This window comes from Geobacter benzoatilyticus (assembly GCF_017338855.1).
GTDB classification, from domain to species: Bacteria; Desulfobacterota; Desulfuromonadia; order Geobacterales; family Geobacteraceae; genus Geobacter; species Geobacter benzoatilyticus.
The window spans coordinates 2,084,656-2,546,028 of sequence record NZ_CP071382.1 but is presented as its reverse complement, the minus strand read 5'-3'; the positions used below and the strand labels follow the sequence as shown (position 1 = coordinate 2,546,028).

Annotated in this window: 363 protein-coding genes, 1 tRNA gene, 1 CRISPR repeat array, 1 riboswitch and 1 other annotated feature (2 of these 367 cut by a window edge); of the genes, 121 read left to right on the top strand and 243 right to left on the bottom strand. The window is 58.4% G+C overall.

Translation table 11 applies throughout. The features are described from left to right. Positions 1–249, top strand: partial view of a phosphorylase family protein gene (locus tag JZM60_RS11660; RefSeq protein ID WP_207162625.1) — the final stretch only. 513 nt of this gene lie to the left of the window's left edge; 249 of the gene's 762 nt are visible here — the last part of the coding sequence; its start codon lies off the left edge, out of view; it ends in the stop codon at positions 247–249. A 17-nt stretch (positions 250–266) separates the two neighbouring features. Here the strand turns inward: JZM60_RS11660 and JZM60_RS11655 are convergent, their stop codons facing one another. The 6 genes from JZM60_RS11655 to JZM60_RS11630 all read right to left on the bottom strand — a co-directional run bounded on the left by JZM60_RS11655 (position 267) and on the right by JZM60_RS11630 (position 6,694). Beyond that, entirely contained in the window at positions 267–1,133 is an 867-nt protein-coding gene (locus JZM60_RS11655) for a carotenoid biosynthesis protein (RefSeq protein ID WP_207162624.1), read from the bottom strand. A gap of 90 nt (positions 1,134–1,223) precedes the next feature. After that, positions 1,224–2,267, bottom strand: a complete 1,044-nt coding sequence (locus JZM60_RS11650) for an MlaD family protein (RefSeq protein WP_207165583.1) — start codon at positions 2,265–2,267, stop codon at positions 1,224–1,226. 85 nt (positions 2,268–2,352) lie between these two features. Continuing rightward, entirely contained in the window at positions 2,353–3,129 is a 777-nt protein-coding gene (locus JZM60_RS11645; RefSeq protein ID WP_207162623.1) for an MlaE family ABC transporter permease, read from the bottom strand. Beyond that, complete coding sequence (locus JZM60_RS11640; RefSeq protein ID WP_241426242.1) at positions 3,126–4,565, bottom strand: hypothetical protein; 1,440 nt, start codon at positions 4,563–4,565, stop codon at positions 3,126–3,128. Before JZM60_RS11640 ends, JZM60_RS11645 begins: the two co-directional genes overlap by 4 nt. Positions 4,566–4,803: 238 nt before the next feature. After that, positions 4,804–5,331: a 3-isopropylmalate dehydratase small subunit gene (locus tag JZM60_RS11635; protein WP_207162622.1), complete on the bottom strand. Its 528-nt coding sequence runs from the start codon at positions 5,329–5,331 to the stop codon at positions 4,804–4,806. A 79-nt stretch (positions 5,332–5,410) separates the two neighbouring features. Further along, on the bottom strand, positions 5,411–6,694 hold the full coding sequence (locus tag JZM60_RS11630) for a 3-isopropylmalate dehydratase large subunit (RefSeq protein ID WP_207162621.1): 1,284 nt from the start codon (positions 6,692–6,694) through the stop codon (positions 5,411–5,413). 156 nt (positions 6,695–6,850) lie between these two features. Here JZM60_RS11630 and JZM60_RS11625 point away from each other — a divergent pair, with 156 nt between their 5' ends. Then, positions 6,851–7,879: an LOG family protein gene (locus tag JZM60_RS11625; RefSeq protein ID WP_207162620.1), complete on the top strand. Its 1,029-nt coding sequence runs from the start codon at positions 6,851–6,853 to the stop codon at positions 7,877–7,879. 205 nt (positions 7,880–8,084) lie between these two features. Beyond that, positions 8,085–8,285 (top strand): cold-shock protein, encoded by a 201-nt coding sequence (locus JZM60_RS11620; RefSeq protein WP_207162619.1) that lies wholly within the window; start codon positions 8,085–8,087, stop codon positions 8,283–8,285. A gap of 135 nt (positions 8,286–8,420) precedes the next feature. Here the strand turns inward: JZM60_RS11620 and JZM60_RS11615 are convergent, their stop codons facing one another. The 16 genes from JZM60_RS11615 to rpsB form a co-directional block, all read right to left on the bottom strand. Further along, a complete protein-coding gene (locus JZM60_RS11615; protein ID WP_207162618.1) occupies positions 8,421–9,959 on the bottom strand; it encodes a 2-isopropylmalate synthase in 1,539 nt (512 codons plus the stop codon). Between the two features lie 101 nt (positions 9,960–10,060). Then, positions 10,061–10,325: a binding site (T-box leader), on the bottom strand. A 145-nt stretch (positions 10,326–10,470) separates the two neighbouring features. Then, positions 10,471–11,244, bottom strand: a complete 774-nt coding sequence (pssA, locus tag JZM60_RS11610) for a CDP-diacylglycerol--serine O-phosphatidyltransferase (protein ID WP_207162617.1) — start codon at positions 11,242–11,244, stop codon at positions 10,471–10,473. Then, positions 11,241–11,897 carry a phosphatidylserine decarboxylase family protein gene (locus JZM60_RS11605; protein ID WP_207165581.1) on the bottom strand — a complete coding sequence of 219 codons (657 nt, stop codon included), beginning with the start codon at positions 11,895–11,897 and terminating at the stop codon, positions 11,241–11,243. The genes pssA and JZM60_RS11605 overlap by 4 nt, the downstream gene beginning before the upstream one ends. 150 nt (positions 11,898–12,047) lie before the next feature. Further along, positions 12,048–13,064 carry a ketol-acid reductoisomerase gene (gene ilvC, locus JZM60_RS11600; RefSeq protein WP_207162616.1) on the bottom strand — a complete coding sequence of 339 codons (1,017 nt, stop codon included), beginning with the start codon at positions 13,062–13,064 and terminating at the stop codon, positions 12,048–12,050. Between the two features lie 67 nt (positions 13,065–13,131). Next, entirely contained in the window at positions 13,132–13,623 is a 492-nt protein-coding gene (ilvN, locus tag JZM60_RS11595; RefSeq protein WP_207162615.1) for an acetolactate synthase small subunit, read from the bottom strand. A gap of 57 nt (positions 13,624–13,680) precedes the next feature. Next, positions 13,681–15,381 (bottom strand): biosynthetic-type acetolactate synthase large subunit, encoded by a 1,701-nt coding sequence (ilvB, locus tag JZM60_RS11590; RefSeq protein WP_207162614.1) that lies wholly within the window; start codon positions 15,379–15,381, stop codon positions 13,681–13,683. 73 nt (positions 15,382–15,454) lie between these two features. Continuing rightward, positions 15,455–17,116 carry a dihydroxy-acid dehydratase gene (ilvD, locus tag JZM60_RS11585; protein ID WP_207162613.1) on the bottom strand — a complete coding sequence of 554 codons (1,662 nt, stop codon included), beginning with the start codon at positions 17,114–17,116 and terminating at the stop codon, positions 15,455–15,457. Between the two features lie 176 nt (positions 17,117–17,292). After that, complete coding sequence (tsaB, locus tag JZM60_RS11580) at positions 17,293–17,985, bottom strand: tRNA (adenosine(37)-N6)-threonylcarbamoyltransferase complex dimerization subunit type 1 TsaB (RefSeq protein WP_207162612.1); 693 nt, start codon at positions 17,983–17,985, stop codon at positions 17,293–17,295. Position 17,986: 1 nt separating this feature from the next. Then, positions 17,987–19,054, bottom strand: a complete 1,068-nt coding sequence (gene rseP / locus JZM60_RS11575; RefSeq protein WP_207162611.1) for an RIP metalloprotease RseP — start codon at positions 19,052–19,054, stop codon at positions 17,987–17,989. A 31-nt stretch (positions 19,055–19,085) separates the two neighbouring features. Further along, positions 19,086–20,240, bottom strand: a complete 1,155-nt coding sequence (locus JZM60_RS11570; RefSeq protein ID WP_207162610.1) for a 1-deoxy-D-xylulose-5-phosphate reductoisomerase — start codon at positions 20,238–20,240, stop codon at positions 19,086–19,088. Between the two features lie 18 nt (positions 20,241–20,258). Then, positions 20,259–21,089: a phosphatidate cytidylyltransferase gene (locus JZM60_RS11565; RefSeq protein ID WP_207165580.1), complete on the bottom strand. Its 831-nt coding sequence runs from the start codon at positions 21,087–21,089 to the stop codon at positions 20,259–20,261. Between the two features lie 2 nt (positions 21,090–21,091). Then, complete coding sequence (locus JZM60_RS11560; protein WP_207162609.1) at positions 21,092–21,832, bottom strand: isoprenyl transferase; 741 nt, start codon at positions 21,830–21,832, stop codon at positions 21,092–21,094. A gap of 121 nt (positions 21,833–21,953) precedes the next feature. Beyond that, positions 21,954–22,511 carry a ribosome recycling factor gene (gene frr, locus JZM60_RS11555; RefSeq protein WP_207162608.1) on the bottom strand — a complete coding sequence of 186 codons (558 nt, stop codon included), beginning with the start codon at positions 22,509–22,511 and terminating at the stop codon, positions 21,954–21,956. A gap of 1 nt (position 22,512) precedes the next feature. Then, entirely contained in the window at positions 22,513–23,232 is a 720-nt protein-coding gene (gene pyrH, locus JZM60_RS11550) for a UMP kinase (RefSeq protein WP_207162607.1), read from the bottom strand. Positions 23,233–23,327: 95 nt separating this feature from the next. Next, positions 23,328–23,978 carry a translation elongation factor Ts gene (gene tsf / locus JZM60_RS11545; protein WP_207162606.1) on the bottom strand — a complete coding sequence of 217 codons (651 nt, stop codon included), beginning with the start codon at positions 23,976–23,978 and terminating at the stop codon, positions 23,328–23,330. 89 nt (positions 23,979–24,067) lie between these two features. Beyond that, the gene (rpsB, locus tag JZM60_RS11540) at positions 24,068–24,823 is read right to left on the bottom strand and encodes a 30S ribosomal protein S2 (RefSeq protein ID WP_207162605.1); all 756 of its coding nucleotides are present in this window, start codon (positions 24,821–24,823) and stop codon (positions 24,068–24,070) included. A gap of 204 nt (positions 24,824–25,027) precedes the next feature. Between rpsB and lptF the strand changes: the two genes are divergently transcribed. Genes lptF through JZM60_RS11525 form a run of 3 tightly spaced genes read left to right on the top strand, consistent with a single transcriptional unit; the run spans position 25,028 to position 28,287 of the window. Next, the gene (lptF, locus tag JZM60_RS11535; protein WP_207162604.1) at positions 25,028–26,200 is read left to right on the top strand and encodes an LPS export ABC transporter permease LptF; all 1,173 of its coding nucleotides are present in this window, start codon (positions 25,028–25,030) and stop codon (positions 26,198–26,200) included. Next, positions 26,197–27,276 (top strand): LPS export ABC transporter permease LptG, encoded by a 1,080-nt coding sequence (gene lptG / locus JZM60_RS11530; protein ID WP_207162603.1) that lies wholly within the window; start codon positions 26,197–26,199, stop codon positions 27,274–27,276. The genes lptF and lptG overlap by 4 nt, the downstream gene beginning before the upstream one ends. 57 nt (positions 27,277–27,333) lie before the next feature. Continuing rightward, positions 27,334–28,287 carry an IPT/TIG domain-containing protein gene (locus JZM60_RS11525; RefSeq protein WP_207162602.1) on the top strand — a complete coding sequence of 318 codons (954 nt, stop codon included), beginning with the start codon at positions 27,334–27,336 and terminating at the stop codon, positions 28,285–28,287. Between the two features lie 92 nt (positions 28,288–28,379). On the opposite strand, the gene JZM60_RS11520 is transcribed toward JZM60_RS11525, so the two are convergent. Continuing rightward, positions 28,380–29,081 (bottom strand): carbonic anhydrase, encoded by a 702-nt coding sequence (locus JZM60_RS11520; RefSeq protein ID WP_207162601.1) that lies wholly within the window; start codon positions 29,079–29,081, stop codon positions 28,380–28,382. 27 nt (positions 29,082–29,108) lie between these two features. On the opposite strand from JZM60_RS11520, the gene JZM60_RS16950 reads away from it, so the two are divergent. Next, entirely contained in the window at positions 29,109–29,519 is a 411-nt protein-coding gene (locus JZM60_RS16950) for a hypothetical protein (RefSeq protein ID WP_478292694.1), read from the top strand. On the opposite strand, the gene hgcA is transcribed toward JZM60_RS16950, so the two are convergent. The 8 genes from hgcA to JZM60_RS11475 all read right to left on the bottom strand — a co-directional run bounded on the left by hgcA (position 29,478) and on the right by JZM60_RS11475 (position 38,162). Beyond that, positions 29,478–30,632, bottom strand: a complete 1,155-nt coding sequence (hgcA, locus tag JZM60_RS11510) for a mercury methylation corrinoid protein HgcA (RefSeq protein ID WP_264175416.1) — start codon at positions 30,630–30,632, stop codon at positions 29,478–29,480. The genes JZM60_RS16950 and hgcA overlap by 42 nt on opposite strands. A gap of 16 nt (positions 30,633–30,648) precedes the next feature. Next, complete coding sequence (locus tag JZM60_RS11505; protein WP_207162599.1) at positions 30,649–31,545, bottom strand: ATP-binding protein; 897 nt, start codon at positions 31,543–31,545, stop codon at positions 30,649–30,651. Beyond that, positions 31,542–32,339, bottom strand: coding sequence for a M48 family metallopeptidase (locus JZM60_RS11500; RefSeq protein ID WP_207162598.1), 798 nt, complete (start codon positions 32,337–32,339; stop codon positions 31,542–31,544). The genes JZM60_RS11505 and JZM60_RS11500 overlap by 4 nt, the downstream gene beginning before the upstream one ends. Positions 32,340–32,356: 17 nt before the next feature. Then, on the bottom strand, positions 32,357–32,881 hold the full coding sequence (locus JZM60_RS11495) for a hypothetical protein (RefSeq protein ID WP_207162597.1): 525 nt from the start codon (positions 32,879–32,881) through the stop codon (positions 32,357–32,359). Positions 32,882–32,910: 29 nt separating this feature from the next. After that, positions 32,911–33,765, bottom strand: coding sequence for an oligopeptide ABC transporter permease (opp4C, locus tag JZM60_RS11490; protein WP_207162596.1), 855 nt, complete (start codon positions 33,763–33,765; stop codon positions 32,911–32,913). 1 nt (position 33,766) lies between these two features. Further along, positions 33,767–34,747 (bottom strand): ABC transporter permease, encoded by a 981-nt coding sequence (locus tag JZM60_RS11485; protein ID WP_207162595.1) that lies wholly within the window; start codon positions 34,745–34,747, stop codon positions 33,767–33,769. A gap of 80 nt (positions 34,748–34,827) precedes the next feature. Continuing rightward, positions 34,828–36,444 (bottom strand): peptide-binding protein, encoded by a 1,617-nt coding sequence (locus JZM60_RS11480; protein WP_207162594.1) that lies wholly within the window; start codon positions 36,442–36,444, stop codon positions 34,828–34,830. Further along, complete coding sequence (locus JZM60_RS11475) at positions 36,441–38,162, bottom strand: tetratricopeptide repeat protein (protein WP_207162593.1); 1,722 nt, start codon at positions 38,160–38,162, stop codon at positions 36,441–36,443. Before JZM60_RS11475 ends, JZM60_RS11480 begins: the two co-directional genes overlap by 4 nt. A gap of 286 nt (positions 38,163–38,448) precedes the next feature. Here JZM60_RS11475 and JZM60_RS11470 point away from each other — a divergent pair, with 286 nt between their 5' ends. The 5 genes from JZM60_RS11470 (at position 38,449) to JZM60_RS11450 (ending at position 44,429) form a co-directional block, all read left to right on the top strand. Continuing rightward, the gene (locus JZM60_RS11470; RefSeq protein ID WP_207162592.1) at positions 38,449–40,026 is read left to right on the top strand and encodes a bifunctional aminoglycoside phosphotransferase/ATP-binding protein; all 1,578 of its coding nucleotides are present in this window, start codon (positions 38,449–38,451) and stop codon (positions 40,024–40,026) included. Beyond that, positions 40,017–40,274, top strand: coding sequence for a hypothetical protein (locus tag JZM60_RS11465; protein WP_207162591.1), 258 nt, complete (start codon positions 40,017–40,019; stop codon positions 40,272–40,274). The genes JZM60_RS11470 and JZM60_RS11465 overlap by 10 nt, the downstream gene beginning before the upstream one ends. After that, positions 40,274–43,540 (top strand): SpoIIE family protein phosphatase, encoded by a 3,267-nt coding sequence (locus tag JZM60_RS11460; RefSeq protein WP_207165578.1) that lies wholly within the window; start codon positions 40,274–40,276, stop codon positions 43,538–43,540. Before JZM60_RS11465 ends, JZM60_RS11460 begins: the two co-directional genes overlap by 1 nt. A 107-nt stretch (positions 43,541–43,647) precedes the next feature. Further along, a complete protein-coding gene (locus JZM60_RS11455) occupies positions 43,648–43,983 on the top strand; it encodes an STAS domain-containing protein (protein ID WP_207162590.1) in 336 nt (111 codons plus the stop codon). Positions 43,984–43,994: 11 nt separating this feature from the next. Continuing rightward, positions 43,995–44,429, top strand: coding sequence for an ATP-binding protein (locus JZM60_RS11450; protein ID WP_207162589.1), 435 nt, complete (start codon positions 43,995–43,997; stop codon positions 44,427–44,429). A 9-nt stretch (positions 44,430–44,438) separates the two neighbouring features. Here the strand turns inward: JZM60_RS11450 and lgt are convergent, their stop codons facing one another. The 6 genes from lgt to JZM60_RS11420 all read right to left on the bottom strand — a co-directional run bounded on the left by lgt (position 44,439) and on the right by JZM60_RS11420 (position 50,871). After that, on the bottom strand, positions 44,439–45,224 hold the full coding sequence (lgt, locus tag JZM60_RS11445; RefSeq protein WP_207162588.1) for a prolipoprotein diacylglyceryl transferase: 786 nt from the start codon (positions 45,222–45,224) through the stop codon (positions 44,439–44,441). Between the two features lie 608 nt (positions 45,225–45,832). Then, positions 45,833–46,381 (bottom strand): DUF4124 domain-containing protein, encoded by a 549-nt coding sequence (locus JZM60_RS11440; protein ID WP_207162587.1) that lies wholly within the window; start codon positions 46,379–46,381, stop codon positions 45,833–45,835. Between the two features lie 50 nt (positions 46,382–46,431). After that, positions 46,432–46,776: a histidine triad nucleotide-binding protein gene (locus tag JZM60_RS11435; protein ID WP_207162586.1), complete on the bottom strand. Its 345-nt coding sequence runs from the start codon at positions 46,774–46,776 to the stop codon at positions 46,432–46,434. Beyond that, positions 46,754–48,925: an ATP-binding protein gene (locus JZM60_RS11430; RefSeq protein ID WP_207162585.1), complete on the bottom strand. Its 2,172-nt coding sequence runs from the start codon at positions 48,923–48,925 to the stop codon at positions 46,754–46,756. Before JZM60_RS11430 ends, JZM60_RS11435 begins: the two co-directional genes overlap by 23 nt. Further along, a complete protein-coding gene (locus JZM60_RS11425) occupies positions 48,925–50,055 on the bottom strand; it encodes a metallophosphoesterase family protein (protein ID WP_207162584.1) in 1,131 nt (376 codons plus the stop codon). The genes JZM60_RS11430 and JZM60_RS11425 overlap by 1 nt, the downstream gene beginning before the upstream one ends. A gap of 18 nt (positions 50,056–50,073) precedes the next feature. Continuing rightward, entirely contained in the window at positions 50,074–50,871 is a 798-nt protein-coding gene (locus JZM60_RS11420) for a TlyA family RNA methyltransferase (RefSeq protein ID WP_207162583.1), read from the bottom strand. Positions 50,872–51,211: 340 nt separating this feature from the next. Here JZM60_RS11420 and JZM60_RS11415 point away from each other — a divergent pair. Continuing rightward, positions 51,212–51,298 (top strand) — tRNA-Leu (locus tag JZM60_RS11415). A 98-nt stretch (positions 51,299–51,396) separates the two neighbouring features. Here the strand turns inward: JZM60_RS11415 and JZM60_RS11410 are convergent. The 7 genes from JZM60_RS11410 to dnaE form a co-directional block, all read right to left on the bottom strand. Continuing rightward, on the bottom strand, positions 51,397–52,623 hold the full coding sequence (locus JZM60_RS11410) for a sensor histidine kinase (protein ID WP_207162582.1): 1,227 nt from the start codon (positions 52,621–52,623) through the stop codon (positions 51,397–51,399). Position 52,624: 1 nt separating this feature from the next. After that, a complete protein-coding gene (locus tag JZM60_RS11405; protein ID WP_207162581.1) occupies positions 52,625–54,214 on the bottom strand; it encodes a sensor histidine kinase in 1,590 nt (529 codons plus the stop codon). Between the two features lie 6 nt (positions 54,215–54,220). Next, complete coding sequence (locus JZM60_RS11400) at positions 54,221–55,162, bottom strand: ABC transporter substrate-binding protein (protein WP_207162580.1); 942 nt, start codon at positions 55,160–55,162, stop codon at positions 54,221–54,223. Positions 55,163–55,253: 91 nt separating this feature from the next. Then, complete coding sequence (locus tag JZM60_RS11395; protein ID WP_207162579.1) at positions 55,254–58,043, bottom strand: PAS domain S-box protein; 2,790 nt, start codon at positions 58,041–58,043, stop codon at positions 55,254–55,256. A 214-nt stretch (positions 58,044–58,257) separates the two neighbouring features. Beyond that, a complete protein-coding gene (locus tag JZM60_RS11390; RefSeq protein WP_207162578.1) occupies positions 58,258–58,989 on the bottom strand; it encodes a pseudouridine synthase in 732 nt (243 codons plus the stop codon). An 87-nt stretch (positions 58,990–59,076) separates the two neighbouring features. Then, a complete protein-coding gene (locus JZM60_RS11385; RefSeq protein ID WP_207162577.1) occupies positions 59,077–60,033 on the bottom strand; it encodes an acetyl-CoA carboxylase carboxyltransferase subunit alpha in 957 nt (318 codons plus the stop codon). A gap of 54 nt (positions 60,034–60,087) precedes the next feature. Then, positions 60,088–63,555 (bottom strand): DNA polymerase III subunit alpha, encoded by a 3,468-nt coding sequence (gene dnaE / locus JZM60_RS11380; RefSeq protein ID WP_207162576.1) that lies wholly within the window; start codon positions 63,553–63,555, stop codon positions 60,088–60,090. Between the two features lie 284 nt (positions 63,556–63,839). On the opposite strand from dnaE, the gene JZM60_RS11375 reads away from it, so the two are divergent. The 3 genes from JZM60_RS11375 (at position 63,840) to JZM60_RS11365 (ending at position 70,100) form a co-directional block, all read left to right on the top strand. Then, positions 63,840–64,550, top strand: coding sequence for a hypothetical protein (locus JZM60_RS11375; protein WP_241426240.1), 711 nt, complete (start codon positions 63,840–63,842; stop codon positions 64,548–64,550). Then, positions 64,547–65,671: a patatin-like phospholipase family protein gene (locus tag JZM60_RS11370; RefSeq protein ID WP_207162575.1), complete on the top strand. Its 1,125-nt coding sequence runs from the start codon at positions 64,547–64,549 to the stop codon at positions 65,669–65,671. Before JZM60_RS11375 ends, JZM60_RS11370 begins: the two co-directional genes overlap by 4 nt. 154 nt (positions 65,672–65,825) lie before the next feature. Further along, on the top strand, positions 65,826–70,100 hold the full coding sequence (locus tag JZM60_RS11365; protein ID WP_207162574.1) for a DUF4062 domain-containing protein: 4,275 nt from the start codon (positions 65,826–65,828) through the stop codon (positions 70,098–70,100). 85 nt (positions 70,101–70,185) lie between these two features. On the opposite strand, the gene JZM60_RS11360 is transcribed toward JZM60_RS11365, so the two are convergent. Then, on the bottom strand, positions 70,186–71,631 hold the full coding sequence (locus JZM60_RS11360) for a glyceraldehyde-3-phosphate dehydrogenase (RefSeq protein ID WP_207162573.1): 1,446 nt from the start codon (positions 71,629–71,631) through the stop codon (positions 70,186–70,188). A gap of 190 nt (positions 71,632–71,821) precedes the next feature. Between JZM60_RS11360 and JZM60_RS11355 the strand changes: the two genes are divergently transcribed. The 4 genes from JZM60_RS11355 (at position 71,822) to JZM60_RS11340 (ending at position 76,439) form a co-directional block, all read left to right on the top strand. After that, positions 71,822–73,111, top strand: coding sequence for a clostripain-related cysteine peptidase (locus JZM60_RS11355; RefSeq protein WP_207162572.1), 1,290 nt, complete (start codon positions 71,822–71,824; stop codon positions 73,109–73,111). 210 nt (positions 73,112–73,321) lie between these two features. Continuing rightward, complete coding sequence (locus JZM60_RS11350; RefSeq protein WP_207162571.1) at positions 73,322–73,690, top strand: CidA/LrgA family protein; 369 nt, start codon at positions 73,322–73,324, stop codon at positions 73,688–73,690. Continuing rightward, on the top strand, positions 73,687–74,406 hold the full coding sequence (locus JZM60_RS11345) for an LrgB family protein (protein WP_207162570.1): 720 nt from the start codon (positions 73,687–73,689) through the stop codon (positions 74,404–74,406). Before JZM60_RS11350 ends, JZM60_RS11345 begins: the two co-directional genes overlap by 4 nt. A gap of 200 nt (positions 74,407–74,606) precedes the next feature. Continuing rightward, positions 74,607–76,439, top strand: a complete 1,833-nt coding sequence (locus JZM60_RS11340; RefSeq protein WP_207162569.1) for a sulfatase-like hydrolase/transferase — start codon at positions 74,607–74,609, stop codon at positions 76,437–76,439. A 98-nt stretch (positions 76,440–76,537) separates the two neighbouring features. Here the strand turns inward: JZM60_RS11340 and JZM60_RS11335 are convergent, their stop codons facing one another. Beyond that, positions 76,538–78,556 (bottom strand): methyl-accepting chemotaxis protein, encoded by a 2,019-nt coding sequence (locus JZM60_RS11335; protein ID WP_207162568.1) that lies wholly within the window; start codon positions 78,554–78,556, stop codon positions 76,538–76,540. A 214-nt stretch (positions 78,557–78,770) separates the two neighbouring features. Here JZM60_RS11335 and JZM60_RS16935 point away from each other — a divergent pair, with 214 nt between their 5' ends. From JZM60_RS16935 to JZM60_RS11290, 10 genes are all read left to right on the top strand, one after another. After that, positions 78,771–78,932, top strand: coding sequence for a hypothetical protein (locus JZM60_RS16935; RefSeq protein WP_241426239.1), 162 nt, complete (start codon positions 78,771–78,773; stop codon positions 78,930–78,932). 15 nt (positions 78,933–78,947) lie between these two features. Continuing rightward, positions 78,948–79,163: a glutaredoxin family protein gene (locus JZM60_RS16930; protein WP_241426238.1), complete on the top strand. Its 216-nt coding sequence runs from the start codon at positions 78,948–78,950 to the stop codon at positions 79,161–79,163. A gap of 221 nt (positions 79,164–79,384) precedes the next feature. Continuing rightward, positions 79,385–80,383, top strand: coding sequence for a DUF4365 domain-containing protein (locus tag JZM60_RS11325; RefSeq protein WP_207162566.1), 999 nt, complete (start codon positions 79,385–79,387; stop codon positions 80,381–80,383). A gap of 84 nt (positions 80,384–80,467) precedes the next feature. Further along, positions 80,468–81,112, top strand: coding sequence for a hypothetical protein (locus JZM60_RS11320; protein WP_207162565.1), 645 nt, complete (start codon positions 80,468–80,470; stop codon positions 81,110–81,112). Between the two features lie 70 nt (positions 81,113–81,182). Further along, positions 81,183–81,431, top strand: coding sequence for a DUF6904 family protein (locus JZM60_RS11315; protein ID WP_207162564.1), 249 nt, complete (start codon positions 81,183–81,185; stop codon positions 81,429–81,431). A gap of 85 nt (positions 81,432–81,516) precedes the next feature. Continuing rightward, positions 81,517–82,368 (top strand): transposase, encoded by an 852-nt coding sequence (locus tag JZM60_RS11310; protein ID WP_241426237.1) that lies wholly within the window; start codon positions 81,517–81,519, stop codon positions 82,366–82,368. Positions 82,369–82,468: 100 nt separating this feature from the next. After that, positions 82,469–83,062, top strand: a complete 594-nt coding sequence (locus JZM60_RS11305) for a transposase (RefSeq protein ID WP_241426236.1) — start codon at positions 82,469–82,471, stop codon at positions 83,060–83,062. 299 nt (positions 83,063–83,361) lie between these two features. Beyond that, entirely contained in the window at positions 83,362–85,065 is a 1,704-nt protein-coding gene (locus JZM60_RS11300) for a methyl-accepting chemotaxis protein (RefSeq protein ID WP_207162562.1), read from the top strand. Between the two features lie 525 nt (positions 85,066–85,590). Continuing rightward, complete coding sequence (locus JZM60_RS11295; RefSeq protein WP_207162561.1) at positions 85,591–86,940, top strand: alanine/glycine:cation symporter family protein; 1,350 nt, start codon at positions 85,591–85,593, stop codon at positions 86,938–86,940. A gap of 165 nt (positions 86,941–87,105) precedes the next feature. Continuing rightward, the gene (locus JZM60_RS11290) at positions 87,106–88,413 is read left to right on the top strand and encodes a hypothetical protein (protein ID WP_207162560.1); all 1,308 of its coding nucleotides are present in this window, start codon (positions 87,106–87,108) and stop codon (positions 88,411–88,413) included. A 26-nt stretch (positions 88,414–88,439) separates the two neighbouring features. Here JZM60_RS11290 and JZM60_RS11285 read toward each other — a convergent pair whose 3' ends face one another. Both JZM60_RS11285 and JZM60_RS11280 read right to left on the bottom strand, forming a co-directional pair. Then, positions 88,440–88,658: a hypothetical protein gene (locus tag JZM60_RS11285; RefSeq protein ID WP_241426235.1), complete on the bottom strand. Its 219-nt coding sequence runs from the start codon at positions 88,656–88,658 to the stop codon at positions 88,440–88,442. Positions 88,659–88,706: 48 nt separating this feature from the next. After that, positions 88,707–88,952, bottom strand: a complete 246-nt coding sequence (locus tag JZM60_RS11280; protein WP_207162559.1) for a DUF3553 domain-containing protein — start codon at positions 88,950–88,952, stop codon at positions 88,707–88,709. Between the two features lie 420 nt (positions 88,953–89,372). Here JZM60_RS11280 and JZM60_RS11275 point away from each other — a divergent pair, with 420 nt between their 5' ends. Continuing rightward, positions 89,373–89,573: a cold-shock protein gene (locus tag JZM60_RS11275; RefSeq protein ID WP_207162558.1), complete on the top strand. Its 201-nt coding sequence runs from the start codon at positions 89,373–89,375 to the stop codon at positions 89,571–89,573. Here the strand turns inward: JZM60_RS11275 and JZM60_RS11270 are convergent. Beyond that, entirely contained in the window at positions 89,570–89,722 is a 153-nt protein-coding gene (locus JZM60_RS11270) for a hypothetical protein (protein ID WP_207162557.1), read from the bottom strand. The two genes, JZM60_RS11275 and JZM60_RS11270, sit on opposite strands and share 4 nt — an antisense overlap. On the opposite strand from JZM60_RS11270, the gene JZM60_RS11265 reads away from it, so the two are divergent. Next, positions 89,721–89,873 (top strand): hypothetical protein, encoded by a 153-nt coding sequence (locus JZM60_RS11265; RefSeq protein ID WP_207162556.1) that lies wholly within the window; start codon positions 89,721–89,723, stop codon positions 89,871–89,873. The genes JZM60_RS11270 and JZM60_RS11265 overlap by 2 nt on opposite strands. Positions 89,874–89,916: 43 nt before the next feature. Here JZM60_RS11265 and JZM60_RS11260 read toward each other — a convergent pair whose 3' ends face one another. Both JZM60_RS11260 and JZM60_RS11255 read right to left on the bottom strand, forming a co-directional pair. Further along, on the bottom strand, positions 89,917–90,399 hold the full coding sequence (locus JZM60_RS11260) for a GreA/GreB family elongation factor (RefSeq protein ID WP_207162555.1): 483 nt from the start codon (positions 90,397–90,399) through the stop codon (positions 89,917–89,919). A gap of 2 nt (positions 90,400–90,401) precedes the next feature. Next, positions 90,402–91,259 carry a CvfB family protein gene (locus JZM60_RS11255; protein WP_207162554.1) on the bottom strand — a complete coding sequence of 286 codons (858 nt, stop codon included), beginning with the start codon at positions 91,257–91,259 and terminating at the stop codon, positions 90,402–90,404. A gap of 504 nt (positions 91,260–91,763) precedes the next feature. Between JZM60_RS11255 and JZM60_RS11250 the strand changes: the two genes are divergently transcribed. From JZM60_RS11250 to bioA, 3 genes are all read left to right on the top strand, one after another. Then, positions 91,764–92,255, top strand: coding sequence for a double zinc ribbon domain-containing protein (locus JZM60_RS11250; RefSeq protein ID WP_207162553.1), 492 nt, complete (start codon positions 91,764–91,766; stop codon positions 92,253–92,255). Positions 92,256–92,458: 203 nt separating this feature from the next. Beyond that, a complete protein-coding gene (locus JZM60_RS11245; protein ID WP_207162552.1) occupies positions 92,459–93,106 on the top strand; it encodes a hypothetical protein in 648 nt (215 codons plus the stop codon). Positions 93,107–93,230: 124 nt separating this feature from the next. After that, positions 93,231–94,508: an adenosylmethionine--8-amino-7-oxononanoate transaminase gene (bioA, locus tag JZM60_RS11240; RefSeq protein WP_207162551.1), complete on the top strand. Its 1,278-nt coding sequence runs from the start codon at positions 93,231–93,233 to the stop codon at positions 94,506–94,508. On the opposite strand, the gene JZM60_RS11235 is transcribed toward bioA, so the two are convergent. Then, complete coding sequence (locus JZM60_RS11235) at positions 94,505–95,917, bottom strand: sodium-dependent transporter (protein ID WP_241426234.1); 1,413 nt, start codon at positions 95,915–95,917, stop codon at positions 94,505–94,507. The two genes, bioA and JZM60_RS11235, sit on opposite strands and share 4 nt — an antisense overlap. Positions 95,918–96,073: 156 nt before the next feature. Here JZM60_RS11235 and mutM point away from each other — a divergent pair, with 156 nt between their 5' ends. The 3 genes from mutM (at position 96,074) to JZM60_RS11220 (ending at position 105,057) form a co-directional block, all read left to right on the top strand. Further along, the gene (gene mutM, locus JZM60_RS11230; protein ID WP_207162550.1) at positions 96,074–96,877 is read left to right on the top strand and encodes a bifunctional DNA-formamidopyrimidine glycosylase/DNA-(apurinic or apyrimidinic site) lyase; all 804 of its coding nucleotides are present in this window, start codon (positions 96,074–96,076) and stop codon (positions 96,875–96,877) included. 197 nt (positions 96,878–97,074) lie between these two features. Further along, positions 97,075–103,467: a DUF7379 domain-containing protein gene (locus JZM60_RS11225; protein ID WP_207162549.1), complete on the top strand. Its 6,393-nt coding sequence runs from the start codon at positions 97,075–97,077 to the stop codon at positions 103,465–103,467. An 18-nt stretch (positions 103,468–103,485) separates the two neighbouring features. After that, a complete protein-coding gene (locus JZM60_RS11220) occupies positions 103,486–105,057 on the top strand; it encodes a toll/interleukin-1 receptor domain-containing protein (protein ID WP_207162548.1) in 1,572 nt (523 codons plus the stop codon). A 52-nt stretch (positions 105,058–105,109) separates the two neighbouring features. On the opposite strand, the gene JZM60_RS11215 is transcribed toward JZM60_RS11220, so the two are convergent. Together JZM60_RS11215 and JZM60_RS11210 are read right to left on the bottom strand one after the other, a co-directional pair. After that, a complete protein-coding gene (locus JZM60_RS11215) occupies positions 105,110–106,210 on the bottom strand; it encodes a PEP-CTERM sorting domain-containing protein (RefSeq protein WP_207162547.1) in 1,101 nt (366 codons plus the stop codon). A gap of 213 nt (positions 106,211–106,423) precedes the next feature. Then, on the bottom strand, positions 106,424–107,509 hold the full coding sequence (locus tag JZM60_RS11210) for an IS5 family transposase (protein ID WP_207162546.1): 1,086 nt from the start codon (positions 107,507–107,509) through the stop codon (positions 106,424–106,426). Between the two features lie 411 nt (positions 107,510–107,920). On the opposite strand from JZM60_RS11210, the gene JZM60_RS11205 reads away from it, so the two are divergent. The 8 genes from JZM60_RS11205 (at position 107,921) to JZM60_RS11170 (ending at position 117,939) form a co-directional block, all read left to right on the top strand. Then, positions 107,921–108,118 (top strand): hypothetical protein, encoded by a 198-nt coding sequence (locus JZM60_RS11205; protein ID WP_207162545.1) that lies wholly within the window; start codon positions 107,921–107,923, stop codon positions 108,116–108,118. 48 nt (positions 108,119–108,166) lie between these two features. Then, positions 108,167–109,132, top strand: coding sequence for a peptidoglycan-binding domain-containing protein (locus JZM60_RS11200; protein WP_207162544.1), 966 nt, complete (start codon positions 108,167–108,169; stop codon positions 109,130–109,132). 29 nt (positions 109,133–109,161) lie between these two features. Further along, positions 109,162–110,232: a magnesium/cobalt transporter CorA gene (gene corA / locus JZM60_RS11195; protein WP_207162543.1), complete on the top strand. Its 1,071-nt coding sequence runs from the start codon at positions 109,162–109,164 to the stop codon at positions 110,230–110,232. 1 nt (position 110,233) lies between these two features. Next, entirely contained in the window at positions 110,234–112,066 is a 1,833-nt protein-coding gene (locus JZM60_RS11190; protein WP_207162542.1) for a CHASE domain-containing protein, read from the top strand. Between the two features lie 111 nt (positions 112,067–112,177). Beyond that, on the top strand, positions 112,178–113,566 hold the full coding sequence (locus JZM60_RS11185) for a TatD family hydrolase (RefSeq protein ID WP_207162541.1): 1,389 nt from the start codon (positions 112,178–112,180) through the stop codon (positions 113,564–113,566). A gap of 390 nt (positions 113,567–113,956) precedes the next feature. Further along, positions 113,957–115,330 (top strand): L-lactate MFS transporter, encoded by a 1,374-nt coding sequence (locus tag JZM60_RS11180; RefSeq protein WP_207162540.1) that lies wholly within the window; start codon positions 113,957–113,959, stop codon positions 115,328–115,330. Positions 115,331–115,609: 279 nt separating this feature from the next. Next, entirely contained in the window at positions 115,610–117,298 is a 1,689-nt protein-coding gene (locus JZM60_RS11175; RefSeq protein ID WP_207162539.1) for an AAA family ATPase, read from the top strand. Next, positions 117,295–117,939 (top strand): hypothetical protein, encoded by a 645-nt coding sequence (locus tag JZM60_RS11170; protein ID WP_207162538.1) that lies wholly within the window; start codon positions 117,295–117,297, stop codon positions 117,937–117,939. The genes JZM60_RS11175 and JZM60_RS11170 overlap by 4 nt, the downstream gene beginning before the upstream one ends. 54 nt (positions 117,940–117,993) lie before the next feature. Here JZM60_RS11170 and JZM60_RS11165 read toward each other — a convergent pair whose 3' ends face one another. The 5 genes from JZM60_RS11165 to JZM60_RS11145 all read right to left on the bottom strand — a co-directional run bounded on the left by JZM60_RS11165 (position 117,994) and on the right by JZM60_RS11145 (position 145,213). Further along, positions 117,994–118,794: a carboxypeptidase-like regulatory domain-containing protein gene (locus tag JZM60_RS11165; protein WP_241426233.1), complete on the bottom strand. Its 801-nt coding sequence runs from the start codon at positions 118,792–118,794 to the stop codon at positions 117,994–117,996. A 34-nt stretch (positions 118,795–118,828) separates the two neighbouring features. After that, complete coding sequence (locus tag JZM60_RS11160; RefSeq protein WP_241426232.1) at positions 118,829–129,307, bottom strand: DUF2341 domain-containing protein; 10,479 nt, start codon at positions 129,305–129,307, stop codon at positions 118,829–118,831. 5 nt (positions 129,308–129,312) lie between these two features. Next, positions 129,313–133,878, bottom strand: coding sequence for a CxxxxCH/CxxCH domain c-type cytochrome (locus JZM60_RS11155; RefSeq protein WP_241426231.1), 4,566 nt, complete (start codon positions 133,876–133,878; stop codon positions 129,313–129,315). Between the two features lie 491 nt (positions 133,879–134,369). Further along, positions 134,370–140,351, bottom strand: coding sequence for a fibronectin type III domain-containing protein (locus JZM60_RS11150; protein ID WP_207162536.1), 5,982 nt, complete (start codon positions 140,349–140,351; stop codon positions 134,370–134,372). An 89-nt stretch (positions 140,352–140,440) separates the two neighbouring features. After that, on the bottom strand, positions 140,441–145,213 hold the full coding sequence (locus JZM60_RS11145) for a CxxxxCH/CxxCH domain c-type cytochrome (RefSeq protein WP_241426430.1): 4,773 nt from the start codon (positions 145,211–145,213) through the stop codon (positions 140,441–140,443). Positions 145,214–145,552: 339 nt separating this feature from the next. Here JZM60_RS11145 and JZM60_RS11140 point away from each other — a divergent pair, with 339 nt between their 5' ends. The 11 genes from JZM60_RS11140 to JZM60_RS11090 all read left to right on the top strand — a co-directional run bounded on the left by JZM60_RS11140 (position 145,553) and on the right by JZM60_RS11090 (position 160,431). Then, positions 145,553–145,987, top strand: a complete 435-nt coding sequence (locus tag JZM60_RS11140) for a c-type cytochrome (protein ID WP_207162535.1) — start codon at positions 145,553–145,555, stop codon at positions 145,985–145,987. Between the two features lie 265 nt (positions 145,988–146,252). Further along, the gene (locus JZM60_RS11135; protein WP_207162534.1) at positions 146,253–150,095 is read left to right on the top strand and encodes a PAS domain S-box protein; all 3,843 of its coding nucleotides are present in this window, start codon (positions 146,253–146,255) and stop codon (positions 150,093–150,095) included. 4 nt (positions 150,096–150,099) lie between these two features. Beyond that, complete coding sequence (locus JZM60_RS11130; protein WP_207162533.1) at positions 150,100–151,521, top strand: sigma-54-dependent transcriptional regulator; 1,422 nt, start codon at positions 150,100–150,102, stop codon at positions 151,519–151,521. A gap of 251 nt (positions 151,522–151,772) precedes the next feature. Further along, positions 151,773–152,108 carry a hypothetical protein gene (locus tag JZM60_RS11125; RefSeq protein WP_207162532.1) on the top strand — a complete coding sequence of 112 codons (336 nt, stop codon included), beginning with the start codon at positions 151,773–151,775 and terminating at the stop codon, positions 152,106–152,108. Then, positions 152,105–154,171, top strand: a complete 2,067-nt coding sequence (locus JZM60_RS11120) for a chemotaxis protein CheW (protein WP_207162531.1) — start codon at positions 152,105–152,107, stop codon at positions 154,169–154,171. Before JZM60_RS11125 ends, JZM60_RS11120 begins: the two co-directional genes overlap by 4 nt. 23 nt (positions 154,172–154,194) lie before the next feature. Beyond that, complete coding sequence (locus tag JZM60_RS11115; protein WP_207162530.1) at positions 154,195–154,686, top strand: chemotaxis protein CheW; 492 nt, start codon at positions 154,195–154,197, stop codon at positions 154,684–154,686. 65 nt (positions 154,687–154,751) lie between these two features. After that, on the top strand, positions 154,752–156,512 hold the full coding sequence (locus JZM60_RS11110; protein ID WP_207162529.1) for a methyl-accepting chemotaxis protein: 1,761 nt from the start codon (positions 154,752–154,754) through the stop codon (positions 156,510–156,512). 22 nt (positions 156,513–156,534) lie between these two features. Next, positions 156,535–157,437 (top strand): CheR family methyltransferase, encoded by a 903-nt coding sequence (locus tag JZM60_RS11105; protein ID WP_207162528.1) that lies wholly within the window; start codon positions 156,535–156,537, stop codon positions 157,435–157,437. A 19-nt stretch (positions 157,438–157,456) separates the two neighbouring features. Continuing rightward, the gene (locus JZM60_RS11100; RefSeq protein WP_207162527.1) at positions 157,457–158,008 is read left to right on the top strand and encodes a chemoreceptor glutamine deamidase CheD; all 552 of its coding nucleotides are present in this window, start codon (positions 157,457–157,459) and stop codon (positions 158,006–158,008) included. Between the two features lie 5 nt (positions 158,009–158,013). Beyond that, on the top strand, positions 158,014–159,318 hold the full coding sequence (locus tag JZM60_RS11095; protein ID WP_207162526.1) for an HD-GYP domain-containing protein: 1,305 nt from the start codon (positions 158,014–158,016) through the stop codon (positions 159,316–159,318). A gap of 27 nt (positions 159,319–159,345) precedes the next feature. Continuing rightward, positions 159,346–160,431, top strand: coding sequence for a protein-glutamate methylesterase/protein-glutamine glutaminase (locus tag JZM60_RS11090; protein ID WP_207162525.1), 1,086 nt, complete (start codon positions 159,346–159,348; stop codon positions 160,429–160,431). 142 nt (positions 160,432–160,573) lie between these two features. Here the strand turns inward: JZM60_RS11090 and JZM60_RS11085 are convergent, their stop codons facing one another. The 5 genes from JZM60_RS11085 to yedF form a co-directional block, all read right to left on the bottom strand. Next, positions 160,574–161,584: a transglutaminase-like domain-containing protein gene (locus JZM60_RS11085; RefSeq protein WP_207162524.1), complete on the bottom strand. Its 1,011-nt coding sequence runs from the start codon at positions 161,582–161,584 to the stop codon at positions 160,574–160,576. A 52-nt stretch (positions 161,585–161,636) separates the two neighbouring features. Next, positions 161,637–162,059 carry a rhodanese-like domain-containing protein gene (locus JZM60_RS11080; RefSeq protein WP_207162523.1) on the bottom strand — a complete coding sequence of 141 codons (423 nt, stop codon included), beginning with the start codon at positions 162,057–162,059 and terminating at the stop codon, positions 161,637–161,639. Between the two features lie 27 nt (positions 162,060–162,086). Continuing rightward, positions 162,087–163,250 (bottom strand): double-cubane-cluster-containing anaerobic reductase, encoded by a 1,164-nt coding sequence (locus tag JZM60_RS11075; protein WP_241426230.1) that lies wholly within the window; start codon positions 163,248–163,250, stop codon positions 162,087–162,089. A gap of 32 nt (positions 163,251–163,282) precedes the next feature. Then, complete coding sequence (locus tag JZM60_RS11070; RefSeq protein ID WP_207162522.1) at positions 163,283–164,044, bottom strand: acyl-CoA dehydratase activase; 762 nt, start codon at positions 164,042–164,044, stop codon at positions 163,283–163,285. A 76-nt stretch (positions 164,045–164,120) separates the two neighbouring features. Next, positions 164,121–164,711, bottom strand: coding sequence for a sulfurtransferase-like selenium metabolism protein YedF (gene yedF / locus JZM60_RS11065; protein WP_207162521.1), 591 nt, complete (start codon positions 164,709–164,711; stop codon positions 164,121–164,123). Between the two features lie 132 nt (positions 164,712–164,843). On the opposite strand from yedF, the gene JZM60_RS11060 reads away from it, so the two are divergent. Together JZM60_RS11060 and JZM60_RS11055 are read left to right on the top strand one after the other, a co-directional pair. Continuing rightward, entirely contained in the window at positions 164,844–165,764 is a 921-nt protein-coding gene (locus JZM60_RS11060) for a selenium metabolism-associated LysR family transcriptional regulator (protein ID WP_207162520.1), read from the top strand. Positions 165,765–165,846: 82 nt separating this feature from the next. Continuing rightward, positions 165,847–167,790 (top strand): ATP-binding protein, encoded by a 1,944-nt coding sequence (locus JZM60_RS11055; RefSeq protein WP_241426229.1) that lies wholly within the window; start codon positions 165,847–165,849, stop codon positions 167,788–167,790. Between the two features lie 33 nt (positions 167,791–167,823). Here the strand turns inward: JZM60_RS11055 and JZM60_RS11050 are convergent, their stop codons facing one another. The 19 genes from JZM60_RS11050 to JZM60_RS10960 all read right to left on the bottom strand — a co-directional run bounded on the left by JZM60_RS11050 (position 167,824) and on the right by JZM60_RS10960 (position 196,439). After that, positions 167,824–168,327 (bottom strand): nitroreductase family protein, encoded by a 504-nt coding sequence (locus JZM60_RS11050; protein ID WP_207162519.1) that lies wholly within the window; start codon positions 168,325–168,327, stop codon positions 167,824–167,826. Positions 168,328–168,659: 332 nt separating this feature from the next. After that, positions 168,660–176,009: direct repeats of the CRISPR family, unit length 29 nt; unit sequence CGGTTCATCCCCGCGTCTGCGGGGAACAC. A gap of 73 nt (positions 176,010–176,082) precedes the next feature. Further along, complete coding sequence (gene cas2e, locus JZM60_RS11045) at positions 176,083–176,388, bottom strand: type I-E CRISPR-associated endoribonuclease Cas2e (protein WP_207162518.1); 306 nt, start codon at positions 176,386–176,388, stop codon at positions 176,083–176,085. Continuing rightward, positions 176,369–177,289 (bottom strand): type I-E CRISPR-associated endonuclease Cas1e, encoded by a 921-nt coding sequence (cas1e, locus tag JZM60_RS11040; protein ID WP_207162517.1) that lies wholly within the window; start codon positions 177,287–177,289, stop codon positions 176,369–176,371. Before cas1e ends, cas2e begins: the two co-directional genes overlap by 20 nt. Positions 177,290–177,316: 27 nt before the next feature. Continuing rightward, entirely contained in the window at positions 177,317–177,901 is a 585-nt protein-coding gene (locus JZM60_RS11035) for a mobile mystery protein B (RefSeq protein WP_207162516.1), read from the bottom strand. Next, positions 177,898–178,368 carry a mobile mystery protein A gene (locus JZM60_RS11030; protein WP_207162515.1) on the bottom strand — a complete coding sequence of 157 codons (471 nt, stop codon included), beginning with the start codon at positions 178,366–178,368 and terminating at the stop codon, positions 177,898–177,900. The genes JZM60_RS11035 and JZM60_RS11030 overlap by 4 nt, the downstream gene beginning before the upstream one ends. A 53-nt stretch (positions 178,369–178,421) precedes the next feature. Continuing rightward, the gene (locus JZM60_RS11025; protein ID WP_241426228.1) at positions 178,422–178,901 is read right to left on the bottom strand and encodes an endonuclease domain-containing protein; all 480 of its coding nucleotides are present in this window, start codon (positions 178,899–178,901) and stop codon (positions 178,422–178,424) included. Positions 178,902–179,062: 161 nt separating this feature from the next. Beyond that, complete coding sequence (gene cas6e / locus JZM60_RS11020; protein WP_207162514.1) at positions 179,063–179,671, bottom strand: type I-E CRISPR-associated protein Cas6/Cse3/CasE; 609 nt, start codon at positions 179,669–179,671, stop codon at positions 179,063–179,065. Further along, positions 179,658–180,338: a type I-E CRISPR-associated protein Cas5/CasD gene (gene cas5e, locus JZM60_RS11015; RefSeq protein WP_207162513.1), complete on the bottom strand. Its 681-nt coding sequence runs from the start codon at positions 180,336–180,338 to the stop codon at positions 179,658–179,660. Before cas5e ends, cas6e begins: the two co-directional genes overlap by 14 nt. Positions 180,339–180,340: 2 nt before the next feature. Continuing rightward, positions 180,341–181,435 (bottom strand): type I-E CRISPR-associated protein Cas7/Cse4/CasC, encoded by a 1,095-nt coding sequence (cas7e, locus tag JZM60_RS11010; protein WP_207162512.1) that lies wholly within the window; start codon positions 181,433–181,435, stop codon positions 180,341–180,343. A 27-nt stretch (positions 181,436–181,462) separates the two neighbouring features. Continuing rightward, a complete protein-coding gene (gene casB / locus JZM60_RS11005) occupies positions 181,463–181,906 on the bottom strand; it encodes a type I-E CRISPR-associated protein Cse2/CasB (RefSeq protein WP_207162511.1) in 444 nt (147 codons plus the stop codon). Then, complete coding sequence (gene casA, locus JZM60_RS11000) at positions 181,890–183,410, bottom strand: type I-E CRISPR-associated protein Cse1/CasA (RefSeq protein ID WP_207162510.1); 1,521 nt, start codon at positions 183,408–183,410, stop codon at positions 181,890–181,892. The genes casB and casA overlap by 17 nt, the downstream gene beginning before the upstream one ends. After that, complete coding sequence (gene cas3 / locus JZM60_RS10995) at positions 183,407–186,055, bottom strand: CRISPR-associated helicase/endonuclease Cas3 (protein WP_207162509.1); 2,649 nt, start codon at positions 186,053–186,055, stop codon at positions 183,407–183,409. The genes casA and cas3 overlap by 4 nt, the downstream gene beginning before the upstream one ends. 349 nt (positions 186,056–186,404) lie before the next feature. Then, positions 186,405–186,932, bottom strand: coding sequence for a 3'-5' exonuclease (locus JZM60_RS10990; protein WP_207162508.1), 528 nt, complete (start codon positions 186,930–186,932; stop codon positions 186,405–186,407). Between the two features lie 161 nt (positions 186,933–187,093). Next, the gene (locus JZM60_RS10985) at positions 187,094–187,345 is read right to left on the bottom strand and encodes a hypothetical protein (RefSeq protein WP_207162507.1); all 252 of its coding nucleotides are present in this window, start codon (positions 187,343–187,345) and stop codon (positions 187,094–187,096) included. A gap of 6 nt (positions 187,346–187,351) precedes the next feature. Then, positions 187,352–190,801, bottom strand: a complete 3,450-nt coding sequence (locus JZM60_RS10980) for a DEAD/DEAH box helicase (protein ID WP_207162506.1) — start codon at positions 190,799–190,801, stop codon at positions 187,352–187,354. Positions 190,802–190,833: 32 nt separating this feature from the next. Next, the gene (locus JZM60_RS10975; RefSeq protein ID WP_207162505.1) at positions 190,834–192,672 is read right to left on the bottom strand and encodes a UbiD family decarboxylase; all 1,839 of its coding nucleotides are present in this window, start codon (positions 192,670–192,672) and stop codon (positions 190,834–190,836) included. A gap of 151 nt (positions 192,673–192,823) precedes the next feature. Continuing rightward, on the bottom strand, positions 192,824–193,999 hold the full coding sequence (nifS, locus tag JZM60_RS10970) for a cysteine desulfurase NifS (protein ID WP_207162504.1): 1,176 nt from the start codon (positions 193,997–193,999) through the stop codon (positions 192,824–192,826). Beyond that, positions 193,996–194,856, bottom strand: coding sequence for a Fe-S cluster assembly protein NifU (gene nifU / locus JZM60_RS10965; protein WP_207162503.1), 861 nt, complete (start codon positions 194,854–194,856; stop codon positions 193,996–193,998). Before nifU ends, nifS begins: the two co-directional genes overlap by 4 nt. A gap of 164 nt (positions 194,857–195,020) precedes the next feature. Then, positions 195,021–196,439, bottom strand: coding sequence for a phosphoglucomutase/phosphomannomutase family protein (locus tag JZM60_RS10960; protein ID WP_207162502.1), 1,419 nt, complete (start codon positions 196,437–196,439; stop codon positions 195,021–195,023). Between the two features lie 290 nt (positions 196,440–196,729). On the opposite strand from JZM60_RS10960, the gene JZM60_RS10955 reads away from it, so the two are divergent. Together JZM60_RS10955 and JZM60_RS10950 are read left to right on the top strand one after the other, a co-directional pair. Continuing rightward, positions 196,730–197,023 carry a PxxKW family cysteine-rich protein gene (locus JZM60_RS10955; RefSeq protein WP_207162501.1) on the top strand — a complete coding sequence of 98 codons (294 nt, stop codon included), beginning with the start codon at positions 196,730–196,732 and terminating at the stop codon, positions 197,021–197,023. 62 nt (positions 197,024–197,085) lie between these two features. Beyond that, entirely contained in the window at positions 197,086–197,544 is a 459-nt protein-coding gene (locus tag JZM60_RS10950) for an NUDIX domain-containing protein (RefSeq protein WP_207162500.1), read from the top strand. Here the strand turns inward: JZM60_RS10950 and JZM60_RS10945 are convergent. From JZM60_RS10945 to JZM60_RS10755, 39 genes are all read right to left on the bottom strand, one after another. Then, the gene (locus JZM60_RS10945; protein WP_241426227.1) at positions 197,541–199,898 is read right to left on the bottom strand and encodes a putative bifunctional diguanylate cyclase/phosphodiesterase; all 2,358 of its coding nucleotides are present in this window, start codon (positions 199,896–199,898) and stop codon (positions 197,541–197,543) included. The genes JZM60_RS10950 and JZM60_RS10945 overlap by 4 nt on opposite strands. Positions 199,899–199,940: 42 nt before the next feature. Beyond that, complete coding sequence (locus JZM60_RS10940) at positions 199,941–200,777, bottom strand: menaquinone biosynthetic enzyme MqnA/MqnD family protein (RefSeq protein ID WP_207162498.1); 837 nt, start codon at positions 200,775–200,777, stop codon at positions 199,941–199,943. A gap of 94 nt (positions 200,778–200,871) precedes the next feature. Continuing rightward, positions 200,872–201,270: a glycine cleavage system protein GcvH gene (gene gcvH, locus JZM60_RS10935; protein WP_207162497.1), complete on the bottom strand. Its 399-nt coding sequence runs from the start codon at positions 201,268–201,270 to the stop codon at positions 200,872–200,874. A gap of 3 nt (positions 201,271–201,273) precedes the next feature. Continuing rightward, entirely contained in the window at positions 201,274–202,614 is a 1,341-nt protein-coding gene (gene accC, locus JZM60_RS10930) for an acetyl-CoA carboxylase biotin carboxylase subunit (RefSeq protein WP_207162496.1), read from the bottom strand. A 76-nt stretch (positions 202,615–202,690) separates the two neighbouring features. Continuing rightward, positions 202,691–203,167 carry an acetyl-CoA carboxylase biotin carboxyl carrier protein gene (accB, locus tag JZM60_RS10925; RefSeq protein ID WP_207162495.1) on the bottom strand — a complete coding sequence of 159 codons (477 nt, stop codon included), beginning with the start codon at positions 203,165–203,167 and terminating at the stop codon, positions 202,691–202,693. 100 nt (positions 203,168–203,267) lie between these two features. Continuing rightward, the gene (locus JZM60_RS10920) at positions 203,268–204,338 is read right to left on the bottom strand and encodes a M24 family metallopeptidase (protein ID WP_207162494.1); all 1,071 of its coding nucleotides are present in this window, start codon (positions 204,336–204,338) and stop codon (positions 203,268–203,270) included. Between the two features lie 3 nt (positions 204,339–204,341). Further along, entirely contained in the window at positions 204,342–204,794 is a 453-nt protein-coding gene (gene aroQ, locus JZM60_RS10915; protein WP_207162493.1) for a type II 3-dehydroquinate dehydratase, read from the bottom strand. Positions 204,795–204,831: 37 nt separating this feature from the next. Further along, positions 204,832–205,194, bottom strand: a complete 363-nt coding sequence (locus JZM60_RS10910) for a roadblock/LC7 domain-containing protein (RefSeq protein WP_207162492.1) — start codon at positions 205,192–205,194, stop codon at positions 204,832–204,834. Further along, positions 205,173–206,150 (bottom strand): tetratricopeptide repeat protein, encoded by a 978-nt coding sequence (locus tag JZM60_RS10905; protein ID WP_241426226.1) that lies wholly within the window; start codon positions 206,148–206,150, stop codon positions 205,173–205,175. Before JZM60_RS10905 ends, JZM60_RS10910 begins: the two co-directional genes overlap by 22 nt. A 2-nt stretch (positions 206,151–206,152) precedes the next feature. Further along, positions 206,153–207,235, bottom strand: a complete 1,083-nt coding sequence (gene aroB, locus JZM60_RS10900) for a 3-dehydroquinate synthase (protein WP_207162490.1) — start codon at positions 207,233–207,235, stop codon at positions 206,153–206,155. Beyond that, positions 207,223–207,747, bottom strand: a complete 525-nt coding sequence (locus JZM60_RS10895) for a shikimate kinase (RefSeq protein ID WP_241426225.1) — start codon at positions 207,745–207,747, stop codon at positions 207,223–207,225. The genes aroB and JZM60_RS10895 overlap by 13 nt, the downstream gene beginning before the upstream one ends. A gap of 1 nt (position 207,748) precedes the next feature. Continuing rightward, positions 207,749–208,930, bottom strand: coding sequence for a chorismate synthase (gene aroC / locus JZM60_RS10890; protein ID WP_207162488.1), 1,182 nt, complete (start codon positions 208,928–208,930; stop codon positions 207,749–207,751). 83 nt (positions 208,931–209,013) lie between these two features. Further along, positions 209,014–211,665 carry a type IV pilus secretin PilQ gene (locus JZM60_RS10885; protein WP_207162487.1) on the bottom strand — a complete coding sequence of 884 codons (2,652 nt, stop codon included), beginning with the start codon at positions 211,663–211,665 and terminating at the stop codon, positions 209,014–209,016. Positions 211,666–211,687: 22 nt separating this feature from the next. Continuing rightward, positions 211,688–212,242, bottom strand: a complete 555-nt coding sequence (locus JZM60_RS10880; RefSeq protein ID WP_207162486.1) for a pilus assembly protein PilP — start codon at positions 212,240–212,242, stop codon at positions 211,688–211,690. After that, positions 212,226–212,822 (bottom strand): type IV pilus inner membrane component PilO, encoded by a 597-nt coding sequence (locus JZM60_RS10875; protein WP_207162485.1) that lies wholly within the window; start codon positions 212,820–212,822, stop codon positions 212,226–212,228. The genes JZM60_RS10880 and JZM60_RS10875 overlap by 17 nt, the downstream gene beginning before the upstream one ends. A 20-nt stretch (positions 212,823–212,842) precedes the next feature. After that, positions 212,843–213,418: a PilN domain-containing protein gene (locus JZM60_RS10870; RefSeq protein ID WP_207162484.1), complete on the bottom strand. Its 576-nt coding sequence runs from the start codon at positions 213,416–213,418 to the stop codon at positions 212,843–212,845. After that, the gene (gene pilM, locus JZM60_RS10865) at positions 213,412–214,467 is read right to left on the bottom strand and encodes a type IV pilus biogenesis protein PilM (RefSeq protein WP_207162483.1); all 1,056 of its coding nucleotides are present in this window, start codon (positions 214,465–214,467) and stop codon (positions 213,412–213,414) included. Before pilM ends, JZM60_RS10870 begins: the two co-directional genes overlap by 7 nt. Before the next feature lie 22 nt (positions 214,468–214,489). Next, positions 214,490–214,690 (bottom strand): helix-turn-helix transcriptional regulator, encoded by a 201-nt coding sequence (locus JZM60_RS10860; RefSeq protein ID WP_207162482.1) that lies wholly within the window; start codon positions 214,688–214,690, stop codon positions 214,490–214,492. 256 nt (positions 214,691–214,946) lie between these two features. After that, a riboswitch (cyclic di-GMP riboswitch) is annotated at positions 214,947–215,023 on the bottom strand. Between the two features lie 98 nt (positions 215,024–215,121). Then, the gene (locus JZM60_RS10855; RefSeq protein ID WP_207162481.1) at positions 215,122–215,679 is read right to left on the bottom strand and encodes a hypothetical protein; all 558 of its coding nucleotides are present in this window, start codon (positions 215,677–215,679) and stop codon (positions 215,122–215,124) included. A gap of 22 nt (positions 215,680–215,701) precedes the next feature. Continuing rightward, positions 215,702–216,043, bottom strand: coding sequence for a hypothetical protein (locus JZM60_RS10850; protein ID WP_207162480.1), 342 nt, complete (start codon positions 216,041–216,043; stop codon positions 215,702–215,704). Continuing rightward, the gene (locus JZM60_RS10845; RefSeq protein ID WP_207162479.1) at positions 216,043–219,126 is read right to left on the bottom strand and encodes a pilus assembly protein; all 3,084 of its coding nucleotides are present in this window, start codon (positions 219,124–219,126) and stop codon (positions 216,043–216,045) included. Before JZM60_RS10845 ends, JZM60_RS10850 begins: the two co-directional genes overlap by 1 nt. Positions 219,127–219,169: 43 nt before the next feature. After that, entirely contained in the window at positions 219,170–219,691 is a 522-nt protein-coding gene (locus tag JZM60_RS10840; protein WP_207162478.1) for a hypothetical protein, read from the bottom strand. 17 nt (positions 219,692–219,708) lie between these two features. Beyond that, on the bottom strand, positions 219,709–220,395 hold the full coding sequence (locus JZM60_RS10835) for a PilW family protein (RefSeq protein ID WP_207162477.1): 687 nt from the start codon (positions 220,393–220,395) through the stop codon (positions 219,709–219,711). A gap of 11 nt (positions 220,396–220,406) precedes the next feature. Then, on the bottom strand, positions 220,407–220,799 hold the full coding sequence (locus JZM60_RS10830) for a type IV pilus modification PilV family protein (RefSeq protein WP_207162476.1): 393 nt from the start codon (positions 220,797–220,799) through the stop codon (positions 220,407–220,409). 7 nt (positions 220,800–220,806) lie between these two features. Beyond that, the gene (locus JZM60_RS10825) at positions 220,807–221,319 is read right to left on the bottom strand and encodes a GspH/FimT family pseudopilin (protein ID WP_207162475.1); all 513 of its coding nucleotides are present in this window, start codon (positions 221,317–221,319) and stop codon (positions 220,807–220,809) included. Positions 221,320–221,512: 193 nt separating this feature from the next. After that, complete coding sequence (locus JZM60_RS10820; RefSeq protein ID WP_207162474.1) at positions 221,513–222,076, bottom strand: pilus assembly FimT family protein; 564 nt, start codon at positions 222,074–222,076, stop codon at positions 221,513–221,515. A 96-nt stretch (positions 222,077–222,172) separates the two neighbouring features. Then, entirely contained in the window at positions 222,173–223,528 is a 1,356-nt protein-coding gene (locus JZM60_RS10815) for a sigma-54-dependent transcriptional regulator (RefSeq protein ID WP_207162473.1), read from the bottom strand. A gap of 4 nt (positions 223,529–223,532) precedes the next feature. After that, positions 223,533–225,116 carry a sensor histidine kinase gene (locus JZM60_RS10810; RefSeq protein ID WP_207162472.1) on the bottom strand — a complete coding sequence of 528 codons (1,584 nt, stop codon included), beginning with the start codon at positions 225,114–225,116 and terminating at the stop codon, positions 223,533–223,535. 10 nt (positions 225,117–225,126) lie between these two features. Continuing rightward, a complete protein-coding gene (locus tag JZM60_RS10805; RefSeq protein ID WP_207162471.1) occupies positions 225,127–225,906 on the bottom strand; it encodes a prepilin peptidase in 780 nt (259 codons plus the stop codon). Positions 225,907–225,936: 30 nt separating this feature from the next. Next, positions 225,937–227,838 (bottom strand): bifunctional diguanylate cyclase/phosphodiesterase, encoded by a 1,902-nt coding sequence (locus JZM60_RS10800; RefSeq protein WP_207162470.1) that lies wholly within the window; start codon positions 227,836–227,838, stop codon positions 225,937–225,939. A 159-nt stretch (positions 227,839–227,997) separates the two neighbouring features. Beyond that, complete coding sequence (locus JZM60_RS10795; RefSeq protein ID WP_207162469.1) at positions 227,998–230,664, bottom strand: valine--tRNA ligase; 2,667 nt, start codon at positions 230,662–230,664, stop codon at positions 227,998–228,000. A gap of 101 nt (positions 230,665–230,765) precedes the next feature. Continuing rightward, entirely contained in the window at positions 230,766–232,040 is a 1,275-nt protein-coding gene (locus JZM60_RS10790) for a response regulator (protein ID WP_207162468.1), read from the bottom strand. 94 nt (positions 232,041–232,134) lie between these two features. Beyond that, positions 232,135–233,322: a serine hydrolase domain-containing protein gene (locus JZM60_RS10785; RefSeq protein WP_207162467.1), complete on the bottom strand. Its 1,188-nt coding sequence runs from the start codon at positions 233,320–233,322 to the stop codon at positions 232,135–232,137. 120 nt (positions 233,323–233,442) lie between these two features. Further along, complete coding sequence (locus JZM60_RS10780; RefSeq protein ID WP_207162466.1) at positions 233,443–233,850, bottom strand: DUF2914 domain-containing protein; 408 nt, start codon at positions 233,848–233,850, stop codon at positions 233,443–233,445. Between the two features lie 48 nt (positions 233,851–233,898). Beyond that, complete coding sequence (argJ, locus tag JZM60_RS10775) at positions 233,899–235,080, bottom strand: bifunctional glutamate N-acetyltransferase/amino-acid acetyltransferase ArgJ (RefSeq protein WP_207162465.1); 1,182 nt, start codon at positions 235,078–235,080, stop codon at positions 233,899–233,901. Between the two features lie 7 nt (positions 235,081–235,087). Continuing rightward, the gene (secA, locus tag JZM60_RS10770; protein WP_207162464.1) at positions 235,088–237,787 is read right to left on the bottom strand and encodes a preprotein translocase subunit SecA; all 2,700 of its coding nucleotides are present in this window, start codon (positions 237,785–237,787) and stop codon (positions 235,088–235,090) included. A gap of 138 nt (positions 237,788–237,925) precedes the next feature. After that, positions 237,926–239,227: a phenylacetate--CoA ligase gene (locus JZM60_RS10765; protein ID WP_207162463.1), complete on the bottom strand. Its 1,302-nt coding sequence runs from the start codon at positions 239,225–239,227 to the stop codon at positions 237,926–237,928. Positions 239,228–239,261: 34 nt separating this feature from the next. Further along, positions 239,262–239,810 (bottom strand): indolepyruvate oxidoreductase subunit beta, encoded by a 549-nt coding sequence (locus JZM60_RS10760; RefSeq protein WP_207162462.1) that lies wholly within the window; start codon positions 239,808–239,810, stop codon positions 239,262–239,264. Then, a complete protein-coding gene (locus JZM60_RS10755) occupies positions 239,807–241,633 on the bottom strand; it encodes a thiamine pyrophosphate-dependent enzyme (protein ID WP_241426224.1) in 1,827 nt (608 codons plus the stop codon). Before JZM60_RS10755 ends, JZM60_RS10760 begins: the two co-directional genes overlap by 4 nt. 203 nt (positions 241,634–241,836) lie before the next feature. Between JZM60_RS10755 and JZM60_RS10750 the strand changes: the two genes are divergently transcribed. The 3 genes from JZM60_RS10750 to JZM60_RS10740 all read left to right on the top strand — a co-directional run bounded on the left by JZM60_RS10750 (position 241,837) and on the right by JZM60_RS10740 (position 244,720). Continuing rightward, positions 241,837–242,856, top strand: coding sequence for a TRAP transporter substrate-binding protein (locus JZM60_RS10750; protein WP_241426223.1), 1,020 nt, complete (start codon positions 241,837–241,839; stop codon positions 242,854–242,856). 80 nt (positions 242,857–242,936) lie between these two features. After that, complete coding sequence (locus tag JZM60_RS10745; RefSeq protein ID WP_207162460.1) at positions 242,937–243,419, top strand: TRAP transporter small permease; 483 nt, start codon at positions 242,937–242,939, stop codon at positions 243,417–243,419. Then, positions 243,416–244,720, top strand: a complete 1,305-nt coding sequence (locus tag JZM60_RS10740; RefSeq protein ID WP_207162459.1) for a TRAP transporter large permease — start codon at positions 243,416–243,418, stop codon at positions 244,718–244,720. The genes JZM60_RS10745 and JZM60_RS10740 overlap by 4 nt, the downstream gene beginning before the upstream one ends. Before the next feature lie 67 nt (positions 244,721–244,787). Here JZM60_RS10740 and JZM60_RS10735 read toward each other — a convergent pair whose 3' ends face one another. From JZM60_RS10735 to JZM60_RS10705, 7 genes are read right to left on the bottom strand one after another with little or no spacing between them, the layout of a single operon-like run. Beyond that, positions 244,788–246,131, bottom strand: coding sequence for a TldD/PmbA family protein (locus tag JZM60_RS10735; RefSeq protein ID WP_207162458.1), 1,344 nt, complete (start codon positions 246,129–246,131; stop codon positions 244,788–244,790). Positions 246,132–246,153: 22 nt separating this feature from the next. Beyond that, on the bottom strand, positions 246,154–246,606 hold the full coding sequence (locus JZM60_RS10730) for an N-acetyltransferase (protein WP_207162457.1): 453 nt from the start codon (positions 246,604–246,606) through the stop codon (positions 246,154–246,156). A gap of 50 nt (positions 246,607–246,656) precedes the next feature. After that, positions 246,657–247,574 carry a GGDEF domain-containing response regulator gene (locus tag JZM60_RS10725; RefSeq protein ID WP_207162456.1) on the bottom strand — a complete coding sequence of 306 codons (918 nt, stop codon included), beginning with the start codon at positions 247,572–247,574 and terminating at the stop codon, positions 246,657–246,659. After that, positions 247,564–248,418, bottom strand: coding sequence for an HDOD domain-containing protein (locus tag JZM60_RS10720; RefSeq protein WP_207162455.1), 855 nt, complete (start codon positions 248,416–248,418; stop codon positions 247,564–247,566). Before JZM60_RS10720 ends, JZM60_RS10725 begins: the two co-directional genes overlap by 11 nt. Then, complete coding sequence (locus JZM60_RS10715) at positions 248,408–248,737, bottom strand: hypothetical protein (RefSeq protein WP_207162454.1); 330 nt, start codon at positions 248,735–248,737, stop codon at positions 248,408–248,410. The genes JZM60_RS10720 and JZM60_RS10715 overlap by 11 nt, the downstream gene beginning before the upstream one ends. A gap of 38 nt (positions 248,738–248,775) precedes the next feature. Further along, positions 248,776–250,440: a DNA repair protein RecN gene (gene recN, locus JZM60_RS10710; protein WP_207162453.1), complete on the bottom strand. Its 1,665-nt coding sequence runs from the start codon at positions 250,438–250,440 to the stop codon at positions 248,776–248,778. Positions 250,441–250,461: 21 nt separating this feature from the next. Next, on the bottom strand, positions 250,462–251,313 hold the full coding sequence (locus JZM60_RS10705) for an NAD(+)/NADH kinase (protein ID WP_207162452.1): 852 nt from the start codon (positions 251,311–251,313) through the stop codon (positions 250,462–250,464). Positions 251,314–251,457: 144 nt separating this feature from the next. Here JZM60_RS10705 and JZM60_RS10700 point away from each other — a divergent pair, with 144 nt between their 5' ends. From JZM60_RS10700 to pfkA, 3 genes are read left to right on the top strand one after another with little or no spacing between them, the layout of a single operon-like run. Beyond that, on the top strand, positions 251,458–253,974 hold the full coding sequence (locus JZM60_RS10700) for a glycogen/starch/alpha-glucan phosphorylase (protein ID WP_207162451.1): 2,517 nt from the start codon (positions 251,458–251,460) through the stop codon (positions 253,972–253,974). 14 nt (positions 253,975–253,988) lie between these two features. Next, positions 253,989–255,314, top strand: a complete 1,326-nt coding sequence (locus tag JZM60_RS10695) for a replication-associated recombination protein A (RefSeq protein WP_207162450.1) — start codon at positions 253,989–253,991, stop codon at positions 255,312–255,314. Continuing rightward, entirely contained in the window at positions 255,311–256,270 is a 960-nt protein-coding gene (gene pfkA / locus JZM60_RS10690; protein WP_207162449.1) for a 6-phosphofructokinase, read from the top strand. Before JZM60_RS10695 ends, pfkA begins: the two co-directional genes overlap by 4 nt. A 16-nt stretch (positions 256,271–256,286) precedes the next feature. Here the strand turns inward: pfkA and JZM60_RS10685 are convergent, their stop codons facing one another. The 20 genes from JZM60_RS10685 to JZM60_RS10590 all read right to left on the bottom strand — a co-directional run bounded on the left by JZM60_RS10685 (position 256,287) and on the right by JZM60_RS10590 (position 283,822). Continuing rightward, positions 256,287–256,871, bottom strand: coding sequence for an HAD family hydrolase (locus JZM60_RS10685; protein ID WP_241426222.1), 585 nt, complete (start codon positions 256,869–256,871; stop codon positions 256,287–256,289). A gap of 58 nt (positions 256,872–256,929) precedes the next feature. Next, positions 256,930–257,253 carry an HNH endonuclease gene (locus JZM60_RS10680; protein ID WP_207162447.1) on the bottom strand — a complete coding sequence of 108 codons (324 nt, stop codon included), beginning with the start codon at positions 257,251–257,253 and terminating at the stop codon, positions 256,930–256,932. Further along, entirely contained in the window at positions 257,250–257,708 is a 459-nt protein-coding gene (rnhA, locus tag JZM60_RS10675; RefSeq protein ID WP_207162446.1) for a ribonuclease HI, read from the bottom strand. The genes JZM60_RS10680 and rnhA overlap by 4 nt, the downstream gene beginning before the upstream one ends. Beyond that, the gene (locus JZM60_RS10670) at positions 257,692–258,345 is read right to left on the bottom strand and encodes a lysophospholipid acyltransferase family protein (protein ID WP_207162445.1); all 654 of its coding nucleotides are present in this window, start codon (positions 258,343–258,345) and stop codon (positions 257,692–257,694) included. The genes rnhA and JZM60_RS10670 overlap by 17 nt, the downstream gene beginning before the upstream one ends. 194 nt (positions 258,346–258,539) lie before the next feature. Next, complete coding sequence (locus JZM60_RS10665) at positions 258,540–266,618, bottom strand: MBG domain-containing protein (RefSeq protein ID WP_207162444.1); 8,079 nt, start codon at positions 266,616–266,618, stop codon at positions 258,540–258,542. A 91-nt stretch (positions 266,619–266,709) separates the two neighbouring features. Then, complete coding sequence (locus JZM60_RS10660) at positions 266,710–267,729, bottom strand: peptidylprolyl isomerase (RefSeq protein WP_207162443.1); 1,020 nt, start codon at positions 267,727–267,729, stop codon at positions 266,710–266,712. Next, positions 267,729–269,465, bottom strand: coding sequence for a S8 family serine peptidase (locus tag JZM60_RS10655; protein ID WP_207162442.1), 1,737 nt, complete (start codon positions 269,463–269,465; stop codon positions 267,729–267,731). The genes JZM60_RS10660 and JZM60_RS10655 overlap by 1 nt, the downstream gene beginning before the upstream one ends. Positions 269,466–269,641: 176 nt before the next feature. Continuing rightward, positions 269,642–271,060 carry an IPT/TIG domain-containing protein gene (locus JZM60_RS10650; RefSeq protein WP_207162441.1) on the bottom strand — a complete coding sequence of 473 codons (1,419 nt, stop codon included), beginning with the start codon at positions 271,058–271,060 and terminating at the stop codon, positions 269,642–269,644. Between the two features lie 863 nt (positions 271,061–271,923). Then, the gene (gene rodA / locus JZM60_RS10645) at positions 271,924–273,024 is read right to left on the bottom strand and encodes a rod shape-determining protein RodA (RefSeq protein ID WP_207162440.1); all 1,101 of its coding nucleotides are present in this window, start codon (positions 273,022–273,024) and stop codon (positions 271,924–271,926) included. Further along, complete coding sequence (gene mrdA / locus JZM60_RS10640) at positions 273,021–274,949, bottom strand: penicillin-binding protein 2 (protein WP_207162438.1); 1,929 nt, start codon at positions 274,947–274,949, stop codon at positions 273,021–273,023. The genes rodA and mrdA overlap by 4 nt, the downstream gene beginning before the upstream one ends. Next, positions 274,946–275,431, bottom strand: coding sequence for a rod shape-determining protein MreD (mreD, locus tag JZM60_RS10635; protein WP_207162436.1), 486 nt, complete (start codon positions 275,429–275,431; stop codon positions 274,946–274,948). The genes mrdA and mreD overlap by 4 nt, the downstream gene beginning before the upstream one ends. Further along, entirely contained in the window at positions 275,428–276,249 is an 822-nt protein-coding gene (mreC, locus tag JZM60_RS10630; RefSeq protein WP_207162432.1) for a rod shape-determining protein MreC, read from the bottom strand. The genes mreD and mreC overlap by 4 nt, the downstream gene beginning before the upstream one ends. 111 nt (positions 276,250–276,360) lie before the next feature. Further along, positions 276,361–276,849, bottom strand: a complete 489-nt coding sequence (locus tag JZM60_RS10625) for a dTDP-4-dehydrorhamnose 3,5-epimerase family protein (protein ID WP_207162429.1) — start codon at positions 276,847–276,849, stop codon at positions 276,361–276,363. After that, a complete protein-coding gene (rfbA, locus tag JZM60_RS10620) occupies positions 276,833–277,741 on the bottom strand; it encodes a glucose-1-phosphate thymidylyltransferase RfbA (RefSeq protein ID WP_207162426.1) in 909 nt (302 codons plus the stop codon). The genes JZM60_RS10625 and rfbA overlap by 17 nt, the downstream gene beginning before the upstream one ends. 115 nt (positions 277,742–277,856) lie before the next feature. Further along, a complete protein-coding gene (gene gmhB / locus JZM60_RS10615) occupies positions 277,857–278,441 on the bottom strand; it encodes a D-glycero-beta-D-manno-heptose 1,7-bisphosphate 7-phosphatase (protein ID WP_207162423.1) in 585 nt (194 codons plus the stop codon). Next, entirely contained in the window at positions 278,422–279,894 is a 1,473-nt protein-coding gene (gene rfaE1, locus JZM60_RS10610) for a D-glycero-beta-D-manno-heptose-7-phosphate kinase (RefSeq protein ID WP_207162420.1), read from the bottom strand. The genes gmhB and rfaE1 overlap by 20 nt, the downstream gene beginning before the upstream one ends. Positions 279,895–279,969: 75 nt before the next feature. Next, positions 279,970–280,917 carry a GSU2086 family protein gene (locus JZM60_RS10605; protein WP_207162415.1) on the bottom strand — a complete coding sequence of 316 codons (948 nt, stop codon included), beginning with the start codon at positions 280,915–280,917 and terminating at the stop codon, positions 279,970–279,972. Continuing rightward, the gene (locus JZM60_RS10600; RefSeq protein ID WP_207162414.1) at positions 280,914–281,483 is read right to left on the bottom strand and encodes a D-sedoheptulose 7-phosphate isomerase; all 570 of its coding nucleotides are present in this window, start codon (positions 281,481–281,483) and stop codon (positions 280,914–280,916) included. Before JZM60_RS10600 ends, JZM60_RS10605 begins: the two co-directional genes overlap by 4 nt. A 70-nt stretch (positions 281,484–281,553) precedes the next feature. Then, positions 281,554–282,609: a glycosyltransferase family 2 protein gene (locus JZM60_RS10595; RefSeq protein WP_207162413.1), complete on the bottom strand. Its 1,056-nt coding sequence runs from the start codon at positions 282,607–282,609 to the stop codon at positions 281,554–281,556. Between the two features lie 169 nt (positions 282,610–282,778). Further along, complete coding sequence (locus JZM60_RS10590) at positions 282,779–283,822, bottom strand: rod shape-determining protein (RefSeq protein ID WP_207162411.1); 1,044 nt, start codon at positions 283,820–283,822, stop codon at positions 282,779–282,781. A gap of 200 nt (positions 283,823–284,022) precedes the next feature. Between JZM60_RS10590 and JZM60_RS10585 the strand changes: the two genes are divergently transcribed. Together JZM60_RS10585 and JZM60_RS10580 are read left to right on the top strand one after the other, a co-directional pair. Further along, positions 284,023–285,609 carry a peptidylprolyl isomerase gene (locus JZM60_RS10585; RefSeq protein WP_207162410.1) on the top strand — a complete coding sequence of 529 codons (1,587 nt, stop codon included), beginning with the start codon at positions 284,023–284,025 and terminating at the stop codon, positions 285,607–285,609. A gap of 43 nt (positions 285,610–285,652) precedes the next feature. After that, entirely contained in the window at positions 285,653–286,543 is an 891-nt protein-coding gene (locus tag JZM60_RS10580; RefSeq protein WP_207162409.1) for a phosphoribosylaminoimidazolesuccinocarboxamide synthase, read from the top strand. A gap of 114 nt (positions 286,544–286,657) precedes the next feature. Here the strand turns inward: JZM60_RS10580 and JZM60_RS10575 are convergent, their stop codons facing one another. The 13 genes from JZM60_RS10575 to ald form a co-directional block, all read right to left on the bottom strand. Then, the gene (locus tag JZM60_RS10575) at positions 286,658–287,224 is read right to left on the bottom strand and encodes a hypothetical protein (RefSeq protein ID WP_207162407.1); all 567 of its coding nucleotides are present in this window, start codon (positions 287,222–287,224) and stop codon (positions 286,658–286,660) included. Then, on the bottom strand, positions 287,211–288,344 hold the full coding sequence (locus JZM60_RS10570) for a helix-turn-helix domain-containing protein (protein WP_207162405.1): 1,134 nt from the start codon (positions 288,342–288,344) through the stop codon (positions 287,211–287,213). The genes JZM60_RS10575 and JZM60_RS10570 overlap by 14 nt, the downstream gene beginning before the upstream one ends. 64 nt (positions 288,345–288,408) lie before the next feature. Beyond that, on the bottom strand, positions 288,409–290,001 hold the full coding sequence (locus JZM60_RS16925; protein WP_420907839.1) for a restriction endonuclease subunit S: 1,593 nt from the start codon (positions 289,999–290,001) through the stop codon (positions 288,409–288,411). Between the two features lie 20 nt (positions 290,002–290,021). Then, entirely contained in the window at positions 290,022–291,476 is a 1,455-nt protein-coding gene (locus tag JZM60_RS10560; protein ID WP_207162400.1) for an N-6 DNA methylase, read from the bottom strand. Then, positions 291,473–294,175, bottom strand: a complete 2,703-nt coding sequence (locus JZM60_RS10555) for a type I restriction endonuclease subunit R (RefSeq protein WP_207162398.1) — start codon at positions 294,173–294,175, stop codon at positions 291,473–291,475. The genes JZM60_RS10560 and JZM60_RS10555 overlap by 4 nt, the downstream gene beginning before the upstream one ends. Before the next feature lie 89 nt (positions 294,176–294,264). Beyond that, a complete protein-coding gene (locus tag JZM60_RS10550) occupies positions 294,265–294,603 on the bottom strand; it encodes a YajD family HNH nuclease (protein WP_207162396.1) in 339 nt (112 codons plus the stop codon). Positions 294,604–294,669: 66 nt separating this feature from the next. After that, a complete protein-coding gene (locus tag JZM60_RS10545; protein ID WP_207162394.1) occupies positions 294,670–295,281 on the bottom strand; it encodes an HD domain-containing protein in 612 nt (203 codons plus the stop codon). After that, positions 295,281–295,751: a flavodoxin family protein gene (locus JZM60_RS10540; protein ID WP_207162392.1), complete on the bottom strand. Its 471-nt coding sequence runs from the start codon at positions 295,749–295,751 to the stop codon at positions 295,281–295,283. The genes JZM60_RS10545 and JZM60_RS10540 overlap by 1 nt, the downstream gene beginning before the upstream one ends. Continuing rightward, the gene (locus JZM60_RS10535) at positions 295,748–297,796 is read right to left on the bottom strand and encodes a monovalent cation:proton antiporter family protein (RefSeq protein WP_207162390.1); all 2,049 of its coding nucleotides are present in this window, start codon (positions 297,794–297,796) and stop codon (positions 295,748–295,750) included. The genes JZM60_RS10540 and JZM60_RS10535 overlap by 4 nt, the downstream gene beginning before the upstream one ends. 74 nt (positions 297,797–297,870) lie before the next feature. After that, entirely contained in the window at positions 297,871–298,944 is a 1,074-nt protein-coding gene (locus JZM60_RS10530) for a mannose-1-phosphate guanylyltransferase (protein ID WP_207162389.1), read from the bottom strand. A gap of 284 nt (positions 298,945–299,228) precedes the next feature. Next, positions 299,229–299,711, bottom strand: coding sequence for a transcription elongation factor GreB (greB, locus tag JZM60_RS10525; protein WP_207162386.1), 483 nt, complete (start codon positions 299,709–299,711; stop codon positions 299,229–299,231). Further along, complete coding sequence (gene rpsA, locus JZM60_RS10520; protein ID WP_207162379.1) at positions 299,712–300,917, bottom strand: 30S ribosomal protein S1; 1,206 nt, start codon at positions 300,915–300,917, stop codon at positions 299,712–299,714. A 103-nt stretch (positions 300,918–301,020) separates the two neighbouring features. Then, positions 301,021–302,124 (bottom strand): alanine dehydrogenase, encoded by a 1,104-nt coding sequence (gene ald / locus JZM60_RS10515; RefSeq protein WP_207162377.1) that lies wholly within the window; start codon positions 302,122–302,124, stop codon positions 301,021–301,023. A gap of 167 nt (positions 302,125–302,291) precedes the next feature. Between ald and JZM60_RS10510 the strand changes: the two genes are divergently transcribed. The 4 genes from JZM60_RS10510 (at position 302,292) to JZM60_RS10495 (ending at position 306,106) form a co-directional block, all read left to right on the top strand. Continuing rightward, entirely contained in the window at positions 302,292–302,912 is a 621-nt protein-coding gene (locus tag JZM60_RS10510) for a hypothetical protein (RefSeq protein ID WP_207162375.1), read from the top strand. Positions 302,913–302,914: 2 nt separating this feature from the next. Beyond that, positions 302,915–303,706, top strand: a complete 792-nt coding sequence (locus tag JZM60_RS10505) for a sulfite exporter TauE/SafE family protein (RefSeq protein ID WP_207162373.1) — start codon at positions 302,915–302,917, stop codon at positions 303,704–303,706. Between the two features lie 423 nt (positions 303,707–304,129). Next, the gene (locus tag JZM60_RS10500; protein WP_207162371.1) at positions 304,130–304,510 is read left to right on the top strand and encodes a type 1 glutamine amidotransferase family protein; all 381 of its coding nucleotides are present in this window, start codon (positions 304,130–304,132) and stop codon (positions 304,508–304,510) included. Between the two features lie 189 nt (positions 304,511–304,699). Next, positions 304,700–306,106, top strand: a complete 1,407-nt coding sequence (locus JZM60_RS10495) for a cytochrome B6 (RefSeq protein WP_207162369.1) — start codon at positions 304,700–304,702, stop codon at positions 306,104–306,106. Between the two features lie 108 nt (positions 306,107–306,214). Here JZM60_RS10495 and JZM60_RS10490 read toward each other — a convergent pair whose 3' ends face one another. Continuing rightward, complete coding sequence (locus tag JZM60_RS10490) at positions 306,215–308,104, bottom strand: sensor histidine kinase (protein ID WP_207162367.1); 1,890 nt, start codon at positions 308,102–308,104, stop codon at positions 306,215–306,217. A gap of 227 nt (positions 308,105–308,331) precedes the next feature. Continuing rightward, positions 308,332–309,291, bottom strand: a complete 960-nt coding sequence (locus JZM60_RS10485; RefSeq protein WP_207162366.1) for a hypothetical protein — start codon at positions 309,289–309,291, stop codon at positions 308,332–308,334. A 175-nt stretch (positions 309,292–309,466) separates the two neighbouring features. On the opposite strand from JZM60_RS10485, the gene JZM60_RS10480 reads away from it, so the two are divergent. Next, positions 309,467–310,372 carry a polyphosphate kinase 2 family protein gene (locus JZM60_RS10480; protein ID WP_207162365.1) on the top strand — a complete coding sequence of 302 codons (906 nt, stop codon included), beginning with the start codon at positions 309,467–309,469 and terminating at the stop codon, positions 310,370–310,372. Positions 310,373–310,375: 3 nt separating this feature from the next. Here the strand turns inward: JZM60_RS10480 and JZM60_RS10475 are convergent, their stop codons facing one another. Then, positions 310,376–313,069 (bottom strand): cation-translocating P-type ATPase, encoded by a 2,694-nt coding sequence (locus tag JZM60_RS10475; RefSeq protein ID WP_207162364.1) that lies wholly within the window; start codon positions 313,067–313,069, stop codon positions 310,376–310,378. Positions 313,070–313,235: 166 nt separating this feature from the next. Here JZM60_RS10475 and JZM60_RS10470 point away from each other — a divergent pair, with 166 nt between their 5' ends. The 8 genes from JZM60_RS10470 (at position 313,236) to JZM60_RS10435 (ending at position 319,993) form a co-directional block, all read left to right on the top strand. Continuing rightward, positions 313,236–313,580 (top strand): hypothetical protein, encoded by a 345-nt coding sequence (locus JZM60_RS10470; RefSeq protein ID WP_207162363.1) that lies wholly within the window; start codon positions 313,236–313,238, stop codon positions 313,578–313,580. A 232-nt stretch (positions 313,581–313,812) separates the two neighbouring features. Next, entirely contained in the window at positions 313,813–314,601 is a 789-nt protein-coding gene (locus JZM60_RS10465; protein ID WP_207162362.1) for a trehalose-phosphatase, read from the top strand. Positions 314,602–314,664: 63 nt separating this feature from the next. Beyond that, positions 314,665–315,813 (top strand): Na+/H+ antiporter NhaA, encoded by a 1,149-nt coding sequence (locus tag JZM60_RS10460; RefSeq protein WP_207162361.1) that lies wholly within the window; start codon positions 314,665–314,667, stop codon positions 315,811–315,813. Positions 315,814–315,859: 46 nt separating this feature from the next. Continuing rightward, positions 315,860–317,536, top strand: a complete 1,677-nt coding sequence (locus tag JZM60_RS10455; protein WP_207162359.1) for a L,D-transpeptidase family protein — start codon at positions 315,860–315,862, stop codon at positions 317,534–317,536. Between the two features lie 155 nt (positions 317,537–317,691). Then, complete coding sequence (locus tag JZM60_RS10450; RefSeq protein ID WP_241426221.1) at positions 317,692–318,165, top strand: MarR family winged helix-turn-helix transcriptional regulator; 474 nt, start codon at positions 317,692–317,694, stop codon at positions 318,163–318,165. Beyond that, the gene (lpdA, locus tag JZM60_RS10445; protein ID WP_207162357.1) at positions 318,152–319,510 is read left to right on the top strand and encodes a dihydrolipoyl dehydrogenase; all 1,359 of its coding nucleotides are present in this window, start codon (positions 318,152–318,154) and stop codon (positions 319,508–319,510) included. The genes JZM60_RS10450 and lpdA overlap by 14 nt, the downstream gene beginning before the upstream one ends. A 21-nt stretch (positions 319,511–319,531) precedes the next feature. Next, positions 319,532–319,813, top strand: a complete 282-nt coding sequence (locus JZM60_RS10440; RefSeq protein ID WP_207162356.1) for a TIGR03905 family TSCPD domain-containing protein — start codon at positions 319,532–319,534, stop codon at positions 319,811–319,813. A gap of 18 nt (positions 319,814–319,831) precedes the next feature. After that, complete coding sequence (locus tag JZM60_RS10435) at positions 319,832–319,993, top strand: hypothetical protein (protein WP_207162353.1); 162 nt, start codon at positions 319,832–319,834, stop codon at positions 319,991–319,993. Between the two features lie 19 nt (positions 319,994–320,012). Here JZM60_RS10435 and JZM60_RS10430 read toward each other — a convergent pair whose 3' ends face one another. The 8 genes from JZM60_RS10430 to JZM60_RS10395 form a co-directional block, all read right to left on the bottom strand. Next, positions 320,013–320,300 carry a sll1863 family stress response protein gene (locus JZM60_RS10430; RefSeq protein WP_207162349.1) on the bottom strand — a complete coding sequence of 96 codons (288 nt, stop codon included), beginning with the start codon at positions 320,298–320,300 and terminating at the stop codon, positions 320,013–320,015. A gap of 57 nt (positions 320,301–320,357) precedes the next feature. Then, positions 320,358–321,254, bottom strand: a complete 897-nt coding sequence (locus JZM60_RS10425; protein ID WP_207162348.1) for a mechanosensitive ion channel family protein — start codon at positions 321,252–321,254, stop codon at positions 320,358–320,360. Positions 321,255–321,280: 26 nt separating this feature from the next. Further along, positions 321,281–323,062 carry a sodium:proton antiporter gene (locus tag JZM60_RS10420; RefSeq protein WP_207162345.1) on the bottom strand — a complete coding sequence of 594 codons (1,782 nt, stop codon included), beginning with the start codon at positions 323,060–323,062 and terminating at the stop codon, positions 321,281–321,283. A 167-nt stretch (positions 323,063–323,229) separates the two neighbouring features. After that, positions 323,230–325,908, bottom strand: a complete 2,679-nt coding sequence (locus tag JZM60_RS10415; protein WP_207162344.1) for a UPF0182 family membrane protein — start codon at positions 325,906–325,908, stop codon at positions 323,230–323,232. 80 nt (positions 325,909–325,988) lie between these two features. After that, entirely contained in the window at positions 325,989–326,783 is a 795-nt protein-coding gene (gene otsB / locus JZM60_RS10410) for a trehalose-phosphatase (RefSeq protein WP_241426220.1), read from the bottom strand. Then, complete coding sequence (locus tag JZM60_RS10405; protein ID WP_207162342.1) at positions 326,783–329,032, bottom strand: alpha,alpha-trehalose-phosphate synthase (UDP-forming); 2,250 nt, start codon at positions 329,030–329,032, stop codon at positions 326,783–326,785. The genes otsB and JZM60_RS10405 overlap by 1 nt, the downstream gene beginning before the upstream one ends. 22 nt (positions 329,033–329,054) lie before the next feature. Then, complete coding sequence (locus tag JZM60_RS10400; RefSeq protein ID WP_207162340.1) at positions 329,055–330,203, bottom strand: Na+/H+ antiporter NhaA; 1,149 nt, start codon at positions 330,201–330,203, stop codon at positions 329,055–329,057. Between the two features lie 9 nt (positions 330,204–330,212). After that, positions 330,213–331,814 carry a TIGR00341 family protein gene (locus JZM60_RS10395; protein WP_207162338.1) on the bottom strand — a complete coding sequence of 534 codons (1,602 nt, stop codon included), beginning with the start codon at positions 331,812–331,814 and terminating at the stop codon, positions 330,213–330,215. Positions 331,815–332,692: 878 nt separating this feature from the next. On the opposite strand from JZM60_RS10395, the gene JZM60_RS10390 reads away from it, so the two are divergent. The 5 genes from JZM60_RS10390 to JZM60_RS10370 all read left to right on the top strand — a co-directional run bounded on the left by JZM60_RS10390 (position 332,693) and on the right by JZM60_RS10370 (position 343,205). Next, complete coding sequence (locus tag JZM60_RS10390) at positions 332,693–332,989, top strand: LapA family protein (protein ID WP_207162337.1); 297 nt, start codon at positions 332,693–332,695, stop codon at positions 332,987–332,989. 73 nt (positions 332,990–333,062) lie between these two features. Beyond that, the gene (treZ, locus tag JZM60_RS10385; RefSeq protein WP_207162336.1) at positions 333,063–334,904 is read left to right on the top strand and encodes a malto-oligosyltrehalose trehalohydrolase; all 1,842 of its coding nucleotides are present in this window, start codon (positions 333,063–333,065) and stop codon (positions 334,902–334,904) included. A gap of 28 nt (positions 334,905–334,932) precedes the next feature. Then, entirely contained in the window at positions 334,933–337,941 is a 3,009-nt protein-coding gene (locus JZM60_RS10380; protein ID WP_207162335.1) for a malto-oligosyltrehalose synthase, read from the top strand. A gap of 14 nt (positions 337,942–337,955) precedes the next feature. After that, entirely contained in the window at positions 337,956–341,297 is a 3,342-nt protein-coding gene (gene treS, locus JZM60_RS10375) for a maltose alpha-D-glucosyltransferase (RefSeq protein WP_207162334.1), read from the top strand. Positions 341,298–341,360: 63 nt separating this feature from the next. Then, the gene (locus JZM60_RS10370; RefSeq protein WP_207162330.1) at positions 341,361–343,205 is read left to right on the top strand and encodes a chloride channel protein; all 1,845 of its coding nucleotides are present in this window, start codon (positions 341,361–341,363) and stop codon (positions 343,203–343,205) included. 63 nt (positions 343,206–343,268) lie between these two features. Here JZM60_RS10370 and JZM60_RS10365 read toward each other — a convergent pair whose 3' ends face one another. The 15 genes from JZM60_RS10365 to JZM60_RS10295 all read right to left on the bottom strand — a co-directional run bounded on the left by JZM60_RS10365 (position 343,269) and on the right by JZM60_RS10295 (position 359,083). Next, positions 343,269–343,640, bottom strand: a complete 372-nt coding sequence (locus tag JZM60_RS10365; RefSeq protein ID WP_207165568.1) for a cupin domain-containing protein — start codon at positions 343,638–343,640, stop codon at positions 343,269–343,271. 21 nt (positions 343,641–343,661) lie between these two features. Then, on the bottom strand, positions 343,662–344,504 hold the full coding sequence (gene rfbD / locus JZM60_RS10360; RefSeq protein ID WP_207165567.1) for a dTDP-4-dehydrorhamnose reductase: 843 nt from the start codon (positions 344,502–344,504) through the stop codon (positions 343,662–343,664). Further along, on the bottom strand, positions 344,504–345,577 hold the full coding sequence (rfbB, locus tag JZM60_RS10355; protein WP_207162327.1) for a dTDP-glucose 4,6-dehydratase: 1,074 nt from the start codon (positions 345,575–345,577) through the stop codon (positions 344,504–344,506). Before rfbB ends, rfbD begins: the two co-directional genes overlap by 1 nt. Before the next feature lie 33 nt (positions 345,578–345,610). After that, a complete protein-coding gene (locus JZM60_RS10350; protein WP_207162326.1) occupies positions 345,611–347,710 on the bottom strand; it encodes an LPS-assembly protein LptD in 2,100 nt (699 codons plus the stop codon). Between the two features lie 14 nt (positions 347,711–347,724). Further along, on the bottom strand, positions 347,725–348,999 hold the full coding sequence (locus JZM60_RS10345) for a bifunctional folylpolyglutamate synthase/dihydrofolate synthase (RefSeq protein WP_207162325.1): 1,275 nt from the start codon (positions 348,997–348,999) through the stop codon (positions 347,725–347,727). A 63-nt stretch (positions 349,000–349,062) separates the two neighbouring features. Further along, on the bottom strand, positions 349,063–349,905 hold the full coding sequence (gene accD, locus JZM60_RS10340) for an acetyl-CoA carboxylase, carboxyltransferase subunit beta (protein ID WP_207162324.1): 843 nt from the start codon (positions 349,903–349,905) through the stop codon (positions 349,063–349,065). Positions 349,906–350,004: 99 nt separating this feature from the next. Beyond that, positions 350,005–350,799 (bottom strand): tryptophan synthase subunit alpha, encoded by a 795-nt coding sequence (gene trpA / locus JZM60_RS10335; RefSeq protein WP_207162323.1) that lies wholly within the window; start codon positions 350,797–350,799, stop codon positions 350,005–350,007. A gap of 40 nt (positions 350,800–350,839) precedes the next feature. Further along, positions 350,840–353,023 carry a methyl-accepting chemotaxis protein gene (locus tag JZM60_RS10330; protein WP_207162322.1) on the bottom strand — a complete coding sequence of 728 codons (2,184 nt, stop codon included), beginning with the start codon at positions 353,021–353,023 and terminating at the stop codon, positions 350,840–350,842. A gap of 114 nt (positions 353,024–353,137) precedes the next feature. Beyond that, positions 353,138–355,045, bottom strand: a complete 1,908-nt coding sequence (ettA, locus tag JZM60_RS10325) for an energy-dependent translational throttle protein EttA (protein ID WP_207162320.1) — start codon at positions 355,043–355,045, stop codon at positions 353,138–353,140. Further along, a complete protein-coding gene (locus JZM60_RS10320) occupies positions 355,042–355,545 on the bottom strand; it encodes an LEA/WHy family protein (protein WP_207162318.1) in 504 nt (167 codons plus the stop codon). Before JZM60_RS10320 ends, ettA begins: the two co-directional genes overlap by 4 nt. Before the next feature lie 162 nt (positions 355,546–355,707). Further along, positions 355,708–356,355, bottom strand: a complete 648-nt coding sequence (locus tag JZM60_RS10315; RefSeq protein WP_207162315.1) for a transglycosylase SLT domain-containing protein — start codon at positions 356,353–356,355, stop codon at positions 355,708–355,710. Positions 356,356–356,726: 371 nt separating this feature from the next. Further along, entirely contained in the window at positions 356,727–357,920 is a 1,194-nt protein-coding gene (gene trpB / locus JZM60_RS10310; protein WP_207162308.1) for a tryptophan synthase subunit beta, read from the bottom strand. An 18-nt stretch (positions 357,921–357,938) separates the two neighbouring features. Continuing rightward, positions 357,939–358,235, bottom strand: coding sequence for a type II toxin-antitoxin system RelE/ParE family toxin (locus tag JZM60_RS10305; protein WP_207162306.1), 297 nt, complete (start codon positions 358,233–358,235; stop codon positions 357,939–357,941). A gap of 6 nt (positions 358,236–358,241) precedes the next feature. Continuing rightward, positions 358,242–358,526, bottom strand: a complete 285-nt coding sequence (locus JZM60_RS10300; protein ID WP_207162304.1) for a type II toxin-antitoxin system Phd/YefM family antitoxin — start codon at positions 358,524–358,526, stop codon at positions 358,242–358,244. 128 nt (positions 358,527–358,654) lie between these two features. Then, positions 358,655–359,083: a macro domain-containing protein gene (locus tag JZM60_RS10295; RefSeq protein ID WP_207162302.1), complete on the bottom strand. Its 429-nt coding sequence runs from the start codon at positions 359,081–359,083 to the stop codon at positions 358,655–358,657. Positions 359,084–359,289: 206 nt separating this feature from the next. Here JZM60_RS10295 and JZM60_RS10290 point away from each other — a divergent pair, with 206 nt between their 5' ends. Next, a complete protein-coding gene (locus JZM60_RS10290; RefSeq protein ID WP_207162300.1) occupies positions 359,290–360,474 on the top strand; it encodes a Fic family protein in 1,185 nt (394 codons plus the stop codon). Between the two features lie 239 nt (positions 360,475–360,713). Here the strand turns inward: JZM60_RS10290 and JZM60_RS10285 are convergent, their stop codons facing one another. The 10 genes from JZM60_RS10285 to JZM60_RS10240 form a co-directional block, all read right to left on the bottom strand. Beyond that, complete coding sequence (locus tag JZM60_RS10285; RefSeq protein WP_207162298.1) at positions 360,714–361,325, bottom strand: phosphoribosylanthranilate isomerase; 612 nt, start codon at positions 361,323–361,325, stop codon at positions 360,714–360,716. Between the two features lie 7 nt (positions 361,326–361,332). Beyond that, the gene (locus tag JZM60_RS10280; protein WP_207162297.1) at positions 361,333–362,688 is read right to left on the bottom strand and encodes a TrpB-like pyridoxal phosphate-dependent enzyme; all 1,356 of its coding nucleotides are present in this window, start codon (positions 362,686–362,688) and stop codon (positions 361,333–361,335) included. 225 nt (positions 362,689–362,913) lie between these two features. Beyond that, positions 362,914–363,714, bottom strand: coding sequence for an indole-3-glycerol phosphate synthase TrpC (gene trpC / locus JZM60_RS10275; RefSeq protein ID WP_207162295.1), 801 nt, complete (start codon positions 363,712–363,714; stop codon positions 362,914–362,916). A 41-nt stretch (positions 363,715–363,755) separates the two neighbouring features. Continuing rightward, positions 363,756–364,808 carry an anthranilate phosphoribosyltransferase gene (trpD, locus tag JZM60_RS10270; RefSeq protein ID WP_207162293.1) on the bottom strand — a complete coding sequence of 351 codons (1,053 nt, stop codon included), beginning with the start codon at positions 364,806–364,808 and terminating at the stop codon, positions 363,756–363,758. Between the two features lie 64 nt (positions 364,809–364,872). Then, the gene (locus JZM60_RS10265; protein WP_207162291.1) at positions 364,873–365,445 is read right to left on the bottom strand and encodes an anthranilate synthase component II; all 573 of its coding nucleotides are present in this window, start codon (positions 365,443–365,445) and stop codon (positions 364,873–364,875) included. 12 nt (positions 365,446–365,457) lie between these two features. After that, positions 365,458–365,697 carry a type II toxin-antitoxin system MqsA family antitoxin gene (locus JZM60_RS10260; RefSeq protein WP_207162289.1) on the bottom strand — a complete coding sequence of 80 codons (240 nt, stop codon included), beginning with the start codon at positions 365,695–365,697 and terminating at the stop codon, positions 365,458–365,460. Further along, entirely contained in the window at positions 365,694–366,008 is a 315-nt protein-coding gene (locus JZM60_RS10255) for a DUF4258 domain-containing protein (RefSeq protein WP_207162287.1), read from the bottom strand. Before JZM60_RS10255 ends, JZM60_RS10260 begins: the two co-directional genes overlap by 4 nt. Before the next feature lie 6 nt (positions 366,009–366,014). Continuing rightward, on the bottom strand, positions 366,015–367,490 hold the full coding sequence (gene trpE / locus JZM60_RS10250) for an anthranilate synthase component I (RefSeq protein ID WP_207162285.1): 1,476 nt from the start codon (positions 367,488–367,490) through the stop codon (positions 366,015–366,017). 107 nt (positions 367,491–367,597) lie between these two features. After that, positions 367,598–369,853: a sensor histidine kinase gene (locus JZM60_RS10245; RefSeq protein WP_207162283.1), complete on the bottom strand. Its 2,256-nt coding sequence runs from the start codon at positions 369,851–369,853 to the stop codon at positions 367,598–367,600. Continuing rightward, entirely contained in the window at positions 369,850–371,007 is a 1,158-nt protein-coding gene (locus JZM60_RS10240) for an ABC transporter substrate-binding protein (RefSeq protein WP_241426219.1), read from the bottom strand. Before JZM60_RS10240 ends, JZM60_RS10245 begins: the two co-directional genes overlap by 4 nt. A gap of 223 nt (positions 371,008–371,230) precedes the next feature. On the opposite strand from JZM60_RS10240, the gene htpG reads away from it, so the two are divergent. From htpG to JZM60_RS10210, 6 genes are all read left to right on the top strand, one after another. Beyond that, positions 371,231–373,183 (top strand): molecular chaperone HtpG, encoded by a 1,953-nt coding sequence (gene htpG, locus JZM60_RS10235; protein WP_207162281.1) that lies wholly within the window; start codon positions 371,231–371,233, stop codon positions 373,181–373,183. A gap of 190 nt (positions 373,184–373,373) precedes the next feature. Further along, a complete protein-coding gene (locus JZM60_RS10230; protein WP_207162280.1) occupies positions 373,374–374,225 on the top strand; it encodes an FAD/NAD(P)-binding protein in 852 nt (283 codons plus the stop codon). After that, positions 374,222–376,258, top strand: a complete 2,037-nt coding sequence (gene fdhF / locus JZM60_RS10225; RefSeq protein WP_207162279.1) for a formate dehydrogenase subunit alpha — start codon at positions 374,222–374,224, stop codon at positions 376,256–376,258. The genes JZM60_RS10230 and fdhF overlap by 4 nt, the downstream gene beginning before the upstream one ends. Continuing rightward, complete coding sequence (locus JZM60_RS10220) at positions 376,255–377,241, top strand: 4Fe-4S dicluster domain-containing protein (protein ID WP_207162278.1); 987 nt, start codon at positions 376,255–376,257, stop codon at positions 377,239–377,241. The genes fdhF and JZM60_RS10220 overlap by 4 nt, the downstream gene beginning before the upstream one ends. Before the next feature lie 126 nt (positions 377,242–377,367). Beyond that, positions 377,368–377,631, top strand: coding sequence for a hypothetical protein (locus JZM60_RS10215; protein ID WP_207162277.1), 264 nt, complete (start codon positions 377,368–377,370; stop codon positions 377,629–377,631). Positions 377,632–377,699: 68 nt separating this feature from the next. After that, positions 377,700–378,983, top strand: coding sequence for an O-acetylhomoserine aminocarboxypropyltransferase/cysteine synthase family protein (locus JZM60_RS10210; RefSeq protein ID WP_207162276.1), 1,284 nt, complete (start codon positions 377,700–377,702; stop codon positions 378,981–378,983). 92 nt (positions 378,984–379,075) lie between these two features. Here the strand turns inward: JZM60_RS10210 and JZM60_RS10205 are convergent, their stop codons facing one another. From JZM60_RS10205 to JZM60_RS10190, 4 genes are all read right to left on the bottom strand, one after another. Further along, complete coding sequence (locus JZM60_RS10205; protein WP_207162275.1) at positions 379,076–379,927, bottom strand: SagB/ThcOx family dehydrogenase; 852 nt, start codon at positions 379,925–379,927, stop codon at positions 379,076–379,078. Between the two features lie 29 nt (positions 379,928–379,956). Next, positions 379,957–380,346 (bottom strand): hypothetical protein, encoded by a 390-nt coding sequence (locus tag JZM60_RS10200; protein ID WP_207162273.1) that lies wholly within the window; start codon positions 380,344–380,346, stop codon positions 379,957–379,959. A gap of 182 nt (positions 380,347–380,528) precedes the next feature. Next, complete coding sequence (locus JZM60_RS10195) at positions 380,529–380,786, bottom strand: type II toxin-antitoxin system RelE family toxin (RefSeq protein WP_207162271.1); 258 nt, start codon at positions 380,784–380,786, stop codon at positions 380,529–380,531. Further along, entirely contained in the window at positions 380,773–381,012 is a 240-nt protein-coding gene (locus JZM60_RS10190; RefSeq protein ID WP_207162269.1) for a CopG family transcriptional regulator, read from the bottom strand. The genes JZM60_RS10195 and JZM60_RS10190 overlap by 14 nt, the downstream gene beginning before the upstream one ends. A gap of 224 nt (positions 381,013–381,236) precedes the next feature. Here JZM60_RS10190 and JZM60_RS10185 point away from each other — a divergent pair, with 224 nt between their 5' ends. After that, entirely contained in the window at positions 381,237–382,715 is a 1,479-nt protein-coding gene (locus JZM60_RS10185; RefSeq protein WP_207162268.1) for an Ig-like domain-containing domain, read from the top strand. A gap of 169 nt (positions 382,716–382,884) precedes the next feature. Here JZM60_RS10185 and JZM60_RS10180 read toward each other — a convergent pair whose 3' ends face one another. After that, positions 382,885–386,331: a pyruvate carboxylase gene (locus tag JZM60_RS10180; protein WP_207162267.1), complete on the bottom strand. Its 3,447-nt coding sequence runs from the start codon at positions 386,329–386,331 to the stop codon at positions 382,885–382,887. A gap of 269 nt (positions 386,332–386,600) precedes the next feature. On the opposite strand from JZM60_RS10180, the gene JZM60_RS10175 reads away from it, so the two are divergent. Continuing rightward, complete coding sequence (locus JZM60_RS10175) at positions 386,601–387,620, top strand: peptidylprolyl isomerase (RefSeq protein ID WP_207162266.1); 1,020 nt, start codon at positions 386,601–386,603, stop codon at positions 387,618–387,620. A gap of 75 nt (positions 387,621–387,695) precedes the next feature. On the opposite strand, the gene JZM60_RS10170 is transcribed toward JZM60_RS10175, so the two are convergent. Further along, positions 387,696–388,469: a slipin family protein gene (locus tag JZM60_RS10170; protein ID WP_207162265.1), complete on the bottom strand. Its 774-nt coding sequence runs from the start codon at positions 388,467–388,469 to the stop codon at positions 387,696–387,698. An 86-nt stretch (positions 388,470–388,555) separates the two neighbouring features. Next, on the bottom strand, positions 388,556–388,837 hold the full coding sequence (locus JZM60_RS10165; RefSeq protein WP_241426218.1) for an NfeD family protein: 282 nt from the start codon (positions 388,835–388,837) through the stop codon (positions 388,556–388,558). A gap of 204 nt (positions 388,838–389,041) precedes the next feature. Between JZM60_RS10165 and JZM60_RS10160 the strand changes: the two genes are divergently transcribed. Together JZM60_RS10160 and JZM60_RS10155 are read left to right on the top strand one after the other, a co-directional pair. Further along, positions 389,042–390,403, top strand: coding sequence for a sigma-54-dependent transcriptional regulator (locus tag JZM60_RS10160; protein WP_207162263.1), 1,362 nt, complete (start codon positions 389,042–389,044; stop codon positions 390,401–390,403). Positions 390,404–390,547: 144 nt separating this feature from the next. Next, a complete protein-coding gene (locus tag JZM60_RS10155) occupies positions 390,548–391,984 on the top strand; it encodes an ATP-binding protein (protein WP_207162261.1) in 1,437 nt (478 codons plus the stop codon). Here the strand turns inward: JZM60_RS10155 and JZM60_RS10150 are convergent. The 3 genes from JZM60_RS10150 to JZM60_RS10140 form a co-directional block, all read right to left on the bottom strand. After that, positions 391,963–392,100 (bottom strand): hypothetical protein, encoded by a 138-nt coding sequence (locus tag JZM60_RS10150; protein ID WP_207162260.1) that lies wholly within the window; start codon positions 392,098–392,100, stop codon positions 391,963–391,965. The two genes, JZM60_RS10155 and JZM60_RS10150, sit on opposite strands and share 22 nt — an antisense overlap. Positions 392,101–392,289: 189 nt before the next feature. Continuing rightward, entirely contained in the window at positions 392,290–392,733 is a 444-nt protein-coding gene (locus JZM60_RS10145; protein WP_207162258.1) for a PaaI family thioesterase, read from the bottom strand. Between the two features lie 15 nt (positions 392,734–392,748). Continuing rightward, positions 392,749–393,516, bottom strand: a complete 768-nt coding sequence (locus JZM60_RS10140) for a uracil-DNA glycosylase (RefSeq protein ID WP_207162256.1) — start codon at positions 393,514–393,516, stop codon at positions 392,749–392,751. 49 nt (positions 393,517–393,565) lie between these two features. Here JZM60_RS10140 and JZM60_RS10135 point away from each other — a divergent pair, with 49 nt between their 5' ends. After that, positions 393,566–394,474, top strand: coding sequence for a zinc dependent phospholipase C family protein (locus JZM60_RS10135; RefSeq protein WP_207162254.1), 909 nt, complete (start codon positions 393,566–393,568; stop codon positions 394,472–394,474). A 4-nt stretch (positions 394,475–394,478) separates the two neighbouring features. On the opposite strand, the gene coaBC is transcribed toward JZM60_RS10135, so the two are convergent. The 16 genes from coaBC to JZM60_RS10055 all read right to left on the bottom strand — a co-directional run bounded on the left by coaBC (position 394,479) and on the right by JZM60_RS10055 (position 409,347). Then, positions 394,479–395,690 (bottom strand): bifunctional phosphopantothenoylcysteine decarboxylase/phosphopantothenate--cysteine ligase CoaBC, encoded by a 1,212-nt coding sequence (gene coaBC, locus JZM60_RS10130; RefSeq protein ID WP_207162253.1) that lies wholly within the window; start codon positions 395,688–395,690, stop codon positions 394,479–394,481. 11 nt (positions 395,691–395,701) lie between these two features. Further along, entirely contained in the window at positions 395,702–396,331 is a 630-nt protein-coding gene (locus JZM60_RS10125; RefSeq protein WP_207162250.1) for an MBL fold metallo-hydrolase, read from the bottom strand. 20 nt (positions 396,332–396,351) lie between these two features. Beyond that, a complete protein-coding gene (locus JZM60_RS10120) occupies positions 396,352–397,506 on the bottom strand; it encodes a 3'-5' exoribonuclease YhaM family protein (protein ID WP_207162248.1) in 1,155 nt (384 codons plus the stop codon). After that, positions 397,503–399,104 (bottom strand): NAD(P)/FAD-dependent oxidoreductase, encoded by a 1,602-nt coding sequence (locus tag JZM60_RS10115; RefSeq protein ID WP_207165565.1) that lies wholly within the window; start codon positions 399,102–399,104, stop codon positions 397,503–397,505. Before JZM60_RS10115 ends, JZM60_RS10120 begins: the two co-directional genes overlap by 4 nt. 156 nt (positions 399,105–399,260) lie before the next feature. Next, entirely contained in the window at positions 399,261–400,448 is a 1,188-nt protein-coding gene (locus JZM60_RS10110) for a hybrid sensor histidine kinase/response regulator (protein WP_207162246.1), read from the bottom strand. Positions 400,449–400,540: 92 nt separating this feature from the next. Next, positions 400,541–400,990 carry a universal stress protein gene (locus tag JZM60_RS10105; protein WP_207162244.1) on the bottom strand — a complete coding sequence of 150 codons (450 nt, stop codon included), beginning with the start codon at positions 400,988–400,990 and terminating at the stop codon, positions 400,541–400,543. A gap of 62 nt (positions 400,991–401,052) precedes the next feature. After that, positions 401,053–401,442 carry a response regulator gene (locus JZM60_RS10100; protein ID WP_207162242.1) on the bottom strand — a complete coding sequence of 130 codons (390 nt, stop codon included), beginning with the start codon at positions 401,440–401,442 and terminating at the stop codon, positions 401,053–401,055. A 76-nt stretch (positions 401,443–401,518) separates the two neighbouring features. Then, positions 401,519–402,208 carry a GAF domain-containing protein gene (locus JZM60_RS10095; protein ID WP_241426217.1) on the bottom strand — a complete coding sequence of 230 codons (690 nt, stop codon included), beginning with the start codon at positions 402,206–402,208 and terminating at the stop codon, positions 401,519–401,521. 89 nt (positions 402,209–402,297) lie between these two features. After that, entirely contained in the window at positions 402,298–403,134 is an 837-nt protein-coding gene (locus JZM60_RS10090) for a helix-turn-helix domain-containing protein (RefSeq protein WP_207162239.1), read from the bottom strand. Between the two features lie 9 nt (positions 403,135–403,143). Next, positions 403,144–403,887, bottom strand: coding sequence for a tetratricopeptide repeat protein (locus JZM60_RS10085; protein WP_207162238.1), 744 nt, complete (start codon positions 403,885–403,887; stop codon positions 403,144–403,146). Positions 403,888–404,023: 136 nt separating this feature from the next. Beyond that, entirely contained in the window at positions 404,024–404,941 is a 918-nt protein-coding gene (locus tag JZM60_RS10080; RefSeq protein WP_207162237.1) for a carbohydrate kinase family protein, read from the bottom strand. 19 nt (positions 404,942–404,960) lie between these two features. Continuing rightward, positions 404,961–405,824: an S-methyl-5'-thioadenosine phosphorylase gene (gene mtnP / locus JZM60_RS10075; RefSeq protein WP_207162236.1), complete on the bottom strand. Its 864-nt coding sequence runs from the start codon at positions 405,822–405,824 to the stop codon at positions 404,961–404,963. A 27-nt stretch (positions 405,825–405,851) separates the two neighbouring features. Then, positions 405,852–406,892 (bottom strand): dual-specificity RNA methyltransferase RlmN, encoded by a 1,041-nt coding sequence (gene rlmN / locus JZM60_RS10070; RefSeq protein ID WP_207162230.1) that lies wholly within the window; start codon positions 406,890–406,892, stop codon positions 405,852–405,854. 63 nt (positions 406,893–406,955) lie between these two features. Next, a complete protein-coding gene (gene ndk, locus JZM60_RS10065) occupies positions 406,956–407,369 on the bottom strand; it encodes a nucleoside-diphosphate kinase (RefSeq protein ID WP_207162228.1) in 414 nt (137 codons plus the stop codon). Between the two features lie 149 nt (positions 407,370–407,518). Further along, positions 407,519–407,728, bottom strand: coding sequence for a hypothetical protein (locus tag JZM60_RS10060; protein WP_207162226.1), 210 nt, complete (start codon positions 407,726–407,728; stop codon positions 407,519–407,521). Positions 407,729–407,919: 191 nt separating this feature from the next. Beyond that, positions 407,920–409,347: an aldehyde dehydrogenase family protein gene (locus JZM60_RS10055; RefSeq protein WP_207162219.1), complete on the bottom strand. Its 1,428-nt coding sequence runs from the start codon at positions 409,345–409,347 to the stop codon at positions 407,920–407,922. Between the two features lie 92 nt (positions 409,348–409,439). Between JZM60_RS10055 and amrA the strand changes: the two genes are divergently transcribed. Then, complete coding sequence (amrA, locus tag JZM60_RS10050; RefSeq protein ID WP_207162217.1) at positions 409,440–409,982, top strand: AmmeMemoRadiSam system protein A; 543 nt, start codon at positions 409,440–409,442, stop codon at positions 409,980–409,982. Positions 409,983–410,120: 138 nt separating this feature from the next. Here the strand turns inward: amrA and JZM60_RS10045 are convergent, their stop codons facing one another. From JZM60_RS10045 to JZM60_RS10030, 4 genes are all read right to left on the bottom strand, one after another. Then, positions 410,121–411,446: a citrate (Si)-synthase gene (locus JZM60_RS10045; RefSeq protein ID WP_207162216.1), complete on the bottom strand. Its 1,326-nt coding sequence runs from the start codon at positions 411,444–411,446 to the stop codon at positions 410,121–410,123. A gap of 367 nt (positions 411,447–411,813) precedes the next feature. Beyond that, entirely contained in the window at positions 411,814–413,007 is a 1,194-nt protein-coding gene (locus tag JZM60_RS10040) for a M24 family metallopeptidase (RefSeq protein ID WP_207162215.1), read from the bottom strand. A 33-nt stretch (positions 413,008–413,040) separates the two neighbouring features. After that, positions 413,041–413,193, bottom strand: coding sequence for a hypothetical protein (locus JZM60_RS10035; protein WP_207162214.1), 153 nt, complete (start codon positions 413,191–413,193; stop codon positions 413,041–413,043). A 12-nt stretch (positions 413,194–413,205) separates the two neighbouring features. After that, on the bottom strand, positions 413,206–414,864 hold the full coding sequence (locus tag JZM60_RS10030) for an AMP-binding protein (protein ID WP_207162213.1): 1,659 nt from the start codon (positions 414,862–414,864) through the stop codon (positions 413,206–413,208). 462 nt (positions 414,865–415,326) lie between these two features. Between JZM60_RS10030 and JZM60_RS10025 the strand changes: the two genes are divergently transcribed. The 15 genes from JZM60_RS10025 to JZM60_RS09955 all read left to right on the top strand — a co-directional run bounded on the left by JZM60_RS10025 (position 415,327) and on the right by JZM60_RS09955 (position 432,251). Further along, complete coding sequence (locus tag JZM60_RS10025; RefSeq protein ID WP_277603825.1) at positions 415,327–416,007, top strand: response regulator; 681 nt, start codon at positions 415,327–415,329, stop codon at positions 416,005–416,007. After that, positions 416,004–417,773, top strand: a complete 1,770-nt coding sequence (gene pnpS / locus JZM60_RS10020; protein ID WP_207162211.1) for a two-component system histidine kinase PnpS — start codon at positions 416,004–416,006, stop codon at positions 417,771–417,773. The genes JZM60_RS10025 and pnpS overlap by 4 nt, the downstream gene beginning before the upstream one ends. 195 nt (positions 417,774–417,968) lie before the next feature. After that, the gene (locus JZM60_RS10015) at positions 417,969–418,406 is read left to right on the top strand and encodes a phosphate-starvation-inducible PsiE family protein (RefSeq protein WP_207162209.1); all 438 of its coding nucleotides are present in this window, start codon (positions 417,969–417,971) and stop codon (positions 418,404–418,406) included. 141 nt (positions 418,407–418,547) lie between these two features. Then, on the top strand, positions 418,548–419,576 hold the full coding sequence (gene pstS / locus JZM60_RS10010) for a phosphate ABC transporter substrate-binding protein PstS (RefSeq protein ID WP_207162207.1): 1,029 nt from the start codon (positions 418,548–418,550) through the stop codon (positions 419,574–419,576). Between the two features lie 182 nt (positions 419,577–419,758). After that, positions 419,759–420,718, top strand: a complete 960-nt coding sequence (gene pstC / locus JZM60_RS10005) for a phosphate ABC transporter permease subunit PstC (protein WP_207162205.1) — start codon at positions 419,759–419,761, stop codon at positions 420,716–420,718. Further along, positions 420,718–421,551 carry a phosphate ABC transporter permease PstA gene (gene pstA, locus JZM60_RS10000; RefSeq protein ID WP_420907822.1) on the top strand — a complete coding sequence of 278 codons (834 nt, stop codon included), beginning with the start codon at positions 420,718–420,720 and terminating at the stop codon, positions 421,549–421,551. Before pstC ends, pstA begins: the two co-directional genes overlap by 1 nt. A gap of 26 nt (positions 421,552–421,577) precedes the next feature. Then, positions 421,578–422,336 carry a phosphate ABC transporter ATP-binding protein PstB gene (gene pstB, locus JZM60_RS09995; protein ID WP_207162204.1) on the top strand — a complete coding sequence of 253 codons (759 nt, stop codon included), beginning with the start codon at positions 421,578–421,580 and terminating at the stop codon, positions 422,334–422,336. 54 nt (positions 422,337–422,390) lie between these two features. After that, on the top strand, positions 422,391–423,080 hold the full coding sequence (phoU, locus tag JZM60_RS09990; protein WP_207162202.1) for a phosphate signaling complex protein PhoU: 690 nt from the start codon (positions 422,391–422,393) through the stop codon (positions 423,078–423,080). Between the two features lie 213 nt (positions 423,081–423,293). Beyond that, complete coding sequence (locus JZM60_RS09985) at positions 423,294–423,761, top strand: chemotaxis protein CheW (protein WP_207162201.1); 468 nt, start codon at positions 423,294–423,296, stop codon at positions 423,759–423,761. Positions 423,762–423,794: 33 nt separating this feature from the next. Further along, the gene (locus tag JZM60_RS09980) at positions 423,795–425,312 is read left to right on the top strand and encodes a CheR family methyltransferase (protein WP_207162200.1); all 1,518 of its coding nucleotides are present in this window, start codon (positions 423,795–423,797) and stop codon (positions 425,310–425,312) included. 24 nt (positions 425,313–425,336) lie between these two features. After that, positions 425,337–425,954, top strand: a complete 618-nt coding sequence (locus JZM60_RS09975; protein ID WP_207162199.1) for a chemotaxis protein CheW — start codon at positions 425,337–425,339, stop codon at positions 425,952–425,954. Positions 425,955–426,013: 59 nt separating this feature from the next. Continuing rightward, positions 426,014–427,633 (top strand): methyl-accepting chemotaxis protein, encoded by a 1,620-nt coding sequence (locus JZM60_RS09970; protein WP_241426216.1) that lies wholly within the window; start codon positions 426,014–426,016, stop codon positions 427,631–427,633. Between the two features lie 22 nt (positions 427,634–427,655). Further along, positions 427,656–429,929 carry a hybrid sensor histidine kinase/response regulator gene (locus tag JZM60_RS09965; RefSeq protein ID WP_207162198.1) on the top strand — a complete coding sequence of 758 codons (2,274 nt, stop codon included), beginning with the start codon at positions 427,656–427,658 and terminating at the stop codon, positions 429,927–429,929. A gap of 22 nt (positions 429,930–429,951) precedes the next feature. Further along, positions 429,952–430,998, top strand: a complete 1,047-nt coding sequence (gene cheB / locus JZM60_RS09960) for a chemotaxis-specific protein-glutamate methyltransferase CheB (RefSeq protein ID WP_207162197.1) — start codon at positions 429,952–429,954, stop codon at positions 430,996–430,998. A gap of 2 nt (positions 430,999–431,000) precedes the next feature. After that, the gene (locus JZM60_RS09955) at positions 431,001–432,251 is read left to right on the top strand and encodes a response regulator (protein WP_207162196.1); all 1,251 of its coding nucleotides are present in this window, start codon (positions 431,001–431,003) and stop codon (positions 432,249–432,251) included. A gap of 27 nt (positions 432,252–432,278) precedes the next feature. Here the strand turns inward: JZM60_RS09955 and JZM60_RS09950 are convergent, their stop codons facing one another. Beyond that, entirely contained in the window at positions 432,279–433,661 is a 1,383-nt protein-coding gene (locus tag JZM60_RS09950) for a S41 family peptidase (RefSeq protein ID WP_207165562.1), read from the bottom strand. Positions 433,662–433,901: 240 nt separating this feature from the next. Between JZM60_RS09950 and JZM60_RS09945 the strand changes: the two genes are divergently transcribed. Next, positions 433,902–434,855, top strand: coding sequence for an HD-GYP domain-containing protein (locus JZM60_RS09945; RefSeq protein ID WP_207162195.1), 954 nt, complete (start codon positions 433,902–433,904; stop codon positions 434,853–434,855). Positions 434,856–434,942: 87 nt separating this feature from the next. Here the strand turns inward: JZM60_RS09945 and JZM60_RS09940 are convergent, their stop codons facing one another. The 7 genes from JZM60_RS09940 to JZM60_RS09910 all read right to left on the bottom strand — a co-directional run bounded on the left by JZM60_RS09940 (position 434,943) and on the right by JZM60_RS09910 (position 446,572). After that, complete coding sequence (locus JZM60_RS09940) at positions 434,943–436,253, bottom strand: NCS2 family permease (RefSeq protein WP_207162194.1); 1,311 nt, start codon at positions 436,251–436,253, stop codon at positions 434,943–434,945. Positions 436,254–436,379: 126 nt separating this feature from the next. Continuing rightward, on the bottom strand, positions 436,380–436,937 hold the full coding sequence (locus JZM60_RS09935) for a hypoxanthine-guanine phosphoribosyltransferase (protein WP_207162192.1): 558 nt from the start codon (positions 436,935–436,937) through the stop codon (positions 436,380–436,382). Positions 436,938–436,970: 33 nt separating this feature from the next. Beyond that, the gene (locus JZM60_RS09930) at positions 436,971–439,781 is read right to left on the bottom strand and encodes a BPTD_3080 family restriction endonuclease (protein ID WP_207162190.1); all 2,811 of its coding nucleotides are present in this window, start codon (positions 439,779–439,781) and stop codon (positions 436,971–436,973) included. Then, entirely contained in the window at positions 439,778–440,332 is a 555-nt protein-coding gene (locus JZM60_RS09925; protein ID WP_241426215.1) for a DUF4276 family protein, read from the bottom strand. Before JZM60_RS09925 ends, JZM60_RS09930 begins: the two co-directional genes overlap by 4 nt. Next, positions 440,332–441,528, bottom strand: coding sequence for an AAA family ATPase (locus JZM60_RS09920; protein ID WP_207162188.1), 1,197 nt, complete (start codon positions 441,526–441,528; stop codon positions 440,332–440,334). The genes JZM60_RS09925 and JZM60_RS09920 overlap by 1 nt, the downstream gene beginning before the upstream one ends. Before the next feature lie 3 nt (positions 441,529–441,531). Beyond that, complete coding sequence (locus JZM60_RS09915; RefSeq protein ID WP_207162187.1) at positions 441,532–444,846, bottom strand: site-specific DNA-methyltransferase; 3,315 nt, start codon at positions 444,844–444,846, stop codon at positions 441,532–441,534. Positions 444,847–444,973: 127 nt separating this feature from the next. After that, positions 444,974–446,572 (bottom strand): DUF445 family protein, encoded by a 1,599-nt coding sequence (locus JZM60_RS09910; protein WP_207162186.1) that lies wholly within the window; start codon positions 446,570–446,572, stop codon positions 444,974–444,976. Between the two features lie 347 nt (positions 446,573–446,919). Here JZM60_RS09910 and JZM60_RS09905 point away from each other — a divergent pair, with 347 nt between their 5' ends. Further along, positions 446,920–447,870 (top strand): IS110 family RNA-guided transposase, encoded by a 951-nt coding sequence (locus JZM60_RS09905; RefSeq protein WP_207162140.1) that lies wholly within the window; start codon positions 446,920–446,922, stop codon positions 447,868–447,870. Between the two features lie 42 nt (positions 447,871–447,912). Here the strand turns inward: JZM60_RS09905 and recQ are convergent, their stop codons facing one another. Next, positions 447,913–449,718 (bottom strand): DNA helicase RecQ, encoded by a 1,806-nt coding sequence (gene recQ, locus JZM60_RS09900; RefSeq protein ID WP_207162185.1) that lies wholly within the window; start codon positions 449,716–449,718, stop codon positions 447,913–447,915. After that, positions 449,715–450,569: a formylglycine-generating enzyme family protein gene (locus JZM60_RS09895; protein ID WP_207162183.1), complete on the bottom strand. Its 855-nt coding sequence runs from the start codon at positions 450,567–450,569 to the stop codon at positions 449,715–449,717. Before JZM60_RS09895 ends, recQ begins: the two co-directional genes overlap by 4 nt. Before the next feature lie 246 nt (positions 450,570–450,815). Between JZM60_RS09895 and JZM60_RS09890 the strand changes: the two genes are divergently transcribed. Genes JZM60_RS09890 through JZM60_RS09880 form a run of 3 tightly spaced genes read left to right on the top strand, consistent with a single transcriptional unit; the run spans position 450,816 to position 454,514 of the window. Further along, on the top strand, positions 450,816–451,061 hold the full coding sequence (locus JZM60_RS09890; protein ID WP_207162182.1) for a DUF4911 domain-containing protein: 246 nt from the start codon (positions 450,816–450,818) through the stop codon (positions 451,059–451,061). Beyond that, on the top strand, positions 451,054–452,436 hold the full coding sequence (locus JZM60_RS09885; RefSeq protein ID WP_207162181.1) for a TldD/PmbA family protein: 1,383 nt from the start codon (positions 451,054–451,056) through the stop codon (positions 452,434–452,436). The genes JZM60_RS09890 and JZM60_RS09885 overlap by 8 nt, the downstream gene beginning before the upstream one ends. A gap of 53 nt (positions 452,437–452,489) precedes the next feature. After that, positions 452,490–454,514: a diguanylate cyclase gene (locus tag JZM60_RS09880; protein WP_241426214.1), complete on the top strand. Its 2,025-nt coding sequence runs from the start codon at positions 452,490–452,492 to the stop codon at positions 454,512–454,514. 64 nt (positions 454,515–454,578) lie between these two features. On the opposite strand, the gene JZM60_RS09875 is transcribed toward JZM60_RS09880, so the two are convergent. Further along, entirely contained in the window at positions 454,579–455,094 is a 516-nt protein-coding gene (locus tag JZM60_RS09875) for a peptidylprolyl isomerase (RefSeq protein ID WP_207162176.1), read from the bottom strand. 155 nt (positions 455,095–455,249) lie between these two features. On the opposite strand from JZM60_RS09875, the gene JZM60_RS09870 reads away from it, so the two are divergent. Beyond that, positions 455,250–455,921: a peroxiredoxin gene (locus JZM60_RS09870; protein ID WP_207162174.1), complete on the top strand. Its 672-nt coding sequence runs from the start codon at positions 455,250–455,252 to the stop codon at positions 455,919–455,921. Positions 455,922–456,082: 161 nt separating this feature from the next. On the opposite strand, the gene JZM60_RS09865 is transcribed toward JZM60_RS09870, so the two are convergent. From JZM60_RS09865 to JZM60_RS09850, 4 genes are all read right to left on the bottom strand, one after another. Beyond that, positions 456,083–458,119: an ATP-dependent helicase gene (locus JZM60_RS09865; protein WP_207162172.1), complete on the bottom strand. Its 2,037-nt coding sequence runs from the start codon at positions 458,117–458,119 to the stop codon at positions 456,083–456,085. Positions 458,120–458,251: 132 nt separating this feature from the next. Then, positions 458,252–459,493: an SGNH/GDSL hydrolase family protein gene (locus JZM60_RS09860; RefSeq protein ID WP_207162170.1), complete on the bottom strand. Its 1,242-nt coding sequence runs from the start codon at positions 459,491–459,493 to the stop codon at positions 458,252–458,254. A gap of 814 nt (positions 459,494–460,307) precedes the next feature. After that, positions 460,308–461,162, bottom strand: a complete 855-nt coding sequence (gene ypfJ / locus JZM60_RS09855) for a KPN_02809 family neutral zinc metallopeptidase (RefSeq protein WP_207162168.1) — start codon at positions 461,160–461,162, stop codon at positions 460,308–460,310. Positions 461,163–461,174: 12 nt separating this feature from the next. Continuing rightward, positions 461,175–461,373, bottom strand: partial view of an OmpA family protein gene (locus JZM60_RS09850; RefSeq protein WP_207162167.1) — the end only. 992 nt of this gene lie beyond the right edge of the window; 199 of the gene's 1,191 nt are visible here — the last part of the coding sequence; its start codon lies beyond the right edge, outside the window; the stop codon is at positions 461,175–461,177.

Here is a 461,373-nt window from a genome sequence, read left to right as displayed (position 1 = left end):
CGGCACGGGATTCCACTCGTCGCGTTAAGGGCGGTAAGCGATGACGCCGGCGAAGAGCTCTCTTTCTCCATTGACGAATTCACCGGCCCGGATATGGCCATCAGTCCCCTCAAGGTCATGGCAACCATTGTCCGCAAACCATGGATCATCCCCCAACTCCTGAGGCTTGCCCGCAACTCCCGCATTGCAGGTAAACGGCTTGCCCAGGGGGTCATGACAACCCTGGACTTCCTGGCGGGCCGCCAATAACATGTCCGTCGAGCCGCCTACCCCTTGCGGGTAGCCGCTGCGGACCATGGGAAATCGTGCAGATGCTCGGCCAACTCCTCCTTGCGGTAGCGGTTGCTCCGGCGAATGACCGTGACCAGCGAGATAGCCATCGCCGGAATTACAATGAAAATGCCGGTCAAAGCCATGAGCCGTTCGCCAATCCAAAGAGTCACGCTGAGATTGAAGACAAGCACCGAAATGTACAGAATCGGTCCATAGATGGGGCGAAACGGCAAATTCCCAACTCCGGCCGGTTTTCCGGCACCATGGCCGATCGCCGCGTCAATCCGCTGCAGCACGAAGACGAGAACGAAGCTCACAAGCCACCATCCGAGGTAATTGGACAGGGGGACGCCGAAGTGGGCACCTACTTCCCGATAACCGTAAATCTGCCCGAGAAACCAGCGGTTTCCCTGAAGCGCCACAGGATCGATTATGATATCCAGGAACACCTGAAAGAGGGAGCCCAGGAAAAGCACGGCAAAGGAACCGCGGATTGAACGGGTTTCCAGGGTAACCAGATCCCAACGCCAAGTTTTGATGGGAGAGACGACAAAAAGCGCCATTGCGTAACTGCAATAAGTGAGGAACACATAGGAAAGTGAATCGAAGAAGGGAACACCGGCAACCCAAAGTTCCCGATCGCGGGTAACATCGATGTAATAGTACCAACCGTAGGGGATTCCGGTATTGATGGAGCTGAACTCGGAAAGGAATGCGGCGAGATATCCCACCACCGTGAACAGGGCGGTCTTCCGCCACCCCAGATGCGGTACGGCCGCCACAAGATAGGCGGCAAAAAACGCAAATACATAGGGGCGCATCGTAACGGTCCCGATGGCTATCCTTAAGACATCCTCCATGCATCCCTCCTGACAAAAGAAGCGCGGAAGCCTCCCCATGGCGGCCCCGCGCTCGCAAAAATCAAAGTTTTTTCCTGCTTCCCCTTCCAGCTAGAACAACGTCCCCACCATGCTTCCTATAACTGAAATGGGGCCCGTGTCGGACAATCCATCGGTTGCCTTGTCCAGTTTTTTCATGGCTGCCGTGGTATCACGGTACAGGGTGTCGTCGTTCACGAGCTTGCCAAGGGTGCCCTCCCCCTGATTAATCTTCCGGGCAACCTCGCTGACGTTTTTGGAGGCATCCTTAAGTTCATTGTACAGGCTTTCGTCATTCACAAGTTTGCCGACGGTCCCCTCACCCCGGTTGATCTTTGCGGCTATATCCTTAATATCCCGGGCACCGTCATTCAGGCTCGCAACGGCCCCTTTCGCATCGATATAAAACGTGTCGTCATTGACAAATTTACCGAGACTCCCCTCGCCCCTCTCGATCTTGGCCGTAACATTCTTCATGCTGGTCGCCAGCTCATTGGTATTGCGATAGAGCGACTTGTCGTTAAGGAGCATTGCCAGCGATCCCTGCCCCCTGTCCATCTTGGCGGTGATGCTGTTCATGTTCTCGATGGTGGCGCGCAGGTTCCCCCGGTTGTCGTCGAGGATCGCTGAAATTTTATGGAAGACATCCCTCTGATTTACCGTCAAATCATTAATAAGAACTTTTGCATCCTTGGTCAGGTCGCTCACGTTATCGACAATCACGTCTATGTTGGCAACCTCGCGGCTTTTGACGGCACTCCCGGGCGGAAGAACCGGAGCAGTAGGCGAGCCGAAGGAAATACCGAGGAACTGTCCGCCAAGAAGGTTGGTAAGCCGGATAGTGGCGACTGAATCAGTTTTTATCGTAGTTCCGCGCTTCACCTCGAAATCCACCACAACGCGGCTGTCGGCAATGGCAATCCCGGTAATCTTGCCGACCTCCACCCCCGCCAGCCGGACAGGGTCGCCCAATTTCAGGCCGGTGGTGCTTGAGAGGAAGGTTTTATAGGGGATGGATTTCTCAAAAGGATTCCATTTCTCGCCAAGCTCCAGCATAACCCCCAGGAGTATAAGCCCCGCAACAAAGAAAAAACCGACTTTTTTTTCAATTGACATCATAGTATCTCACTTCCCTCCCCGCTCAGTACCAGACGGCCGCTTGTCCGCAATTACCGCACTGCTACATCACCTGCACATCAATTCAGAGCAGCATCCTTGTCAGGAAATAATCGGCAACCAGAATAAGCATGAACGAAAGCACCACTGCTCTGGTGGTGGTTTCGGCAATCCCCCGCGCCCCCCCGGAAGTCTGAAAACCGGTGTAGCATGAAACAAGGGCGATAATGCCGCCGAAAACCGTTGCCTTGAGAAGCCCCGCACCGATCTCTCTCAATTTTAGCGCTGTTTTCAAACTATCATAATATGTCGAATAAGAAAGGAAGAGTTTGGGGTGAAAATGGCTCAGGAGCGCCCCGCCCAGTATCCCCACAAAATCGGCATATACAACCAGTGCCGGCACGCAGATCAGGCAGGCAATGAGCCGCGGCATGGCCAGGTAGCGCACCGGGTTGATATCCAGGGTTTTAAGGGCGTCGATCTCCTCATAGACTTTCATGACGCCGATTTCCGCCGCCATGGCGGAACCTGCACGGCCGGCCACCAGAAAACTCGTCATGACCGGCCCAAGCTCCCGGACCAATGAAAGCCCCACAATGCCGCCGATAATATTCTGGGTCCCATACTTCTGGAGTTCGGCACCGGTCTGAAGCGCCAGAACCATCCCCACGAAGAAAGCCATGACCGAAGCCATCGGCAAAGTTTCATAGCCTATTATGGCCATCTGCGTAAAAATGCTCTGGATGTTGCGCGGGGCCTCGCGGAAAAACCATATGGTCTGGCCCAGGAGAATGACCATCTCGCCCACAATCTTATGAAACGCAACCACCCGTTTCCCTATGCGCTCGAACACACCCGTCACGGTTCAGACCTCTCGCTGTTCAGCATGGTGCTCTCCTGTACAACCTCCGGCTTGTCCGCCACCCTCCATTTCATATCGAAAGGAAGCCAAAAAAGGTTCAGCGTCTTCATCTCTTTTCCCGTTCGCAACCTGACAAGCCCCTTTAGTACCGAAACGTCGGAATGCCCGCCTTGCGAACGGTACATTACGAGCGGAAACAACTCGTATGCCAGATCGTCTCCACGGCGTTCGTGCCAGTATAAATTCCAGAGAAACGAAACCGTGGAGTCGCCCGCATCATTCCATCTCTGAATATAGATACGCCACAGCGGAGCCCAGCTTTGCTCGATTCCGTCCTGCGCCAACAGGGGCTCAACCGGTGCCGGAAAGCTGAACTGCTTAACTCCCCGCGTGTCGCTATTGAAAAGGAACAGGGGCCAGAGCGCCGTTCTTCGACGCTCCGCGCCGTCGGCGGGCCACCGCTCAAGACTATCCGAGTAGAGGAAGAAAAGGACTCGGTCGCGTTCACGGCCATAGGTGTCCGAATTGATTTCGTCATGGCGATACAACGGCCAGAGGTACCACCGTTTGAGGGTTTCTCCGCTCTGTTCTTCTGAGAAAATGGGAAGGTATCGCTTAACTTGCCGCTTGTCACCCGTTTCGGTCGTAACCAAAGGCCAGAAATATCGCCGCTCTTCCTGCTTTGCCCCTCGATCGCTGGTCCAGCCGATAAAGGGCCAAAGATAGGTACGTGAAGATACGCGTGGCGACTCGGTTTTTGAGTAAAGAGGGAAAACGGTGAGTCGCTCAGTGGGGTTGTCCGTATCGAGCCCAGTATGCTCATGGAGATAGAAAGGCCACAAAACGAAACTACGCTTATAGCTACCCTCTTTTTCCGCCCTGCCGTAGAGGGGCCAGAACTGACCGCCGCTCTCATGTTCGCCTTCAATCGTTGAGAAAAACGGGTAGAGGTAGTTCCGGGTTGTTGTCCCTTTTTTTACCGTACGGCTGTAAAGCGGGAACAGGGTGTAATGGATCTCGTCACGCCAGAGGCGCTCGTATAGTGTACCATAGACGGGAAAGACTGAAGTATATTGACCGTAAGTATCGGACTTTCCGCGAATGTAGAACGGGAAAAGCATTGAGTCGCTTTTCGCCTTGTCCGGTTCGTCCTTGCGAAAGGTGTTCACCTGAAAAAGTTTCAATGCCTGGAAGGTCGAAACATCCGGAGCCTGCCGGGACGAGGCCAGCGGATACAGGTAGCTCGTCGCAGCACTCTGGTCACTTTCATCAACAGTGCGGTAGACGAACGGCCGCACCGCTGTCGTCCTCACGGTATCCTGCTGCTGGATCTTGATCAGGGGGCCGAGGATTGAAAGATTGCTGAAGCCGGTTTCAGGGCTTTTTCGATAATCCACCAGGGGCCAGAAGGTGAATATCGTTCCGTTTTCCTCCATGTCGTCAGACGCCAGGCCATGGGCAACCGGCAGGATCAGGAAAACAGTGATTATAAGCAGAAAACGGAATAGCATTGGGATAATTCCACGTGTCAAAAAAATGTATAAGTAGTTTAAATACCCTCAGAAACCGGGATGAGTCAACAAAAATCCAGATTCTCCAGCGGCCAAGAAGAAAGAGGCCTGCGCTGATAACGCAGGCCTCTCACAACAAGACTGTCAGCTGGCGAGATAATGATTAATACTTTCCGTCGGCGTAGTCAACCCAGCCGCCGGCCAGAACAAGCGCCTTGTCGAAGGGGGAAACCTCAAAAGAGAGGCTCTCCTCCTTTCCTCCACCAGAAATTGTCAGGGTCTGCTTTTCCACATCAACGGAAACGCTTGCATCAGCGCAACTGGAATAGGCAAAGAGGAGATCTATCTTATCCTTTGGCAGCTCAATGGCAGCCATACCGCAGTTGAACATGTTCTGGCGGAATATCCGGGCAAATGATTCAGCGATGACTGCGGTAATACCGTTCACCTCGAATACCCAAGGTGCGTGCTCCCGGGAAGAGCCGCAGCCGAAGTTGGCTCTGGATACGATAACCCTGGCATTCAGCGTCTTATTTCCTTTGGGATCGAAGCCGGGAAGCTTCAGATCTTCGAGAATATAGGGTTTCAGATCTTCTTTTGTTATCTCGGTCAGATATTTGGCCGGTATGATCTCGTCGGTATTGATATCGGAGCGGTCGAGAAAGAGTGCGGGGCCGCCAAACTGTTTCATGGTTCAGTCTCCTTGGTGAAGTCGGTCGCGGTGACCTATGGCTGCACCGCAACCAGGCGCAGGCCATTTATCATATATGTTACAGATATTTCCGGGGATCTGCGATAACACCTTCAATGGCTGTTGCCGCGCTGGTGGCAGGGGACATCAGGTGAACCATCCCCCCTTTGCCCATCCTCCCCATGAAGTTGCGGTTCGTGGTGGATGCGCAGACTTCCCCCTCCGCCAGCACCCCGTTGCTCATACCAAGACAAGCTCCGCAAGTGGGGTTCGTAACACAGAAGCCGGCCTCCATGAAAATATCGATGAGGCCTTCGGCCATGGCGTCCTTATAAATCTTCGGCGTAGCCGGCGAGAGAATCCCGCGCACGGAAGCGGCAATTTTTCTTCCCTTGAGAATCTTGGCCGCAATCCTCAAATCTTCAAGCCGCCCGTTTGTGCAGGATCCCAGGTAGACCTGGTCGACGGGAGAGCCGGCAATCTCGCTGACCGGTTTCACCTGGTCGGGTTTGTAGCCGAAAGTAACGATCGGTTCGATGGCAGTCAGGTCGAAGTCAAGAACACGATCATAAACAGCATTATCATCGGAGCACCACTTGCAGAACTCGGCAAGGGCAGCCTCTTTTGAAGCATACTCGTTCTGGATGAAGGGCCAGAGATATTCCACCGTCACCATGTCCGGCATACAGATACCCGAGGTGCCTCCAGCCTCAATGGCCATATTGCACAGGGTCATTCTCGACTCCATGGTCATGGCATCGACCACCGGCCCCCTGAATTCGATCACTCTGTCGGTGGCCCCATTGACGCCAAGCTGTCCAATGACGAAGAGGATGGCATCTTTTGCATAAACACCCTTGGGAAGAGTGCCGTTCAGGTTTACCCGAATGCTCTTCGGTTCGCGGAAAGCACATACCCCCTTGAGAATCCCGACTTCCAGGTCGGTTGTGCCGACGCCGGCGGCAAAAGCGCCGAAGGCACCATGGGTACAGGTATGGGAATCTCCCATGATAACTGTATAGCCGGGGCGAATGTACCCTTTCTCGGGAAAAAGGGCGTGGCACACGCCGTTTTGCCCTATGTCGAAAAAGTCCTTGATGGCATGCCGCCGCGCCCAGTCCCGCAACATCTTCGCCTGGGTTGCCGTCTTGGAGTCCTTGCTCGGGGTGACGTGATCAATTACCGCTTTGATTTTATCGGGGTCAAAGACCCGATCCTTACCCCTTGCCATAAGGTCGGCAATGGCTATGGGAGTGGTAATTTCGTGGCACATCACCACATCAAGCCGAAGCACCTTGGTGCCGGAGAACGGCTCATCAACCAAGTGGCTCGCAAAAATCTTTTCCGCTGTGGTCTTACCCATGTGAACAACCCTTTCGCAATGTGATGAACTATGACAAAACACTGTAAACAATGGCTCATTATAAATCAACGTAATATTTGTTCGATCCGGCTTAACAATTGCTTGCACAACCACTGCGTGCTATGATGCAGTAATTTAAGCGGGAGTTGACCGGCAATGGAATTAAGCTTCAAACGCCGAAACGGCAAAATCGACGACCTGATTGACACCCTTATGGAGTCAGTCGATGCAATTCATCACCCGGACATGATCCGGGAGATGATAATCTCCGCCCTTAAGTCCGGCCAGGAATGCGATTACCTGGCAGACCTCAAGCTGCTCAACAACACCATGAAGGAAATGCGCTACACCACCAACGTTTTCGCCCCCTACAGGGAAAAGCGGAAAGTTACCATTTTCGGCTCGGCGCGTACGGAACCCCACGAGCAGATATACCAGACATGCCTCCGTTTCAGCCGGAAACTTGCCGACAAGGGATTCATGATCATCACCGGTGGCGGACCCGGGATCATGCAGGCTGGAAACGAAGGAGCCGGAAGCGAGCACTCTTTCGCCGTCAACATCCGGCTCCCCTTCGAACAACAACCAAATCCGGTCATGCTCCAAAACCCCCGGCTTATCAACTACAAGTATTTTTTCAACCGCAAGGTGGCCTTCGTCAAAGAATCGAATGCCCTTGCCGTTTTCCCCGGCGGATTCGGCACCCTGGACGAAGCCATGGAAGTATTCACGCTCATACAGACCGGAAAAACCTCGCCAAAGCCACTTGTACTCATCGACGACAACACCGGATATTGGGATCGCTGGTTTGACTTTGTCAAGGACTGCATACTGGGAAAAGGGTTCATCTCCGCCGAAGACTTCTCCATCTTCACCATAACCCGTGATGAAGATGAAGCTATCAGAGTCATAGAGGATTTCTACCGCAACTACCACTCACTCAGATTCTTCGAAACACGGCTCATAATCCGGCTGACAAAAGAACTAACCACAGCACAAATAGAAGAACTTGAAAATGAATTCCCTGAGATCAGACTTCCCGGAACCCATATCTGTCCCTGCCCCCCACTCCCCGAAGAGGCAGATGAGCCCAACCTCCTGAAACTCCCCCGTATAGCATTGCAGTTCGATCACAAACACTATGGACTTCTCGTTGCCTTTATCAGAAGGCTTAATATGTTCTAAAAAGTACCGGAAAAAACCTTGACAACGTAATTACACGCTGCTAATTTTTTAAAGTAGCAAGTTTCGGAAGCTTTACGCAGCATAAGAAAACCATCTCAATGCCTATATGCTTTGCGGTTTTCCTGCCTCAAGACTCCGGAAACTTTAGCAACTCCCACGAAGTTCCGGCAACGTTCCGGAGGCATCCAAAAGGAGGTAGGAAAACATGGCACAGGGCAAGGTTAAGTGGTTCAACGACGCCAAAGGCTTCGGCTTCATTGAGCAGGACAACGGTGAAGATGTGTTCGTTCACTTCTCAGCCATCCAGTCCGACGGGTTCAAAACCCTTGCTGAGGGAGAGGCTGTTACTTTCGATGTGGTCACCGGGCCAAAGGGTCTCCAGGCTGCAAACGTCAAAAAAGCATAATCAGAAGCCAATTGATTGCAGACAAAAAACCCCGCTGGAAATATCCAGCGGGGTTTTTCTATATAACCTACCCTCTTCGAAGAGACAATTGCCCTGGAGGAGCACCTCTCAAATCATCCCCCCAGGGCAATAAGCTTATAGACTCTCGTGAATCCGTTCCATCTTTGAATTCAAGCGGTTGAGGGCATTGATATATGCCTTTGCCGATGCCTCAATAATGTCGGTGGAGGACCCGCGACCGACAACCGTTTCGTCTCCATCCGTAACCCGCACCGTCACCTCACCCTGGGCATCGGTACCGCCGGTGATGGATCCCACATTGTACTGCTTGAGCTTTGCCTTGGTCTTTGTCAGCTTCTTTATTGCCTTGAGCGTTGCATCCACCGGCCCGTCGCCAAGTTCGGCAGTTCTCACAGCTACACCGTCAATCTCCATCTGCACCGTTGAAGTGGCAACCGCAAAGGAACCGCATGTGACCGTAATATGGGAAAGGCGGTACTTCTCCGACGGACGCATCACTTCATCTGCCACCAGGGCATCAAGGTCTTCATCAAAGACTTCTTTTTTCAGATCAGCCAGGGCCTTAAAACGCTCAAAGGCACGGTTCAAGTCTTCATCGGAAAGATCATAGCCGAGTTCTCCCAACCGCTTCTTAAACGCATGCCGCCCCGAGTGCTTACCCAGTACCAGGACATTCGCCTTGAGTCCTATGGATTCGGGAGTCATGATCTCATAGGTTGATTTTTCCATGAGAACGCCATGCTGATGAATTCCCGATTCATGGGCAAAGGCGTTGGCGCCGACTATTGCCTTATTGGGCTGCACTCCAATGCCGGTAATGGTGGAAAGGAGACGACTCGCGGGAACAATCTGCTCATGATCAACATTGGTTTTGAAGGGGAGAATGTCATGGCGGGTTTTGATGGCCATGACGAACTCTTCGAGGGAACAGTTCCCCGCGCGCTCGCCAATGCCGTTGATAGTGCATTCCACCTGTCCGGCGCCTGCCTGGACTGCAGCAATGGAGTTTGCCACGGAAAGCCCCAAATCGTTGTGGCAATGGACCGAAATAACCGCCTGCTCAATATTGGGCACGTTCTCCTTCAGATGCCTGATGATGTTGAAGTACTCGAAGGGAATCGTATAGCCGACCGTATCGGGGATGTTCACTGTCGTAGCACCGGCGGCAATCACCGCTTCCACCACCTGGACCAGGAAAGCCAGATCGGTACGGACGGCATCCTCACAGGAAAACTCCACGTTAGGAGTATAGGACTTCGCCCTCTTGACCGCCTTGACGGCATTTTCCAACACCTGCTCGCGGGACATCTTCAACTTGTACTTCATGTGAATCTCTGAAGTGGCAAGGAAGGTATGGATGCGCCCCTTTTCGCCGGCATATTTAAGCGCCTCCCAGGCCCGGTCGATATCCTTTTCGCTGGATCGGCAAAGACCGGCGATCTCCGGTCCCTTGATGGTCTGTGCTATCCGCTTGACCGCCTCGAAATCCCCTTCGGAAGCAATGGGAAATCCAGCCTCTATAACATCGACCTTAAGCTTTTGAAGCTGCTTGGCTACTCGCAGTTTTTCTTCGATATTCATGCTGTTGCCCGGCGACTGCTCGCCGTCACGGAGCGTTGTATCGAAAATCTTGATAGTCTTCAGTTCCGCCATGGTCTACCTCCTTTGTGCGTGATTAGTGTTGCATGCCACTGACGGGGCAACATTGCCGCCGGCAGATTCCCAGATCCAAAATATAAAAAGCCTCCGCCCTGACAAGGGACGAAGGCTTTGCTCCGTGGTACCACCCTTTTTTATCCGCCCCGGCTCAAATCGGCAAAAGCCGGAAGCAGACCTCTTTACCCTTTACGCGGGCTACGTCTCCAGCTTGGAGGAAAATATTCCCCGTTCACCGAAGCGGCTCCAAGGCGAGTTCATCCGTCCTTATACCGGTTCGCACCAACCACCGGCTCTCTGCGCTGAAGAGAATCTCAGCTTCAAATAAGGATAAGGATTACTACTCCTCTTCACTGCCTTTTCTATTTTTAAACGATAATAAAGAACTAAACATTCGGGTGTCAAGACAATTTATAGTTAGATTTCAAAAGGTTCCAACTATTCAAACATTGTTCGCTTTAATCAAAGAAAAGAGCTGATTACCGTTGGCCAAAGAGCCCCTTCAACCTTATTCCTTGCTGTGCTTCTGATGAATGGCTTTTTCAAGCCGTCGCCGCCTTGGCCATGTCATGAGGAAGCCAATGATCCCGGAGAACGTGTACCCAAGAAAAATCACAAAGAGCATGACAACAGGCTCTGCCGCAATGACAATCAGGAGCAGCACCGCAAAAACAAGTATGGCAAATGGTTGCCGTTTTATCATTTCCGGGTCTTTGAAGGAGTAATAGCGGAAGTTTGAGACCATCAGAAACGCCAGGAGGTAGATAAGTATCAGAATTGCCAGCTTTTTATAAGAACTTGGCCAACCGAAATGGTAGAAGAGCAGGACCATGGCCGAAACCATGCTGGCAGCTGCCGGAGTCGGCAACCCCACGAAGCGCTTGCTCTCAACCGTATTGACCTGGACATTGAAGCGCGCCAGTCGTAGCGCCCCGCATGCCACAAAGAGGAAACAGGCAAGCCATCCGAGGCGACCAAAGGGCTGAAGCGCCCATTTGTACATGAGAAGGCCCGGGGCGACGCAGAAAGCGACCACATCGGCAAGAGAGTCATACTCGACCCCGAACTTACTGGCAGTCCCGGTAAGGCGTGCAACCTTGCCGTCGAGGCCGTCAAAGACCGAGGATATCAGTATCCAGAGCGCCGCGGTCTTGAAATCGCCATTCATGGTGGCAACCATGCCGTAGAATCCGGCAAAAAGACTTCCGGTGGTAAAGAGGTTTGGAAGGATGTAAATACCTTTCCGCATACTCTCGCTCATATCGATCTTCTCACCACTCATGGCAGAGTCCCCAGTACAGTTTCACCCGCGACGGTCTTGTCGCCGATTTTCACGTTCAAAGCGGTATCACGGGGGAGATAGACATCCAGGCGGGAGCCAAAACGTATGAGGCCATACCGCCGGCCCCGAACAAGTTGATCCCCCTTCTTTGCGTAACAGACAATGCGACGGGCAATGAGCCCGGCCACCTGAACCACAACCATCTTCTTTCCTTCTGCTGTCTCAATGACCAGGCCGGCCTGCTCGTTCTCGAAGGTCGCCCGCTCATCGCGAACATCAAGGAATTTACCCTTTGTATAGAAGGTGTCCAATACCGTGCCGGTTATGGGGACCCTGTTGATATGCACATTGAATACCGACATGAAAATACTGATCTTCGTCATCTCTTCCCCGAGATGGTCCTCGCGGGCAATCCCCTGGTAGATTACAACGCCGTCGGCAGGCGCGATCACAGTTTTTTCGTCAGCGGGGGTAACCCGCCCGGGATTACGGAAGAAAAAAACAACAAAGAGCGTAAGTAGCCCGAAGAGAATCGCCAGGGGCGAAACCACGGGGACTTTGCAAGAGATCAGGGACAGAGCCGCTGTGATCACCACAGCCCCTGCCACAAAAGGATATCCCTCTACGGCAATGGGAGTATTTGTGTTGCGCATCATTAAACCTCAATTTTATTCAACAATCATAAACCAAACAACCACTTCGTTGCGACAGTAATCTAAAACAAATCGCAAAAAGGCCGGACGCGGTGAGGATTACCAACCTCTTCCCGCATCCGGCCTCCCTGGGTCCGCTTTGATATCTTGCTAGTTTTTCGACTTGTCTACGATCTTTGAGGCACCGATCCACGACATCATGGAGCGCAGGCGTGCGCCTACCTCTTCGATCTGATGCTCGGCCCCCTTACGGCGAAGCGCCGTGAAGACCGGCTTGTTGGCCTTGTTCTCAAGCATCCATTCCTTAGCGAACTGACCGGTCTGGATCTCGTCGAGAATTTTCTTCATTTCCTTCTTGGTTTCGCCGGTGACTACGCGCGGTCCGCGGGTAAGGTCGCCGTACTCGGCCGTATTGGATATGGAGTACCGCATGTTGGCGATACCGCCTTCGTAGATCAGATCGACAATGAGCTTCGTTTCGTGAAGACACTCGAAGTAAGCCATCTCCGGAGCATAGCCAGCTTCAACGAGGGTTTCAAAGCCAGCCTGGATCAGGGCCGCAATGCCGCCGCAGAGCACCGCCTGCTCACCGAAGAGGTCAGTTTCGGTCTCTTCCTTGAAAGAAGTCTCGATGATGCCGGCGCGGCCGCCACCGTTGGCAGAGGCGTAGGCCAGTGCCACATCGCGGGAATTGCCGGCCGGGTCATGATGAATGGCAATGAGGCTCGGCACGCCGCCCCCCTTGGTGTACTCATGGCGAACCAGGTGACCCGGTCCCTTGGGAGCAACCATGATGACGTTCACGTCGGGACGCGGAACAATCTGTCCGAAATGGATATTGAAGCCATGGCTGAATGCCAGATAAGCGCCCTGCTTGAGGAACGGGCCGATTTCCTCACGGTAGATGTCACCCTGGGTCTCATCCGGGAGAAGCAGCATAACCACGTCGGCGATCTTTACCGCTTCAGAGGTGGGAAGCACGGTCAGCCCGGCTTCACTTGCCTTTTTAACCGAAGCGGAGTCGGCGCGGAGCCCCACCACCACATCGATACCCGAATCCTTCAGGTTATTGGCATGGGCATGTCCTTGGGAGCCGTAGCCGATAATGGCCACCTTTTTCCCTTTGAGTACGCCCATATTGCAGTCTTTGTCATAGTAAATCTTCATTCTTTCCTCCTCGCGTGTATTGAATCCATTTATCTGCGCACCGTTCGATGCACAGTGGGAATAACGGCTACCCTTTCCACCCCTTTGAGCCACGGCCTATGGCGACCGGACCGGTTCTGACAAGCTCCTTCAATCCGAGGGGGCGAAGCAGCTCAAGAATTGCGTCAATTTTGGCCGGAGAGCCAGTCACCTCTAAAGTGTAGGACTTGGGCGTCACATCGATAATCTTCGCTCTGAAGATGTCGGCTATCCTGAGAACCTCCGCCCGGCCGGCATCCTCGGCAGAGACCTTTACTATGGCCATTTCACGTTCGATAGCCTCACCTTCGGTGAAGTCGATAACCTTGATGACATCTATAAGCTTATTGAGTTGCTTGGATATCTGTTCAAGAATCTGGTCATCCCCACGGGTAACTATTGTCATACGGGAGATGGTTTCATCGTTGGTCGGCGCAACCGACAGAGAGTCGATATTGAACCCGCGGCCGGAGAAGAGGCCGGCAACCCGGGAAAGCACACCGAATTCATTTTCCACCATGACGGTGATCGTATGTTTCATGAAAAAACCTCCTGAAAAGCAGGACAGATCTCAAGCATATGCGAGCGGAATGACTCTTTAAGCGTTGAGCACCATTTCATTGAGCGATGCACCCGCGGGTACCATGGGGAGAACCTTCTCCTCGCGGGCAATCTTGAATTCCATAATGACCGGACCCGGGGTTTCGAATGCTTTCTTGATGGTGGTTTCAACCTCATCGGGTTTGGTCGCCTGGAATCCCGTGGCGCCAAATGCTTCCGCAAGCTTGATGAAGTCGATGGGGAGCTCCATGCAGGTCTGGGAATAGCGCTTGTCAAAGAAAAGCTCCTGCCACTGCCGGACCATGCCGAGGAAGTTATTGTTGAGAATAACTATCTTGACCGGCAGCCGGTTCTGCACCAGGGTTGCAAGCTCCTGCATGTTCATCTGGAAACCGCCGTCGCCGCAGATGGCTATGACCTGACGGCCCGGAAAGGCCGCCTGAGCCCCCATTGCTGCCGGAAGTCCGAATCCCATGGTGCCGAGCCCTCCGGAAGAAAGAAGCGTACGGGGCTCGCGGAAGCCGAAAAACTGCGCCGTCCACATTTGATGCTGCCCAACATCGGTGGCCACGATAGCATTGGAATCCGAAAGCTCGCGAAGCTTCTGGATTACAAACTGGGGCTTGATCACGGTGGCGGTTTGCTTATAGGTCATCGGATGCTTTTGCTTCCACTCCTGGATCTCGGCAATCCACGGTTCGATTCCCTCGTGGAACGCGGCCAGCTTGTCGCCGTTCTTTTCAACCGTCTTGAGCATGCGGCCGAGGACATCTTTCACTTCCCCGACAATCGGCAGGTCAACACGGACATTCTTCCGGATGGAGGTGGGATCGACGTCCATATGGATGATCTTCGCATGGGGGGCAAACGTAGCAATTTTACCGGTCACCCGGTCATCGAATCGCGCCCCCACGGCAACGAGCAGGTCACAATTGGTTACAGCCATATTGGCGTAATAGGTACCGTGCATTCCGAGAAGGTTGAGCGCAAGCGGATTATCCTCGGAGAATGCGCCGAGTCCCATGAGAGTTGTGGTAACCGGAAGATGGAGCTTATTGGCCAAGGCGCTGAGTTCACCTGCAGCATCGCCGGAAATGGCCCCCCCTCCAACGTAGACGACCGGCTTCTTGGACGCCAGGAGCATCGAGACCGCTTTTTCAATCTGTTTTGGGTGTCCTTCAACGGTCGGTTTATAGCTGCGGAGCTCAATGGTCTCCGGGTAGCTGAACTCGGCCGTGGCGATCTGGACATCCTTCGGGAGGTCCACCAGAACAGGGCCGGGACGCCCGGATCTGGCAATATAAAAGGCTTTTTTGACAATAGTGGCGATATCGTTCACGTCCTTCACCAGGAAGTTATGCTTGGTGCAGGGACGGGTAATCCCGATGATGTCCACTTCCTGGAATGCATCGTTGCCGATAAGGGCAGTAGGAACCTGCCCGGTGATTACCACGAGTGGAATCGAGTCCATGTAGGCCGTGGCGATGCCGGTAACCGTGTTGGTGGCACCCGGACCGGAAGTGGCAATGGCAACGCCGACCCGGCCGGTTGACCGGGCATACCCGTCGGCAGCATGAACGCCCGCCTGCTCGTGCCTGGGGAGAATATGACGGATGTCCTTGAAGTTGAATAGCTCGTCATAAAGGTTGATAACCGTCCCGCCAGGATAGCCGAAAACGGTGTCAACACCTTCCTTTTTGAGACATTCCAAGAGTATCCGTGCGCCTGTCATTTTCATGTGAACCTCCAGAGAGGGAAATCAAACTGGTGGAATAAAAGCGGATTCTGATACTGCTCCGGGGAAACCCCTCTCAATCGGCCGTAGTAACCGCACCGGTGTATGCTGAAGTTACCGCTTTGGCATAACGCGCAAGCCAGCCGGTCTTGATTTTGGGTTCGGGAGCAACCCAGCGGCTCCGCCGCTCTGCCAGGGTTGCCTCATCCACGAGAAGCTCCAGGTTCCGGTTGGGGATATCGAGCCTGATTCTGTCCCCTTCTTCAACCAGGGCAATGGGACCCCCTTCGGCGGCCTCGGGAGAAACGTGGCCGATACAGGGCCCACGGGTACCGCCGGAAAAACGGCCGTCGGTGATTAGGGCAACTGAGTCGCCGAGTCCGAGCCCCATGATGGTTGCGGTCGGTGCAAGCATCTCCCTCATGCCCGGCCCCCCCTTGGGTCCCTCGTAGCGAATGACCATCACATCGCCAGAGGTAATTTTCCCATTCATGAGAGCGGCCATGGCAGCTTCTTCAGAATCAAAGCAACGGGCGGTCCCCTCAAACTGCATCATGGGCGCCGAGACCCCGGACTGCTTGACCACGGCCCCCTTGGGGGCAAGATTGCCGAACAGGACGGCAATGCCGCCCTCTTTTTTGACCGGGTCGGACACGGGGCGAATTACCCGCTCATCCACAGACTGGACCGTGGAAGCCATTTCACGGGTGCTGAGACCCATGACCGTGGGATTGTCCTTGACAGCGTCGCCAAGCTGCTTAAGCACCCCGAGAACTCCGCCGGCGGCATCGAGATCCTCCATGAAGTACTCTCCCGCCGGGTTCATGGATGCAATCTGCGGGGTTTCCTTTGCAAGAACATCAAAGGTCTCCAGAGGAAGATCCACCCCGGCCTCACGGGCGATGGCCAGCAGGTGGAGGACCGTGTTGGATGAACCGCCGAGGGCGAGATCCACCCGGATGGCATTCTCGAAGGCCTCGCGAGTCAAAATCTGCCGCGGGGTAACTTGATTGCGAACAAGGTCCACGATTTTCTCGCCCGAGGCAAAGGCAATGCGCCGCTTGAGAGCGGAAACCGCCAGGGCAGTACCGCAGCGGGGAAGGCTCATGCCGAGAGTTTCCGTGAGGATTGCCATGGTATTGGCAGTAAAGAGCCCCTGGCACGACCCCATGCCGGGGCATGCGTTTTCTTCGCAGACCTGGAGCTCTTTATCGTCGATGACACCGGCCTTATAGCGTGCCATTGCCTCGAAAGTATCGGTTACAAACGAGAACCGGCGGCCGTCGGTACCGCGGCCTGCCATCATGGGGCCGGCAGTCACGACTATTGCGGGAATGTTGAGACGCGCCGCCGCCATCAGCATGCCGGGGGTGATCTTGTCACAGTTGGTGAGGAGTACCAAGCCGTCAAGGCGATGGGCTTCAGCAACCGACTCCACCATATCGGCAATCAGTTCGCGGGTCGGCAGGGAATAGTGCATCCCCTTGTGCCCCATGGAAATTCCATCGCAGACACCGGGAATACCGAAGAAAAAGGCATAACCGCCACCGGTATGGATCCCCTTCTCTATGAACCGCTCCAGGTCGCGCATGCCGACGTGGCCGGGAATGAGATCGGTGAAACTGGTGGCAACGCCGATAAACGGCTTCGACATCTCGCTCTGGGGAACGCCGGTCCCCTTGAGGAGAGCACGGTGCGGAGTCCGTTCAAGCCCCTGCTTTATGGTGTCACTACGCATTTGAAATCCTCTGGGTTGAAATATCAGATGGGTCTATTCCCAAGAAGTACCTTCGTTGTCACAGCCTGTTTCGCAAAATTAATCAAAAATTCAAACAACTCAAACATATTGGAACGCTACAGGAAAGTATGAAAATAGTACATCATGGGGAGGCTGTCAACACCATTAAAATGGCGTTATAGTGTTTTCTGCATCATTCGCATCAGCTCCGCCTCGGAAGGGCGAATATAGGTAGGATTCAGGGCAGGCAACGGCAGCAGGCCGCCCGCGCGAAACGCCTCAAGTGCAAGTACGGCACCGGCGGCGGCACGGGGCTGGTGGCAGTGGTCGGGAGCAAAGACGGCTCGGTCGCCAAGGGTTTCTTCAATGAGAGCCCTGTATTTGAGCGCCCCGTTGCCGGCAAAGAGGGCCGGGCCTTCAATCAACCCCAGAAAACGTTCCGGAGAAATTACACGGTCGGCAATTATCTGCTCCGGAAGGGCCCCGCAGCGATACAGTGCTGCGTAGACCTCCTTCTTTCTGGCATCAAAAAGCGTACATAACGGGAGCGAACATGCAGGAAAGTTCATTGCGAGCATGGAAAGGGACGAAAAACCGGCAACCGGCTTCCCTGTCGCCAGAGAAAACCCCTTGACGGTGGAAACCCCAATCCGGACTCCGGTGAAGGAGCCCGGGCCCAGAGAGACTCCAAAACCGTCGAGATCGTCCAGGCAAATCCCGGAATCCCGCAAGACCGCATCGACGGAAGCAAGAAGCCTTTCGGACAGGGTCCGTTCAGTGTCAAAAAGGGACTCTGCCGCCAAGCGTCCGTCAATGGTAAGGGCAACGCTGCAGGTAGACGTCGAAGTGTCGACGGTGAGAAGCTTCACGCTAGCCGTTCCCCACCAGGTAGCGTGCTATGTCATTGTAGAAAGCAAGCACCATTAACCCGATAAGAAGCGCCAGGCCGACCTGCTGGGCGATTTCACGGGCCCGCATGCTGACCGGTTTGCGGAAGACAAGCTCCCAAAGATAGAAGATCAGGTGCCCACCATCGAGAATGGGGATGGGAAGAAGATTCAGCACTCCCAGGTTGACCGAAAGCAGCGCCATGAAGGCAAGAAAGCTCACGCCACCGGCTTCGGCCTGCTGGCCGGCCATCTTGGCAATCATGATAGGCCCGCCAATGGTATCCAGGGGGATGGCCCGCTCGACAATCTTCACCAGAGAGAGGGCCGTCAGTTCGATGACGGTCCACGTCTGTGAACTTCCACGCGAGAACGCCTCAATGGGGGGATAGCGGTCAATGACCGTCTCACCGGCAGCAACCACTCCTATGACGGGAGAAGTAACATTCTCGCCAAGGAGGTTTTTGCCCGTCCTTGTTTCAGGGACAATTCGAAACGTCTTGGTTACGGCACCACGCCTGATCTCGATATCCAGCGCCTGCCCTTTCGCCGCCGATATCTCGGCGGCCATTTCCTCCCACCGGGCTACCTTTTTACCGTTAACGGCCGTGACCACGTCACCGGCAACCATACCCGCCCGGGCAGCGGGCTTATCCTTTACAACCTCGCCAACCTTGGTAGTTGCCGACGGGACACCGAGCATAAAAATGACGATGAAAAGAAACCAGGCAAAGATCAGATTGAAACCGGGACCGGCAACAACGATGCCGATTCTCCGCAGTGGTGATTTTTCTGCGAAGGAACGGGCTTTCTCCTCTTCCGGGATTTCCCCCTCCCCACCCTCGCCCACCATTTTCACATATCCCCCAAGGGGGAACGCGGAGAGAAGATACTCGGTCTCTCCTATCTTCTTGCCGATGAGTTTAGGCCCGAACCCGAGGGAAAACTTCTCAACTCCAACGCCGAATAGCTTGGCGAAGATGAAGTGACCCAACTCGTGAACGAAAATGAGAATCCCAAGAACAATAATTGCCGAAACAATGCTGGTCATCTGGTGCCTCTAAATTGGTTACGGATGTGACTCAGGATAACCCAAGGAGTTCCCTGGTCTTGCCCCTTGCCCACAAGTCAAACGACAGAACATCCTCAACGGTGGCAATGGACCGTGGCTCATGATTATCCATGGTTCGAGCAATGGATGTGGCTATGTCGGTGAAACCGATTTTCCCCTTAAGGAAGGCCTCGACAGCAACCTCGTTGGCGGCGTTCATAACCGCAGGCATGCTCTCTCCGGCAGCTAATGCGTCATAGGCCAATTTCAAGGCCGGAAAACGCCGGTAATCAGGAGCCATAAAGGTTAGCCCGGACAATGCCGTCAGATCAAGAGGTTTAACCCCAGTCGGTATCCGCTCGGGATAAGTCAATGCATAGGCAATGGGCGCCTTCATGTCGGGAACTCCCAACTGCGCCATGACGCAGCCATCCGCATATTCGACCATGGAGTGAATAATGCTCTGGGGGTGAATATTGACGGCAATACGCTCAGCCGGCGTATCGAAGAGCCAGCGGGCTTCGATTACCTCCAGCCCCTTGTTCATCATGGTTGCTGAATCGATGGTAATCTTTTGCCCCATGCTCCAGTTTGGGTGATTAAGAGCGTCGGCAATCGATACGCGCAGGAGGTTTTCAAGGGGCAGATTCAGGAAAGGCCCCCCGGACGCAGTCAGGATAATCCGCTTTACGTCCTTCCTGCTTTGCCCTTCAAGGGATTGAAATACCGCCGAGTGCTCGCTGTCTACTGGATAGAGCCCGACCCCCTTCTCCTTGACGAGGTCCATGATAATGCGGCCTGCAGTGACCAGCGTCTCCTTGTTGGCCAGGGCGATATCCTTGCCGGCCCTGATGGCGGCGGCAGTCGGCACCAGGCCGGCCGCACCGACAATGGCGGCAACGACGACATCGCTCTCTCCGGCTGTGGCTGCGGCAATCAGGCCGGGAACCCCATGATGGATCTCCGGTTTCGGCCCCGTAAGCATACGGTCCAACTGCATGGCAAGATCGGCGTTCAGCACGCTGACCAGGCCGGGGCGAAATGCCTCGATCTGCTGTTTGAGAAGCTCCAGGTTGGAGCCCGCCGTAAGGGCAACCACCTGGAAGCGATCCCTGTACGCGGAAACAACCTCCAGAGTACTGACACCAATGGAACCTGTAGAACCAAGAATAGTGAGCTTTTTCATTGTCCCTCTTCAGGAAGCTTATCGGACGATGACTACCAGATAGGCGTAGTAATAAAGCGCAGGGGCAGCGAAGAGAATACTGTCGAGCCGATCCAGAATACCACCGTGACCGGGAATGATCACTCCGGAATCCTTAACACCGAAACTGCGCTTGAGAAGCGATTCGAACAGGTCACCGATCTGCCCGCAAGCTCCGACGACAAGGGCTGTAACCACACAGTCGACACCGGTGAGTTCAGGGAAGAACGTGAACTTCGCTATCAAAGTACCAGCAAGGCTCCCGCATAGGCCGCCAACAGCTCCTTCGACACTCTTGTTGGGGCTCACTATCGGATAGAGCTTGCGCTTTCCAATACTGCTGCCGACGTAGTATGCAGCCGTATCGCCGGACATGACGATGAGCAGCATCAAAAAGACCCACTCGATCCCGTTGGGGAGCCCCCTTAACAGAACCAGGTGGGAAAGAAGCAGCGGCACGTATGCGAACCCGAACCAGAACAGCGCCGCCTCGGCTGCACTCTGTCTGATGTCCCTGATGCTGAAGAGCAGATAAATCGCGACGGCAAGGAATACAACGGTGAGGGGCAGAAACAGCACTCCATTGCCTCCGTCACGGGGAATGAAGCGCTGAAGAAAATCGGGGCTGACAAAGAGAAACATGGCGAGAGCGCCGGCCAGGGAAGCAACAAAACCGGGAATCTTCCGTTCCGGAAGCGCCATCCGGTAATACTCCCCCAGACCCAGCAGCGCAACAAGGCTGACAAAGCAAGTGAAAGAAATTACACCAGCCTTAAGGATGAACAGTATCAGCAGCGGGAGGGCAATTGCCCCGGTCAGTAGACGCTTGATGGTCAGCTCCTGTTCTGCAGCTGGGCACTCGTGCGGCCGAAACGCCGCTCGCGGGACTGATAATCGTGCAGAGCGCGATGAAGCTCCTGAGCAGAGAACTCAGGCCAGTTGACATCGGTAAAGTAAAGTTCGGTGTAGGCAAGCTGCCAGAGAAGGAAATTACTGATGCGCATCTCGCCACTCGTCCTGATAAGAAAATCAGGATCGGGCATCCCCGCAGTAAACAGGTACGACGAAAAAACCTTCTCGTTTATATCGGCAACGGCAAGGCGCCCAGAAGCCAAATCTGCGGCAATACGCTCGGAAGCGTTTATTATCTCCTGCCGCGCACCGTATGAAAGTGCAAGCGTGAGCACCATGCCGGTATTGCCGGCAGTCCGTTCAATGGCTTCCTGCACAAGCTGATCGACATCGGGCGGAAGTTCCTCCCGGGCACCAATCACGTTGAACCGGATATTGCTCTCAATCATCCGGGAGGTTTCTATCCGGATGTATTTCTTGAGGAGAGACATGAGGGCTTTCACCTCGGTTTTGGGGCGAAGCCAGTTCTCGGCGGAAAAAGCAAAGAGTGTTAGATACTTGATACCGAGACGCGAACATTCCTCAACAATAACCCGCACCGTCTCGACCCCCCTCTGGTGGCCGAGTATCCTCTTTAGCATCCGTTCCTGTGCCCACCTGCCGTTTCCATCCATAATGACAGCAAGGTGACGAGGAAGTTTATCGTGTGAGAGACCGTACATAGTATATCCAGAAACAAAAAATCCCCTTTAATTGAGGGGTTAAAGGAGATTTAAACACAAAAGCACCTAGCGCGCAAGCAAAAAAGCGGAAAAGCCTTTCACATTCTATATCTACGCTACATCAGACCTCAAGAACCTCTTTCTCTTTGTGGGCAAGGACTTCATCAATCTTGGCCACGCATGCGTTGGTCACGTCCTGCACATCCTTCTCGGCACGCTTCAGGTCATCTTCGGAAATCTGCTTGTCCTTCTCCAGTTTTTTAAGGCTGTCGATGCCGTCACGACGGATGTTACGGACGGCAACCTTTGCATCTTCAGCCATCTTCTTAAGGGACTTTACGATTTCTTTCCGGCGCTCTTCGGTAAGAGCCGGAAGCGTAATACGGATGGTCTTGCCGTCGTTGGCCGGGGTAAAGCCGAGGTTCGCGTTCATGATCGCTTTTTCGATCACCGGAATCAACTTGGCTTCCCATGGCTGAATGGTTATCGTCCTCGGCTCGGGTATCGACAGGGTCGCGACCTGATTGAGCGGCGACGGGTTCCCGTAATATTCAACCTTGATATCATCCAGAAGGCCGGTAGTAGCCCTGCCGGTGCGCACCTTCTGGTACTCGCGGCGGAGCGAATCGACGGATTTGTCCATATGTGCCTTCATGTCGGCAATGACATCTTTCGTCATGCTATTCTCCTTTCACAACGGTGCCGATCTCTTCTCCACACACCACTTTCTTGATATTGCCATACTCCGTGATGTCGAAAACTATTATGGGAAGATTGTTGTCCATGCAGAGCGAGGTGGCGGTCGCATCCATAACCTGAAGACCCTTTTTGAGAACTTCCAGGTATGTAAGCTGCGGGTATTTCTGGGCAGTCGGATCCTTTTTGGGATCAGCCGAATAGACGCCGTCGACCTTGGTCCCCTTGAGAATCACATCGGCCCCGATCTCCATGGCACGCAAGCTGGCTGCCGTATCGGTCGTGAAATAGGGGTTACCGGTACCTGCCCCAAAGATCACGATTCTTCCCTTTTCAAGATGGCGCATGGCCCTGCGCCGGATGTACGGTTCGGCAACCTCCTGCATCGCAATTGCCGACTGTACCCTGGTATCAACTCCGATTTTTTCCAGAGCATCCTGCATGGCCAGGGAGTTGATCATGGTGGCCAGCATCCCCATGTAGTCGGCGCTGGCCCGATCCATTCCCTTGGATGAAGCTGCAAGCCCACGAAAGATGTTCCCGCCACCGATAACAAGCGCAAGCTCCGCTCCGGTGGCAATAACCTCTTTGATCTCGGCAGCAATGGCCGTAATCGTCTGGGGGTCTATCCCATACCCCTGGTCGCCGGCAAGAGCCTCTCCGGAAAGTTTCAGCAAAACGCGTTTGTAATAAGGTTTTCCCATTTTGTTGCAGCCCTCACGCCTGCTTGATTAACATCACGTTTCCGATAAAGGCGAAAAAAAGGCCGGCCCCATTGCAGGCCGGCCCGTTCTCCTTCTTACAGACCTGCTGCGGCAGCAACCTCGGCCGCGAAGTCGGTTTCCTTCTTCGCAAGTCCCTCGCCCAATGCATACCGGACAAAGCGACGAATTGAAATATTCTCGCCAATGGATGCAATAGCCTCATTGAGGAACTGCTGAACAGTCTTGTCAGGATCCTTCACATAAGCCTGCTCAAGAAGGCAGATATCGGAATAGAACTTTCCGACCTGTCCCTCGATAATCTTCTCGATGATGTTCTCGGGCTTGCCGGTTTCTCTCGCCTTGGCGCGATAGATCTCCTTCTCGCGCTCCACGATTTCCGCCGACACTTCTTCGCGACGCACGAACTGGGGAGCAGCCGCCGCAATGTGCATGGCGATATCCTTAACGAAGACCTGGAAATTCTCGTTGCGCGCAACGAAATCGGTTTCGCAGTTAACTTCGACAAGGACCCCGATTTTGCCGCCGGCATGGATGTAGGAACCGACCATCCCTTCGGAAGCAACGCGGCCGGCCTTCTTGGAAGCGGCGGCAAGACCTTTTTTCCGGAGATAGTCAATGGCCTTCTCATGATCGCCATCGGTCTCGGCCAGGGCCTTCTTGCAGTCCATGAGTCCTGCTCCGGTAGCTTTTCTCAGCTCGTTTACCTGTGCAGCTGTGATACCCACTGTATCCTCCCAGACAGGGACGACGCGCCAGGCGTCAGCCCGTTCTTTAAATTTAGTATAGACTCACACCCCCGAGGGGATATGGACTCTTATGCCTCGGTCTGCTCCGGCTCGGCCTCGGCAGCGGCAACCTCTTCCTCATCGCTCTGCAAACGGGCATCGCGAGCCTGTGCGCCTTCAAGAATCGCATCGGCCATCTTGGAGGTCAGGAGGCGGATCGCGCGAATTGCATCGTCGTTGCCGGGGATGACGTAATCAATCGGATCCGGGTCGCAGTTGGTATCGACAACCGCCACAACGGGAATGCCCAGCTTCTTGGCTTCACTGATGGCGATAGTCTCGTTCTTCGGGTCTACGACAAAGAGGGCGCCGGGAATCTTGCCCATACCCTTGATACCGCCAAGGGTCTTCTCAAGCTTCTGGCGCTCTTTCTCCAACTGGAGAGCTTCCTTCTTGGTATAAACCTCAACGGAACCGTCGGCGAACATGGCATCAAGACGCTTGAGGCGATCGATGCTCTGCTTGACCGTGGCAAAGTTGGTGAGCATGCCGCCAAGCCAGCGCTGGTTCACATAGAACATGCCGCAGCGTGTTGCCTCTTCGCCGATTGCATCCTGAGCCTGCTTCTTGGTGCCGACAAAGAGAATCGTCTCACCGGCCTGGGCGCACTCGCGAACGAAGCTGTAGGCATTCTTGAACAGACGGACGGTTTTCTGGAGGTCAATAATATAAATACCGTTCCGCGCTCCGAAAATGTACGGCTTCATCTTCGGATTCCATCTCTTGGTCTGGTGGCCGAAATGTACCCCGGCCTCCAGAAGCTCCTTCATTGTTACGTTCGACATACTCAATCTCCTTTTGGTTGTGCCTCCGCTTCCCCTGCAACCGGAACCCGCAACAATTGCGGGCACCACCGGCCGGACAGAAAGCGTGCGAAATAGAAACCGAGTTCATATATCACAAGAGTTCCGCCTTATACAAGAACAAACTACACTTGGCCCCCCTCCCGTATTTACATCCCACATCCCTTCGTGTATCATCCACCCTCCATGACCAGCATTCTGTTCCGCTACATTTTCAAGGAAACCGCCGTTCCCTTCATCCTCGGCATGGCGGTTTTCACCTTTGTCCTTCTTATGGGGCGCCTGCTCAAACTGGCGGAGATGGTCTTTGCCAAGGGTGTGCCCTTCTTCGACGTTTGCCGTCTTATTGTTTACATGCTTCCCTCATTCTTTCTCGTTTCAATACCCATGGCATTTCTGCTGGCCGTCCTTCTTGCATTCGGCAGGCTATCGGCCGACAGCGAGATAACCGCCATGAAGGCCGGAGGCATCGGCCTCGGAGCTCTTCTCGCCCCGGTTTTTTCCTTCGCTGTCCTTGCCTACCTTGCCACGACCTTCATAACGGTTTATGCGCTTCCATGGGGAAACACGTCGTTCAAGCAATTCCTTTACGAGGTTGTCGAATCCCGTGCCGCCACAACCATCAGCGAGAAAGTATTCAACGACGACTTCCCCGGCCTGGTCGTGTACGTCGACAACTACAATCAGGCCACTCATAAAATATCGGGCATTCTGATCCATGATGAGCGGAACCCCGAAGAACCGATGACGATTTTCGCTTCGTCGGGGATAATCGCAGCAACCCCCAAGGAAAAGAACGTTCGTCTTCATCTTGAAAACGGAAGCATCCACAGCAGTATCGGCGCCACCGGCTACCGTCTCGTTGAATTCAACAGCTACGACCTCCATGTCAACCTGCGGCAAAACGCAAAAAAAGACGAGCTTGACGAAAAAGACCTTACCCTCGATCAGCTGCTTGCCAATCGCAGCAATCAGCAAGCGGACATTAAATTCAGGCGGGATGTATCAATCGAGCTTCACAAGAGATTTGCACTGCCCTTTGCCTGCATTGTGTTCGCAATGGTGGGAGTTCCATTGGGAATACAGAATCAGCGTTCAGGGAGAGCGGGTGGATTTTCAGCGGGTATAACCATCCTGATGCTTTACTACATGGTAATGTCGGCCGGCAAAACAATCGCCGAGAAGGAAATCCTGCCACCATCCATTGCAGTCTGGCTCCCCAATTTGCTTTTCATCGCATTGGGCATTTACCTGCTGCGGCTCGCAGCCACAGAACGGCAGGTCCCCCTGGCAGACATGGCTCGCATGCTCATCGGGGAGGCCAAAGAATGGCTTAGACGGCGAAGGAGGGGCGCATGACCATCCTGACCCGCTACATTGCCGCCACCTATCTGCGGATTTTCGGACTCTGCCTTGCGTCTTTCATTGCCATCTACCTGGTAATCGATTTTCTGGAAAAAATTGGCCGATTCCTCCGCTACCAGCCAAACTGGGTTGACATTATTCAGTTTTTTCTCTTCAAAATCCCTGAGATAGTCACCCAGGTCATTCCCCTTGCAGTCCTCATGGCCACGCTGCTGACCCTGGGGATGCTTTCGCGCAACAGTGAGATTATCGCCATGCGCAGCTGCGGCGTTAGTCTCGGCAAAATCAGCGCACCCATCCTGGCAATAGCATGCACGGCAAGCCTGTTCGTCATTGTGACCAACGAGCTGGTCCTGCCGGAAACCTATCGCCAGATGCGTCACATTGAGCAGGTCCTCATCAGAAAGAAGAGCTCGAACACTTTTTTCCGCCAGAACAATATCTGGCACAAGGACAACAATGCAATTCTCATGGCGCGGGTTTTTGATCCCGCGCACCAGACTCTCAAAGGGATAACCCTCTGGAATTTCTCGAAGGGGATGACCCCGGTCCGGCGGACGGATGCCGAACAGGGAAGCTGGGACGGACGCCAGTGGACCCTCTGGAAAGTCGTAGTTAGAGATATTCAACACGAAGGGGTTGCCACGACATCCCAGGCCGACAGCATGCCTGTCAATCTCAACTTGCAGGTGGAAGACCTGAAGGTGGTTGACAAGTACGCCGACAACATGGGTTTTCTGAGACTGCGGGAATACATCCGAAAGCTTGAAAAAGGGGGATACGAGACCACCAGGTACGAAGCACAGATGCACGCAAAAATATCGCTCCCCTTCGCCTCGCTCATAATGGCCTTCCTCGGCATCCCTTTCGCGCTGCGCAGCGGCCGTTCAAGCGGCATTGCCCTGGGAATAGCAATAAGCATCGGGATCGGTTTTGCCTATTTCATCATCAACGCAATCCTTGTTTCCTTCGGCCAGACCGGCGTGCTCCCCCCACTGGTTTCCGCGTGGGCAGCCAACGTCATTGCCGCCCTGTCCGGCATCTGGCTTGCCATGACGCTCAACCGTTGACATCCGGTTTAAGGGTGATTCAATTTACTGCGAAGTAAACTTCCATCGGGAGCCCCCATGAAACAGTCCCTTTTTGCAGTGGCAGCCCTGTTAACGCTTATGTCCGCAACCGGAGCACCAGGCGCCCCCCAGGCCAGGCCGAAGAAGACCGCTCCTGCCCAGGCAATAAAGCCCGTTTCCGTCCCCGCCCCCAACATTCTGAGCATCATTCCTGCCCAGGGAGAGCCGAATATTACCGTCACGCTTTCCGGCACCGGCTTCACCGCGGGAACGGCTGCATTCCTGGGCACCACCGAAGTACCGACAACCGTTGCCGGACCGGAGCTGCTGACATTCACCATCCCCAAGCTCCCTTCCGGCCTCTATGCCCTATTCATCAAACGCGACGACGGCACCACAAGCCGCACCTACAACTTTTCGATACAGGCACCGAAACCCTTTGTAGAGTCCATATCGCCGGACACCATAAGCGTCTGTTCTTCCCCAGCCGAACGTGTTGTATATGTTACAGGCCGCAATTTTCAGCCCGCAAGCCAGGTGCTTTTCGACGGATCAGTGGTCAGGAGCAGCTACGGTTCGGAAGGTTCCATAACATTTACCGTTCCACAAACCGCAGGAGGACTGCACCAGGTCCAGGTCAAAAACCCCGACGATACCGTCACGACCCCCATGACGCTCGCCATAGTGGCTAAACCCGAAATATACAATGTCACCCGGAGTGACGGTTCGGTGAACTATTACAGGCTTGTCATCGAAGGGAAAAATTTCCAGCCTGGCGCCACAATTGTCGTGGAGGAAAACAGCCTTCAGGTGGGATTGAACGCAGGGGTCGGCAAACAACTGAGAGCCGGGGCACTGTCATCGGGAGAACGGGAATTCCTGACCTTTGAGGATTGCTCGAAACTGGTTTATCAGCGCTATCCCGTCGACCCGACGGAGAAGGATCTGCGGATCAAGGTAATCAACCCCAATGGCGAGGTCAGTTCCGAGGTGCAGGTAACGGCACCATAGCCCGTGAAAAATCCATACGGTATCAGAACGAAAAAAGCCCGCTTTATGCGGGCTTTTTTTGAGATCTGCAGATCTGACTGCCAAGGATATTGCTACTTTTTATCCTCGAAGAGGGTGACCTTGCCGTCATCCAGGTCGTACTTGGCGGTAACAATCTTAATCTTGCCTTCCTTCACAAGCTCTGCGACAACCGGCGACTTCTTGGTGATATTTTTTGCCACAAGTTTCACGTTAACATCGGAAACGGATTCTATAATCTCAGCATTGGACTTGCCCTTCGCATCCTTCATGCCCTTCTTGAGAGCAGGGGCAATGGTCTTGACAATGGCGCCGATATTGCCGTGAGCCTTCCCTTTTGTCTGGACAGTAGCGGTAACGGCACCACACCGCTCATGGCCGAGGACCATTATCAGCGGAGAACCGATATGCTCGGCGGCGTATTCGATGCTTCCGAGCACGAGGGGATCGGGTACGTTGCCGGCAACGCGAATTACGAAAATTTCTCCCATGGTCTTGTCAAAGATGATTTCGGGCGGAACCCGCGAGTCGGAGCAGGAGAGAATGATGGCATAGGGTTTTTGACCCGTTGAGAGCGCTTCACGTTTTGCCGCATTGCTGGCGGTGCAGGCACCCATCTGACCGGCAACGTATTGCTTGTTTCCGTCCATGAGACGCTGGAGTGCCTCGTCGGCACTGACACCCACGCCGCCGCCGGAAGCAAAGGCCACTGCTGCCGATGCTGCAACAGCCGCACCGATGATGAGTCGTGCAATCCTGGTTCCCTTCATGTTCATGCGTTAACCCTCCGATGAATCAAATTTTTGAATTTATTCATTATCACCATAAAACGAGCAAGTCAACGGAAACAACTTTCAGTATCAGCAGCAACCTCCGCCACCCGTTTTTCTCCCGGTTATGCTCGAGATCCATTCATTAATCAGTCCCGATGCACACCCGACCCCGGAATCGACCCGGATGGCTTCCACGGGACAGTTGACGGAGCATGCGCCGCATTCGATACAGGCGTCGAAATTTATTATTTCCGCCTTGGCGCCCTGCAAAACGAAAACCTCATGGGGGCAAACCGTGACACACATCCCACAACCAATGCAGATTTCACGGCTAAGCTCAAGAGTGGCAACATTAGGCAGGTAGGCAAAACCCTTCACGACTGTCAACTCCTTCCCGGTTCAGAAAAAACGGGCAGCAATCCAGAGGAAAATACCTGCTAACAGCGAAAGTGCCATTAAAGGCAGCGCAAGCCTCATTTCCTTTTTCACCCCCGAGCGCGAGGTAAAAGGGGTACTGCCGGTGAAGTTGAGAGTCAGGAAAGCTGTTACCGGAGTTACCGCCAGGAAAAGGGCCGCGGCTTCAAGCCATCCCGTTGTTCCGCTGTCCGTCCAAATGAGCAGGGCAACCAGACACCCGCCGGCCACTGCCCCCTTCATCGCAAAACTCCTGCCCGGAAGCCAGGGGAGCAGGACCGGAGCAGCGACCGCTCCGGTGAGAAGGGTTCCCGCGCCAAGCACCAGGGGAGGCATGACGGCCGCGATCAAAAGCTCGCCACCGGACAAGACCGGCAGCAGGACCATGGACGCCACGATCGGGACGGCCCATTTCGCGGCCGTAACCAACTCTATCGGCGTAAGGACAAGTCTTTCCCGCAAGGTAAAGGTGAGCTGCTTCATGGCGGGAGTGGTCACCATGAAGTTATCCAGGTAATCGGGGAGGTCAGCGGCGCGGATCGTTGCGTAGCGCACGCGGAATCCGGTCCGTTCGGCGACCTTGTGGGCCGCCACTCCGGGGGCGCCGAGAATGGGAAGGAGAAGTATCCTGTGCTTCACTACCGCGGCAAGCCCCGAGCTTTTGACACGCCGGACAACCTCGCCGGTTCCGAAGGTTCCCTTGCCTGCCGCACACCAGACATTGATACCGAACGTTTCGAGAACCATGAGCCATGCGTTTCGTCCCGAAAGCTCACGCCTCACCAGGTCGTAGCTCATTTTGTAGTTGGCGGTCACCACGACGGGGTCTTGCGGGCCTGGAGAGCCGATTGCGTAGAGGCCCGGCGGCACCAGATACGACATGCGCCCTATCCCCCACCGGGCCTTCCAGGCGCCAAAGCGGTCCCTGAAGAGCAGTGCGGAAGACACGGCCGGAACCCTGCCGGCCGGTGTATCGTGCCAGCGGAGAAAACCTGGGACATTTTCACTGACTGTCCCGCTGACCGCGGGAGTCTTGGGGCCTCAGCACGGCTCCCTGGAAAGGTCCGGTCCCTCCGAGGAAGCGCGAGCCCTGATTCTACGCGGTTTGGCCACAGCAATGCCGCGCACCTTGTAAGCCATATTCAACTCTCCCGTTTTATCTCAGTTCGTTCGGCACCGTTACCCGCAGACGCCCTGCCAGGTCGTCAACGAACTGGCGTGCCGACCTGCCGGAGCGGCTCCCCTTGAAAACCGCCCATTGGAGTGCTTCTTTCCTGAGCGTTTTCGCATCGATGTCCAGGGAAAACTTCTCGGCATACCGCGCAACAATGGCAAGATACGTGGCCTGGTCAAAGGAATAGAAACTAAGGTTGAGACCGAAGCGATCGGCCAGGGAAAGCTTTTCCGACACCGCCTCTTCGGGATGTATCTCCGCGCCCAGGTTGTCGTCCATCCGCTCCGGGAGAAGATGGCGCCGGTTGGAGGTGGCATAAAAGAGGATATTGGCGGGGCGCTCCTCGATCCCCCCCTCCAGAAGGGCCTTCAACTCCCGATATCCCCCCTCCCCTTCGCCGAAGGAGAGATCATCACAGAACAGGATGAAACGTTGCGGCATCTTCCTGAGAGGACCGATGATGGCCGGCAGCGTGAAGATATCGTCCCGGAGAACCTCCACGAAACGGAGTCCCTCCCCGGAAAACCGCCGGAGCAGTCCCTTTACGCAGGTGGACTTTCCGGTCCCCCGCTCTCCCCAGAGAAGGACGTTATTGGCAGGATACCCGGCCACGAACTGGGCGGTGTTGCGCACAAGCTCATCGCGCACCAAGTCGATTCCCACCAGATCGTTCAGGTCGGGAAGATGGGGATGCTCCACCGGCACGAAAGCTCCACCGCTACCCACGCGCCGCCATCGGAAAGCGAGGCAGCGCTCAAACAGCTCAGGGAGCGGCGGTGGAGGAGGAACATGGCTATCCAGAAACCTGTCGAGCCGGTCCACGAGATTGTCCAGCTTACCGGCAAACCGGCCCCAACATTCGTCGCGACTGTCATTCACTTTATACGCGCCTTGATCTTGAACAACTCGGTATTGTCCACCAGCGGGTAGTTGGCGGGAGGGAGTTTGGCGATCTCCGCCTGCACCCGCTGAATCCTCTCCGACGTAAGGGGGTGGGAGGAAAAGAACTTGGTAATGGCCCCAGGGTTCTGTTGCCCCATGGCATCAAGCTTCTGGAAGAATGAAACCATCCCCTGGGGATTGTAGCCCGCCCTGGACATGGTCTCCACCCCAAGAAAATCGGCCTGATTCTCATACTCCCTGCTGTAGGACATCATGCCGGCCTTGCCGAAGAGTTCGCTGGCCAACTGGGTCAGGGCACCCGGGTTCTGGCCCAGCACCAGTGAGAGGACCAGGGAATAGCCGTACTGCTGGGTCATCTGGCGGGTGCCGTGCCGGGCAACCGCATGGCTGATCTCGTGGGCCATGACCGCCGCCACCTCGGTCTCGCTCTGGGCAGCTTTGAGGAGCCCCGTGTGGACGTAAAGCCGCCCGCCGGGAATGGCGAACGCGTTTACGCTGTCATCCTTCACCACCTTGAAGACGTAGTCGAAGTTCACCTCCCGGGCGCCGGTCAGGAGCCTGCGCCCCAGACGGTCGATGTACTTCTGGGCCTCGGGATCATTATAAACGGGGTACTGTTTCTCGATCTCCACCGCAAACTTGTTGCCGAGCTCCTTTTCCTGCTCAATGGAGATGACGTTGAAACCGTGGATATCCGCCATGTTGACGGCGCAGCCCGCAAGCATTCCTATGACGATAAGGGGCATCAACAGCAGTCGTACGTATCTCATGGTTCTCCTCCCTGATTTCAATTTTCTTTCAATGAACATTCACGTTCCCATGCAAAGTACCCGTCGCCCTCGATTTCCCAGAAACTCTTGATACGATTCTCATAATATGCCCCGTCGCCGCATTCCCGTTCCATGGCGGCAAGAAAATCCGTGCCGATGAGGCTTTGACCATGGAGAAAGCGGTAAAAGGACCTGATACCGAGAAGATGGCCGGCAAGCTCATCCACAGAAGGGTCGATGGTATTCACGATGTACCAGTTGGCGGCAAACTGCCGGACGATTCCCGGGCGCTCGTCGAAGAGACTGCGGTGTTTGTAGCCCACGAGAAAATCGCGCACATAGTAATCGGCGCCATTGGCGACCAGGGTAGCTTCCTGGGGGGCCGTACCCCCCTCGAGGAGCGAATCGTAGAAACGCTTGAGGAGCGACTGGCAAAGCCCGTCGGCCCTGATCTCGTCATCTACGGTCTCGATGACGAACGCCTCTTTGTTGATGACATTTTCTGCCGCACGCTCCGGTGCGGATTGGTTGTTGTCTGACATTCAGGACACCTCTGATATATTAAGGAATTTCAGCGATTCAGCCGCGGGTCCAGGGCATCGCGTATCCCCTCCCCCAGCAGATTGTAGGCAAGGACCGTCACCAAGATGGCAAGGCCGGGGAAAAGGGACAGCCACCAGCCAAACTCGATGTAGTCCTTCCCCGACGTGAGGATGTTCCCCCAGCTGGGGGTTGGGGGCTGCACCCCGATGCCGAGAAACGACAGGGCCGATTCGGTAAGAATCGCCCCGGCTACGCCAAGTGTAGCAGAAACGAGAACCGGCGACAGGGCGTTGGGGAGTATATGCCGGAATATGATCCGCCCATCGGACGCCCCCAATGCACGGGCCGCCAGGATGAAGTCCCGCTCCCGCAGCGACAGCACCTCGGCCCGCACGAGCCGCGCCACCCCCATCCACCCCGTGAGGCCGATAATCGCCATGATATACCAGATGGAAGGCTCCAGGAAAGCGATCACCGCCAGAATCAGGAAAAAGGTGGGGAAACAGAGCATGATATCCACAAACCTCATGATGACGGTATCAATGAACCCTCCGTAGAAACCTGACACCAGCCCCAGCACCACCCCGATTGCCACGGCGATCCCCACCGAAACGAAGCCCACCTTGAGGGATATCCGCGCCCCGTAAATCACCCGGGTGAAGACGTCGCGCCCCAGTTCGTCTGTCCCGAACCAGTGGTCCGCCGAAGGAGGCAAAAGCACATGGTAGGCATCGATTGCGTGGGGGTCCCAGGGGGTAATGAAAGGGGCCAGAAGCGACACCGCAAACAGGAGCAGCACGACGCAGCCCCCCATCACCGCAAAGCGGTTCTTCCGGAACCTCTTCCAGAAAACCGTGTAGAACCAGCTCTCCCGGTAACCCATCCTATCCCCTCCCGTGCCTGATGCGAGGATCCGCCACGGCGTAGCAGAGGTCGGCAATCAGATTTCCCACGAGGGTGAGGAACGCGCCGATCACCAGAATCCCCATGACGAGGGGATAATCACGCCCCATGACACCTTGGTAGAAAAGCTGCCCCATGCCGGGGATGGCGAAGATGGTTTCAAAGATGACACTGCCACCGATAAGGCCCGGAAGCGAGAAGCCGAGAAGGGTGATAACCGGCAGCAGCGCATTGCGCAGGGCATGCCGGTAGATGACCGTCCGCTCAGTGAGCCCCTTGGCCCGCGCCGTGGTTATGTAGTCCTGACGGATCACCTCCAGCATGTTGGAACGCATGTAGCGTGAGAGCCCCGCCAGGCTCCCGAAGGTGGCCACGGAGACCGGGAGAACCAGGTGTTTCACCATATCCGCGAAACGGGCCAGGGGTGAAAGCGTCTCGCTGCCGAGGGAGTGGAGCCCCGAGATGGGGAGCCACCCCAGCTTCACCCCGAAGAAATACATGAGGAGCAGCGCAAGCCAGAAGGTCGGCACCGCAAAGCCCAGAAAGACGAAGAGCGTCATCCCCTTATCGTAGAGGGTGTCCCGATGCGTGGCGGTAAAGATGCCGATGGGGATGGCCAGGCCGAATTCCAGGATCAGGGCGATGACATTGAGGGAGATGGTGACCGGAATCCGCTCCTTGATCTTGTCGGTCACCGGCCGGTTGTCGGGGGCGAAGGAGCGGCCGAAGTCCAGGGTGGCCACCTGCTTGAGCCAGGTCGCATACTGGACGTGCAGCGGTTTGTCGAGCCCGTAGAACTCCCGGAGCCGCTGCCTGGTCTCGGCGGTAATCTTGGGGCTCATGGCGGTCATGGCCTCCACCGGCTCGCCCGGCGCCAGGCGGATTACCGCGAAGGAGATGAGCGTAATCCCCAGCAGCAGCGGGATCATCATTATCAGTCGCTTTGCAAGATAATTGATCATAGGTCCGAGAACGGGGACAAGGAACCGGGAAACGGGAAAGACTCAAGCCTTTACTGGTCCCCGGTCCCCGGTCCCGGCTTTTAATGTATCTGCTCTTCCTTGGGCACGTACCACCGGATGATGTTGTGCATGATACCGGCCGGCGCCGGCTCGATTCCGCGGAAGCGGGCATTTACCACCGGGAGGGCGTCGGGAACGAATAAAAAGGTGTACGGCTGTTCCTGCGCCAGGATTTCCTGGATGCGCCAATAGCAGCGCTTGCGCTTCTCCTGGTCGAAGGTCCGGCGCCCCTCTTCGATGAGCCGGTCCACCTCGGCGTTGCGGAAGCCGATGAAGTTCAGCTCCTTGGGGCCGGTTTTGCTAGAGTGCCACACGTCGAAGATGTCCGGGTCCTGGGGAATGGTCCATCCCATGATGAGGGCGTCGAAGTTCCGTTTATCGATGAAGTTGGTGAGCAGCGATGCCCACTCCAGAACCCGTATCTTGACGTCGATGCCGATCTTTGCCAGACGGCGCTGGATTATCTGAGCCGTCTTGAGCCGCTGGTCATTCCCCTGGTTGGTCAGGATTGTGAAGCTGAAGGCCTTCCCATCCTTCATCAGGATACCGCCGGGACCGGTTGCGCGCCATCCCGCCGCAGCCAGCAGTTCCTTCGCCCGCAGCGGATCATAGCCTAAATCCCTGACGTTCGGATTGTAAGGCCACGTTCCGGGCTGGAACGGACCATGGGCCACCTGCCCCAGGCCAAGGAGCACCCCATGAATGATTTCATCCTTGCTGATGGCGCAGGCTATGGCCTGGCGGACCCGACGGTCGGCAAAGAGGGGATTGCGCAGGTTGTACCCCAGGTAGGTGTACGCCGAGGCGGGATAGCGGAACTTGTTGAAGCCCGCCCGGAATTCAGGCGTATCGGTCTGACGCGCGTACTGGACCGGCGTGAGCCCCATCATGTCGAGGCCTCCGGCCTTCAGCTCCATGTATATGGTGGAATTATCGGGGATGATCCGGTAGATGTACCGGTCAATGTAAGGCCGCCCCTCGAAGTAGTCGGGGAAAGACTCGAGGACAAGCTTTTGACCCGCAACCCATTCCTTGAACCGGTAGGGACCGGTCCCCACGGGATGCCGGGAGAGTTCGCTCTTTGTAATGTCCTTCCCCTCCAGAAGATGGGCCGGCAGAATCCCCATTCCCCACGAAGCCAGGGCCGGTGCAAAGGGTTTGCCGTAGGTCACGCGGAAGGTATAACGGTCAGGGGCTTCGGCGGTCTTCACCTGCTTGAAGTCTTCGGCATAGGCGGTAGGGGTTTTGGGGTCGATGGTGACACGGTAGGTGTAGAGCACGTCGCGGGAGGTAAGCTCGACGCCGTCGTGCCACTTCACTCCCTTGCGCAGGGTAAAGGTGATGGTGAGACCGTCGGGGGATACGCGCCACGACTCCGCCAGGTCACCCACCAGCACCAGATTTTTGTCGTACTTCACCAGCCCGTTGAATACATTGCCCGCCACGTCATGGGAGGCGGAATCTGAAGCCAGCAGGGGGATCAGGTTCGAGGGCTCGCCGATGGTGCCCACCACCAGCGCATCCCCATAGGCGGGCGTTCCCGCTCCCCGCTTGGGCGGTTCCGCGACAGGGGCGCCGCCACTGCACGACACGAGCGTTATCAGCGCTGCGAGACAGCAGAACAGCCGGGCCGTCATTTTTCAAGGCTCTCCGCCCTGACCTTTCTCTTCTTTTCGAAGATGTCCTTTCGGGACGGGTCGGCGTCAAGAACCCTCTTGTAAAGCTTCAAGGCACTGCGGTAATCGCGGCTGGCGGCATAGGCATCGGCAAGATGCTCCATGACTGTAGGATCATCCTCGACGATTTCGAGGGATTTTTCCAGGTACGTCACCGCCTGATCATATTTCTTCAACTTGAAATATACCCATCCCAGGCTATCGAGGATAAAACCGTCATTGGGGCGCAGTTCCACCGCCTTTTTCAAATACTGGAGGGCTTCGTCAAGCTGTATCCCCATCTCGGCATAGGTATAGCCCAGATAGTTGAGGGCCTGGGCATCATTGGGAGCAATGGCGATTACCCGCTTCATCCGGGCGATGGATTCATCCTTCTTCCCCATCTTGTCGAGTATCGTCCCCATCCTGAAGTGGAGACGCGGATCTCCATCGAACTGCGCCTCAACCTCTTTGAGAACGGCAAGCCCTTCCGTGAACTTGTCCATGGATTCGTAAAGACCAGCCAGATAAAGGTAGAGGTCAAGATTGCCGGGATGAGCGGCAATGGCCTCTTTCAGAATGGCGATGCCCTTTTCGGGATTTTCCTGATCCCGGTAAATAAAAGCGATATGCCCCAGGGCCTCAACATAATTGGCAGTTCCGGCTGGAATCTTCCCGAACTCCGCCAGGGCCTTGTCGAACTCTTCCTTATCTTCGTAGGCGCTTGCCATGTAGAACCGTACCTGATAGGCGTTGGGTTCCAGGGCAAGGATCTGCTCGAATTCGGCAATCGCCTCGTCATAACGCTCAAGCTCCAGATAGATGAGCCCGATCTTGCGCTGAGTTTCAAGGCCGCCGACCCCGCGCTCTTTCATCCCCACAAGTAGAGGCAGGGCATCCTCCAGCTGCTGCTGCTGGAGGTACAACTGCACCAGATGCTGAAGCACGTTCATATTGAACGGGTTCACCTCCAGCAGCTGCTTGTAGGTAGCAATTGCATCCTCGTGGAGCCCGAGGCCCTCCTGGGAGATACCCATGTCGATCATCGCCTGCTCGAAGTCGGGCTTGAGCTCGATGGCCTTTTTGTAATAATTGGTCGCTTCTTTATGGAGCTTCATCTGGTCATAGGTTTTGCCCAGATAATAGTAGCCCAGCGGCGATTCCGGATTAACCTTGAGCAGTGCCTTGAGGGTGCCCACCGCCTGTTCATAGTCAAAGACCCTGACATATGAAACGGCCAGGTGCAGATAGGCATCCTCCTTGGCCGGATCAAGCTCGATGGCTTTGCTGAGGTGGGTGATGGCTTCCTTGTCTCGCTTGAGACCGGACAGGATGGTGCCTGCAATTAGCCTGGCAGGACGAAAGGCGGGATCTACGCGTATGGCGTTTTCGGATGCCCGGAGCGCATCGTCGAGCCTGGCGGTCTTAAGATAGATTTCAGCGGCAGCCGAATGGAGGTACGCAGACTTGGGATCCGCTTCTATGGCGCCGTTCAGGAGTGTGAGGGCACCTTCAAAATCACCCTCGATCTCCCGAAGGCGAGCCAGAGAAAATATGTAGAGCGCTCTCGATCCTGCAATGTTCACCGTCGGCTGGAACGACTGCTCGTTTGCGAAAGCAACCTGCTCCACGCCGTTGGTGGCGCAGCCGGGGAGAAAAGAAAGAAGCAGGAAAAATGCCGCAACAATACGTTTCTTCATGCAGTTACCCGTGTCTGCCAGAAGCTGAAAAAGCGCTCAGAAGCCGCGCATCCCTCCGGTGCTTCGAATGTAATAAAGTGAAAAAAGTGCTTCAGGATGGACATAAAGGAAAAGGCCCGGCTCTCCACGGATGGATGCCTGTTACAGGGCAACCACGCCAAAAACTACAAAAGAAAAGCTAACACAATAACCATAACCCGTCAAATGAATATAACCGAGCCTAAACCTTGCGCGAACCGGTGTTTATGGTAATGTTTGTGGTATCTCGCCGCCCCGTGGGTACGACATGGAACAGCGCTTTTTACGGTCACTCCTGAAACCTTCGGTCTATCCGGACCAAACCACGTCCGTGGAGCTCGTCCAGACCCATGTCTCCTACATCTTTCTGATCGATTACTTCGCCTACAAAATCAAAAAACCGGTGGATTTCGGATTCCTCAACTTTTCGACCATTGACCGCCGCCGCTTTTATTGCAACGAAGAGGTTCGCCTGAACAGCCGCCTCTGCCCCGGCATCTACCTGGATGTGGTAGAGATACGGGAAACGCCCGACGGAGCGGGGTTTTCCGGCCAAGGGAAAATCATCGACTACGCGGTCAGAATGAAGCGGCTTCCGGCGGAACGAATGCTCGACCGGTTGCTGGCCGAAGGGAAGGTTTCCGAACATGAAATTCGAGCCATAGCAAGGACTATAGCCACGTTCCACCTGCACGCAGAACAAGGTCCGGAAATCAACGGCTACGGCGCAATCGAGACCATTCGCGCCAACTGGGAGGAAAATTTCCGGCAAGCCGGCCAGTTCACAGGCAAAACCATAAGCAGTCGCGCGCTGACGTACATGGAGAAATGGGTTGACGGTTTTATCCGGGCAAATGAAGGCACCTTCAACGGACGCATTGCCGGCGGTTTCATCCGTGACTGCGATGGCGACATCCACATGGAGAACATTAACCTGGGAACGGACGGCAACATCTGCATCTTTGACTGCATCGAGTTCAACGAACGCTTTCGATACAGTGACACCGCCGCGGACATCGCCTTTCTCCTGATGGATCTGGACATCAACCGCAAGGCGGAGCTTTGCGCACCATTTATCGAAGAATACGTAAAGGTAACCGGAGACCACGGCGTAACCGAAGTCCTCGACTTCTACAAGATCTACAGGGCTTTCATAAGGGGCAAGGTGGAGAGCTTGCGGCTTCTCGATCCGCAGATATCCGCTGCGGACAAGGAGTCAGCCGGGGAGCGGGCCCGGCGCTACTTCCGGCTGGCCCGTGGTTACATTGCCCGCAAGGGCATCCCCCCATCGCTGATTCTCACCTGTGGTCTCACGGGAACCGGCAAGAGTTTCATCGGCCGGGAACTCGCCTTCTACCTGGGGGTGGAAATCATAAGCTCCGATGTGGTAAGAAAGGAACTGTCCGGAGTTGCTCCGACGGAGCACCGGCGTATCGGGTACGGCGAGGGGATATACTCTGATGCCGTAACCGCCCGTACCTACGGAGCGCTGCTCGAGACGGCCGAAGCATCCCTTGCGGCCGGGCGGAGCGTCATCATCGACGCCACCTTCCGTAACCGCAGTGACCGTGACGCCTTCAGGGGGCTAGCCGAACGTCACGCGGCCCGTTTCTGCCTGATTCACACAACTTGCCCGGAGGAAACAACGCGGCAGCGCCTGGACGCCAGAGAAACCCGGGGGAGAGATGTGTCGGACGGGCGGTGGGAAATCTACCTCCTCCAGAAAGGGGAGTTTGTTCCGCCAGACGGCCGCGAAACTGGCCTCATCGAACTCGATACGACCAAACCGCTTGACGAGTCGATCGACTCGCTCCTTGACGCCATGGAGATGCCGACATGTGGCTGAAATTCCGGATTGAACTCTTTAAACGCATGAAGCTGCGGGAATCATGGGTTATTTTCTTCATCCTCGGACTCATCATGATGAACTACCCATTCGTTCAGATTTTCAACAAACCCAACCGCATATTCGGCGTTCCCCAGCTCTATCTCTATTTCATGGGAGGATGGGCAATATCCATCGGTGTCATCTACCTCTTCACAAAAGCCATCAGTCATCCCGACGACGAGAACGATGAAGGAGATCACCGTTGATCCTCAGCATTGAACTGGTGGCCGGTGTATCGCTTCTCTACATCGTCCTGCTATTCAGCGTAGCCTATTACGCCGACAAAAAGCGGGAGGCGGGGAAAAGCGTCATCGACAACCCCTATGTCTACGCTCTGTCCATAGCCGTGTATCACACATCTTGGACCTTCTACGGCAGCGTCGGCAAAGCGGCCACCACCGGTCTGGACTTCCTCCTCGTCTACCTGGGACCGACCATCATGGCGTTCACCTGGTGGTTTCTCCTGCGCAAGATCGTACGGATCAGCAAAGAGAACAATATAACCTCCATTGCCGACTTTATCAGTTCACGTTACGGCAAGTCCCAGTGGCTCGGCGCCATTATCACAGTCATTGCCATTCTGGGGGTGATGCCCTACATCGCCCTGCAGCTTAAGGCGGTTTCCAGCACCTTCGACATCATCTGCGGCTACCCCTATATCCAGCTTCCACTGCTCCACAAGAACTACCCCCTATCGCTGCACACGAACTTCTTTGCCGCCATCATCCTGAGCGTCTTCAGCATGATATTCGGCGCCCGGAGGCTCGTTTCGACGGAGCGCCGCCATGATGGACTCGTGGCAGCCGTTGCGGTGGAATCAATCGTCAAGCTTTTCTCTTTTCTTGCCGTGGGGGTTTTCGTCACCTACGGCCTTTTCGGAGGCGTAAGCGACATTTTTGCCCGCATCGACGCGCAGGGAAACCTGCTGACGCGCCTTACCACCCTCGGCACAGCCGGAGGGGGTGGGACAAGTTACGCCCAGTGGCTTTCCACCCTGTATCTATCCATGGGGGCCATCATGTTCCTTCCCCGCCAGTTTCACGTGATGGTAATCGAAAGCAGTAACGAAAATCACATCAAAAAGGCCATGTGGATTCTGCCGGCCTATATGTTTCTCATCAATCTGTTTGTAGTCCCCATTGCCCTCGGCGGCATAGTCCAGACCGGCGGCATCCTGGGCGCCGACTTTTTCGTCCTCACGCTGCCGCTTCAAACGGGCCATTCGTGGCTGGCGCTACTGGCATTCCTCGGAGGTTTTTCAGCATCTGCCGGCATGGTAATGGTTGAATCAGTCGCCATATCAACCATGTTCGTCACCTACCTTCTGATGCCCATAGTTGTCAGGCTGAAACCACGTCCCTGGTTCCCGGCCATGCTCATAAACCTCAAGCGGCTCTGTATCGCCCTGGTAATCGCCCTCGGATACATCTACCAGACATTGGTCGGCGAGACATTCATGCTCGTGAACATGGGGCTCATATCCTTTGCCGCCGCCGCACAGTTCGGTCCGGCGCTCGTGGGGGGGCTCTACTGGCGCCGGGCGAACAAGACCGGGGCGCTCACCGGCATCATCCTCGGCTTTTGCCTCTGGTTCTACACGCTGCTTCTCCCCTCCGTCATTATGTCGGGCTCTTTCTCCAGAAGGATTCTCGACGAAGGCCCCTTCGGAATCGCCCTGCTGAAGCCGACTGAACTTTTCGGGCTTGCGGGCTTCGACCTCTGGTCGCACTCCCTCTTCTGGAGCATGCTTTTCAACGTGGGAGCCTACCTGGCGCTTTCCATCCTCTTCAATCAGACCGACAAGGAACGGGACCAGGTGCGCAAGTTCGTCGATGTATTTACCGCCGAGCGCAACGGCGTCCCATGGGAAACAAAGCGGATGTCGAAACCGGTCACGATCATGCAGTTCGTGAACCTCATGTCGAAGTTCATCGGTGAAAAGCAGGCCAACATGGCCATTGCGGAGTATATGGGGAACCGGGAAATCACTCCCCAGGGAGGGGTGTCGGAGTTCGAACTGCCAAAGTTGAAGCGCTTTACGGAGAAAACCCTGGCAGGATCGGTGGGGGCAGCGGCAGCCGGCGCCATCGTGGAGAGTTACCTTTCGGATATCGGGTCGCGGATGGAGCCGGTCTATGACATTTTCAGCACCGTCCAGGCATCACTGGAAGAAAGCCGCGAGGCCCTCTACGTCCGCCTTAAGGCATCGGAGCTCATGAACCGGACCCTCGACCTCCAGATCATCATGGACGATCTCCTGTCCCTCGTCCTTAAGGAGTTCAAAATCGACCTTGCGGTCATCCGGCTCATCGACGAACAGGGAATCCTGAGGGTCAAGAGCTACCGGGGGAAGGGAATTGCAGGCATTATCGGCAAGGATTGGGATCCCGACAGCGAGACTTACATCGGCGAAGCGTTCCAGAGCAACCGAATCCAGTTCGTGAACGATACCCAGCACATAACCAGACCGATCTCCCGGGAACTCATGTCCCACGAGGGGATAAAATCCTTCGCCCATATTCCCATAACGAGCAAGGGCGAACCCCCCCTCGGCATTCTTTCCGTCTTCTCCAAAAACATCGTCGGCCTCTTTAACGAGCCGTTCCTCGATTTGCTGGAAAGCCTGGCAGGGCAACTGGCACAGGCAGTAAGAATTGTCAAAGAGGTAGACGCAAAGGAGCGGGAGCGGGAGGAAAAAGAGCGGGCTGTTCTGGAAAGCGCACGGGTACTGAAGGAGATGGAAATCGCAAAGCAGATACAGCTTTCGCTCCTCCCATCCCAGCCTCCCGCCGTGCGGAGCGTTGAAATAGCCGGCCGATGCAAACCGGCTGCTCACGTGGGGGGGGATTACTACGATTTCTTTCCGCACGGGGCCAAGTGCATTGACATGGTCATAGCGGACGTTTCTGGCCACAGCGTGGGGGCCGCCCTAATCATGGCGGAAACAAGAAGCGTGCTCCGCGCCCAGACCCGTTCCGACAAAAGCGCTGGAGACATACTCGCCACCCTCAACGAGCTTCTCCACGACGACCTTTCTGCCGCCGAGCTTTTCATTACCATGTTCTATATCCGTTACGACACCGAAAACGGCATCCTCGCCTACGCCAATGCGGGCCACAACCCGCCGCTCATCTTCCGCGAGGGGATGCGGGCCTGCATGGAACTCGATGCCGAAGGGCTTATCCTGGGGATCAAGCGGGACGTCTCCTTCGAGGAGAAAAGCATCGCCCTGCGGCAAGGCGATGTGGTTCTTCTTTACACCGACGGCATCATCGAATCCCAAAATCCCCAGGGAGACTTCTTCGGCACGGGACGCCTCTGCGATATCCTGACGTCCAATCACAACAGGAGTTCGGAGGAAATTATCGAATCCATACTCACGGAAGTGGAAAATTTCAGCGCTTCGTCCGTACTAAACGACGACATTTCCATGGTTGTCGTCAAGATACTTCCTTCGGAAGCTAATGAATGAAAAGTGGAGCAAAAAGAAGCATTTTGGTGTAAACTTTCAACAGTAATGCTTTTACCTGTTAATTCCGGTCATCCCTTCCGGGAAGACCTGATATCAAGGAGCGGACCATGAATCTAAAGACAGAGGAAAAGAACGAAATCCTTATCATCTTCGTAAAGGAAGAGCGCCTCGACGCCCATAATTCAAACGATTTAAAGGGGAAGATGCAGGAACTTTTCGAAGAGGGTAAGAAAAATATCCTGGTAGATCTTACCGACGTGCGATTTATCGACAGTTCGGGGCTTGGAGCGCTGGTTTCCGGCTTCAAGAATGCCATATCCCACCAGGGGAGCCTCAAACTTTCGAGCCTCCAGCCGCAGGTCAAATCCATGTTCGAACTAACCCGCCTGCACCGGGTCTTCGAGATATTCGGCTCAACATCGGAAGCGCTCGAAAACTTTTAGGGGAGTGAGGGATGGACAAGAACGAGATTGAAGTTGACATCAAGGTGCCGAACCAGACCCGCTACCTGAGCCTTATAGGCAGAATCGGCGAGGACATCGCCATGGAGCTCAAGCGCTTCGACGGCGACCGTGACATGCTCGCGTACCACATCAACCTGGTCCTTACCGAAGCAATGGTCAACGCCATCAAGCACGCAAACGCCAACGACCCCGACAAAATGGTCCACGTTTACATCAACATCACGGACCAGGACCTTCTTATCCGGGTTTTCGACGACGGACAGGGGTTCGACATAAACAGCATACCCCCGCCCGACTTCGAACAACTGGAAGACCGCGGCAGGGGTATTTTTATAATCAAGCAATTGATGGATACGGTAAAATACGAGCAGATAAAAGGCGGGAACATGCTGGAAATGACCAAGTGCCTGCGCTGCTGTCCATGAAATTGACTGCTATCCGGCTCTTCTCCCCCTGAAAGTAACGATCAGTGCCATCGTCACCCCGAGCAGGAACATGGGGAAACTGAGCAATTGCCCCATGGAAAAGGGACCCAGCAAAAAGCCCAACTGGGAGTCAGGCTCCCGGAAGAATTCAACGATAAAGCGGAACAGTCCGTAGCCGGCGACGAAAGTCCAGAATTCAACTCCCGCAGGACGTTCCTTCCTCCCCACGATCATCAGGATCGCGAACAACACCGGCCCCTCCAGGATTGCCTCATACAATTGCGACGGATGGCGCGGCAGCTCGCCCCCCTCGCGGAAAACCATCCCCCAAGGCATATCGGTAACACGCCCGAAAAGTTCTCCGTTGATGAAGTTCCCCAGCCTTCCCAGGCCGAGCCCCACCGGAGCGGTGAGTGCGCAGAGGTCCGCCAGCGTAAAGAACGTGATCCCCTTTTTCCGCGACACAAGCAGCCCCGCAAGAATCACCCCGATGAGCCCGCCGTGGAAGGACATCCCCCCCTCCCAGACAGCAAACACCTTAAGGGGATTGGCCAGATAGTAGGATGCATTGTAAAAGACGACATATCCAAGCCGCCCCCCGAGAATAACCCCGACCGCCAGATTGAAGATCACATCCGCCACATCGTCCGCAGAAAGAGGAAGAGCACGCTGGCGGACCCTTCGGAGAATAATGAAATAGGCAGCCATGAACCCCAGTATGTACATGAGTCCATACCAGCGGAATTCCAGCGGGCCGATGCGGAAGAAAACCGGGTCGATGTGCGGCAACTGCATGGATGCTCCTCTCCGGATAAAAATCGTCATACCGTAGCAATAATACGCCATGGTGTCAATCTGCGCCCCCAACAGGAGCAGAAGCAGGCGCCGGCAGAAGACAATAAAAAAATATTTTCAACCCCATTGACAGCATCCCCAATGGAGCTACACTTCACTCAAATGCTACAGTTCTTTGAAATTGCTCTGGGAATCAGGTAGCAACCGATTGAGAACCCTGACGGTCAATCAACAACTTCAAGACGGGTTCAGACGCGGTGAGCACGCCGGCATATGAAGGTAGCCTGAAGCGCCTTCCCGATAAAAAGTTTACCAATGGTCAGAGGATCCAGCGGTTATACGGTTATCCCGGAGCAAGCATATAATTGACGTTCAGGGAATGGCGCTGTCAGCGTACATCTCATTCGTCAGGCGCGTAACAACCGCCCCAAAAGGGGAAGCGGCCGAAAAAGATCGGGGCCGGCGGTCACCAAAGAGCGCCCTTTCCGGCTTTAAGACCGTTTCTACCGACGAATACGAGAAAGCATCCCAGCTGGACGTCAATTACAAAAAAGCCCGGAGGATTTCGCCTCCGGGCTTTCTCTTTTCTCCACCATGGTCAAGGGGGATTATTTCATCAGATCCTGGGGAACCCCCGCCCTTCTGGCATTCTCTTCAAGGGCACTCAACCGGCCATTCTGCTCGGCAAGCTTCTCCTCAAAGCGTCTAGCATCGGCCTGAACACTCAGGTACATTCCGCGATTCATGTTACGGGGATTTGCCAAACGTGCCTTCCGGTCGGCAAGTTCCGCCTCGTTGGTTTTGATTGCGGTCCTCAAGGCTGTGAATTCAGCTCTCCAGGCATCCGCGTCTTTGCCGCCATAGACCGCCTTCTTTTGCTCCGGCTTGACGGCCGGTGCACTTACGGCATCCTTCCGGACTGCTTCCGGCTGCGTCCCTTTATCCCCCGGTTCCACAACCGTTTCCGACACTTCTGCGGTCGGCGCTTCCCCCTCGGAAATAACGATTACTTTTTTCCGGTATTTCTGCGGAACTTTGCCGTAATCCTGCGTGTAGTTCACCGTACCCCGAGCATCGACCCACTTGTAAATGTCGGCGTGAGCCGTTACGGCAAAGACCAGAGCCAGCACTATCATGGTAGATACATAGCGCGCCATTTGTTTCCTCCCGTGTTCCCTTTGCTGCGAACAGAGCTGCCGAGGTCCGCCTACCCCGGCGGCCACCCCAGGTGGCGTCCCGCCAGAAGATGGAAATGAATGTGAAAAACCGACTGCCCGGCATCGGCGTTATTGTTCTGCACGATGCGAAACCCACGTTCGTCCACCCCCCACTCACGGGCAATGGCGGCTGCCGCCCGGAAAATCCGGCCAATGAGGGGATCGTCCTCGGCCGTCAGGTCGAGGGCATTCACGACGTGCTTGCGGGGAATGAGCAGAACATGGTGCGGCGCAACCGGGTTTATGTCCTCGATGGCGATGAGGTCTTCATCCTCGTAAACCTTTTTGGCCGGAATGGCCCCTTCGATTATCTTACAGAAGATGCAGCTGTCCATCCGGTTTTCCTTTCATATCGATGCGGATACGGTTCCAGAGGTCGGCTCCCTTGAGCCGGAGATATCGTTCATCGTGCACAAAGAGAATTACCTGGTGCGCGGCTGAAATAAGGTTAAATGTAGCTAAAACGGATGTTTTTCGCTCATCGTCAAAATTTACCAGAGGGTCGTCGAGAAGAAAAGGCAATTTTCGCCCCCGGGAGAGAATCCCCCCCAGGGCGAGCCGGGAGGCGAGATATGCCTGATCCTGAACCCCGCAACTGTAAGCCTCCACCGCTCGGAGTTCGCCATCGGCGCCGATGGTGAGGTTGAAATTGTCGTCAAGGCGGGCCTCCCGATATCTGCCGGCGGTGAGGTTGTAGAGCTTGCCGTTTATCTCCGAGGAGAGACGTGCCAGATAGGTAGCACGGTATTCATCCAGCGTTTCACGCAAAAGCTCCACGGCAAGCCGCAGGGCACCGGTCCGTCGCACAAGGCGCTGCTCCCGCAACTTGAGCTCTTCACCCTCTTCGGCAATGGCCTCAAGGTCCTGGACTCCAGCGCGAAGCCCCGCCAGCTCCTGCTTTTTGACGAGGCAGAGGCGCTCCTTCTCCTTCACCTCCCGCTCCAGCCGCTGCATCTTCTCCTCGGCAGCGGCAAACTCCTCGTGGGACATGGCCGTAAAACCCTTGCCGACGAAGCTCTCCATGGCCTCCCGCACCACGGCCAGCTCCCGGGCAAGTTCAGAGTGCTGGTTCTTGAGATCGTCAAGGGGTGAAAGCACCCGGAGCGCGCTTGCCACCTGGTCATGCTCGACAACAACCCCCTCGACCCCCTCCATCTCTTCGAGAATCCCACGGGCACTGGCCGGTTCGATGTCGCCAAGGTGCTTCGAAACCATTTCCGCAAGCCGGGCAGCTTCGTTTCGCAATCGGCCGATCTCGGCCGAAAGACCGTCCGCTCTCCCCTGTCGCCGGGATGCATCGGCATTTCGCGCACTTTTCGAGCGGGCTGCATAGACGGCAACGGCCAGGGTTGCAAAGACGGCAATGCCGGTCATCACATAGGCGGTCTTCGGCATGAAGAACCAGGCTAAAACCGCCGCTCCCCATGCCAAAATGGGAGAAAAGAGCAGCCCGGCGGAAACCTTGCGGACATCACGGGGCTCCGCAGACAATCCGGCCATCTCATCTTCCAGCTGCTCCAGGCGTTCGCTGGCAGTACAGTAAGCCTCGATAGTCCTGTCGAACCCGGCGGGAAGTTTCGCCAGGTCCCCCAGGGGGGCGAGCTTTTTCTCAATCTCCACCCGTTGCGCTTCAAGGGCCTCCACCTTCTCCAGTTCCGTCCGGATACGGTCGAACTCCTTCCGGAGCCCCACCTCCCGGCCCTCAGCCTCATGGTATTTTTTCACCCTCTGGAGGTATTTTTCTCCCTTCTCCAGATCGGCACGGCCGGAGTCGATGGCACCCTGAAGCTCCGCAAGTTCCGCTTCAATCTTCCCGTTTTCCTCAAGATTCCGGCTCGCCGTGCGCCAGGTCTCGGCCAGCTCGGCCATCCGCGCGCGCACCTCCTCCAGTTCCCGGTCCCTGGCCCGCCCGCCGGGGCGCCTGGTCAGCTCGTAGAGTTCCTTTTCAAGGCTATTCACCACGGCATCGTAATCCATCTCGGAAAAACCGGAAAGGAGCTGCTTGATCCGGGTGGTCAGGGCACCGTCACCCTCGATCTTCAGGTCCCTCTGGCCCACGAAAACCGAATTGCGGAAGATATCCCCTTCGGCGAAACCCCACACATCCTCGATCTTGGTTAGGTACTCTTCCCGTTCGCTGCTGCGCCCCGCCGGGGAGACCTTCCCCTCGAAGCTCCAGAGAAGCTTATCCCCCGAACGTTCCGCCGCCTGAACCCGGTCAGTGAGAAAATCGCGGGCAATGGTCATTTCCCGGCCATCATAGGCAAAGCTCACCCGCGCCTCGCACCCCCCGCTGCCGCTCCAGGGAACGAACCGGTCCTTATCCTTGCGGAAGCCGAAGATTGTCCCCGCAATCGCTGACAGGATCGTCGATTTGCCGGCTTCGTTCTTGCCGCACACCAGGTTCATCCCCGGCCGGAAGGTGAATTGCTCCCCCCGGAAACGGCCGAAGGAAGGGAGCTGCACTGAGGTTATCCAGAGCATCAGTTCCCGCCTCCCCGCACAAAGCGGCCCATTACGAGCTTCAGGGCATCGCGGCACAGTTCCTGCTCAGCCTCGGTTTCCGCCTTTTCAAACCGGTCGTGGACTTTGCGGATAAAGAGCCCCCGGATCGAGTCTTCCCGTTCCATCCGCTTCACATGGCTGCTGTCGTAAAGGTCGGTCTCATCCAGCAGCTCAAGCCATGAATACCTTCCCTGGAGCCGCCCCGACAGGTTGGAAGTGTCGAGGGGGTCTTCCACTGTCCCCACAAGCCTGATGCGGGCGATGAGATCCGGTGAGGCAAGCCGCGCAAGCTCTCCTTCCAAGGCCCCCGGCTCCGGAAAGAGGGAAGCGTCAACCGTGAACTCGTTCACAATGCGGCTCTGCACTGGCACCTTCTCGACAGCTGCGCTTCCCTCGCCCACCTCGACGATGAGAACGTGGCGCTCGCCGTTCTCGCCGAACTTCTTCCCCTCGGGTGAGCCGGGATAGCAGGCGATTATCCGCCCCTGCTCCTCAAGGCACCCGACGTTGTGGTAATGGCCGAGGGCGATGTAGTCGAGTCCAAGAGCCGCAAGCTCCGGCGTTGTAAAGGGGATGTCCTTCTTCCGCATATCCCATTCGGGGCTCCCCTTGAGGGAGCCGTGCAGGAGCCCCACATGGATTCCGCCCCCGTCCCGACGGCGCAAAGACTCCAGTGCTTCCCGTGAACGGTCCGAACGGTAGGCGAACCCATAGAAATAAACCGTCGCCCCCCGTATTTCCAGCGGAAGGGGTTCATTAACCACGGGGTCTTTCAGGATATGGGCACCTGCAAAGGAATGACGATTGTAGACGCTTTCGGCAGATACCACGTTGTCGTGGGTGCCGGGGATGAGGACAATGCGGATGCCCCGCCCTGAGAGCCGCTCGAAACCATCCTGAACGCGACCCACAATCTCGGCATCCACCTGTGCCGAGTCGAACAGGTCGCCGGCCACCAGGAGGCAGTCCACTTCCCGCTTGATGGCAAGGTTTACGATGCGGTCAAAGGTCTTGAGGAAATCCTGGCGGCGTCCGCGGGCAAGCTCCCCGTAATTTTTCAGGGAAGCGCCCAGGTGGAGGTCGGCGGTATGAAGAATTCGTATGGCCATAGGATGTCAGATTGAAATTTATGGGTTATCGGTTTCAGAATCAGGGATGTTCTGCCGCTTTATCAGATGAATCAGGAATTCCCGGTTACCTTTCGGGCCGAGAATAGGCGATTCTGTAACTCCGCACACATGGAGTCCAAGGGATTCCGCCAGGGAGACGACGTTTTCAACCACTTCCCGGTGCTTTCCTTCATCCCGCACGACCCCCCCTTTGCCCACTTCGCCTTTCCCCACTTCAAACTGGGGCTTGATGAGGGCAACGACAGTGCCCCCGTTGCGGATGAGCCGAAGCGTCGGGGGCAGCACCTTGTCGAGGGAAATGAACGAGGCATCGATGACAGCCAGGTCGGGAAGTTCTGCGAGAGTGCCCGGCTCCAGGTACCGGATATTGGTCTTCTCAAGATTCACCACACGGGAATCCTGACGGAGCTTCCAGGCCAGCTGGCCGTATCCCACGTCTACGGCATAGACCTTCCGGGCACCCCGCTGGATGAGACAGTCGGTAAAGCCGCCGGTGGAGGCCCCCACATCAATGGCAACCAGATCAGTCACATCCAGGCCGAACTCATCGAGGGCTCGGGCAAGCTTCAACCCGCCGCGGCTCACAAACGGAATATCCTCTCCCTTGAGCCGGACATCGGCATCCAGCGACACCTGCGTCCCCGCCTTATCCGCAAGATGGTCGTTCACCACCACCTGTCCGGCCATGATGAGGGCACGGGCACGTTCCCGTGATTGGACGAGCCCTCGGTCCACCAGGAGTTTATCGAGGCGCTCCCTGTTTCTGATTCCGGTTGGAGTAGTGGAACTGGTCATGGGGAATAAGGATATCCTGTAGGACTGCCCATCCGACACGGCAGGGGAAGGAAGGGCTTGGGATACATGGCGTTAATTCATTAACAGCGCAGTTTCAGGCTCATAAAACCAGTAAATTGATATACCCCTATCCCCACCCCAGTGTCAACGCGATTCAAAAGATGACGCATCACCACAGCAGCGGATTCGAAGCCGGGCCAGACCCCGTTCCCCGCGACACGAGCGAACCGGTCTCAAAACCACACTCCTGGGCCATAAATGCAGCTGATATGGCGTTATGAATCTGCCTAAAAAATCCTTGCAATCCCCCGGAGACGATGCTATAGATGTAAGTCCCTACGCCGAAGTGGTGGAATTGGTAGACACGCAAGATTCAGGTTCTTGTGCGGGCAACCGTGTGCTGGTTCGAGTCCAGTCTTCGGCACCAGGAAGCAACAAGGGGTTAACCAACCGGTTAACCCCTTTTTCTTTGCCTCGATCCCCTGCTACACAGCCCTTACATCCCGCAATAATCTCCGCACCGGCTCATTCAACACCTTCACCAACTGAATTTCCGTCCTGCTGATTTCCCGCCGGGGAACCGGCCACCGGACATCTGACCGTAAAATAAAAAGTCGCCCCTTTTCCCGGTTCACCTTCGGCCCATATCTTACCGCCATGCCTGGCTATGATTCGCTGCACCGCCGCCAGCCCGATACCGGTCCCACCATACTCATTAATGCCGTGCAACCTCTGGAACGGGATAAAAAGCTTGTGGACATAGGCCATATCGAATCCTATGCCATTGTCGCGAACATAAAAGACCGTTTCTCCGTTGACCAGGCATGATCCGAATTCGATCCGGGGAGATGGAACCCTGGCAGTATATTTACAGGCATTGCCGAGGAGATTTTCCATGGCAAGACGTATGAGAATCGGATCGCCTTCGGCCTCCAGCTTTTCCGCAATGCTGACCTCCGTTTCGCGATCAGGTGCTTTCTGCCGCAAATCATTGACGATGCTCTCCGCAAGGCAGCTGAGATCGATCTTCTCCCTGTGGAGCTCCCTGCGGGTAACCCGCGAGAGCTCAAGGAGGTCGTTGATGAGCTGCCCCATCCTGTCGGCCGCAGCCCCCATCCGCTCAAGGTAGCGCTTGCCGGCCTCGTCAAGCTTGTCGGCATACTCTTCCAGGAGAATCGCGCTGAACCCGTTGATGCCGCGCAGCGGAGTACTCAGATCGTGGGCAACCAGGTAGCAGAATGCCTGCAGTTCGCGGTTGGACGCCTGAAGCTCGGCGGTGCGGTCCGCCACGCGCTGCTCCAGTTCATCGTTCATCCGCCGTATCAGTTCATTCTGCGCCTTTGCCTGCCGTTCGTAAACGATTCCGGAAACGCAGTCATCAATTGCCTCAAAGAGCATCTTGTGGTTAATGGGTTTCAGCACATACCTGCTGACACCCATTTTTATGGCCTCCAGAAGGTAGTCCGTTTCGCTGCAGGCAGAGATGACTATGATGTTTGCAGAGGGGTTTTCTTCCCGTATGGCGCGGGACATCTGGATACCGTCCATGAGCGGCATGCGGATGTCGGTCAGGACTATATCCGGCCGTCGCTCCCGGAAAACCTCAAGCCCTGCCATCCCGTTCTCCGCGACATGGATATCGAGGTTGGGGAACTTCCTTATAAGTACGCCCCTGAGCAGATCCCTGATTTCTGCCTCATCTTCCACATACAGAAGCGATAAACGGAAATCCGGGTATTGCAAGGATTCCATGTCAGACCTCTATCCTGAATTCCGCTCCTGCCCCGACGTTACGTGCAGTAAGCGCTCCGTTCATGTTTTTTTCAATAATGGTTTTAGACATGAACAAGCCGACTCCCGTCCCCCTGTCCGGTCCTCTGGTGGTGAAATACGGATCGAAGATCTTGTCCATAATCTCTTCCTGAATACCGCCACCGTTATCGGCAATGGCAATGGCGCTCTTGCCGGCTTTGGTTTCTATTGTGATCGTCACAAGCGGATTGTCAACCCTGCGCTCTACCAACACATCCCGCGCGTTCAGCAGAATATTTATCAGCACCTGGGAGAACTCGTTCGGATAGCCATTTACAACGGGATCTCCCGTAACGTTAGTTTCGATCTTGATCCTGGAACCGGCAAAGCTCCCCTCAATAATGGAGAGCGCGCGGGAAACGGCATCGCAGACCTTGAACGGAATCTTCTCCTTGTCCGGCCTGAAGAAATTCCTGAAATCGTCAATGGTTTGGGACATATGGGAGATAATCTTCATTGACTTTTCAGAACAACTTCTCAGGTCTTCCACGCGCAGGTCGCCGCGCTCGCCCCTCTCCGGCAGGCTCTGGACAATGATAGCAAGCAGGTTCAGCGGCTGGCGCCACTGATGGGCAATGTTGCCTATCATCTCTCCCATGGTGGCTTGGCGGCTCTGGAGGACTAGAAGGTGTTCCTTGTTCCGAAGTTCGTCTCCAGTCTGCTGGTGTTCCGCAATCTCTTCCTCCAGGGCGGCAACGGCCGTTTCCAGCTGTTGGTTCAGGTCGCGGGCATTTTCCTCGGCGCGCTTACGCTCCTCCACTTCCTGGCGAAGGGCTGAAATTGTATTACGCAGGTTGGTGTCGGCCGACTTGACCCTTTCCGTCATGACGTTAAAGGCCATGGCCAGCTGTCCGAGTTCATCATCGCCCCGCGGTTCGAGCCGGTGATCCAGGTTCCCGGAAGCCACTATCTCGGTACCGCGCCGCAAGCCTCCGATGGATGCAATGATGGCCCTGGAACTGAGTGCGGAGATTATGCTGATCACCAGCGCAAACATAACAAACAGAACGATGATGCTGTAGTTCAACTTTTGCCGTATCGCAACAAGTTCGTGCCGCTTGGCACCGGCAATGCGCTCTGCCGTACTGAACATTTCACGCGCCTTGAGGAGAAGAACCATCGAAAGTCGCTCTTCCCGGTCATCCAGTTGCTTAACATCGCCAGAGGCATCACCGTTATCCAGCGTCCCGCTCAGTTGAAATAGAATGCGGCCCATATCTCTGTGGATACGGCTCAGCTTGTGCCACAGATTATCATTTTCCCTACCGGAGATATGTTGTCCCGCCAGCATTTTTCCAAGGGCATCGTGCTTCAGGAGCCACTGGGCTTTGACCTGTTTCTCCCGGTAGAGCAGGTAGCGGTCCGACAGAAAGTTCAGGTCAAAAATATCATTTGATACTGAAGTAATAAACTGCAACTCATTCCGATGATAATCCTGAAGAGCGTTCATCCTGATGATATAGATGCTGCCCAGCAGGGCCACCACAAGGGGAAGGACGGATATTATAGCCAGACGTTTCCTTATGGACACCGGAGGCTACCTCATAACCGTAACAGCGGCAGGCTTGATGCCTAGCAGGGCATCCATGTAGACAAAGCCATGAAAATTCGGCACATCCGAGACCGCGACCCCTTTCCGCTTGCATACCCAGCGCGCCTGGCTTTCCAGGGTGATGGGCAATGTATGGTCCAGTGAAAGGTCAAATTCATAGTCGTCCCAAACATCTTTCAACTGGGCAGGCTCAAGCTTCAATGAGCTTAAAACCACCTTCTGCGCCCCATCCTCATCATGCATGATGTAGTTGTTTGCGCGGTCAAGGGCCTTGACGAACTTGCGTACTGAATCCTTGTTCCCGTTAACGAATTTCCGGGTGGCGACGATGTTCCAGTACATCTGATATGTTTCCTCGGAGAAGAATCTGACACCATTATTTCCAAGGCTTTTCAGCAACTGCGCCGTGTATTGGCTCCAGGTGGAAACCGCATCGACTTTGCCGGCAAGCAGCGCGTTCACTGTTTCCTCGGGCTTCAGCTCAACCACGGTAAGGTCGGTGTGCGGTATGCCCTTCATTATCAAAAATTCGTCGAGCAGAAACTCGCTGCTGGTCCCGGGGATGACGCCGACAACCTTCCCCCGTATGTGCTCCTGCTCGGTAATACCCCGATCCCTTCTGGCCACTATGCTGTTTTCCCTGCCGCTCTTGCAGATGGTGGCAAGTACCTGGATATCCGCGCCATCCAGCACGGCAAGAACAAAGGGAAAGTCCGCCACGGTGGCAAAATCGGCCTCCCCGCGCCGCACCGCAGCGAGTGCGTCTTTCCCCGTGGAATACATCTTCACTTCGACATCAAGCCCTTCCCCCTTGAAATACCCCTGTCTGTCGGCCACAAGAGCCGGAACGGAATCAAGCAGCGCCGCAACGGCAAAAACCAGGTGCTCGGGCGGCGCGGAACTCTTGCTGCTCCTTGACGCTTTCATTCCGATGACAACCAATAAACCACATATAACCACCGCAGCTGATCCAACGATTATTGCCCTGCTATTAGTCATGGCTATGCCTGTCTCCAGCTCAGACCATAATCCTGAACTCTGCGCCTTCCCCGGTGTTGTGCACGTTGAGCGTGCCGTTCATGCTTTTTTCTATAATGGTTTTGGCGATGAAAAGCCCAAGGCCGGTTCCGTGACTCGGCCCCTTCGAGGTGAAGTAGGGATCGAATACCTTGTCGATAATCCTCTTATCGATGCCGCCTCCGTTGTCGGCAATGGTCAGCACCATCCGGTTGTTTTCCATAAACATCCTGACCACCACGCGCGGTTCGTGAACATTCCTCTGCTCAATGGCATCCCTGGCATTCATGAGGATATTGAGAAGTGCCTGGGAGAATTCATTGGGATAACCGTTGATGGAGATGTCGCTTGAGCAATCGAACCGGACCTGTATCCCCATACTCCTGAAATTGTCTCCAATAAGTGACAGGGCATTGGTAACAACCCCTTTGACTCCGAACTGAACCTTTTCCTTGTCGGGGCTGAAGAAGTTCCTGAAATCGTCAATGGTCTTGGACATGTGGTAAATCAGCTGCATGGCCCGTTCGACCCTTTCCTCCAGGTATTCTGCAGTTAATTCTCCGGCGTCCAAGCTCACGGGCAACCCCTGAATGATAATCCCCAGGGTATTCAATGGCTGGCGCCACTGGTGAGCGATGTTGCCTATCATCTCACCCATGGCCGCGAGCCGGCCCTGATGGATGAGGAGCTGCTCCTGCTCGCGCAGCGCCTCAAGGGCCTGGATGCGGTCGAGGCTCTCTGTCCTCAGATCATTCAGGGCAGTGGCAAGCTCATGGGTGCGTTCCGCGACCTTCTGTTCCAGTTCGTCGTGGGCCGCCTGCAATTCTTGCGCGGCCCGCTTGCGTTTAGTTATGTCCTCGGCGATTCCCGTCGTGCCGATTACCTTGCCGTTCTGGTCAAACCGGGGCGCCCGGAACGTTTCGAAACACTTTTCTTCTCCATCCTCGACAACGTTCACCTCAACCAGCTTTTTCTGCCCGCTCCCCATAACCTCCTGGTCGTCGGCACGGACCATCTCGGCCAAATCCCGCGGCAGGAGTTCCAGGTCCGTTTTGCCGATGACCTCTCTGGGCGACGCACACCCAAAGGCAATTGCCAGCGGCCAGTTGACCTTCACGTAACGTCCTTCAGTATCCTTTAGCCAAGCCCGGTAGGGTATGTTGTCGAGGATGGCGTACACGTCGAGCTGGCTTTTTATGACCACATCCTCCAGCTCTTTGCGTTCGGTTATGTCCATGAACGCTCCGACCGCGCCACATGGCTTGCCCTCATTGTTCAAAAGCGCTGCCGCGGAGCAGTAAAGATTCCTAAACGTCCCGTCCTCCCGCTGGATGTCCAAGGTTTCTCCGCAAATGAGCTCACCGCGAACGGCCCTTTGCATGGGCAACTCCAAAGGAGAGAGCTCACGGCCGTCTTTGAAGACCCGGAATTTTGCCGCGTTGAAACCATGTTTTGATATTTCGCCCCCTGCCGGCACTCCGAGCAGTTTTTCAAGGGCCGGATTGCCCCGGATGACGTCACCCTGCGGCTCATTGGTAATGGCAAGACCGATGGGGGAGGTATCGAGGATAAGCTGCAATTCGGCCAGCCGCTGCTCCATCTCCTGATTCAATTGCAGAATCCTTTCCTCCGCCTGCTTACTCTCGGTAATGTCTTCGGAGGCAATGACAATTCCCCCGACCTGGTCCGACGAGTCATACCAGGGATGCAGCTCCCAGCGCAGCCATTGCACCGAGCCGTCGGCACGCACAAACGGCTCTCCCTCTTCCTTCAACTCTTCACCAGCCAACCCTCTCCGGTGAAACTCTTTCCACTTTTCGGGAAGCTCTGGGAAAACGTCATAGTGGCAGAGCCCCCGCAAATCGCGGTCGCCGAGCCTGTAGTCTCTCAACCAGCGCTTACTGACGCTCAGGTAGCGCATCTCGCGATCAAACATTGCCAGCCCCGCTGGAGCATGTTCGATAAAAAGGCGGAGCATTTTCTCATTTTCCCGCAACGCCTTCCCGGCCTCTTTCAAATCCGTGATGTCGTGGGCATAGATACGCACGACGGGATAAAGGGGCGTCAGAAAAACGGTCTCCCTGAATACCCCGTTTTTGACGGAAACCTCGCGGTACAGGGTTGCTTCGCTGCTCCTGTCCCAGTCGCGTACAATGGCGTCCAGGTCGTCGGGAACGAGCAGGCCGGCATCAGCCTCCGCGCCAATGCCTGCCAGAGCCTTGCAGGTAGCGGTGTTGCAGTAGGTAACGTTTCCGTTGTAATCGGTTTCGATGATGGGGTTAGGATTGAACTGGGGGAAATAGGAAAGGTGCCTTACGCGCTCATCAACCCTCTTGCGCTCGGTGATATCAGTTAAAAAAGAATAGTAATAAAGGGGGCTACCGGCTTTATCCTTCTTCAGATGCACAAGAAGTTCCACCGGCAGACGGGAGCCATCCTTTCGGATGTATTCCTTCTCGTACCTGACGGGTTCGCCGGTTCGCTTAAGCTCCGCCAGCTGCGCCAGTTCACTATCCCGCCACTCCGGAGGGGTAAGGGCGGTGCGCCAGTCCAGTTTCCGCAGCTCTTCCCCACTGTACCCGACAAGACGTTCAAACGCCCTGTTAACATGGCCCACACTGCCGTCGAGGTACCCGATGGCAAAGGGCTGGCCGGAGTCTTCAAGCAAATCGGCGAGAAAGCACATTTCATGCTCTGTGCCATCGCTCCATTCCTTGATCTGGCCCGCCAGTCCCTTTGAGCAGGAGCTTTCGTCAATACGAGGATTTCTGCCATCATCCTGCAAGCGCAACCCCTCTCCGTATCTTTATAACGACACTTAACAGTATCGTGCCGCCATTAAATTTCAAGTCCTGCACCCTCCTTCAAATCCCTTATCCCGGAACGGCAAACCTGCAAATGCATCAACCAAAAAGGGCACCCATTCTACTGGTGCCCTTTTTCCCGCATAAATTATCAGACAGAATTCTTTAAAGATGCCGGCAGAATGGAACCCAGCCGGCATCTCACCGCCGCCCGCGCTTCCTGCCGTCTGCCAGCGCTGCCACTTCTCCGGGAGTAAGCCGCCGGTACTCCCCCAACTTCAGCTCGCCGATGGCAAGGGCCCCATACCGTATCCGCCGCAGCCTGACCACCGAAAGGCTGACCGCCTCGCACATGCGGCGGACCTGACGATAGCGCCCCTCGTGAATTGTGATGGAAATCCAGGTATTGTTGTCGCTCTGTTTGGTTACTGCAACCCTTGCCGGAGCAGTCTTGCCGTCCTCCAGCTCAACGCCCTGCTCCAGCCGGGTAATCTGCTCCCGGGTCACCGTTCCCCGCACCCGCACGAGGTACTCCTTATCCACCTCATGCCTCGGATGGGCAAGACTGTTGGCCCATTCGCCGTCATTGGTAAGGAGCAGCAGCCCCTCGGTATTGTAGTCGAGACGCCCCACGGGGAAGACCCTCACCCCGAGCCCCTTGAGGAGATCGGTTACGATGGGACGCCCCTCGGGGTCCTTCAGGGTTGTCATATACCCCACGGGTTTATTTAGAAGGATGTATACCCGCTTTTCTTCAACGGTGACCGGCTTGCCGTCGACGGTGATATTATCGCGGGAAGGATCAGCCTTGGTGCCGAGCTCGGTAACCGGCGCACCGTTAATCATGACACGCCCGTCTGTGATCATCCGCTCTGCCTCCCGGCGGGAAGCGACCCCGGCCTGGGAAAGTATCTTCTGCAACCGCTCTTCCATATTCCCTCTCAAAAATGGCGAAAGGCCAGAAGCGAAGGACCATACCCCCCACCCCTAGCCTTTTGCCGGTCAATGCATCGGTAACGCCTACTCGGCAAACCGGCTCATCTTGCGGAACTTCTGGTACCGACCTTCCACGAGCTGCTCCACGGAGAGCGTCTTCAACTCATTCAGGTGCCGGAGAATGGCCTCCTTGAGGTTCTTGGCCATGGCCTCGTGATCCCGGTGGGCGCCACCCAGGGGCTCCTTGACGATCTCGTCGATGACCTCCAGCTCCTTCAGGTCGGGAGCGGTAAGCTTCAGGGCCTCGGCGGCCTGGGCACCCTTGGTGCCGTCGGACCAGAGGATGGCGGCGCACCCCTCGGGGGAGATTACGGCGTAGATGGAGTATTCCAGCATCAGCACCCGGTCCCCCACGGCGATGGCCAGCGCCCCGCCGGAGCCCCCCTCGCCGGTGATGACGACGACGATCGGCACGGTCAGGGCCGCCATCTCCCGCAGGTTGCGGGCAATGGCCTCGGCCTGGCCCCGCTCCTCGGCGCCGATGCCGGGATAGGCGCCCGGGGTGTCAACGAAAGTGATTATCGGCATCCGGAACCGCTCGGCCATCTCCATGAGGCGCAGGGCCTTGCGGTACCCCTCGGGGTTGGGCATGCCGAAGTTGCGGTAAACCTTCTCCTTGGTGTCGCGCCCCTTCTGGTGGCCGATGACCATGACCGGCTCGCCGTCCAGCTTGGCCATGCCGCCGACGATGGCGTGGTCGTCGCCGAAGAGGCGGTCGCCGTGGAGCTCCACGAAATCGGTGAAAATGTGCGTGAGGTAGTCGAGGGTGAAGGGGCGGTCGATGTGGCGTGCCACCTGAACCATCTGCCAGCGGGAGAGGTTGGCGAAGATCACCTCCCGCATCTTGTCCACCTTCTTCTCCAGCTTGACCACCTCGGTCTTCAACTCCGAGTTGTCGCCGGCGATATCGGCCAGCTCCTGAATTTTCTGCTCCAGTTCAACCACCGGCTTTTCAAATTCCAGAAAAAATTGGGAAGCCATTTATTTTCTCCTTTGTACTATTCCGTATAAATGTATCTCAACGCATCGGGGCGGTTATTCAAACGACACGGCATGATAGCCGAAGAGGTTCTTCACTTCAAGGGAGAGTTCCTCGCTGGCGGCAACCAGATACGAATCGGGCAGCGCGATGGTGGCCCGGCACTGGGCCGGGATCTCTATGGCGAGAAGCGTTTTGCAGTTTCCGGGATAGCGGCGCATGATCCCCTTGAGGGTTTCAAGGCGGCTGCGGTCGAGGCCGTCGCCGGAGAGGGTGAAGATCACCCGTTTCGTCTCCCGGCTGCTCACGTCCCGCAGGAGCACCACCTCGTTTGCCATGATCTTGATATTCTTCTCCCCCTTGTCGATGGTGCCGGTAACGAGGAGCGGGTCATCGGACTTGAGGTATTCGGAACCGGCGGCGAATGCCTCGGGGAAAACCACCACCTCCACCGAGCCGAGCAGGTCCTCCAGGGTGGCGAAGGCCATCCGGTCCCCCTTCTTGGTTATCAGCTCCTTGAGGGAGGTGACGATGCCGCAGAGCTTGACCTCGCTCTTGTCGGCCCGCCCGTCGAGGGTGGCGGTATCCACGGTGGCAAAGCGTTTTATCTCCTTCTCGTAGCGCCCCAGGGGGTGGCCGGTAATGAAGAAGCCGAGGGCCTCCTTCTCCAGCCCCAGTTTCAGCTTGTCATCCCACTCGGGGATATCGGGAAGCTGCGTCTTCCCTTTGCCGTTGCCGTTGGTGCGGATGATCTCTTCGACACCGAAGAGGGATACCTGGGCGCTCTCCCGCTCCTGCTGGATCTTCTGGCCGATGGCCATGGCATCCTCCAGGGCCGACATGAGCTGGGAGCGCAGGCCACCGGTGGAGTCGAAGGCACCGCATTTGACCAGGGATTCCACCACCCGCTTGTTGACCTTGTGGAGATCGACCCGCTCGCAGAAATCGAAGAGGTCTTTGAAATCCCCCTCTTTCCGCGCCTCGATAATCGCCTCGATGGCCCCCTCCCCTACGTTTTTCACGGCCCCGAGGCCGAAACGGATGGAGTTTCCCAGAACCCGGAAGGAGAGATGGGAGTCATTGATATCGGGGGGGAGGATCTCGATCCCCATCTCCCGGCAGTCGGAAATGGTCTTCACCACCTTATCGGTGTTCCCCATGTCCTCGGTGAGGAGTGCGGCCAGGAACTCCACCGGGTAGTGGGCCTTGAGATAGGCAGTCTGATAGGCCACGAGGGCGTAGGCGGCCGAGTGGGACTTGTTGAAGCCGTACTCGGCAAACTTGGCCATGAGGTCGAAGATTGCCCCCGCCTTCTGGAGGTCGATGCCGCCGTTCTTGGCACCTTCCAGGAAGATGTCCCGCTGCTTGGCCATCTCCGCCGGGTCCTTTTTCCCCATGGCGCGGCGCAGCAGGTCGGCGCCGCCGAGAGAATAGCCCGCCAGGGTCCGGGCGATCTGCATGACCTGCTCCTGGTATACGATGACCCCGTAGGTGTCCTTGAGGATCGGCTCCAGCTGGGGCAGGTCGTAGACCACCTTCTTGCGGCCGTGCTTGCGGTCGATGAAGTCATCCACCATCCCCGAGCCGAGGGGACCAGGCCGGTAGAGGGCGCAGGCGGCGATGACGTCCTCGAAGCAGGAAGGCTTCAGCTTCACGAGCATGTCCTTCATGCCGCTGGATTCAAGCTGGAACACGCCGGTGGTGTTGCCGGCGGAGATGAGATCATAGCTGGCCTGGTCGTCGTCGCGCAGGGCCGCGATGTCGAAGTTGGGGTCCTTGCCGGCCCGGATGATCTTCACCGCGTTGTGGATGACCGTCAGGTTCTTGAGCCCCAGGAAGTCGAACTTCACGAGGCCGATCTTCTCCACGTACTTCATGGAGTACTGGGTGGTGAGGGAGCCGGTCTTCTGGTCCTTGTAGACGGGGCAGAACTCCTCCAGCACCTTGGGGGCCACCACTACGCCGGCCGCGTGGGTGGAGGCGTGGCGCGCAAGCCCTTCGAGGCAGAGGCCGATATCGAGAAGCTCCTTCACCCGGGGGTCGGCCTCGGCGGCTTCCTTCAGGCGGGGCTCCTGGGCAATGGCGTCCTTCAGCTTGATGCCGAGGACTTCAGGCACCAGCTTGGCGATACGGTCCACCTCGCCGTAGGTCATATCCAGGGCACGCCCCACGTCGCGGATGACGGCCCGGGCCGACATGGTCCCGAAGGTGATGATCTGGCAGACCTGGTCGCGGCCGTATTTCCCGGTGACGTAGTGGATAACCTCCTCGCGGCGGTCCTGGCAGAAGTCCACGTCGATATCGGGCATGGATATCCGTTCCGGGTTCAGGAAGCGCTCGAAGAGCAGATTGTAGGGGAGCGGGTCCAGGTCGGTGATCCGGATGGAATAGGCGACCAGGGAACCGGCCGCCGAACCCCGGCCCGGCCCCACGGGGATGCCGTGGTCCTTGGCCCAGTTGATGAAGTCGGCCACGATGAGGAAGTAGCCGGGGAACCCCATCTGCGCGATGCAGTCCAGCTCGATGCGCAACCGCTCCCAGTACTTCTGCTCCTGCTCCGGAGTCATGTCGGGGGTTTTGAGCCGGATCTCCCTGAGCCGGAGCTCAAGCCCCTTGCGGGCCGCATCCTCCAGCATCTGGTCGAGGGTCTGCCCCACGGGGGGATCGAACTGGGGGAAGTAGTAGGTCTTGAAATCAAAGTCGAGGTTGCACCGCTCGGCGATCTTCACGGTATTGGAAACGGCCTCCGGCGCATAGTGGAACGCGGCGGCCATCTCCTCGGGGGTCTTCACGTAGAACTCGTCGGTGGAGAAGCGCATCCGCGAGGCATCGTTCATGGTCTTGCCGGTCTGGATGCAGAGGAGCACCTCATGGGCCCGGGCATCCTCCCGGTTCAGGTAGTGGCAGTCGTTGGTGGCCACCAGCGGCAGCCCCACCTCCCGCGCCACCTCCAGGAGCCCCTTGTTGGCCTTGTCCTGCTCCGTAAGGCCGTTCTCCTGGAGCTCGATATAGTAGCGGTCCGGAAAGAGGTCCGCGTACCAGCGGGCCACATCCACCGCCTCGGCAATCCGGTCCCGTTCGCAGAGGTAGGCCACCTCCCCCTTCAGGCAGGCGGATAGGCAGATAAGCCCCTCGGAATACTGGGCCAGCACCTCTTTATCGATGCGGGGCTTGTAGTAAAAACCCTCCTTGAAACCGACGGAGACCAGCTTCGACAGGTTCCGGTAGCCGGTCATGTTTTCGCAGAGAAGAAGCAGGTGGTAACCGGCGCCGGCCTCCACCCCCTTCACTTCCTTCACGAAGCGGGAACCGGGGGCGATATAGACCTCGGAGCCGATAATCGGCTTCACCCCCTTGTCCTTGCACTTGAGGTAGAACTCCATGGCGCCGAACATCACCCCGTGGTCGGTGATGGCCACGGCGGGCATATCGGTATCTTTGGCCTTCTTTATCAGATCGCCGAGGCGTATCGCGCCGTCGAGGAGGGAATACTGGGTATGGAGATGGAGGTGCACAAAACTCATGGGGGGTACCTGTGTGACGTTACCGGGAGATGACAATTTTACTTTCGCTAAAAAATTCCATTGATTATGCCACGAAAACGGCAACGGTGTCAACACGGCCGGCAGCGGGCAAAAAAGTGCCACATCAAATACAATTGACTGTTTTCACTACACTTTACTCTCACCCGACACCATAAAATTTCCCAGGGCATGGCGTGCGGCCGCCACACTTGCTGGCAAGCTGCCGATTTTACATTATAATAAAACAACAATCATCAGTTCCAGCCTACAGAAAGTGGAGCCCAATGCCCCTGCACGCCCTCATCATCACGCCCTGCGCCACCAAGGCAAGTAGAGATTTCAGCGCCGCCGGACAAGACTGCAAACTCACCCCCAACCTCCACCGGGCCACATCCATAATCCACTCTTCAGGAGAAGTACGGCGGGTCTTTCTCTTCAGCGGCCACATGATCGACGCCCCCGACCGCCCCGAACCCCGCTTCCCCCCCGACAAGGAGCCGATAGCCGCAGCCGCCATCGCCGCCAAGCTGGATGAGCTTGGGGCCGGTCCCGGCGACCTGGCCCTCTGCAGCGGAGCCTGCGGCGGTGACATTCTCTTCGCCGAGGCTTGCCTGGCCCGCGGAGTGCGGGTGGAAATACGCATCCCCTTCAATATCCCTGAATTCCTCAACCGCTCCGTCACCTTCGCAGGCGAACGGTGGCGGGACCGTTTCTTCACCGTCATAAACACCCCCCTTGCCACCCTCTTCGTCATGCCCGACGAGTCGGGACCGTCACCAACGAACGAGAACCCTTACGTACGCACCAACCTCTGGCTCCTCCACACGGCCCTCGCCCTGGGAGAGGAGAAGGTTCACTTCATCTGCCTCTGGAACCGCCGGGGTGGCGACGGACCCGGCGGCACCGAACACCTGCACGACGAGGTCAACAAGCGGACCGGCCAGGTCCATGTACTCGACACCAACAAGCTTTTCTTTCAAGGAGGAACGTCATGAGCCAGGAAGCTCTCAAGCAGCGCATCTCCGCACCGGGCCCGAAGAAAATACTTGCCCTCGACGGCGGCGGCATCCGCGGCATAATGACCGTCGAGGTGCTGGCAGGGATCGAGGACACCCTGCGCCGGCAGCTGAACCGCGGCAGCGATTTTGTCCTGTCCCAGTACTTCGATTTCTTCGCGGGGACCAGCACCGGAGCCATTATCGCAGCCTGCCTCTCCCTCGGCATGTCCGCCGCGGACATTCGCACCTTCTACGTGGCCAGCGGAAAGGATATGTTCGACAAGGCATTTCTCCTCAAACGCTTCCGCTACAAGTACGAAGACGATAAGCTTGCGGAAAAGCTTCAGGAGGTCTTCGGAAAGGGAACCACCCTGGGAAGCGACCGGCTCAAGACCCTCCTCATGATGGTCATGCGCAACGCCAGCACCGACTCCCCCTGGCCCGTCTGCAACAACCCCGGTGCCAAGTACAACCGCCCAGACCGTCACGACTGCAACCTGAACATCCCCCTCTGGCAACTGGTGAGGGCAAGCACCGCCGCTCCCGTTTACTTCCCGCCCGAAGTAGTGCGCGTCGGGAGCAAGGAATTCATCTTTGTGGACGGCGGCATCACCACCTGCAACAACCCCGCCTTCCAGGCGTTCCTCATGGCCACGGTAGAGCCCTACAACCTGCGGTGGACGGCAGGCGAAGATAAACTTCTCATAGTTTCCATCGGCACCGGTACCAGCCCCCAGGCAAACGCCGATCTGGCCCCCGACGAGATGAACCTCCTCTACAACGCGGGTTCTATCCCGTCGGCACTCATGTACGCTGCCCTCAACGAACAGGACTTCCTCTGCCGCACCTTCGGCAAGTGCCTGGCCGGCGACCCCCTCGACCGGGAGGTGGGTGACATGATCGGCAAGAGCGGACCGGTGGTGCCCAAGCTTTTCACCTACCTGCGCTACAACGCCGAACTGTCGCGGGAAGGTCTCAACAGCCTCGGACTCACCCATATCAAACCGGAAAAGGTCCAGAAACTCGATTCAGTGGAGCATATCGGCGAACTTCAGGAGGTGGGCAAGGCCGTGGTGGCGAAGACGTTGAAGCCGGAACATTTTGCGGCATTCTCTTAACTGCATTTAACACGTTGGTTCAGATAGTTATATTCATATTGCTAAAGCGCTGCACGAATCGCTCAAAATCGCGCGCCACCTTACATACTTACCTTAAAAACAACGGGGCCGGGTAAGTATCGGCACACCCAATCCATATTGCAAACGGAGTCCCATGAAAACAATCCGTCTCTTCATATCCTCCACCTTCCGGGACATGCACGCCGAACGGGACTGGCTCAACCGGGTCGTTTTCCCCGAGTTGCGAAGCCGCTGCCGTCGCCGGGGAGCTGAATTCGTGGGGGTGGATCTGCGCTGGGGGGTGACTGAGGAGGAGGCCCGGCAACGGGGGGCTCTGGCGGTCTGCCTCGACGAAATCGGCCGATGCGACCTTTTCCTGGGGCTTCTGGGGGACCGGTACGGCTGGGTGCCGCCGCCGGAAGAAGTTCCGGCGGAGATTTTCGCGGCGGTCCATGACGGCGGACAAGCAAGCGATGAAGAGCTATCACTCATTGACGCTTGCTACCGGTGGGACGGAACCACGCTCCCGGCCCGCTTCAGGCTTCGGCGCGACACCGGCATCTCTCCTGAAACGGCCGCTGCTCTCACCCGCATCTGGCAACGTTCAGGGCTTCCAGGCGCCGGCGAATCGGTAACAGCCCTGGAAATACGGCACGGAGCCATGGCCCCCGGAGTGCGCCGGGGAAAAGCATTCATCTTCCTCCGCTCCGGAGGGGTACATCGGCATCCCTCATTCCCCCCGTCATTTGTTCCTGTTTTTACCGATGCCGATGCCTCCACCACGAAACATTTAGCCGCCCTCAAGGATGAAATTCGCAGCGCGGCAGGCGCTACGCTGGTAGTGCGGGAGTACCGCACCGGCTTCGGCGGATTCAGGATCGACCCCATGTTTCTCACTACAGAGGAAGGGGGCCCGGCATTGCGGGACGGCATCATCCAGCCGGACGAATGGGACGGTCTCAGCGAAGGGGCCCGGCAGGCGGTCGCGGCCCACGGCACCGTTGCCCTCACCGGGATGGAGGAGTTCGGCAATCGGGTGCTGAATGACCTCTGGTGGGGCATCGAACCGCTGTTGAAAAACGGCCGGCGGCAGGATACCACCGGACAGTCCCGGCACGAGCGTTTCGCCCGCGAGCGGGCCTCCCGCTGCTTCGGCCGCGAAGGCATGGTTACCGGGGTCATGGGATACCTGAAGGATTTCGGCAACCGGTTTCCCCATATCCTGTCCGGTTTGCCCGGCTGCGGCAAAACAACCCTCCTGGCCGCCTGCATCGAACGATTGCGGGAAGAATCGCCGGAAACAGTCGTAATCCCCTGGTTCATCGGGGCCGCTCCGGGTTCCACCGAGCTCACCGCCATGGTTCGCTCCCTCTGCGAACAGTTGCGCCGCGCCTGCCGGCTGGACCTTGAGCCATCCCCCGACCCCGACAAGCTGCGTCTTCAGCTCCCTGCCTTCCTGACCGCTGCCGGCGCGGTGAAACCGGTTGCACTCTTCATAGATGCCCTCAACCAGCTGGACCCGCAGGGTGGAAGCCACGCCCTGGAATGGTTTCCCCGCACCCTGGCGCCGGGGGTGAAAGTTGTGGCCAGCACCCTCACCGGCCCCTGTCTCGACCGGCTGAAGGAACGGCTGCCGGCGGACCACATCGTCACCCTCCCTCCCCTGGAATCAGGCTCCCGGGAAATCCTCATGGACGAGCACCTGGCCCGCCGGGGCAAGAAGCTTTCGCCCCCCCAGCGGGCCATGCTTCTCGACACGGCGGCACGGCCCGATGCGGCGCTGCCCCTCTATCTCGTGGCGGCCCTGGATGAACTTTGCTGCCACGGCGATTTCGAGACCCTGACGGAGAGAATATCGGCCCTTCCGCCAACGGTGACTGAGCTTTTCGACCAGATCCTGCAGCGCCTGGAACGGGACCACGGCGCCGACCTGGCCGCAGCGGCACTGTCGGCCATGGCGGTATCCAGGGACGGGCTCCTTGAACCGGAAATCATCGACCTGCTCCAGGAGGATGGCAAATCCACGGCGTCACTTCCCTGGACCCGCTTCTACCGTGCACTGGAGCCCTTCCTCCGTCCATCCGGCGAGGAAGGGGGAAGCGGGCTCATCGGGTTCTTCCACGACCAGCTCCGCTTTACCGCCTTTCGCCGTTACCTCGGCATGTCTTCACCCACTACGCCCCCCACCCTCCTTTTCCGGCAGGCCCACGAACGACTGGCTGCATATTTTCGGGCAAATGCCCTGAAAAATGGTTCCGGAAACTCGTGGAACCCCGAGCGACGCCGCCCCCTGGCCGAATATCCCTTTCACCTGGCCGGCGCGGGAAAAGAACAGGAACTGCGGGGGCTCATGCTCGATTTCCGGTGGCTGAAGGCAAAGTTCCAGGCCCTCGACGTGGCGGGAGTCCTCGCCGATATCGCTCTCCTCCCCCCAGAGCCGGTCATCTCGACTCTGGCCCACTCCATCCGCCTTTCGACCAGCGTCCTGGCCGTTGACAAGTCACAGTTAGCCGGCCAGCTGACGGGACGGCTTCTGCTGAGGAGCGAACAGGAGCTCCAGGCACTGGCAGCACAGGCAAGCGCCGGCCTCGACGAGTTATCGCTGCTCCCGGCAACGCCGTCTCTCTACCAGGCAGGAGGCGCCATCGAGCGGGTTCTCGGCACCCACACCCATCCGGTGCGGGGAGTCGACGTTACCCCCGACGGCAAGCGGGCCGTCTCCGCCGCAGAAGACACGACGCTCAGGATATGGGATCTGGCCACCGGCGCCGAACTGATGGTCCTCAGGGGGCACGAAACCGAAGTGCTGGCCGTGGCGGTCTTGCCCGACGGCCGCAGAATCGCCTCGGGCTCGCGGGACGGCACCGTCAGGCTGTGGGATGCCGATACGGGGGAATGTTTCCTCATCCTGCGGGGACACACCCTCCCAGTCAGCTCTCTGGCGGTCGCTCCCGACGGCACCTGGCTTGCGTCGGCCTCCTGGGACAGCACGATTCGGATATGGGATCCGTTCACCGGCCGCGAGCAGAGATGCATCCAGGGGCACGCCTACGGTGTAAACGCCCTGGCCGCAGCCCCGGACGGCAAGACACTGGTCTCGGCCTCCTTCGACCGGACCATCAAGACCTGGAATCCGTTCACGGGCGAATTGCTCCGCGCCATGTCCGGACACAGCCGGCAGGTGCTCGCCCTGGCAGTGACCCCGGACGGCAGGCAAATCATCTCCGGTTCGGAAGACTGCACCCTGAAGCGGTGGGACCTGGCCGAAGGGCGCGAACTCTGGACCTATTACGGCCATACGGACGGCGTCAGCTGCGTTGCGGTCACCCCCGACGGCAAGGAGATCATTTCAGGCTCGTGGGATTTCACCCTCCGGCGCTGGGCACCGGACCAGGCCCAGCCGACGGAAACCCTCCGGGGACACACTTTCAAGGTGAGCGCCGTTACCGTAACGCCCGACAGCTCCACCGCCGTCTCCGCAGCCCGGGACACCACCCTCAAGGTCTGGAACCTGGCAGGCGCCGCCGCGCCGTCCCCCCCGGGCCATGACGCCACAGTCACCGCCTCGGCCTTCGCACCTTCCGGCGCCATAGCGCTCACATCCTCCTGGGATCGGAAGATCAAGGTCTGGCGAACCGCCAACGGCGCGGAAATCGCCACCCTCTCGGGGCACGAAGACTGGGTGAGGGATGTGGCAATCACTCCCGACGGTAACCGGGCCATATCCGCGTCCCACGACCGGACGGTGCGGCTATGGGACCTGGAACGGTACCGGGAAATCTGGACTTTCCGTGGTCACGAAGCGGAAGTATGGTCGGTGGTCGCCACCCCCGACGGCCGCCGGGCCTTCTCGGCAGGGCTCGACTGCACCCTGCGCGAGTGGGATCTGGAAACCTTCCAGCCCCTGGGGGTAACGGGGCTCCCCTCCCCCACCCGGGTCACCGGCATCTCCCCCGACGGCACGCTCCTGGCGCTGGTGGCCCAGTTTCCCACCTTCATCATCCGGGATACGCGCACCGGCTCCCTGACCCCCTATCCCCCCCAGCACCGCGACCAGGTGAACGATGTCGCATTCCTTCCCGGCGGTACACAGGTACTTACCGCCTCCAGCGACCGGACCCTCAAGCTGTGGGACCTCGTCACCGGCCAGGTCCTCTACACCCTGAGGGGCCACAATCGCGAAGTATGGAGCGTAGCCGTCACCCCCGACGGCCGCCGGGCCGTATCCGCGTCTGACGACCGGAGCCTCATCCTCTGGGACCTGGAGGGGATGAAACCCATCGCCACCTTCACGGGCGACGGGGCGCTGGTACCTTCAGCCATCTCGCCGGACGGTAAGATGATAATTACCGGCGACGAAGCGGGAGCAGTGCATCTGCTGCGGGTAGAGGGGGTTCGGCAGGGTTCTGCGCTGTTATCGGGGAAGTGATAAAAAAGAAGGAATGATGTTGCGGAAGCGGCAGCCGGAGGGGAACGGAATCCCCCCCGGCTGCCGTTTTTCGTCCGGGCGCTCCTTAGTTCGGCACGGAAGGGAGTTCCACCCCGGCCATCTTCTGGATCATCCGGACCACCTGGCAACTGTAGCCGAATTCGTTGTCGTACCAGACATAGAGGACGCAGCGCTTACCCTGGGAGATGGTGGCCAGGGAATCAACCACGCCGGCGTGGCGCGAGCCGACGAAATCGCTGGAAACCACCTCTGACGAGTTGGTGTAGTCGATCTGGTTCTGGAGCGGCGAATCCAGGGAGATCTGGCGCAGGTGACCGTTGATCTCCGCAACGTCGGCCTCCTGGCCCAGCTCCAGGTTGAGAATGGCGAGCGACACGTTGGGGGTCGGCACCCGGATGGCGTTGCCGGTCAGCTTGCCGGTCAACTCCGGAAGCGCCTTGGCCACAGCCTTGGCGGCACCGGTCTCGGTAATAACCATGTTGAGGGGGGCACTCCGGCCGCGGCGGGAAGCCTTGTGGTAGTTGTCGATCAGGTTCTGGTCGTTGGTGTAGGAGTGGCAGGTCTCCACGTGGCCGCTCACGATCCCGAACCGGTCGTTTACCGCCTTGAGCACCGGAACGATGGCGTTGGTGGTGCAGCTGGCCGCGGAGAAGATATTCTCCTCAGGGGTAATCAGCTCATTGTTGATGCCGGCGACGATATTGGGGATATCCCCCTTGCCCGGGGCGGTAAGGACCACCTTCGAGATTCCCTGCGCCTTCAGGTGCCGGCCGAGCCCCTCGCGGTCACGCCACTTGCCGGTGTTGTCGATGAGGATGGCGTTCTTGATGCCGTACTGGGTGTAGTCGACGTTCTCGGGGGCGTCGGCGTAGATGATGCGGATCATGTTGCCGTTGGCGATGATGGCGTTCTCTTCTTCGTCAAAGGTAATGATGCCGTTGAAATGGCCGTGGACCGAGTCGCGGCGCAGGAGGCTCGCCCGCTTTGCCAGATCGCCCGCCCCACCCTTGCGGACGACGGCCGCCCGAATCCGCAGTTTTTCGCCGCTGCCGGCCTTCTCCACGAGAATCCGGGCGAGGAGACGGCCGATGCGGCCGAAGCCGTAGAGTACGACGTCACGGGGCTCGCTCAGGATGGGAGTCCGGCCGGTGTTGACCGAGGCCAGTTCCCGGCGCACGAAATCATCCACCCCGAGCCCGCCCCCTTCCGCCTTGTAGCGGACGGTGAGCTTGCCGATGTCAACCCGCGCCGGAGCCAGGTCAAGCCGAGTCATTGCTTCAACGATGGGGAACGTATCAAGGACGGACAGCTCGTCATCGAGAATCAGACGGGCAAACCGGTGGGATTTGAGGATATCGATCGTGGTGCCGTTGACGAGGGTACGGCCGTAAACCGTGGTCACGACATTGTGCTCCCGATAGAGCTTGCCTATCAGGGGGAGCATGAGTTCGGCGCACTCTTCCAAGTGCTGCCATTCCATGAGGTAGGTCTTCTGCATCTGGTTGTTCATACCAACAACTCCTTCTTTGTGGGTTTCCGTGGCGGTCGCCGGCGGCCCGGCACAGAAACGTCATGTTACTACATTATTAAGTCAAAATGAACAACGTAAATTATTACTAAATTCAACCCCTTCCCTTGAAGCCGTCAATCCTTGGCATATACTTATGAACAATCGCAGCCGAAACATTAAGGAGGATGTCATGGCCACGAAAGCGACCACTAAACGAAACTGGACCATCATGGTCTATCTCGCCGGCGACAACAACCTGGACAGTGCCGGCGTCGTCGACCTGAAAGAGATGAAAACCACCGGCACAAACGATAAAGTCGCCGTTCTGGCCCAGTTCGACCGGGCCGGGACAAAGACGCAGACCATGCGCTACTGCCTGAAAAAGGGGACTTCGCTGGCCAAGGACGCGGTTCAATCCCTGGGAGAGACCAACATGGGGGACCCGAAGGTGCTGGAGGATTTCGTCACCTGGGGAATCACCAACTATCCGGCCGACCACTATCTGCTGGTCCTCTGGAACCATGGCGCCGGGTGGGATGACGCCAACCTCTACGAAGGGGACGTCTTCAGCGGGGCAGCCCCCCCGGTTTCGCGCAAAGCACAGCCGGTACCGACCAGGGGCGCAACCGGCGACGGAAAGCCCCTTCCCATGGCCCAGGCCAGGGCCGGCATCCGGCGCACCCGCCGCGCCCTCTTCAGCACCACGGTAGCCGCCGCCATCAAGCAGCGGGGGATTGCCTTCGACGACCAGGCCCAGGACTTTCTGGACAACATCGAACTGAAGAAGGTGATGACCGCCATAAAGAAGAAGCTCAATAAAAAGATCGACATCCTCGGCATGGATGCCTGCCTCATGAGCATGGTGGAGGTGGCCTACCAGATGCGGGCCGTGGCCGACTACAGCGTCGGCTCGGAAGAAACCGAACCGGGGGACGGATGGCCCTACGACCGGATCCTCAAGGCTCTGGCCGCCAAGCCTGCCATGACTCCGGAGGAGCTATCCAAAACCATCGTCACCCAGTACCTGGCATCCTACAAATCCGGCGACAACGTCACCCAATCGGCCGTGAAACTTCTGGCACTGAACCCCCTTGCCACGGCCATAGACAGTCTGGCAAAGGCCCTGTCAGGAATCCTGGGCGACACTGCCGCGCGCACCGCCCTCATCAACGCCAGGGCGCAGGTGCAGGAGTACAGCCGCCCCTACGACGACTACTGCGACCTCATCGACCTCTGCGACCTTATCAGCAAAGGGGTCGCCAACCCGGCGGTCAAAAACGCCTGCTCCGCCGTAAAGGGTGCCGCAACAACCGCCGTCATCGCCGCCGGCTACAAGGGAACGGCCGTGGACAACTCCAGGGGGGTCTCCATCTACTTCCCCAAAAGAAAGCTTTCGCCTCTGTACAAGACCCTGGACTTCACCAAGAAGAGCGCCTGGGACGAGTTTCTTTCGGCATACCTGGCCGTGCTTGGGAGATAAGGCACAGCGGTGGAGGGACCCTGGGAAGATCATCCGGCGGCCCGACACCACCGCCCCTTTCTTCATTTACGGCTTACCCTCCCACGTATTCATCTTTGACAGGGGAAAACGGTCAGCCTATATTTTTGAGCCATGCAAATCCCGGTGCCGGGGGTCTCCTCCGGCACCATCGCTCCCCAGCAAAACCCTCATGGATACAAAAGGAGATTTATGCTTGGCTCCCTTACCCTGATTCTTGCCTGCCAGCTGATCGGCGAGATCATCACCAGACTGACCGGGATTCCGGTGCCCGGCCCGGTTATCGGGATGGTTCTCCTCTTCTGCGGCCTGGTCTTTTTCCCCCGGAAAGTGCCAAAGGAAGTGGAAACCGCCGGAGGGTTCCTCCTTCGCTACCTGGCGCTGCTTTTTGTCCCTGCCGGGGTCGGCGTCATCACCAATCTCGACCTTCTCATGAAGTCATGGCTTCCCATCTCCGGCACCATCATCATCGGCACCCTTGCGACAATCGCCGTAACCGGCCTGGTCATGCAATCCCTCAATCGCCGGTGCGCCGCCTCCGGGGAGGATGACCGGCAATGAGCGTAGATATGCAGCAAGTATGGGTTTACCTGTCAACGTCCCCCCTCCTGTGGCTGACGTTGACCCTTATCGCCTACCAGATCGGCACCTGGATTTTCAGCCGGCTCGACTTCCACCCCGTGCTGAACCCGGTGCTGACCGCCATCATTCTGCTCGTGGTGCTGCTGAAGGTGAGCGGCATCGATTATCAGACCTATTTCAAGGGCGCACAGTTCATTCACTTCCTGCTGGGGCCGGCAACGGTTGCCCTGGCGATTCCGCTCCATCGGGAACTGGAGATCATCCGCAAGTCATTTGTCCCGATAATCGTCACCCTGGCAGCGGGCTCCCTGGCTGCCATCGCAAGCGCCGTGGGGATTGTCTGGGCGCTTGGCGGCGAGAGTGTACTTCTTTTGACCGTAGCGCCCAAATCGGTTACCACACCGATTGCCATGGGGATTTCCGAGCAGATCGGGGGCCTGCCGTCGCTGACTGCCGTGGTGGTCGTCCTGACCGGCATAACCGGGGCCGTTGGCGGCGACTTCGTGCTGAACCGGCTGAGAATCAACGACGACAAAGCCCGGGGCATGGCGCTGGGGGTAGCCTCCCACGGCGTCGGCACCGCCCATGCCATCCAGAGAAGCAGGGTGGCCGGGGCATTCTCGGCGCTGGCCATGGCGCTGAACGGCTTATTCACTGCCCTGCTGCTCCCAGCGCTGGTACGGCTGCTGCAGTAATTTATCTCAATGTATACCTTCCAATGTATTGAACCGGTTTTTCACGCCCTTTCCTCCATTATGACAAAATGGTCATCTCATTGTCATATTTGAGCAATGTTGCTTATGTTACTGAATAATAAGTTATAGGCAGGTGACAATAGAGAAAAAACAACCCGCTAAAAGCTGAAAAAATTCAAATCTTCCCTTCGGAGCAACGAATGAGCAATCACAATACAACTCCGATGAAAATAAATATGTCAGTCTATTTCGTCTGTAGCTGGCTGTTCAGTGTATTCCTCTGCACCGGTTTTCTTCACGGGATCCCCAACGATACCTTGCGGGATCAACTCCACTCTCTGCTGGCAGTGGCCACCTATGGCCTCATATATCAATTCCCGGCTATCATCGCGTATTGGCTGCTCAGGAAATGGCGTGCTGCAGCTATTGGTTCAGCTGTCACGCTTTCAGTTCTCTGCCATTTGTTCGTATTTTTCGACGACAAGCTGTATGACCTGTACGGGTTTCACATTAACGGCTTCGTGTGGAACTTGCTGACAAGCCGCGGAGGGATAGAGTCCCTGGGGGCAGATCAAACCAATCCCACGGTTGTTATCGGCTATATGACTGCCTTGGCAGCCATTCACCTTTCCGGGCTGCTGTTGTCGCTCAAGCTGAGCCGTGTCCGCATCCCCGCCAAATGGGTAATCCTTTTGTTCTTTGTGGCCACAGTGACGGAACGCGGTGTTTACGGATACAGTCGAGCAGAGCTCTATGAACCGGTGCTCTCGCGCGGCTCTGCCTTGCCTTTGTATCAGCCGACCAAAATGAATTCTTTCTTGAACCGGTTGGGAATACAGGTCAAAAAATCTTCAGCCATACAGATGAAGCAAAACCAAAAACAGCTCAAATATCCGAGACAACCACTGGCGATGTCGAAAAATGCCAGGCCATTTAACATTCTGGTTCTCGTTTCGGAATCGCTGCGCTGGGACATGTTGAATCCCGAGGTCATGCCTAACATGTCCAGATTTGCCAAACGGGGGTGGAACTACACGGCGCATTATTCCGGGGGGAATGGCACCAGGCAAGGTCTTTTTGCCCTGTTTTACGGCATTTCCGGCAACAACTGGGATACGTTCCTGCGCAATCGGAAGGGGCCGGTGTTTTTTGATGTACTCAAAGACTATAACTACCAATATTTTATCTATACGAGTGCGAAATTCACCTATCCTGAGTTTGACCTGACCATTTTCAGTCAAATCCCCAAAGATAAACTCGTTGAGAACAATAACGGCGAACCATGGATGCGCGATGAAGCCAACACCTCCGCCCTGATTGACAGCATCAAGCATCGCGACCCTGCAAAGCCGTATTTCGGATTCATGTTCTACGAAGCGACCCATGCGCGCTATTCCTTTCCGAACAAAGCCGCAATCAACCCGAATTATGCCACTACGCTGGATTATGCAGGCCTATCCCGGGAGGATCTTGCGTCGAAGATCAAAGGCTTGAAGGCACGTTACGAGAATGCCGCGCATAGCATTGATTCACAGTTGCAACGAATAGTGGAGTATCTGCAAAAATCCGGAGACCTGAACAACACGCTGGTCATCATCACGGGTGACCATGGCGAGGAATTCATGGAACGTGGCCGTTGGGGGCATAATTCAGCATTTACTGACTGGCAGGTCCGGGTACCCATGGTTGCCTGGATGCCGGGAAGCACGGCCAAGACCATTTCAATGCGAACCAGTCACATGGATGTTGTACCAACCATTCTAAAACGTCTGGGCGTACAGAATCAGGTGAAAGATTACAGTCAGGGGATCGACTTGTCGGCACCTCAGGATCATCGCAATATTATTGTAGCCAGTTGGAGCGACATCGGCCTGATCAACGACTACGGCAAACTCGTGATCCCCTACAAATCCACCACACAGCATGAAAACCTGGCAACAAACCTTAACGACAACCCGGTCAACGGCAGCACCCTGGTGGCAAACATGCGACAGACCATTTTTCAGGTTTTGACCGAATCGCAATACAACTGAAAATAACCCGACAGAAATTCCGGGGGTCCGAAATTCCGGGCAAATCCTGAGATTCTTCTACGCATAGCCCGGTGACCAGCCCCCAAAAGCCTGCATAATCAATGGCCTTGATTGCTCCTGTTGGCCTCGTTTTCCAACGCATCAATCATGGAGCTGATCTGGCCTGACAGGTCCATGAGTTCCGAAAGCATGCTGACGGCCTTGTCCTGCTGTCCCGACTTGGCAACGGTCACGATCTCCCGGGCAAGGGCATGAATACGCTCATGGGGGATCTCGATGCTCTTGAAGGCCGACAGGTGGCCGCACAGCTCTTTCCCCTCGCCTTCGTACCATTTGCCGAAACGGCAGGTCTTGTGGGTCGCCAATTGAGAGGCCTCCATGCTCATGAGCCCCTCCACTATCTGCTCAACCGTCTCCACGAATAGCTTGTGGTCGTTTTTCGCCAGTTCAAGGATGAACAGTTCGCTTCCCGGCGTTTTGAACCGGCGGACCATGGTTTGCAGGTCTTCGGCAAGCGCCGCCAGCTCTGTGGCGGCAAGCGCCCCGGAATGGGCCGTCGCCGAGGCGTTCTGCGCAACACTGTTTATCTCCTGGATTTTAGAAGAAATTTCGGTCGTGGTGGCGGTCTGCTGCTCAGCGGCGGTCGCAATCTGATTGACCTGCGACGACACCAGATCAATCTGGTTCAGGATCTCGCCCAGCGCTTCGCCTGATCTGGCGGCCCGCGACGTCCCCTCATGAACCTCCTGAACACCTTCTTCCATCGACTTCACTGCCCCTCTTGTTTCAGATTGAATCGCATGGATCATCTCGCTGATCTCTCTGGTCGCCCTGGTTGTCCGTTCAGCCAAAGCCCTCACCTCATCGGCCACCACCGCGAACCCCCGCCCCATCTCTCCCGCCCGGGCCGCTTCAATGGCGGCATTAAGCGCCAGGAGATTGGTCTGGTCGGCGATATCCTGAATCGTTTCCACAATCTCGCCAATCTGGTCGCTGCGCTCACCCAAGGACTCCACGGTCCGGGCAGTCTCCTTGACCCGTTCCGAAATTTTCTCCATGCCGGCAATGGTCTGCCGGACAACTTCCGCCCCGGCCGTGGCCCGGTCATTGGCAAACTGCGCGCCTTGCGCCGCCATGCTGCAGTTCTGGGCTATTTCTCCCGAAGTCACCGACATCTCCTCGCTGGAAGTTGCGATGATAATGGCCTGGTCAGCCATGTTCGAGGTATTTGCGGCAATCCTGTTGGTTGACCCGGAAAACTGCTTTGTTGAGGCGGCAAGTTTGAGAACCGCCTTCTGGGTAGTGGAGATCAATCCCGTAATGGTGTCGGCCATGGCATCGAACGAATGGGCAACCTTTCCCAGCTCGTCGTGGCACTCGCTGTTGATGCGGTGGGTCAAATCGCCATTTGCAATGACATCTGCCGCCTGCGTCAGCCGTTCGGTGAGCCGTGCTATCGCCCTGATTATCAGGTAGCTGATCCCTCCGGTGAACAATATCGACAGCAACAGGGCAACCCCCATTGTTACGGTTTTCTCCCGATACTCCTCAACGCCGTGGGTATAGGCATTTTGGGCGGCTTCGAGTTCATGGGCCAGGACCAGGTCGGCAGCCTTCTCGGTTTCGGGGAACATGGTATTTATCTTTTGCAGCGTAAGAAGTCCGCCGCTGTGAAAATCCTGCTGCTTTGCCGCCTGGGCAACCGGAATCATCCCCTCGTTCAGCAAATTTTTGCAGGATGCAAGGAACGCTTCTTTCAGTTTTTTCGACTCATCTTCTCCGGTGCCGTTGGCCAACTTGTCCAGCAAACCGTTCAGTTCGTCAAAGTTTTTCCGGACATTATCCAGGTGCATTTCCGTGGGATGATTGTGCATCTTGGCAAAGACGCCGTTGGGGTCATGCTGAAGGGCCAGTAGAAGCTGAGTCCGGCTCATGTGCAGCAGGTCCATGATATTAGTCAGCTGATGGGAGCTGGTGAGATGGTCCGCGTAAAGCTCATGCATCCCCTCATTGGCATGCTTCATCCCCATGAGACCGAGAAGCGAGTTCAGCCCCAGAGCAACCCACCCGATAAGCACAATCACGGCAAGTTTCTTCTTCATGCTACAGTTGTTCATGGCAGGCTCCTGTCAGCAGTTTAGATGATCTAACGCTGCGTTGGCATCTGCTTGTTAGAACATGTATCGGAGCAGGCAGTTATTTCTTTAATAATTTTTATTAAATTAATCACACATTACCTCTTTGCTCCGGAATTCACTTTTGCCTGTTGCTTGTCTCGCAGCCGGCTGGTAGGATTGGCCCATTACTGCATGGGATATGGGAGAATACCCGATGCCCCCCTTCACTGCCCCACCGCGCGGAAAGATCACCAGGATAACGGCGCTTGCCCTCGTCCTGCTCGCCACTGTTCTTCTTGGCTGCGCCGCGGCCTCTACATCCCCCACCGGCACTGCCCCCTATCCAGCCATCACCATCTTCGTCGGCAGCGGCTGACCCTACTGCTCCCAGGTGGAAAGTTATTTCACCAGCAAAAGAATCCCCCACATAAAACGAGACATCCGCACCGACCGGCAAGCGCGCAAGGAATGGCGCGAGCGCTACCATGGCGACATCGTCCCGCTGATCGTATTCGATGACGGCAAACGGATCATCGACGGGTGCGACATTCCCGCCATCGAACAGGCGCTGCGGGAACTGGGCGTATCTCCGCCCTCCGTCCCGTAAGGTTGATGTCCGGAGGCAATGGTACTCTTAAGGGGAATTGTGGTCGCCGCTCTATCGGCGGATTTTGTGGTAATGGTTTGAAGTGAAGATCACAGAGGGATTACAAAGGGAAGCAAGAGACGGTAAGTTTCCTATATAAGAAACCATTGTGGTTTCCTATATAAGAAACAAGTTTCTTATATAGGAAAACCTACTAATAACTAGTTGAGCAAGGAAAAGCAATGAATTTACCAAAGGTAACTGAAAATCAATTCACAGAACGTCTTGGTGTCTGTGCTGTTGAGCATAAACTGACTTTAAAGCGGTTCATATGGCGCGAAACCAGGAATACCGACGTTGGCATAGATGGGCAGATCGAACTTGTTAATGATGATGGAACATGCGCAGGTTCGATCGTTGCGGCGCAGGTCAAATCAGGCTGCTCATACTTTGAGAGTCACGACGAAGGGTACGTATACTTTACGCCAGAGGAAAAGCACCGGCATTACTGGGGGAACTTCCCTGTTCCAGTCATCCTGTTTCTTCATAACCCAGCAACCGATTTGACGCTGTGGATCGATGCGAGGAGATTTTATCGATCACCTGAAAATGCCGGCGAGAAACGAATCAAAATCCCACTAACAAACAATCTCGACGTAGCCAGCAAAGATGATCTAGTTGAAGGATTCGCTTTTGCTACTAAAATCTTTCGGGACACTGACGAAATCATCCATGAATTAACTCAGAACGTAAAGGCGTTCGGGAATGTTGATGTTACGTTTCTTGAACTTTTCGGCTTAGGCCTAACGGATGTTGGCAATAAACTATACTTCTCATTAAATCTACTATTCGACATTATCGATCGAAAATCAAACGGACGGTACTCAATGTCTTTTGGGGCTGAGGAATTCGGCTTTTTGAATAACTACATCCGGTTTCTTATTTCTCAAAATTTGATCTACTACGACCTCTCAGAATATCTTATAGACTGGGAGGACCGACAGATGGTGCCAATTTTCATATCTCCAGTGACTCCGCGAGGGCAAGAAGTATTGTGTAGCCTTTGTCACAATCGTCCATATTTGTTCCATGAGCGGTTTGTTAATATGGATTTTGCATCTGCACCACCAGATTTTGATGAGATCATGAAGTTTGTAGACGAAATAAAAGGTCAAAAAGTATCCGGTGGGATCATCGCACCAAGCATTGATGCGGTTCCGGCCGTTGATGCAGTGGGCTGACAATGCCCAACCACTCGGCGGCACACGGTCTCCGCTTCGCTTCGCCGGTGCGCCTCGACCACGTTATGCACAAAGGAGATATGCGTGACACCAGATGAAAAGCAAGACTTTGCAGACCGATTCATGGCTTTGTATCTTTCAATGGGGCTAGGAAGTCTCCCTAAACGTGAGATTGATCTCTTCGTATTTCACTTCCTGCTTAAGTCAAGTGATTACCGTGGCAAATCAAACTATGAATTGGCGAACAACTTCGGCGTTCCTGAATCAAAGATCAAAGCATTGCGACTAACCTCTGCGTTACGGCACGAACAAATTAATTCTCATGCTGTGCTGAGTCGGATTGTAGATCGCCTGATACATAGCGAACAATATGCTGCTTTAGCGGAAGGGAAAATCGAGATATCTCTTGAGGACCCGGTTGAGAAAAGAGAACTTGAGAACTTCCTGAAGGCGAGAGGCCACCATGCTGAATATACATTGAATAGCGAAGTGCTTAAAATATCAGCTGGCAGGTTGCTGGAACTTATCATGGAACACGCGGATAGAGCTAATGATGAGTTCGATAGAATCGTTCGAGCACATATTGCTGATCATGAGGTTTCTGAACGCATCTTGGCAGATGCACCTACGCTAAAGCAAAAGCTCGACAAACTGCGAGCAGAAAACCTAAACATGGATACGTTAAAAGCATTGATCGGTGCAGGATTCGGCCTGTTGACAGGCGCATAACCAGGCGGCGGCACACAGACGCTAACGCGCTGGTGCGCCCCCAGCCCGTTGAACAGAAGGAGAAGGGAAAATGCTAAGAATGGAACCTACCCCCAAGGGGGCTGGAGTGGTGTTGTACGGTGATTATTGGGATCTAGATGCCCTTTATGAGACAATTCATACCCTTTCTGGAGACGATGCACCATTTACAGGCCATGTTCAAGAAACTGTTCTCGCTCTCGCTTATGAAGTGCGACATTGTTATCAGGGAGACAGGGAGGTCCATAAATTTGGCTCTTCAGCAGAATCTGTGGGTAAAAATGGCCTCGGCCTAGTATGAGCGGCGCCCAAAAAAGTGCATCCCGTCTCAAGTCTGGCAGAATGGGTTTCGACCAAGAAAACCAAAGCTAGACAAGGAGGACGGAATGCTGCTTAAGTCTATCCTGAACCGGGTCCAATTGCATCCAGGTTTTGTCTATGGCGCTGCCCACTGGAATGATCGAGGGAAGCAACCGGTTCTTGAAATCGAGATCCACGCCCGTAAGAGAAGCCGACCTGTCTGCAGTAAGTGCGGCCAGCCCGGGCCAGGCTATGACACATTGCAGCAGCGCCGCTTTGAGTTCGTCCCTTTATGGGGTATTGCTGTTTTCTTCCTCTATGCCATGCGCCGTGTCGCTTGCCCTCGGTGCGGCGTCAAGGTTGAACGGATTCCTTGGGCTGATGGCAAGAACCATTTGACGACAACGTATGCTTGGTTCTTGGCCAGTTGGGCCAAACGGCTTTCCTGGAAAGAGGCTTCCGTTGTCTTTAAGACCAGTTGGGACAATGTCTTCCGCTCGGTCAAAATGGCGGTCGCCTGGGGACTTGCCCATCGTGACCTCGGGAATGTCACCGCAATCGGCATCGACGAGATCGCCTGGAAAAGGGGACACAAGTATCTTACCCTGGTCTACCAGATCGACAACGGTTGCCGACGACTGCTGTGGGTCGGCAAAGAGCGGACCGGCAAAACACTGAAGCAGTTTTTCAAAGAGTTCGGCACTGAGCACACTTCCGCGTTGGCCTTCATTTGCAGTGATCTGTGGCAACCCTATCTCCGGATAGCGGCGGAAGCTGCCGGAAAGGCAATGCACATCATCGACCGCTTTCATCTGATGACGCATTTCGGTAAGGCGATAGACAAGATCAGGGCTACAGAGGCCAAAGAGCTAAGAGCCAAAGGTAAACAGCCGGTTTTGACAGGAATTCTGGGGACACCATACTTAATTATTTCTTGACGATCTCTAATCAATTCATTAGATTTCAACTATGGCAAGAATTGCTCGAGTCATAGCATCAGGCATTCCCCACCACATTACCCAACGGGGCAACCGGAGAATGCAAACCTTCTTCGGCGACGACGACTACCGCGCCTATATTTCCCTATTGGCCGAATGGTGCCGTAAGTGCTCAATTGACATCTGGGCCTATTGCCTGATGCCGAACCATGTGCACCTGATTGCCGTTCCCGAAAGTGAAGACTCACTGCGTCGCGGCATCGGCGAGGCCCATCGTCGCTACAGCCGGATGATCAACTTTCGGAACAACTGGCGGGGGCACCTCTGGCAAGGACGCTTTGCATCCTTTCCCATGGACGAGACCCATCTTCTGGCTGCTGCCCGTTATGTGGAGATGAATCCTGTTGTTGCCGGCCTGGTGGAAGATGCAGCCTCCTGGCCGTGGAGTAGTGCACAGGCGCACCTGGCTGCAGCGGATGATGGGTTGGTCACCGTAGCACCACTTTTGGAACTGGCGGGAGATTGGCGGTTGTTTCTGGCTGGATCGGCTGACGAAGAACAGATCAACGAAATCAGGAAACATGAACGCACCGGCAGACCGCTTGGATCAGAGGGATTTGTCGATAGATTGGAGACGTTCTTGGACCGTCCGCTTAGGCGGGGCAAGCCGGGGCCGAAGGGGAAAGGCAATTAAGTATGGTGTCCCCGGAATTATAAGTATGGTGTCCCCGGAATTACGGACCTCCTTAAATTTGCCAAAGACCGGCGTCGGTGGTTGCACTGGCTATTCGCTTGGTCCGCCCCCGACCCCGCCAAACACTTAACATGAATGTCCCCGGAATTTTCGCGTGTGTCGGAACTCACTTCTCAGCAGAGGACTCTCTCGTCGATGGCCTAATTTCTCCCCCCTTTTTCCCCACTGTAACAGCATTGCCATATTAGTTCCTTACAGTGCGCCTATCAGTTCGATATCCCACTGTGAAAGGAATGCCTATGCCGCTCTTTCCGCAGCAAGTGTCGTCGCGTCGGCCGACACGGTTCCGGCTCTTCGATTCCTATCGTCGCTGCTCAATCGCCACAAAAATTGTCGCCGTCTTCGCCGTGGTCACCGGCGGTGCGGTCACCGCAGCTCTGTGCAGCACATGGATCATCGTCGATATCAGCGGTCGCGGCGCGACGATGTACGAACGAAATTTTGTTTCTATCAGCCGCATTTCCGCATTGCGCAGCGCCTTCGAAACCGGCCAGGCACTGGTGCGCGATCTGGTGATCGAGCAGGCACCGTATGTTCAGGACGAGATCCTCGTTAAACTCGCTTCCGAGGATAAACAGGTGAGCGACGGGCTCCGCGACATCCGCCCCTTTGTTGATACCCCCCAGCTAATTGCGCTGTACCGACAGGTGAGAGCCGACCTGGTCCTCTATACCTCTTTTCGTCAGAAAGTGATCGAACTTGCCCGGCAGGGGCAGACTGACGAGGCGATCAATATCCTCCGGAATGTGGCCGGTGAAGTCAACGATCGGATTCATGATAACCTGCGGGCCATCGAAGCGGGATTCACTGCTGATGCGAAGGCACGTAACGCCCTCAATACTTGGCGGTCGCGCTTCGGTTTCATTATCAATAGTGCCGTTGCCGTCTGCGGTATTCTGATCGCCATAGCCGCAGCTTCACTGCTGATCGCTGGTTTGGCTCGACCGCTTGCTCGACTGCGCAATGTTGTTGAACGACTGAAACAGGGCGAACTGAGCGCACGGTTCGAAGGTACCGTCACTGTCGATGCTCGTGACGAGATTCATCTGCTGACGGCGGCGGTCAACGAAATGGGCGACCGTTTCCAGGCGCTGATAGCCGCCATCACTGACGGGTCGGTCCGACTCGGTCGGTCTGCCGGCCGGCTCGACGAGACATCCCGCGGCATCGCCGGCGGCACTGCCACCGCTGCCCGGCAGATGGAGGAGGCGGCGCTCTCCAGCGATAGTATGGCGGGAGGAGCTGCGGCCATTGCTGAGAAATGCTCAGTCGCCACTGATGAAGTCCGTCAAGCCAACCGGCAGTTGTTGGAGGGGGAACAGATCATCGGCGACAGCGTCGAGGCTCTGCACACCATTGCCGCTGAGGTCAACCGGGCGGCGGAGTCGGTGGTCAGCCTCGGCAACCTCTCGGAGAAAATCGGCGAGATAGTCGGGACGATAGAGGGGATCGCCGATCAAACCAACCTCCTTGCTCTCAATGCTGCCATTGAGGCTGCCCGGGCCGGTGACCGCGGCCGGGGTTTTGCCGTTGTCGCCGACGAGGTGCGGTCGCTGGCGGAAAAAACCATGACGGCAACCAAGGAAATTGCCGCAATGATCCGGGCAGTACAGGCGGAAACCAAAGCAGTTGTCCGGCTGATGGAGACCGGGGCCAGCCAAGCACGGTGCGGCCAGGAGGCGGCAGTTCGTTCCGGCGAAGCGCTTCAGAATATGACCGCTACCATCGCCTCGGTCACCGCCCTTGTTGAGCGGATAGCCCTGACCGTCGACGAACAGCAGTCGTCCGTCCGGGAGATGCGCCACAATATCGGTCAAGTGAACGAAGTGGTCAGCCTCACCGCCCGCGGTGCCCAAGAGTCGGCGGCCGAGGCATCGGAACTCGCACGTCTGGCCGATGAACTCCAGGGGATGACCCTTAGCCTCACCGCCCGAGCGGCATAATATCACCTCGCCTACAGCTCACTCGCTACGCCACGCAGTTCAAGACAAAGGCCACCCGGATCTCCCGGACGGCCTTTGTCTTACTTGTTATGCGTACTCCATCCAGTCTCAATGAATTCCGGGGACATCCATGATAAGTTTTGGCATCGGAATTTCGGGATAGAGTCTCCTGAATTTCGGCAGCTCAAGTCCGGCACATCTCTTGGAACTTACTTTACCACTTCGCATATACCTCGACTTTTAGTTTCAAATATTCTGAACTATCTGCTAAATGTCAAAAACAATGAAATAAGTTCGTCCGTAGTCGGACCAAGCTAAGCAACTGACACACCGTTGTTTTCTCCAAATATTGGGGCTCATTTCTCCCTTAGAACCACCTTTTCACCGTTAAAAGCGAGCATTTAAGAAGATTGCACGAGCGAACAGGCACTACATACCGGGGCAGGTGTGGCACATCACGCATAGAGGTGGCCCCGCCTGACAGGACAGGGCTCTCACGGCCGGACATTTTCTGAGAGGTGAATCGTGGAACAGTTAACCAGCTTCTTCGCATCAGCAAGCAGCTTTATCTGGGGGGTTCCTCTGCTGGTTCTCCTGGTCGGCACCGGCGTGCTCCTCACCGTCCGCTTACGCGGCATCCAGGTGACTATGCTCGGGCATGCCCTGCGCGAAACCTTTGCCCGGCCGAAATCAAATGAAGCCGGGGATATCAGCCACTTCAAGGCCCTGATGATTGCTCTGGCCGCCACTATTGGTACTGGCAACATCATCGGGGTTGCTACGGCCATCACCATCGGCGGTCCCGGCGCCCTGTTCTGGATGTGGCTGACCGCTGCCGTCGGCATGGCAACGAAGTATGCCGAGGGGGTGCTGGCGGTTAAGTACCGGGTGGTGGATGCCAACGGCGAGATGGCGGGGGGGCCGATGTATTACCTGGAGAGGGGGCTGGGGCAGAAATGGCTCGGAGTCCTGTTCGCGCTCTTCGGAGCCTTGGCATCATTCGGGATCGGCAACATGGTTCAGGCAAATGCCATCGCCGCCAACCTCCACGATGCCTTGGGAGTGAGCCAGATACTCACAGGGGTTGTCCTGACGGTCTGCACGGCGGCGGTTATCCTCGGCGGCGTCAAGAAGATCGGTAGCGTTTCCGCTGTCCTGGTCCCCGTGATGGCCGTGGTCTATGTAAGCGGATGCCTTTTCATTCTCGTCCGTTTCGCCGGTGAAGTGCCGGGTGCTCTTGCCCTTGTCTTCCGGGATGCCTTCACCGGCACCGCCGCAACCGGAGGGTTTCTCGGTGCGACGGTCATGCTGGCCATCCAGAAGGGTGTCTCCCGTGGGGTCTTTTCCAATGAATCGGGCCTCGGCAGTGCACCGATCGCCGCCGCTGCCGCCAAGACTAATGAACCGTGCGAGCAGGCGCTTGTCTCCATGACCGGCACGTTCATCGACACCATAATCATCTGCTCAATGACCGGTCTAGTTCTGATCGTCACCGGAGCCTGGCATTCGGGGGCAGCGGTCACCACCTTGACCCGGTCCGCGTTCGATATCGGTCTCCCGGGGAACTTTGGAGGGTTCATCGTCTCGTTTGGCATCATTTTCTTCGCCTATTCCACGATTCTCGGCTGGGCCTACTATGGTGAAAAATGCATGGAATACCTCTGGGGGGTGAAGGCGCTCCTCCCCTACCGTCTCGTCTATTCTCTCTGCGTTGCTGTCGGTGCGGCGGTCAAACTCGAACTGGTATGGAACTTTGCCGACGTAATGAACGGCCTGATGGCAATCCCTAACCTCATAGGCCTACTTGGGCTGTCGGGAGTAATCGTGGCAGAAACAAATCGCTTTCTCGGAGATCGAAAAACGCGGCATGCGTAGGATAGCTGGTACAATAAGACCTTCAACTATCGATTGCTGCAGGAAACTGCTCAATCGCGATTGCTATCATGCCCGGAAATTCTATCCGGAATTGCGAACAAAAGGACTTTCACTTTGATTTCTTTTCATAACCTTGTCCTGATAACGGCGACTTTTGCATCTGCGATGAGCATAATTTCCTGCGGTAATGATTCTGCAGATTCTTCTCCGAGACTGCCTGCCCAACGGCCTTATTACGATTTTCAGTCCAACCTCGATCAACTGACGGTGGGCATCAGGTTGTTTCACCCTGATTATTCTGATCCACCCAAAATTGATATTTACGAAGGCACTACCCTCTGCAATTCGCAGCCTCTTTCGACACAGACGGCCGGAATTTTCACTCTCAACAACAACTCCACATGCCGGGACTTCACCCTCAACCTTCAGTATGTTCCTGCCGCCAATACTTGCCAACCGGGTGGGCTTTACCTGATGTCAGGTGCTGTAACGAACCCTGCCAACGGCCAAACAACCAATTACAACAATATGACGCTGGCGGCCTGGGACCGGAATCACAACAGGGTGGAGCCCTGGTTCACGCCCTTCGATACACCAGTCCTCTTGAGCCAGATGTCTCAATCCGGTTATGTGCAATGGGGCCCGCTCAGCACGGTGGGCCAGTGGACGTATCAACTGGATTATGAATCATCCGTTCTTCCGCCGGATGGTTGTTCGCTCCAGACTAATCTCGATCTGAACATTTCCCCCGCCGATGAAACCCTGGGAACGCAGGTTTACAGCTACACCATAAGCGAGACGAACGTTGGCGGGCAAATAACCGCCACTGTCACCCCTAACACGGCGGGCGCGCCAACGGCATCTGTTGCCCTTGATGGAACCACAAGGCATCTTTCCGTTGTTGGCCTGGATGTACTGCGGGAAGCAAATATTCAAACTTCAATGGCGTTCAAGCCGCCGGCTCAGGTTGCCCCGGCCGCGACCACGTTCACTCCAATACGGCCTTCTGTCACCATTGAATCAGAACTCTTCCTGGGCTATAGTAATGAATTCCCGACCGGGTCGCCGGCATCCCATTTGGCAAAGTTTTTTTCTACCGTCACCAAGCCTCTCGTGGACATCTACGATCCATTGTCTTTAGAGCCTCAAGTAAATATGAGAATTAGCGTATCCCTGGCAACACCGATTTCATTTCAAGACCGGCCTACATACATTGTCACGCCCATCACACTGATTCCGAATTACACGTTCAGGCCGGGGTTCGATGACAGAGCCGATTGTACGGTTTTGCCTGATCCAGGGCTGTCATGCAGGCTGGACAGCATTATAGCCGACTATAACGCCACACACGGCGTGCCTGACAGTGCCGCATTTTACAAGTTTGACGTCACTTTATTTAGCCGAATAGATGAAATTTTTTACCCGGCGATCAACATGCCACAGGTCATGATTCCGGTTAATGAGACGAACTAAAAAGTTGAAACAGGGGAATTAACGCCTCACCCCTGCGGATTTTGCACCATCACCAGTTGGGCCGGCATTGGTGCAGGGAACCCGGCCTCTGCCAAGGCCTCGCGGATGATGCGGTTGCCGTCGAAATAGACCTGCCAGTAGTTGTCGTTGTGGCAGTAGGGACGCACGGCCAGCACCGGCCCCACCAGGGTGAACGATCTCAGTCCATGGTAGCGATGTACGCAGAGACAAAAAAAGGCGGCCAATCGGCCGCCCTTTCAAGTAAGCATGCTGTTCCATTATTGCTAAAGCGATTATTTTTTCTTCTTGGTTGCCCTGGGTGCCCGGGCAGGCTTGGCCTCGACAGGCACTTCTGTGGGAGGCAAATAAGAACCGGGAGCAGCGGGTTCCAATGTACTGAAGTGGGATACGGCAATCTTCCGTTTTTTGCCGTCGCTGAACTGGATCATCGCCAATGTGGACGTTACTTCAAGAACCTTACCTGCGCCCCATTCCTGGCCTCTCGTGTGACTTACAATGCTGCCGACTTTGATAGTCATTGTCTCATACCGCTTTCTTTTTGTTGAGGTTAATGAGCTATAACCACCTACCCATAAACCTGCACGGACTAACAAAACCCTCGAAAATTGCCAATGCTGCAAAAACTAACTTCCATATTATACGATAAGGTTCTGGATTAGCAAGTAATCTTGACAATTTTCAATTGCCGCAATAATAGCAATATCCTGAATGTGCCTGACAATGTTCACGATTGAAGCAATATTTCGCAATTATGGAATCAAACTAATGAGAGGTGTCGCCATATACAAATTCATCGGACCTGATTATTAAATTAACGCAAGCCCTGCTCGCTAAAATATAATTGATTGACTTTATCAGAACAAAGCTGTTACTGTCGAAACAAGATTCGGCATGATGCCGGACAAAAACAACAAGAAGCATCAGGAGAAAGTACGAACATGGTAAACGGTACGGTAAAATGGTTCAACGACAGCAAGGGTTTTGGATTTCTCGAGCAGGATAATGGTGAGGACGTATTCTGCCATTTCTCCGCCATTACGGGTGACGGATTCAAATCCCTTACCGAAGGCGATAGGGTAACGTTTGAAATCACCAAGGGCCCGAAAGGCCTCCAGGCAGCAAACGTAACCAGAGTCTAACAGCAGTCTCCAGCAGACTTGAAAAGCCCCGGGAAAACCTCGGGGCTTTTTTGTTCCGGAGATTCCCGGTGTCCCAGGCAAGAAATCGAGGCACCCTCCCCTTCACGATCGAACCGGTCCTCTTCCAGTTCGCGCAGGAGTTCCCCCATGGCAAAACCCAATTTTCAGTTTCAGAAACGGCAGAAAGAGTTAGAGCGGAAGAAAAAGAATGATGAAAAACTGCAACGCAAACTGGCCAAAAAAGACCTCGCATCCGAACCCGCTCCCGACCAACTCTCCCAAGAGGACGTAATCGAATAGAACCGGGCGGCCTGCTGGTCGGCCTCCTTCTGTTACCCCCCCCTCAGCAGACCTCGACAACCGTGAAGGCCTTTCGCGCCCCCCCGATGCCCACCTGCAACTCGTCACCGGCAACCTTGCCTATCAAGGCACTCCCCAGGGGCGATTGCGGAGTAATGACAACGATATCCTCTCCCCCGTCGGTGATTTTGAGGCCACCCGCTTCCGGGCCCAGAAAGATACGCTTCAAAGCTCCCTCCTCATCCTCCAGGACAACCAGAGCCGTCATCCGGATCGGCGTCTCGTCGTCGAACTCTCGCAACTCAAGCAACCGGTAGCGTTCTAGCGCGTGCCGGATCTCCTGGGCGCGGTTGGCCTGTCCCTGGGCGATGTAGGATGCCTCCAGGGCCGTGGTATCGTATTTATTGTCGGGAATGCACTCTTCGTGGGTCGCCGCCTCGTGCGCAAACCGGGAAGCGCTGGAGAGGACCGCAAGATCGGCATTTAGTAGTGCTGTAATCCGGTGCCGCAGCTGTTCTTTTGTCATGGCTACGGACGGGCCGGGCCTTTCCCTGTCAGCGCGACACCCCCATCGGCAAGGGTCACCAGGCCATCCTTGTAAAGCCCCCCCACCGCCTTCTTGAAGGTCTTCTTGCTCATGCCCAGAATCTTTTCGATGTCCTCCGGGGCACTTTTGTCATGGAGCGGCAACGTGCCGCCATGGGCAGCCAGCGCCTTGAGGATGATCTCCCTGGCGTCAGACACCGCTTCTGCCCCCACCTTGCGGAGGGTCACATCCATTTTGCCGTCCTCGCGCAGACGCTTCACATAGCCGGAGAGCTGAAGGCCGGCAATGGCTCCGTCCGGCAGTTCATCCCGGTAGAGGAGCGCAGGGAATCGATTATTGACGATGACTTTGGCCCCCAGGTCGGTGAACTGCCAGACTAGCAGGGTAACGGCATCACCTTCACGGAGACCGGGAAGCCCGCGGTCAAGGCAGTCATCGATGCGGGCATTGGCAAAGGGGCGCCCCTGGGGGTCGATATCGACCTTCACCACGTAGCTTCGGCCCGCCTCCATCCGCTCGGGCTGAAGGCTATAGGGCACCAGCAGGTCCTTTGGCAGGCCCCAATCGAGAAAAGCCCCGTGGGAACCAACCGACTTGACCGTCAGCAACGCAAACTCCCCGGCCTGCGCCAGCGGAAGACGGCAGGTGGCTTGCAGCTCTCCCGTCGCGTCCTGATAGAGGAACACCTCCAGCTGCTCGCCGGGCGCCGCCTCGGGGGCCTCCCGCCTGGGGAGGCGCGCCATCCGCGTCCCCGCCTCCAGCCAGACGCCTTGGTTGTCAACGCGGGCAACCCTCAGGGTATGCAGACGACAGAGTCCGGGTTGTTCGCTATTTTCCATATATCCCTCCGGGGGTGTATCCATAAGTCATTTCCAGAAAAAATCTTTATGCAGAATAACATGGGACTTCGGGGCGGGCGTAGGAGAAAGTTGAAACCGCACTTAAAAGTGAAGACGATGCTATTTAAACTGGGATCAAAGTTCTTTTTCAAGGGCTGACGACTTGTTTTTTGACGCAAAACAGACGCAATTCCATTATAACCCAGCCTTTTTATCCCTGAATATTCTTTTTTGACAGAAAAGCCATGCCGTCCTATAGTGCGGAATAATTGGAAGACATTTACCATGAGCCCTCGCGGACATCACCGCTCTTTTATTGGTATGGACAGAAACATTCAACGGACCGAACGGAACATTTCTGCGTTCTGGAGTCGGTCATAATACGGATAGATATGAAATAGTTACCTAGGTTTTGGTTCAGTTGCAGCAAGGTGGACGACCGCCGGATATTGTCAATGATGAGTTGGAAAGAAGTTAATTACAACACTACCAAACGGAGGAGTTATGAAACAAGTTGGCTTGATTATCATCGTACTAGGCTTACTCGGATTGTGTTTTTCGTATAGCATGAACACTACAGTTACAACTGAAAGCAAATCTTTAGGTTACGGAATTGAGGTTCCGTCAATGACTGTGAACAATATTGGATTAATAGAAGACCGCCGTAATGCCATGTTGGTATCAGGGATTGCAACAATAATTGGTGTTATTTTATTTGTAGCAGGAACTCTCCAAGAAGGCAAAATAGAGCCGCTTTCAACCTATACAAACTATCACCGTAAATGTCCATTTTGCGCGGAACTAATCAAAGAAGACGCTGTGATATGTCGATTTTGCAACAGAGATTTACCGGCCTACATTCAACCCACAGAGGTTGAGGCAGAAGAACAGGGGAAAGTAGTTCCTTATCCCAAAATTTGCACTAAATGTGGCACCAGATACCCGGAAGAACATTTAATTTGTCCAGATTGTGACCTTGACCTCGAAACTCTTTAGCCACATCGGCAATATGTGTGAATTTGGTGGTCATCATACTGAATTAGTATTTCGGAGATAGTTAGAATAAATATAGTGCCCCCGAAATTACGAATAGTGACAAGAATATCTAACGCAGTTCTATCTAAATGATTAGAGACAAGAGCAGCTAACCATATGGAGCACGAGAGTAAGTATCTTGTTTATACACGGAAAGGGACTACATGGATAACGCCAACCTTCTTCGAAGGTATACTGACCTCCCGATTTTGCTCCATCTCCTAAAGACCCAAAATCTGACTCTGCTGGACCCTGAAAAATGGGACGACAAAAACGACGCCTTTTTTCTAACAACCTACAAAAAGAAGAGAAATCTCGCCTCTGTGCTAGCACTTTGTTTCGCCGAGGCGGAGGAAACGTACCATCACTGGAAGGTTTTTGCGCCAGGAACGAGCGGGGTCTGCATTCGTATAAAAAAAGATGAATTTCTCGAGAGTATTCACAGCATTCGGAAGCTTCGCCACAGAATTGTAGATTACCGAACATTAGAAGAAATGGAAACTACTGCACCAAAGTTGGAAGAGCTTCCATTCATCAAAAGATACGGCTTCCGAGATGAGCAAGAATACCGGCTAATTTATGAATGTCCTACAGACAAAATGAAATCATTTGATATTCCATTTCAAGCATCCATGATTGCACGAGTCGTATTAAGCCCATGGATGCCAAAGACAATTGTCGCCTCAACGAAGAAAATCATTCAGGAAGTATCTGGGATGCCGAAACTGAAGGTGTACCAAACAACTCTAAATGAGAATGAACGTTGGAAGTCAGTTGGCGAGAACATCGCTCCACAGGAACCGTCTTGCTAGCGCTCTCGGCTCAAAGGCAGCACGTCAATCAATAGCAATTACCGCATTCCCTGCCACCCAACCGCGTCAGGCCATGGTACACTGATGCTTCCCGTAATAACCATTCATCTGGAGTTTGAGGAACATGACCGAACAAGAGCTTCTCGATTTCGACAGGGCGCACATCTGGCACCCCTACACATCGGCCACGAAAGCCCTCAAGTGCTATCCGGTGGCAAAAGCCGAGGGGGTTTACCTTGAATTGATGGACGGGCGGCGCCTCATTGACGGCATGTCGAGCTGGTGGTCCGCCATCCACGGCTACAACCACCCGGCGATCAATGCCGCCATGACCGCCCAGATCTCCCGCATGTCCCATGTGATGTTCGGCGGGATTACCCATGAACCGGCCGTGGAACTGGCGCGCCTGCTCATCGACATCGTGCCGGCCGGCCTTGAGCATGTCTTTTTCAGCGACTCGGGTTCGGTGGCGGTGGAAGTGGCCATGAAGATGGCGCTCCAGTACTGGCATTCCCGCTCGTGCGGCTCGAAGCACGGGTTTGTCACCGTCCGCAGCGGATATCACGGTGACACCTGGCATGCCATGTCCGTTTCGGACCCCGATACGGGAATGCACGCGATTTTCAACAAAAACCTGGCCAGGCAGCACTTTTTGCCCGCACCCCGTTCCGGCTTCCACGATGCGTTCGACGCGGCGGAAACCGCCGAGGTGGAAGCATTCCTGCGCCAAAACCACGAGAACATCGCCGCCTTCATCCTCGAACCGATTGTCCAGGGGGCCGGGGGGATGCGCTTCTATCACCCGGACTACCTGAAGGAAGTGCGCCGCCTCTGCACGAAATACGACATCCTGCTCATCGCCGACGAGATCGCCACGGGCTTTGGCCGGAGCGGGAAGCTCTTTGCCTGCGAGCACGCCGGCATCTCGCCGGACATCATCTGCGTGGGGAAAGCCCTCACCGGCGGGTATCTCACCCTCGCCGCCACCCTCTGCACCAGGGACGTGGCCCATACCATTTCAGACGGCTCGCCCGGAGTTTTCATGCACGGCCCCACGTTTATGGCGAATCCACTGGCATGCGCCACGGCGCTGGCGAGCACAAGGCTTCTGCTTCAAAACAACTGGCAGGAAAAAGTTCTGACTATCGAGAAAACCCTGCGGGAAAAACTGCTGCCGCTGCAGCAGGCGGAGTCGGTGGCGGAGGTCCGTGTGCTGGGGGCCATAGGTGTGGTGGAGATGAAGGAGCCGGTGAAGATGGAGCAGATTCAGCAGCGGTTCGTGGATGAGGGTATCTGGCTGCGGCCCTTCGGGAAGCTGGTTTATACCATGCCGCCGTTCATCATCTCCGGCAAAGAGCTGGATGCGCTCTGCAACGGGATATGTAACGTCATTACCCCTTAAAACAGCCCGATCTTGTTCATGAATACCAGGGCCACCAGCACCGGCGTCACATACCGGATGAGGAAATGCCACGCCCCATAGAAGCGGAAGCGGATATTCCCCTTCTCCACCTCGGCCCGGGCCAGCTTCGGGGTCATGACCCAGCCGGTGAAAATGGCGATGAGGAGCCCCCCCAGGGGGAGGAGATAGTTGGTGGCGACCATGTCGATGGAGTCGAGGAAGTTCAGGTCGCCGATGACGGGATAGTCCTTGAGCATGTTGTTGGAGAGGGCCGACGGCACGCCGAGCAGGAAGATGATGAACCCCATGACCAGCGTCGCCTTCCGGCGGTCCCATTTCTTCTCGTCGCAGTAGTAGGCCACCACCACCTCAAGGAGCGAGATGGCCGACGTGAGGGCGGCAAAAACCAGAAGCATGAAGAAGAGGATGGAAATCACGGAGCCGCCGGGCATCTGGGCGAAGATTATGGGGAGGGTCTTGAAGACGAGGCCGGGACCGGCAGCCGGCTCCATGCCGTAGGTGAATACGATGGGGAACATGGCGAGGCCCGACAGCATCGCCACGAAGGTATCCATGACGGACACGGTGAAAGCCACGGTGGGAATATTGACCGATTCGTCGGCATAGCTGCCGTAGGTCAGAATCGCCCCCATGCCGAGGGAGAGGGAGAAAAAGGCATGCCCCATGGCCTCCAGCATGGCGGGCGCGTCCAGCTTTCCCCAGTCGGGGGCGAAGAGAAAACTCAGTGCCTGGGCCCCGCCCGGCGAGGCAACGCCACGGATGGCAAGAGCTATCAGAATCAGGAACAGGATCGGCATCATGATCTTGTTGGCCCGCTCAAGCCCCCGGGCAACCCCGCCCAGAACAATCAGGACCGTCATTCCCATGAATACCGCCTGCCAGAACACCTGCGCCCAATCGTCGGCAAGGAGGTTGCCGAAAATCAGTGGCACATCCTGGGCGTGGCGTCCGCCGAAGGTCCCTTTGAGGGAGAGCCAGAGGTAATCCACGGCCCAACCGGCCACGACGCAGTAGTAGGAGAGGATCACGAACCCTGCGATGACCCCCATCCACCCCACCAGCGTCCACGGCCCCCCCTTCAGGCGGCGGAAGGCCCCCACCGGGTCCTTGTGGGTGTGGCGGCCGATGGCCATCTCGGCAATCATGATCGGGATTCCCACCGAAACGATGCAGAAGAGGAAAAAGAGGACGAAGGCCCCACCGCCGTGCATGCCGGTGATATAGGGGAATTTCCAGATGTTCCCCAGTCCCACGGCCGACCCGGCCGAGGCCATGATAAAGCCCAGGCGGCTCGTCCAGAGGCCACGTTTCGGTTTGTGCTGATGGTGATGATGGGTCATGACGCTCCCGATGTCTGCAACGGCAGATTCATTTGGTATAAAAGGCATTTGAATTTCAGATATGGCTTTTAAATCATCCCCGAGGGGACGTCAACGCATTTGTCCCCATTGCATAACCATTCTGGACAATCCGTTTTTCGTACGGAAATCAATGCAGCGATCGCGTACAATGTGGGATCTGAAATTGTCCCTGTGGAGGAAAAAGTGCCGGAATTACCCGAGGTGGAACTGACCCGCCGCAGGCTGGAGCGGGAACTGACGGGCAAAATAATCGACCGGGTGGTGGTCCGGGCGCCGAAGCTCCGCTTCCCCATCCCCCAAGAACTGTCCGTCACCCTGCCGGGACGGACGATACGCTCCGTGGCGCGGCGGGGGAAGTACCTGCTGTTCGACTGCGAGACGGGGTGGCTTATCGTCCATCTGGGGATGACCGGCTTTCTTCGCCTGGCTGATGGAACGACGCCCCCTGGAAAATACGACCACCTGGAGATTTTCTTTGCCGATGGCTTGGTGCTCCGCTTCCACGACCCGCGCAAGTTCGGCACCGTGGCCTGGACCACCGATGATCCGGCAGCCCATCCACTGCTGGCCGGAATCGGCCCGGAACCGCTGACCGGGACCTTCGACGGCAGCTATCTCTTTGACGTGACCCGGACGCGACGGGTTGCGGTGAAACAAATGCTCATGAACGCGGCCATTGTGGCCGGGGTCGGGAACATCTACGCCAACGAGGCCCTGTTCCGGGCCGGCATCCGCCCCGACCGCCCCGCCTCCACCCTGAGCCGTTCCGAATGCCACCGGCTGGCCCTCACCGTCCGGGAAGTCCTGCAGGAGTCCATCGACCAGGGGAGCACCTATCGCGTCGAGGAAGGGACCGTCGCCTACCATCCGCTGGATTTCAAGGTCTACGGGCGGGGAAAGGAAACCTGCGCCGGCTGCGGCGGTGCGCTGGAGGAGACCCGGCTCGGCAACCGGAGCACGGTCTTCTGCCCCCACTGCCAGAGTTAACGTTACCCGCCAGAACCGCCCCGCAAGTCAATACGGGCGAGCCCTCCGTAGCATCCGTAAAAACCGAACAATTCCACCCCACTCCCTTGCCACATTCCGCATCGGCTCTATAATTTCCACAATACTTAAATAGTCGGCTGCGGCCGACACGGCATATACGACTCGGCAACTCCACACCACCAATCAAGGAGCACGTCATGGACGACAGCATGCAGCCCGTCAAACTCCGCATCCCCGGCACGGAGATCACGACGCCAATCCCGACAGTCCCACCGGAGACCGCAGGCCAGATCACCATCAGGGAAGTGCGCACCTTCCAGATCAGCGCGTCCCGGGCCGGCGGAACGGAAACGCCGGTAATCGAGAGCCGCCCCGATGACGTCGTGGAGGTGGAACTGGAGGACGGCACCCGCTTCTGGACCACCCAGGAGCGGCTGCGGACCGAAGTGCTGGGGCTCGTGGGAACCAGGGCGGCGGACGGGGTGCTGGAACTGCCGGCCGCCATCGACCGGCGGAGTGCCTCCCGGGGCTTCATCGGCAAGATCGTCATCAAGACCCTGAAATTTTTTAAGATCGACGTGGCGCACATGGCGGCCGGCTTCATCGCCGAAAAACTGGAGAACCACCTGCTCGGCACCAGGGATGAGAACCGTGGCCCCGGCCTCTACCGGCTGTCGGGGGAAGAGCTGGCCCTTACCCCGGTTTCCGATGCGGTGCTCACCCTGCCGCCGGACCGGCCATCGCTCCTTTTCCTTCACGGCACCGCCTCCTCCACGGCGGGGAGCTTCGGCAAGCTCTGGACCGACAAGCGCCGCCCCCAGCGGCAGCAGCTTCTCACCCCCTACGAGGGACGGGTCTTCGGCCTTGAGCACGAGACCCTCTCGAAGAACCCCATCGACAATGCCATCGCCGCTGCGGAGCGGCTCCCGGCCGGGGCGCGGCTCCACCTGGTCTCCCACTCCCGGGGGGGGATGGTGGGGGAACTCCTCTGCCGGGCCGGCATGGAAGGGGGGCGCGACCCCTTCGATGCCGCCGACCTCAGCTTCTTTGCGGAACGCAACCCCGGCAAGGCCCGGGGAGACCTGGAGCGCCTCAACGCCCTCCTCAAGGAAAAGCAATTCAAGATCGAGCGATTCGTGCGGGTGGCCTGCCCGGCCCGGGGGACCACCCTCGCCTCGGAACGGCTCGACATCTACCTGTCGGTCCTTTTCAACCTCCTGGGGGGGTTCGGCTTCGTTGCGAAGCTCCCCGGCGGGGTTTTCACCAGCATCTTCAGCGAACTGATCATGGCCGTGGCCAAGGAACGCTCCGACCCCGCAGTGCTGCCGGGGATCGAGGCGATGATCCCCTCCTCCCCCCTGGTGGCCCTTCTGAACCGGGCCAAGGCGCCGGTGGCCGGAGAACTGCGGGTGATTGCCGGGGACATCGAGGGGGACAACGTCCTTAGCGCCATCGGCACCCTCCTGACGGACCCCCTCTACCAGGACGACCACGACCTGGTGGTGAACACCGACGCCATGTTCGGCGGCTCCGAGCGCTCCGGCGGGGCAGCCTTCCTCTTCCGGCGCGGCTCCGATGTGAACCACTTCAGCTACTTCGAAAACCCCGACAGCGCCGAGGGGCTCGCCCGAACCCTCTCCCGCAGCGGCTCCGAGGCGGACGGGTTCGAGCCGTTCTCGGTGCGGGCCACCGACAGCGGCATCCCCCCCTACGAGAAGCGGGACGTGGCCGAGGGGGCTCCGGTGGTCTTCGTGCTGCCGGGCATCATGGGAAGCCATCTGGCCATCGGCGAGAACCGGGTCTGGCTCGATCCCTTTGACATCGCCCGGGGTAAATTCGATCTCCTGACCTACGGCACGCCGAACCTGGTCAAGGCGGAGGCCCCCCTCTGGATATGCTACGGCGATTTGGTTAAGCATCTGGCAAGAACCCACCGGGTGGAGCCCTTCCCCTTCGACTGGCGGCTCTCCATCTTCGACGAGGCGAAGCGTCTCGCCGCCGCCGTGGTCAAGGCCCTGGACGCCACCGAAAAGACAAAATCGCCGGTAAGCATCGTGGCCCACTCCATGGGGGGGCTCGTGGCCCGGGCCATGATTGCGGGCCACCCGGAGGTGTGGGAGCGGATGAAGGGACGCCCCGACGGGCGGCTCATCATGCTCGGCACCCCCAACGGCGGCTCCCACGCGGTGGCCCAGGTGCTGACGGGGCGCGACAGCCTCATCCGCAAGCTGGCCCTCCTGGACTTCACCCGCAAGCAGCGGGATCTTATCGGCATCGTGGCCAAATTCCCCGGCCTCCTGGAGATGCTCCCTCCCCTCTCCAGCTTCGATCTCTTCGACGCCGAGGCATGGCAGAGTCTCGCCGCCGCCGACCCGGACAAGGGAACCTGGCACCCCCCAACCGCCTCGGCACTCAAGACGGCCCGCGCCAATCGGGAACGGCTCGCCACCTCCCCCATCGACCCCCAGCGGATGCTCTACGTCGCCGGTTGCGCCCCCGCAACCCCGGTGGATCTGACCATAGAAAATTCCGGGACGAAGAAACGCCTGGTATTCCACGCCACCCCCCGGGGGGACGGGCGGGTACCGTGGGAGACCGGCATCCCGGCCGGTGTCAGGACGTGGTATCTCCAAGCCTCCCACGGCGACCTCCCCTCGGCCGAAGAAGGGTTCGACGCCATCACCGACCTTTTGCGCCACGGCACCACCGACCGCCTGCCGACGGCTCCCCCCGAAACCCGTGGCGTGCCGGAGCGGTTCGAGCTGCCCCCGGAGCGGGACCCTCTCTACCCCGATTTCACCGACCTGGCCCGCACTGCCGTGGGGGCCGGCCGCAGGAAGCGGCCCCGCCGCACCGAGCGCAAGATTCAGGTAAGCATCCGCCATGGCAACCTGGCCTTTGCGCGTCATCCGGTACTGGTGGGGCACTACAAGGGAGATACCATCATCAGCGCCGAGGCCTACCTGGACCGGACCCTCGACGGCCGGCTCAGCGCCCGGCACCGGCTCGGCATCTACCCCGGCGATGACGGCACCGCCGAAGTCTTCCTGAACCCAGAATGGGAACAGTCGCAGCGAAGCGGCGGCAAACCGGCCGGAGCCATTGTCATCGGCCTCGGCGAAGTTGGGAAACTGTCACCCGGCCAACTGCTTCGGGCAGTCTCCCGGGGTGCGCGGGCCTATGCCATCGCCCGGGCCGAATGCCCCCAGGCGAAAAAGGGGAACGCAGGGCCGGCCGGCATCACCGCGCTTTTGGTGGGTACCGGCGCCGGCGGCGTCGCGGTGCATGATGCGGTGACCGCCATTCTCCGGGGGATTATCGAGGCCAACCGCGCCGTTGCCGAATCGGGCCGCACCGACTGTGCCCCCATTGACGAGGTGGAATTCGTCGAGCTTTACGAGGACCGCGCCATCCATGCGGCCAGGCTCCTGGCACGCCTGCGCAACGACCCGGACATCTCCCGGGCCTTCGCCATCGACCCCGACCCCCTGGTGATTCCCCTGGAGGGGGGGATGCGCCGGGCCAGCTTCTTCGAGGAAGACCCCTGGTGGCAACGGCTCCAGATCACCGAAAACGAGGAGGAGCGCCTCTCCTTCAACCTCCTCACGGACCGGGCCAGGGCAGAAGTATTCCTGCAGCAGTCCCAGCGGAGCCTGGCCGACAAGTTCATCGAGGAGATGTCCTCGTCCACCGCCAGCGCCGAAGGGGTTGCAGTGACCCTCTTCGAGATGCTGCTCCCCAATGAGTTGAAAGAATACACAGTCGAGCGCCGTGACGTGGTGCTGGTGCTGAACGATGCCGCCGCCCGCTACCCGTGGGAGATGATGCAGGCGCGACGGCGGGGGGACAATGCCGCTCCGGCCGAAAAGCCCCTGGCCGTGCAGGCCGGCATGATCCGCCAGCTCCTGGTAGAGAAATTCCGTGAGCGGGTGGTGACGGCCCACGAGATGACAGCCCTGGTCATCGGCAATCCCCCCACCCCCTTCACCAACCTCCCCGCCGCCGAACAGGAGGCACTGGAGGTTGAAAAGGCCCTGAAGGGGACCGGATATGCGGTGACCCCCCTTATCGGCACCGAAGCCACGGGACCGGCCATCATGACGGAGCTGTTCGCCCGCGACTACCGCATCGTTCACCTGGCAGGGCACGGGGTACTGGATTTCACCCCCCCGGTACCCTGCGGCTCCTGTCACCAGCAGACCGGCGGCAACCCGGTCACCGGCATGGTCATCGGCGAAAACCAGTTCCTGACGGCGGCCCAGATCCGTCAGATGCGCACCGTGCCGCAACTGGTCTTCGTCAACTGCTGTCATCTGGGGAAGGTCGATGAGCGGCAAGCCCCCCGCAACCTGCCGAACCTGGCCGCCAATGTGGCCACCGAGCTGATCCGCATGGGAGTGCGGGGGGTTGTGGCCGCCGGTTGGGCCGTGCAGGACGATGCCGCCGCCCTCTTCGCCGCCACCTTCTACCGGGAGATGCTGGCCGGGGCCACCTTCGGCGACGCGGTCCACACGGCCCGCGCCACAACCTACGCCGCCCATCCCGAGGCCAACACCTGGGGCGCCTACCAGTGCTACGGCGACCCCGACTTCACCCTCGGCAAAGGGGAAGCCGCCCCTGTGCAGCGCATTACCCGGAAAGCCTACGCCGCCATCTCAGAGGCAATCATCGACCTCGAAAACATCGCGGCGGCGGCGAAAACCGCCCGGGGCCCGGCCATCGACTGGCACCTGAAGGCAATCCGCACCATCGAACAAAGCGTGCCGGCCCCCTGGCTCTTCTGCGGCGCTCTCCAGGCCGCGCTCGGCCATGCCTGCGGCGAGCTGAAGCGGTTCGCCGAAGCGGTGGAGCATTACCGCAAGGCCACCGACGACGACAAGGGACTCGCCACCATCAAAACCGCGGAGCAGCTCTGGAACCTGCAATCGCGCTGGGCCCAAGGAGTTGCGGCCGACGACCCGGCCCGGGCGCTCCAACTGGTCATCGAGGCGGAAGATCGGCTCCTGGCCCTGTGCAGTGCCCTGGGCGAAACGGGAGAACGGCTGTCGCTGCTGGGGAGCGTTGCCAAGCGCCGGATGATGATCGCCACCAAGGTTTCGGACAAACGGGCCGCCCTCCACGCCATGGCGGAGCATTACTACCGCGCCTACAGCATCGGCGCAGAAAAGGGAAATCCGTCCTACTATCCCCTCGTCAACCACCTCACGGCCCAGACACTGGCCTTTCTGCTGGAGGACAACGGCCACCTCCCCCCCAGCTTCGACTCATCCGTGGACAAGGCCGTGGAACTCGCGGATAACGAACACCGCGCCAACCCCGATTTCTGGAACACGATAACGCCGGTGGACTGCCTTCTCATCAGACACCTGGCCGCCGGCGACCTGGCCGCCAACACCGGCCGCATCATCTCCGAATATGCCAATGCCAAGAACATGGGATCGCCGAGGGAGTTCCAATCGGTGCTGGATCAGCTGGAATTCCTCGGGAAGGTCATCGCGTCGGCGCCGGAAAATGCCATGAGGCAGGGGCTGATTGCGGCCCTGCAAGAAATCCGGGAGGGGGCGGAAACGGCGGGAAGCGGCGAAGAAAGCCGCCTCCCCGTCCCACCCATCCTCATGTCCGTGGGACGGGGATATCCCGCCGGGCTGGATTTTGCACTCCCCCGGGCAGCTATGTCACGGGAACCGACCGTAGGCGGGGGGGCGCCACCACCCCCGGTACCCAAGATGGCTGCCGCGCCATCCCCGGCCGTCGAAGAACCGCAGCCGGTCCGGCTCGGCGCCTCGGCCCCACGCCAGGCAAAACCGGGGAGCGATTTCACCGCCCGGTTCGTGGCCTACGAGAAAGCCCTGGAGGAGGAAGTCCGCGACCTCCTCACCAAGCTGGCCCCCACGGCGGGGACGGTGCTCGGCATCCAGGAATGCCGCTGGCAGCGGGACATCCGCGTCACGGTGAAGCTCTCGGGCCGGGGCCTCACCGTCGACCCGCCGGAGCAGGATTTCATCTGGCAGGGGGGGCGGTCGATGCTGGAATTCGACGTGTCGGTCCCCACGGAGACCGAGGAAGGGACCATCCCCCTCAAGTTCGATGTGGCCATCGAGGGGATCATCGTGGCGCGGCTGCGGCTGGAACTGGAGATAACCGCCTCGCCGAAGAAGAAGGGACAAGCCACCGCCACCGGCGAGCCGGCGAAAACCGCCTTCGCCTCTTACTCCTCCAAGGACCGGCTGCGGGTCCTGGACCGGGTGGACGCCATCAAGATCGCGGCCGGTATCGACGTGTTCCAGGACTGCCTCGACCTGAACCCCGGCGAAGAGTTCAAACCGCGCCTCGACAGCGAGATCAGGGACCGGGACCTCTTCCTCCTCTTCTGGTCCCAGAGCGCCAGCGAATCCAAGTGGGTGGTGTGGGAGCTGGAAACGGCCCTGAAGGAGAAAGGGGAGCAGGCACTGCAGATCCATCCCCTTGACCCCGGGGTGAAGCCGCCGCCGGGGCTGGAGAAGCTCAACATCGGCAGCAACGCCATGTGGGTCCGCAAGGGGTATGAGGCGGTGCTGAAGGAGCGGGCATCCACCGGTCCGAATCCATAACCGCCGGAGGGGCCAAGGATGGAAGGCATATTTATCAGCTACCGCCGGGAGGAAAGCGCCGGCCACGCCGGGCGCATCTACGACCGGCTGCGGGAGCGCTTCGGCAGGGGCCGGGTCTTCATGGATGTTTCCGCCATCGAGCCGGGGGTCGATTTCGTGGAGGCCATCGACCGGGCAGTTGGCTCCTGCGCGGTGCTCCTGGTTATTATCGGCCGGCGCTGGCTCGATTGCACCGACGCGGCTGGGCGCCGACGGCTGGACGACCCCAAGGACTTCATCCGCCTGGAGGTGGGGACGGCCCTGCGGCGGAACATCCGGGTGGTCCCGGTGCTGGTCCAGGATGCGGCCATGCCCGGCGAAGTGGACCTTCCCGATGACCTGAAGCTGCTGGCCCGCCGCAATGCCATCGAGATCAACGACACCCACTGGGACTCGGACCTGGCGCAACTGGTGGAAACCCTGGAGCGGGTTCTGGAGGGAAGTGGAGCGGTAACGCCTGAGAGAGCCGGCACAGGGACTGCACCGTCGGCGCGAAAAAACCGGCTCACCTGGCTCATCAGCTCCATCACCGCAATCGTGCTCGCGCTGGCGGGGCTGCTTACCGGCGTCGAATCGCTGCGGAACAGCTTTGTCAGGCTCTTCAAGGGGACTCCGGCCGTTACGACCACGAGCGACACCAGCGTCCACCCGGGGCCGCCGGAGGAGCCACCGTCCGACGTGAATCAGGAGCCTCCACCGCCACAAGTGCAACAGGAGCCTTCACCGCCCGACACGCATCAGGAACCTCCACCGCCGACGCTCGTCACCGTGCCGAAGCTGGCCGGGGCAACCCTCGGCAAGGCCGAGGCAGCCCTGGCGAAAGCCGGCCTGAAGGTGGGAGCGGTTGAAAGGCGGGAGAGCACCACGGCAAAACCGGGGATAGTCATCGGCCAGATCCCCAAGGCTGGCGCAAAGCTGTCGAAGGGGAAGAAGGTCAATCTCGTGGTTGCCGTCAAGCCGCCGGAACCGGAACTGGTTACGGTGCCCAACGTGGTGAAGCAGCCGTTGGAACGTGCAGTGCGAATGCTGGAGGATGCAGGGCTGCGGCCCGGTGCCGAGACTCCGCGGCCGACAAGCCGGGAACGCCCCGGAACGGTAATGGATCAGAAAATAAGGGGGGGCAGCGAGGTAAAGCGTGGCACGGCGGTGGACCTCCTGGTGGCCGTGCAGCCGGAAGAACGTGGTGCCGCACTGCTTGCCGGCGGAAACCGCAAAATCCCCCAGACCTACCTTTTCGACCTGGATTCGGGGAAAATTGCAGAAAATGGTGAGGCAGACATCTGGTTCGAGGCGGAAACGGAAACCGAGCGGTACCTGACGCCCCGAAACGGCGCAGCAATCGGCTTCACGCGGGAGAACCCCTCATTCGAAACCTGCTCCAACGTGCGGATGGCGGAACGACGCATCCCCATTCAGCGGTTTCCCGAGACTGCCTACGCCTGCGTCCGGACCAACCGCGGCAACATTGCCGCCTTCAAGCTCCTGGAACCGGTCGGCCCAAGCCCCGGGGTCATGCAGATCCATTTCAGCACATGGAAAAGGGGGAGGTAACGGGTCCCGCAAATCGTGACCGCCCTCCCCCCTTCCTGACATCGCGGCAGGTTCAGCTTTTCTTTGCTTTTTTCCTGTAACAGAACACTCCGGCGAGCCCGGCCCCCAGGAGCAGGAATGTCGAGGGTTCGGGAACCGTGCCGGGAACTTGTTGCGGAGCGACAACATCCCAGTCAATCAGCACCCCTGTCCCGTTGGTGTCGATAATACCGGGGCCGAACGTTGAGGAAAAGTCCGTCAACGCCGTGGCATTTCCGGAAGCAAAGCTGAATACATCCATATAGGCCCTCAAATCAAGGGTGTGCCCGACAATGGCGTCAAACTCCAGCTGCAGCAGGCCGGTATCGAAGTTGTACGAGTTGGTCACTTCCCGATTGTTGTCCGTGGTTTCGTAATAGTCATCATAATCACCCGACATATCTATACCGGTGTTGGTGTAGGCTCCCCAACTGGCCGACCAGTAGCTTGAATACGATTCCCCCCAATACGGCTGATAGACCTCTCCCGCCTCAAGATCGGCATCGGCCCCGAAGGAAACGATTCGGGGAGTGTACCAGCCTTCACCGGTATCGATCTTCAGCAGCGGATCGACAATCGTGAGGCCCGCCAGCAGATGGGAAAAAGCGTCGCCATTGCCGGGCCAGCTCGTTCCCGTGGCGGTAAGCCTCCCGTCGAGACGGACGTCGAGGCGTATCTTGGCAGTGTCGCCATACGCCAGGCCCGAAGTGCCCGGAAGCACCGTGAAGCTGTTCTGCATATCTCCCCTGGTCCACGATTCGGAGAACTGCGCCCCGTTCGAGATGACGGAAGCGCTCTGGCGCATAATCCGGTGCGCGGCATCGACATAGCCATAGCCGAAGGTGGCGGAATGGCCCGGGCCGACAGAAATGCCGACCGCACCGCCTCCGGGAACCAGCACCGGATAATTGTTGTAACTCACCGAAGAGGTCGCGGACTCATAGGTCCGCCCCATGGAGTACTTGGCCTCACCGGTGCTGATAACCTGTTTCGAGTCATAGGAATCGGTGAGCGTCTCCGAAGGATACGTGGGAAGCGGAATCGTACCTGACACGTAATCCGTGTCATAGTAGGTCTGCGATATATCCAGGTAGGAATAAGAGGTGGCGTAAGCGGCACCACAGGGCAACGACATGGCAAGTAGAATAGGCAAAGATACAGTTCGCAGGTTCATGTTTAACAGGGTCTTGAAAAACTCCCTGATTTTGTCCCCATAACCTCCGGGAGAGGTTTTTTCGGGACGGCTCAGTTTGATTTTGTTGTTTGTTTTGCGGTTTTCTTGCTCTATGAAACTCTTTTTGGCCGATTATTCGGCTCGGTTTCGCCTTGTGGGCGGTTTTCTCCCCACTTATGCGGGACAAACCCCCACGTTTCGCATTCGGACCAGGTTGTAAGCGGTTACCGCCAGGGTGAAGTACCAGTTGATCTTGGTCACTCCCCGATAGCGGGTCTGCCGGAACTGGCCGGTGGTCTTGAGCCAGCCGAATACTTCTTCGATGCGCTTGCGGAATCTCTGGCTCAAGGCATACCCGCTGTGCCGGGTGGTCCGTCCGTCAATGGCTGAGCCACCTTTGCGTTCTGTATTCTGGGCCACATGGGGTGTCACCTTCATAGTGCGGGCAGCCTTGACGAACCCCTTGGTGTCGTAGTTCTTGTCGGCAGCCACCGTGATACGCCGCTTGCCGTTGGCAACGTTGCTGAGCATCTTTTTTGCGGCAGCCCGTTCGGCAAAGCCATCGGCTTCGGTAACGGTGCTGACCATGACCAGTCCGTTTTTGTTTTCGGTCAAAACATGGGCAGCAAACGACAGCTTGGCCTCATGGGTGCTGCTCTTGCGATACAGTCGGGCTTGCGGGTCAGTGGTCGAGACATGGGTGTCGTTGACCAGCTTTTCACCCCGGAAATCACGGGTCGGGTTTTTCCCTGCTGGCGGCTCCTGATCGTCATCTCTTGGCTTGAAGCTCTTGATGGATGCCCATGCCTGGATCAATGTCCCGTCAACGCTGAAGTGATCCTTTGACAGCAATTTCTTGTCCTTGGCCTGTTCAAGGATGGCCGCCAGGAACTGTGCGGCAACATCGGTTTCGATTAGGCGTTCCTGGTTCTTGCTGAAACTGGAGTGATCCCAGACTGGCTCATCCAAGCCAAGGCCGAGGAACCAGCGGAACAGGAGACTGAAGTGAATCTGTTCCACCAGCTTGACGTTGCTGGGAATCGAGTACAGCACCTGTAGCAGCATGGCCTTGAGCAGCTGTTCTGGCGGAATCGATGGCCGGCCGGTATGGGAGTACATCTGGCAAAAAACCGATGACAGATCATCAAGGGCCGCATCAACCATCTGCCGGATTGGCCGCAAGGGATGATCCTTCGGCACAAAGGATTCCGGCGAGATGTAGACGAACAATGCATCAGACTGCTGCTCAAAACCGCGCATACCGTTTCTCCTGTAATATCAAGAAGATATGCGCAGCATCATAACATAAAACTGAATCAAAGTGGCGTAAATACTACGTGTTTTTCAAAGACCTGTTAACCTCCAATACAAATCACAGAATTTTCACATGAAAATGCACAAAAAATGCCACCGCTATCATTCTGATATCATTAGAACCCGCCACGCTGCGCCGCAGAATAATGTAAGGCAAATCGACAAGCAGTTAAAAAAACCTTACACCCACCCTGCCACAAAAGAGTAAACTCCAAGCAACAGAAGCCGAAGGCAGCAGATGAGGTTTTCATTTATTTGCATCACCTCCTTACCCTGACGAGGCACCCTTTTTGACAAACCTGAAGCCGACAGTAAACTTTCTGCATTCAATCATTGCACCCCGAAAGGAACGTTGCCATGTACGTAGCTCGAGACAAGGACAGTCAACTATACCTATTCAAGGATGTCCCCCTGAGGGGTAAGGAATGCTGGTGGGCTGAAGCGGGGGTCGACGGCACTTACCTTCGCCTCGACAAGGCCCTCTTCCCTGAAGTAACGTGGGAGTCGGAGCCTCTGCCGGTTTCGCTGGTGACCGTCACCGAGGGGACGGCGTGAACCCGTGTCATTGAACCCGTAATTTTCAAATACAAGCTGGAGGAATATATGACTAACGCATACAGAAGGGGGAGCAAGGGGCCCGAGGTAAGGAAGATCCAGGCACGACTGGGTGAACTGGGCCTTTACAGTGGAGATGTGGACGGCATATTTGGTGGCGGCACCGAGAGCGGGGTTAAAATGTTCCAGCGACAAAACGGCCTGGATGTGGACGGGGTCGTGGGCGAAGATACCTGGAAAAAGCTCTTCGGCGGCGGAAAGCTCCAGAAGCCGGAAGTCTGCAAGCAGAAACTGGAATACCGCTGCCTGGCCCTTACCGGTACCATCGAAACGGGCAGGCCGATACCCGATTGCTTCGCCATGGCATCCGGCGACTTCGACGGGCAGGGCCTGAGCTTCGGCGCCCTCCAGTGGAACCTGGGCCAGGGGTCGCTGCAACCGCTGTTCAAGGAGATGGCGAAAAAACACCCGAGCCTTCTGGAAGACATCTGCCACGATTACTTCCCGGAACTGAAGGCCATCTTCACCTCCGACAAGGATGACCAGCTCGCGTGGGTACGCTCGGCCCAGGACCAGCGGCGCTTTACCCTCTTCGAGCCATGGAAGGGGCTTCTCAAAGCCCTGGGGCGCACCACCGAGTTCCAGGATATCCAGGTGAATGCCGCCGGCAAGCTCTTCAAGGACGCCAAGGCCCTCTGCGCCGAGTACGGCCTCTGGTCCGAGCGGGGGGTGGCTCTCATGTTCGACATCAAGGTGCAGAACGGAAGCATCTCGCCCCTGGTGAAGTCCCAGATTATGGCCGACTGCACACGCCTTGGCAGCAGCCTGAGCAATGATGAGGCTGAAGAGGCGAAGCTGGTCATCGTGGCCAACCGCCGGGCCGAAGCAAGCAACCCCCGCTGGATCGAGGACGTCCGGAAACGCAAGGTTGCCATCGCCCACGGGGAAGGAATGGTGCACGGGAACTATCTCCACCTGGAGGACCAGTTCGGCATCAAGCTCAAGCCTTTCTGATCCGGTCGGCGATAACTGGGGAGCATTCCGTGAGAAACAAACTGGTCAAGAAACGCTCTTCGAAGGCGGGGCTTCCCCCAGGCACCCTCGTCCACATCGGCGAACGGCACCGGGAAGCGGCTCGCGTCTCCATTATCGTCTATGACGAGAACAACATAACCGACCAGGCTTCCGATAACCTGGCGGCCTGTGCTACCATGCGCGGCCAACCGGGGGTCCGCTGGATCAACGTGGAGGGAATCCACAGCATCGAGCTTCTCCAGAAACTCGGCGAATGCTACGGCCTCCACCCCCTTGTTCTGGAAGACATCCTCAACACTGACCAGCGCCCAAAGCGGGAGGATTACGGCGACTACCTATTCATCGTCCTCAGGATGCTCTCCCTTAAAAGCGGCGGTGAAGGGGTGGCATCCGAGCAGATGAGCCTGATTCTCGGCCCCGACTTTGTCATATCGTTCCAGGAGGGGCTTGCGGGAGACCCCTTCGACCCGATCCGGGAGCGGCTGCACACCAGCCGGGGAAAGATCCGTTCCCTGGGTGCCGACTATCTCGTCTATAGCCTTATGGATGCCATCGTCGACAACTACTTCGCCATTCTCGAAAGCGTGGCGGAGCGCATCGAGCGGCTCGAAGAAGAACTGGTGGATAATCCCTCGCGCGAAACCGTAGGCAGGCTCCACACCCTCAAGCGGGAGATCATCTTCTTGCGCAAGTCCATCTGGCCGCTGCGCGAGGTAATCAGCGGCCTCGAGCGGCGCGAGTCTTCCCTAGTACGGGAAGAAACCGTCATCTACCTGCGCGACGTCTACGACCACACCGTGCAGATCATCGACACCGTGGAAACCTTCCGCGACATACTCTCGGGGCTGCTCGACATCTACCTGTCCACCATAAGCAACCGCACCAACGAAGTCATGAAGGTGCTCACAATAATCGCCACACTGTTTATGCCTCTCACCTTCATCGCGGGTCTTTACGGCATGAATTTCCGCTACATGCCCGAGCTCAACTGGCATTGGGGTTACCCAGCCGTGCTTTTCCTCATGCTTGTAATTGCGGGGGGCATGCTTAAATTTTTCCGGGGGAAGAACTGGATATGATATGGGCCTGACGGACGAAGTCCCTGGGACAAAACCCGCAGCGAGAGCTTCGAAGCTGCTGCGGGCAGGTCATTGGCTCCCGCTGGTGGTGCTGGGGCTCGGCCTCGTCATTACCTACTCTCTATGGGAAAACGAACAGCAAATTATCGACCAGGATCTCAAGCTGAATTTCGATTTCTCGGTCCAGGAAAATATCTCCCTCATAAAACAGCGGATGCTGGCCTATGAGCAGGTGCTGCGCGGAGCCCGCGGATTGTTTTCCGCTTCAGAGTCGGTGGGGCGCCGCGAGTTTCATGACTATGTTTCCGCCCTTGGACTGGAGGACACCTACCCCGGCATCCAGGGAGTCGGATTCTCGCTAATCGTCCCGCCGGCGCAGAAAGAATCCCATACCGAATCAATACGCGGCGAGGGGTTTCCCGGATACGCGATAAAGCCTGAAGGCGTGCGGGAGACCTACAGCTCCATTATCTATCTCGAACCGTTCACCGGCCGCAACCTGCGTGCCTTCGGTTACGACATGTTTTCCGAAAAGGTGAGGCGCATTGCCATGGAACGGGCGCGCGACACGGGCAAAGTGGCCCTGTCCGGCAAGGTGAGGCTGGTGCAGGAGGATGGCGACCGGGAACAGGCGGGCGTACTGATCTATCTTCCCGTTTATGCACCCGGCAAGCCCCTTGATTCCGTGGAATCGCGCCGGTCGGCAATCATAGGATGGGTCTATTCGCCGTTTCGCATGAACGACCTGATGGCGGGACTTTTCGGGCGGCATGCCGACGAGATGGATCTGGAGATATACGACGGTACTGAGATCTCCGGGAAAACGCTGCTCTATGACTCTGCCGGAACCCGCTCCGACAGGCTTAAGGCCCCCACACGACACGCCGTAAGGCGTATTCAGATAGCCGGCCAGACCTGGACCGTGGCATTTCGCGCCCTTCCGCCATTCGAAGATCAGGATAAGAGGGGCAAGGTCAGGGATGTGGCAATCGTGGGCATTGTGCTGAGCATCCTCCTGACGCTGATAACCTGGCTTCTGGCGGTTGCGCGGACACGGGCGGTGGAATCACGGGAAGCACTGGCAGTCAAACAGAAGCAACTTGAAGACCTGAATCTCTCCCTTGAGCAGCGGGTCGCGGACCGCACTGCGGAACTGGAGCGGCTGAACCGGGAACTGGAGAGCTTCTGCTATTCCATATCCCATGAAATCCAGGCGCCCATAGCCCGCCTGGATGGATTCAGCAGGGCAATTGCGGAAGCAGTCAAAGCCGGCGGACCAGATGACGATACCGTATACCTGGCAAGCAGGCTCGAAGTTGCAAGCCAACGGTTGAGACACGTCATCGACAGCCTTCTGGTAATGTATCGCATGGGAAGCATTGAAATCGAAAGAAACCCCGTAGACCTGTCAGAGCTTTGCGGCCAAATACTGGAAGAACTGCTCCAGAACTGTACAGAACGGACGATCACGACAACCATCGCACCCGCTGTGGTGGTCCAGGGCGATCGCCGCATGCTTGACACCTGCCTGCGGCTCCTGCTGGAGAATGCGGTGAAATACAGCGCCGGGAATCCGGAAGCGGCAATCGAGTTCGGCAAAACGGAGCATGCCGGAGAGACTGTCCTGTTCGTGAGGGACAACGGGGTGGGATTCGACATGACATACGCCGATAAGTTGTTTCAGCCATTTTCCCGGCTGCACAACGAGTACGAATTTGAAGGGAGCGGCACCGGCCTTCCGACAGCCCAGAGAATCATCGAACGGCATGGGGGAAGAATCTGGTGCGAAGCCGAACCGGGGCGCGGTGCGACGTTCTTTTTTACTCTCGCCTGACGCCTTGCCAGCCGAGGGGCATTCGTGTTAGTTCTATATCAATGCAAAGAGATCCGGGGGGGGCGGCTTCAGCCGCCTTTTCCATTCCATTTTCACCAAAGGAATCAATCCATGAACGCAAACGGATTTCTCATAGATACCCACGCACATATCGACGGCCGCGACTTTGCGGCGGACTTCGACGAGATGCTCGCCCGCGCCGCCGATGCGGGGCTCTCCCACATCGTAACCGTCGGCGCCGATCTGGAGTCGAGCCAGGCGGCCTGCGAACTGGCCAAAAAGCACGACCACATTTACTGCGCCGTCGGCGTGCATCCCCACGACGCATCCAGGGTGACGGAGCGCTGTTACGAGGTAATCGGCGACCTGGCCCGGAACAACCCGAAAGTGGTCGCCATCGGCGAAATCGGCCTCGACTTCTACCGGGACCGGGCCCCACGCGACGAGCAGGAACGGGTCTTTCGCCGCTTCATCCGGCTCGCCCGGGAACTGGCGCTCCCCATAATCGTCCATGACCGGGATGCCCACGAAAGGGTAATGGCAATAATGAGGGAGGAGAAAGCCGCCGAAGTGGGGGGCGTTCTCCATTGTTTCTCCGGGGATCTGGCCATGGCCCGGGAATGCGTAGACATGGGCTTCTACCTGTCCATCCCCGGCACGGTCACCTATCCATCCAACGAACAGCTCCGCGAGGTGGTACGCGGCATCAGGACCGAGCACCTCCTGGTCGAGACCGACTGCCCCTACCTCCCGCCGGTTCCCCACCGGGGGAAGCGCAACGAACCGGCATACGTCCGTCTCACCGCAGCGAAGGTGGCAGAACTCAAAGCGCTCACCCTGGAGGACGTGGGTCGTATCACGTCACTCAACGCAAAGCGTCTTTTCGGCATCGGCGAAAAGGACCAGGCGGCCCGCATCGCCTACCGGATAAGGAATTCCCTGTACCTGAACATTACCAACCGCTGCTCCAACCGCTGCTCCTTCTGCGCCAAGTTCGAAGATTTCACCGTGAAGGGGCATTACCTGCAACTGGACCACGAGCCGAATGCGGACGAGGTTATGGCCGCCATCGGAAATCCGGGTCCGGTGGACGAAGTGGTGTTCTGCGGCTATGGGGAGCCGATGCTGCGCCTTGACCTCATCAAGGATATTGCCGCCCGTCTCAAGCAGAAGGGGCTTCGCATCCGGATAAACACCGACGGCCAGGCCAACCTGGTGTACGGCCGCAACATCCTCCCGGAGCTGGCGGGGCTGGTAGACTGCATCTCCGTCAGCCTCAACGCAGCCGATGCCGAGACCTACGCCCGGCTCTGCAACACCCCTTTCGGAAAGGATGGGTTCGACGGCATCTGCCGGTTCCTCTCGGAAGCGACGAAACACATCCCGAAAGTGGTAGCTTCGGCCGTCACCGTGCCGGGAATTGATATTGCTGCCATCCGGAGGCTTGCCGAGTCACTTGGTGTCGAATTCCGGGAGCGGGAATATGCCGAAGTGGGATAAGCAAAATTTTACTATCAATAAAAAAGGTCCGCCCAAAACGGACCTTTTTTGTTTGTGCAGCCGCAAATCCCCCCCCTCGCATTTATGCGAATCCATCGCAACAGCGCCAAGCAAAACCCCAACATGCTGATTTTATTGCAATTAACACACTATTCCCATCTCGGACCCCCTTAAAGCTGGCTAAAACGTATAACGAAATTTTGCATTATTGCGAATCAAACGCGACAACCGCCGCCTGAACCGCAAACGCAACCAAGCTACAACATATTGAATTGTATAAGCTTTTTAAAAAACACACTATTTTATAACAATGGTATGCAAGTTGCTGAAAGAGAGACATGCATGAAAATCGACTAAATGTCGCCAACGTTAATAAAAGGAGGTAGAACCATGTCGGACACGGTCAAGAACAGGGGATGGCAAGTAACCCTGGCCGGAACGGGCATCAACCTGGCCCTGGGAGTTCTCTACGCATGGAGTATCTTTAAAGGGGCAATAAAATCGTCCATCGACGCGGGTGGCCCCGGAGCTTTCAACTGGGACCCGGCCTCCATCAACGACCCCTATGCAATCTGCTGCCTCGCTTTCGCCTTCTCGATGATCATTGCCGGCAAGGCCCAGGACAAGATCGGCCCGGCCCGCACGGCTCTCATCGGCGGCATTCTCGTGGGCCTCGGCTTTACCATCCTCTCCCAGAGCAACAGCTACCTGGCCTGGGTACTCGGTTTCGGCATACTGGCCGGTTCAGGCTTCGGTTTCGGTTATTCGGCGGCCACCCCTCCGGCGCTCAAGTGGTTCCCCTCCAGCAAAACCGGCCTCATCGCCGGAATCGTCGTGGCAGGTTTCGGCCTGGCGCCGGTTTACATCGCCCCCCTATCCACTTACCTCCTGGGCACAATTGGCATCGAAAAATCAATGCTGGTGCTGGCCGCCGCCTTCGCAGTGGTGGTCTGCGGCCTTTCCTTCTTCCTGGTGAACCCGCCGGCCGGATATGTTCCGGCTGACGCCCCCAAGGGTGACGCAGCGGCCAAAGCCGCACCGGCAAAACCGACGGTAAATGCCACTGCGGGCGAAATGCTCAAGTCCGGCAAATTTTATGTACTCTGGCTCACCTACTTCATCGGCGCCGGCGCCGGCCTCATGGTAATCGGCAGCGTGGCCGGCATCGCCAAGAAGAGCATGGGTTCCATGGCGTTCCTCGCAGTTGCCATCATGGCGCTGGGCAACGCGGGCGGCCGCGTTGTGGCCGGCATCCTCTCCGACAAAATCGGACGGATGGCAACCCTCTGCATCGTGTTCGCTTTCCAGGCCGTTCTCATGTTCGCCGCGATCCCCCTCGTGGGAGCCGGGCACTCCAATGCCGTCCTCATCGTGCTTCTGGCCACCTTCATCGGCTTCAACTACGGCGCCAACCTCTCCCTCTTCCCCTCCTTCAGCAAGGACTACTGGGGGCTCAAGAACTACGGCCTCAACTACGGCCTTCTCTTTACTGCCTGGGGCGTGGGCGGCTTCGTGATGGGGCGCGTATCCGAAATGCTCAACACCTCCACCGGCAGCTTCACCACATCCTTTACCCTGGCCGGCTCGCTCCTCATTGCCGGCGCGGTACTGAGCCTCGCCCTGCGGCCGGCCAAGGCGGCCAAGCCTGCCGAGACGATTGCTGCCGAACCTGCAGTGAACGGCGTGTTCATGGAAAGCTTCATCCGCGGCTGGGCCGACTTCCTCGGCTTCACCCCCAGCACCCCCCGCAGCTTCTCCCGCTAGGGACAGCCCCTCACTGCGCACCGACAAAAGCCCCGCTTCGGCGGGGCTTTTTTGCGTCCAGCCCGGCCGGTATCGTTCCGGTCATACCGGCATTTCCCAAAAACAATTTCGCAACAAAACTCAAACCCGTTGCCCATCCAGAGAAAAATCGCTACAATCATACAGTTTTCCGGCACCTTTGACCGCTTCTGCCCGATACCGCCAAGGTCCGCGCACGACTATCCCGACAAAGAGACTGTTTCGCATCACCTTGCTTCTGAGAGGTCACCAAGGAGCCCCATGTACTGCGACCATTTCGGTTTCAGCGAACAACCCTTCGCCCTTACACCCAATCCGGCATTCCTCTTCCTGAGCTCCCGCCACCAGGAGGCGTTCGCCCATCTCCTTTACGGCATCGACAATCACGCGGGCTTCATAGAGCTTTCGGGCGAAGTGGGCACCGGCAAGACCACCGTAATCCGGACCTTTCTCAATCAGCTTGACCCGGAAACTCACCGGACCGCCCTGATTTTCAACCCGACCATGTCCGCCCTGGGCCTTTTGCAGGGGATAAACCGTGAATACGGGCTCGACGGCACCAGTACCGAAAAAAGCGAGCTCCTGGAAGCGCTCAACCGCTTCCTTCTGGACGAGAATCGCGCCGGCCGCACTGTGGTGCTGGTCATCGACGAGGCCCAGAACCTCTCCCCCGATGTCCTTGAGCAGATCAGGCTCATTTCGAACCTTGAAACGGAGCGGGACAAGCTCATCCAGATCGTGCTCGTGGGGCAACCGGAACTGAGAACCCTCCTGTCCCGGCAGGAACTTCGCCAGCTCAATCAGCGGATTACGGTCCGTTATCACCTGGAGCCCATGGGGTTCGAAGACACGCAGAACTATATCAGGCACAGGATCAGGGTTGCGGCGTCAGGCCGGGAACCGGTAACCTTCTCGACTGGCGCCGTGAAAAAAATCTTCGCTTTTTCAGGGGGGCTTCCAAGGCTCATAAACGGCGCCTGCGACCGGGCGCTCCTGATTGCCTACACCACCGAGACCCACGACGTTTCTCCCGCCATGGCTGCCTCGGCCATTGCCGATGTAACCGAAGCCCCCCGCCGCCCCGCCATCCCCAGGCCGGTTGCAGCCGCTGCCGCTATTTTACTGGTGGCGGCCCTGGGGGCGGGAACCTATGCTCTGACACGCAAAGGCGACGCTTCACCGGATGCTGCGCCCCCTCCCCTCTCCGAGCCGGCAGCAACGGGCACCCAGCCCCTCAATACCGCAGAAGCCCTGTCCGGGCTAACAGCCATTCCGGAAAGGGACAACCTCATGGCCGCCGTCAACGCCATTTTCCGGTCATGGCAGGTCCCCCCCATGGCCCCGGCTTCGGCAGCAGCCGACCTCCGCGCCATCGCACGGGAGCGAGGCTTGACCGTCACCTCGCTTTCTACGGACCTGGATGATCTGGTCCGGCTCGACACCCCGGCCCTCCTCCACATTACACTGCCCGGTGGAGGCAAGCGGATCGTGGCCCTGACCGCCGGCCAGAAGGGTCAATTCATAATCGAACCGGCCATTGCAGGGCGAACGGCCCTCTCAAGGAACGAACTGGCTGCGCTCTGGAGCGGCCGGGCTTCAATTGTCTGGAAGAATTTCCACGGAATCCCCCCCCGCATGAAACCGGGGAGCAGCGGTGACGGAGCGGGGCAACTCCAGGGCCTTTTGAAGGGAGCGGGGTACTACGGAGGGGCAATTTCCGCCCGCTACGACTCCGCCACCATGGAGGCGATCCGTGCCTTTCAGAAGGCGGAGAGGCTCAACATTGACGGACGGGCGGGGGAAAAGACGCTTCTCATGCTCTACCGCAGGGCAGGCGGCTTTTTCCCGGCGGGACTGGCACAGAAAGGAAATACCGGCGAAACCGGAGATAAAAACTTATCCGGCACGGAAGCGGCGCAGGTACCCATGAACGAGGAGCACAACAGATGAGCCTGATACTCGATGCACTGAGGAAAATGGAACAGGAGCGCAAGGCTCGACAGGGTGGGGGAATAGATCTGCGCCCCGAGGTGTTGGGGCGCTCCCGGATTGAACCTAACCGTCGGCCATGGGGCAAGCCGTTTTTCCTCATTGCCGCGGGCGTAGTCCTTCTGGCGGCGGGAGCCGGTGGCGGCATCGCACTGAAAAAGGGAGCGGAACCGAAGCTGCCTGAACAATCCCCGGCGGCTCCCCGCAGCGAGGCCGCTCCCGCCGAAGCAATAGCCCCATCCGAGCTTCCGCCACCATCATTGCCTCCGGCACCGGCTGTACAACCGGCGGTATCAGAACCGTCGGCACCGGCACCGCCGCCCGCCCCCGCCGCCATGCCGGCACCGAGGCCGGTACAGCGCCCATTGGCAGTGGAGCAACCGTCATCTTCCGAATATCCGGGAGCGAACCTGACCGTGTCAGGCATTGCCTGGCAGGATGAGCGGAGCCTGCGGCGCGCCGTGGTGAACGGTAACCTCGTGGGCGAAGGGGCCGAGGTCGCCGGCGCACGGGTCGTGGAGATCGGGGAGCGGCGCGTCAAGTTCTCCCAGGGGGGAAGAACCATCAGCGTATCGTTATCCTCTCCGTTCCAGGGACGCTGACCCCGCCGCGGCATATTTTACGACAGGACGGCGGCCCGATGGCTGCCGCCGGCTTTATCGTTTTCCCTTCCCCTTGATGGGCCGCTCGAAACGGCCAACGGGGATGGCAACATCTTTCAGCACTTCGCCGGAGGTCACGCTGACTGCCGCGGGGACGTCCCCCCCAAGGGTCGCGAAAATCGACCCTTCATCGGGCGCGCCTCCGCCATAGGCGCTCCTGACCCTCAAATAATACTTCCCCCCCTCGGCCACCCGCAGAAGATACTTCCCATAGCTGTCGGAGCGTTCCGAAACGTAGAGCGGCTTCCCCTGCATTTCCTGGGATGTGAAGGCGAATACGACGGCACCCTCAACGGGCTTCCCCTCGCCATCCACAAGACGTCCTTCGATGGCAGTGGCGCCGGGGCGCATCATCCCCGTTTCCTTGCTGATGGGACGGGCGCCGCCGATGGTGCCGACGTTAACCGCCCCGTTCCCCTTGACGTCGAACGTCAGAAGCTTCCCCTTGTCGTCGGCGGCAATCAGGAATAACTCGCCAGCACGGGGAGGGCCGATCTCCAGATGGTCGTTCCGCTTGATTGCCGCAAGGAAGTATGTCCCCTCTTCGACCGTGACGGTGAAACGGCCGTCATCATCCATGGTTTCCACATGATCGGGAACCAGCCAGTACCTGTCGGGGGCCGGCGGAGGGCCGGAACCGCGCCTGAACAGCACTACCGATCCTTTGGACAGAGGAACCTTCCCCTCCCCCAGAAACTTTCCGCTCACCGTGCCGGTCGGGACCGGTCCGGCCGCAACGGCAACACTCGCCGCAAACATGCAGAGAATCGCTGTCAGCAGCCTGATTTTCATCATAACTTCCCCCCTGAATGACCAAGAACGGCCCATCCTACCTGCAGTTGCTGTCTCCCGGCACATAGGCCGGTGTCGTCGCCGCGGCTTCGTTGCTGTAGGGAGATTTGTCGCTTCCCCGGAATGCCCGCACCCGGTAGGTATAGGTCTTGAGCGGATCCAGGCCGAGGTTGTCGGTGTAGACAGTGACATCGGCACCGACCGTGGCCGTCTTAACCCACTTGCCGTTCCATGCCTTTACTTCGATTTCGTAGCCATCCTCGTCCGAAGCCATATCATCCCATGTCAGCTGGATCTTGAAGGCATTGACGGCAGAGGCGGCAAGGGTCCGGGGTTGTGCCGAAATGGTCGTGGCGCAGCCGATGTTCGAGTAGAGCGTCTCCCAGCCGGTGGTGCAGGCAGCGGTCTTCTCGGCCTTGACGCGATAGCAGTACTGGGCCGAAGGAGTGAGCCCCAGGTGAGTGTAGAGCGCCGTCCCCCCGGCAACGGTCGTAACCGGTGCTGCGTCGGAGCAGTCGGCGTTGTTGCAGCCGTAGATGACGAAGCGGCTCTCGTCGGGGATGGAGTCGCCCCAACCTAGAAGCAGCGACGTGTCGGTGGCCGGCGTGACCGTCAGGACTCCGGGGGGCACAGGAGCCGGAGTGGCCACCGTGGCCGCGGCGCTGGCCGGCCCCGTATACCCGGCGGTGAAGGTGTAGCCGGCCGACTGCTCCTCGACGCCGACGGTTGCCGACGGCTCGGTTGCCGCATACTTGCGCACCCTGATCCAGTCCCAATCGGTGGCGTAGGGCTGGCCGTTGCAGGCGTCGGTATCATAACGGCGCCCAAGCACAATAGATTCGGCGGAAACGCCGTTGTTCACATTACCGGCATTCCAGTAAAGGGCGCCGGTATCGAAGTTGGTCACCTGCATATTTATCCACGACGCATCCTTCACTGCCGAAGAGTATAGCATGTTGGCCGCGGCCGTGGGGGTTCCACCCTTTGCGGTGTAGGCATTATTGTTGCCATAGTGGACATATGCCGGATGTTCGAGCCATCCGACGTTGTTGTATGACGCTGCGTAGAATCCGCCGATGATCTGGCCGTCGATGGCAAAGGAGGTGGTCTTCGCCTTGATGTCCAGGACTACGCCCGGCGAATAGGTTGTTTTGGAGGTGAGGCGGCCGGTCACGTCGGTGCCGTGGAGGTAGCCGCCGGACACCGAGAAGCCGGTGCCGTCGGTGACCGTCCATTTGCTTGTGTCGATGGCGCTGCCGGTAAAGTCTTCGAAGAAGTCGAAAACGAGGGTGCCGCTGGCCACGTTCTCAGCGCCGGCATTCCCGTAATATAGCTGGATAGTGCTGCTGGTCCTGGTCTTTACCCAGACCGTGGCGGTGGAGCTGTCGGTCTTCTTCTCGATCCAGTAGGGAAGTTCCTGGTTGGTGCCTGGATCGAAGAAGCGGATATCCGAGAAATCGGCCTTCATGTCAGTGTCATAGGCCACCGTCACCTTGGTCTGGAAGTTGGGCTGGAAGTTGGCGATGGTGATCGGCTTGCGGCGGGTCCACACACCTCCCCCCCCGGAAGAGAGCCCCACGTTCACAGCCTTTACCTGGTAGGTGTAGGCGGTGCCGGGGCATACGCCGGTGTCCTCGTAGCTGGTGGCATGGCCCGGCGAGTAGCCGACAAGGGCGAAGTCGCTGCACGGGTTCCCCAGGCACCGCTCTACCATGAAGCCGGTGTCCGACGGCGAATTGTCGGTCCACCGCAGGGTGACGGAGGTGCTGCTGGAGGCGGAGGCGGTCAGGCCGGTGGCCGCCAGGACCGTCGTGGCCGCGGAAACGATGCCGTTGGTGTTGTAGGCGCTGTAGGAGGTACAGGACGCCGTCCTCTTGGCATGTATCCGGTAACGGTAGGTGGTGTCGGGGAGAAGCCCCGCGTCATTGTATGAGGTAGTTCCGGCGGGCAGCTCAATGGTATCCGCCCCACTGAAGTCACATGTGGCGCCGGTGCAGCGCTCGATAACAAAATTGGTCTCGTCGCTGCTGGCATCGGTCCAGGCCAGATTGATCTGGGACTCGCTTGCCCTTGTGGCGCTGAATCCGGTGGGGGCGGCAATTATCGGCGTAGCGATGGACTTGGTGGCGCTCGGCTCACCGGTATAGAGCCAGTCGGATGTATAGCAGCCGCCGGCCTGCTCCTCTGCCCCGATTGTCATCGTGGGGATGGTTGCGGCATAGCGGGAGGTGATTTCCTGGGCGGTCAGGGCGCGGTTGTAGATCCGCACTTCGTCGATCATGCCGTTGAAATAGCGGCCGGGATAGTCCAGGACGCCAATCGCCAGATTTATGGACGAAAGGTTCGGGAGATAGGGCAGCGTCGTGGTGCCAAGGGACTGGCCGTTCACGTAGATCGTCGCCGACTGGCCGTTCAGAACCGCCGCCACATGGTTCCAGGCGTTGGTGGTGGCGGCGGTGCCGCTCGCCGGAACATAGTCGTTGCACCAGGTCGGCATGCTGGGGCGGCCGCTGTTCTGGATGCTCAGGGCAAAGCCAAGACCGTTGCAGGCCCTGCTGCTCCAGGAAACGATGCCGTTGTAGGTGGCATCGGCATAGGCCTTGGGATAGATCCACGCCTCCACCGTAGCGACGCTTCCGGTGGGCACATTCGGTGCCGCCCGGTTGGCCCACTGGCCGCTGCCGTTCAGGCTGAGGGCATTGCCGTAGGGACCGCCGGCCACAATGCCGTAGGGCGCTCCGATACTGGTCAGGGTCAGGTCGTTGCCGGTGCCGCTGAGATCCTTGGTGGTTCCGGTGGTGGTTCCGGCATTTTCGCTGAAGGGATAAAACGCCATGAGACCGGAACCGAATACCCCGGCCTGTGTACTGGTAGCCGTTGCCGACGGGTTGCCGTAGTAAATGGAGACGGAAGCCGTTTTCCCGGTCTTGAGCCACAGGGTGGCCGTGACGCCGTCGGTCTTGCTCTCGATCCAGTGGGGGAGCTCTCCGCCGGTGCTGTTGTCGATGAAGCGCAGATCGTCGAAATCGGCCTGCATGTCGGCATCGTAGGGAACCGTCAACTTCACCAGGAAATCCGGCTGGAAATTAGTAATCGTCAGGGGCGCCCGCCTGCTCCAGCACCCACCTCCGGCAGAGGAGAACCCTTCATTGACCGGCCGGATCTGGTACGTATAGCTCGTGCCGCTGCAGACGCTGGAATCGGTATATGAAGTGATGCCGGCGCTAACCGAACCGGCCTCGCTGAAGACCGAGCAGCCCGCATCCTGGCACCGCTCGATCTTGAAGGAAGTTTCCGAGAACGTGGTGTCGGTCCACGACGCCGCCACCTGGGTGCTTGAGGGGGTGGTAAGTGTCAGGCCCGTCGGTACCGGCACCGTTGTCGTGGTCTCCTGCGCGGCGCTGTAGGGGGTGTACCAGCCACAGCCGCCCCCCTTGTAGGCCCGCACGCGGTAACGATAGGTCGTGTTGGGGATACGGCCGTAGTCGGTGTAGCTCGTCACATTGGCATCAACCGTCGCAATCTCGGCAAAGGTGGTGCAAGCAGCGCCGGTGCAGCGCTCGATCTTGAAACCGGTTTCGTCGCTGGTATTGTCGGTCCAGCCGAGCACGACGGACGCCTCGGACTGGGCGGTGGCCGCAAAGGCGGTCGGCGCCTGGGGATCGGTGAGGGTCGCCGGGACGGCCGTAGTGTAAGTAACGGGCCAACCGGTAACCCACGGCTTGATGGACTTCACCCGGTACATGTAAGTGCCCGAACAGGCGGTGGTATCGCTGTAGGAGGCCGTGGCCGCCGCGCCGGCGGGTATCTTCACCGGGAAGCCGCCGTCAAGGGCGGAGAAATCGCAGTCAAGCCCCGAGCAGCGCTCGATCTGGAAGCCGTCCTCGTTGGTGGTGGTGTCGTTCCAGGAGAGGTCGACACGGGTGCCGCTCACCGTCGCCAGGAGGGTGTCGGGGGGCGCGGGGGTTGAAGTGTTCTTGCAGACCACGTCGGTGTATGGCGAATCGCCGGTGGGGATCAGCGTCTTCATCCGGTAGCAGTAAGTCTGGGCGGCGTCCACCGCCCGGTCCACGTAGGAGGTGGCGTTGGCGGGTGCCGTATCGATCCGGGCAAAATCGCCGCAGGCGGCTCCGGTGCACCGCTCGATGTCGAAGCCGGTTTCCGAACCGGAGTTATCGTTCCAGCTGAGGGTTATCCGGTCCACCGCCAGCGGCGTCGTATCCAGCAACGGCAGCACTGCCTGGTAGTTGGTGAGGGCCGCGGCCCCCGTGGCCGTATGATTTACGGCATAGGGGATGCGGGCGGCGAATGTTGCGCCCCCGACGGTGAAGGGGCCGTATTCCTTCGTGCCGGCGGTGGCGGTAGGGGCAACGGCCGCCGCCTTCCGCACCAGAACCCAGTCCCAGTCGGTCCGGTATGCCTGGCCGCCGTAGTAGTCGTAGTAATAGGTGCGTCCCAGGGCAAGGGGCTTATTGGCGATGGAATAGGTCTTGGACGTGGGGCTGATGTACCAGCCGCCGGTGTCCCAGTTGTACGCCTGAACCGTCGTGGTGGCGCCATCGGGGCTGGAAATAGTGTAGCCGATGTTGTTGGCCGGTACCGAGGTGGTGGTCACGGCGGTGATTGACTGGCCGTAAAGGTTGTACCCGCCATGGTTCGGCCCCACGGAGATGCCGAAGTAATCGTAGGTGCCGTTGTAAACCCCGCCCACCATGTGGGTATTGGTGGCAAGCGTCGTCGTCTTCGCCTTTAAGGTGGCAAGCATCCCCCCCTGCATTTTAAAGGTGGACACCAGGCGGCCGTTGGAATTGTTCCCTCGCAGGGTTCCGTCCTGAACGGTGAAATCACCGGCGCTGCCGAGGGTCTGGGTCCATTTGGAGCCATTGATGGCGGTGCCGGTGAAATCGTCGAAGAACTCGAAGGTCGCATCGCCGTTGTCCACGGACGGTGCCGTGGTGCTGCCGTAATAGTAGTAGAGGGTCTTGGTCCCGACAGGGATGGAAGGCACCTTCTGGAAGATCCTGACACCGGCGGTGCCGCACTGGAGCTGCTGCACCCACTGGCTGAGCAGCGTTGTCCCGTCGGAATCGACCGCCCGGATGTCCTCGCAGCCGGTGGTGACCGCCGGGCTCACGGCAAATGCCGCCGGCTGGAGGACTGTCGTTTCGGCAGTTGAGGTGGCGCTTTCCAGCTCCCAGCCGCAGGTGGCGGTTTTGAAGGCCGACACCTTGTAGGTGTAGCTCGTGCCGGGGGTCAGGCCGGTATCTTTGAACGATGTGGTGTTTGCCGTCAGGTCGCCGCCGACCCTGGTGAACACCGAACATCCCACGCCGTCGCAGCGGTAGACGCGGAAGCCGGTTTCGTCGCTGGTGGTATCGGTCCAGGCCAGGTCGATCTGAACCTCGGTGGCGCGGGTTGCAGTGAAACCGGTCGGAGCGGTGGGGACCGGGGTGGTCACGCTGCGGGTGTTGCTCGCGAGGCCGTCCCACGTGATCGCGAAGGCTCCGCCGAAGACCGCTTCCGCCCCCAGCGTCACCGTTGGCTCGGGGGAGGCGTATTTGCGGACCCGGGCGTTGTCGAGCTTGAACACCTGGTTGTAGTTGGCGAAGCCCACCTTGAACGACGCAGCGGTGCTGTAGGTACTGGCATAGAACGAGGTGGCGGCGTCGGAGCTGGTGCCGTGGTAATAGTTGGCACCCGCGGTCGGCAGGACTTCGAACCGGAAGTATTGCCACGCATCCGAAGATATCGCTTTTTTGTTGTCGCCGCGGCTGTTTCCGTCCTCGTAGACCGCCAGGCGGTTCCCGCTGCCGTCATAAATCGGGTAGGCCGCGTAGGCGAAATCGGTGTAACTGGCGCCGGTCGTGGTCGATTTGATGCCGGGCATCATGTATTGGCCGCCGGAGCGGTAGTGGTTCATCTCGAACACGAAGGGACGGCTGAAGTTCGCCACGGAGTACATGCCCGTCGACCACCCGCCGGGGCCTCCGCTCGACAGCAGCTCGCCGTTTTGCGAGTAATAGGAGCCAAGAACAGTGGTCCACTTGGCGGTATCGATCACAGTTCCGGCGAATCCGTCGAAGAGTTCGAAAACCAGCGGGCCGTTGCCGGCACCGGTTGCCCCGGCATTGCCGTAATAGAGGGAGATGTCGTTGAAGCCGCCGGTTTTAATCCAGAATGTGGCGGTCGTGCTGTTGGTTCTGCTCTCAATCCAGTAGGGAAGCTCCCGCTGGGTCGTTTCATCGTAAAAGCGGACATCGGTAAAATCGACTTTCATGTCGGCATCGTAGGGGATGACGACCTTTGTCTGGAAATACGGCTGGAAGTTGGCAATGGCAAGTGGCACCTTCCGGGTCCAGGTGCCGCCGTTGGCCCGGGAAAGCCCCTGGTTTACGGGGCGGACCCGGTAGGTATAGGTGGCCCCGTTGCAGGCGGACGTGTCGGAAGCGCCTGTGGCGCTGGAGGCGGTAAGGATAACGCCGCTGTAATCGACATCGGCGCAGGTGGTGCCGGAGCAGCGCTCCACACTGTAGCCGGTTTCTGATCCGGCCGTATCGGTCCAGGCCAGGCTTACGGTGGTGGTGTCCCCCGCCGTGGCCGACGTAAGGCTGGGCGCAACGGTGGTGGTGGTTGCTTCAGCGGTACCACTGTAGGGGCCGTTCCAGCCGGCAGTCGACGTCTTGTATGCCCGGATCCGGTAGCGGTAGAGCGTATCCGGCTGTACCGCCACGATGTCATTGTAGGAGACGGCATTGGCGGCTGCCGTGTCGATCTGGACAAAGTTGCTGCAACCGGAACCGGCGCACCGCTCGATCTTGAAACCGGTTTCGTCGTTGTTAGCGTCGCTCCAGGTGAGGTTTACCTGCCCCTCGCTTGCCTTGACGGCGGCCAGCCCGGTGGGGGCAGACGGTGACGGGGTCGTGACGCCCACGGGGGTCGAGAACTGGGACTGCCAGTCCGCCGTCTTGTAGGCAAGTATCTTGTAGGCATACGAGGTTGCGGCGGTAACGCCCGTATCGCTGTACGTGGTTATATTGGAAGCGACCGAGCCTACTTCCGCGTAATCCGCAGCACCGCAGGAGCCGGTGGTGCCGGCGCAGCGGAAGATGCGGAAACCGGTCTCCCCGGTGGTGTTGTCCTGCCAGGTGAGGTTGACCGTGGTGGTATTGGCGGCCACCGGCACCACGACACTGGGCGGCGGCGGGCTCGTCAGCACCACATCGCGCTCGATCCAGCGCTGGTCCGGCTGCCCAGACTTGAAAGCCCGGACCCGGTAGCAGTATTCTTCGCCGACGTTCAGCCCCGTATCCGAGTAGGTGGTAGATGCGGCCGGCGCCGTGGCCAACAATTGCCAGGTACCGGACGATGCGCAGCTTCCCACCTTGCGCTCGATGGCGAACCCGTCTTCGCCGATGGAGGTGTCGGTCCAGGCAAGATCGGCCTTCGTATAGAACGGCGACGCCGTAAAGGGGGAGCTTGCCTGCAACGGCATGCTGTCTCCCTTGTAGACGAGATAGTCGGCATTCCCCGCGGCATTGGTGGTATACCCCGCCACCAGGCACTCCCCGAGGGAGTTGATGGCGATTGCCAGGGCCTGGTCGTAGCCGTTGGCTGCGCCGTTGTATATGGTGGCGGCGATAAGGGTTCCCGTATAATCGTACTTCACCGATATGGCGTCGGTGGTGGAGCCGTCGGCAGGTCCAGTGTACCCCGCGACGCCGACGTTGCCGCTGACGTCCATGGCCATGGCGGTGGCGTAGTCGTCGCTGGACGGGCGGAGGTGGACCTTCTGCCAGACGACGTTGCCGGAACCGTCGTAACGAGTGATGATGAAATCGTGATTGCCCGCTCCCGTAAGGGTCGTGCCGGCAACGACCACCGTGTCGTCTATCAGGTCATACCTGACCGTTACCCCCTTGTCGTCGGCATTGGGATTGCCGGCGGTGGTCCCGTCGTAGCTCTTCTGCCAGATAATCCGGTCGGCGGTCGGCACCGTCTTTCCGTCGTACTTGACCAGGATGATGTCATCATTGCCCGAAGCGTTGCGGGTACTGCCGGTAACGTAAATATTGCCCGCAGCGTCCACGGCGAGGCTCTGGCCGTAGTCGTCGCCATGGCCGGCGCCGTCGAGGATGTGGTCCCATATCCTGGCCCCGGTGGCCCCGTTGTACTTGGCGGTGTAGATATCGTAGCTGGTGCCGTTGTGGCGGTAGCCGGTAATGACGATGTTTCCGTCCTTGTCGAAGGCGAGGGCCGAAGGGTAATCGTTGCCGCCACCGTTGTAGGGGGCGGCCGACCAGGCCGGTATCGCCTTGCCGAAGCCGTCCAGCGGCGGGGTGGCAGCATATTTTATCAGGTAGATATCGTCATTGTTGGCGGCGTTCTTGCCATACCCCACAACGGCCACGCTGTTGGAGCCATCGACGGCGGTGGCGATGGCCCTCGCCCGGTCGTCGATGCCGCCGGGGCCGTTGTACTGCCCCTCCCAGAGGATGGCCGCCCCGTCGGCCCGGTATTTGAGGGTAAAGATGGAATTGATGTTCTGGGCCGCAGGCTCGTAGTAGAGGGAGGAATATCCGGTCACGGTGGCGGCATTATCCGGGCCCACCGTTACGCTCCTGCCGACGTCGAGCTCGTCATCCACGTCATTGTAGCGCTGGCTCCAGGCGATGGCGCCGGTGGAGCGGTCAAGCTTGACCGTATAGTAGTCGTAGCCGCTGATGGCGGCCAGGCTGTAACCCGTGACAACCGGGTTATTGTCGGGTCCGACGTCGACTGCTTCAGCGAAGTCGTCGCTGTTGTCGACGCTGTTGAATACATAGCTCCATGTGGGGGAGAGATAGCTCACGTACAGGGTGAGGGCACTGATCTCGCCGGATGGGTTCGAGTCGCCGTTGGCCGCGTTGTAGGAGCGGACCCGGTAGTAATAGGTGCTGTTGGCCGTGAGTCCGGTATCGGTAAAGGTGGTCACATCGGCGGCCACCGTGCCGGCCTCGGTCCAGGCCCCCTCGCTGGTGAGCTTGCGCTCGATGCGGAAACCGTCCTCGTTGGCGGAGTTGTCGGTCCAGTCGATCTTGACGGAGGTATTGGACAGGACGGTGGCTGTCGGATTGCCGGGGGCGTTGAGGCTTCCGGCGTCCAATACCACCTGCCAGTAGTCGTAATCCGTCGCGCCGGATGTCCAGACATCGGACCATCCCCCCATAACCACCACGAACTCGCTGTCGGTGGTCTTGATGCCGAGTCCCACCGCCTTGTCGCTCTTGCCCGACGCCCCGCTGAAGGCCGCATGCCAGAGCTCGCCGGCACCGGCAGCGCCGTTCTGGAACTTGATGCAGACCATGTCGGTGTAGCCGGAATCCGCAAGCGAGTAGCCGCTCACATAGACGTTGCCGCCGGCGTCGAGGGTGATGCCGGTGCCGAAGTCGTGGCCACCAGCCCCGGAATCATAGAGCCGATCCCAGGCCTTTGCTCCATCAGCCCCGCCGTACCGAACGGCCAGAAGCTCCTCGTTCCCCGTGAGGGTGGAGGCATACCCGGCCACATAGACGTTGCCCCCGCCATCAAGCGCAAGGGCCGCCGGTTCGTCGTCCATGTTGGCCGTCCCGCCATAGGTGGACTGCCAGAGGACAGCGCCATCCGCAGCACCATACTTTGCAGTGTAGATATCAACGCTGGTGCCGTTATTGACCGAAGCCGTGATGACGACGTTGCCCGAGCCGTCAACCTTAACCTTGCGCCCCACATCGGCATTGGCGCCCGCCGTGCTGAAGCGGCGCTCCCACAGCTTGGCGCCCGCATAGTCGTACTTAACCGTAAGGACATCGAAATCGGTGCCGTTCCACGATTGCCCCGTAACCGCAACCCCTCCCTGCCCCGCATCTATGGCTGCGAGCTTGTCCGCCCCGTTGGCCGAACCGTTCCAGGTGGCAGTCCAGAAGGGTGTCCCATCGGGGTTAGGCCCGTTCACGCCGTATTTCAGGACGGCATAGTCCTCATTGCCGGACGCATTCTGCACATAGCCGCCGACATAGACGTTATTGAGGCTGTCGACGGCAACGGCCGTGCCGATGTCATTGCCGCCCGCAGGGGCGTTGTAGGTGTGCTCCCAGAGCTTTGCCCCGTCGCTCCCCCGGTACTTGATGGTGTAGATGTCGAAGTTGCTGCCGTTCCAGGCAAAGCCGGTGACGATGACATCGTTGCCGGAGTCGACGGCTATGGCGGTGGCCTGGTCGGAGCCTCCGCTCCGGTTGTAGGCGTTGCGCCACGCCACCGTGCCGTCGGCATTGAACTTCACCGTCCAGTAGTCGTCGTCGGTAAGTCCCGCCAGGTTCCGGTAGCCGGTAATGATGAGCCGGCCATCGCCGTCCACAACCGAGGCCATTGCTTCCTGCTTGCCCGCCTGGGGAGTATCCCCCGCATCCCGCAGCTTGTCTCCCCCTGCACCGAATACCGGTACTGCCATCAACAGCGCAAAGGTCACGAGAACGGCCAGTTGTCTCAACGCATATATCATCGCAATCACCATTGTGTTTTGGAGTTCCACGAGTTGTCGGGCCACACGCCGGTGGGGTGGCAGTTCACCCGGCTTTGCCCCTTCCCTCTCGGGAATGTGCCGCTACCCTCGCCGGCAGCACCGCCGGACGCCACCCTCCCCCGGTGCTTCACATCGAGGCAGTTGGTCTGCATGAGCCGCGGAAGGCTTGAAACGTGGGGAACGTGGCACTTCGAGCAGGTGAAGGCATGCATGTCGTTCTTGCCCCACCCTTTCACCGTCTGGTGCACGCGGTCAACGCTCTTCCACGGTTTCGTCTTGTCGACCCCGGCAGTAAGGCTCGCCTTGGTATGGCAGCGCGTGCAGAGACCGGCGAATTTCGAGTCGTCTTCAGAAACCCGGCGCCAGCCGAAGGTCCCCTGATCGATGTAGACGTTGGGGGTCGGAGTCGGGTTCTGCATTGAGCGGCTCCCCCTGCTGCCGGTGGTTGCGCCGCTGACCGGGAACTCCTCCTTGTAGGGAGATGTCAGCCAGGTCCCTTTCAGGAGCGGGACGGCATAGGCCTGATCGCTGCCGAGGGACGGGCTGACGCCGTGGGGATCGTGGCAGGGGGTACAGAGGCCGTCGATGGTACCCATGGCCCCGTTCGCCAGATCCGATGAGGCATTGAAGTGCCCCCCCACGATGGAGCGTTCCTTGAACGGAGTCCGCTTCATGTATCCCGCCTTGCCCGCGCCGAACTTGTCGGTGTCGCGGTACCCCTTCACCGAGGAGATGGCGCCGAAGGTGGAGAAATAGCCCCAGGGAGTGATGCCGCTGTTCCTGGTCAGGTGGCAGTCGAAGCACTGGCCGGCGCCGGTGTTGTATGGGTTGACCGAGCTGGTGTCCGGGTTCGACGACGCCTTGTAGGTCATGGCGTACCCCCCTTTGCCCGCCTGGGTCTCCTTCAGGTTGCCGCCGTTTTTCGTGCCGTTGAAGGTCACATAGCTGGTGGTGGTGCCGTTGGCCTTGGAGCCGTGGGAACTGTGGCAGTCGAAACACTGCACGGCCTGCGTGCCGCCGCGGGTATTGGGGATGGCATCGTCGTAGCCGTTCTGGGTGCTCCACCCCCCCTGGTTCGCCACGGCGTTTCCGTGGGCGGAGAAGGACTTGGTCAGGTTTTTCCTGGCGGCATTTGCGGTGCCGGCGTACTTGCCCCAGGTCGTGGTGCCGGTCTGCTTGTAGCGGGCGGCAATGCTGGAGCGGTCCCAGGCGTACTGGCGCGGAGTCTTGCAGTCGTCAAAGACATCGGTGTCGTTGTTCTGGTCGCTGTGGCAGCCGATGCAGTGGTTCGTCACCTTGGCCGACTCGGTACGCTCCGAGGCGGTGCCGATGTTGGAAGCCAGGAACTGGATTGCCGTGGTGGTGTTGTAGAACGTGGGCCTTACCCCCGGCTTCCAGACCACCAGGTCCACCTTGGCGTTCTTCACGGTGGAGTAGAGCTTGTAGTTGTATCCCTCGTGGTAGACGACGTCGATGAGCCCCTCGGCCGTGGACTCCCAGTGGCACTGGTAGCAGTCGGTGTTCCTGATCTCGCCGTTGGTCCGCTGGACATGGTGGGAGTTGGAGCGCAGCTGCCCCATGATATCCATCCGCTTGCCGATGGTGCCGGCATGGCACTTGGTGCAGTCCCGCGGCAGGCCGAAGGCGGTATGCTTCGGGATCGGCTTGGCGTTCTCGTGGCAGCTGTTGCAGGCCTGCTTGTTGGCGTGGCTGTCGGCGAAGCGGTGCTCGTGGCAGGTGGTGCAGACCCGGCTCACGTTGTGGCCATCGCCGCTCACGCCGGTGAAGTGCTTGCTGGAGGCGGAATGGCACACGTTGCAGATGCCGTTGTAAGGAGCCGTGGTCCTGGCATAGTCGAGACCGCTCTGCTTCTTGGTAAAGACCACGTCGGCTTTGGTTTTGGGGATGCCGTAGCGGCCATCGGTGGTAGTCGCCACCTTTTCATGAATCATGTAGATGTTGGCGTCGCCATGGGGGTCGTGGCAGTCCCAGCAGAACTTGCCCCCCTTCCAGGTTCCCTGGTAACTGGAATAGGTTCCCCATATGGGTGATATGGTTGCCGAGGCCACCTTCGTCCACCCGCCCGAATCCTTGAACGCCCGATAATGCTTGTAGCCGAAATGGCCCGCCGAGGCCCTGGCCTTCTTCGGCTTGATATACCGGCTCCCGGAAAGCAAAGGATCGAACCCCAGGGAATATTTCATGGGGTCGTTTTCGGGTGCCAAGTGGCACTGGGTGCACTGGCCGCCGCTGTCGTCGTCATGGCACTGGAGGCAGACCCCCATCATCATATACTGGTTCCGGACATCGTCCTTCTGCTCCGCCGTCCAGATTCCGGCATTGACGTCGTGACCCTTGTGGGTGCCGGTTGCAAAGGTGCCGCTGTCGGAATCATGGCAGGTGGCGGCCGTACAGCCGGCCACCTGGGTATGGCCGGTGAACTCGGTTACCGTGCTCCAGTTGCTCTGCCTGAATACGATACCGAGCGTCGTGGCCTGGGGAGCCAGGGAATCGGTCTGCCCCACGTGGCAGCCGATGCACTCGGCGTCGCTGCGGGTCATGTGGCAGTAGACGCACTCCTTCTCGAAGCGGCGCTCGTACTGGCGGTGCATCCGGAGCCGGAAAGGATTGGTGGCGTCCTTGTGCAGGGCGTTATTGTCGTGGCAGTACCAGCAGGGGTTGCCGGGAAAGTTGGCCGCCGGATTCCCGGACACCGGATAGGCGCCGGAGGAGGAATAGCGGCCGTGGCCGGATACCGACCACTGGGTGAGACTGATTTTGGCCTGGGTGCCGTTGAAGGAGTTGTAGTCGTCCTTGTCCGCGCCGGTGGTCCCGTGGCAACCGAGGCAGGTGACCGCCCCCGTAACCGAGCCCCCCCAGACCGGGTCGGTGCCGCTGGTGTGGCACTTGGTGTTGGAGCAGGTCTTGGCAACGGGGTTGTAGGAACCGCCGTCCTTGAAAACCACATCCTTGGTTTTGTTCACGTGGTAGGTGCCGTTGAGGTGCGAAGATTCCCCCATGCTGCCGGTGGGAATGCCGCTGCTGTGGCAGGAGGCGCAGTCGCCGATGACGGTGGCGGCATGGCAGTTGTCGCAGCTGAAGTTCGTTTCCGAGTGGCGGGGATGGGAGTTGGCGCGGGCAGTCCCCGCCCCCTGGTTGGCGAACATAGGCATCGACTCCATCCACTCCTGGCCCGTGGGGAAAGCGTACGACCCGGGGGTTCCGAAGCGCTCGGGAAGTACCCACACCTTGCCGTCCACGATGCGCCCGTCATGGCACCCCACATCGGAACACCCCCCCCGCTGGTGCCCGTGGCAGTCATTGCAGCCGGCCTTGGTGGCAGACCACGGGAAGGCGCGAACGGTCTCGGGATCGGTGGTGCCGTCGCTGTGGCAGTAGACGTTGGCACAAACCTTGGTCGCCGGATCGTAGGATGCTTCCGGCCGCCCCACGATGTTCCACTGGGAAGCCATCTTCACATCCCTAGTCCCATTTACGTGCATGGCCGTATCGATGATTCCGCCGGTCCCGTCGGTGGTGGCGCTGTGGCAGTATGAGCAGGGGTACTTCCGAATCCAGTGGGAACCCACCAGCTTGTTGTGGCCGTTGCTGCTCATGTTGAGATAGGGGGAGCACTTTGTCTTGCCGCTGTCCCAAACCCCGCCGACGCTGTTGCAGTTCGCCTCGGTACTGTCGGTGCTGCGCCCCCGGTGGCACGAATAGCACCGGACCGTGCCCGAATCGGACCACCGGGCCGTCGTGAGCGGCTCGCCGCCGCGCCCATCGCTGTGGCAATACAGATTGGTACAGGTACCGTTGCGGGCAGGGCTCCGGCTCGGCATGAAATCGGGATAGGAAACCGTACCGCTATAGGAGCCGCCGCTATTGGGCGCTTTGGTGAACCGGACGGCGAGCCCGCGCTTGCCGACACTCGTGGCATGGGCAAAGGGGCGCGCCTCGGCGGTGTGGTCCGTATGGCACGATGGGCAACTCCCCGTACCGGTCCCCAGATAATCGCCATGCTTCTTGCCGGGACCAGACACAGCCGGATGGTTTCCGTCATTTGGCGCAGCACCGTGGCATGCGGAACAACCGGCCGGAGCGGCAAGCGGCGGCGAGCCCCAGGCGGGAGTTTCCCCTTCGAAATGGCAGTTTATGTTGCTGCAGCTTCCGGGCGTCGGGGTTGCGCTCTGGAGCGATGACGTAGCGTTACGGAATACCGTGGAAAGAAGGGAATTATTGATGCGGCTGGAAATTCTGATACTGCCGTTGCGGTGGGACGAGGTGTAGGAAGCACTGCCGGGATGACACAGAGAACAGGTGGCCGGAACCGCCGACTCTCCCATGTGGGTCCGGTGATTTCCCGGAATCCCCCCGGAGCTTATATTTCGATAGGCATTATCGGCGGGCCGGTAATCCACCGGGCTCGAAGTACCGTGGCAGTTGTAGCATTCTATCGCCCCTTCGGCCGCTCCGGCCAGAGACAATACGGATGCAACCAAAAGAATCAACGACGCGCCAACTCTCCGCCCAAATCCCACGTCGAACACGCCAGCCCCCCGCATCGCAAGAAAGATCACATATTACGCACAACGTCTAAAGATTACGTAAGCCACCATCCAGAGCTCTGCGATACCTGTGTACATCTTAGATATACCTAATGAATTACTAAACAATTTTCAGGCACCGATTTCCGCCAAATAACCCGAAACGGCAGAGACATCTCGCCTCAACCGGCCGTAATATATGGATTACCCTCTATACTTTGAATAATTGAATGAGAACACTGCAATTGTTGCGCCCGAAGCCACATAAACTATGCGGGTATAAAGAGGACATACCTCCTAAACAGCCGTTAATATTGCATTACTGGTGAATAAAAAATTTATACAGGGATTCTAATGGGAAGCTTCTTGTCGGCAGATGTGGGATGGATTGTCCGTCACATAGCGTTCATGGCAAGGCGCCCCTCGCCCATTGCGAGATGGCGCCTTGCAGAATGCCGGACCGGAGATGATGAGGGCATGGCCGGAGATGCCATTCAATTGCAGTTCGTTTCCCCGGCCCCATAGGGGGGAGTGATGGCCCAGGCTTCGCTGAAGGGGGAACTGTCCGCCCCACTGAACGCCCGCACCCGGTAACTGTATTTCTTTTTGGGCTCAATCGCGTAGTTGTCGATGTAGCTGTTCACTGCTCCGTCAACCGTGGCGACTGTCACCCATACCCCCTCGCTGACCCTCTTCTGGATTTCGAATCCCTCGGGGCTGTCGCACGGATTGGGGGCGCAGGCGAGTGTTGTCCAATCGATCCTCACCTTGAAGGCATTGATGGCGGTCGCAGTCACGTTCTGACTCGCCATGGCCGATGTGGTCGAACACTTTTCAACGCTTGCCGGCGAATCGCCGCCGGTGCCGTTCCATGATTTGATCTGGTAGCAGTAGGTGGTGTTCTCGGTCAGGCCGACGTTCTGATAACTGGTTGTGACCGCCGAAAGCGACGGGCAGCTGATGGTCGGATAATCATAACCGCAGTATTTCTGGCCGTAGGCCACCGCAACGTTGTCTATCTCGGCATATGTTCCCGCCCCCTCCTTCCGTTCAATCTTGTAGTTGGTGGCCCCCGGCACAACCGGCCAGGAAAGATCGATCCGCTCCGCAGAAATGGTGATTGCCGTCACGGTTGTCGCAACCGGAGTTGTGGTGGTGTACTGCTCGTTGCTCGCAACCGAAGCCCCCCCGGCGTTCATGGTGCTCACCCGGTAGTAGTAGAGGGTGCCCGCCGCAAGCCCCGTATTGGTATAGGTGGCCACATCGGCGGCTGTCGTGGTGAGGATGCCCCAGGTGCCGCCGGAGCCGATTTTGCGTTCGATGCGGTAACCGGTATTGCCGGTCACGTTGTTCCAGGTCAGGACCACCTGGGATGCCGTCACCCCGGAGAGTGCGTCAAGGACCGGCGCAACGGCCAGGGTAGTCTGGCTTTGCACCGCGCTGTAGCCGGAATTGCCCGAGCCGTTCACGGCATATACCTGGTAGCAGTAGTAGGTACCGGCAGCAAGCCCGGTATGATTGTAGGTCACGACATTCTGACCGATGCTGACGGGGGCGCTCCAGGTCCCCTCGGTACAGTCGGCACCGCTGCGGAGCTTCCACTCCAGCCTGAAGCCGGTTTCGCCATAGATATTGTTCCAGGAGAGGTTGAGCTGGGTCGTGGAGGCTGCTGCCGGCGCGTTCAGGGTCGGCGCCGGAGGGATGGTGGTGATCCACTGGGTGTTGCTCCAGGCCGAGGTCCCTCCCGAATAGGTGTCACGCACCCGGAACTGATAGGTGTAGCCGGAGGTAAGAGCGGTCTGCGAATGGGCAATGGTATCCGCCGCCAGGGTTGCCACGGTGCTCCAGGCGCTCCAGGCGTACTCCTGGGCATAGTAGGACGCCGGGTACTGGGCGTAGGAGGTGCTCATGGTGCGCATCTGCACCTCGTAGCCGGTATTCCCCGAAATATTGTTCCAGGTTAGGTCCACCTGGGTCGCCGTGGCGGTCAGCGCATTGAGCGTCGGCGCCGCAAGGGGCGTATAGAGGCACGGCTCGTTGCTGTAGACGGCCGGGGGACCGTTGGTATTGGTGCTGTATGCCTTGACCCGGTAGCAGTATTCAGTGGAGAGTGACAGGCCGGTGTCGGTCTTGGAAGTGGTGTTGGCGGCCATGCCGATGGCACCGGTAACTTCGGCCCACGTCCCTTCGGTCCCCTGTTTCCGCTCCAGGGTGTAGTTGGTTTCGCCGGCGATGTCGGCCCAGCTTGGGGTGAGGGATGTCTCCGATGCCGGCGTAACGGTGACGCTCGGCGCTGCCATATGGGTCCAGGCAGTGATGGCATTGCTCGGATCGGAGGTGTTGCCGGTGGTATTGGCGATGATCCTGAACCGATAGGCATAGCCGGCGGTAAGAGCGGTTTTCTGATACGTCGTCACATCCGCCCCCACGGTGGCCAGGGTGCTCCAGGTGGTGCTGTAGTAGGCCGTATTGGAACAGTAGCTGGCGCCGTTCGTGGTCCCGTTCTGGGTGCAGGATACATACTGGACGGTGTAGCCGGTTTCGCCGGCCAGGTCTTCCCAGACGAGATCAACGGTAGTCGTGGCGGAACCGGCGGCACTCGTCAATGTTGGGGTAATGAACCTGGTGAGCGCCCCCTGCTCGGCGCTGTAGGCCGAGTTGCCCGATGCGTTGTAGGCCCGCGCCCGGTAGTAGTACTGGGTGTTGGATGCAAGGCCGGTATCGCTAAAGGTGAGTACGTCGACGCTGCGGGTCGTTATTTCAGCCCAGGTTCCGGCAGCCCCTTCCTTCCGCTCGACCCGGTAGCCGGTTTCTCCGGCAACGTTGGTCCAGTTGATTACCACCGAGTTCAGCGTAACCGTTCCGAGCGCGGCCATGGAGGGAGCCGCCGGCAATGTCGGGGCGGACTGCTCGCCGCTGGGCAGCGAATACCCCGACGCGCTGTTGGTGCTCACCCGGTAGGTGTAGGTGGTACCGGCGGTAAGCCCCGTATCGATGTGGGTCGTCACTCCGGCAGCTTTTGTGGTCAGATCCGCCCAGGCGCCCGTGCCGACTTTCCGCTCGATCTTGTAGCCGATATTCCCCTCCACCTGGCTCCAGGTGAGGGTAATCTGGGAGGTGGAATCAACGGTTAGGGTACTGAGCGTTGGCGCTCCGAGGGTAGTGGTGGCGCAACCTTCAATGGTCCTGGAGGTGAGGCTCCCCGAGTAGGCATAGATGCGGTAGCAGTAATTGGTGCCGGGGGCGAGGCCCGAATCGAGGAAGCTGGTGGTCCCCGACGCGGCGGTGGTGACGAGGCTCCAGGTGCTCGTCGGGAGCACGGGTCCGAGGGTCCGCTCGACCCTGAAGCTCGTGCCGGCGGTATTCTCCCGCCACGTGACGTTCATCCTGCCGGAGTCGGCCTGGGGCAACGGCGCCACGGGAGCCGGTACGAGGATGTAATTGTTCTTCTGCTTGAGCACCACGTAATCGGGATTGGCGGAGTTGCGGGAGACCCCGGCCACGAACGCCTCGCCCTGGTAGTTGGCGACAATGGCGCTGGGCTTGTCCTCGCGGCCGGTGCCGTCAAAGGATGAGGCCCCCAGGAACGTCCCCTCATTGTCGTAAATGAGCGACATGATGTTTGAAGTGCCGTCAAATATCGGGTCGGTGTCCAATCCGGCGCGGGTCGTGCCGGTGAGGTAGAGGTATCCCGAGGAGTCGGCCGTCATGGCGGCGACATAATCGTAGCTGGCGGGACGGTCGAAGTTCCGCTCCCAGATGACGGAGCCGTCGGCGGCGTTGTAGCGGATTAGGTGGAAGTCGCTGTCGGTGGCGCTCACGTAGCTCGTTCCGGCCACCACCACCGCACCGTCGATGGAATCTATGATGACTGCGATCCCCCGGTCATCGCCGTTTGCCGGAGCCGCCGAACCGTTGTGGATACTCTTCCAAATCTCCCGCTGGGACGAAACGTCGGCGCCGTCATACTTGATGGTTACCCACTCTTCATCACCGGCGGCGTTGACGCCGTAGCCGGTGACATAGGGGTTGCCCGCCGCGTCCACTGCCAGCGAAAGGGCCTGATCGTCAAGGGTGCCGGCGCCGGCATAGCCCTGGGACCAGATCTGCGCCCCGGTGGCCCCGTTGTACTTGGCGGTAAACCAGTCGTAATCGCCCGAGGCATTTTTGCTGTAACCGGTGACGAAGATATTGCCGGACGGATCGAAGGCAACCGCCGTGGGGTAATCGTCCCGGCCGCTGTCGTAGACGACGGGGGTCCAGGGGCGGGTGCCGTCCGCATTGTACTTGATGAGGAAGATGTCGTAGTTGTTGGCGGCGTTCAGGCCGTAACCGATGACCACGCTATGGTCGGAGCCGTCCCGGGCGGTCCTGACCGCCTTGGCCAGGTCGATGCCGCTCTGGGTCCCGTACTGGTGGTCCCACATCATGGCCGGGTTGGTGGTGGGATCGGCGTAACCGGCGGTCTGGTACTTGATGGTGAAGAGATCGTCGCTCTTGTCGGAATCCCCCATGAGATAGGCGGTGCCGGTGACTATGGCGTCGCCGTCATCGTCGAGGGCAACCCCGGCGGCCATGTCGGTGCCGCCGTCGCCGCTGTCGTAGCGTGCCTTCCATATAATCGACTTGTCGCTGCGATTGAGTTTCAGGGTCAGGTAATCATAGGAGTAGGTCCCCACCACCCCCTCCTCGGCCAGGTCGCTGTAACCGGTCACCACCGGGTGGTCGTCGGAGCCGACGGTGATGCCGGTCGCCACATCCTCCCGGTTGTCGGCCCCGTTGTAAACGTAGCTCCAGACGGGGGCGTCGTAGGTCACCACCTTGGTGAGGACATGGGACTCGTTGCTGTAGTCAGAATCGCCGTCCGCGGCATTATAGGCCCGGACCCGGTAGTAATAGTAGCTGTTGGCAGCCAGCCCGGTGTCGCTGTAGGTGGTGACGCTCGCAGCCACCGTGGCTATCTGGGCGTAGGTACCGGTAACGCCCAGCTTCCGCTCCACCTTGAACCCATCCTCATTGACAGAGTTGTCGCCCCATGACAGCGACACCGACGTATCGGAGGAGGCAGATGCCGCAAGTTCGGTGGGGGCATTGAGGGGGCCGTAGTCGTACCGGATGGCCTGGTAGTCATAGGAGGTGTCCCCGTCGGACCATCCGGCCACATAAACGTCGCTGGCAGAGTTGAGAGAAGAGAGGCCGACCCCGGCGGGCCGGTCGTTCCTGTTGCCGGCGCCGTTGAAACTCCGCTGCCAAAGCAGCACGCCGCTTGCTTTCGAATATTTCAGGGTCGTGATGTTGTCATTGACATCGGTAACGCTGTAGCCGGCGACATACACCCCGCTGTCGGCCATGTTGCTCGCCACGATGCCGACCGGGATATCACCGTACTCCCTGGCGCTGTTATAAACGGCATCCCACGCCTTCGCTCCGTCGGCGGCGTTGTAGCGCACGGTGTAAAAGTCCTCGTAGCCGCTCAGGGTAAACGTGTACCCCGTGACGTAGGTATCGCCCAGGCCATCGACCCACATTGCGCGGGGCTCGTCGTTATAGCCGCCGTCATAGGTGTTCTCCCAGGTTGTGGCGCCGGTTGCGGCGTTATATTTCGCCGTCCAGATGTCGGTATTCGACGCACTGGAAAGATACCCCGTGACGATCACGTCCCCGGAGCCGTCCAGTCTTACGGCAACACCCCGGTCATCGAAACTTCCCGCCGATGCCTTGCGCCATTCCCTGATGAAGGATTTGTCGAAACCGTACTTGCGGGTAAGGATATCGAAGTCCGCCCCCCCTTTGGAGGAATAGCCGGTCACGGCGATGCCGTCGCCCCCTGCCGCAATGGCCGTCACCCGGTCGTGGTTGTGGTAGGTGGCGTCGTCGTAAAGCTCCGTCCATGTGGGGGCTGAGCCGGCCGAGGGATATTTAATGATGAGGAAGTCGTCGTTGCCGGAAGCGTTGGCCGAATACCCCGCAACGTAGATGTTGTTGGATGCGTCGACGGTGATGGCGGTGGCAAAGTCTCCCCCCCCTGCTGCGCCGGCGAAGGTGTGCTGCCAGAGCAGCGCCCCGTCGGCGCCGCTGTATTTGATGGTATGGATGTCGTAGGTGGAGCCGTTCCAGGCATAGCCGGTCACGATAATGTCGCCGCTTCCGTCCACCGCCACCGCCGCCGCGGTGTCGTCGCCCCCAGCCATGTCGTACGTGACGGCCGGCCAAGCCAGCCCGCTCCCGTCGGCCTTGAACTTGGCAACATAGTAGTCGTTGTTCATGCCGCCGCTGTTGGTGTACCCGGCGACAACCATATTGCCGGCGGAATCCACCGCCATGGCCTTCGCCTCCTGCTTCCCGGCCGCCACATGGGCCACGGGGAAGGGGCTCACGTAATCGCCCCCCTTGGCAAAGGCTGTGGCTGCGGCACCGGCAACCGCTATGGCTGCCGCAACGGCAAGACACATCCGCCGGACCGCGATGCGGGGCATCTTCAACACCCTTTCCGGGGCTGGTTTTACTGTCTGCGATGAACTCTCACGGGGCATGGGCATATCTCCGGCGATTGTGCGCTCGTTCGTTACCATGACGTCACATTGTTCCAGATCTGATTGTTGGGCCATCCTGCCGAGCCGTTGCCGGTTGGTGCGCCGTGGCAGATTGCGGTGCTGTACTGGGCCGGCATGTTGTTGTAACCCCACGGAGCGCGGCCGTAACGCCACGGCCGGGTGTACCCGCCGTAATTCACATCGACCCTGCCGCCGGTCGCCTGGAAACCACGATGCTTAAAGGCCAGGCAGTCGGTCTGCATCAGCCGCGGCAGTCCCGAGTTGTGGGGCTGGTGACACTTGGAGCAGGTGAAGGCGTGCTCAGCGTTGTTGCCCCACCCTTTGACCGATTCATGAATACGATCGACGGTCTTGAAGGCGGTGTTCTTGTTGGTACCGTCCGTAAGCGTCGCCTTGGCGTGGCAGTTGATGCAGAGGCCGGCAAACGTACTGTCGTCCTCGCTGATTTTGGCGTTGTTAAAGGTATTACGGTCGGTACGCCACGGCAGCGATGACTGGGCAAGCATTTGGCCGGTCTTGGTCTTTTCAGGCAGATCCTCCTTGTAGGGGGATGTCATCCAGGTCCCCTTGAGGAGCGGAACGGCATAGGCCTGCTTGCTGCCGAGCACGGGGCTGACGCCGTGGGGATCGTGGCAGGGGGTGCAGAGTCCGTTCACCTGGGCCGAGTAGGGAACGACCCGGTAGCCGTCACCGGCAACAACCGGCGCGGCAAAGCCCTCCACCGTAACGGAGGTTGCATCGTTTGCCGTAATCTTGCTGAGCTGGCCGCTGTTGGCGCCGGAGGTCATCAGCACGTAGAGGTTCCGCCACTGGTTGGCGGTCCAGGCCTTGCCGGCATCCACAAGGGTCGTTGCCGAACCATCGCTGGCGGTCCCCTCGGTCTTGGCCAGAGCAGACAGGGTACCGGTGGGAACCGAGGCCTTCATGTGGCCGCCGACTATCGTCTTTTTGGCGTCAAGCCAGCCGGTGGCGTTATTTTTGGTGATGAACGCCTTGGTCCCGGCACCAAAGCGCGAAGTGTCCCGGTACCCCATGACCGGCGAATTTACCCCGAATGTGGAATTGTATCCCCATGGGGTCTTGCCGGTGGGAACCACGGTGCCGATGGCGGCGGAGTTGTGGCAGTCGAAGCACTGGCCGGCGCCTGCGGCGTATGGGTTCACGCCGGACGCATTGGACGACGCCTTGTAATCGTAGAGGTATCCGCCGATGTTCTGCTTGGTCTCCTTGAGGTTGGCGCCGTTAAAGGTGCCGTTGTACGTCACGTAGCTGGAAGTCACCCCCACCACCTTGGAGCCGTGGGAGTTATGGCAGTCGAAGCACTGGACGTTGACGCTCCCACCCCGGTCGGGGATGGTACCGTCCAGGCCGGTGGCGGCATCGAAGCCCCCCTTGTTGGCGGCGGCGTTGCCGTGGGCCGAGAAGGCCTTGGCGACCTTGTCCTTCTTGTTGGCATTGGCGTACGTGGTGGAGTTCACCTTGCCCCAGGCAGTCGTGCCGGTCTGGGAGTAGCGGGCCGCGACGCTCTGACCGTCCCAGGCATACTGGCGCGGGGTCTTGCAGTCGTTGAACGGTACGCTGTCGTTGTTCTGGTCGCTGTGGCAGGAAATGCAGTGGGTCGAAACCTTGGAAACCTCGGCCCGCTCCTGGGGGGTATTCATGTTTATGGCCAGGAACTTCGCAGCGGTGGCCCTGCCGTCGGCGGTGGAGTACTCGCGGTAGACAACCGGCCTTACATTCCGGCCCCAGACCACCAGATCGACCACATCGTTCTTGACCGACGAATAGGTCTTGTAGTTGTAGCCGGTGTGGTAGGTGATATCTATGAGCCCCTCGGGCGTAGATTCCCAATGGCACTCGTAGCAGTCGGTATTTTTAATCTCGCCGCTCGTCCGCTGCACATGGTGGGAGTTCGACTTCATCTGCCCGATGACGTCCATCCGCTTGCCCACGGTGCCCAGATGGCATTTGGTGCAGTCCCGGGGGAGCCCGAAGGCGGTGTGTTTCGGTATTGGCTTGCTGCTTACGTGACAGGAGTTGCAGCTCATGCCGTCGGCGTGGCTGTCGGCAAAACGGTGCTCGTGGCACTCCGTACAGCGGCGGCTCAGGTTGTGGCCGTCACCGGAGGTGCTGGTGAAGTGCTTGCTGTCGGGTGAATGGCAGACGTTGCAGATGCCGTCGAAGGGGGCGGCCTTGCGCGCATAGTTGCTGCCGCTCTGCGTATCTATGAAAGAGACGTATGCGCTGGTCCGCGGCTCGCCGTACTTCCCGTCGGTGGTGGTGGCGATTTTCTTCTGCACCATGTAGATGTTGGAATCACCGTGGGGGTCATGGCAGTCCCAGCAGAACTTGCCCCCCTTCCAGACTCCCAGGTAGTTGCCGTCGACATCCTTTGTCCACCCTCCGGTGTTAAGGAAAGCGCGGTAGTGCTTGTAGCCGAAGTGACCCGCCGAGGCCCGGGCCTGCTTCGGCTTGATGTAGCCGGTGCCGGGGTCGAAGCCCAAGGCGTACTTGTTGGGATTGTCCGCCGGGGGGAGGTGGCAGCTCGTACACTGGCCGCCGCTGTCGTCGTCATGGCACTGGAGGCAGACTCCCATCATCATGTACTGGTTCTTGACGTCGGCCTTCTGCTCGGCGGTCCAGATACCCGCGTCGACGTTGTGCCCCTTGTGGGTGCCGTCGGGGAAAGTCCCCTCGTCGGAGTCATGGCATCCGGCCGAGATGCAGGTGGTGGTTGCGGTGTGGGTCGGGAACCTGGTTTCCAGCGACCCATCGGGCATCTTGAATACGACGCCGGCTGCCGAGGCCTGGGGCGCCAGGGAGTCGTCCTGCCCCACATGGCAGGCGATGCACTCGGCGTCGGTGCGCTCCATGTGGCAGTAGACGCATTCCTTCTCGAAGCGGCGCTCGTACTGGTAGTGCATCCGGAGCCGATAGGGATTGTTCGCGTCCTGGTGCAGGACATTGTTGTCGTGGCAGTACCAGCAGGGGTTGCCGGGGAAGTTGGCGGCCGGGTTCCGGGAAATGGGATAACGTCCGGCAGAGGAATACCGGCCATGCCCCCTGGAAGTCCATTCGGTGAGGCTGATGCGCGCCTGGGTGCCGTTGAAGGCGTTGTAGTCGTCCTGGTCGTCACTGGAAGTGCCATGGCAACTCAGGCAGGTGACGGAACTGTTAACGGAAGCACCCCAGACCGGGTCGGCGCCGCTCGTGTGGCACGCGGTGTTCGAGCAGACCTTGCTGACCACGTTATAGGAACCGCCGTCCTTGAAAACAACATCCTTGGATTTATTCACATGGTAAGCGGCATTGATGTGGGCCACCTCCCCCATCCCACCCTCGGGGATGCCGTCAGCATGGCATGATGTGCAGGAGCCGTTGACGACGGTGCCTGCGTGGCACTGATCGCAGGTAAAATTGGTCTGGGCATGGCGGCCATGGGAGTTGGCGCGGGCCGTGCCGGCCCCCTCGCTGGGGAACATCGGCATGGACCCCATCCATTCGTTCCCCACGGGCCAGCCGGTCTTCAGGGGCCAGAGTTTGCCGTCCGCATCTATTCTGCCGTCGTGGCAGCCGGCATTGGAGCAGCTGCCGGTGGGGTGCCCATGGCACGAATTGCACTCGGCCTTCGGCTCATCCCAGGCGCAGGGGCGCACATCCTCGGGATCGGTGGTGCCGTCGCTGTGGCAGTAGACGTTGTCGCAGACTTTTGTGGCGGGATCGTAGGTCGCTTCCGGACGCCCCACAATATTCCATTTGGCCGCCATTTTTACATCCTTCGCCCCGTTGACGTGCCTGGAGGGATCACTGATGCCGCCCGCCGTGTCAGCAGTGTCGGCGTGGCAGTAATAGCAGGGGTACTTCCGGATCCATTGGGCCCCCACCAGGCGGTGGTGGCCGCTGGAAGACATATCCAGGAACGGCGAGCAGAGCAGCTTCCCGGCATCCCAGATTCCGCCTACACTGATGCAGTTCGCCTGGGTGGTGTCGCTGGAACTTCCCCTGTGGCAGGAGTAGCACTTCATGGTACCGCTGTCGCCCCAGCGTGCCTCGGTGAGCGGCACGCCTCCCGACGGGTTGTCGTGGCAGTAAAGGTTTGTGCAGGTCCCATTGCGGGGAGGGCTCTGACTCGGCATAAATGCAGGATAGCTAACGTTCCCGCTGTAAGTGCCGCCGCTGTTGGGCGCCTTGGTGAACCCCAGGACAAGCGGACGGTTACCGGCGCTCGTGGCATGGGCAAACGGGTTCGCTTCAGCGGCATGGTCCGCATGGCAGGCGGCACAACTCCCCGTCCCGGTCCCGAGAGAATCACCATGCTTTTTGCCGGGACCGGAGACAGCCGGGTGGTTTCCGTCTGCCGGTGGGGCACCGTGGCAGCTTGAACAGCCCGCAGGAGCGGCAAGGGGCGTGGACCCCCAGGCCGGGGTTTCGGCCTCGAAGTGACAATTTGTGTTCGTGCAGCTTCCCGGAACCGGGATTGCGCTTTGTGGTGACGACGTATGATTGCGGAACGCGGTAGAAAGGATGGAGTTATTTATGGTGCTGGAGATACGGATGCTGCCGTTGCGGTGGCTTGAAGTGTACGATGCGCTGCCCGGATGGCACTGGGCGCAGCTTGCGGGGCCGGCCGACGGGTCGAGGTGCGTGCGGTGATTCCCCCGGAGAGCTCCGGAGCTTATGTTACGGTAGGCAGCGTCTACGGGCCGGTAATCCGCCGGGCTGAGGGAGCCGTGGCAGCCGTTGCAATCCAGCGCCCCCTCGACAGATCCTGCCGGAATCAACATAAGAACTGAGATAAGAATCCAGTGTGCGGCCACCCATCGCTTTGCGCTCTTGTTCACGACCCCTCCAGTAGAGCAACAAAAAATAGCAAATAACGCCAAATGACCGACACATCCCGGTCGTTTCCGGGCAAAGCAACGGAATAGCGTAACTCGCGCCCAGATTGTTAATTTTGAATTAAAAATATGCAATCATCGCGCCCAAACCTGAAAAATCAATCGTATACGCACCCCGCCCGCTTCCCGGATATCCCCGCAGGAGCGCAATCTCCACCTTGACATACAGAACCGCTTAATTATACTCCCCTAAAACATCCCATCTAAACGAGCGGAGGAAGCACCATGCACGACAGATCCATTGTGGCGGAGCAAAAGATTTCGGGACACAGGGGCATCATCGTTGCCTGCATCCTTGCAGGATGCCTGGTCGCAGCCGGCTGCAAACCCCAGCAGGAACAACCGGCCCAGGCACCGGCCGGAATGCCGGCCCAGGGAGGCGCTCCACAGACAACCATGGGCGGCCCCATGAGCGACCAGCAGAAGCTTGCCATGGGAGGCGCCATTTTCGAAAAGCAGTGTGCAAGCTGCCACGGCAAGGAGGGAAGCGGCATGAGCGCCCCATCGCTCCAGAAAGCCGATTTCAAATACGGCCGCACCCCTGAAGCCATAAAGGAGAGCATCACCAAAGGGCGTCCCGGCGGGATGCCGGCTTTCGGCAACCTCCAGGAAATCGAGGTTGAAACCATCACGGCATATGTTATGGGTCTCAAGAAATAAGAACGAATGACGCTGGAACGAATAAAGGGAGCTCCCCCACGGGTGCTCCCTTTTTTGTCGAGATGGTTCACGTTGCCGGCCGCATTTCTAATTCTCCCGTCATTGCTCCGCCGGACATAGGCCATGCCGTCGCAGAACTCACGGGGTATCAGGCCCGGCTGTAACCATGACGGCACCTCCCCCCTCCCATTGGTACTCCTCTTGCAGTCCCCGCCTAACAGCATTTTATTCCATGTTATCAAGCAGATACAAGCTGCGACCTCTCATGCAAAAATTCACTGCAAATATTGTTGCCCTGACCATACTCTTCATTGTCGGCGTAACCGGCATTTCCACACTCCTTTTCCTGGCGACTATCCGCGAAGAATCCGAACGTCTGGCCAGAATTGAGCAGGAACAGGGGCTCCAGACCTTCTGGAAACTCCTCAGGGCAAAGGGAACGGATTTCAAAATCGTCAACGGCAAGCTCATGGCCGGCGACTATGTCCTGAACGGCAACTTCGAACTGCCCGACACGATCCAGACGATTTTCGGCAATACCGCCACGATTTTCATGGGCGATATGCGGGTCTCCACCAACATCCGCAAGGCCGATGGCACCAGGGCGGTCGGCACCAGGCTGGCGGGGCCAGTCCATGACGCCATTTTCAAACAGAACAGACCATATCGCGGGGAAGCGCAGATCCTCGGCATCCCCTATTTCACCGCCTACGACCCCATCAGGAACAGCCGTGGCGAGACAATAGGCGTGCTCTATGTGGGAGCGAAAAAGAACGAATTCTTCTCCCGGAAAGAAAACTACAAATACAGCGTCATAGCCGGCACAGCGGTCATATCCACCATTTTTTCTTTACTTGCCATTGCCCTGCTGAGAGACATGAAACGCCGGGCAGAAGCGGTTCAGGAGAGCGAGACCAAATACCGCACCCTCTTCGAAGGTGCGTCGGAAGGGATCATGCTCTTCGATGACATAATTTTTGACTGCAACGAGCAACTGTGTCGGCTGTTTGGCAGCAGCCGCGAAGAAATAATCGGAAGATCGCCGCTTCGCTTCTCGCCTGAGCGGCAGCCCGACGGCACCCCCTCCGCCGACAAGGCCCGGCACTGGATTGACGCCGCCCTGGCGGGGGATACCCGATACTTTCCGTGGCAGCAGCGCCGACAGGACGGTACCCTTCTGGACGCCGAGGTTTCCCTCAAGGCGCTGAACATCCAGGGGCGCACGGTTCTCCAGGCTGTGGTGCGGGACGTTTCCGAAAAGAAAAAGGCCGATGCGCTGATGCACGAAATCACGGCCTCCCTGCGACTTTCGGAAGAGCGGTACCGCACCGTCTTCGAGTCGACCGGCACGGCCATGATCATCATCGAGGAAGACGCCACCATTGCCCTGGCCAACGACGAGTTCGTCAATCTTTCCGGCTACCCCCGCGAAGAGATCGAAGGAAAGAAAAGATGCATCGACTTTGTGGGCCCCGAATTCCGCGACATGATGCTCTACTACCACCGGAACCGCCGGATATCGCCGGAAAGCGCCCCCTCTTCCTACGAATTCGACTTTATCGGCAAAGCGGGAGATAAACGGCACATCTTCACCACGGTCAAGCTGATTCCCGGAACACGCAGAAGCGTAGCCTCCTACATGGACATCACCCCCCTCAAGCGGGCGGAGCGCCTGTTGACCGGCGAGAGGTCCGCCCTGGAACTGCTCAACTCGGATGCATCCCTGGAAACTGTTCTCGAATTCCTCTGCCGGCTCGTGGAGGAGCAAGCCCCCGAACTCCACTGCTCCATCCTCCTCATCGACGCCGACGGCAAACGACTGCGGCACGGTTCCGCCCCGAGTCTCCCCCCCGAGTACAACCGGACCATCGACGGCACCCGCATCGGCCCCGACATCGGAAGTTGCGGCACGGCCGCGTTCACGGGTGAACAGGTCATCTCGCGCGACATCGAGACCGATCCGCGCTGGGCGAAGTACCGCGCGCTCCCCCTGAGCCACGGGCTCCGGGCCTGCTGGTCGACACCGGTCAAGGCCGGCAACGGGACCGTCATCGGTACTTTTGCGGCTTACTCCACGGTTCCCCGCGAGCCTTCGATCGAGGAACTGAAGCTGATGGAGCGGCTCGGCCACCTGACCAGCATCGCCATCGAACGGAAGCAGTCCGAGGAGTCGCTGCGCATGATCCGCCTGCAGCAGCAGGCCATGCTCGACAACATCCCCGACATTGTCTGGCTCAAGGATACCGAAAGCCGGTTCCTCGCTGTCAATGCGGCATTTACCGGGGTAAGCGGCTCGCTCCCCTCAGAGGTGGTGGGGAAGACGGATCTGGACCTGTGGCCCACCGACCTGGCAGCGCTCTATCGGGAGGACGATGCACGGGTCATGGCGTCGGGGAACCAGGTCCGCACCGAAGAACCCCTCGTCGATACCCGTGGGAAGAAGATCTGGATCGAAACCATCAAGATGCCCATCTTTGACGGAAGGGGAACCGTAATAGGCACCACGGGCATTGCCCGGGACATATCGGAACGGCGCGAGGCCGAACGGAAACTGCGGGAGAACGAGGCCCGGCTTGCCAAGGCCCAGCAGATTGCCCACGTGGGGAACTGGGACTGGGATATTCTCAACGACACGCTTCACTGGTCCAATGAGATTTTCCGGATTTTCCGCATCCCCCCCGACCAATCCGACATGACCTACGAAAAATTCCTGGAGGCGGTCCATCCCGACGACCGGCAATACATGGCCGATGCCATGCAGGCTGCCATCCACGACAAGGCCCCTTACGGAATAACGTATCGCATCATCTGCCCTGACGGAGAAATCAGGCACCTGCGGACCGAGGGGGAGGTGGAATTCAATGGGGACGGCGTCCCCATGCGGATGCAGGGGGTCGTCAGGGACATCACCGAGAGCACCCTCGCCGAAGCGGCCCTGCGGGAGAGCGAAGCCCGGTTCAGGGAAATCTTCGAGCAGAATGAGGATGCCATCATCCTGATGGCCCGGGAGACCCTCGACATCATCGACGCCAACAGGGCAGCCGAAGCGCTGATCGGACGCGACAAGGAATCACTCACCAGGCTCGGTCCCTGGTCGTTCATCGTCCCCGAGGACTACAACACGTTCATCGGGTCAATCCCCCCACCAGCGGATACGACCCCCTTCCACCTGGAGCGCATCGGCGTGGTCCGGGACGACGGAAATCACCTCGTCACGTCCATTTGGGGGAAAATCATCCGGCTGCGGGAAACTGAAGTGGTCTACTGCTCCATCCGCAACATCACCCAACGGATCCGCATGGAGGAAGAGGCTCAGATCACCCAGTCGCGCCTTATCCATGCCAACAAGATGACCTCCCTGGGCGTGCTAGTTTCCGGCATCGCCCACGAGATAAACAACCCCAACACCTTCATCCAGGGGAACGCATCGCTCATCGAGGGGTTCTGGCGCGACAGCCTGACGATTCTTGAGCGCCATCGCAATGAACATGGCGACTTCGTTCTCGGCGGGCTCCCGTACGACGAGGTGATGCGGATATTCCCCCGGCTCATCCACGGCGTCAAGGAGGGGTCGCGCCGCATCAGCGCCATCGTCAACAATCTCAAGGATTTCGCGCGGGAAGACACCATTAAGACCTTCGTGCCGGTAAACGTCAACCGCATCGTGGAAGATGCGAAACTGATCCTCACTTACCAGATCCACCGCTACACCGACAACTTCCGCCTGGAAATGGCCGAAAATCTCCCATCCGCCCAGGGGAAACCCCAGCAGATAGAGCAGGTAATCATAAACCTCATCATGAATGCCCTCCAGGCGCTGCCCGGCAAGAATGCGGGCGTTACCGTCACAACGGCCGCCGACATAGACGCATCGGCCATCACCATCACCATCTGCGACGAAGGGAAAGGGATGCCGCGGGAGATCCTGGAGCGTATCACCGAGCCCTTCTTCTCCACACGGCTCGAACAGGGGGGAACGGGCCTGGGGCTCTCCATCTCCGCAGCCATCGTCAGGGAACATAACGGCACCCTGAAATTCGAATCCACCCCCGGCAGCGGGACCGTCGCCACGGTAAGCCTGCCTATCGCCTTTGGCCAGGGAGAATGAAGCAATGACCGATCAACACCCCTTTCCTATCCTGCTGGTTGACGATGAGGAAGAAATCCTCTTCACCGCAAGCATCACGCTGCGCGCTGCCGGTTTCACCCAGGTGATGACCGAAAGCAACAGCCGCCGGGTCATGGATATCCTCTCCCGGCAGGAAGTGGGACTGATACTCCTCGATCTCTACATGCCACATCTGCCCGGATACGAACTGCTGAGGGAGCTATCCGCGAACTACCCCCAGATTCCGGTCATTGTGGTTACGGCGGCAAATGAAGTGGGAATGGCCGTTGAATGCATGAAGGCGGGAGCTTTCGACTATTTTGTCAAGCCGGTGGAGCCGCAGCGCCTCCTGGCCACGATAAAACGGGCACAGGAGATGTACGTTCTCCGCTCCGAGGTCCGTTCACTGAAAAGCCACCTCCTCACCGACAGGCTGGACAATGAGGAGGCGTTCGCCCCGATCATGACCTGCAACCGGAAGATGCGCGCCATTTTCCAGTACCTGGAAGTGGTGGCCGGCAGCAGCCAGCCGCTACTGATAACAGGCGAGACAGGGGTCGGCAAGGAGCTTGTGGCCCGCTCGCTCCACACCCTAAGCAAGTGCAAGGGGCCCTTCGTGGCGGTCAACATCGCCGGTCTCGACGACATGGTGTTCTCCGACACCCTGTTCGGCCACCGCAGGGGGGCATTCACGGGCGCCGACCAGCACCGGGAAGGGCTCATCACCAAGGCGGCGAACGGCATTCTCTTCCTGGATGAAATCGGAGACCTTCAGCCGTCATCCCAGGTGAAGCTGCTCAGGCTGCTCCAGGAGCAGGAATATTACCCCCTGGGGGCCGACACTCCCACCAGGACGAACGCACGGATTGTCGTCGCCACGAACCGGGACCTTAAAGCGATGATGGCCGAGGGGAGTTTCAGGAAGGATCTCTACTACCGCCTGAGCGCCCACCAAGTTCTGATCCCCCCCCTGCGCGAACGGACCGACGACATACCGCTGCTGGTGGAGCACTTCTTCGCGGAGGCCGCCGCATCCCTCTCGCGGCAGAAGCCCACCGTCCCCCCTGAACTTGCCTGTTACCTCGCCACCCACGCTTTCCCCGGCAACATCCGGGAACTCAGGGCCATGGTCTTTGATGCCATGGCCCGCCACGATAAGGGCGTTCTCTCCCTCTCCAGCTTCAGGGAGGCAATCGGAGCTTCTCGCGTTCCCGTTAAAGCAACCCCCCTTTCCTTCCTCGAAGGCCTGCGCGACACATCAGGGCATGGGGGGGGCACCATGCCGACCCTCAAGGAGGCTGAAGATGCCCTTATCGCCCATTCCCTGCGGATCGCCAACGGCAACCAGGGGATAGCAGCCGCACACCTGGGAATCACACGTCAGGCGCTCAACAAACGCCTCAACAGAAAACCGGGCGACGAGTAGCATATGAACCCCTGAAACAAAAGTTGCGCCATCAACAAATGACGCATCCATTCCCGAGCCCGCTTCACCGGCCAATCGCCACCCCTGCTTCGCCGCCCCCTGCAACTTTTGTCGCACCCCTGCCCCAAGCCCCACCTCACAACCGCCGGTAATCATTGTGCTTTTTTTCCAATAATCCTGGCATCTCCAGTGCAATACAAACATCGTAAAACAACATCCATAAGCTTGATTGCAATTGAATGGAGGCCGGCATGACAAAGAAAGCACCCCAAAAGCTGACCATAAGACTGACCGGCGACTGGTCCATAACCGGCGTCACGCAGCAGCTCCTGCCCCTGACCGAATATCTGGCGTCCCTTTCCAAAACTGATCCGCAGCAAACCCGGCCGGTCGTCGATCTGGCGGAGGTTGCCCTGTTCGATGCCTGCGGCTGCCAATTGCTCGCGATACTTTTCCGCCACCTGAAGTTACTGGGCTTCGCCCCCGCAATGGACTGCCTCCCCAACGAGCTTCGCGACCACATCGAGCACCTCGGGTTCGGCCACGAATTCGCCGCGGCAATGGACACAGCCAAGGGGTACGCATGACCGCTCCAACTCCCCATACCACTGCCACGGGCATGGACCGCTTCAGCAACGTTTTTTTTGAGGAATGCGCCGAGCACCTGGCCGATATGGAGCGCATCCTCGTCGCCCTTGATCCGGCAGACCCGGACAGGGAGGAGCTGAACGCCCTGTTTCGCGCTGCCCACTCCATCAAGGGTGGAGCCGGCATTTTCGGCTTCAGCGACCTTACGGTGGTAACCCACGAACTCGAATCGCTGCTGGACAAAGTGCGCGGCAACGAACTTCGGCTGACCGCAGCCATGATCGACCTGTTCCTCGAAGCCCGCGACGCCGTGGCCATGCAGTTGGGGGGACACCGCGACGGTACCGTGGTCGACCTGACGGTTGTCGGGGAAATCTGCCGCAGGCTTCAGGGCCAACGGGAAGGAAACGCCCCCTCCTGTGCCGATGCGGCCCCGCCGGCTGCCGATGCGGGCGCCCCGCCACTCTCCCCGGACGCCCCCGGCGGTTCGCGCCGCCTGGAAATCATCTTCGCCCCCGAGAACGATATCTTCCAGCGCGGCGTGCGGCTTGAAAATCTCTTCAACGAACTGGCAAGCCTGGGCGATCTCTCGGTAAGGTCCGATATTTCCGATCCCCCCTCCATAGAAGCACTCGATCCGGAAGTCTGCCACACCCGCTGGATCTTCACCCTCGACACCACGGCCGGGGAAGAGGAGATCCGGGAGATTTTCGAGTTCGTGGCCGAACGGGAGCAACTGACCGTCATCCCCGTAGAAGAGCGGCCGGGCTTGGATCTATCGCCCGGCGGGGAAGAGCTGACACCTTCCGGCGACCAGTCTGCGCCATCCCCTTCTCCCTCCCCGGGCCGCCGCGCCTATGACCGGGATGAAACGGCGCCGGGGGCCTTCGGTCGCAGGGGCGCCGAAACCGAGTCATCAATCCGGGTCGGGGTCACCAAGGTGGACCAGCTTATCAACCAGGTGGGGGAACTGGTCATCACCCAGTCCATGCTGGCCCAGATGGCCGGCACGCTCGATCCGGTCCTCTTCGAGAACTTCCACCGGGGGCTCCTGCAACTGGAGCGCAACACCCGCGACCTCCAGCAAAGCGTCATGTCGATCCGCCTGGTGCCGATCAGCATGGTCTTCAGCCGCTTCCCCCGCATCGTGCGCGACCTGTCCGCCAAGCTCGGCAAACAGGTGGAGCTGCACACCATGGGGGAGAGCACCGAACTGGACAAGGGGCTCATCGAGAAGATAGCCGATCCCCTCACCCACCTGGTGCGCAACTGCCTCGATCATGGGCTGGAATCGCCAGAGGCGCGCCTGGCCGCGGGGAAGAACCCCGTCGGCGCCATAACGCTGCGGGCCTCCCAGGTGGGGGGAAGGATCGTCATCGACGTGATGGACGACGGCGCCGGCCTCAACCGGGAGAAGATCCTGCGCAAGGCCGCCGAGCGTGGAATCGCGGCCGGCGACGCCATGACCGACGAGGAGGTCTGGCAGCTGATCTTCGCCCCCGGCTTCTCCACCGCCGAGACTGTAACCGACATCTCGGGCCGGGGGGTCGGCATGGACGTGGTGCTGCGCAACGTGCAGGCCCTCAGCGGCAGGGTCCATATATCGTCCGAACCGGGCGCCGGAACCCGGATCACCATAAGCCTCCCGCTCACCCTGGCGATCCTCGACGGCCTCTCCGTGGCGGTCGGCGGCGAAAAGTTCATCATCCCCCTGAACGCCATCATCGAATCCCTCCAGCCGAAACCGGAGGAACTCAAATCGGTCAACGGCAAGCAGGTGGTCCATGTTCGGGGTGAATACCTGCCGCTGCTTCCGCTCCACGAACTCTTCAACCTGCAATCCGCGGTGACGAAGGCGGAGAACGGCATTGTCGTTCTGGTGGATGTGGAGGGGGAGAAGGCGGCGCTGCTGGTGGACGCCCTCCTGGACGAGCACCAGGTGGTAATCAAGAGCCTTGAGGACAATTACCGCAAAGTTGAAGGGACCGCCGGGGCCACAATCCTCGGCGACGGCCGGGTGGCGCTCATCCTCGACGTTCACGCGCTGCTCGGGATGAGATAACACGCAAACAGGAGAGAAAGATTATGGAGAAAGCCCAGGGAACACCCGACAGAAGCGGTACCGCTATCCCCAGGGAGTACCTCACCTTCACCCTCGATAAAGAGGAGTACGGCATCGACATCCTGAAGGTGCAGGAGATCAGGGGATACGACACCGTGACCCACATCGCCAACGCGCCGGAATTCCTCAAGGGGGTCATCAACCTGCGGGGCGTAATCGTGCCGATTATCGACATGCGGATCAAGTTCCGCCTCGGCACCCCCCACTATGACGAGTTCACGGTAGTCATCATCATAAACGTGCTGAACCGGGTCATCGGCATGGTGGTGGACGGAGTTTCGGACGTGGTGGCCCTGGAGCCGGAGCAGATAAGGCCAGCCCCGGAGCTGGGGTCTACCCTGGACACCCGCTACCTTACCGGCCTCGGCACCGTGAACGACCAGATGATTATTCTCATGGACATAGAAAAGCTCATGAGCAGCGAAGAAATGCAGCTCATGGAGAGCGCGGCCTAGGGGGCGCTGCGCGCCGCGCCCCGATCGACACAATTGAAAATCCCCGGACGAAAGGTGGAAAACAAATGAAAATCAAAGGCTTTAAGGACTGGAAAATTCTCTCGAAGATACTCACCATCTCGGTGGCGACCATTGCGCTCATCGTCTCCGGCATCATGTTCTACGTGCTCCCGCTGGTGGAGAAGAAGCTGATGAACGAGAAGATGGTGGCCACCCGCAACGTGGTGGAAGTGGCCTCAGACGTCATCGAATCATACCAGGCCAAGGTAAAGAGCGGTGAGTTTACCCTCGAAGAGGCCCAGAAGCGCGCCATCGAGAGCGTGAAGCAGATCCGCTACCAGGGGAGCGAGTATTTCTGGATCAACGATCTGGAACCGAAGATGATCATGCACCCCATCAAGCCGGAACTGGACGGCAAGAGCATCGGAGACCAGAAAGACCCCAACGGCAAGCAGATCTTCGTGGAAATGGCCAACGTGGCCAAGGAAAAGGGCGAAGGGACGGTGGATTACCAGTGGGCAAAGCCCGGCGCCAGCAAGCCGGTGGACAAGATATCCTGCGTGAAGCTGGTGAAGGAGTGGGGCTGGGTCGTGGGGAGCGGCATCTACGTGGATGACGTGCAGAAGGAAGTGATGGCCATGAAGATCCAGATCATCATCGCCACCCTGGTCTGCGCCCTTGCGATCTTCACCTTCGCCTTCATCGTGGCCCGCCGGATCCGGCAGGCCCTGGGCGAAGCCATCACCGCATCCGAGCATATCGCAGCCGGCGACCTGACCGCCTCCATCAAGTCCTCCAGCGAAGACGAAACCGGCCAGCTCCTCAAGGCGCTCCGGGAGATGAACGACAGTCTCTCCCATATCGTCTCCGAAGTCCGCACCGGCGCCGACTCCATCGCCAGCGCCACCGAGCAGATTTCGGCCGGCAACGCCGACCTCTCCCAGCGTACCGAAGAGCAGGCCTCGGCCCTGGAGGAGACCGCCTCCAGCATGGAAGAGCTCACCTCCACCGTGAAGCAGAACGCCGACAATGCCCAGCAGGCCAACAAGCTGGCCATGACCGCCAGCGAAGTGGCCGAGCGGGGGGGCGATGTCATCGGCCGGGTAGTGAACACCATGGGAGCCATCACCCAAAGCTCCCGCAAGATTTCCGACATCATCGGCGTCATCGACGGCATCGCCTTCCAGACCAACATCCTCGCCCTCAACGCGGCGGTGGAGGCGGCCCGGGCCGGCGAACAGGGGCGCGGCTTCGCCGTAGTGGCCGGCGAGGTGCGCAACCTGGCCCAGCGCAGCGCCGCAGCGGCCAAGGAGATCAAGGGCCTCATCGAGGACTCGGTGTCCAAGGTGGAGGACGGCAGCCGCCTGGTGGAAGAGGCCGGGGAAACCACCCGGGAGATAGTCACCAGCATCAAGCGGGTGGCCGACATCATGGCCGAGATTTCCGCCGCCTCCCTTGAGCAGTCCAACGGCATCGAGCAGGTGAACACCGCCATCACCCAGATGGACGATGTGACCCAGCAGAACGCCGCCCTGGTGGAAGAAGCGGCAGCGGCAGCCGAGTCCCTGGAGGACCAGGCCCAGGCCATGGTATCCACGGTGAGCCGGTTCAAGCTGATCGACAGCGGCCGGGCCGGCGCCGCACCGAAGAAGGAGCGCAGGCCGGCATCAACCGGGGTTGCCCCCGCAGCCAAAGCCACCCCGGCGGCAAAACCCGTCCCCAAAACCAAAGCCGCCAACGGCTACCACAAGCCGGCCCCCCAGGAGCACCACGAAGCCGAGCTTCCCAAGGCCGTGGGGTATGACGACGACTGGAAGGAATTCTAGGTAGGTTCGGGGAACAGGCACTATGCCCAACCACGCCACAGCCCGGCAGACAGGAACCGACGCGGAGTCCCTTGCGAGGGATCTCCGCGAGTTCCGGTTCACCGACGAAGACTTTGCCCGGGCGAGGGAGATTATCTACCGCACGGCGGGAATAGCCCTGAGCCCCGCCAAACGGGATCTGGTCTACGGCCGCCTCGCCCGCCGCCTGCGGGCAAGGGGGCTTACCTCCTTCGGCGACTACCTCGCCATCCTGGAAAACGGCGACCACCGGGAAGAGGAAGCATTCGTCAATGCCCTCACCACGAACCTCACCTCCTTCTTCCGGGAGCCCCACCACTTCCCGATCCTGGGGGAGCACCTCAAGGGGCTCGGCGACAGCCGTCCCCTGTCCATCTGGTGCTGCGCCGCGTCAACCGGCGAGGAGCCCTATTCCATAGCCATGACTGTGGTCGAGCGCTTCAACACCTTTTCCCCGCCGGTGCGGATACTGGCGACGGACATCGACACCAACGTCCTTGACCGGGGACGGCAGGGGATCTACAGCCGCGACCGGCTCGAGCAACTTACCACCGGGCAACGGCAACGCTTCTTCCTCCGGGGCGACGGGAAAAACTCCGGCCTGGCGAAAGTGAAGCCGGAACTGCAGAAGCTCGTCACCTTTCGCCGCTTGAACCTGCTGGACCGCCAGTGGCCCATGCGGGAGCGGTTCGACGCCATCTTCTGCCGCAATGTGATGATCTATTTCGACAAGGAAACCCAGTACGGCATCCTGAAAAAATTCGTCCCCCTGCTCCACCACGACGGGCTCCTCTTCGCCGGGCACTCGGAGAGCTTCCACCACGCCGCCGACCTCTTCCAGGTTCGCGGCAAGACGGTCTACTCCGTGCGTGGCGGCCCCCTCCACAATGCCGGCAGCCGTTCTTGACCGGAAGGAGTGAGAAACCATGCACACCAGTAAATTTTTTGCGAAGAACTCCTACTACGACCGGATGTTCGACAAGCCGACAGTCAAGATCCTGCCGGGCGAATACCATGCCACCAGCAGCGACACCATGATCGTCACGGTGCTCGGTTCCTGCGTGTCGGTCTGTATCCGCGACCGGGTAAGCGGCATCGGAGGAATGAACCACTACATGCTGCCGGGCGACGAAACCGCCGCCGCGTTACCGTCGCCCCGCTACGGAACCCATGCCATGGATCTGTTGATAGATCACCTGATTCTCCTGGGGGGGAGGCTCCCCTATCTGGAGGCGAAGGTCTTCGGCGCTGGCCGGGTAATCAACGGCATGACCGACGTGGGGGAACGGAATGCGGAATTTGCCATGCAGTACCTGCACAAGCGGGGAATCCCGGTAACGGCGATGGATGTTGGGGACGTGTATCCGCGCAAGGTCTACTTCGCACCGGCAACGGGCCGCGCCTTTGTCCGGCAGATCCGTACAGCCCCCATCGAAGGCAGCACCATCGATCCGGAAACCGACAGCACAGGACGTTGACCATCATGCACTTCACTACCCAGAAAGTTCTTCTTTCCGACATGATTCTCTGTCTCTCCAAGGTTATGGAGTGGATGAGTCCTGCGATAGTCGCCCACCAGATGCGGGTGGCATACATCGCCCGCACCCTCGCCGGCGAACTCGGGCTTTCGAGCGAGCAGCAGAACGAGCTGACGCTGGCCGGGGTGCTCCACGACATCGGCTCCTTCTCTCTCAAGGAAGAAACCTGCCAATCAGGCTACGAAACCGAACCCCACCTCGTCATGAAGCACTCGGAGCTGGGATACCTCCTCATCCGCGATTTCAGACCGTTCCGCCAGGTTGCCGAACTTATCAGGCATCACCACACCCCGTGGGGCAACGGCAGGGCAAAGGAGCTGCAGGGGGGACGCAACTTCCATCCGGCCCAGATCATATATCTGGCAGGGAAGATCGACGGCCTCATCAACTGGAACGAGGAAATTCTCGGGCAGGTGCGCGGCATCTGCAACTACATCCGCAAAGGCTCCGGCGAACTCTTCGTACCGGTCTACGTCGACGCCTTTCTGGCAGTGGCGGAACGGGAGTATTTCTGGTTCACCCTCGAGTCTGCCACCATCTCCCAGGCGGTCGTAAGCGACCTTCGTTTCGTCAACATCGAGCTCGACTACGACAACATGGTGAACCTGAGCAAGGTCTTCAGCCACCTGATTGACTTCCGCTGCCGCTACACCGCCACCCACTCCAGCGGCGTTGCAGGAACCGCCGAGGCGCTGGCGCGTCTCTACAGTTTCTCCGAAAGCGGCGTGCAGATGATTAAGGTTGCCGGCTACCTCCACGACATCGGCAAGCTTACCATCCCCCGGGAGATTCTTCACAAGCCGGAGAAACTGACCCCGGAGGAGTTCAACCGGGTAAAGAGGCATCCCTTCTGGACCTACCAGGCCCTGAGCAACATTCGCGGCATGGACGAGATCAGCACTTGGGCCTCGTTTCACCACGAGCGCATCGATTCACGGGGGTATCCGTTCCACTATAACGGCGGCGAACTGCCGCTGGGATCCCGCATAATTGCCGTGGCCGACGTTTTCACAGCCCTCCTTGAGGACCGCCCCTACCGGCCGGGGATGACCCGAAAGACCGCCCGCGCCATCCTGCAGGAGATGGCTGAATCTCGCGCCCTCGATGCCGGCGTAGTTGCCTCGCTCGTTAACAACATTGACCAGATCGACGAATGCCGGATGACTGCCCAGGCTGATTCTGCCAGTCTCTATGCAGAATTCAACCGGACGTCGGAAGTCAATAGCACCGGCTATCTCCATGCGGTCTGAGCGGTTATCCGCAGAAAGAACGAAATCATGGCCATCAAAGTTCTCATTGTCGACGACTCGGCTCTCATCCGGAGCCTGCTGACGGACATCATCGATAGCCAGGCCGACATGGAAGTGGTCGGGACAGCCCCTGACCCCCTCGTGGCGCGGGAGAGGATCAAGGCACTCAACCCGGACGTCCTGACCCTCGACGTGGAAATGCCCCGCATGGACGGCCTGGTCTTTCTGGAGAAACTGATGCGCCTTCGCCCCATGCCGGTGCTCATGGTGTCGTCGCTCACGGAGAAAAGCTCATTCCTCACCCTCCGGGCGCTGGAACTGGGGGCCGTGGACTTCGTCACCAAGCCGAAGATAGACATCAGCCGGGGAATGCAGGAGTATGCCCTTGAAATAACGGAAAAGATCCGCACCGCCGCCAAGGCCAAAATCCGGCAGCCGCCGCCCAATGTTCACTTATCCGTGGAGCGGAAGAACACCGCCGACGTGGTCCTCCCGGTGACCCACCGGACCTTTTCGTCCACCGAGAAGGTCATCGCCATCGGCGCATCAACCGGCGGCACCGAAGCGCTGAAAACATTCCTTGCGGCAATGCCCCACGATGCCCCCGGCATCCTCATCACCCAGCACATGCCCGAAGCCTTTACCCGCACCTTTGCCCAGCGGCTGAACAACCTCTGCCGGCTCAGCGTCAAGGAAGCGGAACACGGAGAACGGGTGCTCCCCGGCCACGCCTACATTGCACCGGGAAACCGGCACATTCTCCTCGCCCGCAGCGGGGCCAACTACGTGATAGAACTTTCCGACGGCCCTCCGGTCAGCCGCCACCGGCCGTCGGTGGACGTCCTCTTCCGGTCGGCAGCCAACTGTGCGGGGAAAAATGCGGTTGGGATCATCTTGACCGGCATGGGAGACGACGGCGCCGCCGGCATGCTGGAAATGCGCGAAGCCGGCGCCTACACCTTTGCCCAGGACGAAAAGAGTTGTGTCGTTTTTGGAATGCCCAAAGAAGCCATTGCCCGGGGTGGAGTTGACGAAGTGCTCCCCCTCTGCGAAATGCCGCGCCGCCTCTTTGGCTGGCTAATGTCGCAAGGAAACCGGGCCTTCAGGGTGTGACCCCATGCAGCGAACCGGCACACAGGGGCTCTCACTGCCTGATTGAAAAAATACTGTTGCGTGCCATGATACCATAGACGAAAAAAGGGAGCTCCCCCTCGGGGGCTCCCCTTTTTGTCGCCATTGGTGATGATTCCGGAAGCTAGCGCTCCTTGAAGGTGATCGTGTAGCGGAAGTTCTTCGGATCGTAGGAATCGACAGCCTGACCGCCGACCTCGGCATAGGGGTAGCCGAAGGTGTTCAGGGGCGCGTTCGCCTGGGGCGGGTTGAGAATCACGTCGCGCCCCACGGCAAGGGCAATCCGCCAGGGATCGATCCCCCCCCAGAAGTACTCCCGGTACTCCTTCGTCTTCGCGTCATCCAGCTTCAGGTTCTCCACCAGCATCGCCTTGCGGACGTCGGCCGGATCAACGGGCACCCATCCGTAACCGGGGAGGTAGAACTCGGCCCAGCAGTGCTGCCACGTGCTGATATCTTCTTCAGCTTTTTTGCCGAGCCGGATGCCGAAGATTTCCCTGGACGGCACCCCGGCAGCGCGGCTGAGGGCGACGAAGATCGAGGAGATGTCGGTACATTTCCCACCAGGTTTCGGGAGCAGGGCGCAAACGTCACCCTTGCCGCAGCCCCTGGTGTTGGGGTCCCTGTAGGTGTTGTCGCAGGTCCAGTCGTAGATGGCCCGCGCCTTCTCCAAAACGGACTTCTTGCCCTTGGTGATGGAGTCGGCCAGCTTCTTCACCTTCCCGTCAATGGGGCCGAGGCTCGTGGGGGCCAGGTATTGCCGGTAATCGGCCGGGTCCCAGGCGGTTTCCTTCTTCGGGAAATCGCGCCGCACCACCTCCTGCCGCTCGGCGGCAACGGCGAAGGAGAGCTTGCGGCTCGTGGCGTCGCTATTCCACCGGGCATAGAGGATCGGTGTCCCATTGGCCTTGTCGGTGTAAACCCCGGACTCGGCATAGTCGCCCGAAACGCTGATACCGGTTATGGACTGGTCGGCGTCGGTGACCGGATAGGGGAGCCAGAGCTTCACCTCTTTCCCCTTTTCCTGGGCCGACAAGTCCACATCAACGGTCACCACCCCGGCCCGGCTCGTCGCTCCGAAGGCTGTGGCGGCACCGGCAATCGTCAGAACTGCTGCTACAAACAAACTTTTCATGGGTTCTCCCTTGTCATCCCATGGAGCCGAGGCTCCGTTGAATTGAATTGCATTACCGCCCGTCGACGCAGAGCTCAGGCCAGGGCCAACCTTTACTCCCCTTTTCCAGAATGTGGAGCCGTTTCTCCTCGACCCCCTTCGACTTGAGGTAGTCGTAAGTATTCTTGGCTCCCGCTCCTCCCCGTGGGCAGACAATGATCACGTCTTCCGTTGAGGCGCCAATCTTCTCCAGAGTGACGTCAAGCCGTTTTTTCTCTTCATCGCTCTTAACGGGGTACGCATTGGTTTCAATCGCGCCATTGAAATGTTCCTCGGCAAAGTCTTCCGCAGGCTGAATGTCAACAATTACCATCGGCCGGCCACTCTCCAGCCATCCCTTGAAAGTATCCTGCTTGACATACCTGTAGTCAGTTGCCATGGCCGCGGCGGCAACCAATAGAACAGAGACCGTCACTAAGGCAATCCATTGTTTCATACTCTCTCCCTTGCTGATTTAATGTGGCTACACGACACTTCGCCGTTGCCGGCTGAGGATCTCCAGAAACGCCTCGATCCGCACTTTCAGCTGTTCAGTGTCTGATTCGGAATAGTCTGTCTCGATCTGGAGAAAGGGAACGGTGGTCCGATCCTGAAGATACTTCTTGAGGCTGTAGGACTCTATGTTGTAAGTGTGGCATCCCAGCCAGGTCAGATCGATGACCCCGTCGGCCTGGAACTCTCCCACGAGGCGCGACACCAGTTCGAAACGTCCCCGGTTTGGCGACATGCATGAGCAAGGGATGCGAAGATAACGCTCGGCAATGGCCCGTAGGGGATCGTCGGCATCCTCGACCACCGGCTCCACCTTCTTGTAGGCGCCACAGCTCTCAAAACAAACCACGCTTCCCCCACACTCCTCCACCAACCGCACCACCTTGTCTGAACCGATTCCCACCGGCACACCGGTCAGGAGAACCCGGGGGGTATCTTCCGTAAAGTGGGAGACTCCCGCGGCTGCCATATCCCATAGCTCCGCAGTGAGCCGGTCCACAAGGGCAATAGCCTCCTTCTTGTCCACGGAGAAGCCGCGGTTGTGAAGTACTGTCAACAGGTCAAGGCCGCTTATGGGTGACGGCTTCAGCCGGCAGACATCCTGAAGGGCCTGGAGGGAGCGCCGCTCGTCGTTGCAGAGGCGGATCGCGTCCTGGAGACGTTTAGTGGTCAATACAACGCCAAACTCATCTTCCAGCCGTGCGGCGAGACGTTTAAGCTCCCCGATCCAGTAGTCGAGGGCGGCCCGGTCTTGCACCTGGGGAAGCTGCATCAAGTGCAGAGGCTTAAAGTTGCTCAGGAGCTCATACATCTTTTTCTTGCCGTCGCAGGTTGTTTCGGCGATGAGGAGGTCGGCAAAGTGGAAATAGGGGCAGGTATCGGTTGCCGCAAAGCCGTAGCTCGACTTGATGAGGGGACAGATGGTACGGGGAAGGACCTTCTCCGCGGCGGGGATCGGGTTCGGGCTCGTTCCGCAGAGGGAAACAGGAATCGCTCCGGCCGCCACCACCAGTTCCACCGGCGAGTAGAGGCAGTAGGTCCCCACAATCCGCGCACCAGCCTCCTTTGCCTCCTTGAGAGCAAGGGCGTTCCGTTCCCGCAGAGAGGCAATCTCCTTAAATGTTTCAGCTTTCATAATATCCATATTTTCTTTCTCTTTCGTCATGCTTAGACATCCCGCCCGATGAGCGCCGCCCCCAGTGCCCCCACCAACTGAGGCTCCTTGGGAACATGGAGCGAAACACCGAGCCGCTGTGCAATAGCCTGGCAGATGGCGCGATTGCGGGCAGTACCGCCGGTAAAGGTGACCACCCCCGTGATCGGCAGACGCCCGGCAAGGCCCTGCACCCGCCGGGCAATGGAGTCGAGGATGCCGGCGGCAATGGCGCCCTTGGGAACCCCTTGGGCCAGGAGGCCGATAGTCTCAGACTCGGCAAAGACCGTGCACATGCTCGACAGGGGTGCCGGCTGGGCCGAAGCGGCCAGCTCCCCCAGTCCGTCAAGGGTCGTGTCGAGGATGCCGGCCATGATCTGGAGGAATCGGCCGGTGCCGGCGGCGCACTTGTCATTCATGATGAAATCGGCCACCCCGCCGGCGGCATCCAGGGCAATCACCTTGCTGTCCTGCCCCCCGATATCGATGACAGTGCGTGTTTCGCTGTTCAGATGGTGAGCACCACGGGCGTGGCAGGTGATCTCCGTCACTTTCCGGTCGAAGATGGGAAGCGAGATCCGTCCGTAACCGGTGCCCACGACCCGCCCCAGGCGCCCCTCCTTCACCCCGCCAGCAGCGAGGGCCTGCCGCAGGGCCGTGAGTCCCGCCTCCCGTGGCTCCCACCCGGTGGGCACCACCGCGACTCCACGCACCTCGCCGTCAAAAACCACGGCCTTGGTGGCCGTTGAGCCGATATCAATACCTGCAGCAATCATCAGTTCGCTTCCCGAAATAAAAATCCGGAGCGCCACAGACACCCCGGTGTATCATTTTGTCCGACTAACCATAAAGCTACAGCCTGATAACCGACTCCGCCCCCACGAGGCTCTCGGCGATGGTGAACATATTGGTGACGGAACCGGCCACGAGCTTCTCCTTGCAGTGGAAAAAGTCGAGGCAGACGCCGCAGGAGAGGACTTCGACCCCCCGATTGCCCAGCTGCTCCAAAGCCTCCAGCACTTCAGACCCTTCCGTGGTGAGAAGAACCCCCGAGTTGATGAAGAGCATCCGGTCGGGGAGCTCCGCCAGATCAAGCAGGGTTATGATGAAGTTCTTCATCAGGAGCCGGCCCAATTCATCGGAACCATCGCCGAGACAATTCGAGCCCACGAGCATGACGGTCTTCCCGTCTCTTCCCGTCACGGTTCGCGCCGGCTCGTTCCCGGCCGCTCCCGACGCGGTGATGGTGAGGGCAAAACCTCCGTCGGATTCAGACTCGGCGACGGTAAAGCCCCGGTTGACGGCAAAACGGGTCACGTTCTCCCTGGGGGCGCCGGAATCCACAAGCACCTGCACCGCCTCGCCTCCCGCCTCCTCCAGCGCCCGTTTGGTGGTCACCACCGGCGCGGGGCAGGCCATATTTCTGCAATCGATAATCTTCATTTTTCTCTCCCTGCAATCAGAAGCATATTTGAATCAGTCGGATTATTGAGTATTTGACAGAGTTCGGTCAAATTGATAATTTTGATAAATCCAATCTGAGATATTCATTTTTTAAATAATAAAGAGAATCGAATGAATTTAAAACAATTAGAAATCTTCCTTGCCGTAGCTGAAAGTGGTAGTTTTTCCAAAGGCGCCGAAGCGACGTTCATCACCCAATCGACGGTCAGCCAGCACATTGCAGCCCTGGAAAACGAACTGGGGATAAAGCTCCTTGACCGCACGAGCCGCGGAGCTCTCCTCACCGAAGGGGGAAAACTCCTGCTGGAGCATGCCCACAGGGTGGTTAACGGTGTTCGCGAGATCGAACCGGCAATGCGTCGGTTCAGCGGAATGGAAGAAGTTGAGCTTCGTATCGGAGGGAGCAACATCCCCGGCGATTACATGATTCCCGGCGTGCTCCCCCTTTTTATTGCTCGCCATCCGGGAGTCCGCCTGACGCTTATCCAGGGAGACAGCCGGGAGATTCTGCACAAGTTAGCGCGTGAAGAGGTGGAGATCGGCATAATCGGCAGTCGCTTCGACGAAGATGCATTCACGTTCACCCCCCTGAACCGGGACGAAATCAAACTCATGGCCGGCAGAAACCACCCACTGGCAGCGGCAAACCCCATTGACACGGACATCCTGGCACAACAGGAGTTCATCATGCGCGAAGCGGGTTCCGGCACGGCGAAGACCATTACCGAAGCCCTGACAGCAGCGGGTATCGTACCGGGAACCCTTACCGTACGGGCAATTCTCGGCAGCAACGAAGCAGTGAAGCAAACCGTGGCCGGCGGGTTGGGCCTGTCTTTCTTATCGGAGATTTCAGTCCGGAAAGAGCTGGCCCGCGGCGATCTGGCAGAGATCCCCGTCAAGGGGCTCACCATTTCCCGTCATTTTTATCTTGTGCAGCGCAGCGGAAGGGAACTCTCTCCTGCGGCCAACGCCATGTCAGAACTGATAAAAGGCCAGTTTTGCCGGCCCGCCATGGAGCATCCCCAGAGTTAATGACGGATGGGGCGCCATCAAGCCGTCGGTACACTTTGTGCAATTCAATAATTTTCAACCTAACGTAAAGGTATCAGATCCGATGACCGGTTCCACATCCCCCTTCTCCAGCAACGAAAAAGTCAGACGTATCCTGGTATATGCCACCGTAACCGCACTTGCATGGACTTCGCTGATCGTCCTCTCATACCGGACCCAAAAAAGAACTCTTGTGGAAGGGGTTGAGCGGCTGGCCATTTCCGTAGTGCGAAGCGCCTATGAAAAGGATATCCGATACCGGCACGGGCTATCCCGCAAAGGGGGGGTCTACATACGCCCAAGCAGCGAGATACCTCCGAAACCGAACCAGCCCGATTCCCAGGCCCCCAGCCGGAATCCCGGCTACATCATCCCCCTGGCATTTGAAGGCGCCAGAGATTATATAGGCCCCCAGGGGCATATCACGAGCCTCCAGCCCCTTTCTCCAGCAAACAAAGCCGATGAATGGGAAACAACGGCCCTCATGGCCTTCGAGCGGGGCATACCGGAAGTAAGACAGATATCCCTTCTCAACGGCAAACCCCACATGCGCATGATTCGCCCCTTCGTGGTCGAAAAATCCTGTCTTCCGTGCCATGGCCGGCAGGGATACAAAGTCGGCGACATCCGTGGAGGAATAAGCGTATCCATCCCCCTGGACGACCTGTTTGCAACCCAGGAAGCCGAACTGCGGCATATGAGGCTATGGCACGCCGGTTTTTGGCTGATCGGCCTTCTGACCATCGGGTTCGGCAGCCACCGCTTAAGCCGCGACACCCGCTCGCTCATCAGCCAGGACAACCTGCTTCAGGAAAAGAACGAAGAACTGGAAATGACTGAGGAGGAACTGCGTCAGCAATTGGACGAATATCTTCAGACCCAGAACGAACTGCTGGAGGAAAAAGAAAAGCTCGATACCGTCATGGCCTGCATGGGCGACGGTCTGGCAATCGTAGGCACCGATTTCAAGATTATCTTCCAGAACAAGGCAATGAGCGAAATGTTCGGCACCGGCGGGGACATACCCTGCTATGCCGTCTATCAGAACCGCTCGGAACCTTGCCCCAAGTGCCCGGTGGCGGCCGCCTTCCGTGACGGCGGCATCCACACCCGCCAGATTCCCATGAAAGTTGGCGGCCGGGAAATCTGGTTCGAAACCACGGCCTCCCCTTTCCACGACGCCATGGGGCGAATCATCGGCGGCGTCCAGATTTACCGCAACATCAACGAACGCAAGCGCCACCAGCAGGAAATCGAAGACCTTAACTCCTCTCTCGAACAGCGAGTCAAGGAACGGACAGCAGATCTCGAACAGACCAATCGCGCCCTTGAAACCGCCAACCGTGAAATGGAATCGTTCAGCTATTCCGTTTCCCACGACCTGCGGGCACCCCTGAGACATATCAACGGCTACAGCCAGGCACTGAACGAAGAATACGGTCAACTCCTCGACACAAACGGCAAGGAATACCTGAAGCGTATCTGCGCCGCCAGCGACCGCATGGCGTTGCTGATAGACGACCTTCTGGAGCTCTCACGGGTCACGCGTACCGAATTGCACCGCAAATCGATCAACCTCAGCGGCATCTGCCGCGCCATTGCCGCGAACCTGCGTGAATCGGACCCGAAAAGGGAAACAACTTTCGTCATAGAAGATGGCGCTATCGCCTTGGGCGACCCCCTCCTCATGCGCCAGGCCCTCGAAAACATCCTGGGCAACGCCTGGAAGTACACATCCAAAACCCCCGGCGCCCGCATCGAATTCGGCATATCCCCCAACCAAAGCACCACCACATACTTCGTAAGGGACAACGGCGTCGGCTTCGACATGGCTTACTCCGGAAAGCTTTTCGGGGCGTTCCAGAGACTGCACGGGGCGGAATTCGAGGGAACCGGGATCGGACTCGCCACAGTCCAGCGGATAATCCAACGCCACGGCGGCACCATCTGGGCGGAAGGTAGCGAGGAGAGCGAAGGGCACGGAGCGACCTTCTACTTTACGCTGTGATGCAAACTGGCGCGGCAGCCGATCCCCCTGCGTTCACACTTCCTTGAGGATCAGTTCGCCAATCTCCCTGCGCTCGCCCTTGCGGAGATCCTCAGCCGGGTGTCCCACGGCAATCACCGCCATAAGCTCCAGCCCCTGGGGCAAATCCAGCAGTTCCCGCACCTGGCCGGCGCTCTTCAATATCTCCCCCAGCCACACGGCCCCGAGCCCCAGAGCATGGGCAGCCAGCAGCATATTCTGAAGGCAGGCTCCCATTGCCTGATGGTCCTTGGTATCGTTGTACATTACCGACCGGTCGCAGAAAACCGCGATGGAAACCGGCGCCCCCTCGATGATATGCCGGTACTTTGTCAGCCCCGCCAAAGCCTTGCGATTTTCCCCATCGCGCACAACTACAAACCGCCACGGCTGATTATTGAGTCCCGACGGCGCCCATGATCCGGCCCGGATAATTTCCAGAACATTCTCCTGCGCAACCGGCTCATCAGCATAATGCCGCACACTGCGGCGTCCATAAATCGCCTCCAACACATCCATTCCCGACCTCCACAAAATTAATATAAATACTCGTAAAACAGACTAAAGTTTTAAAATCCCGCACCGATTAGTAAAGAAAAAGCATTACGAGGCCCACCGCCATGCTGTCCAGAACCATTGCCGTAATCTCGGTAATAACGTTTTTCATCGCCCTCTGCTGTGTATGTATCGGGGGGATTATCCTCCGGTAGCCGACGGCCTCTTGACTCTTTCTACCTTTGCCCGTCCTGAAACGCCGGCATTGCATCTCGAGCACCGGTTCACCAGAATATCAATCCTCGCCCAACCCGAAGAGCGGGCGCTACGCTTCCCTTACTTTGCCAAATCATCTACGGTCCATCCCCGCATCTGCGGGGAACACCTCTGCCCGTTGGCTCCGTATGCGTTGTCGTTCGGTTCATCCCCGCGTCTGCGGGGAACACTAAATGACAATCCGGGGTGGTTTCTGCTCATTCGGTTCATCCCCGCGTCTGCGGGGAACACATCAACCACCATTGGCGGTGGTTCCTCTTCATCGGTTCATCCCCGCGTCTGCGGGGAACACACTAGCTCAACGGTGCCGAAAATCATATCGGCCGGTTCATCCCCGCGTCTGCGGGGAACACAGTTAGTTAATTCATAACACCATCCCTTTTATCGGTTCATCCCCGCGTCTGCGGGGAACACAATTCCCACATGCTTGTTGTAACATCAATGCTCGGTTCATCCCCGCGTCTGCGGGGAACACATCAGTTCCGAAAGCTGGCCGAGGACGGCAGGCGGTTCATCCCCGCGTCTGCGGGGAACACGGGCTTACCATCATTGCAACCGCAATGTTGATAGGTTCATCCCCGCGTCTGCGGGGAACACGGCTCGGCCAAGCTCTACACCGTCAACTCCACCGGTTCATCCCCGCGTCTGCGGGGAACACGTCCAGTTCCTGCATTGCCAATTCCCTCAAGACGGTTCATCCCCGCGTCTGCGGGGAACACCTCTCTGGCGGCTGCGCGAGCCTCCCGTGCGGCGGTTCATCCCCGCGTCTGCGGGGAACACTTCATGGCCTGTGCAAGAAGCCGCTCCCGTTCCGGTTCATCCCCGCGTCTGCGGGGAACACGTCGTCATTATGCCGGTCTACCTGCCCACCCCCGGTTCATCCCCGCGTCTGCGGGGAACACCGCTGGAAACCGAGGCACAGAATACCAGTCGGCGGTTCATCCCCGCGTCTGCGGGGAACACCGCTGGAAACCGAGGCACAGAATACCAGTCGGCGGTTCATCCCCGCGTCTGCGGGGAACACCCGGTGAGCACGGCGCCTGCGCCAATGAACACCGGTTCATCCCCGCGTCTGCGGGGAACACTGAGTTCGGCGGCTCTGCCGGGCCGATCCATGCGGTTCATCCCCGCGTCTGCGGGGAACACTGCGGCAAATTCTTTTTGCGTCAATCTGAGCTCGGTTCATCCCCGCGTCTGCGGGGAACACTATCGTCCGAATTGTGATGTGTGATGCCTAATCGGTTCATCCCCGCGTCTGCGGGGAACACGGAGTATGGTGTGATACCGGCAGCCTCACCGACGGTTCATCCCCGCGTCTGCGGGGAACACTCCTCGTCAGTTTCAAATTCTATTTCCAATGTCGGTTCATCCCCGCGTCTGCGGGGAACACTGCACACCTCTTGATAATTCATTGCCTACTCCCGGTTCATCCCCGCGTCTGCGGGGAACACTTGAGCGGGTCGATCCAGTCCCAGCGCCGCGGCGGTTCATCCCCGCGTCTGCGGGGAACACACATCGCCAAGGCACTGCCCGACGGTGACTACCGGTTCATCCCCGCGTCTGCGGGGAACACCTCCAACCGGGTTCATAGTTAATCAAGCCCTCGGTTCATTCCCGCGTCTGCGGGGAACACCTAAACAAAAAGTGGCTGAACTTTGTAGATTCCGGTTCATCCCCGCGTCTGCGGGGAACACTTTGCGTTCATTGTCGTTTTTAGGCCGACCGGCGGTTCATCCCCGCGTCTGCGGGGAACACGTTACCGACGCCGGGCCGACATATTGCGATTGCGGTTCATCCCCGCGTCTGCGGGGAACACTTAAGGTTAATTTGGCGCAGCCTTGCTTTAGCCGGTTCATCCCCGCGTCTGCGGGGAACACTGTTTATCCCGTACACTAGCGGGGAGAGTGCGCGGTTCATCCCCGCGTCTGCGGGGAACACTTTAGCGCGGTCCATTTACGCCCCCGTTTTATCGGTTCATCCCCGCGTCTGCGGGGAACACATTTCGTCAGGTTTATCCCCACCATCTTTTTTCGGTTCATCCCCGCGTCTGCGGGGAACACTTTACTGCCGCCAGATCGTCCATGCTCTACGCCGGTTCATCCCCGCGTCTGCGGGGAACACGGGTCGGAGGAAAGCACTTTGTCGAGTACGTCCGGTTCATCCCCGCGTCTGCGGGGAACACATACGGGCAAACTGTCTACCTCGAAGGGCGCGCGGTTCATCCCCGCGTCTGCGGGGAACACGGGCACTCCCCGGCACGGTCGTACCGTACCGGCGGTTCATCCCCGCGTCTGCGGGGAACACGTACACCCAGTGACTTGCCATTGTCCGTTGGCCGGTTCATCCCCGCGTCTGCGGGGAACACAAGGGCATCGGGCGAGGCGGGAATCTCCAGGGCGGTTCATCCCCGCGTCTGCGGGGAACACATTTTTGAAAAGCCCCTCCACCTTGGCGAGTGCGGTTCATCCCCGCGTCTGCGGGGAACACTCGACCGGGGCAAGGTCCACATTGCCGCGATACGGTTCATCCCCGCGTCTGCGGGGAACACCAGGAGTGCCGATTTATGACGACGTGCGAACCCGGTTCATCCCCGCGTCTGCGGGGAACACCTCCATGCTCAACGATACTTTTTCCATCCGATCGGTTCATCCCCGCGTCTGCGGGGAACACGAAATGGAAGCGCGGCTTGAGGCAGTCGGCCTCGGTTCATCCCCGCGTCTGCGGGGAACACTGGCTTATGGGATACCCCGCCGGGTGGACAGACGGTTCATCCCCGCGTCTGCGGGGAACACGTTCCCATATCATGGCTATATTGCCTCCACAACGGTTCATCCCCGCGTCTGCGGGGAACACTACCAGAAGCGGTGGATAGAGGACAAGAGCCGCGGTTCATCCCCGCGTCTGCGGGGAACACGTTAAGGCTTCATGGAATGAAATCAAAGCAAACGGTTCATCCCCGCGTCTGCGGGGAACACCCAGATCGTCGTCTGGTGTCGCCGCTGTTAGTCGGTTCATCCCCGCGTCTGCGGGGAACACTAAATAGGCCATCGCAAAACCCGCCAAAACTCCGGTTCATCCCCGCGTCTGCGGGGAACACGGTCTCGTCCATCTTGTCAATGGTCTCTGTTCCGGTTCATCCCCGCGTCTGCGGGGAACACTTGGTCCCGAACAATCGGCTCAATTTGTGTCGCGGTTCATCCCCGCGTCTGCGGGGAACACAAGGCCGAACGGCCTAGGCTCAGATTGCGCCGCGGTTCATCCCCGCGTCTGCGGGGAACACTTTTCGCCTGTAAACGCCCTATTTACGCGACTCGGTTCATCCCCGCGTCTGCGGGGAACACCCGACCTTGAGGAGCTGAGCAAGGATATCGACCGGTTCATCCCCGCGTCTGCGGGGAACACTCGGCATGGTAAAACGTGGTAAACAGTAGCCGCGGTTCATCCCCGCGTCTGCGGAGAACACTTCGCAAAGGTGTTTGTAGTGATAAAATGTAACGGTTCATCCCCGCGTCTGCGGGGAACACTTCACCCGGTACACCACCTCGCCCGTGCCGGTCGGTTCATCCCCGCGTCTGCGGGGAACACGGGAGACGTTGTTGTTTCCATCCAGAACGATCAGGTTCATCCCCGCGTCTGCGGGGAACACTTATCAGCCCGTGCGATCTGACCGAGTGGCAGCGGTTCATCCCCGCGTCTGCGGGGAACACGATCTCCGTAAAACCATCACTGCCGCTGGCGACGGTTCATCCCCGCGTCTGCGGGGAACACCATCGGCTACTCCTTTCACGGTCGGCACGACCCGGTTCATCCCCGCGTCTGCGGGGAACACGCGATTGCCTCGTCTGATCTCATCGCCGCCTCCGGTTCATCCCCGCGTCTGCGGGGAACACACGAACCGGACATTGTAAACGCGCTACGGTGGCGGTTCATCCCCGCGTCTGCGGGGAACACCTTTGCCCCGTCGATTGTGCAACCGTGCGCCTCGGTTCATCCCCGCGTCTGCGGGGAACACTGCGGCAAATTCTTTTTGCGTCAATCTGAGATCGGTTCATCCCCGCGTCTGCGGGGAACACGCATAGGGCGTCAGATGCCAGTGTCTCGTCGGCGGTTCATCCCCGCGTCTGCGGGGAACACCATTGGATCGTGTGTATATTGTTGAGGGATACCGGTTCATCCCCGCGTCTGCGGGGAACACATCGGCGCTCATGCCACCGAGATTCAATTCGCCGGTTCATCCCCGCGTCTGCGGGGAACACTGGGATTTTTCATCTAGACCTATTTCCGGGAGCGGTTCATCCCCGCGTCTGCGGGGAACACAAACTGCTAGTTTGGCGCGAGGTTTCGTTATCCGGTTCATCCCCGCGTCTGCGGGGAACACCCAGCTGATAAAATGGAGCGGTATCGCTCTGACGGTTCATCCCCGCGTCTGCGGGGAACACTACATCCCCCCCCCCCGGGAGGGGCGGCGGCGGCGGTTCATCCCCGCGTCTGCGGGGAACACACGTGCCGCTCAATGGCATCAACAATATTCATCGGTTCATCCCCGCGTCTGCGGGGAACACGCAGGGCAAGGAGAAGTAGAAATAATAGTATTTGGTTCATCCCCGCGTCTGCGGGGAACACACAACAGGTCTTTATGAGGTGTTCGGTTCTGTTCGGTTCATCCCCGCGTCTGCGGGGAACACATAACATCCTTTTCTTTGGTCCTGGTCCTGGCCGGTTCATCCCCGCGTCTGCGGGGAACACTGGGCCATCGAGAACCCAGTCAATGCCGGCATCGGTTCATCCCCGCGTCTGCGGGGAACACACCTTCGCTATGCGGACCTTTCCGGAGCGAACCGGTTCATCCCCGCGTCTGCGGGGAACACACCAACATATTAACAGTAAAAACCTAACACCCCGGTTCATCCCCGCGTCTGCGGGGAACACGTTCTGTTCCCCCAGGGAAGGGGGAACGTCGCCGGTTCATCCCCGCGTCTGCGGGGAACACATTTCTTTTCGCCGAAGAGATGTCAGGGTGGACGGTTCATCCCCGCGTCTGCGGGGAACACGTTACACGCAATAGTGGTTTTACCAACGCCGCCGGTTCATCCCCGCGTCTGCGGGGAACACCCTTCAGTGAAACGCTCGGGGGGCTTGGTCTTCGGTTCATCCCCGCGTCTGCGGGGAACACCGCATTATCAGGAGTGTTTACTAATGGACCCTCGGTTCATCCCCGCGTCTGCGGGGAACACTTGGATTAAATGCAGAAACGAACGAGTCAAAGCGGTTCATCCCCGCGTCTGCGGGGAACACAAGAGCCGCCAACAGTGACAGGATAATAATACCGGTTCATCCCCGCGTCTGCGGGGAACACTTATTACTCAAAGTGTGTCATTTTTCTCCGGTCGGTTCATCCCCGCGTCTGCGGGGAACACAGGAGGACATTCAGAAGAAATGTCGTTACCATCGGTTCATCCCCGCGTCTGCGGGGAACACCTCAACCTTATTAAAACCATAATTCTTATCGGCGGTTCATCCCCGCGTCTGCGGGGAACACGCATCGGTGACTTTTGGCGCTCCGGGCGGCAACGGTTCATCCCCGCGTCTGCGGGGAACACCGGGTTCTGCCCGATCCACGGGGATAAGGCGACGGTTCATCCCCGCGTCTGCGGGGAACACGACGCTGTTAATGGTCTGCGCGGAGTTTTCTACGGTTCATCCCCGCGTCTGCGGGGAACACAGGGGGTAAAGGTCACGCTGGCAGCAGTGGTACGGTTCATCCCCGCGTCTGCGGGGAACACAACTGATTCCCCATCTGTATATAATCACCCGCCGGTTCATCCCCGCGTCTGCGGGGAACACTTTCGGGAACCGGCTGACGGCGGCCTGACCACCGGTTCATCCCCGCGTCTGCGGGGAACACCTGTGAATACTGCGACGACGGAAAACCTATGCCGGTTCATCCCCGCGTCTGCGGGGAACACAGCACCCTATACCTGGCATCCACGCTCTCCAGCGGTTCATCCCCGCGTCTGCGGGGAACACGCGAGATCCGGGCGACATCGGTTGATGTGGCTCGGTTCATCCCCGCGTCTGCGGGGAACACATCCACATCCTCGGCCAGTATGCAGACCGGGGCGGTTCATCCCCGCGTCTGCGGGGAACACTCCGGCGGCACCACGACTGACTTCTGATCGTACGGTTCATCCCCGCGTCTGCGGGGAACACTTCACCGCTGTCGGCAAAATCAGCAAAGCCATCGGTTCATCCCCGCGTCTGCGGGGAACACCGCTACCGTACCGCAAACAACGGACTTTAAGCCGGTTCATCCCCGCGTCTGCGGGGAACACCCGCTAACTCGTTCAATAAATCATTAATCGGGCGGTTCATCCCCGCGTCTGCGGGGAACACTTCCTCGCCGCCTGCGATTACAGCAACCAGTTCGGTTCATCCCCGCGTCTGCGGGGAACACTACAAGATAGTTATTGTATTTTGCCGGTCCCGCGGTTCATCCCCGCGTCTGCGGGGAACACTAACGGTAAATCTACCGGCCATAACTACCGAGCGGTTCATCCCCGCGTCTGCGGGGAACACTTTGCCGCTCTGCTCGACGCCACAGAACCAGACGGTTCATCCCCGCGTCTGCGGGGAACACATTTTACCGATAATTTTGTTATCCGTTTTTGACGGTTCATCCCCGCGTCTGCGGGGAACACCCTGTCCGACATGGGGGCCACTGAAATTGAAACGGTTCATCCCCGCGTCTGCGGGGAACACAAATATCCGTCTCCGATGCATCCGTTTGGGCACGGTTCATCCCCGCGTCTGCGGGGAACACTTTCATCAGCGCCAGGCCGGCCGCTGCCAGCGCGGTTCATCCCCGCGTCTGCGGGGAACACGACAAAATGCCCCGGCACTAAAAGGTGGATAACGGTTCATCCCCGCGTCTGCGGGGAACACAGTACATGCCGCCACCGGCCCGACTGATTGAGCGGTTCATCCCCGCGTCTGCGGGGAACACATGCTATCGGGCCGTCACGGTTGGTCATCGGTCGGTTCATCCCCGCGTCTGCGGGGAACACGCCCATGCAAACGCTGCGGCAAACCGTTTGAACGGTTCATCCCCGCGTCTGCGGGGAACACAAACAAAAAGGGTGGGTAAAGGGGCAACCTACCGGTTCATCCCCGCGTCTGCGGGGAACACTGGAGCACCCACGGAGTCCGTAGGGACGCTCTGGGTTCATCCCCGCGTCTGCGGGGAACACCTTTGCGATTCCTTTGTGCTTGTAGGCCCCGCCGGTTCATCCCCGCGTCTGCGGGGAACACGGTGTCCTACCCTCTCAGGGTTCCAGCGGTACCGGTTCATCCCCGCGTCTGCGGGGAACACTTTTCTACGGCACGGCGGATTTTTTGACGAGACGGTTCATCCCCGCGTCTGCGGGGAACACACTTCCTCTACTTACTTGAAATTACATTCAATTTTCAAAGAACTCAAAGCTACCAACTTTTCAACACCCCTAGTCAAGTTTCAACAGCTTGCTTATCGGTATTCTCCGGTAGAAAAGAAACCAATTTCACACCATCCAGTTCCAGCGGAATCCTCCGGTTCGCACCGAGGGTCAGAAAGTCGAACCCCGACTCAGTATTAGTGCTCCAAGCCATTACCGCATTTCCATCTTCGATGCCCTGTACGACGGTGTTCCAGATCATCTCTCGCACTCGGCGAGAGACTTTGCCCACGTAGACCCCGGCCCGCACCTCAAGCAGCCAGAGAGCCAGACGACCGCGTAGCCTGTGCGGCGCGTTTTCAACCACGATGACCAGCATCGCCGATCCCCTCCTTGTTCGGAATAGCCGCTTCTACCGATTCTGGCGGTGGTTTGGGCACATCAAGCTCGCCGGCAGCTAGCACTTGTTCGATTGTGGGAATGATCCGGTGCAGAATCTTTGACTGGCGGAAGGCATCACGACAGGCGAGCCGTACGTCCCGCTCCGGATTCCGGGGCTTTTTGGCGGCAATCCGGAAGGCCACCGGGACCACGGTTTCGAACTTGAAGATGTCGGCGATGTCGTAGACGAACGATTGGGGCTTGCCGGTGTGAATGAAGCCAACCGCCGGAGCATAGCCCGCCGCCAGGATCGCCGCCTCGCAGATGCCGTAGAGACAAGCAGTGGCCGATGACAAGCAGCGGTTCGGCACATCGCCGCTTTCCCATTGGGTGTGGTCATAGTTGCGGGCCTTCCAGATAACACCGTGCTGGCGGGCGAGAAGCTCATACATCTTTCGCACCCTCACCCCCTCGATGCCGCGCAGTTGTTCCACGCTCCGCCGTTCGGGAGGCTCTTCCATGAAGCGCAGGGCGTACATCTTGCGCACCACTTTCAGCCGTGCCGAATCGTCCAGAGCCAGCTTTGCCTGGTAGAGAAGCCGATCGGCCCGCGCCCCGCCGGGCTGCCCAGAGGCATAGAGCCTGACCCCGGCCTCTCCAATCCAGACTAGTAGGCACCCTACGCGAGAAGCAAGCGTTACCGCTGCATGGGAGACCCGCGTGCCGGGTTCCAGCATGAGACACGCCACCCCGCCAACGGGAAGATGGGTGCGGACGCCGGTCTTGTCCACGACAACAAAGGCACCGTCGAGCACATCGAGGTTTCCCTTTTCCACGTAAAGGACCGAGATGCGGTCTTTCATGGGGATGGGTTTAAGGGGAGGAAGCTGCGGCTGCATTGCTGACACCTCCTTGGCAAATCAGGATCACATCTGTACAAATTCCAGCAGAAGCTGGTAATCATGCCGGTCGGCAGCGCGAAGCGCTTCGATATAGCAGCGCCGGCAGTCGCCTACATTGACGAGATTGCCGCTTCCCCAGGTAAATCGAGGGCGACGCAGGACTTGGACAAGCAACAGGTCGGTCATGGTCCGGGCATGACGGCCATTGCCGTTGGCAAACGGGTGAATGACCACCAGCCGGTGATGAAACCGCACGGCAATCTCGTCGGGCGGGTATGTGTCCAAAGCTATCCAGGCGACAACATCGTCGCACAGTTTTCGCAGCTCAATCGGCACCTGCCACCACGTTACGCCGATATTTTTATCGCTCCTACGGAACTCACCGGCCCAGCGCCACACATGGCCGAACATCCGCTTATGAAGACCACGAATAAAGGCTTCGTTCAGGATATTCTTCTGTCTGCGTCCGAAAGCCCAGGCTTCACCCTCCGCAATATTATCCTGCTCCCAGCGATCCAACTCGCCGCGTGAGGTAATGTGCGTCAGGAGGAGCCCTTCAGCCTCGTCAGGATCGAGAGGGGTTGTGCCTTCGGGGTACTCGAAGTTCATTGAGCCTTACTCCACAAATCCTTCGGCATGGCCCGCACCAATTCCTCAACGGCGGCATCCAGCGCCTGCTTCATCTCCTCTTCCGAAAGCTGCTGGTTTTCCAGCATCATGGTGTGGGACGCCCGCGACAGGCGTTCACGCGCCACGCCCTCCGCCTGCCTCCTGATGGTTTCCTCAAGGCTCGTGCGCGGCACCAGGGCATAGACAAACACGCAATCCAGAGCCTCCGCAGCCTGGCGCATGGTCTTCATCGTAACAGTCCCGGACAACTCCTCCCGTTCCAGTATCGTCACCCGTGGCGGCTTCACCCCCAAGCGGGCGGCAAACTGCACGCCGGACATTCCCAACGCTTCCCTGATGGCTCGTATCCACCCCCTCGCCGGGGGAGAGACTGATTGTACTCCGGCAAAACGTGAGAGTGTTTTCCCCAGTTGTTCAAGAACGAGACGTTTTCGGTTCGGCAGCATAAATTAACCTCTTAATTAATTTTATTAATGTAATTATTAATTTATTTGTTAATTTATTCAACATTATTATTAACATTGAGGTTAATTATTGCTGACAATCCTGTTACTGTTACCTTCACCCCTCCGCACGAGAAGGCTCTATCACCCCCCTTTATGAAAGGGGGGGGCGGGGGGGATTTTCTCCTCAGAATCTCAGATGATATCCGCTCAACCACACCATCAGTCTCCAACAGCACTTGCCGGTTATGGAATCTCAACACCAACACCCCCTCGTCCGCCAAGCATCGGTCGCGCGCCCGATCCTGTTTGAGATGTTCCGGTTCAAGGTGTTGACTGCCGTCCACCTCAATCACCAGCCCCGCGGCTGGAGCAAAGAAGTCGACGATGTACGGCCCGAGGGGCTTCTGTCGATAGAACTGCACCCCATGCAGCTGCTTTCTTCGCAAACGTGACCAGAGCAATTGTTCGGCATCGGTCATACTCCCGCGAAGCTCGCGGGCCGGCGTTTTCAGATTGTGGCGATACTCGCGCACCGAGTTCTCCTCAAATGTGTGATGCTTAAATCCCCCTCAATCCCCCTTTCATAAAGGGGGACTTTAAGGCAGGTTTTCCAGGTCTTGCTTGAAAAATGCAGAAATCCTAAATTATGTTCTCTCCTTATGCCCCCCTTTGAGAAAGGGGGGTCAGGGGGGATTTATGTCCTAGCCAGAGATAGCAATCCGCAGCCGAAGGCCTTGGCGGGGCCGATGCCGGTATTGATCAAGGATATCAACTCGACGGAGTCCGTCACTGACAACACACCATGAAAGCTAACCGCCTGTACCTTACCGACCCGCTTTTCCCTGGTCTTACGAAAATTCATAGCCGGACGTTTTTCTACCTCGACCTCCTCAATGACGGCCACGCCCTCAAGTTTCCGTTTCAGCCATGCACGCAGATCTTCCTCATGAATCAGCGGAACGCGGCACTTCTTTATTTTATTGGCACTATTTAGTCTCGCGCCTTCGTCGTTGATCGTCTTTACCGGGTTGGCGACTAGCATGAAGCGCAGCCTCTGATCTTGCTGGAGGCTGAGAATGTACGGCTTACTCCCCATCAACCGTACTTCGCGAGTTACAGCAGTAGCCGGTTCGCGTCGTGACAGCATCAACACTTCCACGCTCTGTTGACCGGACCGCTCAACACGAAAGAGGAAATCACGCTCGGCATCGGCATCTTCGGGAAAGAGCTTCCATAACACCCGATGAATCTCATAGGGATTGCGACAGGCTGTTCCGTTGATCAAGACTTTACTCAGATACATCGCCCCCTCCGTAGATATGGACGTTACGGCTGGCAAACTGACGCGGATGGCGCACCAACGGCACGTCACGAAGCCGGATGGTTCGTGTTTCGCCCGGCTCCTCACTGTAGATCACCCCTCCATCCGAAGGAATCATGTGCAAAGCGTCACAGGCATTCGCTGCAGAAAAGCTCGCCTCGAACAGCGGACGAGACAATGGACAACTGCGCCTACCAAGATAGGGGGTGAAGTGGGGCGACTTTACGGCCTGTTCCAGTTCAACCAGCGATATCATCGCAACGTCGGTATTCCAGGCTACCACGGTGTAGACAGCATCGAACAGGTATTCGCGCCAGGTTTGGATGGTCTCATGGCTTTTCAGACCGGAATAATCCTCCCGCGCATCCCGCACCGTGTGGTAATCGGTTGCCTTGATGATCGGCAGGGAAGTTTTCCGACCGTCGTGCCTAATTCGGAAGCGTTCTTCCTTACGAACGGCAAAGGCAACGCTGTCGGCCAGTTGTTGCAGGCGACCGGCCTCGTTTCGCCTAATGCCCAGGCAGGCTCCGAGTAGGCCGAGGAGGGCGCTACGTGTGGGGAAGTTGCCGGACGGTCGCTTTCCCTCGAAAGTATGCTCCCCCCATGACTGCATGGGTCCTTGCAGCTTGAGGATCAGATAATCACGCATGGTTACCCCTCTCCGTTGTTCATCACCCAAGTTTTGAGTTCTTCAATAGTACTCTGCCGGGTGATCCCTTCAGGGACGCTACTCTGACCGAGGATGAACTCGCCGCACCGCTCGGAAAGGCCGTAACCTGTATGAATTTGCTGCCAGTAGTTATGCAGTTCAGCAATGGAAGGCTCTTTGAAGCCGCTGCCATTGACGCTGCGGACAGGTTTTTCGAATGCATTTGCGAGCGATACCGGGATATCGGAAAAGGAAACCAAGGCAAGGTCGGCCAGGTTGTGAGCTGCAAAGCTCTGCTGTTTGGCTGAAGGGACAACCGTTGTCAACATGTGAAGCAGATGAGCGCCGATCTCCAGTGCCTTCTCGCGCGGGGCATTGCCCAGGTTTTCCTGCAACTGCCCCACGTTGAGACTGGCATAGCGATAAAAGACACCGCTGGAAAATTCCTGTGTATCGAGGTGGCCGGAGCCCAGTTCCTGCAAATCGTCCACGGCAGTGAACCAGTCGATATCAGCATCAACGCTGTGGGTAGTCAGCACATGGGCCAAGGCCAGAGCACCATCGACCTTGCCGATTTCACTCATAAGACCTGACGTCGCCATGCGGCCGGAAAGGGCAATATCAACACCGGATGCCAGAGCCTGCCGCATGGCAGCCGTTTCATTCTTCAACAGCTTGCCCAGAGCTTTTTCGTCCTGTCCTTGCACCAGCGCCCTCTTGACCTGTTCGCAGAACCATGCCACCTCTTCGATTGCCCACGGCGCCACGGCATCGCCTTCTGTCGCAACTCCGACACTCGATTCCTTGCCGGCCAGCAGTGCAACGGTCTTCTTCACCAGTTCGGCATCGTAACGTCCGGCAAGACGATCATTTATGATCGCGATCAGTTCGTCCAACTTCTTGGTGCGCACACTTGCTTCGCCAAGGTGCTGACGATAGTAATCACTCTTCCGGATGGCCCGCTTGAGGCTTTGACTGGAAACACGCACCCGTCGCTCACCACCGAAAATGGCCGATTTCTGCATATTCATGTCGTCGCGGTTAAGGCAGGAGGGACTGTGGGAAATCAGGATGTGAAAGTTGATGAAGTTCTTCATGTAACTATCTCCTATAGCTGTTTGAAATCAGTTCGAGTGATTGAGGAAGTAATCTTCGAGCAGGTCGCGCTTGCTCCGGTCATTCCAGTACCAGAGTTGTCGCGCCGCCAGATCCCAGTTCACGGTCGGTTCGGCCATACGCAAAATCCGGCGGAACTGGATCATGTCGTTGGGCTCGCTGCTGCGCACAACTTGAAAAAGACGTTTTTCGCCAACTCCCCTCCCCTTGGCCAACGCCCTGCCAAGACTAATATTCTCACCGCTGTGCTTGATGCACGGCAGACAGAAGATCAGTCTCTGGTAGGCTCCCTTTTCCCACTCCGTGGTTCCCCGACCGCTGAAAAGCCGATAAAAAGCCGGTACTTCCAGCAGATCATCCGGGCGTTCGACTCGGCGCAACTCGGCTCTAGGGCCCGGAGCCAGCCGCTCCCATGCCTGATAGAGGCCCATGAAATCATGCGTTCGTTCCATCGTCCCTCCTTTCATCCCGTTGTGGTTTGAGTGCATTTAAATGCTTGTACAGTGTCTTACGCGCCACGGCTGTGGTACGAATTAATTCCGGATCGTTGCGGTAGGGTGCGACCGATTCATTAAAAAGCCCAACGACAATACCATGAAGCTCATCCCCCATTGCCAACAATGCCGGAGCTGCTTGTTCAAAGTCGATGCGTGCCAAGGTATCGAGAACCGTATCTTCACTACGGCGGTAGAATTGCTCCTTAGCCAATTCATGAACCTTAACACCGGCTCCCTTGATCTCTTTGAAGCCCGAGGAAAATACAAAAAGCGCCTTATTCAGTGCATCGCGATACCCGACCGCCTGTCCGACCAGCGCATGCACCACCTCTGTATGCCCGCTCCAGCCGTCATTGAGAAAAATCAGTTCGTGGCGCCGTTCAAGAATCGATGCCTGATTGTTGCGGTAGCCGCCGACTGTCAAGCGTAACTTATTAAGTAGTCCCTGCGCCTGCCGCACCACCGCGGCCGGTTCCTGCCCTTCCTCTTTACTGTTGGTCGTTTGCCGCTGCACGACAAACCGGCTCAACTGGGTCCAAGCCGGGGCTGCGGTGGTAAAGGAGACAAATTTTTCTTCCCGCTCTCCCTTCTTCACCGAACTGATACGGGGGCCGTGGGGGTGAGGCCAGAGTCCGTCGATGGTGTAGTTGAACTTTGCCTTATTGAACCCCGTATAAACCTGCTTCTCGACAAAACCGCAACAGATGCAGGTTTGCTCTCCTTGCGGCAGCATCAGTTCAAGGTGTCCCGGCTGCCAGAAGAGCCCACGCAGCATGCCGATGGTCTGCGATGGAATCGTCTCACCCGCCTTGATCGGTGCAACCCAGGTCGGTTGCTGACAGCGTGTTGCATGATGCCACGGAACAATCTGCGTCAGACGCTCCTCACTCAAGACATTGAGCCAGACGGTTTGCCTCAAATGTTCACCTTGCACCAAAGTTGTCACCGGCGCTCCACCGCGCAGACTCCCCTTGAATCCGCCACCGAAACTCGGTGCGTTGGATGACTGGTTGAACAGGGCGATGGCCGCGCAGCCACCGCACAAACAGGCGCCCAGCCCCGGTTCGTTCACAAAGCAACTGTTTGTCGCTCCCGTCAGTCCCGCCAGCAACTTATCCATTGGGGTCGGGTCCTTGGCGCTGACGTTGCGCACCTGCATGAACGGAAAGTCGGGATGGTCGAGCCGGAACCACTCACTATAAGGGTTGCTGCCGCTCTCGAACTCATCCACCAACAGCGGAGCGACGATCCGCTGTTTCAACGCGGCAGTATTCTGCGGCGGAAAGAATACCTGCGTCATGCAGATCAGCAATTGCAGGGCCGCCAGTTCCATGTCGTCGCGCGGCAGACACAGCTCCCAGCGACCGTCCTCACACAACAGTTGCCGCAACGTGAGCTTGCATACCGCTCCGGCCGCTAATGGCCGCACAGGTATCCATGCATCGGTCAACAGATTCATTTCACCCTCTCCAGTCCGGTATCGCGATGATACCTGAAAGTAACCTTGTCTCCTTCACGCACATAGCACCCCTCTCCTTTTTCCGTCATGGTGAGCCAGTATCGTCTTTCGTCGTCAATTTCGCACAACGCTTTCAGCCAACCACTCCAACGCGCAGGGATATTGATGCTGTTGAGAGACAACTCTTCAGCCCTGCGGAATTCATCCAGATCGCCAAGCAATCCACCATCGAGGAAGCGCCGCCCGTTCGGCGAATCGATGACCGGGATCACCGTCAGCCCCATTTCATCGTCACGGGTAACGGCGGTGACATTTTCATCTGAATCCGAAAATGGAGTCACTTCAAACGCCCTCCTAACCATGTCCATTGCCTTGTAACGTTTGACCTCCAACTCCACTTCAAACTTCTCATGGCCCGTAACAACTGATTCTGGCTCGTTCCCCCACGGATCTCCGGAATAGACACTCTCGATCCATTCCCGATAGGCAGCCGGGAACGTAACCTGACCGGCGGATGCGGAAGTCAACAATTGCTCGGTGCGCCAGAGCACGCGGGTATCTGCGTAGATTTTCCCGGTGTAGCCGTAATTGCATTCGCACGGGAGAAGGACGGTGCAGACTGGTTTATCGTACCCAGCAGGTCGCGATGCACGTAAATGACGATGCAGTCTCCCCATGCGCTGAAAGAGGAGGTCGACCGGGCACAACGGGGTGACCAACCAATCGAAATCCAGATCGAGAGATTGCTCGACAACTTGAGTGGCAACCAGAATGCGTCCCCGTTCGCGTTTGCCGCTGGGGCCGAAACAGTCGATGACCTCGTTTTCTCTGATTTGCCGGTCCTTGAAGCGGTAACGCGCATGAAAGAGGCCGACAGGAGCGGATGTCATCTCTCTCAGGGCAGCGGCGATTCTCTGGGCATCGTTGACCATATTGCAGATCACTGCAACCTGCGCACCGCTCTCTGCAGCCCTGACAATGCGAGCGAGCAAGGTCTGGTCTGGTTCCATTCCTTCAAGTCGCAGGGCTTCAATTTCAACCGTGACCGGTTTTGGCATTTCATGGCGAGTCAACGAAATAGACGGGAAATCCACATTTCCGATCCAAGTCAACAACGGATAGGCTGCCGATGGGTTGCATTCGGTGCGTTTGTCACCCCAGGCCTCTGTGAGTTGTTGTTTCAGCGTTGCGGGCAGAGTAGCCGATAGCAGGATGACCGAGCCGCCGCACTGGCGCTGCTGACGCAAGACTTCTTCAAGCAGGCCGTACATGTAGGCGTCGTAGGCATGCACCTCATCCACAATCAGCACGCTTCGTCCCACCCCAAGTCCACGCACGAAGCGATGTTTGACCGGCAATACGGAAATCAGGACCTGATCGATGGTGCAGACTCCGATCTGTCCGAAAAAGACCCGCTTGCGACTCTCCGCCAGCCATTCCCCACATTGTGTCCAGCCGTCCGGGTCGACAGCGTCGCTATGCCCTCTGCGCTTGAGGTCCGTGAAAGTCCGGTTGAACCGGGCATTGCCATGGGCCAGCAAGATGTTCGGACTATCGGCAAACAAATGTTCGGCCAGCGACTCCAGACGGCCCAGCATGGCGTTAGCAGTGGCTTGCGTGGGGAGCGCGAAGATGATCGAGTCGGCTTGCCCGGCAGCCAGCAACCGCCAGGCATGGGCAAGGGCTGCTTCGGTCTTGCCCGATCCGGTCGGGGCTTCAATGATGGTCAATCCGTCTTGAAGCGGCAACTGCTCGACCTTTGTTTGCAGCGGACGAGGCGTTACGGCTGCAGGGAGAAGGTCGGAAATGCCGCCGTAGCTCTTGGCTGTGCCGTTAAGCCCGGAGAAAGCAAGTATGGCAGGAGCATCCTGTGAGATTTTTTGTATGAAATAGTCCGAGATTGACAGAGGTGACTGATGGAAGGAGAAATTGGTGTCGTCGCAGCGGGAAGCCAGCCAGTCTGACACGGAACAGAATCCTGCCAGTAGCGGCGATGGAGGAGGCGGGGCATCATCGAGGGAAAGACCGGCCGGTCTCAGAAAAAGTTGCTCCAATGCTTTTAGCCACTCTTTCCGGGCTGTTTGATCGTTCTCGGCGAATCTGCCATCAACCGAAACCGGAAGAGACGCATCACTTGCAAATTCCGCCTGCTTCACATGTCCATGATGACCGGTCACCGCTTCGACCCACGTTTTCCAGTTCGACCAGTGGAGCGGTTCATCTTCGATAAAAAGTGAATCAGCAGTGGTTTCACATCCATTGAAGGCAAAAAAATCTTTCTTGAACCAGAAGAGGCCACTCTCGCCGTGCCGGTATTGGTTGACGTCATATTGCGGAGGCAGGCTTGCCCCCTGACCAGCCAACGGATGCAGCTTCTCCCACGCCTCCCTGACCTTCAGTTGGAAGCGCATATCGAATTTGCCGTAATCGTGCAAGGCGACAAAGAAGAGCAGCCAAGCGCGGATCTGCAGTGCAGAACAGCTCGCGTTACAGGAGAAGCTGCGCCGGATAGTCGGGCTCGCATCCCACCAGACGGCAGCCACAGCCGTGACGTCGAGGCAATGGTAAGGCAAGAGATGGTAGCAGCCACAACTCTTTTCCGCCTTTCCCCAATACCGAAAATATCCTGAGACTATGTCTTTCATCTCCCCCCCAGCATCACCAAACCGACTAAACACCAGCCTTCATCTGCACAGAAGAACACCCTGTTTGAGAAAGTCAGCCGAAAAAATCAAGTTCAACCCCAAATCCCCCTCAATCCCCCTTTCATAAAGGGGGACTTTTCTGCGCACAGCCTTCGCAACCTTTCCGCGTAACAGGCGTCAACCGGCTTAGTTAATAACACGTAATTATGTCAAAATAAGTCACAACTATAATTTCTGATATTCCGAGCGAATCAATGTATCCACACAAACTTTCCAGCGGACGGCATTCTCGGCAAATCCTCCCCTCCCCCCATTTGTTTAAGTGGGCAGTGTTTGTTGGGTAAAAATTTTATGATCTCCGCCCCAACTCCCCCCACACCAGCGCCGTAAGCCGCGCATCGTCAAGCGCCCGGTGGCACCTGACGGCGGCGGGCAAAGCTCCGAACAGGTGCCGATAAACCGTCTCCAGGCGGTGGTCGGGCAACTCCGGAAGCCTGCGCCGGGCCAGCTCCAGGGTGCAAGCGGATTGGTTGGCGAGCACCAATCCCAGGCGTCCAAATTCATGCCGCAGAAATGCCAGGTCGAACCGCACGTTATGGGCAACGAGCAGAGCGTCACCGATGAAGTCCCTTAACGCAGGATAAACCGCATCTGGGAGTGGCTGACCGATGAGCATGTCGTTGGTGATGCCGTGGATTCTCGATACGTGCCGCGGAATATTCTTCTCAACCCGAATCAGGCTGCTAAACTCGGAGACGATCCCGTCACCTTCCAGAGCCACGGCACCTACCTCTATAACCCGGTCGCCATAGCCGGGCGAAAGACCGGTGGTTTCCACGTCAACCACGATACATCGATGAGCACCGAATATCTTCATGTTGTCATCCCACGGAACCATTTGTTACTTCACACCTTGCGCAAACACAAAAAAGCCGCCCCATCGGAACCATCCGACGCAGGCGGCTTTTTTACAAATAAGAATCGCAAAAACAGGGAGTCATCCACTCCTCCGGGAAAAACATCAGATCATATCATGAGTTAAAATTCATACCCCCATGACCTACCACTGTCAAGGAGAACCCCCATGACTATGAAGCTCATATCCAAGAAAAAGCCATGAAGCGGCGCAAGGATACAACTATTCCCGATCATCCCCTCCATCTCTTTCTCCCTATCGAAACCATCCGCACCGCCCCCTGAAACAGTGCCCTCGCTGATACCTCCTTCTGCATGGAGCCGGCACTTTCCAGCGGGCCAGCTTGGAAGTAGCCTCTGGTTTTTCGCCTGCATCCCCCCCTACCCCAGCAAATACTCGAAATCCTCCCGGCTGATCCCGGTTCCTTCGCCGGTGGTGCTCTCTTCGAGCAGGGCATGGTAGAGCTTGAGCTTGCGCTTTTTCAGTTCCATCATCTTTTCTTCGATGGTGTGGCGCATGATGAGGCGGGTGATGGTGACCTGGCGGGTCTGGCCGATGCGGTGGGCCCTGTCGGATGCTTGATTTTCCACGGCGGGATTCCACCAGGGATCGAGGTGGAAGACGTAGGTGGCGCGGGTGAGGTTGAGCCCCTTGCCGCCGGCCTTGAGGGAGAGGAGAAATACGGAGGGTTCGGCACCCTTCTGGAAGGCGGTGACGAGTTTTTTTCGCTCGGGGACGGGGGTGGAGCCGTCGAGGCGCTGGTGGCGAAGCCCACGGCGCACAAGCTCGGCTTCGACTATGTCGAGGAAGGATGTGAACTGGGAGAAGACAAGGACGCTGTGCCCTTCGTCGAAGAGCTCTTCCAGCTGCTCCAGGAGGAACTCCACCTTGGGGGACGGCTCTTTCGAGCCGGGAATGAGAAGTGACGGGGAGAGGCAGAGCTGGCGCAGCCGCAGGATGGCGGTGAGGGCGATGATCCGCGCCTGGCCGGGGGATTTGCTGCGCCAGGCGTCGGCCACGGTTTCACGCACCTCTTCCACAGTGCGGGTGTAGAGGGCCTTTTGCCGGGGGCTCAACTCCAGGTGGACGTCGGTTTCGATTTTGGGTGGAAGCTCTGCGGCGATCATCTGCTTGGAGCGGCGAAGGACAAAGGGCCTCGTGCGCCGGATGAGGGTTTCGAGGAACGGTGATGAGTCGCCGTAAGCATGGCGGCGAAATTCCTCGTAGTGCCCCAGGAGCCCGGGCACTGCCAGGTCCATGACTGAAAAGTATTCTCCCAGATGGTTCTCCACCGGGGTGCCGGTGAGGCAGAGGGTGAAGGCGCCCCGGAGCCTGCGGCAGGCGCCGGTGGTGTCGGCATGGATGTTTTTCACGGCCTGGGCCTCATCGAAGACTATGCAGTGGAACGGGATGTCGGCGAGGATATCGATGTCGCGGGGGATTATGCCGTAGCTGGTGAGGACGATGTCGACTCCGGTGAAGTCGGCGCTGCGGCCGGTGCCCCGGTAGGTGAGGACGGTGAATTCCGGGTAGAAACGTGCCAGCTCGCTTTCCCAGTTGAAGAGGAGACTCGGCGGCACGACAATGAGATGGGGACACGGTCCGGATACCCGGGAAGGGACCGTTCCCTCGTGGAGGGCCGCCAGCAGGCTGATTGCCTGGACGGTCTTGCCGAGCCCCATGTCGTCGGCAAGGCAGGCCCCGAAGCGATGGGCATAGAGAAAGGCCAGCCAGTGAAAGGCATCTTCCTGGTAGGGGCGAAGGGTGGCCTGGAGTCTTTCGGGAAACGGGGATGGCGGTATCTGCTCAAAGGTGGCCAGGCTGGCGAAAAGCCGTTCATCCTCGGGAGAAAGGCGTATTGCGACACCGTGGCGCCGCAGCACGAGCCAGTCGAGAATCTGAAGCCGGGGAATGCGGACAATCTCTGACTTTATGCGCTTTTTCGCTCCTCCCTCGGGATAGAGCATGGCCAGGATGCGGGAAGATTCCTCGTTGATGAGGAGGAATGAGTCGCCCCGCCGGAAGATGCCGCCGCTGGCCAGGGCCTCGGCGACCTCCTGCTCGGAGAGCTCGTCAACGCCATAACGGATTTCGGGGCGGAGTTCAAACCAATCCAGGCTTGAGCGGGTAGCGTCGAGGGTGACGTCGAGACTGACCGCCTCAACGGGACGGTCCTGGATGGCAAGGGAAAAACCGGCAGCGGAAAGCGAACGATGGAGCTCGGGAAGATGCCTGAAGAGGGCATCGCGGGGGACGAGCATGGCACCGGCAATGTCCGATGACCCGAAAATCTCGGCCCCGAACAGCCGATAAGGAATCTCCAGGAGTCTCGCCTCGACCCGCGGATCGGTCATGGCAATGGCCCAGGAACCGCCGGCAGCCAGCAGGGTCGCTTCGCGGCCGGCGCAGGCGGCGGCAAAGGCACCGATGATCCGCTTGGCCTCCCCCTTGACGCTGCGCTTCAGGAAATCATCGCCGGCAAGGGAGGTGCGGATGGTGCGGTCCAGTTCGACCCTGGTGCTGCATTCAAGGGTGGCGAAGCAGGCGGCGATAACCGTGCTGCTCCGCTTCTTGGTCCTCAGGGGAACCGAGGCCGAAGCCCTCCCCCGGGCGGTGAAGTAGCGGAATGCGGCGGCGGAAAGAGGTATTGTCGAATCCCCGTGGAGCCCTTCGGCCAGCACAAGGGCGGTGCCGGTTTCCATCCCGGTCACCCGAAGGCGGTAACGATAGGCAACCGGCTCTGGTTCGGTAACGCCGCGTGCAGAGAAGAAGCGGATTGCCGGCAGGATGTCCTGCTGCTTATCCCCGGTGACGGTCAAACCTATGGCGTTAAAGGCCTCAATGGGGAGACAGATGGTGCGGCTATTCCGTTCCACGGGAATGCCGGTATCAAGACTCCATTCCGCCACGTCGTAGTTGAGATTGTTCCAGGCTTCCCACCCGTCGAAGGAATCGATGATTTCTATGGTCCCGGCTGGGATGTTGAAATAGTACCGGTACGAGGCGAAACAGGCGTCGGGAATGGGCTGCCCGTTTTCCAGCGCCTTGCGGGCGATAACCCTGTCGCCGTCATTCTCCAGCAGAGTCATGGTTCCGCGGACGCGGCTCCGGTCGAACCGCAGGGGGATTTCACCCCCCTCCTGCCGCAGGGCAATGGGAGCATCTACACCGAAGGCATCCCGGTAGCGTTCGATGATGAAGCCGCTCTCCCGGGGATTGAGGATCGTCCAGAGGAAATCCCGAACCGGGCGGGAAAGGTTCTGATCGTGGATGGATACCGGTTTTTCCCCGATCCAGATCCGCGTCTGGATGCCGTTGGCGCCCCGCTCCACCACAAGGCGCGGCAAGAGGGGGGCTGACGGTTGCGGGGTCTCGGCACCCGAGAGCCAGCCGGTCACCTCGGCCAGGTAATCGCTGTCGAGCCGAAGGCTGGCAATGGCCTGATGCACCAGGGCCTTTTTCAGGACCGCCAGGGCGGCCACAACGTGGGGGCAGTGACCGGTGGGTCGCCAGACGGGACAGCCGCAGGAAATGGTGAGAAAGCCGCCGCTGGCCTCTAGGCGCACTTCGTGGATGCGGCCTCCCTCCACCACCTCGGCAAAGAGCGTGGAACGGTCGGGACTCCAGTCGATCCCCCTCACCCGTTTTTCCATGGCCAGGGCCAGCCCCCGCAGGGCCGTGAGCTTGGTCCCCAGGGTATAGATCATCCCCGCGGGCAACTCGCGCAGGGCGGCCAGAACCTTCTCCTCCCCTCCCCCGGCTGCGGGTGACGGCGGCGCTGCCCTTGCCGCACTCTTTTTAACGGGAACCCACTTCTTACTGCCTCTCACTACCTCACTCCCTCACTATTTCGCCATCTCACTCAAATAATCCCATGCAGCGGCCCGCCCGGCGCGCCAAGCGCATCGACCCGGCGCTCTATCTCCGGCACATCCTCCAGGGGTGGGGCATGGTGTGGCTTCACCCTGGCATCGATGACGAGGGCGCCGTCGCACCCCCAATGCTTGCAACGCACCGACGCGCCGATGCCGCCAATGTCGGCGGCAGGATTGGAGCGGGTAAAGGTGACCCAGAGGAAGTTGTTGAGGGTACGGGCGGTGAAGGGGCTGTCATCCACGATTGCCACCAGGGGAAAGCGATTGATGGGATCATCTGGGGCAAAAGAGGCGCAAAAACGCTCCAGGTCCGGGGCGCCGTGGTCGCCATAGCCGGGAAAAGCCGGGCCGGTGACGGCCAGGACGCCGGGGAGGCAGACCTGAGGGGAGGTAAAGCCATCCGGCAGCCGCAGCCCAGCAGGCACCTCCGTGGGGAGTTGGCGCCGCTTCGGCCCGGCGGCCGCCACAATCACCTTGGACCCTTCGTTGAGGCCGCTCCCCGAGTAATCGAGGGTGTCGATGGTGGTGCGGGTGTGGAAGTGGAGATCGCGCCGCCAGTCGGCCCGCTCCAGAATAAAGGCGAGGAACTCGGCGATGTTATGGATGTCCGGCGGATTGTCCTCATGGGGAGCGATGAAGAGGTACTTGGCCAGCGACAGCTGGCCGTTGCCCAGGATGGCGCTGGCGATGGTGAGGAGCTCCCGCGGCACCCGCTCGGCCTCGTAGGGGACGTAGCGCTCGCTCCCCACGGCAAGGAGCAGCGGATGGACCCCCGCGGCGTCCACCGCATGGACCCCCTTCACGCCGGGAAGCACCTCGGGGATGAGGGCGCCGGTCAGTTCGTGGATAAAGGCGCCGAAGGTGGTGTCCTCCTGGGGTGGGCGCCCCACGGAGGTGAAGGGCCAGATGGCGCCGTCGCGGTGCCAGACGTTCTCCACCCGGAGCACCGGGAAGTGGTGGGCCAGGCTGTAGTACCCCAGGTGATCGCCGAAGGGGCCTTCGGGGAGGGTCTTCGACGGGTCGATGGTGCCGGTGATGACGAAGTCGGCCTCGGCAGGCATGGGAAGCTCGCCCTTTCGGCAGACCATCGGCAGGCGATGCCCGCCGAGGAGCCCGGCGAAGGAAAGCTCGGGGAGCCCTTCGGGAAGCGGCATCACGGCGGCAACAGTCATGGAGGGTGCCCCCCCCACAAAAATATTCACCCGCAGGGGCTCCCCCCGCTCGATGGCCTCGGCGTGGTGAACGCCAATCCCCCGGTGGATCTGGTAGTGGACGCCAACTTCTTCGTTGAGCCGGTAGTCGTTGCCGGCCAGCTGCACCCGGTACATCCCCAGGTTTGAGAAACGGAAGCCGGGACGGCCTGGCTGCTCGGAGTAGACCTGGGGCAGCGTCACGAAGGAGCCGCCATCCATGGGCCACGATTTCAGCTGGGGCAGCTCGGAAATGGTCGTGCGGTAGTCGAGGATCGGCCCCCGTGAAACCCTGCGGGGGAGGAGCCTCAGGGCGGACAGGGGTGCACCTGCGTATTCTTTTGGATTTTTCAGGAAAGCGGTGGGGTTTATTTTCAGGTCAACGAGGCGGCGGATGTCGTCGAGGGTATCGCGAAAGATGAACCCGGTTCGCGCCATGGTGCCGAAGAGGTTGCCGAGCATGGGAAAACGGCACCCCTTTACCCGGGTAAAGAGGAGCGCCGGCCCTCCGGCTTGATAGACACGCCGCTGGATGGCACCGATCTCCAGGTTCGGGTCGGTCTCAACGGCAATTCGAATCAGGTCGCCGCGCGCTTCAAGGTCAGAGACACAGTCCTTCAGGTTGCGATAGCCCATGGTGATAAATTTCTCCTTTGCTCGACTCGTCGGAACAACCGTACGACTTTAAAGCTACACCGCCTTCAAGTCAATGAACAAGAAGAGGGGGACCCATAACCATGGCGTCCCCCTTCTTCTTGTGCATCAGTACCGATTGCAGAAATTAGATTCAGCTGTTAAGAAACTCCCGTCCGAAGGGGGACATTTCCCGAAGCCGCTGGATGATGGGCGGCAGCTCCCGGATGACGGTATCGACCTCCTCCTCGGTATTGAAGCGGGAGAGGGACAAGCGTACGGAGCCGTGGGCACAGGTAAACGGCACCCCCATGGCCCGCAGCACATGGGACGGCTCCAGGGAGCCTGAGGTACAGGCGCTCCCCGAAGAGGCGCAGATTCCCTTTTCCGAAAGCAGCATCAGGATTGCTTCCCCTTCCACGAATTCAAAGGCGATGGAGAGGGTGTTGGGAAGGCGCTCCGCCTCGCCGCCATTGATCCTTGCCCGGGGAATCAGCTCCAGAAGCTTTGACTGTAGCCGGTCGCGCATGGCCTTAACGCGGGTGTTCTCGTCCTCCATCCACTGGCCGGCCAGTTCGCACGCCTTGCCCAGGGCAATGATGGCGGCGGTATTTTCGGTGCCGGCGCGGCGGTTGTGCTCCTGGTGCCCCCCGACCATGAAGGGGCGGAACGGCACCCCCTTGCGGACGTAGAGAACCCCGATCCCCTTGGGGGCATGGAGTTTGTGCCCCGAAATGGAAAGCATGTCCACCGTCGAAGAGGCCATGTTGATGGGGATTTTCCCCACCGCCTGTACGGCGTCGGTGTGGAAGAATGCTCCCTTCCCCTTCTCCTTGACGATTTTTCCGATCTCATCGATGGGGAAAACCACGCCGGTTTCGTTATTGGCCCACATGACCGATACGATGGCGGTATCTTCGTCCACGGCCGAGCGCAGTTCGTTCATATCCAGCCGCCCCTCGCCGTCCACGTTCAGTTCGGTGATCCGGTATCCCCGTTTGGAGAGGTTGCGGCAGAGGGTCAGCACCGCCGGATGCTCGACGCGGGTGGTGATGATGTGGCGGCGCTCCGGGTAGACCTCTATGGCCGAGCGGATAGCGGCGTTGTCACTCTCGGTGCCGCAGGCGGTGAACACGATCTCTTCAGTGGAGGCGCCCAGGAGGGAAGCCACGCGATGCCTCGCCTCGTCCACCTTCTTCTGGACCTGGCCGCCGAAAAAATGCATGGAGCTGGGGTTGCCGTAGAGCTCGCAGAAATAGGGGCGCATCTCCTCAAAGACAGCCTCATCCACCTTGGTGGTGGCGTTGTTGTCCATGTAGATCTCTTTCATCCCTCCACCTCCGTGACGGTGATGTCATCGGCGACCAGTTCCCGCAGCTTGGCTTCCACGAACTTGGCCGTGTTTCCCGAGGCGGAACAGCCTGCACAGGCCTTGCGGAAGGCAATCTGCACGTCGCCGCCGGCGATGTCCACCAGCTCCAGGTCGCCGCCATCGGCCCAGAGGAGAGGCCGGATTTCCTTTTCCAGAGTCTCCTGGATGAGCTGCATCTTGCGGAGGTTGGTGAGTTTTTCCGGTCTCTTCCGCTCTTCCACCTGATGGGTGCCGAGCACCTCGTCGATCAGTTCCTTGATTCTGGGGAGGCAGCCGCCACAGGCGCCGCCGGCCTTGGTGAAGTGGGTCACCTGGTCGGTGGTAGTGAGCTTGTTGGCTTCGATGACCTTTTTCAGGAAGGTATCGGTGAGGCCGAAACATTTGCAGACAATCTCCCCCGGCTCCACTTCCTCGTGGCCATGGTCGTGATGGGTCGGCACCGGACCGCCGCGGTACTTGGCGATGGCCACCTCAAGGGCCTCCTGCCCCATGACCGAGCAGTGCATCTTTTCCTCGGGGAGCCCGCCGAGAAAATCGGCAATTTCCTGGTTGGTGGTGGCCAGGGCCTCGTCGAGGGTCTTTCCCTTGATGATTTCTGTCAGGGCCGAAGAGGATGCGATGGCGCTGGCACAGCCGAAGGTCTGGAACTTGGCGTCGGCGATCCGCTCCTTGGCATCGTCGAGTTTGATATAGAGCTTGAGGGCGTCGCCGCAGGCAAGGCTTCCCACCTCTCCCACCGCGTCCGCATCAGGTATATCGCCCACGTTTCTGGGGTTCAGGAAGTGTTCCCGAACCTTTTCAGTATAATCCCACATGGAAAATCCTCCTTGGTATAACGTTCATTACTGGCTAATACTATAGCAAAATTGTCAGGTATTCAAGACTCCATTCTTCTGCATGTCGAAAAAACGAATGGCGCAGTGCCGACAAGTCTGCCGGCACAGCGCCATTGCTGAAAAATTTCTTCAATCTTTTCAAATCACCCCAGGATGAAGGCCTTCCCCGCCGCCATGACCGCCGCCAGCTTCGCTTCGCCGGACGCCTCGCCGTAGAGCCTGACCACCGGCTCGGTACCTGATTTGCGGAACAGCAGCCAACTGCCATCCTCCAGGATGAACTTGCTCCCGTCCACCGTGACATGCTCTTTTACCTTCAGTCCGGCAAACTCTGCCGGAGCCTGCTGCTGCTTTGCAGCATACCCGGTCTCCAGGGACGGTGAAAGGGTTATATTCTCCCGTTTCGTCACAAATTTGCCCACCTCGCCGTAGAGCCGCTCCAGCAGCGCCTTGACCGGCATGCCCTCCCGGGCCACCATCTCGGCCACGAGGAAACAGGCAAGGATGCCGTCCTTCTCGGGGACGTGCCCCTTGATGGAAAGCCCGGCGCTCTCTTCGCCGCCGATGATGATGCGGTCCTGGCTTATCAGTTCGCCCACGTACTTGAAGCCGACCGGCGTCTCGATTACCTCGATGCCGTGCTTTTTCGCCACCGCATCCACCAGGTGCGAGGTGGCAACGCTGCGGGCCACGGCGCCGGTCATCTTCCGGAACCTCACCAGGTAGTCGAGGAGAAGCGCAATGATGTAGTTGGGCTCGATGAAGGTTCCATCTCCATCCACAATGCCGAACCGGTCGGCGTCGCCATCGGTGGCGATGCCCAGTTTAATCTCGGAATCATTTTTCACGAGCCCGATGAAATCCTGGATGTATTTCTCGGAAGGCTCGGGGGGAAACCCGCCGAAATAGGGATCACGGTTCATGTTGAAAGTTCTGACGTTAGCCCCGTGCTTCATCAACGGCACTTCCAGATACCCCCGGCCGGTGCCGTAGAGCGGATTTACCGCGATGGCGCCGAGGGAAGCAATGGCGGCAAAATCGATCTTCGTCTCCAGATCGGCAAGATACTGCTCCCTGGGATCAATCTCCTCCACCAGGCCGGCTCGCACCGCCTCATCCAACGCCATCTCGCGGTAGCAGACCTCGCCCAGCATCTCGTTGGCACGCCGTTCGATATCTTTTGTCGTTTCTGGGAGGGCAGGCCCGGCCCAGGAGGGGGAAAATTTTATTCCGTTGTATTCCGGAGGATTATGGCTGGCAGTAAAGTTGATGGCGCCGGCAGTCCCGCGCCGCATTATTTCGAAAGCAATAACGGGTGTCGGAGTATCGCGCTTGCAAAAATAGGCCTTGATGCCGGAACCGGCAAGAACCCTGGCGGTTTCCTTGGCAAACCTCTCACCCATGAAGCGGGTATCGTAGGCGACGATGATCCCCTTTCCCCGCTCTCCTATGGACGCCACATGATCGGCAATGGCCTGGGTTACGATTTTTACGTTCTCGAAGGTAAAATCCTCGCAGAGAATACCGCGCCAACCCGACGTGCCGAAAACAATCTGATGCATGATGCCTCCCGTGGGGTAATTGCACGCCACAATGCCATGGCCTGTCTTGAAATGATTAAAGCCTAATACATCCCCTTTGGCGAGTCAACCCTGCGTTGCCTCATTCATAACACCTCGGAGCCGGAAGGAATGCGGGATGAGGCTCCGCAAACCATCTCCTCCGGAGGGGTAAAAATCGGGGGAAATAACCATTAGGAAACCGGGATTTTACAGTTGACTTTTTTCTTTTGAAATTGCTAGATTGGATAGTAGACGGTTAACGGAAACAAAATGATTCAGGAGGATTCAGAATGCAGTGTCAAACAGTTCTTCCCGGTACCGAGTGTACCTTCTGGGGAAAGCAGGGTTGCATCTTCACCGGCGGTTCCTGTCAGGTTGTCGTTGAAAACTGTGAAGGATGCGAGCGCATTGTAGACGGCAGCATCGGCAAAGTGTGCAGCGCCTACCCGGCTCCCACCAAGAAGTGGTCTGCCGGTATCTGTAATTTTGCCACCCACGTAAAAGTGGAAATTACCAGCGAAGAACTTAGGGTGAACCCGCTCAAGGCCTCCAAGAAGGCTTCCGGTGGCGGCAAGAAGAAGTAATTTCACCGATTCAAGCAAAAAGGGGAGGACACGGTTCCTCCCCTTTTCTTTTTGAGGCCCCCATGTCCTTGCACCATCTCCAATGTCCCCGCTGCGGCGAACAAATCAAGTGCTACCGAAACCCTGTCCCCACCGTAGACATCATTATCGAAACTTCAGAGGGGATCGTACTGATCGAGCGGAAAAACGAGCCGAAAGGACTGGCTCTTCCCGGCGGATTCGTGGACTACGGCGAAACCCTCGAAGCAGCCGCAGTGCGCGAGGCACTGGAAGAGACCTCCCTCCACGTCACCAACCTGCGCCTTCTCGGCTGTTACTCCGACCCTGCCCGCGACCCCCGTCAGCATAACATCTCCACCGTTTTCGCGGCTGAAGCTTCCGGGACGCCTGCGGCCGCCGATGATGCCGCCAGCCTGGCCGTATTTCCTCTCAACGCTCTCCCGTCAACCCTCTGCTTCGACCACCGGAAGATCCTCGACGACTACCTCCGCTTCCGGGAACTCTCCTCAAGCCGCAGCTAGCCCGCCTCAACCATGCCGCCATACTCCCGCATGAACCCGGCAACCTTGTCCGCCGGCATCGGGGTACTGAACAGATATCCCTGCACCTCATCGCAATTGTTGTCGGAGAGGAATGACAGCTGCCCCTCGGTCTCAACCCCTTCAGCGATAACTTTCAGGTTAAGGCTGTTCCCCATGGCGATGATGGCGGTCGTTATGGCGGCATCTGCCGAGTTTATCTCCACATCGCGCACGAATGACTTGTCGATCTTGAGCGTATTGACCGAAAACCTCTTCAGGTGCGCCAGGGAAGAATAGCCGGTGCCGAAATCGTCGATGGAGATATGCACGCCTAGGTCCCGCAACTGGTTGAGCACCGAGACGGCAAAGTCCGGGTTCTGCATGATGACGCTCTCGGTAATTTCCAGTTCCAGCAAATCGGCGGAAAGTCCGGTCTCTCCCAGAATCCCACGAATCGTCTCCAGGAGATTTTTCTGCTGGAACTGATAGCCCGACAGGTTCACCGCAACGCGCATTTGGGGCAGCCCCTGCCGGAGCCACTGCCGGTTCTGCATACAGGCGGCCCGGAGCACCCACTCGCCGATGGGGATGATGAGCCCCGTCTCTTCAGCCAACGGGATAAACTCCCCGGGAGACACCAGGCCGAGTAGGGGGTGTTCCCATCGGATCAGCGCCTCCATGGCGGTAATCTTCTTGGTAACGATATCGACCTTCGGCTGGTAGTAGACCCGGAACTCCCGATTGTCGAGGGCCTTGCGCAGGCTCGTCTCCAGCAGAAGGCGCTTGTCGGCGTTTTCGTCCATGCGGGGAGAGTAAAACTGCACGTTGTTCCGCCCCTCTCCCTTGGCATAGTACATGGCGATATCGGCCTTTTTCACCAGATGGTCCAGGCTCTCGCCATCGGTGGGATAGAGGGAAACTCCGATGCTCGTGGTGACAAAAAGCTCATAGGTATCGATAAGGAAAGGGGCTGCCAGGGTTTTCAGAATCTTTTGCCCCATTTTCTTCACATCTTCCGGATTATCGACATTGACGAGGATTATGGTGAATTCGTCGCCGCCTATGCGTGCCACGGTGTCAACTTCACGCACGCAACCAACTATCCGGTGGGCAACCTGCTGCAAAAGACGGTCGCCAATGGGGTGCCCGAGGGTGTCATTGATAATCTTGAAGCGGTCGAGATCCAGGAAAAGTATCGCCACCTGATGCTGGTAGCGGTTCGCCAGGGCCTTGGCCTGCTGGAGCCGGTCCATGAAAAGGATGCGGTTCGGCAAGCCCGTAAGGGTATCGTGATGGGCAAGGCGGTAAAGTTGCTCCTCGGCATGTTTCCGATCGGTAATATCACGGCAGATGCTCCAGATTACGGGAGAATCGCCGGAAGAGTCGGAACAGGTGAGGTTCCCCTCAACAATAACCAATCGGCCGTCCTTTGCCGTAAAGACAGCCTCCAGGGGCCCCAGGGCATCGCCTGAAAAAACGCGCTTGAATTCAGAACAACATTGTTCCCGGCTCGATGGATGAATGATATCGAAGAAAGAAACGGCGGCAGCCTCTTCGGCGGAATAGCCGAGCGTGCGCTGCCACGCCTCGTTCACGTAGAGGACCCGTCCGTCGGGAGAAATGCTGAGAATCAAATCATTGGCGGTATCGAGGAATGTGGAGAGGCGTTCTTCGCCGTCCCTGACGGCAACGGTCTCCCGGCGGATAACGGTCATGAGATATGATGCTATTGCGACCATGGCGGCATTGAGCAGCGACACCCATAACCAGGTCAGCACCAGGTAGAGCGGGTCATGGTGGAGCTTCTGCTCGACAAAGGGCATCCTGACATTGGGCACGAGACCGAAATATTCCAGAGACAGGATTTCGCCGTAGAGCGCTCCGCCACAGAGCCCCACAAACCACACATCGCGTCTTTCTTCGATAAGGAAAGCCGCCTCGATGGTAACGATCAGGTAAACGGGCCAGAACCAGCTCGCCGCCCCACCGCTCGTATGAATCAGGACCGTAACGAGAACCAGATCGAGGATAATCTGCAGGAAATTGAGGAAGCGGAAACAGCAGGCAATACGTTCAATACCGAATTGCAGCAGGAGGTTATAACTGACAACCGCAGAAAGTGCGGCAAAAAGGAGAACCTGCTGGGACGGTGACAAAAAAAAGCCAAATCGGCTGAAATAAAAGAAACTTCCGGCTAAAAGGCAGTAGAGCCCCACAAACAGAAGGAGAATCCAGCGCGTTCTGACGACGATGAGGGTGCGGGATTTAACCTCTTCCAGCTCTTGATTTTCGGGAGCTTTAAGGCCTTCCGCCACACTTCTGAGACGACGCGTTGCGGCGTCGAACCAGTCCAATTTAGATGAGGGATCCTGCGGCATGGCTTAAGGGCATGCAAATCACACGCCACGCCCCCCTTGATACAACCTGACCTCCGGAACGGCCGGAAGCACGCCAAGTGCTGCCGCATGGGAATAGAACAGTTTCAACCCCTCCAGATGGGCCGCGGTCAGATCGTATGATATGATCTTCCAGTAATCCACGAGGGCGTCGGGATCTATCCACGCCCTCTCCGGCACCATGGAAGCTATGGTGGGATATGAATCATAGGCAAGCTTCTTTGCCCGGACAAAGTCGGAGGCCAGCCGTGCAACCTCCGCGGGCTTGGCAGCGACGGTATCCCGGCGTACAAACCAGAGCGCAAAGACAAAGGGAAGCCCCGTCGCGCGATACCACAACTCCCCCAGGTCATAGACGTGGAAATCACCCCTGCCGAGAGCCCCCCGGAGCGCCTGGTCGCCGATAAGAAGCACTGCGGGATAGGAGTTGAGAGCCTCCGCAAGCGGGAGCCCGGTACGCTCGAAACGATTGGTGTACCCCTGGAAAGTGGCGAGGATAATCCGAAGGAGATTAACCGAGGTGTCGGACTCAGTAGTCATACCGATAACGGCGCCGTCAAGGCGTTCCAGGGGCACCGTTGAGAACAGCAGGACACTTTTAACCGGCCCGATGGAACTGATGCAAAGCTCCGGCAGGATGAGGTAGCGGTCGGGATATTTACCGTATTCTATGGACGATGACGGGCAGACATCAATCTCGCCTTCGGCAAGCTTGCGGTTGAGGCAAGAAGGCACTCCCCTGACAAAATGGTAGCCGCTGCAATCCATGCTGTTCTGCAGAGCCGTGAATATGGGGGTGCAATTCAGATAGTCGATGTGCCCTATGGTAAGAGACATGATGTAATACCTCCTGCGTCCTTGAGTGAACCGCCAAAAAACAAAGGCGAGAAATATAATCTCGCCTTCGCCTGCTTCAGCCCCAGCATGGAGCCTATTCTTCCTCGTTTTCGTCCTCGCCGACCGACTCGATATAGTCCTCGGCTGACAAGAGGGATTTAAGTTCTTCCGGATCATCCATCTCGACCACGGCGATCCATCCCCCGTCATAGGGGTCATCGTTCAGCATTTCCGGAGCCGCTTCCAGTTCTTCATTCACCTCAAGCACCGTGCCGCTGACGGGGGCATAAAGCTCGGACGGACCCTTGCGCCCTTCGAGGGCGCCGAAGGAATCGTCCTGCTCCAGCTCATCGCCGACGGCTGGAAGCTCGACGGTGAAAATGGTGCCCAGGACATCCTGCACATAGTCGGTAATCCCGATTACCGCCCGGGCGCCCTCTACCCTAACCCACAAGTGTTCTTTGCTGTATTTCAGTTCCTCAGGGAAGTCCATACCCTACTCCAGTACGATACGCTCAAGGAAGGCGGTATCCACAAGTCCTTCCATGAAGTCCTTATTGGCCATGATTCGCTTATGGAACGGAATCGTCGTCTTGATTCCCTCGATTATGTACTCGTCCAAAGCCCTTGCCATGCGGCGGATGGCATCCTCGCGGGTATCGGCGTGGACGATGAGCTTGGAAATGAGGGAATCGTAGTGGGGAACCACCGAATACTGGGAGTAGACGAAGGAATCGACCCGCACGCCCAACCCGCCGGGGGTATGGTAACCGGTAATCTTCCCCGGGCACGGCGTGAACTTCACCGGATCCTCGGCATTGATGCGGCACTCGATTGCATGGCCATGGATCTTGATGTCGCTCTGCTTGTAGCGAAGCTTGTGCCCGGCAGCCGAACGGATCTGTTCCCGAACGATGTCGATGCCGGTAATCATCTCGGTGACGGGGTGCTCTACCTGCACCCTGGTATTCATTTCCATGAAGTAGAAATTCATGTTCTTGTCCAGCAGAAACTCGACGGTGCCGACACTGTCATACCCCACGGCCTTGGCGGCCCGAACCGCGGCATCTCCCATGGCCTTGCGGAGAGCCGGGGTCATGACGGGGCACGGCGCCTCTTCGATGATCTTCTGGTGCCGGCGCTGGATGGAACAGTCGCGCTCGCCCAGGTGGACCACATTGCCATGCTTGTCGGCCATGATCTGAATCTCCACATGGCGCGGCTCTTCGCAGTACTTCTCGATGTAGACCTCGGGATTGCCGAAGCCTGCCTGGGCCTCGGCCCGTGCGGTGGCGAAAGCATTGGGAAGGGTTGCGGGAGAATGGACGATCTTCATCCCCCGTCCGCCGCCGCCCGCCGTTGCCTTGATGATGACCGGGAAACCGATCCCCTTGGCGATCTTGATCGCCTCGTTAACATCGTTCACACCCTCCTTGGTGCCGGGGAGGATCGGAACATCCTCTTTGATGACGGCCTGGCGGGCGCTGATCTTGTCACCCATGATCCGCATGCTTTCGGATGAAGGGCCGATGAAGGTGATGCCGCAATTCTCGCAGATCTCGGCAAATGCGGCATTTTCCGACAGGAAGCCGTAGCCGGGATGAATTGCTTCGGCATCGGTCAACTCTGCGGCACTGATGATGGCATTGATATTGAGATAGCTCTGGAGACTGGGCGCCGGGCCGATGCAGACACTTTCATCAGCCAGCTTGACATGAAGGGAATCCTTGTCGGCAGTGGAATAGACGGCCACCGTCTTGATACCCAGCTCCTTGCAGGCTCGAATGACCCGAAGGGCGATCTCGCCCCGGTTTGCGATCAGAACTTTATGGAACATGTACGAAATCTCCGCTCATGGGTTGAAAGGGGTGGATAAATCCCGTACCCCCGTGCATTTAGTCCGTGGTCTCCGGCTAGAGCGGCTCGACTACGAAGAGGGCCTCTCCAAACTCCACCGGCTGAGCGTTCTCTTTGCAGATGTCAACTATCTTGCAGCGATACTCGGCCTCGATTTCGTTCATGAGCTTCATGGCTTCGACGATGCAGAGAATCTGCCCCTTCTCGACAATCTGGCCGACTTCCACATAGGGAGCAGCATCGGGAGCCGGTGCCCGGTAGAAGGTCCCGACGATGGGGGACGCAATCTCGTTCCCTTTGGCTTTGGGGGCCGGAGCGGCAGCCTCGGCAGAAACGGCGGGTGCAGACGGAGCGGCAGCCGGCATCATCGCCGGTTGCATGGCAACCATGGGCGCAGGAGCCTGGTACTGGACGACCGGTGCCGTACAACCACGCTTGATGAGGATTTTATCCTCACCCGTCCCCATCTCGAACTCGGTTATGTCAGTTTCGGTTACCATCTTTATCAGCGACTTGAGATCCTTAATATCCATACGTTTTCTCCTTTTTGACAGATAACGCCCTGCTTTCCGGGCGACTATAATGTAATAAATCCGTCGATAGCGGGAAGCCTCTTCTCGCCGGCCAACGAATTCAGGACAAAATGATAAGCTCCTTGGGCACCTTAGTGAGGAGGCGGCACCCGTCTCCCGTCACCACAACCGTATCCTCGATCCGAACGCCTCCCCATTCGGGGATGTAAATACCCGGTTCGACAGTGAAAACCATCCCCTCTTCGACAATGCCTTCGCCACGGGGAGAAAGGGTCGGCTTTTCATGGACGTCAAGCCCGACACCATGCCCGAGTCCATGACCGAAAAAATCTCCGTATCCCTGATCGGCGATGAAATCGCGGGCTATTGCGTCCAGCGAGGTAAAACTTATGCCGGGCCTGACGGCAGCTATGGCCCGGTCATGGGCTTCCTTTACGATACCATAGATTTTGCGCTGTTGGTCATCGGCTTTGCCGACGCAGACCGTCACCGTTTCATCGGAATGGTAGCCGCCGTAGAGTGCCCCGAAATCGATAGTGACAAGTTCGCCGGCCCCGATGGCTTTCTCTCCCGCTCTGCCGTGGGGCAACGCCCCCCTCTCGCCGGAAGCGACAATAAAATCGAAGGACTTGTCATCGGCTCCAGCTCGCCTCATGGCAAATTCAAGAGCCAGGGCGAAATCGCGTTCGATCACCCCGGGCCGGAGCCCTTCAAGAGATGACAGCAGCGCCTCGGAGGCGAGTCTTGCCGTCTCGGCCAGCAGGCGGAGCTCGTCAGCATCCTTTACGGCCCGCAGCGTGGCAAGCCCGGCGCTCATGGGGACGAGCTCAGCCCCGGCTACCTTCGCGGAAAGGGCCGCAAAGTGGGCAACCGTCGTATATTCGTCTTCAAAACCAACCCGCCGGTATCCTTGTGCCTCAAGAAGTTCGGCAATCCCTTCGAGCTTGACGCGGTACTCGATCGTGGGGCACGCCGTCACCTCCCGAGCCGCCTGGGTTGTATAACGGGAATCTGTCAGGAACCAGCTTCCCTCCCTGCCGACAACAAGCGCACCATCACTTCCGGTAAAGCCGGAGAGGTAGCGGACGTTACTCAGATTAAGAAAGAGAACGGCCTCAACATCCTGTTTTTCCAAGATTCCTTGGATTTTAACAATCCTGTCTTGTAGCATGTTTCATGCCTTGGTGACAATCTCTTTTTTAATGTGAGTAAAAAGCGCGCGAAGCCCCAACAGATAGCTATCGGCACCGAATCCGGCAATCTGGCCAACGGCCACCGGCGCGATGAAACTGTGCCGCCGGAACTCTTCCCGGCAGTGGATATTGGAAAGGTGGACCTCAACCACCGGCAAAGCTACGGCAGCAATGGCGTCACGAATGGCAACACTGGTATGGGTATAGGCCGCAGGGTTGATAAGTATACCGTCGCATGAGCATCGGGCCTGCTGGATAGCATCCACCATGGCGCCTTCGCTGTTGGACTGGAAGAAGGAAACCGAGCAGCCCAGTTCTGCACCCAGTGCAGCTATTGATTCATTGATGAGGTCGAGGGTCAGGCTGCCATAGATACCGGGCTCGCGTACTCCGAGCAGATTGAGGTTCGGACCGTGGACCACAAGAATGTTCATAGGTGTCTCCGTACAGGGGGCGGCGCCGGGCACAACGCTAAGAAAGGCGGTCGTTCAGCCCGTAGGCATCACGACGGAGCAAGTAGCGGCCCTTGCCGTAGTTGCCATCATGGCTGAGAATAAGGGCAAGAAAGAGGTCGTCGTTGATGGTTCTCATTATGACACGCGAACGCGCGGTATTCACCGCCATTTCCTCCAGCCCTCCGGCTTTGAGAATATCGGCCGTATGCCTGACATCCTTGAGGAGGGAGGAATACTCCACCGTCATAAGATTCAGGTCCAACCCGGCGTTATCGAGGAAGTACTCATCAATGGCAATGCCATCGTACCCCATTATGATGACGCCAAGCCCCCCTTCTACGCTCTCCACTATTCCCTTCAGCGTATCCCTGAACGGCATTGCCGCACCCTCCCGATGGCGTCGAGCCACTCCTCCAGACGTGCAACGACATCCCCCTGCGAGCCGGAATCAGCAGCTTCTGTACCCGCGGCCATGTCGTTTTCCCTGGCGACTTCGGCGAGTTCGTCGCCAAAGGGCATCTTCGAAGTAAATGCATTTTCCCTGGCATGGGCTTCATCTTCATCTATGCGGTGCTTGAGCTCGACAATGCTCTGCCGAAGGGCTTCATTGCCGGGATTGGCGTTCAGGAGGTCCCGGTATATCTTAAGAGCCTTCTTGAGAAACCCCTGCTTGATGTACAGTTCCGCAATTGTCGCCGTTGATAACGGTTCGGAATCGGGTTCTTTATTAATTTGGGGCTCATCGAAGAGCAGGGGTGTATTGGCAGCTATCTCTCCATCAAGAATCTCATCATCCAGCTCCTCGATTATTTCCACTTCCTCAAGGAGAGATTCATCATCATCGAACAGTTCCACTGCCTCCTCGGCAATCGGAACATCATCGGCAAAAACATCGCTCCCAAGGTCGAAGCTCTGGTCGCGCAAGTCAAGTTCGTCCAGGGCGGCCCTGGTTTCACGGTCGTCGGGATTGAGGGAGAGAATCGTCTCCAGCGTCTTTCGAACAAGGCCGGTTTCGCCAATGTCCTCATAAATCCTGCCGAGGAGCTTCTGGGCCACCAGATTGTCGGGTGTCGCCTTAACGACACGCTCAAGGGCCTCCCGGCTTTCCTTCTGCTCTCCCTTGTCGAAGCAAGCCCGTCCTAGGGCCAGGTAGCCGCCCACATAGTCGGGATGCAGCTCAATTCCCTTGCGCGCGGTGGAGATAGCATCGTCTATGAGCCCGGCCTTGCGGTAAAGCTCAGCCAACGGCGCAAAACAGTAAGATGCCGGATCAGCGCCGAGCATATCTTCATAGCGCTTGATATCGGCCTGGGATGATTCTGCACCATGGGTCATGGTCATCCTCCAATCCCGCAGACGGCTAATACTTCGTCCATGTCCCGGATGCAGACCATGGAGAAATCGCCAATGCCCTTATTGAGCACGAAACCGAGCCCGGCGTCCCGCGCCTTCTTGTCACGCATCAGCACCCCTTTATAGGCATCCGCAGCGAACACAGGCAACTCCACCGGCAGCTTCAGCGATGTCAGAAGCGCACAGAGGCGTTCAACATCGGCAGGCCCGGCCAGGCCCCGGTGCTCGGACAGCCTGGCGGCCTGAACCATGCCGATCGCCACCGCTTCACCATGGAGGTAGGTTCCGTAGCCGGCAAGGGTTTCCACCGCATGCCCAAGGGTGTGGCCATAGTTCAGGACAGCCCGAAGTCCGGCTTCCCGCTCATCTTTCTCCACCACCGATGCCTTGATGGAGCAACAACGCATGATGATCCGCGTAAGAACGGCCTTGTCGCGGTCAAGTAGCGCAGGCACGTTTCGCTCCACCTCGGCAAAGAGTTCCCGGTCGAGGACTACGCCATATTTCACCACTTCGGCCATTCCGGCAAGGTACTCACGCTCGGCAAGCGTTGCCAGAGTATCAACATCTATGACCACTGCCCGGGGCTGGTAGAAGGCGCCGATGAGATTCTTGCCGAGGGGGTGATTGATGCCGGTTTTCCCGCCGACGCTGCTGTCAACCTGGGCCAGGAGCGTGGTTGGGACCTGCACGAAGGGGATGCCGCGCAGGTAGGTGGCTGCGGCAAATCCCGCCATATCCCCCACAACGCCCCCTCCAAGAGCTATTACGAAAGAGTCGCGGGTAAGTCCGCCGGCAATCAGCCCATTGTATATGGTGTTCAGGGTTTCGCTTGTTTTGAACTCCTCGCCATCGGGTATCTCCACGAGAACCGGCGAGAACCCCGCTGCGGAAAGGGATTCGGCAACGCCCCCTGAGTAAAGGGGACCGACCGTTGTATTGGTCACGATCGCAGCGATCCGTCCCAGCCCCAGTTCGCGGCAAAGCGCACCTATCCCCGGAAGGTTCCCGTTGCCCCCCAGAATCCTGTAGCTTCTGTCACCGAGCCCCACCGTCAGGGTTTCCACGCAAATCCTCTTTCTTTCAGATAAACGATGATTTCAGCGACCACATCTTCCACGCTTTTGCCTGTGGTGTCAATCCTCAACTCCGCATGTGCGTAGTACGGCTCACGTTCCGCCAGCATCCGCTCGATATGTTCCTCCGAACGGTTATCCCTCAAAAGCGGCCTGTCAGTTTCCTCGCGCAGTCTCCGGCAAATCTCTTCCACCGATGCGGTGAGATTTACAACGACTCCGGCCTCCATGAGCAACCGCCTGTTCTCAGGCGCAATAACCGCCCCTCCGCCTGTGGAAACAACACACTGCTGCTCCTGGGCCAGCCGCCGCACTGCCGAGGTCTCAAGAGCACGGAAATGCGATTCTCCATGACGAGAAAAAATCTCATTAATGGAGATTCCCTCCTCCTCGACGATACGGGCATCAAGATCACAGTAGCGAAAGCCGAGACGCTGGGCCAGGAGTTTGCCGACACTGCTCTTGCCGGTCCCCATGAATCCGGTGAGAACGATGTTGCGCATCTTAGAAAGAGCGGAGATATTCGAGGTAGCCATCGTAATTGCGCCGGACTTCCGCAAGGGAATCACCGCCGAACTTCTCCAGTAGCGCATTGGCAATCTCTACGGCCACAACCGATTCAGCTACAACCGCAGCAGCCGGAACAGCACATACGTCTGAACGTTCAACCGTAGCCTCGAAAGGCTCCTTGGTCAGCATATCCACAGACTTGAGAGGCTTGTAGAGGGTTGGAATCGGCTTCATGGCAGCGCGGACTACTATCTCCTCGCCATTCGTGATCCCCCCCTCAAGGCCCCCCGCATTGTTGGTATTGCGGAAAAACCCTGTGGCCCCGCCGCCGGCAAGGCGGGAGGAGTCGAAGTAAATCTCATCATGAACCTGGGACCCCGGCCGACGGGCAGACTCGAAGCCGAGACCGATCTCCACCCCCTTTATGGCCTGAATGCTCATGACCGCCATGGCCAGGCGGGCGTCGAGCTTACGGTCCCACTGGACGTGGCTGCCAAGTCCCACGGGCACTCCGGAAACAACAATTTCAACCACGCCACCCACCGTATCGCCAGCTTCCCTGGCCGCATCGATGAATGCTTTCATCCGTTGCTCCGCCTCGGCATCATAGGTGGCAAGCTCGGAGCGGGAAGCCTGTTCGCGGAGACGCTCGGAGGAAATCCCGTTCTTCTCTGCACGAATCCCCCCCAGTTCCACCACGAAGCCGCTCACAGTAATGCCGAATTCATCCAGAAAAGAGCGGGCGACAGAACCCACGGCAACCCTCACGGCGGTCTCCCTGGCACTCGAACGCTCCAGGATATTGCGCACATCGCGATGGTTGTACTTCATGGCGCCGGGGAGGTCGGCGTGACCGGGACGCGCGCGGGTGACGCGAATGCTGTCATCCCGGTACTGCTCCTGGGGTGACATTTTCTCCTGCCAGTTGACCCAGTCACGGTTTGTAACGGAGAGGGTTACCGGAGAACCGATAGACTCGCCCCACCGGACTCCGGAGAGAATCCGCACCTCATCTTTCTCGATCAGCATGCGGCCGCCGCGGCCGTAACCACCCTGACGGCGGGCCAGATCAACATTGATTGTTTCCTCGGAAATTTTCAGTCCTGCGGGAATCCCTTCAATTATGGCGGTAAGTTGGGGGCCGTGAGATTCACCGGCAGTCAAATAACGTATCATGGAGACCTCTTATATTGAGAAATGCCAGGGGGTTCCCTGGCATTTCTCGCAGCGATGTAAATTCTTGATATTTTCTAAATGTTTCACGTGGCAAGGATTTTTGGCGTAATGAAAATTAGCAGCTCCGTTTTCACCTTTTTCTTAACCGACGACTTGAAAAGATGGCCGATCAGAGGAATATCTTTCAGGAAAGGAACCCCAGTGTCCGAGTCCTGATCCGAATCGATATAGATACCGCCGATAACCGTTGTCTCACCGTTATTGACAACAAGTTCAGTTGTCGCCTCTTTTTTGTTGATCGGAGGAGTATCGCTCTGACCGATAGGAGTGCCGGCGGTGTCATTGGTTGCCTTAATCTTCATGATCACACTGCCGGCCGACGTGATATGAGGTGTCACCTCAAGGGTAAGAGCCGCTTCGACGAACTCGGTCTTGGCCCCTTCAGTTGAACTGGTGTTTTGATAGGGAATCATCTGCCCCTGGGAAATCTTTGCCGCTTTGTTGTTCAGCGTCACCACCTTCGGAGTGGAGATAATTTTCGCATTTCCCCTGGTGGCAAGAGCCGACAGTTTCAAGTCAAGGGACTGGTTTGTCCCGCCCAGAATCTTACCGAAGGTGATTCCGGTAGCAAGACCGGGTCCAAAAGTCGAGTTAGCTACAGTAGACGCCGTACCGGTCAATATCCCCCCAAAGCCGGTATCAACATTCGTAATGCCGAGGATATTGGCATCCCTGGCATGAATCCCCCACTGAATGCCCAGCTCGCTGCTGATGCTTGTCTCAACTTCGACAATGCGCGCTTCTATCATTACCTGTTTTTCCGGCGCATCGAGATTTTTCAGCAGTATCCTCATGTCCTCAAGGTTAGGGGCAATATCCTTGACGATCACACTGTTGGTGCGGATGTCCTGGGAGATCATCCCACGCTCGCTCTTGACAGCATTGAACTGGGTAACTACATCGCTCACCGAGGCATAGTTAACCTCGAACACCTCGGTTTCAAGCTCCATGGCCCGTTCTTTAGCCTTTTTCATGCTCTGCTCTTCATCGGCCAAAGTTTGAACCTTTGATTTAGGACGGATCTGAACGATGTTGCCGTCCCGCTGCATCCCAAGGCCTTTGTTGTCCAGGATTACATCAAGTGCCTGGTCCCAGGGAACGTTCACCAATTTCAGGGTAATCGTTCCGGTGACATCGTCACCAACAATGAAGTTCAGGTTGCTGACCTCGGCAATTAGCTGAAAGATTTTCCGGATATCGGCGTCTGAAAACTCAAGCGTTACCCGACGCCCCGTATAGACCTTCCGCCCCTGAGATTCGGGAGATGCCGCCATCGGCCTGGCCGCTGCCGGCACGGCACGTCCGGCGTCGCCGGGAGATGCCAGTTCCTCCGCTATCCGCGGCGCATCAAGTTCCACAGGGTTCTTAATATCAAGATAAACGACACCTGCTTCCCTGCGTAGTTCATAGGGGGCCTGCTTGCTCAGCTTGACCTGTACCTTGACGTCATTACGCCCATTTGTCTTGACCTGATAGGGCGTTACCATCCGGACTACACCGGCAAAGGCGCTCGTATCGAGGTGACGCTGCCATTTCTTGGGCAGGGTGCAGTTCCTGAAGTTGAGGGTCACGCCTTCGGCTGATTTTACGGGTTTGTCCACGTCACAGGGAGCGGTCGTGGCAATGACAACCCGGGATACGTTATCAACAACATTGAATTCAATCGATTCAATTTCGGGATTACCACTGGAAACGGGCTGTTTCTGCTCCGCTTTACGCGATGTTGCCGGCACGGTAGCAACTGCCTGCTCAAATTGCCGGGGTTCCGCAACTGCCGCCGAAACCGTCGGGGGAGCTACGACAAGACCGGTCGAGGTTTTTCTGACCGAAAACTCGGGAAGTCTATCGCCGGCAGCATCAAGGACAAGCCGGACCTTTTCGGGATAAGCTCCAACCCTGACGGTGCCGATCCCCATACTGTTAACCGGCACGACCTTTTGCGCCATGGCCGCTCTCACACCAAACACGTCCAGCACAAGCCGGTCCGGTTTAGTGAGCCTGAACGTTTTGAAATCGGCAACATCTCCCGATGTCTGGATCTCAAGAAAATCCTTCCGTGGAGTGATGGCGGTAATGGCATCAGCGGCTTTAACCGGAGCAGGTTCGGCAGGCGCAGAGAGAACCGGGGACTGCTCAGGTTGAGGACTCTGCACCGCAGCCGGTTCCTGGACGGAAGCCGTCACAGGAGGCTCAGCACCTGAATCTTTTGCGGGAACTGAAGCCGGCGCAGACACAAAGGCAAGCCGCATGGTGCTCTTGTCTTTTGTGTCAGTGGCAGCCGTCATATCAACATCACGGGAGAGGAAGACCTCTACCCGGGTCATGGCGGCATCTCCCTCGCCAAAACGGGTAGTCTCGATCCGCTTGATATTACCTGAATTTATCTCGACAGGCTTGGTATACGCACCCGGCAGCACTTGTGCAAAGTCAACCACCCCCTTGGGGGGATTGGCCACCGTATAGAAGGTGTATGCTACAGGCCGGTCAGCAGAGATGATTACCTGGGCATCGTCCCCCTCCCCTGTAACCCTGATGTCCCGCAACGCCGGAACCGGTGAGACCTGACCCGCCTCCCTGTCTCCCACAACTGCGGCATTGGTTGCAGCACAGCCGCACAATGCGCCCAAAAGGGACAAGAGGGTTATATTGCGGGATATTGTAAGTTGGATGCTCATGGGGAGTCTCCTTGGCAGCCTGTTAGTTTTTCTTCGGCAGAGTAAGTTTCACCGTCCGCCGGATCATCTTGCCTGTCACGTCATCCCTGGAGCGTTCAATTACCTCAAGGTACGACGGGGTGACTTTAGATATCACGCCGTTGCTGTTGCCTATTTTCATTCCGGCCTTAACCACGTACCCCTTGCCGGCGGGGTCGACGATAAGAGCCTTGTTCTCCTTGAAACCTGCAATTATGCCGGTAACACGGAACTGCCCCACGTTATACCCCTGAATGGGAAGTAGCCCCGCGGACGAGATAGACCCGGAGGTGGCGGCAGGTCTTTGTGCTTTTGCCTGCAGGAAGGGCTTGAACGGATCTTTCCTGCCGGAAAAACCCAGGGAATGAAGCCCCCCAGCCGGAAGTTGCGCGGAAGAAGTTTGCGCCTGCACGGGAGGTTTAGCCTGGGGATGTGGCTTAGATGCGTCGGCAGGAGCGGGAGGCGGTGCCTCTTCCCCCTTCTTGCATCCCCCGCATGCCAGGACCAGAGAGGCCATTGCGGCAATGAGGAATAACCCGGTGCTATTTCTTCTTGTCATCCTGAGTCTCTTTCTTGTCGAGGAAGCGGAACGTCGTGGCGAGGCAGTTGACTTTGACGCTGGTTTTACCGCCCGTCTGCTTTATATCGGCAAAGGAGACGTCGGTGATATTGACGATCCTCGGCATATTCCCCACGGCTGTGAAGAAGTTGGCAACACTGTGGAATGAACCGGAAACCGAGATATCTACCGGCACCTCGGCATAGAAGTCCTTGGGAACTTCGGCCCTCGGCTTGAAGAGGAGAAAATCATTGCCTGTCCCCTTGCCGAAACTGGTGATGCTGGTCAGCAGGGTTGGGATCTCTTTCTGGTTGGGCAATTCGGTGAGAGCCTGGTCAAGATCCTTCTGAAGCTGCTGATACTCGTTTTTAAGCTTCGGAAGGTTATCAGCAATCCGCTGCTTGTCCCTCACTTCGTTCTGGACACCTTCCAACCGCCCGCGAAGCTCTTTGAGCTCTGTCTGGCGAGGCAGAAAGAGCCCGAAATAGAGGGCCGCCCCTTCGGCCACAAGTATTAGGGCCAAAAGCGCAATTTTCTGTTTTTTGGGAAGCTTAAGCAGTTTTTCGATTTTCGGATCCATGGAGAGTCCTTAACCGGCGGCTATTTCTTCGGAGCCGGCGGTTCTTCCGTCTTTACCTCAGACTTCAAGGCACAGGTGAGCTCGAACCGCTTGGCCTTCACGCCGTCGATTTCCGTCTGTTCTGAAACAACCAGCTCCACGTTCGTGAAGTCTTCCGACCCTTGCAAATGACGCATGAACGAGGCGATGAGATCTTCATCGAGAGCAATGCCTCCAATGCTGACCCCTGTACCGCTTTCAGTGTATTTGGTTATCCATAGCTTTTCGGGGGTAGCATCGCTCAGAGTTGCGAGCCTGCGGACAGGTCCGGTCTTCCCCTTGCGAAGCTGGCCAAGCACATCAAGCTTCTTCGTAACATCGTCTTTAAGCTTTTTTATGTTCTCCAACTCGCCAATCTTGGATTTGAGCTGCTGAAGATCGCTTTCAGACTTTGCAATTTCCGCCTTGGTGGCTTTGATCTTTGCCTGGGCGTAGACATAGAGACCAAGGCCGGCAAGGAGCACGATGAGCGCAGAAACTGCGAGAATAGCCATTTGCTGTTTGGCTGTCTCTTTCTTTTTCGACGCCCTGACCGGGAGCAGGTTGATTTTTACCATTTGTCCCCAACCCTCCTTGTGGCCAGTCCCAGGGCAACCGTAACGAGAGGCCCCATCTCCTTAAGATATTCAGGATCGAATTCCTTTTCGCTGCAGGTAATTTTCCTGAAGGGATCCAGCATCTCCACCGGTACTCCGAGCTTATCGTAAATCGCCTCGGAGAGCATGGCGGTTTTTGCCGCACCGCCACTCAGATAGACCTTGCCGACCTTCCCTTCTCCGGCAGTAGTATTGTAGAAGTCCAGTGAGCGGCGCACTTCAATGGAAAGGGTCTCATTTATTTTATCAATTACGCTCCGCAACCTATCCCGGCCGGGGAAATCCCCCCCCAGCTTCACCCTCTCAGCTTCTTCGCTGCTCAAAGAGAACTGCTTCTGGATCTCTTCGGTATAGAGGTTGCCCCCCATCTGCACGTCACGGGTAAAAAGGGATATTCCACCCTTTACGATATTGAGGTTGAGGATGCTTGCTCCGATATTGATGAGAGCAACGACTTCCTCGGGAGAACTTTCATAATTGAGCTCGAACGCATTCTGCACCGCGAAGGAATCGACATCAACGATAACGAGCTTGAAACCGCTCTCAGCAAAGACGTTCACATAATCGTTGATTATCTCTTTCTTGCTCGCCACGAGAAGAACGTTCATGCGGGTCGGATCGTCTTCGTCTGGCTCAAGTATCTGGAAATCTATATTTACATCGTTGATATCGAAGGGGATGTACTGCTCGGCCTCCCACTGGATCTGGTCCTCCAGCTCTTCGGGAGGCATTGCGGGAAGCTTGATCTTTCGTATGATTACCGTATTCCCGGAGATGGAACAGGCAGCTTCCTTGATCTTGACCGAAAGGCTCTTGCCGAGATTCTTGACAGCATCGATGATAGCAGTGCTGTCCATCAATGTATTATCGACAATAGCTTCCGGGGGTAGCGGCAGCATACCGGCATTAATTAGCTGCCAGGCGCCCTTATGCTCCCGGAGCTGTACCAGTTTCACGGAACTGGAGCCGATATCGATGCCAACCAGATCTTTTTTCTTGGAGAAAAACATAGAGTTGTTCCCATCCGCGGGCTTAGTCGAGAAAGACCGCTTTCTTCTCGGATACTGAAAAACCGAAGGCAAGAATTATTTTACGCTTGGTTTCCATCCGGCATTCCTCTCCGCGCTCGATTCTATCGACGGTTGCCGGAGAAACCCCCGCAAGGCGTGCCAGTTCAGCCTTGCTCATGAGCCTTTCTTCCCTGATCTTTCTGACGTTATTTTTGAATTTCATCGCCCAATCCTGCAAAGCCCGGTAGTTTATGGCGAAATGTACTGTAATTAAAGCCAATGTCAAGAAATTAGTTAAAATTGAATGAAGTTGAAAGTAATTAAGCAAGATTGATACCGGGCGATTTTCAACCGGGTTAACAACGATATCCAATGGTTCCAGGCACCTGACTGACAATTTCCGTCAACCCTCGCTGCAATTTTGACAAGTTATGTCATAAAAAGAAAAAGCCGGGGCCGAGCATCACGAATCGTGATATTTCGGCATCCCGGCTGTCTCGGTGAGACCCTGTAGGCTTTCCGCCCCATCCTCGCGGATGGTTTAGTATTGTCGATATCGGGGCTATTCGGTTTTTTCCCGGGAACACCCGTCTAATTGGCGTTCCTGGGATAACTAATCGGCCGGCACAGCATATTCTTTAGGAAAAATCTTCATCAGTCGACTTTTTTCTGCCCGGGCGCCGCCAATCCGAGGGCTTTCAGGGCTACCCCCCGGTATTTGCCGAGCCTGTTGAACTGGTTGTCCAGTTTTACCGCTTCTGAGAGATATCCCTTCCCTTCTTCCGCCCGGCCATGATGGATGGCGTACAGGCCCTTCAGGAAGCCCGCAAAAACCTTATCCTTCGCCTCCAATTCCCGATGGAGGGCCTCTTCTGACCGAAAATCGCCGCGTATGTCATAAATGTAGCCAAGGTAGAGGTAAACTTCCTTAAAAAATGGGAAGGTATCAGCCACGTTCTTCCGCAAATACTCTAACTCCTGATACGCCGCATCGTACTGTTTCTTGTTTAATTGCCGCTTCGCGGCGAGAAACCGCTTCATATACTGAAGTTCCGTCGCACGGGAGGGGAACGGCTTCCCCATAACTCGATACGTTATCCAGCCGACGACATTGTAGGGCCAGGTCAATACGGTATAAATCGACGCAATGCCGAACATGATGGCGATAACGGCTGCTATAACCTGCCGCGTCTTTTTCTCTGGATTGGCCATGTTGATACAACGGACCCTTCGTTTATCTTATTTCCAGCTCAGATACGAAATAAGTCTTATTGCGAATCCTGTAAACCGTTGCCTTGACCCGCGTCCCCTTTTTCAGGGTGAACTTGGCCAGGGGTGCCGGAGTACCGTTCACTTCCGTTTCCCGGCAGATTCTATAGAGCTTCTCACGCATGACAAAGGTTCCAGCGCCCCTTATCGCCATAATCTCCCCTTCGACAACCTCCGGGCTCATGAGGCCGGCAGTGGTCGCACCCAGCGAGGAAAGCGAGGGAAACACGTTGCGCATCTCCTGTGCTGCCAAGGCATAATGGCCCCAAAAAACGATGCCGGCAACCATGACCATAAGGTAACGCATCAGAAAACCTCCCGCCACGAAATGGGTATTATCCCGGTCATGAAATTGAATACTTCTTCAATGGGAGTTTCATTGGCACTCCCCGAGCCACCCGTGTCAGGGGTGAGGCTCGACAGGTTCACGACCCCGCCGCCGGCCCCGACAAAGGCCGTCGTTCCCGTCGGACGGACAACCAGTACGGCTTCGGTGGGTATGCCGTTACCCAAATTGTACCGGGTGTAGAGGCCGGTCAGATAGTTTACGGCATACAGTTTTGCGCCGCCGCCGATGTCGCACATGGCATTGTTGGGGAGGAACGAGCCGAACAACACATATTTATTAAAGAGTACCGGAGCCGCCAGCGACTTCTCGCCATCGGACGCTATTAGCCGGATGTACCAGCCATTGGACGCAAGAGGAGCCGTAGAAGTACTAATTACGCCGGTCTGGTCGGTAAGGCTCACCTCCGTCAAGGTGGAAAAGGCGCTAACGTCGGCATTGACGTCCTTCACGCCATACAACCTGTCAACGACTGTATCCGCGCGCGGGTTGTCCCGGTCCCCCGTGCCGAAGTAGATGTAGTCATACCCTGACTGCAGAGCAATCTCTGGCTGGTAGAATATTTTACGTCCCGAGCTGCTGTCGGCTCCAGGATTCGACGCGAACAACTTGCGTATATCCCAGTTATCGATGAGATTGACGTCTTTCGAGGCATCTCCCTCAACGGCGCTATCTGGCGATTTCGCGATACGCCACAGGTTCCCCCCCAAATCCCCCACGTAGATGCGGTCCACGATCCCATCGGAATCCCTGTCCACTGCGGCGACAGTGCTGGGAATGGCATAGTTCATCCCATTGGCGACCGTATGCTGGAAACTGCTTAGCAAAGCGCCGGTCATGAGATCGACGATAAATACCCCGCGTCCTTTGGCCGCGGCGGCGACCGCTTCGTTATTGGACAAGGAGGGATCAAAACCGGCACCGAACATGATGGCATCATGGGTGACCGCAACTCCGGCTCCATCATTCTTTTTAACCTTAACGACCAAGGGATCGGACCATGTCTGGCCCATTTCCGACAAGCCCGAGGAAGAACTGTTAATTCGCCAAAGCAGTTGCGGAGCCACCGGATTGGTCACATCAAGTGCATAATAATTGTCGCCGCCGGCACGCTGACCGAAGATGATAATTGCCCTGGTGATTACGCCGGACGAATTCCGCTCCTGATACAGCTTGACGGAGCCATCAACAAAGTAGGGATGAGATGCTCCCTCCTCGAAGAGCTTCAGGCGCGGAAGCGCATCGGGCGGCACGAATGCCCACTCCTCGCTGCCATCCGTATCACTGATACAATGGAGCATACCGTCGTTGGAGCCGAAGAAGATATGCCGGTTCGGGTCAACCGCATCCGGACCATTATAGTCCACCACCAAGGGGACGGAGTGGAGAATGTCTCCCAGGATGAAATCGCGCTTCTCGGCCCAGTTGGAATCGCCATCGTCATCATAGCTATCCATGCCGTGGATGTATTGAATCAGGTCATCCCGCGCCGTGGTTGTGGCATTGGCGGAGTTACTCTTGGCAGGGTCGCCGAGAACGGCGGCCGTGAGTCCCCCATTGCCGGTCGTAAAGGCATTGGACGCATCAGTCAGATTAGCATTGGTCCCCAGGTAGGTATAGATGTTCCGGGCCGACGCCCGGCTTTTCAACTGCGATGAAACGCTCCAGTAGGGAAGCGCTGTGTCGAGCATGGCCCCCGAAGTGTCAGTGGCAGGGTTGCCGGCGCTGTCAATAATCTGGTTCGTGCTGGAGAGGCCGTATTTGTGGAGATCGCCAACCCAGAACTTTGAGTAGGCCAGCGGCTTGAAGAACGCCAGATACATCTTGTCACCACTGGATGTACGGGTGATGGGAACAACCGGGGCGGTATAGGTCTGGAGCTTCTTGGCAATGTCGTCAAGGGCCATCAACAGGCTGCGCTCCAGTTCAGCAGCATTATTGGCGGTAAAATAAAGGCCGCCACCTTCCTGGGCCGTCTTCTGAAGGAGCGGGCTGTCGTGGGAAAAGCCTATGGTATAGGTGGTTACGTTCTGGTTTCCCTGCAAGGAGTTATCGCTACCCGGAGGGCGAAGGTCGTTACGATAGAGATAGCGGGCAACATCGTCCAGAAATGTCTGGGGAACCGTATCGCTATAGGTGTCGTCAGCAAACCATACGTCGTTATTGAGTGAATCGTTGGGGTTTGAACTATGCCAGTTGTAATCTCCGTTCTGGTCCCACTTTTGCCCCCGGTTGTCGTCGGTGATGCCAGTTTTCCCCCCGTCCAGAAAATGGCCGATAATGCTCGTATCGGTATCGTGGGTCGGCTCTCCATCGGTTATTATGATGATGAAAGCCTTCTGACACCAGTTATTCTCATTCCAGGGGCTGTACTGGCCGGTATAGGTATCCTCAAAATATTTGCCGGCATCGGTCAGGGCCTCGGCCAGGGGAGTCCACGTTCCGGCATTAATGGCGCTGATCTGCCCATGCATGGCGGTGACGGTGGCGCCTATCTTTGAAATGATGTTGCCACCGTCATCCTGATTGAACTTCATGAAACCGAAATCCACATTTGCGTACATCAGGTCAACCAGGTTATTCAGCACCCCCTTCGCGGTACTGATCTTGCTCACGGAGGGAGTCGCCTCGTAGTTGAGGCGGTTTCCGGTCTTGAGGCCGTAATTGCTGTCATCGATGCCGTCATGGCCGGCCACGTCAATGCCGCCGTCGCGGTTGATCTCATCGGTGAAGGCACCGGTGTATTCCCGCCATTCAGTTTGACTGCATACGCCGTTTTGTTTGTATTTCAAGCACCGGTACTGATAGCGCGTGGCATTTGCGTATGTCCCGGCATAGGTCGTGACATTGTCGTAGGGAACCCCGTCATCCATGCTGCCGGAGTTGTCCATGATGATCATGACCATCGGCTTCATGGTGGCGCCGGCCGAGTAGATTTCCGTATCGTCGGCCGCGGCGATGCCGGGAGCCGCGACAATCTGGGCAAGGGTTACCGGAACGGAAAGTATCCGCATTATTTTTCTGAAGAACCTGCTCGTCAACATGGATGTTACCTCCCCGCGTTCAATGCGGAAATGCCGGGGCTGGCTATGGGGCCAGGCTGTACCCCTCAAATTCCAAGGTCTTGCGCGAAATGCCGCTTTCGGCCCGGGAAACGATTCTGCTGCGGTAAGGTTTCATTTGCACCTTCCCTCCTCCGGCAGTAGGGGAAACAAAAGTGCCACTGTACCCGCTACCGAGTAAAAGTTGCGGATCGACGCCCATGCCCGTCAGGTTGAGAAAGGTAACACGCTGGTTGAGGGGGCCAGGAAGTTCCGCCTGCCCCTCGGCAGTCATGTTCCCTGTTGAAGATGATGCAGGAAAACCGGTGCTTCCCATATAGACAAAGGTCCCGCGTACATACTCGATGCCGGCGTCGGCGGCGGCCAGCGTACGCTTACTCACGGTGCTGGCCCCCGACAACAGCGTTTCAACCATAGTTGTGTTGAGCATCATGGTCATCATGGCCATCAGAACTGCGGCAAACATCAGAACAGTAACCAATGCCATGCCGGACTGGTTGCCCATGGGGAGCCTGAACCGATAATGACGATGTGCGGGTATCTTCATTGAACTGTCTCCCGTTATCAGAGCCCGAAATTCCTGGGGCTTACGGTCACCGAATAGACGCGCCGCCGATAGCCGTCGGCGGGGCGGGAAGTGGTATTGTCGCCGATTGTAGGTGGCGCTGCAGTGTAATTCAGGTCCCGTGCCTGCGACTTTAAGAGCACTTGCAATGTCACTCTCACCGGGCGAGTCGGGTTGATGCTTCCCAAATCCGCCGCAGTGCCGTCATCGGCATAAATTCCAGAGACTTGCATATCTTCCACATTGGACGCAATGGGTTCGGCAGCCCCGCCCGCAAGAAGATTTTGCCTCATGAGCCCCGGATTGGCGGGGTCTTTACTTATATAGTAGTCATAAGCCCGCGACCCTCTGGTTATGCCGGAAGACATGGCCGTGGAATAGCGGACCTGCACCGCATCGGTCCCCAAACTCCTGGTGGCGTCGGAGGATGGGGCATTACCCTGGGCCACCAGCCCAGTGGACTTATCGACGCCATAACCCGCCATCCGAATGTCACGTTCCAGCAGATCCACGACCATCTGGCCGCTGATCTGCACATCGCTGGTAGCAGACTGGACTGCGGCCAGCTTATTCTGGACGATAAAAGTGGTCGAAGCGGCCATAATCACCAGCGCGGCAACAAACATGGAGACAAGGAGCTCAACCAGGGTAAATCCCCGGGAAGTATAGAGAGACGACTGACTCATGGCCACCCTCCTCACCGGGACCTGACGATCGAAAAGTTCATGCCGTGATAGCCGTACTTGTCGGTCCAGGTGGTGGACATATTGATAAAGGCCAGGTTGGCGGTGGGGTTGGTGACTCGCCACTTTGTATTGTAGTTGACGCCGCTGGAGGTGGTCGTGATGGGTGTCAACTGGCTCACCAGGCTGGCAAAGGGGGCATTCATAAGAATTTCGATGCGGGATTGGGCCGTAGTGGTGGCAAGATACCGGTTGTTGCTTCCCGAACTCCCCGCCAATCCCGTGAACAGCATGGTAGCAGTTCCCAGCATGACGACGGAAAGTATGGCTATGGCGACCAGAGCCTCAACAAGCGAGAAACCGCCATTGTTCCGCAGGCACGACGCATTTTCCGCAACTGCCTTCATAATACCCTCACTTGTAGGTGGAGGTTGCACTGTCCCAGGCGGTAATAACCGGCCTGCCGGAGGCGCTTACCGCAATCCTCCTGCCGTCCGCGGGGGACCTGTTGTTTTTAAGATAGAAACTCCCGGTCGATGCGATGCCGCCGGCCTGAATAACCAGCCTGTTATCGGTAAAAGTACCTGAATCGGGAGCCGGCGCCGTCGTATCGAGGCTGCCAAAGGCAACCCCTTTGAAACCGCTCAGGTCAACGGTTTTGATAACCGTGCCGTTCTGGAGGATCCGGTAGCTGTTGGAATTGGCCGGAAACTGCTCCAGTGTGCACGCGGCACCATTTCGCAGCGCATAGATGCGGGTACTCTGGATATCGCTGAACAGCATGCGTGTTGCGTCCCTGAGCCGGTACAGGGGCAGCTGCTGCAAAAACATGAGTGTCCCTATCGCCGCAAGGACGCCGAGAATCGCAATGGAGATAATCAGCTCGATGAGGGTGAATCCCCGCTTGTTGTCTGCTTTAAGAAACATGGCCACCCTGCCTGTTCTGGAGTCACCAAATCTTGCAAGCAAGCATGGTGCCAGACGTCGTCACGACCGAAATCACACCTAACCCCTTAATTTCAGGCAAAACAAAAGTAACATTTATATAAACATACCCGCCTGCAACGCAAAAGGCTATGCAAAATTTGCATAGCCCTTCCGTCAACACGGAGCAATTTCGTCACATCTCAATCCAGTCCTTGCCGTCCCATTTGTGAATGGAACAGCTGAAATCTTTTGAATTGAAGACAAGTGCGGCCGCTCCCCCCGAGGAAGCCGACTGGATGTACACACTTCCCGCTGCACCTACAATTCCTTCATCGCTGACGAACCGATTATCGTCGAACGATATGCCATCCTCCGCTGGTCTCCGAACCGGCCCCCTTGCTCCGTAGCCGAAACTGAGGCCTCCCCCCATTTCTGAAAGGTCAAGCTCGCTGACAAGGGTTTCATCTCCCGTATCCCACTTGCCGTCGGGGCCCCTGCCGGAATAGAGGGTTGCCCGCCCCTTCGCGGGATCGAATAAAATGGCGCACGACTTGCCCTGTATGCTCAACAGCTTCGCGTCCTTGAACAGTGTCTTCATGTCGAGCACTGCCCTCTTGAGGCAAATATCCCCGTAGAGGCTGCTGAAGGCCGGCACCGCAAAGGCGCTCATGACGCTGATGATGGCAATGACCAGGAGGAGCTCGAGAAGGGTGAACCCCTCTGCCCTTCCCGGACATGAAACTGGCATCCGACGCATTTCCGGCACCTCCCTGTACCCAAACATAAAAAAAGCCGCGCAATATATTGCACAGCCCCCGAAAGATTGCAATTATTTTATTAAAATCATCAAACCTTATTCCATTTCATACTCCTTCAGCTTGTAAAGCAGTGCCCTGTGGCTGAGCTCCAGGAGGCGGGCCGCATGGGTCCGGTTGCCGCCGGTTTTATCCAGCGCGCGGCGGATGAGCTCCCGTTCGAGCCGCTCTTCCGCCTTTTTGATGGAGAGGGATTGTTCTTCCTCGCCCCCGGCAATCCCACCGCCCCGCATCGACTCCGGAAGGGATTCCGGCCCGAGAACCTCGCCATCGCACAGGATAAGTGCCCTCTCAATGCAGTTCTCCAATTCCCGAACGTTGCCGGGCCAGCCATACCCCGCCAGAAGGCGCATCGCTTCTGGAGAAACCCGGCACCCCGATTTGCCGATGGCTTCGGAGTGCTTCCGGGAAAAATGGTCCACAAGGAGCGGGATATCCTCCAGCCGCTCCCGCAACGGCGGCAGGGTAATGCTGAATACGTTGAGGCGGAAAAAAAGGTCCTCGCGAAAACGTCCCTCGGCCACATCCCGTTCCAGATCCCGCGAGGTGGCGGATACGACCCGCACATCAACCTTCGTGGTCCTTGTGGCGCCGAGCCGCCGCACCTCCCCCTCCTGGAGAACCCGCAGGAGCTTGACCTGGAGCGGGGCGGGCATCTCACCGATCTCGTCAAGGAAGAGGGTTCCTCCGTGGGCCTCCTCGAAGAGCCCGGCCCGGTCCGAGGCGGCATCCGTGAAAGCGCCACGCACGTGGCCGAAGAGCTCGGATTCCAGTAGATTTTCCGGAATGGCGCCGCAGTTGACCGCAACGAAGGGCCCCCCTCGCCGGCTGCCGTTGTGGTGGATGGCCCGTGCCACCAGTTCCTTGCCGGTTCCAGATTCACCGAGTATTAGTACGGAGACTTTCACGTCGCAGACCTTGCGGACAAGGTCGAATATCTCCCGCATCCGGGCATTGCGGCTCACAATGGCGCCAAAGGAGTACTCTCGCTCCATCGATTGCCGCAGGCGGAGATTCTCTCTTTTGAGCCGCTCCCGCTCCTCGGCTTTTTTGAGCACGAGCAGTATTTCGTCGTTCTTGAAGGGTTTGGAAACATAGTCGTAGGCGCCATTTTTCATGCACTCTATGGCCGTATCGATAGTACCGTAGGCCGACATCATGATGATGGTGGCGGAAAAATCCGCCTCCCTTGCCTTGCGGAGAAATCCGATGCCGTCCAGAACCGGCATGCGGATATCGCAGAAAACAAAGTCGTAATCTCCCTCCGCAGCAAGGACAAACCCGGCCTCACCGTCCGGAGCCTCATCGACTTCGTAACCGTTTTTACGCAACATCGTCCGCAGCATGTGCCGCAGATTTTCCTCATCATCGATAACCAACACGCGCGTTTTCATCCCATTACCCTTGATGGCTGGAGGCTTCCAGCGGCAGCCAGACCACAAACGTCGTCCCCTGCCCGACCGAGCTGGAGACCGTAATCCTCCCGCCGAATGAATCAACAATACGGGCCGATATGGCAAGACCGAGGCCGGTCCCCTTGCCGGGCTCTTTTGAAGTGAAAAATGGATCGAATATCCGGCCGAGACTCTCCGGCGGTATGCCGCAACCGGTGTCTGCAACCTCTATGAGGACACAGGGGACCGAATCCTCTTCCATGGCAAAGGGAGTATGGAACGCCCCGTTGAAATCATCTTTGCGGCGGCCAAAGACACGGCAGGGGGAATCTTCAGGCGCAACCGGGGGAGAAAATCTGCCGGAGCGGGCGTTCACCTCGAGCGTGCCGCCGCCGGGCATGGCATCGCGCGCATTGAGGAGGAGGTTTATAATCACCTGCTGGAGCTGGTTCCTGTCCGCCTCTATGAAAGGAAGCCCATCATCGACCCGAACGGCGCAGGCTACGCCTTTCAAGGCACCCTGCCGCTCAAGCATCTCTACCGTAGCCACGACGAGAGCGGCGGCATCGAAGGGTTCCAGGTTCCCAGGGGACGGCCGGGCAAAATCGAGGAGATCGCGCACAATTCTGTCAATCCGCTCCGCATCGCCCTGGATGCGGCGCAGGTAATCCGACTTCTCGGCATCATCGGCCAGCTCGTCGCGCAGAAGTCCAGCATACCCCATGATTGCCGTCAGCGGCGTGCCGATTTCATGGGCCGTCCCCGCCGCCAGAAGCCCAACCGAGGCCAGCTTTTCGGAACGGAGGGTCTCTTCCCGCGCCTTCTGGAGTTCACGGTTCGATCGCTCCAGCGATTCCACGTGACGCTCTGCCTCTTCCTGCTTGGCGCGCAGGGCATCAACCATGAGATTGAACGATTCGGCCAGCTCCGCGATCTCTCGCCCCCCCGGCACCGTAGCCCGGTGACCAAAGTCGCCCCGGCAGATCTTCTCGGTGGCGAGAAGGAGTTTACGCACCGGCACTACGATGAAACGGGAGAGAAGCAGTGACCCGGCCGCCAGCAGAAGGAGGAAATCGAGGACACAGTAAGCCAGGAAAAGATGCCGCGACTGGGCAAGGAGCCTCTTCTCCCCCCGTAGCGAAAGTTCGAGGCTTGCAGCCCCGGCAATTTTCCCGCCATGAACAATGGGAGCATAGCGGCAAAGGGTTCCCCTCCCCTCGGGAAAGCGAAAAGATTCGACTCCGGCAGCGAGAGTTTTGGCAAGCATGCCGCCTTCGGGCTCTTCTTTTCCAAGAACATAGAGCCGCGCCCCTTCACGTCCGACTACCGTAAGCCCGACGAACTCACTTTCAGCAGCAAGCCGCCGTGCCAGTGTGCCTGCGGGAGAAGACTCCAGGGCGGTGAGATCTGCCGGAGCCAGCGCCGTGAAAGAAGCGAGAAGGAGCCGCGCCTTGTCGTTCTTCTGCTGGAGGAGGTCATTCTCGGCAGTTTTGAAGGAGATGAGGCTGAGGAGAATCCAGGTGAGAACCAGGATGAAGGAGAGCGACGAGAGGATGAGGAAGCTGAGGCTGAAGCGAAACTGCTTCATGGTGGCCTCACTAACGGGCGCCGAGGGTCAGGTACCAGGTAATGATGGCCCGTCCGAAGAAGATATAGAGCACGGCACCCGCCGCCAGGAACGGGCCGAAGGGGATCGCCAGCTTGCTGTCTTTCTTCTGAACAAGGATCAGGGCGACGCCGATCACCGACCCGATGAGGGATGAGGTGAAAATTATGAACGGCACAGCCCGCCAGCCGAGGAACGCCCCCATCATGGCCAGGAGCTTGATATCGCCCCCCCCCATCCCTTCCTTCTTTGTGAAGAGCTCATAGAGCCAGGCCACCGCCAGGAGGCTCCCTCCCCCCGCCACGATCCCTATGAGGGAACTCTTCCAGCCGAGCCACGGTAGCACGAAAGAGCAGGCAAACCCGATCACGATCCCCGGCAGGCTGATGACATCCGGGATGATCTGGTGGTCAAGGTCGATGAAGGTGATGGCCACCAGCGCAGAACAGAAGACGAAGAGAACCAGGAAGGTGGGGGACGGCCCGAACTTAAGGAACAGGGCCAGGGTCAGAAGGCCATTCAGAAGTTCAACGAAAAGATAGCGGGGCGAGATGGGAGCGCCGCAATCGCGGCATTTCCCCCGCAGGATGAGCCAGCTCAGGATCGGAATATTGTGCCACGGGCGAATTCCGGCACCGCAGGCGGGGCAACGGGAGGGAGGGGAAACCACCGATTCTCCCGCCGGCAGCCGGTAGATGCAGACGTTGAGGAACGAGCCGACCGCAGCGCCCAGGAGAAAAGAAAATATGGCAAAAAGCATAAGGGGTGACATGAATAATCCTGCTGACAATTCAGGTTGTTATCAGCACCATTTAGTGAAGTTAAGGTACGAGTGCGCCTCTTTGCCCAGCAGCGGGATGAACGTTTCGGCAGGAGCAGGCTCGCTGAACAGGAATCCCTGCATATAGCGGCAGTTCAAGGCCCTGAGCACCTCCATCTGCTCAACGGTTTCGACACCCTCGGCCACCACCTTCAAATTGAGCCCCTCGGCCATGCTGATGACGGCGCCGGCAATGGCCTCATCGTCCGGATTGAAGGCAATCTCCCGCACAAAAGAGCGGTCTATCTTCAGGGAGTGGACCGGAAACTTCTTCAGGTAATGGAGCGATGAATAGCCCGTGCCGAAATCATCAATGGCGATCCGGACCCCCATCTGCTCCAACCGCCGGAAAGTCCTGATCGTCTCCTCCGCGTCATCCATCATGACACTCTCGGTGACCTCGATAATGAGCCAACCGGGGGCAAGACCGGCATCGGCCAGCGCCCGCTCCACCATCTCAACCAGGTCGTTCTGCTGAAGCTGGCGAAGCGAAAGGTTGACCGCCACCTGCATGCTGGGGTACCCGGCATCCTGCCACGCGCGGTTCTGGCGGCAGGCGGTCCTCAGAACCCATTCCCCCAGGGGAACGATGAGACCCGTCTCCTCGGCCAACGGGATGAACCGGGAGGGAGGCACGAGCCCCATGGACGGATGCTGCCAGCGGACAAGGGCCTCCATGCTGGCAATCCGGCCATGCTCCACATTTACCTTGGGCTGATAATGGAGGATGAATTCATTGCGATCCAGCGCCCTCCTCATGTCGTTTTCCATGGAGAGGCGCTCGAAAGCGCGGGCATTCATCTCCGGAGCAAAGAGCTGGAAGCTGTTGCGCCCCTGTTCCTTGGCCCGGTACATGGCCACATCGGCATTCTTCACCAGGGCATCACACGTGCGGCCATCATTGGGGTAAATGCTGATCCCGATGCTTGGGGTTATGAACAGCTCGTGCCCGTCGATGATGAAAGGATTCCTGAAAACATCGATAATTTTGTGGGCAACCTTGAGAGCATCCTTCACCTCGGTAATCGACGAGAGTTTTATGATGAACTCATCGCCCCCCTGGCGAGCCACCGTGTCACCCTCGCGGCGGCAGCAGTTCTTGATCCGTTTGGCAACCGCCATGAGCAGCCGGTCCCCCACCACATGGCCGAGGGTATCGTTAATGAGCTTGAAGCGGTCCAAGTCAAGAAACATAACCGCCACATGGCGCTTCTGGCGCTGGGCAAGGGCCAGGGACTGGGTCAGTCGGTCGTTGAAGAGTCGGCGGTTGGGGAGCCCGGTCAAGGCATCGTAATAGGCCATCTGGCGGATCCGCTCCTCCGCCCGTGAGCACTCTTCCACCTGCTTCTCAAGCATGGCGGCATGGTGGCCGAGATCAACCATGAGGCGGAAGTTGCGCATGACCGCCGAAGCCGTATGGGCGTACTGCTGGAGGAGCTGTTCGTCAACCTGGTCGAAGGGTTCATCCATGCGGAAAACCGTGAGGCTTGCCGCCACCCTTCCTTCTTCAAAAATCGGCACCAGCAGGGCCGTATTCATTTCAACCACCTGGAAGAGCTCACAGCTTTCACGGCAGAAGGAAGAGAGGCTGTCAACCCGCAGCGGAGTCCGGCAGGCCGCAAGGGCCGCACAGATGCTGCCGTTGCGCAAGGGAACCGTAACGCCCTCCATCATGGGGTTCCAGGCTCCGGAAGCTGCCGTGAAGGTCAGAACCCCAGCCGGATGGTCAATGACGGTGTAAACGGAGGTTTCCGCAGACACGACATCGCAGGCACCGTCACAGAGGGCGGTATTCAGGACATCGGAAGCTCCCATGGTCAAGAGTCTTCTGATCCAGAGGTCGAGCTTCACCAGGCCGTCATTGTAGCGCATCAGATTTGCCATTTTTTATGGGCGCAGTACTTTCTCTTCCGGAAATCATCCTCTGCAAGTCATAGTTTTGACTTTCAGAAGATATGGGTACACAAATGCAAAACCCTTTCCATTAATTCTGGCAAATATAAAAAACGCCGCCGAGATGACTCAACGGCGCTGTTTTACCGATTATTTCAACTTTCGTATTTTGTCGAGGCTCGCCAGCAACACATCCTTTTTCTGACTGAACTCGGCCAACTTCTCCCGTTCCTTGTCAACTACGTCGGCGGGAGCGCGCTCCACGAAGGAAGGATTAGTAAGTTTTTTTGACAGGAACTCGATATCCTTGTCCAGTTTACCGATTTCCTTTAGGAGCCGCTTTTCCTCTTCCTCCACATCCACGAGCCCCCGAAGCGGCACGGCGACTTCCACGTCGCCCGCAACCTGTACGGCCGCATCGGCCGGCCGCTCCAGCCCAGTGCCTATGGCAAGGTCCGACACACGGGCCAGGCTCATAATGTAGACTTCGTTCTTTTTAAGAAGATGGAGGCTCGCATCCGACGCACAGTTGAGGATTACGGAGATTTCCCGCGAAGGCGCTACGTCCATCTCGCCGCGAATATTGCGGATGCCGCGGATAACCTCCATGACCAGCTCCATCTCCTCGGCACCGCCGCGATACCCTTCCCACTCGGCACACGGCTGCGGATAGGAGGCAAGCATGATCGATTCGACCGTTGCCGGCTTCGGCAGCGCCTGCCAGATCTCTTCGGTAATGAATGGCATGAAGGGGTGAAGAAGCCGCAGGAGATGCTCCAGCACGAGCCAGAGGACATAGCGGGCCGTCCGTTGCCGCGTCTCGTCGCCGCGGTAGAGGTCGTCCTTCACCAGTTCGATGTACCAGTCGCAGAACTCGCTCCAGGTGAAGCGGTAGAGGGTGGTGGCGGCATCGTTGTAACGGTAGGCCTCAAGGGCATCCCGCGTCTCGGCGGCGGCAGCGTTGAGACGATAGAGAATCCAGCGGTCGGCGTTGGAAAGCTCGAGCCCTGCCGGATCGACGGCGGCGGGATCGAACCCTTCCAGGTTCATGAGGGCAAAGCGGGAAGCATTCCAGATCTTGTTGGCGAAATTGCGATAACCGGCGATCCTCTCCTCGGCCAGCTTGATATCGCGCCCCTGGGCCGCAAATGCCGCCAGCGTGAAGCGGAAGGCGTCGGTGCCGTACTTGTCGATGACCAGCAGAGGATCGATGACGTTCCCCTTGGACTTGCTCATCTTCTGCCCCTGGGCATCGCGGACCAGGGCATGGATGTAAACGTCGCGGAACGGCACCTCCCCCATGAAGTGGAGTCCCATCATCATCATCCGGGCCACCCAGAAGAAGAGGATGTCAAAACCGGTCACGAGACATGAGGTGGGGTAGAAGGATTTCAGCTCCGGGGTCTGGTCGGGCCACCCCATGGTGGAAAACGGCCAGAGGGCCGAGGAGAACCAGGTGTCGAGCACGTCGGTCTCCTGGCGGATTTCATCGCTGCCGCACTTGGAGCACGTGGTGGGATCGACCTTTGCCACGGTGACTTCGCCGCAGTGGTCACAGTACCAGGCCGGAATTCTGTGCCCCCACCAGATCTGGCGGGAGATGCACCAGTCGCGGATGTTTTCCATCCAGTCGTAGTAGGTATTTTCCCACTGCTGGGGAACGATGCGGGTACGCCCGTTCTTCACCGCGGCCAGGGCCTCTTCCGCCAGGGGCCCCACCTTGACGTACCACTGGAGCGACAGGTAGGGCTCCACCACGGTCTTGCAGCGGTAACACCCCCCCACGGACATGGCGTGGTCTTCGATCTTCTCCAGTAGCCCAAGGGCCTCCAGGTCTTCGACGATTTTTTTCCGGGCGGCAAAACGGTCCATCCCCTCGTACTGGTGGCCGGCGGCGTTTATGACCCCTGACTCGTCGAGGACATTGATCACATCCAGATTGTGGCGCCGCCCCACCTCGAAATCGTTGAAGTCATGGGCAGGGGTGATTTTCACTACGCCGGTGCCGAACTCCCGGTCAACGTACTCGTCGGCCACCACCGGAATCTGCCGGTTCATCAGCGGCAGAACGACGGTCTTCCCGACGAGGTCGGCATAGCGCTCATCCTCGGGATGAACCGCCACGGCGGTATCGCCCAGCATGGTTTCGGGGCGGGTGGTGGCAACCACCACGAAACGGCCCGGCTCACCGGCGACGGGATAGCGGAGATGCCAGAAATTTCCGGCCTTTTCCTCGTGTTCGACCTCAATGTCCGAGAGCGCCGTATGGCACCGGGGACACCAGTTGATGAGGCGATTATCGCGATAGATGAGCCCTTCCTCGTAGAGACGGACAAAGACTTCGCGCACCGCCCGGGAAAGGCCCTCGTCCATGGTGAACCGCTCCCGCTCCCAGTCGCAGGATGCGCCAAGGCGCTTCAGCTGCCCGATAATCTGCCCGCCGGACTCGGCCTTCCACTTCCAGACCCGCTCGATGAACGCCTCGCGCCCCAGCTCGTGGCGATCCTTCCCCTCGGCGGCCAACTGCCGCTCCACCACGTTCTGGGTGGCGATTCCGGCGTGGTCGGTGCCGGGCATCCAGAGGACATTGTAGCCGCACATCCGCTTCCAGCGACAGAGGATGTCCTGAAGGGTATTGTTGAGGGCATGGCCCATATGGAGGGCCCCCGTGACGTTGGGCGGGGGGATGACAATGCTGTAGGAGGGCTTATCGCTCACCGCATCGGCGCGGAAATATCCCTTATCCGTCCACGTAGCGTACCACGCCTCTTCAACGGCCTTGGGCTCGTAGACCTTTGCAAGTTCCTTGTCTGCCATTGGATTGACCTCTGTTATCTGAAAAATGAAAAATGGGGATGTGGCATCCCCATTTTAGTATCAATACATCTTGCCGGTCCATGGTCCCCGGTCCCCGGCTTCTAACCGCCTTCCTTGATCCGGCGGATTTCTTCCTTGATGAGGGTTTCGGCCAGGTCGGGCACAACTTCCCAGGCAATTCGTTCTATGACCTCCCGGGAGATGCGGGAGATGGCTGCCGCAAGCTGTTCCTCGGTCATGGTTATGGCCCCGCCTGCATCGGCTCCGGCAGGGCTTGCCGCAACGGCCGGCGGCTCCGGCAACGGCTCCATCCCGGCATTCGGTGAATATTCATCGGGAACAGGGGAAAATGCTTCGACGGGAGGAATCGTAAACTCGCCGGCAGCAGAAACTAACTCTTCCGAAGGAGCTGTTTCGGAGATGGTGCCGTAGGGCTCTGCCGCGGCAGCGGCAACTTCATCGCCGAAGACGAAGGATTCCTCAAGGGGCGGGGCTCCGAAAGGCTCCGGCGCGCTGGAAGCCGAAAGGACCGGCTCTTCCTCTTCTTCGGTGAATACAAATTCGTCGCTTGCCGGGGTAACGCCGAACTCCATAGTTGTGGCGGCCGGCTCCGGAGCGAAATCATCTGATTGCTCCAGTTCGAAGGAAATCGGAGACGCAGACGGTGCGGCAGCAGCTTCCACGGCAGCGGACTGCCCGCCCCCACCGGCATCTTCACCGGTAATCTCGTCCTCAAGCTCAAACGCACCCCAGAGATCATCGGAGGGAGATGCCTCCTCAACCTCGAAAGCGAAGGGTTCCGGTTCCTGCGGAGCGGCGCTGACAGCCGGAGGCTCGGGCGTTACGGGGGACGGCGCGGGGGCTGCTACCGTCGCAGGCTCTTCAAACTCGATCTCAAAGGACGGCACGGGCTCGACGTCAACAACGGGAGTAACAACAGGAGGAACGACTGCGGCTGCCGGCTCCTGCACCGGAGGCGCAGCCTGTACGGGGACCGTCCGGCTTTTGCCGAGCTCCAGCAGGCTCTTCACCTTTTCGACAAGCTGCTGCGACTCGAATGGCTTGGAGATGAAGTCATCGGCACCGCACCGGCGAGCCTTTTCTTCGTCGAAAGGCTCAAAAGCGCCGGTCATGAGGAGAATGGGAACTGCACCAAGGAGAGGATCGTTGCGAATCTCTTCGCATACTTCGTAGCCGGATTTGCCGGGCATGATGGCATCCACCAGCATCACATCGGGCTTGTTTGCGCGGGCCTCGTCAACGGCTGAGCCGCCATTGTCAACGACAGTCAGATCATAATCCTCGTTGGCGAAGATGATCCCCACTACCTTTTGGATGGTTATACTGTCGTCGGCAAGGAGAACCCTGTTGCCCATGAAAAAACCTCCTCTGATAGGAGCGTAACTATCCTGAAAAACCGCGAACAACCGCGGAAAAACTAGCACAAGCCCCCGGCGGGTGTCAAGATGTTTACCGGATTCGCACCGGGGCGGAGACGGCTGTACCCGCAACTTCACGAAGGTTCGTATGGAGCATGGAAAAAGCCGCCGTAGAGATGTCGCTCCTGAGTCTCGAAAAGGAGCGGGTGTGGCGGTAGTCGAGCCGCGCCGAAAGGAAAATCACGAAGGAACCGTCTTCCGGGTCAATCCAGATGGACCCCCCTGAATAACCGGTATGCCCGAAAGATGCTTCGGAAAAACCTGTCCCTTTCGGCGCGGAAAAAGGCGATGAGATATCCCATCCGAGCCCGCGACGGACCTTGCCGCCACGGGAGAAGTACGGAGCCGTCATCTGCTGGACGGTTCGGGCACTGAGCACCCGCTGCCCGTCAAGTTCTCCCTCGCCCAAAATCATGCGGCAGAATCGGGCAAGGTCGCCGGCCGTGGTGAAGACTCCGGCATTGCCCGCCACTCCGTCCAGAAGACGGGCGCAGGGGTCCTGCACTTCCCCGAACAGGGGATCGCCATGCACGTCGAGGGTTGCGGCACAGCGAATGGCAGCGGCCGATCCCGGATTGAAACCGGTCTCTGCCATGTCGAGCGGGCCATAGAACGTTTCAGCCGCAAGGCGATCCAGGGTAGAGCCGGTAACCCTTCGAACCAATTCCCCCAGAAGAATGAAGTTGATGTCGGCATACCGGAACCGGTGGCCGGGCTCCCCCTTGAGTTTCTGGTGCGCAGCCCCCTCAATAGCACTCCCAAGCGGATTCGCCGCCGATAGCGCAATATCGTCGAGCCCCGAGGTATGGGTCAACAGATGCAGCACAAGCAGTTCATCCTTCCCGCTTCCGGCAAACTCGGGGAACCAGCGGACAACGGGATCGGCAATGGAGAGACGCTGCTGCTCCGCCAGCATCATAACCGTCGGCGCAGTTGCGATCACCTTGGTGAGGGAGGCGGCATCGAAGATGGTTCCGGTCGTGACCGGCGGAGAATCGGGTTCACCGGAAACCCTGCCGAATGCCGACTCGTAGAGTATTCCCCGGCGGTCGCCCACAACCACAACTCCTCCGGAGATGAGGCCGTCGGCCATTGCCTTATCCGTAATGCGAGAAACGGCACTCTGCCACGAAGCCGGAAAAAGAGGGGTGTCGCCGGCGAATACCGGCAGAGAGGTAAAAAGTACCAGGAAAATTATGGAAAGTTTACGTGACAACATGGCGGACACCATTTTCCCTTAGCCGTCGAGGAGCAACCCTCAGCCCAGCATTGCAAACGAGAGGCCACAACGGCATTCTCCGCACATGACAAAGGGGAGTTGCCCCCCCTTCGTGTACGCTCAGTTGATCCTGAAATCGACCGCTTTCAAAAGCTTCCCCTCGCTATCGAGGGTTTCGACCCGCCACTTGCCTACGGAATCCCGGCCGATGGGCCGCTTGCTCCAGGTGCGCCACTTCTTCCCTTTCACGTTCAGTTCCTGTTCAGCCGCCACCTGGCCATTCCTGTACCAGATGTGCCGGATGGTCGTTTCCGTACCCGAAGGGTTCAAGATGCGGGTGAAGCAGTAGAGGGCCGGAACGGAGCGGTGATTGATCCTGCGCACCGAATCGATGGGGTTGTTGCGGGATATTTTGGTCGTCACGGCCATTTCGGTAATCCGCAGAGCGCCGGCTTCGGCCGCCATGGCGCCGGTCACCATGAACAGGCACACGATGATTACCGTCAGAAATGTTGACACCCTTCTCATCAGCATCACCTCACATGGGGTTGAATCCTTCGCATCCGCCTCTCGGCATCAGGTCCGGTAATCGGCGTTGATCTTGACATAGTCGTAGGAAAGATCAGACGTATAAACCGTTGCCTCTCCCGCAGCCAGATGCAGATCAACCGTTACGCTGAATTCTTTCTTCCTGAGGACTTCAGTCCCCCGAGCCTCGGCGTCGCGACCGGCAAAAACGCCGTTTTCGACCATCTTCACATCATCAAAAAAGAGTTCGGTCCGGTCGGGGTCCACCTCTGCCCCCGAATAGCCGACAGCTGCAAAGATCCGCCCCCAGTTGGCATCCTGTCCGAAGAAAGCGGTTTTCACGAGGCACGAGTTGGCCACCGACATGGCGGCCCGCTTGGCATCCGCATCGGTGCGGGCCCCCTTGACGGTAATCCCCACGAACTTTGTGGCCCCCTCGCCATCCTTGACGATGAGCTTCGCCAGGGAGAGGAGCACCTCGTCCAGAAGCCGCACGAATTCGGCTGCTCCGTCGCTTCCGGCGGAAAGCACCGGGTTGCCCGCGGCGCCGTTGGCCATGATGAGTGCCGTGTCGTTGGTGGAGGTGTCGCCGTCCACGGTGATGGCGTTGAAGGAGCGGTCAACGCCGGCGGGGAATATTGTCTTGAGCCATGCCGGGTCCACGGCCGCATCGGTAACGATGAAGGCAAGCATGGTGGCCATGTTGGGCATAATCATTCCGGCACCCTTGGCGATGCCGGCAATGGTGTATTCCCGGCCGCCAGCCATTCCCGTGCGGACTTCAAGTTTCTGGAAGGTATCGGTGGTCATGATGGCACGGGCCACGCCGTCGAGGGTTCCCTTGCCGAGCCCCTGAACGAGAGGAGGAATCCCCTTCCGCATCCGGTCCATGGGGAGGGGTACGCCTATGACACCGGTGGAGCAGACGAGCACCTCATCCTCCGCCACCCCGATCCCATCGGCCACGAGCCGCGTTGTCTCACGGGCATCGTCCATCCCCCCGGGGCCGGTGCAGGCATTGGCATTGCCGCTGTTGACGACAATGGCGCGGCAGGTGTCGCTTTTGGTCCGCTCCTGATCGATGAGTACGGGGGCAGCCTTGACTGCGTTGGTGGTATAGACCCCCGCCACCGCCGCTGGCGTCTCGGAAACAATCAGCGCCAGGTCCAACCTGCCCGGCTTCTTTATGGCCGCCTCAACGGCGGAGAACTGAAAGCCTTTGATATTCATGGCGAACCTACTTTCCGCAGCATTTCTTGTACTTCTTCCCGCTGCCGCAGGGGCACGGATCGTTGCGGGAGGCGGATTTTTTGCTCTTGGCCGGCTGAGGAGGCGCGGCAGGCTCGTCTCCCAGGTTAAAGGAAATCTTCTTCGGCGCCTGCTTCTGCTGCTCCTCTTCCATCCGCTCCACATCTTCCTCACGGGCGATCTGGACCCAGAAAATCTTCTCCACGGTCTCCGCGGCTATGCGGGCCATCATGTCCATGAAGAGACGGTAAGCCTCCTTCTTGTACTCCTGTTTCGGATCCTTCTGGCCGTATCCCCTGAGGCCGATACCCTCTTTCAGATGGTCGATTGAGAGGAGGTGATCCTTCCACTGGCTGTCAATGGCCTGGAGCATGATGACCTTGATGAGGTGGTCCATGAGCTCGTCACCAAACGAGGCGACCTTCGCCTCGAAAGCCTCATAAACCTTCTCCCGCAGGAGCATGCGGAAGCTCTCGGGGGAAAGGCGGTCCATGGTTTCGGCAGGGAAGTCGGCCTGGAAAGCGAAGGTTTTGTAGATCGCCTCGCCGATGGCCTGCCAATCCCATTCGGAAGCATGAACTTTCTCGATGGCGAACGCCGCGGCGATATCCTCGATGGCATCATCAAGCACCTGGGTAAAATTGCCGCGGATGTCCTCGCCGCCCAGGATCTCGCGGCGCTGGGTATAGATAACCTCGCGCTGCTTGTTCATGACATCATCGTAGTCGATGAGGTGCTTGCGAATCTCGAAGTTGTGGGCTTCCACCTTCTTCTGGGCATTTTCGATGGCCTTGGTGATCATGCCGTGGGTGATGGCTTCGCCCTCCTCAATCTTGAGGAAGTCCATGATCTTGGAGACCCGCTCGGAACCGAATATGCGCAGCAGGTCGTCCTCAAGCGACAGGTAGAAACGGGAAGAGCCCGGATCCCCCTGGCGGCCGGAACGCCCCCGGAGCTGGTTGTCGATGCGCCGCGACTCGTGGCGTTCGGTACCGAGAATGTGGAGCCCCCCCAGATTCACCACCTCATCGTGCTCGACGGCGCACTCTTCTTTAAACTTGGCCAGAGCCGCCGCGTACTCATCCTCTCCGGCCTCGGGGTTCTCGCGGCGCCACTGTTTTGCCAGGGAATCGGGATTGCCCCCCAGCACGATATCGGTACCGCGGCCCGCCATGTTGGTGGCAATGGTCAGCATCCCCTTGCGCCCCGCCTGGGCAACGATCTCGGCCTCCCGCTCGTGCTGCTTGGCGTTGAGGACGTTGTGGGGAATCCCCTGTTTCTTGAGGAGGTCGGAAAGGACTTCCGACTTCTCGATGGATATGGTGCCCACCAGCACCGGCTGCCCCTTCTGGTGGCAATCCTTGATTTCTTCGATGACGGCGGCGAACTTCTCCCGCTCGGTCTTGTAGATGACGTCGGGGAAGTCGGGGCGCAGCAGCGGCCGGTTGGTGGGGATGACGGTCACGTCCAGCTTGTAGATCTTGTGGAATTCCTCCGCCTCGGTGTCGGCGGTACCGGTCATGCCCGAGAGCTTATCATACATCCGGAAGTAGTTCTGGAAGGTGATGGTGGCCAGGGTCTGGTTCTCGTTCTCGATAACCACCCCCTCCTTGGCCTCGATGGCCTGGTGGAGCCCGTCGGACCAGCGGCGTCCCGGCATGAGACGGCCCGTGAACTCGTCGACGATGATTACCTCGCCGTCCTTCACCACGTAATCCACGTCGCGCCGGAAGAGGGCGTGGGCCCGGAGAGCCTGGTTAACGTGGTGCAGGATTTCCATGTTCTGTGGATCATAGAGGTTGTTGATCTTGAGGAGCTTCTCCACCTTCAGCACCCCCTCCTCGGTGAGGGTGGCGGAACGGGCTTTTTCGTCCACGGTGAAATCGCCGGTGTAGACCTTCTTCTTGCCCGAAAGGGTGTTGGCCTCCTCCTCCTTCATCTCCCCCTTCTTGAGATGGGGGATGACCCGGTCGACAATGTAGTACTTGTCGGTGGAGTCTTCGGTGGGACCGGAAATGATGAGCGGAGTCCTTGCCTCGTCGATGAGGATCGAGTCCACTTCGTCGACGATGGCAAAATTAAAGGGGCGCTGCACATACTCATCCAGGGAGAACTTCATGTTGTCCCGCAGATAATCGAAGCCGAACTCGTTGTTGGTGCCGTAGGTGATGTCTGAGGCGTAAGCGGCGCGGCGCTCCCCGTCATCGAGCCCATGGACGATGACGCCGACCGAAAGCCCCAGGAAATTGTAAATCCGCCCCATCCAGTCGGAGTCGCGCCTGGCCAGGTAGTCGTTCACCGTAACCACGTGCACCCCTTTGCCGGTGATGGCGTTCAGGTATGCCGGGAGCGTCGCCACGAGGGTCTTTCCCTCGCCTGTCTTCATCTCGGCGATTTTGCCGCTGTGGAGAACCATGCCGCCGATGAGCTGCACGTCGAAGTGGCGCATGCCGTGAACCCTCTTGCCCGCCTCGCGGCAGACGGCGAAGGCCTCGGGCAGGAGAGCGTCAAGGGTTTCCCCCTTGGCATAGCGTTCCCTGAACTCGACGGTTTTACCTCTCAGCTGATCGTCGGTGAGGGCGGATATCTGCTGCTCAAGGCCGTTAATTTTTTCCACTATGGGCCAGAGACGCTTCAGTTCCCGCTCGTTTTTGCTGCCGACGATCTTCTTGATGATATTTCCAAACATTATCCATGGTCTCCTGGGGGATATTTAATTGGGGAAAATGCAAAGGGAAACGGTACCACAACGGGGGGAAATGCTCAATATATTATCGGGGAGATGGCCGGCCGGCAATACCTCTTACCTTCCGGCCATTTCCCTGCTTCAATAGTTCCTGTTATCGAACATCCTTTTGGTTTTCCCCTCGGAACGGGGAAGCTCACCATAGGGAAGAAGCGTCACCTCGCACGAAACCATGAGGCTGTGCTTCACGGCAGAGGAAATCCGGCGGGCCAGAAGCGCATCGTCGGCCGGGTTGCCGTCTTCCCCTCGCTCCACGCGGATCGTCATGTAATCGCGGCCATCGGCGCCACGGTCGAGTACCACCTGGAATTCGCTCCCGATCCCCTCCACGGTGTCGAGAATCTCATCAACCTGCCCCGGATAGATGTTGACGCCGCGGAAGATGACCACATCGTCGGAGCGGCCGAGAATCCGGTCGTGGCGGGGGAAACTGCAGCCGCAGGGGCAATCGCCGGGAATCAGGCGCGTGAGGTCACGGGAGCGGTAACGGATGAGCGGCGCACCCTCCTTTCGCAGGGTCGTGAAGACCATCTCCCCCACCTCCCCCGGCGCCACCGGCTGGAGCGTCTCGGGATTGAGAATTTCGAGAAGGTAGTAGTCGGCCCAGTAGTGAATGGCGCCGCCGCTTCCCGGCGCGGCGCAGGAGAGGCCGGTGCCCGGCCCGTAGACCTCAGTAAGCCCGGTGATGTCATGGACCGACTCGGCGCCGAGCGCCTCGCGAATCTTGGACAGGATCGCCTCACTGGAACGCTCGGCACCGAGAATCACCTTGCGGACCTTGAGCTTGTCCCTAAGCCCCCGCCGCTGGACCTCTTCGGCAAGCAGCAGTCCCATGGAGGCAGTGCAGCAGATGACCGTCGACTGGAGATCCATCATAAAGGTGGTCTGAATCTCCAGATTTCCGGGGCCAACCGGCACGGCAAGGGCGCCGAAACGCTCGCAGCCGGTTTGGAAACCGATTCCGGCAGTCCAGAGACCATAGCCGACACATATCTGGACGCGGTCCTCCCGCGTCACCCCTGCCATCTCGTAGCAGCGGCAGAACATTGCCGCCCAGTCGTCCAGGTCCTTCTGGCTGTAGCAGAGGACCTTCCGCTTGCCCGTGGTGCCGGAGGAAGAATGGATGCGAACGAGATCCTCAAAGGGCATCGCCCGCAGCGGAAAGGGATAGCCGGCCCGCAGGTCGTCCGCGGTAGTGAACGGAAGTTTTTGCAGATCGGCAAGGGTGCGGATATCTTCCGGCGAAACGCCGGCCTGCTCGAACCGCTCCCGGTAAAAGGGAGAATTGTTCCAGGCGTGGGCAACGGTCCACTGCACGCCGGCAAGCTGGAGCCGTTCCAGTTCTGCTTGCGAAGAGAAGGTGGCGGGAAAGCGGGTGAGCATTGTGGGAAAAACCTCCGTCGAAAGTAAAAAAGTCTTAACCCCTCGCTCGTTCCATCCCGAGCCGCAAAGCCCTGAGCGAGGCATCCCGCAGCTTACCCTTTTCGACCAGGCGCCTTTCGACGGTCTCGATGACTTGGTCGGCCGTGCAGAAGAGGTCGCCGCCGACGGCGAGCCGCGCCAGGGCAAAACCGAGGAGGATCAGGTTAAGGGATTGGGGGTTGCCGATCTCCAGGGAAAGGGCATCGGCATCAATGGTATGGACCGGGTGGCCGTCGAGGCCGGTCGGCGCAGTCCTGGCGTTCACGACGATCCAGCCGCCGGGGCGGAGGAAATGGCTATGAAGCGCGACATTTTCCTCCTTCATGGCAATGAGGCCGTCGGCACGACCCGGCCTTACCAGGGGGCTGGCGAAATCCCCCGCCTTCAGGTGGGAGATCACTACGCCGCCCCGCTGGGCCATGCCGTGGGTTTCCGAGGTCATGACGCGCATCCCTTCGCCCATGGCGGCTTCGGCGAGGATGCGCGTCAGGAACAGTATCCCCTGGCCTCCGACGCCGCTAATGATGAGTTGCTGACCGCTCATTGCCCCACCTCCTCTATCGCCATCCGCGGGCAGACATCGATGCAGACTCCGCAATCCGTGCAGATGAGGGTATCGATCACGACCCGCTTCCGTTCTTCGTCATAGACCAGGGCCGGGCATTCGAACTGGTCAACGCAGTAGCGGCAGCTGTTGCAGTCATTGCTGATGCCAACCTTGCGCCTCGGCGGGCGCTCCCCTTTGAAGGTCCGGTCCACCACGCAGGGCTGGCGGGCGATGACCACGGCAAGCCCCTCGGTGCGGGCAAAGGCAACCGCCTCCTTCACAAGGGAGGTAAACGCCGGAAGATCGCCGGGGCGGCCGGTTTTGCAGAACTTCACCCCGCAGGCCTTGACAATCCCCTCCATGTCAACCGTGGCCGTGGGGACGCCACCTGCCCCCCATCCGAGTGCGGGGGTCGGCTGGTTGCCGGTCATGGCGGTGGTGGCATTGTCGAGAATCACGAGAACGAAACGGGCATCCTGGACAACGGCGTCGATGAGGGGCGGAATGCCGGCATGGAAGAACGTGGAATCGCCGATGGTGGCAACGATATCGGGAACCTCGCCCCCAAGCCTATAGGCCTGGTAGAAGCCGGCCGCCTGGGAAACCGCGGCCCCCATGCAGAGGACGGTGTCAACCCCTCCCAGGTTGGTGCCCAGGGTGTAGCAGCCGATATCGGACGGGTAGATTCCCTTGGGAGCGGCCCGTTTGATGGCGTAGAAGCTGGCCCGGTGAGGGCATCCGGGGCAAAGGGTCGGCCGCCGCCCGCCTCCGGCCGGGGGCACTGGCGGTTCCTCGGCCGGAATCCCGGCAAAGGCGGCGATAATCCCCGCGATTTTCTCTGATGACAGCTCGCCCACCACAGGAACGAACCCGGAACACTTCCCCTTTACCCGATACCGGTCGGCAAGCTGCAATTCCATGATGCCGGCAGTTTCTTCGAGTACCAGGATGTCGTCGTACTTTTCAAGGATGTCGGTTATAAAGCCGGAATGGAGCGGGTACGGCTGCACCACCTGCCAGAGGGGGAGAGTATCCTGGAGCCCCAGATCGCGCAGCACTTCACGGGCGTGGGCCGCAGCTACTCCAGCGGCGACTATGGCCCGGGGGGCAGTCGCGGCCGGATTGAAGAGCCGTGGCGCAGTGGGCTCCCAGGCAGCGATCCGTGCCAGTTTCTCCTCAAGCTCCAGATGAAGCCGGTGCCGGAAATTGGGGGTCGCGGCCCAGCGAGCCGGATTTTTCTCGAAGAGTGCCTTGCGCTCTGAAGGAGCCACGGGGCCGGGAAGGATGTCTTGGTTTGCGTGACAGACCCTGGTTGTGGGGCGGAGCATGACCGGCACCTGAAACGCCTCGGAAAGCTCGAACCCTGTCTTAACCAACTCAAGGGCCTGTTCCGGCGAATCGGGGTCCAGCACCGGCACCTTGGCGCTCATGGCCATGAGCCGGCTGTCCTGCTCGGTTTGGGATGAGTGGGGTCCGGGGTCGTCGGCACTGATGACCAGGAAGCCCCCCTTTACCCCCAGATAAGCGGCACTCATGAACGGATCGGAGGCAACGTTCAGCCCCACCTGCTTCATGGCGGTCGCAGCCCTGAGCCCCGCCTGGGATGCCGCGTAGGCTATCTCAAGGGCCACCTTTTCGTTCACTGCCCACTCCACGTGCATCGGGAGCCGGTAGCGCGCCTGCCACTGCGCCACGCCGGAAAGAATCTCCGATGCGGGGGTACCAGGATACGAGGCCACCACGCTGCATCCCGCCTCCACGAGGCCGTGGGCCATGGCTTCATTGCCGAGCAACAACATCCGTTCAGTCACTTGCCGCATTCCTCCCAGCGTGAAAAATCATCAGATTTTCCGCGCTCGCCCAGTGTTTGTCAACCTGAAATCATTGTCCAAGCCCCCGTGCCATCGACAATCCACTTGAATTTTCATGGATTTTTCTTTATACATGAGCAGCCAAACGTATCATTATTTCATTAAAAATTGATCCGGCACTTTGCAAGCACTCATTTCAAAGGAGAACATCCATGATGAAACGGCTGCATCTGCTCACGCTCTCACTCATCATCTGCGTCATCGTCCTCGCCTCGGGAGCGGCCCACGCCGCCAGCGTCATCAAGCTCACCTACGCGAATTTCCCGCCGGCAGCCACCTTCCCCTGCGTCCAGATGGAGCGGTGGGCAAAGGAAGTGGAGAAACGGACCGGCGGCAAGGTAAAGGTACAGACCTTCCCCGGCGGTACGCTGCTCAATGCCAAGAACATTTTCGAGGGGGTTACCTCCGGCATTGCCGATATCGGCAACTTCGCCATGAGCTACCAGCCGGGGCGCTTCCCCGTCTCGGAGGCGGTGGACCTCCCCTTCGGCTTCACGAGTTCACGGGTGGCAAGCCTTGTTCTCTACGACTTGATCGAGAAGTACAAACCCAGGGAATTCGACAAGGTGAAAGTCCTCACCGTCTTCACCTGCCCCCCCACCAACTTCATGACCAAGGCACCGGTAAAGCGCCTTGCCGACCTTAAGGGGATGGAACTGCGGGTTGCCGGAACGAGTGCCGAAGTTGCCAAACGCCTCGGAGCAGTGCCCGTTGCAATGCCGCAATCCGAAACGCCGGAAGCGATCCAGAAGGGGATCGTAAAGGGGATGATCTCGTCACTGGAAATCCTCCAGGACCTGAAATTCGCCAGCTACACCCCCTATGCCACCATTGCGAACCTGCCGGTGGTCTCATTTGCGGTTGTAATGAACAAGGCCAAGTGGAACTCGCTCCCCGCCGACGTAAAGAGGGCGCTGGACGGCCTCTCCCGCGAGCAGGCGGCCTGGACCGGCGAGTACGTCGACCGGCATGTCCGGGATTCCCTCGCATGGTCGAAGAACAATTACCGCCACCAGGTCTTCACCCTGCCGGCCGAAGACCAGCAGCGGGTCAACCAGCTCCTGTCGCCGATGATTGACAACTACGTCAAGAAGGTGAGCGCCCAGGGGCTTAACGGCAAGCAGATCGTGGCGGATGTCCAGGTGTTCAAAAAGAAGTACGAAAAACGGTAAAAAGCGGGGACCGGGGACCGGGAAAGGCAAAAAGCTAAAGGCTTTTACCGGTCCCCGGTCCCTGGTCACGGACTTAAAACATGGAACGATTTCTCGGCATCATATCCAAATCATTCATGGTCCTCGGCGGCACGGCGCTCCTGGCGCTGGTGCTCCTGGCCACGGGCAACGTGGCGTTGCGCATCACCGCCGAGCCCTTTGCGGGCACCTACGAGATCGTCTCTTTCCTGGGCGCCGTCGTTATAGCCGGTGCCCTGGCGCACACCCAGCGGCGGAAAGATCACATCGTGGTGGACATCCTCTCGGAGAAGTTTCCGGCTCCAGTGAAACGGGTGCTCGACGCGGTTAACTATGCAATCACCTGCGCCCTGTTCGGCATCGTCTCCTGGCAGGTCTGGGTCTGGGGCGACAAACTCCGCGAGTCGGGAGAGCTGTCGGAAACCCTCCAGTTCACCTACTACCCCTTCGTCTACGTGGTGGCGGCCGGCTTCGCCGCCCTGACCGGGGTGCTGTTTCTCGATTTCATGAAGGCGCTGCTGCGCGGCAGGGAGGATGGGGAGTGAATGGTCCGATGGCCGGGGTCTACGGTATCCTGGCAATGTTTTTCATGCTTTTCGTGCTGCGGGTGCCCGCCGCCTTCACCCTTCTGCTCGTCGGATTCTTAGGCATCGCGGCCATGACGAACTTCGATGCGGCCTTCGCCATGGTCGGCTCGGAACTCTGGGGGAGCTTCTCCAACTATGGGCTGACGGTGATTCCTCTCTTCATCCTCGTAGGGGAAATCGTCCACTACGCCGGCTACAACAACAGCCTCTACCACGCCACCTACAAGTGGTTCGGCCACAAGCGCGGCGGACTCGCCATGACGACGATCCTCGCCTCGGCGGCCTTCTCGGCCATCAGCGGGTCAAACACCGCCACCGCCGCCACCATGAGCGCCGTGGCGATTCCCGAGATGAAGCGCTACAACTACCACCCGCTCCTCAACGCCGGCTCCGTCGCCGCCGGAGCAACCCTCGGGGTGCTGATCCCCCCGAGCATCGTGCTGGTGGTTTACGGCCTCTACACCGGCCAATCCATCGGCAAACTCTTCTTCGGCAATGTGATCCCGAGCGCCATCCTCACGATCCTGATACTGCTCACCGTGGTCTGGATCTGCCGCCGCCACCCCGAATGGGGACCGGAAGGGCCCAAGAGCGGATGGGGCGAGCGGTTTGCGGCGCTTCCCGAGGCGATTGACATCCTCATCCTCTTCGCCATCATCATGTACGCCCTCTTCACCGGCGTGGTAACCGCAACCGAGGCAGCAGCGGTCTCCTGCTTCCTGGCGCTCGTCATCTGCGGCCTGCGGAGAAAGCTGACCTGGAAAAAGCTCTCTGGAGCATTCGTGGATACGCTGCGCATCTCCTGCATGGTCTTCATGATCGTGGCGGGAGCCGTGATCTTCGCCAAATTCCTCACCATAACCCGGCTCCCCTATGAGACCGCGGAGTGGATCGGCACCCTCGACCTCCCCCGCTGGATGGTTCTCTGGGTGATCCTCCTCTGCTACATCATCGGCGGCTGCATCATGGACGCCCTGGCGTTTCTGCTGGTGTCGCTCCCGATCTTCTATCCCCTGGTGACCCAACTGGGCTACGACCCGGTCTGGTTCGGGCAGGTCATCACCATCGTCACCACCATGGGTTCCATCATGCCCCCCATCGGCATCTGCTGCTACGTGGTGGCGGGAATGTCGGGAATTCCCCTCGGCACGGTTTTCCGCAGCGGCCTCTACTACATGCCCTCCTATATCGCCTCAGTCGCCATCCTCATGGCATCCCCCTACTGGACGGTCCTGGTCCTTTCGGACATGGTGAAATAGAGATGTCGAGGAGCCCGGAATGGCGGTCAATCTGTTGCGCCAACCGGCTTAAGGTTTAGATGGGGCATCAATCATTCCCGCCGCTGACGTCAAGGGCCGAGATCCTCAATGACGGCGATCCCACGGTGCCGAAGAAGCGAAGGTCGTCCCCCACCCCCTCAACGCTCCGGAAGAGGTCCAGGATGTTTCCCGCTATGGCGATTCCCTTCACGGGAGAGGTCACCCTCCCCTCTTCAATGAGAAATCCGGCGGCGCCCACGGAGAAATCGCCTGAAATGGGATTGGCGGTATGCATCCCCATGACGTCGGTAAGAAGGATACCCCGCGAAATCCCGGCCATAAGGACATCTAAAGAAGTCGTGCCGTTCTCGATGAACAGGTTGGAAAACCCCATGTGTGGCGGAGACTTGATTCCGCCGCGCACGGCATTGCCCGTGGAGGCAACTCCGTCCTTGCGGGCACGGAGGGTATCGTAGAGATAACCGAGAAGCCTACCGTCCCGAACGAGAACCGTGTTGCGCTTCGGAACCCCTTCGCCATCGAAGGGGAGAGTCCCCATCCCGCCGGGGAGAGTACCGTCATCACGGATGGAGATGAGGGGGGAGACGATCTGCTCCCCTGTTTTCCCCGCGAGAAGCGACTTCCCCTTCTGGACGCTCTCGGCCAGAAACGCAGACGCCAGCACCTCCAGAATTTCGGTGGCCACGTAACGGTCGAGAACGGCCGGGCAGCGCATGGTGGCAATCTTCTTGGCGCCCAGAAGCCCCACGGCCCTGGCAACGGCCCGTTCGGCTATCCGCGCCACGGACAAGTCGTTGAAATGGTTGGCGTAATCGAAATCCCATCCCATCTGGGATTGGCCGTCCTCTTCGGCAATGGCCGAAACGCTGGCCGACACCGACGTGCCACGATACGATGCGTCAACGCCGCGGGAGTTGACGATACGGCACTCCACCGTCGATTCGCCGAAGGAGCATTTGCGCACTTTTTTCACCCGCGGGTCGGCGGCCATGACGAGCCTCTCCAACTCCATGGCGCGCCCTATCTTGTCCGCTTCCGGCACCGACGCCAGCGTCTCGTCGTAAAGCCCCGGGATATCAGGAAGAGGCCGGGGCTCCGGGAAGGCATGATGCTCGTCCGGGGTCTGGGTGGCGGCCCCCACCAGGGCGTTATCAACCATGCGGGCAAGGTCGCCGGGGGCCATACTGGTCGAGAAGGAGAATCCCATGCCGCCGTCCTTCAGAACCCGGATGCTCACCCCCACAGGGGCGGAACACTTGAACGTATCCACCTTCTGCTCCTTGACCTCAACGGAAAGCAGACGCGACGATGCGGCGGTCACTTCCCAGCCATCCAGGGGGCGGGCTTTAAGGAGAGCTACAACGGCTTCGGTCATCTCGCTGGTTTGCATGGGATTATTCCTTAAATCACAATTATTGTAGATCAAGAATCATCGCGATCTCGTCGCAATCGGGGAATTTCACGCACTTCATGCAATCGCCCCACACCTTGTGGGGGAGTTCGGATTTATCCACGACCCGCATCCCGAACTTGCCGAAGAAATTGGGCTTGTAGGTGAGGCAGAAAACCCGCTTGAGCCCCAACTCCCGTGCCTCGTCGATGCAGGCATTGACGACCTGCGTCCCTATCCCCTTGCGTCCCAGCTCTTCCGCCACCGCCACGGAGCGGATCTCGGCCAGGTCCTCCCATATGATATGAAGGGCTGCGGTTGCTACGATTTCGCCGTCCTCTTCCCAGACGTAGAAGTCGCGGATCGATTCATAGAGCTCCGAGAGGGAACGGGAGAGCATATCCCCCCGCCCTGCGAAGTGGGTGAGAAGTTTCTGGATATTCTTGACATCGCATATCTGTGCTTTGCGGAGCATGGCTGGATCTCCTTATGGGGTATGGACGTGGCGGCTCGTCAGTTGTCCGGCTATTTGCGCCGATCCATGACATAACAGCTTTTATGGGAACTTTTGGCCAGCTTCTTGAGATCCGCCGCCACCTCGGCCACCTTGGCGTAGTGGCCGATCTTCGGCGAATTCATGGGAACGATGGAGATGGCAACCCCCATGAGCGGCACCTGCTCCTCGTTCCCCTTGCGGTCGTGGGCAACGTAGAAGCCCCTGACTTTCTCCTCTTCACTGAAAAGCTCGGAAACCACGGCGGTGAAGTTGGCGATGATCCGCTCAGAGACGGCTTCAGCTTGTTCCAGCGGCACAATGAAAACGAAGTCGTCGCCTCCGATGTGGCCGGCGAACGCATCGCCCGCCTCCTTGACCGAGTTGGCGATGATGCGCCCGAGCATCCGGAGCACTTCGTCGCCATGGGCGAACCCGTAGACATCATTGTATTGCTTGAAGTGGTTGATGTCCACGTAACAAACACCCATGGGCTTGCCGACGGCATGCTCGATGGCCCGCTGGATCGAGGTGTTCCCGGGGAGCCTGGTCAGGGGATTATTGTCGAAAACCCGCCGGAGACGCCGGAGGGAAAGGACAATGCGGGTGAAGAGGTCCCGGTAGTTGAGGGGGATGGTGACGAAATCATCAAGGGGATATTCTTCCCAGTCGAACCCTTCGGCAGCCCATTCGGGAATCATTCCTATGACCGGAATGGTAGAAAAGAAGAAATCATCCTTCAGGCTGCGGATAATGCCGAGAATCGTCTGGTCGGGGGTCGCCAGGTCTATGAGCACCACGTCGGGGGGGTCTGAGTAGATAAACCCCATGACACTGGGAGGATTGTCAAGGGTGACCACCTGGTACCCCTTGCTCTGGAGGCGCAGCTCAAGGCTCCCATCCCCGCCGTTGGGGCCGGTGACGGCGATGATCCTCAGATTAGTTCTCATCGGCGGACTGTATCTCCAGGCTGAAGTTTTTGACTTCGACCAGCCGGTCCTCGAGCTCTTCCACAATGGCGGCAAGGTCGTCCTCGGTCATGCCGAGCCACTCCCAGGCCGTGGGCTGGATGCGGGGGACGTAGACTTCGCCGCTGAAGCCGAAACCGCTCGACTTGACGAGCACATCGGCCAGATGCACCACGGCAGTCTTCATCTTGTGGTGCTGGGCTCCCGCCACGTCGTGGTGACAGGCCACCGGTTCGCTCAGTTTATTGGGAAGGTACCAGTTGTGCACCAGCCACTCCCCCACCTCGGCGTGGTCGGTTTCGAGCACCTGCCGTTCAGCTTCAAGCATGGAAATGCCGTCACGCTCCACCATGTTGCAGATCCGCGCATAATCCTCGGCGCACTTCTCCTTGATAATCACCTTGCCGATGTCATGGAGAAGGGCTGCGGTGGAGATCTCCTCGACCTCGGGAAGCTTCAGGTGCCTGGCGATGATATTGGCCGCCACGCCGGCCCCCAGGGAGTGCTCCCATAGCCCGACGATGGTCTTCTCCATAATCTCGAAGATGGAAGAACTGAGGGCGAGGCTCTTGATGACATTCACCCCCAGGAGTATGAGGGCGTTTGAGATGGTGGAAACACGGTAAAATCCGTAGGACGGAGAATTGACCAGCCTCAGCACCCGGGCCGACAATATCTGGTCCGAGGATACCAGGCGGGCCATCTCCTCGATGGTGGACTTGCGGTTCTCGGCCAGGGCCTGGAGCCGGGTAACTACGCCGGGCAGGGTCGGCAACGAGCTAGTTTCCCTGATGATCTCGAAGATGTGATCCCGCTTACTCCCCACCTTCACCCCCCATGGAGCGGATAATGTTCTTGCGGTAGATTTCCTTCAACCGCCCCATGAGCGGCACGTTGGCCACCTTGCTGAACCGGTGGTCCAGGTCTGCCAGAAGGTCCTCCAGTGTCTTCTCCCCCTCGACGGCAACCGGGTGTCCCTCCACCGTGACAGACTTGATTCCCATATTGACGAGCCGTTCGATGAGCGATTCGGTAAGGACTGTTCCCCGACCGCAGATGGGCGGGACCTGGGGGTTCTCGCTGCGCCTGACGTCACGGGCGAGAATCATTTCCGGTGAGGCAAGGGCTATGGGTATCGTCTGCATATGGCTTCCGTCTCCGTAAAGGGTGCGGCGGGGCGCCCCTACCCTCTTTCCCCCTGGGCTATCATCTCCCGCGCGTGCTCCATGGTCCTGCCGGTAATCGTCATGCCGCCGAGCATCCGGGCCATTTCCGCCACCCTCGCCTCGCCTTCCAGGGGAGTAACGGCCGTTGCGGTCCTCCCCCCTTCCACACGCTTTTCGACCAGATAGTGGTGATCGGCAAAGGCCGCCACCTGGGGGAGATGGGTAATGCAGAGGACCTGCTGCCCTCTGCTGACCCGCTTGAGCTTTTCGCCCACGAGCGCCGAAGTGGCGCCGCCAATGCCGGTATCCACCTCGTCGAAAACGAGGGTCGGCACGTCGCTCTCCGGATGTACCTGCTTCAGGGCCAGCATGAGCCGCGAAAGCTCACCCCCCGAGGCGATCTTCGACAGGGGCTTCGGGGCTTCGCCCGGATTGGGGGACAACAGGAATTCGACCCGTTCGCGCCCGGCGGCACGGGGTTCGGGCAACTCCTCGAAGGCAACTTCAAAGAGGGCATGTTTCATGGCGAGTTGATGTATCTCCGCCTCCATGGCCTTTTTCAGTTCCTTCGCCGCAATGCGCCGCTCGGCGGAAAGCTCCGCGCCCTTGCGGTCCAGTTCCTCCCGCAGCCGCGCCAAGTCCGCTTCCAGCTCTCCACGTGTCTGGCCGCGGTTTTCGAGAGCTTCGATCTCGCGGTCCGCCTCCTCGCCATAGGCGATGATCCCCTCCACGGTGGGAGCATATTTCTTCTTGAGCCGCCGAATCTGGTCGAGCCGTTCCTCCACCCGTTCGAGCCTTGCGGGGTCGGCCTCGACGCGGGCGGAATAGTCCCGCAGGGTAAAAGCGGCGTCCTCCAGCTGGGCTGCAGCATCCGCCAGGGAGTCCGCAAGCGGCGCCAGAGATTCGTCGATGGCTGCTATCCCGGCCACCTTACCCTTGACTTCGGCCAGCCGGTCGAGCACGGCGCCATCGTCGCCGTAGAGGGCGGCATACGCCTCCTGGCTCGCGCAAAGAAGCTTTTCGCCGTGGGCCAGGAGGCCACGCTCCCGCTCCAAATCCTCATCCTCGCCGGGGCTCAGCGCGGCTTCCCGGATCTCCCTGGACTGAAACGCCAGTAGGTCGAGACGCCGGGCTGCTTCGCGCTCCCCCTCCTCAAGCGCCCGGAGCCGGTCGAGGGTTGAGCGGTAGTCGGCGTAAAGGGCGCCATAGGCCTCCCGTAGAGGGAGTATTCCCCTGAAGCCGTCCAGGAGCATCAGATGATTGTCGGTCCGGAGAAGGGTCTGGGATTCGTGCTGGCCGTAGATATTAATGAGCTCACTGGCGACCTCGGAGAGAATAGCCAGGGTGGAAAGGCTCCCGCCTATAAAAACCCGGTTGCGCCCCGAACGGGAAACCACCCGCTTGACCAGCAGCTCGCCGTCGCATTCGATTCCCGCCTCGGCGAGACGGGCCCCAAGAGGCGACCCTTCGGGGAGTGCAAAAACCGCCTCGACCGTCGCCTCGTCCGCGCCGGTCCGTATCAGTCCCGCGGAAGCGCGCCCACCCATGATGAGGTTCACCGCGTCAATGATGATTGACTTGCCCGCGCCGGTCTCCCCGGTGAGGATCGTGAGCCCCGGGTTGAAGGTGACATGGAGGGTATCAATAATGGCGAGGTTTTTGATGGAAAGGTCTAGGAGCATGGCTAATCGGGGACCGGTCCCCTATCGTTCCCCCCACTTCAATTTGGTCCGCAGCACCTCGAAGTAGTCCTTGCTCCTGGACATGACGAGGCGCGTGCTATGCTCCGCCCGGCGGACCCGGACGATATCGCTGCATTTGAGTTCCATCCCCACCTGGCCATCAAGGGTAAGGTAGACATCTTCATCCTTGGAGATGAGCCGTATGGCTACTTCGGCGCTTGCTTCCAGGACTATGGGGCGATTGGTGAGCGTGTGAGGGCAGATGGGTGTTATGGTAAGGCATTCGAGGTCCGGATGGACGATGGGGCCGTTGGCCGAAAGACAGTAGCCGGTGGAGCCGGTGGGGCTCGAAATAATGAGACCGTCGGCCTTGTAGGTTGTGAGGTAGTGGCCGTTTACCAGGCTTTCCATATCGACGATCCTGGCCAGCGCACCCTTGTTGATAACGGCGTCGTTCAGGACCCGGTGGGAGAAAACGACATCGTCGCCCCGCTCCACGGTAACGGCGAGCATCATCCGTTCCGACACCTTGTAGTCGCCGCCGATGCAGGCTTCGAGGGCGGGATACAGTTCGTCGAGAGTGACCTCGGTCAGAAACCCGAGGCTCCCCATGTTCACGCCGAGAATGGGTATTTCCCGGGCACCCAGGAGCCGGGCGGCCGAAATGAGCGTGCCGTCTCCGCCAAGAACCACCGCCATGTCGGCCAGTTCCGGAAGCTCTTCGGAGGTAATGCCGGGAATTCCGAGGTGCCGGGCGAAATGGGCTTCAACAAGCGGAACGAGTCCCCGCTCCTTGAGCCAATCTATAAGTTCACCGGCCACCCCTTGACAGCGGGGGTCGTGAACCTTGGCCAAAATGGCGATTTTTTTCATCGTGCCAACCCTGTTATTATGGTATAAGTATTGAATTTACTAGCACAGATCAGGGGGTATGTCCATTGGAAATTCCGCTGTTTAGGGGTGCTTCACCCCTGTTGCGACGGAGTTTTCCCCTGATCTTACCCTTAAGGTGACCCCATGAATGATGAAGCGCTGCCGACCAGCCCGGATTCCCCTGAACTCGACTCCCTCATGCTCATCATCAAGTCCTTTCTTGAGCATCTTGAGTACACCCTGGGCAAGGACAAATATTCCGCCACCCGCCACGACATCTTCAATGCCCTCGCCTGTTCCGTCCGCGACCGGATGATCGAGCGCTGGCTCGATACGCAGCAGGCCTACTACAACGAAGACCCCAAGCGCGTGTACTACGTTTCCATGGAGTTTCTCATGGGGAGAACCCTAGAGAACAGCCTGGTCAACCTGGGCATGCTCACCGAGTTCCGGGAAGCCATGAACTCCCTCGGGTACGATCTGGATCAGTTCATTGAGCACGAACAGGACGCGGGGCTCGGCAACGGGGGACTGGGGAGGCTTGCAGCCTGCTTCCTCGACTCCATGGCCACCATGGGGATACCCGGCTACGGCTACGGCATCCGCTACGAGTACGGCATCTTCCGCCAGAACATCATCGACGGAGCCCAGGTGGAGATTCCCGACAACTGGCTCCGTTACCGGAACCCATGGGAGATGGACCGTCAGGAGCACCTCCATCCCGTCAAGTTCTACGGCAAGGTGGTGGAGCACAAGGATGCCGAAGGGAACACCGTTTTCGACTGGATCGACACCGAAGACGTCATGGCGATGGCCTACGACACCCCCATCCCCGGTTACGGCAACAACACCGTCAACACCATGAGGCTCTGGACGGCAAAATCGACGCGGGAATTCGACCTTTCCTTCTTTAACGAGGGGAACTACATCCGGGCCGTCGAAAAGAAGATGCTCACCGAAAACATCTCGAAGGTCCTCTACCCCGCCGACAATGTGCCCGAGGGAAAGGAACTGCGCTTCAAGCAGGAGTATTTCCTGGCCTGCGCCACGGTGTACGATGTTCTCTACCGTTTCCGCAAGCAGCACAACGATCTGAAGCTTCTTCCCGAAAAGGCGGCAATCCAGCTGAACGACACCCATCCGGCGCTCTGCATCCCCGAAATGATGCGGGTCCTCATGGACCATCACCGGTTGCAGTGGGACACCGCCTGGGATATCACCACCAGGACTTTCGCCTACACCAACCACACCATTCTTCCCGAAGCTCTGGAAAAGTGGCCGGTCTGGTTCTTCGAACACATCCTGCCGCGCCACATCCAGATAATCTACGAAATTAACGACCGTTTCCTGGCGGAAGTCCGTTCCCGCTTCCCCGGAGACACGGGCAAACTGGAGCGGATGTCCCTGATCGAGGAGCACTGGGAGCGGAAGGTGCGCATGGCTAACCTGGCCGTGGTGGGGAGCCACTCGGTGAACGGCGTGGCGGCGCTGCACACGGAGATCATCAAAAACCACGTTTTCCGGGACTTCTACGAGATGTACCCGGAGCGGTTCAACAACAAGACTAACGGCATCACCCAGCGCCGGTGGCTCAAGTGCGCCAATCCGGGCCAGGCTGACCTCATCGGAAAGGCCATCGGCAACGGCTGGAGCACCGACCTGTACAAGCTTACGCAACTCCGTCCCCTGGCCGACGACCCGGTCTTCACGGCCCAGTGGCAACAGGTGAAGCGGGCCAACAAGGAACGGCTTGCGGAGTACATTCTCGCTCACAACTGCATCAAGGTGAACGTCGACTCCATGTTCGACTGCCAGGTGAAACGCATCCACGAATACAAGCGGCAACTGCTCAACGTGCTCCACGTCATCACCCTCTACAACAGGATAAAGGCCAATCCCGGCGGGGACTTCGTTCCCCGGACCGTAATCTTCAGCGGGAAAGCGGCTCCGGCCTACACCATCGCCAAACTGGTCATAAGGCTCATCACTGCCGTGGGCGATGTGGTCAACAACGACCCAGAAGTGGGCGACCGCCTCAAGGTGGTCTTCCTGGCCAACTATAGCGTCTCCCTGGCCGAGAAGATTTTCCCCGCCGCCGACCTTTCAGAGCAGATCTCCACGGCAGGGACCGAAGCATCGGGTACCGGCAACATGAAATTCGCCCTGAACGGGGCGCTCACCATCGGCACCCTTGACGGCGCCAACATCGAGATAATGGAAGAGGTCGGCCGGGAGAACATCTTCATCTTCGGCATGAACGCTGACGAAGTTGAAGAGCTGCGCCACAGGGGATACAACCCGAAGGAATACTGCAACCGCAACCAGGAACTGAAGAAGGTCCTCGGCATGATCGCCGATGGACACTTCTCTCCGGCCAACAGGGACCTCTTCCGCCCCCTTGTGGATATCCTCATCAACCAGGGGGATCACTACATGCTTCTGGCCGACTATGCCTCCTACGTTGCCTGCCAGGAAGAGGTCAGCCGCCTCTACCTGGATCGGGAACAGTGGGCACGCAAGTCGATTCTCAACTGCGCGGGAATGGGCAAATTTTCCAGCGACCGCACCATCGATGAATACGCGCGGGAAATCTGGGGGGTAAAATCGTTCAAGGTGCACCCGGTTCTGGATTACCGCCAGCACGACGTAATACCCGATTGAACACTGGTACGCCCATGACCGATCTTTTCGACGCAACTGCCGCTGCAGAAACCAGCCGTGACGCCCCCCTCGCCGAGCGCATGCGCCCCCGCACCCTCGCCGAATACATGGGGCAGGAGCACCTCCTGGCTGAAGGAAAACTCCTGCGCCGGCTCATAGAATCCGACACCCTCTCCTCGCTCATATTCTGGGGTCCCCCCGGTTCGGGCAAGACAACCCTGGCGCGAATCATCGCCAACGCCACCAAGTCCCATTTCATCTTTTTCTCCGCAATTCTCTCCGGCGTGAAGGAGATCCGCGAAATCGTCAAAGAGGCGGAAAACGAGCGAAAATACCGGGGAAGCAACACCATCCTCTTCGTGGACGAGATCCACCGGTTCAACAAATCCCAGCAGGACGCCTTTCTCCCCTATGTGGAGAAGGGGGTTTTCACCATCATCGGCGCCACCACGGAAAACCCCTCCTTCGAGGTCATCGCGCCGCTTCTTTCCCGCTGCAAGGTTCTCGTCCTCAACCCCCTTACCGACGGCGAGATAACGGCAATCCTCCGCCAGGCCCTGAACGACCCGGAGCGGGGGCTCGGGAAACTGGAGCTTGCCGTTTCCGACGAAGCCCTTGCCTTCATGGCCGAACAGGCCCAGGGTGATGCCCGGATCGCCCTCAACACCCTGGAAACGGCGGCACGGCTGGCGAAAAACGGACAAATCGACATGGACGCAGCCAGGGAAGCGGCCCAGAAAAAGGCCCTTCTCTACGACAAGGGGGGCGAGGAGCACTACAACGTCATCTCCGCCTTTATCAAGTCGATGCGCGGCAGCGACCCAGACGGCACCCTCTACTGGCTGGCGCGCATGATCGAGGCCGGCGAGGATCCCCTCTTCATCCTGAGGAGGATGGTGATTCTCGCCTCCGAAGACATCGGCAATGCCGACCCACGGGCACTGCAGATAGCGGTTGCAGCCCTCCAGGCATTTCAGCTGGTGGGGATGCCAGAGGGGCGGATCATCTTGGGGCAGGCGGCCACCTACCTGGCCACCGCCCCCAAGTCCAATGCTTCCTATGCGGGAATCGACGCGGCTCTGGCCGAAGTAAGAAAGAGCGGCGCCCTCCCCGTTCCGCTCCATATCCGGAACGCCCCCACGCGGCTCATGAAGGACCTGGGATACCACGCCGGGTACAAATACGCCCACGATTTCGAGGGGGGGCACGTCTCCCAGGAATATCTGCCCGAGAAGCTCCGGGGAAGAAAATTCTATGCGCCCCGCGGACATGGCTATGAAAAGACCATCAAGGAACGGATGGAATATCTGCGTTCGAACCAGGAAAAGGACACGAAATGAAAAGAATCGGGATTCTTTCGAGCGGCGGCGACTGCTCCGGCATGAATGCCGCCATCCGGTCTGCGGTCCGGACGGCGATCCGTCTGAACGTTGAGGTGATGGGCTTTCGGAAGGGGTATCTGGGTCTCATGAAAGGCGATGCCATCCCCCTGGACACCAAGGCGGTATCGGGCATCCTCCACCGGGGTGGAACATTCCTCCAGTCGGCACGGTCTGCGGAATTCAAGACCCCCGAAGGGCAGCTCAAGGCCATCGAGAACCTGAAGGAACTGGGCATCGAGGGGCTCGTGGTGCTCGGCGGCGATGGCTCCCTGACCGGCGCTCTGGCCCTGCACCGGCTCGGCCTGCCGGTGGTCGGCATACCATCCAGCATCGACAACGACATCCCCTACACCGACATGGCGCTGGGGGTTGACACGGCCCTCAACAACATCATCTACGCCGTCGACTGCATCAAAGACACGGCAAGCTCCCATGCCCGGGCCTTCGTAATCGAAGTCATGGGACGAAACTCGGGGTACCTGGCCAGTATCTCCGCCATCGCCACCGGAGCGGAATATGCGCTGGTCCCTGAACGGGAGTACAACCTCGACGAGATTTGCCAGCAACTCCGTGCCCGCTTCGAGGAGGGGCGCGACAACGCCATCATCATCCTCGCGGAAGGTGCGGGGCATGCCCAGGAGATTTCCGACAGCATCAAGGACGCCATCGGATTCGAAACCCGGGTGACGGTGCTTGGCCACTATCAGCGCGGCGGGGCGCCGACAGTCTTCGACCGGCTCCTGGCAAGCCGCTTCGGCAAAAGGGCGGTCGAGCTCCTCGTATCCGGCAACTCGGGGGTTATGGTGGGGCTTTCCTGCAATTCGGTCCTCGCCACGCCGCTGGAGGACGTAATCAAGGGCGAAAAGCGGCCCCAGGACGAAGTATTGCGACTGGCGGAAGTATTGGGAGTTTAAAGGAAGGGCGACGAGTTCAGGGCCGAAGCAGGTCCAGCACACTGCCATGGTGGTCAATACGCGCCAGGGCAGGAAGATGGTCAGCCTTGTAGGCGACAAAGGGGACCCCGGCAGCTTCGGCGGACATGCTGTCCACGGCCGAGTCCCCCACGAAGAGGGCCTCGCCCGGCTCGATGCCGAAGTGCTCGAGTACTTTCAGAAGGGGCTCCGGATGCGGTTTCGGGTTATTCACCTTTGCCGCGGTCATGACAAGGCTGAAATAAGCCGTAAGGTCGAAGCTCTCCAGCACGGTATCCATGGATGTGGACCGGTTGGTGCAGACGGCGAGTTCAACATGGCCCCGGAGCACATCAAGGGTTTCGCGGAATCCATGCTCCATCACCATGAGCGGCACCAGATCACGGTAATCAATGCTTGCGGCGCAGCGAAGCGCCTCGGCTAAATCGCCCGGTACGGGGAAAAAATGCTCCAGGACTTCCCGGTTGGCGTAGGTGTGCAGGATCCTCATCTGCTCTTCATCGGACCGCTCAAGGGGCTTGCGACCCATCATCCCCATAATCCGCTGGTAAAAGGCAAGGTTCGCCTCGAACGAGTCGAACATCACTCCGTCGCAATCATAAATTACCGCTTTGTAACGCACGCATACCCCATACCGCCGCCTATTCCGGTTGCCCTTCCCCGTCCGGCGATTCGGCTTTCAATGTTTCCAGATACTCCTCCCACTCTACCGGGAGGAGGTACTTCTTGCGGTTGTTGCACTCTTTGCAGGCAGGCACCACGTTGCCGCGGGTGCTCTTGCCGCCGCGCACGATGGGCACCAGATGGTCCATGGTGAGTTCGTCGGGGGCAAAGGTCTTGCCGCAGTAGTGGCAGAGGCCGCGGGCCAGCCGGTTCTTCCACCACTGGCTCCGGCGGAGTTCGCGCGCCTTTTCCTTCTCGCGCCTCACCTCCTGCTCCGAAACCTCCACGATGAAGTAGTTCACCGCCGCCCCTGCCCTTTCTTTTTCAGCTCATCTATGGCCCCCCGGGCAAGGGTGTCGCAGCGCTCGTTTTCCGTATGGCCGTTATGCCCCTTTATCCAGGCCCACTGGATTCGATGGATTTTGGACAGTTCATGGAGCCGCTCCCAGAGATCGCGGTTCAGGACCGGTTCTTTCTTGCTGTTGACCCACCCTTTGCGAATCCATCCGGGAAGCCATTCCGTCATCCCCTTCACCAGATACTGGGAATCAGTGGTGACCACCACATCGCAGGGGCGCGTCAAGGCCTCCAGCCCCCGGATGGCGCCGGTCATTTCCATCCGGTTATTGGTGGTTTCCCACTCGGCGCCGGAGAATTCCTTTTCCGTGGCTCCGCAGCGAAGGATGGTCCCCCATCCACCGACCCCCGGGTTGCCGCTGCAGGCACCGTCACTGAACAGTTCAACCCTGGTTGACATAGGCCCCTTCCGCCTTGAGAAGCTCGGCAATTGCAGTCATCACCCGTTCGACAATCAACTGGTGGGTTTCCTTTTTGTCTTCAAGCGCATAAAGATCGGAAAAATCAAGCGGCTTCCCGAACACGATTGCGGCATCCTGGCCAACGCCGGGAAATTTCCAGCGGTTGAGCCCCACGAGCGCAGTCGGCACCACCGTGGGCCGCGTGTCGTAGATTATCTTGCCGACGCCTCGGTTTCCCTGCCCCAGGACTCCGTCCTTGTGGCGGGTTCCCTCCGGGAAAAGCATGACTTTTTCTGTCCGGATGAGGTCATTGATGACTTTGCCGGCACGCACGTCGCGCCCCCGCTTGACCGGGAATGCCCCCCAGGATGTGTAAAGCCATCGCTGGAAGCGGTTGCGGAAAAGCTCTTCCTTTGCGGGCGCCCAAACCATCTGCATGGGATAGTACCGCAACACCGCCCAGGGGATGAAAATGGTTTCGTAGGCGGAAATATGGTTGGAGGCAATCAAGACTCCGCCATCCTTCGGCAGGTTCTCAATACCTTTGACCAGGAATCTGTTGATGGTGGAGGCGTAGAAACCGACTACGTGGGCGGAGAATGTAACCCATAGGCGACGTAACAGAGAAACCTTCAAGCAAACCTCTGTATCATGTGGAATGGATTGTTTATATCACTATTTCGAAATGAGGGGCAACCGCGAATACATATCCCCCCGAGGCAGCCATGCATGCCCGGTATCACGGAAAATACAACGGGGAAGCGCCAGCGACGCCTCCCCGTCATTCATCAAAGTAGATTCAGTATTTTTATGCGTATATGCCTGACAACTTATTGCATCTGAATCGCACAGGCTCGGGAGTCCAGCAGTGTAACTTCACCATCGCCGTTCACATCGAGGGCAAGATTGTTGCTGCCCCTCCCCTCGACGATCATCCGTATATCATCAGCAGTTATGGAGCCATCGCCGTTCACGTCACAGGAATTGCCGGACGATCCGTTTATGGTCCCATCTGCCGACAACACCGTAATATAAAAACTTTGGGAAGTTTTACCACCCTTGCTGTCAAAAGCCTCGACCTTGACATATTTGGATCCGGTCTGGGATGAGGACGGCGTCCAGATGATCAGACCGGAAATAGCATCGATGGTCATTCCCGATTGTGCTGACGCAAGCCTGAAATACACGGCATCGCCATTGGGATCGGTTGCTTCCACATCATAGTTGTACAGAACGCCGACCGTTGCCCGCGTTACCGCCGTAGAAGTAATCTTCGGAGAACTGTTGGACGGCCGGGAAACAACGGAAATCCTGAAGCTCTGGCTTGCTGAAAGTCCCGCGGGGTCCGTCACTTTCACCGTTACCGAATAGGTGCCGGTATCCTGCGGATGCCAGTAGATGAGACCCGTTGTCCCGTTGATCGTCATGCCCGACGGACGGTTGGTCAAGGAATAGGTGACCGCATCGCCATCGGGATCGGAAGCCAGCACCTGGTAGTAGTAATACCCATCCTTGTACGCAGTGGTCATTGCTTGCGAGGTTATCACGGGAGCCTGGTTGGCCGCCTGGCCACTGACGGCAATGGTAAATGCCTGTGTTGCGGTTTGACCACCGGCAGTTGCGTTTACCACAACATTCCGGGTGCCTGCCTGGTCAGCCGATGGGGTCCAGGTGATTACGCCGGTTGTTGCATTGATTATCATCCCTGCCGGTGAATCGGTAAGGCTGTAGGTTATAACATCACCGTCAGCGTCAGTAGCATTGACATCATAGGAATAAGGGCTTCCCACGGCAGCAATTATTACCGGAGTCGAGTTGATTGCCGGGGGATTATCGGCATCGGCTGACGGCGACACCGTAATATAAAAGCTTTGGGAAGTTTTACCGCCCTTGTTATCGACCGCCTCTACCTTGACATATTTGGAGCCGATCTGGGACGAGGACGGCGTCCAGCTGATCAGACCGGTTACGGCGTCAATGGTCATCCCTGACTGAGCCGATGCCAGCCGGTAATACACGGTGTCGCCATTGGGATCGGTTGCTTCCACATCATAGTTGTACAGCATGCCGACCGTTGCCCGCGTCACAGCCATGGAAGTAATCTTCGGGGCGCTGTTGGAGGGTCGGGAAACAACGGAAATCCTGAAGCTCTGGCTTGCTGAAAGTCCGGAGGGATCCGTCACTTTCACCGTTACTGAATAGGTGCCGGTATCTTTCGGACTCCAGTAGATGAGACCGGTCGTTCCGTTGATGGTCATGCCCGACGGGCGGGTGGTCAATGAATAGGTAACCGCATCGCCATCGGGATCGGATGCCACCACTTGATAGTAGTAGTACCCGTCCTTGTACGCAGTGGTTACTGCTTGCGAGGTTATTACGGGAGCCTGGTTGGTATTGGCGGCAACAACCGTAAGGATTACGCTTGCCGTCGCATTGTTGTAATTGTCAGTATCGGCAGGGATGAAATCAGCGGACAGTGCCTGGCTTCCCTCAACATTCATGACGGTGCCGGCCGCAGGAGTATAGCCGAAGGTACCGGCAACGTTGGCAGCGGCATTAAGCTGGGTCGAGGAAAGAGCCGTTCCGACGGCAACCGGGGCCGGCGTCGCCCAAACAATGGTCGGCGTCGCTTTGCCGATGGTCATCGTGCCGGTTGCGCTGCCTGTGTAGTTGGCATCGTTTACCGTGGCAACGACGGTGTAACTTCCTGCGGCGGCCGGTGCGGCGTTGCTGCCGTTGTAGGTGAAGCCGACTGCAAGCCCTGCCGGGGAGGTTGTAGCGGTGGCGCTCTTCGCAGTGCCGCTGTAAATCTGGCTCAGGCCGCCCAAAGTAACGGAAGAGGTCGCCTTGTTCACCGTCAGCAGAACTGAAGCGGTTGACGAATTGTAGAGTGTTGTGTCAGCCGGGGTAAAGGTAACGTTAAGGGTCTGCTGCCCGGCGTTAAGGACGGTGCCGGCAGCAGGGGTATATGTGAAGCTGCCTGCCACGTCCGCTTTGGCGTTTTGTTGAATTGCGGAAAGGACCGTGCCGTAAGTAATCGCCGCCGGCGTTTCCCAGGTGATGACCGGCGTAGTTTTAGCAACGGCAGTAACAGTCAAGCTGACGCTCGCTGTGGCTGTCTCATAGTTAGCCGCGTCGGTCGGGGTAAAAGCTGCGGTAAGTGTCTGGTTCCCCGCTACATTCAGAACGGTTCCTGATGCAGGGGTGTAGGCGAAGGTGCCGTCAATATTGGCCGTGGCGTTCAGTTGGGTGCTGCTCAGTGCCGTGCCCTCATACACTGCGGACGGCGCCGCCCAGGTGATGACAGGGGTCGCCTTGGTAATCACAAGGGTTCCCGTGGCGCTGCCGCTGTAGTTGGAATCGGTTACGGTGGCTACGACGGCGTAGCTCCCGGCCGTGCTCGGAGCGGTGGCGCTGCCATCATAGGTGATGGCGACAGTCTTGCCGGATGGGTTGGTGGTGGCGGTGACGGCCTTGGCGCTGCCGTCATAGGTGGCAGTCAGACCGACCAGGCTTACCGTGACTGTAGCAGGGTTAACCGTTATGCTGACGGTCTTGGTGGCCGTGGTGTAGGTCGCGGTGTCATTGGGGGTAAACGTAACGCTTAGCGTCTGTGTACCGGCGTCAAGGACGGTACCCAAGGCCGGGCTGTAGGTGAAGGTACCGGCGACGTCCGCTTTGGCGTTCAGTTGCGTGGCGGAAAGCGCGGTGCCGTAGGTGATCGCCGCAGGGTTGCTCCAGGTGATGACCGGTACCTGCTTATCGGTGATCGAGAGGCTCACGCTGGCCGTGGCGTTATTGTAGTTGGCGCTATCGGCCGGGGTAAAGACGGCGGCGAGTGTCTGGGTTCCCGCAATGTCCAGGACGGTCCCGGCGGCGGGGGTGTAGGCAAAGGTGCCATCCACGTTGGCCGTGGCATTCAGTTGGGTCGTGCTCAGTGCCGTACCCACATACACTGCGGTCGGCGTTGCCCAGGTGATGACGGGGGTCGACTTGTTGACCGTAAGGGTAACGGTCTTGGTGACCGTGGCATAGGTCGTGGTGTCGGTCGGCGTGAAGGTGACACTCAGGTTCTGCGTGCCGGCGTTGAGGACGGTGCCGACGGCTGGGCTGTAGGTGAAGTTACCGGCTACGTCCGCTTTGGCGTCGAGTTGCGTGGCGGAAAGCGCGGTGCCGTAGGTAATCGCCGCAGGGTTACTCCAGGTGATGACCGGCACCTGCTTGGCGCTCACCGTCAGGCTCACGCTGGCAGTGGCGGTGTTGTAGTTGGTACCGTCAGTCGGAGCGAAGGAGGCGGACAGCGTCTGGGTGCCGGCGGTGTTCATTACCGTCCCGGCGGCAGGGGTGTAGGTGAAGGTACCGTTCACGTCAGCGGTAGCATTCAGTTGGGTGTTGCCCAAAGCCGTGCCCACATACACTGCGGACGGCGCCGCCCAGGTGATGACGGGGGTCGCCTTGGCAATCACAAGGGTCCCGGTCGCGCTGCCTGTGTAGTTGGGATCGTTAATTGTGGCCGTTACGCCATAGCTGCCAGCTGTGGTCGGCGCAGTCACCGCGGCCTTACCGCTGGTGTAGGCTATGGTAACAGCAAGACCACCCGGAGTGGTGGTGGCGGCAGCTGCTTTAGCAGTGCCGTCATAGATGGCGCTCAGGCCGGAAAGAGTGACGGTGGCAGCAGCCTTGTTCACCGTGAGGGTCACACTCTTGGTGGCAGTGGTGTAGGTCGTGGTGTCATTGGGGGTAAACGTGACGTTCAGCGTCTGTGTACCGGCGTCAAGGACGGTACCCAAGGCTGGGCTGTAGGTGAAGGTACCGGCTACGTCAGCTTTGGCGTTCAGTTGCATGGCGGAAAGCGCGGTGCCGTAGGTGATCGCCGCAGGGTTGCTCCAGGTGATGACCGGTACCTGCTTATCGGTTACCATCAAGCTCACGGTGGCCGATGCATTGTTGTAGTTGGCGGTGTCGGCCGGAGTGAAGACGGCGGCAAGTGTCTGGGTCCCGGCGGTGTTCAGGACGGTCCCGGCGGCGGGGGTGTAGGCAAAGGTGCCGTTCACGTTGGCGGTGGCATTAAGTTGGGTGCTGCTCAGTGCCGTGCCCACATACACTGCGGTCGGTGTTGCCCAGGTGATGGCCGGGGTTGCCTTGGCGATTACCAGGGTTCCCGTGGCGCTGCCGCTGTAGTTGGGATCGGTTACGGTGGCTACGACGGCATAGCTCCCGGCCGCGCTCGGTGCGGTGGCGCTGCCCCCATAGGTAATGGCGACGCTCTTGCCGACAGGGTTCGTGGTGGCGGTGACGGCCTTGGCGCTGCCGTCATAGGTAACGCTCAGCCCGGAAAGGCTTACCGTGGCAGTGGCAGGGTTAACCGTTATGCTGACGCTCTTTGTGGCGGTAGTGTAAGTTGTGCCATCGGTCGGAGTGAATACTACCGACAGGGTCTGCGTTCCGGCATTGAGAACGGTACCGGCGGCGGGAGTATACGTGAAAGTACCGGCCGTGTTTGCCGTTGCCTTAAGTTGCGTGGCGGAAAGCGCGGTGCCGTAGGTGATCGCCGCAGGATTGCTCCAGGTAATCACGGGGACCTGCTTGGCGACTACGCTGAGGCTCACGGTGACCGATGCGTTGTTGTAGTTAGCGGTATCGGCAGGGGTGAATGCGGCGGACAGCGTCTGGGCCCCGGCGGTGTTCATTACCGTCCCGGCGGCGGGGGTGTAGGTGAACGTACCGTTCACGTTGGCGGTGGCATTAAGTTGGGTGTTGCTCAGTGCCGTGCCCACATACACTGCGGTCGGTGTTGCCCAGGTGATGGCCGGTGTCGCCTTGGCGATTACCAGGGTTCCCGTGGCGCTGCCGCTGTAGTTGGGATCGGTTACGGTGGCTACGACGGCATAGCTCCCGGCCGCGCTCGGTGCGGTGGCGCTGCCCCCGTAGGTGATGGCGACGCTCTTGCCGACAGGGTTCGTGGTGGCGGTGACGGCCTTGGCGCTGCCGTCATAGGTGGCGGTCAGGCCGGAAAGAGTGACGGTGGCCGCTGCCTTGTTCACCGTGAGGGTTACACTTTTGGTGGCAGTGGTGTAAGTATTACCATCGGTAGGAGTAAATACTACCGACAGGGTCTGCGTTCCGGCATTGAGAACGGTACCCACAGCGGGAGTGTACGTGAAGGTACCGGCCGTGTTTGCCGTTGCACTGAGCTGGGTAGCGGAAAGCGCAGTGCCATAGGTGATCGCCGCAGGATTGCTCCATGTAATCACGGGTACCTGCTTGGCGACTACGCTGAGGCTTACGCTGGCGGTGGCGGTGTTGTAGTTGGTGCTGTCGGTCGGGGCAAAGGAGGCGGACAGCATCTGGGTCCCGACGGTGTTCATTACCGTGCCGACGGCGGGGGTGTAGGTGAAGGTGCCGTTCACGTTGGCCGTGGCGTTCAGTTGGGTATTGCTCAGGGCCGTGCCCACATACACTGCAGTCGGCGTTGCCCAGGTGATAGCCGGAGTTGCCTTGGCGATTACCAGGGTTCCCGTGGCGCTGCCCGTGTAGTTGGCATCGGTTACGGTGGCTACTACGGCATAGCTTCCCGCGGCGCTCGGGGCGGTGGCGCTGCCATTATAGGTTACGCCGTAACCTAACCCGACAGGGCTGGTTGTGGCGGTAACCGTCTTGGAAGTGCCGGTATATGTCTGATTGAGCCCAGACAGAACAAGGTAAGCCGTGGCTTTGTTCACCGTTATGGCAATGCTCTTGGTAACCGTATTGTACGTAGCCGTATCGTTTGGGGTAAAGGTGACGTTCAAAGTCTGCGTACCGGCGTTAAGGACCGTGCCGGCGGCAGGGGTGTAGGTGAACGTACCGGCCGTATTTGCCGTTGCGCTAAGCTGGGTAGCGGAGAGCGCAGTGCCGTAGGTAATCGCCGCAGGGGTGCTCCAGGTGATGACCGGAGTGGTCTTATCCTTGACAACCCAGGTAAAACTAACCGCAACAGGTGCAAAGCCGTCAGTAACAGTTACCGTCACCAGGTAGTTCCCCGGAATGCTGGACAAGAGAGTCCCGCTGATAAGACCTGTCGCTGAATTAATGGAAAGGCCCGCAGGGAGGCCGGTGGCACTGTAAGTAAGCGGATTGGAATCAGCATCGGTTGCCTGAATCTGAAGGCTTGCCGCGCTTCCAACAATAGTTGTCTGATCAGCCGGCTTGGTTACAACGGGCGGTGTGTTGGCACCCTCCGCAGTGACGGTAATGGAAAAGTACTGATAGGTTTTGGCAAGCTTCGCATCCGCAACGCTTATAGCAATATTGTATGTGCCGAGCTGCGTTGCAGTGGGTGTCCAGCTTATGACATTGCCGGTAAGGGTCAGCCCCTGGGGCAATGAAGAAGATTCCAGGTAGTAATACAGAGCATCGCCGTCGGGATCACTTGCCACAATAGTATAAGTATAAGGCTGCCCGGCAATGGCATAGGCCGGAGCCACTGAAGTAATCACCGGTGGCCTGTTCAGCTTGATAACGTTTACCGTGTAAGTCTGGGTCGCTTTGAGGGAACCATTGTCGGCAACCATGACACTCACCTGGTGAGCGCCCTCTTGAGCAAGGGTCGGAGTCCAGCTGATTACCCCAGTTGAAGAATTGATCGTCATCCCGGTTGGTGCAGAGGCAAGGGAATATGAAAAAGTGGTCCCGGCATCAACATCGCTTGCCTTAACCTGATATGTATAGGGGGTTTCGGTATAGGCGCTGGTGACAGCTGCAGAGACAATTGAAGGCGGATGGTTGCTCAATACCGCAAGGTCTGTAACTCGAGTCGGGAAAGCTTCATCACTCACCAGAAGCGCTTCGTTGGTGATGTCTTTTACCGAATTGACCGTGACGGAGGTCTGTACCGACTGGGTATTCGCCAGAGGTGCAATGTTTGCCAGACTCCAGGTAACGGTGTTGGTGACCGGGTCATGGACCCCACCCGTGGACGCGCTCGTAAACACCGTATCCTTCGGAAGATAATCAATTATCTTCACATTGGTCAGGGTTGTACCATACAGACTTTTGAGGTTGTCATAGCTGATGGTGTAATCGGCACTGCCCTGATAATTTACAGTTGTACCGGCGTGGGTCTTTGTGGCCGAAAGGGGCAGGTTGGGATAGACCTTGTCGGTGATGTCGATGGTTTTAGATCCGCCGACTGGGATTGCCAGATCCCACTGGTTGGCGAACTGCAGGTCGTCGGCTTCAGCATCAGTGGTATAGGTGGTCTGGGGAGATGGGAAGTCCGATGGCGCATCATCCTTCAACTCGGCGTAGAGGTATATCTGGTTATTGTCGAAGTCGAAACTTGTGGGGGACGGAGTCGCTTCATGCACAAGGGTTATCCCCTCGTCCGCATATGTCTGGGGGCCGGTCTGGTAAATGCGGGTGCCGACCACCTCCACCTTGTCAGCCTGCGTGGCCAACTGGGTAATCTCATAGTCACTGTATTCAAAAAGGTGATAATCAAGAGGCTGAGCGGAGATATTGGTTATGGTCACCGTCTTTTTGAGGTCGGCCCGATACAAGCCAGATTCATAAGGAGTCAACTGGTACTGGACCTTAACTGTGAACTCTCCCGCCTTGGTATAGGTTAGAGAGACGCTTGTGGCAGTGGATACCACGCTAGTAGGAGCGCCCAATGTCTCAAGGGACGCCTCGCCGCCAGTGGCGCCGACCCGATACCAGAACCATTGCTGATACATGAGCTCCGTACCGTCCACCTTGAATGAGTACAAACCAGTGAATGCGGTTGCATCATCCACGGTTGCCGAGGTGTTCCGGTTCAGTGCCCGGTCATTGAGCGTGTAGACGGTCGCTTCGCTGGAAGCGACCCACAGGAACAATACCACCAGCACCTGCATAATCACCGACAATGCTTTGCCTGAATTTCTCATCCTTTCGACTCCTAACCTGCTGATGTTCATAGAGCTTGGCAACAAAGAGGCTTCACTCATTACACGGCACACAAACGATTTCCGTCTCACATCAGTTGATGTGCGACTCGATCTGTGCCTTCTTCTTCAACTCCGCAAGGATCTCATCAATCTTTTTCCGTTTGTAAGCATTGATGAGATATTTCGATATCGTATCCTTTACTTCTGCGAGTTCTGGAACGCGAGCCGGCTGTTTTTCATAAACTCTTATGATATGGAAACCATGTTGAGTCCGGACAGGCTCACTTGTCTCCCCAGGCTTAAGCGCAAAAGCAACCGTGTTAAAATCCTTCGGCATGAAACCCGGCTGGATGTAGCCAAGGTCGCCGCCGTTTGCCGCAGTGGCGCAAATCGAGTTTTTCTTCGCCAACTCGGCAAAATCGCCCCCATTTTTCAGCTCATTGCTGATTTGCAGGGCCTTCGTCCGGGCTTTTTCAACCTCATCGCCATTGGCATTCCTCGATAGCCCTATGAGGATATGACTCGCCTTCACCTTCTCCGGCTCGGTAAAACTTTTTTTATTCTTCTCGTAGAATTCTTGCACATCATTTTCAGGCACCTGAAGGCCGGCGACGCCTCTTTTGTCGAGATATTCCTCAACGAGGGCATCATTTCTCAGGCTTTCCAGATGCTGTGGGCTCAAGGAGGCAGGATTGACCTTTTCAGCAGTGGTCGCGTTTTGAAACCGCGCCTGTGTAATCGTTTTCATCCGAAGTTCAACCTTTTCTACAAATTCTTTTTCATGGATCCCCGCTGCCGCCTGCACGAGGAGTTCCTTATCAATCAGGCCATCAAGCTCCTGACGCAGGATCTTAGTCTCAAAATCCGGCGTGAACGCCCTGTATCCGGATTTCCTGTAGCGGGCTTTGGCCATCTCCACCATGGGAACCAGTTCATCGAGGTAAATGTCCGTTCCATTGACCTTGGCGACAACGGTTTTACCTGCCTTCTCAGGACCGGACTCAGCCGTAACAATCCCGATCATAAGGGAAACGGCCATAATTACGGTCATTACCCCCAGGGCATTTTTCACCAGAGCATTCATTCTCGGCACCTTGCAGAAGTGAATCATCAGGAGTTACGGGAAACCGTGATATCGGCAAACGCCCCCGGTTTTCCGTAAGGTGTCACGGTAATTGAGGTTGCCGCATCGGTGGCATAGTCCAACTCGATCACCTGTGGCGTTCTGCTGTGAAACAGAAACGATTCTAAAGGTTCTTCAGGGCGAATACCATCGGCCGACTTGATGCTGATTCTTTTCAGGCCCGCGTTGGTCACATTGATCGTGTATGTCCCTTGTTCGAGGGGAATAACAACCGCGTCGCCCCTTAACTTCCCTCCGGTTCGGATAACCCTGACGCGCCTTGCCGCATCGGCCACCGTAAGGGAGTATGTCTGCTCGGCAAAGAGGCCGCTGCCGTCGGCAGCACGGATGGTTACGGTATAGCTCCCGGCCTGTTTGTACGTCGGAGTCCAGCTCACTATCCCTTTGGCTGCATCAATAACCATACCCGCAGGGGCAGCCGCAAGGCTGTAGGTAATGCTGTCGCCATCGGCATCAGTGGCAAGCGCAGCGTAGGTGTAAGCTGTGCCTTCCTTGGCAGTGGTTACCGGAGTACTTGTAAAAACCGGCGGAGTGGAGTCCGATGGAACAGAAACCCCGACTGCGCGCGCGGCATCAACCAATCCGTAACCGAAGTAAACATCCAGGCCGGTATCGCCCAGGTCCCTGGCCGTTGCGGCAAGCCTCTGACGAACCTCATCGGCGACACTGCCATTGCCATTGTCATCCGTTATCCCTGACGACAGGAGAAGAGCCGCGACTCCGGCAACATGGGGAGCAGCCTGGGACGTGCCTGTCAGGTACCCATAACCGCCACCGGGCACGGTAGATTTAATGCTGACGCCAGGAGCGGCAAGCTCCATTTCCGGACCGTAATTATACAAGGGCCGGGTGTCGTCAGGGCGTGTTGCCGTCACCGCAATCACCGAATCAAATGCAGCGGGATATTCGATATACGAATTATTGTAATTGCCCGCAGCCGCCACGAGAATAATCCCGGCCTGGGCCGCCTTGTCACAGGCATCCTTAAGCGCCTGGGAGAAGAGCGAAGATCCGATACTCATGCTGATAATCTGCACTTTATTGTTTATCGCCCATTCAATGCCCGCAATGACATCGCTCACATCCCCCGCCAGCCCGGCATTGAGCACCTTGAGAGCATAGAGAGAGACGCCGGGGGCCACGCCGACGACACCGGTGCCATTGTCCAGGGCACCAACAATGCCGGCCACGTGAGTCCCATGTCCGGTGGGAATATAAGCATTCATCGAGTCATCGAATGGATCGTCGTTGTCATATACAAAGTTGTAACCACCCATGTAATTGGCTGCCAGATCAGGATGGTTGTAGTCGATGCCGGTATCGAGGATAGCCACTTTTATCCCGGAACCCTTGATGCCCGCCTGGACAACTGCATCAGCACCTATATGCGAGACTCCCCAGGAATCCAGGTACTCCTGAGAGGTGGTACCCAAAGCCTGCATCGGTTCAACAGCCCTGACGACGACATCTTCCTCCACATACGCAACAGAGGGGTCGTCCTTCAGGCGCTTGATTTCATTTTCAGGCAACTGGGCGGCAATCACATTCACGAATTTGTGCGAACGCTTGATGCGGCCACCTGCCCGGTGAATTTTTTCCTGTTTCTCTTGAGTGGTCAGATTAAGCTGTTCGCGGAAACCGACCAGCATCTTTCTATCTGCGGCCTTGGCCGGTAATACCGTGGCAAGAAGCAGAAGTATCATTAAGGAAATGATGCGCGGATTTTCCATGATCACCCTTTTCCGTTTCATGTTCCGTTTCATATTCTATTAAAGCTGAGGCGGCCGGAGGTAATTCGGAGAAAAATCTGGATTGAACCGTGGGGAGCATCTCTGATGCTCCCCACGGCGTCAGCCTGATTCAGGCAATTTCCTTCTGATTACCGGGTCTTCTTGGTAACAGCAGCAATGGTACCGGAAACCGGCCCATAAAGGGTCTTCACGACAACCTGGGCGCCAGCTTTGAAGCTCTTGCTTGAAGCAACGATCTTAGTGTTGCTCCAGGAAAGGATTTTGGCAGCTTCATCGCCAACAAAGACTCCCAGGCCGGAGTTGTAATCGGCAGGAGGAACAGCACCGAAGTTCTGGCCGGTGATGGTCAGAGTGGTCTTGCTGAGGACAGCAGACTTGCACACCACGTCAGGAACGACGGTCAGTTTTGCCAGGTTGCTCTGGACGCCTTCTTTGGCCACTTTCACGTCATAGACGCCTTCGAGGAGAGCAGGCACAAGCACCTTGATCTCGCTCTCGGTAACCGAGAAGGGCTGGAGGGTAATGGTGTTGGAACCATCGGAAATGGTTACGGTCGGGTTATACACCGTAGAGCCATCGCCACCGATGTTAGTGAAAGCATTACCGTTCAGGGTAAGAGTGGTCTCCTGGCCAACATGGGCCGTAAGGACGTTCTGACCGCTGATGAACGGAACAGTGGCAGCAGTAAACGGTGCAGAGTTGCCATACCAGGACCAGTGGCAGCCGTTGCAATCCCAGTTGTTGCCGATGTGGCCATAACCGAGATCTTCCGAACCGGGGACAATCGTACCGAGGTTGGCGGCAGCCGGAGTGTCGGCCTGGATGTTGTGGAGCGACTTCACGCCGTGGCAGGCCTCGCACTGACGAATAGTGATCGAGGAAGTCACAGAGTGGCACCAGGTGCAGTCACCCTGGCCAGGTTGACCAATGCCGGTTCCGTGGTGGGTATCGGCGTTGCTGAAGATCGGCTTCGGCGTTGCAGTGGCATCGGCCTGGTGGCAAGCTTCACAACCCTGGACAACAGCAGTTTCGTTGGTACCGGGAACTGCAACTGTCCTTCCGTCCGGCAGCGGGGTCACGGACGAAATGCCATAGGTGGGGATGTAGTGGCCGTCGAGAGGGTTATCAATAAGGCTGCCGTGGCACTTCTGGCAGTCTCTCTGAAGAGCAGCCGTCGTAACGTGGTGCGGCGAAGAGGTGTGGCACTTGAGGCAATCGCGGAAATCGTCAAACACGAATCCGCCGGTGCCATCGGAAACCAGCACGTGGCAACCGGTAGTAAGGGTTGCGGGATCACTGGCATTACGGATACAGCTTGCTGCGGGAGTTACGGTATTGATCAGCGCGTGGTGCATTTCGGCAAGCTGGGTATCGGTACCCGTATGGCACTGCTTACATTCAGTCATGGTCAGATTGCCGAATTTAGTATCGGCGATCCCCAGGGTCTGGTTTACCGGCGGAGGAGGAACGTTTGCCCAGTTAACGGCGGTAACGCCAAGGACAAGTCCAGCTACGAGCGACATGCTCAACAAAACCTTCTTTTTCATATCCTTTCTGCTCCTTTCGCATAAATAACTTTCATCTTCCGACTACTGCTGCATGGGAATTCCCTGGTTTCTAATCACCTCCTTCATTGTTAGATTGGTAACCCCTTGCGTACAGACCGCACATCGCATTTCATAAAATTCTCGGGAACATTCCCGCCTGCTAAAAGGAAAAACCACAGAGAACCAGACTATACCGGCTCTCATGGCCTCCACCAATTGCTCCCTACCCGGCAAATCTTCCAGGAATAATCAAACGGAATCCGGCATCACAACGGCTATACCACGCTAAACATTAAAACCGGCCAACCGCAAACAACAACATTTCAACAAGTTAGAAGATATGCAAAGCAATTGTGAGCAGCATTTTAACGTTACGAACCAAATTAGCAATGAAAAACTACGGAATGCAAAGTTAATATTTTGACACTTCAACATCGACCATCAATCTAAAGGCCCGGAATCGTAGAATTTTTTACGGCACACCCCTGAAACCATCCTCGGCTGCCACGTAATTTTACTCATCATGCCGTCAAATAACCGAACACCCAGTGAAATAACCTACTATCATTCCTCCGTATCCGAAAAAAAAGTGGCCGGTTCCATCAAAAGACCCCTGTATTTCAAGACACATCCGGAAATGTCCCAGCCGGCGCCACAATTAATGACTGTTAAGATGATGTATAAGTTGCAACCTTCGGTCCCAAAAAAGACCCTCCGGATAACCCCGGCAAAAACTGCTGCCCGGCTATTCTAAAGGCCCGATTGGACAGCTTGCAGCATGGGTGGTAAAGTGCGGCGAATTAAAGGGATTGGGATTTAAGGGGGCATGAACCGCCCCCGGGAAGAATACCGGGAGAAGAGCGCTAGAACATAAATCTCCGCATGCTGATGTTTAGCAGTATCCCCACTCCTATCATGGAGGTAACCATGGAAGTGCCCCCGTAGGAAAATAGCGGGAGGGGAACGCCGACAACGGGGAAAACCCCAATCACCATGCCGATATTTATGATTGTATGCCAGAAAAGCATGGCCGTTACCCCGACAGCCATAAGACTGCCGAAGCGGTCGTTACACCTGCCGGCAATATGCAGCCCCCAGAAAATAAGGAAAAGATATAGGAGCAGCAGTATCAAGCACCCAAGGAATCCCCACTCTTCAGCAAAAACTGAAAATGCAAAATCAGTATGCTGCTCAGGAAGAAAGCGGAGCTGAGTCTGGGTGCCCAAGGTGAACCCTTTGCCTAATAGCCCCCCGGAACCGACTGCTATCTTGCTCTGAATGATGTGATAGCCCGTTCCAAGAGGGTCGCGCTCCGGATTGATGAAGTTAAGTACCCTGTTTTTCTGATAATCACGCAAAAAGTAGTGCCAACCCAGGTATATCGCAGGAATGGTCGCCAACAGGCAGGTCACGAGCGCCGACAGACGCACGCCCACATAGGCAATCATGGAGCAGGCGATGAGAATGACAACGATTGCAGTTCCCAGGTCCGGCTGCTTCATAATAAGAATTGCAGGCCCCCCTATAAAGAGGAGCGGATATATGAGGTCCCTCAGGGTAAAGCCGTCAACGGCCGGATATTTGGAAAGAAACCGTGCCAGGGTCATAATCATGACCACCTTCATCGGTTCGGAAGGCTGGATACTGAAAAAACCGAGATTAAGCCAGCGGGTGGCCCCCATGGACGTTTTCCCCATCAGGAGGACAACCACCAGCACAACACAAAGAATCCCATAGAACCAGTAAGCTACATCCTCCAGCAAATGGTAATCGAGACTACAGGCCAGAAGCACCAGGATAAGGCCGGCAACTATCCAGTAGAACTGCTTGATGTAATAGGGTGCCCCCGCAATGTTGTATGAAGCGGATGCACTGTAGATATTGATTACCCCGATAGCGCTTATGAGGAACACAAGAACCAGGAGCGTCCAGTCGAAGTTTGTAAAAAGCCGGCGATCGATCATTGTTCTTCCTGTCCCGGTTGTGCATCGTCCGGCCCCGATGCCGGAGATTCCACACCGGCCGGCTCTTCCAATGCCTGTTTGGGGCCTGTCTTTGCGGGGTTTCTGACAATACCCTTCCCCTCGAAATAGGCGCGGAGAATGCTCCCCGCTATGGGCGCAGCAGCGGAACCGCCGTGTTCACCATGCTCGATCACGACCGCCACGGCAACCTCGGGCTTTTCGTAGGGAGCAAAGGCGACAAATAATGCATGGTCCCGGTACTGATAAGGGATTCCACCTTTCCTGTCGCGGAGTTTCACCACCTGCGATGTACCGGTCTTGCCCGCCACGCGCACATTATAAACCCGCGCCTGGCCGCCGGTCCCCCCCGCGTCGTTTACCACGGCGGAAAGCCCCTCCTTAACCAGCCTGAAACTCCGGGAACTGATTCCTGAACGGTTGAGTATCTCCGGCTTGAACTCCTTGAGAACCCGGCCATCCCGGTCGATTATGCGTTTGACGAGATGGGGCCGGTACACCGTCCCGTCGGTGGCAACGGAAGCGATCATGGAAGCCAGCTGAATGGGGGTCATGAGAACGTATCCCTGGCCAATGGATGCCGGCAGGGTGTCTCCGGGCAGCCATTTTTTCTTGTGCCGCTTCTGCTTCCACTCCGAAGTGGGAATGAGCCCACCCTTTTCATTATCGAGGCCGACCCCCATGGGCGCCCCCAGGGACAACGCCCTCGAATAGGCAGCAATCTTGTCGATTCCGAGCTTTTCGCCCAACTGGTAAAAATAAACGTCGCACGACTCCTTCAGTGCGCGCTTAAGATTCACCGTACCGTGCCCCTTCCGGTCCCAGCAGCCGAACTTGCTCCCCCCGAGGGTATAGGAGCCTTTGCAGACAACCGAGCTATGCTCGTTGATAATCCCTTCTTCGAGCCCCGCCAGAGCAGTTATGATTTTGAAGGTGGAACCTGGCGGATACTGCCCCTTGAGAGCTTTGTTCTCCAGGGGATGGCGTTTGTCCTCCAGGTATTCCGCCCATTTCTCGGGAGGCATCCGCCCGGCAAAGAGCGCGGGATCGAAATCGGGATTACTGGCGAACGCCAGGATCTCGCCGGTGTTCACGTCAAGAACCACGGCCGCACCGGCTTGCTCGCCGAAGCTCTGTTCTGCCCTCTTCTGGAGTTCGCCATCGATGGTCAGAACAAGGCTCGAACCGACTACGGGCGGATTTTCCGAAATTGTTCTCAGAATCCGGCCACGGGCATCCACTTCAATCTGCCTTCCGCCATCCTTGCCATGGAGCAACTCTTCCCAACTTTTCTCGATGCCGCTTTTACCGATATAATCGCCGGAATTATAACCGGCGTACCCCGCAGATTTCAGTTCCTCATCGGAGATTTCCCCAATGTAGCCCAGCAGATGGGAAGCGAGCTCTCCCACCTCGTACTGCCGAACCGGCTTCACCTCAATCTCGATTCCGGGGAGCCAGAGCCTCTTCTCCTCCAGGAGTTCAAGCTGGTCGCGGGTAATCCCGGACGCAAGGACAATTGGATAGTAACGGGCGCGCCCCTTCCCCTTCTCCCATTTTTCCAGCAACTCGGCGCGGTCGATTCCGAGATACGCAGACAACTGGTTCAACAGCGCATCCCTATCCCTCACCTCCTGGGGAATGACGGCAACGCTGAAGGAAGGGCGGTTGCTTACCAGAACAGCACCGTTGCGGTCGAAGATGGTTCCTCGGGAAGCCGCTACCGGAACCAGACGCAGACGATTGCTTTCCGACTTGTTCTGGAAGTCCTCCGCTTTAACGATCTGGAGATACCACAACCGTGTCAGGAGCAGAAAAAAAAGCGCCGCCACAAAACATGACAGGATAATGACCTGCCGTTGTTTGCGAGGCTCGTGGGTTTGCCTGATCAGGATCTTGTCGCTCATCGCGTCTCACCGATACGCGCCAAAGGCGAGAAGGTAAAGATGACCGAAGCAACGAGGGCATTCACAAGCGCCTGGGGAATCAGGCTTTCAAGGAGAGGGGCGTAAATGCCTTGGGCCGCGGAAAAAAGAAACAGCAGTAGCAGATTGAGAAAACCGTTAACGATGGTTGTGGAAAAGACGCCGAGAATCATTAACGAACGGCGGTCCGTGAAGAGACGGTCTGCCACCATGGTGAGCCCGAGGAAAATGATTAAATAGGAAAAACCGTTCAATCCGAGATAGAGGCCGCTGAAGCTGTCCTGCACAAGACCGAGGGCATAGGCAAGCGTTCCCCAGGCGGCTCCCTCCCGCAACCCCATATATACCACGAAAATAATGAGAAAATTCGGCTTGAACGGATCGGCAATATAGGCCGGGAAAAGGGTCACCTGAAGAACAAGCGCCGCGAAAACGAGAATGGCATACCAAAGAAACTTGATCATGGCGCCTTCTGCAACATGACGAGAACTTCCTCAAGCTTAGCCATATTCACTGCCGGCCGGATGGTGATGGTCTGGAAGATGCCGTACTCCCCCTTCCTCACCATGGTCACCTCGCCGATGACAAGTCCCTTGGGGAAGATGCCGCCGATGCCGGAGGTAACCACCACGTCACCGACCTTCACATCCTCCTCCCGGAGCGAGAATTCAAGTGAGCAGAGCCCGCCCCCCTTCCCTTTCACCACCCCGCGAGCCCGTGAACGCTGCACCACGGAAGCAATGCCGCTGGCATTATCGGTAAGCAGCAGCACGCGGGAGCTTCCGGCCGCCACCTTTACCACCTGGCCGACAACCCCGTTGGCCGCCATCACCGGCATTCCCTCCTGGAGACCATCCACGGCACCCCGGTTTATGACCAGGGTCTTGAACCAGGGAGAACTGTCTTCGCCGATAACCGTGGCTGCGACAGAAGGAGCGCGCTGGATTGCCTTCAGTTCGAGGAGTTGCCTCAGGCGCTGATTCTCGTGCAGCGCTTCGCCGTTCTCTATCAGACGGGAGTTGAGGACTTTCACCGCATCGCGCAGTTGCTTGTTCTCCTCCCGCACATTGACCAAATCAATGTAATCGTTCCACACATTGGAGAAAAACCCGCCGACTCCGGCTCCAACGTTATAAACCGGGGAGAAAACGTCAAGAACCATTATTTCGAAACCGCTTGCGTTCTCCTTATCCCTCAGGCTGAGAGAATAGAAGGCAAGGGCCGCCAACAAAGCCGCGCCGGTTAGCAGATAGAACCGATATTTCCTGATAAGTTCAAGCATGGGGTGATATTCTGGCCGTGTAAACCGCACACGGAACGTTCGGCCGGCATGGATAATTCAATGGTTCATCGGTGTCCGGGCAATCAGGACGACGGCGCCGGAACCACGGCATCAGTCAAGAGCAAAGGGCGACCCTTCAACCTCTTCGTGCCGAATCTCATCCACCGGGCACTTTTTCCCTTCTCCGGCATAGAGGCGGTTCGGTGCATTGAACACAATCCCATTCTCGCCACCGATATTCTTATAGGCATGAACTACGCCCGGCGGCACAATCACGGCCAGCGGCGAATCGATGCCGGCATACATGACCTGCTTCGTACCGAAGGTGGGAGAGTCCGGCCGGCTGTCCCAGAGATACACTTTGAAATTTGACGGGCCGATAAAGCAGAACCAGTCGGTCTGGTCCACATGCTCATGGGGCCCCCGGGCCACGCCGGGCTGGGTCATGGAGAGATAGGCCATAGCCGGCATGACGGCGGGGTCGGCCTCATCGCTGCGGAACAGTTCCGCGAGCCAGCCCCGCTCATCCAGAAATTTAGTCAGGGGACGTACCACGACATCGTGGATCTTCCCTTTCTTGAACTCAGGAAAGCTTTGCATCATTCCTCCCGCCGCACAGCCCGGTTTCGTTGTAAACCCTGACCAGATATTCCCGGTACGATGATTTTGGAGTAGACTCTATCACCTCTGCCATCTTCCGGCAGTCGATATACCCCATACGCAGGGCAATTTCTTCGAGGCAGGCGATCTTAAGGCCCTGGCGGGCCTCCAGGGTTCCGATAAAGTGAGATGCTTCCAAAAGGCTCTGGTGAGTGCCCGTGTCGAGCCAGGCGATTCCCCGCCCCAACTTCTCCACCATAAGTTCGCCCCTGCGCAGGTACTCCAGGTTCACGTCGGTGATCTCCAGCTCTCCCCGCGGAGAGGGGGTCAGGTTGCGTGCGATCTCAGAAACCTTGCCGTCATAAAGGTAAAGCCCCGGCACGGCGTAGTTGCTCCTGGGCGCTGACGGCTTCTCCTCGATGTCTACGGCCCTGCCGGCAGCATCGAACTCCACGACACCGTAACGCTCGGGGTCGTTGACATAGTAGCCGAAGATGAGCGCCCCGCCGGAAAACTCCCGCACGGCCATGTCCAGCCCCATCTTGCCATAGAATATGTTATCGCCGAGGATGAGACAGACCGGGTCTCCGGCGATGAACTCCTCTCCCACGAGGAATGCCTGGGCGATGCCCTTCGGCTCGGGCTGCACCTTGTACGTGATCCGGATGCCCCAGCGGGAACCGTCCCCCAGGAGCGCCTGGAAGCGGGGGGTATCGAGGGGAGTGGAGATGATGAGGATATCGCTGATCCCGGCCATCATGAGGGTGGCAAGGGGATAGTAGATCATCGGCTTGTCGTAGACCGGCTGCAACTGTTTGCTGGAGACAAGCGTGAGCGGGTAGAGTCGGCTGCCGGCCCCCCCCGCAAGGATGATACCTTTTTTGATGGCCATTTATGACTCCGTAACTTGTTGAATCGAAAAAAAACCTTCTGAAAAGCGCTTATAGCACAGCACCGGGAAAAGCGTCAAACCGTAACTACCGCCCTTGCGCGCGGGCTTTCGCCCGTCAGTCCCGCCGATGAGCGAGAATCGTCCGGGCTGCCGCCGGGAGGTCGTCACAAACCGTTACACCGGGCGGCACGAGGCCGGCCTCGGAGGCACCGTAGCCGGTCCTGACCATGATGGGTCGGCAACCGGCGGCCAGGCCCGCCGCCACGTCCGCCCCCTTATCCCCCACAATCCAGGAACGGGAAAGGTCTATTCCAAGGTCCTCGGCCGCCGCGAGAAGCATGCCGGGGAGCGGCTTGCGGCACGCGCATTCGGTGCGGTACGGACCGATGCCGTGATGGGGGTGGTGTGGGCAGAGGTAGTAAGCGTCGATGGAGGCCCCGACCGTTGCCAGCTCCCGGTCCACAAAGCGGTGGAGCCGATGGACCGCCGCCTCGTCGTAATAGCCGCGAGCCACTCCCGACTGGTTCGTCACCACCACCACCAGGTACCCGGCCTCCTTCAGTATCCGGATCGCCTCCGGAACCCCGGGGATGAATTCGAACTCCTCGGACCGGTGGAGATACTCCTTCTCCACGTTGATGGTGCCGTCCCGGTCGAGGAATACGGCGGCTCTCCCGGCCTTACTCTTCACCGTAGGCATTTAGTATCTTCTCGATTATGTTCGTGGTGGAGCGGCCATCCACGAAGGTCACCAGTTCCACCCTGCCCCCGTAGGATTCCACCACATCCTTCCCGACTACCCCTTCCGGCGTGTAGTCTCCCCCCTTGACAAGCACCGCCGGCCTCAGGGTTTCGATGAGCCGCAGCGGGGTATCCTCGTCAAAAATCACCACATAGTCGATGCAGTCCAGGGCCGCCAGAATGTGCGCCCGCTCGGCCTCGCCGATGAGCGGCCGCTTCTCCCCCTTGAGCCTGCGCACCGAAGCATCGCTGTTGAGCCCCAGAATCAGTATGTCCCCGAAGCTCTTGGCCTTCTGCAGGTACTTCACATGCCCCACGTGGAGGAGGTCAAAACAGCCATTGGTGAAGGCAATCCTCTTGCCCCTCCCCTTTTCAGCCTCGATTATCCCTGCCAGGACGTCCAGGTTCTTGATCTTGGCATCGCTATCGTAATGCTGGAACCCCATGGAGCCAACAATCTCGGCAGGCGACACCGTAGAGGTTCCCACTTTACCGACCGCAATCCCGGCCGCCGCGTTGGCGAGGCGCGCCGCATCGGCGAATTCCGCGCCGCAGGCAAGGGCAAGCCCTAGCACGGCCAAAACAGTGTCGCCGGCACCGGTAACATCAAAGACCTCCCGGGCAAAGGTTGGGATATTGACCACGCCGCCATCCCGCAGGAACAGGGACATCCCCTCCTCGCTCCGCGTGATGACCAGCGCCGTAAGGTCTGCTTCCTCCAGAAGCCGAGCGCCGGCTTTACGGAGGCTCTCCTCGTCGCGAATGGCAAAGCCCGATGCAGTCTCGGCCTCCTTCCGGTTCGGAGTTAGGAGCGTGGCGCCCCGGTACTTGGCGTAGTCGTTCCCCTTGGGGTCCACAACCACCGGGATCTTCCGCTCACGGGCAAAGTCGATTACCGCGGCCAAAAGCGTAGGAGTGAGAACTCCCTTGAGATAATCCGAAATGAGGATGACATTGAACCGTGCCCCCTGCTCCCGGAGGAAACCGATGATTTTCTCCTCGAAACCGGCCCCTATGGGATCACGGGATTCCCTGTCGATACGGACTATCTGCTGGTTGGCCGCCACTACCCGCGTCTTGCGGCTCGTGGTTCGCAGCGGGTCCTCGAAGATCCCCGAAACATCGATACCCTTGCCGGAGAAAGCATGAAGGAGTATCGTCCCGTTGTCGTCCCCACCCACGACGCTGGCCACGCTCACCCGGCACCCAAGAGCCACCAGGTTGTTCGCCACGTTGCCGGCGCCGCCGATGCGGACCTCCTCGCGGGTCACATCCAGAACCTGAACCGGGGCCTCGGGGGAGATTCGCTCGGCCCGCCCCCAGAGGTACTCGTCAAGCATCAGGTCGCCGATCACAAGGGCTTCCACATCACGGGAACGGGCGAAAAGCGACTCGAGTTCTTTGCGTTCCATACGGCCTCTCTTCTATTACGGGCTAATCAGCACGGGATGCCCTGATCGGGCGGACTCCAGGCCGGCCCGGGCGTTTCAGTTCATCCGGTCCATAATCGCTGCGGCAAGGAGCGGGATCATGATCTCGTGATGGCCGGTTACGGTGTAACCCCGCCCCTTCCCGGACGTGGGACGCTTCACCACGTTCTGCAGAGGGCGGTAGTGCTGCTGCATATCGAAGTTGGCGGTTGAGAAATGATCCACGTGGTGTCCCAGGTTCTGGGCAATGGACAGCGCCTTGAGAAAAACTTCTGGGAGCAGCACGGCACTCCCCACATTCAGATACACTCCGCCATCGCCCAGATCGGCCACTTCGGAAGTGAAAAGCCTGAAATCCCTGAAGGTGGCCTCGCCAATCACCGCGCCGTCAGCGGCAGGGTGCTGATGTATGATGTCGGTGCCGATGGCCACATGGACCGTTACCGGGATGTCCCGCTCCACGCACGTGGCCATGAGGCTCCACTCCCTGAAGGGATTTCCATTCTCGATAATGAACCGGCCCACCGACTCGCCGTAACCCATGCCCCTGGCGATCCCCTCCTTCAGGGCGCGGTTGATGTCCCGCCCGGTCTCCTCGGCCATGCCGAAGGTGCCGCAGTGGAGAACCGCCCCCACATCCTCGCTGGTCTCTCCGATGAGTGACAATTCGTAGTCATGGATGGAACCGGCACCGTTCAGGGCCACCGCAGTAATAACATCTTCTTCAATGAGCTTTTTCAAAACCGGCTGGAGACCGCATTTGATCACATGGGCGCCCATGGCGAGAATTACCGGCTTTCCCTTCGAGCGGGCCGCCACAATGGCATCGGCGACTCCGATGAGTGATTCGGCTCCCAGTTGCCGGGGGAGGACATTCAACAGGCCGGCAACGCTCATGCCGGCATTAACCGCACCGGCGAAATCGTTGCGGATACTCACCTTGTTCTTTCGCTCGGCGATGGGATAGGTAGACACTCCGGAGAAATCCATTGGCTGGTATTTCATGAAAACAACCCCTTTTCCACCAGATCGCAGACAATGTGAATAATGGTGATATGCCCCTCCTGGATGCGGGGGGTGTCCGAACTCGGCACAGTGAGGTCGAGATCGACGAGGTCCTTGATAGTTCCCCCATCGCGCCCCAGGAGCCCGACGGTGAGGCAACCCCGGTCGTTGGCGAGCGCAAGCGCTTCGTGCACATTCTTCGACGAACCGCTGGTGGAGAGGCCCACCACCACGTCACCCTCATCGGCCAGGGCCTCCACCTGACGGCGGAAAATGGCGTCGAAACCGTAATCGTTGCCGATGGCGGTAAGAATCGATGTATCGGTGGTCAGGGCCACTGCCGGCAGCCCCCGGCGCTCCATCTTGAAGCGGCCGACAATCTCGGCGGCGAAGTGCTGTGCATCTGCCGCAGAACCTCCGTTGCCCATTACGAGCAGCTTTTTCCCGTCACCGAGGGCTTTGGCCAGCATCCCGGCAAAGGTGGCAATTCCCGGCGCAAGCTCACGCTCCATGGTCTCCATCAACTCCCGGTGCGAACGGAGCTGGGCCTTAATCTCCTCAATCATCGCATTCTCCTGAAACGGCATAGTCACACTTGTCCAATCTATCCGAATCTAAAACAGGTGTCACCAGCTTTCAGCGGTAAAGAGCCTCTCTGCGCTGCCTGACCGCGCCTTCTAGCCAGTTGAAAGGCTTTGCTCCGGACACCCCGGGGATGGACAAGCCGTCAAAACCGGCGATAATCGCCGTATCGCCACGACTTGCCAACAGGTTTCCGGTAATCTTGGAGATCTCGCCCGTCGCGAAAAAGCGGGGGAGAAGCACCATGTCGATATTCCGGTGAAGCGCCGCATATCCGGCTTCCGCAAGGAGCTTATGCACCTTGGGATGGACAATTACGGTAAAGCGGCATCCCATCCTGGCACCATCCCTGATGATGTCGAGTTTTGGAATAACCGACTCCGGCTCGGCATCCTTGGGGAAATAGACGCAGAAGGCATCCTCCCGCCCCCACCTGGTCTCGCAGATTTCGGCACTGCGCCTCTTTCTTTCCTCCCGGCGGGTAACGGATCCGAAGACAACCTCATCGGCATAGGTCACCGGCACACCATCGACGGCAAACGTCAGAAAACCGTTCCTGAAAGCGCGGCGAGAGTAATCCTTGAGGCACCAGAGCCCGCCGTCAAGCTCTTCATCAAAGCCCCCCTGGCGCTCCACAAGCTCTTTTCGGAGAAGAAGGGACGCGAAGGACCCATGGGAGGCTTCGGCGACCGTACCGGAAGTGGCGGCGGACCGCCGTCTCCGTCCCCGGGCACCCTCAAGCTCCAGCCGCGGCACGATGATTCCCGCATCAGAGCGGGAGTTGGCCAGCTCAATCATCGGCTCCAGCCACCCCTCCGCAACGAGGGTCGTGTTCTGGACGACCACCGCATAGGGTGCCTCAACCTGCGAAAGGCCGCGGTTCACCGCCTTGACGAACCCTTGGTTGGCGCTGGTCTTGAGGAAAAGCGCCCGCTCGCAGAGTATCTCGGCAAACTCCTCCAGAAGCCGCTCGGTTTCGCGGTCGCTGCCATTGTCAATAAGGATGAACCTGGCGGAAGGGGTTGCATCAATCAGGGTAACAAGGCAGTTGCGGGTTTCAACCGGCCTGTTCCAGACGGGAATAAGAATGTCGACATCGAAGGGTGTCATGGGAAATAGTCACGCCTGTGGATAGGAGCGTTGAACAACGGGTCGAAAAAACAAGCAAACCGCACGGACAAAGCGCCGGGCGAGGCAGCTTGACCTCGCCGGCACCTCGTCGATGCGGCTTATAACTGGTATGTCCCCCGCACCGGATAGTGCGGCGGACAGGGATACGTCAGGAAGAAACGGCCACCCGCCGGAGCAGGTTCAACTCGTCGAGTACTTTACCCGATCCGAGGACGACACAGGAAAGCGGGTCCTCTGCGGTTACGACCGGCAGGCCGGTCTCCTCGCGAAGGAGGGCGTCCAGGTTGCGCAACAACGCTCCGCCCCCCGCCAGGACGATTCCCTTGTCGACGATATCGGCAGCCAGTTCGGGGGGAGTCCGCTCAAGACAGATCTTAACCGCATCCACGATGGCATTGACCGGCTCGGACAGGGCCTCGCGAATCTCATCGGAATTTATCACCACCGTTTTCGGGATGCCGGAAACCAGGTCGCGTCCCTTCACTTCCATGGGGCGCACATCGCCCAGGGAATAGGCCTCGCCGATCTCGATCTTGATGAGCTCGGCGGTGCGGTCGCCGATGAGGAGGTTATATTTGCGCTTGATGTACTGGACGATGGCCTCGTCCATCTTGTCGCCACCCACCCGTACGCTTTTGGTATAAACGATGCCTGCCAGGGAGATAACCGCCACCTCGGTGGTGCCCCCGCCGATGTCGACGATCATGTTGCCGGAAGCTTCGGTAATCGGCAGCCCGGCTCCGATGGCAGCCGCCATGGGCTCCTCGATGAGGTATACTTCCCGGGCACCGGCCGACTCCGCCGATTCCTTCACGGCCCGTTTCTCCACCTGGGTGATGCCCGACGGGACGCAGATGACGATGCGGGGACGGACCAGGGTCTTGCGGTTGTGCACCTTATGGATGAAGTAGCGGAGCATCTCCTCGGTAATATCGAAGTCGGCGATGACCCCGTCTTTCATGGGGCGGATGGCGGTAATGCTCCCCGGCGTCCGGCCGAGCATCTTCTTGGCTTCCATGCCGACGGCAAGAACCTTCTGCTGGCCGCTGTTCATCTTCTGGACGGCCACCACCGACGGTTCGCGAACCACGATACCCTTCCCCTTGAGGTAGACGAGGGTATTGGCGGTTCCGAGGTCAATGGCCAAATCGTTGGAGAAAAGCCCGAAGAGGGCATCAAATATCTTAAGCATGCGCTAATCCCTTTCATCACGCGCTAAAATGAGCTTTTTCGAAGCGTTGCATCCTAGCAGAAATGGCCTATGCGCGCAAGGGGGAAAAGCTGGGCAAGTTGTATTCATGTTGCTTTTGGCAGGCAGGTTATAGTACTATGCGAACCCATTGTTTCACGGGATATAACACCGATTTCTGCGACGCAAAGGAGTTTCCTCGAATGCTCGGCATTATGCGTAAGTACAAGCAGTCGATTGTCATCAAGGTGGTATTCGGCATCATCGTCCTCAGCTTCATCGGCACCATTTTCCTGGTTTGGGGAAGGGGTGATGAAGGGCTCACTCCGTCGAGCTATGCCATCAAGATCGACCGCACTAAAATCAGCTATGAGGATTTCCAGCGGAGTTTCTACCGTCTGCGTGACATATATGCACAAATTTACGGACCGGCCCTCACCCCGGAAGTGGAGAAACAGCTCAACCTGAAACAACAGGCCATTGACTCCCTGATCGATGCGACCCTCATGCGTAACGCCGCCAAGGACATGGGAATCAAAGTCTCGAAAGACGAGGTCCAGAAGGCAATAGCCGCCATGCCCGCCTTCCAGGCAAACGGGGCATTCAATTCCGATCAGTACTTCCAGGTTCTCAAGGCGAACCGGATCGCCCCCAAGGAGTTCGAGGCAAGCCAGAAAGACGAGCTAATGGTCAAGAAGGCCCAGGATCAGATCAAGGCCAGGGCCCAGGTCACCGACGAGGCGGCCCGGCAGTTCTTCAAGAAGAAGAACGACCGCATCAACCTCCGGTTTGCAGTCTTTTCCCCCGCAGAGGTACAAAGGGAGATCAAGCTTTCCGATCAGGAACTGACCGATTACCTGGCCAAAAACCAGAACGCGTTCAAAACCCAGGAACAGATAAGCATATCCTACGTTCTTGCAGACCCGGCCAAGGTGGCCGGAACCGTAACCGTCACCGAAGCGGACATCCAGTCCTGGTATCAGAAGAATATCGATCGCTATCAGGGCAAAGGGGGCATTCTCCCCCTTGCGGAAGTTAAAGAGCAGGTGAAGGCCGACGCGCTTCGGTTCCATGCGGGGCAGAAGGCTTACGAACTGGCCGCAGCATCCCTGAACAAAAACAAGGCAGCGGGGAATCTGGCCTCCGTGGCCCGCGAACTGGGTTCAGCCGTTACTGAAACGCAACTGTTCACCGCACAGAATCCCGCACCGGCGCTTGCCGGTGAAAAGGATCTGTTGACACGGGCATTTCTCCTCAAGCCGAACGAGCTGGCAGGCCCGGTGGAAACTTCAAAAGGGATTTACATCCTGAAACTCAAGGAGCGTAAACCTGCCGACGTCCCCCCCCTGTCCCAGATTCGCGCCAAAGTCGAAGAAAAAGCCAAAGCCGCGAAAGCTTTGGAACTGGCCAGGAAAAAGGCCGAAGACGCCCAGGCGAAGCTTGCCAAAGGGGACTCCGCCGGCCTGGCACTGAAAGAGACCGGAAGCTTTGCCTTCGATGCCAAGGGGAATATTCCCGTGGCGGGAATCTCCCCCGAACTTATGGAATCGGCCTTCGCGCTGACACCACAGGCTCCTTCTCCCAAAACTCCGGTTAAAATCGGCAACAGCTGGATCGCTTACAGCCTCAAGGAGCGTACCGAACTGAACGCTGCCGCCTTCCCTGCCGAGAAAGAGGGAATAAAGCGGGAACTTCTTCCGGTAAAGCAGGAGGAAGAACTTAAAAAGTGGCTCAGGGAATTGCGCGCAAAAGCAAAGATCGAGATAAATCCCGCCCTTCAGGAACAGTAGCGGGCACCATCACAGAAGAATTACGAAAAAAGGAGACTGAGCCATGGCAAATCTGGTTCTCAAGACCGACTTCCCCGACCTGAAACTTGTGGCCCGCGGCAAGGTCCGGGACATCTACGACCTGGGCGAAACGCTGTTGATCGTCACCACCGACCGGATTTCCGCCTTTGACGTTATCATGAACGAGGGGATTCCTGACAAGGGCTACGTGCTGACCCAGATCTCAGCCTTCTGGTTCCGCCAGATGGAAGACATCATCCCGAACCATATCATCTCCACCGAAGTAAAGGACTTCCCGGCCCAGTGCCAGAAGTACGCAGCCGAACTGGAAGGGCGCTCAATGCTGGTAAAGAAGGCAAAGCCCCTCCCCGCGGAATGCATCGTGCGCGGCTACATCTCCGGCTCCGGCTGGAAGGACTACAAGGCAACCGGCGCCATCTGCGGAATCAAGCTCCCCGCAGGACTCGTGGAGTCGGACAAGCTTGAAGAGCCGATTTTCACTCCCTCCTCCAAGGCTGAGATCGGCACCCACGACGAAAACATCACCTTCGATCAGATGGCGGAACTGGTGGGCAAAGATCTGGCTGAAAAAGTCCGTGACGTCACCATCGCCATCTACAAACGGGCCAGGGACATCGCCGACGCCAAGGGTATCATCATTGCCGACACCAAGTTCGAGTACGGCATCTACAACGGCGAACTGATCATCATCGATGAGTGCATGACGCCGGACTCCTCCCGCTTCTGGGCCAAGGACAGCTACAAGCCCGGGGGGGCACAGCCTTCCTTCGACAAACAGTTCCTGCGGGACTACCTGGAGACCCTCGACTGGAACAAAACCGCCCCGGCACCGCCACTTCCCGCAGAGATCGTCAAGAAGACCGGCGAGAAGTACATGGAAGCCCTGGTGCGCCTCACGGGCAAAGGGAAGTAATCTCACCGTACCATACGCAAAAAAGCCCCGGTCTCCGCAGACCGGGGCTTTTTGTTTCTGTTGCCGGAAGATTTTCCCCAACTCCTCAACATGACAATCTTGAATGACACCACATTATCTGCCGGGAGGATCTTCGCCGAATAGCCGCCTGCAATCTGCCCTGAAGTCTTTGGGGCGGTCATTCTGATGGGTCAAATACCCCGCAATCTCCCTCACCTTGTCCATGTCAACATGGCCACAATCCAGCATCAGCTTCAACAATTCCAACGTCTTCATGGTATTGATTCCGAAGTCGCCAGCCAAAGCCAACATATCTGCATCGTCGGTCACGACAGGTACGCCGAGCACGTAGGCATGGGCAAGGACGGTGACATCCACCCGAGACACCCCCGGATATTCGGTTCTGGCATGGTCGAACATGAAGTCGAACGCCTGATCGATTTCCTTTTTCTCTTTCTTTGAGACCTGGAGGCGATGGGAGCGGTTTTCCGCATAATCCGGATCATTGACCCACGGGAACCTGTTACGAAGACGGGGATTCTTGTTGTACTCGGCCTGCAGTCCCTTGATTACATACAAGCAGTACCGCAACTCCCCGAATTCCACCTTGAGGAGCGGTCGAATACTCTGCGCCAACCGGAAATAGACGTTGGTATCAATGAGGATTTTACTTTGCGGCATGGCAAAGCTCCTCATATACGTTCTGGGCGTCGAGGAAAGGTATATTGAGGATGCTTTGAACGAAGCTCGCCGACTTGCGGTGTGTTTTCAGGTACGTTCCGAGTATATCGAAGAAAGGGCTGTTGAAATACTCTCTGGCACAGGCAACATAACGGGAAGCAGAAGGCTCCTTGGTGCCGAACAGAATCTCGCTTACCGGCTTGAACGATTTGTTGAAGTTGGCATTTGCCCCGTGGATGTCAAACTCTAAAGCAGGTTGATTGCTCCATGCAGCAAACTTGTTGATTTCCATGTAAACCGTAACCGGCGAAATCACAAGGCGCTCGGCAACCTCCTTGATACGGTTGACCTGAGCTCCCACAACGGGCAATCGTGACAGCCGGGCATACTCCTTTTCGGCAAGTTCCCTGGGGACCAACAGCGCCCCGGCGAATGCCTCGGCAAAATCCTCTCCGTCGTCTCCCTGAAGCTGCGGGGCAAGCACATGCCCCAGTTCATGGGACATCCAGAACTTGAAGTCGTGCAGCTTACAGTCGAGGTTGAGGTAGATCCAGGTGGTAAGTGACTCGGGGAGATGGATATGGAGGGCGTTTTCGTGCTTGTCCTTGTGCTCCCAGAGCACCGGGATCAGCACCGCATGGAGCCTGCCGAAGAAGTCGATCAGTTTATCGAAATGGATTTCCTCCGCCTCATGCACTCCGACCTCTTCCCGCACCCGTCGAGCCGCCTTGTGCACGTACTCATACTCGTTGACCGGCTTCCGGAGGGTTGCCGGCTGGGCGAGGTCGTCAAACGGAAGATAGGGAACGAGCGTTTCCAGGATGCGCCCCATATCCCTGGCCTGCTCCACGTACTCCGGGGTAATCTTGTGAGCCCCCTTTTTCCGGAAGGCAACGACCGGCTCATTGGGTGCCGGGAGCTTGATAACCAGTTCGGAAAAGGTGAGTTCGAGCAACCGCGCCAGCTTGAGGAGCTTGTCGGGGCGGGGGTACTTCTCCTGCTTGAACCATTGGGAGACGGTTTCGCGGGAGACGCCCAGAGCTTTTGCGAGTGAGGATTGGTTGTGGCCCAGAGCTTCTGCCTGGGACGACAGCTTTTCGATGTTGAGTTTGTTTGTCATGGACAAACTGTATACAGGCCGTCAACTTTTGTCAACCAGGTATACAGTTTTTATCATCAAGAGATTATGCGCGACGGTACCGCGCTCCCCGCCGTTCGCCGGTTTGCCGCACCCTCCCCTCTTCCTTCAGCTGCCGGATTGCCCAGAGCCATTCGGCATCCGTAATGCCGCTGGCGACGGTAACGTCGGCGCGGGAGTAGTCGCGGCCCGGCTGCATGGCAGAGAGGATGCGGTCGGGGATGGTGGGGCCATAGGCGACGGCGGGCTCTGCGGCCAGGGGGAGCGGCTCGGGTTTCGACGTGTACGTCTTTTGGGCCGGACGGGGTGTTACTTTGCTTCGTGGTGCCGGTGCGGATTTCGCCCGCTCCGCCCGTATCCGCTCCAGCAGCACCGATGCCGGCTCATCGGCGGGGTCCCGGGGCACCAGTTCGCCCCGGAAGGCCTTGGCGAGGATTGATTGGGTAAGCCTGTCCACGTGGGCCTTGGCTTTTTGGTAGCGGACTTCGAGCTGGTCGGCCAGGGTGAAGAGGGCTTCGACGCAGCGGACGATTTCGTGTTGTTCGGGGAGAGGGGGGAGAGGAACTCTGACGCTTCGGATGTTATCCAAATTGAGGCCCGGCTTGCCTTGCCCATACGCAGCATCAAGCAACTGCGCCCTACCGTGTGCAGAGCTGACAATGAACAAAAAAAGGAAAGGACTCAGACTTATGTCTTTCAGGCGAACAAGAGCAACATGCTGGCTAACGTAAGCGTCACCGAGATGATCGGAAACCCGGGCTGATTTCGTAACATTTGCACCCGTAATTGTAATAAGGAGATCGTCCTTTTGAATTTTTGTCCGTAGCCCTTCGGTCTGATCCGGCAAACGGACATAAGCTACGTCCGATAGATCGAGAAAATCGGAGTTTATATTCTGGGCACGTATGAAAATCGAACCGGAATCTGCATAGTATTGTGCCCAGCCACGAGAGCCGCTTGTGATCAATGAAGCAAGCTTGCTGACACAGGTTACCTCCCACCCCTCCGGCAACTCCTCCCCCTCACCCCCGTTTTGTAGGGGCAATCCTTGTGATTGCCCTTCTTTTTGGGCGAACACAAGGTTCGCCCCTACACAGTCCGTGTTCTCCTCCCGCCAATCCGTCGTCAGCCGTCCGGAGCAGGCGGCGGCCAGCACCGCCTGGCGGAAGCGCTTGAGGATAAGCGGAATCTTCTCCAGCCGCTTCTGGCTTACGTCCACCTTTACCAGCAGTTCTTCCAGCTTGGCCACGATGCGGCGTTGTTCCTTGAGGGGAGGAAGCGGAACTTTAATTTTGTATATATCTTCGCGGCTTATTCCTGGAATCGCAGACGATTTTTCTTGTTGTCCAAGACAAAGCGACTTCAGATAAAGTGCCCAATATTGCGGTGGCAGTCCAGCTGGGAATTGGTCTATGAAATAAGTGGTATCGATCGGCCAGCAGGGTTGTTGGCTCAAATGAACTTCACCGACAGAACCCTTCCGCCCAATAATTATGGTCGGCCCATGCGTCACAACATCGTCATGCTGACCGACAACACCATTAGACCCATAAACATTGATTTCTCCATGGTTGCGCTTTTCTTGAGGGAGCCCTTTGCCGTACTTGAACTCGAATAATTCGGCAATCGGAACTTTCACCCACCCCTGCGGCAACCCGCTCAAACCTCCACCCCCTCTTCCCGCTCAAGCAGCGCCACGATCTCCCGCAGATCATCCACCACCGCCTCCAGCTCGGTAATAGCCTCAGCGGCCAGATCCTGGGGCTCGGGACGCTCGTCGCCGCTCTCCAGGGACTCATCCTTCAGCCAGGTGATGTCGAGCTTGTAGTCCAGCTCCCGGATCTCCTCGAGGGAAAAGGAGCGGAAACGCCCCGTTTCCCCCAGGTCAACGCGGGGGGAGCGGCCGTTGGGGTCCTTACCGTAGCAGGCCTCGAACTCGACAAAATGCTTGTCTGTCAGGGGACGGTCCTTCTTGGTGATGCCGGGGACGTTGGAGCGGGCGTCGAAGATCCAGACGGTTTCCGTGGGAAACCCCTTCTGGAAGAAAATCACATTCGCCTTGACTCCCTGGCTGTAGGGAGTGAAGGTGCCCCGAGGAAGCCGCAGGACCGTATGCAGGTTGCAGTCCTGCATGAGGATTTCGAACACCTCGCCGGCCTTCCCCTCGAAGAGGCAGTTGTCGGGAAGCACCATGGCGGCCCGGCCGCCGGGCTTGAGAGTGTTAACCACATGCTGGACGAAGTTGAGCTGCTTGTTGCTGGTCTCGATGGTGAAGTCTTCCCGCTCCGGAGCCTGGTTGGCCCCCTTGGTGCCGAAGGGAGGATTGGTAAGCACCACGTCGTAATCCTCCCCGCGGGCAGGCTCGTAGATGGTGTCTCCCAGGTAGATATGGGGCTCGACGCCATGCAGGTAGAGGTTCATGAGGGCAAGGCGGCGGGGCCGGGGGACCAGGTCCTGGCCGTAGTAGGTGGCGGTGCGGATGCGCTTGGCGTCGGTCCGGTCGAATACCCCCTTGCTCTCCTGTACCAGCCACTCGTAGGCGCAGACCAGGAAGCCGCCGGTGCCGCAGGCGGGGTCGCAGATCCTGAACTCAGCCTTACCGCGAGGGTCGGGACGCATGACCCTGACGATTGACTGGATGAGGACTCGCGGGGTGAAGTACTGCCCCGCCCCCTTCTTCCCTTCGCTGGCCGCCTTTTCCAGGAGGCCCTCAAAGGCAGCCCCCTTTACGTCCACCTCCATGGAGGTCCATTCCTCATCGTCGATGAGTGCCACGATCCGCTTGAGGTTGACCGGGTTACTGAAGCGGGAGGTGGACTGGGCGAAGATATCCCCCAGGAGCCCGGTCTGACGGGAGAGCGCCCGGAGCACGTCGCTGAAGTGGTCAAGCAGAGCCGTCCCCGCCTTGGACTCCAAGGCCGGCCAACTGCAGTCGGTGGTGACCTTTTCCCCCTTCTCGTTATTCCACGACATATGCTTCAGGTCGATATCCCGCTCATCGGCCATCTTGAGGAAGAGCAGATAGGTCAACTGCTCGATGTAATCACCATAGTCGATACCGTCATGGCGAAGGGTGTGACAGAATCCCCAAAGTTTGTTTACAACGTCACTCATGCCGCAATTGCCTCATTTATTTTCTTGAGAAGTTCAGGAAGCTGGCCGGCGAAGGCCTTGTTGGCCCGCCCCCAGCCCCCCACATGGGAAAAGACCGGGATGTCGTCGAAATCATCCCGGCTGATGGAAAGATTTTGTACCAGATGGATGCGGATACGGTCCAGCCATTCCATCTGCTCCGGCGTAAACGCCTGGTTGCCGCTGATCCGCATCATGGCCCGCTGCACCCGCTCCTGGGCGGTGTACAGCTCTTCATCCTCCCTGGCTGCATGCTTGACCATGGAGATGATATCCACCATCGCCTTGTGATAGGTCAACTCATGGGCCTTCTGCAGCTTTTCCTCGCTGAACCGCATGGGTGCAGCCACAAGCTTGTGGCGCAGTTCGGTGAGGGCCTCCATGCTCCAACCAGCCGGCCGCTTGAGAAGAATACTTACCGCTTCGATGTCGTTCTCGTGCTCGGTAATGTAGCGACTGAAGGCAGTCAGGTAATCCTCGGGCTTATAGTCGTTGCCGTCCACATCCCGTACCATCCAGACGCTGGATACCTGGTCCGCGGCTTCGTACCCCCTGAGGAACGTCCGCTCCGGCCGGTGGTAGTTGACCAGCAGACCTTGGAACTCCTTGTTTCGTAGCAGGTTCATTGCACCGGTGAAGTCCTTGCGGAGGGACTCGGGAAGCCCCTCGGCGTACCGCTCCATGTCCCCGTCGGGGATGAAGGCGCTGAACTGTTCACGGGCCGTGCCTGACATCTCCTTGGCGATGCGCTGGAGCCGCTTGATCAGGCAGCGGACGTTGTACTCCCGATCCCGGTTCTGCCAGATATCCTCGACGATCTCGGCGATGGTCCGGCTTCTGAAAGCGGGTTTCTCGGCGGTGATGGCGGTGGCGTTGCGGAAATAGGCCAGAAGCGTCCCGTCAAAGCAGTCAAAGACCGTGAAGTGTGACTTGTCCTTCCACCGTTCACCTTTACGAGTGCCGCGCCCCAACATCTGCTCGAAGAGAATGCGGGACTTGACCGGACGGAGAAAGACGATGAACTCCAGGTCGGGGATGTCAACGCCGGTGGAGAGAAGGTCGACAGTCACGGCAACGGACGGCTGGGGTCGGTTGCGGAACTCGCGAATCCGCTGCAGGGGGCGGTCGACCCGACCGGTGATCTTCCGGGCAAAGGAATCGCCCTGGCCGAAGACGTCGCAGACCATCTCCACAAGCTGATCAGCATGGGAGGTGTGGGGAAGGTCATTGGCGGCGAAGATCAGGGTCTTGGGAAAACGGCCGTAGCGCTGTTCGTGCTCCTCGGCGTACTTTTTGATCTCCTGGAGGATCTTCCGGTTGGAGTCGGGAACGGTAACGTCACGCTCCACGGCGGCGGCATCGTAGTTCCGTTCGTCCTCTAGGTAGTCCATCTGTTCCGAGCCGGTTTCGGTATCAACCCGCCCGATCAGTTCCCCCTCTTTCAGGAACGTGCCGTTCATCCGCACTTCGGACCTGACGGCAACCAGATCGTAGTCCACCAGGTGCCCCTCGCGCACCGCCCGCTCGTATTCATACCGGAAAACCACATCGCGAAAGTAAGTGGTGGTGTGTGCTGCCGGAGTGGCGGTCAGCCCGATCTTGACGGCATCGAAATGGTCCAGCGTTGCCCGCCAGATTGCCAATTCGCTGGCAGTGTAGCCCCGGTGGCACTCGTCGGCGATGATGACATCGAAGGCATGAATGGGAATGGGAAGCTGGATGGCGTCATCCTCGCCCACGCCTTCCTCGTCTCCAAAGGCCGCTGTCTTGCCGAAGAGGTTGACGGTCATCCGCTGGATGGTGCTGACATAGAGGAAGGTGGTGCCGGGCCTGGAGTCGGTCAGGTAGCTGTTGGGGAGCACCTTGGGATCGAACTTCTCGTTTTCATCAAAATCCTCAGCCTGAAAGCGCTGGCTGTAGACCTCGTAGATTTTGTCGAACTTGAGCCCCGGCTCCGGCTCGAAGGAGGCGAATGAGCGCACCGCCTGGGCCGCCAGGGCACGGCGATCCACCAGAAAGAGGATGCGCCGGGCAACGCCTGACTTCATGAGGCGATAGACCTCGTTGACCATGGTGAAGGTCTTGCCGGTGCCGGTCGCCATTGCCACCAGCATATGGCGTTTCCGCTGGTCGATGGCCTTCTCTATTTCTCCGTTGCACTCGATCTGGTAGTCACGCAATCTCGTGTGGTCGTTGGGGAGGGCCAGGAGCGCTCTGCATGCGGCCCCGAAGTCACTCTGGAGTTTTTCCTGCAATGCAGCCGGAGAGTGAAAGGCGGCGACTGGGCGCGAGCGGTTGAACTCGTGACGGATATCGTGGTGCCAGATGGCTTCGCCGTTGGTGGAGTAGAGGAAAGGGACGTGGTATGAGCCGAAACGCAGAGGGTTTGACGATATACCCCGGGAGTACCGCTCCGCCTGGGTCAGGACGTTCTGTGGGCCAAGGGAGAGTTTTTTGGCCTCAACAATGCCGAGTATTCTGCCGGCAACGCAAAGGGCGTAGTCGGAGGGACCATTGTCGGTGGGATATTCGACGATGGCGGAACAGTCAAGCTCCGACAGGGGTTTAGCAGAATCGAAGGGGACAACCCTCCAACCGGCCGCAGACAGTTGGGGATCGACCAAAGTGCGGCGGGTCAGCCATTCAGAGTTGGCGGGTGAAGCTGTTTTTCTGCCCGGCATCGGCCTGCTCCCTCTTCCTCATCACTCTTGCAACGCAAAAACTTCTGGTTTTTTAGCACAGAACCGGGGGCAAGGCAATGAACGGCAGGTCACCTCTTCCCATCACCGCCTTTCAGGTACTCCCCCAGCACGCCGCGACTGTGTTCGTCATCGTGGCACCAGACGCAGAGGTTCTCCCAGTTGCTCCCGTCGGGGGGATTGTTGTGGTGATTCCCGTCCCGGTGGTGCACCGTGAGAAGGTGCAGATTGGACAGATCGAACTCCCGGCCGCACTTGGCACAAATCCAGCCATGGATCTTCAGGGACTGCTCCCGGTAATTGGCGGGCGAGGACTGCTCTCCCCGCATGCGCCGCACCATCTCGTCAAGTTCCGCCTGGGTCTTTGCCGGCGGACTCCCCGGCCGTCGCGGCCTGAATGTCTGTCCCATCGTATGCCCCTTACCGGACCAGCACGGCCATGATGCATTGCCCGGCGTACACGTCCATGAATAACCTCAACGGGGATCAGCCCACCCTTTTGTAACGTCACCGAACATCTCGGCAAGCTGGCCAATCTTGACACCCTTATCGCTTCCGCCGCGGGAACCGGCAGCGTCGGCATCGCAAACCTCAAGGAGCAGCGGAAACAGCGGATGCTCTGTGAAGCGGCGCTGTTTCGGAGAGAGGCGGGCTCCAGGGGACAGGTTCCACGAGAAGTGGAAGGTGTGATGCTTGACGAGCCAGGCCACGTCGTCGGCAAGTTGCGGAAGACCGATCCGTGCCATAATGGCCGGAACCAGGCTGGCGCCGGCTTCGGCATGTCCCCAGGAACGCCACCTCCCCTTGATGTAGGCGGTGGTTTCGGCCTTGCCGATGTCGTGGAGAAGGACGCCCCAGAAAACGCGGGGGTCGGCGTCATCGGGAACGGCATCGATGGCTAGCATGGAGTGGGTCCAGGCGTCGCCTTCGGCGTGGTACTGCTCGGGCTGGGGAACGCCACGCAGGCGGGCCACTTCGGGCAGCTTCGCGTCGAAGCTGCCGTCTGCAAGCCACTGCTCCATCAGTTCCCGGAACCGGCGGGCGTTTTCCAGCCCCGCCACCCCGTTGTAGGTTTCTCCTGCCATCATCAGATACGCTTCACCAACGCCGCGAATTTATCCACCAGCACGCCCACCTCGGTTGCAATCCGCCCATCGGGAGCACCGACGGCCACGGGGCCGTAATGTCCGGCGGAGGTAAGACCCTGGACAATGCAACCATGGATGAGGAACGCCTTGAGGATATCAAGCACCACCGTATCCCCTCCTCCGCCGATCATCCCCTCGGAGGTGAAAGCGGCAGCCGCCTTGCCGTCAAGCTTCTTGAAGCATTTGACGCTCTCGTCCACGAATTTTTTAACCGGCCAGGCCATGGTGCCGAAGTAATTGGGAGAACCGATGATAAATCCGTCGTAGGAGGGGAGCGAATCGATGGCCACCTCATCCACTTTCTTCAGATCGACGGCAAGATCCTTCGTGACGAGCCCGTCCGCAATCATCCGCGCCATCTTCTCGGTGTTGCCGCTGAGGGAGTAATAGGTTACGAGAACTTTTTTCATTGTTTCCTCCTGTCTGTAGTGTCGGGTCTGTCTGTGGCCACAGCCGCCTGCGTCCCCCCTCGCGCCTTCGGCGCATCGAAGAGCCTGCCAGCGGCGGCCATCTGCTCCGGCGTGCCGAGCAGCAGCACGATATCCCCCTCCTGAAGGACCCATACTGGGTCCGGGTTGGGAGTAACCTCGTCGCCCCGTTTGATAACCAGTAGGGTCGCACCGGAGCGGTTTCTCAGAGTTCCGTGGCTGAGGCTCTCCCCTTCGAGTGGCGAGCCTTTCTTCACCCGGAAGCTGCCGATTTCGGCGCCGGAGAGGTAACCGGCAATGCCTACGGCGTGACTGTGGCGACGGCTCAGGCTGCGGAACATGTCGTAGGAGCCTCGCCGTATCTCGGTAACGCAATGGTCGATCTGGTCCACCGGTATCAAGAAATTGCGCAGCACCCGGGAGAAAATCTCGATGGAAGTTTCGAACTCCTCGGGTATCACCTCGTTGGCCCCTATCTTGTACAGGGGTTCCATTTCAAGGATATATCGGGTACGGACGATTATATGCAATGACGGGTTCATCTGGCGCGCCTGGGCCACCACACGGCGGCTGGCGGCAGCGTCCGAGATGGCTATGACGACGATGCGGGCCTCCTCCACGGCAGCATGGGTCAGGACTTCGGGCCGGGAAGCATCGCCGAACATGATGCGAACACCCTTCTTTTTCTCGGCGGAAACGGTAAAGGGATTCGTCTCAATGATCACGTAGGGGATTTTCTGAGCTTTCAGAACCCGCGAGAGATTCCTGCCGTTGACGCCGAAACCGACGATGACCACATGGTCCTTGAGGGAGAGTTTTTTCTCTTTCCCTGCCAGGGCCCCCCGGCCACGGGCGAGTGGGGCAGGAAGAACTCCCACCAGCCAGGTGGCCAGAGGAGATCCCAGTTTGAGGAAAAGCGGCGTCAAAGCCATGGTGGCGATGGATGCAGCCAGGAAAACCTGATACATCTCCTGGGTGAGGAGCCCATGCTCCATACCGGCCTGGGAGAGGATGAAGGAAAATTCCCCGATCTGCGCCAGGGCAAGCCCCGCAACAATGGCAACCCGGGCAGGCACGCCGAGGGCCATTGCGGCCCCCCCCGTGACGACGGTCTTCACAATGAGGATAATCAGAACAAGGGATACGACCAGCAACGGCTGCGACAGGACCACGGCCGGATCGAGGAGCATCCCGACAGAGATGAAAAACAGACTCATGAAGGCATCGCGAAAGGGGATTATATCGCCCAGGGCCTGGTGACTGTACTCCGATTCGGAGATGGCAAGCCCGGCGATAAACGCTCCCAGCGCCAGGGAGAGCCCCACCTGGGCCGTGAGCCAGGCAGTGCCGAAACCGATGAAGATGATGGTGAGAATGAAAAGCTCGCGGCTGCGGGCCTTAACCACCTGGGAAAATATCCACGGCACCACGAAGCGGGAGCCGAAGTGGGCGATCACAACCACTGCGACGGCCTTGACCGACACCAGCAGTATCCCCTGGAAACCATTGCCGGCCCCCCCGAGGAAGGGGGTGAAAAGCATGAGCGGCACCACGCAGAGATCCTGGAAAATCAGAATTCCCAGAGACATCTTGCCGTGGGGGGCGTCCATCTCACCCTTATCCATGAGGAGTTTCATGAGAATGGCGGTACTGGAGAGCGCCACGAGAAAGCCGAAGAAAGTTGCCTGGGGCAGCGGGATTCCGGACACTGAGGCAAGCAAGGCCACAATGGCGATGGTGAATCCCAACTGCATCCCCCCGCCCCATAGCACCAGATGCCTGATCCGCATCAGCTCCTTGAGGGAATACTCAATGCCGATGGTGAAGAGAAGGAGCACCACCCCGATCTCCGCCATCTGTTCAACCTGGTGGGTGTTTTTGATGAGCCCCAGGGCATGGGGGCCTGCCAGGATGCCGGTGGCAAGAAAACCTATGATGGAGGGAAACATCAATCGGCGCAGGATGAGGACTGTGGCGATGGCCAACCCGAAGAGTATTTCCATGTCCTGAAGTATCTGATAGTCCACAAAAACCTCGCGTTGGGAGCAATTTCAGACAGTGCCGGCAGACAGGCGTCCGGCACAGGCAAGTGAGGCGGCTGTTACAGGAACCGCTTCAGGCCTCGGCGCTCAAGCTCCTCCACGGCCTTCTTCACATCCTGCGACTTCTCCCTGGCGCAAACCAGGAGCGCGTCGGGCGTATCGACCACGACGAGGTCCCTCACCCCGAGCAGCGCCATGACCTTCGAGCCGCTGACGACGCAACCGGTCGTGTCGGCAACTATCGTTTCCGGGGAGCCGATAATCACGTTGCCGTCATTGTCGGGCTCGAGCACCTCGGGAAGCGCGTTCCAGCTCCCCACGTCGCTCCAGCCGAAATTTGCCGGAATCATCTCAACGTTATCGGCCTTCTCCATGACACCGTAGTCGATGGACTCGCCGGCAACCATGGCGTAAACGGCTTCGATCTGCGGCGCCAGATCGGCGGACTCCCATATTTCCGGTGAAAAGGCGATGCTTGAAAAGGCTCTGGCCATTTCAGGCATGTGCACAGCTATACTGTCGAGAATCACATCGGTCCGCCAGAGGAACATGCCGCTGTTCCAGTAGAAATTGCCCGCGGCCAGAAACTCCAGTGCCCGCTCTTTATCGGGCTTCTCCACGAAACGCTTTACGGGATAGGGTCCACTGCCGCGCAGTTCGGTTTCGGCCTCGATGTAGCCATAACCGGTCTCGGGGCGGTCCGGGGCAATGCCGAGGGTGACGAGATAACCGTTCTGGGCCGAATCCCGCCCTCTTTGGAGGGTAACGCAGAACTCCTCTTCATCGCGGATAAAATGATCGGCGGGCAGGACCGCCAGCACCGCTTCCGGGTCGTGCCGGGCAATGAGCGTGGCGGCCAGGCAGATGGCCGGGGCAGTATTGCGCCCCACCGGCTCCTCGATAACCTCAATCCGGACGCCGCGCAGGTACTCCAGCTGGCGCCGGGTTTCCTCCGCCTGGAGGCGGTTGGTTATCACGAGGATGCGTTTAGGGCTCAGGGGCAGGACACGCTCCACGGTTCGCTGGAGCATAGACTTGCCCCCGAAAACCGACATAAGCTGCTTGGGGTGCAGCTTGCGGGAAAGGGGCCAGAAGCGGGTGCCGGAGCCACCGGCAAGGATGACGACGTACATGGGGAACCCTCCGGAAGAAATTGGGGAGACCAGAAACGGAAGTCGGCACCGGGGGAAATCCGCTGCATGGTTCTCCGCTGCATCCTGAATTGTTTTTAGAACTTTTCCGTAAATAACTGCCGCGATGACCGCGCCCCGATTTGGGGTAGATTTGACTCGACCGATTGAGCAAAACCGCAGGCGTAGCAAGGCTACGTTGAGGATTTTGCGATTGAGGCCGAGGTAAAGATGCCGCGAAGACGGGATGCGGGACCGCAAAGCTTATTTACGGACAAGTTCTTAGTCTATAGTGGCTGGTAGGCTACTTCGAGTACGACGAAAACCGCATCCCCGGCGGGACGTAAGACATGAACCTCATCCCCCTCGCTGCGTCCGAGAAGCGCCTTTCCCATGGGAGAATCCATACTGATGAATCCCTGTGACGCATCGGTTTCATCGGGGCCGACGATGCGGTAGACCACCTCATCACCATCTTCGGACTCAATCTTGACCCAGGCCCCGAAAAAAATCTTTCCGTTGGAGGGGGGAGGATCCTCGACCACGGTCAGGTGGTCGAGGCGCTGTGTGAGGAAGCGGATGCGGCGGTCTATCTCCCGCAACCTTTTTTTGCCGTAAATGTACTCGGCGTTTTCCGAGCGGTCCCCCTCGGCGGCGGCGTCGGAGACGCCCTGGGTGACGCGGGGGCGTTCCTCCTTCCAGAGCCAGGTAAGCTCATCGCGGAGTTTTTTCGCCCCCTCCGGTGTTATGTAGTTGGACTGCTTCGTCACCTACCCCTTCTCTTCCATTTTGGCCTTCAGGAGATCGCCGAAAGAGCCCATGGACTCCTTCGAATCCGACGTGGTCTGCTGGCGGAAAGAGGCAACGCTTTTCGCCTCTTCTTCGGCAGCCCGGCTCACTTCGGCCAGGGCCAGCGACAGCCGGCGGGATTCCCGGTCAACACCGTCAATCTTCACCTCGACCGTGTCACCCTCTTTCAGCACATCACTGGGATGGTTGATCCTCTTGCCTTTGCCGAGCTTGGAGATGTGCAGCAGCCCGTCGATGCCGGAGGCGAGGGTCACGAATGCCCCGAAAGCCGCAAGGCGCGCCACAGTGCCGGTATGGTAGGACCCCTCGGGGAACTGCTCAGCCACGGTCGACCAGGGGTCGGCAAGGGTATCCTTGAGGCTCAGGGAAATTTTGCCGCTCTCCCAGTCGATTTTCTTGATGACCACGCTCACCTGGTCACCCACGGAAAGGACGTCGCGAACGTGCTTGACCCTGGTCCACCCCACTTCGGAGATGGGGATGAGGCCATCGACCCCGTTCAGGTCCACAAAGGCGCCGAAATCAGCCAACCGGGTCACCGTGCCGCTGACCGTCATTCCTTCCTTGAGAGTTTCCTTGAGGGCCTCCCGCTTGGCCCGCTGCTCTTCTTCAAGGATTTGCCGGTGGGAAAGAACGATATTGCGCCCCCGCTCGCCATACTCGGCAACCCGGAAGAGAAGATTCTTGCCCACGAATTCCGCCGGATTCTCGGCCCGGCGAAGCGAAATCTGGGAGAAGGGGCAGAAAGCCCTGGAGCCACCCACCTTGACTTCGAAACCACCCTTGATTTCCTTTACCACGTAACCTTCGACGGGGATGCCCGAGCGGTAAGCTTCTTCAAGCTGTGCGTTGGCTGCGGCCCCACCGGTCATCTTGGTGGTGAAACGCATCTCGCTGCGAATGTTTCCGACAAACCAGGCGGTGATGGTATCGCCTTCGGCGACGGTCAGGTTCCCCTCGGAATCAAGAAGTTCCTTGCGCTCCATCACCCCTTCGCCCTTCTTGCCGATGTCAAGGAATACCCAGTCTGCACCGATTTTGAGGACTTTCCCCTCCACTTTCGAACCGGGGCGCAAACGGGTGCTCTCGCTATTGCTCTTTTCGAAAAGCTCCGCAAAGCTCTCTTCTTCAGTCGACTCGATTACGTCTTTCTCGTCCATGTCCATGATTTATGACTCCGTCTTAAAATGGCAACAGTTGGTAAAAGTTGCGAATAGCACAAAATAATCGAAAACCAATGATTAGTCAAGCATATGAAGCCCTATGCCGTCATGTCGCAAGCGTTTCCGCCAGGGGCTCCCCCAGGGCCTCCGCCAATGCCGGATGGGCGATGCCGCCGCGCCGTGTATTGACGGCTCCCGCCAGCGAGGAATCCGCCCGGAGCGCATCCTCCACCCCCTGCACGGCCAGCGCCTTAACGTAAGGATGCGTGGCATTGGTGAGCGCCAGGGTCGAGGTGCGGGGGTAGGCCCCGGGCATATTGGCCACCGTGTAGTGGATGACTCCGTCCACCAAGTAAACCGGATCGTCGTGGGTTGTTGGGCGGCTGGTCTCGGCGCACCCCCCCTGGTCGATGGAAACATCGACGATGACGGCTCCACGCTTCATCGTCGCCAGGGCCGGCCGGTCAATAAGAAGCGGCGTCCGGCCACCGGGCACCAGCACCGCGCCAATGACCAGATCGGCCTTCGCAAGCTCCTCCGCCAAGGCGTCCCGGTTCAGGACCACTGTCCGCACCCTGCCCGCCAGAATCTCATCGAGACGCTGGAGGCGGCCACTCCCGCGGTTCATGACGATCGTCTCCATGCCCAACCCGGAACAGACCCGCGCCGCGCCGAAGCCAACCACGCCGGCGCCGAGGATGAGAGCGCGGGCGGGCGGCACGCCAGGCACCCCAGTCGGGAGGACCCCGGCCCCCCCGAGAAACCGCTGCAGATAATAGGCACCCATCAGCGGCGCCATCCGGCCGGCCACTTCGCTCATGGGGGTGAGTAGCGGCAATTCCTCCCCTTTTCTAAGGGTCTCGTATCCGATTCCCGTAACCCCTTTTCTCAGGAGCAGTTCAACAAGAGGCCGATTGGGGGCGAGGTGCAGGTAGGTGAACAGGGTTTGCCCCTGGCGCAGCAGGCCGTACTCGGACGGGAGCGGTTCTTTCACCTTCACCAGGAGTTCCGCCTGACCGAAAACCTCCTCCCTGCCGCAGACCGAAGCACCTGCTTGCCGGTACTCCTCGTCGGCAAATCCGCTCCCCTCGCCGGCCCCGGTTTCCACGAGAACCTTGAGCCCCTCCCGCGCCAGCTCCGCCACCCCGGCCGGAGTCATGCCGACCCGGTACTCGTGAGTCTTTATCTCCCGCGGCACTCCAACAATCATATCTCAGACCTCCCGCCGCTGCCGACGTCATGTGATTGCCAACGTTACCAAGTATACCCGCCCATCCCCCATCGTCCATGCAACAACCGCCCAGACAAGGCAAATACCCGCGACAAACCGGGAGGTTTCGGGTATAACTAATTTCGCCAATCACTAAAGGAGCCCCAATGGATTATCGGATCAACGAGATCATTGACCGGATCAAGACGCTTGAAGAAGAACTCGAAGCCGAATTCGAGAAAAAGCGGGAGGAATTCCATCTCATCATCGAGGAAAAGCGGGTTCGTTTCGCCCGGGAAGTGGTCGAGCAGCAGCGACGGCTCAAAACGGGGGCACTCCGCTACGTTATGGAGGCACAACCCCTTGCCATACTGAGCGCCCCCATCATCTATTCCGGTTTTATCGTTTTTCTCTTCCTCGACGTTTTCATAACCACCTACCAGGCAATCTGCTTCCCGGTCTACGGCATCCCCAAAGTGCGCCGCCGCGACTACCTGGTCTTCGACCGCGAAGACCTCCCCTATCTGAACGTGATCGAAAAATTCAACTGTTTCTACTGTTCCTACGCCAACGGCCTTGCTGCCTATCTGCGGGAGGTGGCTGCCCGGACAGAACAGTTCTGGTGCCCCATAAAGCACGCCCGGCGCATCCTGGCGCCGCATCCCCGCTACAATCGCTTCTTCGAGTATGGCGACGCCGAAAGCTTCCGCAAAGGACTGGAGCGGTTAAGGGGAGATTACGAGCGCAACAGCAAGAACGGCAAGAATCATAAAGCAGGAAAGGAATAGCGATGTTTCTGCTGGCTTACCTTGGATTGGGCGCCTTTGCGGGCGTTCTGGCCGGACTCCTCGGTGTCGGGGGAGGAATCGTGATCGTGCCGGTCCTGACTTTCCTCTTCACCTCCCAGGGACTCCCGGCCCCCTACATAGCCCACCTGGCACTGGGGACATCCCTCGCCACCATCATCTTCACGTCCATATCAAGCCTGCGGGCCCACCATGCGCGGGGCGCCGTGGACTGGCAGGTTGTGCGCCGGATATCCGCCGGCATCGTCGCCGGGACCCTGGCCGGCAGTTGGGTGGCAGCCCAGCTTTCGACCACAGCCCTCAAGGTCTTCTTTGTGATCTTCATCTACTACGTGGCTACCCAGATGCTCCTCAACATCCGGCCAAAACCCTCCCGCCAGATACCCGGAACGGGGGTAATGTTCGGGGTCGGAGGGATCATCGGCTGGGTTTCCAGCCTCGTTGGAATCGGCGGCGGGAGCCTGTCGGTCCCGTTCATGGTCTGGTGCAACATGTCGATGCACAATTCCATCGGCACCTCTGCCGCCATCGGCTTCCCCATAGCCCTGGCAGGAGCGGCCGGCTATGCGGTCAACGGACTCGCTGCCGGCGCACTCCCCCCATGGTCCCTCGGCTTCGTATACCTCCCCGCCCTTGCCGGCGTTTCGCTGGCAAGCGTTGTCACCGCCCCCATCGGGGCACGCCTTGCCCACAGCCTCCCGGTGGCAAAACTGAAAAAGAGCTTTGCCCTGCTGCTCATCGTCATGGGAACCAAACTCCTCACCACTCTCCTGTAAATTCAGCCGGATACATCCCCCCACCACGGAATAAGAGAAAAATAATTCTCTCGACCGAACTCCATCCAAAAGAAAAGACGCGCTTAATCCGCCATATAGCCATAATTCCACCAGGTTCATGTCGAAATTCGTCATTCCGCATACAGAGAGCGCCATCGTTTTAACCACCTGATTTGTATGTATTATTTCTACAGACGCGTTTTTATTCCTATCATTAAGAAATAGCGCCAAGCGCAAAAAAGGTAACAAAAACACTTTCAAATTACTACTTTCTTATATTTCACATATAAACATATCTGTATATTTAACAGGTTATCCCCTGATCGTCATTTCACTGTCTCATTAAAGCTGACGGCAGTGCTTTTGCTCTTACCCAAGCAAAGAGAAACCACCCTACATGACCACCAGGGAGGGCCCGGCAAAATGCATATGTTCGACACCATTATGGCCATTCTGACCATTTCCGCGGCAGCCATCATCATACCGAGAATGATGATCGACTGGCAGCGGTGCCGGGAGTTCATCAGAGAAGACGACGAAGAGTCGCTGCGCCAGTTCGTGGCAGAGCAGAAACGCTGGATTGCGCGGCACGGCATTTCCGCCATGGGAGCCATTGGCGTAGTTGCGATAATTACCTGCACTGCGGGGATGGCCTCTTTTGAAAAGCTGGCAGGGGTTACCACCGCCTACGGGATGATGACCCTCACCTTTGCCTTTATCGAATCGCTTATGGCATTTCGCGCCGAAAACCGCCTTCAGGCGCGTACCGTTTCTGCAAGGGAAGTCCGGGAATTCGGCAATTAGCGGCCCGAGACCAAACTGACTCCATGTAAAAAACCCGCACCATGACCGGTGCGGGTTTTTGCGTTTCACCATCGACATATGCTCAAAAAAACTGCCTCTCCAGTCCGATTGACAACCCCCCTTCATATGATAATCTCCAACAGTACCGATGCAGACAGTACAGTGATCAGAGTGAAAGGAGAGTTCACCATGGATGGGAAAAGGCCCAACACTCGCAGCATCGTGCTGCTGGCGGCAACGGCAGCACTGGCAGGCGCGACAGTCGCCTTCGCAGCCGAGCAAATCACCGGCAAAACAAGCTATGCTCCGGTCGCCTCCACCGACTCTTTCTCGACTGTCAGACAGGGGATGGAAAAGCAGAAAAGCGAAGTGATGAAACGCCAGATGGACCTGCTGAAAGCGCGCTATGACCTGAGCGACAAGCCTATGCAGGGAACTGCCATGTCCAGGGGCAAGGCGGTGCAGGACGGCGTGCGGGTCAAGCTCCCCGCCGGGACGACATGGGAACAGCTGGCAGGGATGACGCCTGAAGCTATAAGCGAGAAGGGGTTATTTCCCAAGGGATTCATGCCGTTGCCCCATCCGAACCAACCCGAGGGGGGAATGGTCTTCCCCAAGTTTCACATCGATGAGATCAAGAAGCAGAGCGGACGCGACCTGACCCGCTTCGATCTCGACTTCGACATTCCCGATCATTTACTCCCCGAATTTCCGCCACCCATCTACCTTACTACGCGGCCCGATCTCGGGGATGTCTCCAAAGGGAAGCTGGTGACCACCCAGAACTTCTTCGCACTGTTCAACGGCATTCTGAACCCCAAGCAGCTGGAAGGTTTGCGGCTGCTCGTCACCCCTTTCCCCCAGCAGCAGTTCAATGCTACCGATGATCGCCGCTCGGCCGAACCGAGTCTCGGCGTTGCCTGCTTCGACTGCCACGCCAACGGCCACTCCAACGCCTCCACCCACCTGGTGGGGGACATCAGGCCCCAGGAACTGCGTCACCGCCTCGACACGCCGCCGCTGCGGGGAGTCAACATTCAGCGGCTGTTCGGCTCGCAGCGGGCCCTGAAGAGCGTCGAAGATTTCACCGAATTCGAACAGCGCGCCGCCTACTTCGACGGAGACCCGGTTATTGCCACCAAGAAGGGGGTAAACATCCTCGAGCGCGGCAGCCAGGTCCACTTCATGGCAGAGTTCCAGAACCTGCTCGACTTCCCCCCGGCGCCAAAGCTCACGATTTTCGGCAAGCTGGATCCGGCCAAGGCAAGCGATGCCGAAATGCGGGGACAGAATATATTCTTCGGCAAGGCGCGTTGTGCTGAGTGCCATCCAGCCCCCTACTACACCGACAACCTGATGCACAATATGCGGACGGAACGCTTCTACAGGCCAGAAATGATCAACGGCAGGCTGGCAAGCGCCGACGGCCCTATCAAGACATTCCCGCTTCGCGGCATCAAGGATTCGCCACCCTATCTGCATGACGGCAGGCTTTTGACGCTGGCCGACACCATCGAGTTCTTCAACCTGGTTACCGGCGTAAAACTCACTGAAGATGAGAAGAAAGACCTCCTGGCCTTCATGCTGACACTGTAAATTACACCGGGACCAAAGCGGCCGCCGGCTGAAAACTGGGCGCGCAAAGCAGAAAAGGGCGGGAAACAATATCCCGCCCTTTTCATGCCTGCGCCATAAGCCGGCAATCTACAAGGTAAAGAAAAACGTCGCGCCCATCCCCGGATCACCCTCGGCCCACACACGGCCTCCATGCCTTAAGACAATCCGCTGCACCGTGGCAAGCCCGATGCCGGTCCCCTCGAAATCACCGGAAGGGTGCAGCCGCTGAAAAGGCACAAAGAGCCGGTCCAGATGTGCCATATCGAAACCGGCACCGTTGTCCCGCACAAAGAAGACGGTTTCTCCCACCTCGCCCAACGACCCGAACTCGATAACCCCTTTTTCTTTCCTGGCGGTATATTTCCAGGCATTGCCGATGAGGTTTTCCAGCATAATCCGCACCAGCCGGGGATCGCAGATGGCCGACAAGCCGTCTTTGAGCTGGATATCCACCTGCCGGTCCGGATCGCCTTTTCGCAGGACCGCGACCACTTCCGCTGCCATGGCGGACAGATTGACCCGCTCCCGGCGCACTTCGCCCTGGGAAAGCCGGGAAAGATTGAGGAGATCGGTGATTAGCTCGTCCATCCGGCCGCAGGCAACGATAATCCGGTCGAGATAGTCCTTGCCCGTAGCATCGAGTTTGTCGCCGAAATCCTCCACCAGTACCGTGCTGAAGCCGGCGATATGCCGCAGTGGCGCACGGAGGTCGTGGGAGACCGAGAAACCGAATGACTCAAGTTCGCGGTTTGCGGCAAGGAGGGCCAGCTTCTGCCGCTCCAGATCGTCATTGAGCCAGCTGATTTCCTCCTGGGCGCGGGAACGTTGCGCCACTTCCTCCCTGAGGCTGGTATTCGCCTCCTCAAGCTGGGCAGTCCGCTCGGCAACCAGACCCTCAAGCCCGGCATTGAGACGATCCAGATCCGCCACCATGGCGTTGAACGCCGATGAGAGTTCTTCGATCTCATCACCGGTCTTGATATCGACCAGCCGGTCGGTTCCACGCTTCTTGGGGAGTTCCGTAATATGGCGGGTAAAACGCATCAGGGGAGCGGTAAGATAACGAACCGAAAAGGATGCGATGACAAGCGCTGCCGCCACGCCGCAGAAAGCCACCATTGAAAAGAGATACCGGGCGGTACGGATCGGGGCGAAAGCCTCACGTTCCGGATAACTGGCGGCGATGACCCAGTCCTTCACCCCGAGCTTCTTGATACTGGTGAGCATGGGGTTCCCTCTGCTGTCAACGGTGCGCCTGGTGCCGACGAACCCTTTAAGGGCATCGCCGACAAGTTCGTTCAGAGGGGTCGAAACCGGGCGGAGAATCTCGCGTGGGTCCGGGTGCACGAGCACCACGCGCTGACCGGAAATAACCTTGATGTTACCGCCGCGGCCTATCTTCAGACCGCTGAAACGGGTCAGGGGGTTGGGCTGCTTAAGGGAGAAACTTCCCATAAGGACCGCACGGATCTTTCCGGACTTGTCGCGAACCGGGGCGGTCATTATCACCTGCGAAGGCGAAAAGTCGGCGCAGCAGGAAGTCAGGTCCGAGATTACCTGCTTTCCGGTTCGCAGGGTTTCGCGGAAAAAGGGGGCGTCTGTAAAATTCACCCGCGGCCTGCCGTCCGCCGAAGGGTATGACTCGGCAATCAGGAACCCGTCGGTCCCCACTACCATCAGATGGTTGTTAAAAAGCCGGTGCAGGCTGGTTCGCGTCCGGAGGAAAGCGCGGGCACGATCCGGAGAATCAAGGGTATCGAGGGGGAAAATATCGGCACTGGCCAAGAGGAGTTCGCGGGAGGTGAGCAGCACATGGTCAATCTCATCGGCAACATAGGAAACGATAGAGAGTTGCTGGCTGGAGATGGTCTCGTGCAGCTTCCGCTCGAAATACCCGAGCGAGAAAAGCGACACGAATGCCGTCAGGACCACAACAAGGGTCGAGACGGCAAAGATCATCTTGTTTTTAAGCTTCATCAGCCGCTTCCTTAGTAGCGATATGATAGATACAATGGATCAACATCACCATCAATTATCCATATATTCAATACAGGAAATATGCCAATAAAACAAGACATTATTACATGCATTGCACTCCAGGTTCTACCTTCATGCAGTGCAATCCGGCAGGTAAATCAAGCGGCTTCAGTCCATCAGCTCGTGTACTGTGATTTAAGTATATCAGACTGCCGAAAAAAACAACGCTAAGGCATCATTGTCGCAGCCATTGCCTCGCGCTTCAGCTTTGCCCTGGCTTCGATATCCCGCGCAAGATCGTCGTAAGCAGTAAGATTTTTGATAATAGGCAGATCCTTGTGAGCAGTATCCTCGAATAGCCGGAGCTTGCCGTTGAACACTCCCGCCCGATTCTTGAGCCCCTCGATACTCGAAGCAAGGTAGCTCTTGTCTTTCTTGTACGCATCGTTACGGCTTATGAATGCCTTGGTCTTGGCCCAGTACTCATCGCTGCTTCCAACGTAGTGATCGAGGGTTTCCAGAAATGAAAGGGTGGATGCGGATATGTCGGCGGAAGTCCGCAGCTTGGCTTGAACATCGGTCATGGCCCGCAGAAGTTCGCCATCGGCAAAGCGGACGGCGGCGGAAACCCCTGCGGCATCGGGGTGTGCGGGGTCAATGGCATCGACAAGCGCCAGGAACCTGTCGGATGTCTTCAGGTAGGAAGCGATTGAGCCTGATGCGGCATTGAGGGAGAGAACCCCCTGGGAGACGAACTTTGTCAGCATCGAGGCCTGCCCGGCGTAGGGGATGGGAAGGACCTTGGCGAAACCGGCCGCCACGGAACCGGCGTAAATGTACTTTTCATAACCGGCAAGGCTTGAACTCATCCAGGTGACAAACGTCCTGAAGTCAGCCATGGACTGCCGCTGGGCACGGGTATTGACGGCAAGCGCCTTGATTTGCTGAAGATTTTTCGTCAGCAACTCGTTGCTTGAAATTACCGGAGCGCACTCCATATCCCGGATCTTTTGTTCCAGCCGCAGCTGTTCCGCCTTGAGAGCCTCCAATGCTTCTTCCTGACGCCTGAGCGTCTCGTCGCAAAGGGGAGCCTGCGGCTGTTGTGGCAACTCGTCGGAGGCGTATGACTCGATTGCCGCCGGGAGAATGAAAGCCATGCAAACAATGGCAACAAGGGTGATTTTCACGGGTATGCTTCCTTTCTTCGGTAAATGCGCAATAACTGGAAATAGTACCCCCGGCACCGCTCTTCTGTCCAGAGGTTCGTAAGCACACATGGGTTGAAGGGAATTTCCCCCATGGTAGTATTGAAGCGAACGGCATCGGCGGCCCGGCACTTGAGCTCAAACGGGGGGACACATCATGGAAGACCTGCTTAAAAAATCCAGGAAATTCGCCAAGCACTTCCGGGTGGAAGAAGGCAAGAACTTCCGGCTCAAGGACTTCGCCCCGGAGGACACCCAGGGGCTCAAGCACGTGGAAGGGATCAAGGACAAGGCTTCTCTCCTGCTCCAGGAGGGGGTCGATCTTCTCGCGCAGATGCAGGAAAAACTGTACGCCCAGGATAAATGGGGACTTCTCCTCATTTTTCAGGCCATGGACGCGGCGGGAAAAGACAGCGCCATCAAGCATGTAATGTCAGGAGTAAACCCCCAAGGGTGCCAGGTTTTCAACTTCAAGGCACCATCGGCGGAGGAGCTTGACCACGACTTTCTCTGGAGGACCGGCAGATGCCTCCCCGAGCGGGGCAGAATCGGCATCTTCAACCGCTCCTACTATGAAGAGGTGCTGGTCGTCAGAGTCCATTGGGAATTGCTGGCGAAGCAGAAGCTCCCCCCCTCCCTGGTAACGAAAAAAATCTGGGAAGAACGCTTCGAGGACATCAACGCCTACGAGCGCTACCTGACCCGCAACGGCATCGCCATCCGCAAATTTTTTCTCAACGTGTCCCAGGACGAGCAGAAGAAACGATTTCTGGAGCGGCTCGAAAATCCGGACAAGAACTGGAAGTTCTCAGTGGACGATGTCCGGGAACGCGGCCACTGGGACCGTTACATGGATGCCTACGAGGATATGATAAGGCACACCGCAACCGAATACGCGCCATGGTACGTGGTGCCGGCCGACAGTAAATGGTTCAGCCGCCTGGTGGTTGCGGCAGGCATCATAGAGGCTCTCGACGGGCTCAAGCTCGCTTTCCCCGCGGTGGACGAAGCCAAACGCGAAGAGCTTGCGGCTGCCGGGACGATGCTGAAAAATGAACGATAAGCATCAATCATCCTCCTGCTGACCCCGTCGCCGCAGCCATTTGTCAAGCTCTACCACGACCACCACCAATGCGGAAACGGCCAGGATGGTACCCCACTCGGCCGCGGTGAGCGGCACGGTCCGGAACACAACATGGAGAGCAGGCACGTATAGAACTGCCAACTGAGCGAAGAAAGCGGCAATGAGCGCCACGAAAAGGAACGGATTGGAGAGAAGGTTCAAACTGAAGATGGAATTGGTCTCGGAACGGCTATTCCACGCCTGGAAGAACTGGAAGAAAACCATGGTAGTGACCGCCACGGTGCGTGCGTTCTCCAGGGTAGCGCCGTTACGCAGGGCATCCGTAAAGGTATAGACCACTCCGACGGCGATAAGCCCTCCAACGAGCACCGTCCGCTCGATGAGGAGCCGGGACATGAGCCCCTCTTTCGGATGCCTGGGAGGGCGGTCAAGAACACCTTTTTCGCCCGGCTCGAAGGCCATGGCCACATCCTGAAGCCCGTTGGTAACCAGATTGATCCAGAGGAGCTGGGCCGGGACGTAGGGAATCGGCATCCCCATAATCATGGTGGCGATGATGGAAAGGATGGCGGCCACGCCGGTGGGAATCAGGAAAAAGGTAACCTTGCGAAGGTTGTCGAAGACCACCCGCCCCTCCCGGACGGCTTCGAAAATACTGGCGAAGTTGTCATCGGTGAGAACCATGTCCGAGGCCTCCTTGGCAACATCGGTCCCCCCCTTTCCCATGGCGATCCCGATATGGGCAGCCTTTAGAGCCGGCGCATCGTTCACCCCATCGCCAGTCATGGCGACGATTTCGCCCGAAGCCGCCATTTGCCTGGTGATCCTGAGTTTATGCTCCGGGGCCACCCGGGCATAGACCGAAACTTCCCTCACGCAGTCGGAAAACTCCTCGTCGCTCATTCCCTCCAGCTCGCGACCCGTAAGGACCGGCGCATCATCCCGGACAATACCCAGGTCGGCCGCTATGGCCCGTGCCGTCACCCCATGGTCGCCGGTAATCATAACAACCCGGATACCGGCCCGCCGGCACCCCCTGATAGCCTCGACCACCTCGGGGCGCGGGGGATCGATCATACCCTGGAGACCGGCCAGGCAGAGCCCCGTCTCAGCATCGTCATGAATCAGCTTGCCGGTCTCCGGAGGAATTTCTTTCCAGGCATGGGCAAGCACCCTCAGACCCTGGGCTGCGAAATCGCCCGCTATCCGCAGGGTCGCCTCCCGCTCGGCGGAATCAATGGTACACATATCCAGGACCCGCTCCGGTGCTCCCTTGACAAAGATGAACCTTTTCCCTCCATGGTCGTGAATGGTCGCCATGTAACCCCGCTCGGACTCGAAGGGTATTATGGCCGTCTGGGGCCAGGCCTCCTCCTCTGCTTCAGGAGAAAGCCCCCCCTTCAGGGCCGCCACAATAAGCGCACCCTCCGTTGGATCTCCATCCACCCGCCACTCGCCGTCCTCTTCATAAACATCGGACTCGTTGCAGAGAAGTCCGATCCGCAAAAGCCGCGCGAGCTGTTCCTCGCCGGCGGCGGCCACCGGAAGGCCATCCCTGAGGATCTCCCCAATCGGCTCATAACCGCCGCCCGTCACCTCGCAGGTATGCCGGCCATCATAGAGGAGGGTCACGGTCATCTCGTTTTTAGTGAGCGTACCGGTCTTATCAGAGCAGATTATCGTTGTGCTCCCCAAGGTCTCCACGGCCTGGAGCTTGCGGATGATGGCGTTGTGCCGCGCCATCCGGCCGACCCCCACCGCCAGAGCTATGGTCACCACAATGGGAAGCCCCTCGGGAATAGTCGCCACAGCCGCTGCAACCGCCGTCATGAACATATCCTTGGCGGTTCCCCCGAGAAGAATTCCGATGCCGAACAACACTCCCGACGCCACAAGCACCAGAATGCCGATTGCCCTGGCAAACCGTTCCATCTTCTCCTGGATTGGTGCCTTGGTTATTCCGATCTCTCGCACTTCTCCCGCAATCTCGCCGAGCGTGGTGGCAGCGCCGGTGGCAACCACGACTCCCCGTGCCCGTCCGTTCACCACCGCCGTACCCATGAAGGCCATGTTGGCCTGATCGCCGGGAATCAGACTCTCCTCGGCAATGGGCATCGCCCCCTTTTCGGCGGGGAGAGATTCGCCGGTAAGCATCGACTCGTCCACCCGAAGCTCAATGGCATGGATAATCCGCAGGTCAGCCGGCACCCTACCCCCTGAAGCGAGGAGCACGATATCCCCCGGCACCAGGCCGGCACCGGGGATCTCCCGCTCGCGCCCCCCACGCACCACCCGAGCCTTGGAGACCACGAACCCCTTGAGAGCCCGAACACTCTCTTCAGCCTTGTATTCCTGGAAGAAGCCAATCACGGCATTAAGAAAGACCACCAACAGAATCACGCCGGTATCAGTCCATTCTCCGAGCAGATAGGTGACAATGGCCGCCACCAGGAGGATGGCAATAAGGGGGCTCATGAACTGGTGAACTGCAAGGGAAAGGATGCTGATCTTTTCCTCGTCGCCGAGCTTGTTGGGACCATGCCGTGCGAGCCGCTGCCTGGCTTCATCATCGGTAAGGCCGGTTTCGGCGGAAGAACCGAGGCGATCGAGACAGTCACCTGGAGTTAATTGGTACCACTGCATCTTTTTGCCTTCTCCACGAATAATCGGGTCCATCCGGAATCTGCATGCGGCAAACGCCACCCATGATGAAGTATAACCGGCATCAGTGACTAAACAACGGCGTTTACCCGACGCCATCAGCCTGAAAGGCCTTGACAGGAACGGGTAAAGCCCCTATCCTTTCATTAATTTACGCATCGACACAACGCTGGCAACTGCAATGAAAACAACTACCTTCCCCCATAGAACAATTGCCACAATCCTGATTGTGCTTCTTCTGCTTATCTCGACGGCCGGCTTCGGCCTGGCACTTTCTCTCTCCGTGCAGGAGCAGACAACCTCCAAACACGCCGCCTGCGGCTGCATCACGGCCAATGACGGCGGCAGCGAATCGGAATCTCCCACACCAGAGGTTTGTCACGGCGACTTCAACCCCTCCTGCGAAGCCATGCCGGCAATCCCGGTCTATGCCCCGGCAGTGGAGTGCCTTTGCGCCTTCGAGCCGTTCCGCGCCCCGCCTCAAGTCTATTTCGATCTTTTTGTACCGCCCCAGGAATGCTGCTGACGACGGCCGGCGTGCGTCCTGCAACCAGTGCGGACAGGATACACAATTGTTCGCCACGACGCCGTCCAACGTCCTCATTGTTGCCACTGAACCCTGAACAGTGATCGGCCATGGCCGCGGGAACCATATCCCGCAACCACGGCCGTCACGTCCCCGGTGGCCGCCGCAGCACGGCGGCTCCCGGAAAGCAGCGCGTTGCCGCAGCAAGCGCGACGCGCAGGGAGATGTAACCATGACGACAAACCATGCGTCACAGCGACTCTGGATATTTTCTTTTGACGGCGCCCTCACAGCACCGTCGGCGGACCGCTCCAAAGCCCGACTCCACCGCCTCACCCGCCAGCTCCTGGAAGAGCTGGCAAGCTCTCCGGGAGAACGTGTTGCGGTTCTTTCCAGCCGCTCCCTTGAAGACCTCGTTTCCCGCGTCCCCATTCCGGGGGTTTTCCTCGGGGGCGGGTGCGGAACCGAATGGCATATTCCCGGCGGCGAATCCATGACACTCTCCGGCCGCCCGAAGGACCTCCTCATGGAGACCCGGGACGAACTGCTGCCGTTGCTGCGCGATGTTGCGGCTCTGCCGGGAATAACGTTCGATGACCGCCGCTGGTCGGCGGCCATCCATGCCGGCGGCGTCGCGCCCAAAGTGAAGCGCACCCTGGACGAACAGCTTGAAGCCATCTGCCGCCAGCGGAGCGTCGCCCTGTACCGCTACCCGGACATGGTCGAGATCCAGTTCCTGCCTGAAATCACCATGGAGTTCGGCGCGCGCGCCATCTGCCGCTTCCTCAAGCAGGAAGGCCCCATCATCTGCGCCGGCAGCGACGCAAACGACGCCACGGCAATCCGCTGGGTTCTGCGGCAGGGGGGAAGCGCCATCTCCATCGGCAGGCGCCCCATCATGGCCGGCGTCACGGCGGCGGTCGATATCCGGTCCCTGGTGCGGCAGGTTCGCGACCTGGCCGGGGTCAGCCCTCAACTGCCGGCGCGCCGCCCCGAACGCCGGCTCAACAAGGCGGCTTAAAGCCGCCGCACCGCCCTGCCGACGGTGCCGCCATTACAATCGGCACGACAGGAAAGAACACCCATGAAGAAACACATCAACCTGCTGCGGGAATTCTCCATCCCCCTCCTTGCCGGGGTTTTCACGGCCCTTGTCTGGGCCAACATCAATCCGCAGGAGTATCAGACATTCATCAGTTCGCCCCTGCTGGGAGGGGTAAACCTCCACTTCGTGGTGAATGAACTCTTCATGGTCCTCTTCTTCGGCATCGCGGCAGTGGAGATTACCCAAAGCTGCCTCCCGGGCGGCGATCTGAACCCGCCCCGAAAGGCGATCAACCCTCTCCTCTCCACCCTTGGCGGCGTCGTGGGCCCGGTCATAGTCTACCTCGGACTCAACGCCGTGGCGGGCGACTCGGCGCTGACAAGGGGATGGGGAATCCCTACCGCAACCGACATCGCACTGGCATGGCTCGTGGCGCGGATGGTTTTCGGCGCGGGGCACCCGGCGGTATCGTTCCTGCTGCTGCTGGCAGTGGCCGACGATGCCATCGGGCTCGCCATAATCGCCATCTTCTATCCCGACCCGAGCCACCCCGTCGAACCGCTCTGGCTTTTCCTGACGGTGGCCGCCATCGTTATTGCCTATATCCTGCGAAGCGCGAAGGTGAAAAACTACTGGCCCTACGTGATCCTGGGAGGGGGGCTTTCCTGGGCAGGTCTCTTCAATGCCCACCTCCACCCGGCCCTGGCACTGGTTTTCATCATTCCCTTCCTTCCCCATCCGCCGCGGGAATCGGTACACCTCTTCGAGGACGATCCCCGCGACACTTCCACCCTCGCCAGCTTCGAGCATGACTGGAAAATCGTCGTGGACTTCGGCCTTTTCCTTTTCGGCCTCGCCAACGCCGGAGTCGGCTTCTCGACCATGGGGACCGCCACGTGGCTGGTCCTGGCGGCGCTGGTCGTCGGCAAGACAGCCGGCATTTTCGCCATGGGGACCATGGGGAAATACCTCGGTTTCCCGCTCCCGGACAAGGTTGGCAAAAAGGAACTGCTGCTTACGGGCCTGGTGGCTGGAACGGGGCTTACCGTTGCGCTGTTTGTCGCGGGAGTCGCCTTTGTGGAACCCGACATCCAGGGCTCGGCAAAAATGGGGGCTCTTCTCTCCGGAGGCGTTGCTCTTGTCGCAGTAATTCTCGGCAGAGCCCTGAACGTGAGGAGAATTCCCTGATAGAATAAACCTGTACCCACAGGGACGTGGGAAGTTCTGAATCGAGATGGGGAGAACTATGGGTCTGAGGGGATTGTTCTTCAATCTCGCTGTTTTTGCTTGCTGCCTCGCGTTTTTTCTCCCTGCGGGATACGGCTGGGAGCTGGCCGATGAGGTGCGCGGACACTTGAGAATTCGCGTCGACTCGGCCGACACCGCAACACAACTGGTGGTGGCCGGGGAGCTTATCCTCGCCCCCGAATCCGTTGCCGGATTCTATAAAAACCGGGCTTTCCGGCCCGCCTGGATGAACGGCAAAACCCCTTCTCCCCTTGCCGATGCCCTGGTGGCTGCCCTTAAGCAGGCTGACGACGAGGGGCTCGATCCCCGCAATTACCACCTGGAACGGCTCGAAGCGATGCTTGCCGAAGCATGGCGGCAGCCACTTCGACCGGCGATGCTGGCAAATCTGGACATTATCCTCACCGACGCCTACCTCCTCTACGCATCCCATCTCTTTTCGGGCCAGGTTAGCCCGGAAACCCTCGGCACCGAATGGTACCTGCGCCGCCCCGACGCGGACCTGACTGCTATCCTCCGAAAAGCGCTCAAATCCGGCAACATTGAAGAAAGTCTCAACTCTCTTCTCCCCGCAGACCCCGGCTATGGCCGATTGAAAGAGGCTCTTCGGCACTACCGCGAAATCCGCGCAAGCGGCGGATGGCCGGCCATTTCCGAAGGTCCGATGCTCCGCCTGGGGGACACCGGCCCACGGGTAACGGAACTCCGAGCCCGGTTGGCTGCCGGCGGAGATGTCGTTTCAGGCATTGCCGAAGTGGAAGGGGTATTCGACGAAGAAGTGGAACAGGCCGTAATCCGGTTCCAGCAGAGTCACGGCCTCGACGCGGACGGAGCCGTGGGGGAGCAGACCCTTGCGGCCCTGAACGTACCGGCAGAGGAACGGGAAAAGCAGATTCTGGTTAACCTGGAGCGCCTGCGCTGGCTACCGGCCGACCTCGGCAACAGGCATATCATGGTGAACGTGGCCGGCTTCAGCCTTCACGTCATTGAAGGGGGAGAGACTCTGACGGGAATGCGGGCCATCGTCGGGCGGCCTTACCGCCAAACCCCATCCTTCAGCGGCAAGCTGACCCATCTCGTTTTCAGCCCCTACTGGCATATCCCCCACAGCATCGCTGTCAAGGATCTTCTCCCCAAAATCCAGAAGGACCGCCGTTTCCTGGCCAGGGAGAAAATTCGTGTTTTCCGGGGCCGTGGCAAGGCGGAACGGCCGGTCAATCCGACAAAAATAAAGTGGCAGCAGCTCAGTGAAAACAACTTCCCCTACCATCTGCGCCAGGATCCAGGCCCCCTCAACTCCCTAGGGCGCGTCAAATTCATGCTCCCCAACAGCTTCAACGTCTACATTCACGACACCCCCTCGCGGGAGCTGTTCGAAAAGGCAGTGCGTGGCTTCAGCTCGGGATGCATAAGGATCGACAGCCCCGTGGAGCTGGCTGAGTACCTGCTGCGCGACGACCCGGCATGGACCACCGAAACTATCCTGGAGGCCATGGAACAGCCGCGGGAGAGAACCGTCCGGCTGCCGCGGCCGATTCCCGTCCACTTCCTCTACATGACGGCGTGGGTGGATACAGAAGGAGTGCTCCAGTTCCGCGACGATATTTACTCACGGGACACACTGGTTGCAGACGCCCTGGAAGCGGCACCCCCTTCCCGGTGACTCATATCTAAACTGCGAGATCCCCTTTCAATCCCCTAGCAGCAAGCCTCCCGCCCCCTTAAAACACTCAATCCGTTTATTCTGTAATTTATATGCTTGACTTAGATAGCGCGCTATGCAATTTATATAGCGCGCTATCTATCCAGGAGAAAGCCATGCAAACCAAAGTGGATAAGAATCTGTGTTACAAGCTGCAATATCTGGCCAGGCTGCTTATCACCGATTTGAATGAAGAGATGAAACCCTACGGGGTTACGCAGGGGCAACTGCCAGTACTGTGCTGCCTGTGGGAGGATGGCGGGCAAACGCAAAGCGAGCTTTGCGAGAAAATCCAGGTGGAACAGCCAACCATGGCCAACACCCTGCGGCGCATGGAACGGGACGGCCTTATCCAGCGAACGCCCTGTGACCGGGACAAGCGCCAATTCCGGATTCACCTGACTGAGCAGACCCGGCCTTCGGTTGCCGCTCTCCAGGAAAAACGGGACGAAGTCATCGCCCGAATGACCCGGAAGATGTCGCCGGAAGACCAGGATACCTTGCATCAACTAATCGACAGGGCGATAGACGCCTTGAAAAATCCGGGCACAAACATGGAATCTGAGGGGAGAAAAAATGAAGAGCTATGATGTCGTTGTAATCGGTGGCGGCCCTGGCGGAATACATGCGGCAATCCGGATGAGACAGATGGGCAAAACGGTAGCGCTGATCCAGGAAGAACGGGACAGCCTCGGCGGGGTCTGCCTGAATCGGGGCTGCATGCCGACCAAATCCCTGCTGAAAGCCGCCACGGCCTACCGTTACGCCAGGCAGGGCGCAAAATACGGCTTGGACATTTCGGTCACCCCCATTGATTTAGGCCGGCTCCGGGCGGTGACCGATGGAGACCTCCACGAACTGCGGGCTGGAGTACAGGGAATGATTAACGAGGCTGGGGTTGCCGTCTTCCGCGGCCGCGGGTCATTCCAGTCAGCCAACGAAATAGTCATCGGCAGCGCTGACGGCAGCGCCGAGGTGATCCGTGGCGGGCAGATTGTCATTGCCACCGGCTCGGAACCGGCCGCGCTCCCCTTTGCCCCCTTTGACGGGGAGTACATCGTATCAAGCGACCATATGTTGCAGAACACAGTCCTCCCGGAAAGGCTGCTGATTATCGGCGGCGGCGCCATCGGCTGCGAGTTTGCCACCCTCTACCACACGCTCGGCAGCGAGGTTGTCCTGGCAGAAGCACAAGAATCATTGCTGCCGCGGGAAGACAGAGAAGCAGGCAAAAAGCTTCAGGAATCCTTTGAAGCGCAAGGCATCAAGGTAAAAACCGCAACAGCCATTGAGCGGTTGACGGTCGAAAACGGCGCGGTCAACGTGAAATACGGCAACGGCAACAAGACCGGAACATTCGACAAGGTACTGGTCGGAATCGGCCGCAGGCCGAACATCTCGGGACTTAATCTGGAAGCAGCCGGGGTAAACACCGAACGGGGAGCCATAAAAGTGAACGCTTTCATGCAGACAAACATCCCCCATATCTACGCCCTGGGGGACTCCATCGGCGGCTTGATGCTGGCCCATGCGGCAGAGAAGGAAGCGGCCGTGCTTGCCTGCAACATGCTATCGGCAGGCAGCCTCCCCCTTGAAGAATCCGCCGTACCGCGCGTTGCCTTCTGCTCTCCGGAAGTAGCAGCGGTGGGGGTGAGCGAAGCCGGAGCCGGCATCAAGGCATTCACCATGCCCATGGTTCCCAACGGCCGCTCCGTGGTGGACAAGGTTTCCCCGGCGTTCGTGAAGCTGTTCGTCGAAAAGGATTCGGACATTGTCGCCGGGGCGGTCATCATCGGCGAAGCGGCAACGGAGATGATCCACGAGATGGCGTTGGCAGTCGAAAACCGTCTGACCCTGGGGCAGATCGGCAAAACTGTCCACGTACACCCGACACATTCAAAAAATATCGCCATGGCGATACATCATTTCAACTAAGGCCGGAGGACGCCTCTGATTATGCGAACAACATACGCCACACAAGGAACGTGCGCTCGTTTCATCGACATTGAGACTGACGGTGAAACGGTCAAAGAAGTGAAATTCATCGGCGGTTGCAGCGGCAACACCAGTGGCCTTTCAGTCCTGTTGCAAGGGATGAACATGCAGGATATCATCCAGCGGTTGAAGGGTATCACCTGTCAGGGGAACACAAGCTGTCCCGACCAGTTGGCCAAGGCCCTGGAAGCAATGCAGACCCAAAGCGGCGACGGTGAGGCACTGTCACAGCCGGCACCATAGTAAACCGGGGGAAAAACCATGTCGACACCACTGATAGTTCTCGCATCCATCCTGGCGTTTTTAGCCCTGGTTGTCATCCCCCTCGTGATGATCAAGAGCGATCAACAACAGAACAGGCAACAGCAGCAATCCCAGGCTCATCCGAGGGAAAAGCCTCAACGGAAGAAAAAGAAGCGGTAAAAACTCCTGGCGCCCGACCTCACTTGAACCGGGACTTGGCCGAGTCCAGGGCTTCGCTGACGGCGGACCAGGCCAGTTCGATACCCGCCTTCAGATCTTCCCACGCGCTTCCCCCGGATTTTTGCAACTCCTCTATCTTCTGGCGGGCCACAGCCTGTTTCGCCTTCAGGGCCTCAATCTGCCCGGCGTAATCGTGCTTTAAGTCTTCCCTCACCTCACCGGCCCTGGCAGAAAGCTTGTCGATATCGGCATTCCACTCCTCCAGTTTTGCTTGCATTTTTCGAACGTACTCGTCTCTCGTGCTCATGAAAGCCTCCTTTTTCATTGATTATTGCCACAGTATTCATGGGTGGCGACAGTATTATCAGTTTACCATATCATTCGCCCGGTTCCCTCCCGGCCGCTCATCGCCCACGATTCTGACATCACGCCGTGGAAAAGGTATCTCAATCCCATTATCGGCAAAAGTTTTATATATGGCATAGTTGATGGTACTGGTGAGGAGTCCCCGGCGATGGATGAGGGTTGTGCTCCAAACCCGCAACTCGAAGTTGAGCCCGTTGTCGCCGAACTCCATGAGACGCACGCCCGGTGCGGGTTTTTCCAGCACATCGGGGTTGTCTGCCGCAACTGCCATCAACAGCCGCTCCACCATCTGCACATCGCTGCCGTAGGCGACACTGACCGGTATCTTGAAACGCACCTTCCGGTCATTGTGGCTCCAGTTCACCACATCCTCGGTGATGAATTTCGAGTTTGGGACAATGATGGTGATGTTGTCATTGGTCACCACAGTGGTGCTCCTGCCGCCGATGTGCACCACGTCCCCCTCCACGTTTCCCACCACTATACGGTCGCCCACCTTGATGGGCCGCTCAAACAGGATGATGATGCCGCATACGAAATTATTGACGATGTTCTGGAGGCCGAAGCCGACACCGATGCCGACGGCGCCGGCCAGCACGTTGAGGGCAGTGAGGTCGATGCCTGCGGTCTGGAGTATGATGATGAAGCCGAAGGCGATGATGGTGTAACGGATGATGGAGCCGGTTGCCTGGCGAGCCCCTACTTCCATCCGCGTGCGGGTGAGGAACTGCTCGACGATCCAGGTCCGTAACTTCCCCGACAGGTAGAAGAGAACCGCCACCAGCACCACCAGCTGGATAATGGTCCAGAGGGTTACCGGCGACCCGCCCAGCTTCAGGATGGGGACTTCCAGGAATTCCCTGATCTGTGCCAGTACATCGCGAAGCGTTTCCATTACGCCTCCTTTTCAACAGCCTGCTGCTAAAACGGCCAGAACCGCGGTATGAAGATCGTTGCCAGCACCCAGAAAATGATATTGAGCGGCGCGCCGACTCGCAGGTAATCGGAGAAACGGTAGCGCCCCGGCCCGTATATGAGGGTATTGGTCTGGTAGCCGAAGGGGGTCATGAAGTCCAGGGACGCCGCGAAAGTGACCGCCATGATGAGGGGGCGCGGATCTATTTTCATGGAATCGGCAGTGGCGAAAACGATCGGGATCAGCAGCGCCACGGTGGCGTTGTTGGACAGTACGGCGGTAGCGAGGGCCGAGAAGAGGTAGAGTACCGCAACCATTACCGAGGGCCCCGCTCCACCCACGGCATAGACGATGAACTTCGACAGAAAGAGTGCCGCTCCGCTCTTTTCCATGGCGATGCCGAGGGTGACCACCCCGGCCATCAGCATGATAACCTTCCAGTCAATGGCCTCGTACGCCTCTTCCATCGAGAGGCAGCGCGCAAGCACCATAACGATGCACCCGATGATGGCGCCGCTCATGATCGGCACGACCCCAAGGGCGGCACCCGCCACCACGGCTGTTACGACAGCAAGGGCAATTGCGGTCTTGCGCTTGCGGAATACAGGGGCCTGCACCTCGGAAATGACAACGAAGGTGCGGTCAGGGCGGAGCCACTCGATCTCCCGGGGTCCCAGGTCGAAGAGGAGGACGTCGCCGGCCCTCAGCACGATGGTCTCCAGATCCTCCCGCACGACGCGCCCCTGGTGCCTTATGGCAAGGGCGCTGAATCCGTAGCGGGAACGGAACCGGGCCTCCTTGAGACTCCGGCCGTCAAGGGTTGAGTTGGGGGCGATCACAGCCTCCACCAACTTGGTTTCTTCCAGCATCCCCTTGCCTTCGCCTCCCTGATCGGACTCATGCCTCAAAGAGATGCCCCGCCGCTGCTGAATCTTGCGGAAGTTTTCCAGATCGCACCGGACCTTCAGGTGATCCCCCTCCCGGAGTTCAATCTGTTCGGGGGGCCCATCGATTCGGCGACCGTCCCGGAAGACCTCAATGCTCTTCAGATCAAGCTCATGCAGAAGCGGCGACTGTGCGAGCACCGTCCCCACCGAACGGGCGTCGGGCTGGATGATGATTTCGGTGACGTAATCGCCGGATCCCAGTCGCTTGTCGGTTTCGTCCTCCCCTCCCCGGTCGGGAATGAGCCATATTCCCGCCAGCAGCATATATACGACCCCTGCGCCGAAAAAAATCAGTCCCATGTCGGTCAGCTCGAACATCCCGATGGGGGCGAGGCCACGGCGCTCGATAATGGAACTGACGAGGATATTGGTGGATGTGCCGACAAGGGTGCAGACTCCACCGAACATGGAGGCATAGGAAAGGGGCATCAGGAGGCGGGAGGCGCTGGTATGGGTGTCGCGGGCCACTCCGAGAACGATGGGGAGAAAAATGACCACGGCGGCCGTGTTGTTGATGAAGGCGGAAATTATCCCAATGACGAGCATCATGGCGGCGATGGTCAGTATGTAGCTCTTTCGTCCCAGTCGAGCCAGGGCATTCCCCACCGCGTTCACGGCGCCGGTGCGGTAGAGCCCCGCCGAGAGGACGAACATGGCCCCTACGGTGATGGTGGCAGGGTTGCTGAACCCGCTGATTGCCTCCTCAGGAGTGATGAGGCTGGAAAGCAGCAGGGCGGCCATGATGATGAGGGCCACGAGGTCAGCCGGAAACCGCTCCGTGGCAAAGAGTATAACGGCCGACACAACAAGGCCCAGTACGAGCATCATTTCAACGGTCACGGCAGCCTCCCCTCCATGGGAATCACACTTAATAATACTGCCGAAGCCGCCGAATGCCACCTCCCTGTGGCGATCGGTTCTTATTCTGGGCCAGTCCCGCCTGTTCACCCCCCTGCTCGCTTCCCCCTACTTGGCAGGGGGGACTAAGGGGAGTCGCGGCCTTATCGTTACCGGGCCAACTGCCTCAGAACCTGTTGAAGCTTCCGCAACTCCTCCCCATAGCCGGCCCAGTCCCCCTGCCTCTGGAGGTTCGTGGCACGTTCGAAAATCGCCATCGCCTCCCGGGCCAGTTCTGCCGACGAGCCATTTACGGCCTCTGGCGCCGCTGCTGTGGCAACGGCAGGCACCCTTCTCCCCCCGAAGATCCGCTGCAGGGCCAGCTCCAGGGTCTCCTCCATGACCACCTCGTCGCCGTAGGCGACTATGACGCGCCGGAGCTCCGGCAGCCCGGCCTTGTCCGCCGCGGCCAGAAAGAGCGGCTGCACGTAGAGAAGCGACTTCTCGATGGGAATCACCAGCATGCTTCCCCGGATGACCTGGGAACCCCGCTGGCTCCAGAGGGTCAGTTGCTGGGAGATCTGGGAATCCTGGTTGATCCGGGCGTCAATCTGTTTCGGCCCGTAGATGAGCCGGTCCCGGGGGAAAGTGTAGGCAAGCAGCTTTCCGTAGTTCTCCCCGTCGCAGCGGGCCGTAAGCCATGCCGCCAGGTTGTCCCGTTTGGAGGGGGTGAAGGGAAGAAGCAGGATATACTCCTCCCTGGTCTCTCCCGGCAGCTTCATGATGGTGTAATAGGGCTCCATCCGCTCCTCGCCCAGAACCGGCACTTCCCAGAGGTTCTCCTTGTTATAGAAGACCTTCGGATCGGTCATATGGTACGTGGCGAACATGGCGGCCTGCACCTGGAGAAGCTGGTGGGGATAGCGGATGTGCCGGCGAAGGTCCTCGGGCATGGCCGACAGGGGCTTGAAAAGTTTCGGGAATATCCGTGCGTAGACCTTGATTATGACGTCATCGGGATCGCTGATGTAGAAATCAAGAGTGCCGTCATAGGCATCCACCACTGCCTTGACGGGGTTCCTCATGTAGTTGATCCCACCAGCGAGGGGCTTTGCATAGGGAAGGCGGTCCGAGTAGGTGTAAGCGTCGATGATCCACTTGAGGGTGCCGTTGTCGGCCACCACCAGGTAGGGGTCGCCGTCGAAGCGGAGAAACGGCGCCACGGCCTTCACCCGCTCGTTGATGTTGCGGTAGTAGAGGATGCGGCTCTCGCCGGTGATGTCGGAGGAAAGGAGAATCTTTTCCGTTTTGAACAGGGCGGCGAAAAGAACCTTCCTGACCAAAGAGTCCAGGGGCACCCCACCCTTTCCTCCATAGGTGGTATTGATGTTTCCCGTGGCGGTCGGATAGCTGAACTCGGGCACCTTCGTCTTGACGATGACGTACTCGTTGGAGAGTTCGCCGTAGTAAATCTCCGGCCTCTTCACCTTAATGTCCGCCAGGCTGACGGGAGGGATGTCCTTGACGAAGAACTCGGGGAGCCCTTCCTTGCTGATTCTGCTCACGGGGCCGAACGTAAGGCCGTTGCCATGGGTGAAGATGAGCCGCTCGTTTATCCAGTTCCGGCTTGGAAGGTCGTTGTAGGAAAGCTCCCGGGGAGAGAGCATGACCTGGGAATACTGGCCGTTCACCAGGTAGCGGTCATTGTCCACGTCGAAAAACTTGTAGTAGGTCCTGATCTGCTGGAGCTGACTGTAGGTTTTGAGAAGCGGGCCATGGTCCCATAGCCTGATGTTCCTGATGGTGGCGTCGTTGCCGGCGATGTCCGCCGCAGTCAGTTTCAGGTCGGCATCGAATGGGATAGTCTCGATCTTGTCCAGATCATAGCCGAAACGGGTGAATTTGATGCTGTTCTCGATGTAGGGGGTCTCGATGGCCAGTTCATTGGGGGCGACCTTGAACTTCTGCAGCAGCACCGGATAAGCCATGATGCCTACCCCGTACACCACGGCCAGCAGCATCGGCGGCAGAAGCGCCATGCGCCGGCTGCCCTTCCAGATGCCCGTCGCCAGGATACCCCCGGCAATGGGGGTGACGGCCGCGAGTATCCGGTAGGTCAAAAGCCTGGCATTGACGTCGGCATAGCCCGCACCATGAAAGGTACTGCTGCCGGAAAGGAGAAGCCGGTAGCCTTCCAGATAAAATCCGGCCGCAGCCGTGAAGGAGAAGAGCCCCGCCAGAACCGCCAGATGCTTTCGCGCCCGCGGATCGATGGAAACGCCGCTCTCAGTCACGGCGATGCCGCCGCGCACGTAGTAGACCCCGGCGGACAGGGCGGCGACTGCCAGCACCATGAAACCGGCAAGCCCTCTGGCATACTCCAGCAGCGGCATGGTGAACAGGTAAAAGCCCAGGTCTTTCCCCATGACCGGATCATTGGTGCCGACCGTTACGCCATTCATGAAGAGCAGGACGTTCTGCCACTGCAAGGCCCCCCAGCGCCCCGCCATGAGCGCCAGGAGGACGGCGGCAAGAATGCTCAGGGGCGCGGCCAGCCTGGCCGCCTCATCCCGCTGAAGCCGGTAAAGGTTCCCCCCTTCGAAGAAAACGTTCCTGGGAGCGAAGGTGAACCGGTTCGGGTAGTGGATGTTGACCAGGGCAAAAATGAGCAGAATTGCCCCTGAGACGAGCCCGGCCCCCACCTTGGCCGCAAGGGTCGTCGTGAACACCGATGCGAATCCGGTTTCGACGAAGAAGAGCCAGTCGGTGTAGAAATTGAGGAGCGACGACAGGAAGAGAATTATCACCACCGCAACGGCAGCTATGAGCAGGAACCGGTTTTTTACCATCAATCTACTCCCTTGTTCAGCGTGGATGTCAGCGGGGCAATACCGCGGCCCTTCACGGTTCTGCCCGAAGTCATGTAATGTTACGGGGAATTTTCGCCTGGATGAGTTTCCAGAATCGCCATGATCTCATCGAGAAGCAGCCCGATTTCGGACTGTTCATGGATGAAGTGGCGGGCGGCGCTTACTTCAACCATCCCGACCCTTATGCCGAAGATTCTGTCATCCCGGAGACCGAACACATCCTCGTCCGTCACGTCATCCCCCGCGAAGAGGGCTCGGCGACATCCCAGGTGCTCCATGATGCGGAGCAGCGCCTCCCCTTTGTGAAGGGCTCCCTGCGGCACCACGTTCTCCACGAATTTGCCGGAAATCCGCCGTGGCTCCGGATCGAGACGGCTTACCGCCTCCAGGATCTTCCTGTGCGCCAGCTCCCGGTCCGGCGCGTTCCGGTAGTGGAGCGACAGGGTAGCACCTTTGTCCTCCATATAGATACCGGATCCGTCCGCATCCGGCAAGATGGCCTGCAACTGCGCTATCCAGCCGCGGCAGAGACGGATGAATTCCCGCTCCGTTGCTCCGTCGCCGGGAAGCCCCTCCGCGCCATGGTTCCCCACGAGAAAACGGGGAGAAAATCCCAGATGCGCAAGGGCATCTGCACGGGACCGGCCGGTAATAACGGCGACTGGAGCCATCCGGCCGAGACGGAGCAGCCCGTTTTTTATCCCGGAGGGTATCATGATCCCGGCGGGATCAGCAACGATGGGCGCCAGAGTGCCGTCCAGATCGAACGCGAAGAGCGTTTCACCGTCGATGGCGCCCCGGAGCTCCGCTCGTCCGGCATCACTGAACAGGTAGGTCATCGGCTCCGCAGCCATTACGATTCGCCCCCGATCCGGGCGGCCAGTTTTTGCCGCTGACGAACCCGCGCGGCATCCAGCAGCATCCGGCCGGCCCAGCGGTAAACGTTGAAGTCGCGCACCAGTGCCCGCATGCTCCGCATCCGCTCCTGCTGCTCATAATCGGGCATGGTCAGGGCACGATAGAGGGCCTCGGCGGTCTGCTCCACATGGTAAGGGTTGACGATCAGGGCCTCGTGCAGTTCATGGGCCGCGCCGGTGAACTGGCTCAGCACCAGCGCACCCCGCTCGTCGTCACGGGCAGCAACATACTCCTTGGCCACCAGGTTCATGCCGTCGTGGAGGCTGGTAACCATGCAGACATCGGCGGCACGGTAGTAGCGGTTCACCTCCTCGGGTTCGTGGTGCTGGGCCTTGAGAATGATGGCGGGGCGCCCGTCGCGGGAAAAACGGTCGTTAATCCGCTCGGACATCCCATGGACGCGGTCCTCGAAGGCACGGTACTCCTCCAGGGCCGAGCGGGTGGGGGCAGCGATCTGTACGAAGGTGAAACGCCCGGCCAGCTCCGGATGCAGTTCGAGCATCCGCTCCACCGCGGCGAACCGCTCCAGTATCCCCTTGGTGTAGTCCATCCGGTCAACCCCAACCCCGAGCAGATGTTCCGGTGGAAGTCCAAGCCCCTGGAGTATTTCGGCGCGGGTCGTTGCCACGGGTGGGAGCGCCCCCTCCCAGGGGGGGGGCCACTGGATGGAAATCGGATAGCTTTCCACCATGGTCAGTTGGCCGCGGCGGGATATGGTGGATGATTCATGCTCGATGCGGGTCTCCAGGTACCGGTCCACCGTTTCCAGGAAGTTCTTGCAGTGGTACGGCGTGTGGAAGCCGAGAATGGTGCTTCCCAGCATCCCCTTGAGCAACTCCTCCCGCCAGGGGCAGATGCCGAAAGACTCGGGATTGGGCCAGGGAATGTGCCAGAAGGTAATAATCGTGGCCTTGGGAAGCGCCCTGCGGATCATTCCCGGCAAAAGGGCAAAGTGATAGTCCTGCACCAGAACCACCGGATCGTCATTGTCAGCTTCCGCAACCACCGCATCGGCGAAGCGCTGGTTGATTTTCACGTACTGCTCCCAGTCGCTGGTGCGGAATACGGGACGCACGTGGGCAATGTGGCAAAGGGGCCAGAGCCCTTCATTGGCGAATCCGTAGTAATACCCTTGCTCCTCTTCTTTGGTGAGCCATATCCGCCGCAGGTTGTATTCGGGCTTCTGCGGCGGCACCCGGACCCGGTCATGCCTGTCCACAGTCTCGCGGTCCGCGGAGCCGCTGCCGTGGGCGATCCAGGTACCGGAACAGGCCCGCATGACCGGCTCGACGGCCGTAACCAGGCCGCTGGCGGGGCGGTTGACCTCGATATGATCATCTTTTTTGATATGGAGATAGGGCTCACGGTTTGAAACCACCAGAATCCTTTCTCCCACCAACTGCTTGTGCAGCAGTGTCCTCAGGGATTCGGGGCTCCAGGTTATGGTGGCATCATCGGCAAAGCGGCGTTCGGCATCAAGGGTGCGAAGAAGAGCGCGCAAGTCCCCCACAAGGGGCTGAAGCTCGGAATTTTGCGCCTTTTGCGGGCTAAAGGGGCGGAGAATCCCCTCTCCCCGGAGCATGGCCCGTACCCCCTCCATCCAGCCGCGCCAACTGAGGTGAGCGACAAACACGGTAATCAGCGAAACCACGATGCCGAGCACCACGAAAAAGATGATGACGTACTTCCGGGTATCGGCACTGCGGCGCTCCACAAAGCTCATATCGTGGACGAGGATCAGTGAACCTCCTGCCCCCTCTTCCGCCACCATCGGGTAAACGGAAACATGGACCGCTCCCTGGGGGAGACGAAGAAGCGTCCCCTCATCCTTATCCTTATTCTTGAAAACTATTGACGAACAATCCAGGGATTTGGGGAAGGCCGGCGTACGGTAACGCAGGGTGCCGCCTGCGTCGCAGTAGCCCAGGGCAAGGAGGCGTTCATCCTGGGTTGCCCGAAGCAGCAGGGCATTGATCCTGGAGCTGTTTCCCTCCGGCAGGAGTTGGGCAAGGGGTTCGTGCAGAGTCCGGCCGATGAGTTGCGAACGGATATCGATATCCCTTACAAACCAGCGCAGGGTGAGGTTGTCCACCAGCGGCACCACACCATAGGCAAGAATGCCAAGGGCAATAACAAGCGGGATTACAAAGCGGAGAGAGAGACGAAGTGATCGGAATTGAACCATTAAACCTCCTTTGGGTGTGGTTTTAAATCTTCCTCCTTACCCCCATGATTTTACCGGCGGCAATGGCGATAACCGCCATCGAAATGCTCAGAATGGCACCCATGCGGGCTTCATCCTGTAGCTGAGGGTCCGCAAACGCTTCGCCGGCGATGAAAAGGGATACGGTAAAGCCGATGCCGGCAATGATGCCCACCAGCAGCAGATGCCCGTAATCCATCCCTTCCGGCAGCTTGAGCCGCAACCGGTGCCCCGCCCAGGCGAACAGGAAGATGCCGAGCGTCTTGCCGAACAGGAGTGAGCCGAAAACAAGCCATGTTGCCGTGCCGAAAGATGAAAACTCCACGCCGGCGTTGGCGAGTCCGAAGAAGAAAAGGCCGAAATCCACGACCACCTTCCATTCATGCTCGAAGGCGGCCAGGGTCGAGGCATCGCGGGGATCCTCCTCGAAAAGATGCCTTGTTTCCCGCCACGGATGGGGAAGAAACGGCACAACGAAAACAAGGGAAAGCGCGGGATGGAGACCGGCGTTGTAGAGCCCGGCCCAACCGGCGCCGCCCCCCGCGATGAGATAGGGCCAGTAGTTTCTGATTCGGGAGCGCCGCAGCGCCCAGGCAATCCCCATCCCCGCCGCCACAAGAATGAGCCAGGCCGGCTCCAGGGGGTGGCTGGGGTCAGGGTAAAAAAAGGCTATTATGGCAAGGCCCACCGCATCATCCGCTATGGCCAGCAGCAACAGGAACGAGACGGCCGGGTGATTGGCGCCGAAGACAATCCGCGCCACGAGCCATGAAATGGCAATATCGGTGGCAGTCGGTATCCCCCATCCGCTCACCAAGTTAGCTGAGCCAAAAACCTGATTCAGCAGCAAATAAACCGCGACCGGACCTATAATGCCGCCGACCGTGGCTAATAACGGGCCGGCAGCCTTGCCGAGGGGGTGGAAATCGCCTCCGGGCATGCAGCTTTCCGTAATTTCCGCCGCCGCGATGGCAAAGAAAAAGACCATGAAGATATCGTTGGTAATAAAGTGGAAATTCAGGGGGCCTAGGAGTTGCTTGTAATTGAATTCATGGTAGGTTTCGGGCCAGAAGTTGGCCCAAACGAGCGCAACCACCACCCCCGCAATAAGGGGAAGGGAAAATTCCCGCAGCATGTTGAGATGTTTTTGCATCACAGATCCCTATCTCCTCAGCACTTTGAGCATGATTTTCCCGCCATGGCCGGCAGTGCCAGACGCCCTGGCAACCTTTATGTCGCCGGGAGCAATGCCGAACCGCTCAATCAGATACCCGCGAAGTACCGCGGCGTTGCGCTTGTACTCCCTGCCGGCAACGCCAATGCTATAGGTAAAGGAAGCTGGGCCGCCGGGAAGTTTCTCAATAGCCCCCAAAGCTTTGACGCTTTCAGATGAGAGTGATTCCCCCTCCATCAAGAGCGGTGGGAGAAAAGGCCGCAGGGTGATCGACAAGTCTACGGGAGCTTTAAGCTCTCGCTCAGCAAGACGCCGGAGCATTTCATGCTCTTCGGCCGACAGTGGATAATCACGACGGAGCGATATGGTGAGACCTACAGGACCCGATGATTCCGTCAATCGCAGGGACAGAGCATCCGGGCCAAACGGCGCAACAACCGGTTCCAGCTCATAGCGGAGATCCTTGAGCAACGCGGAGGAGTTGGACTCCACCAGTGCAATGGTTGGCGTCTCTTTCCGCTGGGCCGGCACGGGAACATCGCTCACCGGAAATATAGGTCGCGGTTTTGGCTCCACCCCTCCTGCCGTAACGAGAACCTGCTCCAGCTTCAGTTTAACTGGCCTTCCGAGAGCTGTTATCAACTCATTTTCCACTTTCTTTGCAGCCGGGTCCTCATAGAGTTTCACGGTATTTATTGACGCATGTATGCTGATTCCGCCGCCTTGTTCCACCTTGCTGAATCCGGTTAAGTGGGAAAGGTCCTGATGGTTCAGATGACTTTTCAGTATCCTCTCTACACGACTGTTAACCTTAACCTTGCGCAGGTCCGTCACCAAGGTATAGACAAGGGGAACAGAGATCAAAGCAAGCACCGTTCCGAGAATTATGAGACGTTTGCGGGCCGGGACCTTCTCCTCCGCAACCATTGCACTGTGAAAGTTAAACAGGTAAAAGACCAGGTCGGCGGTAAGGACGATAGCCACAAAGTTGGTAAAAAACAGGAGGAAGCCGCCGAGCCCCAACATGGGACGGCCACTCCCCAAACCAAATCCAACCACTGAAAGGGGAGGAATTACCGCAGTAGCCACCGCCACACCGGTAGCGGTAATCAAGTAATTTATCCTTGTGCAAAGGGCAACGGCACCAGCTGTGCCGGCAAGCATCGCGACAAATAGATCGTAGATATTGGGGCGAACACGGGCAAGAATCTCGGAAGTAGGCTCATTGAGAGGCGATATGAAAGCAACAAGCGTTGTCACCACAATGGTGAGAACAACACTCACGGCAATTGACCTCATCCCCTTCCGTGCAAGGGCCAAATCGCCGATGGTAAATGCGAGGCCTAAGGAGATAATCGGTCCCATGAGGGGAGAGATGAGCATGGCCCCGATAACCACCGCTACGCTATTTGTCAGAAGCCCCAGAAGCGCAATCACCCCTGCCAGCAAGAGCATCGCCAAATAACTCCCGTTGAGCTCGACGTTCGCCACCGCGTTCCGGATGATCCCCCGATGGTCGATATCGGCGGTATGCTCGGCTATATACTCGCGGAGCCGTTTTATTTTGTAGCGCAAATAGGGATTAAACATAGCCCCCTCACGGTGCAGTGCCTGCGGCAATCAAATCTGATTGACTTAAACATTAACAGCATTCCCCCCTCTCCACAACCAGACCGACCTTAGTATTCACAATGCCGGGTAAACGGAAGAAAGGGCATTGGTTGTACGAAATTTATAGCGGGATTTATACCGCACATGCGCTCACGTTGTCCCATCTGATTTAGCGGAGGGCAGATATATGGCAGCAAGGCTGCCGTCCATCTTCCTTTTGACTGAATCACCCCACGCAAGTATTTAAGGGAAAACGGTGTTGCGAGATAAACAAGGCCAATCCAGTAAAGATTGGCCTCATCGCCAACCTCCTGAAATTATCCTTGTAATGGGTGTAAGTGCTGAAAGTTTGACAAACTTGCGGGCTACGGACCGCTTCCAAATAGGGAATGCTGAGATTTTATCGGAGATAATTATAAAAGAAGAGAGCCTAGCAGGGTGGAGAGACGTCAAAGCCCCAATGCGCGAGCTTTTCCACGAAATACGGCCTTGAATGTATTTTGATCAATTTCAAATTTTTCATAGCTTATAAAACCCAAAGGCAACCGTCTTGAGCAGTCGATTCCCGTGGTTACCCCGTTATCTTTCCGGCACGTACAGCCTTTAGGGACCCCCCTGACCGACACCTTTAACCGGATGGGTCACCCTACGTTACAAACCTTCCATTGTCAAGGCCGGAGGGGAGCAAGCCAGTCACGGACCCCCGGCAGTAAAGGATTTACGCCAGTCATCACGACACCGGAACCGGCATTTTTTTGCACGCCGGCCGATTCCCTGTTAATCTTTTACCTCAAACGGCAGAATCGGAAAACCCTCGACCCAGTTCCGGAACCCCACGCCAAAAACAAGGAGGTCCAGTGAAACTTGCGCTTTTCCTTGCCATAGTCCTTACCGCCCTGGTGGTAACATTCTCCGTGCAGAACGCGCAATCGGTCCATGTGCAGTTCCTTGTCTGGTACTTCGAAGGGCCCCTTGTCGTCGTACTGCTCATGACCTTCGTCGTCGGCGCACTCACCATATACCTCGCCTCCCTCCCCCGGCGTTTCACCCGCAGTCGCGAACTTGCAGACCTCAGGCGGCAGGTGGATGAATACAACCTAAAGATCGGGCGCCTGCAATCGGATATAACCGGGGAGGGAGCACCGGAGAAATAATGAAATACCCTTTCCGATCCAGGCAGGCTGCCGGAGAAATGGAGATTTCCCCGCCAACCGGAAGGGTTGAGAAATGACCGAATGGCACATGGATATCGGGGCGACGCCGGTTGCCGGAGGAGTACGCTTCAGGGTTTGGGCTCCCTTGGCCTCTTCCGTGGATGTTGTCCGCTGCGGAGACGGGGAAAAGGAACCGTCCCCCCTCGCCCGTGCCGGCGATTACTTCCAGGGGACCATCACGGGCATGGCCGCAGGGGACCGCTACCGGTACCTGGTGGACGGCACGCTGCGGCGTCCCGATCCGGCTTCGCGGTGCCAGCCCGAGGGGGTCCACGGCCCCTCGCAGGTGGTTGATCCGGACTTTGCCTGGAGTGATGGCGGATGGCAGGGGGTAAAGCTGGAGGAGCTCATTACCTGTGAGCTCCATGTGGGGACCTTCACCCCGGAAGGAACCTTTCAAGGGGTCATGGAACGGCTCGACTACCTGTGCGAACTGGGGGTAACCGCCCTGGAGCTGATGCCGGTGGTGGAATTCCCCGGCCGCCGCAACTGGGGATATGACGGAGTATTCCCCTTTGCCCCGCACCATGCCTATGGAGGCGCAGCCGGGCTCAAGGCGCTGGTGGACGCCTGCCACTGCCGCGGGCTGTCCGTGATTCTCGACGTGGTTTACAACCATCTGGGCCCCGAGGGAAACTATCTTCACTCCTTTGCCCCTTACTTTACCAACCGCTACCGCACTCCGTGGGGCGATGCAGTCAACTTCGACGGCCCCCTAAGCGACGGGGTGCGACACTACATTATCGCCAACGCCCTCCACTGGGTAAGCGAATACCACATGGACGGCCTGCGCATCGACGCCATCCACGGCATCTACGATTTCAGCGCCCGCCACATCCTGCGGGACATCACCCAGGCAGTCAACTCCCTGGCGCGGCGTCTCGGAAGAAATGTGCACGTTATTGCAGAAAGCGAACTGAACGACGTGCGAACCATCATGCCGGCGGAATCGGGGGGGCACGGCCTCCACGCCCAGTGGTGCGACGATTTCCACCACGGGCTCATGACGTACCTAACGGGGGAACGTTGCGGGTATTTCGTTGATTTCGGCACCTTTCGCCAACTGGAGAAGGCCTTCCGGGAAGGTTTCGTATACTCGGGTGAATACTCCCGTCATCACCGGCGCCGCCACGGGAGTTCTTCGGCAGACCTGCCTCCCCGGCGGCTGGTGGTTTTCTCCCAAAACCACGATCAGGTAGGAAACCGCGCTCTGGGGGACCGCCCATCCTCCCGCCTTTCCCTGGAGCAGCTCAAGCTGGCTGCCGCGGCGGTCATCCTTTCCCCCTACCTCCCTCTCATCTTCATGGGGGAGGAATACGGCGAAACGGCTCCATTCCCCTACTTCACCAGCCACGGCGACCCGGAATTGGCAGCGGCGGTGCGGCAGGGAAGGCGCACGGAATTCGCATCCTTTGAAGTACACGGTGAAGTTCCCGATCCACAGGCGGAAGGAACCTTCATCACCGCAGGGATAGATCCGGAACGCCGCCGCCATGGGTGGCACAGGTTCATCTACGCCTTTTACCGGGAATTGATCCGGCTGCGCCGGGAGCTCCCGCAGTTGCGCGCCCCCGAGAGGGATAGGATTGAGGTTGCCGGGCTTGAAGCGGATGAAGTCATTGCCCTTTGCTATCGCCATGGGGAGAAAGAGCTCATCGCTCTCTTTGCCTTTGGCTGCACGCCCCGCGCCATCCGTCTCCCCTTCCACCACGGCGAATGCATCCGGCTCCTGGACTCTGCAGATAAAGACTGGGGGGGGCAGGGAAGCGCCTCTCCAGAACTCGTCAGACCAGGAGACGATGGCCAGAACCTCACCCTTATGCCATTCAGCGTAACGCTTTACGGCAGAGGATGATCGTCAGGTACTTTAGTTGGAGTACTACATGGATCAAACAACCCTAGCCAATGCCAGAATACCGGCAGCAACATACCGGCTGCAATTCAACGCAGCCTTCCGTTTCCAGGACGCAGAGCGCATCGTTCCCTATCTTGACGCCCTGGGAGTGAGCGACGTCTACGCTTCCCCCTTCTTCAAGGCACGGGCGGGGAGTATGCACGGCTACGACATCGTCGACCACAACCTGTTGAATCCTGAAATCGGCAGCAGTGAAGATTTCGACTCCTACTGCGAAACCCTCAGGCGCCACGGCATGGGGCAGATTCTCGATTTTGTCCCGAACCACATGTGCATTGAGGGGGGCGGGAACCCGCGCTGGCTCGACCTCTTGGAAAACGGACCCAGTTCCATCCATGGGAATTTTTTTGACGTGGACTGGTCGCCGGTCAAGAAAGAGCTGACCGACAAGGTTCTCATCCCTGTTCTCGGGGATCAGTACGGGACGGTTCTCGAAAACGGGGAACTCGTCCTCTCCTTTGAAGACGGGGCATTCTTCATACATTACTATGGGCACCGCTTCCCCATCATTCCCAAAACCTACTCCCCCGTTCTCACCCTCCGCCTTTCCGAACTGGGCCGCCTCCTTCCCCCCGATCACGAGGGGCATCAAGAACTCCTGAGCATCGTCACCGCCATCTCCCACCTCCCCTTCTACACCGAGCGCGATCCGGCATTGGTGCAGGAGCGCTACCGTGAAAAAGAGGTGATCAAGCAGCGGCTCTGGAAGCTGTGCCGCGACAATTGGGCCATCAAGGAATTCATTAATGAAAACGTCCGGATATTCAACGGCGAGAAGGGTAATCCCCGCAGCTTCGATCTGCTGGACGGGCTGCTGCGGAACCAGGTCTACCGTCTTGCCCACTGGCGCACCGCCACCGATGAAATCAACTATCGCCGTTTTTTCGACATCAACGAACTGGGCGCAATCCGGATGGAGAACCACCAGGTCTTCGAGGAGACCCACCGGCTGCTTCTGGAACTGGTGCGCGAAGGGAAGGTAACCGGGCTTCGCATCGATCACGCCGACGGACTCTATGACCCCACCGACTATTTCAGGCGGCTCCAGCGGGCCTGCTTCCTCCAGACCCGTCTTGCCTTGCTGCCTGCCGCCGCCGGCGAACAGGAAGCCCCGGATAACGAGAAGGGATTCGCCGAGGGGATCCTTGAACTCTACGACGAAATGATATCGGTCTCTCCCCAGTCCAAGCCTTTCTATATCATTTGCGAAAAAATCCTCGGCAAAAGCGAGCGGCTTCCCGAGGACTGGCGGGTTTACGGCTCAACGGGGTACGAATTTGCCAACGCCGTGACCGGCCTCCTGGTGGACACCGGCAACAGCCGTGAGTTCGACGGCATCTACGCACGGTTCATCCAGGAGCGTCCCAACTTCGCCGAGATTGCCTACCAGAAGAAGAAACAAGTGATGCGGTTCTCCATGGGTGGCGAGATAAACACCCTTGGCCATTACCTCAACACCCTGTCGGAAAGCAACCGCCACACCCGCGATTTCACTCTGGGAAGCCTCATCAAGGCCCTGACGGAAGTAATCGCCCATTTCCCCGTTTATCGAACCTACACGGCGACCCGCAAGGTGGCCGACCGTGACCGCCAGTACATCGAATATGCGGTGGCCAAGGCCAAGCGGCGCAATCCGGCTATGAGCGAATCGATCTTCACCTTCATTGAGGATGTGCTCCTGCTCCGGTTCCACGACAGCACCGGCAGGGAGGAGCAGGAGCAGTGGATCGATTTCGTCATGAAGTTCCAGCAGCTTACCGGGCCGGTCATGGCCAAAGGGCTGGAAGACACCGCCTTCTACGTTTACAACCGGCTCGTCTCCCTCAACGAGGTGGGGGGGACCCCCGAACGGTTCGGCATCCCCCTGGAGGCGTTCCACGGCCAAAACATCGAGCGGACCAAGAGCAACCCCACGGCCATGCTGACCACCTCCACCCACGACACCAAACGGAGCGAGGATGTCCGCGCCCGAATCTGCGTCCTCTCGGAAGCCCCTGCATTATGGCACGACTGTCTGAGACGCTGGAGCCGCATGAACCTGGGCCGCAAGGTTGCTGTCCATGGCGTCAGGGTGCCGGACCGTAACGAAGAATACCTCCTTTACCAGACCATCGTCGGAACCTGGCCGGCGCATGATCCTCTGGGCGCGATACAACGGCCTTTCGTGGAACGGCTCAAGGAATACACTCTCAAGGCGATGCGGGAAGCGAAAGTCAACACGAGCTGGATCAACCCTGATGCCCTTCACGAAGAAGCTGCGCTCCATTTCGTGGAAACCATCCTGCGGGACGTCCCCTCCAACAGTTTTCTAGCCGACCTGCGCAGGACTATTCCTGGCATAATCCGTTGCGGTCTGTTGAACTCCCTCTCCCAGACCCTGCTGAAAGCAGCCTCGCCGGGCATCCCCGACTTCTATCAAGGGACGGAGCTCTGGGACTTCAGTCTCGTTGATCCCGACAATCGACGGCCGGTAGACTTCGAGATCCGAGCAGCCATGCTGAAAGAACTGCAAGCGGCAGAACGGGAACGGGGCGCGCGCGCCCTGGTCCGGGAGCTTCTGGAAACCATGGATGACGGCAGAGTGAAGCTCTACCTGACCTGGAAGCTCCTCTCCCATCGCCGGGAGCACCGCACGGTTTTCGAGCTCGGCAAGTACCTTCCCCTTGAGGTTCACGGTCCACAGAGCGACAACGTCTGTGCCTTCGAGCGGTACAACGACGACAAGACGCTCATTGCCGTAGCTCCACGCTTCTTTACGCGCCTGGCGGCCCAAAGCAGGGGGCTGCTCCTCGGTGCCGACGTCTGGGAGGATACGCGGCTTGTCATCCCTTTCGAGAGCACCGGCCGCCTCTACCGCAACATCCTCACCGGCGAGCGGCTCGTGACGTCGCTGTGGGAAGGAAAGACCTCGTTTCCCCTCGCCGCGGTGCTTGCCGATTTCCCCGTCGCACTCCTGGAGACGTTTGAAGAAGAGTAAGCAAAGGAGTTCCCATGCCTCGCAGAGAACCGTTTTTCGACGACAATCCCCACTGGTACCGCGACGCCGTCATCTATCAGCTCCATGTGAAGGCCTTTGCGGATTCCGACGGCGATGGGATGGGGGACTTCCGCGGCCTCGTGGGAAAGCTCGACTATCTCCAGTCCCTGGGAATCAACGCCATCTGGATTCTCCCCTTCTACCCATCACCACTCCGTGATGACGGCTACGACATCGCCGACTACTACAGCGTAAACCCCAGCTACAACTCGCTGCGGGAGTTCCGTGAGTTTCTCCGGGCAGCACACGCCCGCCGCATACGGGTCATCACCGAACTGGTCCTTAACCACACCTCCGATCAGCATCCCTGGTTCCAGCGGGCACGGCGGGCCAAGCCGGGGTCGGCCCACCGCGATTACTACGTCTGGAGCGATACCCCTGAACGTTACCGGGAGACCCGTATAATCTTCCAGGACTTCGAAACGTCCAACTGGAGTTGGGACCCGGTGGCCAAGGCTTATTACTGGCATCGTTTCTACGCTCACCAACCGGACCTCAATTACGATAACCCAAAGGTCCAGGCAGAGATGTTTCGCGTAATCGATTACTGGCTCCGGATAGGGGTGGACGGCGTGAGGCTGGATGCCGTCCCCTACCTTTTCGAGCGTGAGGGGACCAACTGCGAAAACCTCCCCGAAACCCACGCTTTCCTGAAAAAGCTCCGGGCCCACGTGGACGCATCGTTTCCCGGCCGGATGCTCCTGGGTGAAGCCAACCAGTGGCCCGAGGACGCCATCGCCTACTTTGGGGAAGGGGACGAATGCAACATGCTCTTCCACTTTCCCCTCATGCCCCGCATGTACATGGCCATCGAGATGGAAGACCGCTTTCCCGTGGTGGACATCGTCGATCAGACCCCGTCCATCCCTGAAGGATGCCAGTGGGCCATCTTCCTGCGCAATCACGATGAGCTGACCCTGGAAATGGTGACCGACGAAGAGCGGGATTACATGTACCGGGTCTACGCCGCCGACCCGAAAGCGCGAATAAATCTGGGAATCCGGCGCCGCCTTGCGCCGCTCCTTGCCCGGGACCGGCGGAAAATCGAGTTAATGAACGCCCTCCTCTTCTCGCTCCCCGGCACCCCCATCATCTACTACGGCGACGAGATCGGCATGGGTGACAATTACTACCTGGGGGACCGCAACGGTGTCCGCACCCCCATGCAGTGGAGCCCCGACCGCAACGCAGGCTTCTCTTCCGCCAACCCCCAGCGGCTTTTCCTGCCGGTCATCATCGACCCCGAATACCACTACGAAGCGGTGAACGTGGATATCCAGGAGCGCAACCCCACGTCGCTGCTCTGGTGGATGCGGCGCATCATCGCCGTGCGGCGGCGCTTCAGGGCTTTCAGCTGTGGCAGCCTCGAAATGCTCTACCCGGCCAACCACAAAGTTCTCGCCTTTCTCCGACGGCTCGACGACGAGGTAATTCTCGTGGTGGCCAACCTCTCCCGCTTCGCCCAGGCCGCAAGCCTCGATCTGAAGGAATTCGCCGGGATCCCGCCCGAAGATCTCTTCAGCCGCAACCGTTTCCCGGTAATCCGGGAGTCCCCCTACCCCCTTACCCTTGGCCCCCACGATCATTTCTGGTTCCTCCTGCGCCGCAAGGAGATGCCGCTGGCAGAAGAGGGAGAACTGCCCCGCATCAAAATCCACGGCGGGCTACCCTGGTGGGAAAGCCTCCAACACTCCCGGGGTGACACCCACCTGGAGCGGATAGCAACCGGATACCTCAACCGCAGCGGCTGGTTCCAGGGTAAGGGTCGAGCCATCATCGGCTACACGTTGCGGGATACCGTGCTCCTGCGCCGGGATGAAAAGATTTTTCCCATTTTCTTTCTGGAGGTCCGCTACCAGGAAGGGGCGCCGGAAACCTACATGATTCCCGTTGCGCTGCTCACGGGAGCCGGGGCGAAAAGGGTTGCCGCCGAATCACCACGGGCGGCCGTGGCAATCCTTTGCGTGGGGGATGAGGAGGGGATTCTCTGCGACGCGGTCTACGACCGGGAATTCAGGGAGGCGCTCCTCGCTCTTGCCCTTGGCCGGCGCCGGCTTCACGGCAAAAGAGACAGTACCGTTGCTCCCGTTCATGCAGGAGGAGGACGCACCGAAGACGCGGGAGAACTGGAGCACCTCCTCTCGGATATCCCCAAGGCGGAGCAGAGCAACAGCATCATCACCTACGGGGACCGCCATGTCCTCAAACTCTACCGCAAGGTGGAACCGGGCCTCAACTCTGAAGTTGAAACCGCTCGATTCCTTACGGCGAATTCCCGCTACCCCAACGTTGCCCCGTTCAAGGGAAGCCTGGAACTGCGGCGCCGCGGCGCCGACCCTTGCACCATTGCCCTTCTCCAGGGCTACATCCCCAACCAGGGGGACGGGTGGCGACTCGCACTGCACCTGCTGGAGCAATACTTCGACCGAATACTTTCACGCCGCAGCGAACTCCCCCCGCCGCCCGAACGATTCCCGCACTTCATCGACGGCAGCGCCTGCGCTGTTCCGGAACCGATTGCCGATCTCATCGGAGGCTTCTACCTGGAAATGGCGGGACTTCTCGGCACACGGACCGCAGAGCTCCATCTTGCCCTGGCATCAGGAGGGAACGACCCGGCATGGCGGCCGGAAGAGTACTCGACCCTCTACCAGCGCTCCGTCTACCAGTCCATGCGCAACCAGGCCCGCCGCAGTCTCCAGCTTCTGGCCCAGTGCCGGAAGGAACTGCCGACCGAAGACCTGGAAGCCGCCGGCCGGGTGCTGGCCGCCGAGAAAGAGATCCTTTCCATACTGCGCCTCATCGTCGGAAGGCGGATAGAGGCCATGAAAATCCGCATCCACGGCAACTTCACCCTGGGCAAGGTGTTATTCACCGGCAAGGATTTCATGATCATTGACTTTGAGGGGGAGCCAGACGGGACGCTCGGAGAACGCCGCATCAAGCGCTCGCCGCTGAGGGACATTGCAGGGATGATCCGTTCCTTCCACAATGCGACTCTCACTGCCCTCGCCCGGCACGGGGCCGCGCATCCCGGGGACATTCCCCTCATGGAGCCATGGGCCAACGCCTGCTACTACCACGTGAGCTGCCGGTATCTTGCGGGGTACCTGGACCGGATGGGCACGAGCCCTCTCGTCCCGGCAGACCGCAATGATCTGGAAACCCTTCTCCGTTCGTTCCTCCTGGACAAGGCCCTCCACGAACTGGGACACACCCTCGTCCATCGACCCGGGCGGGCCTCGCTCTCCCTGCGGGGGGTCGAGACGGTGTTGGAGGAATACCGGGGAAATTAGTTATGCGAACCGCTCCACCCTGGTATATAGTATCCCTTCACCTGCCCAGCAGGTTGCCGAGCTATGGACCGCGAACCGAACCGAAAATCACCTCTTTGGACCACGCCACTGGTACTTATCCATGACCTCCACCTGCTGCGCCGGTTTGTCCGGATTCGGCGATGGATTTTCTCTCTTCTGGCCCGGATGCGGATCAGCGAGAATACGCTCATGGCGATCCTTGCCGTGGGGATCGGGCTCCTGGCGGGCTTCTGCAACTACGCCTTCCGTTCCGGGATCGACTTTTTCCACCGGATCATAATCGAGTACGGCTCCCGAATAACCGGCTATTCCCCCTACGTCTGGGACACAAGCCGCCTCTGGGCCGCGGTTTTCCCGGTTATCGGCGCCCTCATGATGCTGCCCCTCTTCGTCAGGTACAAGGAGGATATGGCCTTCGGCTTTCCCCGATTCCTGGAAACGGTCAACCTGCGGGGGGGACGCCTGCCGCTCAGGCTAATGTTCACCAGGGGGATATCATCGGCCCTCACCATAGGCTCGGGGGGTTCCGCAGGCCAGGAAGGTCCCATCGCCCAGATCGGTGGAACCGCCGGGTCAGTAATCGGGCACCTGTTGGGGATGTCGGAGCAACGGCTCAAAATCCTTATCGGCTGCGGTGTCTCCGGCGGAGTGGCAGCCACCTTCAACGCCCCCCTTGCCGGCGTTTTCTTTGCCCAGGAGATTGTTCTTCTTTCATCCTTCGAGCTCTCATCCTTCACGAGCATAGTCATCTCTTCAGGTATGGCCACCGTCGTCTCGCGGGCCATGTACGGCGATATCCCGGCCTTTGATGTTCCGGCCTACCAACTAGTCAATCCAGTCGAACTAATTTTATATGCCGTGCTCGGCATTCTGTGCGGTTGTCTCGCTGCGCTCTTCATAACCGGCTATTCAAAAACCAGGGAGTTTTTCAGCAACCTTAGCGTCCCCCCCCTCTGGAAGCCCCTGATCGGCGGATTCCTTGCCGGCTGCGTGGCGGTGCTCCTCCCCCAGGTACAGGGTAACGGTTACGAATTCATCGAAATGGCCCTGGGCAACGACCTGGGATGGCTGCTCGTCACGCTCCTCATCGTGGGGAAAATAGCCGCTACCTGTTTCACCCTCGGCTCGGGATTGCCTGGAGGGACCTTTGCCCCGTCGCTTTTCATCGGTTCAGTGACCGGCATGAGTTTCGGCTTCCTGGCAAACGTGCTTTTCCCGCTGCAAACAGCAACGCCGGGGGCTTACGCATTGGTGGGAATGGGGGCTTTTCTCGCATCGGTAACCCATGCGCCGATGACGGGAATATTCCTCCTTTTCGAGATGACCGGATCTTACAAGGTCATCGTCCCCATCATGCTCGCCTGCGCCATAGGCACCGCAGTGGCCCGGCACTTCCGCAAGGAATCCCTGGATACCGCCGACCTTGCGGACAAGGGGATCGACCTGCACACGGGGAGGGAACAGACGGTACTGGAGTCTATCAGGGTCAGGGGAGTCATGGTGCGCGATCCGGAGATTTACCCCGAAACCATGACCATCCGCCAGTTCATGGCCCGCACCCACTCATCACGCCAGGTAACCTTCCCCATCGTCACCGGGGCGGGAGAACTATGCGGCGTCGTGGCTATCCACGACTTCCTCGGGGTCGCGTTCGATCCGGAACTTCTTGACCGGGTCACTCTGGGGGAAATGGCCACCGGCGAGATACAGACCATAACCAGTGACGATTCCCTGGCCGAAGCACTTCAAATCATAGACTGCACAACTCTTGATGAACTGCCGGTTGTGGAGCCGAACAAAAAAAAGCGGGTTGTCGGTATCCTGACCCGCCTCGCCATCACCACCGCCTACAACAGGGCGATAATGGCACAGTCCCTCAGGAGCTGAAACCCGCTTTGGAATGAATTGATTGGTGGATTGCTTAGCGGAACCGGTGGAAGGAATCTGCTCTTACTCGCCGGGCAGCGGCTCAACCGCCGCCTCGCAGCGCCGATAATCGTCGTCGAAACGGACGATGTCGTCTTCTCCCAGATATTCACCGCTCTGGACCTCGATGATGACGAGGGGGATCTTGCCGGGATTCTCCAGGCGGTGGTTCTTGCCGATGGAGATGAAGGTGGACTCGTTGACGTTGACCATGTACTCGTCTTCGCCGCAGGTGACTTTAGCGGTGCCGGAGACTACTATCCAGTGCTCGCTGCGGTGATGGTGCATCTGGAGTGAAAGCCTCTGCCCCGGATTCACCTCGATCCGCTTGATCTTGTAGCCATTGCTCTCATCAAGGACGGTATATGTCCCCCAGGGGCGCTCGCCCCGTTCCATTTCCATTGTTTCTTGCTCCTTTCAGGACAGTCCGGCCTCTGACCGTCTCTCCATATATGACTTGAGCGCCTCGCGCCACCCCTCGAGCTCCAGTCCCGCATCGTGGGTCAGCTTCCCGCAGTCGAGGACCGAAAAGAGCGGCCGCCGGGCCGGACGGTTGAGTTCAGCGGTAGTCTGGGGCCTGACGGCCATCGCCACCCCGGCCTCTTCAAAAATCGCTCCGGCGAACTCGAACCAGGAGCAGGTACCCCGATTGGCGGCATGGTAGGTGCCACGACAGTTATTGTCGATCAGTTCGCTGATGGCCAGCGAGAGGTCCAAAGTCCAGGTGGGGGAGCCGATCTGATCGTCCACCACGGCGATATCCTTCCTCTCGCCGGCAAGGCGCAGCATGGTCTCCACGAAGTTTTTGCCGCCATGGCCGTAGAGCCACTGGGTCCGCACGATGAGATGCTCGGAGTTCTTCCGCGCCATCTCCTCCCCCAGGAGCTTCGACTTCCCGTAGACGCTCAAGGGGTTCACCTCGTCATCCTCCCCATAGGGAGTCCCCTTGGTGCCGTCGAAGACGTAATCGGTGCTCAGCTGCACCAGCAGCGCCCCGATTTCGCGGGTCGCAGCAGCCAGGTTGCCGACACCTTCGCCGTTCACCCGCATCGCAAGCTCTGTGTTGCTTTCGCAGCCGTCCACATCGGTATAGGCCGCGCAGTTCACCACGACCCGCGGCTTGAGGGTAAGAAGCAGCCGGCGCACCGATTCCGGAGAGGTGATGTCGATGTCCTCGATATCCACTCCCCGCACATCCCCCGGCAGCACCCGCATGAGGTCCCTGCCAAGCATCCCTTTTGCCCCGATGACCAGCAGCATCATGCCCCTCCGTACTGCTTCTCGTAGTAATCGCGATAGGCGCCGGACGTGACTTCCTCAACCCAGGCGCTGTTGGCGAGGTACCAGTCGACGGTCTCGGCAATCCCCCGTTCGAAGGTATAGGAAGGCTCCCAGCCCAGCTCCCGCTTGATCTTTGCGGCGCTGATGGCGTAACGGCGGTCGTGCCCCAGGCGGTCCTTCACAAAGGTGATGAGGCCGCGGCTCTCCCCCTTCGCCCTGCCGAGCCGTTCATCCAGCAGATCGCAGAGGAGCTGCACGATGTCGATGTTGAACCATTCGTTGTTGCCGCCGACATTGAAAACCTCGCCCGGCTTTCCACCCTTTAGTACCGTCTCGATGGCCGTGGAATGGTCCTTCACGTGGAGCCAGTCCCGGACGTTCCTGCCGTCGCCGTAGACGGGCAGAGGCTTCTTGTTCACAATATTGTGAATCATGAGCGGTATGAGCTTTTCGGGGAACTGGTAGGGGCCGTAGTTGTTGGAGCAGCGTGTGATGAAGGCGGGGAATCCGTAGGTCTCGTAGTAAGCGCGCACGATGAGGTCGGACCCCGCCTTGCTGGCCGAATAGGGAGAATTGGCGGCGATTGGGGTCTCTTCCGTGAAGTATCCGGTTTCACCGAGAGTTCCGTACACTTCGTCGGTGGAAACATGGAGGAACCGGAACCGCTCGACGGCCTTCGCATCCCAATGCCTGCGGCTCTCCTCCAGCAGCACCTGGGTGCCGAGGACGTTGGTGCGGACGAAGATCTCAGGGCCGGTGATGGAACGGTCCACATGGGACTCGGCGGCAAAGTGGACAACCGCTTCAATGCGCTCCGCGGCCAGGAGTCCGCTGACCAGCTCGGCATCGCAGATATCCCCCCGGACAAAACGGTAGCAGGGATCTTTCTCCACTCCCACGAGATTTTTCAGGTTGCCGGCGTACGTAAGGAGGTCCAGGTTGACCACCCTGCAACCGGGATTTGCCGCCATGAAGTGATTAATGAAATTGGAACCGATAAACCCGGCGCCGCCGGTGACAAGAACGGCCCGCGGAATGAATGTCTCAGCCATGACGATCTCCGTTTCTGAATACTGTTGAGGCCCCTAGAATACCCTGACCGTCCCCAGCGCCCCTAACCCCGACAGGGAGAAGTTGACGAAAAATTCCTTGGTATCGTTGCGGTCCCGGTAGGTAACGATAACGCTCCAGCACTGATGCCGGTATTCGAGCGCGTATAACGACTCGAGGAAGTCCTTGCGATCGAAGGAATAGCGGGCGGCATAGTTGGCATAAATGGGTTTGAACAGGGAGACAGAAGCCCTCCCCTCCAGATAGTCTACCTCATCACGGGCATAGCGATAGGTTACTCCAGCGGCATTGCCGCTTTCGTCCTTTGCATCGGCGGAGACTGCGGTGGTTGAAATATTGGCATCGTAGACATTGACGCGGCTGTCGAGGGCAAGGGAAATCTGCTTAACCGGATTGACCCTGGCCTCCAGCATCAAATCGGAGAAGGGCCGTTTCTCATCCACAAGGGTCAGCAGGTCGCGGCGGGTTCCGCTGAAATCGTACCCCTGGGAAAGCTTGAGGTAGAGAAGTTCCCGGTACTCCGGATCTCCGCCGCCGGCAGGGGAAAACTTGCCGGTGAGGTAGTTGGACAGGGAGTAGACGACCCGGTTCTCATGAACGAGCCGATCGCCGTAGTCAAAGAATGGCAGCTCCTCCTGGGACCGGTTCTGCACGAAACTGTAGCGCAACTCCGGAATCATGACGTGGCGGATCTTTGAGAGGCTGCCGGGGCCCATATCATAAACCCGTGCCATGGTTGACGAAACCGCCCCCCCCGCCGTGACGAGCCCCATGCCATCAAGGCCGTCGGCCTCGGAAAGATTGTTGCCGTCATTATCCGGAACGTCGTAGGCATTGTAGAACCTCATCCGGTATCCCGCCCAGGCCGAGGTCTCAACGGCCCCGAATGGTTTCGCGTAGGAGGTCAGTACAGGATGGAGGTCGAGGCGCTGTCCCTTGATCCCCTCCCGGCGATAAAAGTTGGTCAGGCTCGACTCATGGGAGATGAAGAAGGGAGAGTCCCACAGCCGCTCCCTGACGCCGGTCAGGCTGATGGCGGGGAGTTTCTGGAGAGTCTTGCGGTTATCGGTCACATCTTCCCGCAGGTCTTCCATGTACCGGAATTCACCCACAAGCACCTGCCGGCGGAAACGCTTGGTGACTGACATGGTCGAATCGAGCTGGTTACGGTTGTAGACCCCGGTCTGTTCGGCGAAATCGCGATAGAAATCCCTGTCGGTGGTAAGGTTGATATCTGACTTGATGTTAAAGGTATCGGAGATGATTTCCTGATGCTTCTGGCTCATATCGCCACGGAATCGCTGCTGCTCGGTATCATAAATGCCGTAGCCCCGGAACTCCCCTTCACTTCCCCGCTTGCGGATATAACGGTAGTCGAGGCCGAAACCCACCCCCCGCTTGGATTGGATATCGATATTGAACGTGGAATCCTGGCTGGGATCAATGGCCCAGTAATAGGCCATGTTGAAGGTGAAACCCTTTTTGCTGGTATTGCCGGTGCGTGGGACAAGAAAACCCGACTGCCGCTCTGTCTTGACCGGAAATATGATATAGGGAAGATAGAATACCGGTACGTCGCCAAGGTAAAGCAAGGCGTGTTTCCCTGTTGCGTACTCGCCAAGGGTAACATTTACATCCGAGGCGGAAAACTTCCAACTGGGGCGCTCTGCATCGCAAGTGGTGAAAGTACCGTCCTCAAGCCGGTAACTGTCGGGACCGAGCTTGAACATCCGTGCGGCGCGGACATGGAAGTTCCCATCTTTGATGAAGGCGTTTCCCTGTTCCACTTCGCCGGTCTCGTCCTCATAGTTGATTTTCAGCCGGTCCGCACTAAGCGTATCGCCATTGCTCATGAGGGTAACGTTCCCCAAAGCTTCGGCTTCGTTCCGTTCCGGGAAGAGCAGTGCCCTGTCGGACAAGAGCGTCATCCCCCGCCCGCTGATCCGGACACTGCCGGTGGCCTCGATGCGGTCCAGGGCAGCCTCGTGGGTAAGAGTATCGGCTTCCACATGCACCGGTCCGCCGGTGTCAGGCTGGGCAAGGGCCGCAGCCGGCAGTGAGATAACGAGGGTGGATATGGACAGGAGTTGTCTGAGTGACCAAGAATTTGCCATGGCTGTCTGTATATTTATCCTCTAAAAGGTTCGAAATGTCGGTCAAGGAGAAGGGACCTGGCCTCACCAACAACATAAAGAGAGCCGCAGACAAGTATCAGATCGTCAGCTTCGGCGCGGCTCCGGGCAAGGGCAAGGCCGCCGGATACCGAACCTCCATCTTCGGAGGGAACGCCCTGACCGCGGCACAAGGCGGCAAGATCTGCCGAAGGGCATCCCCGTTCGACCGCAGGGGTGACGGCTATCACCTCATGGGCCAGCGGCAGGATGGGCGCGAGAATACCCTCCGCATCCTTGTCCCCCATGACCCCGGCAACCACAATAAGCCGCCGGCGCGGCACGTCGCCCAAGGATTCGGCCAGGGCATGGGCCCCCGCCGGGTTGTGCGCGCCATCGAGGAGAATGGCCGGATTACCCGCGAAAAGCTCCATTCTGCCCGGCCAGCGGGCATGGGCGATACCGGTGCGAAGCGCTTCGTCCGTGAGAGAATGGCCGTCAGCGGCGAGAAGCTCGGCAGCGGCAAGGGCCGTTGCAGCGTTCACCGCCTGATAGCGCCCCCCAATTCCCGGCTCAAGGCCTGAGAGGCGTCGCTCTATGCCATGGTAGGACAGGCCGTCCGCTTTCCAGCCTGCACCAAAATCCGTTCCGAAACGTACCAGGGAGCAGTCGAGGTCGCGGCACCGCTCCTGAATAGCCAGGAGCACCTCCTGGGGTTGAGCCGAAAGCACTACCGGCCTCCCCGGCTTGATAATGCCGCCCTTTTCCCGGGCAATATCCGCCAGGGAATCTCCGAGCCACTCGCAGTGGTCAAGAGCTACGGGGGTGATGACCGAAAGGGTGCCGCCGGCAATGCTGGTGGCATCGGAGCCGCCACCCATCCCTGCTTCCAGGATGGCGATATCCACATGCTCCTCGGCAAAATAGAGCAGCGCCATGGCGGTCACGATTTCAAAAAAGGTGGTACCGTCCGGAGCGGCTGCCAGAACCTGCCCGGCAAGACGGCAAACCGCATCAGCGGTAATCTCGGTACCGTCAATGCAGATCCGTTCAGTAAATCGGGAGAGATGGGGAGAAGTGAAGAGACCGGTCCGGCGCCCGCTCGTCGTCATGATGGACGCCAAAAAAGCCGCCGTGGAACCCTTGCCGTTAGTCCCGGCCACATGAACGGACCGCAACCGCTCATGGGGATTGCCAAGCCGCTCAAGGAGAGTCTTAACGCGCGACAGCCCCGGTTTTATCCCGAAGCGGCGCAGACCGTAGATATATGCAAGGGTTTCCTCGTAGGTCATGTCAGGGCGGGATTATACGGGAACGGCAGAGGAAAATCCACCGCTTTGACCTGCCCCTCGGACTCAGCCGCGATAGAGCATTGAAAGGATCCTGGCCAACTGTGCCTTCATATCCTTGCGCTCAACTATCAGGTCCACCATGCCGTGGTCAAGAAGATACTCGGCCCGCTGGAACCCCTCGGGAAGCTTCTGACGGATGGTCTGCTCGATGACCCTGGGGCCGGCAAAACCGATAAGAGCCTTGGGTTCGGCCATATTTACGTCGCCCAGCATGGAAAAGCTGGCCGTAACGCCGCCGGTGGTGGGATCAGTAAGGATGGAGATGTAGGGAAGTCCAAGGTCCTTGAGCTTTGCCAGAGCCGCTGAGGTCTTGGCCATCTGCATGAGCGACAGAATGCTTTCCTGCATCCGCGCGCCGCCCGAGGCGGAGATGATGATTACAGGAGTCCGTTTTTCGATCCCCCGCTCAATGGCACGGGTAATCTTTTCCCCCACCACGCTCCCCATGCTCCCCCCCATGAAGGAGAAATCGAAGACGGCAAGCTGGACAGGGATGGCCTCAATGGTTCCCTCGCCGCAAATGACCGCGTCCCGTGAGCCACCCTTGGCCACCGCCTGCTGGATGCGGTCCTGGTAGCTCTTGGAGTCTTTGAAGCTAAGCACGTCCAACGACGTCATTCCGGCATCGAACTCCTGGAAGCTCCCCGGATCCATGAGCAGATCGATCCGCTGCCTGGCTGAAATACGGTAGTGATGCCCGCACTGGGGGCAGACATTGATATTCTTCTCAAGATCCTTCGTAAGAAGGTTCGCCTTACAGCCTACGCACTTGGTCAGAAGCCCTTCGGGAACCTTAACCCTCTTGTCGGCCGCGCTGGGCGCCTTGTCGCGTTTGAACCACGCCATGTTTTCTCTCCATGGGGATAAGCCTAATCCCACTATTTTAGTCAAAATAAATTATTTGGTACCAGAAGAGTGCCGCCAAGTCAATTACCCAACTCTCGGCTACCCGTCAACTCCCTGTTTCAGCGAGGAAACAAATGTTGTTATCGCTTCTTTGAGGTCATCTCCGCGATGCTGCTCGAAGAGCTTCACTATGGCGCTCCCGACAACCACGCCATCCGCCGAAGCAGCCACGCTTGCTGCCTGTCCGGGACTAGAAATACCGAAACCCACTGCCACAGGGATCGACGTTTTCCCCTTAATGGCAGCGACATTGCCGGCCACCGTCGTCTCTACGCCACTCCTGGCCCCGGTTACTCCGGTTACCGAGACATAGTAGATGAATCCCCTGGCGCGGCGGACCACCGTGCGTATCCGCGCCTCGTCGGATGTGGGGGTAAGGAGAAAGATTACGTCCAACCCGTGCCGGTCTGCGCACGCCTTGAACTCGCCCGCCTCCTCGGGGGGGAGATCCACCAGAAGAACCCCATCAACTCCGGCGTCGGCGGCATCAGCCGCAAAACGGTCAAGTCCGTACATCAGAATCGGATTGTAGTATCCCATGAGTACAATGGGGACCTGGGTACGGACGCGGGCCGATTTTACTGTAGATAAAATCTTCGGCAATGTTGTGCCCGCAGCCAGGGCGCGCTCGGAGGAAAGCTGAATGGTGGGGCCGTCGGCCATCGGGTCGGAAAAAGGAACTCCGAGTTCAATGATATCCGAACCGCTCTCAGCCAAAAGCGGGATCAGCTCCCCGGTTACGGCAAGATCAGGGTCGCCGGCCGTAATGAACGTAACGAGCGCTTTTTTCCCATTGCGTTTCAGTTCGTCGAATGCGTGGGCGATTCTGCTCATAGGAAACCTTTCAGGAGTGGTGACTGGTTGGGTTTCACAATCACTTGTTTTCAAGCTTGAAGCTGTGCATTTCCCCCTGGAGCACGTCAAGCTGGCGCGAGAGGCGGGATACCGAGTCTTCCATCATCTTGGCGGCGCCCAGGTTGGTTTCCGTGGACTCCTGGATGTTTTCCACGGCGCGAATAATCTGCTCGCTGCCGCGGGTCTGCTCGTCGCATGCCCTCTTGATCTGACGGATCATTGTGGTGATGTTCTCCGTGGAACTGGCAATGAAATTCCCGACCTTCGCCTGCTCCTTCGTGGAGACCCTCACTTGCGAGGTTAGCCCCTTCATCCGTTCGGCAGCAACCATTATCATGTCGCTTCCCTTGGTCTGTTCGCGGGTCGCACTGGCAATCTGACCGATCATGTCGGAAACCTGCTCCATGGCTTCGCGGATCATCTGGCTCCCCTTGGCTTGCTCCATGGTGGCCCGGGCAATGCTCTCGACCTGGCCGGTGGTTTCCTGAACCCCGATAACGATCTTGGCGAGAGCCTCGCCTGAGCGCTGCGACAGTTCCTCACCGTCAGAGATGCTCTTCTCTGCCACTTCGATGGCCTCTACAGCCCGCGTGGTCTCGTCCTGGACACCCTTGATAAGTTGGGCTATTTCGCGGGTGGAGCTGGAAGTCCGTTCGGCCAGCTCTTTAATCTCATCGGCCACTACCGCAAACCCCTTGCCGTGCTCCCCTGCCTGGGCGGCAATAATGGCGGCATTCAGCGCCAGAAGGTTGGTCTGCTCGGCAACTTCGTCGATAACCGACAGGATGGCGCCGATGTCGTTAACCCTTCCGGAAAGGGTCTCAATCACCTCTGAAGTAATCTTTGACGAACGTTTGATCTCGTTGATGCCGGCGATGGTTGCCTCCACCGAAGCCTGTCCAACCTCGGCGTCCCGGCGCACCTCTTCGGAAATGGTCGCCGACTCCATGGCGTTTTTCTCCACCTGCTTGATGGAACTGTCCATCTCGGCCACCGACGACGCGGTAGATGAGGTAACCTCCATGAGGTTCGCAACACTGCTGCTGATCTGCTTTATGGAGGCCACCATCTCCACAACGGACGAGCTGACCTCCTCAACGGACTGGGAAAGGGACTCCGCGTTAAGAGCCACCTCTTCGATGCTTGCCGCCATCTCCAGAACTGAGGATGAAGTCTCCGCCGCAGAGAGAGAAAGGCTGTCCACACCCTGGGAAACCTCTTTGATGGAAGCGTTGATCTGCGTAACGGCCGAGGACGTCTGGGCAACGCCATCCGACTGGACTTCCGCTGCCGCAAGTACCCGCCGCGACGCATCGAAAAGGTTGGCGGATATCTGCCCCACCTCGATGATGGAGCGGCTCACCTTCTTAACCAGCTCGCCCAGGGTTTCAAGCATTGTGTTGAAATCTTTGCCTAGCAGGCCCAGCTCATCTCCGGACGTAATGGGCACCCGACAGGAGAGATCCCCCCCCGCCCCACCCTTGACGGCGCCAACCATCTGATCGACCCGGCGGATTATGTTCCGGGTTGCGATAATGCCGAAGGCAATAGCCAGTGCCGCGGCAATAAAAATCACAATGATGAAGGTCACACTTATGGATGTCTTGACTTGGCCCGTTTCCTTCCCGATCTCCTGCATCAACTGCTTGACCGTCTCCAGGAGGTCGTCGATGTCACGGGTCACGAACTCGCTTGCGCCGGACAGCTCCGAAACCAGGCGGGATTCTTCAATCGAGGATGGAACCTTGCTGCCGTCAACCACGCCCTTTTTGTAGGCAATCATCTTTTCGGCAATCTTCTCGTATTCCGCCCAGGTCTCCAGGAGAGCCTCGGCATGGGACTCCATGACGCTGTCCGTGAGCGCCGGCTGCAATCCCAGCGCGCTGTCCCCCTTCAGCAGCCCCTTGCTGTAGCGGCGGATGAGGTCGCGGCTCCGGTAGTAGGAATCGATGTGCTCCTTCACCCCTTTGGCATCAGCATGGCTCAACATAGTTTCAAGAAGATCGGCTCTGGCAGTCTGCTCGGCCGCCTGAAGCTGAAGGGCCACCTTCTGCTGGTCATAGCGGTTCTGCAAAACGGTCCCGACACGACTTGAAACCGTGCCGATGCTCCGGATTCCGAAAAATCCGGTAACGGCAACAATGATTGCCATGATGACAAAGGAGCCTATGAGCCGTACGCCGAGTTTCATATCATTGAGCATGGAAGCACCCTGAACACGAAAATGTATTTGAATTTAATCCGTTACGGTATAACAGCCAAGGCTTGATTTTTCAAGCGAAAAGAGGCTCCCTGCACGGTTTTTCGCCCCCTCGGCCTACCCTTCGGTCCGCTTGGTTTCAAGCTCTTCCCAACGGTTCAGGAGGACCTCCAGATCTTTCCCCAACTGGGCAAATTCGGTGGAAAGGGCGGCTATTCCCCCCGGAACCCCGGCATAGGCCGCGGGGTCCGCCAGGGCCGCTTCCACCTCTGCCGTGCGCAGCTCCAGTCGCGCTATCTCCTGCTCCACCCGCTCAAGTTCCTGCCGCTCGGCAAAGGTGAGCCCGCGCTTGCGGGGCCGCTCGCGGACCGGAGCAGAAGAGACAACGCCCTTGCCATCCGTTCCACCCTTGCTTTCCGCCTTGAGGGCCTGCGCCCTGAGTTCCCGGTAGAATGTATAGTTCCCCTCGTGAAAGACAACCTTTCCTTCCCCTTCGAAGGCAAGAATGCCCGTGGCCACCTTGTCGAGAAAGAAGCGGTCGTGGGTCACCATGAGAACACAACCCTTGAAACGGGTCAGCGCATCATCAAGAAGCTGAAGGGTGGGAATATCGAGATCATTGGTGGGCTCGTCCAGAATTAGGAGGTTGGCATCGGCCATCATGAGCCGGGCAAGGATGAGGCGGCTCTTTTCGCCGCCGGAAAGTGTGTCGATCCGCCGCATCCGGTCGGACGGGGGAAAGAGGAACTCCTCCAGGTAGCCGATTTTATGGCGCCGCTCCCCGCCCACCGTGACATAATCACCCTCCCCGAGGAAGTCGTAGAGGGTTTCTTGCGGGTCGAGAATCTCCCGGTTCTGATCGAAGTAGGCGATGCGGGTCTTGTTTCCGACAATCACATTACCGTCGTCGGGAGACTCCTCTCCCATGATCATCCGCATCAGGGTGGTCTTGCCGCAACCGTTGGGGCCGATGATGCCGACACGGTCGCCGCGTTTCATGAGAAAAGTCAGGCCGTCCACCAGCAGTTGCCCCCCCAGGGACTTGCTCACCCCGTTGAGCTCAAGGATGGTCCCCCCCAGGGTATCGCCGGGCTTAAACGCGATCGTCGCATCACGGGAGGTCTCCACATGGGAGCGAGCCTCCAGGTCGTGATACCGGTCGATGCGGGCCTTCTGCTTCGTTGTCCGGGCCTTGGCGCCCCGCCTCATCCAGGCCGTCTCGTTCCGCAGCAGGTTCAGGAGCCGCTCTTGCCCCCGGGCCTCCTGGGCAAGCCGCTCTTCCCGCTGGACAAGGTAGCTGGAATAGCCGCCGCTGTATGCAGTCATCCTTCCCCGCTCCAGATCCAGCATCCTGCTCACCACCTGATCAAGCACGTAGCGGTCGTGGGTAATGAGGAGCACCGCACCGGGATAGGCGATGAGGTGATCCTGAAGCCATTGGACCGTATCGGCATCCAGGTGGTTGGTGGGTTCGTCCAGAAGGAGCAGGTCCGGAGCTTGGAGGAGCAGGCGCCCCAGGGCCACCCGCCGCTGGGTACCGCCTGAGAGCTCCCCGATGCGCCGGCTCCCGTCAGGGATTCCCAGGTGGGTCATGATCTCGGCCACCCGGTGGTCGGTATTCCAGCCGCCGTGGTGCTCTATCCAGGTGGACAGCTCTCCCTGACGCTCCAGCAGCCGCTCGTGGTCCGGCGACGGGGCAGCCAGTTGCGCAGCAACCTGCTCGTACTCGGCCATGATCCGGCGGATTTCAACCAGCCCCTGTTCGATTTCCTCGCCCACGGTCAGCGACTCGTCCAGCAGCGGCTCCTGGGGGAGGTAGCCGATGGAGGCGCCGCGACGGGTCATGATGGTGCCGCCGTCCCGCTCCTCAATCCCGGCAAGGATCTGCATGAGGGACGACTTGCCGCAGCCGTTGACACCGATGAGCCCCACCTTTTCATCCTCGCCGATGGCAAAGGCGACACCGTCGAGAATGGCGCGGGAACCGAAACTCTTTGAGAGCCCGGTAACGTCAATGACATTCATTGGCGAAAACCATCCAGCAACCCGGTAACGCCCTTTAGAACCGCGGACGTTCTATAGCGCTCGGGAACGGCAAAATAGCTTTCCTTACTCACCGGAACCGTTGTGGAACCAAAGGGTGTCTCCACCTCGAACCCCGCTGACAGGCGATATGGAATCCGCTTCGGGTCGGGTTGACGCTTGAGGATCTCCCAAAGATCACCGTAGGCTACTTTAAAGGGAAGCCGCACGTCAGTGGCCTTGTCCGCGGGAAACTCGATCCGCTCACGCTTACCTCCCTTGGTGAGCGGAAGCGCCATGACGTTCACGTCATAGGTATACCCCTGCAGAACGAGGGGGAATGAATTGGGATTCGTAACCGTCAGCAGAAATTCGAGTTCCACCCCGCCGACACCGACACCGACAACATTCAGGTCTTTGACCGCCACTTCCGGCTTGCTCACAAAGAGCGAACAGCCTGCACAAAAAATCAAGCCGACAACCAGCATAAACAGCTTCTTCATATAAATCCTCCTGCATTATCGCAAACTGAAAACGCACTCTACCACATTTGCATTCCCCCCGGAAGATTTCCGGCGGCCACCGGAATGCTGCGCCCACTAAAAAAGCGGGCTTCTCTCGAAACCCGCTTCTTCATGTTACCACTCTTTCCCTGCGGCACAGCACTATGAGGCGAAAGCCAACAGGAAACGGGGTTCTTCGGCCAGAACACTCAGCGGAGCCCTGAGCTCCTGGAGAAGCTCCTGCTTGTAGCGGCGCCGCTTGACCTCATAGGCATCGGCTTCCGGCCCGACACCGCAGTACAGCTTTTTCGCCCTCCTAAGATTACCGCGCGCCATGTCAAGTTTCGTGGCCAGCTCTCTAACGGCGGCCTCGGCACACTTTTCGTCGTCAGTCATCTCATCAGGGGTGAATCCGTGGCTCTCTGCCCGGTAGGGCATGAGTTGCCAGACACCGAGCGCTCCCTTCGGAGAAACCGCTTTAGGATTGAATCCTATGGAGCCGGTTTCGGCCAAAGCGATTTCGGCAAGATCGAGGGGCATAAAATCGGTGCCGAGTGTTTTCAGGTAGCAGAGGGATGCAAGCCAGTGGGCGCGCTCAGTGTTGGTCCTCCGTGAAAAGACCGTAGCAATGGCACGGGCCTGCCGCTTGCGCTCATCCAACTCAATTCCCTGATCCATGAGCCGTCGCACCTCCTGGTCAACCCCGGATTCATTGAGCACCACCGTAACGGGGTCCCGGCGTAATCCTGTCTGGTTGCAGGAAACTCCAACAAGCATCATGACTGCTGATAAAAAGATCATTTTTTTCATAGAGTTTTTTTTGTCGGTTTTAGAGGCTTTGCCGGACGGTCAACGGGTACGGAACGGGACACGCGCAAAAAGCGCGGGACCGGCACCGGCGGATAACTCCTTTCTTTGATGTAGAGACAGTAGCAGTCTCCCGGTTGCGCGGCTGAGCCGCAATGGTCCGAAAAACAAGAATCGCCAATTTTAATGAATCAATTCCCTTTAAAAAACGGCAAAAGGACCCTAAGCGGGTCCTTTCCCTGTGCCCGTTCTATTTTACAGGCGGGTTGTGTTATACGATAGAACAACTGGAAATGTCAAGCTATTTTTTAATATTCCCCTGTCTTTTCAAGATGTTATGCGTGATTTTTGAGTACTGCGCTCCTCTTTCGCACCTACTGAAAACTTACCCCCATGACGTCCGCCACAGTGTGGATATCCTTGTCCCCCCGGCCGGAGAGGCAAACAACGATCGTCTGCTCCTTAGGCAGCGTCGGGGCAAGCTTCACCACCTGGGCTATGGCATGGGACGACTCCAGCGCCGGCATGATCCCCTCCTCCCGCGTCAGGAGCGAAAACGCCGCCAGGGCCTCATCATCGGTGACCGAAACATACTCGGCGCGCCCTGAATCCTTCAGCCAGGAATGCTCGGGACCGACACCGGGGTAATCGAGACCGGCGGAGACGGAGTGGGCATTGCTTATCTGCCCGAACTCGTCCTGGAGGAGATAGGTCTTGTTGCCGTGGAGAACTCCCACCTTCCCGGCGCAGAGCGGTGCCGCATGGGCGCCGGAAGCGATGCCGTGCCCCGCCGCTTCCACGCCTATTATCCGCACCCCCTCATCCTTCAGGAACGGGTAAAAGAGCCCCAGGGCGTTGCTGCCGCCGCCAACGCAGGCCACAAGCACGTCGGGGAGCCGACCTTCCACCTTTTTATGCTGAGCCTTGGCCTCCCTGCCGATTATCGCCTGGAAATCGCGCACCATGGCAGGATAGGGATGGGGCCCCGCCACGGTACCGATCACATAAAAGGTATTGTGAACATTGGTCACCCAGTTGCGCAGCGCCTCGTTCATGGCGTCCTTGAGGGTAGCGGTACCGGCGGTCACCGGCGTGACCTTTGCCCCCAGGAGCTTCATCCGGAAGACGTTCAGGGCCTGGCGCCGGGTATCCTCCTCGCCCATGAACACCTCGCACTCCATGCCGAAGAGGGCCGCGATGGTGGCCGTTGCCACCCCGTGCTGCCCCGCGCCGGTCTCGGCGATGACCCGCTTCTTCCCCATCCGCTTGGCCAGTAGCCCCTGGCCGATGGTGTTGTTCACCTTGTGGGCGCCGGTATGGTTCAGGTCCTCCCGCTTCAGGTAAATTTTCGCGCCGCCCAGCTTCTTCGTGAGCTTTTCGGCATAGTAGAGGGGATTGGGGCGCCCCACGTACTGCCGGAGGTAGTAGTCGAACTCCTCCTTGAACTCGCGGTCGTGCTTGTAGTGGTTGTAGGCCTTCTCCAGTTCCAGGAGCGCCGGCATGAGCGTCTCCGGCACGTACCGGCCGCCGAATTGGCCGAAGTGGCCCTGCTTGTCGGGAAATTTCATATATATCCTCCAGCGTGATTATTCTAGTTCGTCAATGCGCAGCAATCGGTGGCCTTCAAAAACGGATAGTATTTCAATAACGCTTTCCGTAAGCCGGTAGACAATTCGATATTTCCTGAATATCAGTTCCCGTATGTCGGGATTGGCGATTTCAGGGACAATCCTTCCCACCCGGGGGTTTTCAGGCAAGGAATCCTCGACGTGTTCAATGATCCGCTCGACAAAAGACGCGGCCCTTCCGGCGCTGTCTTTTGAAATGAACTCCTCGATTTCGATCAGTTGCTCAAGGGCTTCGTGGGTCCATCTGATCTTCATCCCAGATTATCCATTGCTTCTTCTGGCGGCCAGGGTCGCCCTGATTTCATCGGCGCTGTAAGTCTTTCCGCTCTCAGCATCGGCGATTCCCCTGGCAACGGAATCGAGAAACGATTTCTTGTACACCAACTCGTCGTAGTCGTCCGGCGACAGCAGCACTCCGGCCGGCTTGCCGTTCTGCGTGATAATCAGGGGATGTCCCGATTTCTGAAGGTCCTTGAACCACCTTGAGATGCCGGACTTGAACTCGGCAATGGGGATTATATCGTTTGTGACCGAGATGGGTTTCATGGGCTGACTCCTTATCTTGATCCATCCACAAGCCATAATATAGGCCCCTAAAGGGGTCAAAACAAGCATGAATTTTTACGATAATAGACTGGGAGAGCAGCGGAGCCAGTGTGCCGCCAGCGTAAACATCAAGGGATAGCGATCACCGTAAACCGGTCGTCAAGGATATCCGCCAGGAGCGGCCGCACATCCTGCCACTCCAGGCCGCCACCGCCGCATCCGGGGCGGGGGACGATGATGCGGGTCCACCCCTCGCGGTCCGCAAGCATCCGCAGCTCTTCCGCAGACCGCCGGATGAGCCGCAGATCGGGATTTGCCCACGGGCTCTCCTCCACGGGAAAGCTGACAAGGCCGTCGCCGATGGCGTGGACGTGGTTCCCCCCTTCGGACAGCAACGCACCGAGACGCGCCGGCAAATCAGGGAACCGCTCCATGGCCTGCCGGGCGCAACCGCGCCCCAGAACGGCCTCCCCCTTCTTTGTCAGGTGGCCGTTGGTGGTGATGCAGATGATCGAGTCTCCGAGATGAGCCCAGATGTTGCCGGTAGCTTCTATCATTGTGGATCCTGTGGTTGCGTACAACGGCTGGACGGTGACCGGCGCAGGTTTTATTGCGTCCGGTCCACTGGACTCGTTGGAACATGCTTTTAAATTCCCGTTGACAGCCTACGTTTAATCGATATAATTGCGACATCAAAAACGTCATAACGGCGCACAATAAAATATAAACTTCAGATATAGCTACACAATTATAGGAATAAGTTATGACAACAAAAATGACATATGAGAAGACACATCCTTGGATTAACTTTCATCTTAACCTCCAACGAATTCCTTCTTCAGTTTGGGTCGCCTTGGGTGAAGCACAGTCCAAATGTGAACACATCTCAGGTGTGCCGTTACGTCCTGCAACCGCTCGTGAACTGCACCAAATTTATCTCGCTAAAGGCGTATTGGCCACAACCGCTATTGAAGGCAATACACTTTCCGAAGAGGAGGCTCTGAAGCGCGTCAAGGGTGATCTCAAACTGCCACCTTCAAAGGAATATCTGGGTCAGGAACTGGATAATATCATTGATGCCTGCAATGAAATCGCGGATCGCTTGTTTAACGGCTGTGATGTTGCAATCACTGTCGACGAGATTAAAGAATTTAACAAGGCAGTATTACGTAAGCTACCTTTGGGTGACGATGTTACACCCGGTGAGTTCCGCGCACACTCGGTAGGGGTAGGCAGTTACCGCGCGGCCCCTGCTCAAGACTGTCGTTATTTGATGGATCGGTATGTCCAATGGCTAAACGAGACGCTAGTCCCGTTTGACAGCAATATAATCGCATTCAATATCATTAAGTCTATTGTAGCTCATGTCTATTTTGCATGGATTCACCCCTTCGCGGATGGAAACGGCAGAACTGCCCGTTTGATTGAATTCAAAATTCTCTTATGCTCCGGGGTTCCTTTGCCCTCCGCTCAACTATTAACCAACCACTATAATCAGACTCGACACCAGTACTACTTAGAGTTGGATAGGGCGAGTAAATCGGGAGGCGATCTCATCCCTTTCATCCAGTATGCCGTTCAAGGCTACGTTGATGGCCTTCGTGAGCAGGTGACTACAATTCGGCATCAGCAGTTCGATGTCGCTTGGCGCAACTATGTCCACGAATTTTTCAAGGACCAGAACACGCCGGCTGATGTAAGACGTAGACACTTGGTTTTGGACCTCTCCCGTAAGGAGGGGGTCATACCTTTGAGCGAGATAACAGAGGTCAGTCACCGCGTCTCTTCTGCCTACGTTGGTAAGACTAAACGGACCATCGAACGAGACATAAATTTCCTAGTTAATGCAGATTTGGTAGTAAAAACGAGGCGTGGCGTCAGGGCAAAGACCGAGGAAATCCTCGCTTTCTTACCAGCTCGCAGAATCGAAGAATCGGTATCTACATAATTTTTCTTAACTTTCCTTTTGTGTCCAACTCGTAATTGACCGGTTCACGCGCGCGCGTGTGACCCGGTGATCCACCCCTATGGAACATTTATCCCAAATTCTTACATCCAGCCGTCAGTTCAAGCCAGGGCAGATTTATTTATATTTCATGGCAACCAGCCCCTCTATTTCACACAAGAAAGGGGATGGAAATACATTCCGTCCCCTTACCAGATTCATTTCTTCACTCTGCATAAAGCTCAACACCCCTTCGCCCGCCGAATAAACTCCCGCACTTTCGCCGCATCCTTCTTCCCCGGCGCGCTCTCCACGCCACCCGAGACATCCACGGCGTAGGGCTGAACAGCTTCCACCGCCTCCCGCACGTTGTCAGGAGTGAGGCCGCCGGCGAGGATGACCGGGCCGAATTCCTTGGCCACCGCGGCGATATCCCAGTTGAAGGTGAGGCCGGTGCCGCCGTAGGCCTTGGGGGAGTAGGCATCGAGGAGATGGGCCGCAACGCGGTAGTTCTTGATGGGGTCTAGGCTCGTAACATCCTTCACCCGGAACGCCTTGATCACCCGGCGTTCTACGGCGTCGCAGAACTCGGGAGATTCGTCGCCATGGAGCTGAACCAGGTCGAGGCGGCAGCGGGCGGCCGTTTCGTTGACCAATTCCAGGGGACGGTTCACGAAGAGCCCCACCGTCTGCACGAAGGGGGGCAGCCCGGCGATGATGCCGGCGGCATCTTCCGGCGTCACGTGGCGGGGGGATTGTTCGTGGAACACGAACCCGAGGGCGTCGGCGCCGGCCGCCACCGCCATGAGGGCGTCCTCCAGGGACGTTATGCCGCAGATCTTGACCCTTACCATGACCGCTTCAGATCTCCACCTTCGGCAGCCGCGCCAGGGACTCCCGGATCATCTCCTCGGGATACTCGAAGTCCTCCAGGCCACCGGAGAGGTAGGCGTCGTAGGCCACCATATCCAGTTGGCCGTGGCCCGAGAGGCAGAAGAGGATGGTTCGCTCTTTCCCCTCCTCCTTGGCGATGACTGCTTCGTCGATGGCGGCCCGGACCGCGTGGGACGATTCGGGTGCCGGGACGATCCCCTCGCTGCGGGCAAAGAGGTGGGCCGCCTCGAAGCAGGCGTTCTGCCGGTACGACTTGGCCTCGATAAGCCCTGCATGATAAAGCTGCGACACCAGGGCGGATTCGCCGTGGTAGCGAAGGCCCCCGGCGTGGATTCCCGGCGGCATGAAGTCGTGCCCCAGGGTGTACATCATGGCGATGGGGGCCATCTTGGCGGTGTCGCCGTAGTCGAAGGCGTAGACCCCCTTGGTGAGGGTCGGGCACGATGCGGGCTCCACGGCGAGGCAGCGGACGTTCTTTCCGGCAGCCCGGTCGGACAGGAACGGGAACGCGGTGCCGGCGAAGTTGGAGCCGCCGCCGCAGCAGGCAATGACCACGTCGGGGTAGTCCCCGGCCAGGGCCAACTGCTCCTTGGCCTCCAGGCCGATGACGGTCTGGTGGAGGCAGACGTGGTTCAGGACGCTCCCCAGGGCGTAGTTGGTGTCGGGCCGGGATATGGCGTCCTTCACCGCCTCGGAAATGGCGATGCCGAGGCTCCCGTTGCTGTCCGGGTCATGGGCCAGGATGGAGCGCCCCGCGTTGGTGAACTCCGACGGCGACGGTATCACATTGGCCCCCCAGAGCTGCATCATGCTCTTGCGGTAGGGCTTCTGGAAGCACGATACCTTAACCATATAGACGGTGCACTCAAGGCCGAACATGGAACAGGCCAGGGCCAGGGAGCTTCCCCACTGGCCTGCCCCGGTCTCGGTGGCCAGTCGCCGAATGCCCGCCTGCTTGTTGTAGTAGGCTTGGGGAATGGCAGAGTTGGGCTTGTGGGAGCCGGCGGGCGACACCCCTTCGTACTTGTAATATATCTTCGCCGGAGTGCCGAGGGCCTGCTCCAGCCGCCGGGCCCGGTAGAGGGGGGACGGCCGCCAGAGCCGGTAGATCTCCCGCACCTCCTCGGGGATCGGAATCCACCGCTCGCCGGAGACCTCCTGCTCAATAATGGCCATGGGGAAGATGGGGAGCAGATCATCGGGGGTCACCGGCTGGAGGGTCCGGGGATTGATGACCGGCGCCAGGGGGCCGGGCATGTCGGGGATGATGTTGTACCAGTGGGTGGGGATACGGCTCTCGTCGAGCAGGATCTTGGTCTGCATCGAATCTCCTTTGGGTGGCAACTATATGATTTTGTGGGAGCCAGGCATCCCGTTCCGCTCAAAGCGCCTCTCGTACCGCCGCAGTACGGCTCATTCCGCGCCGCCCCATCAACTCGCCCTGTCGGGCTCAGACACGATGGGCCGGCTCTGCTCCATTTCGCCTACAGCGGCTGGCTCTCGGCCGCATTCGCTCCACGGGACCCCCGACTCCCACAAAATCAGAAACTATCCCAAGAGTTCCCGCAGCTTGGCCCCGAAATCCTCCTCCCGCATGAGGGACTCGCCGATGAGGAAGCCGTGGGCGCCGGCGGTCTGGAGGCGGAGAATGTCGCCGCGGGTGGTGATGCCACTTTCGGCAACAATGAACCGGTCGGCGGGAATCATGGGAATGAGCCGCTCGGTTGTGGCAAGGTCGGTGACAAAGGTGCGGAGATTCCGGTTGTTGATCCCGATGAGGGTGCAATCCGTAGCGATGGCCGTCTCCAGTTCATCCTCGTCATGAACCTCCAGGAGCACGTCGAGGGAAAGCTCCCTGGCTATCCCGGCCAGCTCTTCAATCTGCGCCCGCTCCAGCATGGCGGCGATGAGGAGGATGGCATCGGCCCCAGCGGCACGGGCTTCGAATACCTGATAGGGATCAAAGAGGAAGTCCTTGCGCAAAAGGGGCAGCCTCACCTGCTCACGGATGAGGGCCAGGTAGCGTAGATCACCCAGGAAGAACTTCTCCTCGGTCAGCACAGAGAGGCAGGCGGCGCCGTTTTTCTCATAGGTCTCGGCAATGTCAAGGGGATCGAAATCGGGGCGGATGAGCCCCTTGGAGGGAGACCCCTTCTTTACCTCGGCGATGACTGTAGTCCAGCCCGAGGCGTGGCAGTCGCGCAGGGCCCGCTCGAAGCCGCGGGGCTGGTCCTCCAGGTCGGCAATGCGTGATTTAACTTCCTCCAGGGAGGCTGCAGAACGGGCCGCAGCCACCACACCGCGCTTGTGCTCAACGATTTTCTTCAGGATGTCTGGCGTATCGGTCATGGGTTTACTTTCGGGCTGTCAGGGCAATTCATGAATTGCCCCTACTGGTGGGTGATGCTGATCAAATCTTCCAGTTTTACCAGGGCGAGGCCCGAGTCGATGGCCTCGGCGGCGAGCCGGACCCCTTCGGCCGGGTCGGCGGCCTTGCCGGCGGCCACCAGGGCATAGGCGGCGTTCAGGAGCACCACGTCCCGCCTTGGCCCCTTTTCCCCCTCCAGAATGCCCCGGACGATACGGGCGTTCCCCACGGCATCGCCGCCCCGCAGGTCGCCGGGCTGACAGCGGGAGAAACCCATTTCCTCCGGAGTGATGGTCCGCAGCGAAACGCCATCGCTGGTAATCTCGGCAATGCGGGTTTCTCCGGTGAGGGTGATCTCGTCCATGCCGTCCCTGCCGAAAACCACGAAGCCCCGCTTGCAGCCAAGCTTCTTGAGAACCAGGGCAAGGAGCTCCACGAGATCTTCCCGGTAGACGCCGAGCACCTGGCAATCGGCGCCGGCGGGATTCGTGAGGGGACCGAGGATGTTGAAGATAGTCCTGATGCCGATCTCCTTGCGGGGGCCGATCGCGTGCTTCATGGCGCCATGGAGGGCCGGGGCGAAGAGGAAGCCGAGGCCTATCTCGGAGATGGAGCGCTCCACCGTGTCCGGTGTCACGTCCAGGCTGACGCCCAGAGCCTCCAGCACGTCGGCGCTGCCGCAGGCGGACGAGACCGCCCGGTTGCCGTGCTTGGCCACCTTGACTCCGCAGGATGCCACCACGAAGGTAACCGTCGTGGAGATATTGAAGGTGTTGGTGCCGTCCCCGCCGGTGCCGACCACGTCCAGGATCGTTTCCTGGTCGATGTTGATGTCATCACGGTCGATGTCGAGGACCCCCTTGCCGACCCGGATGGGGGTGGCGCGGTCACGCATGACCCGGGCCGCGCCGGTGATCTCCTCCACCGTCTCCCCCTTCATCCGCAGGGCGGTGATAAAGGCCGCGATCTGGGCCGGAGTGGCCTCGCCGGACATGATCTGGTCCATGACCTCGATCATCTCGGCTTCTGTTAGATTGATGCGTTCGACAACCTTTGCGATTGCTTTTTTGATCATTTGGTTCACCTGTAGGGGCGATCCTTGTGATCGCCCTGTTTCCGGGCGAATACAAGATTCGCCCCTACGATCGTGTCATCTCCAGAAAGTTGCGCAACAGCTCAATCCCCCCCTCGGTGAGAATCGATTCGGGATGGAACTGGACCCCCCATACCGGCAACTCTTTGTGGGCGAGCCCCATAACTTCCCCCTCCTCCACCCAGGCGGTGATCTCCAGGCAGTCGGGGAACGAGGCCCTCTCCACCACGAGAGAATGGTACCGGGTGGCGTTGAAAGGGTTGGGAAGCCCCCGGAAGAGCCCCTGGCCGTTGTGGTGAATCGGTGAAGTCTTGCCGTGCATGAGGGTGGAACTGCGGACCACCTTGCCGCCGAAGGCCGCGCCGATGGACTGGTGGCCGAGGCAGACGCCGAGGATCGGGATCTTGCCGGCAAAATGCCGGATGGCCGCCACGGATATTCCGGCCTCCTCGGGAGAGCAGGGACCGGGAGAGATGACCAGGCGCTCAGGCGCCAGCCGATCGATCTCATCGAGGGTTATGCCGTCGTTGCGGAATACCCGCACATCCTCCCCCAGTTCGCCGAAATACTGGACGATGTTGAAGGTGAAGGAGTCGTAATTGTCTATCATCAGGAGCATGAATGTATAACCTCAGGCGGCAAGATCGGTAATATCGACGATAGCGTGCCGTGACCGGGCATCGTCCACAATCTTTTCGATTCTGGCGGCGGTGGCATCGTCGATCCAGTCGGCACCGCATTGTGAACACAAGGTAGCCGGGACATTCCTGACCACAACCACGCCGAAACCCAGGTCAGCCGTAAATGTCGTCTTTCCTGTTTCCATGTCCCCACCGCATAGCGGGCAGACACCAGTATTTTCGCTCATCATGGCAACCTCCGGGTCTTGAAATCCGCCTCGAAATGTCGTGAGTCAGGTCGATACACGGTTATCACGTAGCAGATTTCCGACGTTTCATCATATGCCGCAACCACGTGCAGCGGGCCACCGGCAGGGAATCCGAGCAACAGAGCACTCGGCAGGGGTTTGTCTTTTTCGTACACCTCAATGACATCACCGTCGCTGAGACAGGTCAAAACCATTTGCCGAGAAATGCCGCGCTCAAGCATCCTGGTCAAAGCATGCCTCTGCCAGGAAACCTTTCCCAAGGCGGCGGCCTGTTGCAGTTTGATCACGTCCATGGCTGACTAATCCAACCCCTTTTCCGCAGTCTCGATGGCTTTAACCACCGCCATGGCCTTATTGACCGTCTCCTGGTACTCGGCGGCGGGGTCCGAATCGGCCACAATGCCGGCACCGGCCTGCAAATGCACCGTGCCGTCGCGTATGACGAGGGTGCGGATGGCGATGGCCAGGTCCATGTTGCCGGAAAAGGAGAAGTACCCGACCGCGCCGCCGTACACCTCGCGGCGGACCGGCTCCAGCTCGTCGATGATCTCCATGGCCCGCACCTTGGGGGCACCCGAGAGGGTCCCCGCCGGGAAGGTGGCCCGCACCACGTCGAAGGCGTCCTTTCCTTCGGCCAGTTCACCCTCCACGTTGGAGACGATGTGCATCACGTGGGAATAGCGCTCGATCACCATGAGCTCCGACACCTTCACGGTGCCGGTCCGGCATACGCGCCCCAGGTCGTTGCGCCCCAGGTCCACGAGCATTACATGCTCGGCCCGCTCCTTGGGATCGGCCAGGAGCTCCTCCGCCAGTTGCTCATCCTGCTCCGCCGTGGCGCCACGGGGACGGGTTCCGGCAATGGGGCGCAGCTCCACCCGGTCTCCCTCCTTGCGGACCATGACCTCCGGGGAAGCGCCGACCACGAGGGTCCCCGACATTCTGAGGAAAAACATGTAGGGGGAGGGATTCAGGGTCCGCAGCACCCGATAGATTGAGAAGGGATCGACGGTGAGCGCGCCGGAGAACCGCTGGGAGAGCACCACCTGGATGATGTCCCCGGCCCGGACATACTCCTTGCACTTCTCCACCGCCGCCTCGAACTCTTGGCGGGTGACATTGGAGGCAAAGGAAACCTTTTCAGAACCGGACATTGCCGGTTCCAGCCGAAGCGGCTTCCGCAACTTGGCAATGAGGGCGTCCACCCTGGCAATGGCCTCGGCATAGGCGGCCTCGGGGGCCTGGCCGTCCTCCAGGTGGGCGTTGGAGACCACGGTGATTTTCTGCCGCATGGTGTCGAAGATCAGGATCGTGTCGGTGATGACGAAGCAGGAGTCCCAGGCGCCGATGACGGCGGGCTTCGCCGTTTCAAGCCGCTCGAAGTGGCGCACCATGTCGTACCCCAGGTACCCCACGGCGCCGCCGAAGAAGCGGGGAAGGCCGGGAATCTCCACGGGACGGAAACGTGCCAGGTATTCCCGCACAAAGCCCAGGGGATCGCCGGTGGTAACCGAGCGAGTCTCTCCGTTGGTGATGAGCTCGACAGTATTGCCGCGGGACCGGATGACAGTGGTCGGATTGGAGCCGAGGAAAGAGTAACGGGCCCATTTTTCTCCCCCCTCGATACTTTCCAGGAGGAAGGAGTAGGAGCCGTCGTCAATCTTGCGGAAGGCGCTGACCGGGGTATCCATATCCGCCATAATCTCGCGGCAGACGGGGATAAGGTTGCCCTTGGCAGTCAAAGCCCGGAAGGTGTCGAAATCGGGGAAATACACGGGATGCTCCGATCAACGAAATGCGTTGCAAAAATAGCGGGAAAGACTGCTTTTAAAGGGAATTTAAACTAGCACAGGGGGTGGGGAGTGTCAAGAAACCGGGAGGGTTACGGGATGGAGAGATAGAATGTCGCCCCGTTCCCTTCTTCCCCTTCGGCCCAGGCGCGGCCGCCGTGGCGCATGGCGATCCGCTGGACCGTGGCGAGACCGACTCCGGTCCCCTCGAACTCCTCGGCACTGTGGAGCCGCTGAAAGGCCCCGAAGAGCTTGTCGACATACCGCATATCAAAACCGGCGCCGTCGTCGCTAACGAAGATGGCCCGCTCACCGTGGATGATCGTTTCACCGAACCGGATGTGGGCCGAATCCTTCTTGCCGGTGTACTTCCAGGCATTGTCCAGAAGGTTGTGGAGGGCCACCCGCAACAGCAGTGGATCGCCTTCAACCACCACTCCGTCGTCGATCTCGAACGTGACCTTCCTCGCGGGATGGGCCTCTTCGTACTCCAGCGCCAGCTCCCGCACCAAGCGGCTCAGGTCCACGCGCTCCCGGCGCATGGCGCTGCGGGAGACGCGGGAAAGATCCAGGAGGTCGTCGATAAGCTGTCCCATCCGCCGGGAAGCGCTCTTGATCTTTTCCAGGTAGGAGGTGGCGGTTTCCGGCAGGGACTCGCAGCAATCCTCCATGAGCATCGCACTGAAACCGTCGATGTGGCGCAGGGGCGCCCTAAGGTCGTGGGAAACGGAGTAGCTGAACGATTCCAGCTCCCGGTTGGCGGTTTCCAGCAGGATGGTCCGCTCCTTCACCCGCTGCTCCAGCTCCGCATTCAGACGGCGAACCTCTTCCTCGGCCTCCTTGCGTTCGGTAATGTCGCGCAGCACCACCTGCACGGCCGGCTGGCCGTTGTACGTCAAGGGGATGCCGATCACGTCGACGTCCACCACCGTGCCGTCCAGGCGGACAATCTGCTGTTCGCAGAGGGGAACCGGCCGGCGCTCGTCATAGAGGTGTTTGATCCGTTCGGCCACCACCTTACGGCTGTCGGGGTGGACAAAATCGGTTAGTTGCCGCCCCAGCAGCTGTTCAGGCCGGTCGGCGCCGTAGAGCCTGAGGGCGGCAGGATTGGCGAAGACATAGACACCGGCGCAGTGGATGACGATGGCGTCGGGCGACGATTCCACAAGCAGGCGGTACCGCTCTTCGCTCTCGCTCAGGTGATCCTGGCTGAGCTGGTACTCGTCGAGTTGCTGACGCAGCTCCTCCTCGGCCATGGCGATTTCTTCGTTGCGGTCATGGAGCTCCCCCTCCCGTACACGGACCGCATCGGTCATGGCTCTGAAGCTTTCCACGAGTTCGTTGATCTCGCTGAAACTGGCGGGAGGGAGAGAAAAGTCATAGTTGCCCAGGCTTATTTCACCCGCGCTGGCCACAAGGGCCGTCACGGGCCGCAAGACCACGGCCCGGCCCGCCAGCGCCAGCAGTAAAGCCAGCAGGATGGTGGCTGCCGTGGCAAACCAGAAAATTGTCTCGACCCGCTTGACCGGGGCAAGGGCCTTGGCAAGGGGAACCTCGACGATGACGAGCCACCCCGTCTCCGGTATTCGCACCACACTGCCGAGCCGTTCCACGCCGTCCACGGCATAGATGTGGGTGCCGGCCCTCCCGGCAAGCCCTGCGCGGACGATTTCCATACCCCCAAGATCGGTCTGCCGCTGCACAAGAGTATTGTCGGTATGGCCGATAATCTTCCCGGCACTGCTGACGATGATGACCGTCCCGCCGTTGTCGGGTTTTACCTGTTCGGCAATCCTGCTCAACACCCTGAGCCCCAGGGTGCCGACAACGGCCCCCTTCCCGGCCGGTGCGGCGAACATTACCGCAGGATCGCCGGTTGCGGACGAGAGGAATACCGATGAGCGGCTGATGTTGCCATTGGCGAGCGTTTCGCGAAGAACGGGGAGCCTTGACAGATCCATGCCCAGATAATCCCGCGGCGACGCCTGTACGTTCCGCGCAAAGGCAACATCGGCAACCCGTCCGTTGGGATCCATCAGATAGACCGATTCAAAGAGCCCGATGACCCGGACTTCCTCCAGGAGCCTTTTCGCCTGCTCCCTGGCATTGCCCCCCTCCCGGTCCGTCACCTTCCCGATATGCTCGATGAACCCGTGGGGTTCCCGGAGGCTTCCCGACACCTCACGGGCGATGCTGCGGGCAAGGGTGAGATTGGTCGCGCCCACATGGTCGGACAGGTTGCGCCGCTCAATCGCAAGGGTGATCAGGCCTATGACGAGCACCGGCACCACCGCCGCGACCAGCAGGGCGGTCAGGACGGCGGTTCTGAAACTCGGCTTTAACTTCACTGCGCCTCCACCCGTTGGAATGTCCCCTGGCGAACGGTCATCAGGAACGGCTTCCGCTCGGCATCGCCGAAACGGTCAATGGTAAAATCACCTTGCACCCCCCTGAAGGCCCCGATGGCGAGGATGGCCTTCTTGAGCCCCCCGGGAGGTGGGTCCGAGGCGAGCCCCCGGGAGATAACCTGAACCGACTGGTAGGCGTAGACAGCCCCGAAGTCGGGATCAGCGCCGAACCGCGTGCGGTATGCCCGGCGAAACGCGGTGAACGTGGGAGAAGTGTCGGTGCGGTCGACGTTCTGGTAATAGGTAACTCCTTCCACGGCGGCGCCGCCGTGAACGATGAGCTCCGGTGTGCTCGACCATTCTGACGCCAGCAGGGCCACACGGGGATTGGATTTGCGGATCTGCTGGCAGATCATGGCGGTATCCACGGCGCCGGCCAGAATGAAGACACCCTGGGGCCTGGTCGCCAGGAGCCTGTCCGTCAGGGCCAGGAAATCGGTCGGAACGCCCGCATCGAAAGTGGCAGAGGCCGTCACTTCACCGCCCAGGGTCTCGAAATGGCGGCGGAAGACATGGTACCACCCCTCCGTATGGGCGCGGTTCGACAGGTCGTAGATGACTGCAACGCGCCTGAGCCCGAGCCCCTGCCGGACATGGGCGGCAAGGTGCCGGGCGGTGGAGCCGCTGGGGGGGAAGACGCGAAGGAAATTGTCATCCTTTCCCGTCAGGTCGTTGCTGCTGACCGTGGGGCTCACCATCACCACCGGCGACTCGTTGACCAGGGGCACCGTCGCCATGGCCATGGAGCTGGTCATGGGGCCCACGATGGCCGCGACCTTGGCGTCTACAAACTCGCGCACCGCCTTCCGGGCCGCCTCGGCCTCCCCCTGGTCGTCGCGGACCACAAGCTCCACCGGCCGTCCATTAATGCCGCCGGAGCGGTTGATCTCCTCCACGGCAAAAACGGCGCCGTCGCGGCCGGCCACCCCCAGGTCCGAATGGCGGCCGGAGAGGGTGCCAAGATATCCTATCTTCAGAGCATCGTCGCGCCGGCATCCCGACAGGGCCGAAACCATGGCAACGGCACACACGACCAGCCCCCCCAGCAGCACAGGGGCTACAATCCGCATACGTGAACGATCCACCTGACCCATCGCCCCCCTCCGGGAAAAAATGCAGCGTCAATAATACCAAAGCCTCGCAAGGATAACAGGATATTTTTGCAATTCGTGTTCCACAGGGAGTGCATTTGCAGCTTTCTTCGTGCATATTCTGATGATGTGTGGTAGCTCCATCATCCCCCTTGAAATTCGTCCCGGCGATGATTAGGTTAAGAACCACGCGCACACAAAACACCAAAAGGAGACCGTCATACCCATGAGCAAGAGCACCAAAAAGTTCGAGACCGAAGTCCAGCAGCTCCTGGACCTCGTGATCCACTCCCTCTACTCCAACAAGGATATCTTCCTGCGGGAGCTCATCTCCAACGCCTCCGACGCCGTCGACAAGGTCCTCTTCGAGTCCCACCAGAACGCGGCGGTCATCGAGGGTGAACCGGAAGGAAAGATCAAACTCATCACCGACAAAGAAGCCGGCACCATCACCATCCGCGACAACGGCGTCGGCATGACCATCGAAGAGGTTGAGAAGAATATCGGCACCATCGCCCACTCGGGGACCAAGGCGTTCCTGGCGAACCTGAAGGAGCAGAACGTGGCCGAGCACCCGGAGCTCATCGGCCAGTTCGGGGTCGGCTTCTACGCCTCGTTCATGGTGGCCGACCGGGTCACCCTCGTCACCCGCCGTGCCGGCCACGACAAGGCTGCCGGGGTCCGCTGGGAGTCCACCGGCGACGGCACCTACACCGTTGAGGAGGCTGCCAAGGAGACCCGCGGCACCGAAATCACGCTGCACCTGAAGGAAGAGATGAAGGAGTATCTGGACGAGTGGAAGATCCGCTCCATCGTACGCAAATACTCCGACTACGTCCAGTACCCCATCGTCATGGACGTGACCCGCACCGAAGTCCCGAAAGGGGTGAACGGCGAGGAAATCGAGGGGGCCGGCACCATCGAGAAGACCGTGGAGGAGACCCTCAACTCCATGAAGGCCATCTGGGCCCGCTCCAAAAGCGAGGTAACCGAGGAGGAGTACGAGGAGTTCTACAAGCATGTCTCCCACGACTTCGAGAAACCCCTCAAGACCATCCACTACTCGGCCGAAGGGGTGAGCGAGTTCAAGGCGCTCCTCTACCTGCCGGCCCACAAGCCCTTCGATCTCTTCATGCCCGAGCGCAAGAAAGGGGTCCAGCTCTACGTGCGCCGGGTCTTCATCACCGACTCCTGCGAGCAGCTCATCCCCGACTACCTCCGCTTCGTAAAAGGGGTGGTGGACTCCAGCGACCTCCCCCTCAACGTGTCGCGGGAAATCCTCCAGGAGGATGTCCAGATCAAGCGGATCCAGAAGAGCCTCGTCGGAAAGATCATCTCAACCCTCGCCGAGATGCGGGAGAAGGAGGCCGATGACTACCTCGCCTTCTACAGGGAATTCGGCCAGGTCCTCAAGGAAGGGGTCCACTTCGACTACGCCAACCGGGAGAAGCTCCAGGACCTCCTCCTCTTCGAGAGCACGAAGACCGAGGCGGGTACATTCACCTCCCTCAAGGAGTACGTGGAACGGATGCCCGAGGGGCAGGAGGAGATCTACTTCATCACCGGCACGAGCCGCGCGGCCCTGGAGCAGTCCCCCCATCTGGAGATTTTCCGGAAGAAGGAGTACGAGGTCCTCTTCCTCACCGACCCCGTGGACGAGTGGGTGGTGCAGGGGGTCACGGAGTACGACGGCAAGAAGCTCAAGGCCGTTGACCGGGGCGATGTCATCCCCGCCACCGAGGAGGAGAAAAAAGAGCAGGAGGCCAAGCGGGAAGAGGCGGCCAAGCAGTACGGCGACCTCCTCTCCTTCGTGAAGGAGAAGCTCGACGCGCGGGTGAAGGAAGTACGGCTCTCCAGCCGCCTCACCGACAGCGCCTGCTGCCTCGTGGCCGACGAGCACGGCCTCAACGCCAACATGGAGCGGATCCTCCGGGCCATGAACCAGGACGTGCCCGACTCGAAGCGGATCCTGGAACTGAATCCGGACCACCCCATCATGCAGGTGATGGCCAACCTCTTCGCCAAGGACAACGCCAACCCGCGCCTGGGCGACTACTGCGACCTCCTCTACGACCAGGCGCTGCTCACCGAAGGGTCCCCCATCACCGACCCGCTCCGGTTTACCCGGCTCGTGGCCGAACTGATGGTGGCGGACGGAAAAGCTGCTGCGGAAAAGTAGCTGTTTTTGCAGAAAAAATGAAAAGGGGGAGGGTCGGCGACGGCTCTCCCTTTTTCTATTGGCGCATTGCAAAGAACCCCTGGACGCCGTCCACCTTGGACATTACAATGTAGCGTATACGTCAAGCCGGGCATCATCCCGGTGAAAATCAGGCGTTTCAATCAAATGACGAGGTCCCGGATACGTCGCCATGAAACAATCGCCAAAACATCTCGCCTCCGCCTCCCTCTACCGGCCGGCAGACTGCGAGATCATCGCAGTCTGCGACCTGACACCCCACGAAAAGCTCTTCCGCCTCCGCCTTGCCGACGGGAAGCCCCTCGGCCATCTCCCCGGCCATTTCGTGCAGGTTTCCCTCCTGGGGTGGGGAGAGGCGCCCATCTCGGTGGCGTCATCGCCGACCCGCAGCGGGTATTTCGAGATGGGGGTGCGGCGGGCCGGTACTCTGACCGGCGCCCTGCATGAAATGAAGGCAGGGGATGTCATCGGCATCCGCGGCCCCTTCGGCAAACCCTTCGACCTGCCGCGACTGCGGGGGAAAGATCTGCTCCTGGTTTCCGGCGGCTGCGGGCTGGCGCCCATGCGATCCCTGATCCAGTATTGCGAGGACCAGCCCAGGGAGTTCGGCTCAATTACCATCCTCTACGGGGCCAAGAGCCCGGCGGATACCCTCTTCAAGGATGATCTGGCCGCCTGGGAGGCGTCGGCCCGCTTTACATGCAGCCGCACCGTGGACCGGATCACCGGTGGGGATTGCTACAGCGGCGGAGTCGGACTGGTCACCGCCCTCATCCCCCCCCTGGAGATCGATCCCGGCCGGACCGTGGCAGTGCTGGTGGGACCGCCGGTCATGTACCGGGCCGTGGTGGAGGAACTGCGGAAGAAAGGGTTAGGCACCGACCGGATCGTAGTCTCCCTGGAGCGCCAGATGCGCTGCGGCGTCGGCAAATGCGGCCACTGCGCCATCGAACACCTTTACTGCTGCCAGGACGGGCCGGTGTTCTGGCTGAATGAAATCGAAAATCTAAAAGGCGCGCTATGAACCACACTCTCACCGTCTGCCCCTACTGCGGCACCGGCTGCATGTTCTACCTCGTCAGCGACGGCGGCCAGCTGGTGGGAGTCGAGCCGAGCGTGACCCACCCGATCAGCCGCGGCGGGCTCTGCGTCAAGGGGTGGAACGCCTTCGCCTTCGTCCATCACCCGGACCGCCTCACTACACCCCTGATCCGGCGCGGCGGAGAGTTGCGCCCCGCCTCATGGGACGAGGCCCTCGGCCTGGTGGTGGACCGCCTGCGGGAGATACAGGAGCGCCACGGGGCCGATTCCATCATGTTCGCCTCATCGGCCAAGGCCACCAACGAGGAGAATTACCTCCTGATGAAGCTGGCCCGGGGGGCGTTCGGCACCAACAACATCGACCACTGCGCCCGGCTCTGCCACTCCTCCACGGTGGTGGGGCTGGCCGAGACCTTCGGCTCCGGGGCCATGACCAACTCCATCGACTGCATCGACCGGGCCGAAGCGATCCTGGTAATCGGCTCCAACACCACCGAGCAGCACCCACTCATCGGTTCCCGCATCCTAAAGGCCGCCCGGAGCGGCGCACGGCTCATCGTGGCCGACAACCGCCGCATCCGCCTCGCCCGCCATGCCGACCTGCACCTGCGTCACCGGAACGGCAGCGACGTGGCGTTCCTGAACGGAATGATGCAGGTCATTATCGCCGAAGGGCTTGAAGACCGGGAGTTCATCGAATCCCGCTGCGACAACTACCCTGCTCTGGCGGCTGCGGTGGCCCACTGGACTCCGGAGCGGGCCGCCGCCGTAACCGGACTGGAACCGGGGGAGATCGTCGCCGCCGCGCGGCTCTTCGCCAAGGCAAAGACCGCGATGATCGTCTACTCCATGGGTATCACCCAGCACAGCCACGGCGTGGACAACGTCCGCTGCTGCGCCGCCCTGGCCATGCTGACCGGCAACCTGGGGCGCCCCGGCACCGGCGTGAATCCACTGCGGGGGCAGAACAACGTGCAGGGGGGATGCGACATGGGGGCACTCCCCGACGTCTTCAGCGGCTACCAGAAGGTGGCGGACCCGGCGGTCCGGGAGAAATTCGCCGATGCATGGGGGGTAGACGGGCTCCCAGAACAGCCGGGTCTTCCTCTCACCAGGGCCATGGATGCCGCCGCCGAGGGGCAACTCAAGGGTATGTTCATCCTGGGGGAAAACCCGATCCTCTCGGACCCGGACCAGGGACATGCGCGGCGGGCCCTGGAGAGCCTCGATTTTCTCGCGGTGCAGGATATCTTCCTCACCGAGACCGCCCAACTGGCCGATGTGGTACTCCCCGCCGCCTGCTTCGCCGAAAAGGAGGGGACCTTCACCAACACCGAACGCCGGGTGCAGCGGGTGAGAAAAGCCGTGGAGCCGCCGGGCAAGGCCCGTGCCGACTGGGAAATCATCTGCGCCTTGGCGGAGCGTGCCGGCTACGGCGGGATGCGCTATCCCGACCCCTCGGCGGTCATGGATGAAATCGCCTCCCTCACCCCCATCTACGGCGGCATCGGCTACGACCGCCTCGACCCCCACGGCCTCCAGTGGCCCTGCCCCGACCGTAGCCATCCCGGCACCCCAATCCTCCACGTGGGCCGCTTCACCCGTGACTCGGGGCGGTTCAGCCCGGCCCCCTACCGGCCTCCGGCAGAGCTCCCCGACGGCGACTACCCCTTCGTGCTCACCACCGGCCGCACCTACTTCCACTGGCACACCGGCACCATGACCCGGCGCACCCACCTCCTGGACCGGGAAGAGCGGTGCTCTTTCGTGGAGATCAACCCGGACGACGCCGCACGCCTCGGGATAAGGGAGCGGGACCGGGTGCTGGTGACGAGCCGCCGTGGCGAGGTGCAGGCTCGGGCGCGGGTGACGGAGATGGTGGTCCCCGGCGTGGTATTCATGCCGTTCCACTTCACCGAAGGGGCCGCCAACGCCCTCACCAACAACGTGCTCGACCCCGAATCCGCCATCCCCGAATTCAAGGTCTGCGCGGTGCGGGTCCGGAGGGCGCCATGAAATCCCTCCGCCCCGAACAGCTCGCCCCCTTCTTCGCGTCCCTGGAAGCGACCCACGAGGTCCGCCTCCCCATCCTCCTCCCCGACGGAACCCGCACCCTCGGCCATCCCGGAGACGGTCCCCCGGCCCTCCGGGACGGCCCGCTGCCGGGCAAACCGACAGCGGCCTTTTTCCCCCATGAGGGTGGGATATTCACCGCTGCCGCCGGAACGGTATCCCCTCCCCCGGCTCCGGAAAAACCGCTTCTGGTTGCCGGTTTCACCCGCCGCGACCTCGCCTGCCTCCGCTTCATCGACCGGTTCTTTGCCGACGGCTGGCGGGACGACATCTACTTCCGCCGCCGTCAGGGGGCGGTCATTGTCGGCGTATCCGGCTACTGCGGCCCGGAGGGCGCCCTGATGCCCTGCGCAAACGGCGACTGCGACCTGGAGCTGGTAGCGGACCGCGCCCGGTGGCTCGTCGTCCCCTACACCGACGCCGGCGAGGCCATTGTCGCCGGATTGCCCGATGCCTCACCCGACGGAACGCTGGAGCGGATACGGGAGGAATCGGCAGCGCTGACGGACACAAACGAGGCCCTTATCCGCCGGGCTTCCGAGCTGATCCGGGCCGACCGCGTTCCAGACACCTTCTGGGCCGGGATCGGCGACCGCTGCATCGCCTGCACCGGATGCAACCTGGCCTGCCCCACCTGCACCTGCTTCGGCGTGCAGGACTGGCGCTACGCCGGACGGGTGGAACGGAGCCGGATGTGGGACTCCTGCCAGCTGGACGGCTTCATGCGCGAGGCGAGCGGCCACAACCCCCTGGGCACCGAGGCGCTCCGCACTCGCCGCCGCATCCACCACAAGCTGGCCGCCGACCCCGAAAGGTGGGGTGAGATCAGCTGTTTCCTCTGCGGCCGCTGCGATGCGGTCTGCCCCACCGGCATCGGGATCTTCGCGGTGGCACGGGAACTGGTGGAGAGGTACGGCGGGAAGTGACCCAACGTTTCCATTAGTGGCAAAGTCCGTCGGTAAAAGTGGGAATAAGCAGCATTGACAATATACGACGTATTTTGTCGCACCTATCGGTTTTACTGTAATCATCACACAACCGGGAGGTGCGTCATGATCTATCTCACCACGGACCAATTCGACCAGGCAGTCTACTTCGATCTCCGCAAAGCCGAGCATCCCCGCCGGGCCGGCGGGGAGGAACATATCCTTCACGGTCTCCTGGGGAACGGCGTCAGCGAGGTGCCGGTCACCATACGGAGCTGGCGCGACTGGACCGATGTGGATTTCGGCAAAGGGGATCTCTTCAGCTTCGTGGACGAACGGACCATCCGCCGTATGCTCGGCCAGGTGGCCCGCGAGATGGAGCTGCATTAATTCCGGGTTTCCCGCAGGGTAATTCTCTGGTATTATCGCGGTCCCACTATTGTTGAAAGGAGACCGCCATGAGCAGTTCGTGGAAAATCGAAACCCAGGCCATCCAGGGGGGGTACAGCCCCAAATCCGGCGACCCCCGCGTTGTCACCATCTGCCAGAGCACCACATTCAAATACGACAGCGCCGACCATGTGACAAAACTCTTCGACCTGGAGGAGCCCGGCTTTTTCTATACCCGTCTGGGGAACCCCACCACCGACGCCTTCGAGCAGAAGCTGGCCATGATGGAGGGGGGCGTAGGGGCACTGGCTACCTCCGCCGGCCAGGCGGCCACGACCCTCTCCATCTTCAACATCTGCCAGGCGGGGCAGCATTTCGTCACCGCCAGCACCCTCTACGGCGGCACCTACAACCTCTTCGCCTGCACGCTCCCCAAGATGGGGATAGAAGTAACCTTCGTTGACCCGGAGGCGCCGGCTGACGAGATCCTCGCCGCTTTCCGCCCCAACACCAAGGCCCTCTTCGCCGAGACCATCGGCAACCCGGGGCTGAACGTCCTCGATTTCGAGAAGTTTTCCGCCGTTGCCAAGGAGAAGGGGGTGCCGCTCATCATCGACAGCACCTTCGCCACCCCGTACCTCTGCCGCCCCTTCGATCATGGGGCCAACGTGGTGGTACACTCGGCCACGAAATACATCGACGGCCTCGCCACCAGCGTCGGCGGCGTAATCGTTGACGGGGGGAATTTCAACTGGGACAACGGCCGGTTCCCCGAACTGACCGAACCCGACACCTCCTACCACGGCCTCCAGTATGTGAAAGCCTTCGGTCCCATGGCCTACATCGTAAAAGCCCGCGTCCAACTCATGCGCGACTTGGGCTCGACACCGAGCCCCTTCAACTCCTTCCTCTTCAACCAGGGGCTCCACACGCTGCCCCTCAGGATGCAGCGCCACAGCGACAACGCCCTAGCTCTGGCCCAATTCCTGGAAAGCCATCCCTGCGTCAGTTGGGTAAAGTATCCGGGACTCAAGAGCCACCCGAGCTTTGACCGGGCGCAAAAGTACCTGCCCCATGGCTGCAGCGGCGTCCTCACCTTCGGCATCAAGGGAGGGGCGGAAGCCGGCAAGAAGTTCATGGAGGCGTGCAAGCTGGTAGCTCTTGTGGTTCACGTGGGAGATGCCCGCAGCTGCGTCCTCCACCCGGCCAGCACCACCCACCGCCAACTGACCCCCGAGCAGCAAACCGCTTCAGGCGTGGCCCCGGACCTGATCCGCCTTTCCGTGGGCATAGAGCACATCGACGACATCATAGCCGACGTGGACCAGGCCCTGGCGACGAGCCAGAAATAACAAACCGTTTCCTCTCCCAGACGCACAAAAGCCTGCCGGATATCCGGCAGGCTTTTTCTGTTGAGGCTCTGTTTGATTCAGGTAACAAAAGATCAGTAAACCACCGGCTGTTCAATGGTAAGTTTGGGCTTGCCAAGAGGATTGCTCGACGGCTTTTCCGATTTTTTCTGCGGGATTGTCACCGCGTCCTCCGTATCCTCCACTGTTGGCGGAGCGGCAATCCGGGCTGGAGTCGACCAGATATTTTCAGGTGACGGGAGACGCTGTGCCGCCGGTTTAGCGGTACCGGCCTTCTCCTTCGGCACCCCAACCGACTGGGCCAGCACGATCCGCTGCTCATTGCGCAGCCCCATGGCCTTCGCCAGGGCCGGGGAGTCTATGGATGCCCGCACCACAGTGGCAAGCCCTTCGGAGGCACAGAAGAGATAAACGTTCTGGCTGATGGCCCCCGCATCGGCAGCAGAATAAAAGGCCTTCTCCTCACTGCCGGCATCCCCCATCTGACCATAATCGGCCACATAGACGAGATTCACCGGAACGTCTGCCACGAAGGGTTGCTGGCCGGTCAGCGCCCGGATATCCCTGGTCCCCTCCTGAATCAGCCGATGCCCACGGGCGTCGTAGAGAAAGAGGCCATCGGCAGTGGCCACATAGATATCGATCTCCTGCCGGTTCATGGCGGAGGGGGCGGTACGTCCCCCCTTTTCGGGCCGGTTGATGCCGAAGGCTGCCCAGAGGAGATCGGAAAGCCGGCGGGGGGAAATCGCTTCTCCGCTGAACTCCCGCGTGCTCTTCCGCTCCCGCAGAGCGTCCATAAGGGGCATTCCCCCTTCGGTACTGGGAGATGCCAAGGTAATCACCCTGGACTCATCGGCAACAGCCACAACGGGAGCTGCCAGCATAACTCCGAGGATTCCTCCTGCAAGAATACGTGCTGCGTTCATCCTCATCCTCCCTTTTGAATGCGCCCTTCTCAGTGCTGCACGCCTTCACCGCCGGCAGGCTGCTGGGCTGCGGCGCGCATGGCGGCCTTGTGCTGCTCGAGGGTCTCCAGCTCGCGAACCTTCTCTCCGAGCCAGTGGTGGAGTTCCCGTGCAGTCTGGTAGTTGAGCACCACCCCTGTGGGGACGAACCGGACAAGACTCTGGGCGAAATCGTCGGGCTCCACACCGGTCTCGGCGCCGATGGTGCCGTTGGGGTTCACTTCGTGGGTTATCTCGTTGGGAAGCGGCGGCCGCTCAAGATAGAAATTCACGACCAGGTCGCCCCTGGGAGAGACGCCGCCATGGGCGCCGTTCACGTAGACGGGGTTGTAGTCGTAGGTGAAGATGTACTTGAAGGTTACTTCCGGTTTCTTGGACACTAGTGCTTCTCCTTCCTTGTATGGTAGTGGAATGTATCCCCGATAAACTCGTGGAACAGAAAACCGTTATCGAAAAAGGGGAACCGCCCCTCTGGCGGCTCCCCTTTAATAACACGTTACAGTGGTGGTTTCGAGTATTTTTCTTCTCAATTTCAACAAGAAAGGTTCCCGGAATCACCGTGTCACCGGTACACTTCCCTCCGATGGCCAACCTTCACCACACACACCGTAAGTACGTCGTCCTCGATGGAGTAGACAATCCGATAGTCTCCCTGGCGGATGCGGTATCGCTCTTGGGCAGAAAGCTTCTCCACACCCTGAGGCCGCGGCTCGTCGGCCAGCGAGTGGATTCGTTCGACAATCTTGGTCAGGTCGCGCTTCGGGATTGCCTCCAACTCCTTGACTGCTGATTTCTTGAGAATAATCCTATATACGGCCATGCTTCTTGAGTTCCTTGAGAACCTCCTCGAAGGAGACAACCGGCTCGGCCACCCGTTCCTCGAAGGCGGCCAGGTCAAGCCGGTCTTCTTCAAGAGAGAAGCGCACCGACTCGTTAATGAGGTCCGAGATGCTGCGCGAGGTCTCCAGGGCCTTGATTTTCAGTGCACGGTGAAGCATGGGGTCCAGATAGACCGTCGCTCGCTTCGCTGGGGATGTCGTTGCCATGTATGTACCTCCTTGCTGATGTCATCTTCACGGTAACATTATGACGTTATGGCGTCAAGACGCTCCGTAACATGCTTTTGACGGCACATCATAGTGGTTCGCCAATCTACTATTGAATTCTCAACTCTCGGCACGATCAATTCGCAAACTTATTGGTTGTCATTAACCGTACACAATGTTAGTTATTCACGCTAAAAAAATTTCCGAATTTTAATGAGGTGAGAATGGGACTTCCATTGAAACTCTGGTCTGCAGGAATTATATCCGTCCTGGTTCTCGCCGGGTGTGGCGCAGGAGGCAATACAACTTTACCAGCCACGTCAATACCGGCTAACGGGGCAAAGAACGTCGCCCTACTTTCCTCAATAGAGGTCACTGCAGCATCGGGACTCGACCCTGCCACGGTAAACGGCTCAACCGTTTCCCTCTTCGGCCGGAACAATCACAAATCCCGCGTATTCCGCGCCCAAGGGTCGGTCAATTACGACTCAGCAACCGGCAAAGTTACGTTCATGTTAAAGCATAAGCTCGAACCAAACTGCTCATACACCCTAACACTTTCAGGATTCAGTGACACCGACGGGAACACCGTCGCCGACAGGACAGTCTCCTTCTCCACCCTGATCCCTCGCCCCTCTCGGGCTGTCTGGTATGCAGCAGATGGAACCGTTGAGCAATACGAAACGCACCAGTTTGACAGCGATGGCTTCAACATCAGAACAACCATATACAACGGTCCTGGTGTAGATACAATCTGGTTCACGGCCGACGATCAAGTGGTGTCATATTACGAAGCCACCTCTGATCCAGGCAGCGTAAGAGTCGTCTCTCATCCGAGTGCCGGCCCTGACGGAATTTGGTTTACTACAGACGATCCGGTGAGCATGTATTCCGATCAAAGCTACACAGCCACGGAAGATGCCACAATTTACTACAATGGTCCGGGGCATGATGGAACATGGTTCACTGCAGATGATGCCATATCGCATTACACCAAAATCACTTACAACAACGATGGATTAACAGGCACCCAGGCCATGTATGACAGCGCTGGCATTGACGGTTCATGGTTCACTGGTGACGATGTCTGCAGCACTTACAGAGCCAGCCTTTATGATGCCAACGGGAATGAAGCTCGAGTAGCATTCTCTGGCAGCACTGGTGCCGATGGTATCCCCTTCACCGCCGATGATTCAAATGTGCGCTACAGCACCTATGATTACGACGCAAATAACAATCTTATTCGACAAATTGTTTTCACTGATCCCGGGCCAGACAGCGCCTGGTTTACATCCGATGACGGGATCTTGCAGTACTCATGTGATTCACACAATGAAACGGGAAGACCAACAAGAGGTATATCCTATGACAACCCTGGCCACGACGGGGTCTGGTTTACGGCAGATGACAGTATACGGAGCTACAATGACTACTTTCTTGACGACACGGGTAGAACGAGACGTGTGACTGTCCATTCATATGGTCCTGGCCCGGACGGAGCATGGTTTACTGCCGACGACCCCATCTCGGATTATTTTGACTACTCTTACGATTCCAATGGCAACGTAATTAAAATTTCTGCCTTCACTCCCGGAGCGGATACACTTTGGTTCACTGCTGACGATACGCTTTCCCATTACGAGTATTACATTTACGAAACCAATGGGATCTTGGTTTATGCAGATACATTTTTTGTGCATTGAAAATCACTTGGCAACAAACAGGTCACGTTCGATTCTCTGTTGACTACACAATCTCGTTTCATAGAGAAAGGCACAAAAATATACTTCATAACCGTGCTTCTGCTCAAAAGCAAAAGGCCCGCAAATACGCGGGCCTTTCTTTTTCCATCTGCAAGACAAGCACAAAATGTCAGGCCATAACGATAACCAGGTCTTCCTTCTCCACCTTATCGCCTTCCTTGAACTTCACCTCAGCAACGGTGCCGTCCTCCTTGGCCTTGATGTTGGTTTCCATCTTCATGGCCTCGGTGACCATGAGGACATCGCCGGCTTTCACCTCGTCCCCGGCCTTGATGTTGAGCTTGAGAACCTTGCCCGGCATGGGGGCGCCCACGTGCTTGGCGTTCCCTTTGTCGGCCTTCTCGCGCACCGCCTCGTCGGTCTGCACCGACTGGTCGCGGACCACCACGCTCCGGGCGTTGCCGTTAAGCTCGAAGAAGATGTGCCGGGTGCCGTCGGGATGGACCTTGCCGATGGCATTCAGCTTGATGATAAGGGTCTTGCCCGGTTGTATCTCGATTGAAGTTTCCTGCCCCGGTTCCAGACCGTAGAAGAAAATCGGTGTCGGGATGACCGAGGTGTCGGAGTGCTCGTGACGGTGCTTGTCGAACTCCGGGTAGACGTGGGGATAAAGGATGTAGCTCATGAGCGCTTTGTCATCCACGGAGTGTCCGACCTTCTCCTCCACCTTGGCCCGCTCTTCCTCGAAATCCACCGGTTCCAGCAACTCGCCGGGACGGCAGGTTATGGGCTCTTCCCCTTTGAGGATGATATTCTGCAACTCCTGGGGCCAACCCTGGTAGGGCTGTCCCAGCATCCCCTTGAACATGCCGACGACGGACTCGGGGAAGGCCAGCTCGCTCCCCTGGGTGAAGACATCCTGCACGTCCAGGTTGTTCTTCACCAGGAACATGGCCATGTCACCCACCACCTTGGACGACGGCGTAACCTTGACGATGTCGCCGAAAAGGAGGTTCACCTTGTGGTACATCTCCTTGCACTCCTCCCAGCGGTCCAGAAGGCCGAGGCCGGCCACCTGGGGCTTGTAGTTGGAGTACTGGCCGCCGGGGATCTCGTGGTGGTAGACCTCGGCGGTGCCGTTCTTGAGCCCCGACTCGAAGGGGGCGTAGTAATCGCGCACCGTCTCCCAGTAGTTGGCCAACTTCTGGAGCCCTTCCTCGTCCAGGCGGGTGTCCCATTCGGTTCCCTTCAGGGCCGCCACCAGGGCGTTCAGGTTCGGCTGGGCCGTGAGTCCGGAGAGCGACGACAGGGCCGCATCGACGATGTCTACCCCCGCCTGGCAGGCCATCAGCAGCGTGGCGCTGCCGTTGGATGAAGTGTCGTGGGTATGGAGATGGACCGGAATGCCGATATTCTCCTTGAGGGCCTTGACGAGCTTGAAGGCGGCGAAGGGTTTCAGCAGCCCCGCCATGTCCTTGATGGCCAGGATGTGGGCCCCCATCTGCTCCAGTTCCTTGGCCATGTTCACGTAGTATTCCAGGGGATACTTGTCCCGCGTCGGATCGGTGATATCGCCGGTGTAGCAGATGGCAGCCTCGCAGATCTTGCCGCTCTTGCGCACCGCCTCCATGGCCACGGCCATCCCCTTGGTCCAGTTGAGGGAGTCGAAAACCCGGAAGATGTCGATGCCGGAGGAGGCCGCCTCCTCCACGAAGCGCTGCACCACGTTGTCCGGATAGTTGGTGTAGCCCACGGCGTTGGAGCCGCGAAGGAGCATCTGGAAGAGGATGTTGGGAATCGCCTCGGAGAGCTTGTGGAGACGCTGCCACGGATCTTCCTTCAAAAAGCGCATGGAGACGTCGAAGGTGGCGCCCCCCCAGCATTCCAGCGAGAAGAGCCCGGCCCCGAGACGGGAAGTCGGCTCGGCGATCTTCAGCAGATCATAGGTGCGGACCCGGGTGGCCAGGTTCGACTGGTGGGCGTCGCGCATGGTGGTATCGGTAAGAAGCAGCTGTTTCTGCTCAAGAATCCACTTGGAGAGCCCCTCGGCGCCGAGGTTCATGAGAAGGTCACGGCTTCCGGCCGGACGCGGCTTAGTTACGTCGACCTCCGGAACATGGGCATCCAGGAGCTCCGCAGACCGCAGGGGCCTGGCAATGCCCGGAGAGCCGTTAACGATGACATCGCCCAGGAAGCTGAGGACTTTCGTGGCCCGGTCCTTTTTCTCTACAATCTCAAGGAGCTCGGGATGTTTTTCAATGAAGGAAGTGTCGCATTTCCCACCCAGGAAGACCGGGTGGGTGATGACGTTCTCCAGGAAGCCGATGTTGGTCTTGACCCCCCTGACCCGGAACTCCTGGAGGGAACGGTTCATGATGTGGGCCGCCTCCTCGAAGGTGAGACCCCAGGAGGTGACCTTGACGAGAAGCGAATCGTAGTGGGGGGTGATTACCGAACCGGTGAAGGCGTTCCCCGCGTCAAGGCGCACCCCGAAACCGGCCGATGAGCGGTAGGTGGTGATGGTGCCGAAGTCCGGCGCGAAGTTGTTGTTGGGATCTTCGGTGGTAATCCGGCACTGGATGGCATACCCGCGCATGGCAATGGACGCCTGGTTCGGAATGTTGATGGGAGAGTCGGAAAGCTTCTTCCCCTCTGCCACGAGAATCTGGGCCTGCACCAGGTTGCGGCCGGTGATCATCTCGGTCACCGTGTGCTCCACCTGGATGCGGGGGTTCATCTCGATGAAGTAAAAATTCCCCTCCTGGTCCAGGAGGAATTCCACGGTGCCGGCATTGCGGTAGTTAACCTGACCGGCGATCTTGAGGGCCGCGGTGCATATTTCCTCGCGGGTCTTCTGGGTCAGGCAGATGGAGGGGGCAAACTCCACCACCTTCTGATGGCGCCTCTGGATGGAGCAATCCCTTTCGAAGAAGTGGACCAGATTGCCGTGCATGTCGCCGAGAACCTGAACCTCGATATGCTTCGGATTCTCCAGATAGCGCTCAAGGAACACCGCCGGGTTGCCGAAGGCCGCCTTCGCCTCGCTGCGGGCCGCCACGAGCCCTTCGAGGAGCTCCTTCTTCGTGCGGGCTACCCGCATCCCGCGCCCGCCGCCGCCGGCAGCCGCCTTGATGATTATGGGATAACCGTAGTTTTTGGCAAAGATGAGCGCTTCTTCCTCATGCTCGATGGGCTCTTCGGTGCCTGGAACGGTCTGAACACCGGCAGCCATGGCAACTTTCCGGGCCGACACCTTGTCGCCCAGAGCCCGCTGCATCTCAGCCGTGGGGCCGATAAAAGCGATGCCCTCGGCCTCGCACTTTTCGGCAAACTCGGCGTTCTCCGAGAGGAAACCGTAACCGGGATGGATTGCGTCCACGTCATACTGCTTGGCAAGGGCAATAATCTCGTCGATGCCGAGATAGGCGTCGATGGGGCTCTTCCCCTTGCCCACAAGGTAGGCCTCATCGGCCTTGTAACGGTGGAGCGACAGCTTGTCCTCCTCCGAATAGATGGCGACGGTACTGATGCCGAGCTCCGTGCAGGCACGGAAAATACGAATCGCGATCTCGCCGCGGTTGGCGGCCATTACCTTCCTGAATCTTCTTTTCTCCATCCGGTCCCCCTGTGTTTTTACGCAAAATAAAACAAATACAACCCCAATAAAACTTTATTGAAACTAAAATTATTTCGTTATTTTGTATAGTTAGCAACAAATTTCCATAGACCGCATCAAATCAAATTGAAGATTTGTTGTCAAGAATAAACTTTTGTTTTACCTGGTTGCAAAACCGCCTGCCGACAGTGAATTTTTTCCCTTAACAACCCCATCTACAGGTGGTACCATTTATCGTGTTTTCATTTCAGCCAAGGAGATAACACCGCATGAACGTATTCAAGACAGTCCGCGGACAGATTATTGCCCTTTCAGCGCTCGCTCTTTTCGCCGGCGTCGCGGGGGCGGCCGAGTCCCCCACGGCCAAGACCGCCGCAAAAGACGCTGCACCGTCATCCCCCTTGACTGTGGCAGCCCGGGTGAACGGCGTCGACATCACCAACGCGGAGGTGGATCGGGCCAAGAAGATCATTCTATCCCGGAACCAGATGGCACATGCATCCATGAACGATGAAATGTCGAAGAAAGTGGATGAGGCGGCCCTTAATCAGATTATCGCCAAGGAACTCCTTTATCAGGCGGGCAAAAAGCTGGAAATGAAGGATCTGGACAAGCAGGTTCAGGACAGGGTAGCGGAGAACAAGGCGCGTTTTGCCTCCCAGGACGCCTATGACAAGGCACTGAAAGAGATGGATATGTCCGAGAAGGAAGTCGAAACCTTCACCCGGGAGGATCTGGTCATCGGCAACCTGATTGAAACGACTATCGCTCCGAAGGCCAAGGTTACCGACGAAGAAGCAAAGAAGTTTTACGATGAAAACAAAGACAAGTTCCACAGGGAGGAGGCGGTTCGCGCCAGCCATATCCTGGTGGGAGCAGACCAGAATGCTACTGCTGCCGACAAGAAAAAAGCGAAGGAGAAGGCCGAGTCGCTGCTCAAGCAACTGAAGGGTGGAACCGATTTCGCCGAACTGGCCAAGAAAGAGTCCTCCTGCCCCAGTTCCGCCCAGGGTGGCGATCTGGGCTTCTTCGGCAAGGGGCAAATGGTTCCCGAATTCGAAAAGGCCGCCTTCGGGCTGAAGCCGGGCGAGGTGAGCGACGTGGTCGAGACCCAGTTCGGTTACCACATCATCAAGCTGTCCGAGAAGAAGGACGCTGAAACCGTCCCCTTCGAGGAAGCCAAGGAACGGATCGTCCAGTTCCTCACCCAGCAGAAGGTACAGCAGGGTGTCAGCGATTACGTTGAAGAACTGCGGAAGAAGGGAAAAGTCGAGGTCCTGGCTAAATAGCAGCACCCTCCTCCAGAAAAAGAAAAGGCCGCGCCGGATGATCCGGGCGCGGCCTTTTCTTTTTCTGCCGGTGCCTTACTCCTTCTTATCCCCCATCTTATCCAGGAACATCTTGATGAGATCAATGGGAACCGGGAAGATGGTTGTGGAGTTCTTCTCCGCAGCCACCTCGGTCAGGGTCTGGAGGTAGCGCAACTGCAGCGACGTGGGCTCGGCAGCCAGAACCTTCGCCGCCTGGGCCAGCTTCTCCGAAGCCTGGTACTCGCCGTCGGCGTGGATAACCTTGGCGCGCCGCTCCCGCTCCGCCTCGGCCTGCTTGGCTATGGCCCGGAGCATCTCCTGGGGGAGGTCGATGTTCTTCACCTCAACGGCGGTCACTTTTACCCCCCACGGCCCCGTGTGGCGGTCGAGAATCTCCTGGAGTTCCTTGTTGATCTTTTCCCTGTTTGCCAGGAGCTCGTCCAGCTCCACCTGCCCCAGAACGCTCCGCAGGGTGGTCTGGGCCAACTGGCTCGTGGCATAGAGATAGTTCTCCACCTCCACGATGGCCTTCTGGGGCTCCATGACCCGGAAGTAGATGACTGCCGAGACCTTCACCGTCACGTTGTCGTGGGTGATGACATCCTGGGGGGGAACATCGAAGGCAACGGTGCGCAGCGATACCCGAACCAGCTTGTCAATCCCCGGAATGATAAAGAATAGCCCCGGCCCCCGCGAGCCCGCCAGCCGCCCGAGACGAAAGAGGACACCCCGCTCGTACTCGGGAAGTACCCGGATGGCGCTCGCCGCAAACATCACCAGCAGGATGAAAATGAAGATAACCGGCACGTAGTTAAAGATATCAAACATTTGAACACCTCCCTACCGTAGGGGCGAATCTTGTATTCGCCCAGAATTGCATCCCTCATTAAAACGGGCGATCACAAGGATCGCCCCTACGCTTTTCTGACTTTCACCCGCATATCATCCTCCACCGCAATCACCGTCACCTTGTCCCCCTCGGCCAGGGGCTCATCGCTCCAGGCTTCCCAGTACTCGCCATGGATAAAGACTTTCCCCTCGGGGGCTATGGCGGAGACGGCCTTCCCCTTCTCCCCCAGGAGCCCCTCACCACCGGTGGCGGGCTTGGGACGATGTGCCTGCACCGACTTGATGGCCGCGAAGACACAGAAGGCGGACACCGCGATTACTATCAGCACCGTAAGCGGCCAGGACACTCCAAGTGGAGAATCAACAAAAATCGCGCCAGGGACCATGTCAACACCCTCTCCCACTGTTGTCTACATCCACCATACCATCTCCCGGCATCTAAGGTCACAGTATACCCAGCTCAACGCGGCAGTCAATGCGGCACCACGACTGGAGTCTTGCCAAAAGCGCCCCATTGGTGCTATGTATCAACCTGTTCACCGGAGGAACTAATGAAAGAACGGACCCGCATTCTCCTCATCGATGACGAAGAATCGGGGCGCGAAGCCCTCACCGCCATCCTCAGATACGCCGGCCACCATGTCACGGGAGCTGCATCAGGGGCTGAGGCCGCCCAGCAACTGGCACGGGACAAGTTCGACATAATCATCACCGACCTTCTCCTTCCCGACACAAACGGCATCGACATCCTCAAAAACATCAAGAGCGACTCCCCCCTCACCGAGGTAATCCTCATAACCGGCCACGCCTCCGCCGAAACCGCCGTACGGGCCATGAAGGAGGGGGCCTACGACTACATTACCAAGCCCCTCAACATCGAAGAGCTCAAAATCATCATCGCCAAGGCCGTCGAGAAGCACAAACTCCTCTCCGAAAACGTCTACCTCAAAAAACAGCTCCGGGACAAATTCGAATTCGCCAACATTATCGGCGCATCACCGGCAATGCAGCAGGTCTTCGCCCTCATGAAGCGCATTGTCAAAACCGATTCGACAGTCCTCATTACAGGCGAGTCTGGCACCGGCAAGGAAATCGTGGCAAAGGCAATCCACTTCAACGGATCCCGGCGGGACCGGCCGTTCATAGCCGTCCATTGCGGGGCAATTCCCGAGAATCTGCTGGAATCGGAACTGTTCGGCTATGTAAAAGGGGCGTTCACCGGCGCGGTAAGGGACAAGATCGGCAAATTCGAAGCGGCTAACGGCGGGACCATCTTCCTTGACGAGATCGGCACGATGCCGATACAGCTCCAGACTAAACTCCTTCGGGTCCTGCAGGAGCAGGAAGTGGAGCGGGTCGGTTCCACCCGCCCCATAAAAATCGACGTGCGGATCATCTCGGCCACGAACATGGACCTGGCCGAGCAGGTGAAAAACGGGGCTTTCCGCGAAGACCTCTACTACCGCCTCAACGTCATCCCCCTCGTCCTCCCCCCCCTGCGCGAACGGGTGGAGGACATTCTCCCCCTTGCAAAGCACTTTCTCGCGAAGTACTGCAAGGAGATGCAGCGCCGCCGCATGACTCTCACCACTGAAGCGGTGGAGGCCCTGGAGGGTTACAACTGGGGGGGGAACGTGCGGGAACTGGAAAACGTCATGGAGCGGGTCGTAGCTCTCACCGAGGCGGACACCATCACCCTCCACGACCTCCCCCCGAACATCCGCGAGGAGTCCCTTACACGGGTGACCGAACGGGGCGTTGACCTCATGAAAGTCATTGCCGACATAGAGCGGAGCATGATTACCGACGCCCTGGTACTGTCCGAAGGGGTCAAGGCCCGGGCCGCCGCGCTCCTGAACCTGAACCGGACCACCCTGGTGGAAAAGATGCGCCGGCTCGGCATGCCGCTGTAACGCCCCTCACTTACCGCTAAAAATCAGAAAAACCATCGATTCCAGGTAAGCATCAGAACCTTCCCGACGATGTTCGACTTCATCTGCGCCACGTCAAGAACCTACCCCCTTGTATGATACAATTTCGTATGATACTATTTCGCCATGCGTTTCTATAACCGGGAAAAAGAACTTGCCCGCCTGAAGGAAATTGCCTATCTCTCGGAAGAGTCGGCACACCTGGCGGTCATAACCGGCAGACGCCGGGTCGGCAAAACCGAGTTGGTCCGGAAGTTCGCCGAAGGTCGGGATGACTTTCTCTATTTCTTCGTGTCGAAGAAAAAACCCCGCGTGCTGCTTGATGAATTCCGGGATCTTCTGGCCGTGCGGGTGCCGCTGCTGGCCTCGGCATCCTTCGGGAGCTTTGACGACTTCTTCCGCGCCCTTTTCGAGATCACCAGAGAGCAACCCCTCTTCATTGTCTTCGACGAGTTCCAGAACTTCCAGCAGGTGGACCCAGCCGTGTTCTCGACGCTCCAGGATCTGTGGGACCGGAGCAAGGACACCTCCAAGGGGACCATCGTCTGCATCGGGTCGGTGCAGACCCTCATGCGCGAGATCTTCGAGGGAGCCAAGGAACCGCTCTTCGGCCGGATAACCGCCAGGCTTTACGTGGAACCACTGATCCCCGACGTGGTTGCCGAAATCCTGGCCGATCACCAGGTCGATGCGGTGAAGCACCTCCCCTTCTTCTTCACCCTCTTCGGCGGCATCCCCAAATACTATTTCTTGCTTGACCGTTACCGGCTCTTCGGCGCCACTCAAGCGGAGATCATTCGGAAATTTTTCTGCGAAACCGACGCCATCTTGCAGAACGAGGGAAAAGACCTCCTGATCGAGGAGTTCGGCAAGAACTACCACCTCTACTTCTCCATCCTCCAAGTTATCGCCGGCGGCGAGACCCAGATGGCCCGCATCGCCGACAAGTCGGGAATCAACGTCAACAGCATAAGCAAATACCTCGACGAACTGGTTTCCTGCTACCAGGTCATCGAGCGGCGGCTGCCGGTGACGGCGACCCGGCAGGAGCAGAAGACCGGCCGCTACTACCTGAAGGATCCTCTGCTCCGTTTCTGGTTCCGGTACCTCTACCGCAACCAGAGCCTGATCGAAATCGGCGATGAAAAGGGGCTCCTGGGCAAGATCCAGGCAGATATCTCGACGTTCATGGGGTGGTCGTTCGAGGAGTTGATCCGCGCCATGCTCCTGAAGCGCAATGACGGCACGGTCGTGCCGTTCACCTTCACCCGCATCGGCGGTTTCTGGACCAAGCGGGGGGATGTGGAGATTGACATTGTGGCGCTCAATGAGGAGGATGGGGCGATCTTTTTCGGCGAGTGCAAGCTGAGTGGTAAAAAGTTCAGCGTGGCCGATGCCCGGCGGCTGAAGGAAAAGGCGCGGGCCGTACCGTGGCGCAGCGGCGACCGGCGCGAGCATTTTACCCTCTTCTGCATGGACGACCTGGACACCGGCGCGGAACAGGCCCTCGCCGCCGAAGAGGTCAGCGTGGTAAGGCTTCATCAGTTGCTGCCGGCGTCATGACCGCTGGCGGTGAACGCCAGCTCCTGCTGGTCGTCTAAACCAAGGGAAACCACCTGAAAAACGACGGTACCGACTACAAAGGGAAACTCCTCGATCTCTACACTGAGATGTTCCAATGAAAAGAAGTCAAAACTGAGGGAAAGCTGGAACTGGAGTACGACGCGAGGACTACGGTCACCTGCGCCCTGGCGTTCCAGGAGCAGTGGCGGACGGAACTGGCGGCGCTTTAGGGCGGAAATTGACGTCGGTCGGCGGGATAACCGGCGCGATCACCAGCTGGATCGCACTTCCCATGGTATACCCCATCACTGCCGCTTGATCCTGAAAACAGAGGTAAACGTGGCGGTTTTAACCCCTTTATCGTCAAATATCTCAGCAACTCCCCTGATAGTCCGCTCGTTTTCCCTGACTGTCTCGGCCATGGCCGTAACCGTTCCGCCGTGAATCGGGGCATGAAATTTCAGGTTAAGCTCGGTGGTCACAAAGTGGCTCCCTTCCGGGAGCATGCTCTTGATGGCCATGGCCACCGCCGTGTCGGCCAGGGCGGTGACGGCGCCGCCGTGCATGAGTCCCTTCCCCTGGGCGTGCTTCACCTGGAACGGCATGGTGAGGCGCGCTTTTCCCCCTTCGGCCTCCTCGATGGTCATCCCCAGGTACTCCTCGAAGGGGGCGCGGGCTATCCACTCGGGAAGCTCGAAGGGAAGCGGCACATCTTCTCCCATGGGTTCGTCATAAAGATGCTCGTACATGGCCTGTTCCTTTCTTTACCCCTTCTTACCCGGCACATCTTTCCCCATGAGCGCCATAACCTGCTTCATGTCCGCCCAAACCTCCCGCTTGCGCTCAGGGTTGCGCACCAGAAACGCCGGATGGAACGTGGGCATGAGGGGTATGCCGTGGTAGTCGTGGAATCGCCCCCGGAGCCGTGATATCGGCTCCTTGGTGGCAAGAAGCGTCTGGGCCGCGAACGTGCCCAGCGCCACCACGGCTTCCGGGGCGATGGCCCTCACCTGCCGCAGCATGAATGGCGCACACTGCTCGATCTCTTCATGATGGGGATTGCGGTTGCCGGGGGGGCGACACTTGAGGACGTTGCAGATGTAGACCTCATCCCGCGCGAACCCCATTGCCTGGATAATCTTCGTCAAAAGTTGCCCCGCCTCCCCCACGAAGGGCTCCCCCTTGAGATCCTCTTCCCGCCCCGGCGCTTCGCCGATGAAAACAAGCCGGGCGCGGGGATTGCCGACTCCGAAAACAAGGTTGGTGCGCTGGCTCCCCAACTGGCAGCGGACGCATTCCCCAAGTTCACTGCGGATATCATCCAGAGTTTCGCCGGCAGCCGCCTGAGCATGCGGCTCGGCAACGGGCAACGGCAAAGCGGATTCCGCAACGGGACTGGCCTCAAGCGGCGGGGCCGTCTTTTCTCCCCCCGTCACAGCGGCTCGGGGAAGCTCGACCACGCCTGTCTCTTTCAGCTCCTCCAGATAACGCCGGAGCGAAGCAACTGCCCCACTCCCCCCCTCATTGCCCATGGCTGCAAAATCCTTTACATTTTTCCGATGGTTTCATACCATAATCCCCATGTCAATCCTGCCGGTGTTCCTACTGATACTGCTTCTGATACCTCAAAGCGCCTTTGCCTGGGGTGCCGGCGTCCACCTCCAGCTCGGCACCGCCGTCATCAACAATCTCCAGGCCGTGAGCCCGGCAGTGGCGGCAGTGGTGGGGGCATTTCCCCACGATTTCCTCTACGGCTGCATAGCGGCGGACATCACCCTGGGCAAGAAGTTCACCCACTACCTCCAGCACTGCCACCGCTGGCGGATAGGAATGAAGGTTCTGGAGTACGCCTGGAACCCTCCCCAGAAGGCCTGCGCCTACGGCTACCTGTCTCACCTGGCCGCCGACACCGTGGCCCACAACTACTACGTTCCCCACAAGATAATGGAGAGCTTCTCCACGCTGACCCTGAAGCACGCTTACTGGGAGATGCGACTGGAAACCTTTGTGGATCAGGAGATATGGGAAACGGGCAAAAAGGTGGCCACGGAGAACTACAAGGCCAACGACGCCCTGCTGCGGAACGTGCTCTCGGACACCATCTTCTCCTTCGGCACCAACAAGCGGATTTTCAACTCGATCCTGCTGGTGAGCCGCCTCGAGAAGTGGCAGCAGGTGCTGAAAACCCTCTCCGACACCTCGCGATACACTCTGGAGGAGGACGACCGGAGCGAGTACCTGGACCTGGCAGGGGAGGCGGTGTTCGACTTCCTGAACCGTCTGGAGGAGTCCCGCTACTTCCAGGCCGACCCCACGGGAGAGCGGGCCCTGGCCACCGCCGAGGCGGTCAGGAAAAACCTCCGGCTCCTCTACAACACCGGCAAGATCGCCAAAGATGATGCCGTCGCCCAGGTGGACACCATGAAATACCGGCTCCGGGAGGCCATCTGGGAGCCGGAAAAGCTCCTCCAGATCATGTCCAGGGGCTAGCTCCCTACTCTTCGCCCCTCATTCCCAATTTTCTCAATTCAGCCGCACGGTCGAGAATGATTGCCGCCATTTCGTCCTTCCCCATGAGGGAGAGTTCCTCCACCCGGCCGTCCCGATAAAGAAGCTTGGCGATATTGGTGTCCACATGGAAGCCGGCCCCCGGCTGGCCGATGTCGTTGGCCACCACCATGTCCAGGTTCTTGCCGGCAAGCTTTTTGCGGGCATTCTCCACCAGCTCGCAGGTTTCGGCCGCAAATCCCACCAGGACCCGATCTCCCTTAACCCCGCCCAACTCGGACAGGATGTCGGGGTTCTTCTCCAACTCCAGCACCAGGGCATCCGCCGACTTCTTTATTTTACCCGCTGACCGGCTTTTGGGGCGATAGTCGGCCACGGCGGCGGCCTTGACGATGACAGTGCTCGCGGCTACACGCGCCATGACCGCATCGCGCATCTCGGCGGCGGAGCAGACATGGACCGTCTCGATCCCCCACGGATCATCGAGACAAGTCGGGCCGGCCACGAGAACCACCTCGGCTCCACGGCGCCGGGCTGCCCTGGCAATGGCGTACCCCATCTTCCCCGACGAGTGGTTGCTGACAAAGCGGACCGGGTCGATCTCCTCAAGGGTCGGACCGGCAGTCACGAGAATCCGCTCTCCGGCCAGATCCTGCCGGGCGAGGGCCCGGGCCGCCTCCTCCATGATGATTGCCGGATCCTGGAGCTTCCCCTCCCCTTCCCAGCCGCAGGCGAGCATCCCTTTGACGGGCGAAACGAAGCGGTAGCCGTGACGCCGGAGCTTCTCCTCGTTCTCCCGGTAGATGGGATTGGTGCACATGTTCACGTTCATGGCCGGGGCGATGAGAACCGGCGCCCTGGTGGCCATGACGGTAGTGGTGAGCATGTCGTCGGCAATGCCGTTTGCAATCTTGCCGATGACGTTAGCCGTGGCCGGAGCTATGATGAAGAGGTCAGCCCGGTCGGCCAGGGCGATGTGGCCGATCTCCCGCTCGGCGATCAGGTTGAAAATCTCCGTGTGGACCGGGTTCGAGGTGAGGGTCTGGAACGTGAGGGGCCCCACGAACTCCGTGGCCGAGCGGGTCATGATAACGTGGACGTCGGCCCCCGCCTTGGTCAGAAGCCGCACGAGCTCCACCGCCTTGTAGACGGCGATTCCGCCGGTCACTCCGAGGACGATCTGTTTGCCGTTGAGCATGGAAGTAACTCCTACCCGTTCAAATACGGGTTGTACCGCCTCTCGCGCCCGATGGTGCTTGACTCGCCATGGCCAGGATAAACCTGGGTTTCATCGGGAAGCGGAAGAAGTTTCGAGTGGATGGAGCTTATGAGGGCCTCGTGGGAGGAACCGGGAAAATCGGTCCGTCCCACCGATTCGGCAAAGAGGGTGTCGCCGGTGATGACCTTACCCTCCCCTTCCAGAAGGAGACAACATCCACCAGGGGTGTGACCCGGCGTATGGAGCACCTTCATGGAGCACTTTCCGAAGGTGACCGTCATCCCATCCTCCAGAAGCTCGTCCGGCGGAGGGGAGTTCTCGGTGGTGAGCCCGTAGTTGGCAGCAACTTCGGCTGCCCGGGAGAGGAAGTAGGTGTCGTCCCGGTGGATCATGAGCCGGGCGCCGGTGGCCTCCAGAACTTCCTTGTTACCCCCCACGTGATCGAAATGGCCATGGGTGTTGATGACCGTGCGGACAGAGAGGCCCAGGGCGCGAACCCGGTCGATAACCCGGCCCGCATCGGCGCCGGGGTCCACCACGACTCCTTCCCTGGTCTCCTCGCAGCCGAGGATGAAGCAGTTGACCCCCAGGGGGCCGACGACAACAATTTCGAAGATCATATGGTATCTCCCGAGATGGTCTACTGGTTGAACAGATCGAGATTCTTCCCCTGGAGCTGCTCAAATGGGTTGTTGTGGAACCCTTTTTTCTTCTGAGACTCCTCCTGCCGAGGCTGCGGCGCCGGTGCTGCCGGCGGTTCCGGCGGTGCGGGCTGCTGAACCGGCAACCCGAGGGTGGCTCCTTCTGCTTGCGCTTCTGCCGCCTCGTCGTATTCTTCCCCGGAGCAGCAGTTTTCCTTGAAGAAATAGCGATCGTAAAGCCGGTGGTAAGAACTCCAGCGGCTCTGGCTTTCCGTCTCTTTCCGGAGGTGGGTCCTGATGCCGTTGATCTTGGAATCCAGGTCGTCCAGGTAGTTAAGGATCGTGGCCTCCACGGTCTTTGGCCGCTTGGGAGAGCCATACTCATACTGGCCGTGATGGGACAGAAGCATGTGCTTGAGAAGCATCCCCAGCTCCGCCGGAAAGCCCGGAATGGCGGCAATCCGCTCCTGCACCATCTCCACGCCGATGGTGATATGCCCCAGAAGCTTCCCCTCGTCGGTGTAATCGAAGGAGCGCTGATAGGTCATCTCCCGCACCTTCCCCACGTCGTGCAGCAGCGCCCCCGCCACCAGGAGGTCACGGTTTAGCCCCCCGTAGAGGGGGATGATGACATCAACCAGCCGCGCCACCGCCAGGGAGTGCTCCAGCAGCCCCCCCAGGTAGACGTGGTGCATACCCTTGGCGGCCGGTGCTATCCGGTAGAGGGCCATGAGTTCGGCGTCGCCGAAAAAGGCGTCCATGAGGGCCTTCAGGTGGGGATCGGTGAAGCTCGCCAGGAGCGCGGCAAGTTCCTGTTCCATCTCGGCCACGGAGCGGTCCGACTCGGGAAGGAAATCGGCCAGCTGCACCCGTTCGTCGGGGACCCGCACCAGCTCGGAGATGACGAGCTGCATCTTCCCCAGGTAGACGCTGGCCTTGCAGCGGATGGCGATGAAATCGTCCCGCTCGAAGATGGCGGAGAGCTCATCCACATTGTCCCAGACCCGCCCTTCGATCTCGCCGGTTTTGTCCATGAGCTTCAGCGTCATGTACGGCTTGCCGTTTTTGGCCATGGCCATGATCTTGTCTTTAACGAGAAAGACCGATTCCAGCTGGTCCCGGTCCTTGATGCTGCTCACGTAAACCTTGTTCAAATCGCGCTCCTTGTCTCGGCGGCTATCTTCCCTGCAATTATGTCGGCCACCCGGATACCGTCCAGGGCGGCGCTCATGATTCCCCCCGCGTAACCGGCCCCTTCCCCCGTGGGGTAGAGACCGGGCAGGCTAACCGACTGGCAATCCTCTCCCCGAACGATCCGCACCGGCGCCGAAGTCCGGGTCTCCACGCCGGTGAGGGTGGCCTCGGCGGTGACGAACCCCCGCATCTTGCGGTCGAAGTCCCGGAGCCCCTCCCGCAGGGTCTCGGTCACGGCAGCTGGAAGCGCCATGGTGAGATCGGCTTCAGCGACTCCGGGCCTGTAGGAAGAGGATACCCCCTTTCCACCCTTCATGCCAAGGAAGGAAAGGAGATTCTGGGCCGGGGCCCGATACCCCCCGCCGCCGGCTTCAAAGGCACGGCGCTCCCAGCGCCGCTGGAACTCTACCCCCGCCAGAGGCAGGGCGGAGCCAAAGTCATCGGGACCAACGGTAACCACCAGAGCACTGTTGGCAAAGGGAGAGTTGCGCAGATGGGCGCTCATGCCGTTAGTGACTACGCCCCCCTCTTCGGAGCTCCCCGCCACCACCACGCCGCCGGGGCACATGCAGAAGGAGTAGGCCGAGCGGCCGGTTTTGCGGTTGTTGTAAGCCAGGGCATAATCGGACGGCGGCAGGGCCGGGTGATGCCCCCTGCCGTACTGGATCCCGTTGATGAGCTCCTGGGGATGCTCCACCCGCACTCCCATGGCGAAGGGCTTCGCCAACAGGTGAACGCCACGGCTGGCGAGCATTTCGTAAGTATCGCGGGCACTGTGGCCGGGGGCAAGGATGAGTTCTTCAACCGCCAGCTCCTCGGTGCCGTTCACTACGACCGCGCCAACCCGACCCTCCCGGGAAACGATGTCGGTCATCTGGCTCCGGAAGCGGATGTCACAGCCGGCAGCCAGCAGCCCCTGCCGGATACCGGCTACAACCCGCCGCAACTGGTCGGTCCCCACATGGGGTTTGGCCTGGTACAGGATCTCCTGCGGAGCGCCGAAGGCAACGAGCTTTTCGAGTACATAGCCGATCCGCTGATCGTTCACCCTGGTGGTGAGCTTGCCGTCGGAGAATGTACCTGCCCCCCCCTCGCCAAACTGGACATTGCTCTCCGTATCCAGTTCACCCAGACTCCAGAAGGCCTGCACGTCACGCGTCCGCTCCTCCACCGGCCGCCCGCGCTCCAGTATGGTGGGAGCAAGGCCGTATTCCACGAGCCTCAGGGCAGCGAAGAGCCCCGCCGGCCCCATGCCGACGATTACGATCCGCCCCCTTGGGGTTAAGCGCGGCAGGGGCGGTTGAATCTCTTTCACCAGGACCTTTACGTCCGGGTCCTGGCCGTGCCTTGCGAGAAAGGCCGCCTCGTCGGCCACCCGGCATTCGACGGTGCAGACAACGATTACTCGGCCCTTCCGGCGCGCGTCAATGCTCTTGCGAACAAGGCGCACCGAGCGGATATCGCGGTCCGGAACCCCAAAACGCTCGGCAAGACGCACCCGGAGCACCTCGTCCCCTTCTCCGGGAGCAAGGACAATGTTTCGTATCAGAATCGGCATCAGGATTAATTTATCACGGAATCCGCGACGGATGTCCCCGGCTTCGCTCCGCGTGCCCGCAGGTGCGTCGTCCATCACGGATTCAGGTTATCGTAAATGCAGGAAAAGTGGCGCCATCATACAAAATCGATGGTGAAAAGAAAAGGAGAAAGGGGGTCAGGAAGGGAGCAGTGGCAGCTCTATGACAAAGGTGGTGCCGGTCTCGTCGCTCTTCGCCACGGCAATCTTCCCGTGATAGGTTTTGACGATGCGAAGCACCACCGCAAGGCCGAGGCCGCTGCCGCTGGATTTGGTGGTGAAGAAGGGATCGAAGATCTTCTGCACGTTCTCAGGCGGCATCCCCTTGCCGGTATCGGAAATCCGGAGGGTAACCGCCTGGTCGTCATGATCGAGCAAAACGGTGAGCGTGCCCCCCTGCTGCATCTCGTGGATTGCGTTCAGAAAGAGATTGGTGAAGATTTGTTCGATCTCGGATTGATCCGCCTGAAAGGAGGGGGGGATATGCCGGAAGTCTTTCACCACATTTATCGAATAGAGCTCGGTCTGGGGCCTGAACACCTCAAGGGTCGCGTCGATTACCCGGTCGAGCCGCACCTCGCTCAACTGGAACCGGGGGCGTTTCGAAGCATCGAGAAGCTTGCGCATTATTTCATCGACCCGCTCCACTTCCTTGAGAATCTTATCGATAAAATCGAGTTTTTCATGGTCGTCACAACCGCTTTTGAGTAGTTGCGCGAAGAGATTGATGGAATTGAGGGGATTTCTGATTTCGTGGGCCATTCCTGCCGACAGATACCCCAAAGAGGCGAGCTTCTCCGATTGAACTATCTCCGCCTGGGCCCGTTGAAGAGCTTCGCTCTTCTCCATGACCCGCTCCTCCAGCTGACGGTTCCATTCGGCAATTTCGGACAGCAGCCGCTCCCGCTCCTCCATCAGCTCCCGGTTTCGGAGCTCGACCTTCCTGATTCTCAGGACGCTCTCGATCCTCTCCACCAGGTCCTGATTATTGAACGGCTTGAGAATGTAATCGGAGGCCCCGGCCTTCATCAGTTCAACGGCAATCTCCTCGTTTCCCTTGCCGGTGAACATGATGACGTAGGTGTCGGGGAACCGCTGCCGGATTTCCTTGAGGGCCGTCAAGCCGTCCATGACCGGCATCATGTAGTCAAGGAGAACCAACTGGGGATGGTGCTCCTCGAGCTCCTTCATGCCCATCATGGCGTCTGATGCGGTGAATACCGTGTAGCCGCGGTTTACGAGAACAATGGAGGTGAGATCAAGGATTACCTTCTCATCATCTATGATGAGTACAGAACCCTTGCTATCGCTTGTTACCATAGTCATGGGCGGGCAAAGCTCCCCTGTTCCAGTTAAACAACAAAGGGCAGCTATACGCTGCCCCCGTCAGCCCTGCACGAAACAGAGCGCACATAGATTCAGGATTCCGGAGGACGGACCGTCATGACCGGGCATTTGGCATTGCGCACCACCCGCTCCGCCGTGCTGCCGAAAAGAAAATGATCAATGCCCCGGCGGCCGTGGGTTCCCATCACAATGAGGGAAGCATTCTCCTCTTCCGCCTTTTTGAGCACCTCGTCATAGGGAATCCCCGACACTATGCAGCTCGTGAAATTGGCGTAGTCCTTGAGCTTGGTCCGGCAGAATTTTTCCATCATCTTCTCGGCAGCCTCGGCAATTTCTTCTTCGAGCTTCTCGAATGAAACATGGGGGACATAAAAGCCGCGCAGATCAACCGGCTCGTTGATCACATGCACTATGACCAGGCGCGCATTGAACTGACGGGCCAGGGTCAGGGCCTGGTCAAAGGCATACTCCGAATTCTCGGAAAAATCGGTTGGAAAGACAATGGTGGAAAAAGTTCCCATGGTTCTACCCCCTGAAGGAATACGGAACGAAGCGTCAGATCAGAGTATTGGCATACAGCCGATCAGTGACAGCTCTCTTTGTCCTTGAAGATTTTTTTCAGGATAGACTTAAGCTCGTCAATTTTTATGGGTTTATTGATATACTCAAAGGCACCAAGATTCATAGCCTCAATATACGACTCAACTCCGCCGTAAGCAGTAATCATAATGACATTGCTGTCGGGAAAACTCTTATTGAGTTCCTTAAGGAAGGTGATTCCATTCATTTCCGGCATATTGATATCAGTGACTATGACATTAACCTGCCGCTGATTGAGGTAATTAAGAGCTTCATAGCCGTTCGAGACGCTTTCGACCTCAAACCCTTCCCGTTCGAGAAGTTTCGATAGACCTATCCGGGCGTTCTCCTCGTCATCAACCACCAGTATTCTCTTTTTTGCATGCTCTGGCAATGTTAGGCTCCGCTTGCGTCACATGGTGCGTTGTGTCTGAGTCTAGCATGGAGTCACCTCCTGTCAAGCAAAGGGGTTACGACGCTTTTTTCCCCGTGGCTACCTGCAGGCGAAGCTTTATGGCAGTCAGAATCAGATTGGCAATAACTGAAACAAAATAGATTTCATCTTCCTGGAACGACTTGATGGAGGTGGTATTCAGGTTGATTACCCCATAGACCTCTTTCTTGTCGCTGATGGGAAAAGAAAGCATGGAATTGTACTTCTCTTCCTGAAGTTCGGAGAAATGCTTGTAGCGCGAATCCTGGGAGGCGTGGGTAAGGGATATCTGGCGTCCTTCCTTGGCAACTGTTCCGGTAATGCCTTCGCCGATCCTGATGCGGATTTTGCCCACAAAAGAAGGATCGAAGCCGTGGGTGGCGGAGAGCACGAGCTCATCCCCCTCTCTCAAATAGATGCTGCAAACACTCACCTTCAGCTGCTCGGCCACCTTCTTCGTCACACTCTGCAGTACTTCGGGAAGGTTGAAGTCTGAGGAAACAAGCATGCTGATTTCTTCCAGGGAAATGATTTCCAGATGATCCCTGTTATTCCGCTGCATAGTCAGCACCATCTTTCCCTTTTCACTCTCTATCAGAGGGGTCAGGCTCGCCTTCTGGTAGAAGGGGTTTACCGTCTTCGACTTGTCCGGGATATTCCGAAAATCAGAAAAACCGCAGACACAGGACAACTTTACCCGGTAGGGATCGATACGTTCACTCTTCATAACTCTTCCACATTTTCTGCAGCGTGACAGATTCATGAAAATCCTCTCTTTGGAATAATCTGGCGTAATAGATTGATGCGTTGCTGAAACTACTGTTCCCCAGGCTGTTCGGCCGGGAGAACCACGTGGGCGGTTTCGCCGGATTCACCAAACGACGGCAGCGCCTTCCCGTTGAATTCGGCCTCGATTCCGCCGGCATTGCCGATGTCCAGGGAGAAGGACCGCTCGCCTTTCCACTCTATCAGGTCGCCGGCCTTCAGGTCATATTGCTGAGAAAGCGCCCCGTCAATCGTGATACTCAACCAGCAGTCCTGAATCACTTTCAGTTTAAGGACTACGCCTCCAGGCATGGATGACGGAACAGGCGTTTCAGGGGACAATTGTTCCGGCGCTTCTTCCGGTGCCGCCTGCGGCGACGACAGCGGGTCTGCGGCAACCGAAGACATCGGCTGTTGAACCGGCACAGGGGCAGACATCCGGGAAGGTACCGTTTTCAGCGCGGGGCGAGGCGGCTGGGGCTCTCTCTGGGGAATGAACGTGGCGGTAATGATCACCATCGCAAGCAAAAACAGCGGAATCATCCAGCGGCTTTTCGTGGGAAGCCGTACCGGCTTAACACTGGGGGAATCCCCCTCGGGGACGCTCTGCTCCATGGCGGGAACCGAGCCTGAAAACTCCTCGTACCTGTGAATCAAGTCGTCGGGCGACAAGCCCAAATGCTTCCCGTAAACCCTTAGAAACCCTTTCACATAGGCGGGATTCGGGAGCTTTTCGAAGCAGTTCTCTTCAAGGGCGGCGAGATAATTCTTGCCGATGCGGGTAACGCGGGCAGCATCCTCCAACGACTCGCCACGGGATTCGCGAGCTGCCCGCAGCAACACTCCGATAGTTGTTTCCCTCTTTTCGGGGACGGAGCCATCAATCAAGGAAACCTCTCAACGAATCGAATCCAGGTATTCACGGGAAAGACGCCCCTTCTCCGAATCGGGCGCTATCCGTATCGCTTCACGGAATGCCTCTGCGGCAGACACGTAATCTTTATCCTTCAAGTGCGCAAGAGCAAGGTAATAGTAGCTGTTCTGGTAGTTTTTATTGAGTTCGACAGCTTTGGTGAACTCCTGGATTGCCAGCTCATTGCGCCCCATGGCGAAATATACCCGGCCCAGGCCAACCCGGGCGAATATATTGTCGGGGGAGTTCGAAACCGCCTGACGCAGCGTCTCTAACGCCTGCGGATAGTCTCCTTTACCCAGGTAGGCAAGGCCGAGATTTATCCGCGCATGCTCATGCCGGACAAAGAAAAGATCGGCAAGAACCAGCGTGAACTGGGACACGGCATCATCCCATCGCTGCATCTCCAGATAGTTAACGCCAAGGTTGTTCCGGGCCTCGGAGAAATCGGGCTTAAGCTCGATGGCCCGGCGGTATTTCTGTTCCGCAAGATCAAAGCGTTTTTTGTAGAAATAGGCAAGCCCGAGGCTGTTCAACAGAGTGGGATCGTCAGGGGTCAGCTTCTCCGCTTCGGTAAGTTCGATGAGGGCCCGGGTCGCATCGTTCTCACCAAGATAGGAAAGCCCCATTTGAAAATGGTACGATGCCTGTTTCCGGGAGGCGTCCGATATGCCGCACGCCGTGAGGGAGAGGATCGCCATGCAGGTCAGCGCAAGAAGACGTTTCATGGATATCACCTCAAGCCGGTGGTGGAAATAACATGTGTAAATCGCGAAAACCGGCGCAGAAAGCCTGCTCACGGCTTGGGAACCGTAGCAGATTTGCCCTGCATTGTCAACGCACCGGCGTGTAAAGCATCCTTGCTTAAGCTTCGGCAAGTCCCTCAAAGTGCGTCAATGCCTTAAAGCTTCGGTAGCGGGTCTCAATCTCACGGTATTCAAGCCGCTTTAACCGTTCAAGGCTGAAGTCTTCCACATTGAACGACGCCATGACGCTCCCGAAAATGACGGCCTGGCGTATACCCGCCTCGGAAGTATCGCCGGTGTTGGCCAGATACCCCATGAAGCCGCCGGCAAAGGTATCGCCGGCCCCTGTCGGATCATACACATCTTCGAGGGGGTAAGCCGGCGCCGCGAACACCGAATTATCGGTGAACATGAGCACACCGTACTCGCCCCGCTTAACTACAAGGGTCTTCACCCCCATGGCCAGGATCTTCCGGGCCGCCTTGCTCAGGTTAGCCTCCTGGGTGAGCTGACGCGCCTCTCCTTCGTTGATGATAAAGATGTCAACTTTGGCGATAACCGCCTTGAGCGCCTCCGGCTTGGAGGATATCCAGAAGTTCATGGTATCGCAGGCAACGACTCTTGGCCTCTCCACCTGGCTGAGCACTTCCATCTGCAATTCAGGGTCGATGTTGGCCAGAAACAGAAACTCCGTATCCCGGTACGCAGCCGGAATCTGGGGCTTGAAGCTTTCGAACACGTTCAGATGGGTTTCCAGGGTCTGGGCCTCGTTGAGGTCGTAACCGTACTTCCCCTTCCAGTGAAAGGTCTTACCACCCTCATGGTCAAGACCACGCAAATCAATATTGCGGGACTGAAGGAAATCGAGATGCTCCTGGGGGAAATCCTCCCCCACCACCGCCACGAGGCTCACATCAGTAAAAAAGCTCGCAGACGTGGAAAAATAGGTAGCAGACCCCCCTAGTACGTTCTCAACTTTACCGAAAGGCGTCTCCACCGAGTCAAAAGCCACAGAACCGACAACAAGGATCCCCATGGAAATCTCCTTAAGTTATTTACAGATACTTGCCAATTATCAGATCGAGCCGCTGTCGGGCCTCGGCCGAAACGGCAGCACGGTCGGTGATAATCGCATAGGTCAGGGCCGACGAGCATGAACAGGAGCTATCTGCACCAATCCGCTTCACGACTTGGCCGATTATAGACTTGGCCATGACGACGTTCTGCTTCATTATCCCGAGAATCGCATCAACGGACACATCATCATGTGACTCGTGCCAGCAGTCGTAATCGGTCGCCAAGGCTATGACTCCGTAGCAGATCTCGGCCTCACGGGCAAGCTTTGCCTCGGGAATGTTCGTCATCCCTATGATTGAAACGCCGAAGGAGCGATAAAGGTTGGATTCGGCACGGGTGGAGAAGGCCGGCCCTTCCATGCAGAGATACGTCCCACCGCCATGAACTATCGCCCCCGCAGCCTTGGCCGCCTCGAACAGATGCTCCGACAGCTCAGCGCACACCGGATCTGCAAACTGCACATGGGCCACTAACCCATTGCCGAAGAAGGTGTTGGCCCGCGTTGCGTTGGTACGGTCGATAAACTGGTCGGGAATTACGATGTGCCCCGGAGCGATCTCCTCCTTCATGCTTCCGACGGCGGAAACGGAGATAATCCGCGTAACACCAAGCTTCTTCATCCCATATATATTCGCCCGGTAGTTCACTTCCGACGGCAGCAGCCGGTGTCCCCTCCCGTGCCGGGGGAGAAACACCATCCGCACACCGTCGAGAACTCCGGTAATGAACTCGTCGGACGGGGCGCCGAAGGGGGTTTCCACCGCAACACTCCGAACATCGCTCAACCCTTCCATCTCGTAGAGGCCACTTCCGCCAATGACGCCGATAACCTGTTCACCCATGCCGCACTCCTCCCTGGTCGATATGAATCAGAAGCTCAAAGCACCCTTATCCAACTTACCCTTGAGTTGCCCGCACGCAGCGGAAATATCAGCGCCGCGGCTCGATCGGGTGATAACCGTGAAATGCTTGCTCAGAAGATAACTGTGGAACACATCAATCGCCCCCTGACCTGGGCTTTTGAAAGAACAACCGTCATGCTCGTTAAAGGGAATCAGATTGATTTTCGAGGGGATGTCACTCAGGAGCTTCACAAGCCGTTTTGCGTCCTCCAGCGAATCGTTGAGCCCCTTGATCATCACATATTCTATGGTAATCTTCCGGCGCCCCGGCAAAGGATAATTTCGACATGCATCGAGAAGCGTTTTGAGCGGATATCTCCGGTTTACCGGCATGATCCTGCTGCGCACCTCATCGGTGGTAGCATTGATGGACACGGCCAGATTGACCGTCACCTCGCTTCCCAGACGCTCCATCTCCGGGACAAGCCCTGCGGTGGAAACCGTTACCCGCCGGGTAGAAAACTGAAGGCCGTCATCATGAAGGATAATTTTTAGCGACTTGAGGACATTATCAAGATTTGCCAGCGGCTCGCCCATCCCCATAAAGACAATATTGCGGACAGGAACGTCTCTGCGCACGGCGCATATCTGATTCACTATCTCTGCGGCGGTCAAGTTCCGCGTAAGACGGAAAGTGCCCGTAAGACAGAACTCGCAGGCCATGGCACAGCCCACCTGGCTCGAAATGCAGAGAGTAGTCCGGTCCTCCTCTGGGATAAGAACCGACTCGACGGTATTGCCGTCCTCAAGACGAAACAGATACTTCCGGGTGCCGTCCTGTGACACCTCCATCGCCTCGGGCTCCAGATTACTGATGAAGGCCGATTCCTCAAGATCCCGCCGAAGGTCCTTGGCCAGATCGGTCATCTCGGCAAAACTGCGGGCGTCCTTCTGGTAAACCCACTTAAAAATCTGCCGGGCCCGGTACCGCTCCTTACCCTTGCCGGCAAGAAATGCGATAAGATCATCAAGGGTAAAATTTTTGATATCAACTTTACTGTTCATCATAGTACTTGGATATAAAAAAGCCCTTCATGTGAAGGGCTTTTGTCCTCGCAATGCTGTTGCAACCTAGAGGAGTTCTAGCTGGCTGAAGAAGTACGGAATCTCAAAGGCAGCCGACTCGGGGGAATCCGAACCGTGGACCGTGTTCTCCTCGATGCTGAGGCCAAGCTCCTTGCGAATCGTGCCGGCATCGGCATTGGCCGGATTAGTTGCCCCCATAACCTCGCGCCATTTTGCAATGGCATTTTCACGCTCGAGAGTCAGCACGACAACGGGGCTGCGGGACATGAACGAACAGAGATCATTGAAGAAAGGGCGCTCACTGTGAACATAATAGAAACCCTCTGCTTCCTTTTTGGAAAGCTGTATCTTCTTCATGCCCACAATCCTGAAGCCTGCAGCCTCGACTTTCTCGAGAACCTTGCCGACAATATTCCGCTCAACCGCATCAGGCTTAATAATAGCGAATGTTCTTTCCATCAGTGCCTCCAAAGTGTGACTAAAATAAAATGACCGTCTCAGATACCATGCAGCCTGTTTAATGTCAATTGATTTCAGGCTATCAAATAGAAAAAGGCCTACAGAACATGTTCTGTAGGCCTTTTTCTATACTCGCAGAAGTAAGCTGGTTACTTGTGCTCAGCAGGAGCAGCCGGAGCAGCTTGCTCGGCAGCCGGAGCTTGAGCAGAAGTCATCGGCTCTTGAGCAGGAGCCGGAGCGGCTTGCTCAGCCGGAGCGGCTTGCTCAGCCGGAACCGGAGCTTCTTCTTTTTTCTTGCAGCCAGCAGCAAAAGCTACAGCCATAGCAAGGCACAGGGTCAGAGAAAGCAGTTTTTTCATTGACGTTTCACCTCTTTTCCTTTTTTTTGATTGCCATATTCGCGCAGTGCGCATGGTTTATAAACACAACGGAGAGAGAATATACTGTCTTTAAAAATTATGTCAAGGTTTTTTTAATTGAATGCTGCTTTCTTTTAAATTCAATAATTTCAACAGCTTAAACTTAAAACCCAAAACCTTTTATCACTGTTTTACAAATTAATACATACCATTTTAATATTTGTCATTTCTTCCATGGCATATTTGACCCCCTCGCGACCGAGGCCACTCTGCTTATTGCCGCCATAGGGCATGTGATCGACCCGGAATGTAGGGACATCATTAATAATGACCCCACCGACATCAAGCCGCCCTATCGCCTGAAACGCCTTATTGATGTCACGGGTGTAGATACCTGCCTGGAGACCGTAACAGGAATCATCAGCCATATCCAGGGCCTGCTCAAAGGTCTCGAAGGGAAGCACCGAGACGATCGGTGCAAACACCTCTGAGCAAACTACTTTCATGGCTGGTGTCACGCCACTGAGAATGGTCGGCGCAAGACAGTTGCCGATGACCTGTCCACCCGCCTCGATCTTTGCACCAAGCTCTTTTGCCTCCTCAAGCCACGATACAGCGCGCTCAAGCTCATAGCGCGATATCATCGGGCCTATATCGCAGGCCCGATCCATCGGATCCCCGACTTTGAGTTGTTGCGTCGCAGCAACGAACTTCTCCAAAAACTCCTGATATCGGCGTTGATGAACATAAATCCTCTGGACCGAAATGCACACCTGCCCGGAATTTGCAAAGCTGCCGACAACGCATCTCGAAACGGCAGCATCCACATCACCATCTTCGTCGATAATCGTTGGGGAATTGGATCCCAGTTCAAGCGTGACGCGCTTGAGCCCGCTTTTCGCCTTGATTTCTATTCCGACGGGCGGACTTCCCGTGAAGGTTATCATCGCCAGGCGGTCATCCTCCACCAGCTTGTTACCCACAACCTTGCCACTGCCTATTACGATATTGAGCGCGCCGGCGGGAAGCCCTGCTTCCGCCATTATAGATGCAAGCTTTATCGACGAAAGCGGGGTTTTGGTGGCGGGCTTCAGAACCAGCGCATTACCGGCGGCAATTGCCGGAGCGACTTTATGGGCGACAAGATTGAGAGGGAAATTGAACGGTGTAATGGCACCTATGACGCCGATTGGGGTACGGACATAATAGCCGAAACGCCCGGCGGACACAGACGAGGCATCCATGGGCACAAGCTCACCATGGCTTCTTCGCGCCTCAAATGAAGCAAACCGGAACGTTTCCGCACTTCTGTCTGCCTCGGACAGCGCATACTTGAATGATTTGCCTGCCTCCCGGGCGATTATTTCCGCAATCTCTTCCCGGTCCCTCTCGATAAAGTCAGCGACGCGCGCCAGAATCTCGGCTCTACGGAAGGCCGGCATGGCCGCCATTTCCGCAAATCCCCTGCGGGCTGATTCTATTGCCATCTCGACATCATCTGCCGAGGCTTCCGGAACTATCCCCACAACCGTATCATCGAAAGGGTTAATGACATCTACCCCTGGACGGTCATCACCGATCCATTCTCCGCCAACGAGCACCTTATACCGCTTGACCATGCTTCCTCCTCCAGACGGGAATTAGCTCTTGTCACCAACGGGAAAAATTAGTAGCGTAAACAATATAAACAACTCCACGCAAGGGGTCTCATGTGACACAAAAGTTGACACGAACTGAACAAAAAATGCTTTTGTCACTCGCCAGAGAAGCAATTACCGGATACGTCAATGGGGGGGAAATACCCGATAGCGAAGTGTACGCCCCTGCTCTCCAGTGCCGCTGCGGCTGCTTTGTCACCATCAGGAAAGAGGGAGTTCTTCGTGGTTGTATCGGCAGTTTTGTCTCTGACAAGCCTCTATACGAACTTGTCCGGATGATGGCAATAGCTGCCGCAACCAATGATCCCCGATTTTACCCTATGAGGCCGGCGGATCTCGATGATTTTTCAATCGAAATTTCAGTCCTCAGCCCCCTTGAGAAAATAGCCTCTCCAGACCATATAAAGGTAGGCACCCACGGAATCTACATCATAAAGAACTCCTGCCACGGCGTACTTCTCCCCCAGGTAGCGGTAGAGTATGGTTGGGACAGGAATACCTTTTTGTCGCAGACATGCCTGAAAGCGGGCCTAAAACCTGATGACTGGGAAGAAGGTGCCGATATAATGATATTCAGCGCTCAGATTGTAAACTGACGCCAGCCATCCACCCAAAACTAAATAAAGCAATAAATGTAAAAGGGGAAGATGCGGTGACATCTCCCCCTTTTTTTGCGTTTTCTAACGTAGCGTGCGGAAGCGTCTGCCAAGCCCGCTCCGCACGCAGGTTAGAAATTAGAACTTACGGCCACCTTCTTCAGCCCATTTTTCGAGCATGGCGGTAGTTACAGACTTCGGACGCTCGATAGCATACCCGAGACCACGGTCCCAAGTGATGTTGGCCATGCAGCCGAGGGCACGACCGACACCGAAGAGAACGGTGTAGAAGTCCCACTCACGCAGGCCATAGTACCACTGGATGACGCCGGACTGTGCATCGACGTTCGGCCAGGGGTTCTTCGCCTTACCGTGCTCCATAAGGACGCCCGGTGCGGTTTCGAAAATCATTGCAACAAGCTTGAAGAGAGGATCGTCCTTCAGGCCCGGAGTCTTGAGGCAGAATTCACGCTGAGACATGTAGCGCGGGTCGGTCTTGCGGAGAACGGCGTGGCCGTAACCCGGAACAACCTGACCGGCATTGAGGGTATCCCAGAGAGCCTTGGTAACCAGCTCTTTGGTCGGCTCCACATCCTTGCAGTACTTCTCCTGGAACTTGATGGTCCAGTCGAGAACTTCCTGGTTGGCAAGGCCGTGCAACGGACCGGCAAGGCCGTTGAGACCGGCAGAGTATGAATAATAGGGGTCAGACAGGGCGGAATGCACCAGGTGAGTGGTGTGTGCCGACACGTTCCCGGACTCATGGTCGGAGTGAAGGATGAAGTACATACGTGCCACATCCTCGTACTCTTTGCACTGACCGATCATGCGGGCGAAGTTTGCGCCGCAATCGGCAGTCTGGTCGATAGCAATCTGCTTGTCGCCCTTGTACTTGAGATTGTAAATGAAAGCAGCGATGATCGGAATCCGGGCAACGAGGTCGCAAGCGTCCTCATACACATATTCCCAGGCGGTCATCTTGTTGAATTTGCCGGAGTTATAGAAACCGGCAAATTTGGAGTCTTTCTGAAGGGCAAGAATACCAACGGAGAGCATCACCATCGGGTGGCTGTCCTTCGGCAGGGCGCGAATGGCGTCGAATACATACTGGGGAACTGCCTGACGAACTTTCCACTCGGCAACCACTTCGTCAACCTGAGCTTGTGTCGGGACGTCGCCGGTAAGGAGGAAGTACCAGAAAGATTCAACGGTCGGATAATCGGAACCGGGAGCCTTGGGGAGCGCCGCAAAGGTTTCGGGAATGGTCTTGCCGCGGAACCGGATCCCTTCCTGCGGATCAAGGTAGGAGATATCGGTTACCAGGGAGCGGATGTCGCGGGCACCGCCGATGCACTGGTCAATAGTTACTTGATCAATAACCACTTTCCCGAACTCTTTAACAAGCCTGGTGGTACGGGGACGAAACTCCTCAATTTTTTGCTTCAGGGTTTCCTTGAGTGCCATGTTGCGTACTCTCCTTTCACGTTATAATATCCTAATTAACAAAAACAAACCCAAGCCTCGACTACCTTTTCTTCCCCCTCCTTTCCGCTATTGATATACAGAGGGTCTCAAACCTCCAGAGTTACTAGGTATTTGCGGCAGTAGACGAGCCCCGCCAAAACTTGCCCAAGGGCCAAAACAAGAAGAAATATTTTTTTAGTATACTGTATACAATTTTCTATAAGAATTTATACCACTCAATTTGATTAAACTCAACATAATTTTTATCGACAAAAATGGGAGAGCGAGATGTTTTGAAAGCTCGAGCTCCAGGGCCGAACGGCCGCTGGAGCCCGAGTCCATACAACGGGCGGAAGAGAGCGGGAAATCAGAGGGAAATCAGCTCCTGGTCGGAGAATGTCAACTGCTTCAGGCCTTCGTAATTGGAGATATAAAAAGTATTTTCGATACCGATGGCACCTTCTCCCGGCAACACCACTTTCGGCTCGAAAGCGAATACCATGCCCGGCTCCAGAACCATCTCACTGAACCCCTTGGCAATGAACGGATATTCATCTATTTCGATGCCAATACCATGGCCGATAAAGGAAACCTGCGCCCCCTTTGCCCCCATGAAACTGTCGGCATAACCAAGTTCAACTGCCAGAGCGCGGCAGACATCATATACATGCCCCCAGGGAGTGCCGGACAGAGCCACCTCGGTCATTCGCTGCTGAACCTTGAGCATGTCGTCGTAGGCTTTTTTCATCCGGTCCGAAATGTCCCCAATGGAAAATACCCTGGTCTGGTCTGTGAGGTAACCATCAACACAACCGGCGAAGTCCACTATAATCGGCTCGTTTCGTTCAATCCTCTTCAGGCCCGCCCCCTGCCCAAAGGAGGGATTGAGGCCAAGGCCTCCGAGGGGGGTGTCAACATAGGCCGGGACAGCAGAATCAGACCCTGAGAATACATGGGCATAAAAGAGCTCAGCATTGAAGGCACGCATCCTGACAAGCCCCTGGTGCCCTTCCTTGCGGGCGACGAACTCCAGTTCAGCGGCAAGCTCCAGATCGGTCATTCCCTCGCGAATCACCTCCCGGGCACGGCGATAGACCTTGTCGACCTGAGTCGCCGAATCCTGGAGGAGATGAATTTCATATTTGCTTTTGACCATACGGACGCGCCGGATGAGAGGTGACGCATCAACATAGTCGGCAGCGGGGAAAACGGCCCGGTAACGGACAAAAAAATTGACCGGCATTACATCGAGTTCCATCCCGATCCGGGCAGGGAGCCCATAGCCATAATTAGAGAGTATGCCGGGAATATCCTTCATGGAGGCAAAAGGAACGACTTCCCTGAGTCCGCACTCCATCCGCGCACGCATTAAGTCCTTGCGAACCATGTAGATGGGCTCACCCGTTGCGGGCACATAGAGAGCTCCGCTCTGAATGGTGCCGGTAAAGTAGAAGAGATCTGCGTTTTGGGCCACGATAACCGCGTCAATGTCAGCTTCAGCCATGTATGACTGTAATTTTTTGATGCGATATTCAAGTTCTTCCCGCGGGGTAATGCGCATTTGTTCTTTTCTCCCTGGCTGCCCTGGAATCAGTTATCGCTGGTCCGGCTCGGAAGCCGAGGCGGACCGGGCCTTACGTTCAAGCTGACGGCGCTTGCGCCCGCCGAGAAAGGTTTCTTCGATTATAATTGCCGCAAAACAGATTACGAAGAGGACAAGCAGTATTCCGAGTATCTTTTCTCTCATTCCCTGAATCTCCTAGGCAGCGTCACCCGATTCTTCGAGACCGAGCTCCTTGATGGCCATTTCCCGCAGCTTGAACTTCTGAATCTTGCCGCTTGCGGTCATGGGATAACCTTCCACAAACTTTACATACTTGGGAATCTTGTAATTGGCTATCTTGCCCCGGCAGTAGTCCCGTATCTCGTCCTCGGTCATTTCAACGCCTTTTTTCAGAATCACCGCCGCCATAACCTGCTCACCGTATTTGCGGTCCGGCACGCCGTATACCTGCACATCGGAAATCTTCGGGTGCGTGTAAAGGTATTCCTCAATTTCTTTCGGGTAAATGTTTTCGCCGCCACGGATAATCATCTGCTTGATCCGGCCGGTGATCTTGCAGTAGCCGTTCTCATCCATCACCGCAAGGTCGCCGGTATGGAGCCAGCCATCGGAATCTATAACCTTGGCGGTCTCTTCGGGCATCTTGTAATACCCCTTCATGACCATGTAGCCACGGGCGCAAAGCTCACCCTGCTTCCCCGGCGGCAAGGCGGCGCCGGTTTCGATGTCGACAATCTTCACCTCGGCGCCGGGAAGCGCACGCCCTACGGTGGCTACCCGCAATTCGACCGGATCGTCGGTCCGGCTCTGGGTGATGCCGGGGGATGACTCGGTCTGTCCGTAAACGCTTGTGATTTCTGTCAGGTTCATATCTTTCACGACACGCTTCATCACCTCGATGGGGCATACGGAACCGGCCATGATGCCAGTGCGCAACGAAGAGAGGTCAAAAGTTGAGAACTCGGGGTGCTCCAGTTCGGCAATGAACATGGTCGGCACGCCGTGAAGCGCGGTGCACCGCTCCGCCTGCACCGTCCGCAGCACCTTAAGCGGGTCGAAGAGTTCCACCGGGACCATGGTTGTGCCGTGCGTAACGCTTGCCATGACCGCCAGAACGGAACCGAAACAATGGAAAAACGGCACGGTGATGCAGAGCCGGTCCTTATCGGTGAACTTCATGCACTCGCCGATCTGGAATCCGTTATTGACGAGGTTGTAGTGGGTAAGCATGACCCCCTTGGGAAAGCCGGTGGTGCCGGAGGTATACTGCATATTGATCACATCGTGGACATCAAGGGTTGCTTCAACGGCCGCCAATTCGCTGTCGGGCACATCCTTTCCCAACTCCACGATCCTCTCGAAGTTGAGAAAGCCCGCGGGCGTCTCCTTGCCGATAAAGACCACCCGTTTGAGAAACGGCAGCTTGGGGGTGCTGACGACGCCGTCTTGGGCAGCATCAAGTTCAGGCACCACCTCGTGCAGCGTTGCAACGTAGTCGGTGTCCTTCCATGATCTGATCATGAAGAGGGTATTGGAATCGGATTGCTGGAGGAGATATTCCAGCTCCGCCGATTTATAGGCAGTATTTACAGTGACCAGCACCACCCCGATTTTGGCGGTGGCAAACTGGAGGATCACCCATTCGGGGACATTGTCGGCCCAAATGGCAACGTGGTCGCCCTTCTTTATGCCCAGCTTGAGCAGCCCCTTGGCCACCTGACGGCATACATCGTTGAATTGACGATAGGAATAACGGATGTTGCGCTCAGGGTAGACCAGCCCGTCATTTTCGGGATATGTTACGGCTATGTGATCGAGCAGTCCACCAATGGTAAAATTGAGGTGTTGTACCATGCAAATCTCCTATTGTTTAGCAATATCAAACATTATTTCAGTAAGCCACAACCTCTTGATTTAACGGCGCTTTAATGAATTACCACGCCCCCAGCCGCCAAGTCAAGGGAATAGAACGGAGTATTTATTTTGATTCGTCATTGCAACAAATTATATGCTAAACACATCTAGAAAATACTTGACAGCAGTTACCGTAACTTTTCAGACACTTACGCCAACAGATTGATTTTATTGATTTTTTTATTTTAGACCCTGATTTGCGGCTGCTCTTTTTTTGTGCATTCCGCTAAATTCGGTTATATTAATGACCCTTTGCACCCTGCATGCATCTTTTTCCACAAGGGTATCCACATTTTTTGTGGAAAGGGCTATTACAGCCTGTTTTTACGGCTTTTTTCACACAGTTGTAACTTAATTGCAATATTTCACACGTACCATCTCCAGCAAGGAGAGCCAATGCCAATGCAAACGATACTGATTATCGAAGATGAAAAAGATCTGGCGGAACTGGTTTCTTTCAATCTGGAGAAAGAGGGGTACCGGACCCTCACGGCCTTCGACGGGGCAGAAGGGATTGAAACAGCCCGCCGGGAACTGCCGGACCTTATTCTGCTTGATCTTATGCTTCCGGGGATCATGGGGATGGAGGTCTGCAAGACTCTGAAAAAGTCTGAAAAAACGGCTCACATACCGGTCATCATGCTTACGGCCCGCGGCGAAGAGATTGACCGTGTGGTCGGCTTTGAGGTGGGCGCCGACGATTATGTCGTAAAACCCTTCTCCACCAGGGAACTGCTGCTCAGAATCAAGGCGGTGCTGCGCCGCTCTCTCCCGGACTCCACCGAAAGCAGGATAATCAAGATCGCAGGGGTAACCATCGACCCCGACCGCCACATGGTGGTCTGCGACGATGAAGAGATAATCCTTACTTCCACCGAATTCAAGCTGCTGCTCAATCTTGCGGAACGTCTGGGACGCGTCCAGAGCCGCGACCTGCTCCTCAAGAACGTCTGGGGATACAACTACGTGGGGGACACCCGCACGGTGGACACCCATATCACACGCTTGCGCACCAAGCTCGGCCAGGCGGGCGACCTGATAAAAACGGTCCGGGGATTCGGATACAAGATGGAGGAGCAGTGAAATTCAATATCCAATGGAAGCTGATGGCTTCCTACCTTTTTCTTGTCCTTTTCATCGGGGGGGTCTTTTTCGCCTACCTGAGCCATACCCTGAACCGGCACCTGACGTCTGAAATCAGGCAGAACCTCACCACAGAGACCCGGCTCACCCGGATGATCGCCCACCGGGACATAGTCCGGATGCGTGATGACGCGCCTGTGGTGGCTTCCGCAATCTCGCGGGCAACCCGGGCACGGGTTACGATCATCCTGGCCGACGGCACGGTGGCAGGCGATTCGGAGATTGCTCCAGGGGACTTGAAGGGACTGGAGAACCACCTGGACAGGCCGGAGATCCAGCAGGCGCTGGAAAGCGGCAGCGGAGAAGCCATCCGCTACTCGGCAACAATAAAGACCCCCATGCTTTACATGGCGGTGCCGCTGGAAACGGCCACGGGCGAAAAAGGGTTTGTGCGCCTCTCGCTCCCACTCACCGCCCTTGAACAGGCGAAAGGGAGCATCCGGACACTGCTTGCGGCTTCTCTGGCCATCGCCCTGCTCGTCGCCCTTATTCTCAGCTATATCCTCTCGCGGGTAACTTCCCGATCATTGCGTACCATAACCATCCTGGCGAAACAAATCGGGAAAGGAAACTTCAGCCGCAGAGTTCCGGTCTCCACCCGCGACGAGGTTGGCGAGTTGGCCCTGGTGATGAACGACATGGCCGAGCGGATAGAACAGCAGATGGAGCGCACCTCGGCGGAGCGGAACCGGCTCGACACCATCCTGCGGGGAATGGGTGAAGGACTCATGGTATCCGACGCCAACGGCATGATTACCCTGGTCAATCCGGCTTTTCTCGAACTTTTCTCCCTGGACCGGAATGTCGAGGGGAGACACATCATCGAAATCGCCCGCCATCCCGCCCTAAATGATGCCTTCAAGGCCATCGTCGCCTCCCGTGATGAGCGGATCGAGAAAATGACCCTTGCTCTCGGGAAGGAAAAACACGTTCTTACCCACTGGGTGCCCCTTCTGGACAACGGAGAGCTCCAGGGGGTAGTGGCCGTTTTCCACGACATCACCGACCTGACTAAGCTGGAAAACATCCGCCGGGACTTTGTCGCCAATGTTTCGCACGAACTGAGAACCCCTGTTACCGTCATAAAAGGATATGCCGAGACGCTTCTCGACAGCCTCATGGAAAGCGATCCCGAGCGGGCACGGAAATTCATCGAAATAATCCTCAGCCATTCAGAACGGCTCGCCGCCCTGATCGGCGACCTCCTCACCCTCTCCCAGCTGGAGGCGGGAAACATGAACCTGGAGCAGGCAACGGTCCGCCCGGAGCAGGTGGCAAAACATACCATGGAGCTCCTGGAACCGAAGGCTGCCCAAAAGAGGATTGCCGTAGACTGCTCGGGAGTGGAAGGAGCACCGGCGGTAATCGCAGACCCCGGCCGCCTCGAGCAGGTTATGGTCAACCTTCTGGACAACGCCATCAAGTATACGCCCGAAGGGGGTTCCATCTCGTTTACCGTAAAGGCGGATAACGGGATGGTCCGCATCGGAGTTAAAGACACCGGCCCGGGCATCCCAGCCAAGGACCTGCCGCGCCTGTTCGAACGCTTTTACCGGGTGGACGCGGCGCGCAGCCGCAATGAAGGGGGAACCGGTCTCGGCCTCTCCATAGTAAAGCACATCATCCAGCTCCACGGCGGCACCGTGGGGGTGGAGAGCGAACCGGGAAAAGGTTCGGAATTCTGGTTCACCCTGAAGCAGGCATAAAAGAAAAGCATAAAAGAAAATTATTCACAGCAACAGGTCAAGGGCACCGATCCTCCGGTGCCCTTTTTCCATCCGACACAGCACCCCCGCCGGCATAAAATCGCCATTTTCCAACTCCTTGCATAAACTCCACACCACTGTAACAGTCACATGCTAATACCTGACAGCGTTGAATCAACTCTATAAGGAGATATCATGTGGAAAGAAAACGTCATTGACCTGAAGCTGACGAAATTTTTCGAAATCTCGGTCCGAACGCTTCTGAGCCTCCTCATCGTCGCCATTCTCCTGGCAATTCTGGCGGGGATCATCGTCACCTTCCAGGACCTTCGGCTTGTCATGGGAGACGATTTGCACGGGGCATTCAGGACCATACTGGTGGATGTGCTGACGGTGCTCGCCATCGTGGAGGTTCTCAGGACGGCGCTTGCCTATTTCACGGAAGGGCGGGTCAAGGTGACCTATATCATCGACACGGTGCTGGTCACTGTTCTGACCGAAGTGATGGCATTCTGGTACCGGGAAATGGACTGGCAGAAGGTCGCCATGGTGATAGCCCTGGTCCTGTCCCTGGCGACGGTGCGGATCATTGCCGTGCGCTTCTCTCCCCGCAGCAGCAGGGAAGAATTGTGACCACGGAGAAAAGTTTGTTTCCGCAACGTTTTTCAAAGGATCTTTGCATTGCCGTAACCTGAATGTAACAGAAGCAGGCCTATTATTACGAAAAAGTTGATAACGAATTTCACGCTGTAAAAACCCAAGGAGGAAAAACAGATGCTGAAAGCATTACGGAAAAGTCTCGCAATCCTTGCGACCCTGGCGGTAACCGCCGCGGCCGGTCAAGCGGATGCCGCAACCCTGGTCAACGGCGCAGGCGCAACCTTCCCTTATCCGCTCTACTCTAAGTGGTTCAGCGAATATGCCAAGATTGACCCATCGGTAAGATTCAACTATCAGTCCATCGGCAGCGGCGGCGGCATCAAGCAGATCACCGCCCAGACCGTCGACTTCGGCGCCAGCGACAAGCCCCTCTCCGATGCGGAACTGAAAGCGGCCCCCGGCAAGCTTCTCCACATTCCGACCGTCATGGGCGCAGTAGTGGTCACCTACAATATCCCCGGCGTACCCAATGGCCTGAAGCTCAAGTCCGAAGACGTGGCCGACATCTATCTCGGCAAGATCACCAAGTGGAACGACCCCCGCATTACCGACGACAACCCCGGCCTGAAGCTTCCCAACGCACCGATTATCGTCGTGCACCGTTCCGACGGCAGCGGCACCACTTCAATTTTCACTGATTTTCTCACTGCCGTGAGCCCCGAGTGGGCCAAAAGGGTTGGCAAGGGCACCTCGGTCAAGTGGCCCATCGGCCTCGGCGGCAAGGGGAACGAAGGTGTAGCCGGACAGGTCAAAACCACCAAAAACTCCATCGGTTACGTGGAACTGGCCTACGCCTTCGAGAATAAGCTCCCCACCTCCACCCTGAAGAACAAGAGCGGCAACTGGGTCAAGCCCTCCATCCAGAGCACCAGCGCCGCAGCAGCCGGCGCCGCCAGGAATATGCCGGCCGACTACCGCATCTCCCTCGTGAACCAGCCGGGCAAAAACGCCTATCCGATTGCCGGTTTCACCTACCTGCTCGTGTACGAAAAGCAGAAAGACGCCCTGAAGGGGCAAAAACTGGTGCAATTCCTGAACTGGAGCATGAACAACGGCCAGAAAATGGCGGCACCGCTCCTCTACGCACCGCTGCCCGAAAACGTCAAGAAAATGGTCGGAAAAACAATCAAGACCATTAAGTAATCTCCTGGAAAGCCCGGCCTCCCGCGAAGCACAGCGGTGAGCGCCGGGCATTTTCAGCTTCCCGTAATTGTTACAGCAGCATTAAGTGCATGTTACGGAAAACAACCAACTGAGGCTGCCCCAGGCATACCATTCCTGAAGAACAGAGCCTCTGGCAACCGATTGGATATACGGAGAATACGGTGACTAACGAGACACCATCACCAGCGCTCCCCCCGAACAAAGGGCTGAATTCGGACCTTCTCTTCAAGGGGGTTACAGCAACACTTGCCTTCAGCATCCTTCTCATCATGGCCGTCATGGTCCTGGAGATGGTGAAGGAAAGCCTCCCGGCCATAAAGGCCTTCGGCTGGAAATTCATCGGCGATTCCAACTGGGACCCGGTTCAGGACGCCTTCGGCTCCCTGGCTTACATCTGGGGCTCGGTCATATCCTCCATTCTCGCCCTGGTTCTCGCAACCCCGCTCAGCGTCGGGACGGCTCTCTTCATAACGGAGATTGCGCCCAAGAAATTCGGCGGCGCCGTGGCTGCCCTGGTTGAGCTGCTGGCGGCAATTCCGAGCGTCATCTACGGCCTGTGGGGAATCCTGGTCATGGCTCCCTGGCTCCAGCAGACGGTGCAGCCGTTTCTCATCGAGCGCTTCGGATTCCTCCCCTTCTTCCAGGGGGCTCCCTACGGCGTGAGCATGATGGCCGGCGTTTTCATCCTGATGATCATGATCGTCCCGATCATAACCTCAATATCCAAGGAAGTGCTGCTCGCCGTCCCCCAGAGCCAGCGCGAAGCGGCCATAGCCCTTGGAGCGACCCGCTGGGAGATGATCCGCATGTCGGTTCTCCCCTACGGCCGCTCGGGCATCCTTGGCGCGGTCATTCTGGGGCTCGGCCGGGCCATCGGCGAAACCATGGCAGTGACGATGGTAATCGGCAACACGCCGCAGATATCCCTTTCGCTCCTTTCACCGGCCTACACCATGCCGAGCGTCATCGCCAACGAGTTCGCCGAGACCACCTCGACACTCCATGCTTCGGCGCTCATGGAAATCGGCCTCCTGCTTCTGGCAATCACGCTTGTCATCAACGTCATGGCCAGGCTCCTCCTCTGGGGCATGACACGGCAAGCGGCAGGGGGGGCGAAATAATGGGAACCGTCACTATCAGAAAGATCAAGAACCACATAGTCACCCTTCTCATGGTGTGCGCCACCGTGGCCGTACTGGTGCCCCTGGGAATGATTTTCTTCCACATCATCAAAATGGGTGCCAGCTCCATCACCCCGGACTTTTTCATCCACATCCCGAAGCCCACCGGCGAAACGGGGGGAGGAATGGCCAACGGCATGGTGGGGTCGGCGGTCCTGATCGCCCTGGCCTCGGTAATCGGCATCCCGGTCGGCGTATTCGGGGCGCTCTACCTGGTGGAGTTCGGCGGGAGCAAGGTTTCCAATGCCGTGCGATTTGCGGCGGACGTGCTCTCCGGCGTCCCCTCCATCATCACGGGGATGGTGGCCTACACCCTACTGGTGGTACCCATGAAGGGGTTCTCCGCCCTGGCCGGCGCAGTGGCGCTGGCGCTCATCATGATCCCGATCGTGCTGCGCACCACCGAAGAGCAGCTCAAAATGGTCCCCGGATCGTTGCGGGAAGCTTCTCTGGCCCTTGGGGTCCCCCTCTGGCGCACCAGCCTCAAGGTGACCCTCCGCAGCGCCACGACGGGGGTCATTACCGGCATCCTCCTGGCCATTGCGCGCGTCGCCGGCGAAACCGCGCCGCTCCTGTTCACCGCCCTGGGGAACCAGTTCTGGAGCAGGAAGCTGTCTGAACCCATTGCCGCCATGCCGCTGCAGATTTTCAACTTCGCCATCTCTCCGTACGAAGACTGGCACCGGCTCGCATGGGCGGGAGCGCTGGTCCTCGTTACGGTCATGTTCGCCCTGAGCCTTACGGCACGCTACCTGGGACGGGCCAAACATTAGTCGTCACCATTTTTTCAGAGGAACACATGAAAACCAAGGTAACCATCGACAAATTGAATGTACACTTCGGGCAGACCCACGCGGTAAAGGATGTCTCCATCGACGTCCCCGAAAACACCGTCACCGCCATCATCGGACCGTCCGGATGCGGCAAATCGACCATGCTCCGGGCACTGAACCGGATGCACGACCTCTTTCCCAACGCCAAGGTCACCGGCAAGGTTCTCCTGGACGGCAACGACATCTATGACCGCAGCGTCGATCCCGTATCCATTCGCCGCCGGGTCGGCATGGTGTTTCAGAAACCGAACCCCTTCCCAGCCATGTCGATTTACGATAATGTAGTGGCAGGCTACAAGCTGAACGGGCGGATAAAGAAGAGCGAGGCGGACGAAATCGTCGAAACCAGCCTGCGCCGGGTAGCCCTCTGGGACGAAGTCAAGGACCGGCTCAAGAGCAACTCCATGGAACTCTCCGGAGGCCAGCAGCAGCGGCTCTGCATTGCCCGGACCATTGCCGTGCAGCCCGAGGTCATCCTCATGGACGAGCCGGCATCGGCCCTCGACCCGATCTCCACCCTGAAAATCGAGGAACTGATCGAAGAGCTGACGGAGAAATACACCATCATAATCGTCACCCATAACATGCAGCAGGCAGCGAGGGTTTCCGACTACACCGCCTTTTTCTACATGGGCGACCTGATTGAGTGGGGCGACACCAAGAAGCTCTTCACCAACCCCGAGAAAAGGCAGACCGAAGATTACATCACGGGACGCTTCGGCTAGATAACTGCAAGGTTTTGCACAACGACGACCCAAGTCCTTAATATGGAGATATGGATGGAACGCGAACATTTCAGCAGACACTTCGATGAAGAACTGACCGAGATCAGGAACAAGCTCCTCGAGATGGGTGGCAAGGTGGAGCAGATGATCTCCGACGCCATGAAATCCCTGGTGGAGCGCGACTCGGACCTGGCCCGACGCCTCATCGCCACCGACCACGAAATCAACCACCTGGAGCTGGAGATCGACGAGAAATGCCTCCAGGTTCTGGCCCGGCGCCAGCCGGCGGCCAGGGACCTGCGCTTCATCACCCTGGCCCTGAAAATCGTCACCGACCTGGAGCGGATCGGGGATCAGTGCACCAGCGTGGCGAAGCGCGTGGTGGAACTGAACGAGGAGCCCCCCCTGAAGCCCTACATCGACCTTCCCCGCATGTCCGCAGCCGCGGCAACCATGGTGAAGGAAGCCCTCGACGCTTTTGTCCGGGGCGATGCCGAACTGGCCATCAAGGTATGCAAGGAAGACGCCTTCGTGGACAGTGTCAACGAGCAGATACAGCGGGAGCTTCTCACCTTCATGATGGAAGATCCCTCAAGCATAACCAGGGCCATGAAACTGCTCTACATCTCGAAATACATGGAGCGGATCGCGGACCACGCCACCAACGTGGCCGAAATGGTAATCTTCATGGTCAAGGGGAAGGACATCCGGCACACGGCGCCTCCCAGCGGCGAAATAGCATAAACTCCCCACGGGGGCGCTTCAGGCGCCCCTTTTCTTTGTCCTTGCCCCACCAGTGCCTGCATTGCCATGAATACATCATCGGCAAACCTTGTTTTACCTTGCTGTTTCTGTTATTCTTTCGCCAGTTTGTCATTGTAATGGCACAGATGCCCCGAAAACGTCCTTTGCCTTCTGCTGCACAAGACCGCCACTACCTCAAAAGGTGGACGTCCCGTGACCGAATCCTTTCACCTCGTAGTATTCTCCCTCGACGATCAGCGCTATGCGCTGCAACTCTCCGCCGTTGACCGAACCGTCCGCATGGTCGAAATAACTCCTCTGCCGAAAGCGCCTGAAATTGTCATCGGCATCATAACCGTTAACGGCAGCATTGTACCGGTCCTCGACATCCGCCGCCGGTTCGGACTTCCCCGGCGGAAGACCGAACTGAGCGACCATCTGCTCATTGCCCGGACGGCGGAACGGACCGTGGCCCTCGTGGTGGACATGGTGCATGACGTCATCGAACGGCCGGTCCATGAGATCGTGCTTCCCGGAACGATTGTGCCGGGCATGGAACATGTGGAAGGAGTCGTGAAGCTTGAGGACGGCGTAGTTTTCATCCATGATCTCGACGGTTTTCTGTCCCTGGAAGAAGCGCGGGCGCTGGAATCGGCACTGGAACCGGAGAGCCATGCCTGATTTCCCCCTGCCGGATTGCCAAACAGGAGCGTGATGCCCCATCACATACCCCATCATCTTCTGGCGCGGCTAAGTGAATTCGTTTCCGGCCAGCTCGGCCTGCATTTCCCGGAAAAACGCTGGCGCGACCTGGAGCACAGAACGATTCACGCCGCCCGAGAATTCGGTTTCATGGATGCGGGGAAGTGTGTCCAGTGGCTCTTATCGTCCCCGGTTTCGCGGAGCGATATCGAAATACTCGCCAGCCACCTGACAATCGGCGAGACCTATTTTTTCCGCGAAAAGGGGAGCTTCGACGCCATCGAATCAAGCATCCTGCCGGAACTTATCAACGCCCGGCGCGGGAAGGAACAGCGGCTCAGGATCTGGAGCGCCGGCTGCTCCTCGGGCGAGGAAGCGTATTCCATCGCTATCCTGCTCAAAAAGATGATTCCCGACCTGGACGAGTGGAACATCACCATCCTGGCCACCGACATCAACCCCCGCGCCCTCTGCAAGGCGGCGGGGGGCATTTACAGCAGCTGGTCATTCCGAGGCGTGCCTGAATGGATGAAGAGCCGGTATTTCAACCGCTGTAAAGACGGAAGGTTCGAGGTCCCCGCCGCCATCAGGAAGATGGTGACTTTCGCCAACCTCAATCTGGTGGAAGACACATTCCCTTCCCTGGTTAACAACACCAATGCCATGGACATCATCTTCTGCCGCAACGTTTTGATGTACTTCGGAGAGGAACAGGCCGGCCGGGTCACCGGGAATTTTCACCGCGCTCTCCTTGACGGCGGCTGGCTGCTCGTCAGCCCCTGTGAGACCTCCGCCGCAATTTTCGGGCGGTTTGACGCCATAGCCTTTCCGGGAGCGGTATTCTACCGCAAGGGGGGCAACGGGAAAGAGACTGCCGCATTTTCATGCCCGCTCTCACCGGTGGAGCCCCTGCCTCTCCAAACGGAGCAGCAGTCCACGGCTCCCCTCCCCGTCCCCGGGAAGCCTCTACCGCCGGAAAACAGGGAAGAGAAGGCTTGCCATGCAGAGCCGTCAGCCTATGAAGAGGCAGTGGCACTCCACCGGCAAGGGGATTATCTACAGGCAGCGGAAAAGCTGTGCGGTTTCCTCTCCGAAGCCCGGACGGCCGACGTCTCCCCCCCCATATCCGGAAAGGCAGCCGCCCTCCTGGCGCAGCTCTTCGCCGACATGGGCAATCTTACGGAGGCGCTCCGATGGTCGGAAGAGGCGCTAGCCGCCGACAAGCTCAATGCGGAGCTCCACTACCTCCGCGCCACCATCTTCCAGGAGCGGGGAGCCATTGACGATGCGGTGGCGGCGCTGAAGCGGGCGCTCTATATCGATCACTCTTTCGTGCTCTCCCACTTCGCCCTGGGCAACCTCACCCTGCGGCAGGGGAAGAAAACCGAATCGGACCGCCATTTCGATAACGCCCTGGAGCTCCTGCGCACATATTGCGACGATCACCCGGTACCGGGGAGCGATGGGATTACCGCCGGCAGGCTTGCCAAGATCATCGCGGCAACGCGCGAATCCGGCCTAAAACCTTAACGGGGATGACGCGAGGACCTCACCATGACTGACGCTCATTCTGCAAAACCGGCGAAAGATATCGACTGGGACGAAATCCGCCGCCGCCTTGAAACGGCACGGGCGGCCCTTGCCAGTGGAGTCTCTCCCGAAGAGGAGGCGCGAATCCTGAAGACAAGGGCCGCCGCCCTGGCCCGCGACTCGCGCCCGGAGGAAACGGCCGCGGGGCAGCTGGAAATTCTGGAATTCCTCCTGGCCTACGAGCGGTACGGCATCGAGATGTCCTGCGTACGGGAAACCTGCCCGCTGAAGGACCTCACCCCCCTTCCCTGCACGCCCCCCTTCGTCCTGGGGCTCATCAACGTCCGAGGAGAAATCGTCTCCGTCATCGACCTGAAAAAATTCTTCGACCTGCCGGAAAAGGGATTGACGGACCTGAACAAGGTAATCATTGTGCATGATGAAGACATGACCTTCGGCATCCTGGCGGACGAGATACTGGGCGTGCGGCTGATACCGGACGAGGGGACCCAGCCATCACTCCCCACCCTTACCGGCATCAGGGATGAATACCTGAAGGGCATCACCGGTGAGCGCACGATAATCCTGGACGGAAAGCGGATACTGAACGACAGCCGTATAATCGTACAATACGAAGAGTAAGTGCTCATACCGCATCGAACCGATAAATCCAGTTTCAGAAAGAAAGGGAGAACGGAAACATGATAATGGATATGCGAATACAGACGCGGCTGTTCGTGAGTTTCGCGATTATCCTGGCGCTCCTGATTGGAGTCGGGGGATATTCCCTGAACCGGATGAACCTGCTGGCAGGCCTCACCAACAATATGTACGATAAGCCCTTCACCGTCAGGAAGGCGATCCGCAGCGCCTATCTCGACCTGATGCAGATGAACCGCTCCCTTAACAAGATGGTGACGTCGAAGGCCAGCGGTGCGGTCAGCGCAGAACTGCAAGCGGTCAATGATTCCGAAAAAGCATTCATAAAAAACATGGGAGTCGTCAAAGACCGGTTCTCCGGCAGGCAGAGCGAAGTTGACGACGTGCTCAAGACCTATGATGAATGGAAGCCGCTCCGGGATGAGGTCATCACCCTGGTGCTCGACAACCGCAAGGAAACCGCCGGGGCGCTCCTTGCCGACATTGAATCGAAGCTGTTCACCAAACTGGACAAGGAATCGGCGGACATCCTCAACGTCGCCGACAACCAGGCGACCGAATTCTTCAAAAGGGCCCAGCGTGAGGCCAGGATGTCCCTCATCCTGACCTCTATCGCAGTTATTGCTGCCGCCGGCATCGTCGTCCTCATCGCCGTCACCCTTACCCGCAGCATCATCCGCCCCCTGGGGACCGCAATGGGGGTGGCGGAGCGGGTATCCAGCGGCGATCTCACCGTAACGGTCCCCCCCGCCAGGGGCCGTGACGAGATGAACCAGCTTCTCCAGACTTTCGGCACAATGGTGGAGAATCTCCGCCGGCAGACCATGGACATCCAGGAAGGGGTCAACGTCCTGGCGGCCTCGGCGGGAGAGATTCTGGCCGCAACCACCCAGGTTGCCTCCAGCGCGGCAGAAACGGCAAGCGCCCTGAATGAAACGACCGCCACCGTCGAAGAGGTGAAGCAGACCACGCAACTGGCTGCCCAGAAGGCCCGGAATGTGGCCGACACGGCACAGCGGTCGCTCCAGGTCTCCCAGGGAGGGAAAAAATCGGTGGAAGAGTCCATCGAAGGGATGAACCGTATCCGCGAGCAGATGGCCACCCTGGCCGAAAGCATCGTGAGCCTCAGCGAACAGAGCCACGCCATAGGCGAAATAATCGCCACGGTCAACGACCTGGCAGAGCAGTCGAATCTCCTTGCGGTCAATGCCTCCATCGAGGCGGCAAAGGCGGGCGAACACGGCAAGGGTTTCGCCGTTGTGGCCCACGAAGTCAAAAGCCTGGCCGACCAGTCGAAACAGGCGACGGCCCAGGTCCGGGCGCTGCTGAACGATATCCAGAAGGCAACCAATGCGGCGGTCATGGCTACCGAACAGGGGAGCAAGGCCGTGGAAGCCGGGGAAAAACAGGCTGCGGCGGCGGGCGAATCGATCCGGCTCCTGACGGAAAGCATCTCCGAATCGGCAAACGCCTCGGTCCAGATCACGGCCACCAGCCAGCAGCAGATGATCGGCATGGATCAGGTGGCCCTGGCCATGGAAAACATCAGCGAGGCAAGCACCCTGAGCGTTACCAGCACGAAACAGGCAGAGCTCTCCGCCCAGACCCTCAACGAACTGGGCCAGAAGCTGAAGCGGCTGGTGGAACAGTTCAAGCTGTAACGGACAGCGCGGACGACAGACGATGGATAAAGACTTCCTCAACAAGCTCCTGGCAACCTTCACGGCCGAGACGAAGGAGCGCCTTGCGGCCATATCGACCGGCCTGGTCGAGCTGGAGCAAAGCGCATCCCCCGAAAGGGAAATGGAACTGGTCGAAGCGCTTTTCAGGGAAACCCACAGCCTGAAAGGCGCCGCCCGTTCCGTCAACTCCGCGCCCATCGAAACCGTCGGCCATGCCATGGAAAACCTCCTGTCCGCCATGAAACGGAGGGAAATCAAGCAGGTGCCGGAACTGTTCGACCTGCTCCACACATCGGTCGACACGATAGGAGCGCTTCTCCCTTCCCTTGAGGCCGGTCCGTCCCCCGGAGAGAAAGAGCGGCTCAGGGAACTGGTCCTACGCCTGCATCAGGCACAGAGGGGCACCTTCTCCCCCCCCTCCCTCCCCCCCCACCCCGCCCCCCGCGCGGAACAGGAGGAGTCCCCCCACGGCGGAAAAGCGGCCGCAGCGCACACCGTGAGGATCTCCGCCGGGAAGCTCGACACCCTGCTGCACCAGACCGAAGGAATGCTGACGGCAAAGCTTGCTGCCGCCCAGCGGGTGGAAGAACTGCGAGCCCTCCGAAAGGATATCGCCACCTGGGAAAAGGAATGGAAAAAGGCGCTGCCGGCCCTGCGGCGCATGCGCAGGCAACTGAAAACCGAAACGGCCGGGGAATCTCCTGCGGGAGAAAACGATGCGCCTATCAGGAAACTGCTCGATTTCCTCGACTGGAACTACGCGCTGACCAGGGAGGGCGGATACCGGATGAGCCGCCTGACGAAGGGGGCGGAGCAGGATCTCCTGCACCTGGGCGACATGGTGGCTAACCTGCTGGAGGATGTGAGGGAGGCGCTGATGCTCCCCTTCTCGTCGCTGCTGGCGATACTCCCGAAGCTTGTCCGCGACCTGTCCCGGGATCTGGGAAAAGAAACGGAACTGCTTATTGAAGGAGAGTCCATCGAGATCGACCGGCGGGTTCTTGAGGAGATGAAGGACCCCCTCGTCCACCTGGTGCGCAACTGCATTGACCACGGCATCGAATCCCCAGGAGAAAGGGAGCGGCAAGGGAAGCCGCAGCGCGGGAAAATCACCGTCACCGTCTCGCTGGTGGAGAGCAATCGGGTGGAAGTAGTCATCTCCGACGACGGCGGGGGCATCGACACCGGCCGTCTGCGGGAGGCTGCCGCAAAGCTCGGCCTTGCAACGCCCGAAGGCCCGGACCAGGCAGGCGAGCAAGACCCCATCTCTCTCATCTTCGCTTCGGGAATATCCACGAGCCCCATCATCGACGACATATCAGGCAGGGGGCTCGGCCTGGCCATCGTGCGGGAAAAAGTGGAAAGGCTCGGGGGCGCCATTGCGGTTGAAACCGAAAAGGGGCGCGGCACGGCCTTTCGCATAACCCTCCCCCTGACCCTGTCCACATTCCGGGGAGTACTGGTCCAGGCGGCCGGCCGCCTCTTCGTGCTGCCGACCACCGACGTGGAGCGCGTTGCGCGGAAAGAAAGAACCGCTTTCGCCACCGTGGAAAACCGGGAAACCATCGAACTGGACGGCCGCACGCTCTCCTATGTGAGATTGGACGACGTGCTGGAACTCCCGCGCGACGAACGGGCCGATAACGGCAAAGACCACCTCAGCTTCTTTGTCCTCCCCACCGGCCAGGGGGGCATAGCCTTCGGAGTGGATCAGGTTGCGGGCGAGCAGGAAGTGATGATAAAGGGGCTCGGGCCACAGCTTCGCCGCGTGCGGAACATTGCCGGGGCCACGGTTCTGGGAAGCGGAAAGGTCGTACCGATACTGAACAGCAGCGACCTGGTCAAGTCGGCGGTCAGGCTCGCCGCCACGGGGGGCTCATCCAGCCATCCAGCAGTTGTGGAAGAATCGCCCTCACGGGCGATCCTGGTCGTGGAGGACTCCATAACCGCCCGGACGCTGCTGAAAAACATTCTGGAATCGGCCGGGTACCGGGTAAAAACCGCAGTGGACGGCGTCGACGCGCTGACGCTGCTCGGCACCGAAGACTTCGACATGGTGGTTTCCGACGTGGACATGCCGCGCATGAACGGTTTCGAGCTTACTGGGAGAATTCGCGCATCCCGTAACCTGACCGACCTGCCGGTGGTGCTGGTGACCTCCCTCGACTCGCGCGAAGACCGGGAGAGGGGTGTCGATGCCGGGGCAAATGCCTATATTGTGAAGAGCAGTTTCGACCAGAGCAATCTGCTGGATGCCGTACGGAGGCTGATTTGAATATGCGGGGTAACGGGCTGATATGGTAAGGGTTCTTGTAGTTGACGATTCGGCAAGCGTGCGGATGCTGCTCCAGGCGCTTCTCGCCTCCGATCCGGGAATCGAGGTAATCGGCACCGCGTCGGACGGCGAAGAGGCCGTTGAAGCAGCAGCCCGGCTGAAACCGGACGTGATAACCATGGACATCTACATGCCGCGGATGAACGGCCTGACCGCCACCCGCCTGATCATGGAGAGCCATCCCGTCCCGATAGTAGTCGTAAGCGGAAACCTGGACGCCGAAGAAGTGGCATCGACCTTCCGCGTCATGGAGGCCGGAGCTGTCACGGCCCTGGCGCGCCCCTGCGGGCCAGGTCATCCGGACCACGAGCGTGAAGCCGCAGCGTTCATACGGACCGTCAAGCTGATGGCCGAGGTCAAAGTGGTGCGGCGTACACCGCGGCGCGACAGGCCGGACACCATTCCCCTGCCGCATCAAAGGCCGGCTGTTCCGGCACGGGTGAATGCCGTAGCCATAGGAGCCTCCACCGGCGGCCCCATGGCCATACAGGCCATCCTTGCAGGGCTCGGGAAGGATTTCCCGGCGCCGGTCCTAATCGTGCAGCACATGGCCCTTGGATTTATCAAGGGATTTACCGAGTGGCTCAACCTCTCCTCCGCCATCCCGGTGCATCTCGCAACCCACGGCGAGCGGATTCTGCCAGGACACGCCTACGTGGCGCCGGACGGCAACCATATGCTCGTTACGGCGGACGGCACGGCAATCGCCCTCAAGGACTCTCCCCCTGAGAACGGCCTCCGGCCTTCGGTCTCCGCGCTCTTTCGATCAGTGACATACGCCTTCGGCCCACGGTCGGTAGGAGTCCTTCTCACGGGCATGGGGAGCGATGGGGCAAGGGAACTGAAACACCTGAGGGAAGCAGGAGCCGTCACAATCGCACAGGACCTGAAAAGCTCCGTCATTCACGGTATGCCGGGAGAAGCCATCAAACTTGAAGCCGCCACCTACACGCTGTCACCGGCTCAAATAGTGACAACCCTTACCAACCTGGTAGCGATGGAGAAGTAACCATGGAAGAGGTAACGGAAAAAAGCAACGGAGACATTCTCATCATCGAGGACAGCCCCACCCAGTCCGTTAAGCTGCGCCACATACTGGAATCCAACGGCTACGGCGTAATCTCGGCAGGCAACGGCAAAGAGGCCCTGGCTCTTATCCCCGGCAAAAAAATTTCGCTCATTATCAGCGATGTCATCATGCCGGAGATCGACGGCTACGAGTTGTGCCGCAGAATCAAGGAAAGGGACGATTGCAGGGACATACCCGTCATCCTCCTGACCTCTCTCTCCGACCCCCACGATGTCATCAGGGGTCTCGAATGCGGGGCCGACAATTTCATCACCAAGCCCTACGACGAAGCGCATCTCATCTCCCGCGTCGGGTACCTGATGGAAAGCCGCAACACATGCAGCATTGGGCCCCAGCCGGGGCTGGAAATCCTTTTTGCCGGCCAGCGCTACTGCATAACCGCAGACCGCCGCCAGATTCTCGACCTCCTCCTCTGCACCTACGAAACCGCCATCCAGAAGAACAACGAGCTTATCCGGACGCAAAACGAACTGAACCATCTCAATGAACAGCTCGAAACCGCAAATCACGAACTGGAAGCATTCAACTACACCGTTTCCCACGACCTGCGGTCGCCCCTGACAAACATCAGCGGTTACTGCCAGGTATTATTGGAGCTCCACGCCGACACGCTCGACACCAGTTGCACCGATTACATCCAGGAGATATACCAGTCGACACTGCGCATGAACGACCTGATTGGCGCCCTGATGGAATTTTCCCGGCTGAATCACCAGGAGCTGCAACGGCAGGAAGTGGATCTCAGCACCATGGCTCGCATCATTGCCGCGGAGCTCAAGGCAAAGGACAAGCAACGCCATGGGGATTTCAGAATCGCCGAAGGGGTCTCCGGCAACGGAGACTCGCGCCTGCTGAACCTGGTGCTGGTGAATTTACTGGGGAATGCCTGGAAATATACCGGCAAGAAGGAGAGCGCCGTAATAGAGTTCGGCGTTACGGAAAAGGGGGGGAAGAAGTACTACTTCGTGAGCGACAACGGGGCAGGCTTCGACATGGCCGAGTCTCACCGCCTGTTCGGCACCTTCCAGCGGCTCCACAGCAAATCGGATTTCGAAGGGACCGGCATCGGCCTCGCCACGGTGCAACGCATAATCCAGCGGCACGGCGGAAGAATCTGGGGGGAAGGAGCGGTCGGGAAGGGGGCAACATTCTACTTCTCCCTTGAACCATAACCGCCCCTACGGAAACAGGCAGGCGGGCTACTTCGCCCCACCCGCCACCTTTTGCAGCACCTCCCAGCTTTTCAGAAGATCCAGGGCACGGGCAAGCTGCTGATCCTTCTTCAAATCATCCGCGAAACCGGTCACGGCATTGCTGGCCGGTTTGGTCATTTTCTCGCGGTTCTCCTTCTCCTCCACCGCTTCGGGAGTCTCCTTCCCTCCCCCGAGGTGGTTGTCCAGATCCTTCTCGTGGAATTCCTCCCGCTTGTCCTCCGGAACTATTTTCAGCTCGGCGTTCTCAACGGTGATATCGGGAATTATCCCCCTGGCCTGGATCGAGCGCCCCTTGGGCGTATAGTAGAGGGCAGTGGTAAGCTTGAGCCCGGCACCATCCTTCATGGGAACGACGCTCTGCACCGATCCCTTGCCGAAGCTGGGAGTTCCCATTATGACGGCCCGGCCGTAGTCCTGGAGCGCTCCGGCAACGATCTCGGAAGCACTGGCGCTGCCGCTGTTGATGAGCACCACCAGTGGATAGCGGGGTTCCTTCTCGCCGACAGTGGCGCTGTAGCGGCGCTTGGCGAAAGGTTCACGCCCCTCGGTATAAACGATGAGGCCATTGTCCAGCCGTTCGCCCACAAAACGGCCGGCCACCTCCACCGCCACCTCCAGAAGCCCGCCGGGGTTATTGCGCAGATCGAGCACGAGCCCCTTGAGGCTACCCCCGTTCTCGGCACGCAGCTTGTGCAGGGCATTGGCGAAGTCCTCGCCGGTTCGCGCCTGGAAATGGCCGATGCGCACGTAACCGTACCCTGGCTCCAGCGTCCGGGCCCGGAGGCTCTTGGTCCGGATGATATCACGCACGAGGGGGAACACGAGAGGCTCCCCCTCTCCGTTACGGAGTATGGTGAGGGTCACCTTCGTCCCCTGCTTGCCCCGCATCCTCTTCACCGCCTGCATCATGGTGAGGTCGCTGGTAGGAGTAGCGTCGATCTTGAAGATGTAATCGCCCGCCTTGATCCCCGCCTTCCAGGCTGGGGTATCCTCCAGGGGGGAAACCACCGTGAGTTTCCCGTCCTTTTGGGAAAGCTCGATGCCCAACCCGCCGAAGGACCCCGATATTTCCGTCTGCATTTCGGTGAAAGGCTCAGGGGGGAGATAGGCGCTGTGGGGATCGAGAGCCGCGAGCATCCCGTTGACGGCCCCCTCCAGAAGCTTCTTGCGGTCAACCTTCTCCACGTAATTCTGCTCCACTTCCCGGAGCACTTCGGCAAAGAGCTCCAGGGAAGCCACGCTCTCGCGGTCGGGGCCAATCCTGGAAAAACGCAGGACCATAACCGCCGCAAGCGCAAGACAGGCAATCGTGGCCACCAGTCCCAGGGAAATCTTCGTTCTTGTCAGCAAAATCGCATCTCCATCCATCGACGGCCAGGCCATCGGGCAACGGCCTGGCCCGTATATTTTCATCTACTGTAGTGCCCCCGCCCCCCTTTTGTCAATTGCGGGAAACGCCCATGTACGGCTGTCGGCAACAATCGCGGGAACGATATCCGGCACGGCATAACATTTGATTTCGCCGGAGCTTTTCCTCTTAATGAAAACATTGACAAACGTCCCCCGAGTAAGTTCAAATATAAAAAAACGGACGCAGGGGTACACACTATGAAGAACCGCTTTTACAGACCGCTTTCCCTTGCATGCATATCACCCGGCTACTTCCCCGACATCGCTCTTTTCATAAAGAATAACGGCAACTTCATCCTCTACAAGAACCACGACCGTAAATTCACGGAAGCCGACCGGCAACGGCTCGAATGGACCAGCACCCAATTCCTTTACGTGAGAAGCGGCGACATGGATGTGGTTACCGAATACCTCGAACATAACCTGGACAGCCTCCTGGTGCGAAGCGACATCGACAGCGGCTCCAAGGGGACCATCCTCTACCAGACCGCCGCCAACTACGTCACCGACATCTTCGACGAACCGGACAAGACTGCTGATATCATCCGCTGCCGCAGCCTGATGCGCCATCTCATGAAATACGTGTCGGGACACGAAGATGCCCTGAAGGCGCTCCAGGCCATAACCTCCCAGAACCACTACATCTTCACCCACAGCGTACAGGTGGCCGCCCTGATGATGCTTGTCCACGACCGGCTCTTCGCCCTCACCCACGACGAGATGATTGACGTGGGAGTCGGCTCCCTCCTCCACGACTTCGGCCTGGTATTCCTCTCCGGCGACCTCCTCGACAAACCGGACGCCCTTTCCGCCATCGAGTACCACAAGGTCAAGCAGCACACCCAGAAGGGATATGAACATCTGCACAGCGCCGGCACCCTGGGCGAAGTTTCCCTAACCATCGTGCGGCACCACCACGAAAAATACGACGGCAGCGGCTACCCTTCCGGCCTGAAGGGGGACCAAATCCCCAGGAGCGCCCAGCTTGCGGCCCTCTGCGACACCTTCTGCGCCATGACCACCGACCGTCCCAAACACAACGCAATTCCCCAGACGGAAGCGCTGAAAATCATGGGTGAAGAAGTGGGGAGCTCCTTCAACCCGGAGCTGTTCAAGCGTTTTGAGGCAGTAGTGAGCGGAAAGACTGCCTGAGGGAATCTTCCCGCCACCAGAACTCTCACCCATAAATACAGAAAAGCCCGCTTCCGGCGGGCTTTTTTTGTTTCAGCACGATTCAATTCACATCTTCGGGAAGAACACGAACAGCGACACCGCCAGGAGCGCCAGCACCCACATGCCGGCCGGCACCTCACGCCCACGGCCGGCGGCTGTCTTGAGGAGCGGATAGGTGAGGAGCCCCGTGCTCATGCCGACGCCGATGTTGTAGGTGAAAATCATGAGGACGATGGTGAGGAAAGCGGGTACCAGCTCGGTGAAGTCGTCGAAGTCGATCCGCTTGATGGGCTCTATCATGAAGGAGCCGATGACGATGAGGGCGATGCCGTAGGCGTGGGGCGGCACGATGGTGAAGATGGGGGCGAAGAAGAGGGAGAGGAGAAAGAGCCCCGCCACCACCAGGGCCGTGAAGCCGGTGCGCCCCCCCTCCTCGATGCCGGCGGCCGACTCGATGTAGGCGCCGGTGGTGGTGGTCCCCAAAAGCGGCGCCACGGTAGTGGCCAGGGCGTCGGCCAGCATCGGCTTCTCGATCTCGGGGAGGTTCCCGTTCTCGTCCAGGAGGTCGGCCCGCATGGAGAGGCCGATGAGGGTCCCCACCGTATCCAGGAACGCCATAATGAAGATGGTGAGGACCACCGGAAAGAAGCGAATCTCAAAAACGCTCCCGATATCCAGTTGAAAGAGAATCGGCGACAGAGCGGGGGGGAGGCTCACGAACTCCGTGGGCATGGGGATGACCCCCAAGGCGATGGAGAGCACTGTGGTGGCCACGATGCCGATGACGATGGCGCCGGGAACCCGCCGCGTCATGAGGAATACGGTAAAGAGATAGCCGGAGACCGCCAGGAGCACCGACGGCGCGGCGATGTTCCCCATCTTCACCGGCGCCCCCGCAACCCCAAGGGTGACGAGCCCGGTCTCGTTGAGGCCGATGAAGGTGAGGAAGAGGCCAATCCCCACGGCAAAGGCGCACTTGAGGGAGAGTGGAATCGCCTCCGCCAGCCAGCTCCGGACCCTGAACACCGTAAGGATGGAAAAGACGATCCCCGCCACGAAGACCGCCCCCAGGGCCGTCTGCCACGTGTAGCCCAGGGTCTTCACCACCGTGAAAGCGACGAAGGCATTCTCGCTCATGTAGGGGGCGATGGCGAAGGGGCGGTTGGCCCACAGTGCCATGACCACGCAGCCGAAGACCGCGGCGATGATAGTGGCCGTGGTCTGGGGTCCGCGGGGAATCCCCCCGGCCTCCAGGATGGCCGGGTTCACGATGATGATGTAGGCCATGGTCAGGAAAGTGGTAATCCCGGCCACGGTCTCCCGGCGGAAGCCGGTTTTATGCTGGTCGAAACGGAAGAACGAAGCGATGGTTTTCATGGCAGTCCCGTGAAACGTGGATTATTCGCAAGGTCAAGGCGCCATGAGAATTGCGCGGAGACGTAGCAGCGCTACGTCGCACAAGTAATTCTCAGAGCAACGCAGAGATTGCGGAAAAGCCGCGTTTCAGTACCCTTTTAAGGCGAAGATACCCGGTGCGTTCCGCCAATACCCCTTGTAATCCATGCCGAAGCCGAACAGGTAGCGGTCAGGCGTCATTAACCCCACGAACTCTGGGACCAGGTCGGGGCGGGCCTTGCGGTCATGCTCCTTGTCCACCAGCACAGCGGTGAGCACCTCCTTCGCCTCCATGTCCCGGCACCAGTCGGCAATAGCCCCCAGGGTTTCGCCCTCATCCAGGATGTCGTCGACGATAAGCACGCTCCGGCCTTTCAACTGCTTGGTGGGCCGCACCTTCCAGTCGAGGCTGGTGCCGTAGAGTTTATGGCCGTACCGGGTGGCGTGGAGGTACTCGGCCTCCAGGGGAAACTCCAGCTTCGGGAGCAGCCTGCCGCTGACGATGAGCCCGCCGTTCATGACGCAGAAGATAATGGGATTGGCATCGGCCAGCCGCGCGGCGATCTCCCGCGCCATACGGTCGATGGCCTCCTCCACCTGGGCGGCGGTGAAGAGGCAATCGGCCTCGGCGTAAACCTGTTTCACTTCATCGAGCGTAACGGACATGGCAACCTCCGAATTTTCGCAATGGGAAATGAATCAGCCCTGAGTGCTGATTTGAGCATGTTGGGCAACTATATCCTGCATCTGCGCCGGGACAAACGCCACATCGCAGCACCAGACGCCGAAACCTCCCCGCTCGTTGACCGCCCGCACCCAGGTATCCAGAGCATCACGCTTGGCGCGGTTCTGCTCGGAATCCTCCCCCTTGATCTCCAGTACCAAGGTCCGGCCATTGGTCAACCGCACCAGGAAATCGGGGATAAACCGGCGACGGACGCCGTTCCAGAGATACCAGACATAAAAACCGAGATGGTCGTTCTTGGCGTAGGCCACAACACGGCTGCTCTGGTCGAACAGGTTGGCGGCATATTGCTCCCAACTGCTGTCGGCCACCATGTGGCTGATCTGGGAGCGGCGAGTCGGATGGCAGATTTTGGTGGTGTACCAGGTGCGCATAGCAGCCGTGGAACCGATGGGGAACTCCTCGTCGAAAACCGGCTCTAACCGCTCGCTGTTCTGCTCCGTCACGTAGCGCAGCAGATGCTGAACGATCAGGTCGATGTTGAGAGCGAATAGAATCCGCTTGCGAAGCGGGTCCTGATGATACTGAGACGGGATATGCAGGCGATCGGAAGCGAAGAACTGCTCCACGAGGCGGATAAGCTGAAGGACGAGATACTCCCGCTGCCCCCGGAATGTCCCCTGCAGCGCCTCGAACGCCTTACGGGCCGCCTGAAAGGTGAGCCGCTGCAAGCGGAAACCATCAGGCAACTGCTCCAGGTCGATGGCGTGCACCTTGCTCAGGTCGGCCGCGCCACCCAGTGCAGGCGCCAACTCAGCGCTGACCGGCGTCTGGGCCGGATCAAGGGTCAGGGCTTCAACCTGTGCCCAGTCAACCGCCAGAGTTGGCCGCACCACCGTATCGACCCTCAGTACGTTGGGCCAGCGGATTTCCAGGTTCGCCCGCTCCGGCAGCGACTCGATCTGGGTACTCGGTTTGGGCGGCGGTGGCGGCGGACCTCCGTCATCACCAACCTGGAAGATGGAAAGGGGGACGCCGAAGATATTGACATATTCCGGCAGAAAGAGGCCGTTTTCGTCCGTCTCGTAGGCCACCCGCCGCAGTCCCCGGCCGATGACCTGCTCGCAAAGAAGCTGGCTGGTGAATGCCCTTAGTCCCATGATGTGGGTCACATTCTTGGCATCCCACCCTTCCGAAAGCATAGCAACGGAAATCACCTTCTGCAGGTCCTGGCCGGCCGCGCCCCGCTTGCCGACATTGTCGACAATCTCCCGCAGAAGCTCCTCCTTCTTCAGCCCCCGCAACCGCTCCTTGCGGGTTTCGGGAATTTGCGCCGCATCCACGATGGCCCGCAGGGACTCCTCGTAACCCTTGTCGCTCCCCGCCGTCTCCCCGATCTCCGCCTTCTCCAGCACCTTCGAATCCACCCGCAGGGTCCGCTCCGGCGCCAGCATTTCCGGCCAGTGGGCGTCGCCATTGCGGAAATAGTGCTCAATCCGCGCCGCGGTCTCGGTCCGGTTGCAGACCGTCAGCATCACCGGCGGCGAAACATGCCCCTCTTCCTTCCACTGCTGAAGCGCCGCCCGCCAGTCGGCCCCCAGCAGGGTGTAGGCATCCTGCACCAGTTTGGGGAGCGGCTCATGGCGTTCCGCCTTACTGTTGAGGTTATCGGCCACTTCGGGGTCGCGGTAGATGTGGTACAGCTTTGAGCGGTAGGTCTTGGCGTCAGGGAGGGCATCGTCGCGGATCACCACCCGCGGCGTCTTCACCAGTCCCGCTTCGATGGCATCGTTGAGGCCGAAATCCGAGATGATCCAGCCGAAGAGCCCCGCCTCGCTGCTCGCCTTGCCGGTGGGGGCGAAGGGGGTGGCGGAAAGATCGAAGCAGCAGCGAATGCGGCGGGTCTTGTGGATGCGGTCCAACCCCTCGATCCAGCGGGTCGCCTCGTCCAGATCGATCCCCTGCTCCGCCGCCTGCTTTTTGCTGATCTTCAGCTCCGCCGGAATGCGGTAGGCGTGGTGGGCCTCGTCGTTGATGACGACGATGTCGCGAGAGGCCGCCAGTTTCCCCAGAACCCGACGGGTAAAGGCCTCGTCGCTCTCGGCACCCTTCTTCACCACCGAGCGCTCCGTCTGCTTGAGGGGCATCAGCGTATGCCAGTTCTCGATGAGGATTTCCGCCTGGTTCAGCTTCTGGCGCAGTGCCTCGGAGGGACAGAGCCCGAAGACGTCATAGAAGTTGTCCGGCTCCCCCGGGTAGAGGACCCGCAGCCGTTCCTTCACCGTAATCCCCGGCGCCACAATGAACACGGCCCGTGAGAAATCCCGCGTCCGCTTGGGATAGGTCAGGGCGTTTAACACCTGCCAGGTGATGATCATCGCCATCACCGCCGTCTTGCCGGTGCCGGTGGCCATCTTGTTGCACAACCGCTGCCACGGACCACCGTCACCGGGGAGATGAATTCCCTGTCGGTGCTCCGCCGACCCCTCCACCCACCAGACCAGCGTCTCCATTGCCTCCAGCTGGCAGAAGTAAAACGGTAACTGCCGCGCGTCCCGGTCGTGCCAGTGCTCCAAGAGCCGCCGGGTAACGCTCGTCACGCCCGGATAGCCGGCAGCCCGCCAATCGTCAACCCGCTGGCGGATCTGGTTCACCAGTTCCAGCGGCTCGGTCCGCTTGGTATTGTAGCGGACGTCGAAAATCTCGTACCCCGCCGGACGACGCTCTTCAATCTGCGCCAGGGAACCGTCACGGGTATCCTGCTGCCAATGCCGGCGGGGAGCTTCATAGGGGGAATTGATGATGAGGGAAGAGGGCACAGTCATTGGGGACCTGCCAGGCGTCTGACTGTTTCCACAAACAATCGAAAGCTCCGGGAACTATTACGTGCCGGGTCCAACAGCCTCCCGATTCGTCGAGCACCGTCACGCTTCTGATAGTCGGGAATGACTTTTCGGAGTTCAGTAACGGGATTGCTGAGCCGGTCCGGATCCTGGTACATCGCCTTTCGTTTAAGATTGGCCAGGCGTGGCTGCTCGAATGCTGTGCCGACAGAGTCCCAATCACCCACAAACCAAGCCTCAAGCGTTCGACAAGCAATCCTCACAACAGCATCCTCACGACCAGCCTCCCGGCAGAGGCTTGCGAGCCTCTCCTTGATAAGCCTGCAGTCGCCGCTGTCCTGATCCCGCAGTACGACAAAGGCGGTTTCAGGCTTGAGCCAGCCCCGCATCCGTCGTCCCATCCGCTTCTCCAGGTCCTGCTTCCCCTCGAAAACCAGAAATCGGATATCAACATCTTTCGACAGAATACGGGGCAGTAGCCCCTCCAGCGCATCCTGTGCCGAGGGCTCCTCCACAAGGAAAACAATCGTCATCACTTGGGGTGCACCCCCTTGAACAAACCTTCCTTCCAGAGATACCCCATCTGGTCGCCGTCAGCCATGAATGCAGCCAGTTGCTCATCGTCCTTGGCCCGATGGACCTGCGTGAAGCCGTTTCTTTTCTCCAGCCAAAAAACTTCATCCAACTCAACAGCATTAAGGAAATCCGGGGAATGAGTCGACACGAAAACCTGGCCACCACGTACCGCGTAGGATCTAAACTCTTCCGCCAGCTCCCACAGCAGGGATGGGTACAACTGGTTTTCCGGCTCCTCCACACAGAGTAGTGGATGGGGATTCGGATCGTAGAGCAGCGTCAGATACGCCAGCATCTTGATGGTCCCATCAGAGACAAAACGGGCCAATATGGGGTCTTCAAACGCACCATCCTGAAATTTCAGCAGAATCCGCCCCTCTTCCGTGGTTTTTGCCTCGACATTGGTTATTCCGGGAACCCGGGCCTTGAGCTTTTCCCTGATCTTTTCGAATATCCTCGGGTGGTGCTTGTAGAGATATTCGATAACCAGAGACAGATTTTCTCCCTCGCGGGACAGATGCTCGGCATATCCCGCCTCCTGCTCGGGGCGGGCGCGGCTTATGTGAAAATCAGACAGGTGCCAGTTTTCGATAAGGTTCCCCAGGGCCACAACCGCCGGAAACCGCTCAAACTGGGCCAACCCCTTGATAGCCAGGATGTCGGGGCTCTTCAAGGTCTGGGTCTCGCGTACCAGATCCTTAACATCCTCAACCTTTTCCAGTTCGTTGGTAACAGCCTCTCCCCGCCCGAAACTGAAATCAAGGAAGTGCCATGGCTGCCCGCCGCTCCCCCTCCGGTATTTGAGTATTTCCCTGGCCACCACGGGGCGGCCGTCATGCTCGTCAATGGACAGGCTGTAGGTAATCAGGTTTGTAGCCTTTCGCCCAAGGTCCGCACGTATTTTCAGCTCAATTTCAATGGGGCCGTCACACCCCCGGGTTCGCACTTCCTGGAATCCGCGACTCCCTCCCAATTTGCCAAGAGCAGCGGTGATGTTGGTAGTCATGGCATCACGAAGGAAACCAAAAACAGAAAAGAGGGTACTCTTACCCGTGCCATTGGCTCCGACGAGCACACAGAATGGAGGAATATCCTTCAGGGTGACATCCTTAAAGGCCCGGAAATTTCTCAATGTTATGGATTCGATACGCATCGATCACCCCTCCAGTGAAATAACCTTCAAACTCTCAATCCCCCGGTCATCCACGATCTTAACCGCCACCTTGCAGTTGTCACCCGCCTCGAAAGGGAGGGAAACGGTGCCGTGGAACCGGCTCAATAGCTCCTCGTTCAGTTCAGCCCGTATGTCCTTCTTGAGCTTCTGCCACCCTTCCCCCTTACCGGCCATGGGGAAGAAAACCTGGCGGGGAAACAGGGAGCGCTCGTCGTAGTCGGTGTCTAGGAGCCACAGCGCGATCTTCCCCTTACCGCCGGAGACCAGCTCTCCCTTGGCGGTGTCGAAGTAGTCGAAGCCGTGGACCTCCACTTGCCAGGTGCCGTCCGTGAGCTTGCGCACCTCCACATCCGGTTGGCCCATGAGCCAGAAGCTCTGGTTGCTGGAGCGGGCCTTTTTCAGGTCTTCGGTGAGGAGATCGGTGTTCATCTGGGCCTTCAGGGCCGTGATTCCCTTGAGCTGATCGATGTCCTTGGCCGCCTCGGGGTCAAAGGTGAAGGCGCAGAAGACGATCATTTTGGGGAGTGGGAAGAGTTCCCCCGCCTCCCGCAGGGCCAGTTCCACCTGGCGCTGTTCCAGGGCCGCGTGCTCGGGGCCGAAGGAAACCACCACACGCTCGCCGCTGTCCAGATGGCCGGAGGCGTGGAGGTAGCGGGTGCCGGGGAGCGTCTCCAGCTCGGCAAACTTCAGCATCTGCCCCCCCTTGCCCCGGATGCCGGTTTTCAGCAGCTCGTCGCGCCACTGGTGCTGGCGGGACGACTCGCCGGAGCGGGCGATGGTCACGTCCGCCTCCTGCTGCTGCCCGCCTTCATCAAGAGAGAGGACCGTGGGGAACGGCACCGCCTCCACCGTGAACGGCCCGGTGATGCGGAGCTTCTTTTTGTCCACCTGGGGCTGGTCGTAGAGGGTTTCCGGCTCAGCGCCGCGGGCAATGGAAAGATCCATCTGCTTCTGCATGGCAATCCGCGCCTTGTGGAAGGCGTCGAAGGGGGCGCGGGCAGCCTCGGGCCAGTCGGCGGGGAAATCGAAGGGGACGGCCCATTCCTGTAATGCCCCCTCTCCCCGGCCCTCTCCCACGAGGGGAGAGGGAGAAACCCTGCCCGTCGATGTTGTTATTGCCTCTTCTCCCTTGATGGAAGATTTAACTGCTTTCGCCCCCTCTCCCTTGATGGGAGAGGGCTGGGGAGAGGGTGAAAGCGCGGCGTTCAGCTCCCCCAGCGCCTTCTCGATGGCCGGGTGCATCCGCTCGTAGATCTCGTCGATTTCCTGGTTGTTGGCGATGGACTTGAGGGTGACGTGGGGAACAGTCTTGTAGATGAACCCCCCCTTGAGCCCCTCGTGGGGATAGCGGAGCTCAAAGTAGTCGAAGCTGGCGGTCACCAGCCGCTGCTTGGCCAGGGTCACAGCCACCCGGGAGGTGTCGCAGGTGATCCAGCGGCGCCCCCATTTCTCGGCCACGTAGGCGGTGGTGCCGGAACCGCAGGTGGGGTCCAGCACCAGGTCGCCGGGGTCGGTGGTCATGAGGAGGCAGCGTTCGATGACTTTGGTTGTGGTTTGGACAACATACACCTTTGGATCATTAAAACCGCCGCTCTGAGTGTCTAGCCAGACATTGTTATACGGTTTAGCAGGGTTAAACTTCCAATAGAGTTTAAATGCAACATCATTTCCTAGTCTGAATATATGACCACTGCGGGCTATGCGCGGCATATCTGTTTCCGGATCAACAGTCCAGTGACGATTCGGATTACACCAGAAATCAATTCCCTCGAAATTAAAGGGCTTAGGAGTAGAAGATGGACCGTCTGAATTCAATGGGCCATGTCTAAATACAAATGAGTCATTAGGTACTAAAGTTGGATCTTCCGACTCAGCTTTTGTCATGAAACGCATTTTCCCTGACGGTTCCTGCACTCGCCGATAATATGGGTCACGGGCAGGTGGAAGATCGCTGTCTTGCCTAAGATCACGATATTTTATTTTCTCAGCGTTTTTAGCGTACCAGACTACGTAATCTTCTATTAAAGAAAGCGTTTTCTTTGTGAAGCCGCCAGTTTTTTGTACAACAATTTGGCCAATACAATTGTCTACCCCAAACACCTCATCCATCAACTCCCGCACATGGTGCAGGTTCTCATCCGAAATCTGCACAAACACACTCCCCGACTCGGTCAGCAGTTCCCTGGCCAGCAGCAGCCGGTCCCGCAGGTAGGTCAGGTACGAATGAATCCCCAGCTCCCAAGTGTCCCGAAACGCCTTGATCATCTCCGGCTCCTGGGTCAGGTCCTCGTCTTTCCGGTCCTTCACGTCCCGCTTCCCCACGAAGGGCTGGAAGTTGGAGCCGTACTTGATCCCATACGGCGGGTCGATGTAAATCATCTGCACCTGCCCCGCCATCCCCTCCTTCTGCAGGAGCGAGTTCATCACCAGGAGCGAATCCCCTGCCACCAGCCGGTTGGCCCAGCCGCGGTCGTGGTGGTAGAAATCAATGGCGTCCCGCAGCGGCAGACTCTCGAAGGGGGCTTCGAAGAGGCCGGGTTGAATGCCACCCCCTCTCCCCTGCCCTCTCCCACCAGGGGAGAGGGAGTTCATTCTCTTGCGCACGGCGGAGAGAATGCTCATGGGATCCATCCGCTCGTGGACATGGAGCGAGACGGTATCCACCTCGAAGCTGGTCCGCTCGGCCTTGCCGGTCCAGTTCAGGTAGGGGGACTGGAGCCGCTTCAGCTCTTCCAGTGCCTGGCGCATGGCGGCCTCGTCGCCGGAGGCAAGAGCGTCGTCGATGAGCTTTTCGATAGAAGAACGGCCGCTGTCGAACTGGAGAACCGGATCGAGATGGGGATCGTAGGACCAGACAGTCCGGGGCTGGGCCGGGTCGGTGGCCGGGGTAACCACCCCCACTTCGGGGTTGTTCTTGCGCCGGTCCGGGTGGCGGTAGGAGATGATCTGGGCAGCATCGGCCAAAGAGGTGCGCTGTGGGGCGGACTTGTCCATCTTGCCAGCAGCCCGTGCCGCAGCGGCTTTGGACTCGGGAGGCGCCTGAACCTGAAGCTCGAATCCCTCCTGCCGGGGAGCCCGCCGCACGGAGCCACCGCGACCTTTCCCTTTTTCTAGGACACCATCGGCGATGAGCGCGTCGCGCAGGAGATCGAGCCGACCGTCATCGACCGAATGCCCTGCAGAGGCGGCCGCGGCGAAAAACTGCTCCCGCAGGGTCTGGTTGCCGATTCCAGTGCCGTCGGCAGGCACGAGGCTCAACAAGAGTTTGGTCAGTTCGGTCCGGTGGTCACACTCCATCAATTATTCCTCCCGACGACCTCACCATGGAGGTCCGACACCGTCAATCAATAACAAAAAATCAGTTTTCTAGTCGCACATTTCCCCGTGCGAGTCAAGGAAAGTGCCTGAATCGGCTGCTTTCCCCTCAGGAAAAAAACCGCGCAAGGAAAACATTCATAAATCCCATGACAAAGCCGAGCAGCGCGCCGAAGAGGTTGATGTAGACGAAGTGCTTCTTCATGATGGAAAGAAGGAGCTCCTCCACCTTGAGGATGTCGAGGGAGTTGACCTTTTCCTCCACCATGCCGGCCACGTCGAGGGCGTCGATGAGGGGGGGGACTTCCTTCTGGAGCAGTTCCTCCACCTGGGAATATACCGCTCCCTCCAGATCGCGCCGGGCATCGGCCGGGATGCGGGCCGAAAGGCGGCCCAGGGGGCGGCGGAAGAGCCATTCGTCCATGCGGGCGGCTATGAATCGCTCCATTCCGTCGCGGACCTCTGCGGTGCCGGCAAGGGCAATGATCCCGTCCACAAGGGATGCCCGGAGCCGTTTAGCCCCTTCGGCCGAAGCGAGGCGGTCGAAGAGGGGGCGGCCATTCCCCTCCAGGAGAAGGCGCCGTCCCTCACGTTCCGCCACGGCGAGAATCATTTCCGCCGTCCGGGGGTTGCGGACGAACCCGACGGCCCCCTTGCGGATAAGCTTCCGGGCGGCGGCCACCCTCTGGTACGGCACCCCTTCAAGGGTGGCGGCAAGGGGACGGTCCAGAAATCCATCAAGCCGCTGCCGGGCGAACCCCGCCACCATCTGCCGGGTTTTCTCCTCCCCGAGCCAGCGCTGGATCTCCTCCATAATGTTCCCGATGACCCCGGAAAAGAGGGAGTTGAGCTTGTCGGCGCTGAGGAGCCCCGCCATGAAACCCAGAGCCCCCTTCAGGGTGTGCAGGTATCCCTGGAACCCCTCCTGGAGCTTCCCTTCGAGCCCCGCGCGAAACTCCGGAGTCCGCAGGAGCGCCCCCACCTGATCGAGAAGCACTGGCACCGCAGCCTCCAGCTGGGCCGTCAGGAACTCAGCCCCATCGGCGGGAAGGAGCTCCCGCAGGGGGCGGTCCGACGAAAGGAATTCCTCAAGGGCGTCTTCCACGGCAGAGGCCACTCCCCTGCTCACCCCGCGGGACTGGAGAAGCGCCGCCAGCGCCTCCCCGGCACCGGAGCGCAACGCCTCGTACCCGTCGCCCGAAAGGAATCGTTCCAGCTGGCGGGGAAGAACCCGCTCCTCCAGGGTCGAAATGATGGCTTCCAATTCCCTCCGGAACGTTTCGTTCCCCGCCTGGCCGATGACGCCGGCCGCCACCTCGCGGCTCACCGACGCTGCCAGATCACGGAGCCAGCAATCCAGGCCGGCCGGGACTATGGAGCCCACGGCGCCCAGCTCCCGGTCGAGGATGCCGTCGAGCTTCTCCCCCACCGCCTCCCGCAACTCGCGGCGGAAGTTGTCGCGCTTCAGGGCGCGCCCCACATCCTCACCCGTCACCAGATGGGTCCCCACCATGCTGCCGATGGTTGTGGCGAACTCGTGGCGGCCCGCCGGGATGACCCCCGGCGTTAGGGGGACGCGGATGCCTAAAACGCGCCACGGCTTCAGGGGGCGGAACAGCATCCGGATGGCGATATCGTTGGTCACGTAGCCGATGACGGCCCCCACCACCGGCGGGGTTACGTAGGGAAGTATTGTTTGGAGGGTCATGTCAGGGAAAACCTTTCAACGGAATAAGAACAAGCTAAACACAGAGGCACTGAGACACAGAGAAAATCAAAAACATATCAAAACATTGTCATCCAGCAGCAAAACAAAGCACTAAAAACTGAGCAATAGACAGCCTTTCGTCTGATAAGCAAAAAAACTCTGTGCTCTCTGTGTCTTGTATGTTCAGTATCAAGCAGCTAGTTTTTCTGTGCCGGGCATGGCAGTTTGGTTGTGTCTAGGGCTTCAAGCCCGTCACAGAGCGTAAAGCGCCATGTCCTTTCTTCGCAGCCCGAACGGTTGCCCGGGCTTTATAGCCCGCATCTTCGCAAGAAAGGGACGGGGAAAAAATGGGACTGAACGAATCAGTTGTCGCAGGAGTTGACGTAAGCAAAGAGAATCTCGACGTATGCATACTCCCTCTGGGGATTACGAAGCGGTTCTCCAACGACGAAAGTGGTTGCACCGAGTTGGCGGAAGCTCTTCTCGCAGCAGCCCCAACACGGGTCATTTTCGAATCAACAGGCGGCCTGGAAATGCTAGCTGTCGGTATGCTTTCAGCGGCTTCGCTGCCCGTTGTTATCGTAAACCCGAGGCAGATCCGAGATTTTGCCAAAGCGTGTGGTCTTCTGGCCAAGACGGACAAGCTTGATGCAAAGGTCATAGCCTTGTTCGGCCAGAAGATCGAGCCGGAGATCAGACCTCTCAAAGACGAGGCGGCCCACGAACTCTCCGCTTTGATCTCACGCAGGCGCCAGCTCGTTGACATGCAGGCGGCAGAGAAAAACCGCCTCTCAGCCGCTCCAAAATCGGTGCGCGCGGGGATTGTGCGGCACATCGAATGGCTTGAGCAGCAAATTTGTTCTTTTGATGATGATATTTCCAAGTTCATCCAGTCCTCTGAGCTCTGGAAGGCAAAGGAGCAAATTCTGACCAGCATCAAGGGCGTCGGCCCTGTTACCGCTGCAACGCTGTTGGCAGCGCTGCCCGAATTGGGGACCGTCTCCCGGCACAAGATCAGCGCATTAGCAGGGTTGTGCCCATATAACCGGGACAGTGGTAAACACAAGGGCAAACGAGCCATATGGGGAGGCCGTGCAGCAGTCCGTACCGTTCTGTACATGGCAACACTTGCCGCCATACGATTTAACCCCATCATCAAGGCCTTCTATGACCGTCTAAGAACGGCCGGCAAAGTACATAAAGTAGCCATTACGGCTGCTATGAGGAAGCTTCTGGTCATCCTCAATGCCATGGTTAGAGACAACCGCTATTGGAACGGCAGTATAACTTCGGCTTGACAGAGAACACGGTTGCTCTGTGTTGAAAGCGCCTTTCAATGCTCATGAATTGTTCCGGATAACCTCAAGGAACGCCGCGCCGTAGCGCTCGAGCTTCTGCTGCCCCACGCCGTTCACCCGCAGGAGATCATCCATGGTTGCCGGGCGCAGTGAGGCCATCTCCACCAGGGTGGCGTCGCTGAAGATGACGTAGGGGGGAACGTGCTGCTCGTCGGCAAGGCGCTTGCGGAGCGCCCGTAGCTCCTGGAAGAGCCCTTCGTCCCCTTCGGCCAGGGATGCCGCCACTCCCTTGCGCTTGGGTTCCTTCTTCGCCGGGGCCACCTTCACCCTGGGCTTCGCCAGAACGAGATTCTCCTCCCCCCGCAGCAGCGGCCGGGCCGCCGAGGTAAGCTTCAGCACCGAGTAGTTGGCCAGATCCTGCTCCAGGTACCCCCGGTGAATCAACTGGCGGATGATGCTCCCCCACGCCTCGGCGGAGCGGTCGGCGCCGATGCCGTAGGTGGAGAGGCGATCGTGGCCCAACTGCTGGATCCGCTCGCTTTTCGAGCCCCGCAGCACGTCGATCACATGCCCCATGCCGAAGCGCTGCCCCACCCGGTAGACGCAGGAGAGGGCCTTGCGGGCATCCTCGGTGGCATCAAAGCTCTCGGGGGGATCGAGGCAGAGGTCGCAGTTGCCGCACCCCTCGGCCAGCCGCTCCCCGAAGTACCCCAGGAGCGCCTCCCGGCGGCAGGTTCCCGCCTCGGCGAACCCCACCATGGCGTTCAGCTTGTGGAGCTCGATCCGCACCTGCTCCGGGTTATTCCCCGACTCGATGAGGGCGCGGGAAACGGCAATATCACCATAGCCGAAGAGGAGGAGCGCCTCCGCCGGGAGCCCGTCCCGTCCGGCCCGGCCGGTCTCCTGATAGTAGCTCTCGATGTTCTTGGGGAGGTCGTAGTGGACCACGAACCGGACATTGGGCTTGTCGATCCCCATGCCGAAGGCAACGGTGGCCACCACCACCCGGATGTCGTCCCGCAGGAACGCCTCCTGGACCCGGCTCCGCTCCGCATCCGGCAGCCCCGCGTGGTAGGCGGCCGCCCCGATGCCGGCATCCCGCAGCTTGCCGGCCACCTCCTCCACCCGTTTGCGGGAGAGGGCGTAGACAATGCCCGCATCCTGGGGGCGATTGGCCAGGAACGCCATGAGCTGGTGAAAGGGCTTTTGCTTCTCGACAACGGTGTATTTGATATTCGGCCTGTCGAATCCGGTGACGTAGACCTGGGCATCCCGAAGGCCCAGCCGGTCGATGATGTCGCTTCGGGTCTGCACATCGGCGGTGGCGGTGAGGGCGATGACCGGCACGCCGGGAAAGAGTCCCCGCAGCCGCCCCAGCTCCACGTACTCCGGCCGGAAATCGTGCCCCCACTGGGAGACGCAGTGGGCCTCGTCAATGGCGAAGAGGGCCACGGGGATATCCCGGAGCCGCTCCAGGAAGGCTTCGGTCATGAGCCGTTCCGGGGCCACGTAGAGGAGGTCCATTTCCCCTGCGTGGAGTTTGGCCAGCACCTGCCGGGCCTCCCGCTCACCCATGGCGGAGTTGTAGGCGGCGGCCGCCACCCCGTTCTCGCGCAGGGTATCCACCTGGTCCTTCATGAGGGAGATGAGGGGAGAGACCACGATGCCGACGCCGGGACGATGAAGGGCCGGAATCTGGTAGCAGAGGGACTTCCCGCCCCCCGTCGGCATCAGTACGAAGGCATCTCCGCCGCCGACAAGGCGTGTGACGATCTCCTCCTGGAAGGGGCGGAACGAGCGGTAGCCGAAAACTGTCCGGAGGGTATCGAGGGGGGATTTCCCGTTCACCGTTCCCTCAGCACCCGGAACCCCAGGTAGACGTACCGGCCGTCGGAGGCGCCGCGCCCCCGGGCCGACGAGCGGATGTAGCGGGGCTTGCTCCCGAAGGAGCCCCCCCGCTGGACACGGCGGGTGTCCTCGCCGCCTAGCCACGGCGTGCCGTTGGCGGGAGCTCCGTCATAGCCGTCGTGCCACGTGTCGATGCACCACTCCCAGACGTTGCCCGCCGTGTCGAAGAGGCCATAGGGGTTGGCGGCGAAGGAGCCCACCGGCGCCGCCTTTTTCTTGTCCCATTTGCTGCCGCACCCCTTGCAGTTGGCCCGATTTTTCCCCGCGGTCCCCCCCCACCAGAAGGGGGTATCCTTGCCGCCGCGGGCCGCGAATTCCCACTCTGCCTCGCTGGGGAGGCGGTATTTCTGCCCCGTCTGGGCCGAAAGCCACTTTGTGTAGGCATCGGCATCGTCCCAGCTGACGTTCATGACCGGCATCCGTCCCCGGCCCCAGTCGCGGGAGAGGGGTCCGAACCAGCGCCGGCCGTCCTTGGGCTTTTCCCGGCCGGTGGCGCTGCAGAACCGATCGTACTCCTCGAAGGTAACCTCATATTTTCCCATGGAGAAGGCACGGGGAATGACAACCCAGTGAACCGGCTTCTCATCGGGGTCGCCGCCGCCGAAGATTGCCCCCATGCGGAACCTGCCGGAGGGAATGACCACCATCTCGGGGCCGGCGGAACCATCCTTCAAGCGGTCGCGAAAGACGGAGCGGGCCTGCCCCTTGTTGATTTCGGCAGCCGTTGCCGGCATGGCGAACAGGGACGCCGCAAGCGCAGCCCCCGCGGCCAAACGGTAGAGGTTAGTCATAACCTGGTTCTCCTTTGCGCAGAATTTAGATAGGAAAAACAGACGTCGGAGATAAGACCGACGGCATTTTACGCGGCCGGACGCGGCGAGGCAACGAAATTAACCCGCCAGGCGGCGCCAAGGGGAAGCAATAAACCGCCATTCCCTAAACATCAAAGATTACAGGACTTCCAGCGCTGTGGTTTTTATATTGTTTTTTAAGCACTTGCATGTTAAAAGATACAAATTGTCAATCTCGGGAGCACCATGTACCATCCCACTGAAATTACCCGCTATTTTCGCGTTGCACGCAATGAACTCGCCTACCTGAAGTTTATCGTGGAAGCTCACGAAGGGCTTGCCACCCTCAGTACGGCGGACAGGAAAACCAGCACCGTTTCCATCACGTATGACAGCCATTTCGCGGAAGACATTGATGCGCTTCTCAAATCGCTCGGCACCGAAATTGCTTTAAAAGAAGTGCCGAACATGGAGTTTCACAGCCATGCTTGACGGAATGAATCTTAGTGCAATCCTTCGCCGCGCCCTCTCAGGAGGCGGTGAATTCGCTGATATTTACTACGAGGAGGGGTCGAGCACCTCCATTGTCTGCGAAGATGGGAAAATTGAAAAAGTCCTCGCCGGCACCGATCGGGGCGTGGGGATCAGGGTAATCTCCGACCTGCGCACCGCCTACGCCTACACCAACGAAGTGACCGAAGCGGCGCTTCTGGCGCTGGCCGACACGGTGAGCAGGGCGGTAAAGGGGCAATCGTTCGACCGCGCCATCAACATGGGGACGAAACTCGTGGGGTCCGGTTTTCCCATCGAGATTCCGCCGGATGGCGTACCCCTTCAAGACAAAGTTGCGCTGGTAAACCGCGGCAACGCGGCGGCACGCGCCTTTGACCAAAGAATACGGCAAGTTACGGCCGTCTATCGCGACGGCGCCGTAAAAACCCAAGTCGCCAATTCGCGTGGCGATTTCACGGAGGCCATCCGTACCGGCACCCTCTTCCTGGCCCAGATTGTTGCCACGCAAGGGGACATCATCCAGACCGGGTACGAACCGGTCGGCAGGTTCATGGGGCATGAAATCTTCCGGGAGCGGAGCCCCGAGGAGGTGGCGCTGGCCGCGGCCCGGCGCGCCGTGATGATGCTTGATGCCCGCAAGGCGCCGGCCGGACTGATGCCGGTGGTCCTCTCCTCCGAAGCGGGGGGAACCATGGTTCACGAAGCCATCGGACACGGCCTCGAAGCGGATTTGGCCGGCAACGGCATGTCGGTCTACACCGGCAAGGTGGGTGAGCAGGTTGCTTCGCCCCTGGTGACGGTCATAGACGACGCCACCATTCCCAACGCGAGGGGCTCGTTCTCCTTCGACGATGAAGGGATACCGGCACAGCGGACCGTGCTTGTGGAAAACGGCATCCTCAAGGGGTACCTCTACGACCGGCTGTCCGCCATGAAAGACGGGTGCGCCTCCACCGGCAACGGCCGTCGGGAAGGGTACCATGCGAAGCCCATCGTCCGGATGACCAACACGCTGATCGCTCCGGGCGAAACACCGCCCGAGGAGATTGTCCGCGGAGTCGACCGGGGCCTTTTTGTCCGCAAGATGGGGGGCGGGCAGGTGAACACCGTGACGGGAGATTTCGTATTCGAAGTCTCCGAAGGCTACCTTATTGAAAACGGGTCTGCCGGCGAACCGGTCCGGGGCGCGACCCTCACCGGCAACGGCCCCGATGTACTGAAAAAGATTTTAAAGGTGGGGAGCGACCTGGGCTTCGGCATCGGCACCTGCGGCAAGGACGGCCAGGGAGTGCCGGTGTCGGACGCGCAGCCGACGCTGCTCATCGAGGAAATAACCGTGGGCGGAGCCGCCTGACCCTTAACGGAAAGACAACATTGCCGCATTCCGACCTGACAATAATCCAGCCTGTGGAACTTCTTGAGGTCCTCAAGTCGTACCCCTTCCTCGCGCCCTATCAGTTGACCTTCTGCGCCGAGCTCGAAGTGGGCATGCCGCGCTACCGGTCCCTCTTCGCCGTCTGCGACACCATTTCTCAGAGCGCGCTGTGCACCAAGACCTGCCAGGAAGCCGTGGAGGAAGCGGTCCAACGGGCCGTGGCCCAAAACAGGGCAATAATCTTCCGCTGCCATGCCGGGCTTCTCAATTTTGCCGTTCCGCTCCGGGGGGGAAACATCCCCTTCACCTGCCTCATCGGCGGCGGAATGCGGGACAAGGATATCGCCCTGGATCAGATGGTAGCCCTCGCCCTGGCCGACAACGGGGATGCCGTGGCATTGCGGGAAGAACTGGAAGCGCTTCCCGCCGGCAGCGAGGATGAAGTGGCCGAAGTGGCCGGTAGAGTACAGGAGCTCCTCCCTTCCCTGCTGGGCAAAAACATCCACAGCCTGATTTTAGAGAAAACGATGCGGAGGCTTGCCTCCATTACCGGGGTTTCAAGCGGCATCGACGCGGCCGGGAGCGCCGACGAGGTTTTGGGACTGCTTAGCGAGACCTTCGGCATTCTCTTCGACATCGGCCGGATCGCCGTCCTCGCCCCGGAGGGGAGCAACTCCTTCGCCATGAAAGGGCTATGGGGGATGGACCCCGACCTGGGCACCATCCCCAAGGCAAAGGCACTGACAATTCTCCCCCGCACCAAGGAGACAAACGTCGTCACCCTCGACGAAGAGTGCCGGTCGCTCTTCCCTGACACCGGCGCCAATCAGGCAACCTGCGTACGCTTTGCCTCCAACGGCGAACTCCTCGGCATCATGATCCTCTTTGACGCCAACCTCCCCCGACGGGACAAACTGCTCATCCAGCTCATTACCGAGCGGGCTTCGGCAAAGCTCCTGCACTTGAGGGAAGAGGCAAAACACACCGCCGACAATGCCCAGGCGGCCAAATTGATGTCCATGTTCACCACCCTCTCCCGGGCAGCCTCCAAGGAGGAGCTCAACGACTCGATCCTTACCATGGCCGCCGATCTGGTGGATGCCTCCTGCGGTTCCCTCATGTTCATCGACGAAAACGGCGAGAACCTGAAAATCGAGGCGGCTCTCGGCATGAACATGCAACTGGCCAAAAGCATGGCGGTCCAGGTGGGAAGCGGCATTGCCGGCAAGGTGGCTGCCGGCGGCCACCCGCTGCTCGTGAACGACATCGAGAAAGACAAGCGAGTCGGCATACCCAACCGCCCCCGCTTCAAGACGAAATCGTTCGTCAGCATCCCCATAAAGCTCCGGGAAGAAACCATCGGCGTCCTGAACCTTTCGGACAAAAAGAATCAGGGGATCTTCACCGAGGCCGACCTGAACCTCCTGATTACCTTTGCCGACCATGCCTCCATCATGATCGAACGGTCGCTCTCCATCGAGCGGGCCGATTTCCTGGAGCAACTCTCCATTACCGACCCCCTTACCGGCCTCTACAACCGCCGCTTCCTCAAGCGCCGCATGGAAGAGGAACTGGCCCGGAGCATCCGCCAGAATCTCTCCCTCACCGTCATGATGATCGACCTGGACAATTTCAAGATATACAACGATCTCTGCGGTCACCTGACCGGCGACCGGGCACTAAAGAAAATGGCGAGAATCCTCTCGGATGCCGCCCGGCAAATGGACGTGGTAACCCGTTACGGCGGCGAGGAATTCTGCATCATCCTGCCGGGGACATCCAAGAAAGAGTCGATTTTCGTGGCCGAGCGTATGAGGCGCGAAATCGAAGGGGAAGAATTCCCCCACGAAGAGAACCTCCCCCTGGGGCGCCTCACCGCCAGTGTTGGCGTGGCCTCCTACCCCGAGGACGGCGCCACCGAAGCGGTGCTCCTCAAGGCGGCCGACGTGGCTCTTTACCGGGCGAAATCGGAAGGACGGAACCGGGTGGTCATCGCCAACCCCGGCACCGAAGAAGAGTTGAGCTCCCGCCTGAAATCAGTTACCGGCACCCCATAAAAAAGGCCGCCCGCAAACACGGACGGCCTTTTCAGTTAATCCCGGGAAAAATCGGTTTATTTAACTACTCCGCCACGGAAGCCCTGGTGATGAACACCGGCTCCACGGGCACGTCGGAGTGGCCGGCCTTGTTGCCGGTCTTCACCTGGGCGATGGCATCCACCACTTCCATCCCCTCAACGACCTGGCCGAAAACGGCGTAACCGAACATATCCGGTGTCTTCCCCTTGTGATCGAGGAACGCATTGTCAACCAGGTTGATGAAGAACTGGGAAGTGGCGCTATCCACCACTGCGGTCCGGGCCATGGCCAAGGTCCCCCTGTTGTTCTTGAGTCCATTGGTCGCCTCGTTCTTTATGGCAAACTTGTTCTTCCTGGTCTGCATATTCTCGTCGAGCCCACCACCCTGGATCATGAAATTCTTGATGACCCGGTGGAAAATGAGACCGTCATAGAATCCGTCATTCACGTAGGAGAGGAAGTTGCGGACGGTAATCGGAGCCTTGTCCTTGAACAGCTCGATGGTAATGCTTCCCTGGGATGTCTCGATGACGACGCGGGGGTTGGTTTCTTCACCCATTGCGTACTCCTTTCTTGATGAAAAATCGTTCTTTTGTATCACAAAATCCATGACAGGAGAACCGTTTTATTAATCAGGCCGACAACTTGCAACCCTAAGGAGACTGGGATATCATTAGAAACGGTTTGCTCACCACACCACCAGGAGGTTACTCAATGAAACGCATATCAGCACTTCTCGCAGCCGCCATCGCAACCGGAATCCTTGTCGGCACAGCATTCGCCAATCCCGAAAAAAACGATGAAATGACCAAGGCTACAGAGCTCATGGCTCAGCACCACAAGGGAATGATCCTGCCCATTTCCGAAGTTGCCAAGGTTGGCGAACCGGCCCCCGCCTTCACCCTTGATGCGGTTGTTGACAAGGAATTCAAGAAAGTGAGCCTCGCCGACCACCGGGGCAAGTGGGTGGTCCTCTTCTTCTACCCGGCCGACTTCACCCATGTCTGCCCCACCGAGATCACCGGCTTCAACAAGGCCATCGACCGGTTCACGGAACTGAACGCCCAGATCCTCGGCGCCTCCGTGGACAGCAAGTACTCCCACCTGGCCTGGATCAAGCGGGGGGATCTGGGAGACCTGAAGTATCCCCTGCTTGCCGACAACAAGAAGGAGGCCACAGCCCGCTACGGCATCCTCGACGAGAAGGAAGGCGTCGCCCTGCGGGGACTCTTCATCATCGACCCCAACGGCGTCCTCCAGTATCAGGTAGTGAACAACCTCTCGGTGGGAAGGAGCGTGGATGAGACCCTCCGGGTGCTGGAAGCGCTCCAGACCGGCGAGCTCTGCCCCCTGGGGTGGAAGCCGGGGCAAAAGACGATTAAATAACTCCTCAAAGCGTTTCACCACAGAGGCACAGAGACACAGAGAGAACAAGTAAAGCCTTGCAAAAACAAGAGGAACCCTTTTCGGGTTAACTCGACTGTCTTGGTACTTATTGAAAAAACTCTGTGCTCTCTGTGTCTCTGTGTTTAATCTGACGTTTCAGATTACCCCAGCTTCTCCCGCATCCGGGCGAAGAAATCCTGGGCCATGGCCTCCTGCTCATCCTCGGTTACGGCCTTCTTCACCATACCCTCGTGGACCTGAACGAGCCGCTCCGGTATCTCCTCCAGAAACCGGCTCGGCTGCCGCTCCAGGAGCTTGCCATACTTTTTCCGGTGGAGGCAACGGGTAATGGTCAGATGCCTCCGGGCCCGGGTGATACCCACGTAGCAAAGTCTCCGCTCCTCGTCGATCGACATCCCCTCCTCCACCGACTTCTTGTGGGGGAGAATCTCCTCCTCGAACCCCACCAGAAAGACGAAGGGAAACTCCAACCCCTTGCTGGAGTGGAGCGACATTAGCGTCACGGCGTCCTTGCCGTGCTCTTTCTTGTCCTTGCCGCTGAAGCGGTCCTCGTCCATGAGCGACACCTTCTCCAGGAACCCCGAGAGGGTCGCCCCCGGAATCCGCTCCTCGTAACCCGCCATGGAGTTGATGATCTGCTCCACGTTCTCCACCTTGCGCCGGGCCGTGGCCGGCTCCTCGATGGTCCGGTAGAGCTCCTCCTCAAGGCCGATCCGGTCGTAGAAACCCTTCACCCGCGCCGCCAGGTTGCCGGGACGGCGAAATTCTTCGGCCGCGCCGGTGATGAGCCGGTGAAAGGCCAGAACCTTCTCCCGCAGCGCCTCGGTAATCCCCTCGATCTCCCCCACCCGCCCCATGGCCTCCAGGAGCGGGCATTGGTGCTCCAGGGACCACTGGTTGATCTTCACCACGGTCCCGTCGCCGATCCCCCGGCGGGGAAAGTTCACCACCCGCAGGAGCGCCTGCTCATCCAGGGGGTTGTCGATCACCTTCAGGTACGAGAGGGCGTCCTTCACCTCCTTGCGCTCGTAGAACTGCATCCCCCCCACCAGCACGTAGGGAATGTCCTCGAAGCGGAGTTGCTCTTCGAAGGCCCGGCTCTGGGAATTGGTGCGGTAGAGGATGGCGAAGTCGCCGAAGGAGAGGTTGTGCTGGTAGCGCTCCATCTGGAGCCGCTCCACCACCAGGGTCGCCTCCTCCTCGTCGTCCTGGGCGATGACCATGTCGATGGGGCGCCCCTCCCCCACGTCGGTCCAGAGACGCTTTTCCTTCCGCTTCGCGTTGTTCTTGATGACCTGGTTCGCCGCCTCCAGGATCGTACCGGTGGAGCGGTAGTTCTGCTCCAGCTTCACCACCCGGCAGCCTGGGTAGTCCCGCTCGAAGTCGAGGATGTTCCCCACGTCGGCCCCCCGCCAGCCGTAGATGGACTGGTCGTCGTCCCCCACCACGCAGAGGTTGCGGTACTTCTTCGCCAGGAGGGAAATGAAGAGGTACTGGGAGGCATTGGTGTCCTGGTACTCGTCCACCATGATGTAGCGGAACCGCTCCTGCCAATGGTCGAGCACCTCCGGGTAGTCCTGGAGGAGCCGCACCGTCAGCATGATGATGTCGTCAAAGTCGATGGCGTTGCAGGCGTGGAGGAGCGCCTGGTAGCGGGGGTAGACGTCGCAGGCGAGAAGCTCGTCGGGATCGTTATAGCGGGGGACGGCCCGGTCCGGCGGAATGAGCCCGTTTTTCCAGCCGGAGATCCGCCAGAGGAGCGTCTCGGCGTCGAACTTCTTCCCGTCGGCGTTCACCTCCCGCATGGCCTGACGGATGAGGCCGATCTGATCCGAGGTGGTGTAGATGGAGAAATTCTTCTTGTATCCGAGCCGCTCGATGTCCCGGCGCAGGATTCGGACCCCCAGGGAATGAAAGGTGGAGATGACCATCCCCTTGGCCTTGCCGCGCCCCACCAGCTCCCGGACCCGCTCCTTCATCTCGCCTGCCGCCTTGTTGGTGAAGGTGACCGCCAGGATGTTATCGGCCTTCACCTTCCTGTCCAGAAGGAGGTGGCCGATCCGGTAGGTGATGACCCGGGTCTTGCCGGAGCCGGCGCCGGCCAGGACGAGCAGCGGCCCTTCCGTATGCTCCGCGGCGGCCCGCTGGGGAGGGTTGAGGGTGGAGAGGTCAATCATGGTAATCCTCGAAAACGGTTAATCGGTGTTCCAGACGCACGACAGCCGGGCGGTCGGGCCCGGCTGTCATCATTGATAGCAGAGGTGTCGGGAGAAATGCAAGAGAGCGATTACCGTGCCAAAGGCAGGCTGCTACGATCTCTCCATGGCCTCCACCAACTCGGTGATCTGCCGCGCCCGCGCCAGCAGCGCATCGGCCTCCTCTGCGGGAATCAGAATCCCGCGCAACGCCTCCACCTTCACGGTAAAGGCGTGGAGGAGCACCAGGACGGCGCCGTCATTCTGCTCTTTTCCGTCCGCAAGCAAGTTCCTCGCGTTGGCAATCACCGTCCGGAGCGAATCAGCTTCGCTCCGGTCCAAATCCATACTCCCCACTTCACGGGCAAAGTCGCGCAATAGGCCGTTCGCAAGGGCGGCCAGCATCCGTTCGGCCAGGAGGGCATGGACGGTGGTGGTAGGATGTTCATAGTCCCAGAAGAGATAGGTCTCCGGCGTGGAGCAGACCGTGTCGTTCGGCCGCGCTGGGTCCACAAACCCCGTATAGCAGGGAGCAGTCACGTTGGTCAGTCCATAGGCTGCCGGATTGTTCGCCATTTTCCGTACTAGGGAAAATGTATCGAAGCGGATGATGTTCACGCCGTTAAACTGCATCAACATCTCGTCAAGAGCCGTGTTGTAGCGGACCGAAAGGGCGGTGGCGGTATCGGACACCAGGGTCGAATCGGCCGGCATTCCCGGCAGGGGATCCATGCCGGCTACGTGGGGAACAAGCCCCATATCCGGCACGTTGGGAACGAGAATATCCCGCGCCCCGGCGGCCACGTAAGCCTCTATGATCTCTTCCGCCCCCTGGACCACCCCGTCGACGGCGGCGCCGGCCGCATCAAAACCGGATACCAGGGCAAAGCCGATCAGGTCCGCCAAATCGTTGCTGCCGGAAAAGAGCACATACAGTCCACGGGGATCATTAACCCCGTCGGCGGCAAAGGCCTGCCGTTCAAGATCGAGGGTCCAGGGATAGAGGCCCGGGAGAAAACCACCCTCCGTGGGGGGATTTTCGACAACATTGTACTCGGTCCGGGCTCCCCCATAGGCATAGTTGGTGCCCCCAATCGCCGTTGCGGCGAGGCCGAGCCCCATCCTCTCCGCCAGGAACCCCGCACAAACCTCTCCATTGGAAAAGCGTCCCTGGTAGTAATGGTCAGCGGCAGGGAGCCCCAAGCCGGTCAGGGTCTCCGTAGCATTAAAGAGATTCCCCTGGTCGGAAAGGCTGTCGCCGATCACGTACATGGCAGTGAAAGGCTTCGCCGTTGCATCGTGCGGGATGAACAGCGACAGCATGAACCCCAGCACGACAAGGTGCGTCAGTTGCATAACTCCTCCTTCCGCAGGGGAGCATGGGTTCCCCCATCACGCCCCGGTACGCCGTGTAACCACACAAAAGAGCCGGTGAATCGATAGTGCCAATCTGCTTTTTACCCTTCCTCCTTTCGCATTTTTTTAGCCATCCTCACGGGGATGGTTTCGTAACGTGCCATTTCCATCCGGACAAGGAAGGCTGCACGCCGGCTCGATCACGCGATTAGACGGTGCCGCACGGATCGCAACGCAGCTCATTGCTGATGATGGCAATAAAGAGGGGGCATTAAAAAGCAGGCGGTTCGAAAGGGAGGGGGGATAGAGATCGGTGAAGCCGCATTGTCAGCACGAGGAGTGACGGAGCTAAATAAGTGCCGTCAGACTAACAGCCATCCATGGCAAACCCCTATGCAATTAACACCAGCTAATGCAAAATCCAGGCCTCAACGTAACAGGGCGATTTACCGTTCCTTGAACACTGGAATCTCAGCAAACTGTAAACAAACGACAACACAGCATCAATATACTTGTAATAATATTCGACAGTTACAAAGACATGTCAAATTTATCACAAATCATGGTGAGAAATGCGAAACAAAAATGACAGCGTCTGACCTTCATATACCATCGTGTGTTTGCCGGCCAGAACCACGCCCCCCCCCGGCATGTTCAGCGGCGAACCGCTGGTGAGGTGTGAGAAAACGGTTAATCGGTGCTCCAGACACACGACAGCCGGGCCGTCGGGCCCGGCTGTGTATATTGATAGTAGAGGGGTCGAGGAAAACGCAAGAGAGTGATTACCATGCCAAGGACAAGGCACTATCGACAATTACAACGTTCCGGCCCCAAAAGTATTGCACGCCCCGAAGCTGCCGTTGTCGAGGCCGGTCGAGAACCAGCGGACCCGCTGCTCGGAGCTGCCATGGGTGAAGCTTTCGGGTACGACGTACCCCTGGGCCTGCTGCTGGAGGCGGTCATCGCCGATGCTGGTTGCCGCCTGGAGTGCCTCCTCCACGTCACCGGTTTCGAGAACCTGCCGGCTCCGGTTGGCATGATGGGCCCAGATACCAGCCAGACAGTCGGCCTGAAGCTCAAGCCGCACCGAGAGCTGGTTCGCCTCGGCCTTGCCGGCCCGCTGTTGAAGGTTGTGCACCTTCTCGGATATACCAAGAAGCGACTGCACGTGATGCCCCACCTCATGGGCGATGACGTAAGCCTGGGCAAAATCCCCCGGCGCCTGGTGGCGCTCCTTCAGGTCCCGGTAGAAACTGAGATCGATGTAGACCTTCTGGTCCATGGGGCAGTAGAAGGGGCCCATGGCGGCCTGGGCATAGCCGCAGGCCGACTCCACGGCACCTGTGAAGAGGACCAGCTTCGGCTCCTGGTAGTTCTTGTTGTTTTTTTTGAATATCTCGTGCCAGGTATCCTCGGTGTCCGCCAAGACCACCGAGACGAACTGGGCCAGCTCGTCGTTGGCGGGAGGCTTTCCGGCCTGTTCCGTCTGGGTCGGCGCCGTAAGGGGAGAGCCCCCCTGCTGCAGCACCACCGACGGGTCGATGCCGAAATACATGGCGACCAGCGCGAGGATGATCGTGCCGATGCCGCCACCCACAACCTTCCGTCCCACCGTCATCCCCCGGCGGTCTTCCACGTTATCGCTTCTTCGCCCGTCACTCCATCGCATAGTGCATCACCCTTATTTCTTCGTCACCCGGACGTCGATCCTTCTGTTCTGCTGCCGACCATCCTCCGTGGCGTTGTCGGCAACGGGATGCTCCTCACCGTACCCTTCGGATTCGAGACGGGCTGGATCGGTTCCGAGCTTCACCAGTTCCTGCATGGTGTTGGCGGCACGGTCCCTGGAGAGCTTCAGGTTCGCCTGGGGGTCACCCACA

Coding starts and splice junctions, on each gene's coding strand:
- JZM60_RS10660 (WP_207162443.1), bottom strand. CDS start 267,729: ATGATTCACTTCTGCAAGGTGCCGAGAATGAATGCTCTGGTGAAAAAT.
- JZM60_RS10040 (WP_207162215.1), bottom strand. CDS start 413,007: ATGCGCATTACCCCGCGGGAAGAACTTGAATATCGCATCAAAAAATTA.
- JZM60_RS10745 (WP_207162460.1), top strand. CDS start 242,937: ATGGAACGATTTCTCGGCATCATATCCAAATCATTCATGGTCCTCGGC.
- JZM60_RS10350 (WP_207162326.1), bottom strand. CDS start 347,710: ATGGCAAATTCTTGGTCACTCAGACAACTCCTGTCCATATCCACCCTC.
- JZM60_RS10505 (WP_207162373.1), top strand. CDS start 302,915: ATGTTTCTGCTGGCTTACCTTGGATTGGGCGCCTTTGCGGGCGTTCTG.
- JZM60_RS10210 (WP_207162276.1), top strand. CDS start 377,700: ATGAGCAGTTCGTGGAAAATCGAAACCCAGGCCATCCAGGGGGGGTAC.
- JZM60_RS10605 (WP_207162415.1), bottom strand. CDS start 280,917: ATGAAATACCAGCCAATGGATTTCTCCGGAGTGTCTACCTATCCCATC.
- JZM60_RS10365 (WP_207165568.1), bottom strand. CDS start 343,640: ATGGAACGGGGCGAGCGCCCCTGGGGGACATATACCGTCCTTGATGAG.
- lgt (WP_207162588.1), bottom strand. CDS start 45,224: ATGCAGTTGCCGCACATCGACCCGGTTTTCTTCCGCATCGGCCCGCTG.
- rodA (WP_207162440.1), bottom strand. CDS start 273,024: ATGATCGATCGCCGGCTTTTTACAAACTTCGACTGGACGCTCCTGGTT.
- JZM60_RS10415 (WP_207162344.1), bottom strand. CDS start 325,908: ATGGTAAAAAACCGGTTCCTGCTCATAGCTGCCGTTGCGGTGGTGATA.
- JZM60_RS10665 (WP_207162444.1), bottom strand. CDS start 266,618: ATGAGAAATTCAGGCAAAGCATTGTCGGTGATTATGCAGGTGCTGGTG.
- JZM60_RS10540 (WP_207162392.1), bottom strand. CDS start 295,751: ATGAAAAAAGTTCTCGTAACCTATTACTCCCTCAGCGGCAACACCGAG.
- JZM60_RS10280 (WP_207162297.1), bottom strand. CDS start 362,688: ATGCAGACCAAGATCCTGCTCGACGAGAGCCGTATCCCCACCCACTGG.
- JZM60_RS10790 (WP_207162468.1), bottom strand. CDS start 232,040: ATGGGCAACAGGGTTCTCCTTGCCGACGACAGTATAACCATCCAAAAG.
- trpD (WP_207162293.1), bottom strand. CDS start 364,808: ATGATCAAAAAAGCAATCGCAAAGGTTGTCGAACGCATCAATCTAACA.
- JZM60_RS11070 (WP_207162522.1), bottom strand. CDS start 164,044: ATGATTGCTGCAGGTATTGATATCGGCTCAACGGCCACCAAGGCCGTG.
- JZM60_RS10880 (WP_207162486.1), bottom strand. CDS start 212,242: ATGACAAGAAGAAATAGCACCGGGTTATTCCTCATTGCCGCAATGGCC.
- JZM60_RS10940 (WP_207162498.1), bottom strand. CDS start 200,777: ATGTCTCTTACCATAGGGCACATCGACTATCTGAATTGCACCCCCATA.
- JZM60_RS10685 (WP_241426222.1), bottom strand. CDS start 256,871: ATGTTCGACTCGTTCGAGGCGAACCTTGCCTTTTACCAGCGGATTATG.
- JZM60_RS10985 (WP_207162507.1), bottom strand. CDS start 187,345: ATGCAGGCGAAAAACCAGAGGCTACTTCCAAGCTGGCCCGCTGGAAAG.
- JZM60_RS11570 (WP_207162610.1), bottom strand. CDS start 20,240: ATGAAAAAGCTCACTATTCTTGGTTCTACAGGTTCCATTGGTGTCAGT.
- JZM60_RS10905 (WP_241426226.1), bottom strand. CDS start 206,150: ATGACCCATGGTGCAGAATCATCCCAGGCCGATATCAAGCGCTATGAA.
- JZM60_RS10170 (WP_207162265.1), bottom strand. CDS start 388,469: ATGTTTGATATCTTTAACTACGTGCCGGTTATCTTCATTTTCATCCTG.
- JZM60_RS11110 (WP_207162529.1), top strand. CDS start 154,752: ATGAAAATCAAAGGCTTTAAGGACTGGAAAATTCTCTCGAAGATACTC.
- cas3 (WP_207162509.1), bottom strand. CDS start 186,055: ATGAAAGACATAGTCTCAGGATATTTTCGGTATTGGGGAAAGGCGGAA.
- JZM60_RS10595 (WP_207162413.1), bottom strand. CDS start 282,609: ATGACACCCTTCGATGTCGACATTCTTATTCCCGTCTGGAACAGGCCG.
- rfaE1 (WP_207162420.1), bottom strand. CDS start 279,894: ATGGAACGCAAAGAACTCGAGTCGCTTTTCGCCCGTTCCCGTGATGTG.
- JZM60_RS11480 (WP_207162594.1), bottom strand. CDS start 36,444: ATGACGGCCCGGCTGTTCTGCTGTCTCGCAGCGCTGATAACGCTCGTG.
- rlmN (WP_207162230.1), bottom strand. CDS start 406,892: ATGATGAACAGTAAAGTTGATATCAAAAATTTTACCCTTGATGATCTT.
- JZM60_RS10835 (WP_207162477.1), bottom strand. CDS start 220,395: ATGAGTCAGTCGTCTCTCTATACTTCCCGGGGATTTACCCTGGTTGAG.
- JZM60_RS11430 (WP_207162585.1), bottom strand. CDS start 48,925: ATGCTCTGGATAACCTCAGTGCAGCTCCCTTCCTTCGGCCGTTTCCGG.
- JZM60_RS10950 (WP_207162500.1), top strand. CDS start 197,086: ATGTCCTTGCACCATCTCCAATGTCCCCGCTGCGGCGAACAAATCAAG.
- JZM60_RS10320 (WP_207162318.1), bottom strand. CDS start 355,545: ATGAAGAAGCTGTTTATGCTGGTTGTCGGCTTGATTTTTTGTGCAGGC.
- JZM60_RS10045 (WP_207162216.1), bottom strand. CDS start 411,446: ATGGCACTCAAGGAAACCCTGAAGCAAAAAATTGAGGAGTTTCGTCCC.
- JZM60_RS11495 (WP_207162597.1), bottom strand. CDS start 32,881: ATGTCAGACAACAACCAATCCGCACCGGAGCGTGCGGCAGAAAATGTC.
- JZM60_RS11180 (WP_207162540.1), top strand. CDS start 113,957: ATGTCGGACACGGTCAAGAACAGGGGATGGCAAGTAACCCTGGCCGGA.
- htpG (WP_207162281.1), top strand. CDS start 371,231: ATGAGCAAGAGCACCAAAAAGTTCGAGACCGAAGTCCAGCAGCTCCTG.
- JZM60_RS11135 (WP_207162534.1), top strand. CDS start 146,253: ATGCAAAAATTCACTGCAAATATTGTTGCCCTGACCATACTCTTCATT.
- JZM60_RS11335 (WP_207162568.1), bottom strand. CDS start 78,556: ATGAACAACTGTAGCATGAAGAAGAAACTTGCCGTGATTGTGCTTATC.
- rfbB (WP_207162327.1), bottom strand. CDS start 345,577: ATGGCTGAGACATTCATTCCGCGGGCCGTTCTTGTCACCGGCGGCGCC.
- JZM60_RS10625 (WP_207162429.1), bottom strand. CDS start 276,849: ATGCAAAGCTTTCCTGAGTTCAAGAAAGGGAAGATCCACGATGTCGTG.
- pstA (WP_420907822.1), top strand. CDS start 420,718: ATGGGAACCGTCACTATCAGAAAGATCAAGAACCACATAGTCACCCTT.
- JZM60_RS11260 (WP_207162555.1), bottom strand. CDS start 90,399: ATGACAAAAGAACAGCTGCGGCACCGGATTACAGCACTACTAAATGCC.
- JZM60_RS10500 (WP_207162371.1), top strand. CDS start 304,130: ATGCATATGTTCGACACCATTATGGCCATTCTGACCATTTCCGCGGCA.
- JZM60_RS11145 (WP_241426430.1), bottom strand. CDS start 145,213: ATGTTGATTCCGGCAGGATCTGTCGAGGGGGCGCTGGATTGCAACGGC.
- pyrH (WP_207162607.1), bottom strand. CDS start 23,232: ATGGGAAAACCTTATTACAAACGCGTTTTGCTGAAACTTTCCGGAGAG.
- JZM60_RS10060 (WP_207162226.1), bottom strand. CDS start 407,728: ATGAAAAAACTGCTTTCTCTGACCCTGTGCCTTGCTATGGCTGTAGCT.
- JZM60_RS10855 (WP_207162481.1), bottom strand. CDS start 215,679: ATGGCCAATCCAGAGAAAAAGACGCGGCAGGTTATAGCAGCCGTTATC.
- JZM60_RS10960 (WP_207162502.1), bottom strand. CDS start 196,439: ATGCATCAGATTGTTTTCGGCACGTCGGGTTGGCGCGGTATTCTCTGC.
- JZM60_RS11090 (WP_207162525.1), top strand. CDS start 159,346: ATGGCCATCAAAGTTCTCATTGTCGACGACTCGGCTCTCATCCGGAGC.
- JZM60_RS10990 (WP_207162508.1), bottom strand. CDS start 186,932: ATGAAGATATTCGGTGCTCATCGATGTATCGTGGTTGACGTGGAAACC.
- JZM60_RS10095 (WP_241426217.1), bottom strand. CDS start 402,208: ATGAAGAGTGAACGTATCGATCCCTACCGGGTAAAGTTGTCCTGTGTC.
- rnhA (WP_207162446.1), bottom strand. CDS start 257,708: ATGTCAACCAGGGTTGAACTGTTCAGTGACGGTGCCTGCAGCGGCAAC.
- rpsA (WP_207162379.1), bottom strand. CDS start 300,917: ATGGACATGGACGAGAAAGACGTAATCGAGTCGACTGAAGAAGAGAGC.
- JZM60_RS10285 (WP_207162298.1), bottom strand. CDS start 361,325: ATGGTAAGGGTCAAGATCTGCGGCATAACGTCCCTGGAGGACGCCCTC.
- JZM60_RS09940 (WP_207162194.1), bottom strand. CDS start 436,253: ATGAAAACCATCGCTTCGTTCTTCCGTTTCGACCAGCATAAAACCGGC.
- JZM60_RS11310 (WP_241426237.1), top strand. CDS start 81,517: ATGCTGCTTAAGTCTATCCTGAACCGGGTCCAATTGCATCCAGGTTTT.
- JZM60_RS11150 (WP_207162536.1), bottom strand. CDS start 140,351: ATGCCCCGCATCGCGGTCCGGCGGATGTGTCTTGCCGTTGCGGCAGCC.
- JZM60_RS10490 (WP_207162367.1), bottom strand. CDS start 308,104: ATGAAGCTTAAAAACAAGATGATCTTTGCCGTCTCGACCCTTGTTGTG.
- cheB (WP_207162197.1), top strand. CDS start 429,952: ATGGTAAGGGTTCTTGTAGTTGACGATTCGGCAAGCGTGCGGATGCTG.
- JZM60_RS11370 (WP_207162575.1), top strand. CDS start 64,547: ATGAGCCAGGAAGCTCTCAAGCAGCGCATCTCCGCACCGGGCCCGAAG.
- cas7e (WP_207162512.1), bottom strand. CDS start 181,435: ATGAAGAACTTCATCAACTTTCACATCCTGATTTCCCACAGTCCCTCC.
- JZM60_RS10015 (WP_207162209.1), top strand. CDS start 417,969: ATGTGGAAAGAAAACGTCATTGACCTGAAGCTGACGAAATTTTTCGAA.
- JZM60_RS10760 (WP_207162462.1), bottom strand. CDS start 239,810: ATGAGCGGTCAGCAACTCATCATTAGCGGCGTCGGAGGCCAGGGGATA.
- JZM60_RS11075 (WP_241426230.1), bottom strand. CDS start 163,250: ATGAAAGCTGAAACATTTAAGGAGATTGCCTCTCTGCGGGAACGGAAC.
- JZM60_RS09970 (WP_241426216.1), top strand. CDS start 426,014: ATGATAATGGATATGCGAATACAGACGCGGCTGTTCGTGAGTTTCGCG.
- casB (WP_207162511.1), bottom strand. CDS start 181,906: ATGGAACGAACGCATGATTTCATGGGCCTCTATCAGGCATGGGAGCGG.
- JZM60_RS10295 (WP_207162302.1), bottom strand. CDS start 359,083: ATGATAGAAGCTACCGGCAACATCTGGGCTCATCTCGGAGACTCGATC.
- bioA (WP_207162551.1), top strand. CDS start 93,231: ATGACCGAACAAGAGCTTCTCGATTTCGACAGGGCGCACATCTGGCAC.
- JZM60_RS11470 (WP_207162592.1), top strand. CDS start 38,449: ATGGAACAGCGCTTTTTACGGTCACTCCTGAAACCTTCGGTCTATCCG.
- JZM60_RS10590 (WP_207162411.1), bottom strand. CDS start 283,822: ATGCTTAAGATATTTGATGCCCTCTTCGGGCTTTTCTCCAACGATTTG.
- lpdA (WP_207162357.1), top strand. CDS start 318,152: ATGAAGAGCTATGATGTCGTTGTAATCGGTGGCGGCCCTGGCGGAATA.
- JZM60_RS11200 (WP_207162544.1), top strand. CDS start 108,167: ATGACTAACGCATACAGAAGGGGGAGCAAGGGGCCCGAGGTAAGGAAG.
- JZM60_RS10705 (WP_207162452.1), bottom strand. CDS start 251,313: ATGAAAAAAATCGCCATTTTGGCCAAGGTTCACGACCCCCGCTGTCAA.
- JZM60_RS10840 (WP_207162478.1), bottom strand. CDS start 219,691: ATGAAGATACCCGCACATCGTCATTATCGGTTCAGGCTCCCCATGGGC.
- JZM60_RS10425 (WP_207162348.1), bottom strand. CDS start 321,254: ATGGAAACGCTTCGCGATGTACTGGCACAGATCAGGGAATTCCTGGAA.
- JZM60_RS11485 (WP_207162595.1), bottom strand. CDS start 34,747: ATGATCAATTATCTTGCAAAGCGACTGATAATGATGATCCCGCTGCTG.
- lptG (WP_207162603.1), top strand. CDS start 26,197: ATGACCATCCTGACCCGCTACATTGCCGCCACCTATCTGCGGATTTTC.
- JZM60_RS10800 (WP_207162470.1), bottom strand. CDS start 227,838: ATGGCAAATCTGATGCGCTACAATGACGGCCTGGTGAAGCTCGACCTC.
- JZM60_RS11140 (WP_207162535.1), top strand. CDS start 145,553: ATGCACGACAGATCCATTGTGGCGGAGCAAAAGATTTCGGGACACAGG.
- trpC (WP_207162295.1), bottom strand. CDS start 363,714: ATGACCGATACGCCAGACATCCTGAAGAAAATCGTTGAGCACAAGCGC.
- JZM60_RS11325 (WP_207162566.1), top strand. CDS start 79,385: ATGAATTTACCAAAGGTAACTGAAAATCAATTCACAGAACGTCTTGGT.
- JZM60_RS10650 (WP_207162441.1), bottom strand. CDS start 271,060: ATGAAAAAGAAGGTTTTGTTGAGCATGTCGCTCGTAGCTGGACTTGTC.
- JZM60_RS10805 (WP_207162471.1), bottom strand. CDS start 225,906: ATGTCACCCCTTATGCTTTTTGCCATATTTTCTTTTCTCCTGGGCGCT.
- JZM60_RS11220 (WP_207162548.1), top strand. CDS start 103,486: ATGGAAGGCATATTTATCAGCTACCGCCGGGAGGAAAGCGCCGGCCAC.
- coaBC (WP_207162253.1), bottom strand. CDS start 395,690: ATGCTCAACGGCAAACAGATCGTCCTCGGAGTGACCGGCGGAATCGCC.
- cas2e (WP_207162518.1), bottom strand. CDS start 176,388: ATGCTGGTCATCGTGGTTGAAAACGCGCCGCACAGGCTACGCGGTCGT.
- JZM60_RS10080 (WP_207162237.1), bottom strand. CDS start 404,941: ATGGGGATCCTTGTTGTCGGTTCTGTGGCTTTTGACTCGGTGGAGACG.
- JZM60_RS11165 (WP_241426233.1), bottom strand. CDS start 118,794: ATGATGAAAATCAGGCTGCTGACAGCGATTCTCTGCATGTTTGCGGCG.
- accB (WP_207162495.1), bottom strand. CDS start 203,167: ATGGATATTAAGGATCTCAAGTCGCTGATAAAGATGGTAACCGAAACT.
- JZM60_RS11255 (WP_207162554.1), bottom strand. CDS start 91,259: ATGGAAAATAGCGAACAACCCGGACTCTGTCGTCTGCATACCCTGAGG.
- JZM60_RS10345 (WP_207162325.1), bottom strand. CDS start 348,999: ATGACCTACGAGGAAACCCTTGCATATATCTACGGTCTGCGCCGCTTC.
- JZM60_RS10560 (WP_207162400.1), bottom strand. CDS start 291,476: ATGAGTGACGTTGTAAACAAACTTTGGGGATTCTGTCACACCCTTCGC.
- accD (WP_207162324.1), bottom strand. CDS start 349,905: ATGGCGTGGTTCAAACGCGACAAGGCGCCCAGCGCGGCCGACAAGAGG.
- JZM60_RS10330 (WP_207162322.1), bottom strand. CDS start 353,023: ATGCTCAATGATATGAAACTCGGCGTACGGCTCATAGGCTCCTTTGTC.
- JZM60_RS10035 (WP_207162214.1), bottom strand. CDS start 413,193: ATGAGAGAAAAGATACTCGGAATACTGCTTGTCCTCTTCGTAATCTGT.
- JZM60_RS11080 (WP_207162523.1), bottom strand. CDS start 162,059: ATGAAACAATGGATTGCCTTAGTGACGGTCTCTGTTCTATTGGTTGCC.
- JZM60_RS10550 (WP_207162396.1), bottom strand. CDS start 294,603: ATGGGACAGACATTCAGGCCGCGACGGCCGGGGAGTCCGCCGGCAAAG.
- JZM60_RS09975 (WP_207162199.1), top strand. CDS start 425,337: ATGACTGACGCTCATTCTGCAAAACCGGCGAAAGATATCGACTGGGAC.
- otsB (WP_241426220.1), bottom strand. CDS start 326,783: ATGGCTGCGGAGCCGATGACCTACCTGTTCAGTGATGCCGGACGAGCG.
- casA (WP_207162510.1), bottom strand. CDS start 183,410: ATGAATCTGTTGACCGATGCATGGATACCTGTGCGGCCATTAGCGGCC.
- JZM60_RS11525 (WP_207162602.1), top strand. CDS start 27,334: ATGAAACAGTCCCTTTTTGCAGTGGCAGCCCTGTTAACGCTTATGTCC.
- JZM60_RS11300 (WP_207162562.1), top strand. CDS start 83,362: ATGCCGCTCTTTCCGCAGCAAGTGTCGTCGCGTCGGCCGACACGGTTC.
- JZM60_RS10085 (WP_207162238.1), bottom strand. CDS start 403,887: ATGAAACGTCTTCTTGCGCTGACCTGCATGGCGATCCTCTCCCTCACG.
- JZM60_RS10600 (WP_207162414.1), bottom strand. CDS start 281,483: ATGATTGAGGAGATTAAGGCCCAGCTCCGTTCGCACCGGGAGTTGATG.
- JZM60_RS10830 (WP_207162476.1), bottom strand. CDS start 220,799: ATGAAGGCAGTTGCGGAAAATGCGTCGTGCCTGCGGAACAATGGCGGT.
- ypfJ (WP_207162168.1), bottom strand. CDS start 461,162: ATGCGATGGAGTGACGGGCGAAGAAGCGATAACGTGGAAGACCGCCGG.
- JZM60_RS10820 (WP_207162474.1), bottom strand. CDS start 222,076: ATGCGTCGGATGCCAGTTTCATGTCCGGGAAGGGCAGAGGGGTTCACC.
- gmhB (WP_207162423.1), bottom strand. CDS start 278,441: ATGCCTACGGTGAAGAGTAAGGCCGGGAGAGCCGCCGTATTCCTCGAC.
- cas5e (WP_207162513.1), bottom strand. CDS start 180,338: ATGCGTGATTATCTGATCCTCAAGCTGCAAGGACCCATGCAGTCATGG.
- JZM60_RS10975 (WP_207162505.1), bottom strand. CDS start 192,672: ATGGGCTATCGCAACCTGAAGGACTGTGTCTCTGACCTTGAAGCGCGC.
- JZM60_RS09885 (WP_207162181.1), top strand. CDS start 451,054: ATGCTTGACGGAATGAATCTTAGTGCAATCCTTCGCCGCGCCCTCTCA.
- JZM60_RS11050 (WP_207162519.1), bottom strand. CDS start 168,327: ATGGATGTGTTGGAGGCGATTTATGGACGCCGCAGTGTGCGGCATTAT.
- JZM60_RS11615 (WP_207162618.1), bottom strand. CDS start 9,959: ATGGCGGAACTGAAGACTATCAAGATTTTCGATACAACGCTCCGTGAC.
- JZM60_RS10125 (WP_207162250.1), bottom strand. CDS start 396,331: ATGATCTTCGAAATTGTTGTCGTCGGCCCCCTGGGGGTCAACTGCTTC.
- JZM60_RS10465 (WP_207162362.1), top strand. CDS start 313,813: ATGACGACAAACCATGCGTCACAGCGACTCTGGATATTTTCTTTTGAC.
- JZM60_RS11290 (WP_207162560.1), top strand. CDS start 87,106: ATGAGCATAATTTCCTGCGGTAATGATTCTGCAGATTCTTCTCCGAGA.
- JZM60_RS10785 (WP_207162467.1), bottom strand. CDS start 233,322: ATGTTGTCACGTAAACTTTCCATAATTTTCCTGGTACTTTTTACCTCT.
- nifU (WP_207162503.1), bottom strand. CDS start 194,856: ATGTGGGATTATACTGAAAAGGTTCGGGAACACTTCCTGAACCCCAGA.
- JZM60_RS11350 (WP_207162571.1), top strand. CDS start 73,322: ATGCTTGGCTCCCTTACCCTGATTCTTGCCTGCCAGCTGATCGGCGAG.
- JZM60_RS10160 (WP_207162263.1), top strand. CDS start 389,042: ATGAAAGAACGGACCCGCATTCTCCTCATCGATGACGAAGAATCGGGG.
- JZM60_RS09935 (WP_207162192.1), bottom strand. CDS start 436,937: ATGTCCGTTACGCTCGATGAAGTGAAACAGGTTTACGCCGAGGCCGAT.
- JZM60_RS10155 (WP_207162261.1), top strand. CDS start 390,548: ATGCGTTTCTATAACCGGGAAAAAGAACTTGCCCGCCTGAAGGAAATT.
- recN (WP_207162453.1), bottom strand. CDS start 250,440: ATGCTCCTAGACCTTTCCATCAAAAACCTCGCCATTATTGATACCCTC.
- JZM60_RS09875 (WP_207162176.1), bottom strand. CDS start 455,094: ATGGGTGAAGAAACCAACCCCCGCGTCGTCATCGAGACATCCCAGGGA.
- JZM60_RS11465 (WP_207162591.1), top strand. CDS start 40,017: ATGTGGCTGAAATTCCGGATTGAACTCTTTAAACGCATGAAGCTGCGG.
- JZM60_RS09930 (WP_207162190.1), bottom strand. CDS start 439,781: ATGACTGTGCCCTCTTCCCTCATCATCAATTCCCCCTATGAAGCTCCC.
- cas1e (WP_207162517.1), bottom strand. CDS start 177,289: ATGCAGCCGCAGCTTCCTCCCCTTAAACCCATCCCCATGAAAGACCGC.
- JZM60_RS11280 (WP_207162559.1), bottom strand. CDS start 88,952: ATGACTATCAAAGTCGGCAGCATTGTAAGTCACACGAGAGGCCAGGAA.
- JZM60_RS10735 (WP_207162458.1), bottom strand. CDS start 246,131: ATGCAAACCAGCGAGATGACCGAAGCCGTTGTAGCTCTCCTTAAAGCC.
- ilvB (WP_207162614.1), bottom strand. CDS start 15,381: ATGAAAATGACAGGCGCACGGATACTCTTGGAATGTCTCAAAAAGGAA.
- JZM60_RS16935 (WP_241426239.1), top strand. CDS start 78,771: ATGCCCCCCTTCACTGCCCCACCGCGCGGAAAGATCACCAGGATAACG.
- JZM60_RS11175 (WP_207162539.1), top strand. CDS start 115,610: ATGTACTGCGACCATTTCGGTTTCAGCGAACAACCCTTCGCCCTTACA.
- JZM60_RS11360 (WP_207162573.1), bottom strand. CDS start 71,631: ATGAACAACCAGATGCAGAAGACCTACCTCATGGAATGGCAGCACTTG.
- JZM60_RS11425 (WP_207162584.1), bottom strand. CDS start 50,055: ATGGCCATACGAATTCTTCATACCGCCGACCTCCACCTGGGCGCTTCC.
- accC (WP_207162496.1), bottom strand. CDS start 202,614: ATGTTCCATAAAGTTCTGATCGCAAACCGGGGCGAGATCGCCCTTCGG.
- JZM60_RS09870 (WP_207162174.1), top strand. CDS start 455,250: ATGAAACGCATATCAGCACTTCTCGCAGCCGCCATCGCAACCGGAATC.
- JZM60_RS10260 (WP_207162289.1), bottom strand. CDS start 365,697: ATGATGAGCGAAAATACTGGTGTCTGCCCGCTATGCGGTGGGGACATG.
- JZM60_RS10580 (WP_207162409.1), top strand. CDS start 285,653: ATGGCAAATCTGGTTCTCAAGACCGACTTCCCCGACCTGAAACTTGTG.
- JZM60_RS10145 (WP_207162258.1), bottom strand. CDS start 392,733: ATGTACGAGCATCTTTATGACGAACCCATGGGAGAAGATGTGCCGCTT.
- JZM60_RS11170 (WP_207162538.1), top strand. CDS start 117,295: ATGAGCCTGATACTCGATGCACTGAGGAAAATGGAACAGGAGCGCAAG.
- ilvN (WP_207162615.1), bottom strand. CDS start 13,623: ATGAAACATACGATCACCGTCATGGTGGAAAATGAATTCGGTGTGCTT.
- JZM60_RS09950 (WP_207165562.1), bottom strand. CDS start 433,661: ATGGATGGAGATGCGATTTTGCTGACAAGAACGAAGATTTCCCTGGGA.
- JZM60_RS10290 (WP_207162300.1), top strand. CDS start 359,290: ATGACAACAAAAATGACATATGAGAAGACACATCCTTGGATTAACTTT.
- JZM60_RS11215 (WP_207162547.1), bottom strand. CDS start 106,210: ATGTCGTTGCCCTGTGGTGCCGCTTACGCCACCTCTTATTCCTACCTG.
- JZM60_RS10810 (WP_207162472.1), bottom strand. CDS start 225,116: ATGAAGCAGTTTCGCTTCAGCCTCAGCTTCCTCATCCTCTCGTCGCTC.
- JZM60_RS11435 (WP_207162586.1), bottom strand. CDS start 46,776: ATGGACAGCTGCATCTTCTGTAAGATAATCGAAGGGGCCATTCCGGCC.
- JZM60_RS10815 (WP_207162473.1), bottom strand. CDS start 223,528: ATGAAAACGCGCGTGTTGGTTATCGATGATGAGGAAAATCTGCGGCAC.
- JZM60_RS11030 (WP_207162515.1), bottom strand. CDS start 178,368: ATGCTGCCGAACCGAAAACGTCTCGTTCTTGAACAACTGGGGAAAACA.
- JZM60_RS11120 (WP_207162531.1), top strand. CDS start 152,105: ATGACCGCTCCAACTCCCCATACCACTGCCACGGGCATGGACCGCTTC.
- ettA (WP_207162320.1), bottom strand. CDS start 355,045: ATGAATGTCATTGACGTTACCGGGCTCTCAAAGAGTTTCGGTTCCCGC.
- JZM60_RS10230 (WP_207162280.1), top strand. CDS start 373,374: ATGAAACAATCGCCAAAACATCTCGCCTCCGCCTCCCTCTACCGGCCG.
- pstB (WP_207162204.1), top strand. CDS start 421,578: ATGAAAACCAAGGTAACCATCGACAAATTGAATGTACACTTCGGGCAG.
- JZM60_RS09860 (WP_207162170.1), bottom strand. CDS start 459,493: ATGCAACTGACGCACCTTGTCGTGCTGGGGTTCATGCTGTCGCTGTTC.
- nifS (WP_207162504.1), bottom strand. CDS start 193,999: ATGAAAGAGATCTACATGGACAACAACGCCACCACCAAGGTGGATGAG.
- JZM60_RS10440 (WP_207162356.1), top strand. CDS start 319,532: ATGCGAACAACATACGCCACACAAGGAACGTGCGCTCGTTTCATCGAC.
- JZM60_RS10305 (WP_207162306.1), bottom strand. CDS start 358,235: ATGAAGATCAGATGGACCCACGAAGCCCTTGAGCAACTGATCGAAATC.
- JZM60_RS11185 (WP_207162541.1), top strand. CDS start 112,178: ATGAACGCAAACGGATTTCTCATAGATACCCACGCACATATCGACGGC.
- JZM60_RS10470 (WP_207162363.1), top strand. CDS start 313,236: ATGAAAACAACTACCTTCCCCCATAGAACAATTGCCACAATCCTGATT.
- JZM60_RS10730 (WP_207162457.1), bottom strand. CDS start 246,606: ATGCTCCGCAAAGCACAGATATGCGATGTCAAGAATATCCAGAAACTT.
- JZM60_RS10460 (WP_207162361.1), top strand. CDS start 314,665: ATGAAGAAACACATCAACCTGCTGCGGGAATTCTCCATCCCCCTCCTT.
- JZM60_RS11410 (WP_207162582.1), bottom strand. CDS start 52,623: ATGGAATCCTTGCAATACCCGGATTTCCGTTTATCGCTTCTGTATGTG.
- ald (WP_207162377.1), bottom strand. CDS start 302,124: ATGATTGTTGGAGTGCCGCGGGAGATAAAGACTCACGAGTACCGGGTC.
- JZM60_RS11355 (WP_207162572.1), top strand. CDS start 71,822: ATGGCCACGAAAGCGACCACTAAACGAAACTGGACCATCATGGTCTAT.
- JZM60_RS11635 (WP_207162622.1), bottom strand. CDS start 5,331: ATGAAACAGTTTGGCGGCCCCGCACTCTTTCTCGACCGCTCCGATATC.
- JZM60_RS10910 (WP_207162492.1), bottom strand. CDS start 205,194: ATGCCGTTCAGGGATACGCTGAAGGGAATAGTGGAGAGCGTAGAAGGG.
- JZM60_RS09905 (WP_207162140.1), top strand. CDS start 446,920: ATGGGACTGAACGAATCAGTTGTCGCAGGAGTTGACGTAAGCAAAGAG.
- ndk (WP_207162228.1), bottom strand. CDS start 407,369: ATGGAAAGAACATTCGCTATTATTAAGCCTGATGCGGTTGAGCGGAAT.
- JZM60_RS10190 (WP_207162269.1), bottom strand. CDS start 381,012: ATGGCAACGACATCCCCAGCGAAGCGAGCGACGGTCTATCTGGACCCC.
- JZM60_RS11475 (WP_207162593.1), bottom strand. CDS start 38,162: ATGAAGAAACGTATTGTTGCGGCATTTTTCCTGCTTCTTTCTTTTCTC.
- JZM60_RS10255 (WP_207162287.1), bottom strand. CDS start 366,008: ATGGACGTGATCAAACTGCAACAGGCCGCCGCCTTGGGAAAGGTTTCC.
- gcvH (WP_207162497.1), bottom strand. CDS start 201,270: ATGGACTTCCCTGAGGAACTGAAATACAGCAAAGAACACTTGTGGGTT.
- JZM60_RS10135 (WP_207162254.1), top strand. CDS start 393,566: ATGTCAATCCTGCCGGTGTTCCTACTGATACTGCTTCTGATACCTCAA.
- JZM60_RS11520 (WP_207162601.1), bottom strand. CDS start 29,081: ATGAACATGAAGGGAACCAGGATTGCACGACTCATCATCGGTGCGGCT.
- JZM60_RS10370 (WP_207162330.1), top strand. CDS start 341,361: ATGGACCGCGAACCGAACCGAAAATCACCTCTTTGGACCACGCCACTG.
- JZM60_RS11560 (WP_207162609.1), bottom strand. CDS start 21,832: ATGTACGGTCTCTCACACGATAAACTTCCTCGTCACCTTGCTGTCATT.
- JZM60_RS10265 (WP_207162291.1), bottom strand. CDS start 365,445: ATGCTCCTGATGATAGACAATTACGACTCCTTCACCTTCAACATCGTC.
- JZM60_RS10105 (WP_207162244.1), bottom strand. CDS start 400,990: ATGGGAACTTTTTCCACCATTGTCTTTCCAACCGATTTTTCCGAGAAT.
- rfbA (WP_207162426.1), bottom strand. CDS start 277,741: ATGGCCATCAAAAAAGGTATCATCCTTGCGGGGGGGGCCGGCAGCCGA.
- JZM60_RS11160 (WP_241426232.1), bottom strand. CDS start 129,307: ATGATATATGCGTTGAGACAACTGGCCGTTCTCGTGACCTTTGCGCTG.
- pstS (WP_207162207.1), top strand. CDS start 418,548: ATGCTGAAAGCATTACGGAAAAGTCTCGCAATCCTTGCGACCCTGGCG.
- JZM60_RS11275 (WP_207162558.1), top strand. CDS start 89,373: ATGGTAAACGGTACGGTAAAATGGTTCAACGACAGCAAGGGTTTTGGA.
- JZM60_RS10860 (WP_207162482.1), bottom strand. CDS start 214,690: ATGAAATTCAAAAATAACGTCAGAAAGATCAGGGAAGAAAGGCTCATG.
- JZM60_RS11125 (WP_207162532.1), top strand. CDS start 151,773: ATGACAAAGAAAGCACCCCAAAAGCTGACCATAAGACTGACCGGCGAC.
- JZM60_RS10795 (WP_207162469.1), bottom strand. CDS start 230,664: ATGGCAGACAAGGAACTTGCAAAGGTCTACGAGCCCAAGGCCGTTGAA.
- JZM60_RS10695 (WP_207162450.1), top strand. CDS start 253,989: ATGACCGATCTTTTCGACGCAACTGCCGCTGCAGAAACCAGCCGTGAC.
- JZM60_RS11650 (WP_207165583.1), bottom strand. CDS start 2,267: ATGTCAATTGAAAAAAAAGTCGGTTTTTTCTTTGTTGCGGGGCTTATA.
- JZM60_RS10545 (WP_207162394.1), bottom strand. CDS start 295,281: ATGATGGCAGGAGAAACCTACAACGGGGTGGCGGGGCTGGAAAACGCC.
- JZM60_RS10780 (WP_207162466.1), bottom strand. CDS start 233,850: ATGAGAAGGGTGTCAACATTTCTGACGGTAATCATCGTGTGCCTGTTC.
- JZM60_RS10175 (WP_207162266.1), top strand. CDS start 386,601: ATGAACGTATTCAAGACAGTCCGCGGACAGATTATTGCCCTTTCAGCG.
- JZM60_RS11245 (WP_207162552.1), top strand. CDS start 92,459: ATGGATAACGCCAACCTTCTTCGAAGGTATACTGACCTCCCGATTTTG.
- lptF (WP_207162604.1), top strand. CDS start 25,028: ATGACCAGCATTCTGTTCCGCTACATTTTCAAGGAAACCGCCGTTCCC.
- JZM60_RS10055 (WP_207162219.1), bottom strand. CDS start 409,347: ATGGTCAAGCGGTATAAGGTGCTCGTTGGCGGAGAATGGATCGGTGAT.
- JZM60_RS11385 (WP_207162577.1), bottom strand. CDS start 60,033: ATGGCTTCCCAATTTTTTCTGGAATTTGAAAAGCCGGTGGTTGAACTG.
- JZM60_RS11035 (WP_207162516.1), bottom strand. CDS start 177,901: ATGAACTTCGAGTACCCCGAAGGCACAACCCCTCTCGATCCTGACGAG.
- JZM60_RS10450 (WP_241426221.1), top strand. CDS start 317,692: ATGCAAACCAAAGTGGATAAGAATCTGTGTTACAAGCTGCAATATCTG.
- secA (WP_207162464.1), bottom strand. CDS start 237,787: ATGTTTGGAAATATCATCAAGAAGATCGTCGGCAGCAAAAACGAGCGG.
- JZM60_RS10140 (WP_207162256.1), bottom strand. CDS start 393,516: ATGGGCAATGAGGGGGGGAGTGGGGCAGTTGCTTCGCTCCGGCGTTAT.
- dnaE (WP_207162576.1), bottom strand. CDS start 63,555: ATGAGTTTTGTGCACCTCCATCTCCATACCCAGTATTCCCTCCTCGAC.
- mrdA (WP_207162438.1), bottom strand. CDS start 274,949: ATGAGCGACAAGATCCTGATCAGGCAAACCCACGAGCCTCGCAAACAA.
- JZM60_RS11455 (WP_207162590.1), top strand. CDS start 43,648: ATGAATCTAAAGACAGAGGAAAAGAACGAAATCCTTATCATCTTCGTA.
- JZM60_RS10185 (WP_207162268.1), top strand. CDS start 381,237: ATGGGACTTCCATTGAAACTCTGGTCTGCAGGAATTATATCCGTCCTG.
- JZM60_RS10570 (WP_207162405.1), bottom strand. CDS start 288,344: ATGACAAACAAACTCAACATCGAAAAGCTGTCGTCCCAGGCAGAAGCT.
- JZM60_RS09910 (WP_207162186.1), bottom strand. CDS start 446,572: ATGACCCTCCAAACAATACTTCCCTACGTAACCCCGCCGGTGGTGGGG.
- JZM60_RS10315 (WP_207162315.1), bottom strand. CDS start 356,355: ATGAAAAAAATGATCTTTTTATCAGCAGTCATGATGCTTGTTGGAGTT.
- JZM60_RS10405 (WP_207162342.1), bottom strand. CDS start 329,032: ATGGTTCAATTCCGATCACTTCGTCTCTCTCTCCGCTTTGTAATCCCG.
- JZM60_RS10845 (WP_207162479.1), bottom strand. CDS start 219,126: ATGTTGACGAGCAGGTTCTTCAGAAAAATAATGCGGATACTTTCCGTT.
- JZM60_RS10180 (WP_207162267.1), bottom strand. CDS start 386,331: ATGGAGAAAAGAAGATTCAGGAAGGTAATGGCCGCCAACCGCGGCGAG.
- JZM60_RS10850 (WP_207162480.1), bottom strand. CDS start 216,043: ATGCGTTACCTTATGGTCATGGTTGCCGGCATCGTTTTTTGGGGCCAT.
- JZM60_RS10765 (WP_207162463.1), bottom strand. CDS start 239,227: ATGCTCACCCGCTTTCCCGCCACCTTCTCTTCGCAAGCAGAACTGGAA.
- JZM60_RS10115 (WP_207165565.1), bottom strand. CDS start 399,104: ATGCCGATTCTGATACGAAACATTGTCCTTGCTCCCGGAGAAGGGGAC.
- phoU (WP_207162202.1), top strand. CDS start 422,391: ATGGAACGCGAACATTTCAGCAGACACTTCGATGAAGAACTGACCGAG.
- treS (WP_207162334.1), top strand. CDS start 337,956: ATGCCTCGCAGAGAACCGTTTTTCGACGACAATCCCCACTGGTACCGC.
- JZM60_RS11620 (WP_207162619.1), top strand. CDS start 8,085: ATGGCACAGGGCAAGGTTAAGTGGTTCAACGACGCCAAAGGCTTCGGC.
- JZM60_RS11375 (WP_241426240.1), top strand. CDS start 63,840: ATGCCCCTGCACGCCCTCATCATCACGCCCTGCGCCACCAAGGCAAGT.
- JZM60_RS10825 (WP_207162475.1), bottom strand. CDS start 221,319: ATGTTTCTTAAAGCAGACAACAAGCGGGGATTCACCCTCATCGAGCTG.
- treZ (WP_207162336.1), top strand. CDS start 333,063: ATGACCGAATGGCACATGGATATCGGGGCGACGCCGGTTGCCGGAGGA.
- JZM60_RS10400 (WP_207162340.1), bottom strand. CDS start 330,203: ATGCAAAAACATCTCAACATGCTGCGGGAATTTTCCCTTCCCCTTATT.
- aroQ (WP_207162493.1), bottom strand. CDS start 204,794: ATGAACATTCTTGTGGTCCACGGTCCGAACCTCAATCTGCTCGGAGTA.
- JZM60_RS10455 (WP_207162359.1), top strand. CDS start 315,860: ATGGGGAGAACTATGGGTCTGAGGGGATTGTTCTTCAATCTCGCTGTT.
- JZM60_RS11060 (WP_207162520.1), top strand. CDS start 164,844: ATGAATTTAAAACAATTAGAAATCTTCCTTGCCGTAGCTGAAAGTGGT.
- yedF (WP_207162521.1), bottom strand. CDS start 164,711: ATGAAGATTATCGATTGCAGAAATATGGCCTGCCCCGCGCCGGTGGTG.
- JZM60_RS11640 (WP_241426242.1), bottom strand. CDS start 4,565: ATGGAGGAAAACGGAACGATATTCACCTTCTGGCCCCTGGTGGATTAT.
- JZM60_RS11250 (WP_207162553.1), top strand. CDS start 91,764: ATGAAACAAGTTGGCTTGATTATCATCGTACTAGGCTTACTCGGATTG.
- JZM60_RS10920 (WP_207162494.1), bottom strand. CDS start 204,338: ATGCTACAAGACAGGATTGTTAAAATCCAAGGAATCTTGGAAAAACAG.
- ilvD (WP_207162613.1), bottom strand. CDS start 17,116: ATGCGTAGTGACACCATAAAGCAGGGGCTTGAACGGACTCCGCACCGT.
- JZM60_RS11440 (WP_207162587.1), bottom strand. CDS start 46,381: ATGGCGCGCTATGTATCTACCATGATAGTGCTGGCTCTGGTCTTTGCC.
- JZM60_RS11235 (WP_241426234.1), bottom strand. CDS start 95,917: ATGCCTTTTATACCAAATGAATCTGCCGTTGCAGACATCGGGAGCGTC.
- aroC (WP_207162488.1), bottom strand. CDS start 208,930: ATGATACGTTATTTGACTGCCGGTGAATCTCACGGCCCCCAACTTACC.
- JZM60_RS11625 (WP_207162620.1), top strand. CDS start 6,851: ATGGAATTAAGCTTCAAACGCCGAAACGGCAAAATCGACGACCTGATT.
- JZM60_RS11225 (WP_207162549.1), top strand. CDS start 97,075: ATGGACGACAGCATGCAGCCCGTCAAACTCCGCATCCCCGGCACGGAG.
- argJ (WP_207162465.1), bottom strand. CDS start 235,080: ATGAATATCAAAGGCTTTCAGTTCTCCGCCGTTGAGGCGGCCATAAAG.
- JZM60_RS09980 (WP_207162200.1), top strand. CDS start 423,795: ATGCCCCATCACATACCCCATCATCTTCTGGCGCGGCTAAGTGAATTC.
- JZM60_RS09895 (WP_207162183.1), bottom strand. CDS start 450,569: ATGACTAACCTCTACCGTTTGGCCGCGGGGGCTGCGCTTGCGGCGTCC.
- JZM60_RS10025 (WP_277603825.1), top strand. CDS start 415,327: ATGCAAACGATACTGATTATCGAAGATGAAAAAGATCTGGCGGAACTG.
- JZM60_RS11400 (WP_207162580.1), bottom strand. CDS start 55,162: ATGAAAGCGTCAAGGAGCAGCAAGAGTTCCGCGCCGCCCGAGCACCTG.
- JZM60_RS11630 (WP_207162621.1), bottom strand. CDS start 6,694: ATGGGTAAGACCACAGCGGAAAAGATTTTTGCGAGCCACTTGGTTGAT.
- JZM60_RS09945 (WP_207162195.1), top strand. CDS start 433,902: ATGAAGAACCGCTTTTACAGACCGCTTTCCCTTGCATGCATATCACCC.
- JZM60_RS10755 (WP_241426224.1), bottom strand. CDS start 241,633: ATGCGGCAAGTGACTGAACGGATGTTGTTGCTCGGCAATGAAGCCATG.
- trpA (WP_207162323.1), bottom strand. CDS start 350,799: ATGAGCAGAATCGCCCACGCATTCGACGAACTGAAACGCAATGGGAAA.
- JZM60_RS11095 (WP_207162526.1), top strand. CDS start 158,014: ATGCACTTCACTACCCAGAAAGTTCTTCTTTCCGACATGATTCTCTGT.
- JZM60_RS10475 (WP_207162364.1), bottom strand. CDS start 313,069: ATGGACCCGATTATTCGTGGAGAAGGCAAAAAGATGCAGTGGTACCAA.
- JZM60_RS11105 (WP_207162528.1), top strand. CDS start 156,535: ATGCCCAACCACGCCACAGCCCGGCAGACAGGAACCGACGCGGAGTCC.
- rseP (WP_207162611.1), bottom strand. CDS start 19,054: ATGACCAGCATTGTTTCGGCAATTATTGTTCTTGGGATTCTCATTTTC.
- JZM60_RS09955 (WP_207162196.1), top strand. CDS start 431,001: ATGGAAGAGGTAACGGAAAAAAGCAACGGAGACATTCTCATCATCGAG.
- cas6e (WP_207162514.1), bottom strand. CDS start 179,671: ATGTATCTGAGTAAAGTCTTGATCAACGGAACAGCCTGTCGCAATCCC.
- JZM60_RS10480 (WP_207162365.1), top strand. CDS start 309,467: ATGGAAGACCTGCTTAAAAAATCCAGGAAATTCGCCAAGCACTTCCGG.
- pssA (WP_207162617.1), bottom strand. CDS start 11,244: ATGAGTGGTGAGAAGATCGATATGAGCGAGAGTATGCGGAAAGGTATT.
- JZM60_RS11100 (WP_207162527.1), top strand. CDS start 157,457: ATGCACACCAGTAAATTTTTTGCGAAGAACTCCTACTACGACCGGATG.
- JZM60_RS10555 (WP_207162398.1), bottom strand. CDS start 294,175: ATGCCGGGCAGAAAAACAGCTTCACCCGCCAACTCTGAATGGCTGACC.
- JZM60_RS10955 (WP_207162501.1), top strand. CDS start 196,730: ATGCAGTGTCAAACAGTTCTTCCCGGTACCGAGTGTACCTTCTGGGGA.
- mreC (WP_207162432.1), bottom strand. CDS start 276,249: ATGCTTGAACTTATCAGGAAATATCGGTTCTATCTGCTAACCGGCGCG.
- JZM60_RS11390 (WP_207162578.1), bottom strand. CDS start 58,989: ATGGAAGAGCGGTTGCAGAAGATACTTTCCCAGGCCGGGGTCGCTTCC.
- JZM60_RS10885 (WP_207162487.1), bottom strand. CDS start 211,665: ATGAGCATCCAACTTACAATATCCCGCAATATAACCCTCTTGTCCCTT.
- fdhF (WP_207162279.1), top strand. CDS start 374,222: ATGAACCACACTCTCACCGTCTGCCCCTACTGCGGCACCGGCTGCATG.
- JZM60_RS10750 (WP_241426223.1), top strand. CDS start 241,837: ATGATGAAACGGCTGCATCTGCTCACGCTCTCACTCATCATCTGCGTC.
- trpB (WP_207162308.1), bottom strand. CDS start 357,920: ATGAAATTTCCCGACAAGCAGGGCCACTTCGGCCAATTCGGCGGCCGG.
- JZM60_RS11365 (WP_207162574.1), top strand. CDS start 65,826: ATGAAAACAATCCGTCTCTTCATATCCTCCACCTTCCGGGACATGCAC.
- JZM60_RS11345 (WP_207162570.1), top strand. CDS start 73,687: ATGAGCGTAGATATGCAGCAAGTATGGGTTTACCTGTCAACGTCCCCC.
- mreD (WP_207162436.1), bottom strand. CDS start 275,431: ATGATCAAGTTTCTTTGGTATGCCATTCTCGTTTTCGCGGCGCTTGTT.
- frr (WP_207162608.1), bottom strand. CDS start 22,511: ATGACGAAAGATGTCATTGCCGACATGAAGGCACATATGGACAAATCC.
- rfbD (WP_207165567.1), bottom strand. CDS start 344,504: ATGCTGCTGGTCATCGGGGCAAAAGGGATGCTTGGCAGGGACCTCATG.
- JZM60_RS09925 (WP_241426215.1), bottom strand. CDS start 440,332: ATGACGATTGTTTTCCTTGTGGAGGAGCCCTCGGCACAGGATGCGCTG.
- JZM60_RS11450 (WP_207162589.1), top strand. CDS start 43,995: ATGGACAAGAACGAGATTGAAGTTGACATCAAGGTGCCGAACCAGACC.
- JZM60_RS09890 (WP_207162182.1), top strand. CDS start 450,816: ATGTACCATCCCACTGAAATTACCCGCTATTTTCGCGTTGCACGCAAT.
- JZM60_RS10510 (WP_207162375.1), top strand. CDS start 302,292: ATGGATTATCGGATCAACGAGATCATTGACCGGATCAAGACGCTTGAA.
- JZM60_RS11500 (WP_207162598.1), bottom strand. CDS start 32,339: ATGAGATACGTACGACTGCTGTTGATGCCCCTTATCGTCATAGGAATG.
- JZM60_RS10895 (WP_241426225.1), bottom strand. CDS start 207,747: ATGCGCAACATCGTTCTCACCGGATTCATGGGGACCGGCAAGAGCAGT.
- JZM60_RS10575 (WP_207162407.1), bottom strand. CDS start 287,224: ATGCCGCAAAGTAAAATCCTCATTGATACCAACGTCTATTTCCGGTTG.
- JZM60_RS11655 (WP_207162624.1), bottom strand. CDS start 1,133: ATGGAGGATGTCTTAAGGATAGCCATCGGGACCGTTACGATGCGCCCC.
- JZM60_RS11605 (WP_207165581.1), bottom strand. CDS start 11,897: ATGCGCAACACAAATACTCCCATTGCCGTAGAGGGATATCCTTTTGTG.
- JZM60_RS11420 (WP_207162583.1), bottom strand. CDS start 50,871: ATGACCAGTTCCACTACTCCAACCGGAATCAGAAACAGGGAGCGCCTC.
- JZM60_RS10300 (WP_207162304.1), bottom strand. CDS start 358,526: ATGAAACCCATCTCGGTCACAAACGATATAATCCCCATTGCCGAGTTC.
- mtnP (WP_207162236.1), bottom strand. CDS start 405,824: ATGGGTGAACAGGTTATCGGCGTCATTGGCGGAAGTGGCCTCTACGAG.
- JZM60_RS11130 (WP_207162533.1), top strand. CDS start 150,100: ATGACCGATCAACACCCCTTTCCTATCCTGCTGGTTGACGATGAGGAA.
- JZM60_RS09865 (WP_207162172.1), bottom strand. CDS start 458,119: ATGATTGACCTCTCCACCCTCAACCCTCCCCAGCGGGCCGCCGCGGAG.
- JZM60_RS10435 (WP_207162353.1), top strand. CDS start 319,832: ATGTCGACACCACTGATAGTTCTCGCATCCATCCTGGCGTTTTTAGCC.
- JZM60_RS11265 (WP_207162556.1), top strand. CDS start 89,721: ATGGCAAAACCCAATTTTCAGTTTCAGAAACGGCAGAAAGAGTTAGAG.
- JZM60_RS10380 (WP_207162335.1), top strand. CDS start 334,933: ATGGATCAAACAACCCTAGCCAATGCCAGAATACCGGCAGCAACATAC.
- JZM60_RS11340 (WP_207162569.1), top strand. CDS start 74,607: ATGAGCAATCACAATACAACTCCGATGAAAATAAATATGTCAGTCTAT.
- JZM60_RS10530 (WP_207162389.1), bottom strand. CDS start 298,944: ATGTACGTCGTCATCCTTGCCGGTGGCTCCGGCACCCGCTTCTGGCCC.
- JZM60_RS11190 (WP_207162542.1), top strand. CDS start 110,234: ATGGGCCTGACGGACGAAGTCCCTGGGACAAAACCCGCAGCGAGAGCT.
- pilM (WP_207162483.1), bottom strand. CDS start 214,467: ATGTTTTTCTCCAAGAAAAAAGATCTGGTTGGCATCGATATCGGCTCC.
- JZM60_RS11085 (WP_207162524.1), bottom strand. CDS start 161,584: ATGAAAAGTTTGTTTGTAGCAGCAGTTCTGACGATTGCCGGTGCCGCC.
- JZM60_RS10700 (WP_207162451.1), top strand. CDS start 251,458: ATGAATGATGAAGCGCTGCCGACCAGCCCGGATTCCCCTGAACTCGAC.
- JZM60_RS10220 (WP_207162278.1), top strand. CDS start 376,255: ATGAAATCCCTCCGCCCCGAACAGCTCGCCCCCTTCTTCGCGTCCCTG.
- JZM60_RS11210 (WP_207162546.1), bottom strand. CDS start 107,509: ATGCGCGGTTTTGAGCAGCAGTCTGATGCATTGTTCGTCTACATCTCG.
- JZM60_RS10195 (WP_207162271.1), bottom strand. CDS start 380,786: ATGGCCGTATATAGGATTATTCTCAAGAAATCAGCAGTCAAGGAGTTG.
- JZM60_RS11115 (WP_207162530.1), top strand. CDS start 154,195: ATGGAGAAAGCCCAGGGAACACCCGACAGAAGCGGTACCGCTATCCCC.
- rpsB (WP_207162605.1), bottom strand. CDS start 24,823: ATGTCGAACGTAACAATGAAGGAGCTTCTGGAGGCCGGGGTACATTTC.
- JZM60_RS09920 (WP_207162188.1), bottom strand. CDS start 441,528: ATGCGTATCGAATCCATAACATTGAGAAATTTCCGGGCCTTTAAGGAT.
- JZM60_RS10495 (WP_207162369.1), top strand. CDS start 304,700: ATGGATGGGAAAAGGCCCAACACTCGCAGCATCGTGCTGCTGGCGGCA.
- ilvC (WP_207162616.1), bottom strand. CDS start 13,064: ATGAAGATTTACTATGACAAAGACTGCAATATGGGCGTACTCAAAGGG.
- JZM60_RS10870 (WP_207162484.1), bottom strand. CDS start 213,418: ATGGTAAAAATCAACCTGCTCCCGGTCAGGGCGTCGAAAAAGAAAGAG.
- JZM60_RS10725 (WP_207162456.1), bottom strand. CDS start 247,574: ATGAGAACTAATCTGAGGATCATCGCCGTCACCGGCCCCAACGGCGGG.
- JZM60_RS10655 (WP_207162442.1), bottom strand. CDS start 269,465: ATGATACTTCTGCTTCTTGCCACGGTATTACCGGCCAAGGCCGCAGAT.
- JZM60_RS10875 (WP_207162485.1), bottom strand. CDS start 212,822: ATGGATCCGAAAATCGAAAAACTGCTTAAGCTTCCCAAAAAACAGAAA.
- JZM60_RS10395 (WP_207162338.1), bottom strand. CDS start 331,814: ATGTTTAATCCCTATTTGCGCTACAAAATAAAACGGCTCCGCGAGTAT.
- opp4C (WP_207162596.1), bottom strand. CDS start 33,765: ATGGGTTACCGGGAGAGCTGGTTCTACACGGTTTTCTGGAAGAGGTTC.
- JZM60_RS11055 (WP_241426229.1), top strand. CDS start 165,847: ATGACCGGTTCCACATCCCCCTTCTCCAGCAACGAAAAAGTCAGACGT.
- JZM60_RS11270 (WP_207162557.1), bottom strand. CDS start 89,722: ATGGGGGAACTCCTGCGCGAACTGGAAGAGGACCGGTTCGATCGTGAA.
- JZM60_RS11305 (WP_241426236.1), top strand. CDS start 82,469: ATGCAAACCTTCTTCGGCGACGACGACTACCGCGCCTATATTTCCCTA.
- JZM60_RS11205 (WP_207162545.1), top strand. CDS start 107,921: ATGTACGTAGCTCGAGACAAGGACAGTCAACTATACCTATTCAAGGAT.
- JZM60_RS10240 (WP_241426219.1), bottom strand. CDS start 371,007: ATGGGTCAGGTGGATCGTTCACGTATGCGGATTGTAGCCCCTGTGCTG.
- pfkA (WP_207162449.1), top strand. CDS start 255,311: ATGAAAAGAATCGGGATTCTTTCGAGCGGCGGCGACTGCTCCGGCATG.
- JZM60_RS10715 (WP_207162454.1), bottom strand. CDS start 248,737: ATGCAGACGATACCCATAGCCCTTGCCTCACCGGAAATGATTCTCGCC.
- JZM60_RS09965 (WP_207162198.1), top strand. CDS start 427,656: ATGGATAAAGACTTCCTCAACAAGCTCCTGGCAACCTTCACGGCCGAG.
- JZM60_RS10205 (WP_207162275.1), bottom strand. CDS start 379,927: ATGAACGCAGCACGTATTCTTGCAGGAGGAATCCTCGGAGTTATGCTG.
- JZM60_RS10430 (WP_207162349.1), bottom strand. CDS start 320,300: ATGAGCACGAGAGACGAGTACGTTCGAAAAATGCAAGCAAAACTGGAG.
- JZM60_RS09915 (WP_207162187.1), bottom strand. CDS start 444,846: ATGGAGTGTGACCACCGGACCGAACTGACCAAACTCTTGTTGAGCCTC.
- JZM60_RS10030 (WP_207162213.1), bottom strand. CDS start 414,864: ATGGTACAACACCTCAATTTTACCATTGGTGGACTGCTCGATCACATA.
- JZM60_RS10215 (WP_207162277.1), top strand. CDS start 377,368: ATGATCTATCTCACCACGGACCAATTCGACCAGGCAGTCTACTTCGAT.
- JZM60_RS10110 (WP_207162246.1), bottom strand. CDS start 400,448: ATGACTATGGTAACAAGCGATAGCAAGGGTTCTGTACTCATCATAGAT.
- JZM60_RS10585 (WP_207162410.1), top strand. CDS start 284,023: ATGCTCGGCATTATGCGTAAGTACAAGCAGTCGATTGTCATCAAGGTG.
- JZM60_RS11315 (WP_207162564.1), top strand. CDS start 81,183: ATGCTAAGAATGGAACCTACCCCCAAGGGGGCTGGAGTGGTGTTGTAC.